The sequence below is a fragment of the Lysinibacillus irui genome, from assembly GCF_028877475.1.
Taxonomy (GTDB): domain Bacteria; phylum Bacillota; class Bacilli; order Bacillales_A; family Planococcaceae; genus Lysinibacillus; species Lysinibacillus irui.
On record NZ_CP113527.1, the window covers coordinates 578870 to 1040242 of the forward strand.

Annotated in this window: 427 protein-coding genes, 3 pseudogenes, 1 riboswitch and 2 other annotated features (2 of these 433 only partly in view); of the genes and pseudogenes, 347 read left to right on the forward strand and 83 right to left on the reverse strand. The window is 37.2% G+C overall.

The genetic code is table 11. The features are described from left to right. Both OU989_RS02775 and OU989_RS02780 read right to left on the reverse strand, forming a co-directional pair. Window positions 1-696 carry the 5' portion of an HlyD family secretion protein gene (locus OU989_RS02775; RefSeq protein WP_274795592.1) on the reverse strand. The gene continues 567 nt to the left of window position 1, outside the view, so the window shows 696 of its 1263 coding nt (coding positions 1-696); the start codon lies at window positions 694-696; its stop codon lies off the left edge, out of view. Then, on the reverse strand, window positions 693-1370 hold the full coding sequence (locus OU989_RS02780) for a hypothetical protein (protein WP_274795593.1): 678 nt from the start codon (window positions 1368-1370) through the stop codon (window positions 693-695). Before OU989_RS02780 ends, OU989_RS02775 begins: the two co-directional genes overlap by 4 nt. 469 nt (window positions 1371-1839) lie before the next feature. Here OU989_RS02780 and OU989_RS02785 point away from each other — a divergent pair, with 469 nt between their 5' ends. The 4 genes from OU989_RS02785 (at window position 1840) to OU989_RS02800 (ending at window position 10373) form a co-directional block, all read left to right on the forward strand. Further along, window positions 1840-5838 carry a cell wall-binding protein gene (locus tag OU989_RS02785; protein ID WP_274795594.1) on the forward strand — a complete coding sequence of 1333 codons (3999 nt, stop codon included), beginning with the start codon at window positions 1840-1842 and terminating at the stop codon, window positions 5836-5838. Window positions 5839-6026: 188 nt separating this feature from the next. Then, complete coding sequence (locus OU989_RS02790) at window positions 6027-7094, forward strand: CAP and S-layer homology domain-containing protein (RefSeq protein WP_274795595.1); 1068 nt, start codon at window positions 6027-6029, stop codon at window positions 7092-7094. Between the two features lie 221 nt (window positions 7095-7315). After that, complete coding sequence (locus tag OU989_RS02795) at window positions 7316-8221, forward strand: C40 family peptidase (RefSeq protein ID WP_274795596.1); 906 nt, start codon at window positions 7316-7318, stop codon at window positions 8219-8221. A 232-nt stretch (window positions 8222-8453) separates the two neighbouring features. Beyond that, entirely contained in the window at window positions 8454-10373 is a 1920-nt protein-coding gene (locus OU989_RS02800; RefSeq protein ID WP_274795597.1) for an N-acetylmuramoyl-L-alanine amidase, read from the forward strand. A 355-nt stretch (window positions 10374-10728) separates the two neighbouring features. On the opposite strand, the gene OU989_RS02805 is transcribed toward OU989_RS02800, so the two are convergent. Together OU989_RS02805 and pruA are read right to left on the reverse strand one after the other, a co-directional pair. Continuing rightward, window positions 10729-12693, reverse strand: a complete 1965-nt coding sequence (locus tag OU989_RS02805) for an S-layer homology domain-containing protein (RefSeq protein ID WP_274795598.1) — start codon at window positions 12691-12693, stop codon at window positions 10729-10731. Between the two features lie 274 nt (window positions 12694-12967). Beyond that, a complete protein-coding gene (gene pruA / locus OU989_RS02810) occupies window positions 12968-14512 on the reverse strand; it encodes an L-glutamate gamma-semialdehyde dehydrogenase (protein ID WP_274795599.1) in 1545 nt (514 codons plus the stop codon). 180 nt (window positions 14513-14692) lie between these two features. On the opposite strand from pruA, the gene OU989_RS02815 reads away from it, so the two are divergent. Next, entirely contained in the window at window positions 14693-16030 is a 1338-nt protein-coding gene (locus tag OU989_RS02815) for an AAA-type ATPase lid domain-containing protein (RefSeq protein ID WP_274795600.1), read from the forward strand. Between the two features lie 56 nt (window positions 16031-16086). Here OU989_RS02815 and OU989_RS02820 read toward each other — a convergent pair whose 3' ends face one another. Continuing rightward, window positions 16087-17061: a proline dehydrogenase family protein gene (locus tag OU989_RS02820; protein WP_274797265.1), complete on the reverse strand. Its 975-nt coding sequence runs from the start codon at window positions 17059-17061 to the stop codon at window positions 16087-16089. Window positions 17062-17610: 549 nt separating this feature from the next. Between OU989_RS02820 and OU989_RS02825 the strand changes: the two genes are divergently transcribed. Next, a complete protein-coding gene (locus OU989_RS02825) occupies window positions 17611-18210 on the forward strand; it encodes a TetR/AcrR family transcriptional regulator (protein WP_274795601.1) in 600 nt (199 codons plus the stop codon). 50 nt (window positions 18211-18260) lie between these two features. On the opposite strand, the gene OU989_RS02830 is transcribed toward OU989_RS02825, so the two are convergent. Next, the gene (locus OU989_RS02830) at window positions 18261-19634 is read right to left on the reverse strand and encodes a S41 family peptidase (RefSeq protein WP_274795602.1); all 1374 of its coding nucleotides are present in this window, start codon (window positions 19632-19634) and stop codon (window positions 18261-18263) included. A 179-nt stretch (window positions 19635-19813) separates the two neighbouring features. After that, window positions 19814-21133, reverse strand: a complete 1320-nt coding sequence (brnQ, locus tag OU989_RS02835) for a branched-chain amino acid transport system II carrier protein (protein WP_274795603.1) — start codon at window positions 21131-21133, stop codon at window positions 19814-19816. Window positions 21134-21383: 250 nt separating this feature from the next. Here brnQ and OU989_RS02840 point away from each other — a divergent pair, with 250 nt between their 5' ends. Then, window positions 21384-22277 (forward strand): C40 family peptidase, encoded by an 894-nt coding sequence (locus OU989_RS02840; protein ID WP_274795604.1) that lies wholly within the window; start codon window positions 21384-21386, stop codon window positions 22275-22277. 96 nt (window positions 22278-22373) lie between these two features. Here OU989_RS02840 and OU989_RS02845 read toward each other — a convergent pair whose 3' ends face one another. Beyond that, on the reverse strand, window positions 22374-23270 hold the full coding sequence (locus tag OU989_RS02845; protein ID WP_274795605.1) for an accessory Sec system S-layer assembly protein: 897 nt from the start codon (window positions 23268-23270) through the stop codon (window positions 22374-22376). Then, window positions 23270-25633 (reverse strand): accessory Sec system translocase SecA2, encoded by a 2364-nt coding sequence (secA2, locus tag OU989_RS02850; RefSeq protein ID WP_274795606.1) that lies wholly within the window; start codon window positions 25631-25633, stop codon window positions 23270-23272. Before secA2 ends, OU989_RS02845 begins: the two co-directional genes overlap by 1 nt. Before the next feature lie 227 nt (window positions 25634-25860). Here secA2 and OU989_RS02855 point away from each other — a divergent pair, with 227 nt between their 5' ends. Continuing rightward, the gene (locus OU989_RS02855; protein WP_274795607.1) at window positions 25861-26928 is read left to right on the forward strand and encodes a glycosyltransferase family 4 protein; all 1068 of its coding nucleotides are present in this window, start codon (window positions 25861-25863) and stop codon (window positions 26926-26928) included. A 419-nt stretch (window positions 26929-27347) separates the two neighbouring features. Here the strand turns inward: OU989_RS02855 and OU989_RS02860 are convergent, their stop codons facing one another. Further along, window positions 27348-28400, reverse strand: a complete 1053-nt coding sequence (locus OU989_RS02860) for an LCP family protein (RefSeq protein ID WP_274795608.1) — start codon at window positions 28398-28400, stop codon at window positions 27348-27350. 148 nt (window positions 28401-28548) lie between these two features. Next, the gene (locus OU989_RS02865; RefSeq protein ID WP_274795609.1) at window positions 28549-29184 is read right to left on the reverse strand and encodes a YigZ family protein; all 636 of its coding nucleotides are present in this window, start codon (window positions 29182-29184) and stop codon (window positions 28549-28551) included. 165 nt (window positions 29185-29349) lie between these two features. On the opposite strand from OU989_RS02865, the gene OU989_RS02870 reads away from it, so the two are divergent. The 48 genes and pseudogenes from OU989_RS02870 to prfB all read left to right on the forward strand — a co-directional run bounded on the left by OU989_RS02870 (window position 29350) and on the right by prfB (window position 75318). Beyond that, window positions 29350-30498: a sensor histidine kinase gene (locus tag OU989_RS02870; RefSeq protein WP_274795610.1), complete on the forward strand. Its 1149-nt coding sequence runs from the start codon at window positions 29350-29352 to the stop codon at window positions 30496-30498. A 35-nt stretch (window positions 30499-30533) separates the two neighbouring features. After that, on the forward strand, window positions 30534-31208 hold the full coding sequence (locus OU989_RS02875; protein WP_274795611.1) for a response regulator transcription factor: 675 nt from the start codon (window positions 30534-30536) through the stop codon (window positions 31206-31208). A 284-nt stretch (window positions 31209-31492) separates the two neighbouring features. Next, a complete protein-coding gene (locus tag OU989_RS02880) occupies window positions 31493-32038 on the forward strand; it encodes a nuclear transport factor 2 family protein (RefSeq protein WP_274795612.1) in 546 nt (181 codons plus the stop codon). 227 nt (window positions 32039-32265) lie between these two features. Beyond that, complete coding sequence (locus OU989_RS02885; RefSeq protein WP_274795614.1) at window positions 32266-33108, forward strand: DegV family protein; 843 nt, start codon at window positions 32266-32268, stop codon at window positions 33106-33108. Between the two features lie 45 nt (window positions 33109-33153). Beyond that, window positions 33154-34542 carry an ATP-dependent helicase ComFA gene (locus OU989_RS02890; RefSeq protein ID WP_274795616.1) on the forward strand — a complete coding sequence of 463 codons (1389 nt, stop codon included), beginning with the start codon at window positions 33154-33156 and terminating at the stop codon, window positions 34540-34542. A gap of 160 nt (window positions 34543-34702) precedes the next feature. Further along, window positions 34703-35125, forward strand: a complete 423-nt coding sequence (locus tag OU989_RS02895; RefSeq protein ID WP_274795617.1) for a ComF family protein — start codon at window positions 34703-34705, stop codon at window positions 35123-35125. A gap of 69 nt (window positions 35126-35194) precedes the next feature. Further along, window positions 35195-35608 (forward strand): TIGR03826 family flagellar region protein, encoded by a 414-nt coding sequence (locus tag OU989_RS02900; protein ID WP_274795618.1) that lies wholly within the window; start codon window positions 35195-35197, stop codon window positions 35606-35608. Window positions 35609-35731: 123 nt separating this feature from the next. Further along, window positions 35732-35992, forward strand: coding sequence for a flagellar biosynthesis anti-sigma factor FlgM (gene flgM, locus OU989_RS02905; protein WP_274795619.1), 261 nt, complete (start codon window positions 35732-35734; stop codon window positions 35990-35992). A 27-nt stretch (window positions 35993-36019) separates the two neighbouring features. After that, window positions 36020-36520, forward strand: a complete 501-nt coding sequence (locus OU989_RS02910; protein WP_274795620.1) for a flagellar protein FlgN — start codon at window positions 36020-36022, stop codon at window positions 36518-36520. A 16-nt stretch (window positions 36521-36536) separates the two neighbouring features. Then, window positions 36537-38129, forward strand: a complete 1593-nt coding sequence (gene flgK, locus OU989_RS02915) for a flagellar hook-associated protein FlgK (protein WP_274795621.1) — start codon at window positions 36537-36539, stop codon at window positions 38127-38129. Between the two features lie 55 nt (window positions 38130-38184). Continuing rightward, window positions 38185-39099, forward strand: a complete 915-nt coding sequence (gene flgL, locus OU989_RS02920; RefSeq protein ID WP_274795622.1) for a flagellar hook-associated protein FlgL — start codon at window positions 38185-38187, stop codon at window positions 39097-39099. A gap of 74 nt (window positions 39100-39173) precedes the next feature. After that, window positions 39174-39737, forward strand: a complete 564-nt coding sequence (locus tag OU989_RS02925) for a DUF6470 family protein (protein ID WP_274795623.1) — start codon at window positions 39174-39176, stop codon at window positions 39735-39737. A 14-nt stretch (window positions 39738-39751) separates the two neighbouring features. After that, window positions 39752-40195 (forward strand): flagellar assembly protein FliW, encoded by a 444-nt coding sequence (gene fliW / locus OU989_RS02930; protein WP_274795624.1) that lies wholly within the window; start codon window positions 39752-39754, stop codon window positions 40193-40195. Continuing rightward, window positions 40195-40413, forward strand: a complete 219-nt coding sequence (gene csrA / locus OU989_RS02935) for a carbon storage regulator CsrA (RefSeq protein ID WP_274795626.1) — start codon at window positions 40195-40197, stop codon at window positions 40411-40413. The genes fliW and csrA overlap by 1 nt, the downstream gene beginning before the upstream one ends. Before the next feature lie 180 nt (window positions 40414-40593). Continuing rightward, entirely contained in the window at window positions 40594-41502 is a 909-nt protein-coding gene (gene hag, locus OU989_RS02940) for a flagellin Hag (protein WP_274795627.1), read from the forward strand. Window positions 41503-41585: 83 nt separating this feature from the next. Further along, the gene (locus tag OU989_RS02945; protein ID WP_274795628.1) at window positions 41586-43286 is read left to right on the forward strand and encodes a motility associated factor glycosyltransferase family protein; all 1701 of its coding nucleotides are present in this window, start codon (window positions 41586-41588) and stop codon (window positions 43284-43286) included. Beyond that, entirely contained in the window at window positions 43279-43623 is a 345-nt protein-coding gene (locus OU989_RS02950) for a DUF8042 domain-containing protein (RefSeq protein ID WP_274795629.1), read from the forward strand. Before OU989_RS02945 ends, OU989_RS02950 begins: the two co-directional genes overlap by 8 nt. Further along, window positions 43623-44822: a motility associated factor glycosyltransferase family protein gene (locus OU989_RS02955; protein ID WP_274795630.1), complete on the forward strand. Its 1200-nt coding sequence runs from the start codon at window positions 43623-43625 to the stop codon at window positions 44820-44822. Before OU989_RS02950 ends, OU989_RS02955 begins: the two co-directional genes overlap by 1 nt. Window positions 44823-44943: 121 nt before the next feature. Next, on the forward strand, window positions 44944-45915 hold the full coding sequence (gene pseB, locus OU989_RS02960; protein WP_274795631.1) for a UDP-N-acetylglucosamine 4,6-dehydratase (inverting): 972 nt from the start codon (window positions 44944-44946) through the stop codon (window positions 45913-45915). Between the two features lie 11 nt (window positions 45916-45926). Next, a complete protein-coding gene (gene rfbA / locus OU989_RS02965) occupies window positions 45927-46784 on the forward strand; it encodes a glucose-1-phosphate thymidylyltransferase RfbA (RefSeq protein WP_274795632.1) in 858 nt (285 codons plus the stop codon). A gap of 31 nt (window positions 46785-46815) precedes the next feature. Beyond that, a complete protein-coding gene (locus OU989_RS02970; RefSeq protein ID WP_274795633.1) occupies window positions 46816-47898 on the forward strand; it encodes a DegT/DnrJ/EryC1/StrS family aminotransferase in 1083 nt (360 codons plus the stop codon). Then, a complete protein-coding gene (rfbB, locus tag OU989_RS02975; RefSeq protein ID WP_274795634.1) occupies window positions 47899-48951 on the forward strand; it encodes a dTDP-glucose 4,6-dehydratase in 1053 nt (350 codons plus the stop codon). Continuing rightward, entirely contained in the window at window positions 48929-49648 is a 720-nt protein-coding gene (locus tag OU989_RS02980; protein WP_274795635.1) for a dTDP-4-amino-4,6-dideoxyglucose formyltransferase, read from the forward strand. Before rfbB ends, OU989_RS02980 begins: the two co-directional genes overlap by 23 nt. Before the next feature lie 29 nt (window positions 49649-49677). Continuing rightward, entirely contained in the window at window positions 49678-49827 is a 150-nt protein-coding gene (locus OU989_RS02985) for a hypothetical protein (protein WP_274795636.1), read from the forward strand. Window positions 49828-49928: 101 nt separating this feature from the next. Beyond that, window positions 49929-50598 (forward strand): annotated as a pseudogene (locus tag OU989_RS02990) (IS256 family transposase); the annotation flags it as partial. Between the two features lie 29 nt (window positions 50599-50627). Next, a complete protein-coding gene (locus OU989_RS02995; RefSeq protein WP_274795637.1) occupies window positions 50628-51773 on the forward strand; it encodes a glycosyltransferase family 2 protein in 1146 nt (381 codons plus the stop codon). Window positions 51774-51795: 22 nt separating this feature from the next. Next, window positions 51796-52515 carry a class I SAM-dependent methyltransferase gene (locus OU989_RS03000; protein ID WP_274795638.1) on the forward strand — a complete coding sequence of 240 codons (720 nt, stop codon included), beginning with the start codon at window positions 51796-51798 and terminating at the stop codon, window positions 52513-52515. Next, entirely contained in the window at window positions 52512-53471 is a 960-nt protein-coding gene (locus OU989_RS03005; protein WP_274795639.1) for a glycosyltransferase family 2 protein, read from the forward strand. Before OU989_RS03000 ends, OU989_RS03005 begins: the two co-directional genes overlap by 4 nt. A gap of 25 nt (window positions 53472-53496) precedes the next feature. Beyond that, on the forward strand, window positions 53497-54618 hold the full coding sequence (locus OU989_RS03010; RefSeq protein ID WP_274795640.1) for a glycosyltransferase: 1122 nt from the start codon (window positions 53497-53499) through the stop codon (window positions 54616-54618). Between the two features lie 57 nt (window positions 54619-54675). Next, window positions 54676-55602, forward strand: coding sequence for an ATP-grasp domain-containing protein (locus tag OU989_RS03015; RefSeq protein WP_274795641.1), 927 nt, complete (start codon window positions 54676-54678; stop codon window positions 55600-55602). Then, window positions 55599-56276 (forward strand): HAD family hydrolase, encoded by a 678-nt coding sequence (locus OU989_RS03020; RefSeq protein ID WP_274795642.1) that lies wholly within the window; start codon window positions 55599-55601, stop codon window positions 56274-56276. Before OU989_RS03015 ends, OU989_RS03020 begins: the two co-directional genes overlap by 4 nt. Before the next feature lie 13 nt (window positions 56277-56289). Then, window positions 56290-57012 (forward strand): glycosyltransferase family protein, encoded by a 723-nt coding sequence (locus OU989_RS03025; protein WP_274795643.1) that lies wholly within the window; start codon window positions 56290-56292, stop codon window positions 57010-57012. Then, a complete protein-coding gene (gene pseG / locus OU989_RS03030) occupies window positions 57013-57969 on the forward strand; it encodes a UDP-2,4-diacetamido-2,4,6-trideoxy-beta-L-altropyranose hydrolase (RefSeq protein ID WP_274795644.1) in 957 nt (318 codons plus the stop codon). Continuing rightward, the gene (gene pseI, locus OU989_RS03035; protein ID WP_274795645.1) at window positions 57966-59012 is read left to right on the forward strand and encodes a pseudaminic acid synthase; all 1047 of its coding nucleotides are present in this window, start codon (window positions 57966-57968) and stop codon (window positions 59010-59012) included. The genes pseG and pseI overlap by 4 nt, the downstream gene beginning before the upstream one ends. Further along, the gene (locus OU989_RS03040) at window positions 59009-60349 is read left to right on the forward strand and encodes a DUF4910 domain-containing protein (RefSeq protein WP_274795646.1); all 1341 of its coding nucleotides are present in this window, start codon (window positions 59009-59011) and stop codon (window positions 60347-60349) included. The genes pseI and OU989_RS03040 overlap by 4 nt, the downstream gene beginning before the upstream one ends. After that, window positions 60349-61155 (forward strand): formyltransferase family protein, encoded by an 807-nt coding sequence (locus OU989_RS03045; RefSeq protein WP_274795647.1) that lies wholly within the window; start codon window positions 60349-60351, stop codon window positions 61153-61155. Before OU989_RS03040 ends, OU989_RS03045 begins: the two co-directional genes overlap by 1 nt. Before the next feature lie 2 nt (window positions 61156-61157). Then, window positions 61158-62300, forward strand: a complete 1143-nt coding sequence (pseC, locus tag OU989_RS03050) for a UDP-4-amino-4,6-dideoxy-N-acetyl-beta-L-altrosamine transaminase (protein WP_274795648.1) — start codon at window positions 61158-61160, stop codon at window positions 62298-62300. A gap of 60 nt (window positions 62301-62360) precedes the next feature. Continuing rightward, the gene (locus OU989_RS03055) at window positions 62361-63575 is read left to right on the forward strand and encodes a glucose-6-phosphate isomerase (protein WP_274795649.1); all 1215 of its coding nucleotides are present in this window, start codon (window positions 62361-62363) and stop codon (window positions 63573-63575) included. After that, window positions 63568-65265 (forward strand): phospho-sugar mutase, encoded by a 1698-nt coding sequence (locus OU989_RS03060; protein WP_274795650.1) that lies wholly within the window; start codon window positions 63568-63570, stop codon window positions 65263-65265. Before OU989_RS03055 ends, OU989_RS03060 begins: the two co-directional genes overlap by 8 nt. A gap of 187 nt (window positions 65266-65452) precedes the next feature. Beyond that, a complete protein-coding gene (locus OU989_RS03065; RefSeq protein WP_274795651.1) occupies window positions 65453-65839 on the forward strand; it encodes a flagellar protein FlaG in 387 nt (128 codons plus the stop codon). Window positions 65840-65860: 21 nt separating this feature from the next. Beyond that, the gene (fliD, locus tag OU989_RS03070) at window positions 65861-68179 is read left to right on the forward strand and encodes a flagellar filament capping protein FliD (protein WP_274795652.1); all 2319 of its coding nucleotides are present in this window, start codon (window positions 65861-65863) and stop codon (window positions 68177-68179) included. 27 nt (window positions 68180-68206) lie between these two features. Further along, window positions 68207-68566, forward strand: coding sequence for a flagellar protein FliT (locus tag OU989_RS03075; RefSeq protein WP_274795653.1), 360 nt, complete (start codon window positions 68207-68209; stop codon window positions 68564-68566). A 208-nt stretch (window positions 68567-68774) separates the two neighbouring features. Beyond that, a complete protein-coding gene (gene fliS / locus OU989_RS03080; protein WP_274795655.1) occupies window positions 68775-69185 on the forward strand; it encodes a flagellar export chaperone FliS in 411 nt (136 codons plus the stop codon). A gap of 194 nt (window positions 69186-69379) precedes the next feature. Then, the gene (locus OU989_RS03085) at window positions 69380-69760 is read left to right on the forward strand and encodes a PilZ domain-containing protein (RefSeq protein ID WP_274795656.1); all 381 of its coding nucleotides are present in this window, start codon (window positions 69380-69382) and stop codon (window positions 69758-69760) included. Between the two features lie 198 nt (window positions 69761-69958). Continuing rightward, entirely contained in the window at window positions 69959-70510 is a 552-nt protein-coding gene (gene hpf / locus OU989_RS03090) for a ribosome hibernation-promoting factor, HPF/YfiA family (protein ID WP_274795657.1), read from the forward strand. 141 nt (window positions 70511-70651) lie between these two features. Continuing rightward, a complete protein-coding gene (gene secA / locus OU989_RS03095) occupies window positions 70652-73165 on the forward strand; it encodes a preprotein translocase subunit SecA (protein ID WP_274795658.1) in 2514 nt (837 codons plus the stop codon). Between the two features lie 384 nt (window positions 73166-73549). After that, window positions 73550-74083: a competence protein ComK gene (locus OU989_RS03100; protein WP_274795659.1), complete on the forward strand. Its 534-nt coding sequence runs from the start codon at window positions 73550-73552 to the stop codon at window positions 74081-74083. A gap of 130 nt (window positions 74084-74213) precedes the next feature. After that, window positions 74214-75318, forward strand: a protein-coding gene (prfB, locus tag OU989_RS03105; RefSeq protein ID WP_396631728.1) for a peptide chain release factor 2 whose coding sequence is annotated in 2 segments (ribosomal slippage) — window positions 74214-74288 and window positions 74290-75318 — 1104 coding nt in all. Because the reading frame shifts where the segments join, the coding sequence is not laid out codon by codon here. 45 nt (window positions 75319-75363) lie between these two features. On the opposite strand, the gene OU989_RS03110 is transcribed toward prfB, so the two are convergent. Beyond that, window positions 75364-75873 carry a competence protein ComK gene (locus OU989_RS03110; RefSeq protein ID WP_274795660.1) on the reverse strand — a complete coding sequence of 170 codons (510 nt, stop codon included), beginning with the start codon at window positions 75871-75873 and terminating at the stop codon, window positions 75364-75366. Window positions 75874-76099: 226 nt separating this feature from the next. Here OU989_RS03110 and OU989_RS03115 point away from each other — a divergent pair, with 226 nt between their 5' ends. The 12 genes from OU989_RS03115 to OU989_RS03170 all read left to right on the forward strand — a co-directional run bounded on the left by OU989_RS03115 (window position 76100) and on the right by OU989_RS03170 (window position 91622). Beyond that, the gene (locus OU989_RS03115; protein WP_274795661.1) at window positions 76100-76339 is read left to right on the forward strand and encodes an IDEAL domain-containing protein; all 240 of its coding nucleotides are present in this window, start codon (window positions 76100-76102) and stop codon (window positions 76337-76339) included. Between the two features lie 842 nt (window positions 76340-77181). Beyond that, complete coding sequence (uvrB, locus tag OU989_RS03120) at window positions 77182-79161, forward strand: excinuclease ABC subunit UvrB (RefSeq protein ID WP_274795662.1); 1980 nt, start codon at window positions 77182-77184, stop codon at window positions 79159-79161. Window positions 79162-79168: 7 nt separating this feature from the next. Beyond that, complete coding sequence (gene uvrA / locus OU989_RS03125) at window positions 79169-82036, forward strand: excinuclease ABC subunit UvrA (RefSeq protein ID WP_274795663.1); 2868 nt, start codon at window positions 79169-79171, stop codon at window positions 82034-82036. A gap of 360 nt (window positions 82037-82396) precedes the next feature. Further along, the gene (locus OU989_RS03130; protein WP_274795664.1) at window positions 82397-83584 is read left to right on the forward strand and encodes a DUF4097 family beta strand repeat-containing protein; all 1188 of its coding nucleotides are present in this window, start codon (window positions 82397-82399) and stop codon (window positions 83582-83584) included. 247 nt (window positions 83585-83831) lie between these two features. Further along, window positions 83832-84518 (forward strand): cell division ATP-binding protein FtsE, encoded by a 687-nt coding sequence (gene ftsE / locus OU989_RS03135; RefSeq protein ID WP_016991524.1) that lies wholly within the window; start codon window positions 83832-83834, stop codon window positions 84516-84518. Continuing rightward, window positions 84508-85392, forward strand: a complete 885-nt coding sequence (gene ftsX / locus OU989_RS03140; protein ID WP_274795665.1) for a permease-like cell division protein FtsX — start codon at window positions 84508-84510, stop codon at window positions 85390-85392. The genes ftsE and ftsX overlap by 11 nt, the downstream gene beginning before the upstream one ends. A 54-nt stretch (window positions 85393-85446) precedes the next feature. Beyond that, window positions 85447-86754: a murein hydrolase activator EnvC family protein gene (locus tag OU989_RS03145; RefSeq protein WP_274795666.1), complete on the forward strand. Its 1308-nt coding sequence runs from the start codon at window positions 85447-85449 to the stop codon at window positions 86752-86754. Between the two features lie 235 nt (window positions 86755-86989). After that, on the forward strand, window positions 86990-87622 hold the full coding sequence (locus OU989_RS03150; protein WP_274795667.1) for a hypothetical protein: 633 nt from the start codon (window positions 86990-86992) through the stop codon (window positions 87620-87622). Beyond that, window positions 87619-88206 (forward strand): redoxin domain-containing protein, encoded by a 588-nt coding sequence (locus OU989_RS03155; protein WP_274795668.1) that lies wholly within the window; start codon window positions 87619-87621, stop codon window positions 88204-88206. The genes OU989_RS03150 and OU989_RS03155 overlap by 4 nt, the downstream gene beginning before the upstream one ends. A gap of 448 nt (window positions 88207-88654) precedes the next feature. Continuing rightward, window positions 88655-90097: a S41 family peptidase gene (locus tag OU989_RS03160; protein WP_274795669.1), complete on the forward strand. Its 1443-nt coding sequence runs from the start codon at window positions 88655-88657 to the stop codon at window positions 90095-90097. 122 nt (window positions 90098-90219) lie between these two features. Continuing rightward, the gene (locus OU989_RS03165; protein WP_274795670.1) at window positions 90220-91401 is read left to right on the forward strand and encodes a PDZ domain-containing protein; all 1182 of its coding nucleotides are present in this window, start codon (window positions 90220-90222) and stop codon (window positions 91399-91401) included. After that, window positions 91401-91622 carry a CsbA family protein gene (locus OU989_RS03170; RefSeq protein ID WP_274795671.1) on the forward strand — a complete coding sequence of 74 codons (222 nt, stop codon included), beginning with the start codon at window positions 91401-91403 and terminating at the stop codon, window positions 91620-91622. The genes OU989_RS03165 and OU989_RS03170 overlap by 1 nt, the downstream gene beginning before the upstream one ends. A gap of 34 nt (window positions 91623-91656) precedes the next feature. Here OU989_RS03170 and OU989_RS03175 read toward each other — a convergent pair whose 3' ends face one another. Together OU989_RS03175 and OU989_RS03180 are read right to left on the reverse strand one after the other, a co-directional pair. Further along, a complete protein-coding gene (locus OU989_RS03175; protein WP_274795672.1) occupies window positions 91657-91983 on the reverse strand; it encodes an AzlD domain-containing protein in 327 nt (108 codons plus the stop codon). Beyond that, entirely contained in the window at window positions 91980-92711 is a 732-nt protein-coding gene (locus OU989_RS03180) for an AzlC family ABC transporter permease (RefSeq protein ID WP_274795674.1), read from the reverse strand. The genes OU989_RS03175 and OU989_RS03180 overlap by 4 nt, the downstream gene beginning before the upstream one ends. 124 nt (window positions 92712-92835) lie before the next feature. Here OU989_RS03180 and OU989_RS03185 point away from each other — a divergent pair, with 124 nt between their 5' ends. The 8 genes from OU989_RS03185 to OU989_RS03220 all read left to right on the forward strand — a co-directional run bounded on the left by OU989_RS03185 (window position 92836) and on the right by OU989_RS03220 (window position 106015). Beyond that, window positions 92836-93387 carry a helix-turn-helix domain-containing protein gene (locus tag OU989_RS03185; protein ID WP_312504855.1) on the forward strand — a complete coding sequence of 184 codons (552 nt, stop codon included), beginning with the start codon at window positions 92836-92838 and terminating at the stop codon, window positions 93385-93387. 11 nt (window positions 93388-93398) lie between these two features. Next, window positions 93399-94037 (forward strand): TVP38/TMEM64 family protein, encoded by a 639-nt coding sequence (locus OU989_RS03190; RefSeq protein WP_274797269.1) that lies wholly within the window; start codon window positions 93399-93401, stop codon window positions 94035-94037. 277 nt (window positions 94038-94314) lie between these two features. Further along, on the forward strand, window positions 94315-97824 hold the full coding sequence (addB, locus tag OU989_RS03195; protein ID WP_274795676.1) for a helicase-exonuclease AddAB subunit AddB: 3510 nt from the start codon (window positions 94315-94317) through the stop codon (window positions 97822-97824). A 1-nt stretch (window position 97825) separates the two neighbouring features. Beyond that, entirely contained in the window at window positions 97826-101542 is a 3717-nt protein-coding gene (addA, locus tag OU989_RS03200; RefSeq protein WP_274795677.1) for a helicase-exonuclease AddAB subunit AddA, read from the forward strand. Between the two features lie 86 nt (window positions 101543-101628). Continuing rightward, a complete protein-coding gene (locus OU989_RS03205) occupies window positions 101629-102795 on the forward strand; it encodes a DUF418 domain-containing protein (RefSeq protein ID WP_274795678.1) in 1167 nt (388 codons plus the stop codon). A 124-nt stretch (window positions 102796-102919) separates the two neighbouring features. Further along, window positions 102920-103822: a fumarylacetoacetate hydrolase family protein gene (locus OU989_RS03210; RefSeq protein WP_274795680.1), complete on the forward strand. Its 903-nt coding sequence runs from the start codon at window positions 102920-102922 to the stop codon at window positions 103820-103822. 168 nt (window positions 103823-103990) lie between these two features. Continuing rightward, window positions 103991-104359, forward strand: coding sequence for a YisL family protein (locus OU989_RS03215; protein ID WP_274795681.1), 369 nt, complete (start codon window positions 103991-103993; stop codon window positions 104357-104359). A gap of 129 nt (window positions 104360-104488) precedes the next feature. Beyond that, window positions 104489-106015 carry an alpha-amylase family glycosyl hydrolase gene (locus OU989_RS03220; protein ID WP_274795682.1) on the forward strand — a complete coding sequence of 509 codons (1527 nt, stop codon included), beginning with the start codon at window positions 104489-104491 and terminating at the stop codon, window positions 106013-106015. Window positions 106016-106093: 78 nt separating this feature from the next. On the opposite strand, the gene OU989_RS03225 is transcribed toward OU989_RS03220, so the two are convergent. Next, window positions 106094-106951, reverse strand: a complete 858-nt coding sequence (locus tag OU989_RS03225) for a DegV family protein (RefSeq protein WP_274795683.1) — start codon at window positions 106949-106951, stop codon at window positions 106094-106096. A gap of 128 nt (window positions 106952-107079) precedes the next feature. Beyond that, window positions 107080-107889 carry a Cof-type HAD-IIB family hydrolase gene (locus tag OU989_RS03230; protein WP_274795684.1) on the reverse strand — a complete coding sequence of 270 codons (810 nt, stop codon included), beginning with the start codon at window positions 107887-107889 and terminating at the stop codon, window positions 107080-107082. A gap of 121 nt (window positions 107890-108010) precedes the next feature. Here OU989_RS03230 and OU989_RS03235 point away from each other — a divergent pair, with 121 nt between their 5' ends. Continuing rightward, window positions 108011-108775, forward strand: a complete 765-nt coding sequence (locus tag OU989_RS03235; protein WP_274795685.1) for a prolyl oligopeptidase family serine peptidase — start codon at window positions 108011-108013, stop codon at window positions 108773-108775. A gap of 53 nt (window positions 108776-108828) precedes the next feature. Beyond that, on the forward strand, window positions 108829-109137 hold the full coding sequence (locus OU989_RS03240) for a metal-sulfur cluster assembly factor (RefSeq protein WP_274795686.1): 309 nt from the start codon (window positions 108829-108831) through the stop codon (window positions 109135-109137). Window positions 109138-109197: 60 nt separating this feature from the next. On the opposite strand, the gene OU989_RS03245 is transcribed toward OU989_RS03240, so the two are convergent. Continuing rightward, window positions 109198-109893 carry a Crp/Fnr family transcriptional regulator gene (locus tag OU989_RS03245; RefSeq protein ID WP_274795687.1) on the reverse strand — a complete coding sequence of 232 codons (696 nt, stop codon included), beginning with the start codon at window positions 109891-109893 and terminating at the stop codon, window positions 109198-109200. Between the two features lie 261 nt (window positions 109894-110154). Between OU989_RS03245 and OU989_RS03250 the strand changes: the two genes are divergently transcribed. After that, complete coding sequence (locus tag OU989_RS03250) at window positions 110155-112281, forward strand: ATP-dependent Clp protease ATP-binding subunit (protein ID WP_274795688.1); 2127 nt, start codon at window positions 110155-110157, stop codon at window positions 112279-112281. A 49-nt stretch (window positions 112282-112330) separates the two neighbouring features. Here OU989_RS03250 and OU989_RS03255 read toward each other — a convergent pair whose 3' ends face one another. Together OU989_RS03255 and OU989_RS03260 are read right to left on the reverse strand one after the other, a co-directional pair. After that, entirely contained in the window at window positions 112331-112525 is a 195-nt protein-coding gene (locus tag OU989_RS03255; RefSeq protein ID WP_004227469.1) for a YjzD family protein, read from the reverse strand. Window positions 112526-112708: 183 nt separating this feature from the next. Continuing rightward, window positions 112709-113269 (reverse strand): hypothetical protein, encoded by a 561-nt coding sequence (locus tag OU989_RS03260; protein ID WP_274795689.1) that lies wholly within the window; start codon window positions 113267-113269, stop codon window positions 112709-112711. Between the two features lie 310 nt (window positions 113270-113579). On the opposite strand from OU989_RS03260, the gene OU989_RS03265 reads away from it, so the two are divergent. The 3 genes from OU989_RS03265 (at window position 113580) to OU989_RS03275 (ending at window position 116122) form a co-directional block, all read left to right on the forward strand. Continuing rightward, window positions 113580-114518, forward strand: a complete 939-nt coding sequence (locus OU989_RS03265; RefSeq protein ID WP_274795690.1) for a beta-ketoacyl-ACP synthase III — start codon at window positions 113580-113582, stop codon at window positions 114516-114518. 30 nt (window positions 114519-114548) lie between these two features. Continuing rightward, the gene (fabF, locus tag OU989_RS03270) at window positions 114549-115790 is read left to right on the forward strand and encodes a beta-ketoacyl-ACP synthase II (RefSeq protein ID WP_274795691.1); all 1242 of its coding nucleotides are present in this window, start codon (window positions 114549-114551) and stop codon (window positions 115788-115790) included. Between the two features lie 110 nt (window positions 115791-115900). Next, window positions 115901-116122 (forward strand): YuzI family membrane protein, encoded by a 222-nt coding sequence (locus OU989_RS03275; protein ID WP_274795692.1) that lies wholly within the window; start codon window positions 115901-115903, stop codon window positions 116120-116122. A 4-nt stretch (window positions 116123-116126) separates the two neighbouring features. Here the strand turns inward: OU989_RS03275 and trpS are convergent, their stop codons facing one another. After that, window positions 116127-117116, reverse strand: coding sequence for a tryptophan--tRNA ligase (gene trpS, locus OU989_RS03280; protein ID WP_274795693.1), 990 nt, complete (start codon window positions 117114-117116; stop codon window positions 116127-116129). Between the two features lie 117 nt (window positions 117117-117233). Continuing rightward, window positions 117234-117455: a binding site (T-box leader), on the reverse strand. A 489-nt stretch (window positions 117456-117944) separates the two neighbouring features. Between trpS and spxA the strand changes: the two genes are divergently transcribed. From spxA to pepF, 4 genes are all read left to right on the forward strand, one after another. Further along, window positions 117945-118340 carry a transcriptional regulator SpxA gene (gene spxA, locus OU989_RS03285; protein ID WP_025116803.1) on the forward strand — a complete coding sequence of 132 codons (396 nt, stop codon included), beginning with the start codon at window positions 117945-117947 and terminating at the stop codon, window positions 118338-118340. A 435-nt stretch (window positions 118341-118775) separates the two neighbouring features. After that, on the forward strand, window positions 118776-119444 hold the full coding sequence (gene mecA, locus OU989_RS03290; protein ID WP_274795694.1) for an adaptor protein MecA: 669 nt from the start codon (window positions 118776-118778) through the stop codon (window positions 119442-119444). Window positions 119445-119625: 181 nt separating this feature from the next. Further along, a complete protein-coding gene (locus OU989_RS03295; RefSeq protein WP_274795695.1) occupies window positions 119626-120747 on the forward strand; it encodes a competence protein CoiA in 1122 nt (373 codons plus the stop codon). A 51-nt stretch (window positions 120748-120798) separates the two neighbouring features. After that, window positions 120799-122616, forward strand: coding sequence for an oligoendopeptidase F (gene pepF, locus OU989_RS03300; protein WP_274795696.1), 1818 nt, complete (start codon window positions 120799-120801; stop codon window positions 122614-122616). A 395-nt stretch (window positions 122617-123011) separates the two neighbouring features. On the opposite strand, the gene OU989_RS03305 is transcribed toward pepF, so the two are convergent. The 4 genes from OU989_RS03305 to OU989_RS03320 all read right to left on the reverse strand — a co-directional run bounded on the left by OU989_RS03305 (window position 123012) and on the right by OU989_RS03320 (window position 125932). After that, on the reverse strand, window positions 123012-123821 hold the full coding sequence (locus tag OU989_RS03305) for a DsbA family protein (protein WP_274795697.1): 810 nt from the start codon (window positions 123819-123821) through the stop codon (window positions 123012-123014). Next, a complete protein-coding gene (locus tag OU989_RS03310) occupies window positions 123814-124221 on the reverse strand; it encodes a globin domain-containing protein (protein ID WP_012292959.1) in 408 nt (135 codons plus the stop codon). Before OU989_RS03310 ends, OU989_RS03305 begins: the two co-directional genes overlap by 8 nt. Before the next feature lie 308 nt (window positions 124222-124529). Next, window positions 124530-125312, reverse strand: coding sequence for a lytic transglycosylase domain-containing protein (locus OU989_RS03315; protein WP_274795698.1), 783 nt, complete (start codon window positions 125310-125312; stop codon window positions 124530-124532). 32 nt (window positions 125313-125344) lie between these two features. Beyond that, window positions 125345-125932: a CYTH domain-containing protein gene (locus OU989_RS03320; RefSeq protein WP_274795699.1), complete on the reverse strand. Its 588-nt coding sequence runs from the start codon at window positions 125930-125932 to the stop codon at window positions 125345-125347. Window positions 125933-126058: 126 nt separating this feature from the next. Here OU989_RS03320 and OU989_RS03325 point away from each other — a divergent pair, with 126 nt between their 5' ends. The 6 genes from OU989_RS03325 to OU989_RS03350 all read left to right on the forward strand — a co-directional run bounded on the left by OU989_RS03325 (window position 126059) and on the right by OU989_RS03350 (window position 131001). After that, window positions 126059-126442: a UPF0738 family protein gene (locus OU989_RS03325; protein ID WP_274795700.1), complete on the forward strand. Its 384-nt coding sequence runs from the start codon at window positions 126059-126061 to the stop codon at window positions 126440-126442. Between the two features lie 54 nt (window positions 126443-126496). Continuing rightward, the gene (locus OU989_RS03330) at window positions 126497-127168 is read left to right on the forward strand and encodes a GTP diphosphokinase (RefSeq protein WP_274795701.1); all 672 of its coding nucleotides are present in this window, start codon (window positions 126497-126499) and stop codon (window positions 127166-127168) included. Continuing rightward, a complete protein-coding gene (locus OU989_RS03335; RefSeq protein WP_274795702.1) occupies window positions 127165-127959 on the forward strand; it encodes an NAD kinase in 795 nt (264 codons plus the stop codon). Before OU989_RS03330 ends, OU989_RS03335 begins: the two co-directional genes overlap by 4 nt. 1 nt (window position 127960) lies before the next feature. Then, window positions 127961-128869 carry an RluA family pseudouridine synthase gene (locus OU989_RS03340; RefSeq protein ID WP_274797270.1) on the forward strand — a complete coding sequence of 303 codons (909 nt, stop codon included), beginning with the start codon at window positions 127961-127963 and terminating at the stop codon, window positions 128867-128869. A gap of 300 nt (window positions 128870-129169) precedes the next feature. Then, on the forward strand, window positions 129170-130546 hold the full coding sequence (mgtE, locus tag OU989_RS03345) for a magnesium transporter (protein ID WP_274795703.1): 1377 nt from the start codon (window positions 129170-129172) through the stop codon (window positions 130544-130546). Between the two features lie 53 nt (window positions 130547-130599). Next, window positions 130600-131001 (forward strand): hypothetical protein, encoded by a 402-nt coding sequence (locus OU989_RS03350; RefSeq protein WP_274795704.1) that lies wholly within the window; start codon window positions 130600-130602, stop codon window positions 130999-131001. Window positions 131002-131064: 63 nt separating this feature from the next. Here the strand turns inward: OU989_RS03350 and OU989_RS03355 are convergent, their stop codons facing one another. Continuing rightward, complete coding sequence (locus OU989_RS03355; RefSeq protein WP_008174263.1) at window positions 131065-131589, reverse strand: CotY/CotZ family spore coat protein; 525 nt, start codon at window positions 131587-131589, stop codon at window positions 131065-131067. Window positions 131590-131722: 133 nt separating this feature from the next. Here OU989_RS03355 and OU989_RS03360 point away from each other — a divergent pair, with 133 nt between their 5' ends. The 6 genes from OU989_RS03360 to OU989_RS03385 all read left to right on the forward strand — a co-directional run bounded on the left by OU989_RS03360 (window position 131723) and on the right by OU989_RS03385 (window position 134577). Further along, window positions 131723-132127, forward strand: a complete 405-nt coding sequence (locus OU989_RS03360; RefSeq protein ID WP_274795706.1) for a YhcN/YlaJ family sporulation lipoprotein — start codon at window positions 131723-131725, stop codon at window positions 132125-132127. After that, a complete protein-coding gene (gene spoVAC, locus OU989_RS03365; RefSeq protein ID WP_274795707.1) occupies window positions 132128-132583 on the forward strand; it encodes a stage V sporulation protein AC in 456 nt (151 codons plus the stop codon). After that, window positions 132577-133572: a stage V sporulation protein AD gene (locus tag OU989_RS03370; RefSeq protein WP_274795708.1), complete on the forward strand. Its 996-nt coding sequence runs from the start codon at window positions 132577-132579 to the stop codon at window positions 133570-133572. Before spoVAC ends, OU989_RS03370 begins: the two co-directional genes overlap by 7 nt. A 16-nt stretch (window positions 133573-133588) precedes the next feature. Further along, complete coding sequence (spoVAE, locus tag OU989_RS03375) at window positions 133589-133948, forward strand: stage V sporulation protein AE (RefSeq protein ID WP_274797271.1); 360 nt, start codon at window positions 133589-133591, stop codon at window positions 133946-133948. A 65-nt stretch (window positions 133949-134013) separates the two neighbouring features. Further along, on the forward strand, window positions 134014-134190 hold the full coding sequence (locus OU989_RS03380; RefSeq protein WP_274795709.1) for a YjcZ family sporulation protein: 177 nt from the start codon (window positions 134014-134016) through the stop codon (window positions 134188-134190). A gap of 138 nt (window positions 134191-134328) precedes the next feature. Further along, entirely contained in the window at window positions 134329-134577 is a 249-nt protein-coding gene (locus tag OU989_RS03385) for a stage VI sporulation protein F (RefSeq protein WP_274795710.1), read from the forward strand. 190 nt (window positions 134578-134767) lie between these two features. Here the strand turns inward: OU989_RS03385 and OU989_RS03390 are convergent, their stop codons facing one another. From OU989_RS03390 to OU989_RS03400, 3 genes are all read right to left on the reverse strand, one after another. Next, complete coding sequence (locus tag OU989_RS03390; RefSeq protein ID WP_274795711.1) at window positions 134768-135196, reverse strand: GNAT family N-acetyltransferase; 429 nt, start codon at window positions 135194-135196, stop codon at window positions 134768-134770. A gap of 3 nt (window positions 135197-135199) precedes the next feature. After that, on the reverse strand, window positions 135200-135715 hold the full coding sequence (locus tag OU989_RS03395) for a YjcG family protein (RefSeq protein WP_274795712.1): 516 nt from the start codon (window positions 135713-135715) through the stop codon (window positions 135200-135202). Window positions 135716-135798: 83 nt separating this feature from the next. Beyond that, window positions 135799-136518 carry an alpha/beta hydrolase gene (locus OU989_RS03400; protein ID WP_274795713.1) on the reverse strand — a complete coding sequence of 240 codons (720 nt, stop codon included), beginning with the start codon at window positions 136516-136518 and terminating at the stop codon, window positions 135799-135801. Between the two features lie 112 nt (window positions 136519-136630). Between OU989_RS03400 and OU989_RS03405 the strand changes: the two genes are divergently transcribed. After that, the gene (locus tag OU989_RS03405) at window positions 136631-137212 is read left to right on the forward strand and encodes a phosphatidylglycerophosphatase A family protein (RefSeq protein ID WP_274795714.1); all 582 of its coding nucleotides are present in this window, start codon (window positions 136631-136633) and stop codon (window positions 137210-137212) included. 70 nt (window positions 137213-137282) lie between these two features. Here OU989_RS03405 and OU989_RS03410 read toward each other — a convergent pair whose 3' ends face one another. From OU989_RS03410 to OU989_RS03420, 3 genes are read right to left on the reverse strand one after another with little or no spacing between them, the layout of a single operon-like run. Beyond that, the gene (locus OU989_RS03410; protein ID WP_274795715.1) at window positions 137283-139094 is read right to left on the reverse strand and encodes an ABC transporter substrate-binding protein; all 1812 of its coding nucleotides are present in this window, start codon (window positions 139092-139094) and stop codon (window positions 137283-137285) included. A 12-nt stretch (window positions 139095-139106) separates the two neighbouring features. Next, window positions 139107-140603 (reverse strand): ABC transporter permease, encoded by a 1497-nt coding sequence (locus OU989_RS03415; protein ID WP_274795716.1) that lies wholly within the window; start codon window positions 140601-140603, stop codon window positions 139107-139109. 13 nt (window positions 140604-140616) lie between these two features. Beyond that, window positions 140617-142047 carry an ABC transporter permease gene (locus tag OU989_RS03420; RefSeq protein ID WP_274795717.1) on the reverse strand — a complete coding sequence of 477 codons (1431 nt, stop codon included), beginning with the start codon at window positions 142045-142047 and terminating at the stop codon, window positions 140617-140619. A gap of 121 nt (window positions 142048-142168) precedes the next feature. Between OU989_RS03420 and OU989_RS03425 the strand changes: the two genes are divergently transcribed. Both OU989_RS03425 and OU989_RS03430 read left to right on the forward strand, forming a co-directional pair. Further along, on the forward strand, window positions 142169-143905 hold the full coding sequence (locus OU989_RS03425) for an ABC transporter ATP-binding protein (protein WP_274795718.1): 1737 nt from the start codon (window positions 142169-142171) through the stop codon (window positions 143903-143905). A gap of 125 nt (window positions 143906-144030) precedes the next feature. Continuing rightward, a complete protein-coding gene (locus OU989_RS03430) occupies window positions 144031-144648 on the forward strand; it encodes a thermonuclease family protein (RefSeq protein ID WP_274795719.1) in 618 nt (205 codons plus the stop codon). Between the two features lie 113 nt (window positions 144649-144761). Here the strand turns inward: OU989_RS03430 and OU989_RS03435 are convergent, their stop codons facing one another. Next, window positions 144762-145637, reverse strand: coding sequence for a glycine betaine ABC transporter substrate-binding protein (locus tag OU989_RS03435; RefSeq protein ID WP_274795720.1), 876 nt, complete (start codon window positions 145635-145637; stop codon window positions 144762-144764). Between the two features lie 227 nt (window positions 145638-145864). On the opposite strand from OU989_RS03435, the gene OU989_RS03440 reads away from it, so the two are divergent. The 6 genes from OU989_RS03440 to OU989_RS03465 all read left to right on the forward strand — a co-directional run bounded on the left by OU989_RS03440 (window position 145865) and on the right by OU989_RS03465 (window position 152565). Then, a complete protein-coding gene (locus OU989_RS03440; protein WP_274795721.1) occupies window positions 145865-146437 on the forward strand; it encodes a manganese efflux pump in 573 nt (190 codons plus the stop codon). A 313-nt stretch (window positions 146438-146750) separates the two neighbouring features. After that, on the forward strand, window positions 146751-147278 hold the full coding sequence (locus tag OU989_RS03445; protein WP_274795722.1) for a YceI family protein: 528 nt from the start codon (window positions 146751-146753) through the stop codon (window positions 147276-147278). Window positions 147279-147462: 184 nt separating this feature from the next. Further along, window positions 147463-148404 carry an NAD-dependent epimerase/dehydratase family protein gene (locus OU989_RS03450; RefSeq protein ID WP_274795723.1) on the forward strand — a complete coding sequence of 314 codons (942 nt, stop codon included), beginning with the start codon at window positions 147463-147465 and terminating at the stop codon, window positions 148402-148404. A 103-nt stretch (window positions 148405-148507) separates the two neighbouring features. Further along, on the forward strand, window positions 148508-149785 hold the full coding sequence (locus OU989_RS03455) for an AAA family ATPase (RefSeq protein ID WP_274795724.1): 1278 nt from the start codon (window positions 148508-148510) through the stop codon (window positions 149783-149785). Beyond that, on the forward strand, window positions 149782-150357 hold the full coding sequence (locus OU989_RS03460; protein WP_274795725.1) for an RloB family protein: 576 nt from the start codon (window positions 149782-149784) through the stop codon (window positions 150355-150357). Before OU989_RS03455 ends, OU989_RS03460 begins: the two co-directional genes overlap by 4 nt. A 141-nt stretch (window positions 150358-150498) precedes the next feature. Beyond that, on the forward strand, window positions 150499-152565 hold the full coding sequence (locus OU989_RS03465; protein ID WP_274795726.1) for a catalase: 2067 nt from the start codon (window positions 150499-150501) through the stop codon (window positions 152563-152565). A 350-nt stretch (window positions 152566-152915) separates the two neighbouring features. Here the strand turns inward: OU989_RS03465 and OU989_RS03470 are convergent, their stop codons facing one another. After that, entirely contained in the window at window positions 152916-153071 is a 156-nt protein-coding gene (locus OU989_RS03470; protein ID WP_274795727.1) for a hypothetical protein, read from the reverse strand. A 210-nt stretch (window positions 153072-153281) separates the two neighbouring features. Between OU989_RS03470 and OU989_RS03475 the strand changes: the two genes are divergently transcribed. The 7 genes from OU989_RS03475 to OU989_RS03505 all read left to right on the forward strand — a co-directional run bounded on the left by OU989_RS03475 (window position 153282) and on the right by OU989_RS03505 (window position 165242). After that, the gene (locus OU989_RS03475; protein ID WP_274795728.1) at window positions 153282-154670 is read left to right on the forward strand and encodes an aldehyde dehydrogenase; all 1389 of its coding nucleotides are present in this window, start codon (window positions 153282-153284) and stop codon (window positions 154668-154670) included. A 313-nt stretch (window positions 154671-154983) separates the two neighbouring features. Then, window positions 154984-156450 (forward strand): UDP-N-acetylmuramoyl-L-alanyl-D-glutamate--2,6-diaminopimelate ligase, encoded by a 1467-nt coding sequence (locus tag OU989_RS03480; protein ID WP_274795729.1) that lies wholly within the window; start codon window positions 154984-154986, stop codon window positions 156448-156450. Window positions 156451-156585: 135 nt separating this feature from the next. Next, a complete protein-coding gene (locus OU989_RS03485; RefSeq protein WP_274795730.1) occupies window positions 156586-158163 on the forward strand; it encodes a peptide chain release factor 3 in 1578 nt (525 codons plus the stop codon). A gap of 188 nt (window positions 158164-158351) precedes the next feature. Further along, entirely contained in the window at window positions 158352-161405 is a 3054-nt protein-coding gene (locus tag OU989_RS03490; protein ID WP_274795731.1) for an efflux RND transporter permease subunit, read from the forward strand. An 18-nt stretch (window positions 161406-161423) separates the two neighbouring features. Then, the gene (locus OU989_RS03495; protein ID WP_274795732.1) at window positions 161424-162509 is read left to right on the forward strand and encodes an SDR family oxidoreductase; all 1086 of its coding nucleotides are present in this window, start codon (window positions 161424-161426) and stop codon (window positions 162507-162509) included. Window positions 162510-162831: 322 nt separating this feature from the next. Beyond that, window positions 162832-163596, forward strand: a complete 765-nt coding sequence (locus tag OU989_RS03500) for a TerC family protein (protein WP_274795733.1) — start codon at window positions 162832-162834, stop codon at window positions 163594-163596. Window positions 163597-163886: 290 nt separating this feature from the next. Beyond that, complete coding sequence (locus OU989_RS03505) at window positions 163887-165242, forward strand: TrkH family potassium uptake protein (RefSeq protein WP_274795735.1); 1356 nt, start codon at window positions 163887-163889, stop codon at window positions 165240-165242. A gap of 316 nt (window positions 165243-165558) precedes the next feature. On the opposite strand, the gene OU989_RS03510 is transcribed toward OU989_RS03505, so the two are convergent. Next, window positions 165559-167298 carry a B12-binding domain-containing radical SAM protein gene (locus tag OU989_RS03510; RefSeq protein ID WP_274795736.1) on the reverse strand — a complete coding sequence of 580 codons (1740 nt, stop codon included), beginning with the start codon at window positions 167296-167298 and terminating at the stop codon, window positions 165559-165561. Window positions 167299-167608: 310 nt separating this feature from the next. On the opposite strand from OU989_RS03510, the gene OU989_RS03515 reads away from it, so the two are divergent. Together OU989_RS03515 and OU989_RS03520 are read left to right on the forward strand one after the other, a co-directional pair. Beyond that, the gene (locus tag OU989_RS03515) at window positions 167609-168976 is read left to right on the forward strand and encodes an ATP-binding protein (protein WP_274795737.1); all 1368 of its coding nucleotides are present in this window, start codon (window positions 167609-167611) and stop codon (window positions 168974-168976) included. Between the two features lie 121 nt (window positions 168977-169097). Further along, window positions 169098-169544 (forward strand): MarR family winged helix-turn-helix transcriptional regulator, encoded by a 447-nt coding sequence (locus OU989_RS03520; RefSeq protein WP_274795738.1) that lies wholly within the window; start codon window positions 169098-169100, stop codon window positions 169542-169544. 94 nt (window positions 169545-169638) lie between these two features. Here OU989_RS03520 and OU989_RS03525 read toward each other — a convergent pair whose 3' ends face one another. From OU989_RS03525 to OU989_RS03535, 3 genes are all read right to left on the reverse strand, one after another. Then, the gene (locus OU989_RS03525) at window positions 169639-170328 is read right to left on the reverse strand and encodes a DUF8580 domain-containing lipoprotein (protein ID WP_274795739.1); all 690 of its coding nucleotides are present in this window, start codon (window positions 170326-170328) and stop codon (window positions 169639-169641) included. 61 nt (window positions 170329-170389) lie between these two features. Continuing rightward, the gene (locus OU989_RS03530) at window positions 170390-171007 is read right to left on the reverse strand and encodes a CPBP family intramembrane glutamic endopeptidase (RefSeq protein ID WP_274795740.1); all 618 of its coding nucleotides are present in this window, start codon (window positions 171005-171007) and stop codon (window positions 170390-170392) included. Window positions 171008-171086: 79 nt separating this feature from the next. Continuing rightward, on the reverse strand, window positions 171087-171275 hold the full coding sequence (locus OU989_RS03535) for a YkvS family protein (RefSeq protein WP_004224583.1): 189 nt from the start codon (window positions 171273-171275) through the stop codon (window positions 171087-171089). 124 nt (window positions 171276-171399) lie between these two features. On the opposite strand from OU989_RS03535, the gene OU989_RS03540 reads away from it, so the two are divergent. From OU989_RS03540 to OU989_RS03550, 3 genes are all read left to right on the forward strand, one after another. Continuing rightward, window positions 171400-171588: a hypothetical protein gene (locus OU989_RS03540; protein ID WP_274795741.1), complete on the forward strand. Its 189-nt coding sequence runs from the start codon at window positions 171400-171402 to the stop codon at window positions 171586-171588. 92 nt (window positions 171589-171680) lie between these two features. Beyond that, a complete protein-coding gene (locus tag OU989_RS03545; protein ID WP_274795742.1) occupies window positions 171681-171857 on the forward strand; it encodes an aspartyl-phosphate phosphatase Spo0E family protein in 177 nt (58 codons plus the stop codon). 293 nt (window positions 171858-172150) lie between these two features. After that, entirely contained in the window at window positions 172151-173017 is an 867-nt protein-coding gene (locus OU989_RS03550; protein WP_274795743.1) for an NAD(P)-dependent oxidoreductase, read from the forward strand. Window positions 173018-173082: 65 nt separating this feature from the next. On the opposite strand, the gene OU989_RS03555 is transcribed toward OU989_RS03550, so the two are convergent. Next, complete coding sequence (locus OU989_RS03555) at window positions 173083-173475, reverse strand: DoxX family protein (protein WP_274795744.1); 393 nt, start codon at window positions 173473-173475, stop codon at window positions 173083-173085. A gap of 154 nt (window positions 173476-173629) precedes the next feature. Here OU989_RS03555 and OU989_RS03560 point away from each other — a divergent pair, with 154 nt between their 5' ends. From OU989_RS03560 to OU989_RS03585, 6 genes are all read left to right on the forward strand, one after another. Further along, on the forward strand, window positions 173630-173950 hold the full coding sequence (locus tag OU989_RS03560) for a winged helix-turn-helix transcriptional regulator (protein ID WP_274795745.1): 321 nt from the start codon (window positions 173630-173632) through the stop codon (window positions 173948-173950). Window positions 173951-174706: 756 nt separating this feature from the next. Further along, on the forward strand, window positions 174707-176029 hold the full coding sequence (locus OU989_RS03565) for an MFS transporter (RefSeq protein WP_274795746.1): 1323 nt from the start codon (window positions 174707-174709) through the stop codon (window positions 176027-176029). Window positions 176030-176094: 65 nt separating this feature from the next. After that, window positions 176095-176997: a chemotaxis protein gene (locus OU989_RS03570; RefSeq protein WP_274795747.1), complete on the forward strand. Its 903-nt coding sequence runs from the start codon at window positions 176095-176097 to the stop codon at window positions 176995-176997. 163 nt (window positions 176998-177160) lie between these two features. Then, on the forward strand, window positions 177161-178708 hold the full coding sequence (locus OU989_RS03575; RefSeq protein WP_274795748.1) for a Ppx/GppA family phosphatase: 1548 nt from the start codon (window positions 177161-177163) through the stop codon (window positions 178706-178708). Continuing rightward, on the forward strand, window positions 178705-180861 hold the full coding sequence (locus tag OU989_RS03580) for an RNA degradosome polyphosphate kinase (protein WP_274795749.1): 2157 nt from the start codon (window positions 178705-178707) through the stop codon (window positions 180859-180861). The genes OU989_RS03575 and OU989_RS03580 overlap by 4 nt, the downstream gene beginning before the upstream one ends. A 29-nt stretch (window positions 180862-180890) precedes the next feature. Next, the gene (locus OU989_RS03585; protein ID WP_274795750.1) at window positions 180891-182897 is read left to right on the forward strand and encodes a putative bifunctional diguanylate cyclase/phosphodiesterase; all 2007 of its coding nucleotides are present in this window, start codon (window positions 180891-180893) and stop codon (window positions 182895-182897) included. Window positions 182898-182942: 45 nt separating this feature from the next. Here the strand turns inward: OU989_RS03585 and OU989_RS03590 are convergent, their stop codons facing one another. Further along, window positions 182943-183554 carry a TetR/AcrR family transcriptional regulator gene (locus OU989_RS03590; protein ID WP_274795751.1) on the reverse strand — a complete coding sequence of 204 codons (612 nt, stop codon included), beginning with the start codon at window positions 183552-183554 and terminating at the stop codon, window positions 182943-182945. A gap of 237 nt (window positions 183555-183791) precedes the next feature. Here OU989_RS03590 and OU989_RS03595 point away from each other — a divergent pair, with 237 nt between their 5' ends. The 17 genes from OU989_RS03595 to OU989_RS03675 all read left to right on the forward strand — a co-directional run bounded on the left by OU989_RS03595 (window position 183792) and on the right by OU989_RS03675 (window position 204386). After that, window positions 183792-184685, forward strand: a complete 894-nt coding sequence (locus tag OU989_RS03595; protein ID WP_274795752.1) for an NAD(P)-dependent oxidoreductase — start codon at window positions 183792-183794, stop codon at window positions 184683-184685. A gap of 14 nt (window positions 184686-184699) precedes the next feature. Beyond that, window positions 184700-186220 carry a CoA-acylating methylmalonate-semialdehyde dehydrogenase gene (locus OU989_RS03600; RefSeq protein ID WP_274795753.1) on the forward strand — a complete coding sequence of 507 codons (1521 nt, stop codon included), beginning with the start codon at window positions 184700-184702 and terminating at the stop codon, window positions 186218-186220. Window positions 186221-186284: 64 nt separating this feature from the next. Further along, entirely contained in the window at window positions 186285-187601 is a 1317-nt protein-coding gene (locus OU989_RS03605) for a GntP family permease (protein WP_274795754.1), read from the forward strand. Window positions 187602-187619: 18 nt separating this feature from the next. Continuing rightward, window positions 187620-188381, forward strand: coding sequence for a 3-hydroxybutyrate dehydrogenase (locus OU989_RS03610; protein ID WP_274795755.1), 762 nt, complete (start codon window positions 187620-187622; stop codon window positions 188379-188381). Between the two features lie 17 nt (window positions 188382-188398). Next, window positions 188399-189583: an iron-containing alcohol dehydrogenase gene (locus OU989_RS03615; RefSeq protein ID WP_274795756.1), complete on the forward strand. Its 1185-nt coding sequence runs from the start codon at window positions 188399-188401 to the stop codon at window positions 189581-189583. A 152-nt stretch (window positions 189584-189735) separates the two neighbouring features. Further along, window positions 189736-190503, forward strand: a complete 768-nt coding sequence (gene fadH, locus OU989_RS03620; protein ID WP_274795757.1) for a 2,4-dienoyl-CoA reductase — start codon at window positions 189736-189738, stop codon at window positions 190501-190503. Between the two features lie 65 nt (window positions 190504-190568). After that, complete coding sequence (locus OU989_RS03625; protein ID WP_274795758.1) at window positions 190569-190808, forward strand: short-chain dehydrogenase; 240 nt, start codon at window positions 190569-190571, stop codon at window positions 190806-190808. Window positions 190809-191004: 196 nt separating this feature from the next. Next, window positions 191005-191445, forward strand: coding sequence for a cyclic-di-AMP-binding protein CbpB (gene cbpB, locus OU989_RS03630; RefSeq protein ID WP_274795759.1), 441 nt, complete (start codon window positions 191005-191007; stop codon window positions 191443-191445). Between the two features lie 66 nt (window positions 191446-191511). Next, window positions 191512-192399, forward strand: a complete 888-nt coding sequence (locus OU989_RS03635; RefSeq protein ID WP_274797272.1) for a transcriptional regulator CcpC — start codon at window positions 191512-191514, stop codon at window positions 192397-192399. 171 nt (window positions 192400-192570) lie between these two features. Beyond that, on the forward strand, window positions 192571-194964 hold the full coding sequence (locus OU989_RS03640; RefSeq protein WP_274795761.1) for a DUF8725 domain-containing protein: 2394 nt from the start codon (window positions 192571-192573) through the stop codon (window positions 194962-194964). Then, window positions 194964-195899, forward strand: coding sequence for an ABC transporter ATP-binding protein (locus OU989_RS03645; RefSeq protein ID WP_274795762.1), 936 nt, complete (start codon window positions 194964-194966; stop codon window positions 195897-195899). Before OU989_RS03640 ends, OU989_RS03645 begins: the two co-directional genes overlap by 1 nt. Continuing rightward, window positions 195896-196741, forward strand: a complete 846-nt coding sequence (locus tag OU989_RS03650; RefSeq protein ID WP_274795763.1) for an ABC transporter permease — start codon at window positions 195896-195898, stop codon at window positions 196739-196741. Before OU989_RS03645 ends, OU989_RS03650 begins: the two co-directional genes overlap by 4 nt. Before the next feature lie 12 nt (window positions 196742-196753). Next, window positions 196754-198169 (forward strand): DUF8809 domain-containing protein, encoded by a 1416-nt coding sequence (locus tag OU989_RS03655; protein ID WP_274795764.1) that lies wholly within the window; start codon window positions 196754-196756, stop codon window positions 198167-198169. Window positions 198170-198180: 11 nt separating this feature from the next. Next, window positions 198181-199176, forward strand: coding sequence for an AAA family ATPase (locus OU989_RS03660; RefSeq protein WP_274795765.1), 996 nt, complete (start codon window positions 198181-198183; stop codon window positions 199174-199176). Further along, entirely contained in the window at window positions 199173-200048 is an 876-nt protein-coding gene (locus tag OU989_RS03665; protein ID WP_274795766.1) for a DUF58 domain-containing protein, read from the forward strand. Before OU989_RS03660 ends, OU989_RS03665 begins: the two co-directional genes overlap by 4 nt. A gap of 11 nt (window positions 200049-200059) precedes the next feature. Further along, complete coding sequence (locus OU989_RS03670) at window positions 200060-201805, forward strand: vWA domain-containing protein (protein ID WP_274795767.1); 1746 nt, start codon at window positions 200060-200062, stop codon at window positions 201803-201805. Then, complete coding sequence (locus tag OU989_RS03675) at window positions 201789-204386, forward strand: VWA domain-containing protein (RefSeq protein ID WP_274795768.1); 2598 nt, start codon at window positions 201789-201791, stop codon at window positions 204384-204386. Before OU989_RS03670 ends, OU989_RS03675 begins: the two co-directional genes overlap by 17 nt. Window positions 204387-204988: 602 nt before the next feature. On the opposite strand, the gene thiW is transcribed toward OU989_RS03675, so the two are convergent. The 7 genes from thiW to OU989_RS03710 form a co-directional block, all read right to left on the reverse strand. Continuing rightward, on the reverse strand, window positions 204989-205489 hold the full coding sequence (gene thiW / locus OU989_RS03680; protein WP_274795769.1) for an energy coupling factor transporter S component ThiW: 501 nt from the start codon (window positions 205487-205489) through the stop codon (window positions 204989-204991). Window positions 205490-205581: 92 nt separating this feature from the next. After that, window positions 205582-205689, reverse strand: a riboswitch (TPP riboswitch). A 65-nt stretch (window positions 205690-205754) separates the two neighbouring features. After that, window positions 205755-206951 (reverse strand): MFS transporter, encoded by a 1197-nt coding sequence (locus OU989_RS03685; protein ID WP_274795771.1) that lies wholly within the window; start codon window positions 206949-206951, stop codon window positions 205755-205757. A 341-nt stretch (window positions 206952-207292) separates the two neighbouring features. Further along, complete coding sequence (locus tag OU989_RS03690; RefSeq protein WP_274795772.1) at window positions 207293-208366, reverse strand: ABC transporter substrate-binding protein; 1074 nt, start codon at window positions 208364-208366, stop codon at window positions 207293-207295. Continuing rightward, the gene (locus OU989_RS03695; protein WP_274795773.1) at window positions 208363-209160 is read right to left on the reverse strand and encodes an ABC transporter permease; all 798 of its coding nucleotides are present in this window, start codon (window positions 209158-209160) and stop codon (window positions 208363-208365) included. The genes OU989_RS03690 and OU989_RS03695 overlap by 4 nt, the downstream gene beginning before the upstream one ends. Beyond that, a complete protein-coding gene (locus tag OU989_RS03700; RefSeq protein WP_274795775.1) occupies window positions 209157-209966 on the reverse strand; it encodes an ABC transporter permease in 810 nt (269 codons plus the stop codon). The genes OU989_RS03695 and OU989_RS03700 overlap by 4 nt, the downstream gene beginning before the upstream one ends. Beyond that, window positions 209956-211062: an ABC transporter ATP-binding protein gene (locus OU989_RS03705; protein ID WP_274795776.1), complete on the reverse strand. Its 1107-nt coding sequence runs from the start codon at window positions 211060-211062 to the stop codon at window positions 209956-209958. Before OU989_RS03705 ends, OU989_RS03700 begins: the two co-directional genes overlap by 11 nt. Before the next feature lie 16 nt (window positions 211063-211078). Then, window positions 211079-211621 (reverse strand): helix-turn-helix domain-containing protein, encoded by a 543-nt coding sequence (locus tag OU989_RS03710; protein WP_274795777.1) that lies wholly within the window; start codon window positions 211619-211621, stop codon window positions 211079-211081. 406 nt (window positions 211622-212027) lie between these two features. Here OU989_RS03710 and OU989_RS03715 point away from each other — a divergent pair, with 406 nt between their 5' ends. The 7 genes and pseudogenes from OU989_RS03715 to OU989_RS03745 all read left to right on the forward strand — a co-directional run bounded on the left by OU989_RS03715 (window position 212028) and on the right by OU989_RS03745 (window position 217146). Next, entirely contained in the window at window positions 212028-212570 is a 543-nt protein-coding gene (locus OU989_RS03715; RefSeq protein ID WP_274797273.1) for a peroxiredoxin, read from the forward strand. A 149-nt stretch (window positions 212571-212719) separates the two neighbouring features. Next, window positions 212720-213175: a TlpA family protein disulfide reductase gene (locus tag OU989_RS03720; protein WP_274795778.1), complete on the forward strand. Its 456-nt coding sequence runs from the start codon at window positions 212720-212722 to the stop codon at window positions 213173-213175. Window positions 213176-213320: 145 nt separating this feature from the next. Continuing rightward, the gene (locus tag OU989_RS03725; protein WP_031418843.1) at window positions 213321-213983 is read left to right on the forward strand and encodes a potassium channel family protein; all 663 of its coding nucleotides are present in this window, start codon (window positions 213321-213323) and stop codon (window positions 213981-213983) included. A gap of 4 nt (window positions 213984-213987) precedes the next feature. Further along, entirely contained in the window at window positions 213988-214467 is a 480-nt protein-coding gene (locus tag OU989_RS03730; protein ID WP_274795779.1) for a hypothetical protein, read from the forward strand. Between the two features lie 133 nt (window positions 214468-214600). Then, complete coding sequence (locus OU989_RS03735) at window positions 214601-215704, forward strand: GNAT family N-acetyltransferase (RefSeq protein ID WP_274795780.1); 1104 nt, start codon at window positions 214601-214603, stop codon at window positions 215702-215704. Window positions 215705-215722: 18 nt separating this feature from the next. Next, window positions 215723-216669, forward strand: a pseudogene (locus OU989_RS03740) (S66 family peptidase). Window positions 216670-216687: 18 nt separating this feature from the next. Then, entirely contained in the window at window positions 216688-217146 is a 459-nt protein-coding gene (locus OU989_RS03745; RefSeq protein WP_274795781.1) for a GNAT family N-acetyltransferase, read from the forward strand. Between the two features lie 217 nt (window positions 217147-217363). Here OU989_RS03745 and OU989_RS03750 read toward each other — a convergent pair whose 3' ends face one another. Both OU989_RS03750 and OU989_RS03755 read right to left on the reverse strand, forming a co-directional pair. Further along, window positions 217364-217564: a hypothetical protein gene (locus tag OU989_RS03750; RefSeq protein WP_274795782.1), complete on the reverse strand. Its 201-nt coding sequence runs from the start codon at window positions 217562-217564 to the stop codon at window positions 217364-217366. Window positions 217565-217759: 195 nt separating this feature from the next. Then, window positions 217760-219022, reverse strand: coding sequence for a dicarboxylate/amino acid:cation symporter (locus OU989_RS03755; protein ID WP_274795783.1), 1263 nt, complete (start codon window positions 219020-219022; stop codon window positions 217760-217762). A 402-nt stretch (window positions 219023-219424) separates the two neighbouring features. On the opposite strand from OU989_RS03755, the gene OU989_RS03760 reads away from it, so the two are divergent. Beyond that, window positions 219425-221026, forward strand: a complete 1602-nt coding sequence (locus tag OU989_RS03760) for an ATP-binding protein (protein ID WP_274795784.1) — start codon at window positions 219425-219427, stop codon at window positions 221024-221026. Beyond that, entirely contained in the window at window positions 221027-221734 is a 708-nt protein-coding gene (locus OU989_RS03765; protein ID WP_274795785.1) for a response regulator, read from the forward strand. A 449-nt stretch (window positions 221735-222183) separates the two neighbouring features. Here the strand turns inward: OU989_RS03765 and OU989_RS03770 are convergent. After that, window positions 222184-223437 (reverse strand): annotated as a pseudogene (locus OU989_RS03770) (MFS transporter). A 481-nt stretch (window positions 223438-223918) separates the two neighbouring features. Between OU989_RS03770 and OU989_RS03775 the strand changes: the two are divergent. Then, complete coding sequence (locus OU989_RS03775; protein ID WP_274795786.1) at window positions 223919-225487, forward strand: glycoside hydrolase family 10-like protein; 1569 nt, start codon at window positions 223919-223921, stop codon at window positions 225485-225487. A 48-nt stretch (window positions 225488-225535) separates the two neighbouring features. Here the strand turns inward: OU989_RS03775 and OU989_RS03780 are convergent, their stop codons facing one another. After that, a complete protein-coding gene (locus tag OU989_RS03780; protein WP_274795787.1) occupies window positions 225536-228625 on the reverse strand; it encodes an efflux RND transporter permease subunit in 3090 nt (1029 codons plus the stop codon). 99 nt (window positions 228626-228724) lie between these two features. Between OU989_RS03780 and OU989_RS03785 the strand changes: the two genes are divergently transcribed. Then, window positions 228725-229558 (forward strand): TetR/AcrR family transcriptional regulator, encoded by an 834-nt coding sequence (locus OU989_RS03785; protein ID WP_274795788.1) that lies wholly within the window; start codon window positions 228725-228727, stop codon window positions 229556-229558. Between the two features lie 52 nt (window positions 229559-229610). On the opposite strand, the gene OU989_RS03790 is transcribed toward OU989_RS03785, so the two are convergent. The 3 genes from OU989_RS03790 to OU989_RS03800 form a co-directional block, all read right to left on the reverse strand. Next, window positions 229611-230393 carry a serine/threonine protein kinase gene (locus OU989_RS03790; protein WP_274795789.1) on the reverse strand — a complete coding sequence of 261 codons (783 nt, stop codon included), beginning with the start codon at window positions 230391-230393 and terminating at the stop codon, window positions 229611-229613. 298 nt (window positions 230394-230691) lie between these two features. Then, on the reverse strand, window positions 230692-232359 hold the full coding sequence (gene rnjA, locus OU989_RS03795) for a ribonuclease J1 (RefSeq protein ID WP_274795790.1): 1668 nt from the start codon (window positions 232357-232359) through the stop codon (window positions 230692-230694). 5 nt (window positions 232360-232364) lie between these two features. Then, complete coding sequence (locus OU989_RS03800) at window positions 232365-232574, reverse strand: DNA-dependent RNA polymerase subunit epsilon (RefSeq protein ID WP_274795791.1); 210 nt, start codon at window positions 232572-232574, stop codon at window positions 232365-232367. A gap of 436 nt (window positions 232575-233010) precedes the next feature. Between OU989_RS03800 and OU989_RS03805 the strand changes: the two genes are divergently transcribed. Then, on the forward strand, window positions 233011-233781 hold the full coding sequence (locus OU989_RS03805) for a Cof-type HAD-IIB family hydrolase (RefSeq protein ID WP_274795792.1): 771 nt from the start codon (window positions 233011-233013) through the stop codon (window positions 233779-233781). 401 nt (window positions 233782-234182) lie between these two features. Here OU989_RS03805 and OU989_RS03810 read toward each other — a convergent pair whose 3' ends face one another. Beyond that, window positions 234183-234944, reverse strand: coding sequence for a DeoR/GlpR family DNA-binding transcription regulator (locus tag OU989_RS03810; protein WP_396631758.1), 762 nt, complete (start codon window positions 234942-234944; stop codon window positions 234183-234185). 150 nt (window positions 234945-235094) lie between these two features. On the opposite strand from OU989_RS03810, the gene OU989_RS03815 reads away from it, so the two are divergent. The 5 genes from OU989_RS03815 to phnX are packed head-to-tail and all read left to right on the forward strand — an operon-like array spanning window position 235095 to window position 240349. Further along, window positions 235095-235847, forward strand: coding sequence for an ABC transporter ATP-binding protein (locus OU989_RS03815; protein WP_274795794.1), 753 nt, complete (start codon window positions 235095-235097; stop codon window positions 235845-235847). After that, the gene (locus OU989_RS03820) at window positions 235840-237471 is read left to right on the forward strand and encodes an ABC transporter permease family protein (protein WP_274795795.1); all 1632 of its coding nucleotides are present in this window, start codon (window positions 235840-235842) and stop codon (window positions 237469-237471) included. The genes OU989_RS03815 and OU989_RS03820 overlap by 8 nt, the downstream gene beginning before the upstream one ends. Next, window positions 237468-238454: an extracellular solute-binding protein gene (locus OU989_RS03825; protein WP_274795796.1), complete on the forward strand. Its 987-nt coding sequence runs from the start codon at window positions 237468-237470 to the stop codon at window positions 238452-238454. The genes OU989_RS03820 and OU989_RS03825 overlap by 4 nt, the downstream gene beginning before the upstream one ends. A 13-nt stretch (window positions 238455-238467) precedes the next feature. Continuing rightward, window positions 238468-239568, forward strand: coding sequence for a 2-aminoethylphosphonate--pyruvate transaminase (phnW, locus tag OU989_RS03830; protein WP_274795797.1), 1101 nt, complete (start codon window positions 238468-238470; stop codon window positions 239566-239568). Then, window positions 239558-240349 carry a phosphonoacetaldehyde hydrolase gene (phnX, locus tag OU989_RS03835; protein WP_274795798.1) on the forward strand — a complete coding sequence of 264 codons (792 nt, stop codon included), beginning with the start codon at window positions 239558-239560 and terminating at the stop codon, window positions 240347-240349. Before phnW ends, phnX begins: the two co-directional genes overlap by 11 nt. 39 nt (window positions 240350-240388) lie before the next feature. Here phnX and def (OU989_RS03840) read toward each other — a convergent pair whose 3' ends face one another. After that, window positions 240389-240946 (reverse strand): peptide deformylase, encoded by a 558-nt coding sequence (def, locus tag OU989_RS03840; protein WP_274795799.1) that lies wholly within the window; start codon window positions 240944-240946, stop codon window positions 240389-240391. Window positions 240947-241340: 394 nt separating this feature from the next. Between def (OU989_RS03840) and pdhA the strand changes: the two genes are divergently transcribed. From pdhA to OU989_RS03865, 5 genes are all read left to right on the forward strand, one after another. Further along, window positions 241341-242456, forward strand: coding sequence for a pyruvate dehydrogenase (acetyl-transferring) E1 component subunit alpha (gene pdhA, locus OU989_RS03845; protein WP_274795800.1), 1116 nt, complete (start codon window positions 241341-241343; stop codon window positions 242454-242456). 3 nt (window positions 242457-242459) lie between these two features. Then, the gene (locus OU989_RS03850) at window positions 242460-243437 is read left to right on the forward strand and encodes an alpha-ketoacid dehydrogenase subunit beta (RefSeq protein WP_274795801.1); all 978 of its coding nucleotides are present in this window, start codon (window positions 242460-242462) and stop codon (window positions 243435-243437) included. 44 nt (window positions 243438-243481) lie between these two features. After that, entirely contained in the window at window positions 243482-244831 is a 1350-nt protein-coding gene (locus OU989_RS03855) for a dihydrolipoamide acetyltransferase family protein (RefSeq protein ID WP_274795802.1), read from the forward strand. Window positions 244832-244836: 5 nt separating this feature from the next. Next, window positions 244837-246252, forward strand: a complete 1416-nt coding sequence (gene lpdA, locus OU989_RS03860) for a dihydrolipoyl dehydrogenase (RefSeq protein ID WP_274795803.1) — start codon at window positions 244837-244839, stop codon at window positions 246250-246252. 120 nt (window positions 246253-246372) lie between these two features. Further along, the gene (locus OU989_RS03865) at window positions 246373-247155 is read left to right on the forward strand and encodes an SDR family NAD(P)-dependent oxidoreductase (RefSeq protein ID WP_274797274.1); all 783 of its coding nucleotides are present in this window, start codon (window positions 246373-246375) and stop codon (window positions 247153-247155) included. Between the two features lie 49 nt (window positions 247156-247204). Here OU989_RS03865 and OU989_RS03870 read toward each other — a convergent pair whose 3' ends face one another. From OU989_RS03870 to OU989_RS03890, 5 genes are all read right to left on the reverse strand, one after another. Further along, window positions 247205-248731: a tripartite tricarboxylate transporter permease gene (locus tag OU989_RS03870; RefSeq protein WP_274795804.1), complete on the reverse strand. Its 1527-nt coding sequence runs from the start codon at window positions 248729-248731 to the stop codon at window positions 247205-247207. 15 nt (window positions 248732-248746) lie between these two features. Beyond that, window positions 248747-249220: a tripartite tricarboxylate transporter TctB family protein gene (locus OU989_RS03875; protein WP_274795805.1), complete on the reverse strand. Its 474-nt coding sequence runs from the start codon at window positions 249218-249220 to the stop codon at window positions 248747-248749. 91 nt (window positions 249221-249311) lie between these two features. After that, window positions 249312-250331 (reverse strand): tripartite tricarboxylate transporter substrate binding protein, encoded by a 1020-nt coding sequence (locus OU989_RS03880; RefSeq protein WP_274795806.1) that lies wholly within the window; start codon window positions 250329-250331, stop codon window positions 249312-249314. A gap of 125 nt (window positions 250332-250456) precedes the next feature. Next, on the reverse strand, window positions 250457-251146 hold the full coding sequence (locus OU989_RS03885) for a response regulator (RefSeq protein ID WP_274795807.1): 690 nt from the start codon (window positions 251144-251146) through the stop codon (window positions 250457-250459). Continuing rightward, entirely contained in the window at window positions 251133-252761 is a 1629-nt protein-coding gene (locus OU989_RS03890) for an ATP-binding protein (RefSeq protein WP_274795808.1), read from the reverse strand. Before OU989_RS03890 ends, OU989_RS03885 begins: the two co-directional genes overlap by 14 nt. 350 nt (window positions 252762-253111) lie before the next feature. On the opposite strand from OU989_RS03890, the gene OU989_RS03895 reads away from it, so the two are divergent. Both OU989_RS03895 and OU989_RS03900 read left to right on the forward strand, forming a co-directional pair. Continuing rightward, entirely contained in the window at window positions 253112-253558 is a 447-nt protein-coding gene (locus OU989_RS03895) for a CidA/LrgA family protein (protein ID WP_274795809.1), read from the forward strand. After that, window positions 253551-254228 carry an LrgB family protein gene (locus OU989_RS03900; protein WP_274795810.1) on the forward strand — a complete coding sequence of 226 codons (678 nt, stop codon included), beginning with the start codon at window positions 253551-253553 and terminating at the stop codon, window positions 254226-254228. The genes OU989_RS03895 and OU989_RS03900 overlap by 8 nt, the downstream gene beginning before the upstream one ends. A gap of 103 nt (window positions 254229-254331) precedes the next feature. On the opposite strand, the gene OU989_RS03905 is transcribed toward OU989_RS03900, so the two are convergent. Further along, window positions 254332-255801, reverse strand: a complete 1470-nt coding sequence (locus OU989_RS03905; protein ID WP_274795811.1) for an aminotransferase class I/II-fold pyridoxal phosphate-dependent enzyme — start codon at window positions 255799-255801, stop codon at window positions 254332-254334. A gap of 145 nt (window positions 255802-255946) precedes the next feature. Between OU989_RS03905 and OU989_RS03910 the strand changes: the two genes are divergently transcribed. Continuing rightward, the gene (locus OU989_RS03910; protein WP_274795813.1) at window positions 255947-256906 is read left to right on the forward strand and encodes an NAD(P)H-dependent flavin oxidoreductase; all 960 of its coding nucleotides are present in this window, start codon (window positions 255947-255949) and stop codon (window positions 256904-256906) included. A gap of 20 nt (window positions 256907-256926) precedes the next feature. Beyond that, a complete protein-coding gene (locus OU989_RS03915) occupies window positions 256927-257214 on the forward strand; it encodes a UPF0223 family protein (protein WP_274795814.1) in 288 nt (95 codons plus the stop codon). Between the two features lie 112 nt (window positions 257215-257326). Here the strand turns inward: OU989_RS03915 and OU989_RS03920 are convergent, their stop codons facing one another. Further along, window positions 257327-257956: a YktB family protein gene (locus OU989_RS03920; protein ID WP_274795815.1), complete on the reverse strand. Its 630-nt coding sequence runs from the start codon at window positions 257954-257956 to the stop codon at window positions 257327-257329. Between the two features lie 126 nt (window positions 257957-258082). Between OU989_RS03920 and OU989_RS03925 the strand changes: the two genes are divergently transcribed. Next, window positions 258083-258280 carry a hypothetical protein gene (locus tag OU989_RS03925; protein ID WP_274795816.1) on the forward strand — a complete coding sequence of 66 codons (198 nt, stop codon included), beginning with the start codon at window positions 258083-258085 and terminating at the stop codon, window positions 258278-258280. Window positions 258281-258494: 214 nt separating this feature from the next. Next, on the forward strand, window positions 258495-259289 hold the full coding sequence (locus OU989_RS03930; RefSeq protein WP_274795817.1) for an inositol monophosphatase family protein: 795 nt from the start codon (window positions 258495-258497) through the stop codon (window positions 259287-259289). A gap of 117 nt (window positions 259290-259406) precedes the next feature. On the opposite strand, the gene OU989_RS03935 is transcribed toward OU989_RS03930, so the two are convergent. Continuing rightward, window positions 259407-259592, reverse strand: a complete 186-nt coding sequence (locus OU989_RS03935; protein WP_004224770.1) for a DUF5325 family protein — start codon at window positions 259590-259592, stop codon at window positions 259407-259409. A 138-nt stretch (window positions 259593-259730) separates the two neighbouring features. On the opposite strand from OU989_RS03935, the gene typA reads away from it, so the two are divergent. From typA to OU989_RS03960, 5 genes are all read left to right on the forward strand, one after another. Next, window positions 259731-261575 carry a translational GTPase TypA gene (gene typA, locus OU989_RS03940; protein WP_274795818.1) on the forward strand — a complete coding sequence of 615 codons (1845 nt, stop codon included), beginning with the start codon at window positions 259731-259733 and terminating at the stop codon, window positions 261573-261575. A 29-nt stretch (window positions 261576-261604) separates the two neighbouring features. After that, the gene (locus OU989_RS03945; protein ID WP_274795819.1) at window positions 261605-262003 is read left to right on the forward strand and encodes a YlaH-like family protein; all 399 of its coding nucleotides are present in this window, start codon (window positions 261605-261607) and stop codon (window positions 262001-262003) included. A gap of 283 nt (window positions 262004-262286) precedes the next feature. Then, window positions 262287-263279, forward strand: a complete 993-nt coding sequence (locus OU989_RS03950) for an ABC transporter substrate-binding protein (RefSeq protein WP_274795820.1) — start codon at window positions 262287-262289, stop codon at window positions 263277-263279. A 1-nt stretch (window position 263280) separates the two neighbouring features. Next, window positions 263281-264048, forward strand: a complete 768-nt coding sequence (locus OU989_RS03955) for an ABC transporter ATP-binding protein (RefSeq protein ID WP_274795821.1) — start codon at window positions 263281-263283, stop codon at window positions 264046-264048. Continuing rightward, complete coding sequence (locus OU989_RS03960; protein ID WP_274795822.1) at window positions 264041-264835, forward strand: ABC transporter permease; 795 nt, start codon at window positions 264041-264043, stop codon at window positions 264833-264835. The genes OU989_RS03955 and OU989_RS03960 overlap by 8 nt, the downstream gene beginning before the upstream one ends. Before the next feature lie 47 nt (window positions 264836-264882). On the opposite strand, the gene OU989_RS03965 is transcribed toward OU989_RS03960, so the two are convergent. Further along, window positions 264883-265086, reverse strand: coding sequence for a YlaI family protein (locus OU989_RS03965; protein ID WP_274795823.1), 204 nt, complete (start codon window positions 265084-265086; stop codon window positions 264883-264885). A gap of 11 nt (window positions 265087-265097) precedes the next feature. Next, window positions 265098-265598 (reverse strand): molybdopterin-binding protein, encoded by a 501-nt coding sequence (locus OU989_RS03970; RefSeq protein ID WP_274795824.1) that lies wholly within the window; start codon window positions 265596-265598, stop codon window positions 265098-265100. A gap of 182 nt (window positions 265599-265780) precedes the next feature. Here OU989_RS03970 and OU989_RS03975 point away from each other — a divergent pair, with 182 nt between their 5' ends. From OU989_RS03975 to OU989_RS03990, 4 genes are all read left to right on the forward strand, one after another. Continuing rightward, on the forward strand, window positions 265781-266062 hold the full coding sequence (locus OU989_RS03975) for an Fpa/YlaN family protein (protein ID WP_004224778.1): 282 nt from the start codon (window positions 265781-265783) through the stop codon (window positions 266060-266062). Window positions 266063-266122: 60 nt separating this feature from the next. Continuing rightward, window positions 266123-267304: an FtsW/RodA/SpoVE family cell cycle protein gene (locus OU989_RS03980; RefSeq protein ID WP_274795825.1), complete on the forward strand. Its 1182-nt coding sequence runs from the start codon at window positions 266123-266125 to the stop codon at window positions 267302-267304. Between the two features lie 12 nt (window positions 267305-267316). Then, a complete protein-coding gene (gene pyc, locus OU989_RS03985; RefSeq protein WP_274795826.1) occupies window positions 267317-270751 on the forward strand; it encodes a pyruvate carboxylase in 3435 nt (1144 codons plus the stop codon). Between the two features lie 321 nt (window positions 270752-271072). Further along, the gene (locus tag OU989_RS03990; protein WP_274795827.1) at window positions 271073-271261 is read left to right on the forward strand and encodes a hypothetical protein; all 189 of its coding nucleotides are present in this window, start codon (window positions 271073-271075) and stop codon (window positions 271259-271261) included. A 53-nt stretch (window positions 271262-271314) separates the two neighbouring features. On the opposite strand, the gene OU989_RS03995 is transcribed toward OU989_RS03990, so the two are convergent. Further along, window positions 271315-272238, reverse strand: a complete 924-nt coding sequence (locus OU989_RS03995) for a COX15/CtaA family protein (protein WP_274795828.1) — start codon at window positions 272236-272238, stop codon at window positions 271315-271317. A 336-nt stretch (window positions 272239-272574) separates the two neighbouring features. Here OU989_RS03995 and cyoE point away from each other — a divergent pair, with 336 nt between their 5' ends. From cyoE to OU989_RS04030, 7 genes are all read left to right on the forward strand, one after another. Next, window positions 272575-273492 carry a heme o synthase gene (gene cyoE, locus OU989_RS04000; protein WP_274795829.1) on the forward strand — a complete coding sequence of 306 codons (918 nt, stop codon included), beginning with the start codon at window positions 272575-272577 and terminating at the stop codon, window positions 273490-273492. 99 nt (window positions 273493-273591) lie between these two features. Continuing rightward, window positions 273592-274680, forward strand: a complete 1089-nt coding sequence (gene coxB, locus OU989_RS04005) for a cytochrome c oxidase subunit II (protein ID WP_274795830.1) — start codon at window positions 273592-273594, stop codon at window positions 274678-274680. A 41-nt stretch (window positions 274681-274721) separates the two neighbouring features. Next, window positions 274722-276605, forward strand: a complete 1884-nt coding sequence (gene ctaD / locus OU989_RS04010) for a cytochrome c oxidase subunit I (RefSeq protein ID WP_274795831.1) — start codon at window positions 274722-274724, stop codon at window positions 276603-276605. Further along, window positions 276605-277231 (forward strand): cytochrome c oxidase subunit 3, encoded by a 627-nt coding sequence (locus tag OU989_RS04015; protein ID WP_036125326.1) that lies wholly within the window; start codon window positions 276605-276607, stop codon window positions 277229-277231. The genes ctaD and OU989_RS04015 overlap by 1 nt, the downstream gene beginning before the upstream one ends. Next, window positions 277231-277575, forward strand: coding sequence for a cytochrome C oxidase subunit IV family protein (locus OU989_RS04020; protein WP_274795832.1), 345 nt, complete (start codon window positions 277231-277233; stop codon window positions 277573-277575). Before OU989_RS04015 ends, OU989_RS04020 begins: the two co-directional genes overlap by 1 nt. A gap of 182 nt (window positions 277576-277757) precedes the next feature. Then, complete coding sequence (gene ctaG, locus OU989_RS04025; RefSeq protein ID WP_274795833.1) at window positions 277758-278681, forward strand: cytochrome c oxidase assembly factor CtaG; 924 nt, start codon at window positions 277758-277760, stop codon at window positions 278679-278681. A gap of 40 nt (window positions 278682-278721) precedes the next feature. Then, entirely contained in the window at window positions 278722-279183 is a 462-nt protein-coding gene (locus OU989_RS04030) for a DUF420 domain-containing protein (RefSeq protein ID WP_274795834.1), read from the forward strand. A 15-nt stretch (window positions 279184-279198) separates the two neighbouring features. Here OU989_RS04030 and ytvI read toward each other — a convergent pair whose 3' ends face one another. Beyond that, window positions 279199-280260 carry a sporulation integral membrane protein YtvI gene (ytvI, locus tag OU989_RS04035; protein WP_274795835.1) on the reverse strand — a complete coding sequence of 354 codons (1062 nt, stop codon included), beginning with the start codon at window positions 280258-280260 and terminating at the stop codon, window positions 279199-279201. A gap of 145 nt (window positions 280261-280405) precedes the next feature. Continuing rightward, entirely contained in the window at window positions 280406-280807 is a 402-nt protein-coding gene (locus OU989_RS04040; protein WP_141903391.1) for a YugN family protein, read from the reverse strand. 147 nt (window positions 280808-280954) lie between these two features. On the opposite strand from OU989_RS04040, the gene OU989_RS04045 reads away from it, so the two are divergent. Together OU989_RS04045 and OU989_RS04050 are read left to right on the forward strand one after the other, a co-directional pair. Continuing rightward, window positions 280955-282112, forward strand: coding sequence for a CAP domain-containing protein (locus OU989_RS04045; protein ID WP_274795836.1), 1158 nt, complete (start codon window positions 280955-280957; stop codon window positions 282110-282112). Window positions 282113-282253: 141 nt separating this feature from the next. Beyond that, a complete protein-coding gene (locus OU989_RS04050; RefSeq protein ID WP_274795837.1) occupies window positions 282254-283726 on the forward strand; it encodes a UDP-N-acetylmuramoyl-L-alanyl-D-glutamate--2,6-diaminopimelate ligase in 1473 nt (490 codons plus the stop codon). Here the strand turns inward: OU989_RS04050 and OU989_RS04055 are convergent. Beyond that, window positions 283707-284204: a PaaI family thioesterase gene (locus tag OU989_RS04055; RefSeq protein WP_274795838.1), complete on the reverse strand. Its 498-nt coding sequence runs from the start codon at window positions 284202-284204 to the stop codon at window positions 283707-283709. The genes OU989_RS04050 and OU989_RS04055 overlap by 20 nt on opposite strands. 90 nt (window positions 284205-284294) lie before the next feature. On the opposite strand from OU989_RS04055, the gene OU989_RS04060 reads away from it, so the two are divergent. Then, entirely contained in the window at window positions 284295-284741 is a 447-nt protein-coding gene (locus OU989_RS04060) for a YlbF/YmcA family competence regulator (RefSeq protein ID WP_274795840.1), read from the forward strand. A gap of 163 nt (window positions 284742-284904) precedes the next feature. Here OU989_RS04060 and OU989_RS04065 read toward each other — a convergent pair whose 3' ends face one another. Next, window positions 284905-285810, reverse strand: a complete 906-nt coding sequence (locus OU989_RS04065) for a glycerophosphodiester phosphodiesterase family protein (RefSeq protein WP_274795841.1) — start codon at window positions 285808-285810, stop codon at window positions 284905-284907. A gap of 397 nt (window positions 285811-286207) precedes the next feature. On the opposite strand from OU989_RS04065, the gene OU989_RS04070 reads away from it, so the two are divergent. Further along, window positions 286208-286480: a YlbG family protein gene (locus tag OU989_RS04070; protein WP_054611705.1), complete on the forward strand. Its 273-nt coding sequence runs from the start codon at window positions 286208-286210 to the stop codon at window positions 286478-286480. A gap of 2 nt (window positions 286481-286482) precedes the next feature. On the opposite strand, the gene OU989_RS04075 is transcribed toward OU989_RS04070, so the two are convergent. After that, complete coding sequence (locus OU989_RS04075) at window positions 286483-286872, reverse strand: DUF7147 family protein (protein WP_274795843.1); 390 nt, start codon at window positions 286870-286872, stop codon at window positions 286483-286485. Window positions 286873-286927: 55 nt separating this feature from the next. On the opposite strand from OU989_RS04075, the gene OU989_RS04080 reads away from it, so the two are divergent. The 3 genes from OU989_RS04080 to coaD all read left to right on the forward strand — a co-directional run bounded on the left by OU989_RS04080 (window position 286928) and on the right by coaD (window position 289481). Beyond that, the gene (locus OU989_RS04080) at window positions 286928-288346 is read left to right on the forward strand and encodes an RNA polymerase II (protein WP_274795844.1); all 1419 of its coding nucleotides are present in this window, start codon (window positions 286928-286930) and stop codon (window positions 288344-288346) included. Between the two features lie 75 nt (window positions 288347-288421). Then, window positions 288422-288988 (forward strand): 16S rRNA (guanine(966)-N(2))-methyltransferase RsmD, encoded by a 567-nt coding sequence (gene rsmD / locus OU989_RS04085; RefSeq protein WP_274795845.1) that lies wholly within the window; start codon window positions 288422-288424, stop codon window positions 288986-288988. A gap of 1 nt (window position 288989) precedes the next feature. Beyond that, entirely contained in the window at window positions 288990-289481 is a 492-nt protein-coding gene (gene coaD, locus OU989_RS04090; protein WP_274795847.1) for a pantetheine-phosphate adenylyltransferase, read from the forward strand. A gap of 57 nt (window positions 289482-289538) precedes the next feature. On the opposite strand, the gene OU989_RS04095 is transcribed toward coaD, so the two are convergent. Continuing rightward, window positions 289539-290438 (reverse strand): hypothetical protein, encoded by a 900-nt coding sequence (locus tag OU989_RS04095; protein WP_274795848.1) that lies wholly within the window; start codon window positions 290436-290438, stop codon window positions 289539-289541. Between the two features lie 118 nt (window positions 290439-290556). On the opposite strand from OU989_RS04095, the gene OU989_RS04100 reads away from it, so the two are divergent. Then, window positions 290557-291603 (forward strand): SepM family pheromone-processing serine protease, encoded by a 1047-nt coding sequence (locus tag OU989_RS04100; RefSeq protein ID WP_274795849.1) that lies wholly within the window; start codon window positions 290557-290559, stop codon window positions 291601-291603. A gap of 82 nt (window positions 291604-291685) precedes the next feature. Here OU989_RS04100 and OU989_RS04105 read toward each other — a convergent pair whose 3' ends face one another. Continuing rightward, window positions 291686-292897, reverse strand: a complete 1212-nt coding sequence (locus tag OU989_RS04105; RefSeq protein ID WP_274795850.1) for a nucleotidyltransferase — start codon at window positions 292895-292897, stop codon at window positions 291686-291688. A gap of 166 nt (window positions 292898-293063) precedes the next feature. Between OU989_RS04105 and OU989_RS04110 the strand changes: the two genes are divergently transcribed. The 31 genes from OU989_RS04110 to ileS all read left to right on the forward strand — a co-directional run bounded on the left by OU989_RS04110 (window position 293064) and on the right by ileS (window position 323493). Further along, the gene (locus tag OU989_RS04110; protein WP_274795851.1) at window positions 293064-293597 is read left to right on the forward strand and encodes a YceD family protein; all 534 of its coding nucleotides are present in this window, start codon (window positions 293064-293066) and stop codon (window positions 293595-293597) included. A 24-nt stretch (window positions 293598-293621) separates the two neighbouring features. Further along, a complete protein-coding gene (gene rpmF, locus OU989_RS04115) occupies window positions 293622-293795 on the forward strand; it encodes a 50S ribosomal protein L32 (RefSeq protein ID WP_004224819.1) in 174 nt (57 codons plus the stop codon). 163 nt (window positions 293796-293958) lie between these two features. Further along, complete coding sequence (locus OU989_RS04120; RefSeq protein ID WP_274795852.1) at window positions 293959-294726, forward strand: enoyl-CoA hydratase/isomerase family protein; 768 nt, start codon at window positions 293959-293961, stop codon at window positions 294724-294726. Window positions 294727-294836: 110 nt separating this feature from the next. After that, a complete protein-coding gene (locus tag OU989_RS04125; protein ID WP_274795853.1) occupies window positions 294837-295214 on the forward strand; it encodes a transcriptional regulator in 378 nt (125 codons plus the stop codon). Window positions 295215-295569: 355 nt separating this feature from the next. After that, window positions 295570-296472 carry a ketopantoate reductase family protein gene (locus tag OU989_RS04130; protein WP_274795854.1) on the forward strand — a complete coding sequence of 301 codons (903 nt, stop codon included), beginning with the start codon at window positions 295570-295572 and terminating at the stop codon, window positions 296470-296472. After that, window positions 296469-296864 carry a DUF3397 domain-containing protein gene (locus OU989_RS04135; RefSeq protein WP_274795856.1) on the forward strand — a complete coding sequence of 132 codons (396 nt, stop codon included), beginning with the start codon at window positions 296469-296471 and terminating at the stop codon, window positions 296862-296864. The genes OU989_RS04130 and OU989_RS04135 overlap by 4 nt, the downstream gene beginning before the upstream one ends. 374 nt (window positions 296865-297238) lie before the next feature. Then, the gene (gene bshC / locus OU989_RS04140; RefSeq protein ID WP_274795857.1) at window positions 297239-298855 is read left to right on the forward strand and encodes a bacillithiol biosynthesis cysteine-adding enzyme BshC; all 1617 of its coding nucleotides are present in this window, start codon (window positions 297239-297241) and stop codon (window positions 298853-298855) included. 253 nt (window positions 298856-299108) lie between these two features. Then, window positions 299109-299540 carry a division/cell wall cluster transcriptional repressor MraZ gene (gene mraZ / locus OU989_RS04145; RefSeq protein WP_274795858.1) on the forward strand — a complete coding sequence of 144 codons (432 nt, stop codon included), beginning with the start codon at window positions 299109-299111 and terminating at the stop codon, window positions 299538-299540. 61 nt (window positions 299541-299601) lie between these two features. Continuing rightward, the gene (gene rsmH / locus OU989_RS04150; RefSeq protein ID WP_274795859.1) at window positions 299602-300552 is read left to right on the forward strand and encodes a 16S rRNA (cytosine(1402)-N(4))-methyltransferase RsmH; all 951 of its coding nucleotides are present in this window, start codon (window positions 299602-299604) and stop codon (window positions 300550-300552) included. Further along, complete coding sequence (ftsL, locus tag OU989_RS04155; protein WP_274795860.1) at window positions 300553-300924, forward strand: cell division protein FtsL; 372 nt, start codon at window positions 300553-300555, stop codon at window positions 300922-300924. Further along, window positions 300921-303143: a penicillin-binding protein gene (locus OU989_RS04160; protein WP_274795861.1), complete on the forward strand. Its 2223-nt coding sequence runs from the start codon at window positions 300921-300923 to the stop codon at window positions 303141-303143. Before ftsL ends, OU989_RS04160 begins: the two co-directional genes overlap by 4 nt. Before the next feature lie 57 nt (window positions 303144-303200). Further along, window positions 303201-305117: a stage V sporulation protein D gene (locus tag OU989_RS04165; RefSeq protein ID WP_274795862.1), complete on the forward strand. Its 1917-nt coding sequence runs from the start codon at window positions 303201-303203 to the stop codon at window positions 305115-305117. Window positions 305118-305242: 125 nt separating this feature from the next. Further along, on the forward strand, window positions 305243-306214 hold the full coding sequence (mraY, locus tag OU989_RS04170; RefSeq protein WP_274795863.1) for a phospho-N-acetylmuramoyl-pentapeptide-transferase: 972 nt from the start codon (window positions 305243-305245) through the stop codon (window positions 306212-306214). Further along, window positions 306214-307563 (forward strand): UDP-N-acetylmuramoyl-L-alanine--D-glutamate ligase, encoded by a 1350-nt coding sequence (gene murD / locus OU989_RS04175; RefSeq protein ID WP_274795864.1) that lies wholly within the window; start codon window positions 306214-306216, stop codon window positions 307561-307563. Before mraY ends, murD begins: the two co-directional genes overlap by 1 nt. Window positions 307564-307603: 40 nt before the next feature. Further along, window positions 307604-308683: a putative lipid II flippase FtsW gene (gene ftsW, locus OU989_RS04180; RefSeq protein WP_274795865.1), complete on the forward strand. Its 1080-nt coding sequence runs from the start codon at window positions 307604-307606 to the stop codon at window positions 308681-308683. A 20-nt stretch (window positions 308684-308703) separates the two neighbouring features. Continuing rightward, window positions 308704-309534 carry a cell division protein FtsQ/DivIB gene (locus tag OU989_RS04185; protein WP_274795866.1) on the forward strand — a complete coding sequence of 277 codons (831 nt, stop codon included), beginning with the start codon at window positions 308704-308706 and terminating at the stop codon, window positions 309532-309534. Further along, entirely contained in the window at window positions 309515-310240 is a 726-nt protein-coding gene (locus tag OU989_RS04190; RefSeq protein ID WP_274795867.1) for a DUF881 domain-containing protein, read from the forward strand. Before OU989_RS04185 ends, OU989_RS04190 begins: the two co-directional genes overlap by 20 nt. Before the next feature lie 127 nt (window positions 310241-310367). Next, complete coding sequence (locus OU989_RS04195) at window positions 310368-311087, forward strand: DUF881 domain-containing protein (RefSeq protein WP_274795868.1); 720 nt, start codon at window positions 310368-310370, stop codon at window positions 311085-311087. A 3-nt stretch (window positions 311088-311090) separates the two neighbouring features. Beyond that, window positions 311091-311462: a small basic family protein gene (locus OU989_RS04200; RefSeq protein WP_274795869.1), complete on the forward strand. Its 372-nt coding sequence runs from the start codon at window positions 311091-311093 to the stop codon at window positions 311460-311462. A gap of 95 nt (window positions 311463-311557) precedes the next feature. Continuing rightward, a complete protein-coding gene (gene ftsA / locus OU989_RS04205) occupies window positions 311558-312841 on the forward strand; it encodes a cell division protein FtsA (RefSeq protein ID WP_274795870.1) in 1284 nt (427 codons plus the stop codon). A 54-nt stretch (window positions 312842-312895) separates the two neighbouring features. Further along, window positions 312896-314053 (forward strand): cell division protein FtsZ, encoded by a 1158-nt coding sequence (gene ftsZ / locus OU989_RS04210; RefSeq protein ID WP_274795871.1) that lies wholly within the window; start codon window positions 312896-312898, stop codon window positions 314051-314053. A gap of 309 nt (window positions 314054-314362) precedes the next feature. After that, on the forward strand, window positions 314363-315196 hold the full coding sequence (locus tag OU989_RS04215) for a sigma-E processing peptidase SpoIIGA (RefSeq protein WP_274795872.1): 834 nt from the start codon (window positions 314363-314365) through the stop codon (window positions 315194-315196). A gap of 13 nt (window positions 315197-315209) precedes the next feature. Next, on the forward strand, window positions 315210-315917 hold the full coding sequence (sigE, locus tag OU989_RS04220; protein ID WP_009373518.1) for an RNA polymerase sporulation sigma factor SigE: 708 nt from the start codon (window positions 315210-315212) through the stop codon (window positions 315915-315917). Between the two features lie 114 nt (window positions 315918-316031). Further along, complete coding sequence (sigG, locus tag OU989_RS04225) at window positions 316032-316805, forward strand: RNA polymerase sporulation sigma factor SigG (RefSeq protein ID WP_004227313.1); 774 nt, start codon at window positions 316032-316034, stop codon at window positions 316803-316805. Window positions 316806-316903: 98 nt separating this feature from the next. Further along, window positions 316904-317179, forward strand: a complete 276-nt coding sequence (locus OU989_RS04230) for a PRC-barrel domain-containing protein (protein ID WP_274795873.1) — start codon at window positions 316904-316906, stop codon at window positions 317177-317179. A gap of 117 nt (window positions 317180-317296) precedes the next feature. Continuing rightward, window positions 317297-318001 (forward strand): YggS family pyridoxal phosphate-dependent enzyme, encoded by a 705-nt coding sequence (locus OU989_RS04235; protein WP_284702025.1) that lies wholly within the window; start codon window positions 317297-317299, stop codon window positions 317999-318001. Next, on the forward strand, window positions 317985-318485 hold the full coding sequence (locus OU989_RS04240) for a cell division protein SepF (protein ID WP_274795875.1): 501 nt from the start codon (window positions 317985-317987) through the stop codon (window positions 318483-318485). Before OU989_RS04235 ends, OU989_RS04240 begins: the two co-directional genes overlap by 17 nt. A gap of 20 nt (window positions 318486-318505) precedes the next feature. Then, window positions 318506-318787 (forward strand): YggT family protein, encoded by a 282-nt coding sequence (locus OU989_RS04245; RefSeq protein WP_274795876.1) that lies wholly within the window; start codon window positions 318506-318508, stop codon window positions 318785-318787. Between the two features lie 108 nt (window positions 318788-318895). Further along, entirely contained in the window at window positions 318896-319684 is a 789-nt protein-coding gene (locus OU989_RS04250; RefSeq protein WP_274795877.1) for a YlmH family RNA-binding protein, read from the forward strand. Between the two features lie 95 nt (window positions 319685-319779). Next, entirely contained in the window at window positions 319780-320304 is a 525-nt protein-coding gene (locus OU989_RS04255; RefSeq protein WP_274795878.1) for a DivIVA domain-containing protein, read from the forward strand. Window positions 320305-320385: 81 nt separating this feature from the next. Beyond that, window positions 320386-320610 (forward strand) — a binding site (T-box leader). Window positions 320611-320724: 114 nt separating this feature from the next. Next, on the forward strand, window positions 320725-323493 hold the full coding sequence (ileS, locus tag OU989_RS04260) for an isoleucine--tRNA ligase (protein ID WP_274795879.1): 2769 nt from the start codon (window positions 320725-320727) through the stop codon (window positions 323491-323493). A 108-nt stretch (window positions 323494-323601) separates the two neighbouring features. On the opposite strand, the gene OU989_RS04265 is transcribed toward ileS, so the two are convergent. After that, complete coding sequence (locus OU989_RS04265; RefSeq protein WP_274795880.1) at window positions 323602-324798, reverse strand: AraC family transcriptional regulator; 1197 nt, start codon at window positions 324796-324798, stop codon at window positions 323602-323604. Window positions 324799-325002: 204 nt separating this feature from the next. Here OU989_RS04265 and OU989_RS04270 point away from each other — a divergent pair, with 204 nt between their 5' ends. The 19 genes from OU989_RS04270 (at window position 325003) to opp4C (ending at window position 347025) form a co-directional block, all read left to right on the forward strand. Then, window positions 325003-325338 (forward strand): DUF485 domain-containing protein, encoded by a 336-nt coding sequence (locus tag OU989_RS04270; RefSeq protein ID WP_274795881.1) that lies wholly within the window; start codon window positions 325003-325005, stop codon window positions 325336-325338. 24 nt (window positions 325339-325362) lie between these two features. After that, the gene (locus tag OU989_RS04275) at window positions 325363-326931 is read left to right on the forward strand and encodes a sodium/solute symporter (protein WP_274795882.1); all 1569 of its coding nucleotides are present in this window, start codon (window positions 325363-325365) and stop codon (window positions 326929-326931) included. A gap of 166 nt (window positions 326932-327097) precedes the next feature. Next, the gene (gene lspA / locus OU989_RS04280; protein WP_274795883.1) at window positions 327098-327577 is read left to right on the forward strand and encodes a signal peptidase II; all 480 of its coding nucleotides are present in this window, start codon (window positions 327098-327100) and stop codon (window positions 327575-327577) included. Beyond that, window positions 327574-328485 carry an RluA family pseudouridine synthase gene (locus tag OU989_RS04285; RefSeq protein ID WP_274795884.1) on the forward strand — a complete coding sequence of 304 codons (912 nt, stop codon included), beginning with the start codon at window positions 327574-327576 and terminating at the stop codon, window positions 328483-328485. Before lspA ends, OU989_RS04285 begins: the two co-directional genes overlap by 4 nt. A gap of 207 nt (window positions 328486-328692) precedes the next feature. Next, complete coding sequence (pyrR, locus tag OU989_RS04290; protein WP_274795885.1) at window positions 328693-329277, forward strand: bifunctional pyr operon transcriptional regulator/uracil phosphoribosyltransferase PyrR; 585 nt, start codon at window positions 328693-328695, stop codon at window positions 329275-329277. 14 nt (window positions 329278-329291) lie between these two features. Beyond that, complete coding sequence (locus OU989_RS04295) at window positions 329292-330602, forward strand: uracil-xanthine permease family protein (RefSeq protein ID WP_274795886.1); 1311 nt, start codon at window positions 329292-329294, stop codon at window positions 330600-330602. A gap of 320 nt (window positions 330603-330922) precedes the next feature. After that, on the forward strand, window positions 330923-331801 hold the full coding sequence (locus OU989_RS04300) for an aspartate carbamoyltransferase catalytic subunit (protein ID WP_274797275.1): 879 nt from the start codon (window positions 330923-330925) through the stop codon (window positions 331799-331801). 1 nt (window position 331802) lies between these two features. Then, entirely contained in the window at window positions 331803-333080 is a 1278-nt protein-coding gene (locus OU989_RS04305) for a dihydroorotase (RefSeq protein WP_274795887.1), read from the forward strand. After that, window positions 333080-334180, forward strand: coding sequence for a glutamine-hydrolyzing carbamoyl-phosphate synthase small subunit (gene carA, locus OU989_RS04310; protein ID WP_274795888.1), 1101 nt, complete (start codon window positions 333080-333082; stop codon window positions 334178-334180). Before OU989_RS04305 ends, carA begins: the two co-directional genes overlap by 1 nt. Continuing rightward, window positions 334173-337370, forward strand: a complete 3198-nt coding sequence (gene carB / locus OU989_RS04315; RefSeq protein ID WP_274795890.1) for a carbamoyl-phosphate synthase large subunit — start codon at window positions 334173-334175, stop codon at window positions 337368-337370. The genes carA and carB overlap by 8 nt, the downstream gene beginning before the upstream one ends. Before the next feature lies 1 nt (window position 337371). Further along, window positions 337372-338145 (forward strand): dihydroorotate dehydrogenase electron transfer subunit, encoded by a 774-nt coding sequence (locus OU989_RS04320; protein WP_274795891.1) that lies wholly within the window; start codon window positions 337372-337374, stop codon window positions 338143-338145. Beyond that, window positions 338142-339053 (forward strand): dihydroorotate dehydrogenase, encoded by a 912-nt coding sequence (locus OU989_RS04325; RefSeq protein ID WP_274795892.1) that lies wholly within the window; start codon window positions 338142-338144, stop codon window positions 339051-339053. The genes OU989_RS04320 and OU989_RS04325 overlap by 4 nt, the downstream gene beginning before the upstream one ends. Beyond that, window positions 339053-339757, forward strand: coding sequence for an orotidine-5'-phosphate decarboxylase (gene pyrF / locus OU989_RS04330; protein WP_274795893.1), 705 nt, complete (start codon window positions 339053-339055; stop codon window positions 339755-339757). Before OU989_RS04325 ends, pyrF begins: the two co-directional genes overlap by 1 nt. Window positions 339758-339760: 3 nt before the next feature. Next, the gene (gene pyrE / locus OU989_RS04335) at window positions 339761-340390 is read left to right on the forward strand and encodes an orotate phosphoribosyltransferase (RefSeq protein WP_274795894.1); all 630 of its coding nucleotides are present in this window, start codon (window positions 339761-339763) and stop codon (window positions 340388-340390) included. 877 nt (window positions 340391-341267) lie between these two features. Then, window positions 341268-342263: an ABC transporter ATP-binding protein gene (locus OU989_RS04340; protein ID WP_274795895.1), complete on the forward strand. Its 996-nt coding sequence runs from the start codon at window positions 341268-341270 to the stop codon at window positions 342261-342263. A gap of 4 nt (window positions 342264-342267) precedes the next feature. Then, window positions 342268-343257 (forward strand): ABC transporter ATP-binding protein, encoded by a 990-nt coding sequence (locus OU989_RS04345; RefSeq protein WP_274795896.1) that lies wholly within the window; start codon window positions 342268-342270, stop codon window positions 343255-343257. 57 nt (window positions 343258-343314) lie between these two features. Then, window positions 343315-345048 carry an oligopeptide ABC transporter substrate-binding protein gene (gene opp4A / locus OU989_RS04350; RefSeq protein WP_274795897.1) on the forward strand — a complete coding sequence of 578 codons (1734 nt, stop codon included), beginning with the start codon at window positions 343315-343317 and terminating at the stop codon, window positions 345046-345048. A gap of 90 nt (window positions 345049-345138) precedes the next feature. Continuing rightward, complete coding sequence (opp4B, locus tag OU989_RS04355; protein ID WP_274795898.1) at window positions 345139-346104, forward strand: oligopeptide ABC transporter permease; 966 nt, start codon at window positions 345139-345141, stop codon at window positions 346102-346104. 12 nt (window positions 346105-346116) lie between these two features. Then, window positions 346117-347025: an oligopeptide ABC transporter permease gene (gene opp4C, locus OU989_RS04360; protein WP_274795899.1), complete on the forward strand. Its 909-nt coding sequence runs from the start codon at window positions 346117-346119 to the stop codon at window positions 347023-347025. Between the two features lie 381 nt (window positions 347026-347406). On the opposite strand, the gene OU989_RS04365 is transcribed toward opp4C, so the two are convergent. From OU989_RS04365 to OU989_RS04395, 7 genes are all read right to left on the reverse strand, one after another. Then, complete coding sequence (locus OU989_RS04365) at window positions 347407-348333, reverse strand: ABC transporter ATP-binding protein (protein ID WP_274795901.1); 927 nt, start codon at window positions 348331-348333, stop codon at window positions 347407-347409. Next, window positions 348326-349381: an ABC transporter ATP-binding protein gene (locus tag OU989_RS04370; protein WP_274795902.1), complete on the reverse strand. Its 1056-nt coding sequence runs from the start codon at window positions 349379-349381 to the stop codon at window positions 348326-348328. Before OU989_RS04370 ends, OU989_RS04365 begins: the two co-directional genes overlap by 8 nt. Window positions 349382-349394: 13 nt before the next feature. Beyond that, window positions 349395-350315: an ABC transporter permease gene (locus OU989_RS04375; protein WP_274795903.1), complete on the reverse strand. Its 921-nt coding sequence runs from the start codon at window positions 350313-350315 to the stop codon at window positions 349395-349397. After that, window positions 350315-351244 carry an ABC transporter permease gene (locus OU989_RS04380; protein ID WP_016994279.1) on the reverse strand — a complete coding sequence of 310 codons (930 nt, stop codon included), beginning with the start codon at window positions 351242-351244 and terminating at the stop codon, window positions 350315-350317. Before OU989_RS04380 ends, OU989_RS04375 begins: the two co-directional genes overlap by 1 nt. A 139-nt stretch (window positions 351245-351383) precedes the next feature. Beyond that, window positions 351384-353045 carry a peptide ABC transporter substrate-binding protein gene (locus OU989_RS04385; RefSeq protein WP_274795904.1) on the reverse strand — a complete coding sequence of 554 codons (1662 nt, stop codon included), beginning with the start codon at window positions 353043-353045 and terminating at the stop codon, window positions 351384-351386. Between the two features lie 906 nt (window positions 353046-353951). Continuing rightward, window positions 353952-355637 carry a methyl-accepting chemotaxis protein gene (locus tag OU989_RS04390; protein ID WP_274795905.1) on the reverse strand — a complete coding sequence of 562 codons (1686 nt, stop codon included), beginning with the start codon at window positions 355635-355637 and terminating at the stop codon, window positions 353952-353954. 250 nt (window positions 355638-355887) lie between these two features. Continuing rightward, the gene (locus OU989_RS04395) at window positions 355888-357582 is read right to left on the reverse strand and encodes an Rqc2 family fibronectin-binding protein (protein ID WP_274795906.1); all 1695 of its coding nucleotides are present in this window, start codon (window positions 357580-357582) and stop codon (window positions 355888-355890) included. A gap of 260 nt (window positions 357583-357842) precedes the next feature. On the opposite strand from OU989_RS04395, the gene OU989_RS04400 reads away from it, so the two are divergent. The 15 genes from OU989_RS04400 to spoVM all read left to right on the forward strand — a co-directional run bounded on the left by OU989_RS04400 (window position 357843) and on the right by spoVM (window position 372258). After that, window positions 357843-358718: a YicC/YloC family endoribonuclease gene (locus OU989_RS04400; RefSeq protein WP_274795907.1), complete on the forward strand. Its 876-nt coding sequence runs from the start codon at window positions 357843-357845 to the stop codon at window positions 358716-358718. A gap of 43 nt (window positions 358719-358761) precedes the next feature. Further along, window positions 358762-359379 (forward strand): guanylate kinase, encoded by a 618-nt coding sequence (gmk, locus tag OU989_RS04405; protein WP_274795908.1) that lies wholly within the window; start codon window positions 358762-358764, stop codon window positions 359377-359379. A 4-nt stretch (window positions 359380-359383) separates the two neighbouring features. Further along, window positions 359384-359611: a DNA-directed RNA polymerase subunit omega gene (gene rpoZ, locus OU989_RS04410; protein WP_274795909.1), complete on the forward strand. Its 228-nt coding sequence runs from the start codon at window positions 359384-359386 to the stop codon at window positions 359609-359611. Between the two features lie 125 nt (window positions 359612-359736). Further along, window positions 359737-360741, forward strand: coding sequence for a bifunctional phosphopantothenoylcysteine decarboxylase/phosphopantothenate--cysteine ligase CoaBC (gene coaBC / locus OU989_RS04415; protein WP_274795911.1), 1005 nt, complete (start codon window positions 359737-359739; stop codon window positions 360739-360741). Then, window positions 360738-363149 (forward strand): primosomal protein N', encoded by a 2412-nt coding sequence (gene priA, locus OU989_RS04420; RefSeq protein ID WP_274795912.1) that lies wholly within the window; start codon window positions 360738-360740, stop codon window positions 363147-363149. Before coaBC ends, priA begins: the two co-directional genes overlap by 4 nt. A gap of 87 nt (window positions 363150-363236) precedes the next feature. Beyond that, entirely contained in the window at window positions 363237-363731 is a 495-nt protein-coding gene (def, locus tag OU989_RS04425) for a peptide deformylase (protein ID WP_274795913.1), read from the forward strand. 1 nt (window position 363732) lies between these two features. Next, window positions 363733-364674 (forward strand): methionyl-tRNA formyltransferase, encoded by a 942-nt coding sequence (gene fmt / locus OU989_RS04430; RefSeq protein WP_274795914.1) that lies wholly within the window; start codon window positions 363733-363735, stop codon window positions 364672-364674. Beyond that, window positions 364671-366032 carry a 16S rRNA (cytosine(967)-C(5))-methyltransferase RsmB gene (gene rsmB / locus OU989_RS04435; protein ID WP_274795915.1) on the forward strand — a complete coding sequence of 454 codons (1362 nt, stop codon included), beginning with the start codon at window positions 364671-364673 and terminating at the stop codon, window positions 366030-366032. The genes fmt and rsmB overlap by 4 nt, the downstream gene beginning before the upstream one ends. Next, complete coding sequence (rlmN, locus tag OU989_RS04440) at window positions 366032-367174, forward strand: dual-specificity RNA methyltransferase RlmN (RefSeq protein WP_274795916.1); 1143 nt, start codon at window positions 366032-366034, stop codon at window positions 367172-367174. Before rsmB ends, rlmN begins: the two co-directional genes overlap by 1 nt. A gap of 6 nt (window positions 367175-367180) precedes the next feature. After that, the gene (locus OU989_RS04445) at window positions 367181-367930 is read left to right on the forward strand and encodes a Stp1/IreP family PP2C-type Ser/Thr phosphatase (RefSeq protein ID WP_274797276.1); all 750 of its coding nucleotides are present in this window, start codon (window positions 367181-367183) and stop codon (window positions 367928-367930) included. 2 nt (window positions 367931-367932) lie between these two features. Further along, complete coding sequence (gene pknB, locus OU989_RS04450) at window positions 367933-369921, forward strand: Stk1 family PASTA domain-containing Ser/Thr kinase (RefSeq protein ID WP_274795917.1); 1989 nt, start codon at window positions 367933-367935, stop codon at window positions 369919-369921. Between the two features lie 11 nt (window positions 369922-369932). Continuing rightward, a complete protein-coding gene (gene rsgA, locus OU989_RS04455) occupies window positions 369933-370817 on the forward strand; it encodes a ribosome small subunit-dependent GTPase A (protein ID WP_274795919.1) in 885 nt (294 codons plus the stop codon). Window positions 370818-370819: 2 nt separating this feature from the next. Beyond that, window positions 370820-371488: a ribulose-phosphate 3-epimerase gene (gene rpe, locus OU989_RS04460; protein ID WP_274795920.1), complete on the forward strand. Its 669-nt coding sequence runs from the start codon at window positions 370820-370822 to the stop codon at window positions 371486-371488. Beyond that, window positions 371485-372138: a thiamine diphosphokinase gene (locus tag OU989_RS04465; RefSeq protein ID WP_274795921.1), complete on the forward strand. Its 654-nt coding sequence runs from the start codon at window positions 371485-371487 to the stop codon at window positions 372136-372138. Before rpe ends, OU989_RS04465 begins: the two co-directional genes overlap by 4 nt. An 18-nt stretch (window positions 372139-372156) precedes the next feature. Beyond that, entirely contained in the window at window positions 372157-372258 is a 102-nt protein-coding gene (spoVM, locus tag OU989_RS04470; RefSeq protein ID WP_099805045.1) for a stage V sporulation protein SpoVM, read from the forward strand. Window positions 372259-372355: 97 nt separating this feature from the next. Here the strand turns inward: spoVM and rpmB are convergent, their stop codons facing one another. Further along, window positions 372356-372544, reverse strand: a complete 189-nt coding sequence (gene rpmB, locus OU989_RS04475) for a 50S ribosomal protein L28 (protein WP_274795922.1) — start codon at window positions 372542-372544, stop codon at window positions 372356-372358. A gap of 167 nt (window positions 372545-372711) precedes the next feature. Then, the gene (locus OU989_RS04480; protein ID WP_274795923.1) at window positions 372712-373452 is read right to left on the reverse strand and encodes an IclR family transcriptional regulator; all 741 of its coding nucleotides are present in this window, start codon (window positions 373450-373452) and stop codon (window positions 372712-372714) included. A 272-nt stretch (window positions 373453-373724) separates the two neighbouring features. Between OU989_RS04480 and OU989_RS04485 the strand changes: the two genes are divergently transcribed. The 88 genes from OU989_RS04485 to OU989_RS04920 all read left to right on the forward strand — a co-directional run. After that, complete coding sequence (locus OU989_RS04485; RefSeq protein WP_274795924.1) at window positions 373725-374597, forward strand: dimethylarginine dimethylaminohydrolase family protein; 873 nt, start codon at window positions 373725-373727, stop codon at window positions 374595-374597. Between the two features lie 14 nt (window positions 374598-374611). Then, window positions 374612-375373: a dimethylarginine dimethylaminohydrolase family protein gene (locus OU989_RS04490; protein WP_274795925.1), complete on the forward strand. Its 762-nt coding sequence runs from the start codon at window positions 374612-374614 to the stop codon at window positions 375371-375373. 111 nt (window positions 375374-375484) lie between these two features. After that, the gene (locus tag OU989_RS04495; RefSeq protein ID WP_274795926.1) at window positions 375485-376912 is read left to right on the forward strand and encodes an amino acid permease; all 1428 of its coding nucleotides are present in this window, start codon (window positions 375485-375487) and stop codon (window positions 376910-376912) included. A 38-nt stretch (window positions 376913-376950) separates the two neighbouring features. Then, window positions 376951-378558: a M20/M25/M40 family metallo-hydrolase gene (locus OU989_RS04500; protein WP_274795927.1), complete on the forward strand. Its 1608-nt coding sequence runs from the start codon at window positions 376951-376953 to the stop codon at window positions 378556-378558. A 292-nt stretch (window positions 378559-378850) separates the two neighbouring features. Continuing rightward, window positions 378851-380056: a diguanylate cyclase gene (locus OU989_RS04505; RefSeq protein WP_274795928.1), complete on the forward strand. Its 1206-nt coding sequence runs from the start codon at window positions 378851-378853 to the stop codon at window positions 380054-380056. A 108-nt stretch (window positions 380057-380164) separates the two neighbouring features. After that, window positions 380165-380524: an Asp23/Gls24 family envelope stress response protein gene (locus tag OU989_RS04510; RefSeq protein ID WP_004269431.1), complete on the forward strand. Its 360-nt coding sequence runs from the start codon at window positions 380165-380167 to the stop codon at window positions 380522-380524. Between the two features lie 18 nt (window positions 380525-380542). Beyond that, window positions 380543-382192 carry a DAK2 domain-containing protein gene (locus OU989_RS04515; RefSeq protein WP_274795929.1) on the forward strand — a complete coding sequence of 550 codons (1650 nt, stop codon included), beginning with the start codon at window positions 380543-380545 and terminating at the stop codon, window positions 382190-382192. A 351-nt stretch (window positions 382193-382543) separates the two neighbouring features. Then, entirely contained in the window at window positions 382544-383206 is a 663-nt protein-coding gene (gene sdaAB, locus OU989_RS04520; protein WP_274795930.1) for an L-serine ammonia-lyase, iron-sulfur-dependent subunit beta, read from the forward strand. 14 nt (window positions 383207-383220) lie between these two features. Continuing rightward, window positions 383221-384129: an L-serine ammonia-lyase, iron-sulfur-dependent, subunit alpha gene (sdaAA, locus tag OU989_RS04525; RefSeq protein WP_274795931.1), complete on the forward strand. Its 909-nt coding sequence runs from the start codon at window positions 383221-383223 to the stop codon at window positions 384127-384129. 183 nt (window positions 384130-384312) lie between these two features. Further along, window positions 384313-385470 (forward strand): M20 metallopeptidase family protein, encoded by a 1158-nt coding sequence (locus tag OU989_RS04530; RefSeq protein WP_274795932.1) that lies wholly within the window; start codon window positions 384313-384315, stop codon window positions 385468-385470. A gap of 124 nt (window positions 385471-385594) precedes the next feature. Beyond that, window positions 385595-387673, forward strand: coding sequence for an ATP-dependent DNA helicase RecG (gene recG, locus OU989_RS04535; RefSeq protein WP_274795933.1), 2079 nt, complete (start codon window positions 385595-385597; stop codon window positions 387671-387673). A gap of 130 nt (window positions 387674-387803) precedes the next feature. Then, on the forward strand, window positions 387804-388376 hold the full coding sequence (gene fapR, locus OU989_RS04540) for a transcription factor FapR (protein WP_274797277.1): 573 nt from the start codon (window positions 387804-387806) through the stop codon (window positions 388374-388376). A gap of 2 nt (window positions 388377-388378) precedes the next feature. Further along, the gene (gene plsX, locus OU989_RS04545; RefSeq protein WP_274795934.1) at window positions 388379-389371 is read left to right on the forward strand and encodes a phosphate acyltransferase PlsX; all 993 of its coding nucleotides are present in this window, start codon (window positions 388379-388381) and stop codon (window positions 389369-389371) included. Between the two features lie 18 nt (window positions 389372-389389). After that, window positions 389390-390343 (forward strand): ACP S-malonyltransferase, encoded by a 954-nt coding sequence (gene fabD / locus OU989_RS04550; RefSeq protein WP_274795935.1) that lies wholly within the window; start codon window positions 389390-389392, stop codon window positions 390341-390343. Further along, complete coding sequence (gene fabG, locus OU989_RS04555; RefSeq protein WP_274795936.1) at window positions 390336-391082, forward strand: 3-oxoacyl-[acyl-carrier-protein] reductase; 747 nt, start codon at window positions 390336-390338, stop codon at window positions 391080-391082. The genes fabD and fabG overlap by 8 nt, the downstream gene beginning before the upstream one ends. Before the next feature lie 58 nt (window positions 391083-391140). Beyond that, window positions 391141-391377 (forward strand): acyl carrier protein, encoded by a 237-nt coding sequence (acpP, locus tag OU989_RS04560; RefSeq protein ID WP_274795937.1) that lies wholly within the window; start codon window positions 391141-391143, stop codon window positions 391375-391377. Between the two features lie 327 nt (window positions 391378-391704). Next, the gene (rnc, locus tag OU989_RS04565) at window positions 391705-392469 is read left to right on the forward strand and encodes a ribonuclease III (RefSeq protein WP_274795938.1); all 765 of its coding nucleotides are present in this window, start codon (window positions 391705-391707) and stop codon (window positions 392467-392469) included. Window positions 392470-392472: 3 nt separating this feature from the next. Next, window positions 392473-396054, forward strand: coding sequence for a chromosome segregation protein SMC (gene smc / locus OU989_RS04570; protein WP_274795939.1), 3582 nt, complete (start codon window positions 392473-392475; stop codon window positions 396052-396054). After that, window positions 396051-397313 (forward strand): signal recognition particle-docking protein FtsY, encoded by a 1263-nt coding sequence (gene ftsY, locus OU989_RS04575; RefSeq protein ID WP_274795940.1) that lies wholly within the window; start codon window positions 396051-396053, stop codon window positions 397311-397313. The genes smc and ftsY overlap by 4 nt, the downstream gene beginning before the upstream one ends. Before the next feature lie 195 nt (window positions 397314-397508). Next, on the forward strand, window positions 397509-397844 hold the full coding sequence (locus tag OU989_RS04580) for a putative DNA-binding protein (protein ID WP_274795941.1): 336 nt from the start codon (window positions 397509-397511) through the stop codon (window positions 397842-397844). 12 nt (window positions 397845-397856) lie between these two features. After that, a complete protein-coding gene (gene ffh, locus OU989_RS04585; RefSeq protein ID WP_274795942.1) occupies window positions 397857-399215 on the forward strand; it encodes a signal recognition particle protein in 1359 nt (452 codons plus the stop codon). Window positions 399216-399309: 94 nt separating this feature from the next. Then, a complete protein-coding gene (rpsP, locus tag OU989_RS04590; RefSeq protein ID WP_024362057.1) occupies window positions 399310-399582 on the forward strand; it encodes a 30S ribosomal protein S16 in 273 nt (90 codons plus the stop codon). A gap of 15 nt (window positions 399583-399597) precedes the next feature. Continuing rightward, window positions 399598-399831 carry a KH domain-containing protein gene (locus OU989_RS04595; RefSeq protein WP_004269410.1) on the forward strand — a complete coding sequence of 78 codons (234 nt, stop codon included), beginning with the start codon at window positions 399598-399600 and terminating at the stop codon, window positions 399829-399831. A gap of 476 nt (window positions 399832-400307) precedes the next feature. Further along, complete coding sequence (rimM, locus tag OU989_RS04600) at window positions 400308-400823, forward strand: ribosome maturation factor RimM (RefSeq protein ID WP_274795943.1); 516 nt, start codon at window positions 400308-400310, stop codon at window positions 400821-400823. Continuing rightward, window positions 400823-401560, forward strand: a complete 738-nt coding sequence (gene trmD, locus OU989_RS04605; protein ID WP_274797278.1) for a tRNA (guanosine(37)-N1)-methyltransferase TrmD — start codon at window positions 400823-400825, stop codon at window positions 401558-401560. The genes rimM and trmD overlap by 1 nt, the downstream gene beginning before the upstream one ends. A 117-nt stretch (window positions 401561-401677) precedes the next feature. After that, on the forward strand, window positions 401678-402022 hold the full coding sequence (gene rplS, locus OU989_RS04610) for a 50S ribosomal protein L19 (protein WP_274795944.1): 345 nt from the start codon (window positions 401678-401680) through the stop codon (window positions 402020-402022). Between the two features lie 105 nt (window positions 402023-402127). After that, window positions 402128-402691 (forward strand): signal peptidase I, encoded by a 564-nt coding sequence (gene lepB / locus OU989_RS04615; protein ID WP_274795945.1) that lies wholly within the window; start codon window positions 402128-402130, stop codon window positions 402689-402691. A gap of 57 nt (window positions 402692-402748) precedes the next feature. Next, window positions 402749-403624 (forward strand): ribosome biogenesis GTPase YlqF, encoded by an 876-nt coding sequence (gene ylqF / locus OU989_RS04620; RefSeq protein WP_274795946.1) that lies wholly within the window; start codon window positions 402749-402751, stop codon window positions 403622-403624. A gap of 154 nt (window positions 403625-403778) precedes the next feature. Continuing rightward, the gene (locus OU989_RS04625; protein ID WP_274795947.1) at window positions 403779-404540 is read left to right on the forward strand and encodes a ribonuclease HII; all 762 of its coding nucleotides are present in this window, start codon (window positions 403779-403781) and stop codon (window positions 404538-404540) included. 56 nt (window positions 404541-404596) lie between these two features. After that, a complete protein-coding gene (locus OU989_RS04630; protein ID WP_274795948.1) occupies window positions 404597-406486 on the forward strand; it encodes a hypothetical protein in 1890 nt (629 codons plus the stop codon). After that, entirely contained in the window at window positions 406483-406785 is a 303-nt protein-coding gene (locus tag OU989_RS04635; RefSeq protein ID WP_274795949.1) for an EscU/YscU/HrcU family type III secretion system export apparatus switch protein, read from the forward strand. The genes OU989_RS04630 and OU989_RS04635 overlap by 4 nt, the downstream gene beginning before the upstream one ends. Window positions 406786-406947: 162 nt before the next feature. Next, window positions 406948-408108 carry an ADP-forming succinate--CoA ligase subunit beta gene (gene sucC, locus OU989_RS04640; protein WP_274795950.1) on the forward strand — a complete coding sequence of 387 codons (1161 nt, stop codon included), beginning with the start codon at window positions 406948-406950 and terminating at the stop codon, window positions 408106-408108. Between the two features lie 17 nt (window positions 408109-408125). Further along, window positions 408126-409028 carry a succinate--CoA ligase subunit alpha gene (gene sucD, locus OU989_RS04645; protein WP_274795951.1) on the forward strand — a complete coding sequence of 301 codons (903 nt, stop codon included), beginning with the start codon at window positions 408126-408128 and terminating at the stop codon, window positions 409026-409028. Window positions 409029-409220: 192 nt separating this feature from the next. After that, on the forward strand, window positions 409221-410117 hold the full coding sequence (dprA, locus tag OU989_RS04650; RefSeq protein WP_274795952.1) for a DNA-processing protein DprA: 897 nt from the start codon (window positions 409221-409223) through the stop codon (window positions 410115-410117). A gap of 92 nt (window positions 410118-410209) precedes the next feature. Further along, a complete protein-coding gene (gene topA / locus OU989_RS04655) occupies window positions 410210-412288 on the forward strand; it encodes a type I DNA topoisomerase (protein WP_274795953.1) in 2079 nt (692 codons plus the stop codon). A gap of 23 nt (window positions 412289-412311) precedes the next feature. Next, complete coding sequence (gene trmFO / locus OU989_RS04660) at window positions 412312-413625, forward strand: FADH(2)-oxidizing methylenetetrahydrofolate--tRNA-(uracil(54)-C(5))-methyltransferase TrmFO (RefSeq protein ID WP_274795954.1); 1314 nt, start codon at window positions 412312-412314, stop codon at window positions 413623-413625. Between the two features lie 287 nt (window positions 413626-413912). Further along, a complete protein-coding gene (gene xerC / locus OU989_RS04665; RefSeq protein ID WP_274795955.1) occupies window positions 413913-414812 on the forward strand; it encodes a tyrosine recombinase XerC in 900 nt (299 codons plus the stop codon). 21 nt (window positions 414813-414833) lie between these two features. Continuing rightward, window positions 414834-415379 carry an ATP-dependent protease subunit HslV gene (gene hslV / locus OU989_RS04670; RefSeq protein WP_004229270.1) on the forward strand — a complete coding sequence of 182 codons (546 nt, stop codon included), beginning with the start codon at window positions 414834-414836 and terminating at the stop codon, window positions 415377-415379. Beyond that, the gene (gene hslU / locus OU989_RS04675; protein WP_274795956.1) at window positions 415379-416779 is read left to right on the forward strand and encodes an ATP-dependent protease ATPase subunit HslU; all 1401 of its coding nucleotides are present in this window, start codon (window positions 415379-415381) and stop codon (window positions 416777-416779) included. The genes hslV and hslU overlap by 1 nt, the downstream gene beginning before the upstream one ends. An 87-nt stretch (window positions 416780-416866) precedes the next feature. After that, window positions 416867-417646 (forward strand): GTP-sensing pleiotropic transcriptional regulator CodY, encoded by a 780-nt coding sequence (codY, locus tag OU989_RS04680; protein WP_004229266.1) that lies wholly within the window; start codon window positions 416867-416869, stop codon window positions 417644-417646. A gap of 949 nt (window positions 417647-418595) precedes the next feature. After that, entirely contained in the window at window positions 418596-418988 is a 393-nt protein-coding gene (gene flgB / locus OU989_RS04685; RefSeq protein ID WP_274795957.1) for a flagellar basal body rod protein FlgB, read from the forward strand. A 3-nt stretch (window positions 418989-418991) separates the two neighbouring features. Continuing rightward, window positions 418992-419453 (forward strand): flagellar basal body rod protein FlgC, encoded by a 462-nt coding sequence (flgC, locus tag OU989_RS04690; protein WP_274795958.1) that lies wholly within the window; start codon window positions 418992-418994, stop codon window positions 419451-419453. Window positions 419454-419477: 24 nt separating this feature from the next. Continuing rightward, window positions 419478-419783 (forward strand): flagellar hook-basal body complex protein FliE, encoded by a 306-nt coding sequence (gene fliE / locus OU989_RS04695; protein WP_274795959.1) that lies wholly within the window; start codon window positions 419478-419480, stop codon window positions 419781-419783. 119 nt (window positions 419784-419902) lie between these two features. Continuing rightward, entirely contained in the window at window positions 419903-421495 is a 1593-nt protein-coding gene (gene fliF / locus OU989_RS04700) for a flagellar basal-body MS-ring/collar protein FliF (RefSeq protein WP_274795960.1), read from the forward strand. Between the two features lie 15 nt (window positions 421496-421510). Then, window positions 421511-422524 carry a flagellar motor switch protein FliG gene (fliG, locus tag OU989_RS04705; RefSeq protein WP_248718157.1) on the forward strand — a complete coding sequence of 338 codons (1014 nt, stop codon included), beginning with the start codon at window positions 421511-421513 and terminating at the stop codon, window positions 422522-422524. After that, complete coding sequence (gene fliH, locus OU989_RS04710; protein WP_274795961.1) at window positions 422517-423305, forward strand: flagellar assembly protein FliH; 789 nt, start codon at window positions 422517-422519, stop codon at window positions 423303-423305. The genes fliG and fliH overlap by 8 nt, the downstream gene beginning before the upstream one ends. Before the next feature lie 5 nt (window positions 423306-423310). Continuing rightward, window positions 423311-424636 carry a flagellar protein export ATPase FliI gene (fliI, locus tag OU989_RS04715; RefSeq protein ID WP_274795962.1) on the forward strand — a complete coding sequence of 442 codons (1326 nt, stop codon included), beginning with the start codon at window positions 423311-423313 and terminating at the stop codon, window positions 424634-424636. Continuing rightward, the gene (gene fliJ, locus OU989_RS04720) at window positions 424637-425086 is read left to right on the forward strand and encodes a flagellar export protein FliJ (protein ID WP_274795963.1); all 450 of its coding nucleotides are present in this window, start codon (window positions 424637-424639) and stop codon (window positions 425084-425086) included. Between the two features lie 4 nt (window positions 425087-425090). Then, entirely contained in the window at window positions 425091-425699 is a 609-nt protein-coding gene (locus OU989_RS04725) for a MotE family protein (protein WP_274795964.1), read from the forward strand. Between the two features lie 26 nt (window positions 425700-425725). Then, window positions 425726-426973: a flagellar hook-length control protein FliK gene (locus OU989_RS04730; protein ID WP_274795965.1), complete on the forward strand. Its 1248-nt coding sequence runs from the start codon at window positions 425726-425728 to the stop codon at window positions 426971-426973. Between the two features lie 2 nt (window positions 426974-426975). Further along, window positions 426976-427668, forward strand: coding sequence for a flagellar hook assembly protein FlgD (gene flgD / locus OU989_RS04735; RefSeq protein WP_274795966.1), 693 nt, complete (start codon window positions 426976-426978; stop codon window positions 427666-427668). 15 nt (window positions 427669-427683) lie between these two features. Next, on the forward strand, window positions 427684-428055 hold the full coding sequence (locus OU989_RS04740; protein WP_274795967.1) for a TIGR02530 family flagellar biosynthesis protein: 372 nt from the start codon (window positions 427684-427686) through the stop codon (window positions 428053-428055). An 86-nt stretch (window positions 428056-428141) separates the two neighbouring features. Next, window positions 428142-429110 carry a flagellar hook-basal body complex protein gene (locus OU989_RS04745; RefSeq protein WP_274795968.1) on the forward strand — a complete coding sequence of 323 codons (969 nt, stop codon included), beginning with the start codon at window positions 428142-428144 and terminating at the stop codon, window positions 429108-429110. 99 nt (window positions 429111-429209) lie between these two features. After that, window positions 429210-429431: a flagellar FlbD family protein gene (locus OU989_RS04750; RefSeq protein WP_274795969.1), complete on the forward strand. Its 222-nt coding sequence runs from the start codon at window positions 429210-429212 to the stop codon at window positions 429429-429431. Then, window positions 429421-429849, forward strand: coding sequence for a flagellar basal body-associated protein FliL (fliL, locus tag OU989_RS04755; protein ID WP_274795971.1), 429 nt, complete (start codon window positions 429421-429423; stop codon window positions 429847-429849). Before OU989_RS04750 ends, fliL begins: the two co-directional genes overlap by 11 nt. A 31-nt stretch (window positions 429850-429880) precedes the next feature. Next, a complete protein-coding gene (gene fliM, locus OU989_RS04760) occupies window positions 429881-430876 on the forward strand; it encodes a flagellar motor switch protein FliM (protein WP_274795973.1) in 996 nt (331 codons plus the stop codon). Beyond that, the gene (fliY, locus tag OU989_RS04765) at window positions 430869-432092 is read left to right on the forward strand and encodes a flagellar motor switch phosphatase FliY (protein ID WP_274795974.1); all 1224 of its coding nucleotides are present in this window, start codon (window positions 430869-430871) and stop codon (window positions 432090-432092) included. Before fliM ends, fliY begins: the two co-directional genes overlap by 8 nt. Before the next feature lie 21 nt (window positions 432093-432113). Then, a complete protein-coding gene (locus tag OU989_RS04770) occupies window positions 432114-432476 on the forward strand; it encodes a response regulator (protein ID WP_008180756.1) in 363 nt (120 codons plus the stop codon). 4 nt (window positions 432477-432480) lie between these two features. Beyond that, window positions 432481-433161 (forward strand): flagellar biosynthetic protein FliO, encoded by a 681-nt coding sequence (locus tag OU989_RS04775; RefSeq protein WP_274795975.1) that lies wholly within the window; start codon window positions 432481-432483, stop codon window positions 433159-433161. After that, window positions 433158-433823 (forward strand): flagellar type III secretion system pore protein FliP, encoded by a 666-nt coding sequence (gene fliP / locus OU989_RS04780; protein ID WP_155590241.1) that lies wholly within the window; start codon window positions 433158-433160, stop codon window positions 433821-433823. The genes OU989_RS04775 and fliP overlap by 4 nt, the downstream gene beginning before the upstream one ends. A gap of 13 nt (window positions 433824-433836) precedes the next feature. Next, entirely contained in the window at window positions 433837-434106 is a 270-nt protein-coding gene (fliQ, locus tag OU989_RS04785; protein WP_274795976.1) for a flagellar biosynthesis protein FliQ, read from the forward strand. A gap of 4 nt (window positions 434107-434110) precedes the next feature. Next, window positions 434111-434884, forward strand: coding sequence for a flagellar biosynthetic protein FliR (fliR, locus tag OU989_RS04790; RefSeq protein WP_274795977.1), 774 nt, complete (start codon window positions 434111-434113; stop codon window positions 434882-434884). 1 nt (window position 434885) lies between these two features. Beyond that, the gene (gene flhB, locus OU989_RS04795) at window positions 434886-435974 is read left to right on the forward strand and encodes a flagellar biosynthesis protein FlhB (protein WP_274795978.1); all 1089 of its coding nucleotides are present in this window, start codon (window positions 434886-434888) and stop codon (window positions 435972-435974) included. A gap of 24 nt (window positions 435975-435998) precedes the next feature. Then, window positions 435999-438032, forward strand: a complete 2034-nt coding sequence (gene flhA / locus OU989_RS04800) for a flagellar biosynthesis protein FlhA (protein WP_274795979.1) — start codon at window positions 435999-436001, stop codon at window positions 438030-438032. Then, window positions 438029-439225, forward strand: coding sequence for a flagellar biosynthesis GTPase FlhF (flhF, locus tag OU989_RS04805; protein WP_274795980.1), 1197 nt, complete (start codon window positions 438029-438031; stop codon window positions 439223-439225). Before flhA ends, flhF begins: the two co-directional genes overlap by 4 nt. After that, on the forward strand, window positions 439222-440097 hold the full coding sequence (locus OU989_RS04810) for a MinD/ParA family protein (protein ID WP_274795981.1): 876 nt from the start codon (window positions 439222-439224) through the stop codon (window positions 440095-440097). The genes flhF and OU989_RS04810 overlap by 4 nt, the downstream gene beginning before the upstream one ends. Then, on the forward strand, window positions 440098-441252 hold the full coding sequence (locus OU989_RS04815; RefSeq protein WP_274795982.1) for a protein-glutamate methylesterase/protein-glutamine glutaminase: 1155 nt from the start codon (window positions 440098-440100) through the stop codon (window positions 441250-441252). Between the two features lie 15 nt (window positions 441253-441267). Continuing rightward, the gene (locus OU989_RS04820) at window positions 441268-443325 is read left to right on the forward strand and encodes a chemotaxis protein CheA (RefSeq protein ID WP_274795983.1); all 2058 of its coding nucleotides are present in this window, start codon (window positions 441268-441270) and stop codon (window positions 443323-443325) included. A 27-nt stretch (window positions 443326-443352) separates the two neighbouring features. Further along, window positions 443353-443799 carry a chemotaxis protein CheW gene (locus tag OU989_RS04825; protein ID WP_274795984.1) on the forward strand — a complete coding sequence of 149 codons (447 nt, stop codon included), beginning with the start codon at window positions 443353-443355 and terminating at the stop codon, window positions 443797-443799. A gap of 9 nt (window positions 443800-443808) precedes the next feature. Further along, window positions 443809-444441, forward strand: a complete 633-nt coding sequence (locus OU989_RS04830; protein ID WP_274795985.1) for a chemotaxis protein CheC — start codon at window positions 443809-443811, stop codon at window positions 444439-444441. Continuing rightward, window positions 444441-444947 carry a chemotaxis protein CheD gene (locus OU989_RS04835; protein ID WP_396631730.1) on the forward strand — a complete coding sequence of 169 codons (507 nt, stop codon included), beginning with the start codon at window positions 444441-444443 and terminating at the stop codon, window positions 444945-444947. The genes OU989_RS04830 and OU989_RS04835 overlap by 1 nt, the downstream gene beginning before the upstream one ends. Continuing rightward, window positions 444947-445309 carry a hypothetical protein gene (locus OU989_RS04840; protein ID WP_274795986.1) on the forward strand — a complete coding sequence of 121 codons (363 nt, stop codon included), beginning with the start codon at window positions 444947-444949 and terminating at the stop codon, window positions 445307-445309. The genes OU989_RS04835 and OU989_RS04840 overlap by 1 nt, the downstream gene beginning before the upstream one ends. 364 nt (window positions 445310-445673) lie before the next feature. Then, a complete protein-coding gene (locus tag OU989_RS04845) occupies window positions 445674-446075 on the forward strand; it encodes a nucleoside deaminase (RefSeq protein WP_274795987.1) in 402 nt (133 codons plus the stop codon). Window positions 446076-446094: 19 nt separating this feature from the next. Continuing rightward, window positions 446095-447318 carry an amidohydrolase gene (locus OU989_RS04850; protein WP_274795988.1) on the forward strand — a complete coding sequence of 408 codons (1224 nt, stop codon included), beginning with the start codon at window positions 446095-446097 and terminating at the stop codon, window positions 447316-447318. Between the two features lie 28 nt (window positions 447319-447346). After that, window positions 447347-448567 (forward strand): amidohydrolase, encoded by a 1221-nt coding sequence (locus tag OU989_RS04855; protein WP_274795989.1) that lies wholly within the window; start codon window positions 447347-447349, stop codon window positions 448565-448567. A 698-nt stretch (window positions 448568-449265) separates the two neighbouring features. Continuing rightward, entirely contained in the window at window positions 449266-450036 is a 771-nt protein-coding gene (locus OU989_RS04860) for a FliA/WhiG family RNA polymerase sigma factor (RefSeq protein WP_274795990.1), read from the forward strand. A 23-nt stretch (window positions 450037-450059) separates the two neighbouring features. After that, complete coding sequence (locus tag OU989_RS04865) at window positions 450060-450368, forward strand: RNA polymerase subunit sigma (protein WP_274795991.1); 309 nt, start codon at window positions 450060-450062, stop codon at window positions 450366-450368. 9 nt (window positions 450369-450377) lie between these two features. After that, entirely contained in the window at window positions 450378-450956 is a 579-nt protein-coding gene (locus tag OU989_RS04870; RefSeq protein ID WP_274795992.1) for a hypothetical protein, read from the forward strand. A 156-nt stretch (window positions 450957-451112) separates the two neighbouring features. Next, on the forward strand, window positions 451113-451832 hold the full coding sequence (gene rpsB, locus OU989_RS04875) for a 30S ribosomal protein S2 (protein WP_274795993.1): 720 nt from the start codon (window positions 451113-451115) through the stop codon (window positions 451830-451832). Window positions 451833-451930: 98 nt separating this feature from the next. Beyond that, window positions 451931-452818 carry a translation elongation factor Ts gene (gene tsf, locus OU989_RS04880; RefSeq protein WP_274795994.1) on the forward strand — a complete coding sequence of 296 codons (888 nt, stop codon included), beginning with the start codon at window positions 451931-451933 and terminating at the stop codon, window positions 452816-452818. A gap of 216 nt (window positions 452819-453034) precedes the next feature. Beyond that, window positions 453035-453760, forward strand: coding sequence for a UMP kinase (gene pyrH, locus OU989_RS04885; RefSeq protein ID WP_274795995.1), 726 nt, complete (start codon window positions 453035-453037; stop codon window positions 453758-453760). Next, window positions 453760-454317 carry a ribosome recycling factor gene (gene frr / locus OU989_RS04890; RefSeq protein WP_274795996.1) on the forward strand — a complete coding sequence of 186 codons (558 nt, stop codon included), beginning with the start codon at window positions 453760-453762 and terminating at the stop codon, window positions 454315-454317. Before pyrH ends, frr begins: the two co-directional genes overlap by 1 nt. A gap of 296 nt (window positions 454318-454613) precedes the next feature. Then, on the forward strand, window positions 454614-455408 hold the full coding sequence (locus tag OU989_RS04895; protein ID WP_274795997.1) for an undecaprenyl pyrophosphate synthase: 795 nt from the start codon (window positions 454614-454616) through the stop codon (window positions 455406-455408). Next, window positions 455405-456205 carry a phosphatidate cytidylyltransferase gene (locus OU989_RS04900; RefSeq protein WP_274795998.1) on the forward strand — a complete coding sequence of 267 codons (801 nt, stop codon included), beginning with the start codon at window positions 455405-455407 and terminating at the stop codon, window positions 456203-456205. Before OU989_RS04895 ends, OU989_RS04900 begins: the two co-directional genes overlap by 4 nt. A 61-nt stretch (window positions 456206-456266) precedes the next feature. Then, on the forward strand, window positions 456267-457412 hold the full coding sequence (dxr, locus tag OU989_RS04905; protein WP_274795999.1) for a 1-deoxy-D-xylulose-5-phosphate reductoisomerase: 1146 nt from the start codon (window positions 456267-456269) through the stop codon (window positions 457410-457412). A gap of 46 nt (window positions 457413-457458) precedes the next feature. Beyond that, window positions 457459-458724 carry an RIP metalloprotease RseP gene (rseP, locus tag OU989_RS04910; RefSeq protein WP_274796001.1) on the forward strand — a complete coding sequence of 422 codons (1266 nt, stop codon included), beginning with the start codon at window positions 457459-457461 and terminating at the stop codon, window positions 458722-458724. A 149-nt stretch (window positions 458725-458873) separates the two neighbouring features. Then, entirely contained in the window at window positions 458874-460580 is a 1707-nt protein-coding gene (locus tag OU989_RS04915) for a proline--tRNA ligase (RefSeq protein ID WP_274796003.1), read from the forward strand. Between the two features lie 270 nt (window positions 460581-460850). Continuing rightward, window positions 460851-461373, forward strand: partial view of a PolC-type DNA polymerase III gene (locus OU989_RS04920; RefSeq protein WP_274796004.1) — the beginning only. It continues 3809 nt past the right edge of the window; the window shows 523 of its 4332 coding nt (coding positions 1-523); its start codon is at window positions 460851-460853; the stop codon falls past the right edge of the window.

Sequence of the window (461373 nt, forward strand, 5' to 3'; positions counted from 1 at the left end):
ATACATGGCTTTTTCATTTGAATAGATTTCAAACGTCAATGCACCAGCATCTTCTTTAATCGCTGACACAACACCATCGATTGGACTGACAATACCTTGACGGGACTGTATTTGTGTAATCTGTGCCTCAATTAGCGCAATTTGACGATTGGTTTCAGCAATATGTCGATTTAACAGGGCAACGGCTGTTGATGGTGAATTTTGCTGAGCAAGCTCTAATTTTAGCGTAACAGAAAGCTTATCATTCATTTGATCTGTATTAATCGAGCTTTTTGGATCGGAGCCATCGCCGTATTCATCCTCAATTTGATCAAGTGCATCCTGTAAATCGCTTAATTCAGTTTCATAGGCTGTACGTTCCGATTCAAGCTTTGTTAGCTCCTCGTCCACTTCATCCGTTTGATAGGTAGCAAGTAAATCATTCATCATGACTTTCTGGCCGCGCTTTACATTTACTGCTGATAAGCTTGTTGCATCAGCGGTAATAGTATATATTTCAGCAGGTGCTACAATCGTTTCCTTGTTAACACGTTCTTTATTTGTTCCGATGTGAGCCTTTTGAAACTCGTCGATAAAGTAGGATCGTGTCACGCTGCTATCATCCTTGAAGACGAAATAGGCATTGATGCCGATTACTAGCATCGCTAACACAATGGTCAAACTTGTCCATGGTCTTGCTTTAATCCATGCCATCATCCTAACCCCCTAGCAATCCATTCTTTAATTGGTAGAACACTTATCATGCCAACAAATAGAGCCATAAATAGCTGTATACCAATCAATTTGACTACTAACATCTTTCTGCTAGCTTCTTCCTCCCATTTGGACAGGAATAAATACTGCACAATAATGATTAAAACGGTTGTTACCGTCAATTGGTTAACAGTGAATAACACGAAATCTGTTTCAATCAGTTGTAAGGCAGCGGGAGCTAAAGAAAAGAACGAAAACATCGTTGTATAGCCTACAGCGTAGAAAACAGCAAAGAGGATTGCTTTTTCAATAAATAGAAAGACTACAACATAGAGCTGGACTCTTTTTATCCAAGTATAAGGAATGTCCGTTAATAAATGTAATAGATAAGTAACCCCATAATAATGGAAGCAAAAATAGATGGTCGCCCACAAAATGGCACCGAGCATTGACAGTATACGTGCTACAAAGTATTCATTTTGTAAATCCGAAGCGAATAAGGTCGTTAAATTTTCTGTCCCCATTCCCCAATATTCACGAGCAGCGAATAGCGCGATGAATAGGATAAACACCGTTAATGCGCGTTTTTTATATCCAGTGACTTCGCCTTCCTCTACGACGTTTGTAAAGTATGTAGGATTTTTTAAGCTATGCCAGAACTTATAGTGGTAAAACATAAACAGCGTCCTTTCTTCCAAATTAGGCTATCAAAGTTGTAGTATACACCTTGTAAAGACATTATGACATATGAAAATAGCTGTTTTTTTTCATGAATTTCATTGAAAAAAGCATATTTCGTCAGTGTATGTCGCTTGATGCAAAACACCACATCCATTATGTCTCGGCATAATATGTCCAGATTTTTTTCGAGCTTGTCGAAAAGTAACTTTCCAAAATCAGTGACATCTCCCGAAGACTTTTTCTTAATTCAGTAAATGGCTGAATCTACATAAATCTATTGTATAGTATAATTGAAATAACTTCCTGTTTTTCTAGCTAGTAATTTAGAAAAATTTCATTTAATGCTCAAAATTTTGTAAATGTAGTAGAATGGCTTGAAAACATTTGATTTACACCGATACTAAAGTCATGATTTCTAAATGGAAATGAGCACAATCATTTTTACTATACATAAACGATGAAAGGGTGGTTCGGTTGAATCGAAAATTGACAGCAGGTGTCTTAACAAGTCTATTATTAGCACCTACAGCTATAGCAAACGCACAAGAAAATAATCCCCAATCTCGCGTTACAACGCAATCAGAGCAGGTTGCCTATACGAATGAGGTAGCGGCTGCAACGACAAGAGAACAGCTTATTGCACAATTTGGTAAACTGTCGGAGAATTCGACAGAGGATGAAATGGTAATAGCAGCAGGAGATATAAAAGTAGTACAGAATTCGAATGAATCAGTTTTTAACGCCGAGGAGAAGGCATTTATTCAAGCAAAATATGATTATATAGTGGAGCAACGTCAATTATTAGCTAAACTTAAGACCATTGGAAGTCGAATAAGTACTATTTTATATTCCAGTAAGACATTTTTGGTGGATGTCGCAAATGCAAAGAATGAATACGACAAATTTTTAGGTAATGATTCAACAGACAAATCGTATTTATATGTGCAGGATCAATATAAAAAAGCAGTAGATGCAGCACTTCTAAATAGTGCTAGTGGTATTGCCACAACAATTCGTGGCACCTCCTTGCAATATGGTTACAAAGACGACGCACGTAATGCCTATTTTAAAAGCAAGGGAATGGATGTTGACAAGCTAAACAAGTTAATAGCAGACGCAACGACGGCAGAAGTAGTAGCTAAAGAATTAGTTCAATTGGTTGATTTATTGGAGAAGTCTCCGGATTATTCAACTATATTACCTGGAATGAATAGTTTTACGACAAATTATAATGGGCTAACAGCAGATCAAAAGAAAGTGGTTGAAGCGTATAATCCAAATGATAATACGGTCACACCTTTTAAAAAGTATAAGGATGCGTTGACAGGTTTGTCGGCTGTTGAAAAAGTGACTTCCAGCATTTCGCAGTTAAAAGCTAAGCAACCAATTGATTTCTCTTCAGCCTCAAGTTTTATTAATGCGGTGGCGGCTATAGAGAAATCCTACAACAGTCTTGATGCAGCCTCAAAACAAATAGTGAAAACAGAATACGATAGTATTACACAGTATCTTAAAGCGGCGGATATCTCCAAACGCATTTCAGCACTGCGTGTATCTAAAGAAGAGGCATATCGTACTGCAGTTACTGACCTAAAAAATGAATACGATCAATTAAAGGATGTTCAGGGGTATGTAAAAAACATAGCGGACTTGCAGGTGGCGCTTGCAAATGTTGCTTATGCAGTAGATATTGAAAAGAAAATTAAAGACATTGCTACTGTAACAGACAAGGAAAAGGTAACTGCCATTAAAGCGGCACGTGAAGCCTACAATAACCCTACAGGACCGAATATCAAAGCATCCGATGTCAAAAAAATCGTCAATAATTTAGCAGAGCTAACAATGTGGGAGAAAAACTTAAGTGCGGCATTAAAGGTAGATAAGTTAATCGATAATTTAGATCCAGCTGCAAAAACATTTGAAAGTAAAACGCTCGCTGCTTGGACTGCCTATAACAAGTTGAATGACAATGATAAAACATTAGTGCTGGGAGCTCCAAAGCTCACGTTGTTTAATCAATACGCTGATGTATCCAAAAAAATCAATACATTAAAGCCTACAGCTGACTATGGCATACAGCTTGCCGAATTAAAAAAACTAGTAGATCAATTAGATGCAACAGGTAGTGGTTATGAAGTACCTCTTACCAATTTAAAAACTCAGCTGGATGAAAAATTAAAGGCTTTGACTGATGAGGAAACCGCGGTACAGGCCGTTATAAAGGAAATTGGTCTGCTAGATAAAAATATAGCGATTGAAAAAATATTGACTGCACGAGCAAATTATGATGCGTTATCAGCAACAGCGAAAAAACGCGTGACAAATATTAAAGTGTTAACAGATTTAGAAAAATCCTATAAATCGGTTGTGAATGTCATTTCGCAATTTGAAAAACTGGATCCTTCCTCTAAAAGCTATATTTCTAAAGCGAAATCAGCTTTTACTGCTTATGCGAAGCTAGATGAGTCCAATAAAACGTTTGTCCAAAATTATAAAGATTTAAAAGATGTGATACCTGTGATTGATGTAATGGTTCAAATCAGTACATTAAGTCCATCTAAAAAAACATATAAAGATGATGTGGCAAAAGCTGATAAAGCGTTTAATAAATTGGGTGAAGCTCTTAAAGCAAAGGTAGTAAATAGCGAGGACCTTACAAAAGCACAGGGCTATATTGCGCTAGCAAAGGCATTTGATGACCGTGTCACAGCATTGTCGAATGAGGGTCCTGATACATTTGTGAAAAAGGTAGCCGAACTAGCAGCTGAATATAAAGCGATGGATAAAAATGCGCAGAAGCTTGTGGAGCAGGCCAAAACGTTAAGTGCGTATGAAAAAACCAATAAGGATGTCGTCAAGGTTATTCAAATGATTGATGCCTTAAATCCAACAAATAAGGATTATACAAAAAAGGTGCTGGATGCACGTAAAGCCTATAATGCGCTAGATCAAGTTTCCCAAAAACGTGTCACAAACTATGCCAGCCTCACTGCTGTTGAGGATGTTGCTTCATTAATTGGTTTGATTTCTTCATTAAAACCAACGAGTAAAACATTCTATCAGGATATGAAAACGGCTCGAGAAATTTATGATGCATTGCCTAAAGAAAAGCAGGAGGCAATTGTGAATTATGATGCACTAGTAGCAGCTGAAAATGAGCAAGGCTTAGCACAAAGCGTCATTGAGCTTATTAATTTAACTGAGGAACAGAATGCGGAGTATTTAACGAAGCTAATGAATGCGCGTGTAGCCTATGATAAGTTGTCCTCTAACCAAAAGAAATTAGTGACGAATATTAAAGATTTAACAACACGTGAGAAGGCGGTTAAACCGATCTTAAGTGTGATGGTGCAAATTAATGAATTAGATCCTGAATCGAAAAGCTTTGTAAGTAAGGTAAACTCTGCACGCAAAGCGTATGATAAATTATCAAAGGATCAAAAGAAATACATTGATAATATTGATGTCCTTTTAAAATATGAGCCTGTTTCCAATGTCATGGAATTGATTAGTAAGCTAAAAGCTTCAAGTAATACATTCCTTCAGGATACATCACGAGCGCGTTCACTTTATGATGCATTGCCTGCCGATATGAAGCAATATGTAACAAACTACTACTTATTACAAGCGGCAGAAACGAGCATTTTAGGTGCTGGTAATGTGATGCAAATGATTGAAGACTTACCATCTGTTGAGCCAAAGCAATATGTGAAACGTGTACAGGAAATTCGTGCTGCCTATAATGCTTTACCAAAGGATCAGCAACGAGCTGTACAAAATTACAGAGTGTTACAGGATCAAGAGAAGCTAATTAAGCCTGTCATTAGTGTGGTGGAGGATATTGACAGACTCCTAACAGCTAAGGATATGAATAGTCAATATCAAAAGATTTTAAAAGCCTACGACAAGCTCAATGCTGATCAACGACGCTATGTTTATAACGACCAGCTATTGCTTTCATTAGACAACGTTATCAAGGTTTATAATAATATTGCTAAATTGAATCCAAAGGACAAGTATTATTTCGGTATGGTTGAAGCGGTGCGTAAAGAGTATGACAGCTTGAATACTACGGATAAACAGCGCATCTCCAATTATGCTATCCTTTTAGAGGCAGAGAAAAGTATGGCTGATGTCAAGAAGGTTGTAGAGTTAATAGCGGGACTTACACCAAGCTCACCTACGTATATAGAAGATGTGGCAAATGCTGTAGCTGCTTATAAAGCGCTGGATTCTAAAATGAGAGGACAAGTCATTAATGAGGATGTCTTAAAGCAGGCAGAAAAAGATGTGGCTTCTGTTCTTAAAGTGGTTCAAGCTATTGGCAGTATTGATCCAGATAGCTCATCATTTGAGAAAAAAGTATTAGCTGCACAAAAGGATTACAGTGCATTGTCGATTGAGCAACAGGGGTTAGTGTATAACTACCGCATTCTTGAAGAATATCTTAAAATGATTGAATAGTTTTTAATAAAAAGGAGTTTTCCCAATGCATATTACGGGAAAACTCCTTTTATAATGAGAAAATGATGACTCCATTGATTATTTTCCAAAAAAGTGAAACTATATCATTTGAAATTCGTATCTTATAGTATATGGTGAACTTTTTTTACTGTCCCCATTTTATTTTCCATCGTGAGGAGGTAGCTCTGTTGAAAAAAATACTTTGTATAGTAGTACTTTCAATTGCTGCAACCGTAGGAAGTTTAACTAGTTTTAGTCAAGTAGAAGCGGCATCCGCAAAAGCTGTAGATGTGACAAATTCATACTGGGCAAATGCGTCGATTCAACATATGCTCACTAAACAATATATGACTACATACAGTGATAACACATTCAAGCCTGAGCAAGCTATTACGAGGGCAGAGGCTGCTGCTGCCATTGCACGCTCTCTTCAGACAAACGTAGATATTGCGAATTCAGCAAAGTTTAAGGACGTTCCTGCAACGCATCCGTATTACAAAGAAATTTGCCAGCTTGTACAGCTAGGTATCATTCAAAAAAGCGATGCCTTTCATCCAGAGGAGCCATTACAGCGTATGCAGGTAGCCAAAATGTTGGCATTGGCCTATCAGTTTAAAGTAGACAGCAATAATAACAGCCAATTTGCAGATATTTCTCGCACACATTGGGCAAAAGATTATATCGAATCTTTAGCAGATATAGGTATTATTGGAGGGGTGGATGCTAAACATTTTGCACCAGACCGAATGGTAACACGTGCACAGTTTGCTGTTTTTGTTGAGAGAAGCATTGCATTTCAACAAAAAGTAAAAAAGCTTGAAGTAGCCTATGACTATTTGGCAAAGGATTATATCCCAACTATCAACCTTTCTACTGAATGGTCGAAAAAGGTCATTGAACTAATTAATGTTGAAAGACAGAAAAACAAGCTGGAACCTGTTATCTATGATCCAGAGCTGACACAAATTGCGATTATTAAAGCGCAAGACATGGTGAATCGTCATTATTTTGAACATGTATCGCCATTTTATGGGGCACCTTGGGATTTAGCGACATTATTTGATTATGACTATACGAGCTTTGGAGAGAATATTGCGAGAAATATTAAAGCTCCTGAAATTGCTGTAAAGGCATGGATGGCTTCACCTAGCCATCGAGATAATATTTTAAAAGAACACTATACGAATACAGGTGTTGCAATAGCACAGGATAGCAAAGGAAATTACTATTGGGTGCAAATGTTCTCTAGTCAATAAGTTGTTATGTAACAATCAGTCTCTAATATTACAGGAATGTTACGAAAGCTCCAAATTATGATAAAAAAATCCCCTTTTTAACGCTGGAAATACCTCCAAACGTTGGTATTACAGCGTTTTTTTGCTGTCTAAAACCGTTACACAATTGAAAAATAACTATTGCTTCTTTTGTGATAGTCTATGTATAGGCAAAAAAGTTTTGAGAGGGGTATAACAAAAGTATGAATAAGAAATGGTTATTACCGATTTTTGCATCTTTCATGTTATTTTCAACTACTAATATAAATACTGCTGAAGCAGCGACTAAAGCAGATGTTACAGATACAGCTTCTAAATATTTAGGTGTTCCATATAAATACGGAGGTACAACGACTAGCGGTTTTGATTGCTCTGGCTTTACTTCTAAAGTATTTTCAGACTTAGGTATTCAACTAAACCGTACGTCAGGCTCACAGTATCAACAAGGTACTGCAGTAGCAAAGAGCGATCTTCAGGTGGGCGATTTAGTATTTTTCAATACAAGTGGCAGTGGTATTTCACATGTGGGTATATACATAGGTGATGGTAAAATGATCCACTCTCAAACCGGCCAAGGTGTAAGCTATTCAAATGTTGATGACCCGTACTATTGGGGTTCTCGTTATGTAGGGGCTAAACGTGTTGCTACATTTGATGCAGCTGAAGTAAAACAAGCAGCCATTGACTTTTCAGTCTATGCTTCTCGTGCTGAGGTAGCTGTACAAATTGCAAAAGCTTTGAGCTTAGATACATCCAATACAACTACTAGTTTCGTAGATGTTAAACCAACAAGTGCCAATGCAGGTGCTATCGCAGCAGTAGAGAAATTAGGAATCTTTGAGGGCGATGCTAACGGTAAGTTCAACCCGGCTTCACCAATTACTCGTGCGCAAATTGCAAAAGTATTAGTTTTAGCATTTGGCCTTGAAAATCAAGGTGACACAGTAGCATTTAGTGATGTACCACAAGATAGCTGGGCTAGTAGCTATGTTTCTATTCTTGCATCAAATGGTATTACAAATGGTGATGGAGATGGAAGCTTCGGATCTGACGAGCTATTAAAAATCAATCAACTAAAAGTATTTATTGATAGAATTCAACAACGATAATTTTCTGTAATTTACAGTAAATTATGTTATAGATTGCAAGAAATGATCTTTTGAATAACGTATAATGGAAGAAGGGTTTGCAATCGCAGACTCTTCTATTTTTATGATAATTTTGTAGGAAAGGGGTTGCTTGGAAAAAATTAATTTTAACAGTTCTATTGTATGATGCGTAATTTAGCTAATTTTGTTAAAATGGACACGTTAAGAGAACAAGAAGGGAGGAAATAAGACATTGAACATCAAAAAACTTAGTCTTATCTTGTGCGTCTTATTCATTTCGGCTTCTATGTTAACGATACATAGTGCAAGTGTCAGTGCAGCTACTAATTCAAATATTACATTTGAAGATGTCACTAAAAATCACCCAGCCTATGAAGAAATCAATTATTTAGTAAATTTGGGTGTGATTCAAGGCTACTTTGTAAATGGTAAAAGAGTCTTTGGCCCAAATAATAGTGTAACAAGAGGACAAGCAGCTAAAATGGTAGTTGTTGCTTCAGGTAACAAACCATTAGTCGTGAATAAATCAAGCTTTTCAGATGTTACAGTCGGCACAGAAATGTCAGGTTACATAGAACGTGCTGTACAATTAGGATTATTCGACAAAAATATCAAAGGTCAATTCCTACCGAACAAGCCTCTAACTCGTGGTGAAATGAGTTATGTATTAACAAAGGCATTTAATTTAGATACTAGTGAATATGAGGGAATTGACTCACCATTTACGGATGTAGGAATCACACATGAATATGTGAAATATATTAATACTATTTATTATAATGGTATTACAAATGGGACAGGTAAAACGTATTTACCAAGCAGCACAGTAACACGTTCACAATTTTCACTATTCGTTGCACGTGCAAACAATGAAAAATATCGTTTAGAATTGCCCGTGAAAGGCTCGTCTGTGCCTGATACATCTCAAGTGATTGGCTTAGTAAAGGTGACAACAGATGGCTTAAATATCCGTAAAACAATGGATTCTAGTTCTAACGCTAACATTGTAGGTAAAGTGAATACAGGCGGTAAATTATCAGTCTATGCAGTAGAAGGCAATTGGTTAAAAGTAACTTATAAAGGTGCCTACGCTTATGTCTTTAAACAATATGCACAATTTTTAGATGCAGATGGCAATGAATTAGGTTCAGTAGAGAAAGAAGTAACACCTAAATTTAATATCAATTTATATGTGAAACCAACTTCTTCATCTAAAGCCATTTTAACGATCAAAAATAAAGAAAAATTACCAGTTTATAAGCAAGTCGGTGGTTATTACTTAACACAAGTTAATGGTTTACCAGGTTATGTCGTTGCAGCAAGCACAGAAGATGCTGTTGTTGAAGAAAAGCCTGACCCAACACCACCACCAACTACACCTCCAGCTTCAGGAGAAGTACTAGGAAGAGTAACAGTTGATAACCTCAATGTACGTAGTCAAAGTAATTCAACTTCAGCAGTGTTATTTAAATTGAACAAAGGAAAGTATGTCCAAGTTCACAGCATTAATGGTTATTGGGCAGAAATCACATATGATGGTCAAACAGGATATGTTCATAAATCCTATATCAAACTATTAAATCAAAATAATAAGCCTTTACAAAACCGTATTATCATTCTAGACCCAGGTCACGGCGGTAAAGATCCAGGGACTGTAAAAGGTTCTGCAGCTGAAAAGAACATTACATTAAAAGTTAGTACACAAGTGAAGCAATTACTAGAGAATGCTGGTGCCAAAGTTTATATGACACGTACTGGTGATACGTATCCATCATTACAAGATCGTGTAGACTTCACCCAAGCAAACTATGGTGAGATTTTCGTTAGTGTCCATGTCAACTCTGCTGCCAATGCGTCAGCACAGGGTACTGAAACATATTATGCAATATCTACTGGAGATATGTATCAGGAGGACATTGATTTAGCTACATTTGTTAATAACCAAATTGTTAACAATTTAAACATGAAAAACCGTGGTGTCAAGCAAGAACAATACTACGTAATTCGTAACATGGTCATTCCATCTATTTTAGTAGAACTTGGTTTCTTAACGAATACTGAGGATAATAGTAAAATGACGAATGACCAATACGTTAAACTATTTGCAGAATCTATTTACAACGGTATTTTGCAATATTATAAGAAACAATAAGTTTTAAGAAACGATTCCAAAGGTGTACAAGCTTTTGGGATCGTTTTTTTTCTTACTTTATACATACCCCACTTCGTGAAAATCAAACAAACTATTGAAAGCAGCTAATGGAGATCTTTAAATTTGAGAGTTTGCCTATAGTTTTCATGGGCCATAAAAGTGTTATTAAATGACCATAGAGAACGTTTCTCACACAATAAATAAATCTGCGCAAAGCGATAAGAAATCATTGAATGGGTCTTTACAGATGCGATAAAGAAGATTAAAAGCAAAAGGAATCGAGTTGAAAGTCTCAATTCCTTGTGTCGACAATATAAAAATGGCTGCCTTACTTGTAGAAGGCAGCCATTTGCTATTATTTCACGGTATTGATGAATTTAATATAATCTTTACTAATATAGGCTGGTTCCGTGTGCAGTTTATCTGAAATCACTTGATACCAACCATTTGCACTTGTATCTGTAACAATTACCGGCATATTACTTTTACTAAATGTAAATAATGGGCTTTGACTTGTTGATGCATCTGCACGAACATTCAGACCAGATGTTGTAGTTAGTGCAATTTTATAAGGGTTATTTGCATCTTTAAAGCCTAAGGATTTTTCAGCACGATAGTAGTGTCCAGCGATTTTAGCGCCCCAGAAAGGATCAGAGGCATATTTTACGTTAAAGCCGATAGCCTTTGAGCCAACAACTGCACCATTCGTATAACGTCCGCCTGGTGTAATATAATTTGGCTGTAAAAACTTCTCAACAAGCTCATTAATATTGGCGCTAACACTATCAAACTTCTTGTTCAGTGGATTCGTGTCATAAACATATAATCCAAATAGATTGTTCAAGTTTTGAGCGTGATCACTCATACCATAGGCACTCTCATGCTGTGCAAGAGCTAGGATCAGCATAGCGTTGATGTGAGCGTTAGCTTCTATGTCTTTTAATACAGAGCCTAAGCCAATTAGCTTACTTTTTGTTGTAGCATTCTTATAAATAGAAGCACCAGAGCTTTCTACTTCCGCTAGTTTATTCATAATATATTGATCGATCTCTTCGGCTGTATAGTGGGTTGTAGCACGAGCAGGTAAGAATTGATAGTAATTGTAGCCTTCTCCTTTGGAAGAGCCGTTCGCATTGGTGAAATTAATGCCATCCCAGCTAAAGTATTTTTCACCTTGCTTCATAAAGCTAGGAGCCTTACCGTAGACGTAACTAGATGTATATTTATTTGTTTTATAATCGTATAAAGTATGTTTTACTTCGCCATTCTCATTTGTGTAATAAGAACGTCCCTTTACTAAAGCAGAGGGAATTAAGCTAACGTCAGCCTGTTTTAAATAGCCTACATGACCAGCTAAGCGCACCTTTACTTGTGTAGCATCGCTCCCTAGGTATTCCATTTCTGTATTACCAGCAACTGCGATTTGATCCTTAATTGTTTCAGAATTCAGAGCAACATAATTATTCGTCACAACATAACCTGAAGTCATTTTGATAATTTTATTATTTTGCGTAATCACAAGCGAGCTATTTGACATCGCTTTTTCAGCAGCCTCAAAGCTAGTGAAAGTTTGCTTGTCTACTAGAGTACCATTTGAAATTTCTTTCAAAATATAGGCAGTTGTATTCCCTTCATTCCCCGTATTACCATTGTTATTGGAATTGTCATTCCCATTTTCGGTATTTCCACTGTTATCATTACTGCCAGTATCAACTTGATCTGCAAGAAGAATTAAACGAAGGATGAATGTAGAAGCTTCACCGATTGTGGCATTATCTCTAGGTAAGAACATGCCATTAGAGCTTCCTTTAATAAGCCCTAATTGTGCACCAATTGCAACATCCTGACGGAAATCTTTGAAAATAGTGGCATTATCCTTGAATGTAATAGAGGAAGTGCCTTTTGGTATTTTTAAATAATCAACAGCTCTAATGAGCATAACTGCCATATGCTCTCTTGAAATATTTGCGTCTGGCTTAAATGTGCCATCTGTATAGCCTGTGATAATTCCAGCAGTAGCAGCAAGTTTAATTTCTTTTGCATACAAATATGTGTCAGGGACATCTGTAAACGTTATTGCGCTTTTTGTGTCCAAATCTAAAGCTATTGCTATGTATGTGGCAAATTCACCGCGTGTAACCGTTGCATTTGGACGATAGCTGCCATTTGTATCTTTAAGTAAAGCCTCTTTGGAAATTAAATAACGCAGCCCGCTTTCATGCATATGTCCTGACAGCTCATCAGCATAGGCTGATTGTGGTTGCCAAATAACTAGACCAACAAGCATCATGAGCAACATAAAAATTGATAGTTTTTTCATAGTTTTACCCTCCTAAACTGATATCATTTTAACAAAGTTATACAATCAATATAAGGGTCAAATGTTAGAAATCACTTAAAATATACCAGCTCATTATAGGTAAATAGTATTCTTTCGGCATGTGTAGAGAGAATTAGACAAGAAGCTAAACAGGGGAGTGAACGAAAAATTACATGAGTTTCTTCTATTATATATGTTATTTATGTTAGTACATAAAAATAAAGCCATACTTGTTTACTAAGAAACAATGTATGGCTTTTATGGGAAATGCTAATTAAAGCATTTCTGAAGTTGTTTTAGCTTGCATATGCAGTTGTAGGTAGTCTGGGCCACCAGCTTTTGAGTCTGTACCTGACATGTTAAAGCCACCAAATGGTTGGTAACCTACGATTGCACCTGTACAGCCACGGTTGAAGTAAAGATTTCCTACATGGAAGTCTTGACGAGCTTTTTCTAAGTTCATACGGTTTTTCGTGATAACTGCACCTGTTAAGCCGTATTCTGTGTCGTTTGCGATGTCAATTGCTTGATCGAAGTCTTTTGCTTTTGCAATCGCAACAACTGGTCCGAAGATTTCTTCTTTCATAATACGAGCTGAAGGATCAACGTCAGCGAATACTGTTGGTTGTACGAAGTAACCTACTGAATCGTCAGCTGTACCACCAGCTACTAGACGACCTTCGCCTTTACCGATTTCGATGTACTCAGTAATTTTGTTGAAAGCAGCTTGGTCGATAACTGTTGCCATGAAGTTGTTGTAATCTGTTGGGTCTCCAACTGTTAAAGCATTTGTTAATTCAACCACGCGCTCTACTACTTGGTCATACACATCTTCTACGATGACTGCACGAGAACATGCTGAACATTTTTGACCTGAGAAACCAAATGCTGATTTCACGATCGATTGTGCAGCTAGCTCTAAATCTGCTTCTTTATCAACAACGATTGTATCTTTACCGCCCATTTCCGCGATAACACGTTTAATCCAAATTTGACCTTCATTTAACACAGAAGCACGTTGGTTAATACGTAAACCGACATCACGTGAACCTGTGAAGCTGATGAAGCGCGTTTTTGGATGATCGACTAAGTAGTCACCCACTTCAGCACCAGAACCTGGTACGAAGTTAACAGCTCCTGCTGGAAGACCAGCTTCTTCTAATACTTCGATAAATTTATATGCTACAACTGGAGTTGTTGACGCTGGTTTTAATAACACTGTGTTCCCTGTTACTAAAGCAGCTACTGTTGTACCAGCCATGATTGCAAATGGGAAGTTCCACGGAGAAATAACAATACCGATTCCTAATGGAATGTAGTCATAACGGTTGTATTCACCTGGACGGCTTTCTACAGGTTGTCCATCTTTAATGCGTAGCATTTGGCGACCATAGTATTCTAGGAAGTCGATAGCTTCTGCTGTATCTGCATCAGCCTCTGCCCATGGTTTACCAGCTTCTTTTGTTAATAATGCAGAGAATTCATGTTTGCGACGACGGATAATCGCTGCTGCTTTGAAAAGAACATCTGCACGAATAGCTGGATCAACTTTTTTCCAAGTTTTAAATGTTTCATCTGCTGCTTGCATTGCTTTTTCAGCTAAATCTTTGCTCGCTTTAGAAACGCGACCAATCACTTCTGTTTTCTTTGCAGGGTTATATGAAACGATTTTATCTTCTGTTGTAATGCGTTCGCCACCGATAATTAGTGGGTAGTCTTGACCTAAGTAACCTTCAACTTTATTTAAAGCCTCTACATAAGCATTATAGTTTGCTTCTTGTGAAAAATCTGTAAATGGTTCGTGTTTGTATGGAATCATGTGAGTTTCCTCCCCTGGATAAAGAGTGCCAAATGATTATGCACCTTTAAAGATTTTATTAATTATATAATGCAATATTATTTGGCATTAATCAACTCAAATATTAAAACTTTTTTTAATTTTTGTATCTGTCTTTCTTATTGGTGTTAGAATAAGCTTAATGGAATGCAGGAGGACAAGATGGATAATAATGTATTACAAAGTATTTATAAATACGTCATTGAAAAAGGTGATATGGGAATTTGCGTAGTAGATACAGAAGGCAAGTTACTCATCTACAATAAAAAAATGCGAGAATTAGAAGGCGTTAATGAAGACGAGTATGAGGAGAGACGAGCCTTAGAAATTATTGATTTCGAAATTGAAAAAAGTGATATTTATAAGGTCCTAAGTTCTGAAACGCCAATTCTCAATGTTAAAAAAACGTATTGGAATAAAAAAGAACAAGAAGTGACCTACATAAGCAATATTTATCCGTTGCACTATGAAGGTGCTTTAGTGGGGGCTGTGGAATTTGCACGAGATATTACACAGCTTGAATATATGATGTATCAGCCATTAAGAAGATATGGTGCCCCTTTGACATTTGATATCATTACGGCTGTATCGCCAGTTATGAAGGATGTTATTGAAAAGGCAAAGATTGTAGCGTTAAGTAGAATGCCTGTTGTGCTAATAGGAGAGTCAGGCACAGGGATTGATATGGTGGCCGAGGGTATTCATCATGATCTAAAGGTGCAAAATGATATGTTTATTGCTTTAATTTGCCGTCGAGACGAGAAAACGGTGTTAAAGCAATTCGAAAAATACATTGTTGAAAAAGAAAAAATCACCTTCTTTGCCGAGCGAATCGAATATTTATCGCTTGAAGCCCAGGAAAAGATTGTTGAGCTTTTCAACAACCATCCAAATCATCAGCATGTTTTAATCGCAAGTGTTGGCAAAGACCCGATAGATTTAATTCAAAAGCAAGAGTTATCCAAAAAGCTTTACCGACTATTTTCAGGGATCACCATTTACGTGCCACCGTTACGGGAAAGAAAAGAAGATATTATGCCCTTTATTGACGATTATTTCAAAAGGCATCGTGACAGCTTTGGCTCTTCCATCCAAGGGCTTTCCGAAGAAGTGCGAGAAACGTTTTTAAAGTATGATTGGCCAGGGAATTTAAAGGAATTAGAAGTTCTTTTGGATGAAATCACGTCATTGATCACAAATGAAACGATAGTGGAATCGCATATGCTGCCCGTTCATTTCAAGTGGAAAATCCAAAGCTCCTGTGAGGAAGCCGAACAAGAAGTTCCAACGAGTGACTTGTTTGTTATTAAAAATCAACAGGACATTCGACCGTTAGATGTCTACATGAAGGAAGTAGAGGAGTATTATATTTCAAAAGCATTAGACTTTCATCAAGGGAATATTTCTAAAACTGCAGCAGCCCTGGGCATTCGTCGACAAAGCTTACAATATCGTGTGAAAAACTTTAAGCTCAATAAAAAAAGCGAAAACATTGATTAACGATGTTTTCGCTTTTTTGATGTAATGATAGAGCTAAGTATTTAACCCTTCAGTTTTTATTTTCCTTTTTTAGAAAGACGGCCAAGTGCAAATGCTGCTGCACCGATGCCGATTGCTACGTTCGTTTTTTTATTAAACACTTGTTTTGTTACAAGCGTTAAATTTTGAGGACGTTCAGCTAAACGGCGCATAAAGTAACCATACCAATCGTTTCCAAATGGTAAGTATGTGCAGAAGTTATAGCCTTCACGAGCAAGATCTAATTGCATTTCTTTACGGAAACCGTATAACATTTGGAATTCAAATTTATCATTTGGAATATTGTGCTGTTTCACAAATTGCTTCACATGGTTGATCACATTATGATCGTGTGTAGCGATAGAAGTGAATTTACCATGTAACAAATGATGTTCAATTAGTTTTAGGTAGTTACGGTCGATATCGACTTTTGATTGGTACGCTACATTTTCTGGCTCTTTGTAAGCACCTTTTACAATACGTAAACGGAAGTTTTTGTATTTTTCAATATTTTCTTCTGACTCAAAGAAGTAAGCTTGAATAACTGTACCTACGTTATCAAATTCTTTGTGTAACTCCTCCAATAATTCAAAAGAGCTGTGTAAACGTTCGTAGTTTTCCATATCGAAATTCACGAAAATATTATATTGATGTGCAAGAGCTACAATCTCTTTTAAGTTTTCGTAGCAGAATGCATAATCAATATCTAAACCTAATTGTGAAGGCTTAAGTGAGATGTGCGCATCAAGCTGCTCATCATGAATCGCTTGCACGACAGCTAAGATATTATTTTTTGCAGCAGTTGCTTCTGATTTTTCGTAAACGAATTCACCTAGGTTATCGACTGTACAAGAAATATTAGCTTTGTTTAATTCTTTAATCGATTGCACAACTTCAGGTAAGCTTGTACCGGCAACAACACTTTGAGCACCCATTTTTAGCCCATATTTTTGTGCAGCACTATTTAATAATTTGTTCTCTGATAAGTAAATGAAAAAATCACGTAATACCATCATATGCCTCCAAAATTGAAAATTTTAAATTCTTGGCGATTATAACACTTTTTCTGAAAAGTAAAATGGTTTGATTTTTAGAAAAAAATTTTTTTGAGGGAGGGAAATGGGCTAAAAGTATTGTGGGGATTGACTTTTTATGAGCTAAATATACAAACAAAAAAATTTTTTTCAAAAAAAAGGACTTTTCAAAATAATAGATTTGCATTATGTTGGTAAGTATATGTGTAAAATGATATTATTGTAATTTTCGGAAATTTAAACGAGTAGGTTTTTGGCACTAAACTATTATTTTGACATAATTTTATGTGAAGAAGAATAGTGGATATCTTAGAAGAAATTCTTGGATATCCACTTTGTATTTATCGATGTAAACAGCATATAAATATTAGTTTATAGTAAAAAAAGGAGAGTGTATTCTTAGTAAATAGTGTATAATTATGGTTAAATTATGAACAAATTGTTAAAAATAGTTACTTTTGATTTAGAATAGTGTGTCTATCATACAGAAGATATATGATTACTCTAAACTAAGATAAGGTGGAAAGTATGCCGAGAGGGAGAAAATTTAATTCAAATGGTGAACGAAGCAAACAACTATTACTTGAAAAAGCGATAGAGCTTTTTTCCGATAAAGGTTATCATCATACAAAAATTAGTGACATTGTAAAGGCAGCTAATGTAACACAGCCAACCTTTTATTTGTATTTTAAAAGTAAGGATGCACTTTATAACGATTTGAATACACAATTTCAAAGTGGATTTTTTGACGTGATGAATAATAAGTCAGCAGAAATTGTTGAAAATGGATTGCAGGGCTTTGTCGCTTTGCTAGAGCAAAAGTTAGTAAACCTATTTGTTTACATCGTTGAAAATCCGAAATTAACGAAAATAGGTTTTATTGAATCGGAGCAATCAAGCTTAGTGAAAATCCAATTGACACAGCAATTGATCCATCTTATTTATCTTCATGATTGCGACAAAGATTTGCAGCTGTGTAATGTGGATATCAAAATAATGATAGATAGTTTAGTAGGTTCAATAGAAAGATTAATAGTAACCAATTTATTAGAACATAAAAGATTACCTGCTGAACTAGCGAATGACATTGTCCAATTATATTTTTGGAAAACAATAGAAGTGGTATAAAAAATCCTCTCATCGATATTTGCTATCGCTGAGAGGATTTATTTATTTATTTATTTATTTATTTTTATATGCTGATAGTAGCCTTTTTGTACTTTGCTATGTGTATTTGGATGAATAAGTAGCATATATTCTTGGTCTGGTGATAACGGCTTTGTTGGTGTAACAATAAGTGTTTGCCCCTCAACTTTAGCAGTTGCCGAAACTTCATTAGCCCCTAAAGCAACAAGCTGAACACGACCCTTAGCAATTTGCGATGAGACTGGTAACGAAACTTTTACCGTTATTTTTTCTTTATTTGCGACGTTCTTCACAGTAGAGAGTTTTTTATATTTTGGATATTGCTCCTTTATTGCATCAAAATGTGCTTGAAAAATGGGAGCGGTTGTCGTTTGAATATTTGGTTTGACACCTACTTCATGAATAGTCTGCCGAGCAGGTCCTGTGAATCTACCGACAGTTAGCTTTAGGTAGCTTCCATCATGAAGCGTATAAAAGCCCTGCATAGCACCTTTACCATATGTTGTTTCACCGTATAAAATAGCGGCTTTTTGGTCTTTTAATGATGCAGAAAGCATTTCCGAAGCACTAGCACTATAACGGTTGACTAAAATACGTGTATTTGCTGGGAACTTCGTATCTTGCTGAACTGCTGGGATTGTATAGGAGTCATGTGCTTCCTCCAACAAATAAGCTACTTTTGCAGATGGGAATAGTCCTGTCATTTCTTCCGCTGTTGTCACGTAGCCGCCACCATTATTTTGTAAATCCAAGATGAACGATTTAGCACCAAGCTGTTTTAGGTCAGTAAGAGCTTTTTTGACGAGCTGTGCACCATCTTCAGAGAATGAAGACATTGCTATATAGCCAACATTACCAAACAGTAATTCAGAGTGTACATTTGGTAATGTAAACTGTTTACGGGTAATCGTTTTAATCGATGTCGTTTCATTACTATGTTTCAAAGTAACATTCACCTTAGTACCTTCATCACCGATTAAGAGGGAAGAGGCTTCCTGCGTAGAGCGCCCCGCTATGGTCTCGCCATTTATACCGATAATGATATCTCCTGCCTGAACACCTGCCTCAAAGGCACCGCTGCCTTCAATGACTTGTAAAATATGAATGCCATCTTCATGTTCTTCAATCACTACACCAATCCCAATCGTTGATAGATTGATACTGTTCATGTAATCTTCAAATTCTTTTTTTGTAAAATAAGTTGAATAGGGATCGAGCATATCGATGATTTCTTTGATGGATGTGGCATTCTCTAAATCTCCATTGATTGTCCCCACATACGTATTACGAATAATTTCCTTCATTTCTTTGACTAGCTGTGGTTCATTACTAGCAGCGTGAGTAGTCGCGAATGGTAAGAGGAAAAAGCTTAAAACAAAGACAAAAGACCATATTAATTTTTTCATAGGACACCTCTTTTCTAGAGCTCAATCTTTAAATGCACCATTCTACTAAGGTGTAAGCAGATGGATACATTTAACAATTGACTATCTGATTTTTATTATACATCAAGCGAAGTTGATGTGGGGGCTTTAATAAACAGAAAAAATCTGCTTCCTACTAAACAGGAAGCAGATTGAGAGGACTACTTTTTGAAAAGCTTATGAATAATAAAACCAATGAATGCACCGATAATCGCTGGCAATAACCATCCTAGATTTTGCTCATAGAGCGGCAATGCTTTAAGCACATTTTCATATGGTTCGATTGTAATTTTCATTTGCTTGAAGCCATCGTATAGACTGACAAAGAAAGTTGGAATAAGCGCTAAAATATAAACAACTTGTCCACCTTTAAAGAAATGATCAGCTAACGATAACACCATCAATACCATAGCTAATGGATAAATAATTAACAGGACAGGTAGAGATGCACTAATAATTGTTGAAAGTCCAACATTTGTAATGGCTGCACTTAAAATAGTGAATACAATTAAAAATGTTTTATATGAAATTTTAGGGAACAGCTTATGAAAATATTGTGCATTGGCCGTCAGTAAACCGACTGCTGTTGAAATACATGCTAGTAAAATAGTCGCAGACAAAATAATACTTCCAAAACTACCGAAGAGCACTTCAGCAGATTTTGCAATAATATCTCCACCATTTGTGGAGGAACCAATTGCCTGAATACTTGTGTTACCGATATGGCTAAGTGAGATATAAACAAATGATAAGCCGATAGCAGCAACGACACCTGCAAAAATCGTCGTATTGACTTGCTTTTTCGTATCTTTCATTCCCATATCACGCAATGCTTGTAAAATAACGATACCGAAAACAAGTGCACTAAGTACGTCCATTGTTAAGTAACCTTGTACAAAGCCTTCTGCAAAAGGAGACCCAATATATTTTCCTACAGCTTCTCCTGGCTCGCCCATTGGAGAGATAAAACTTTTAACAGCTAGTAATAAAATAACAAGAAGCAATGCGGGTGTTAGGATTTTTCCTACTCGGTCGACAAGCTTCGAAGGATTAATAGATAAGTAAAGAATTAAAGCAAAAAACAAAATAGATGTGATGAATAGGGGTGCCCAATGATCCTTCATAGCCTCAGGAAGAAATGGCACAATACCTATTTCATAGGACACGGAGCCAGTTCGTGGTACAGCGAAGAACGGCCCAATGGCTAAATAGACAATTGATGTAAAGATCACTCCAAATGCAGGGCTGACGCGATTGGCTAACAGTTGTAAATCGCCCCCTGCTTTTGCGACAGCAACAATTGCTAGTAAGGGTAAACCAACACCTGTAATTAGAAAGCCGATCATGGCTATCGTAATGTTCTCGCCGGCTTGTTGACCTAATAACGGTGGAAAAATAATATTACCAGCACCCAAGAACAAGGCAAATAGTAGTAATCCTACTGCTAAATTTCCTTTGATGAAATGCAAGATGTTTTTCATAAGTATAAAAACTCCTTTAAGATTGAAAAGATAAAACTTTCTAAAAATTTTAAATACAGAAGTGTATGTTATCATAGGAACGCTAATCTTGCAATGTATACATTATCGCAATATAGTCGGATTTCGTCGTATTTTATAGGTTTGCTAGAATGTTTGAAAAATAGTCAGTATTTCCGATTTTTCTTCAGGTAGTTATCTAGTATGATAGACACACAAGGAAATATTCTAGCACGAACGGAGGCACTTTGGAATGCAAAATACGAAAAAATGGAGAATTCTTGTTTTAAGCACTATTGCAACTTCATTTTTAGCACTACAACCAGCAGAAGCAGCAACATATACCGTACAAAAAGGAGATACTTTATCCAAAATCGCCCATAATCACCAAGTCACGATTGAGGATATCATGAAGTGGAATAATCTATCAAAAGATACGATTTATGTAGCACAAAAGCTAGAGATTCAAAAGCAAGCAACGAATGAGGGGAAAAAACCTTCAGCACCATCACCATCTGTGAAACCAACAGCTAGCTCTCATACTGTAGCGAAAGGTGACACATTATCAAAAATAGCAAAACAATATAATGTGACAATTAAGGATATCAGGGATTGGAACAAGCTTGAGTCAGACATCATCTATATTGGACAGGTGTTAAAAATTACTTCAGCAACAGTGAAACCCGACAGCAATCCTATACATAATAATGTAACTTCAGATGCGGGCACATCATCCAACGTAACAGCTAAAGACCCTACAGCAAATGGACAGGCGATTTATAAAAAAACAGTTGAAGTTGCCAATACATTGGTTGGCACTCCATATCTATACGGTGGTAATACACCAGTAGGATTAGACTGTAGTGGCTTTATTTTTTATGCCTTTAATCAGGGGGGCTTAAAAATAGCAAGAGCAAGCAGTGAAGGATACTATAATGGCAATACAACGCATGTAGAAAATCCGGTACCTGGGGATTTAGTATTCTTCGAGAATACCTATAAAGAAGGAATTTCTCATATGGGCATTTATCTTGGCGATAATAAATTCATCCATGCGGGCACAGATGGGGTAGAAATTTCGGATGTGACATATTCGTACTGGTCTTCTAAGTTAGTAGGCTATAAACGTTTTGATGGCGTGAAATAAGAAAAGAAGCGATTTTTGCTTAGGCAAAGATCGCTTTTTTGTGAGTTCAATAAAACATAAAACCCCCTTCCAGTTAAGTTAGAAGGGGGTTACATGTTATTGTGTTACACGTGCTGTCCAACGAGAAAGGTCAGCATCTTTTGCATCAACAAGCTCGGCTGGGAAAATAAATGTCCAAGGCTTTGTTGAATTAGGTTGTACAGTTAAGATTGGATCCATTTTAAATGAACCCTTGGCAATTTGTTTGCCTGTAGCATCGATAATTTCTAATGGTAATTGTTCTAGATTAATCGCTTTATTGTGACCATTACGGATAAAAATAGAGACGTTTAAATTACCATTGTCAGCTAATTTAGCCTGTAAGCCTGTGAAGTTTACCTCTGTTTCACCTAGCTTTGGTAGTGTTTTTACAATTTTTTCAAGCTCTTCTTTTTGAGCTGCTGGTAGTTGTTTTTCCCATGATGGATCTAATTCTAATTGGTGACCACGAAGGGAAATAAGATTAAAGGCAATTTTCCAGCCATCTTCAGGTACTTCATCTACTTTAATTGAAGATTTTTCGAATTCAAAAACCCAAGGACGAGCACTTTCAGCAGGGATTGTGCCAAGTTCTTTAAAATCGAATTTTTTAGAAGCTACAAGCTCATCATTTTTATCCATGATGAAAAGTTCAATTTCACCTAGTTCAATCGCTTGTGGTAAAGAAGAACGGAAAAATGCACGCACTAGCCATTTTCCACCACGTGCTTCTTCAATACTAATAGAAGAAAGCGATAATTGATTTGGTTTCAATGGTTCTAGCTCATTAGCTAGGAAGTTAAAAATATATTTTTGCTCCTGAGGTACGTCCCATTCTGGGTGGAAGGACAGCTTTGTTTCAACATCACGGTTATCACCTTTATTTGTTGAAACATTTCCTAGTAAGTCCTTAGAGTCAATTGTGTTTTCTTGAACGACTTTGTCCGATTTTTTAAAGAATGAAAATAAGCCCATTATTGTTCCTCCTGTTGTGCCTCAACTGTTTTCATGAAGCCTGTAATTTCTATAATGATAGAACGGCGTAATTCTTGGAAGTTCTTCCCGAATAATTCAAGCCCTTCTCGTTGGTAAATTCGCATTGGATCCTCTTGTTGATAATGACGTAAGCCAATACCTTCTTTTAAATGTGTCATGGCCTCTAAATGCTTGACCCAGCCACTATCGATGTAGCTAAGCATGATTTGAGGTAATACTTCCATGACTCTTTCGTTTTCAGCAAACCTCTCCATATGGTCGAGTAGTTCCTGTTCAGAAGGCTGAATATCAGCTAGGATTTGCTTTACTTTTCCTACTTCACGATCGATTGAAACAGGTGTAATGAACAGAGAGTTAAGAGCTTGCTCCATTTGATCATAATCCCACTCCATAGATGATACATCTTCTGGTGCAGCGTCATGCACAGCAAAATCAACAGTTTCACGCAGCATTTTTTTTAGCTCGCCCATCAAATCTTCACCAGCTAAAATTTTATCGCGTAGTCCATAAAGCACGGTACGTTGATCATTTATAACATCATCTAATTTTAAGTTATACTCTCGCATGCCATATTGTGAACCTTCAACAATACGCTGTGTACGGTCAATAAGCTCTTGAACCTCTTTATTTTGAATGATTCCATTTTCGTCTACGACCATTTTTGCAGAGAATTTTTCAACTTCTTCTTTTGCGTAACGACGGAACATATCATCTTCAATAGAGAGAATGAAGCGGCTTTCGCCTACGTCACCTTGACGACCAGAACGGCCTCGTAGCTGATTGTCCACACGACGGCTTTCATGCTTTTCTGTACCAATTACATATAAACCACCGAGTTCATGAACTTCTTCACCTAGCATAATATCTGTACCACGGCCAGCCATATTTGTCGCTACAGTAATACGACCTTTTTGTCCTGCCTGCGAAATAAGCTCAACTTCTTGCTCTACCGTTTTTGCATTCAGTAATTGGAATGTTAATTTTTCTTTTTTCAGATAGTCAGCCACTGTTTCAGACTGTAAAATCGATGTTGTACCAATTAGAATTGGCTGGCCTTTTTCATGACGTTTTTTAACTTCAGCAGCAACATATTTATATTTTGCTTCCTGTGTGCTAAAGATAATATCAGGTTGATCGATACGTTGTCGTGGACGGTTTGTTGGGATTTGCACAACTTCCATGCCGTACACTTCTCGGATTTCTTTTTCCTGTGTTTTCGCTGTACCCGTCATCCCGGAAAGCTTCGGATACATACGGAAATAGTTTTGAATCGTAATTTGCGCTTGTGATTTATTTTCATCTGTAATTGTTACGCCTTCCTTGGCTTCAATCGCTTGATGTAAGCCATCAGAAAGTGAACGGCCTTCTAAAATACGGCCTGTAAACATATCGACAAGTTCAATTTTATCTTCTTTTACAATGTAATCTACGTCGCGTTTGAACATAACGTGTGCACGAACAGCTTGGATTACATAATGGAAAAGTGTTTGATGTTCTAAGTCATAAAGATTGTCAATATTGAAGGCAGCCTCAACCTTTTCAATACCTTTATCTGTTAGGGAAGTAGCTTTCGTTTCTTCATCGAAATCGTAGTCTTCATCTTTCTTGAAACGTTTAGCTAACATAGCAGCAATGCGGTGTAATTCTTCGTTGGACGGCATTTTACCTGCGATAATTAACGGTGTTTTTGCTTCATCGATTAATACACTATCCACTTCATCAATAATGGCGAAGTGATAAGGACGTTGCACTTTATCTGCTAGGCTATAGGCCATATTGTCACGTAAATAATCGAAACCAAATTCAGTACCAACACCGTATGTAATATCTGCATTATAAGCTTCTTTTTTCGCATCAGCTTCCATCATCGGTACATTTAAACCAACAGTTAAGCCAAGAAAACGATGGATTTGACCGACTAGCTCATAGTCACGCTTTGCTAGGTAATCATTTACTGTGATGACATGAACACCTTTACCTTCTAATGCACGCACATAGGAGGGAAGGGAGGCAACTAGTGTTTTACCTTCGCCTGTTGGCATTTCAGCAATATTACCTTCTGTTAATACAAGACCACCGATCAGCTGTACATCAAAATGACGCATTCCTAATACACGCTTTGAGGCTTCGCGTACAACAGCAAATGCGTCCGGGATGATAGATGTAATAGGCTCACCTTGCTCTAATTGATCTTTGAAAATAAAAGTCATTTCTCGTAATTCGGCATCTGACTTGTTGACATATTTTTCTTCAAGATTGTTAATTTGATCTACTATTTTATAGTAGCGTTTTAATTGGCGAGCACTTGTTTGCTCTTTGTTACTTTTGAAAATTGAGAACATGAAATATACGCTCCTTTAAAGTTGTCTAAATGCTAGACACTCCATTATTCTATCAAATTTTGCGAATGGTGACTACAATTGACTATATAGGAATCTATTAATGCTAAAATGTACAAAATATTTGTGAAATCGTGGAAAATGTTTAGAAAAAGTATATTTCAATGCTTGTTCATGCTATAATCAATGTGGATTTCAATGTAGATTATATTTTTTTGAGGAGGAGAGACATGCTTTACGTGTCTTTAATAGCAGCATTTGTTGCATCCATTTTGTTAACTCCATTAGTGAAACGTTTAGCGTTTAGAATAGGTGCAGTTGACGCACCAAACTATCGAAAAGTACATGCTCGAATTATGCCAAGACTTGGCGGTTTGGCGATTTTTCTTGCCTTTATCATCGGTGTGACGATTTTATATTCGTTTTTAGTCGATACGAAACATGGTAGTAATGAAGCTTTATTAGCTATCATTATTGGTGCTTGTATCATCGTTGTTACAGGTGTTATTGATGATATGCGTGAGATTTCCGCTAAAGCAAAAATGCTTGGTCAGCTAATTGCTGCACTAATTGTTGTTTTTGTAGGCGGTATTGAAATTGATATGGTTAATCTACCGTTTTTAGGTACATTAGACTTTGGTTTACTGAGTATCCCATTAACGATTATTTGGATCATCGGTATTACCAATGCAGTTAATTTAATTGATGGCTTAGACGGTTTAGCTGCAGGTGTTTCTACGATTGCACTTATTACTTTAGCTGTCATGGCATTTATTATGAGCAATGTATTTGTATTAGCGTTAGCAGCCATTTTAGCTGTAGCTTCACTTGGTTTCTTATTTTATAATTTCCACCCAGCAAAAATCTTTATGGGTGATACAGGGGCACTGTTCCTTGGATTTATGATTTCCGTTCTAGCATTGCTTGGATTTAAAAATGTTACATTCGTTTCGTTAATCATTCCAATTATTATTCTTGGTGTACCGATTTCTGATACATTCTTTGCGATTGTTCGTCGCGTACGTATGAAGAAAAAATGGTCTGATCCAGACAAATCACATTTACACCACCGTTTATTGGATATGGGCTTCACACATCGTCAAACGGTACTAATTATTTACGGTATCGCGATGATGTTTGGATTAGCAGCGATCATTTTCTCTATGGCAAAAGTTTGGGGCGCAATTTTACTAGTAGCTGTCATCCTAACAGCCATTGAAATCTTCGTTGAGATCATAGGGCTTGCTGGTAAAAACTATAAACCATTATTAAACTTTGTACGGATCTTTAGTAAATAAAATATATCAATCATACATATTGTGTGATTGCTCCGACCGTAGTCAAACTCAAAAATTTGAGAGTTTGACTACGGTTTTTTTATAGCCATGGCTCGAACTGTTTTTATCCAGGGTTTATGGATCCTGCTTTTCTATTATAGGATTGTTGCTCTAATTTTTTTACATAAACACCTTCTATTAAGTACGAAATTAAATCAATGGAGAAATGTTAACGATTGATTAACTGGTACTCCAATCATGAGAAGGAAGATCCTGCGCAGTTTTTATGTATAGGAAATGAAAGGGGAGAGAAACTAAGTGAGCTAGTTTATTTGTGTTATGACAGGGTAAGAGAAAAGGGTAGCTAATTATCAAAGGATTGTAATACAAAAAGACCATAGACAAGAAAGTTTGTCTACGGTCTAAAAGTTTTTAATTATTTATTCAATGATTGAATCATCATCACTAGCAGCACTATTTGTTCCTGTATTGCCACTTGTTAGGCTTGAGGATTGTTCATTTATGCCAAGATGGTTCTTGAAAATTTCTTTTACTTCTTCAACAGAATCCTGATTTAACTGGTAATAATAAATACCAGTAGACATGTCATCTGTACCGTCCAATGTTAAAGAGTCAATACGTGGTGTGCCTTTTGATAAATAAGATAAGAAGGATTTCATTTCAGTGAATGTCATGTCCGTTTTCATATTATCACCAAGAGCTTTGATCACATCATCATATTTTGTAATGGAGCCAACAGAAGCGACTTTTTTAATAATCGCTGAAAGAATTTCTTGTTGACGTTTACCACGCTCGATATCGCTATCTTGCTTACGTGTTCTTGCGAGTGCAAGTGCTTGGCTACCATCTAAATGCTGTAAGCCTGGCTGTAAGTTAATTGTATACTTATCGAATTCATCTAATTCATGTAAAGCATAAGGTACTTCTGCTTCAATACCGCCTAAAGCATCAACTACATCAATAAAAGCATTGAAATTCATACGTACATAGTAATTGATAGGAATATCAAATAGGTCTTCTACTGTTTCAATAGTAGTAAGTGTTCCACCCATTGCATGCGCATGAGTAATTTTATCTTTATAGCCTACTTTAGGAATATAAACGTAAGAATCACGAGGAATGCTTAACATTTTAATTGTATGGGTTTTATTATTTAGTGTAGCTAAAACAAGAGCATCGGAACGTGAATGATCCGAACCTTGTCCACGATTATCACTATCATCAACCCCGACAAATAAAATAGATACATTATCATGTACCGGTTCTACTTTTTCTACACTTTGCTTAGAAACCTGTCGACCTTCTAATTCCTCATATGCTGAGTCTGCGGCATGCTCTACCTGTTTAGTAAGGTAAACAGCATAAGCCGTTACACAAATTACCAAGCTGGCAACTAATAGTAGTGTAACTTTTATAATTAATGAAGCTTTAGAAGACCTCTTTTTGTTCGGACTTACAGATCTTTTTTTCATAATAGATATATTCTCCTCTAATTATTGGGAATAATAATGCGATAAAGCTAAATTTTATTCAATTACTAAGAAGTAAACATGTGGTCAATAAAAATAGCCTAACAAAAAAATTATACTATGCGTATTTAGTTTCGACAATTAAAACTAATCATTTGACAATAAATTCTACAAATTGAGCATCTTCGAATGTGATGGCTGCTTGTCCATTTGTCATTTCTGTTATCCAACTTCGGAACTGTTCTTCTTCCTCTTTTAGGACAGAAACTATGATTTCTACACCCTCTAAATAGCGAATTTCCTCTAACGTATAGGACGAACCTCTTATTTCATTTTCTACTTTTCCGAGCCAAGTGTAATCAATGCCAACATTCAGGAAATGATGAAGTTTGCGTTCAACCACCTGGGCAGCTATAAGACCTTCAGTTGTTGCTTTTCCATAAGCGCGAATAAGGCCACCGCCACCTAATTTAATTCCTCCAAAATAGCGAGTCACGACGACGACAGTATCTTTTAAGCCTTGTTTTTTTAAGACCTCTAACATAGGGACGCCAGCCGTACCACTAGGTTCCCCGTCATCATTCGCTTTTTGAATATGATCATGCTCTCCAATAATATAGGCTGAGCAATTATGAGTTGCATTATGATGCAATTTTTTTATACGATCTATAAAAGAAATTGCATCCTCTTCCGTTTCTGCACGTTCTATATAAGTGAGAAAGCGGGATTTTGAAATGACAATTTCGCTTTCACCATAACCTTTTACTGTTAAATAGTTTTCTCTCATAAGTATCAATCTCCTTTTAACTAGAGTTCTATTCTATAATTTTCGTGAAGAAAAAGCATTAAATTTTAGCATGGTAATGCTATAATAGGTGTAGACTATGGAATATATGAATTTGGTCTATTAAAATAGTAAGTAATCATAAGACATTAGACTGGGGAGTATACTATGTTTTCAAATGATACCTTCGATTTAAAGTCGCTTGATGACATTTTTAATCGAATGTTAGATACAATAATGAGCTCGAAGGACGATATCTTTATTATAAGTGAACAGAGCCGAAGAAGCTTTGAAGATATGCAAAAAGAGCTAGAAATTGTTCGAAAACAAATATCAATCGTCATTGATGAAGGCGATGCTTTGGAAAAAAGTACGCAGCTTGCTAAGCAACGACTTGTATTAGTGAGTAAAGCTTTTGATAATTATACCGAAGAACAAGTTAGAGAAGCATATGAAACTGCACATGATTTTCAAGTAAAGCTCTCCGTTATGAGAACACAAGAAAAGCAGCTACGCGATAAAAGAGATGATCTAGAGAGAAGATTAAGAGGGTTACTCGATACGATTGAACGAGCTGATCATATTGTCAATCAGGTAAATGTCGTTTTGAATTACTTAACTTCTGATTTAAAAAATGTTGGTTTAGCGCTTGAACAAGCAAAAATGAAGCAAGATTTTGGCATACGAATTATTGCAGCTCAAGAAGAGGAGCGTAAGCGTTTATCGCGAGAAATTCACGATGGACCTGCTCAAATGCTTGCAAATGTACTAATGCGCACTGATTTAATAGATAGAACGTATCGTGAAAAAGGTATTGAAAATGCATTGGCTGAAATGGCCGATTTAAAGAAAACGGTGCGGAATGCTTTATCAGAGGTGCGACGTATTATTTATGATCTACGACCAATGGCACTTGATGATTTGGGAATTGTTCCGACATTAAAGAAGTATTTATCGACAGTGACTGAATACAATCCTGGTGTTGAAATTCATTTCCAATCGAGAAGTACAGAAAAACGTATACCTTCAAATTATGAAGTATCCATTTTCCGATTAGTACAAGAATGTGTAACAAATGCCATGAAGCATGGAAAGTGTAAAGACATTTGGGTAAAGCTTGAATGGTTAAAGGATGCAGTCAATGTTGTTGTAAAAGATGACGGCATAGGCTTTGACCCACAAGTAGTGAAAGATCATTCCTTTGGGATTTTAGGAATGAAAGAACGTATTGAAATTTTAAATGGTACAATTACCATTACGAGTGAAATCAATCGAGGGACAACGGTGTTATTTAAAATACCGTTAGAAGTAGAATGATGTAACTGTTGCAGAAATTTAGGGGGTAAAGACAAATGACAAAGATTATTATTGTAGACGATCACCAGCTATTCCGCGAAGGAGTAAAACGTATTTTAGACTTTGAAGATACGTTTGATGTAGTAGCTGAAGGTGACGATGGTACAGACGTGGTTACGTTATATGCTGAAAACGAACCAGATGTTGTACTTATGGATATTAACATGCCAGGCAAAAATGGTGTAGAAGCAACATCGGAGTTAATTAGTGAATTCCCAGATGCAAAAGTGATTATGCTGTCCATTCACGATGATGAAACATATGTGACACATGCTTTAAAATCAGGTGCACTTGGTTATATGTTAAAAGAGATGGATGCAGATGAAATCGTTGAGGCGATTAAAGTCGTTGCCAATGGTGGCTCTTACTTACATCCAAAAGTAACGAAAAACCTAGTAGCAGAATTTAAACGACTATCAGAGCACGAAAATAAAGGAAACTTCCACCAAACAGAAATTCGTCGTCCATTCCATTTACTAACGAAACGTGAATGTGAAGTTTTACAGCTGTTAACAGATGGACAATCTAACCGTACAATTGGTGAGACATTATTTATCTCTGAAAAAACAGTTAAAAACCACGTATCAAGTATTCTACAAAAAATGAATGTGAATGACCGTACACAAGCTGTTGTAACAGCCATTAAAAATGGTTGGGTTGAAGTACGATAATTGCAAAAACTGTTTTTAAAAGCTACTTTATTATGAAGTAGTTTTTAAAACAGTTTTTTATTGTTTTATGGTAATTATTTGTATAGCAGTTACTCTTGGAATAGCGAGTCATTCACAATTTTGTAACATCGCAAAAGGTGCATTTAACAAGAAAACTAACAGACCATGCAACATTTTACAGCCTAATGCGTCATAAGGAAGATGTAGCACCTAAATGTTGAAAATGCACAACAAAATTCCTACGACAGCATTTATATGCTACAATATGCGCGGGAGGTTTTTTGATGTTAAAGAAAAGTTTTCTAGCAGTTTTAATCTTATTAGTGTTAACTGCCTGTGGTAATAAAGATGAGAAAATGAGTGACGAAGAACGAGAAAAAGTAATAGATGATGGTACAGTAGGCTTTGAGATGATGGGTGGTAACGTAGAAAAAGCTGAAAACGTACCAGCAGCAGAGGAAAAAGCTATATTAGCATCTTTTGATGAGTATATTGCAGCGTTGAACGCTGAAGAAATTGATCGTTATATGAAGACCATTTCGAAAAATCCAAAAGGTTTTAAATACGATGAAGAAAAAACATATGCATCAGAAGTATTTGAGCAATTTGATATTAAGCGTGATGTAGAAAACGTAACGATTGCTAAATATGAACCAGAAGAGGCTCAAGTGTTTGCCAATATGAAAATGCACTCTCTTCAACTTGAGACAAATGTCGAGCATGAAAGTGCAGGACGTCAAGTAACCGTCTTTGTGAAAGAAGACAACGATTGGAAAGTAACAAGTGTCTTTTATATTGGTGATGACTCACAATCAAGTACAGGCAATTAACAGGAGCTATCTTCATTCAACCTAATTGAGTGAAGATAAGCCTATATACATAAAAAATGAATGTGAAATGGAAGCTGCTTACTAGCACCATTCTGAATGGCAAAAAACGTGAACGTCATTCATTTCACATTCATTTCTTTTTGTTTTCATTTAGTGTAACGACACAACAACAATTGCAGCGAGAAGGAATAGATTGTAAACTAAGAATCATAGGAGAGTGGACTTAGATGAGGACGGCAATCGTAACAGATAGTACTGCATATATTACGGCTGAGGAACGTGCACGCTTAAACATTCATATGATTCCTTTAAGCGTTAATATCTCAGGTCAATTATTTGCAGAAGAAGTAGATATCACAGCATCTGAATTTTATGATAAGGTGCGTGGTGCAAAGGAATTTCCGAAAACAACACAGCCTCCAATCGGAGAATTTGTCGCTCTCTTTGATGAGCTGGCGAAAGAATATGACGAGGTTATTTCCATTCATTTATCGAGCGGTATTAGTGGAACATATCAAGGTGCAATACAAGCAGGTGAAATGGTAGAAGGTATTAAGGTTCATGCCTTTGACAGTGAAATATCCTGTGCGGTTCAAGGCTTCTATGTTTTAAAAGCAGCTGAAATGGCGAATGAGGGCTATTCAGCAAAAGATATCCTTGCAGCATTAGCGGACATGCAGCAATATATTCGTGCTTACTTCATTGTAGACGACTTAGCACATTTACAACGTGGTGGACGTTTATCTGCAGCAGCAGCTTTAATCGGAGGTCTTTTACAAGTGAAGCCAGTCTTGCATTTTGTGGACAAGGTCATTGTACCTTTCGAAAAAATTCGAACGCGTAAAAAGGCATTAAAGCGAGTTGAAGAGCTGCTAGCAGAGGATGCGAAAAAGTATGATGCACTGGATGCGGTGGTCATTCACGGTAATTGCCAAGCAGAGGCACAAGAATGGCTTGAACAATTAGCGAAAACGTACCCACATGTAAACTTTAAACTAAGCTATTTCGGTCCGGTCATCGGAACACATTTAGGTGAAGGATCTCTAGGCTTAGGCTGGACAAAAAAATAATTTGAATTGAATGAGTCTCTACTGCAAAAGTAGAGGCTTTTTTCTATGAAGGGAGAAAGATTAATGAGATATAAAGGCTGGATAGTACCGCCCGCAATGCGTGATTTCCATGAAGGTCGCATTTGGCTGAAAAATCATGCTCCATTTTCAGCAGACGATATTGAGAAAGCAATCAATCATAATTACTTCTGTTTAATAGAAGGAATTCAAATAAATCCAGTTATAAAATGCAATCGCTGCCATAATACAAATCGACATTTATTCACGATATTTGATTGTTCAAAGTGTCAGCAACCATGTATTTATTGTCGGCATTGTATCAAGATGGGGAGGGTAAGTAGCTGTACACAATTAATGGTTTGGACAGGTCCTAAGGCGATAAAGACGAGCAATCATATCTTACAATGGACAGGACAATTTACTAAACTACAAGAACAGGCTGCAAATGAAGCATTAGCAAGTGTGCAAGCACAACGCTCGCATCTAATTCATGCGGTTTGTGGCGCTGGTAAAACGGAGCTGCTATTTCCTATGGTTCATGATGCCTTAAAGCGTGGTTTGCGTGTTTGTATTGCAACACCACGCACGGATGTTGTGCTAGAGCTCTACCCACGCTTTCAGCAAGTTTTTCCTAAAACGATCATTCATGCATTATATGGAGGTGCATCCAAGCAAGCTGGTTATGCTCAGCTTGTCATTGCGACGACCCATCAGCTCTACCGATTTGAACAAGCATTTGATGTCATGATTGTAGATGAGGCAGATGCTTTTCCTTATACATTTGATGAAACATTGCAAAGAGCGGTTGAAAAAGCGAAAAGAAATGATGCTCCCATTGTATATGTCACTGCAACCCCTGCACAAAAGTTACTTCAGTCTTTTCACAAAGAAAGCTACTCTTTTATCCCAAAGCGCTATCACAATTACCCATTACCATTCCCTCAATTTCATGCTTTGTGGGGCTATGAAAAAAGCTTTAATAGAGGTAAGATTCCTAAGAAGCTTAAACAATGGACAGAGGAGCGTTTGAGTCGAAATGAACCATTTTTAATATTTTTCCCGACAATTAGTTTAATGAAGATAGCAGCACCACTTTTTCAATTAATAAATGAAGATATACTTGCTGTGCATGCAGAGGATTCGGAGCGTAAAGAGAAAGTGGTGAAACTGCGAAATAAAGAAGTGCCAGGATTATTAACGACAACTATTTTAGAAAGAGGCATTACGATCAGCAATGTCCAGGTGGCTGTTATTGGGGCTGAATCCCCCGTTTTTACAGCTAGTGCACTTATTCAAATCGCAGGCCGTGTCGGACGAAATATTCAATTTCCTGATGGGGACGTCCTATACTTTCATCACGGTATTACGACAGAGATGGACGAGGCGCGTGCAAAAATTCTTTTTTATAATAAGAAAGGATTTTTCAATGAATAAAATAGAAACGCGCTGTTTAATATGCTCTCAATCATTAAACACCATGATTTCCTGGAACACACTTTTAATAAAGCAATTCTCTCCGACTATATGTGAAAGATGTAACTCTCACTTTCAACGCTCAAACTCCTCTACCGCACTCTACCAATACAATGATCACATGAAAGATTTCTTACACCAGTTTAAATTTCTACAAGATGTAGCCCTCGCAAAAGTATTTCGTCAGGAGCTATATACTCGCTTTAAGAAAGAAAAGGCGACTTTTATTCCAATTCCCGTGCATCCCCTCAAACAACAGGAACGCACCTTTTCGCATACAGAGGAACTATTGAAGGCTGCTCATGTCCCATATATTCAGCTACTAGAAAAGACTACTACCGAGACACAAAGCTCTAAAAATAGAGAACAACGGTTACATGCGGCACCACTTTTTCGCTTGATGACGGATGTACACGTGGAGCATAAAGATTATCTTCTATTTGACGATATAAAAACTACAGGAACTACTTTACAGCATGCTGAAGATGTGTTAAAACAAGCAGGTGCTAAAAATGTCCAATACTTCACATTAATTGAAGGTTAAAAATACCAAAGTGTAATGTATAATAAATAACATTCATAGATAAGAAATGTTGTAAGAGGAGGAAAATAGATGGCAGAGGTTCGTAATTGTCCAAAATGTAATGAATTTTTCAATTATACAGGGGTCCGAGAGGTTTGTCATAAATGTGCACAATCAGAGGAAGAGCTGTATCAAATCGTCTATCGCTTCTTACGTAAACGCGAAAACCGTGCAGCAACAGTTGAACGCATTGTGGAAGCAACAGGCGCAGAAGAAGAGCTATTATACAGATGGGTTCGCAAAGGTCGTTTGCAACCAGCCATGTTCCCTAACCTTGGCTATCCATGTGATAACTGTGGTCACCTGACAACGAAAGGCAAGCTTTGTACGAAATGTCAGGATGAATTAAAGGCCGATTTGCGTACATTTGAAGCGGCAAAGGAATTCCGTGAAAGTGTAGAGCAACGTGATCGTGTCACGTATCACTCAGAGCGAAAACGTTAATAACTGGAATTGTGTGTTAATTTTAAACAAAATTAGCACACTTTTTTATATGTGAAAACTTAACATTATGTGAGACAATCCGAAATAATAGTAAGATAAGATTTTTAGATAGGAGGTTTCGATATGAAAATTACATCTTATGGAATTAATGCGGTGAACGCCTATAAAAACCAAGTGCGCAATGTGAAATCAGATACAAACAAAGCTTCTTTTGCAGATAAAATTGAAATTTCAAAGGCAGCACAGGAATTGCAAGGAGTTTCAACCTACAGTACAGAACGAGCTGACCGCGTACAGCAATTGAAAAAAGACATTGAATCTGGTGAATACAAAGTAGATGCTCGTAAAGTAGCGGAGGATATGCTGAAATATTATCGTTTCTAGGGAATAGCAGAAAGGGTGTATAGCGATATGTCTGTAGAAGCGATTAGTTCTACACTAACGATGCTAGAGAAAATGCATAAAAGCTTACTTGAACTAGCCTATAAAAAAACAGAAATCATCAAAGCTGGCGATATCGAAGCTCTAGACCAATTGCTCAAGGATGAGCAGGCACACGTAGCAGCCATCGATAAGCTCGAGCAACAGCGTCAGAAACAGGTAACGGACTACCTTGAAGCAAAGGGACTTGCTTCAACTGACAAAACAACTGTAGCAGATGTCATCGAGGCTGCTGAACAACAAGCTGACAAAGCAACACTATCAGCAGTTCGCGAACGCTTAATACAAATCATCAAAGACCTACGAAAACAAAATGATCTAAATCAAAAACTCGTTTTCCAATCTCTACAAATCGTCAACCTAACACTAGACGCCGTAAGACCTCGCACAGAGCAAATGAATTACTCTAGCAATGAGGTCCGCGGCACAAACAATATAGCTAAAAAATCATATTTCGATTCACAAGCATAACAAGGGAGGAAGAAACATGCGCTCAACATTTATGGGCCTAGAAGCAAGCAAACGCGGCCTCTTCGTACAACAAACAGCTTTATACACAACAGGACACAATATCTCGAACGCTAACACGCTAGGTTACTCTCGCCAACGAGTAAATATGCAGGCGACACCAGGTTTTCCAACAGCCGGCTTAAACCAACCTACTTATCCAGGACATCTTGGTACTGGGGTTGAAGCAAGTTCAATCCAACGTATTCGCAGTGAATTTATCGATCGCCAATACCGTCAAGAAACAAATAAATTTGGATATTGGGAATCTAGAACAAATGCTATAGCACAAATGGAAGATGTCATGAATGAACCTTCGGAATTCGGTTTAGATAAAGCATTCGAGCAGTTCTGGAAAGGACTTGAAGATGTGGGGACTAAGCCTGCAGATGGTGCTTCACGTCAAGTAGCTATTAGCCGTGCAGAGCACTTAGCTGAATCTTTTAATTACCTTGATAAACAATTAAAAATGATTCAGGGCAATCTTGGAAATGAACTTAATGTTTCGACAACTCAAATTAATACCATCCTTAAACAAATTGCAGCGGTTAATAAACAGATACAAGAGGTCGAACCAAGTGGACATGTACCGAATGATTTATATGATGTTCGTGATACTTTAGTCGATAAATTAAATGAGTATATCCCAGTATCAATTGAACGTATTCCTTCAGGTGGTTTAGCATCAGAGGTTGCAGAAGGAAGTTTGAAAATTACCTTTAAAGGGACAGATGGTATTGTCAGAGATCTAGTAAACGGTAAAGATTTCGCTCAATTTACAGCAATGGGTACAAATGGCACTAAGGTGACAGGCGACGATATTACAAACTCTTTTTCTGAATTACAATTAACAGGATTGGAATCTTTAGATGTACATGAGGCTGGCACTGTCACTAGTACACAAACGGCCATTAAACAGCAAGATTTTGAAGCATCGAAAGGGAAATTACTTTCATTAATTAATTCATTTGGTTATCAAAGTGCGGGTGGCGATGTTAAAGGATACTACCCAGAAACTTTACAAAAATTAGATCAATTAGCCAATGCATTTATTAAAGAATTCAATGCACAACATGCAAAAGGTTATACACTAGAAGAGAAAGATGCAAATGGAAACATCATCAATGCTTCTGTACAAGGAGGCGTTTTCTTTGAAGGTACTGGTGCTGGTGGAATCAAGGTTAATGAAGATATCCTAAAAAACCCCAACCTATTAGCTGCATCTTCTAACCCAACAGAAGAAGGAAATGGTAAGAATGCTTACGAACTTGCAAATATGCAACATAAATTATATGCAGATATAGATAACGCAAGCTTACAATCATTCTACCAAGCGATTGTCGGAAAAGTTGGTGTAGATGGTGAAGAGGCGTTACGTTTAGCTGCGACATCTGAATCCCAGCGTCTTATGGTATCTAATAGCCGTGATGCTGTAAGTGCAGTTTCCTTAGATGAAGAAATGACAAATATGATTACATTCCAACAAGCGTATAATGCAAATGCACGTATGATTACGGTTGTCGATGAAACATTGGATAAAATCATTAATGGTATGGGTCGAGTTGGTCTATAACCATAATATATAGAGATAACTCTCTTAAACTTACAAGAAGGAGGTTTTTTTCAGAATGCGTGTAACACAATCTATGCTTTCAAATAACATGCTACGCAATTTAAATAACAGCTATGGTAAAATGTCAAAGCTCCAAGACCAAATCAACTCCGGTTCAAAAATTACTCGGCCATCTGACGACCCAGTAATTGCAGTTAAAGGAATGGGTTATCGCCGAGATTTAGCTAAAGTTGAACAATATACTCGTAATATGATTACAGCAAGTAGCTGGTTAGATTCGACGGATGAATCTCTTAATCAGGTAGGCGAGCAAATGAAGCGAGTTCGAGAACTTGTCATTCAAGCTTCCAACGATACTAACACACCTGAAGAACGTGAAAAAATGAAGATGGAAATTGATCAAATTCGCCAACAGATACAGGATGTAGGAAATACGAATATTGGTGGCAGTTACATATTTAGTGGAACCAATACAAATCAGCCATTGTTTATACCAGGAGGAAGCGGTAAAGTAATTGATCCTAATATAAACAGTAATACAGTGAATATTGAAATTTATGATGGTATTCAAATCCCAGTCAATACACCGGGCAAGGATTTATTTAAAAATATAGATGATATGATGGGGAAAATCTCTGATATACTAGGCGACCCAACAAAAACAGGTGAAGAAATAGGAGATATGCTTGGCGGCTTATCATCATCGAGTACTAATGATGATATTACGGCAATGCATAATAAAGTCTTAGAGGCACAAGCGGATATCGGTGCCCGTCAAAATCGTGTAGAGATGATGGAAAATCGTCTAGGGATCCGTGAGGTTAACGTTACAAAACAATTAAGAGATAATGAATCTGTCGATTATGCAAAAGCTATCACTGAAATGGTGACACATGAGTCTATTCATCAGGCTGCACTTTCCGTAGGTTCTAAAATCATTCAACAAACACTAGTGGATTTTATTAGATAGTAACAAAAGAATATAAATTTTCATCAGCGTTTGGATACTTAGTTCCAGACGCTTTTCTTGAAAGGAGAGATTATATGAGACTCCCGCAAATTCAAATTCGGACAACGGATGCGAAATTAGATCTTAATATATCAAAGCCACAACAGTATATTAAACAACCTAGTGCTAAACAGCATATTGAACAACCCGCTGCAATTTTAGAAATTCATACAACAAGAGGTGTTTTAAAAATAGATTCTTCACAGGCTAGACGGGATGTTGGTATGATAGGGCCTTTGGAAGCTACAAAAAATGCTGCAGCTGAAGGACAACAAGCTGCTTTAAAAGGTGCTGCAAGACGGGCAAGGGAGGGGCGACAAATGATGATGTCAGCGGGCAAAGGACAAGGGCATACAACCATCCAAAACATTGCAAAGCAAAATCATGGTCCACAACGTACACCCTTCAACATTAAATTTGTCCCATCAATAGGAGCTGTAAAAATAGACTATACACCAGGCACAACTGACGTTAATATTCAACGTAGAGAGCCAATAATTGACGCTAAAGTGAACAAACCAATACACGAATACACACCAGGAAAAGTAACTGGTACAATGGTACAAAGACCAGATGTTGACATCGATGTCATCATTTAAAGGAGAGTATATAATTGGAAATTACTACTAAATTTTTAGGAGAAGTCAAAATTGATGAACAAGATATCCTTACATTTGAACATGGCTTACTTGGATTAGAGGAGGAGAAAAAATTTGTTTTGCTACCGATCGATGCAGACCTTCCCTTAGCAATATTACAATCAGTTGAGCGGCGTGAAATTGGTTTTGTCGTTGCATACCCTTTCGCTTTCAAAAAGGATTATAGCTTTGAGATAAGTGAAGATGATCTTGAGCAGCTACACTTAGAGAAGGAAGAGGATGTGTTAACATATTCTATAGTAACAATGAAGGAAACATTCCAAGATTCAACTATTAATCTACTTGCACCTTTAATCATTAATTTGGATAAAAAATGCGGTAAACAAATTGTCCTTCAAGATAGTAAATCCTATCCATTACGTTACCCAATGCAGTCATTGGAAGGAAGTGCGAAATAATGCTTGTCCTATCACGTAAAAAGGATGAATCTATCATGATTGGAGATCAAATTGAAATAAAGATACTAGCCGTAGAAGGCGAGCAAATTAAACTTGGAATTGTTGCACCGAAAACGGTGAAAGTACATCGCTCAGAAGTTTTTGAAGCAATTCAAGCTCAAAATAAAGAAGCTCTTTCTTCAACAACAAACTTCTTAGAGAAGCTGAAGAAAAAATAAGAGATTAATGTTCATTTTGAATCTATTACATAAAAAATAAAAAACTTTTAAAAAAACTATTAAATATCTCCAACTAATTACGATATATAGGATGTAAGGGGCAGGAAGTATACATACTACCTAATCCGAAATTCCACAAGGATGTGGAATACAAAACAAACATTCAAGGAGGAATTCCAAATGAGAATTCAACACAACATTTCAGCTTTAAACACACACCGTAACCTTACTTTCAACAACACTCAAGCTTCTAAAAACCTTGAGAAATTATCTTCAGGTTACAAAGTAAACCGTGCTGGCGATGACGCTGCTGGTTTAGCAATCTCTGAAAAAATGCGTGGACAAATCCGTGGTCTTGACATGGCTACTAAAAACGCACAAGATTCAGTATCTTTAATTCAAACTGCTGAGGGTGCTCTTAACGAAACACACGCAATCCTACAACGTATGCGTGAGTTAGCAGTTCAATCTGCGAACGATACAAACGTATCTTCTGACCGTGCTGCATTACAATTAGAAATTAACTCTCTAGCAAAAGAAATCACTCGTATTTCTACTGATACTGAGTTCAACACACAAAAATTATTAGATGGTACTTTCGGTGGTAAAGTACAATCAGGCGCAGACTTTGACATTAATAATGCAACTGCTGCTGAAGGTAAAGTATTCCACATTGGTGCGAACTCTGGTCAATCTATCAACTTAAGCATTGGTAACATGTCAGCGTCTGCACTTGGTGTAAATGCTGCTGCTGATCCTGCCGATGTTACTGAGGCTGGTACAGATGGTATTAATATTTCAACTCAATCAGCTGCAGATAACTCTATTTCAATTATTGATAAAGCATTAAACCGTGTATCTGAAACTCGTGCATCTTTAGGTGCAGTTCAAAACCGTTTAGAGCACACAATTAATAACTTAGGTGCAACATCTGAAAACTTAACAGCTGCTGAATCACGTATCCGTGATACAGATATGGCTAAAGAGATGATGGGCTTCACTAAAAACAACATCTTAATGCAAGCTGCACAATCAATGTTAGCTCAAGCTAACCAACAACCACAAGGCGTTCTTCAATTATTAGGTTAATTTTTAAACGCTAAACCTCTAGCTTTGGCTAGAGGTTTTTTATATTATTAAATAATGAAGATGAAGTATCGAGGTGATATGTTTTGAAAATTAATATTGAGTTCATACCCAGTAAAAATGGTGAGGAAACATTAAAAATAAATGAGTACTTTGTACATAGTAAATATAATCCTAATAAAGAAGCGGAACAGTTAATTCATAATCAATACACACCTCATCACACTCATATCATTTTTGGTTATGGGTGTGGTTATATTGTAGATGCTTTATTAAAGCGTAGATCATTTGAAGAGACTATTATTGTGATAGATCCCTTATTTGATAATCAAACATTAAAACCTAAACACCAAGCTCTTAATTTATTTATGTTTGATAGTACAGCCATTTCAGTACTTGAACTATATATAAATAAAATTGCTACAAATACACGTGTAACCTTTAAAATAATATGTACTTCAAATTATGAAAAGTTGTTTCCGAATCAGTATAAAGAACTACTAAAAAAAATAGTTGATATACAATATAAAAATAGAACAAATGATTATACGATATTACGGTATGCTAAAGACTGGCAACGTAATTTTATAGAAAATTTACAAAATCTCAATGTGGACTGCACTATTGAGGGGTTATATAAAACATATAACTGTCCTGTTGTGGTAGCTTCGGGTGGTCCCTCTTTAACAAAGCAGATTCCCTTAATAAAAAAATATAGAAAATATATGATACTAATTTCAGCAGGCTCAACAACTAATTCATTAGTAAGTAATGGTATAGAACCGGATTATGTTGTCACAATAGATGGCGGTGAACCTAATTATCACCATTTCAAAAATTTACTTCTAAAAAATGCTGAAATAATTTATAGTATGCAAAGTCATTATATGGTTAGAAAATCTTTCGAGAAAAAAGGATTTGTCATCGGAACAAACGGTTTTAAGAAATTGGCAAAATATCTTGATAATGAAGTAGGATTAAAGTTTCCTGTTTTAGAGTATGGAGGAAGTGTAGCTCATTCAGCCTTTAATGTTGCCCATTTTATTACTACTGGACCGATTGCTTTAATAGGTCAAGATTTGGCATATACAGATAATTTAACTCATGCTACAAGTAACAAAAATGCTAGAGGTATCGATGAAGCATTTATTAAAGAACATGAGGCATTTCAAATTGAGGGTTATTATGGAGAGCTCGTTTGGACAAATCCTGTATTCCAATCAATGAAATTAGATTTTGAAGCTCTTATCGCAGTGAAGAAACCAGATGTACCATTTTATAATTGTACTGAAGGTGGTGTTAAGATAAAAGGTTTCGAACAAATGTCATTTGAAGATTTTTTAAAGCAATTTGTAAGTAAAATAGAAGAAACTAAAGTAATAAAAGTAAATGATATTAACCTGAATTTAGACATCAATAATAATTTAAAACATATGCTTAACAATTTAAATGAGTTAAAAGTATTTTTAAATAAAGGGTTAATTGTAATAGAGAAAATTGAACTATCTAATCAAATTGATAAAAAAGCTCTTAAAAAATTAGATAATTTGGAAAGAAATATTAATAAGCTTCTTGATAAAATTCCCATGGAACCAATGACTAATTCTATTACAATAGATATTTTAAGTAATTATTTACCAGAAGAAAATGAAACTACAGTTGAAACTTATAAACGAGTTAATAGGCAAACTAAGGCCTTATATACACAGCTACAGGATGCTATAAATTATACTGAGCAGTGTATTAAAAATGTATTTGAAAATAGTGAGGTTGAAAACAATGAATGAAGTAATTGATGTAATTAGTAGCTACAATGAGTATATTTTAAAGGTGACTAAAGGAAGTGTTCAAATTGCCGAACATTTACGTAAAGATGAAGTACCTGAAGCAATGCAAATGATTTTACAATTTTCTGAAGGAATGGGCTGGCTAGTAGAAGCTAGTGAACTACTTGCTAAAAATAAAGTAACAGTTCACTTACCAGTCGAACAAATTCATGAGTTTTTAAATGAAATTAATAGTGGACTAGAACTGCAAGATTACGTATTAGTTGCTGATATGTTTGAATATGAAATCGCACCATTTTTTGAACAACTAGCGCCAATTGAAGGGTTTGAAAACTAATGAACTGGGAAGTTGCTACCGCAAAAAATGGAGAAGCAACATTAACGTTAAATAATTATGCGATTTATAGTAAATATAGACCTAGGGAAGATGCATGGAAATGGATAGATAGTGAATTTGAAGAATCCATGGAACAGTATTTCTTAATTGGTCTAGGTCTTGGCTATCATGCTGAAAGGTTAGCGAAATTAGCAAAAGGTAAAAGAGTCATTGTATATTTCTTTGAAAAAATAGAATATGAGTTATTTTTGAACAACGACAAATCTGATGATTTACTATTAAAAATAGAAATTATTCATGATTTGAAGGATATTATCTTAAATGAAAAGACCCAGGTGCTGATTTCCGGTAGTTGGATAAAAGCAATTGGACACGACCATCCACTATTTACTTATTTAGAAGATATAAAAATTAATCAAGTGACCTATAAAAGATCTGCCGATTTAATGGAAAATAATTTTAAAAGTAACATGCGAATTGCTTCAGAAATTCAAAATTACCCAAAATATATAAAGAAAATTGCATGTATTGTTGCATCAGGTCCATCGCTTAATAAAACAGTAAGCTGGTTAAAAGAAATACAGGATAAAGTCGAAATATTTGCAGTGGGCTCTGCTTTGAAAATATTATTGCTAAATGGAATAACACCCACAGCGGCTATTATTTCAGATGCAAAGGATGACATTATTAAACAAATTGAAGGATCAGGATATCTGGGTACATTGTATTTTTTAAGCACTGCTAATGCCAAAACTGTTATCAAACATGAGGGAGACTCTTTCATAATATTTCAACAAGGGTATCCTTTAGCCGAGGTAGCTGCAGAAAAGCATCAAATGCCTCTGTTTGAGACAGGGGGCTCCGTATCTACAGTTGCTATTAGCTTACTAGAATATTTGAATTTTGAAGAGATTATTTTATTTGGACAAGATCTGAGTTTTGTAGGCAATCAAACACATGCCAAAGGTTCTACATCTGGAAGGGCAGTCAGTGATGATTTAAATATAAGAGAAGTTCTTGCTAATGATGGCTCTTTAGTTTATACGACACCAAATTTGCAAGTCTATACAAGGTGGATAGAAAATAAGGCTAAACGAATGTCAAAAAAACTTTATACAACATCAGAGAAAGGTGTTTTTATACCTAAAGTACCATATATAAACCAAAAAGAACTAAATAGCATTGTTGATTCAAATTAAAAGCCTACTGAGATGTAGGTTTTTATTTATTATTGAGGAATTTTGTCGATATATATAGATAGAAGATGGTTATATAATAAAATACATAAAATGAATAAATAAGAATGGAGATATACGCACTATGAACGTATTAAAAAATAAAACAGTTCTTGTCACAGGTGGAACAGGTTCCTTTGGGAAAAAATTCATACATAAAGCATTAACACTAGGTGTAAAAAAAATAATTGTTTTTAGTCGTGATGAACTAAAGCAGTATGAAATGAAACAAGAGTTTGATGATAATCGTCTACGTTTCTTTATCGGTGATGTTAGAGATAAAGATCGTCTTTATAGAGCTTTTAACGGTGTGGATATTGTTATTCATGCAGCAGCAATGAAACATGTTGATGCTTGTGAATATAATCCATTTGAAGCGGTTAAAACAAATATTCATGGTGCACAAAATATTATTGAAGCAGCTATAGATTGTGGAGTGGAAAAGGTAATTGCTCTTTCTACAGATAAAGCATGTAGTCCTGTAAATTTATATGGAGCGACAAAACTAGCTTCTGATAAATTATTCGTAGCAGCTAATGCCTATGTTGGAGATAAAAAAACAAGCTTTTCAGTAGTTCGCTATGGTAATGTGGTGGGCAGTCGCGGAAGTGTAGTACCTTTCTTTAAAAAAATGAAAGAAACAGGTACTTTACCAGTAACAGATGAGCGCATGACTCGTTTCTGGATTACGCTTGAGCAAGGTGTCCATTTTGTACTAGATAATTTAGAACGTATGCATGGCGGAGAAATTTTTGTTCCGAAAATTCCAAGCATGAAAGTAGTGGATTTAGCAAAAGCCATTGCGCCAGAATGTGAAATTCAAATTATCGGCATACGCCCAGGTGAAAAATTACATGAGGCAATGATTATGGAGGACGACGCTCGCCATACAGTAGAATTTAAAGATTATTATATTATTCAACCAGAATTTTCATGGTGGTCAAAAAAATACGCTGAGGGTGGTAAGGAATTATCGGACGGGTTTGCTTATACAAGTGATTCTAATGAAGAATGGTTACAAATAGATCAATTAAAAGAAATGGTGAAAAAATTTTAAAGGAGTTCAAAATGAAAGGTATTATATTAGCAGGTGGTAGTGGAACACGTTTATATCCGTTAACAAGATCTATTTCTAAACAAATTCTACCGATATATGACAAACCGATGATTTATTACCCTTTATCAGTTCTAATGTTGACAGGGATAAAAGAAATACTAGTTATCAGCACTTCAAAAGATTTATCTTTATTTAAGGAATTACTGGGCAACGGGGCTCAATGGGGAATAACAATAGAATATGCTCAACAGAGTGAACCTAAAGGAATTGCCGATGCTTTTATTGTAGGTGAAGATTTTATCGGTAGTGATTCAGTTTGTTTAATATTAGGAGATAATATTTTTTATGGACAAGGGTTTACGCCTGTTTTAAAAAAAGCTGCCACATTAAAAGAGGGAGCGATTGTTTTTGGTTATCAAGTAAAAGATCCCGAACGTTTTGGTGTTGTTGAATTCGATGAGAATTTAAATGCTATTTCTATAGAAGAAAAGCCAAATGTCCCCAAATCAAATTTTGCAGTGACTGGTTTATATTTTTATGATAACGATGTAATTTCAATTGCTAAAAATGTGAAGCCATCTAAGCGTGGAGAAATAGAAATTACGGATGTAAATAATGAATATTTGAATCGAAAAAAATTAAAAGTCCAACTTCTTGGAAGAGGATTCTCATGGTTAGATACTGGAACATTTGAAAGTTTATTAGAAGCAGGGCAATTTGTTGAGACTGTTCAAAAAAGGCAAGGTTATATGATTGCTTGTTTAGAAGAAATTGCTTTAAATAATGGTTGGATTGTAAAAGAAGAAATTAACATTGGTAAGGGGGAAAATAGCTATAACGTATATGTGAAATATTTAAAGGATAAATAATATAAAATTATTAGTAAAGGAGGTTTATGAAATGATACCAGTTACACAACCTTTTCTTCCCCCTAAAGAAGATTATGAAAAAAAGTTAGAGTTAATATGGGAAAAGAAATGGTTAACCAATAATGGATACTATGTTTCTAATCTAGAAAAAATGCTGGAAAGTGAATTGAATGTGCCTAATCTAAAATATGTAACTAATGGAACATTAGCCCTTCAGCTAGCTATAAAGGCATTAGATATACAGGGTGATATTATTACCACTCCATTTTCTTTCGTCGCAACAACTACCTCTATTTTATGGGAAAAATGTAAGCCTGTATATGTTGATATCGATCCGACAACATTATGTATTAATCCTGATAAAATAGAAAGTGCTATTACATCGAATACGGTTGCAATTTTGGCTACACACGTATTTGGTATTCCTTGTGACGTTGAAAAAATAGAAATAATAGCTAAAAGGCACAATTTGAAAGTGGTTTATGATGGTGCACATGCCTTTGGTGTTACTTATAAAGGACAGTCTATATTTAACTATGGTGATATCTCAACTTATAGTTTCCATGCAACTAAAGTTTTTCATACAGTAGAGGGGGGAGGTATTACGTGCATTAGTGATGAACTAGTAACAAAAGTTGAACTCTTGCATAGCTTTGGTTATTTTGGTGAAGATTTTTATTTACCTGGGATAAATGCAAAAGCGACGGAATTTCATGCCGCAATGGGCTTATGTAACATGAAATACATTAAGCAGAATTTAGAAAAGCGAAAAAGAATAAGTGAACAATATAATATGATGCTACCTAAGGAAATTCAAGTTATTCATATTAAGGAGAATGTTGGATACAATTATGCATACTATCCTGTTATGTTTGACAGTGAGGATGTCTTATTAAGAGTAATTTCAAATTTACAAACAAAAGAAATACAAACTCGTCGATATTTTTATCCATCTTTAAATAAACTATCTTATATTACTGAAAATTTTGACTGTCCAATTTCAGAAAGTGTTTCGAAAAGAATTTTGTGTCTGCCATTATATGTAGATTTGGACGAGTATATTGTGAAAGAAATAGCAGATATTATTTATTCAGTAATTGAGGGGAGAAACTAAGTGAATCTATTAGTTACAGGTGGAGCAGGATTTATTGGTTCTAACTTTATTAGTTATATACTTAGTAAATATCCACAATATAAAATTATTAATTTAGATCTTTTAACATATGCCGGTAATTTAGAGAATTTAAAAGAAGTTGAAAATCACCCCAATTATGAGTTTGTTGAAGGGGATATTTGTAATCGAGATCTAATAGGTTTTTTATTTAAAAAATATGATTTTCAAGGGGTTTTCCATTTTGCAGCTGAATCTCATGTTGATAATTCTATCAAAAATCCCGAAACGTTTGTAAAAACAAATGTTAATGGAACTTTTACTTTATTAGATGTAGCCAGAGGTCATTGGATGGAAGCATCTAATAAGGTGAAAAGAGAATTTGTTAATGCTCGGTTTCATCATGTTTCAACCGATGAGGTTTTTGGTTCATTAGGAAGTGAAGGATATTTTACTGAAGAAAGTCCTTATGCACCTAATAGTCCTTATTCAGCAAGTAAAGCAGCTTCTGACATGTTAGTTCGAAGTTTTTATCATACATATGGAATGAATGTTGTGACGACAAATTGTTCAAATAACTTTGGACCAAGGCAGCATGCTGAAAAGTTGATTCCAACGATTATAAGAAAAGCACTAGCTTTTGAACATATCCCTATTTATGGAGATGGTTTGAATATTAGAGATTGGTTATATGTAGAAGATCATTGTCGAGCAATTGATTTAGTCTTTCATGAAAGTGATGCGGGAGAAACTTATTTGATTGGTGGACATAATGAAAAGACTAATTTAGAAATTGTAAATGATATTTGTGGAATTCTAGATGAGAAACTCTCAGATAAATTAGAAGAAAACAATATGTATTCTTTTAAAGAATTGATTACTTTTGTTGAGGACCGATCAGGGCATGATTTTAGATATGCGTTAGATTCAAGTAAAATTCATGAAAAACTCAAATTTAATTTTGCAGAAAATGACTTTAAAAAAATAGAAAAAACTATAGATTTTTATATAAATTTCAAAAGTAGGGATAACATTGAAAGTATTAGTTTTAACTGATAATCAAAATATTTATGAAAAATTCCTAAATGATATTTTAAATTCTTTTAAGAGTATAGAATTTGATTTTTACTGTAGTCCAAATAGTAAATTATTATATATGTTAAAGCCTTTGAACATAAAAAAAAACACTAATGAAATTATTGGAAAATACAGTCTAGTGATTTCTTTGCATTGCAGACAAATATTCCCGGAACATTTATTACAAAAGGTACTTTGTGTTAATATTCATCCAGGCTATAACCCCTATAATAGAGGATGGTATCCACATATATTTGGAATTATTAATAAAAAGCCAATAGGTGCAACATTGCATATAATGGATGCGAAAATTGATAATGGTCCAGTAATTGATCGAATTCTTATAAAAGTAGAGGCGCATGAAACATCTTTAGAAGTTTATAATAAAATATTAGATGCTGAAATAAAATTGTTGAAGAAAAACTTGGCTGCCATTTTTGATCGTACATTTAAAGTTATGCTAATTAATAATGAGGCTTTTGATGGTATCAATTATGAAAAAGATTTTATTAATTTATGTGAAATTGATTTAGAAAGTAAGTTGAAATTTCAAGAGGCTATCGATTACTTGAGAGCTATGTCACATGGAGAATATAAAAATGCATACTTTTATAATGAAAAAGGTGAAAAAATCTATGTACAATTGAAACTGTTTAAAGAAGAATATACAGAATGATAATAGTATAAAACAGCAGGGTATCGAGAATGCTAAAAAAAGATTTGTTGTTAGACCTTATTAAAGAAAATAATATGGATAAACAAATTTATGTTTTTGGAGCTGTGGAATTTGGAGTACAAGTAACAAAATATTTATTAGAAAACAATATTCCAATATCAGGTTTTATGAGGGTATAAAATATTTTTTGTAAATGAAATAAGAAGACAAAAAAAGGAAGACCTTTTCTGGTAGAATTAAGTCACCATAACCAATCCTAGAAAAGAGGTCTTCCCTATGAATCAGGTTTACAACAGAATTAATCGAGGCACTAGTAAAAAAACAAGATATTACCGGAGTTTTGTACGCATTTAGAAACAACGGTCAATACGTTGCTGGCAACAGAACTGACGGTATTTTTAGATTACGAAAAATATTAATCGATCAGCTTTAACTCAGGCAACCCGCAATGATTCGTATTCAATGTACATTGCACACGGAATATGGTGATTTAAACATCCAGATTCCTCGCGATCGAAACGGTGAATTCAAGCAATAGACCATCGCACCGTATAAACGCTCAAATGACACGTTAGAATCAACGGTCATCCATCTCTTCCAAAAAGGGATTACGATTTCAGAAATCGCCGGTTTAATTGAAAAAATGTATGGTCATCATTACACACCACAGACGATTTCTAACATGACAAAGGTGGTCACAGAACAAGAAGAAGCCTTTCATAAACGTCCCTTAAACACACGATATGTCTACGTTTATTTAGACACGACTTATATTCCTGTTAGTCGTCAAACGGTATCCAAAGAAGCTGTTTATATCGCTGTGGGTATTCGTGAGGACGGCTCAAAGGAAGTACTGGCCTACACAATTGTACCAACAGAATCTGCGTACAACTGTCAAGAACTTCTCCTAGACATGAAGGAGACGTGGTGTCGAAGAAGCTGTATTGTATGCTATTAAAGACTAGAAGGCGTGGTAAATGTGAAGAATTATTTAGTTAGTATAATATGTATTACTTATAATCATGAGCTATATATTGCAAAAGCAATTGATGGCTTTTTAACTCAAGAAACGAACTTTGAATTTGAGATAATTATAGGAGAAGATGCTAGTACAGACTATACTAGAATGATTATTAATAAGTATAAAAAATTATACCCTGATAAAATAAAAATAATTACTTCTAAATCAAATGTAGGTATACAAAAAAATTATATGCGATCTATTAAAGCAGCTACCGGAAAATATTTAGCATTTTGTGAAGGCGATGATTATTGGATTGATCCTTTAAAATTACAAAAGCAAGTAGATTTTTTGGAAAAAAATCGGGATTATGTATTTTGTGGACATAATGTGTATATAAAAGATGTTTTAACAGATAAGTTTTTGGAAGCTGGATATGAAAAAATAGTAAGCAGTAAAGAGGGGAGCGTAGTGAAAGACGAGTTATTAACAGGTGTTCCATTTCAAACGGCATCTTATATGATAAGAAATGATGTATTAATGAATGTTGAATTTGAGTCGTTTTTTATGGAGTTTAATATAGCAGACTATCCATTGGGTTTATATTTGTTAAACAAAGGAAATATATATCGATTTTCTGAACAAATGAGTGTGTATAATGTAAATGTTAAAGGGTCTTGGACAGATGTGAATACTCATAAAATTTCAAAAATAGAGAAGTTATATGTTGACGAAATAAACTTAATAAAGAAATATCATTATTATTTCCCATTAGAAAAAAAATTTGTAGACTCTAGATTACATTATATTAAAGAAATTTATGTACCACTAATAAAATTTTACGAATATATAATGAATAAAAAATCGGATAATTTAATTAATATAGTAGATTTAAATAAAAATTTAGAGAATGAAAGTAATATATATATATTTGGAGCGGGTAATTTTGGACAAAAAGTTTGTGAAATATTGGAATCGAAAGTTGCCGGTTATATAGATAATAATAAATCTTTATATAATAAAAAAATTGATGAATTGTTAGTTTATTCACTAGATAAAATTGAAACTGATTCTATAATTATTATTTGTTCGTTATGGGCTAATGAAATTGAAAAGCAGTTAATCTTAAATGGATATACAAATTATTATATAGTATTAATATAAATTTTAAAGAAATGGTGATAGCATGAAAAGTTTAAATAGTGAAGAGTGGGGAGCAATTTATAACTTATCTCAAGTTAAGAATATTATTTATGCAATTGAAAATGAAAAATATAGAACTTGGACAAGAGAATTATTAAAGTTAACAGAAACAAATGCGAAAATTATGGAAATAGGTTGTGGTTCTGGAGAAACCTCATTAGCGCTATCTATAAATCAAAGAAAGGTTACTGCTGTTGATTATTCAGAAGAAAGTATTAAACTTGTTGAGTATTTAAATAATTATTTTGAACAAGATATAATTATTAAGAAACTAGATGCTACTAAATCAATGCCTTTTGAAAAAAATGAATTTGATTTGATATTCCAAGCAGGGTTATTAGAACACTTTGAGCAAGAAGAAAGGATTGAACTCTTGAAAAACTGGTCCGAATATGGGAAAAAGATGGTTTCATTAATCCCTAATGCTGCTTCCATACCTTACAGAGTTGGAATGGAACTTATGAAAAAAAACGGAACTTGGAAATACGGTAAAGAATTACCCCAATATACAATGATTCCAGAGTTTAGAGATGCTGGTTTATCTGTGATAGCTGAATATTCAATTGGCCTGTACGATGCTATAGAGTTTTTACCTGAAAATCATTATTTAAGAATTGCTTTTGAAAAATTAAACTTGGAAAATCCATGCGATGATATATGTGGAAATGGATATCTGCTAGTTACTATAGGGGAAAAGAAATGAAAAAGGTATCGATAATTATCCCTACTTATAATAGAGCTAAGCTTCTAAAAAAATCAATTGAAAGTTGCTTACAACAAACATATAAAAATATTGAACTTATTATTGTTGATGATGGATCAACTGATAATACTTGTGAAATTTTACATGATATAAAGGATGGAAGAGTGAAATATATTTTCCAGGAAAACAAGGGTTTGCCTGAGGCGTTAAATACAGGATTTAAAAACGCTGAAGGTGATTATTTAACTTGGACTTCAGATGATAATTTATATAGATTAGAAACAATTAAAGTAATGGTTGATAGATTAGAAGAATTAGGGGAACCAGGTTTTGTTTATACTGATATGGAAATTTATTATGAGGATACGGGTGAAACTGAATATCGCAATTATTCAGTAAATAATCGTATATATATGGGAAATTATATAGGAGCATGTTTTTTATATAGTAAAGAAATTTATAATGAAATTGGTGATTATGACCCAGATATGTATTTAGCTGAGGATTATGATTATTGGATTAGAGTTTGCGAAAAATATCCAATGATTCATATTCCTAAGAATCTTTATATTTATAGAGATCATAAAGAATCATTGAGCCGTTCTAGACGATTAAAAGTTATTGAAGCCTTTGAAAAAGTATTTGAAAAAAATGATTGTTATACTAAAATGTTTTCTGAAATTGCGAACTATTCCTTAGAAAGAGATATTTATATATATGGTAAAGGAGCTTTTGCAGAAAGAATTTACAAAAACAGCTCTTTTCCTAATTTCAAAGGATTTATCGATTCTTTCATTAAAGAAGAAGAGGTATTTTGCTCAGAAAAAGTATACCCATTACACAAGTTAACTGAATGTAGTTCTAAACCTTATATAATAATTGCTTCTACTTTCAGAGCAGAAATTGAAAAAAATTTAAAAAAAATTGACTATAAACCTATTTTAGATTTTTATTAACTTTTACAGAGCAGAGGCGTTTCTATTGAAAGTTTCTATTATTACACCAGTATATAACGCAGAAAAATATATAGATAATAGTATAGAAAGTGTTTTAAATCAAACATATCAAGATTTTGAATTAATAATTGTAAATGACGGGTCTACAGATAATTCCGCTCAAAATATAAAAAAGTATTTATTTGATTCTAGAATTAAATACTATCTCCAAGAAAATAAAGGTGAATCAGCTGCCAGAAATAAAGGAATCGAAGAAGCTCAAGGTGAATTTATTGCGTTTCTTGATGCAGATGATTTATATCAGCCTACTAAAATTGAAGAACAAATTAACTATTTTAACCAATATAAGGATATAGATGTTGTATATACAGATGTGCAAATTATAGATGAAAAGGGTAGAAATCAAGGTGTATTAAAAAGTGAGGAAATTATTTCGACTCAAGATAACTTTCTTGCAAATATGTTGTATAGACAATTAATTCCGGGACCAGCAGCTATTATGTTAAGAAGAAAATGTATTGAGAGTGGGATTCGCTACCCTGAGAATTATTCGAATGCAGAAGATTATTTATTTACTATTCAATTATCCCAACACTTTAATTTTGGATATCTACCAAAAAAGTTATATTCTTATCGAAGACATGATAGTAATTTAACGAACAACCATTCTAAGCAATTAGAAAGTGAATGTGAAATAATTCAATCATTGGGTGTTCATAAAATTATTAGTATTGTAAAAAGTACGTCTTACAATAGTGAAGAACAAAATCTACTGTTAGCTAAAATATTCTTGAAAATCAATGAACTGCAGAAAGCGTTAGAATTTTTAGATAATAATAGTGAAAACTGGGAGTATTTTTTTGTAAAAGGAATCATTTTTTATAAGCTAAATAGATTCACTGATGCAAAAGCAGCATTTGAATTGGGAAGAATAAAAAAAGAGAATGCTGAAATTTTAAATAACCTTGGATGTACATATTGCCAGTTAGGAAATTGGAAGGAAGCAGTTTTTTTATTTAAAAAAGCAATTAATATTCGAGAAAATTATAGTGACCCCCTAATTAACTTAGCAAGTGCAAAAACGAGAAAATCTCCTAAAATAACGGAGAAAAAACTAAGGGTTCAATTGACGAATTATAATAAATAATACAAATACGATAGCCTGTTTTACATGGCTATCGTTTTAAATTTGAGGTGATTTAGGGTGACTAATAACATATTATTAACAAGTGTAGGAGGAAAAGTCCCGTTAATTCAATGTTTGAAAGAAAAAACATCCGCTAAAATAATAGGTTGTGATATTCAAGATTCTATACTAAGTAAAAATTTTTTAGATGATTTTTTCATTGAAGAAAAATTAGAAAATGTTAATATGAATCAATTCATATTAACTTGTAAAAATAAAAAAATAAATTATATTATTCCAACACGAGAAGCAGATCTCCTTTTTTTTAGTGAATGGAAAAATATTTTAGAGAAAGAAAATATTTTTGTAATGGTTTCGGATAGACAAAGTATTGAATTTGTAAATGATAAATATAAATTTTATCAAGCATTAATTAAAGAAGATTTAAATGTTATACCTGTAATACAAAAATCAGATTTAAAAGAAAATAAACAATATGTATTGAAGGAATGTAAAGGAGCAGGGTCTAAAAATTTATTAGTAAAATTAAATAAAAATCAAGTTCTTGAAAATTACGATTTTTTTGAAGAGCCTATTATTCAACCTTATATTAAAGGAAAAGAATTCAGTATAGATATTTATATTACAAAAAATAAAAAAGTAAAAGCTACTATTGTGAGAGAGAGAGTATTAGTAATTGATGGAGAATCTCAGATTACTCAAGTTGTAGAGCATCCTAAATTATCAAAGTTAATAGAAAAAGCAGCTTTAGTTTTAAACTTAGAAGGTCATGTTATGTTTCAAGCATTTGAAGATAACAATGGAGAACTTTGGATTATAGAGTGTAACGCTCGCATAGGTGGTGCTTCAACGCTTAGTATTTACGCAGGACTAGACACATTTAATTGGTGGATAGCTGAATGTAATGGGCAAAACATTGATAATTGGCCTGTAGAAACTAAAATGTTGAAACAAATTCGATATAAAAAGGATTTGATTTTATGAAAAAAGTAGTTGTATTTGATATGGATGATACTGTATATGATGAATTTGATTTTGTTAAAAGTGGATTTCAAGCTGTAGCTCAATATCTAGCTTCAACATACGATTTAAATGAAAAAAATCTTTATAAATGGATGTGGAAAGAAGTACTCGAAAAAGGAAGAGGTACTGTTTTCGATAATTTATTAAGAGAGTTGCATCTATATAATAAGACACTAGTTCAAAAATGTATCTCGATTTATCGTTTGCACAAACCAAATATAAAACTACCAATTGAAAGTGAAAAAGTGTTACAAAATTTATCTAAGGACTATGTTTTATATCTAGTAACGGATGGTAATAAAATAGTACAACAAAATAAAGTTACAGCATTAAAAATAGAGCAGTATATGAAGAAGTGTTATATTACATATCGTTATGGAAGAAAGCATAGCAAACCCTCACCACATTGTTTCAAATTGATTGCTCAAAGAGAGAATATTGAACCTAATCAAATTGTTTATATAGGGGATAATCCAACAAAAGATTTCATAGGTATTAAACCACTGGGATTTAAAACGATAAGAATTATGACTGGACAACATAAGGATTTAGAATTAGATAACGAATATGAAGCAGATATTCGAATAAATTCTCTGTTGGAACTTCCACCTATATTAAAACAACTGTGGAGATAGGAGAGATATATAAATGAAAATTATTATTATTATTCAAGCCCGTTTGGGTTCTACTCGCTTACCAGGGAAAGTTTTGAAGCCACTAGGTGATGTCGATGTTTTAACATATGATATTGAACGCTGTAGAGCAATAAAGGGAGTTGAGAATGTCATTGTAGCAACCTCTTCTTTACCTCAAGATGATGCTATTGCAGCTTGGTGTGAGAATCACCAAGTAGCCTATTTCCGTGGTTCAGAAGATGATGTATTAGATCGATACGTACAATGCGCTAAATTGTATAAACCAGATTATGTGATGCGCATTACATCGGATTGTCCATTTGTTGATTATGAAATGGCATCAGAAATGGTTGAATTACTTGAAAAAGAGCCTAAAGAAATTGTATTAATTGATGGTCAATTGCCACGTGGTCTTGCGGTAGAAATTATTTCTTATGAGACTTTGTTAAGAATTAATGAGATAGGTCAGGAGCCACGTCACCGTGAACATGTGACCTATTATGCATATGAATTTTCTGAAAAGTTTACTTCGATTACATACAAGGTACCTGAAAATCGAAATGCACCAGCGCTTCGTATTACTTTAGATACGGAGGAGGATTATGCATTAATGGTTGAGGTTGCTAAGCACTTTAACAATCCACTTGTATCAAGTGCTGATGTAATTCACTTTTTGAAAGAGCATCCAGAAGTAGCTAAAATAAATGCTTGTATTGAGCAAAAGCCAGTGATTTAAATGAACGTTATTATTCGTACAGATGCTTCTATTACAATCGGCAGTGGACATGTAATGCGTTGTTTGACGATCGCTAAAAGTCTTCGAAGACATGGGTTTAATGTTTTATTTTGGATGGATTCTTTGGAGGGTAATTTAATCCAATATGTACAGCAACAGGGTTTTGAGTGTTGTAAAACAGCTCTCGAAGCAGATTTATATATAATTGACCATTATGCATTAGAAGTAAAGTGGGAAAAATCAATTCGTCCCTTCACGAAAAAGATTGTAGTCATTGATGATTTAGCACGTAAACATGATTGTGATTTGATATTAGACCAAAATGTTATTCCACAGTTTGAAACACGCTATGACAAGAAAGTCCCAGCACATTGTGTAACGTTACTTGGTCCGAAATATCTGATTATGCGTGATGAATTTTTACGACAGCGGCAGAAATTAAGACATCGAGGAAACCAAATCAATAGGCTTCTTATTTTCATGGGGGGCAGTGATTCAACGAATGAAACGATGAAAATTTTAAGTGCGATAGAAAGTCTTAATTTTGTACATGTCGATGTAGTCGTAGGCAATAGTAATCCGAGGAAAGAACAAATTAAACAAATTTGTTCGAAACGAAATTATCATTTTCATTGCCAAATAAACTATATGGCAAAGTTAATGCAGCTAGCAGACTTTGCGATAGGCGCAGGTGGAAGTACGCTTTGGGAACGTTGTTATGTTGGTCTTCCTTCAAGTTCGACAATTGTTGCCGATAATCAAAGAGAGACAACTACTTATGCTGGACAATTAGGTGTAACAATAAATTTAGGATGGCATGAGGAAGTAACTTCTAACACGTATAGTCAATTATTAACGGACCTACAAATGAAAGGCATGAGTGAAAAAGGTCTAGAACTTACAGCAAATGAGCAACCAAATGCTTGGTTGTATGAAATTTTGGAGTTGATAAAATGATAAAAATAGGACATAAAGAAATTGGACGTCATACTAAACCATTTATTATTGCAGAAATGTCAGGTAATCATAACCAATCATTAGAACGTGCTTTACACTTAGTAGAGTTAGCTGCAGAAGCAGGTGTTGATGCGTTAAAGCTACAAACCTATACACCTGATACAATTACCTTGGATGTACATACTAACGAATTTTTCATTCAGGATGAAAGTAATCTTTGGAAGGGTAATTCTCTCTACAATTTATATAAAGAAGCTTATACTCCTTGGGAATGGCACGAAGCTATCTTTAATCGTGCAAAAGAACTTGGCCTATTAGCGTTTAGTTCACCTTTCGATGAAACAGCCGTTGATTTTTTAGAAACTCTGAATGTACCTGCTTATAAAATTGCCTCTTTTGAAAACGTGGATATACCATTAATTAGAAAAGTGGCGCGTACTGGTAAACCAATTATTATTTCGACCGGTATGGCAACAGCAGCAGAGTTGGATGAAGCAGTTCGTGTTGCGAAAGCTGAAGGAAATCATCAAATAGTATTATTAAAATGTACTAGTACATACCCTGCAACACCGGAGAATTCTAATATAGCGACAATACCTCATATGCATGAACTATTTAGAACTGAAATTGGTTTATCAGATCACACAATGGGAGTCGGGGTATCAGTTGCCGCAGTAGCTTTAGGTGCAACTGTTATTGAGAAACATTTCACCACTTCAAGAGCTCATGGTGGAGTAGATTCTGCATTTTCAATGGAGCCACACGAGTTAAAAATGTTAGTTGAGGAAACTGAACGTGCATGGCAAAGCGTGGGACAAATTCAATATGGCTCGACTGAGGCTGAGAAAGGTTCAGAAATATTCCGACGTTCATTATATATAGGGGAAGACTTAAAAACTGGTGACATTTTAACTGAGGAGAATCTACGAAATGTTCGACCAGGATTAGGCTTACCGACAAAATACTATGATTTAGTGCTTGGGAAAACTGTTAAACAAGATGTAAAAAAAGGAACACCTTTAAGTTGGGAGTTATTACTGTGAATGAATTAAATGAAATGGACGAATTGTTTGATCGACTTTTTCCAATTATGCGTAGTATTACAGGAGAAGGTGTTCGAGAAACAATTCGCATCCTACAAGAATATATTCCACTTAAAATGGAAGGAATTCCAACAGGAACAAAAGTATTTGATTGGGAAATTCCAAAAGAGTGGGTTATCCGAGAAGCTTGGATTAAGGATGAGCATGGTGAGACAATCATTGATATCAAGGATTTAAATTTACATGTTGTTAATTATAGTGAGCCTATAGATATGTGGCTTTCTCTTAAGGAATTAAAGAAACATGTACATACGATTCCACATCTACCAGAAGCTGTGCCCTATGTTATTTCCTATTATAAGGAACGTTGGGGTTTTTGCATGAGCCAAAACCAGTTAGAGGATCTTCCAGATGGCAAGTACCATGTGTATATTGATAGTGAAAAAATTGATGGTGAGTTAAACTTTGCTCAAGCTGTTTTACCTGGAAAATCAAGAAAAGAAGTTTTAATTAGTACATATATTTGTCATCCTTCCATGGCGAATAACGAACTAAGTGGACCAATTGTTGCAGCCTTTTTATATAATCGCCTTAAACAGTGGGAAAATAGAGAGCTAACTTATCGATTTGTTTTTTTACCTGAAACAATAGGATCTATTGCCTATTTATCGAAATACGGACAACATTTAAAGGAGAATATGTATTCCGGAGCAGTATTAACTTGTTTGGGTGGTAAAGAACATCAACTTAGTTACAAGAAATCTCGTAATACTAATGCGCCACTTAATAATTTGTTAACCTACTTAAAAGAAAGTGGACAATATAGTTATCCAATACGTCCATTTACACCATTGTTTGGTTCAGATGAACGTCAATATTGTTCGCCTGGTTTTAATTTGCCAGTAGGGCAGTTCTCTAAAATGATATATGGAGCGTACCAAGGCTATCATAATTCTTTCGATACAAAAGAGCATATGACAATAGAAGCTTTATTAAATAGTGTCAATGAAATTGAATATATTTTACAGCTACAAGAATTAGATGGCTATTATATTAATAAAAAACCATTTGGTGAACCAAAACTAGGAAAATATGATCTTTATCCTGATATAAATGCCCCTGGGTCATGGGGAAGCTCTAGTAGTAAAAAAATAGATAATCGACAACAATTAAATCAAGTACTAACACTTTTAAGTTATTCTGATGGGAAACATAAATTATCCGATGTAGCTAAAACATTAAACTATTCACTAGAAGATTATAAAATTTCAATTGATGTATTAAAAGAGCATCAATTACTTGAAGGTCCATTTTACGACGAGAAGGAGTTATTTTAGTGAGAGTATTATTACTAACAGGATCACATCCGAGACATATATATATAGTAAATAGACTAGCTGAATTAGGCTTAGTAGCTGCACATGTTATGGAAATCCGAGAGGCGTTTATTCCTCAGCCACCAGCCAATCTAGAAGAAATGGATCGCTTGAACTTTATTCGACATTTTGCAGATAGAGATGAAGCAGAACAGCGCCATTTTGCAGGACATGAAAAAGTACAACTTGAAATTCCAACTTTAAATGTGTCTTTAGCACAGTTAAATAGTGAGGAAACAATTAAGTGGATTGCTTCACAATCATTTGATATAGCTATTAGTTATGGGGTACATAAGTTATCTGACGAGTTATTAAATGTTCTACCAAAGCATTCATGGAATATTCATGGTGGACTTTCACCTTGGTATAAAGGAAACACCACACTATTTTGGCCATTCTTTATGTTACGTCCAAATTGGGCAGGTATGACAGTCCACCGATTATCGGCGCGTTTAGACGCGGGAGATATTGTCCATCAATCAGTTCCAAATTTAGATTATGGAGATGGTCTTCATGATGTTGCTTGTAAAGCGGTCGTTCAAGTTGCTAAGGATTTATCTACAATTCTAACTACAACATCTCTTGACCAAGTAGATTATTATCCGCAAAAAGGAAATGGGAAACTTTGGATAGGTAATGATTGGATGCCACAGCATCTACGCTTTGTTTACAATCAATATAAGAATGATATTGTAGACCAGTTTTTAGACGGCAAAATACCTAGAATTGATCCTCCTATTATTTCTGCTTTGAGAAATGAGGAATAGATATGAAAAAATTGCCTGAATTTCTTTCCTATGGTCGTCAATCTATTGATGAGGACGACATACAGATTGTTATAGAAACATTACGCTCACCTTTTTTAACACAAGGACCAAAAATTCAACAGTTTGAGCAGGCAATTGCTGATTATGTGGGCGCTCAATATGCAGTTGCGTTTTGTAACGGAACAGCAGCACTTCACGCAGCATGTTATGCATCAGGTATAAGTGAAGGTGATGAGGTAATTACTTCACCCATTACATTTGCGGCTAGTGCTAACTGTGTTAGATATACGGGAGGAACGGTTGTTTTTGCAGATATTGATGCAAATACATACAACATTGATCCTGAAGAGATAAGAAAAAAGATAACACCAAATACGAAGGCAATCATCCCAGTTGATTTTACAGGCCAACCAGCAGACATGGATGCAATCATGGACATCGCACGTGAACATAACCTAGTTGTGATTGAAGACGGTGCTCACTCTCTTGGTGCTGAATATAAAGGGGAAAAAGTTGGTACCCAGGCACATATGACAATGTTTAGCTTCCATCCTGTTAAGCCAATTACTACAGCTGAAGGCGGTATTATTGTAACGAATAATGAGGACTATTATCGTAAATTACAACTCTTCCGTAGTCATGGTATTGAGCGAACGGACTATTCAGCTGATCAAGGTAGTTGGTATTATGAAATGACTGACCTCGGCTATAATTGTCGAATGACTGATTTACAAGCTGCACTTGGTTTATCTCAAATTAAAAAAATTGATACGTTTATCCAACAACGTCGTGAAATTGCAGCATTTTATACGGAGGCATTTCAAGATATAGAAAGAATTATCGTTCCACAGCAACTAGAGGGAACTAATTCCGGTTGGCATTTGTATATGCTTCAGCTTGAGGAAATATCTCGTAAGTTTGTGTTTGAACAAATGAGATCTTTAAATATAGGAGTTCATGTACATTATATTCCTGTATATTGGCACCCATATTATCGGGAACTGGGTTATGAACGTGGAATATGTCCAATTGCAGAAAAGTGGTATGAAAAAGCTTTAACATTACCAATTCATCCAAATATGACTGTAGAAGATTTATCAATAATCGTGTCGAATATTAAAGAATTAATAAAACAACCGAAATAAGTAGTATAACAAACAGCTTGCTCTTAAAAGAGTAAGCTGTTTTTAACAGGAGTTGACGATATGATTAATTTTCATCCACTAGCTGATCTCCCTAAAATGAAAATTTCAGAAAATCCAAGCATGCAGCATTATAATCCTGTTACAATGCAAGAGCTTTTTGCCATTCAAAATGTTGCAAATCAAGTAATTTCACAAGCGAAAATTTTCCTAGTTATTGGTGTAGGCGGTTCATTTCTTGGTGCTCGTGCGGTAATTGATGCCCTAACTCCTTATTTCCATACTAATAATGGTGTCGAAATTTTATATGCTGGAAATAATATGAGTGGTGCATACTTAAAGCAGCTATTAAATTATTTAGATACAAAGGATGTTTATGTCAATGTTATTTCAAAGTCTGGTTCAACGATGGAGCCAGCTCTTGCTTTTCGAGTTGTGAAAAAATATATGGAGCGACGATATGGTAAGGAGTCGCGTAAAAGAATAATTGTTACAACTGATGCTGAAAAAGGAATCTTAAAGCAAATTGCCATTAAAGAAGGATATCGCCAATTTACTGTTCCGTCTGAAGTTGGAGGACGTTATTCTGTATTTACCCCAGTAGGTTTATTACCAATTGCAGTTGCAGGTATTGATATAGAAGCTTTTGTTCGTGGTGGAAGACAAGCAGAATTAGATTTTTCTAGTGAATCGAATAGTGCAGTCGATTATGCTTGTAATCGTTATGCATTGTATAAACAAGGTTATTCAGTTGAGCTGCTTGCCTCGTTTGAGCCAAGACTTAATAAATTGCATGAATGGTGGAAACAGCTATTTGGAGAAAGTGAAGGGAAAGAGAATAAAGGGTTATATCCTTCAACCGTGAACTATTCGACAGATTTACACGCTATTGGACAGTTTATTCAAGATGGTAGTCGTATTATGTTTGAAACACTTATTCACTTTGACAATATTGAAGAAGATATTGAAATACCTTTTTCAGTTGAAAATATAGATGGTCTGAATTATTTAGCTGGTCGATCAATGAATGAGGTAAATGCAACATCAAAAGATGGGGTAGCCCTCGCACATGAAGAAGGTGGCGTCCCTGTTATTCGTATAGAATTGCAAAAATTAGATGCATATCATGTTGGATATTTGATGATGTTCTTTATGAAAGCATGTGTTATCAGTGCTAACTTACTTGAGGTGAATCCATTTGATCAGCCTGGTGTAGAAGCATATAAAAAGAAAATGTTAGAGTTGTTAAAGGAAGATGTGGTGAAGGTTCGTGCATAAAGAATTGTATGAGTTATGGCGACAAAAAGCGAATAGTATGTATCAAGATGAACTGCTAGAAATTGCTAATAATAAACAAGCTATTGAAGATCATTTCTATCAATTAGTTCCTTTCGGTACAGGCGGAATGAGGGGGAAGCTAGGAGCTGGCACAAATCGTATCAATATTCATACCATTCGTTTAGTAGCTGAAGGATTAGCTCGTCAAATTGAGTGTCAGGGAGAAGCGGCGAAAATAAGTGGTGTTGTTATTGCGTATGATACACGACATTTTTCACAGGAGTTTGCTTATGAAACAGCAGGAGTTTTGGCTGCGCATGGTATACAAACCTATGTATTTAGTGAAAGTAGACCAACTCCTGAATTAAGTTTTGCTATTCGATATTTAGCGGCCTATGCCGGAGTAGTTATTACAGCTAGTCATAATCCTAAAGAATATAATGGTTTTAAAGTATATGGACAAGATGGAGCACAGTTAACACCTCGATTTGCCGATGAAGTCTCTGAACATATGAAAAGTGTAGAAGATATTTTTAAAATTCATTCCCTCACAAAAGATGAATTATTTACATCGGATTATTGCATTGAGATGCTAGACAAATTGGATGATGCGTATAATGCTGCTCTAAAAACACTTATTCAAGTTAATGGTAAAAAGGATGTAAACATAATCTATACTCCTTTGCATGGTGCAGGTCTTGTGCCGACAAAGCGTGCTTTAAAAGAGGCAGGCTTTACAAATGTACATATTGTTAACGAACAAGCTGTTCAAGATGGCGATTTTCCAACAGTGCAGTATCCAAATCCAGAAGAAACGCTTGCCTTTGAAATGGCGATTGCTTTAGGGAAGAAAGTTGGAGCTGAATTAATACTGGCTACAGATCCAGATGCAGATCGTCTTGGTGTAGCGATACTTAATGGTGATTATTATCAGCTATTAACAGGGAACCAGCTTGGTGCCCTATTGTTAAACTATTTACTTTCTACAAAGCAACAAGCAGGAACTTTACCTTTGAATGGGGCAATCTTAAAAACTATTGTAACCTCTGAATTAGGGACAGCAATTGCAGGTAGTTTTAATATACAAACAATAAATACGCTTACAGGTTTTAAATACATTGCTGAGAAAATCGCAGAATTTGAGACAACTGGTGAGCATTCATTTATATTTGGCTATGAAGAAAGCTACGGGTATCTAGCAGGAAGTTTTGTAAGAGATAAAGATGCAGTACAAATTGCACTCTTAACTGCAGAAATGGCTTCTTATTATAAAGAACAAAATCTATCACTTTTAGATGTGCTGAACTCCCTTTACCAACAACATGGATACTATCAAGAAAAGTTGTTGTCATTTACTTATGAGGGGATAGAGGGACAGAAGCGTATAACCAATATTATGGAGCAATTTAGAAAAAACGAATCTACCGAAATGGCTGGAATCAAAGTTATAGTAACAGAAGATTACAAGGCAGGATTTACATATCTTGCAAACGGTGAGAAACAAGCGTTATCTTTACCAAAAACAGATGTTCTCAAATATAGATTACAAGATGGTTCATGGATTTGTATTCGACCTTCTGGAACAGAACCGAAATGTAAGATTTACATTGGAGTACGAAAGGATAGCGAAGCAGAAGCATTTGAAACCTTAATTGATGTAGAAGATTATATGAAAAAAATGATTAATTAAAAATAAAAAAACCTCGAAATCACTCGGCAAATTGTCTGATTTCGAGGTTTTTTAACTATAGCTTGTTTAAAAACGAAATGAAGACTTAACAAGATACTAAGCATTTGTTTACCAAAAAACGTGAAACTATACAAAATGCTTCCGATAATAATGGTAAGCAATTGAAAAGTTTAGGAGGTTGAGTTACATGCGTATTGCATCGCAGGGGCAGTCAATTGAGACGATTACTGCACCAACTAATACAAAAGCAATGACTGTGCAGGAAAAAATGACGCCTAATGTTTCAACAGTAACCGACTCTCAACTGGTAGTAGAAAAAGCAACTACTGTTGGAGAAGAACAGGAAATTTCAAAAGAAAAACTACAACAGGCTGTAGATGTTGTAAATGAATTTTTGGAAATAAATCATAGTTCCTCAAAATTTATTTATCATGAGGGCTTGGAACGCTATTATGTGACGATAGTAAATCGTGATACTGAGGAAGTTGTTAAGGAAATCCCACCTAAAAAATTATTAGATGCTTTCTATGAAATGCAAAAAATGGTGGGAATGATTGTAGACGAGAAAATTTAAAGAAAAATAGGAGGATGAAAAATGGTTTCAAGAATTGGTGGATTAGCCTCAGGAATGGATATTGATAGTATTGTAGAGAAGTTAATGCAGGCGGAAAGAATGCCTTTAAATAAAGCTTTTCAAAGAAAGCAAACATTAGAATGGCAGCGTGACGCGTATCGAAATGTGAATGTAGCTACACAGAAACTCAATAAATTTTTAGAAGAAAAAATGTGGTTGCAGAGCCAGATGATGAAAAAAACAGCTACATCTTCTAATGAAAACTTAGTAACAGTTAAGGCTACAAATAATGCTACTGGTTCTCTCAATATTGAAAGTGTTACGCAATTAGCCACTTCAACTCAGATGATTGGTGAGCAAACAGGTTATACAGGTACAACGAAATTATCAGCTTTGGTGGGGGAATCTGTTAAGTCTATAGAGATAAAATCAATCGATAAGAACGGTAATTTAGCAGAAAAGGCAACTACAATTACCTTTGATCCTTCGAAAGATACAATTAATGATTTAATAAAAAAAATCAATCAGAGTAATGCTGGAGTTACTGCATTATTTGAAAATGGACAACTTTCATTAACTGCAAATAATACAGGTAGTGTAAAAAGTGGTAGTGGGGAGATTGTCTTTGGACAAGGGAAAGAACTATTTGATGCATTAGGGATGGATAAAGCAACGCCTATATCTGGTAAAAATGCGATTCTAAAAGTTAATGGTATTTCGATGGAGCGTTCATCAAATACAATTACGATTTCTGGCTATGAGGTATCACTTAAGTCAACATTCAATGCCAAAGCAGGAGCAGCTGATCGTGTAGCAGCAGCAGAAATAGAATTAAAAAATGCGAAAGATGCACAGCCAATTTTAGAAGCTGATAGAGATAAAAAGCTTGGAGAATACAATACTTATTATAATGATACGTACAAAAAAGAGCACGAGCGTATTTTTGGGAAAAACAATTTAACCGTAGATCAACAAGAAAAATTTGATAAGTTATCGGACATAGGGAAAGTTGCTCTTCTAAATGCTACTGATTTAACTGACTTACAATCTATAAGTATTGATTATACAGATGCAGAGAGTATTAAGTCATCTATTAACAATTCAAGCTTAACAGATGAACAAAAAGCAAAACTATTAAGACTATCTCCAGATGACTTAAAATCTTTACAAAGTGCTGATGGGGGAGCATTGCTTGACCGAGCACAGCAAATCGATTTTGAAAACTCCTATAAATCCTTAGATAAGACTTTTTTAAATAATTTGACTGCCGATGATATAGCATTTTTATCTGAAATTAAAGGAAAAGATAATACTGAAATAGATCAAATTCTAGCAGGAAAAGACGATGCTATTAAGGAAAAATTCGGAAAAATGGATAGAGTTGATTTAAGCCGTTTATCTGATTTAAGTGGTTCCTTAGAAGATTTTAAACAGTTTAGTACAGTGGAGAAAAAGAATAATGACAATCTAGCTGCATATAAAGCAGCAGAAAGTAATGTACAGTCTGGACTAAAACGTATTGAAGAAGCACAGAAATCTTATGATAATGCAAAGGCGGCAGAGAACAGCACGGCCGGTGATAGTTCACCTACTGTAGCTCCAGTTAATTTAACCTCTACTACTGATACTAAAAGCATAAAAGATAGTATTCAAGAATTTGTAAAAACTTATAATGAAATGCTCGATACGATGAATGGTCTATTAAAAGAAAAGAAATATCGTGATTATCCACCATTGACAAAAGAACAACGTGAAGATATGTCTGAAAGCGAGCAAAAGTTGTGGGATGAAAAAGCGAAAAGTGGTTTATTACGTAACGACTCTTTAATTCGAGATGGTTTAGCTAAGATGCGCTCTCAGTTTGTATCGTCTGTCAATGGACTGGGCGATGATACAATTGATTCTTTAGCTGAAATAGGGATTACGACATCGAAAACACTTTCAGATGGTGGGAAGTTAGTAATAGATGACAAGAAGCTTGATGCTGCCTTAGAAAAAGACCCTGATCAAGTTATTCAAATGTTTACTAATCAAGGCAGTGTAACTACCATTACTGATGAAAAAGGTAGAAAAATTACTCAAGATTCACGAGGCATAACAAAACGTTTAAGAGATGAAATAGATGCTTTAACTAAAAATATTGAGAAGAAAGCGGGTAAAGAAGGAAAAACAGATCAAACTTATAGTTTAGGTAAACTAATTATTGAATCTGATAATCGCATTACTAAATTACAAGCTAAACTAGTAGATATTGAGGCGCGTTATTGGAAACAATTCACAGCTATGGAGCAAGCAATAAACAAAGCAAATCAACAATCGAGCATGTTCATGCAAGGCTAAGGTTTCTAATTAAGATAGGAGAGTAAAATGCAGCAAACAGAACAACTATTGCAGACATCAGCTAATTTATTTAAGTTTTTAGGGGACGTTCCTAAAGGCGAAGACCGTGATGAATACATCAATACTATCAATACTATGTTGGACAAGCGTGGGACGATTATTGAAGACTTGATCAAAGAAGGATTTCGTTTTGATGAACAAAATCGAGTTCATCGTACACTATTGGAACTAGATAAAGGCATTAAAGAACGATTGGCTGCCGTAATGAGTGCCGTTAAACAAGACATGGCAAACCTACAAAAAACGAAAAAAAGTGAACAGCAATATTTCAATCCTTATTCGAATGTTCGTGTGATGGATGGCATGTATTATGACAAAAAGAATTAATATTTTATCTTCATTCAGCGTGGTGGAAGTCGCCCGCTGAATGGAAGATTAAGCCCCGGCGGATGTCATGGATTTTAAAAGGAGTAAATTGTGATCGCAATTCAAAATCCAGACACAATTACGCTGAGGCGTAATTGATCAAATAGCTTTTCTTCGGAAAATGGTTTAAACTAGTAAATAAGTAACCTTTCAAAGGAGTTGTCCTTTATTGGCAGCAAATTTAACAGCACAAAACGCATACAAACAAAATAGTGTAACCACTGCTTCTCCTGGTGAGTTGACGTTAATGCTTTATAATGGATGTCTGAAATTCTTGCATAAGGCGAAACAAGCTATTCAAGAGAAGAATATCCAAGAAAAGAACACAAATCTTCAAAAGGCGCAGGCGATTATTGCTGAGCTAATGTCTACACTCAATATGGATATTGAGATTTCGAAACAAATGCTTCCTCTTTATGAATATATGAATCATCGTTTAGTCGAAGCGAACATTCAAAATGATGTAGCCATTATTGAAGAAGTAGAGGGATTGGTGACGGAATTCCGCGATACGTGGAAGGAAGTTATTCGCATTAATCGACAACAGCAGTTTGGTCAAGGAAACAGCGGACAAATTTAGACACAACGAGAGGCCATCTTCAACGGGTGGTCTCTTTTTTATGGCAAGAATCATCAACTAAAAATTATCACTAAATAGTCATAAATTAGGCTATTCAACGGTAAAATATGTTACTTATTCCCTCTGGTTGTAAGTAGGGCATCGTGTCATAATCAAAGCAATATCAATGTTTAATATAGTACTGGGGTGGGAATATGATCTTTAAGCGTCAAGAAGGCTTCCGCTTTAAATTCGAGGAGCCTATTCAAATAACTTTTGCTATGTATGAGAATGGAAAGGTCAATCATGGACAGACAGCCATGGCAGACTTGCTGGATATTAGTCCGCGTGGATTAAAAATGTTTACTGAAGTGGATTTAGGCGTCAACCCTCCACCATTGGACCTCCGATTTGTACTTGATACACTTGAGGTGCGAGCATATGGGGATGTCATTTGGAGTCGCCCGTTTGGTAACGGTAAGCAATATGGCATCCATTTCAATGATCAAGGACCAGTAGAAGATTTGATTGTTGAAGAATTAAAGCTGCGACGTAAAAAGGAAGCGGCAGAAGCGAAGAAACAAAATGATTTTTAATCATAATACTTTCACTGCCATATGACAGTGTGTCTCCATACAGGAGTAGTTTGAACGCACGGTAAATTCACTGATAGAAAATAGAGTTTTCTACTAAATTAAAATAAAAATATTTTGTAAAAAAAAGAATGATTTTAGAGGAATTTCACACACTTGTGTAGAAATATATAGTATAGCAGTTATAAAGGAGGAGTTTACATGTTAAACTTTAACATTCGTGGTGAAAATATTGAGGTAACTCCAGCTATTCGAGAGTATGTTGAGAACAAAGTCGACAAAGTGGAACGTTATTTTAACGAAGATGTTAACGCCAACGCTAATGTCAATTTAAAGGTTTACAATGACAAGCAAACTAAAGTGGAAGTCACAATTCCAATGAAAAACTTAACTCTGCGTGCTGAAGAGCGTCATAACGATATGTATGCTGCTATTGATCTAATTGTTGATAAATTAGAGCGTCAAATTCGTAAGCATAAAACAAAAGTAAACCGTAAATTCCGTGAGCGTGAAGGTGCAGGCCTTTATTTTGCTACTACACAAGCAGCCGCTGATGCCGCTACAGAGGAAGAAGAATACTCCATTGTGCGTACCAAGCAATTTGATTTAAAACCAATGGACCAAGAAGAGGCTGTTTTACAAATGAATATGCTTGGACATGATTTCTATGTCTTTACAGATGCTGAGTCAAATGGCACAAATATTGTGTATAAACGTAAAGACGGAAAATATGGCTTAATTGAAACAACTTAAACTTCATGATGACAAAGGCTCTCGCGATGGCGAGAGTCTTTTTTTGTATGGCTACTACTGTAAACGGGGTGACCGTTTGCATGAAACTGTTACACAATGGTAAAATGAAAGTTGAATCTATATAGGAAGTGAAAAACATTCATGGCAAACCTATTAAATAAATTATTTGATTTCAATAAACGTGAGTTAAAAAAATTAGAAAAAATCGCTGACCAAGTTGAGGGTTTCGCTTCTCAAATGGAACAGCTTTCAGATGATCAATTACAAGCGAAAACAGACGAGTTTAAAAAGCGCTATGCCGATGGAGAGAAGTTAGATTCGATTCGTGCGGAGGCTTTTGCTGTTTGTCGAGAAGCGGCGAAACGTGTTTTAGAAATGTACCCATTCCGTGTTCAAATTATGGGGGCTGCTGCGCTTGATGAAGGTAATATCGCAGAAATGAAAACCGGGGAAGGTAAAACATTAACGGCGACGATGGCTGTTTATTTAAATGCGATCACTGGTAAAGGTGTACATGTTGTTACAGTCAACGAATATTTAGCAAGTCGTGATGCTGCTGAAATGGGACAGCTGTATAATTTCTTAGGTTTATCGGTTGGTCTTAACCTAAACAGTCTTTCAAAAGAGGAAAAACGAGCTGCGTATGAGGCGGATATTACGTATAGTACAAACAATGAGCTAGGGTTTGACTATTTACGCGATAACATGGTGCTTTATAAAGAGGAACGTGTACAACGTCCGTTGCACTATGCTGTTATTGATGAGGTCGACTCGATTTTAATTGATGAAGCGCGTACGCCATTAATTATTTCGGGTCAGGCTGGGAAATCAGCACAGCTTTATAAGCAATCGAATGCCTTTGTACGTATGTTAAATGCGGAAACGGATTATACGTATGAGGAATCAACGAAAGGTGTTACGTTGACGGATGCAGGTGTTGAAAAGGCAGAAAAAGCTTTCGGCATTGATAATCTGTTTGATTTGACACATGTTCGTTTAAATCATGCAATCAATCAATCATTAAAGGCACATGTTAGTATGCATAATGATGTCGATTATGTTGTGCAGGATGGCGAAATTGTGATTGTTGATGGCTTTACAGGTCGTTTGATGAAGGGCCGTCGTTATTCTGATGGCTTACACCAAGCAATTGAAGCTAAAGAAGGCGTTGAGATTCAAAATGAATCGATGACGATGGCGACCATTACTTTCCAAAACTACTTCCGTATGTATCAAAAGCTTGCAGGGATGACAGGTACGGCGAAAACAGAGGAAGAGGAATTCCGAAATATTTACAATATGAATGTTGTAGCTATTCCGACGAATAAACCGATTGCTCGTGATGATCGTGCTGACTTGATTTTTGCAACGATGGAAGGGAAATATAAAGCAGTTGCTGCTGATATTGCAGAGCGCCATAGAGCTGGCCAACCTGTTCTTGTTGGTACAGTTGCGATCGAAACATCTGAGATTATTTCTAAACTATTGGATAAGCATAAAATTCCACATAATGTCTTGAATGCGAAAAACCATGAACGTGAAGCAGAAATTATTGCGAATGCTGGTACAAAAGGTGCCGTAACGATCGCGACAAACATGGCGGGGCGTGGTACAGATATTAAACCAGGTGAAGGTGTACTCGAAATTGGTGGTTTAGCGGTAATCGGTACAGAACGCCATGAGTCACGTCGTATTGATAACCAGCTTCGTGGACGTTCTGGTCGTCAAGGGAATCCAGGGGTTACACAATTCTATCTATCTCTAGAAGATGATCTAATGCGTCGTTTCGGCTCCGATAACATGAAGTCTATGATGATGCGCCTAGGTATGGATGATTCTCAACCTTTACAATCTAAAGTTGTGTCGAGAGCTGTAGAATCAGCGCAGAAACGTGTCGAAGGTAATAACTTTGATGCACGTAAGCGTTTATTACAATATGACGATGTTCTACGTCAGCAACGTGAGATCATTTATAAAGAGCGTTATGATGTATTGGAAACAGAAAATATGCGTGTGCTCGTTGAGTCCATGATTCAAGAAACAATCGATAATGTTGTTGGCCTATATACGCAAGGTGAGCAAAAAGATTGGAACTTGAAAGCTATTGAAGATTTTGTAGCGGCTAACCTACTTGATGAAGGTCAACTTAAAGTGTCTGATTTCCAAGGCAAATCTGCTGAAGACATTAATCAAATGATTTCTGATGCTGTTCATGTTCGCTATGATGAAAAAGAGGCAGAATTGACACCAGAGCGTATGCGTGAGTTTGAAAAGGTTATTCTATTACGCTCTATTGATACGAAATGGATTGATCATATTGATGCAATGGATCAATTACGTCAAGGTATCCATCTACGTGCCTATGGACAAAATGATCCTCTTCGTGAATACCAACAAGAAGGTTTTGCGATGTTCGAGGATATGGTTGCTTCTATTCGTGAGGATGTTGCGAAGTATGCGATGAAGGCAGAAATTCGCAATAATCTAGAGCGTGAAGAGGTGGCAAAGGGCCAAGCAGTTAATCCAAAGGAAGAAGGCGGCGGCTCAGCTCCGAAAAAGCAACCAGTTCGTAAGGCTGAAAACATTGGTCGTAATGATTTATGCCCTTGTGGAAGTGGCAAGAAATTTAAAAACTGTCATGGTGCAGCTCAATAAAATAGGTGAAAAAGATCATTTTAACTTTATGTTGAGATGATCTTTTTCTTTGTGAAATCCCTCCATTTTGAAGGAAATTTAGTATAAAAAGTCAGAATTTATAGACAATTGGAAATTATCGGTATACAATAGCTGTAATAATAGGAGGTTAGTTGAGGGAATGAATCCTATTATTATCCTAAATTAAGTTGTTAACATTAAGTCTTAAGGAGGATGAGAAAAATTGAGAGAAGCTTTCTTTGAAAAAGTTGAAAGATTGTTTGCGAAGATCAAGATTCTTAAACAATCTTTCTCGTCGGTAGTATTTGGAATGTACGGATTTTGGTATATTCCTTTTTATTTTGGTTGTAAAGGAAACATAAACTGTTTAAAGGGGGACTATGGATGCATAAAAAAGATATTATGAGTAGTGAAACAATGTTGTATATGCCTGTATATGATTCCTTTGGAAATTTATGTACGCGGGTGTACGAGAAAAATAATGAATATATATCTAAACTAGCTCCGACAAAGTTATTGGACTATAATCTTCGTTATTTTGGTTCTAGTTTAAGAGGAGCTTTCGATGGATCAAAAATGATTCTAGGTAAGCTTAATAAAAACCCAATCATAGTAGATGAACGCGGGAATATTTTATGGTGTCCAAGCAGGTCACCACTACATCCGCTATGTATATGGTTTGCTGTTCATCATATTGATGAATATTCAGCTGTGGATAAAAAGAGGACGAAGATCACTTTTGTGAATGGCAAGGAAATTATTGTGGATATCAGTGAGAAAGTTCTTGAGTACCGGATACAGAGAGCATTTTTATTAAAGTATAGATTAGAGAAACGCACAAAGCATTTACTTGTACAGTATGATCGTGTGAAAGTATTTCAGCGAATGGCTCTTAATATGCTTGAGGAAGAGAAATAAGATCGTTGAATTAATACAATTAACAGCTGCTAGATAGTATGTTTTCCTTTGTAAAAACGTTATAATAAAAAAATACGGAGCTTTGTAAATGAATTTGTAGCTCCATTACTAACGTTCGGAGGATTTAACAATGATTGAATTAGCAGATGTACGCAATGTGTTAGACACTACAGCCAAAAAATTGGCAGACTTTAGGGGGTCTCTTTGACTTAGAAAACAAAGAGGCACGTATTCAGGAGCTAGATGAAATGATGCTAGAGCCAGGTTTTTGGGATGATCAACAAGGTGCACAGGTAATCATCAATGAAGGAAATGGCTTGAAAGCAATCGTCAATGAATATAAAGATTTAGTGGAAACACATGAAAATTTAGATATGACACTGGAACTTTTACGTGAAGAGCCAGATGAAGAATTACAGGAAGAACTAGGCAAAGAGCTAGCAGAATTCCAACAAAAAATAGGAGACTTTGAGCTCCAATTGCTATTAAGTGGTCCATATGATCAAAACAATGCCATTTTAGAGCTACATCCTGGTGCAGGTGGAACGGAATCACAGGACTGGGGTTCTATGCTGTTACGTATGTATACTCGATGGGCAGAAAAACGTGGCTTTAAAGTGGAGACAGTCGATTATCTTCCAGGTGATGAAGCTGGGATTAAATCGGTTACCTTGTCTATTAAAGGTCACAATGCTTTTGGTTATTTACAGGCTGAAAAAGGTGTACATCGTTTAGTACGTATTTCACCATTTGATTCGTCTGGGCGCCGCCATACATCATTCGTTTCTTGTGATGTTATGCCAGAGTTTGATGACAATATTGAAATCGATATTCGTACAGAGGATTTAAAAATTGATACGTACCGTGCAACAGGTGCAGGTGGTCAGCATATTAATACGACGGATTCAGCAGTTCGTATTACACATATCCCGACTGGTACCGTTGTACAATGTCAAGCAGAACGTTCACAGATTAAAAACCGTGAAAAAGCGATGACTATGTTAAAGGGTAAATTATATCAATTAGAGCTTGATAAGCAGCAGGCTCAGCTAGATGAAATACGTGGTGAGCAAAAGGAAATCGGCTGGGGCTCACAAATTCGTTCTTATGTGTTCCATCCATACTCTATGGTGAAGGACCATCGTACGAATGAAGAGACAGGTAATGTCGGTGCAGTAATGGATGGCGATTTAGATCCATTTATTAATGCCTTTTTACGATCTAAAATTAATTAGTAAACATATCCCCCAAGAGTGAGGTGCTCTTGGGGGATTTTCTATTTAAAAGGGTGGATGATAGGGTGCATCTTGGTTAAGTTGTTTTCGTTCATTCATGTAGTATTTATAGAGCATGGATGCGTTCACAAACTGTTTACTAATAGAAGCATACTGAATAGGTAACTCAATTTGTTTCTCATTTTTTAATGTAACGATACACCCCGATTGACTAGGTGTGATATTAATAATTGCATGTAATCCAATCCATATATTGTGAATGGAATTCGGTGAATAGGTTGGTAGAAATATACAGGGGTACCCATAATCAAAGGCCACGACGATTGGTAGCTTATGTTGATTGCCAAAGAAACGTTTAGCCGATTGTTTTGCCGCTTCATAGGTTGTGCCTAAAGAGATGCAAGATTTGCGAAGCACATGCATTGGTTTGCGTGTAACAATTAGTTCATTATGTTTGTCAATCACATGGGTGAAAATTTTTGTATCGTGCTGAATAGGTTGTAGCATGTAAGTATTAAATGAAATTAAGTAACCATTTACAAAATTGCTAGTCATATGGGAAATGCCTCCTTTTTCTATTGTTAACGGTAGTGTAGAACAGAAAATGGATTTGTTGAAATAGAGGAAATAGCTAAAGGGCATTCAGAAAAGAATGAAATGCTTAGAGAATTTGCTTTAAATCTCAAGAGATTAATAGCGAATCCAAGTTATTTTCGATTCGTAAGCATTGCATTTTAGTTTCAATTTTCATATAATTTAGAAAAGGATCGAGGTGAGATCGTTGGATAAATATTATTCGTATACCGATTTTCTAAAAGCCGTTGGTCAGTCAAAAAAAGTTGATGAGGCAGAGAAATTATTAAACGAGATTTATTTAGATCTATTTTTAAATCGTATCCAGCGTATGCATCGTCAAGAGCAGCTCATGGTTCTGATTGATAGAGCACTCGATGAAAAGGATGAACACGCATTTTATCAATACGCAGCCGAACTAAATTCCTTGCAGCAAACAGAAGAATAATCATATGGACGAACCCGCTCTCAGATCTATTGGAGAGCGGGATTTTTTATTGGAGGGATAGTTGGTGAGTTTATTGATGATAGGTTTTTGTTTGAAAGAGGGGGAAGTGATTTGAGGGAGAATATAGAAAACCTACTCGGGGATTAGTGACTTTGCTCGTAAAATAAGAAGAGCGCTCCAAAAGTGTAGTCCTCCGCTCATAAAAGGAGGAGAACCGCTCCAAAAGTGAATGTCCCCGCTCATAAAAGGAGGAGAACCGCTCCAAAAGTGAATGTCCCCGCTCATAAAGAGAAGATAACCGCTCCAAAAGTGAGTGACTCCGCTCATAAAGAGAAGATAACCGCTCCAAAAGTGAATGTCTCCGCTCATAAATGGGAAAGCCGCTCCAAAAGTGTAGTCCTCCGCTCATAAGAAGAGGAGACCCGCTCCAAATGTGAGTGACTAAGCTCATAAAGGGAGAAGAGGCACTCCAAAAGTGAATGCCTCCGCTCATAAAAAGAGGAGACTCACTCCAAAAGTGCAAGCCCCTTGCTCATAATAGAAGCGTCCCCGCTCCAAAAATGCGTGTCCCCCATAAAAGAAGACAATCAAAAAAGACTAACGTCATCCCAAAAGATAGTGACTACCACTCTAAAATTAAAATCTAATGAATAGAAAAAGCTTGAAAACCTGATGAAGCGGCTATTATGAGGGTAACAAGTATTAATGGCTTCACGGTTATTTATTACAAATTTACGAGATGAAAAAATTTTTTACAAACATTCGTTCGTTAAATGTTCGAAATTTTAATACTGCTATGCTAAAATATATGTACAAATTGGAAGGAAAGGGCGGGGACATGTGTGCAAACATTTGATTTACAAGCGCCATATCAGCCTAGTGGGGATCAGCCACAGGCAATTGCGGAATTAGTGGAGGGTGTGAAAGCAGGTAAGCGTCATCAGACATTGTTAGGAGCTACGGGAACAGGTAAAACGTTTACCATTTCGAATGTCATCCAGCAGGTTAAGAAACCAACACTTATTATGGCGCATAATAAAACACTAGCTGGTCAGCTATATAGTGAGTTTAAAGAATTCTTCCCAAATAACGCGGTTGAATATTTTGTCAGCTATTATGATTACTATCAACCAGAAGCCTATGTACCGCAGACAGATACCTATATAGAGAAAGATTCTAGCATTAACGATGAAATTGATAAGCTACGTCACTCTGCTACTTCTGCATTATTTGAGCGTGATGATGTCATCATTATTGCATCTGTGTCCTGTATTTATGGTTTGGGGTCTCCTGAAGAATATCGAGAAATGGTTGTATCGATTCGCACAGGCATGGAAATCGAACGGAACCAGCTACTGCGTAAACTTGTTGATGTTCAATACGAGCGCAATGATGTTAGTTTTACACGCGGAACATTTCGGGTACGTGGAGATGTAGTGGAGATTTTCCCTGCATCACGTGACGAGCATTGTATTCGTGTGGAGTTTTTTGGTGATGAAATTGATCGCATTCGTGAGGTAGATGCCTTAACGGGAGAAATTTTATCGGATCGAGATCATGTGGCTATCTTCCCTGCCTCCCACTTCGTAACACGTGAAGAAAAAATGCGAAAAGCCATTGAAAATATTGAAAAAGAATTAGAGGAACGTCTTGCGTTGTTGCGTGCAGAGGATAAGTTACTTGAGGCACAACGTCTAGAGCAACGTACTCGTTATGATTTAGAAATGATGCGTGAAATGGGCTTTTGCTCTGGGATAGAGAACTATTCACGTCATTTAACTTTGCGTGAAGCAGGTGCTACTCCGTATACACTGCTTGATTATTTCCCCGATGACTTTTTACTTGTAGTCGATGAAAGTCACGTTACACTTCCACAGGTTCGCGGAATGTACAATGGTGACCAAGCTCGTAAAGGGGTGCTCGTAGAACATGGCTTCCGCTTGCCATCTGCTCTTGATAACCGTCCATTGCGTTTTGAAGAATATGAAAATCGAGTGCATCAAGCCATTTATGTATCCGCAACACCTGGACCTTATGAGTTGGAGCACACTCCAGAAATGGTCGAGCAAATTATCCGTCCTACTGGATTATTAGATCCAGTAATTGATGTTCGTCCTATCGAAGGACAAATCGATAATTTGATCGATGAGATTCAAGATCGAATTGCGCGAGATGAGCGAGTTTTAGTGACAACGTTAACGAAGAAAATGTCTGAGGATTTAACCGCCTATTTGAAGGAAATGGGCTTAAAGGTTGAATACTTGCATTCTGAAATTAAGACACTAGAACGTATTGAGATTATCCGTGAGCTACGTAAAGGGACGTATGATGTCTTAATTGGTATTAATTTATTGCGTGAAGGACTTGATATTCCAGAGGTATCACTTGTAGCAATTTTAGATGCTGATAAAGAAGGATTTTTACGTTCAGAACGTTCATTGATTCAAACAATTGGTCGTGCTGCACGTAATGCGAATGGTCATGTCATCATGTACGCGGACAATATGACAGACTCAATGAAAAAGGCGATTGATGAAACGAAACGTCGTCGAGCATTGCAAATGGCTTATAACGAGGAGCATGGTATAACGCCTCAAACGATTATTAAGAAAATTCCTGATGTGATTCGTGCAACACAAGTAGCGGAAGAAGAAGAATCTTATGTTACGAAGGCTACAAAAGGCAAAAAGCTGACAAAGGCAGAAAAAGAGCAGCTGTTGGCTTCTTTAGAGGTAGAAATGAAAGAAGCAGCAAAAGCGCTTGATTTTGAACGTGCTGCTGAACTGCGAGATACAATATTTGAATTGAAGGTAGAAGGGTGAATGACTTGTGAAAAATACTGAAATTGTCGTGCAAGGTGCACGTGCTCATAATTTAAAAAATATCAATGTCACAATTCCACGTGATCAATTAGTCGTATTAACAGGTTTATCAGGCTCAGGGAAATCTTCATTAGCGTTTGACACAATTTATGCGGAGGGGCAACGACGTTATGTCGAATCCCTATCCGCCTATGCTCGTCAATTTCTTGGGCAAATGGATAAGCCGGATGTCGATGCAATAGAAGGTTTATCGCCGGCTATTTCGATTGACCAAAAAACAACGAGCCGGAACCCTCGATCGACTGTTGGTACAGTAACAGAAATCTATGATTACTTACGATTACTTTATGCTCGGATCGGTAAACCGATTTGTCCCAATCATGGCATAGAAATCACTTCTCAAACGATTGAGCAAATGGTGGACCGTTTATTAACTTATCCTGAAAGAACGAAAATGCAGCTCCTTGCGCCGATGGTTTCTGGACGTAAAGGAACACATGTTAAACTGCTGGAGGATTTAAAAAAGCAGGGCTTTGTACGTGTGCGTATAGATGGTGAATTACGTGATTTAGATGATGCGATTGATCTTGATAAAAATAAAAAGCATTCGATCGAAGTAGTAGTGGATCGCGTGGTCATGAAGGAAGGTATCGCTGCTCGTCTAAGTGATTCTCTAGAGACGGCTTTACGATTAGCTGATGGCCGAGTACTTGTGGATGTGATGGAGCACGAGGAACTACTATTTAGTGAACATCATGCCTGCCCGTTATGTGGTTTTTCTATTGGTGAGCTTGAGCCTCGTATGTTTTCATTTAATAGTCCGTTTGGTGCTTGCCCAAGCTGTGATGGCTTAGGTTCAACACAAGAAGTGGATTTAGATTTGGTCGTGCCTGATTGGGACCGTTCCTTGTTAGAGCATGCCATTGCACCGTGGGAACCAACTAGTTCGCAGTATTATCCACAATTATTAAAAGCGGTTTGTGATCACTATGATATTCCAATGGATGTGCCTGTGAAGGATTTACCAAAAGACAAGATGGATAAAGTTCTATATGGATCTGGAAAAGACAAAATTCACTTCCATTATGAAAATGAGTTTGGCAATGTGCGAGATCAAATGATTGAATTTGAAGGGGTAGTCCGTAATGTTGAGCGTCGTTTTAAAGAGACAACGTCAGATTATGTTCGTGAGCAAATGGAAAAATATATGGCTCAACAAGCTTGCCCTTCATGTAAAGGTTATCGCTTAAAGCCTGAAACATTGGCGGTAAAAGTAGCGGACAAGCATATTGGTGAAGTAACACAATACTCGATTCAGGAAGCGGACACATTTTTCAAAGAGCTTAATCTCACTGAAAAGGATTTGCAAATAGCTCGCCTAGTTTTACGAGAAATTGAGGAACGATTGGGCTTCCTTGTCAATGTAGGCTTAGACTATTTAACATTGAGCCGCGCTGCAGGTACTTTATCAGGTGGAGAGGCGCAACGTATTCGATTAGCTACACAAATCGGTTCACGTTTAACTGGAGTTCTCTATATTTTAGATGAACCTTCGATTGGTTTGCATCAACGGGATAATGATCGTTTGATTAGCACATTACAAAATATGCGTGATATCGGAAATACGCTAATTGTGGTAGAGCATGATGAAGATACGATGCTAGCAGCAGATTATCTCATTGATGTAGGACCGGGCGCAGGCGTTCATGGCGGTCAAATTGTAGCAGCCGGAACACCACAAGAAGTTATGAATAATGAAAAATCGTTAACTGGGCAATATTTAAGTGGTAAAAAATTTATTCCATTGCCAATTGAAAGACGTCAACCGAATGGTCGTAAGCTCTCTATTAAAGGTGCCAAGGAAAATAATTTGCGCAATGTCAAAGTGGATGTTCCACTAGGTTTATTTGTAGCGGTGACAGGAGTTTCTGGCTCTGGGAAGTCTACACTTATAAACGAAATTTTATATAAATCATTGGCACAAAAGCTGAATCGTTCTAAGGTCAAACCTGGCGAGCATAAAGAAGTGACGGGTATGGATGAGCTTGAAAAGGTTATTGATATTGACCAATCACCAATTGGGCGTACACCTCGTTCAAACCCAGCAACATATACTGGTGTCTTTGATGATATTCGCGATGTTTTTGCTGCAACAAATGAAGCAAAGGTACGAGGTTATAAAAAGGGCCGGTTTAGCTTTAATGTCAAGGGCGGTCGCTGTGAAGCATGTCGTGGGGATGGCATTATTAAAATCGAAATGCATTTCCTTCCAGATGTTTATGTACCTTGCGAAGTATGTCATGGTAAACGTTATAATCGTGAAACACTAGAAGTGAAATATAAAGATAAAAGTATCGCAGATATTCTCGATATGACCATTGAAAATGCAGTCGTGTTCTTCGAAAATATTCCAAAAATCCAACGTAAGCTACAAACAATTGTTGATGTTGGCTTGGGTTATATGAAATTAGGACAACCTGCCACAACCTTATCGGGTGGTGAGGCACAGCGTGTAAAATTGGCCTCAGAATTACATCGACGCTCTACAGGAAAGTCCTTCTATATTTTGGATGAACCAACAACAGGCTTACATGCCGATGATATTGCACGATTACTAGTCGTGTTACAACGACTTGTTGAAAATGGCGACTCTGTATTAGTAATTGAACATAATTTAGATGTTATCAAAACTGCTGATTATCTTATCGATTTAGGACCAGAAGGCGGAGACAAAGGCGGAACAATTGTTGCGACGGGTACACCTGAAGAAGTTGCAGAAGTGGCAGGCTCGTACACAGGGAAATACCTAAAGCCGATTTTAGAACGCGATCGTTTGCGAATGGATGCATTGCTAGCAGAGGCCTCTCAATCTTAAAAGGTGTTTCACTCGGTAGCTAATCAATTGGGTGAAAAGTGATCCAAAAGTAGAGAAACCCGCTCAATCAAGGTTGAAAAGTGATCCAAAAATGGAGAAACCCGCTCAATCAAAGGTGAAAAGTGATCCAAAAATGGAGAAATCCGCTCAATCAAAGGTGAAAAATGATCCAAATAGGAGAGCCCCGCTCAAACTAGTTTGGAAATTTAACCAAAAAGACAGATGTCCTATAAATTTTTCTGAAAGTAGTAATGCTAGGTTGCTGTAATGAAAAGAACCAATTTATTCAATTTTGCAGTGAAACTTTTCACATGATGAATCGTATAAATAGTATAACGAACTGAGGGAGGCTATTTATTTATGCAAAATGAACGTCAACGAATTTTAGAACTTGTAGAAAAAGGTACGATTTCGGCACAAGAGGCGATTACATTATTGGAAGCATTAGAGCAACCTGGCAAGTCTACTCAAAATGTTATGGATGATGTGACAAAAGAGACACCGTCCTTTTCAACTGAAAAAGAGTCACTCTTTGAAGAAAAACCAAAAGATAATGATAAGAAAAAAGATGATTTTATGAAGCATTTCCAAGATGAAATGCAGGATTTTCGTAAAGATTTAACACAGATCGGTTCTCTTTTTATGGATATGATGAATACGGCTGTTAAAAAGGTTAAGGAATTTGATGTAGCCTCTCCATTTGGAGATAAAATTGAGTTTACACATACTGAAGAAGTGGCTGCTGCCCATGTAGACAATGTTATTGTTGAATTACCAAACGGTAACTTTTCATTGGAAGCTAGTGAAGGAGACACAATCCAAGTTATTTGCAAGGTGAAGGCACCACTGATGAACGATAGTGAGGAAGAGACACGTAATCACTTTTTAGAGCAATTTGTTGTGAAAGAGGATGAGCGTTCATTGCGCATTTTAAGCCAATTGAAGCTTGTTCAAGTTAATGTTAAGGTGGTAGTCCCTAAGGAAAAGCTTGAAAAATTATCTGTTCGTCTAATGAATGGTAGTGTTTCTTTACAAGACACAGAGTTTGAAGAATTAAAAGTGAAAACGTTAAATGGTGCTATTAAAGGTACGAAGTTTAACTTTGGAAAAGCGGAAGTTGATTCATCTAATGGCTCCATTGAATTGACAAATGTCCGTGGTAAAGATTTAGAAGCTGAAACATTAAATGGACGTGTTTATTTAGATGGTGCTTTGGATGAAGTGGAAGCTAAATCTGTCAATGGACATGTAGTGGTGACGACTTGTTCAACAAACTCATCGAAAATAAAGGCACAGACAGTTGCTGGGGCAGTCGAATTATATGTCCCACGATCAATTTCATTAAGCGGAAAAGTTGTCACGAATTTTGGGAAAGTGGATGTAGGAATTCAGGATGTTTCTAAAATGGAATCACAAGATCAATTCCTTTCTAAAGTAGTTCGTTTTGATAAAGAAGTAGAAGGTGCAAATCGTTTATTTATCGAAGGTGAATCGAAAACGGGTGCTGTATTAGTACGCTATACAACAACAGACGAACAACAAATTTAACAACAGAAGCATTTGGGCTATCTTAAAGGCCTGAATGCTTTTTTAAATCAAACAGGATTCGACGCTAAAGGAAGTCGATTTCTGTTTTTATTTTGTGTCATTTTCTTAAAAATAATGGCAAGGAAAGAACGAAATTGAAGGAACTACCACGGATTGAAATGAAACTGTAATAAAAAAACAGAAATAGAGTGCTATAATAGTAAAAGAAATACCTCTTACATAGATGAGAGTTTTAGGTGGTTTAATCATGATAGAAATGAAAAATGTGACAAAGAAGTACCCAAATGGTGTTGTTGCGACAAATGGTATTTCCGTTAATATAAAGCAAGGCGAATTTGTGTATGTAGTTGGTCCAAGTGGGGCAGGTAAATCTACATTTATTAAATTGATGTACCGTGAAGAAAAGGCAACATCAGGGCAAATCATTGTCAATGGTATTGATTTAGCAACATTAAAGAATAAAAAGGTCCCTTTTTTGCGCCGTCAACTTGGCGTTGTTTTCCAAGATTTCAAATTGCTACCTCGTTTGAATGTTTATGAGAACGTAGCATTTGCGCTTGAAGTAATTGAGGAAAAGCCAGATGAAATAAGACGTCGTGTTATGGAAGTATTAGAACTTGTAGGATTAAAGCATAAAGCAAGAATGTTCCCAAATGAGCTGTCAGGGGGGGAACAGCAACGAGTATCGATTGCACGTTCGATTGTCAATGTTCCGAAAGTGGTGATTGCAGATGAACCTACTGGGAACCTTGATCCTGAAACATCATGGGAAATTATGAATTTATTTGAGGAAATTAATGCACGAGGAACAACGATTGTGATGGCAACCCACAACCGTGAAATTGTAAACACGATTCGTCGTCGTGTAATAGCAATTGAGGGCGGATTAATTGTCCGTGATGAACACGGAGGTGAATACGGCTATGAAATTTAATACAGTCCAACGTCACTTCCGTGAAAGTGTCAAATCACTTGGCCGAAATAGCTGGATGACCATTGCATCTGTTAGTGCCGTAACAGTTACGCTCATACTAGTAGGCGTTTTTGCGCTTATTATGATGAATTTAAATAAAGTAGCAACCGATTTAGAAAACGATGTCGAAATTAAAGTTTTAATTGATGAGACGGCGGATGAAGCTGCTGAAAAAGCACTCATTGAAAAAGTCAAAAAATTGCCTGGTGTCTCTGAGATGAACTATTCCACAAAAGAAGATGAGTTAACCAAGCTAGTCAAAGATTTTGGTGATGATTTTAAGCTATTTGAACAAAGTAACCCATTACGTAATGTAATTTATGTAAAGGCTGCTGACCCGCAGCAAACAGCAAAAGTTGCTAAAGCAATTGATAAATATGAGTATACATATGACGTTATGTATGGCGAAGGAAAAGTTGAAAAACTATTTAACTTCTTAAATATTAGTCGTAATGTAGGAATCGTGCTTATTTTAGGGTTATTATTTACGGCAATTTTCTTAATTTCGAATACTATTCGTATTACGATTATTGCACGTCGAGATGAAATTGAAATTATGAAACTTGTAGGGGCTACAAATTCATTTGTACGTATCCCATTCCTATTGGAAGGTATGTGGCTCGGGATTTTAGGTTCCATCATTCCGATTGCGGTTGTCACAACCCTTTACCACAATGTATATAAAATTATTGCACCACGTTTACAAGGTGAGCTTATTCAAGTACTTGATTTTTCTCCACTTGTGTATCAGGTGAGCGGTCTTCTGTTACTCATAGGGGTACTTATCGGTATTTGGGGAAGCTTCATGTCAGTACGCAAGTTCTTAAAAATTTAGTCACAACGGATATTTGTGAGGTAGAACAAGAATAGTCGAAGGGGAGTTCAATCGGTGAAAAGTAAGGCGAAAAACACATTGAAAACACTTGCAGCAGCATCTGCTCTAATTCTTTTTATCCAAACTCCATCAGCATATGCAACAAGTTTGTCGGATTTAAAAGAAGAAAAGAAACAAGTTGAAACAAAGAAAAATGAATTAAACTCTTCGATTAGTAATAAGTCAAATGCCATTACTGCTAATCAAGAAAAGCAACAAAAAATCTTAGATCAAATTCAAGCATTGAACGCTGAAATCGACAAAACCAATAGTAATATTAAAAATGTACAAGCTGATATTCATGCAACAAATGAAGAAATTAAAAAATTAGAAGCGTCTATTAAGGAACTTCTGCATAAAATCGAAGAGCGTGATTTATTGTTACAAGAGCGTGCTCGTGCCATTCAAGCGGGTGGATCAGTAAGCTATTTAGACGTATTGCTTGGTTCTAATAGTTTTGTAGACTTCATCGATCGTTTCTCTGCAGTCAATGCATTATTAGAAGCAGATCGTCAAATTATTCAAGATCAAAAAGAAGATAAACAAAAATTAGAAGAGCAAAAGCAAGCAGTTGAAGAAAAGCGAAAAAAATTGGAAGGTAAAAAAGCTGAGCTTGAAAGATTAAAAGCATCATTAGATGGTCAAAAAGCTGAGAAAAACAAATTAGTCGACCAATTAGAAAAAGAGCAAGAAAAGCTAAAATCAGAGAAAGTATTACTTGAAAAAGAATACTCTGAAGCATTAGAAGTAAGCCAAGAATTACAAGATCAAATTATTGCTGAACAAAAGCGTTTAGCTGAAATTGCTCGTCAACAAGAAGCAAAACGTAAAGCAGCCGCGGCAGCTGCGGCGGCAGCTGCTAACAAAGGTGGTGGCGGTTCATCTGGTGGAACAGTCAATGCGCCTCAATCAAATGGTACATGGATTAAACCAACGAATGGTCGCTTAACGTCACCATATGGCTGGAGAAATCTTGGGGCAGGCCCTGAATTCCATTACGGTGTCGACCTTGCGAATGCAACGGGTACACCAATTTGGGCAGCATCGGATGGCGTAGTTTCTTATGCAGCACCACTTAGTTCATATGGTAATGTTGTCATCCTAACACACTCCATTGATGGACAAATTTATACAACTGTCTATGCGCATTTAAGTGCATTCAATGTTAGTGTAGGACAGGAAGTAACACAAGGTCAGCAAATTGCAGCGATGGGCAGTACTGGTCGCTCCACTGGTCCACATTTACACTTTGAAGTGCATAATGGCCCTTGGAGAGGACAAGCAGTCGGCAGTGTAAACCCACTAAAATATATTCCATTGTAAAAAATAAGCTATACATTAGAGTTTTCTAGTGTATAGCTTTTTGTATGTCTACTATTGTTTCCCTCAAAGCCTTCGTTCCATACTTTTTGTAAAATATGTTATGATGAACATATACATAGTGGGGTATTTTTACGACCCTGATTTCTTAAGAATTTCTGAAAACGTAGGAAATATTCTTATTTTAAAAAGGTTCTATGCTATGCTGTATGTATCTTTTGGAGGAGGGTTTGTTGGAGTGATTAATACGGAGTGGTACTCCATTCGAGCATTAACTTTACCAGCAACTGCTATCGCTTTACTTGCTACATTTTTTATTGTGTGGCTTATATTGCGTATACAATTTTCAAAAAAGTGGTCGGATGTATATAGTGATGCCGTTTTCACATTTATCATTGTGTGGAAATTAAGCCTGTTAGTAACTGATTTCAAGTCCGTTGTATCTTATCCAATTTCTTTGCTTTATTTTAATGGCGGAACCATTGGTGTTTATGTTGGCGTCATTGTAGCATCTTTGCAAATATGGAGAAAGCGTCACAAACTGGGGTTTGATGAACGGGTGATGATACCTTGTAGCTGGGCAATTATTTTAACGCAATCAATTTATCAAATGCTTGTCGTGCTACTCAACGACAACACCACACCGAGTGAAGTTATTACATTAGTTGTGCTAAGTCTATTAACACTCCTCATATTATGGAAACTAGCAGCAATGAAACAAACTTTATTACTCTATACAGTTAGCTATATACTTGTTGCCTTCTTTCAGCCACTAGGTGTATCGCAAACAGCTGTGGGAGTCAGTCTAGTATTACTTTGTATGGGAATAGTCATTCAACGTGAGCGAAACATTGTGGGAGGTAAGGAATGAAAAAAAATATTGGACTACTGATTGTCGTGCTTTTAGTAGTTGCGATGATTGGTACATATGTAAAGCAGCAAATTGACGAAGAACGTGCAATTGAAAAATCGGCCCTCGGTAAGGATATGGAGGAGCGTGAAGTAGGCTTAGGAAATGGGGATACACCACCTGATTTCACATTAACAAGCTTAGATGGGGAAGACATTACGCTAAGTGATCTCCGAGGAAAAAAGGTTGTTTTGAATTTCTGGGCGACATGGTGTCCACCATGTAAGGCGGAAATGCCACATATGCAAAGCTTCTATGATGAGTATGCAAAAGAGAAAAATGTTGAAATCTTAGCTGTTAATTTAACAACGGCAGAGCGTGATGTGACAGATGACGCGAAAGTGGACACAGTCATGACCTTTAGAGATAGCTTCGAGCTAACATTCCCAATTCTATTGGATCAAGATAATTCGGTAGGATTGGATTATCAAATTATTCCCATTCCAACAACTTATTTTATTGATTCCAACGGCTATATTCAACGTGCCATTAAAGGACCTATGGACGTGGACATGTTAAAGGAATATGTAGATGCATTAGATTAATTCATAAAAAATCTGTTCGTTTTCTATAGTAGAAACGAGCAGATTTTTTTATTTATAAACAAGAGTGAAATGAAATACTCGCGGGGCAAGGGTGAATACCCGCGGGCAAGGTGAATACCCGCGGAGCAAGGCGAAATACCCGCGGAACGAGAGTGAATACCCGCGGAACGAGAGTGAATACCCGCGGAGCAAGGCGAAATACCCGCGGAACGAGAGCGAACACCCGCGGAGCAAGGCGAAATACCCGCGGAACGAGAGTGAATACCCTCGGAACGAGAGTGAATACCCGCGGAGCAAGGTGAATACCCGCGAAGCAGGGCGAAATACCCGCGAAGCAAGATGAAACCCTTAGGGAAAGTGAAATATTCTCCCTTCATAAATTTGAAAGGTAATCTTGTATGTTTGAAAAAATAGAGTCATACAGTAAAAGAGACGGAGGAGGGAAGATTTGCGCAAATTAACGGCTGGTGTCGGAGTCCTACTTAGTAGTTTAGTGGTAGGTAGTGGTATTTACTTTGATTGGTTCAATATTGGCGATAAAAAGGAGCCTGTTACGGAGGTTGATACAATTGGTGAAGCCATGACACTCATCGAAGAGAAATCTGTATACAGTACGAAAAAGGATGCCTTGGTGGAGGGGGCTCTTCGTGGTATGGCTGATGCCATTAAGGACCCTTACAGTACGTATTATTCCAAGGAAGAGGCAGAGCAACATCGGCAAATGCTGGCCGAGGAAAGAGTGGGCATAGGGATTGAACTAACAGAAAATAAAGGGAAATTTATTGTTGTGTCTCCAGTCCGTTCATCACCAGCAGAGAAGGCAGGTATGCGCTCGCTCGATGAAATTGTACAAGTTGATGGGGTTCGGGTTGATGGGAAAACGATGAGTGAGTTAATGCATTTAATTCAAGGTGAGAAAGGAACGAAGGTAACCATTGTTGTTTATCGTCCTAGTGAGGATAAACATATTAAAATGACAATGGAACGCGCTGCCATCTCTAATAAAACCGTATCAAGTGAAGTTGTAATGGTTGAAGATACAGCCATTGGTTATGTGGTTATTTCATTATTTGGTGAAAAGACAGCGAATGAATGGGTTGCTGAAACAAGTAAATTGCTTCGTAAAGATGTTGAAGGAATCGTAATTGATGTACGTGATAATCCAGGTGGTTATTTACATAGCGTCGCAGCGCTACTGAGCACGGTATTAGACAATGGCAAAGTATTTGCATATATGCAAAATGCGGAAGGGGCTATGGAACCATTAAAAACACAAACAAAGGGCTTTGATGAAAAATATTTAGAAACGATGAACAAAATTCCAATCGTTGTTTTACAAAATCAAGGTAGTGCTTCTGCTAGTGAGGTGTTGAGCGGTGCTTTAAAAGGATGGGGGCGTGCTTCACTTGTGGGGGTTAAAAGCTTTGGGAAAGGAACTGTGCAGGAATCTTGGGAGCTTTCAAATGGTGGGGAATTAAAATTATCAACCAATAAATGGCTGACACCAAAACGCGAATGGATTCATGGGCAGGGTATTGAAGCAAGTTTAGTAATTGAGCAAAATGAATTATTTGCTTTTCAACTCCATCCTCTAACAGGTAAGTTTAAAGTGGGTGATATGAGTGAGGAAATTTCGTATTCACAAAATGCCTTACAGAAACTAGGCTATCAAATTGATCGTTTAGATGGCTATATGGACGAGACAACGGCAGAGGCGGTTAATCTTTATCGTAAACAGAAAAAATTAAAACTTGCAGAAGATGAATTTTACATGGATACAACGTTCTTTAATAGTTTAAATGAGACGTTAAAGGATTTTAAAGCCGATCGTCAAAATGATCAGCAATTCCAAATGGCCACTAGCTTTTTACTACATGCAATTGAACAATAACATCTTCTAAAAGAATAAAATGACCATAATACAAAGCTTTCTATGAGTTTGTACTACGCAAGAGTGTAGTCGTTTGATACAATAAATTCATAGTATTCATGATAGAAATGGCGGGTGTTCGTATGGTTAGTGAGATATTAATAGAAATTGTAACAGCGATTGGCCGCTTTTTACTCAACCCATTACTGTATATAGTCATAATATTTGCTATTTTATTAGGTTATCGTCGTGTAAAACAGGAGCGAAAATATTTTAATAGACGCATTATTTGGGGCTGGACGGAGCTAATCGGACAATGGAAAGATGGGTGGCTTTATGCATTACTCATTTCTCTTATCAGTATGATAGCAGGGCTTACTGTACCGAAAGAATTTTTAATTATTTTAATAGCAGTTTCTATAGTAGCACTTATCTTGTATTTCATTAATGCATTGTCACCCATTTTCACAATGGGTATTGCAACATTAGCGATATGGGCTATGTCCTATTACCATTGGTCTTTCTCTTGGTGGAAAATTTCCTTTGAGGATGTCAATTTAGATGATGGAGCAGTCGTTACGATTACCATTCTTGCGGGTCTTTGTGTCATTGCGGAAGGACTATTGATTCGACGTGCAGCAATGAAGGTTACTACGCCTAGTATTGAAAAAACGAAGCGGGGTATGCAGGCTATTGTGTATCGTTCAAGGAATGTTTGGGTGCTTCCGATTTTCTTTGTTATGCCTGGTGATGCTATTTCTGCCGTGTTGCCGTATTGGCCATTGTTTACGATAGGAGATAGTCAATTTGCATTTGTATTGTTTCCGATTGTTATAGGCTTTGCCAAGCTGCTAAGAAAGGAATTACCAGCATTAAAGCTGCCTAAAATAGGGCGATCTGTTTTATTACTAGGACAGCTTATTTTAATAGGCGGTTTAGCTGCTTATTTTGAGCCAATGATCGGTTTCCTGACGCTCGGTATTGGAGCGCTAATCCGTATCATTATGTCTATTTACTTTGCTCAACAAGATAAAACAGATCATTATGCGGTAGCACCAAGTACAAAGGGTGCGATTATAGCAGCCGTACTTCCTGATTCACCAGCTGAAAAAATGGGCTTACTGGCAGGGGAATGTATTCGCAAGGTAAATGGTGTGACTATTTTTACTGAAAATGAACTGTACGAAGCGCTACAATTAAATGCAGCCCATTGTCGTCTAGAAGTGTTAGATCGAAATAATGAAATTCGTCTCACACAGCATGTTATATATAGTAATGATCATTACCGCATCGGATTACTTCTTGCTGAGCCGAGGGATGTATAATGGACGTTTTTGGAAAAATGATGTTAGCATTATTTATACCTGCTTTATTGGTGTTATTGTTTACAAGAATTACGTATAATCGCTATGTTGCATTAGTATTAGCGATTGCACTAATTGCTGCCTCTGTCTATGCAGGTTACACATCTCCATCAATTATTTTTGTCATTGATGCTTTTTCACTAACAGTCGGTTTTTGGCTAGCAAGTAAACTGAAGAAATAAAAGAAGGTCAGTCCTAGCGAAGGGACTGACCTTTTTACATGAAAAATCGTACAGCTGCCATAATGATAACGCCAGCAATAACTGTAATAGACAAACTTTTTGTAATAAGTGCAATAATTAGTGTTGGCACAAATGTAACAAAAACGGGCCAATCCAATGTCACCAATTTGCCACTGTCAGTATCTAATAAGTTTTCGATGACAAGAGCACTTAAAATACAAACAGGAATAAAACTGAGCCATTTAAGCACCACATCGGGGAGTGTTACACTACGTACGAACATAAAGGGAATAACACGCGGTAGCCATGTAACAAGGGCACAGCCGATAATGAGCCAGACCATATATGTAGTTGTCGTCACTTATCCGTCACCACCCCAATTGTTGCGACAATGATTGTTGCTAGCAGCACAGCCACATGCGAAGGTACTATATAAGAAAGACCATACATAATGACCGCCATATAGCCGATTAATTTAATATAATGCATGATTTTACTTTTGCCAACGCTGCTCAATTGTAGAACTAATAGCGCAACAAACATGGCAATTAACGCAAAATCTAAGCCCCATTTTTCAGGGTGGGCTACCCACTGACCTAAAAAGGCACCAGTAACACAGGAAAGAATCCAGAAAGAGTAGGCAGTAATGTTTAGTCCATCCATCCATTTGCCGTATAATTTGCTTGTTTGCATTTGCTTTGTTACGGCTACGCCAAATGTTTCATCTGTTAATAATGTACCAAAGCCAACATTTCTTAGCATGGAATAGCGCGTAAAATGAGGTGCTAATGTTAAACTCATTAATAAATGGCGTAGATTGACGACAAAAATGGTTACAATAATAGCAGAAGCAGGACTACTTGTTAAGAGAAGCGCACAAAAAATAAATTGTGCAGATCCAGCATAAACAAGGATCGTTAAAAGTGCGATTTCAAGGACAGATAAACCAGAAGCGGAACCTACAACACCGAATGCAAGTCCTATACTAATATAACCGAGTAATGTTGGTACACAATCTTTCACACCTTGTAAAAAGCTATCGTTGGAAGAGCTTGTTGTATTCTGATGAAGCTCTGTTGTACTTGTCATAAATAGGTCATCCTTTCTTGATAATTTCCATGTATACTATTGATGGAATTGTTTGATAGTTCTTGATGTTTATTAAAGTATACATATGTCTGATAAAATAAACAATAGAAAATGGTGAGTAAAAGTGGAACAAATGAGCCGGAATTTAGCATTTCAATTAAAAAAAATTAGACAGCAGCGTCATTTAAGCCTAGATGATGTAGCAAAAGAAACAGGCGTTAGTAAAGCGCAGCTTGCCCAAATTGAAAAAGGAGAGGCCAACCCAACTGTGTCGACGATTTGGAAAATTGCTGCAGGGATGCGTATTTCATTTTCTTCTTTATTGCAGCCACCAACAGCCCATTTCACACGTTATAGCAGTAAAGATGTGCCACATGTCGATGAGGACGAGGGGCGCTATCGAGTGTATTCTATCATTCCGTATAACCCGGAGCGGGGTTGGGAATTCTATAAGGTTGAAATGGAGCCAGGAGCCGTTAGCAGGAGTGAAGCTCATACAGAAGGGGTAGAAGAAACTATAATGGTCATCAAGGGACAAGCAGTTATTTCTGCTGGAGATATGCATGAATTACTGGAAGAAGGGGATACACTAGTATTCTCAGGGCATCAGCCCCATGAATATCGAAATACGTCAGATGAGCTAACTATTTTTCATTTAATTTTACAGTATAAATAGAGGTGTCGATGTTGAGTGAATGGTTTACTGTAGAAAATATTGAACAGATTGCGGCACAGTATCGAACACTTGGTCCAATCATTGGTTTACTGTTACCATTTTTAGAAGCGTTTTTACCATTTCTTCCTTTAGTCGTGTTCGTTGTTGCTAATGCAAGTGCATTTGGTTTATGGTTAGGATTTTTATTATCTTGGTTAGGCTCCGTAGCTGGCTCCTATGCAGTATTTTTGCTTGTCCGCCATTTTGGTAAGCATCCAAAGCTACGATTTTTAACAGGCAGTAAAAAAGTACAGAAGCTGATAAAATGGGTGGATATGAATGGTATTAGTCCTCTTTTTGTCCTCCTATGCTTTCCCTTTACACCATCTGTCATAGTGAATATTGTAGCGGGGTTGTCCCATATTCATAAAAAGTTTTACTTAGTCGTTTTACTAGCTGGAAAGTTTGTCATGATTTTAGGGATGAGTGTACTAGGCTATGATCTTCAATCCTTATTGACAAGCCCTGTAAGATTAGTGATTGCTGCAGTTGCGATTGTTATTTTATGGTGGGTAGGCAAGCTGATTGAGAAGCGATTGAACGCTCGTGTAGAAAGAGATTTAAAGCAATCGCGAAATTTGACGAAAAACCATGATCACCCTGCCAGTTAGCTATTTACTATAGCCTCTTTCTTTATTTGAAGAGGCTGTTTTTTTATGTAAACATATCCTTCTTTTTTATTATCAGGTGAAGGTTGATAAATAGTATTTACTAGTTTTTTTCGATAGAATTTAAGGTAGACTATTAAAGTTGATTTTAAATATAGAAGGGTTCACTCAAAGAGAAAAGGAACCCGTTTAATAATAGATGATTCCACAGAAAAGCACGCTCGATTTTGGTGAGGTGTTTACTAGAAGAAAGAAAACCATCTAAAGAGGGGGAAAGGATATGACATTACGTATTGTTTCAGGACGATCGGGAACAGGGAAATCGGCATTTATTCATCAGGAAATTGTTGAACAACTTAAGACGGATCCATTAGGGCATCCAATTTTCATCATTGTTCCTGACCAGATGTCCTATTCTACGGAATATGAGCTGACGAATAAGCATGGTTTACAAGGTTTGATTCGGGCACAGGTGATGACATTTAAGCGTTTAGCGTGGTTAGTCTTACAGGAGACAGGTGGTATCGCACGTAAAGAAGTAAATGGCTATGGTTACCGAATGCTCATTCGTAAACTTCTAGAGGAACAGAAAAGTGAGTTTTCTTTATTCCGACAAGCAGCAGGAAAACGAGGTTTTACAGAGGAAATAGAAGCCCTTCTAAAAGAATTTAGTCGCTATAGCGTCAATAGTTCCGTCTTGGCAGAAGTAACGGAATCTTTGAAGGCACTTGATGCTCCCAACACCTTACAAGCAAAAACGAATGATTTACATGTCGTTTTGCAGGCATTAGAGGAACGACTTGGTACAACATATGTCGACAGTGAGGGCTATTACCCTATTTTAACAGAACAATTGAAGTATGCTGAAACGATGAAGCAAGCGACAATTTATATTGATGGTTTTACGGCCTTCACTGTACGAGAATTAGAATTAGTTCGAGAGTTATTAAAGGTAACGAAGCAAGTAACTGTTGTTCTTCCTTTTGACCATATAGATGAGGCTTTTGATGAGCAGGCACTATTTCATGAAGCAGCTTTAACAAATCAACGACTCCATGATATCGCTAATGAAGAGGGCATTGATGTTGATTTTCCATTACATTTTTATCATGCTAGAAGATTTCATTCTGATGATTTACAGCATGTAGAGGCTAATTTTGCTAATTTAATGTCTAAAACGAAAGAAACCTCAGGAGATGTCATGGTACTTGAAGCATCAAATCGTCGAGCGGAGGTACATGCGATTGCCCGGGAAATAACTAAATTGACAAAAGAAGACGGATATCGCTATCAGGATATTGTACTTTTATATAGACAAGCAGATCTCTATGATCCACTTATCACAAGTATTTTCCAACAATATGATATTCCTATTTTCACAAATACTAAAAAGTCGATGCTACACCATCCATTAATAGAGTTAAGTCGGTCTGCATTAGAGATCATGACATCTAATTGGAAGTATGAACCGGTCTTTCGCAGTGTAAAAACCGATTTGTTTTTCCCGCTCCAAGCTGAACTAACAATTTGGCGCGAACGAGCGGATCGATTGGAAAACTATTGTTTGGCACAGGGGATCTATGGCGAACGTTGGTTTGAGGAGGCTCGTTGGTTTTATAAAAAGTATCGGGGACTAGAATTCCATTCACGTGTACAAACAGATGAAGAGCGTGCAATGCAGGCAGAAATCGAGGCTATTCGAGATGAAATTCGCCAACCATTAAAGAATTTACAGGACAAGCTTGAAGCTGCGCAAACTGGTAGGGAAATTGCCACTGCCTTATTTGAACTAGTGGAGGCATTACAGGTTTATGACAAGCTTCAGGCGATGAAAGACCGTGAGCTTGATCGAGGCGACGCTTTAGCAGCGAGTGAGCACGACCAAGCTTGGAATGAATGGATTGCAGTCCTCGATCAATTCGTCTATATGTTTGGTGAGCAGGAGATGACTGTGGAGGAAGCAGCCAAAATTCTTGATGAAGGCTTTGATACATTAGAATTTTCTCGAATTCCACCAACCCTAGATGAGGTCATGGTAGCGACTGTTGATTTGGCTCGTCTTTCTAATATAAAGGTTGCCTTTGTTGTAGGGATGAATGATGGTATTTATCCAACACGAATGGAATATGAGGGCTTATTGTCAGATTCAGAGCGTGAATGGTTTAGTCAAATTGGCTATGAGCTTGCACCAACCTCTACCAATCGTTTATTACAGGAAAATTTCTTAATCTATCGTGCAGTTACGACACCTTCTAATAAGCTTTATTTGTCGTATCCAACAGCAGATGAAGAGGGAAAGGCACTGCTACCTTCTTTATATATCAAGAAAATAATTGGTAATGACAAGGCGCCAGGTCTATTTAGTGATGTTGCTATAGAGCGAGTGGTTATTGATCCGATTGAATTACTGGATGGAGATGTTTTACCTTATTTACGCCATCCACGTACCGCATTAGCCCACCTTATGATACAGCTACGTCAAGCAGAGCATAGTCGTGAATTAGCACCTGAATGGCTAGCATTACAAAAATTTTATAAACAAGATCCTTATTGGACACTTATTTTTGAGCGTGTACGCTATCCGATTACACATAAAAATGAGGCTGAGCCACTTGAAACCTATATCACACAGGAGTTATACGGACAAAAGCTTACATCAAGTGTGTCACGAATAGAGAAATATTTTAGATGTCCATTTTCTCATTTCACTACGTATGGTCTACGTTTAGAAGAGCGTGCAGAGTATCGCTTGGAAACTTTTGCAATGGGTGATTTATTCCATGAGGCGTTAAAGTGGATTACAGAGGAAACACATAGACAACAGCTTTCATGGATACGTTTGACGAAGCAGCAAATTAAACAATTAGCACGGCAAGCAGTCGAGCAAATTGTACCTGTTTTTTCACATCAAATCTTATTATCTAGTGCCCGCTATCGCTATATTCAGCGGAAGCTTATTCGTATTGTTGAACGCACGATGACGGCATTGACACAGCATGCTAATGTATCTCATTTTAAACCTATTGCCATTGAGGCATCGTTTGGCCCAGGGCAACATGAACAGCTACCACCACTTGAAATTGATTTGACTGGTGGGAAGAAAATGTTTATGCGAGGACGTATCGATAGAGTGGATAGTGCAACGATAGATGATCGCTCTTATTTGCGGATTGTTGATTATAAATCTTCAGCCCGTGATTTAGATTTAAACGAGGTTTATTATGGATTATCTTTACAGGTCCTTACTTATTTAGATGTGGCGATGGAAAATAGCTCTTATTGGTTACCAGGTCAAACAGAGCCAGCAGGGGTACTGTATGTGCATGTGCATAATCCAATGCTAAAACTAGATAAGGATTTAACGGATAGTGAAATAGAAGAAGATCGTTTAAAGCAATACAAAATGAAGGGCCTACTTTCAGAAAATGCTGAGGCCATTTTATCGATGGACGAGCAACTAGAAGAAAGTAGCGGCCACTCTAAAATCATTCCTGTTTATATGAAAAAAGATGGGACACCATCTGAATCACAATCACGTATTGTCCCAGTAAATGATATGAAAAAGCTACAGCATTTCGTTCGTCGTAAACATCAGGAGGCAGGCAATGGTATTTTGTCTGGTGATACAGCTATCAGCCCCTATAAATTAAAGGCAAAAACAGCATGTGATTATTGTCAATTTGCTGCAGTTTGTCAATTTGATCCGTCTGATGGTAAACAAAGCTATCGTCAATTGATGCAAGCGAAACCGAATGACATTGTTGATAAAATTCGGAAGGAGGTAGAATAGCATGGTACAAACAATTCCAGCAAAGCCGGCAGATGTCACATGGACAGATGATCAGTGGAAGGCGATTTATGCAAGTGGTCAAGATACGCTTGTATCTGCTGCAGCAGGTTCTGGGAAAACGGCCGTACTAATTAATCGTATGATTGAAAAGGTCATTGCTACTGAAAATCCCATCAATGTAGATGAACTATTGGTAGTGACCTTTACGAATGCTTCAGCTGCTGAAATGCGCCATCGTATGTCAGAGGCATTAGAAAAGGCTATAGCAGAAAACCCGACATCCAATCATTTAAGACGGCAGCTCAGTCTGGTCAATAAAGCGCAAATCTCCACACTGCATTCCTTCTGTTTAGCCATTGTGAAGCAATACGCCTACTTGCTTGATATTGATCCAGGCTTCCGTATCGCCAATGAAGCGGAAATTGCTTTATTAAGAGATGATATTTTAGCGGATGTTTTAGAGGATGCTTACGATTCAGAGGACGAAGCTCAAGTGCAGGCAATCTATCGTCTTGTCGATAGCTTTACGTCGGATCGTGATGATCAAGCCATCGAAACGTTGATTAGTAAACTTTATGATACTTCTCGTGTACATGCGGAGCCTTTAAAGTGGTTGCTAAGTCTACCGAAAGCCTATGATTTAGCAGATGATGTGACCATTGATGATTTAGAGTTATCTCATTATGTCAAATTAACCGTTCGACATAGCTTGGAAGAAGCTTTTGTTTTAATTTCAGAAATGCGAGCGATAACCTTACAGCCGGATGGACCTGCCCCCTATGCTGAAACGGCAGAAATTGATTTTGCTATGATTCAAGAGGGGATACGTATTAGTCAAGAAGGGACATGGCAGGAGCTGTTTGATTATTTTGCAACGGTCAAATGGTCCACATTGAAACGAGTATCTAAGGATGCTTTAGTAGATGTAGATTTACAAGAGCTTGCCAAGAAAAAACGTGAAGCAGCCAAAAAAATAATGAATAGAATGAAAGAAACATATTTTGTTCGTACACCTGCACGCTTGCTTGAGGAAATAAGATTAATGGCACCAACAATTACCACATTAGTGGAGCTGACTGCTGCGTTTAGTGAACAATTCCGACAAGCTAAGTTAGAACGGGGTATCATTGATTTTTCAGATTTAGAGCATTATGCCCTGCAAATTTTAACGGTCGAAGTAGAAGGCGAGCTTCAGCCATCTCCAGTTGCGCTAGATATGAAAAAACGTTTTAAAGAAGTTCTTGTGGATGAATATCAAGATACAAATATGCTACAGGAAACGATTTTACAGCTTGTCAAAACAGGTGAGGAGCAGAATGGCAACTTATTTATGGTTGGTGACGTGAAACAAAGTATTTATCGCTTCCGTTTAGCTGAACCAAAACTCTTCATGCGAAAATATAGTGATTTTTTAGAGACGCCTGAAATGACAGGAATGCGAATTGATTTAAATGCTAACTTTCGAAGTCGTAAAGAAGTGTTGACTGCTACGAACTATATATTTGCACAAATAATGGGCGAGCGTGTGGGTGAGATTCTTTATGATGACAATGCATCATTAAAGCCAGCTGCTCCTTATGATGAGAAAGAAATGCCCGTAGAACTTGTCGTGATGCATCCGCCACAGGAAGAGGAAACAACAGAAGAGCTAGAGGAAATGAGCAATGAAGCCACAGAGCTAGAGGAATTGAAAAAATCACAATATGAGGCGCGCTTTATTATTGATCGTATTCGACAGATGATGGAGGATGGCACAACTGTTTATGATACGAAAACAAAGACAGAACGGCCCCTACAATATCGTGATATTGTAATTCTAATGCGCTCTATGACATGGTCAACAGATTTAGTGGAGGAATTTAAGTTAGCAGGGATTCCATTATATGCAGAATCCTCTAAAGGGTATTTTGATGCTCTTGAAGTGATGATAATGTTAAATGTCTTGAAGGTTGTTGATAATCCCTATCAGGATATTCCATTAGCTTCTGTACTACGTGCACCATTTGTTGGTTTAACGGAAAATGAGCTGGCGAAAATACGGTTAGCCGATCAAAAGGTACCTTTCTATGACGCTTTACGCCAATTTATTCGTAGTGAAGGACATGGAGTGCAAACCACTACGTTTGAGAAGCTGCAACGCTTTATGCTAGCCTTTGAAAATTGGCGAGATTTAGCACGTCGTGGATCATTGTCAGATTTAATTTGGAAGATTTATTTAGATACACACTATTATGAAATGGTTGGGGCAATGCCAAATGGTAAGCAGCGTCAGGCCAATCTACGTATCTTACATGATCGTGCACTAATGTATGAGCAGACTGCGTTTCGTGGATTATTCCGCTTTTTACGCTTTATTGATCGGATGCGAACGCGTGGGGATGATTTAGGCACTGCCAAATCCATTGGTGAAAAGGATGATGTGGTACGCCTTGTGACGATTCACTCTTCAAAAGGATTGGAATATCCTGTAGTCTTTGTCGCAGGTATGGGACGTCCGTTTAACAAAATGGATTTCCATCAACCTTATTTATTCGACCAAGACTTTGGCCTTGCGGTAAAGGCCATTGACCCGGAAAATCGTATCACGTATACATCGTTACCGTTTTTAGCATTGAAGGAAAAAAAGGAGCTGGAAATGCGTGCAGAGGAAATGCGAGTTTTATATGTAGCTATGACGCGTGCAAAGGAGCGACTGATTTTAGTGGGCTCTGTAAAGAGTTGGGAGAAAACGCTTGATTACTGGCAGGATGCGCAAAATTTACCGACAGATGCACCGCTTCAGGAATATTTACGTGCCAGAGCTAATAGTTATTTGGACTGGATAGGCCCAGCGGTAGCAAGGCATGCAGATTTTGCGGCTGTTGCAACTACTTCGTATAAAGAAATGGATGACCCTTCTCGTTGGTCGGTACAAGCTATCAATACGAGCCATTATTCGTATGAAATACAAGCATTGGCTGATGAGGTACAACAGGCACTTGAGATGCCTGAGGATGAGGCATTGTTGGCAGAAATAACGGAACGTTTCCAAGCACAGTATGCCTATCAAAAATCCACAAGAAAACGCTCCAAAACATCGGTAAGTGAAATTAAGCGTTTAGAAAATCTACAGCGCCAGGAGGAACCGGAATATTACTTTGCGACTCCAGCCAAGCAAACAGGCTCTACTATTGCGCCTCGACCAGCTTTTTTACAGGAGCAACAGCTAACGGGTGCTGAAGTTGGAACAGCTGTACACACAGTGATGCAGCATGTCCCACAGTTTGGCTTTCATGATATGAACGAAGTAAACGTGTTTGTAAAAGATTTAGTAGCAAGACAGCTTTTAACAGAGGCGGAAGGAAAAGTGGTTCCACTAGCGAAAATTTATCATTTCTTTACTACAGAAATCGGACAACGCTTCAAAAAAGCAAAGCAGATACGTAGGGAAATGCCCTTTACCATTAGTCGAGTAGATGACGATGGCGATGCACAAATTGTGCAGGGGATTATCGACTGTTTATTTGAGGATGAGTATGGTAATTGGGTATTGCTAGATTATAAAACAGATCGTATTCTGCCGCATTTTGCACAGGAGCCGGCTTTGTCAAAGGAAATACTAGGTCGTTATGCGGTTCAGCTTCGTGTTTATAGTGAGGCAATTGAATCCATTCTACACATTAAAGTAAGCGATAAAGTGTTATATTTATTCGATAATGAACAGACCATTCATGCTTAAAGAATTAGTTATGGTCAAAGCAGAGCAAAGAAAATTTTAGCTTGCTCTGCTCCAACCATAACTGCTATTCAAGAGGAGGCTATTTTGTGGAGCTAAAACCAACAATGTTGCAAGAACGAATCGCAACATTAGATATTTTACGAGGGATTAGTTTAGTGGGCATTTTACTCGTAAATATGTATACATTTTATTTGCCAATGCCACATATTGATTTGGCATCATGGTTTACAACGCCATCCGATATTGTTTGGCAGCAAAACATTGAAATTTATGTACAAGGAAGCTTTTACCCACTATTTGCAATGCTATTTGGTTATGGCCTTGCCATACAGTGGCAAAAGGCTCAAAGCCGTGAACAAAATTTTTATACGCTAGGACTTCGTAGACTTTCTGTATTGTTTGTCTTCGGTTTTATTCATGCCGTGCTGATTTGGTGGGGCGATATACTCATGATGTATGCATTTTGTGGCATATTTTTACTGCTTTTACTACGTTTAAGTCCCTTGTGGTTATTAGTCAGTGCTGTAATCATTAACGGTTTAATGCAGGTTTTCATGTTATTTTTAGTAGGCATTATTAATTTTAATACGAAGGTTGATGACTATTTAGATATTGTTTCGGTAGAGAAGGCAATTACTGCTTATGGTACAGGAAACTGGGTCGATGCCTTTATGCAACGCTTAACAGATCTCTCTACACAGGCAGGGATAGGGATGTGGTTTGCAGCTTTATTCACTATTTTACCTTATATGCTAATTGGTGCAGCGGCTTCTAAATGGCGTTTAGTGGAACGAGCTAAAGAATTAAAGTGGCTCTGGCTGACATTGGCGATAGCTGGATTAGTCATTGGTGTTGTTATTAAAAGTTTACCTATTATGTTTACGAGAACATATTTATTAGATTATTTAAAGACATACATAGGCGGTCCAGTCTTATCAGTAGGCTATATTGGCATCATTGTATTGCTTTGTTTATTGCCAATTGCACAAAAACTGCTCAGTCCATTTGCAAAATTAGGCCGAATGACATTAACGATGTATATTATGCAATCCATTATTGGAACTTGTCTATTCTATCAATTTGGCTTTGGCTGGTACGGTAAAGTAAGTGTTGAGACAGGGGTATTAATTGCCATTGGAATCATTGTAGTGCAAATGATCATTGCAGAAATTTGGCTATCTAAATGGAGACAAGGACCGTTAGAGGCATTATGGCGTAAAATAACTTATAAGAAAAAAGTGGAAGCACGATAATATTTTCCTCTTGAAATGCATATTCTATGAAGATCTAGTAACTTATAAAATTATTGTCGCAAAAGTAAGGCAATTTCTATCATATTGTTGTATTATGTAGAAAAAAGAAGGAGCTCTTAAAATCATGAAAATTTTATCATTCAAATTAGGTGGACATGTTAGCTTTGGACCAAAAGTAAAAAAAGAAGAAGCGGTATGGGATGTACTCGCTATTCAAAATGAACTTCAAGTTCTCCCTTCTTTTTCAAGTTCAATCGTGGATGGCATAGCTTTAGGCTTTGATTTTGTTGAACAGATTCGTAAATTAGTAGAAGCAGCAGAAAAATCAGATCGTGCTGATAGCTTTAAACGTGAATTTACAGAGATCGAGTGGCTTTCACCAATTCCACGTACACCCAAAAATATTATGTGTATTGGTAAAAACTATGATGAACATGCCAAAGAAATGGGTGCCGATGCAGCACCAACAGATTTAATGGTCTTTACAAAATCTCCAACTGCTATTGCTGCGGATGGACAAACGATTTCCATTCATGCGGATCTTTCTTCAAAAATGGACTATGAAGGCGAGCTAGCTGTCGTTATTGGAAAACGTGGTAAAAATATTCCTAAAAACCTAGCATATGATTATGTATTTGGCTATACAATTGCTAATGATCTAACAGCTCGTGATTTACAAGATAAACATAAACAATTCTTCTTAGGTAAAAGCTTAGATGGTACTTGCCCTCTTGGACCATACCTAGTGACAAAGGATGAAATTCCTAACCCACAAGATTTAACAGTTGTAACAAAGGTCAATGATGAAGTACGCCAAAACGGTTCTACGAAGGATATGATGTTCTCTGTAGAAACTTTAGTATCTATCCTATCTCAGCATGTTACTTTAGAGCCGGGAGATGTTATTTTAACAGGTACGCCAGCAGGAGTTGGTAAAGGCATGAACCCGCCGCAATACTTAAAGGCTGGAGATACAGTCAAAGTTTCTATTCAAGGCATCGGTACTTTAGTCAACCATTTTGAATAATATTGATTGTCATCCGCGAGAGTTACTACTCGCGGATTTTTTAGCTTCTTCAGCATTGGATTTACGTTCAATTGATGTAAATTATGTGAACACTATTGTAATATTTGAAACCCTTTCCATCGCATGGTAGGATAGAGTTTGATAGAAAAAGAATGAGGTGGGACAAACATGAGTTTTTTAACTAGCCAAACGCATTTGCATATTACTACGTGGGTAGTAGGTATTGTCATTTTTTTAATTGCGGCGCTAATGGGCAAGCAATCTAAAGGATTACATATGACATTACGTCTGTTTTATGTATTAATTATCATCACAGGTGGAGCATTATTTATTGAAGCAATGGACTATGGACAAGGCATGCTTTACGGCTTTAAATTCTTAGGTGGTATTCTTGTTATCGGTATGATGGAAATGGTATTGGTACGCCAAAAGAAAAATAAACCAACAGGTATGTTTTGGATTTTATTTGCAGTATTTTTATTAATTACACTGTTCTTAGGATTTAAACTACCGATGGGTCAAAATTTCTTAGCATAATGATGTAAAAGTCGTGAAGTGTTTGCTTCACGGCTTTTATTTTGTCAAAAAAGCAAATAGGAGGGAACTGACACCTTTTTGCCGTAATTCATTTCGCATTTTCGTAAAATCTTTTGAAAAGATAGCGACGTGACAGTGTTATTTGGTAAAATGACGATGGATTGGTTTGAAAGAGAGGGAATTACAGTGAAATTTAAGAAGTGGATAAGTGCGACGGCTGCATCACTTTTATTAGCAACTTCCTTCGTCAGTACTACACCAGTAGCACATGCGGACGAAGCTGCGTCAACATCAATTGCAGAAGAGAGCATCTATGATTTACTCGTTGACCGTTTCTTTAATGGCTCAGGTACAAACGATTTTGATACAAACACGCAAGATCCTTCTAAATTTGCAGGAGGCGATTTTACAGGTCTGCAAGATAAATTAAAATTTATCGGTGAGATGGGCTATACAATTGTTTCCATTGGACCTATTTTTTCAACAGAGAAATATGATGGCTCAATGCTAACAAGCTACACGACAATCGAACGTCACTTTGGAACTACAGAAGAATTTCAAAGTGTTGTAGAGGCCTATAAAGCTAAAAATATGTCCATTATGGTGGATTTCCCACTCAACAATGTAAGTCCAAATCATGAATGGGTAAAGGATACATCAAAAGCAGACTGGATTGCTTCAACAAATAATGGACAAGTACAGTGGGATTTATCGAACAAAGCTGTGCAAGAGGCACTTATTCAGTCAGCAACTGATTTTGTTTCTACATATGATGTCGGAGGTATTCGTTTAACTAATATTGCAGAGGCCGATACAGAGTTTGTTAATTCGATGATCGCGGCATTAAAAGAAACAAAAGAATCTCTATACGTGATTGCTAATGAAGAAAGTGATGCTAATTTTGATGCGACGTTTTCACCAGCAACAGCTGATATCTATCGTAATATATTTAAAAACGTTGATATGGATTCATCTAAATTAATGGAGCCTTTTACAGGCGAGAAGCCAACACAAATAATGGTGGATTCGCTGGAAACTCATCGTTTTACATTCGACTCTGCTAATGAAAATATGTTTCCACCTACACGCTTAAAAATGGCAATGGGTGCTTTATTTATGCTACCTGGAATTCCTGTTGTACAGTATGGTACAGAAATTGCTATGAATGGGGAAGCAAAACCAGATACACACCAGCTTTACAACTTTAAAACAGACGAAGAATTGATTGATTATATTAAAAATGTTCAATCTTTACGTAATAAATCAGCTACTTTACGTAATGGTGATTTTGAAGTCATTACAAATGAAAACGGCCTACTCGTCTTTACACGTTCTTCAGACGAAGAAAAGTGGGTAATCATGGTCAATAATACAGGAAAAACACAACGTGTGGACTTAACACCTGAACAACTTGGTGAAGGGAAAATGCTGAACGGTATTTTACATGAGGAAAAAGTTCGCATAAACGAAAAAGAAGTTTATCCTGTTATTTTAGACCGAGAAATGGTAGAAATTTATCAAGTTCGAAATGATGAAGGCTTAAACATGCCGTATATGATTGCACTAGGCTTAGTGTGGGTCATCTTTATTGGCTTTGTTGTCATCATCATTAAACGAGGAAAAGTTCGACGTCAAGAACAAGACGTACAACAATAATAGAACAATAAAAATAGCATGCTAGGAGTTATCCTAACATGCTATTTTTTGTTGAAGCGATTATATCGAGGGTATTGCTTAGCCTTGATAGCTTTTATTCGTAAAGAAAATAGCAATCGTACCAGGTCCAACGTGTGAACCGATTGCTGAGCCAATCATGGTGATTTGAACAGCTTGCGGTGAAAAACGCTCCTGTATAGATGCCTTTACTTCATTTGCAAATGCCGCATCATCACTATGACTAATACCAATGATTTTATTTGTAAAAGTTCCACCACGTTCTTGCATTAAATCTAACATACGATTAAGTGCTTTTTTTCGACCACGTGATTTTTCAATTGGCACAAGCTTGCCATCTTCTACATTTAAAATAGGTTTAATGCTTAGCAGCCCACCTAAAAATGCACTTGCTTTGGATACACGTCCACCTTTGGCAAGATAATCTAAATCTTCTACTGTAAACAAATGCTCCATTTGAGGTGCGATGGAGCCAATTTTATTGGCCATATCTTCTAAGGATACACCCATATTTCGGAGTCGAACTGCTTCCTCTACGACAAGACCATGTCCTAATGAGGCACATTTAGAGTCGATAATGACTAATTTTAAAGATGGATATTGTTCTAATACTTGATTGCGAATCATCTGAGCAGTACTATATGTACCCGATAATTCTGATGAGAAGGCGATGTAAATACCTTCTTCGTCATTTTTAGCTAGTTCCTCAAAGTGCTTTAAAAACAGCTCAGGTGACACTTGAGATGTTTTTGGCTGGGCCCCTTGGCGTATAGCATCGTATATTTCTTTGGAATCAATTGAAATCACATCTTCATATTCTTTGTTGTTCAATTGCACTCGTAAAGGGAGTAGCACGACATCATGTTCTTCGTAATAAGACTTCGGTAGATCACATCCACTATCCGTAAAAATCTTCATTCTCTTGTCCCCCTAATTTCAACTTACTGTTTAACTTTATTCAGTTAATACTCACTAACTTTAAAGGGGTACCACTGAATAAAGTTAAACTGGTAAAAATGGAATGTTAACTTGAACTTACTACTTAACTATGATAATTTCAAGCGTTCGATGAGTATTTTTGCGATTCCATCCTCATTATTTGTTGATGTAATTTCATTGGCAATGTTTTTAAGACTTGGAATACCATTCCCCATTGCTACACCAAGTCCGGCATATTCAATCATTTCTAAATCATTGTCTTCATCACCAAATGCGATGATGCGCTCACGTGGGATACCTAAATCTTTAGCCACATGCGCAATACCTACCGCTTTATTTAAGCCGCGGCGCACAATTTCAATAATATGAAGAGGTGCACCCCATCGACGATGCTCAATAACTTCTGCGTGCACCGCTTGTAAATGGTCACGTATAATAACCGAATTCGCTTCGTTGGCTTGTATCAATAAACTTGTAGGATTTTCTAAGAGGTGTGTATATAAATCCCCAAGTGTAATTTTGGGATTGCCCATATTAAAGATATTTAAGATACGATCGTCCTCTGTATGAACATAAACCTCATCTTTTACCTCAGCAATAATATTTTCGTATTCGTAACCTTTGATGGAATCAACGACATCATGTACGACACTTAAATCAATCGGAGTATGCATATGTTGCCAAGAGGCATTTTTAGGGTGATGCACATAAGCTCCATTAAAATTGACAATGGGTGTAGTCAATCCTAGTTCCTGATAATAAATTGTACTTGCTCGGTAAGGACGTCCTGTCGCAATCATGACTTGATGACCTTGTTCCTTAGCCTGCAATAATGTTTTTTTCGTTTTTGCTGAAATTTGTTGTTGGTCTGTTAATAAAGTACCGTCTAAGTCTAATACGATTAAATGCGGTTTCATAGCTCGTTGCCCCTTTCCTATAGTTTGAATAGTATCTCTTTGTCTTTCATTCGTCAAAATTTTGTCACAGTGAAAAAAGTTTGCTAACATAAAGATGAGACAAGAGTTGGGAGTGACAAAAATGTTTGTAGAAAAAGAAGTGTGGGGAAATATTCCTTTATTACATATACATTCAGACAATATGAATGAAGAAACCCCGGTAGTGATTTTTTTACACGGCTTTATGAGTGCAAAAGAACATAACTTACACTATGCATATCAATTGGTGCATAAAGGGGTGCGTGTCCTATTACCAGATGCAAAATTCCATGGTGATCGCAGTGAAGGCCTATCAGAGATGCAAATGAACTTAAAATTTTGGGACATTGTCTTAAATTCTATTCATGAAGTGCAACAAATATATGATGAGTTAAACAATAAAAATTTATTAGCTAATCATAATATTGGCATAGCCGGCACTTCTATGGGGGGCATTGTCACATCAGGCTGTCTTAAACTGTATGATTGGATACAAACAGCTGCAATATGTATGGGTGCGCCTAATTTTGTTAAATTGGGTGAGTATCAGTTACAGCAATTCGCAAAAAATGGTGTGAATTTACCGATTTCAGAGGAAGAAGTAGAAAAAATAAATGAGCACCTAGCAAAATACGATGTCAGTCTAACACCAGAAAAGTTCGCAGGTCGCCCTGTCTTCTTTTGGCATGGAGAATTAGATAAAACGGTACCTTTCCGCGAAACGTATAAATTTTATGAGACATTACGGGAATACTATCAAGCAAACCCTGAACATTTAAAGTTCATGGTAAATAAAAAGGCTGGACATGCTGTACCACGTGACGGTATGCTAGCAGCAACTGACTGGCTTGCACAGCATTTGGCATAATATGATGCATCTGCTATGATAAGGTTAACACTATGATGGAAGGAGAAATACGAATGGATCAGGATATGAAAGACAGCATGTTAGGTGCATTAGAAAACGTAATTGACCCTGAGCTTGGAATTGATATTGTCAACTTAGGTTTAGTATATGATGTAGATTTAGATGATGAAGGGGTAGCGACTGTAACAATGACGTTAACATCTATGGGTTGCCCACTTGGACCGGTCATTGTGGACCAAGTAAACACAGCATTAGGGGAGCTTCCAGAAGTGAAAAATACAAATGTTAACATTGTATGGAACCCACCTTGGTCAAAAGATAAAATGTCTCGCTATGCAAAAATGGCACTAGGCGTACGTTAATCTGAAACAGAAGAAAATCCCTGCTTATTTTAATAGGCAGGGATTTTGCATGTAACGAAATTAATCGATACGGCATATTTGTAATGGACAATTTTCACAAGCAATTTCATTTTTTAAAAACTGTAAATCATGAATTGTAATAAAACCTTTATCGAAAGTGACAATGTCGTGTTTTTTTAGATCATTTAACATCCGATTAATCATCTCACGACTGGTCGCACACAAATTCGCTATTTCAGTATTTGTTAGCTGGAAATCAATATAAATAGAGCCATTTTCTAATGATTTACCATACGTATTAGAAAGTCGAATGAGCGTTGAAAATAAAGCACCTTTTTTACCATTTAACACTAAATCACGCAAACGGCTTTGATGCTTCAAGTTTTCTGTTTGTAACCACTTCATATATTCCACCATGACAGTAGGCTGTTCTTCTAATAAATGCTCCAAAGATTTGCGACTTAAAACATACAGCGTAGAAGGTTCTAAAACTTTTGCAGTCATGGAATTATAGACGAGATTACAAAACAACGATCCCTCTCCAATTATACTGTCAGGACCACAAATACGGATGGTTAACTCCTTGCCAGTCTCCGTTTCTTGGCTAATCGAAATTACACCTGATTTGATGTAATAAATTTCTTTTGCCCGTTCACCCTCTAGAAAAATTTTATTCCCTTTATTCACCTTGATAAAGACACCGTGCTTTTGAAAAAGATCCTTAATTTTTTCAAACATATTATCCAATAAAACCATATCTCCAACACATCGCTTTCTTTTTGTAATAAATGTCGATTATTACAAAAGGATAGTGGATTTTTCGATACTAAAACATAGAAACATACCTACTATTATAACGTAAATTTCCATTTTTAAGTGATAAATTTTAGAGCTATTTCTTTGCTTAGAATTGTCGAGTGATGTAAAATAAAGTTAGTCAAAAAAGGTCAAACTTTTCGAAAGAACAAGAATGGGTATAGAAATTATGCGAAACATTAAGGTAAAGGAGTGCTAGCTATGCAATTTCAACAAACTGATAATAAAAAACCATTAGAGCAATTTGGACGAAATTTAATTGAAGAAGTAAAAAATGGCAAAATGGATCCCGTTATTGGACGTGATGAGGAAATTAGAAATGTCATTCGTATTTTAACACGCAAAACGAAAAATAATCCTGTATTAATTGGTGAGCCCGGTGTTGGTAAAACAGCTATAGTCGAGGGTTTAGCACAGCGTATAGTGAAAGGCGATGTGCCAGAGGGCTTGAAAGAATGTGTCCTATATGAGCTAGATATGAGTGCTTTAATCGCGGGTGCAAGTTACCGTGGTCAATTTGAAGAACGCTTAAAAGGTGTCTTAAAAGAGGTAAAAGATTCGGAAGGGCAAATTATTTTATTTATTGATGAAATCCATACCATTGTTGGTGCCGGTAAAACAGACGGCGCTATGGATGCAGGAAATATGTTAAAGCCTATGCTGGCGCGTGGTGAATTACACTGTATAGGGGCTACGACATTAGACGAATATCGTATGTATATTGAAAAAGATCCTGCATTAGAACGTCGATTCCAGCAAGTACTTGTGCGTGAGCCTTCTATTGAAGATACAGTGTCTATTTTACGTGGCTTAAAAGAACGTTTTGAGTTACATCATGCTGTACGTATTCATGACAGAGCCATTGTTGCGGCAGCAGAACTATCTAATCGGTATATTACAGAGCGATTTTTACCAGATAAGGCGATAGATTTGATTGATGAGGCGTGTGCAATGATTCGTACGGAAATCGATTCCATGCCACAGGAATTAGATGCTGTGACCCGTCGTATCATGCAGCTAGAAATTGAGGAACAGGCATTACGTAAGGAAAAGGACGAAGCAAGTAAAAAACGCCTTGAGCAATTGACTGAGGAATTAACAAAGTTAAAAGAATCCTCTGAAGGAATGCGAAAACAATGGGAAGCTGAGAAGGAAATGTTGCATGACATTCAGAAAAAACGAGAAACATTAGATAAATACCGTCGAGATTTAGATGAAGCGGAAAGTAAATATGATTTAAATAAAGCTGCTGAATTACGTCATGGCAAAATTCCAACTCTTGAAAAAGAAATTCAGGCATTAGAAAAACAATTAGAAAATGGCGCAGAGTCTCGTATTTTACGAGAAGAAGTGACGGCTGATGAAATTGCTTCAATTGTTTCACGTTGGACTGGCATCCCTGTGACAAAATTAGTGGAGGGTGAGCGTGAAAAACTTTTACGTTTAAAGGATACATTGCATGAACGTGTAGTAGGGCAAGATACAGCGGTTCAACTAGTGACAGAAGCTGTGTGGCGTGCACGTGCAGGCATTAAAGATCCACATCGCCCGATTGGAAGCTTTTTATTTTTAGGTCCAACAGGTGTTGGTAAAACAGAGCTTGCCAAAGCCCTTGCTGCTCAATTATTTGATTCTGAGGAACATTTTATCCGAATTGATATGAGTGAATATATGGAGAAGCATAGTGTATCTCGTCTAGTTGGTGCCCCTCCAGGCTATGTCGGCTATGAGGAAGGGGGACAATTAACCGAAGCCGTTCGCCGCAACCCTTATTCTGTCGTCCTACTTGACGAAATTGAAAAAGCTCACCCAGATGTGGCTAATATTTTATTGCAAATTTTAGATGATGGGCGTATCACTGATAGTCAAGGTCGTATGGTTAATTTTACAAATACAGTAGTTATTTTAACATCGAATATTGGGTCTAGTTATTTAATGGAGGCAAAAGAAGACGATGCCTCTGTTGAGGACTTAGTTATGACTGCGCTTAGACAACATTTTAAACCAGAGCTGTTAAATCGAATGGATGATATTATTTTCTTCCATGCACTATCGACTAAGCATTTTACAGCAATCGCTTGGAAGTACGTTGAGCAACTGATTAAACGTGTGGCAGAGCAAGAAATTACATTATCTGTTGAGCAAGAAGTGATTAATTGGGTAGTACAGCAAGGTGCCGATGCTCAATTTGGCGCAAGACCACTAAAACGCTTTGTCCAACGACATATTGAAACAGCAGTGGCAAGAGAACTCCTACGTGGTGAGGTTTTACCGGGGGAAACATTGCATGTAAAAATGTGTGATGGTCAATGTGTGGTGGAAAAATAACAGAAAAAACCTGTTCGGCATGATGCTGAACAGGTTTTTTCTAGCTGAATTAATGATGGTCTGCAGCTTCTGGTGTAGGGTCGTTTGGAATGATTGCTCCAATAATAAAGATAAGAATAGAGAATACAACTGAAACGATTGCCCCTGTTTTAAAATCAAATGGTACACCAAGTACAGAGCTGACTACATAGTTTAACATAGAAACTAGTAGGAATGACCATATGAACGTTACGATATATTGCATTAATTTCACCTCAACCGAACTTTTTTCATCATAAGATTTTACTCATATTCATTATCATATCATAACATAAATCGAAAAAAAATGAATCATTTATGTGAAACATGGCGAATTTGTCACAACAACTACGAGGTTTTGTATTTTAGTATTTGATGTTTTTATGAGGCCTAAGAATTGGTAATAGATTTAGGGGACTCGCTCCAAAGCTAGCTGAACCCGCTCCAAAAAGGTGTGGAAGCGCTCCAAAATAGTGTGTCCCCGCTCGAAAAAGGTGTGGAAGTGCTCCAAAGTAGGGTGTTCCCGCTCGAAAATGGTGGAAAGGCGCTCCAAAGCAGGTTGCCCCGCTCGAAAATGGTGGAGAAGCGCTCCAAAGTAGGGTGTCCCCGCTCGAAAATGGGTGAGAAGTGCTCCGAAGTAGGGTGTCCCCGCTCGAAAAGGTGTGGAAGCGCTCCAAAATAGGTTGAGCCCGCTCGAAAATGGAGGAGAAGCGCTCCAAATAGGTTGAGCCCGCTCGAAAAAGGTGTGGAAGCGCTCCAAAGTAGGGTGTTCCCGCTCGAAAATGGAGGAGAAGTGCTCCAAAGTAGGGTATTCCCGCTCGAAAATGGAGGAGAAGCGCTCCAAAATAGACAGGACCCGCTCCAAAATGGTGGAGAAGTGCTCCAAAGCAGACAGAACCCGCTCCAAAAAGGTGTGGAAGCGCTCCAAAGTAGGATATCCCCGCTCGAAAATGGTGGAAAGGCGCTCCAAAGCAGGTTGCCCCGCTCGAAAATGGAGGAGAAGCGCTCCAAAGTAGGCAGAACCCGCTCCAAAATGGTGGAGAAGTGCTCCAAAGCAGGCTGCCCCGCTCGAAAAAGGTGTGGAAGTGCTCCAAAGCATGACCAACCCGCTCGAAAACAGGTGAAAACCGCTCCAAACCCGACAACCCCGTCGAATTGAACAAACAAAAGCCTCTCTAAAACACATTTATTTTAATTCATCTTGCGTCCTTCCTTTTGTATGCGTTATAATTATGACCAGTTACTAATAATTGATAGTAAGAAAGCTGAGGGGTTGCTATATGAACGCAGGTATTATAGGAATAGGCAAATATGTTCCTGAGAAGGTCGTTACAAATTTTGATTTGGAAAAAATAATGGATACTTCGGATGAATGGATTCGTACTCGAACAGGCATTGAAGAACGTCATTTTGCGGCAGATGATCAGGAAACTTCAGATTTAGCAGTAGCTGCTGCAAAAGAAGCTATTGCAAAAGCGGGTATTACGCCTGATGAAATTGGTTTAATACTTGTAGCAACTGTAACACAGGATCAAACTTTTCCAAGTGTAGCATGTATGGTTCAGGAACAACTCGGAGCAGTGAACGCTGCGGCGATGGATCAAGCTGCAGCATGTGCAGGATTTATATATAGCTTAGTGACAGCGAAGCACTTTGTAGAGGCAAATGCTTATAAATATGTCTTAGTAGTAGGTGTTGAAAAGCTGTCGAAAGTCATTGACTGGAACGATCGCAATACGGCTGTATTATTCGGTGATGGTGCGAGTGCAGCTATTGTTGGACCAGTATCTGAAGGCAGAGGTATTTTATCATTTGAACTTGGTGCTGATGGTACAGGCGGCAAGAATCTTTATTTAACAAAGCAAGACACGATTGCGATGAACGGTCGTGAAGTGTTTAAATTTGCTGTTCGTCAAATGGGTGAATCAGCGGTTAATGTGTTAGATAAAGCAGGATTAACAAAAGAAGACGTTGATTTTTTAGTGCCGCATCAGGCAAATATACGTATTATGGAATCTGCTCGTGAGCGATTAGAGCTACCACCAGAAAAAATGTCAAAAACGATTCATAAATACGGAAATACTTCCGCAGCTTCTATTGGTATTTCCTTGGTAGATGAGCTCGAAGCAGGTAAGATAAAAGAGGATGATTTATTAGTCCTTGTTGGTTTTGGTGGCGGCTTAACATGGGGTGCCGTAGCCATGAGATGGGGAAAATAAGAAGGAAAAATGCTTGAGGGGAGTAAGACAATGAGTAAACGACGAGTAGTAATTACAGGAATTGGCGCAGTTACACCACTAGGAAATAGCATCGAAGAAACATGGGCAAACATTAAAGCTGGTAAATCTGGTATTGGTGAGCTAACACGTTTAAATAAAGATCTTTTTGCAGCAAAAATTGCAGCAGAAGTGAAAGATTTTGATATTGAAAAATATATTGATCGTAAAGAAGCTCGTAAAATGGATCGTTTTACGCACTACGCGTTAGCGGCTTCAATTATGGCAATGGAAGATGCACAGCTAACAATTGATGAAGAGCTAGCTCCTCGTGCAGGTGTATGGATTGGCTCTGGAATCGGTGGTATGGAAACTTATGAACAGCAGTTTTTAACGTTCCAAGAGCGTGGCGCTAGACGTGTTAGTCCATTCTTCATTCCAATGATGATTCCTGATATGGCTTCAGGTCAAGTATCCATCCACTTTGGTGCGAAAGGTATTAACTCTTGTTCTGTAACGGCATGTGCTTCAGGAACAAACTCAATTGGTGATGCTTTCAAAGTAATCGAACGTGGAGATGCAGATGTTATGATTTCAGGTGGTGCTGAATCACCAATCGTAACAATGGCAGTAGCAGGCTTCTGTGCCAATACTGCTTTATCATTAAATCAAGATCCACAGGCTGCATGCCGTCCATTTGATAAAAATCGTGATGGTTTTATTATTGGAGAAGGTGCCGGTATTGTCATTTTAGAAGAATATGAACATGCAAAAGCTCGTGGTGCTAAAATCTATGCTGAAGTTTTAGGTTATGGTGCAACAGGAGATGCTCACCATATTACAGCTCCTGCTCCAGAGGGCGAGGGCGCAGCACGTGCGATGATGCAAGCATTGGAAGATGGTGGAGTAGAGCCATCACAAGTTGATTATATTAATGCGCATGGCACAAGTACGCCATATAATGACTTATTTGAAACGCAAGCGGTTAAAACTGCTTTTGGTGAGCATGCTTATAAGCTAGCGATGAGCTCAACAAAATCTATGACAGGTCACTTATTAGGTGCAGCTGGTGGTGTGGAAGCTATTTTCACAGCATTAGCCCTTAAAGAAGGTATCTTACCACCAACAATCAATTTAACGGATCCAGATCCTGAATGTGATTTAGATTATGTTCCAAATGAAGCGAGAGAAGCAACGATTCAATATGCAATGAGTAATTCTCTTGGTTTTGGTGGTCACAATGCAAGTCTTCTATTCAAAAAATATGAAGCATAATAGTATCTAAACTAGAAAAAACGTCAGCCAAATTTAAACGGCTGACGTCTTTTTTTATAGTTTTGTGAATACATGATAAGTAAGAAGAAATAGAAAGGATGCCTCTACTTATGTTTCGTCTCTTTTTATTTTTAGTAAGCTATGGCTTAATGATCCTCTCTGTAGGGAATCTCATATTGTATTTAAATTACCGTACGCTAGGTTATTCCTGGAAGGTTGTTTTTAAATTTATTTTTCAAACAACGGAATTTTATATGGCGATAGGGGCCTGCATCATCATATGCGCTGTCGTTCTTGATTTAGGCTTTGATCGTTCCACTGATAAGCTTTAAATTGTTAGCGACGCGCACGGCCTAAGCCCATTGCTTCTTCCATACGTTTTAAAGTGGCACTTGCAATGGCATTTGCTTTTGCTGCACCTTCATCTAGAATGGCATCTAATTCAGATGACTCTACTAAATGATAGAACTTTTCTTGAATAGGAGTTAGGTGTTCAATAACCGCTGTTGCAACACCTTGCTTGAATCCACCATAACCAATGCCTTCATATTTTTTCACTAAGTCATCAATAGATACACCTGAAATAGCTGATTCGATTGTCAATAAATTTGAAACGCCTGGTTTATTTTCCACATCAAATGCTACAACACCGTCTGAATCCGTAACAGCTGATTTGATTTTTTTCTCAATTTCTTTCGCTGTATCAAGTAAGCGGATTGTTGCCTTTGTATTTGGATCCGATTTACTCATCTTTTTTGTTGGCTCTTGTAGTGATTTAATACGAGCGCCTGCTTTTGGTAATTGAATTTCTGGAATCGTTAGGACATCCCCGTAACGTTTGTTAAAGCGTTCTGCTAGGTCACGTGTTAATTCAATATGTTGTTTCTGGTCATCGCCGACAGGAACAATGTTTGTATTATAAAGTAGAATGTCTGCAGCCATTAACGGTGGGTATGTTAAAAGAGCGGCAGAGACGCTTTCCTTACCGTGTGACTTATCTTTAAATTGTGTCATACGTTCAAGCTCCCCAATTGAAGCCACACATTGTAACATCCATCCTGCCTGAGCGTGTGCAGGTACCTCTGATTGAATGAATAATGTAGATTTTTTAGGATCAATGCCAGTAGCGATATAGGTAGCTGCTAGCTTGCGAATGCTTTCGCGTAATTCCTTTGGATCTTGTGCCACAGTAATTGCATGCTGGTCAACGATGCAATAAATAGCGTTTCCTTCATCTTGTAATGCAGGGAATTGCTTAAATGCCCCTAAATAGTTCCCTAATGTTACGATTCCTGTAGGCTGTACGCCAGAAAAAATAGTTGTCATGAAAATTTCCTCCTCGAATTCAAGTTCCGCGGCTTTTAGCCAGCGGCGTAACTTTCATCATTCCACCGATTGATGAAAATAAAAAAACATCATGCGTCCTCATTAGATTTTTTCTAAAGAAGGGACGAATGATGTTTGAATCCGCGGTACCACCCAGCTTGCCTAAAAAGGCCACTCTGCTTCGTAACGTGAAGTGACGAGCTTTGCTAGTTGCTCAAGTAGCGTTCACAAAGCTAACTCGGAAGTCCATTCCACATGCCTCCACGATCTGTTTGCAGCGACCACAGACTCTCTAAACGTGAAATATGCATATGTACTACTCTTCGTCAGCGTTTTTCTCAATTCAAATTGTTTAAATTGATTTTATTGCAATGAATTATATTATAAAGATTCCATTGTGTAAAGTCAGACTTTTGACTGTGTTTTTTTTCATAAAAAAATTATATGCTTTTTCTGTTGTGTAATAATGTTATAAATTTATACTTTTTTATTAAAAATATGTTTCGCTGTACACACCAAATTGACAATTTTCTCGTTTAATTTTTATAAATGAGAACAACTAAGATACAAGCCTAGATGTTTAAAATGCATTGAAAGTGGGAATGTTAATAGTAGCACATAAGATAGTAGAAAATACGCTACATTAAAAGATGTATAAAAAGAAAGAATATTTAGTTGTGGGTTCAGTCTTTTTTTATTGGAACTATATTCAAATACAGCGGAGTACTGTATAATGGTACTGTGTATTTTACTTTACATTAATTCTAATTTAACACTCTGGTTCTGGTTTTAGATAATAATTTCGAAATGAAAGGATGTGTCAGAATGATCGTAACCCTATTTACATCACCAAGTTGTACCTCTTGTCGTAAAGCGAAAGCTTGGTTAGAGGAGCACGAAATTCCATATACAGAACGTAATATATTTTCTGAGCCACTAAGTATTAGTGAAATTAAAAAAATTTTACGTATGACTGAAGACGGGACAGATGAAATTATTTCTACTCGTTCAAAAATATTCCAAAAATTAAATGTAGATGTTGAAAGTTTACCACTACAACGTTTATATGAATTAATTCAGGAGTATCCTGGTTTATTACGCCGACCAATCATTTTGGATGAAAAACGTCTACAAGTTGGCTATAATGAAGATGAAATTCGTCGCTTCCTACCTCGTAAAGTTCGAGCATATCAGCTTCAAGAAGCGCAGCGAATGGTGAATTAAAACTACCCTTTTTGAATAATATATGTAGTAGATGTTACAAATGTGGAATGCATGTTGTGACATCTATTTTTTTATGTTTTACTTATGTAAAACCTTCTATATGAAGTATAATAATTAATAGGAAAAGTCATATATTTCCGTTAAAGTATGTTAAACTTGATTTAAGTTAAATAGTTTACTACAATTTCAATAATTCAAATATCTTCTGTGAAACGGTGTATATCCTTTTCATTTTATGACAGAACAGCATACAATAGAGTTAGAGACAACTGTGAACAAAATAATCGATGTTTACGGTGTACTCGATGGTTTAACTGTAGTGTGGTCAAAGGTTGAAAAACAAATGCGGTATGAAGGTTAAAAACAAAGAATAAAAGCATACTAATGAAACAAAACTGTTTTTCGACATATGACAGTGAAGGGAGATGAGGTCTAGTGGACATCGAACGTGTAAATGAAAATACACTCAAGCTCTTTATTACGTACAATGATATAGAGGATCGCGGCTATAGTCGTGAAGAGATTTGGTACAATCGAGCAAAGGGTGAACAACTTTTTTGGGATATGATTGATGAAGTAAACACGGAGGATTATTTTGATGTAGAGGGTCCGATTTGGATTCATATCAATGCATCTGAAGTTGGCTTAGAAATCATTGTCACACGTGCACATATTTTAAAAGACGGTGAAACATTAGATGGTCATTCGAATTTTGATGAACACAAAGATATGTTTGCACCATTCGATGAAGTTGGGGAAGATCTTCTTAGCCAGCTAACTCAATTTGGTGACATGGATGAGTCAGAATTATTTATGGATACAGACATTTATGTTTATAAATTTAAAGATATTGATGAGTTAATCCCTGTCGCAAAACGAATGACAGACGAATTAGTGGATTCCTCATTATTCAAATATGAAGATTGGTACTATTTAGTTGTTGATTTTGGTAACGCAGATGAGGAGTTAAATCGTCATGATAGAAATGCGGTCATCAAAGAATTTTTAACACCATCCAATTTCACAATTCATCGTCTAGAGGAGTACGGTGAAAAGATAATGGAATTTAATTGCTTTGAAACAATCCGAAAATATTTTGCTTAAGCAGTGGATTACCTGATTTGTTAGACTGCAGTGAAACTCGTTCATGATCGAGTTTCACTGCAGTCCTTTTTTTATCCTTATAAATTTTTAGACCGCATTTCTTTAATTTCAAGAAAAACAGCTTATTTCTTTGTGATAGCCATTCCTCTCTACTATAGTTGGCTAAAAAGGAGCTGATTCGATGCTTATTGCTTATAACAATCAACTGCAGCTATTTCTCCCATATCAATATACGAGGAAAGCTTTACAGCGATATAGGCGACAGATGAAATTTTTTTGTCCACAGTGTCTTGAACCTGTTCAATTGAAAATAGGTCACTCTAAAATTCCACATTTTGCCCACCTCACAAATAATAAATGTTCACAATTATTTTCAGAAGGGGAATCTAAGTTACATCTACAAGGTAAAATTCAATTATATGAATGGTTAAAAAAGCTTAAATATAAAGTGAAACTGGAGCCATTTTTAAATAAGCTTTCTCAGCGTCCAGATATACTTGTTACAATGGATGACAAGCATTTTGCTTTTGAATATCAATGTAGTACAATCCCCCACGAAATATGGGACCGACGAACAGAGGGTTATGAAAAAAATGGCATACAAGCAATTTGGCTTTTTCAAACGCCTCAAAGCAAAGATACTTTAAGTGGTATATGCAAAATTAAAATTCCTCCTTTGCTGCAAAAAGCGTTTATCTTGGACGCAGAAGAATTACCTTATTTAATAACCTATAACGCTAAGACAGCACATTTTATTTATTGGACGAATCTTCTTCCTATTCATGGGCATACTTTCATAGGCAAAGTACAAGTAATTCCAATCGATCAACAGCTCTTCCCTTTTTATCTACCCAAGCGTATTACCCAAGCAGAATTTCAACAATATTGGCAGTTGTATAAACATGCTTGTAGACAGTTTGCATACGGACGCCTTTTACATAGCAAAAAGGGTACGCAAGATTCGTTTTTACGGACCTGCTATGAGTTAAAGCTTTCTTTAACTGCTATGCCTTCTTACATTGGAATACCAGTAAAAGAAGGAGCAGCAATCTCTTTGTTTACAAGTGAATGGCAGACGATGCTGTTGCACTTTAGTAAACGACTAGGCATGCAGTCATATGAATTAGATAGGGACCTTATTCAGCAATTTTTAAGGGAGCACCAAATAGAAAGGACGGAACAGGCAATTAACGCTGTTCAGCATTACGGCCACTTCCTAAAAAACATAAAGCAAGGAAATCATTCGCAAGATATTTATAAGCAAGTGTATGCACATTTATTTGCAATTGTCGCAATATATTGAGAAAATATGAGAGTAAAAGGAAAAAAGCACATATTAAGGGGGCTGGCATACTTGGCTAGTAATAGTAATAAAGTTTTGGTAAGAAATGAAGTACCAGAAGAATTAACTTGGCGTTTAGAGGACATCTTTGCAACTGATGCAGCTTGGGAAGAGGAGTTTAAGGAGGTTGCAGAGCTTGCTAAACAAGCATCTAGCTATGCAGGTACTTTAAACAATGGAGCAGAGGCATTATTAGCGGCTTTACAGTATCACGATCATCTTTATGGACGTGCCATGAAGCTCTACACATATGCTCACATGCGTTACGATCAGGATACGGCAAATGGCTTTTATCAAGATATGAATAGCCGTATTCAAACATTGGCAACTAGTATCTCAGCTGGCCTAGCGTTTTTAACACCAGAGATTCTGTCTTTAAGTGAAGAAACAATTGAAAGCTACCTAGCAGAAAATCAAGATTTACAATTATATAAGCAATCTTTAAAAGAAATTACCATGGCACGTCCACATGTACTACCAGCTGAACAAGAGGCATTGCTAGCTCAAATGTCTGAGGTTACTGGTACAGCTTCCAATGCATTCGGCATGTTAAATAATGCCGATATGGTTTTCCCTCATGTGAAAAATGAAGAGGGCGAAGAGGTACAGCTTACACATGGTAACTATATCAAGTTTTTGGAGAGCAAGGATCGCTCTGTACGTGAGGGTGCGTTTAAAGCCATGTACGAAACTTATGGTAAATTTAAAAATACGTTTTCAGCCACATTAACTGGTAATGTAAAGAAGCATAATGTAAACGCTCGTATTCGTCATTATGATTCTGCTCGCCATGCAGCGATGTCTAATAATTTCATTCCAGAAAATGTTTATGATCAGTTAATTGAAACGATTCATAAGCATTTACCAGCAATGCAACGTTATATTTCATTGCGTAAGAAGTTATTAGGTGTGGATCAATTGCATATGTGGGATTTATTTGCTCCTCTTGTTAAAGAAGTGGAAATGAAGGTTACTTATGATGAGGCGAAAGATATTTTAGTGAAAGCATTAGCACCATTAGGTGAGGAATATCAAAGCATCGTCCAAAACGGCTTGGATAATCGTTGGGTAGATGTTTTAGAGAATAAAGGTAAACGAAGTGGAGCCTATTCATCAGGTGCATATGGTACGAATCCGTATATTTTAATGAATTGGCAAGACAATGTAAATAATCTATTTACATTAGCACATGAATTTGGCCATAGTGTTCATAGTTATTATTCACGAAACAATCAGCCATTTGTATATGGAGACTATTCAATCTTTGTGGCAGAGGTTGCTTCTACATGTAATGAGGAGCTATTGAATGACTATTTACTAAAAACAATTGATGATCCTCAACAAAAGATATACTTACTAAATCATTGGTTAGATGGTTTTAGAAGTACGGTATTCAGACAAACAATGTTTGCGGAGTTCGAACATCTTATTCACCAAATGGATAAAAATGGTGAGTCATTAACGGCAGATCGTTTAACTGAAGTTTATTATGAATTAAACAAAAAGTACTTTGGTGATGATATTGTTGTGGATGAGGAAATTGGTTTAGAGTGGGCACGTATTCCACACTTCTACTATAATTACTATGTATATCAATATGCGACGGGTAAATCAGCCGCTACAGCGTTAAGTAAACAAATTTTAGAGGAGGGTCAACCAGCTGTAGAACGTTATATTAATAATTTCTTAAAAGCAGGATGCTCTGATTTCCCAATTGAAGTACTAAAGGCTGCAGGTGTAGATATGAACGTTGCTAAGCCAATTGACGATGCATGTAAGGTTTTTGAAGAGCGTTTAACTGAATTGGAAAAATTATTGTTAAATAATTAATTAAAAGGACTGTAGGAATATTCCTATAGTCCTTTTTTAGTTATTGTCAGTGTAATTTGAAATAAAAGAATAATGATTTTTTTTGATTTATAAACAGTTTAAAAGTGTGCATGTTGGATAAATACTGTTTGTAATCGCTTTCTATTTGACAAATTTGTGAATCTACTATTAGTTTCATTGCTAAATATATTATTCCATGATAGAGTAATTCTTGTGAAATAAATCACAAAACAAACATACACCCCTTTGTTTGAACGTGAACATTTCTCCCATCCCCTTTGTGAAAAAGAAGCGTCTCTATCGGTCGAGGATAGAGGCGCTTCTTTGTTTTTTGAGTAATTAAAAGCAACAGGGACCCCATAATAAATTAGTGGAGTCCCTTGTTGCTTATTATATTATTTAAGACGCCATAACGTAGCGTGAGTTGTCTGAATTCGTTCAAGTTTTTGTTGTAGCATGCGTTTCTTTAGTTCACGTTCTGCTGCTTGCTCTGTTAATGAATAGATAAAAGCTATTTCATTTGTAGAAAGAGTATGGAATTTAGAAAATAAGTCCTCTATTGATGGTAATGGCTGGCGTACAAGTTGTTCGCTCAGCATTTCTTGTAAAATATGTTCATAAACTTCATAGGAATAGCTGCCACTAACTTTAAGCCCCTCATCTTCAATACATTCATTGAAAAATACGATGCTGGGCACTTCGTCAACTTCCATTTCACGTTTAATATATAAATCGCATTGGAAGGCTCGTGCTGCTTCCTTTGAGCCAAAGTCTACAGTGAACTCATTCATATCAAGCTGAACATCCTCTGCAATTTTTAAAAGAGTAGCATAGGAGTTTACATCTTGATGGCTTAATAAAACATATTCTTGTAGTTTCGATAAATAGCGTGCACCTGCACGTTTTCCCTGTAATTCAGCTGCTTTAATCGCAATAGAAGGTAACACAGGGTGATTAATATCAAGTTCGATCCCTGAAATACAACCTTTGACACGCTTACTTAAGCAGTTTAACGAAGTAAGCTCTGTGCTTAAAACATAGCGCCATGTAAAATAATGGTTGTATTCAAGCTGTAATTTACGAAGAGTCGCTTGCATACTGAAAGCTTCAGGGCAAAGTGGATCTACGAAAATATACAATTCAATTGGCTTATTAGCAGTAGAAATCGTTGGCGTCGGCTCTTGTAGCATTTGAATATTATTCACGTAACAATTCCCCCTCATCGTCATTAGGCGTATTAACCATGTGATGAGCTGTTAATACTAAACGTTGATAATAAGTTTCACGGAACTTCCCTTCCAAACCTACCTCATCCATTGCTTCTGACATACACTCTAGCCAAGCTTGAGCGCGGTCAGGTGTAATCGGAAAATTCATGTGACGTGCACGCATCATTGGATGTCCATGTTCTTCAGTAAAAAGATTGGGTCCACCTAAATACTGTGTTTGAAATTGAATTTGCTTACGGGCTGTCTCTGTCAAATCCTTTGGAAAGATTGGAATAAGATCAGGATGCTGAGCAACTCTTTTATAGAACGCATGAATTAGTTCTTCCAGTTTTTCAGCTCCCAGCTCCTCATAAGGAACAGTGTATTTTCGACTCATAAGTTATATGCTCCTTTAATTCTTTATATCGTAAAGTATCATTTTTTCTGATCCAACAAATGTTTTTGTACCTAATGCGAAGCGTCAGGCACAGAAGACTATGAATGCTTGTTTTATCAGCGAGGCAAATTGATATACTTCGTCATCAGTAAAATGTGAATTTCTTGTGACTACCTTCATTCTATCAACGTCTTTTCGTTAACACAAACAAAGAGCTCTTTCGAATTGTTGTTCGCTAAAAAAGCACAAATTTCACCACAGAGGGTGAAATTTGTTGGAAAAGGCATAGAGAACAGGGAATATGCGGTTTACACCGTAAAGTAATTCATCACTTTTTTGACATAATTCTGTGTTTCCTTGAAAGGAGGGATACCTCCATATTTTGTAACACGTGATGCGCCAGCATTGTAGGCAGCTAATGCAAGTGTAGGATCATTATTAAATTTATCTAGCATTTGACGCAAATATTTCGCTCCAGCCATAATATTTTGTTCTGGGTCAAAAGCGTTTGTCACGCCTAAATATTGAGCAGTTGTAGGCATTAATTGCATTAAGCCTTGTGCTCCCGCATGGCTTACTACGGTTGGATTAAAATTAGATTCTTGTTTTATAACAGCTGCAATAAGCTTTGCAGGTACTTGATAAGTAGCAGCTGCTTTTTCAATAATAGCGGCATACTGATTAGCTCCTGCTAGTGAATTGGCATAAGCGGTAGAGCCTATTACATCATCGGAAACATAGGAATCAAGCTTTTTACTAGTAGATGTGTTAGCTAATGCATGTTTGACAGATTCAGGGATAAAAACAGCATTAGAGCCTTGGTAAAGCAATGATTCCAATGGACTTGATTCGGACGTATTTGCTAGCATTGCCAGCTGATTGACGAAATCTGAATTATTAGCTGTCCCTGTTGCAAGCAAGCTAGATAATTTGGCATTGCTTGCAGTCGAGGCATTTCCTAATAACTCATTGATCATGTCAGAAAAAATAGAATTATTGTCAGTCAGGTTGTTTGGTGATGAATTTTCAGCAGCGCCAAGTGTTTGCAATGCTTGAATTTCTAGTAAAGATTTTAGTGATTGAATATCCAAGGAGTTAGTCACCTTCCGTTATATTTATACTATTATGAATTTTGTGCTTGTAGGGCCTTCATAAAGCGCGCTATTTTTTTATCTGTAGCTTGTTTTTTAATTCCGTATTGTTGTAAAAATTCGTCGAAAATTGTATTTCCTTTTATTGCATCTTTTGCTTCATATTCTACCTCATAATCGTCACACTGCAAATAGTAAGAATGGTCAAAAACGAGAAGTCCCTCTTTATAAGGAATTTCGACACGATCCGTAGTGAGAGAACCAAAAACCTGCAATTGTTCCAAAGGAATTTGATAGAAGTCCAATCTTTTAGCTACCTCTATGGCATAAAACCCTTTACCATCTAGCATTTGCTGTGCTTGTGCTGCTGTAAGTTCATCCGTCGTTTCAAGATGAGCGTGCTCGGCATTTTTCTCTTTGAGGGTACATTCATAATAATCACCAATTTGTCTAATACGCAGTCCACTCTGTAGTTTGCGAATAGCCTGAGTAGGTGTGTCAAAATAATGATTTGTTTGTCGATGAATAGCATTTTGACTAATGTGGAAGTCTTCTAATAACTGCTCATATTGTTGTTTTGTTAATAGATTTTTAAATTCAATTTCAATCTCTTGTGTCATTTATATTCACCTATTTATTTTTTTATTTTTCATTCGTTGTTTCGCTTGAATTAATATTTACACACTGCAACTATTTACCCTGTGTGATAAAATAAGAGGAAGAGTACAACGAAAAGGGGAACCGCAGTGCGTAAAATTTATACAATAGAAACATCGAATTTTGAACAAGATCAACTTCATTTTAGTTTAAACGACAATGAAGTAAATTTACAGTTAAAACCTGCTGGACAACTCATTGCAGATTCAGATGACTTTGCATTTATTTATTTACTTGATGCAGGTGAAGACTATCATTACTTGCGTTTTCCGCCGAGTAGTTGGGAGAATCTTGTACATATTTTACAAAAAAAGAAAAATCCAATACTACGAATAGGGAAAGAAACGATTGAACTGACAAATTTTTACGAAGAATTGGAAATGCTCGTGTATAATATTGAAGGAAATTTCAATTACGGGGCAGAATTTGTCCAAGCGGTGGAACAACACTTCAAGACAATTCTCGCTGAATAGAAAGACAAAACGAACAGACGGTGATGTTCGACCGAATGTCGGGAGGTTTTTACAATGGGACAATGGGAAATATTTTTAAGTCCTTATAAACAAGCAGTAGACGAATTAAAAGTAAAATTAAAGGGCATGCGTTCTCAATTTGGAATTGTGAATGCCAATTCTCCAATTGAATTTGTAACTGGACGTGTAAAGCCCTTAGCAAGTATATATGATAAAACGTTAGAAAAAGGATTAGCTTTTGAACCTTCTAAACAACTTGGTGATGAACTTGGCGATATTGCTGGCCTTCGTATTATGTGTCAATTCGTTGATGATATTGCAACGGTAACAGAGCTTATTCGTCAGCGGAAAGATATGCGTGTAGTAGAAGAACGTGATTATATTACACATAATAAACCAAGTGGGTATCGCTCTTATCATATGATTGTTGAATACCCAGTTGAAACGATTCAAGGGAAAAAAGTAGTATTAGCTGAAATTCAAATACGAACATTGGCCATGAATTTCTGGGCATCTATTGAGCATTCTTTAAATTATAAATATAAGGGCATGTTCCCAGAGGAAATTAAAAACCGCCTGCAAAGTGCAGCCGAGGCAGCATTTCGATTGGATGAGGAAATGTCATCAATTCGTAGTGAAATTCAAGAGGCACAGGCTTACTTTAGTGAATACAAAGAGGCATCGAATCCTAATTTACTATCGGAGAAGGAGCGTGACGCACAATGAAGTTTTCGATACAATCACGTAGAGATGCACAATCCAATGAGCTAATGGAGCTAGCTAAAACCTATTTACAGGACTTTGGCTTAACATATGATGAGGAAACACCAGAAATCGTAGTTTCTATTGGAGGAGACGGTACGCTGTTGCATGCCTTTCATCGATATTCTCATTTATTAGATCAAGTAGCCTTTGTAGGTATTCATACGGGTCATTTAGGGTTTTATGCGGATTGGAAGCCATCAGAGTTAGAAAAGTTAGTTTTGTCCATTGCTAAAAAAGACTTTAATGTTGTAGAGTATCCACTGCTAGAAGTAAAGGTAGAGCATCATAATGCTGAATCCAACACGTATCTTGCTTTAAATGAAGCAACAGTCAAATCGCCAGATGTAACACTTGTTATGGATGTCGAACTCAACGGTAATCAGTTTGAGCGTTTCCGTGGAGATGGTCTTTGTGTGTCAACTCCTTCTGGTAGTACAGCTTATAATAAAGCGCTCGGTGGGGCGATTATCCATCCTACGTTAGCGGCACTGCAGATCACAGAAATTGCGTCGATTAATAATCGTGTGTTTCGGACTGTTGGTTCACCATTAATTTTACCAGCGCATCATCATTGTGTCTTACGTCCAGTAAATGATCAGAATTTTAATATGACCGTTGATCATTTACAAATTACACAAGGTGATGTGAAGGCCATTGTATTTAATGTAGCAAATGAAAGAGTACGCTTTGCTCGTTTCCGCCCCTTCCCATTTTGGGAACGTGTGCATGAGTCCTTCGTCGCGAATGAGTAAGATGGATACAAGATTTAAACTACGCTTTATTGCTAACAAAAAGGGCCAATTATTACGAGAAGCTCTTCAAGAATGGCGTATTTCTAAGCGAGCTTTAACCGCCATTAAATTTGATGGCGGCTTGTTGACTGTGAATGGTGTTGAACGTAATGTAAGACATGTTCTTGATATTGGTGATTGTGTGGAAGTGACCTTTCCCCCTGAGGAAAGAAGTGACGGGCTTGCTATTGAAAATGGTGATTTGACCATCGTATATGAGGATGACGCAATCCTCGTCCTTGATAAACCAGCTCATCAAAGTACGATACCCTCACGAGAGCATCCAACCAATAGCATTGCAAATGTAGTTTGTGGTTATTTTCAGCAACAAGGATTAGCTTCCACTGCTCATATTGTCACAAGGTTAGACCGAGATACATCAGGCTTACTCTGTATTGCCAAGCATGCACATATTCATCATTTAACGGGGCTTGCTCAACGTCATGGTCAAATTTCAAGACAATATGAAGCCATTGTGCATGGACATGTTGTACAAGATGTCCAATCAATTGTGGCCCCTATTGGACGCAAAGAAACCAGTATTATTGAGCGAGAGGTACGTCAAGATGGGCAATATGCACATACTGATGTAACGGTGTTAAAAAGGTTTTATTTTAATAATGAACCAATGACACATATAAAGCTTCGACTCCATACAGGACGTACGCATCAAATTCGTGTTCATATGTCTTATTTAGGATATCCACTTATTGGAGATGAACTTTATGGAGGAAATCGCCAATATATTGGCCGCCAAGCATTGCATTGTGTGTCTTTAGATATGCAGCATCCTTTAACAAATCAAACATTACAGTTCTCAAGTTTGCTCACTGAAGATATGCAAAGATTGCTAAATGAATCTTCCGCTTAAATTAATGACATAAGGAGATGTTCGCACAACGGGCATCTCCTTCATTTTTGCTATAGAATTAGGATGGAGAGATTTTCTTTACATCTTTTTCATAAATAAATGACAAATATAAGGTATAGTAATATAGAAATCTTCACTTTTTTAGGGGCAATATCCAATTTCAAGGAAGTTCATGAAAATACGCATTGAAAAGATATAAAAAAGGGTTTGCAGAAAGGGTATAATACCCTCTATTATATAGAAGGTAGATTTACGGCATTGCCCGTAAAATGATTGAAAGCTCGGAAGGAGGGGACAAGCATGATAGAGGAAAGAAATGAAAAGGATGATGTGCAATTTGATGAGGCACATCTACGAGAAATGCTCGAAGCACATAATATTGACGCATTCCGTGATGAGTTTTTAGAACTTCATCCATATGATCAGGCAACGTTTTACGAAAAGGTGGAACCTGATATAAGGAAGATTATCTATTCGTTCTTGTCTCCGACGGAAATGGCTGATATTTTTGAGGCAATCGATATCGAAGATGATGAGTATAAAGCATATCTTGCTGAAATGGATCCTTCATATGGTGCAGAAATGCTTTCTCATATGTATGCTGATGATGCGGCTGATGTCTTGAATGAACTGGATATGGCCCAACGAGAAAGTTATTTAGAAATGATGGATGAGGAAACGGCTGAAGAAATTAATGAGCTACTAAGCTATGATGAATATACAGCTGGTTCTATCATGACCACTGAATATGTCGCTATACCAGAAAATTCAACCGTACGTTCAGCGATGGCCATTTTACGTAAAGAGGCACCAGATGCAGAAACTGTTTATTATATTTTTGTAGTAGATGAAGAACACCGTTTGACAGGTGTTATCTCATTACGTGATTTAATCATTGCTGATGAGGATACACTTATTCGTTCCATTATGAATGAACGTGTTGTCATGGTACATGTAGGTGATGACCAAGAAGAGGTTGCACAAATTATGAAGGATTATAATTTCTTAGCAACACCGGTTATTGACGATAAAGGTGAACTTCTTGGTATTATCACAGTTGATGATATTATTGATGTTATTGATGAAGAAGCGTCGGAGGATTACTCAAAATTAGCCGGTATTTCGGATATGGATAAGTTTGATGTAACTCCATTCCAAGCAGCTAGAAAACGTCTGCCTTGGTTAGTGGTACTACTGTTTTTAGGTATGCTTACGGCCAATTTAATGGGCCAATTTGAGGATACTTTAGATAAAGTAGCTTTATTAGCTGTCTTTATTCCGCTAATTTCAGGAACTTCCGGAAATAGTGGAACACAAGCATTAGCTGTAGCGATCCGAGGTATTGCCACAGGAGACGTGGAGGAACATAGTAAATTTAAGTTACTACTTCGTGAAGCGGGTACAGGCTTAATGTCTGGTATTGTTTGTGGATTAATTGTTATTGGTATCGTTTATTTTTGGAAACATGAACTCGTTCTAGGAATGCTAGTAGGAGCAGCCCTTTGTGGATCCATTTTAGTAGCGACATTAGCAGGCTCATTTATACCGTTGTTAATGCATCGTTTGAAAATAGATCCAGCGGTAGCATCAGGGCCGTTTATTACAACTTTAAATGATAGTACAAGTATTTTGATTTACTTAGGGCTAGCGACAGTTTTCTTAAGTCAAATAGGCTAAGAACCAATTTGCTTACTTCCGCATATTGTATGGAAAAAAGGGAAGTGAGTAAAGTGGATCGAGAACCACGCTTGTTTATAAAATCACCATCATATTTTTTAAATATTTCTAAGGTGTTACATGAACTTGATTTGGATGAAAGTACATCTGTATATGTAAAGGATCACATTTTCGAAGAGGAAACAGTTGAAGAAAAAGAAGATGTAGAAGAAGATGTACAAATTGATCCGTATTTACTGAAACAACTCCAATTTTTAGAAAAGCCATTTCGTCAGAGAGCCTACCAGCCATTATTAGTTTGTTTAAAGGATGGTAGAAAATTAACTGGTACTGCTTCAGATGTGCAGAGTGATTCTTTAATGCTGACGTCATTAGAATTAAAATCACAGGAAATCATTTATTTTGAAGATATACAACAAATACTTTGGCGTGGAAGAAAGTTGCCAACATTATAAAAAAAGTGTACAGCAGAGGATGCTGTACACTTTTTTTATGTGTGTGTGTCAAAGGTGAAAGAATTAGTCACAAATCCCTAAGTCAACATCAGCGATACATTGTACAGCGCAGAAGCAAGATAAATCTACAGTAATACAGCTATCTGTTGAGTTCCAGTCATCTACTTTACAGATTTTCTTCATGTTTACGCAACAGCCGTCACGACTTAATAAGTCTACTGTACTTTCACTAGAGTCAAATGTACATAATGGCTCTAAAACACGTAAAGTCGCACAGCACTCATCAAACATATCTTCTACGCGGAAGAATACGGATGTACAGATACAAGGATCTGCTGTTGGTGAATTAAAGAATGCTTTGAAAGGAGTACCATCTTTTGTAATTAACATGAATACACGTGTATCTGCTTGTGAGCGTGCAGGACTAACAATCCCGCCTAGTGGTTCTAAGAAACAGTTAGCTGTACATGGAGAACACTCATCTCGCACCGCTTGATTTTGAATATCTAAAATAGCGCGAACTACGTCACAAACGCAGCCTGCTGAATGGATTGGTCCAATAGGATTTGTTGGCTTACCACAACCCATATTGTCACCTCCTTTCCTCGTTACTACTTCTACAATATGTACTTTTGAAAATTGGACTCGGGCTTTCGTATATATCTTCGTATGAATAGTTTTTTTATGTGTGGAGAAACTGTAAAGAAAAGGAGGGTAAAACTTGAGGCTACTAAGAATGTCGTTACCTCTTTTAGTCGTTTTATCACTATTAAATGGTTGTGCTGAAAAAGAAAAATTTATTGTCTATGGATCACTACAAAATGAAAGTGAAGTCGAAGCCCTTATTAAAGAGGAAGACTATGTCGATCGTTCAACAGTTATCCAATATGACGATAGTATGCTTGTTGCAGTACAAATTAAACCATGGGAAAAGTGGAAAAAGACTAAGTTAGAGAAAAAGCTACAAAAGAAGTTTGATGAGAAATATCCAAACAAAGAGGTGTTTGTCTCAGCTGATTATAAAATTTTTTATGAAGCCAATAAAATAAAAAAGGATCAGATTGAAGATAATAAATTGAGCGATAAAATTACAGAACTTAAGGAGCTTGCAAAGGAGGAGACCTAAATGGAAAAAGAGCAATATCAGCAGTTAGAGCAAAATGTTACGCCAAAGCCTCCCTATTTAAAGAATGTAGCAAAGGCATTCTTTGTTGGTGGTTTTATATGTGTAATTGGTCAAGCTGTGTCCCTTTTTTATATTATTTTCTTCAATTTTACAGAAGCGACAGCAGGAAATCCAACTGTTGCAACAATGGTGTTTTTTGCCATGATTTTAACAGGTCTTGGCCTTTATAAAAAAATTGGTCAATTTGCTGGGGCTGGAACGGCTGTACCTGTCACGGGCTTTGGTAATGCCGTTATCTCGGCAGCTATCGAACATCGATCAGAGGGGCTCGTCCTAGGAGTAGGCGGAAATTTATTTAAATTAGCAGGGTCAGTCGTATTATTTGGGGTAGTATCTGCTTTTTTCGTAGCCCTCATTAAATATATCCTTGTGACGATAGGAGTGGTTTCATGGTAATCGTTTTTCAATCGAAGCCATCTCTATTAGCTGGTGGTGTTGTAGCTGGTCCTTTAGAGAACCGGAGTATTTTTAGTCAGTATTTCGACTCCGTCTATGATGATGAACGCTGGGATATGAAAACCAATGAACAAGGTCATCGCAAAATGATCGAAGAGGCCTGTGAATTTGCTATGAAGAAGATTGGTGTACAAAAAGGAGAAATCGATTATTTCATGGGTGGAGATTTGGTCAATCAAATGACGCCAACCAATTTTGCAGCAAGAGATTTAGAAATCCCTTTTATTGGATTGTTTTCTGCCTGTGCCACATCCGTATCTTCAGTGATTATTGCGTGTCTGTTAACAGAGATGGGAGCTGCTAATTTTTCACTAGCGGGTGCCTCTAGTCAGCATAATTCAATTGAACGTCAATTCCGCTATCCTATCAATTATGGTGCACAAAAGCCAAAAACTGCTCAATGGACTGTAACAGCTGCTGGCTATGCGCTCATCGGTAAGCATCGTGAGGAGTATCCTACAATAGAAGCAGCAACTATTGGAAAATCAGTAGACTATGGTATGGATGATCCTTTTCATATGGGCGCAGCAATGGCACCAGCTGCCTTCCAAACTATTCAATCTCACCTACAGCAAAGAAACCAAAAAATTTATCATTATGATTTAATTTTAACCGGTGATTTGGGTCAGCTTGGTTTAAAACTATTGAAGGGAATGCTTGTTGAAAACGGTGTGAAGAATGAAGAGCTAACGTTATTACGTGATGCAGGTGCCGAATTTTATGGACAAGATGAGGCATTCCAATCTGGTGCAAGTGGGGCAGGCTGTTCAGCAGCTGTTTTTTTTAGTTATGTTATTCAACAACTGCGTGCAGGTAGCTATAAGCGAGTATTACTTGTCGCAACAGGAGCGTTATTATCTCCATTATCGTATCAGCAAGGTGAAACCATCCCCTGTACAGCACATGCGATAGAAATTACGATGAAATGAGGCAAAAACTATGGTAATGACATTTGTATTTGCATTTATTGTTGGAGGCATTATTTGCGTCATTGGCCAATTATTAATGGATGTTGGCAAATTAACCCCAGGGCATACACTCAGCACATTAGTTGTTGTTGGGGCCATATTAGATGGTATGGGCCTATATGAGCCATTGATCAATTTTGCTGGTGCAGGTGCGACAGTGCCTATTACTTCCTTTGGTAATTCTTTAACACATGGGGCATTAGCTGAGGCAGAAAAACATGGACTGGTGGGTGTATTAACAGGAATGTTTGAAGTAACAAGCTCGGGAATCAGCGCAGCTATTGTTTTTGGCTTTATTGGTGCATTAATTTTTAAACCAAAAGGAAATATTGACTAGACGAATACCCCTCCCATTTCTACAACCGAAACATATTATAGGTTGTAGAAGGGAGGGGTGCTTTTATGGGATATCAAGGCTGGTGCTCACAACCGTATGGAAATAATGTTGGTGGCTGGAATAATAGCTATTGTGGGGGTTACTCTGGAGGCGGAGGCAACAACTATGGCTATGGTTCTACATTCGTTCTAATTGTTGTCCTATTTATTCTATTAATTATTGTTGGCGCTACTTATATCTAATTTGATAAACATATAGTTAAGGCTTTAACTTTTATTTAGTGGGAGCTTAAAACTAAATAAAGTTAAGGCCTCCACCATTTGTGAAATGTTTCGTGCAAGATGCAAGGTCAATTTGAGTTTAATGATAGGAGGGAAAACATGCATCGCTCGTTTTTTAATTCGATTGAGCAAAAAACAGGTGTATCGATGGATGAAATCTTCGCATTAGCCAATGCCATTCAACATGCGGATTTTACCAATGAAAAGCAAGTAAGAAAAATTGTACGACGTGTTGCTAAAATATCTAATAGATCCATTACTCAAGAGTTAGAAGATAAATTAGTGCAATCTATTATTCAAGATGGTGGATCACTAGATTTCGATAAAATCACTAGAATGATGAAGTAGCGCATGGCATATCTACTTGGCAAAGCAGCTTGTTACGATAGAGTAGATAAATGGTGGCAAGCGAATTCGTCTCTTTATAAAAAATGGTGTTACGATAAATGCAAAAGTGCATATCGTAACACCATTTCAACTTGCTAGGTACTAAAAAAAGCAGGATGGCACCTCTGGCCGATTGTAACCGAGAGATTGATTAAATTAATTTCTCCATTGCACGATGTGGAATGCCTGCATCCATAAATTCAGGAGAGGTTACCGTATAGCCAAGCTTTTCGTAGAAGGGAATCGCATAGCTTTGGGCATGAAGCTTTAAAGTTTTTTTATTAATGGAAATGGCATGTTTCTCCATTTCATTCATAATTAATGCTCCTAATTTTTTGCCGCGCTGAGATTGTAAAATACAAACACGTTCAATTTTAGCTGTAGTATTGTCAATACTACGTAAACGTGCTGCTCCGACTGGTTCATCATGATTATACATAATGAAATGTGTTGCTGTTGCATCCTCTGCATCACATTCTAGATGAAGCGGAACACCCTGCTCCTCAACAAAAACTTTTTTACGAATAGCGAAGGCATCATCGTATTCGTGCTTTGTTTCAACAATTTTAACGTTATACAATCATCACTCAGCTCCAGACAAACGGAATGTTTCGTATGTTGTCCATGAACCATCTTCTAATTGGTATAAAAGATGAATGCGATCAATTGTATCCTTTTCATCAACGCCAGTCATGCGTAATTGTCCGAAGATGTCGTCATGCTCGGAGTCTGACATTTTTTGAGCGATTGTAATATGAGGAACAAATACATGTTTCGTTTCCCCATAAGGGATTTTCTCTTGCAGAGCATGTTGGAATGCTGCTAATTGTTCAGTTGGTTCAATGCGGAAGTAAATTGCATTGGTTGTAGGGAAAAACGAACTTATGCGAGATGCATGAATGTTTAATGGTGCATATTTAGCAGCAAGTTCATCTAATTGCTTGACGATGGTTTGAATCTCTTCTTCAGACGCATCGAAGCTATCCTTTAACGTTATATGCGGTGTAATCTTCGCATAGTGTGGATCATATCGTTTGCGATAAGTGTTCGCTAAATCTTGCAATTTTTTTGATGGAAATGCCACAATACCGTACTTCATAGTCCATTACCTCCCGAAAATAAACAATTTTTCTATTTAAGTATAACAGAAATTTCAGTTTTCGTAATTTTAATCACCCAATATTAATTGAAATTTTCAATTAATGCACGGCGAAGGTCTGGTTTCCAGTATTTCCATGTATGATTGCCATCGAACTCATCATAAAATGTAGTAAACCCTTTCCGAATCATTAGCTCATGCAATTGACGATTAGGTGTTAAAAAGTCTTTGATCGTTTTATCCATTGTTACAACCTGATCTTCACCTTTACCTACGATATGGTAGATAGAAATAGAGCCTGGATCTTTAAAATTTTCTACAGCCTTTAATACATCTTCGTCCACATATGGTGATTGTAGTATGACTTTGCCGAAGATACTTGGGTATTTTAGGGCAGCCATTAAGGAAGCCGTAGCGGCCATAGAATCACCAATTACACCACGACTCATACCCATCTGGTAAGTAGCATATTCACTGTCTAAATAGGGTACTAGCTCATGCGCTAAAAAGCGTAGATAGGCTTCGTGTTGCACACCGCTTGGAATATATTTATGACGTCGATCTTTAATATCTTTGTAAGGAACAAAAGCTATAATTAAATTTTCGATTTCATAGTCATCAATCAGTTCATCAGCTAGCTTTGTAATGCCGCCAAGTTGGAAATAATCTTTACCATCTGATGCGATTAAAATATTGTATTTATAAAGTGGAGAATAATTTGCAGGAACATAAATATAGAGCTGTAATTCTTCCTGTAATGCTTCACTATAAAATGTTAAATCCTGTACTGTTCCCTTATCCAATGATGACACTCCTTCTTATGTTTGTAACAAAATTGTACCATATTACGAAAGTAAAGGTATAATAGGTTGGGCTAGCGTTATACTAGCAATAAAATCGAAATGAGGGTTAATTATGCATAATAAAAGTATACGTGTGCACTCTGACGAAGTAGCGAAGGCAGCTCAAGCCGCGTTAATTCGTAGAGGTGTAGCGATAGAGGATATCGCACAAATTGTTTACGAAATGCAAAAAACCTATAATGAAGGTTTAACATTGGAGCATTGTGTTCATTCTGTTGAGCGTGTATTACGTAAACGAGAAGTGCAACATGCTTTACTAGTAGGAATTGAATTAGATGAACTAGCAGAAAAGAAATTATTATCTTCACCACTACAACAAATTATAGAATCAGATGAAGGGTTATTTGGTGTAGACGAAACAATTGCCCTAGGATCCGTTTTTACATATGGCAGCATTGCAGTTACCACTTTCGGCCATTTAGACAAGCAAAAAGTAGGGATTATCAAAAAACTCGATACAGAACCTGGACATCACGTTAATACATTTTTAGATGATTTAGTTGGCAGTATAGCAGCATCAGCGGCTTCTCGAATTGCGCACCGTATGCGTGACTTAGAAGAAGAGGGCGAAACATTTGCTGATATCGAGCCGGAAGAGCTAGGTCCAAAACCAAAATCACATAACGAAATATAAAAGAGTTTCTTCTATAATAAAAGGAGCCTTCTCACATTTTGAGAAGGCTCCTTTAGTATGCGATATTGACTTACTTTTTATCGTTATACGCTTTTACAAATTCTTTTACTTTTTCACTATCCGCTTCAAGTTTCAAGCCAGTATCAATTAATGGAGAAACTGTAGATACAGCTGGTTTTTTATTGCCTTGGTAATAGCTAATGAATTCATCTTGGTTAATGGAGTATAGAATCGCTTTACGTAAATCTGCTGAATCAGAAACTGCACGTCCAGAAGTATTCATTTGTAAGTAAGCTACTGCATTACTATCTGCTGTATTTAATGTTAATTTAGCGTCTGATTTAACAATATCCAGTTTTGTTTCTGGTACTGTTTGAAGAACATGAATTTCACCATTGCGTAATGCAGATAGAGCACTATCAACATCAGAAATAAAACGGACATTGATTTTAGCAATTTTTGGCTCATATTCACTGCCAGCACGGTAAGCAGGGTTTTTCACAAATTGTGCTTCATAATCGTTTTTCTTTACTAAAATATATGGTCCACTTGCATATAGCTGGTTGTTGAATGTTGCTGAACCTTCCGTGACAGTAGCTTGATCACCATAGGCAATGTCTTTGTCAGGGTCGTAGCTAGCCACATCGTACGTATTAATACTTGTTACTTGTTTTTCAGATACAATACCACCAGATTGGTGTGCTAAATAATTTAACACTTGAGGGAATGGTGTTGGTGTTGTAATTTTGACAACTTGATATGCACCTGCCGCATTATTTACAGCCCCTTTATCCTTTGCTAACTGGGCAACAGAAGCAGGTAAGTTTTGAGATAATGCTTCTAAAACGGATTGCTCAGAGCCTGCTACCTTTTTATTTTGTAATTCAGTTAAATCAGAAACGATTTCAACTGTTTCAATGTTTTCGTGAATGCTATAAGTACGATGATCTGGTACTGAGTTTGCATCTTTTGCACGGTTTAATGAGAAGACCACATCTTCAGCCGACACTAATTCGCCCGTATCAACTGCTGCACCTTCCTTGACAGCTGCAAAATTAATATCATCGCGTAAAATAAAGTAATATTCTTGATTACCTTCAGCCATTACATGGTTATACGATAATGAGCCATCTGAAACAACTTCATCAGTGTCTGTTAAGTTAACTAAACGAACATACATATTTGTATTTAATGTGTTGATGGAACCATCATTCCCTTTAATTGGATCAAGTGAAGTTAGAGAATTAATTGTTTGGTGTAAAATTAAAGGTTCTGTCGCATTTTTAGATGCATCATTAAATTCGATTTGTTCCCATACTTGTGCACGAGATTTTGGTAAATGAACCGTTTTAGGATTTACTAGTTCAGAGTAAATACCTTGATACTTATTGGAAATATATAAAGGTGCAATATAAGCTTGATCGAAAACTAATAATTGCTCTAAATCTTTATATTTAGCTGCTGCTTCCTCGCCTGTTAAAGTGCTCGCTTCATCGATTAAAGCATCTAATTTGGAGTCGGCTACAACACTGTAATCCCCACCAGTTTTAAATAAACCACGAACAGCATAGTCAGGGTTCCCTGTAACTGTCGTCCAGCTTGAGAGTGCCAGATCATAGTTCCCAGCTTCTTTTTGAGCTGAGAATGAGCCGTAGTCTGGTTGAATATTTAGTTTCACATCAAAGCCATTTTTAACTAATTGGTCGCGGACAATATTCATATCTTCTTCAGAGGCTGCCATTCCTAATACTTCAATAGCAACCTTGCCATTGCTCTTGTCACTATCTTTTGAATCTTTACTGCCTTCTACGTCAGTTTTTGTTTGTACGCAGCCAGCTAAAGCTAGTACTGCAACGAATAAAAATACAAGTAATTTCTTCATAGTTACCTCCAATTAATTTGTTTTTGGATCTAAAGCATCTCGTAAACCGTCTCCTAAGAAGTTAAAGGAGAGAACAAGAAGCATAATACAAAGACCTGGGAAAATTGCGACATATGAATGTGTCTCCAGGTACGTACTACCAACTTTTAAAATGTTGCCCCATTCAGGAATATGTGGCTCAATACCAAGTCCTAAGAAACTTAAGCTACTTGTTGAAATAACAGCTCCACCGATTGTTAATGTTGCTTTTACAATCATCGGGGCTAATGAATTGGGAACGATGTGCTTGAAAATAATCGCAGCATCAGATGCCCCTAAAGCTCTAGCGGATTCCACAAATTCAAAATTAGCGAGCTGCATCACATTAGCCCGCATTGTACGAGCATAGGTTGGAATGGCTCCAACACTAAGTGCGATAATAAGATTTACCGTATTAGCACCAAATGCAGCGATAATAGCAATAGCTAATAAAATACCAGGAATGGCATATAAAATATCAAGACTTCGCATGATGATATTGTCAGTTGATTTACCGTAATAGCCAGAAAATGCTCCTAATGCGCCTCCAACAATTGCCGGTATAATTGTTGAGAAAAATCCGACGATTAATGATATTTGGGCCCCAAATACAATACGTGAAAATAAATCTCGTCCGTAATTATCTGTGCCTAGCGGATAATCTAAAGATGGAGTTTGCAGTAATGCACCATAGTTATTTTCTGTTGCGAAGTCATAATCAAAAGTCCAAGAGCTTGTAATGGACAATGAAAACATAAAAATAATGAAGAATAAACCGAATACCGCCATCGTATTACGTAAGATTTTTTCCCAGATTTTTTGCCACTTTTCTATAGAAGATGGGTTTGCCTTTCTAGCCTTTTGAATAAGACTATAGCCTAGTAATGTTGCAAATAGATTGCCAGTAAAAGTAGCTAATAGCAGAATAATACCCGGGATGAGCATCCATTTTGGTGCCTCAGTCGGCGTGACATATTTTGTACATACAAGAGCCATCACGATATAAAAAAGTGCAAGTACTAAGAAAAGACCCATAGCAAGTAAAAAGGTATCTGTTACATACGGTTTAAATAAATTCAACGCTGCAATACCAATGATGAATAATTGTGTAATAAAGGCATAGGCAGCAAAAGTATATTCTGCAGTCTTTCTTTTCGACACAAGCATAAATGCAAAAGATGTCGAAAAAATATTGCCTGACAGAATAGTTACTAACAGTGGATAGCCAAGTAGACGGGTGCTTTTTTGAATGTCTCCATGCTTTGCCAAATCCTTTTTAATTCGTAAATTGACGATGGCAACATATGCCGTTGTAATAGCGTAAATAATAAAAAAGAGCAGAACTACCTGTCGCCAGCTATTGGTTGAAAAATTATAGCTATAAGCTAGAAACAATAAAGAAAACAGTAAGGAAAAGACAAAAGTAAAATGAGAATTGACATATTCCTGTGTGATCTTCAAGAGTAGTTTGACATGTAAGATGTTTTTCACAGGTGATCCTCCTTTAAGACTTCTTCATTTTTGAGCGAATGCGTGGATCAAAAAAGGCATACATGATATCAATTACTAAATTGACAATTGAGATCGTGATGGCAATATAAACAACGCCTCCAAGAATGGCCGGAATATCGGGGATAAATTGTTTATCGACGATATAGCTCCCAATCCCACTAATGTTGAATACCTTTTCCGTTACAGATGCGCCTCCCAACATACCCCCAAAAAGAAGTCCAATCACCGTAATAATCGGAATCATGGCATTACGAATGGCATGTTTTGAAATCACTTTAAATTCATTTAAGCCTTTTGCTTTTGCAGTAATAATATAATCCTCGTGTATTACCTCAAGCATGCTCGATCTTGTCATTCTGGCAATGGATGCCGTAATGGATGTTCCCAAGACGATAATTGGCATGATGAGCGATAACCAATTATGAGGATTATAGGTTGCTGGAAACCACTGTAGCTTTAATGCAAAAGTCAAAATAAAAATTAAACCTTGCCAAAAGCTTGGGATAGATAATCCGATTAAAGCAATGAACATAAATGTATAATCCAAATAGGAATTTGGACGAACTGCTGAAATAATACCGACTGGAATGGCAATTGCAATAGCCATTAATAATGACAAAACGGCTATTTCCAATGTGACAGGAAATTTAGTAGCAATGCTGTGCGTAATATCTTCTTTACCTGCAAAGGATGTGCCTAAATCAAATGTAAATAGGCCTGATAATGCGTTCCATAGCTGAGATAAATAAGGTTGATCCAAACCGTGAATCCGATTAAAGTTTGCAATTTGCTCTGGTGTTGCTTCGACTCCAAGAAGATTTCTTGCTGGATCGAATGGTGATAAATACAAAATAGTAAATACTAAAGTAGCCACACCAACAATAACAATGAAGCTTTGCAAAATACGTTCAATGATAAATTGCAGGAATGGATTCGCAAATAAGATAAGTACTACATAAAATAAAACAGCTGGTAGAAAGGTAAGAGCAACAAATCGTTTGTTTGTTAGTAGATGAATAAAAAATTGGTCATAAGTTAATTGTTTTATGCCATCTTTAAGTAAATCTTGCTCTACTTGCTGTTGGAGCTTTCCTTGAGCTAATTGCTTAGCTGTTGCCTGAATTTGTGACGCTGCTACTGCCTCTTTAAAAAAATTGGCCTTTGCTATTTCTTGTTGTTCGAAATCTTTTTGCCAATGGGCAACCAATCCATTCTCCAGGTAGTGCTGACTACGCAATGCAAAAGCCTGATCAAAGGTATTAGAATGATTCCTTTTCCGATAAATAAAGTATGTAAAAGGGTGGACTAAAACACTAAAAAGAAAAAGAATGAATTGATAAGGCTTTTGATGCATTAGTTTTTGATAAACCATAGAAAAGAAAATAAATTCTTTTGGTTTTAGATGAATTTTTGAAGTAACCATGCATTTCCTCCAAACGTAAATAAAATATTCAACGGTATATTGTATAATTCCTATCAGTATTGTAAAGTATGGATTATACTTGAAAGTAAGTCAATCACAAATTTTAAAAAGGATGGGTCGAATGAGTGAAAAGCTTTTAGAAATCAATGATCTGCGCGTGTCCTTTATCACAGGAGAAACAGAATTTGAAGCGGTGAAGGACGTGAGCTTCCATCTAAATAAGGGTGAAACACTCGGAATTGTGGGAGAGTCAGGTAGTGGGAAAAGTGTAACGGCACGTTCCATTATGCGTTTATTGCCATCACCACCTTCATTTCTGAAATCTGGCACGATTGTGTTTAAAGGGCAAGAACTCACTGAATTAAGTGAAAAACAAATGGAGGGGATTCGTGGACAAGATATTAGTATGATTTTTCAGGATCCGATGACCTCTACAAACCCTACTATTCGAATAGGGGATCAAGTTGCTGAAAGTTTAATCAAACATCAGTCCATGTCAAAAACAGAAGCCTATCAGCAAACAATAGAATTATTAAAACTTGTTGGCATTCGAGATGCAGAAGAACGGTATCGACAATACCCTCATGAATTTTCAGGTGGTATGCGTCAGCGCGTGATGATTGCCATGGCCCTCGCATGTAACCCCTCACTACTTATTGCAGATGAGCCAACAACAGCACTCGATGTAACCATTCAAGCTCAAATTTTAAAATTGATGCGAGATATGCAAAAGAAAATGGGTACATCTATTATTTTAATTACGCATGATTTGGGCGTTGTTGCCGGTATGTGTGATCGAATCATTGTGATGAAAGAGGGGGAAATTGTTGAACAGGGTACAACAGAAGAGATTTTTGCAAATGCTCAACATCCGTATACCCAAAAATTATTGAATGCGTTGCCAAAGCTACATGAGAAAAAGCAGCCAAAAGAAATGGCCAATATTCAGGCGGGTATTGATAAACATAAGCCACTAATCGAGGTAACACATTTATCAAAGGAATTCTCATTAGGCCGAGGTCAAACGCTGAAAGCAGTTAATGATTTATCATTTTATATATACCCTGGTGAAACACTAGGCCTGGTGGGTGAATCGGGTTCTGGTAAATCTACCACTGGTCGAACAATACTACAGCTTCATCAGCCTACAAACGGTGAAGTTTTGTATCAGGGGATACCCGTAACAAGGCTAACGAAAAAGCAATTAAAGGCCATGCGCCGACATATGCAAATTATTTTCCAAGATCCATATTCATCGTTAAATCCTCGCAAAAAAATTCTAGATATTATTGGGGAGGCTCTTGATATTCATGGCTTAGTAAAGAACCATGAAGAGAGACGACAACGAGTAGAGGAATTGCTAGAGCTTGTTGGTTTAAAGAAAGAACATTCTATGCGTTATCCTCATGAATTTTCAGGTGGTCAACGACAACGTATAGGTATTGCTAGAGCATTAGCAGTTGAACCAAATTTTATCGTTTGTGATGAGCCCTTATCAGCACTAGATGTTTCGATTCAAAAACAAATTGTTGATTTATTGAAGGAATTACAACATAAACTAGGTTTGACGTATTTATTTATTGCACATGATTTATCAATGGTGAAACATATCAGTGATCGTGTAGCAGTCATGTATGGTGGTAAAATTGTAGAATTGGCGGAAAGCGAGGAGTTGTATGCTAACCCTCAGCATCCCTATACACAAGCATTATTACGTTCTATTCCAATTCCAGATCCGAAAATTGAGAAACAGAAATATAATGACGCTGAACATAATAATATGAAAGTTCGATACGAAGTAGAAAATAGTCAACTTGTAGAGGTCTCTCCGAATCATTGGGTAGCTGTATCAATGTGATAGCTTGAATGTAGTAGCTTGATATTTTACAATGGTAACATCGTGAAACTTTTGTCTTTTTGAAGAGTTGAACGCTTATACGAATGAAAGTATAAGAAAAACACTAGTTGTGAGGGAACTACTACATGAAAATGCAAGATGTAAAAACATTAATAACAAGTGGTACGATTATTCTTGCTGTAGCATTGTACATGATATTTGGCAGAGCTCCTGCGGAAGAGAAAGATACAAAAACAGCTACAGATCAAGGTATTATATCCATTGAACAAGTGGAAGAAGAAACAGGAAATAAACGCTTTGAGATAGACTATATTAAAGCATATGATGGCGATACGATTCAGGCGACAATTAATGGGAAGAAACGCAAAATTCGCCTATTAATGGTGGACACTCCTGAAATGAATTACAACAAAGGTGGAGCTCAGCCATATGCGGAGCAGGCAAAAGAATACACAATCAATTTATTGGAAAAGGCTAAAAAGATTGAAGCAGTCTATGATATTGGACCAGAAACTGACAATTATGACCGCATGTTAGCCTATGTCTTTGTGGATGATGTCCTCTTGCAGGAGTCCTTATTAGATGAAGGTCTTGCTGTTGTACGTTATATCCATAAACCAAATAATACATTTGAAGATGATTTCAGAGCTATTCAACAAAAGGCACAAGAGGCAAAGTTAAATATTTGGTCACATGATGATTACTTCCAAAAAGATGGCTTCCATCCAGAAGTCATTGACTAAAAAGGAACAAAAATCAACTAGTCCTTGCCAAACGTTCTTTATTTGCTAGTGACACCATCCTTTTTAACAACATAAAATCCATTTACTAGTGATTAGTAAATGGATTTTTTCATTTATGCTTTTGCGTCTTGTGTCCAATCGGCTACTTTGTCCTGATTGTTGTCAATCCATTTTTTTGCAGCTTCCGTGGCACTCATTCCCTCCATAATATCAAACATCACACTTTCTATATCCTCGGGGGTCCAGTGGAAACGATCAAGGACATTGTAGGCTTCAGGGGAATCTTCTTTTAAGCCATTGCGAGCAAAGGTACCAATATACTCTTCCGTACCATATAAACCTTTTGGATCGTCTAAATATTTTAAATCGTATGCATTAAAGATCCAGTGTGGTGACCAGCCAGTAATGATAATTTCTTCATTATTAGTGATGGCTTGACTCAAGGCAGCCGTCATTGCCCCAGCTGAAGAGGTCAATACATTCCAGCCTTCCAGATTTTTATATTCTTTATAAGCATTTTCCGTTGTGGCCATCATATTAGCTCCTGGCTCAATACCAGTAATAGTTTGATTAGCTTGGTTTGTTAAATCCTCAATTGAATCTACATCCATATAACTCGGAACAACTAAGCCAATCTTTGCACCCGTTAGATTTTCTCCTAGATTATCAATCTTAGTTTTGTATTTCTCTACTTGTGGGGCGTGTGTCTGGGGCAACCAGGCAGATACCATACCATCGACTTCTCCGTTTGCAAGTGCTTCCCACATAATGCCATTATCGAGTGGTGTCAATGTCACCTCATATCCTAAATCCTCTAAAACTTGTCCTATTACATGGGTAGAAGCTACCTCAGTATCCCATTCAACATAGGCTAAGTTTATTGCATTTTTATTACTACTTTTTGAATCTGCACCTGCTGAACTACATGCAGTTAAAACTAGTAGACATACTATAGCTAATCCTATTTTCCACAATTTCAAATATCTCATAAATATACCCTTACCATCCTTTCTTACTTTCTAGTGAAAATTAAATAATATCAACAAGTAACAACTTAAGTTTATATACAAGTTGTTACTTTTGTCAAATTGCAATTTTCAAACAACTCAGCCTTTAAGATGAGATTCGACGAAAGCTATATTGGGCTGCCCATAAATATTTCAAGCGTTAACATATGATAGGTGAAAATGGAGATTGGGCTTTGAGGAGGCTTAGTATGCATTGGGTTACCATTATTCTAATAGGAATTGCAGCAAATTTAGATAATTTGGGGATTGGCTTGGCTTATGGAGTTAAACAAGTTAAAATTCCGATTTTATCAAATGCTGTGATTGCTATCATGTCAATGATTATCACATATGTTGCAGTAACAGCTGGCAGCACGGTTGTTGAATATATTTCACCGCATACTGCCAATTTATTAGGAAGTTTACTATTGTGTGTAATTGGTATATGGACCTTGATGTCCAAAAATTTTTCTAATCAACGGATAGCTGGAAATCCTGAATTATTTGATGAAGATAAAAACTTAGTGATTTCAACTCGAGAGGCGATGGCACTAGGCTTCATTTTATCAGCGAATTGTTTAGCAGGAGGCATTGCTATTGGAGCTAATGGTATATCTGCCCTTTGGACTGTTATTTCGATTGGTGTGTTCTCGTTTATAACGGTGGGAGTGGGTAGTCGATGCGGCTCTTTACTTTCAAAAACGTTTATTGGTAAGCATTCAACAGCGATATCAGGATGGTTGCTTATTATGATAGGTATTTTTGAGATTTTTGCTAAGTAAATAATGTATCATTTTAAATTTAAAGATGGAAAGTGAGAATCGTCTCATAGTACAAGGCAATAAAATCTAAGATAAAGGATGTACCGAAAATTCGGACATCCTTTTTAAATAATTTTATTTAATTACTTGACGTAACTTAATTATTAATATATAGTAGGTTACAGAAAGTAATTAATTACATTCGTTTCTTACAATAAAGTAACTACAAATGTTTATCCTATTAAATTTTGGGTAACATAAATTATGTAGTTGCTTCATATTTTAAAATATATCTCGAAATCGAGATAAAATCAACTTATTGGAGGAATTTAAAATGGCAAAATGGAATATTGATTTAGGACACTCAGCAATTAACTTTCAAGTGAAGCACATGATGGTATCAAAAGTTAAAGGTGTATTTGACAGCTACTCAGCAGATATTGAAGCAACAGATCTTGCAGATTTAACAACGGCTAACATTAGCTTTACAATCGATCCAGCAAGCATTAATACGCGTAGTGAGGATCGCGATAATCATTTAAAAGCAGCAGATTTCTTTGATGCTGAACAATATCCAACAATTACGTTTAAATCTACAAACATTACTAAAAAATCAGGCGATAAATATGCAGTAACTGGTGATTTAACAATTAAAGACGTTACAAAATCAGTAACATTTGATACAGAGTTCAATGGAAAAGGTACAAATCCATGGGGTCAAGAAGTATATGGTTTCGAAGCTGAAACAACAATTAACCGTGAAGACTTTGGCTTAACTTGGAACGCAGCTTTAGAAACTGGTGGAGTTCTAGTTGGTAAAGATATTAAAGTATCTGTTGAATTAGAAATTAACCCAGCTTAATAATAGGGATTCGGCATGCTTGAAATAATATTCAAGCATGCTTTTTTTATATAAAAACATAGAAGGTTATTAAATAAAATGTCTAGTAATACTATTGTGGGAAAAATTACTATCAAATAAGTTTCTTGCATATTTTTAGTAAATACTGCATATAAATCATCATATTGTTTTTGGGGGCGATAGGATGAATGTATTAGTGACAGGTGGCTATGGTTTTATTGGGAGTGCGGTAGGAAGGCGTTTTTTTGAAGAAGGTGCCACGGTTTATATTATTGATAATTTAAGTACGGGTCATTTGCGAAATGTTGACTTTGAGCATAAATCCTATCTCTTAAATGTAGAGGATGAGGTTTGTGAACACCTTTTTAAAGAAATTCACTTTGATGTGGTCGTCCATTGTGCAGCACAAACGAGCGTACAACAATCCATCCAAGAGCCAGTAAAAGATATTTTGACAAATATAGTTGGACTTAGCCAAATGCTTTTTTTATCATCCAAATATAAAATTCAGCACTTTGTCTTTGCCTCATCGGCAGCTGTTTATGGGGATAGTCATTATCCGCCATTAGAAGAATCAGATGTCTGTGAGCCAATATCTATGTATGGATTAAATAAAAGCATTGGCGAAACCTATTGTGAAAAATGGCAAAAAGATTATCGTTTACCTATTCTTATTTACAGATTCGCTAATGTTTTCGGGCCAAGACAACCAATGCAAGGCGACGCAGCAGTGATCCCAAGTATGTTAAAAAGCAGTAGGGAGGGGAAACCCTTTACCATTTATGGTGATGGTGAACAAACGCGTGATTTCATTTATGTCGATGATATAGCAGATGCTATTTATGCTGGTGTATCCGCCCGTTTACAAGGTACGTATAATGTTTCCACAAATGAAGCTTGGTCTATTCACCAAGTTATTTTACTGCTCCAACATTTAAATCATCCACTTGAGATTCAATATGCCCCAGCACGAGAAGGAGATATTGAACATTCTTTCTTAAATAATGATAAATTGGCCAAGGCCATTGGTTGGAGACCTAAAACTTCTTTTGCAGAGGGAATTGAACGTACATTGCAAGCAATCGAAAATGAAAGACTAGCAGAAATTCAACAAAAAAGTGGCTAAAGGCGCTTCAAAATGGAGGCATATTACATTGCGTAATATGTCTTTTTCAATGTCTATAGTATAATAATTCATTAAAGAAATGGTTGTGGACGGAGGTTTACGGATGCTTGTAGATTTTAGAGTAAAAAATTGCTTAAGTTATAAAGATGATACATTATTTTCAATGGTAGCGGGCAGTCGTCTGCGAAAATGGAAGGATACCCACACAATGCAGTTTGAATCACTGCGCCTTGTGAAAAGTGCATTTATTTTTGGTCCAAATGGCAGTGGAAAATCTAATCTATTTACGGCTATAAAAGTGTTACGTACCTTACTATTTAATTTTGAAAATTTAAATAATGTAAAACAGTTACGTCTACCCTATCAACCATTTAAGCTAGGGCGGCAGCAAGGTAAACCAACAGAATTTATGATATCACTTTTTTTAGACGGGGCTTTATATGATTATGAAATCCAGTACAATGCATCACAAGTTCTCTATGAGCGTCTTGTGAAAACAAGCAAGTCATTAAAAGAGGAGTTGTTTAGTAGACAATGGGATGGTACACAGTATGCGTATACAACAGCCCAAACAACAGCACAGGAATTGACAAAATATACTCGCAGCAATACCGCCTTTTTGTCAGTATTACATGTATTTAATGATCCAGATGCTTTAAAAATATTCGATTGGTTTTTACATAAAATTCTGTTTCTTGATGAAGCAAATCGGTTATCAAGTCATCCTCTGATTCGTAAACTTGAAGAAGAACCCTTTAAAAAGGAAGTAATCAAACTACTAAAAATTGCAGATCTGTCAATCCAAGACGTCACAGCTAGACGTGTGGAACGCAGAGAGAAAAATACGATCGGCTATGAATTTGATTCATCAGAAGTCATTCAAGAAGTAGATATTGATTTACATTATTTATCATTTGACGAAGTCGGTGCACCGTTAGGGACAGAAACGATTAATTGGACAATGGATTCAAAAGGTACAGTGCGAATGCTACATTTAGCTTGTGTAATGGTGGATGCTTACGATAAAGGAAAGACGATTCTGATAGACGAATTTGATACGGCATTCCATGTATCAATTTGTGAGTTTTTAATGGCTATTATGAACAGCCATCGTAATAGGAATAATCAATTTATTGTGACCAGTCATGAAATAGAACTGCTAGATCAGCCGCTGCGCTCAGACCAAATTTGGTTTGTGAATAAAAGTTTTAAAAATGAATCGGAGCTGTACTCTTTATTTGATTTTGCAGACTTACAAAAGAAACGTGGAGATCTTTCATATGCAAAACGTTATCTAAAAGGGGAATTTGGTGCAACGCCTATCATCAATGAGTATTTATCTGACCAATACTTAAAAGAAGCGGAGGTATCGGAGCCGTGAGAATACGTCAACAAGGGAGCCGAACATTACGTAAAACCGTTTTAATTTATTGTGAAGGTGAAACAGAAAGAATTTATTTTGAACAAATGCGTATATTAAAACGCTCTAAAATGGTAAGTGTCAAAATAAAAAACGTCAAACGTTCCGCAATTAAGCTTGCTCAACATGCTTATCGAGATTCTAGCTATCAATATTTTGATGAGGTTTGGATTGTATTTGATAAGGATGATTTAACCGAAAGGCAATTAGAGGAAGTCAATCAATTTTGCGCGGAAAAAAATATTCATATTGCCTATACAAATGAAGCATTTGAATTGTGGTTACTCTTGCACTTTGAGGAAGTTGACAGTACAGAAAAGTATCCTCGTGCGGTCTTAAATGACAAAATGGAACAGCATCTAGGCGTCAGTCGTTATTTTCGTCATAAGGCTGATGAGTCCGTCATTGCGCCCATAGCATTACGACATGAGGTAGCCATTAAAAATTGCACAGACATGATGGCTCTTCGAAAGACGGAGAGCCGTGATAACCCCTACTGTAACATACATGAAATGATACGATACATATTTTAAGGATGAGTAGGTTTTCTATTTTTGAATAGAAACCTACTCTTTTATTTTTGAAGGAGAGCTTTGTCGAATGAAGGCATGTTTTTTTTTTAAAAACATATAGTGGATATGGAGCGATAGTAGTAATGACTGAAAGGGGATTGCGTGGATAACTCAAAGCCAAATCAACGTAAAAATATAGAGGGAAATGCCAAGGATCATCAATTAGAGCCGTTTCGTGTTGAGAACGATGGAACAAAAATGACAACGAATCAAGGGCTAAGGGTGTCCAATGATGAGGATTCCCTTAAAGCTGGAGTTCGTGGACCAACCATTATGGAGGATTTTCATCTTCGAGAGAAAATTACCCATTTTGACCATGAACGTATTCCAGAGCGTGTCGTGCATGCAAGAGGATTTGCGGCGCACGGTGAATTTGAATTGTATGAATCGATGAAAGAGTATACGAAGGCAAAGTTTTTACAGGATACCAAAAAGAAAACGCCTGTCTTTGTCAGATTCTCGACAGTAGTAGGGAGTTTGGGGTCAATGGATACAGCTCGTGATGTACGCGGGTTTGCAACGAAATTTTATACGGATGAAGGAAATTATGATTTAGTAGGGAATAATATTCCAGTCTTTTTTATTCAGGATGCCATGAAGTTTCCTGATTTAATTCATGCTGTCAAGCCAGAGCCACATAATGAAATGCCACAAGCAGCCTCAGCCCATGATACGTTTTGGGATTTTGTGGCGAACAATCAGGAAATTGCCCATATGATTATGTGGCATATGTCTGATCGAACAATTCCTAGAAGCTTCCGCATGATGGAAGGATTTGGTGTGCATACATTCCGCTTTGTTAATGATAAAGGAAGATCAAGATTTGTTAAATTCCATTGGAAGCCTGTGTTAGGTGTGCATTCTCTCGTGTGGGATGAAGCACAAATTATTGCTGGGAAGGACCCCGATTTTCAACGACGTGATTTATGGGAAGCCATTGAAATTGGAGATTACCCGGAGTTTGAGTTAGGTGTACAAATACTTGAACCAGAGGATGAATTTAAATTTGATTTTGATATTTTAGATGCGACAAAGCTTTGGCCCGAGGAACTTGTACCGGTGAAAAAAATTGGCAAGATGACATTAAATCGCAATGTGGATAATGTCTTTGCGGAAACAGAACAAGTTGCGTTTCATCCAGGGAATGTTGTTCCAGGCATTGACTTTACCAATGATCCACTGTTACAAGGTCGACTCTTCTCTTATTTAGACACTCAGTTGATTCGTTTAGGGGGACCTAACTTTACAGAAATTCCTATTAATCGCCCGATTTGTCCCGTTCACAATAATCAGCGAAATGGCTTTAGTCGACAGACAATTAACTTAGGAAGAGTTAGTTATCATAAAAATTCCCTAGCAAATAATACGCCTGCTACCTCTACTGCACGAGAAGGAGGGTACGTTCATTATGAGGAAAAAGTTGAGGGACGAATTACAAGAGCACGAAGTAAATCCTTTGATGATCATTTTTCACAAGCAAGACTATTTTGGAACAGTATGTCCCCACCCGAAAAACAACATATTATCGATGCCTTTAGCTTTGAAGTTGGAAAAGTAAAAAGCAAAGCAGTTCGACAGCAGGTAGTCGATATGTTTGTCCGTGTGGATAAAGAAATGGCTACAATTGTTGCGGACAATGTCGGTGTAAATCGCCCTACTGGAGAACAGTCTAAGGTTACAGCCTCCTCACCTGCACTTAGTCAAGCCAATACGATTAAATTACCATACACACTTAAAGTAGGGGTCTTAATTGGGGATGGCTTTGATGCCAATGAGGTCGGTGAAGTATTAAAATACTTAACAAGACAAGGTGTACGCTACAGTATTATCTCTGATCGTTTAGGTGTTGTCACAGGTAATAACGGTGTTCAATTAACGGCTAGTGACACCTTTATCACAACCGATGCAGTATTATTTGACTCGTTATATGTTGTTGGTGTTAAGGGAAGTAATCAAGCAAAATTCAATACGTATATCGTCAATTATATAAATGAAGCCTATCGTCATTATAAGCCAATAGGTTTCGCTACAACTGCCACAACATTTTTCAATATGTCGAATGCTAATGTAGGGCCAGGTATTGTGTTAGCTACTGGTAATAAAGATTTTGCAAAAAAGTTTGTAGATGCCATTGCTCAACAACGATTTTGGCAACGAAATATTTATTAAATATCTTTAGATGTTAGGATTGGATACTTGGGGAAGCGGAGCGAATACCGCGGAAGCGAAGCGAATACCCGCGAAAGCGAAGCGAATACCCGCGAAAGCGAGGCAAATACCCGCGGAAGTGAGGCGAATACCCGCGGAAGCGAGGCAATTACCGCGGAAGCGAGGCGAATACCCGCGGAAGCGAGGCGAATACCGCGAAACCGAAACGAATACCCGCGGAAGTGAGGCGAATACCCGCGGAAGTGAGGCGAATACCCGCGGAAGCGAAACGAACCGCACAATCGAATTAGCAGTATTTAAACATGATAAAAGCGCATTATAAGGATAGTCCTCCCTATAATGCGCTTTTTTTAATTAACTTCTGAATTTTCATCATTCTCTACAGGTGTTGTAGAGAGATATAAGAAAGCTTCATCTTGCAATAGCGCTATCTTTTCTTCACAAATTCCATGTGATAATGGTCCAGAAAAAATGGACTCCCACCATGTTCCAGTTGTTGTTGTCATTCATCTACGCCCCCGTTTCGGTTTTAATATGTAGTTGTATATTTCCCGAGATGAAAAAACTAAAACATTTATTTTGACATAAAGCCAGTTCACCCCCCTGATGCAGAAAGAGGATTTTTGCCTCTCGATGTTGTATCGTATAGACAAAGATAGTTTGTTTCAAAACGAAAAAACTATGTATGCCATTTTTAAAAAAGGGGTGCTTTATTGATGAATTTTACGTCTCAAGATGTGGAAAATATGATAACAGAGCAACGTCAATTTTATTTTTCTCGCGCAACGAAAAGTGCGAAATTTCGAAAAGAGCAGTTAAAGAAATTAAAAGCTTCCATTTTAAAATATGAGAAGGACATATTGAACGCGTTGTATTTAGATTTGCGTAAAAGTGAATTCGAAGCCTATGCAACAGAAATTGGTATTGTATTAGATAGTATCTCATATATGGTGAAGCATGTGGAAGAATGGATGGAGCCAACAGCAGTTAAAACACCGATTCAATATCAGATGGGTAAAAGTTTTATCGTTCGTGAACCATATGGTGTTACTTTAATTATTGGACCTTTTAATTATCCTTTTCAACTCGTAATGGAGCCACTGATTGGTGCCATTGTTGGAGGAAATACAGCAATTGTGAAACCGTCAGAAACATCTGTACACACAGCTTCTATCGTCAAAAAAATAATTGAAGAAACATTCCATCCTTCCTTTGTACGTGTAGTTGAAGGTGAGAAAGAAGAAGTTACAGCTCTGATTCATGCTTCATTTGATTATATCTTTTTTACAGGCAGCGTAGCTGTAGGAAAAGTAGTAGCCAAGGCAGCGGCAGAACGTTTGACACCAGTTGCCTTAGAACTTGGTGGTAAAAGTCCAGCGATTGTCGATCAAACAGCTAACCTTGAAGTAGCAGCGAAGCGAATAGTATGGGGCAAATTCACAAATACTGGACAAACGTGTGTGGCACCCGATTATTTGCTTGTTCATAAAGATGTTTATGACCGCTTTATGAAAATATTAAAAGAAACTATCCGTTCGTTTTATGGCAAAAATCCTTTGAAAAGTCCTGATTACGGTCGGATTGTGAATTTAAGACAATTCGATCGACTACAGCAAATTATTAGGGAAGAACGCGATGCCATTACATTTGGTGGAAGAATTGATCGTGATGATTTATATGTTGAGCCAACAATCATCGAATATGTAAAATGGACAAGTCCATCTATGCAAGAAGAACTCTTTGGTCCTATCTTACCTGTGATGATGTATAATGATTTACCACTTGCAATTCATCAAATTCGTCAGTTACCAAAGCCTTTAGCGGCGTATTTCTTCTCGGAACATGAAAAAGCAATACAATATTTTTTAGAGGAATTACCATTTGGTGGGGGATGTATAAATGATACCATCACCCATGTTGGAAATTTACACTTACCATTCGGTGGCGTTGGACCATCTGGCGTGAAAGCTTACCATGGGAAAGCGAGCTTTGAAAACTTTACACACCCTAAATCTATCTTAAAGAAATCCTCCAAGCTCGAGACGAATGTATTGTTCCCACCGTATAAACAAAAAGTGAAAATTGTACGATCCATTATGAAATAGATTAATTTGGGAGATATCTTTGGATGTCTCCCTTTATAAGCCTCATGTGCATGTAAAATTGTTCTCTAATAAACCATCCTTCAAATGTCGAAAAATGCCGATTTGTGATTATAAATGAAAATTTCGAGGAAAATAGGATTTTTTCTTCAAATGAAAGCGTTTTCGTTAAAAAAACAGACCGGAGGCATTTTATTTATCGTGAAATAAGTAGTAAAATAAGTTCAATAGAACGTGGGGGGATTCATATTGTCGTTTTTTGTCGAATGTTCAAAAATGATGACATGAGTGTAGAGATTGATTGGAGGACTATGAAATGTATGCAGAGGAATTGTTAAGCGCATTACCTTTGAAAAAAATAATTGGCGTACTGCCAGATCAAGTTAGTGATATCGTAGTGGATTCTAGAAGTGTGCAACCAAATAGCATGTTTGTTTGTATCAAAGGCTACACAGTGGATGGGCATGATTATGCACAAAAAGCTGTTGATGGTGGCGCAACAATTGTGGTAACGGAACGAAAATTACCATTAGGAGAGTCGATTGCACAAGTAATTGTAAAAGATACAGATCGCGCAGTAGGCTTACTTGCAGCAAAGTTCTTTGATTATCCTTCTAAGGACATTACGATGATTGGGGTAACTGGAACGAATGGTAAAACATCCGTCACAGGGATTATACAAAATATCATGCATGGGATGGGTGAAAAATCCGCCCTATCTGGTACAATTGGCTTTAATTTAAATGGTATTTTATATGAATCAGCCAATACTACGAGTGATGCGCTATCGACACAGCAAATGATTTTTCGAGCAAAAATGGAAGGCTGTCGGTTAATGACAATGGAGGTTTCATCACATGGGTTAGCACTTGGACGTTTAGCAGGTGTTGATTATGATGTTGCTATTTTTACAAATCTAACGCATGATCATCTTGATTTCCATGGTACGATGGAGGAATACGGCCATGCAAAAGGCTTATTATTCTCCCAACTTGGACAAGATTTAGAAAAGAATAAATTTGTTGTGTTAAATGCAGATGATGCCTGGTCAGAGCGGTATGCAGCGATGACACCATTTCCAGTGTGGACATATGGTTTAAAAAACGAAACGGCAGATTTCCGTGCCATTAATTGTGAATATCACGATTATATGACATCATTTGATGTGGAAATGCCAGAGGGAATTTATCGTGTGAAAATGAATTTACTTGGTGAATTCAATATTTACAATGTGTTGGCGGCAATGGTTGCATTTTATGCACGAGGTTATTCTATGGAAACTATTATTGAGCAAATTGAACAACTACCACCTGTCAAAGGACGTATGGAAAAAGTATGTTCAGATCTTCCAGTGCAAATGTTTATTGACTATGCTCATACACCAGACGCGATTGAAAAAGCGATTGAAGCAGCGCAGCCTTATAAAAAGGGCAAATTAATATTCTTAGTTGGAACAGGTGGTAATCGGGATAAATCAAAACGTCCTGCGATGGCTGAGAAAGCGTCAGCTGCGGAGTATGTTATTTTGACGACAGATGATCCACGCTATGAAGACTATGATAGTATTACAAGTGATCTTGCTAAAGGGATGCTTCATGATAATTATGCATGTATTGGCGATCGTGCAGAGGCTGTTCGTCATGCCATAGAGGTTGCAGAACCTGGAGACATGATTATTTTTGCTGGAAAAGGCCATGAGGATTATCAAATCATTGAGAATACAAAATTCCCACATAGTGATGCAGAAATTGCAATAGAAGCTGGCCGATTAAAATTCGTTTAATGAAAGAGAAAATCCTTGGAAACCCTTTTAGTTGTAACTAAAGGGTTTTCTTTTTGGAGATTTCATGTAAAAAGGTTGTACGAAAGGCAAGTCTTCTTTTATTATTATTAAGTATGAAAAAAGGAGAATGACGAGATGAATTCAAATTTAGAAAAAGATATACTATCGCGTCGTACTTTTGCCATCATCAGTCACCCTGATGCTGGGAAAACGACGATTACAGAAAAGCTTTTACTATTTGGTGGCGCCATTCGTGACGCAGGGACAGTAAAAGGGAAAAAAACAGGTAGGTTTGCAACATCTGACTGGATGGAAATTGAAAAGCAACGTGGGATTTCAGTTACCTCTTCAGTTATGCAATTTGATTATAACGGTTCACGAGTAAACATCTTAGACACACCTGGTCACCAAGATTTCTCTGAGGACACATATCGTACATTAATGGCTGTTGATAGTGCTGTCATGGTAGTAGATGCTGCCAAAGGGATCGAGGCACAAACATTAAAGCTATTTAAAGTTTGTAAAATGCGTGGTATTCCTATTTTTACATTTATTAACAAGTTAGACCGTCAAGGGAAAGAGCCACTTGAGCTAATTGAAGAGCTTGAGGAAGTTCTTGGAATCCACGCCTATCCAATGAACTGGCCAATTGGTATGGGTAAAGAGTTCCTTGGTATTTATGATCGATACAATAAGCGCATAGAGCAATTCCGTACGGAAGAAGCTGAACGTTTCCTACCAATTGACGACAATGGAGAGCTTGCTGTGGAGCACCCGATGAAAGTAACTTCTTACTATTCGCAAGCAATGGACGATATTATGTTGCTTGATGAGGCTGGGAATCAATATTCAGAGGAAAAAATTCGTCGTGGGGAATTGACACCTGTTTTCTTTGGTTCAGCATTAACAAACTTTGGTGTGCAAACATTTTTAGAAACGTATTTACAATTTGCACCGACACCACAACCTAGAATTACGGAAGATGAGCAATTTATTGACCCTGTTGAACATGAAGAGTTTTCAGGTTTCATTTTCAAAATTCAAGCGAATATGAATCCTGCACACCGTGACCGTATTGCTTTTGTACGTATCGTTTCAGGGAAATTTGAACGTGGTATGAATATGACACTATCTCGTACAGGTAAATCATTTAAAGTAACACAATCTACACAATTCCTTGCAGATGACCGTGAGACTGTGGATGAAGCCGTTGCTGGAGATATTATCGGTTTATATGATACAGGAACATATCAAATTGGTGACACAGTTGTAGGTGGTAAGAAAACATTCCAATTTGAGAAATTACCACAATTTACACCAGAGTTATTTGTACGTGTCACAGCGAAAAACGTTATGAAGTCGAAGCAATTCCATAAAGGGATTTTACAACTGGTACAAGAGGGCGCCATTCAATATTATAAAACATTGCATACAGAGGAAGTTATTCTTGGAGCAGTTGGTCAATTACAATTCGAAGTATTTGAGCATCGCATGAAGAATGAATATAATGTTGAAGTGAAGATGGAGCCAATTGGTTCAAAAATTGCACGTTGGATTGAAAATGAAGAGGACGTGAAAGAGTCTATGTCTTCAGGTCGATCTATGCTAGTGAAAGACCGATTTGACAATCTTGTTTTCCTATTTGAAAATGAATTTGCCATGCGTTGGTTTGCAGATAAAAACGAAAACATTAAACTATATAGTCTTTTATAATAGTGAAACACGAATCGACAATTTTGCGATTCGTGTTTTTTTGCAAGGGAAATTGACACTGTTTGTAGAATAAAACAGTATGAGGAAATATATTACACAAATTACTCGAAGGGAGCTTAGTCTATTTATAAAATAATCTCCTTTTCGGCTATCCTGAAAGGAAGAGGTAGAAAAAGGAGTTTGTTTATATGAATATTAGTCATTTTTCAATTAAAAGACCCGTCTTTACCATTGTTACAATGCTTCTTGTCATCTTACTAGGAGGCGTATCTTTATTAAAAATACCAATTACACTAATTCCAGAGTTAAATCCCCCTATTGGTGTTGTTGTCACTTCTTATCCTGGTGCAAGTCCAGCAGAGGTAAATGAGAAGATAACAAAGCCTTTAGAAGCTACACTTGCCACCTTACCAGGTATCAAAAAAATACAATCAACCTCTCAAGAAGGTTCTAATTTAATTGTACTTGAGTTCAATTGGTCTACGAACCTGGAAGATGTCCAACTTGATATTCTTCAAAGAATAGATATGACACCACTGCCAAATGATGCAGGGAAGCCTAGCTTCTTAAAATTTGATCCATCACAATTCCCTATTATTCAACTATCATTGCGTGCTGAAAATAAAAATGTAGATGTGCGTTTGTTAGCGGAGGACTTAGAGCAAGAGCTTCGACGGACAGAGGGTGTTGCTAGTGTAAATGTTTCTGGCAAATTGATAGAGGAAATCCAAATCATATTAGATGAAGCAAAGCTAGTAGAAAAAGGTCTAACACAAACAGACATTGTGCAAATAGTTCAAGCCAATAATGTTTCTCTTCCTGGTGATCCTGTCTCAACAGATGATGGCAAGATGTTAACAACACGTATTGTAAGTACATTATCTTCACCAGAAAGCATTGCTGATTTAATCGTTTCGGTAAACCCTTTAACAGGTGAAGCCATAACTGTTGGTGATCTTTCAACAGTGGAAAGAACAGAGCAACAATCTAGTACGACAACACGAGCAAATGAGTATCCAGCAGTCCTGATGTCTGTTTTGCAGGAATCTGGTGCAAATACCGCAGAAGTTTCGAAAGCGTTTCAGCAGACATTAGATGATTTATTAAAAAAAGAACAGTATGAGGGTATTACAGCAGATATATTAGTCGATCAAGGTAACTATGTAGATTTAGCTATTAGTAACATTGGTACTTCCTTAATTCTAGGTGGACTATTTGCGATGTTTATCCTATTTGTTTTTTTACGTAGTGTAAAAAGCCCGATTATTATTGGTATTGCCATCCCTTATTCGGTTATTGTGACATTTGTGTTGATGTTTTTTGCAGATTTTTCGCTCAATATTATGACGCTAGGTGCCCTGGCATTGGGAATTGGTATGCTTGTAGATAATGCCATAGTCGTGATTGAAAATATAGAAAGACATTTAGGCTTAGAAAAGGATCCGATTACTGCAGCTAAAGAAGGGACGAAGGAGGTAGCTCTTGCTATTACAGCTTCGACGTTAACAACAATAGCTGTATTTATTCCTGTTATGTTTATCGAAGGCTTGATAGGTCAAATTTTTACAGAATTTGCCTTAACCATTTCGTTCAGTTTAATAGCTTCGTTAGTCGTGGCCCTTACAGTTGTGCCAATGTTAGCAAGTCGACTTTTGAAAACGAAAAGTAGCAATTTTGATGTACAGCGCAGTAACTCGTTATTTTATAAGCGTTTCAAATCTTCGATTGTATGGGTATTACAGCACCGAATGTTAATCCTTGTTTTCACAGTAGTCTGTTTTGGTCTATCCTTTTTTGGGCTTACAAAAATAGGAACTGAATTTTTACCACCTACCGATGAAGGATTCACATCTATAAATATTAACCTTGAGAAGGGTGTCGCTGTCTCTGAAACAGAAAAAGTTGTTAAGCAAATTGAGGAACGTTTAAAGCAGGAAAAAGATGTGGAAGTTTATGTTAGTTTAATTGGCGGTACACAACAATCACAGGCACGTGGACAAGCCAGTCCTAATCAGGCCGAAATGTATGTGAAACTAGTGCCGTTAGAAGAAAGGCAACGTTCCATTTTTGAATTTGTTGAAGAGCTGGAGCAAGATTTACAGGGAGAGCTTGGGGAGCAAGCAGAGGTTACCTTTAATGTATCGACGGCAACAGGCTCTTCACCACATACGTTAACGTTCCGATTAACCGACTCGGACGAGCAAAGACTTCAGCAATCTGTTGATAAAGTGCTGCCAGCGCTACAAGCAATTCAAGAAGTAACAAATGTCACAACAGACTTAGATAATACTGTGGAAGAAATTCAAATTGAGGTTGATCGCGAAAGGGCAAAAGACTATGGTTTTGTACCCGCACAAATTGCTCAAAACGTCAATCAAATGACAAAAGGACAATTAACATCCCAACTAATTACAGAGGACGGTGCTGTGTTACCGGTTTATACAAGTTTTGGACAGACATTTAATAATAGTATAGATGCGCTCAAAACGATGCAACTTCGTTCCCCAGCAGGACTGTTTGTGAAATTAGAGGATGTAGCTACTATATCTATTCAGGAAGGTCCAGTATCCATTCGCCGTTCTGACCAGGCAGCAGCAGTAGCCTTTTTTGTTGACTATGAAACAAAGGAATCATTAGGGGGAATATCGGCAAAAGTAGATAAAGCATTAGAAGAAGTTAATTTACCACCTACTACGGAGATTGTTTTTAGTGGGGATCGTGAGCTTTATGATAGTGCAATTGATGACATGCTACTAGCAGTTATGTTAGCAATTGTCCTTGTATATATTGTTATGGCTGCTCAATTTGAGTCTTTTAAATATCCATTTGTTATTATGTTTTCAGTCCCATTAATGATTATAGGTGTCGCTATAGCTATGTTTTTAACACGAACTTTAATTGGTGTGACGTCTGTCATAGGCATCCTAGTGCTTGTAGGAATTGTCGTGAATAATGGTATTGTGCTGGTTGATTATATTAATCAACAAAAAGCGAAGGGTATATCAACCTTTGAGGCTATTTTACAGGCTACTCAAGATCGTCTTCGTCCAATTTTAATGACAGCGTTAACGACTATTTTAGGGTTGTTACCACTTGCATTAGGTATAGGTGAAGGGACAGAAATGAACCAACCGATGGGGATAGCTGTAATTGGAGGACTTGTAACCTCTACTTTACTTACTTTGTATATTGTACCCATTATTTATAGTTTAGTGGATAAAGAAACAAGAAAGATGCGCTAGATATAGGGGGAATGAGATATGAAAGTTCACTTTTTTACTGGTTTTCCAGGTTTCATTTCGAGTCAGCTCATTCGAACATTATTCCAAGAGAAACAAACGCAGCAGGTGATTGCCATTGTGCTGGCTGGTGAAACCATTAAAGCACAGAAGGAAAAAAACAAAATAGTAGAAGCGTTTCCTGACTGTTCGATTCGTATTATAGAGGGCGATATTACGTTGCCGAATTTAGGTTTAGACGATCAAATAATCAAAGAGATTGTCCCACAAATCGAGGTATTTTGGCATTTAGCCGCTATTTATGATTTAGCGGTGCCGCGAGATATTGCATGGAAAGTGAATGTCCATGGAACAACAATGGTCAATGACTTTGTGCGCACCTTACCTAATTTAAAACGCTATATGTATTTTAGCACGGCCTATGTAGCAGGTACTCGAGAAGGAGTCTTACGTGAAAATGAACTTATTCGACCACAAGCATTTAAAAACTATTATGAGGAAACAAAATATGAGGCTGAGCTTCGAGTGGAAGATTTAAAATCAGAAATACCTCTGACGATTATTAGACCTGGGATTGTAAGAGGGCATTCTAAAACTGGTGAAACCATTAAATTTGATGGACCTTACTTCTTTTTGAATTTGGTGGAACGCTTGAAGGGTCTACCGTTGATTCCGTATATTGGTCAATCTACATCGACGATTAACGTTGTGCCAATCGATTATATTTTAAATGCCTCTATTTTTTTGGCAAACGAACAAGGTGCAGAAGGTAAGACTCTTCATTTAACAGATCCCAAACCTCATCCTGTGCAGGAAGTATACCGTACAATGGTGAAACTGATGACAAATTCTTATCCAAAAGGGCGTATACCATTTACTCTGGCAAAGCTATCATTACAGATTCCTTTTATTCGAAAAAAACTAGGTGTCGAACAAGAAACATTAGATTATCTAACATGGAATGCCACATTTGACACCTCTGAAGCACAGTATATTTTACAAAAAGGTGATATTACATGCCCGGATTTTATACAGACAATGCCAAGAATGATTGATTTTTATTTAGCCCATAATAAGGATGAGAGCTATCACATTCAAATTAAGTAAAAAATAATATAGATATTTTTGTCAGTAGTAAATGATAGTGCTATAATGATTGAAAGAAGATACCTTCGACATTTGTCAAAGGGGAGTAGCTAACAGGAAATTAATTTACCTGGTTTCACATTCGTCAAGACATGGTTTTTGCCATCGGATGTGATAGTGAATGGCTCTATACGTAATGACGTGTAGATTGATGTACCAAAAAGAAATAAGGTACGAATTTACTTAGCGAGACCTTTGCCTGAATAAAGGCAGGGGTTTTTTTCTTTTGTACTTTAGATGAAATGGTCGTTTTTGGTATATAGAGCTTAGAGGAGGCACTAGAATGGAAACAATTTTATTACAATATGGCTGGGTATTGATTGTCCTTGTTGTATTAGAAGGATTACTCGCGGCTGATAACGCGGTAGTGATGGCTGTTATGGTCAAGCATTTACCACAAGAACAGCAAAAAAAGGCACTATTTTATGGATTATTTGGAGCACTGATTTTCCGATTTTCAGCGCTTTTTGTAATAACAGTGTTGGTAAACTATTGGCAAATCCAAGCGGTAGGAGCTGCCTATTTACTATTTATGTCTGCGAAAAACATCTATGATTTGCGTAAACATAAAGACGATGATGATGAAGAATCTACTGAAAAATCTGGGAAAAAGGGTTCTGGATTCTGGTTAACGGTTCTGAAGGTTGAAGCGGCAGATATTGCATTTGCTATCGATTCAATGCTGGCAGCAGTTGCTATTGCCGTAACTTTACCGCATTTAGGAGAATTTGATATAGGTGGTATCAATGGAGGACAGTTTATTGTTATGCTCCTTGGTGGATTTATCGGCGTCATTATGATGCGTTTTGCAGCACAATGGTTTGTTAAAGTATTAAATGACTATCCTTCACTTGAAACAGCCGCATTTTTAATCGTGGGATGGGTAGGTGTGAAGCTGGTTGTTTTAACATTAGCCCATGAAAAAGTTGGAATACTACCTGAAGAGTTTCCACATTCCACTGCGTGGGAGTTAACATTCTGGGTTGTCTTGCTAGCCATTGCATTTGTTGGCTATCTAGTAGGAGTTCGTAATAAAAAGAATAATTAGGGTTTTAAATACAATAAAGACAAGCATGAGAAAAAGAATTCTCATGCTTGTTTTTATTATTAAAATTTATTAACCTCGATACTATTCCTCCCCCATTTGACCACTTACTCCTTATTTTTTCTCCTCTGATTTGGTTATTCAACAAATGAATAAAGGTTTTAGTATACAAATTAAACCTTTGTCGACAAACTAGGATGTTTAGGTGTAACTATTCCTCTTTCTTTTTTTATGTATTTTTTCTATACTATTATCTATCTAGTTGGGCATCATATGTGGAAGGGGTTGTTAAAGTGCCTTGGAAAAAATCATCAAATAAACTTGTCACACCATTTCAGGTACTTGTTTCTTATTACTTTATAGCCATAGCGATTTCCTTCCTGTTATTACGGCTTCCAGGCGTTCAGCAAGAAGGTGTAAAAGTTTCGTTTTTAGATAGTTTGTTTACCGCAGTGAGTGCAGTAAGTGTCACAGGTTTAACAACTATTAATATTTCAGAAACCTATACAACCTTTGGACTTGTGATGATTCTTGTTATTTTACAGTTAGGTGCCATCGGTATTATGTCACTCGGTACCTTTGTATGGCTGCTAGTAGGGAAAAAAATTGGAATGCGTGAACGTCAATTAATTATGATTGATCATAATCAGTACAGTGTGTCAGGTGTTGTTAAATTAATTCGTGAAATTTTGAAAATTTTATTTGGTATTGAAGTGGTAGGTACGGTTATTTTAACACTACACTTCACCAATTACTTTGATACATTGGAAGAAGCGTTCTTGCATGGTGTGTTTGCTTCAATTTCGGCAACAACTAATGGTGGGTTTGATATTACAGGAATGAGCTTATTGCCTTTCCATGATGATTATTTTGTTCAAATGGTTACAATGGTGCTTATTGTGTTAGGTGCTATCGGTTTCCCGGTATTAATCGAATTGAAGACGTTTTTGCTTAATCGACGTGCGAATTTTCGCTTCAGTCTGTTTACCAAAATTACGACATCAACATACGCGGTATTATTTGTTGTTGGTGCTCTTGTCATTTTACTCCTTGAATCATTCCATTCCTTTAAAGAAATGTCTTGGCACGAGGCTCTTTTTTCAGCGATGTTTCATTCAGTATCAACGCGCTCCGCTGGATTAACAACTTACGATGTCACGACATTCAGTGAGGCAACAGATATTTTTATGAGTTTTCTCATGTTCATTGGTTCTTCGCCAAGTTCTGTTGGTGGGGGTATTCGAACAACGACATTTGCCTTGGCCATTTTATTTTTAATAACCTTTGCAAGGGGAAGAGAAGATATTCAAGTATTTGGGCGGGAAATTCATTTAATAGACGTCTTTCGTTCATTCGTGGTAATCCTATTAGCATTTTTTATGGTGTTAATTGCAACGATCATTTTGCTCATTACAGAACCACAAGCGTCACTTATTCAAATTATTTTTGAAATTACTTCTGCGTTCGGAACATGTGGTATGTCGTTAGGAATCACTTCCGATTTATCTGTGATTGGAAAAATCATTATCATTATTTTAATGTTTATAGGCCGAGTAGGTTTAATTTCATTCCTTTATACACTTGGTGGTGGGGGACGAGGTAAAAAATCAAGCTTCCATTATCCAAAAGAACGAGTTATTATTGGCTAATTTTTTAGAAGTATACGATGCTAATGTGTCATCATTTCATCGTATACTTCATATAAAAAAGTAAATTCCTTAAATTGTCATATAATTTTCAAAAAATTTAAAATTATATTTCCCGAAAGTAAAATTTCCTTGTGGGTATTATTTACAAAGCTTTTAGAGTATGTCTTTAAGGCATTTGCCCTAAAGTTTTGAAGCTTAGCTATGAATACTTGACTAATTATCTATTGATTCAGGAAGTCCATAAATAAAGGTTTTAGAAAAGTTTAAGACAGAAAAAAAGCTAGTCCTGATCGTTAGTAAGGACTAGCATTTCGTATTACATAGAATGAATTGTTGCAAAATAAGGTGCTTGGCCGTGACGGAAATAGGTTAACAAATAGCCATTTTTTTGTACAATTTTGCCATTCTTAAAATCTTGGTAATCAAGAGCATGAGGGATAATTAGTGTATGCTTAAATAATTCCTTCTCAGACAGCTTAAAGCTTGCAAATTCCTCACCTGCGATAGTTGGATCTTCACGTAAGGCATGATAAAGGGCCTTTTGTTGTTCTTCAGTTGGGCGTTCATTCCACCATAGTTTACGTGGCTGGAACTGCTGAGCCATTAAATAATCAAGCTGCATTAAGCTTTTGACAATGTTTAAATTTACACCATCCACCGTTTCTAAAAACATTAATAAGCGTTGGAATAAATCCTCCAACTGATGACCAATACGGGACCAACCTTTTGTTTCCCAATAAGTTCCGAAGTTTTGGAAAAAGTCAAAAGGTGTGTCAAAGACCTCTGTAACTAAATATTCGATGGTATGATCCATACGGTGATCATTCCAGTATTTCTCAAGAACATCCTCTGCATGTTTAATGCGAACGATATCATCAAATGTTAGAACATTATTAGAGAAAATTTCATATGGAGATATATCTACATAGGTATAGCCAAACTTTTCAGCCTCTAATCGAAGTCCAGTACCGCGTAGAAGCTTTAAAAATCCAAGCTGTAATTCCTCTGGACGCATAGCAAAAACGTCATTAAACGTCTGACGGAAGCTTGCATAATCTTCCTCTGGTAAACCAGCAATTAAATCTAAATGCTGATCTATTTTTCCGCCCTCTTTTACCATTGTCACCGTTCTTTTTAGTTTTTCAAAATTTTGGCGGCGTTTAACGAGTGTATTTGTTAAATCATTTGTAGATTGAACACCTATCTCAAAACGGAACAACCCTCTTGGTGCATTGTCATTTAAAAATTGGATAACTTCAGGTCGCATGATATCGGCAGTAATCTCAAACTGGAATACAACACCAGGTTGATGTTCATCAATTAAAAATTGGAACATTTCCATTGCATAGCTACGGCTTATATTGAAGGTACGATCTACGAATTTAATTGTTCGAGCACCATTATCCATTAAGAAACGAATATCTTCTTTAATTTTTTCACGGTTAAAATAGCGAACGCCTACTTCAATAGAAGATAAACAAAATTGGCAACTAAACGGACAGCCTCGACTTGTTTCGATGTACTGAATTCGTTTGCTAAGATGGGGAAGGTCCTCCTCGAAACGAAATGGGCTTGGCAATTCCCGTAGATCAATTTTTGGCGGCTGTGCGTGAATCTTTACTTTTCCATCCTCTAAATAACAAATCCCAGGAACATCCTCCAACAGTATCTCTCCGTGGAAATAGCGCAATAATTGTTTAAATGAAGTTTCGCCTTCACCCATAACAATAAAGTCTACTTCAGGTATACGGCGTAGCCAATGGTGAGAATCATAAGAAACTTCAGGTCCACCGAGCAAAATTTTAACATTTGGACAGACCGTTTTTAACATTTTAATCACGTGAATGGTTTCTTCGATATTCCAGATATAACAGCTAAATCCAACAATATCAGGTTTTTTTTGGAACAAATCTGATACAATATTAAAAGCAGGGTCTTTAATTGTATACTCTGCTATAATTGGATTAAACTCTGGTAAAGCTGCGCCTTTTAAATAGCGCAATGCTAAATTTGTGTGAATATACTTTGCGTTTAAAGTAGTTAAAATAGTATTCATTTAATAATCTTCCTTTCAACATCTTATTGTATCAGTCAAGTATCTGACATACAATATAATTCTTTTTACCTATTTATTTTGTGAACGGTTCGTGAAATAATTTAAAATACTTAAATTTACTAAATTTTGTAATAATAGAATCGTGCTGTCATAAAGTATAGTAAAGGCTCAAAATTCGATTTAGAGGTTTTTTACTCTTGTGAAAGGTTCGGTGAGAAAGTTGAAGCAAAATGATATTAATCAATGTTTTGGAAATCTTATGAAAAGTACTTCGTCACCAACACTTATACTGAATAAAGCAGGGAAAATTTTGAACGTCAATGAAGCTGCTATTAAGCTTTTTAATCTTAATTTAACGTATATTGGCTATTTAGCTATGGACGAGCAATCTAATTTTAAATGGACTAAATTCGTCAAACAATTACAAAATGATTTGCGCTCGGAAGAAATTTTCAATATCCGCACAGCTGGTAACGACTACGAAATGCTATCTTTTAAATGTTTTTATGATCCGAATACAGAGGAGATTGTTGCGCAAATTTCAACACTAAATGATGATGTTGCCCATAAATTATACGTTAGCCATGCGCATGAAAGATCACATTCCTTCAATGCGTACGATTACTTACCTTATGCTGTTATTGTAAGTGATGCTAGCGGTATTATTCTTGGGCTTAATAAGTATGCGGAAATGTTTTTAAAAGTAGAGAGCACGCAGCTACTTCATAAAGCGCATCAACATATATTTGATTCATTTACCTTAAAAAAGGGACAAATCACTACGTACCTTTCAAAGCTGATGGGTGAAAAGCATGCAAGTATACATGTAGTAGATGAAACTCAAGTAAGTAGAACATGCTATTATGAAATTTCCAGTATTTTTGACGAATACAATAATATTATTGTCACAGTAATTAATGATGAAACAGAGAAAAAGCAACTTCAGCATAAAGTCGAGCATCAGCAAGCTTTAAATGTTGTCGGACAGATGGCAGCAAGTATTGCGCATGAAATCCGTAACCCATTAACTTCTTTAAAGGGGTTTACAGAATTATTAAAGTTAAATGCGGATGATGAATCACGTATGTATCTCTCTGTCATTGACAGTGAGCTTCAACGGATGGAACAAATTCTTTCTGAGCTTTTAGTATTGTCCAAGCCAACGACTATGAAAGTTGAATTATTAGAGCTGGATCATATTGTAAAGCAAGTCATTGAGTTTATGCTACCAGATGCACTCATGAAAAATATTATGATCCGATATATTTCAACTTCTAATCAAGTATATATTGGTGGCAATGAGAATCGCTTAAAGCAAGTACTTATGAATCTCATTAAAAATGCTATGGAATCCATGAATAATGGTGGCACGATTACTGTTGAAATGGCTACAAATGACGGAGCGATAGTCGATCTAATGATTAAAGATGAAGGTGTTGGCATGGACAGCACGACACTTCAAAACCTATTCCAGCCTTTTTACACGACTAAATCAACAGGGACAGGACTAGGCCTTGCTTTCGTGAAAAAGGTAATTGAAGAGCATGATGGCGTTATAGGCGTAAATAGCGAATTACAGAAGGGGACATGCTTCCATCTGCAGTTTCCGATTTATACGTTTAATCAAATGGATACAATGGAAGTATCCACAAAAGATTCTGCTTATTTAGTAACATAAAGAGAGTAAAAAAGGTTGCATGGTTCCTAACAAAACCTTCAAATCGGTTAATGCTTTTGACAAGGCTTTTCTAATATCGCTATAATGTCATGTATAAAGAGCGAAGTGAGAGGAAAAGAATATGACGTCAGAAGATGTAAAACAATCTTTAAAATTATATATTGTGTTATCACGTGCATTGAAAGCGGTCAACGAGACGACCCATCAATTATTTCAGGAAAATGGTTTAAACCCAACAGAATTTGCTGTTCTAGAGCTTCTATACCATAAAGGGAGACAGCCATTACAGCAAATTGGCAATAAAATTTTACTTGCCAGTGGGTCTATTACGTATGTCATTGATAAGCTTGAAAAGAGAGGCTATTTATTACGTGTTTCTTGTCCTTCAGATCGTCGTGTTACCTATGCTGAAATCACTGAGGAAGGTGAAGCATTTATGGGGGAGTTATTCCCGAAACACGAGCAGCATTTGCATGAAATAATGAGTGTTCTATCACCACAAGAAAAAGAACAAGCTATAACATTATTAAAGAAAATTGGCCTTTCTATTAAGGATTTATCTTATTAAAAAAGTTGTCTCATTCATTTGAGACAACTTTTTTGGAATTAAAACAAGGACTTTCGACATTGGCATGTCGAAAGTCCTTGTGTTTTTATTATTATTATTTTTTAGAGATAGTTGCTGCCATGTTAAGCATAGCATCTGTTAAATCTTGTTCATCATTATCATGAATTGTTAATTTTGTAATAAGGCCATCTTTTTCAAAAACAACCCCAATAACTTTTTCTGTGTCAAAGTCCACAACATAACCTTCGATATTTTGAACATCTTTAAATGCTGTTAATTCATCAGCAGGTAAAGCTACTGTTTCGCCGACAGCATTCATATAATCTTGCATAGTCGTTTTAACTTCATCAAAGCTTGATTGTGAAGCTTCGATTGTTTCAATACGCATAAACACTTCGTCATCAGCGTTGGACACTAACATGTCTTTACCTGGCTCTTCTTGTGTTAGTGTGAATCCTGGAAGCTGTTGTAGTTTATAGCTTTGATCTACACTTTCAGACGCAGTTGCCTTTTCAGTTTTCTCTTCACCTTTTTGTACGTATTTTACATCTTGTTGAGGCTGTTTAGTTGCATCCTCTGTATTTGTATCATTTGATGCAGGTGTATCTTCTTCCTCTTGTGATTCGCCTGCTGTTTCATCTCCAGATGGTTTTTGATCGGCAGCAGTATTTGATGGCTCATTTTGTTGAGCATCTGAATCCTCTGTTTTATCAGAGGTGTTGCACCCTACAACTAATACGGCTGTTAGTAATAATGCAAGAATTGAAAATAATTTTTTTTGCATAAAAAACCCTCCTTTTCTAAATTAAACGTTAGTAAAGATAAAATGTTTCCAAATTTTAATGTTATGATGTTAAAGGCAACACTAAAAATAATAATAGTACAAAAACGACATGAGCTACAATAACAAGTGGCATGCTTTTACGCCATTCATATAAAAAGCCCCAAATAATACTTGTTACAAGTGCAGCAATAACGCCGAGAATAAAACCACTTAGCGCAATTGAAATCGCACATAATAGAGAGGTCACTATAATAGCCAATGTTGGACGCATAAAGCGTTTTAACTGCTGTTGGATATAACCACGCCAAAATAGCTCTTCACCGATGGCAATGATAAATACTAGTAAAACATAGTGCCAAATATTCTGTGGTCCATAGTTTGTTAAAAATTTTTGAACGGATTGTACTAAACTATTATTAATATATGGAGCAAGCCAGTAACCGAAGCGAATAACACCATATGTGATGGTACCATATCCAATACCAAAGAGTAAAAATTGCCATGTTGGTAATTGATCTTCAATTGAGCCAGCTAAAATGGCAATGGCAATACATACTAATAAAGTAAATGCGTACATGTACCAAAATACTGCTTGGTTAGCAAAGGTAAAAGCAAGCATACCATAAACGAATAATAAAGAAAGGAGAAATAGTATTGTTTGTTTCGAATTAGTTAGCATATTCGACCTCCATACTTTAATTTTATCAAAAAAAAAGCCCCATATCATCTATAAAGACAAATAGGGACTATTCAGACTATTAAGCTTCATTAGTATATAAAATTTTATAGCGTTTATGATTGACGACCGTTTTCTCTTCGATTTCAAGGGAATCAAAATTCTCCATATATGTTAAGTTAACGATTACCGAATTTTCATTTACTTTTTCGACAATTCCTTGGAGACCATTTTTAAACTCGATAATATTTCCAACTTCAGCTATTTTCACAGACAGTCAGCTCCTTCATCGACTAATAATATACAGTTTGCACGAAAAATTGGTAAACGTAAAGCTTTTTTTAAATAATTCATAATTTATTACACAAAATATGATAATGAAAGGAATAAAACAAATGGAAAAATACGAAAATATGCTTAAACAATTACAAAACGGGGAAATAAAAAGTATTGAAATTCAAAAGGAAGAATTTTACGAATTTCGGGAAATACTAGTAAAGCATCCTTTATTTAAACACTATAGGGGTGAGGCCAAACAAAATGGACGAATTATATATACTTATACTGAAATCCCAAGAAGTTAATTTGTCGAACATTGTCGTAAGTTAATGCTGTAAGAAATGAAATATAAATGTATAATAATGGTATGATTATTTGTGTGTGGAGGGTTGTATGAATGGTCAATCTACTCTTGAAACAAATGGAACAAACTCGTGAGATGATGATTCGCTCAGGTGTAGAAAACGGGTTACAAAATGCAAAAACCATTCAACTGAGTCGCAGATTAGATCAGTTAATGAATACTTATTATAGACAGATGGCATTTGATGAAGAAAAAGACCAAGAAGACTAAAAGATTGTTCCAGTATTCAGAGTAAAAACATTTTAAAATATATGTTTAAAATGCATTTCAATGGGGAATAACTTACTATGAACACAGCAACATTCTCATTTCCCCCTTTAGAGCAGTGATCCCCCAATCACTTGCTCTTTTTTTTGCTTATTCGGTATATATGCCATACATATAAAATTTAGTACAAATAGTAGGAAGAGTTTGAATTATTTTATTCATTCACCTAAACTTAAAATATAGGTTAGGACTCTTAAAGAGTGCTTAGACAATTTATAACAAAGGAGCACGTACATATGACAAAAAAACGTATTGCATTTATTGGAACAGGTGTAATGGGCGCTAGTATAGTTAAACATTTATTAAAAAATGGTCATGATGTAACAGTGTATACCCGTACAAGAGAAAAAGCAGAGCCATTGGTGTCATTGGGGGCGTCATGGGCAAGTTCGCCAGCAGAGGCATTTAGAAATCAGGAGATTGCTTTTACGATGGTTGGATATCCTTCAGATGTGGAGGAAGTATACTTTGGGCGAAATGGCCTTTTCCAAACAGCACATCAAGGCAATATAATCATAGATATGACGACTTCAGAGCCATCCTTGGCTAAGAAAATTTATGAGCATTCCAAATCAATCGGTGTCGAAGCTTTAGATGCCCCTGTTTCAGGCGGAGATATTGGTGCACAAAATGGCACGTTATCCATCATGGTTGGTGGTGATCGAGATGCATTTGATAAGGTATTGCCAATAATGAAGCATTTCGGGGAAAACATTGTTTATCAAGGTGAAGCGGGCGCTGGACAGCATACAAAAATGTGCAATCAAATTGTCATTGCTTCTGGGATGATTGGAGTTTGTGAATCGCTAGCGTATGGTTTAAAGGCAGGATTAGATTTACCGACTGTATTACAATCAATATCGTCAGGTGCAGCTGGCTCATGGTCTTTAAGTAACCTAGCACCTCGTATGATGAAAGAAGATTTTGCTCCAGGCTTTTATATTAAACATTTTGTAAAAGATATGAAGATTGCCTTGGATGAATCGAAGAAAATGGGTATCACTTTACCAGGGTTAGCACTAGCCTATGAGATGTATGAGAAATTGGTTGAAGAAGGCTATGGTGATAATGGTACACAGGCCCTTTTAAAGTTTTATAAATAGATAGCAACAGAATAATTGTAAGCCTGAAGTCTCTTCATGTAGAAAAAGACTTCAGGTTTTTTGCTTTACTCTTTTCCAAAAAGTAAAGCATCTAAGGAGAGGCTAGACGCCCCTGCAAAAGCAAAGAATAATGCCATAGCACCTAATGCAAGGTCTAACTCATAACCAGCCAATCCATTAGCTCCGATAAAGCCGATGCTAAGTTTGGCAGTAAAGATAGCTACAATCATAGTAATTGTTAGTAAAGCCCCAAAAATTCTTGTTGCTAATCCTAAGATAATGGAAATTCCCCCAACTAATTCAATAATTGCAACGATGTATGCCATAAATCCTGGTATACCTAAACTGTCAAAGAAGTCAGCAGTATAGCTGATTCCACCCTGGAACTTTTGAAAACCGTGTACTGCAAAAATAATGCCGAGAACGACACGTAAAATAGTTGAACCAATATTTTGCATAATTAGTAACTCCTTTTCTATAACTTACATTTCGTAACTTAGTTTATTTTTAAAAACAAGTTTTGTCAAGTAACTTAATGTATTTTTAGAACTGAAAATTTTTAAAAAGTGATATACTGTTAAATAGGAACTAATGACAATGGAGGCTAGTAAATTGGATCAAAAAAATATTTGTCCACGATTTGAAAAAGCACTCATGATCTTAAATCATCGTTGGAATACCTTGCTGATTTATCAGCTATTAGATGGTCCACAACGATACTCAACCATTAAAAATCAGTTAAATATTAGTAGTCGTGTATTGACAGAGCGATTAAAGGAATTAGAAATGGAGCAAATCGTATTACGTACGGTCATACCCTCTACACCAGTAGTCATTGAGTATGAGCTTACGGAAAAAGGATATGCCATTGCACCAGTGCTAAAAGCAATTGAACAATGGTCCTCTGAATGGGTAACAGTTAACGAAGAGTGATAAAAAAGATATTCAAGCGAGGGGGCTTGAATATCTTTTCATGTTGTTAAAGAAAGAGAATGTCAATAGTAGAATAAAACGTTTGGCAAGGTGTGGGATTGATTTCTGTTCCGCCAGCATCATTTCCAGGGGGCGTCCGATGAGCCGCTTCACTCACTACGTTCGCTCCAGGGTCTTATCTGTGACGCTAATCCCCTAGGAGTGACACGGGCTCCTCTCCAATCAACCATGCTGCAAATAATGTCTTTTCTTTGTATTACACACAAGCAATAGTAAACAAAGAGCCCATTCTTTCCATCTTTTGTGAAAGAATGGGCTCTTATTTTATATGTAGAGAATGGATTAGTCACAACATTCATTAACAAAATGAAAAGTGAACATTTATTAGTGAAACCTTTGCTAAAAGATAAAAGTTTTGAGGATTAAAGTAGAAGAATACTTAATCTCATAGGATAGCAGATAGGCGTGACCCTGTTTGAAATGTTAGCGTAACTGTTTTAGCTACTAAAGCGTAGCGACAATAGGAAACAAGTAGTAAGGAACGGAAAGCTTTTTTCACCTTTCTCAAAAATTCGATTACTTGTTTCGTTTTTCTTGACATGAATGGTGTTGGGTATTCATTTATCGTTTATTTAATAGTTATGTTTCAGTAAAATTACTGATATATTGTAAATAATATTAATTTTCTTTAAAGAAAGATATTTTTTATTACAGAGGAAAATTAATGGATTATTATAAGAGTGAGAGGAGGGTTTTATGAAGAAGGGTTCAGCAATAGACATACAACATCGAAGTCAGTTAGCCATTTATTTATCATTGCCGATACTTTCATGGGCATTTTATGATTTTGCGAATACTATCTTTTCTTCAAATATAAATACTATATTTTTCCCATTTTACATGGATGAGGTTTTAGGGACGAACGAAGTCATGCAACAGGTGGCAAGTACCTTTATATCCTATGCAAATGCTATTGCAAGTTTGTTACTTGTGATTTTTTCACCGCTTTTTGGTGTATGGATTGATAACACAGGTTATAAAAAGAAGTTTATTGTATGGTTTGCATCCATTTCTATTCTTTTTACATTTATGATGGGGATATTTGCGAATGTGCAGGCAACAACGAATTACTCTGGTGTACCTCTTAGTTTATTTTTAGTTGTGGCAAGCTTTGTTATTGCTAAATTTTTCTTTAATTCAAGTCTGGTATTCTATGATTCCATGATGGGAGATCTAGGAACAAAAGAGGAAATGCCACTAATTTCAGGTTTTGGTGTTGCCATTGGCTATTTGGGTACACTTTTTGGATTACTCGTTTATTTATATGTTGGTAATAGCGATTTCCATCGAGCATTTATTCCAACGGCTATTTTGTATTTATTATTTTCATTGCCATTATTTTTTATTAATAAAGATACACCGATTCCGAAATCACAGCGAAAATCTTTAAAATTTTTAGATGGTTATAAAGAAATCCTTCAAACATTTAAGGATATGAAACAATATAAAGCGATCTTTACTTTTATGATTGCTTATTTCTTTTTAAATGATGCCATTGCTACGACGATTGCTATGATGGCGGTTTATGCTACAGCGATTGTCGGCTTTAGCTCTGGTCAATTTATCGTTCTTTATTTGGTCTCTACTGTATCAACAATCATTGGCTCACTTGCATTTGGCTATATCACAAAGTCCATAGGGGCAAAGCGTGCCATAACGATCGTTGCGCTTATTATGATTATCGCTTTGGTGTTCGCAGTTTTTGCCACAGCACAATGGATGTTCTGGCTTGCAGGTAGTCTATTTGGTATATCCCTTGGATCAATGTGGGTGACATCTAGGACCTATATTATTGAATTATCACCAAACGAAAAACGTGGGCAGTTTTTTGGCTTGTTTGCATTTTCGGGTAAAGTATCCTCCATTATTGGACCGGCAGTATACGGAACGGTTACATTATGGATGAAGGATTATGGTACGCTTGCTAGTCGTGTCGCATTATCGACATTGATTGTTATGACAGTCATTGGCTTATTGGTACATCTAAAAGTTAATGATAAAAATGGAAATAGCAAGTAGGAGAAATGTATTGCCTATGATACAATTGAATTATAAATAGATGTAGAGAAAGGAGCGGGGTTGCATTGGAACATAAAGGAATATTATTAGAAAGTGGCACAAATGAGCTAGAGATCGTTGAATTTGAAGTAGCGAACAATAAATTTGGTATTAATGTTATTAAAGTAAAAGAAATTATTCAACCGATACCAGTAACATTTATTCCACACGCGCACCCGCATGTAGAAGGAATTATTCAATTACGAGGTGAAGTATTACCAGTTGTAGATATGCTGCGAGTATTAGGAATTCAAGGTGCAGAGCGTAATCCACAACAAAAATATATAGTGGCAGAATTTAATAAACAACGTGTCGTTTTCCATGTGGATAATGTGACACAAATCCATCGTATATCGTGGGACCAAATTGAAAAGCCTTCAGATATGTATCAAGGTGGAACATCACAAGTAATTGGTGTGATTAAACAAAATGAACAAATGATTCTATTACTGGATTTCGAACGAATTATGGTGGATATCAATCCTGAATCGGGAATCAGTGTGGAATCTGTTAAAAAGCTTGGTAAACGTGAACGTTCTGAAAAACGTATTTTAATTGCAGAAGATTCACCATTATTACGCAAATTATTATTTGACACGATGAGTGAAGCTGGTTATGACAATGTTGAATTCTTTGAAAATGGCCGAGATGCATATGATTACTTAGAGGGAATTGCTAAGAGTGGTAGTGATATTGCAGAGCATATTCAATTAGTGGTAACTGATATTGAGATGCCGCAAATGGATGGACATCATTTGACACGAAAAATCAAAGAGCATCCGGATCTTCAAAAGCTTCCTGTCATTATTTTCTCCAGTCTCATTACAGACGATCTTCGTCATAAAGGTGATCAGGTAGGAGCAGAGGATCAAATTAGTAAGCCAGAAATTGCAGAGCTCATTTTACGTGTTGACCAGCTTATTCTGTAGTAATTGTGGCTTACATGATACTTCACAATTTTAATAATGGGTATCCTGAAAGTATAAATAAATGAAAGAAAAAGTCGGATGCCTTAAGAGGTACCGACTTTTTTGTATATGTCCACATAGGTATGAACAAAATAAATAAAAGATACTTGAAGGATGTGATGATTTGAATGAGCTAAAAACAGCCATTATTGATATCGGCTCCAATACCATTCGATTAGTATTATATCAGTATGATAATGAAGAAGGGCTACGTGAGCTTGGGAATATTAAAACGGTAGCTCGTTTGCGTACATATATTCAGCCCTCAGGAGAGATGTCTGTAGAAGGTATTCAAGTGTTATCAGAAACTTTATTAACATTTAAAGCAATGCTTGAGGATTTTGAGGTGACAGATGTTAAAGCAGCTGCGACTGCCGCTATCCGACAGGCTACTAACCGAGACCAGATTATTAAGGAAATGAAGGAACGAACTGGTATTCAAATAGAGCTTTTATCAGAAGAGGAAGAAGCTTATTTTGGATATGTTGCTGTTGCCTATTCTATGGGAACGCAATCCGCAGTGACGATAGATATTGGTGGTGGTAGTACTGAAATTACGCTGTTTGAAAATAAAGAGATTCAGCAATCACATAGTTTCCCTTTTGGGACGGTATCTTTAAAGCAACGATTTGTAAAGGGCGATATTATGAATAGTAGCGAAAAGGGGGAGCTCATTGCTTATATAAAAGAGCAATTTCAATCGCTTCCTTGGATAAAAAATGTGGCTTTACCTATTATCGCTATAGGTGGTAGTGCGAGAAATATTGCTCAAATGCATCAACAAAAGCATGATTATCCTATTGCCAGTGTCCATGGTTACGAAATGACAAAGGAAAATTTAGATGATTTAAGCTTGTTTTTAGGGCGACTAAGTTTCCAAGAGTTGAAGCAGCTGGATGGGCTATCATCTGATCGGGCAGATATCATTGTTCCTGCATTAGAGGTTTTTAGAGTGTTAATGGAGGTAGTCGATAGTAAGGCATTCCAACTGACCAAAAGAGGCTTGCGTGAAGGACTTATTTATGACCGAATTTTGCAAACAGATGCACTTGCCTTTGATAAATACAATGTATTTGAAGGAAATGCTAGAAGATTAGCACGTCAGTATGGACGGACTGAAATGGAAGTTGATTATTTGATGCATTTAGCAGATCAATTATACCGAGAATGTTGCCATTTAGGGTATTTGCAGTATAATCCCGAAGATTTACATTTGTTAACAAAGGCTGCGAAGGTTTTCAATATAGGAGAATACATTGAATTAAGCTCATCAAGCCAACACACCTTTTATTTAATTGCGAATCAATCAATTGATGGTTTAAATCATTTAGAACGAGTAAAACTAGCACTTCTTGCATCCTACAAAAATAAGGATTATTTCGAACGATTTGCTGCTCCATTTGCAACATGGATGGACCGTGAAGAATATCGCAAAATCAGAGACTTTGGAGCGTTATTAAAATTTGTCTATGCGTTAAATGTTTCAAAGCGCAATGTTGTCCATGCTATTGAGATGCATACAGAAGAGGATCATGTCCAACTCGATATTTATGTAAAAAAGAATGCTGCTGCTGAAAAGTATCAAGCTAATCGACATAGGAAACATTTAGAGCGGGCATTAAAAATCCCCATGAAGATCAATTTTATTGAAGAAGGGTGGAACAATGGATGACGACTGAAGTAACAAAAAATGAGCTTAATGAAGAAGAGTTTTCAGAAAATCATAATCGATTGTTAGAAGAAATTGCTAAGCCACAGTATTATAATAATCGTGAATTGAGCTGGCTTGCCTTTAATGAGCGAGTTTTAGAGGAAGCAGAGGATGTAAATAATCCTCTGCTAGAGCGTTTGAAATTTTTGGCTATATTTAGCTCGAATTTAGATGAATTTTTTATGGTTCGTGTCGCAGGACTACAAGATCAAGTCCGTGCGGGTTTCCATAAGCCTGAAAATAAATCCGGATTAACACCAAAGGAGCAGTTGGCGAAAATTGCAGAACGAACACAAGCATTAGTTCGTCGTCAAACGGAAGTTTATCGACATTTAATCTATGATTTACTCCCACAACATAATGTACATATTGCAGATATGAAAGATTTAAATAGCGCTCAAAAAGCGTTTATTAATGAAATGTTTGCAGAAACAATCTTCCCTGTTTTAACACCCGTTGCGGTTGATGCATATCGTCCTTTTCCAACATTGCTTGGGAAAACTTTAAATTTACTAGTCCTATTAGAGCAGGACGAAACAGATGTCGAGAGTCGTGAAAAAGTGGCAATCGTACAAGTTCCATCTGTTTTAGATCGCTATATAAAAGTTCCATCTGAAGAAGGGAAAACGGTTGTTGTTTTATTGGAGGATGTGATTGTTGCGCATATTGAAAAATTATTTTATGGCTACAGTGTAAAATCAGCACAAGCTTTCCGTTTAACGAGAAACGCAGATTTAACTATCCATGAAGAGGGCGCTCGTGATCTTCTAGTTGAAATTGAAAAAGAACTGAAAAAACGAAAATGGGGAGTAGGAAGCCGTTTAGAAGTTCGAGTTGGAGAAATGAATGATGAGGTGCTTCAATACTTACTAGATGAATTTGAAATTGAAGAAACAGATGTGTTCCATATTGATGGTCCTTTGGATTTAACCTTTATGTTCTCTTTTGTCAAAGGCATATCTGTAGGTCGAGAGCATCTAGAATATGAAAGCTTTATTCCACAGCCACCTTTAGACTTACAATCAGATGAAAATATTTTTGAAAAAGCTTTACAACAAGATATTTTTTTCCACCATCCTTATGAGTCGTTTGCCCCTATTGTTGATTTTATTTCAGAGGCTGCCGTTAATCCGAATGTATTAGCTATAAAACAAACATTATATAGGGTGAGTGGGAATTCACCGATTATTCAAGCGTTAAAACTTGCAGCTGAGAATGGCAAACAAGTAACCGTATTAGTGGAGCTAAAGGCCCGATTCGATGAAGAAAATAATGTGCACTGGGCAAAACAACTAGAACAAGCAGGTTGTCTTGTGATTTATGGCATGAATAATTTAAAAACACACTCCAAAATTACACTAGTAGTTAGTCGTCGTAATGGCAAAATCGAACGTTTTGTTCACCTTGGTACTGGAAATTATAATGATGCAACTGCAAAAATCTATACGGATATGGGCATAATAACTACAGATAAAGAGTTTGGCATTGATGCGACAAATTTCTTTAACTACTTAAGTGGTTATACAGAAAAACCTACCTTTAATCATTTAGTAGTTGCACCATTTGATATTCGAGATGAGTTTATTCGTTTAATGGATGAAGAAATTGCCTGTCATAAAAAATATGGCAATGGTTTTATTCGTGCAAAAATGAATTCATTGACGGACAAAGACTTAATGATGAAGCTTTATGAGGCATCTATTGCAGGTGTAAAGGTAGAGCTCATTATACGGGGGATCTGTTGTATTAGACCAGGTATTCCTGGTATTAGTGAAAACATCACCGTGACAAGTATTGTTGGTCGTTTCCTTGAACATTCTCGTATCTATTGGTTCCATCATAATGGAGAGAATAAAGTCTATCTATCTTCTGCTGATATGATGACACGCAATATGATTAAACGTGTAGAAATTTTATTCCCTGTATATGCAAGTGAGGCAAAAACCCGTATTATTGACATAATGAATGCACAATTAATGGATACTGCCAAAGCACGTATTCAAGACTCTAATGGTAAATATCATTACAAAGAGTTTGACCGTAGTGAAGATCCATTGAATAGCCAAGAAATTTTCTTAAAGGATGCATTAAAGCCTACGCTAGACGAAGAATAGAGCAAAAACGCTACTTAGTGAGGGATAGGATGAAAAAATATAGAGAGAGTGTAGCGCCATTTGCAGATTATCAACAACTCATCCAGCTGAATCCATTTGATGCAGTCGTATGTTTGAGAAAAGTTGATACGACAGCGTTTGAGGTAGTTGAATTTAACGATAAGCTATTATCATTGATTGAGCTGCAGGATCGTACAGCCAAAAAAGCAGAGAACTTTTTTTCAAAACAATGTTGGCTGCAATTGTCGAAATTTCTAAATCAAGAATTCAATAAACAGCATGTCCTAAAATTAGGTATAGGTCCACAAGAAAAAACATTTGCAATTCATGTACAGCACTTTGCTAAATCAATGGTTGCCATTATTCTTCGGGCAACACAATTTGACATCAATCCATATTTACAATTCATAGAACAACATGTGAGCCCAGTGTTAACAACAGATTTACAAGGTCGAATTATTCACCAAAACGTTGCTGCTACCCAAGCACTGTCAATGGAACACAACAGTCTATTAGGTCTAGATATTTTTTCATTATTAGAAAATAAATATGTCAATGAGTTTAAATTGCTATTTGACAAAACAATTGAAGGCTCAGCATTTGGCATGCCAAAATGTTTATTGAAGGGTCAATTGTTAAGTAAAGAACCCTTTTACTTAAGAACGCATCCAACGTATTATAACGGTGAAGTGATAGGTGTACATTTATTTGTTAAAGATGCCAATTCATTTATGAATGATCATGAGGCATTTTATTACCTAGCATTAATGGATGAATTAACAGGTATTTGGAATCGAAAAGCCTTTAAAGAACACTGGCTCCATCATTTAAATGACAAGAAGCAAGAGCACAAGCAAGCTGCCCTGATTTTAGTTGATATTGATCGCTTTAAAAAATTCAATGAATCTCTTGGTGAGAGCAGAGGAGACGAACTCATGCGCATGTTTAGTCACAGACTTCGTGAGCTCTGTTACTCAAAATGCTCGCTCTACCGCTATAACAGTGATGAGTTTATCTTTGTGTTAAAAGATGCAACGATACAAAAAATTGAGCGGACAGCTAATGCTATTCTGGATATTTTAAAACAGCCTTTTATGATAGATGGGCAGGAATATTTTATTAGTGTATCGATTGGTATTTCTCTTAGTCCTGCAGATGGGAAAGATTTAGAAACCCTTGTACGAAAAGCGGATAAGGCTTTATTTTCTGTTAAAGAACATGGTCGATCACATTATCGTTATTATCGTGAAGATATGACCGCTATTTTTCCAAATGAAGCCTTGATGGAGGCTCATTTACGTCGTGCAATTGAATTTAATGAGTTAAGCCTTCATCTGCAACCACAAATGGATTTAGCAAATAATAGCATCAATAGTTTTGAAGCCTTATTAAGATGGAACAATCGTAAATTTGGTTTTGTATCACCAGCACAGTTTATTCCAATTGCAGAGGCATCAGGCTTAATTATTGAAATAGGGGATTGGATTATTGATGAGGTTTGTCGTTACCAAAGCGAATGGCAGACAAAGGGCTACCGTCCTGTACGAATAGCGGTTAATATATCACCAAAACAATTTAGAAAAGAAAACTTTGCGCGAAAAATTAAAGAAGCGTTGAAGAAATATGATGTTCCTCCAGAATTACTAGAGGTAGAAATTACGGAAAGTTCAATGACCAACGTCCATGAAACATTTTCAATTCTTACAGAGTTAAAGCAATTAGGTGTTTATGTATCAGTGGATGACTTTGGAACAGGCTATTCCTCATTAAGCTACCTTAAACGTTACCCGATTGATATTATTAAAATCGATCAATCATTTATTGCCGATATTGCAAAAGATGATAAAAACGAGGCCATTATTAAAGCAATTATTTCGATGTCTCATAATTTAGGATTAGAGGTCATTGCTGAAGGAATTGAAGAGCCGACACAAGTCGACTTTCTAAAACGTCATCGTTGTCAAAAGGGACAAGGCTATTTATACAATAAACCATTACCAGTTGAAACAATTGTGCAACAATATTTTGTAAGCTGATAAGAAGTAGCACTTCATCATAAAATGGATGAAGTGCTACTTTTTTTACTTATTGCTCTTGAGACCGTTCAAGACAATTGTTGTAAATTGGGACATTTCTGAAGCAAGATCGAAATCTTCGCTGTGTATTAACCAATCATAAACATTGGCGCGCATACAACGTTGAATGATTGCTTGGATGTTAGGAATTGATATATCTTGTCTGAATTCTCCTTGTTGAATACCCTCTTCGATATATGTATTCATAATTTGAAAAATTTTACGTTGAGGGTTAATTAAATAATGATCTTGCTGCACTTGGTTTGTCATTGCAGCTGTATACACAGTACGCAACAAATCCTTACCAACAACATTAGTTAAATACTTCATTTGTTCTTGATACACTAGCAGTATTTTTTCACTTGCTGGTAATGCTCCATCAATATTTTTTTCAACAGTACTATAAAAATGATCAAGCTCCTTAAATTTTTCTAAAATAACATCATATTTAGAAGGGAAGTGTGTATAAAATGTACCTTTTGAAACATTGCATGCTTTTGTAATTTGTTCAACAGATACATGCTCATAACCATATTTATTAAATAAATCTAAAGATGTTTTTAATAATCTTTCACGTGTTTCTAATGCCTTTTTTTGTCTGTTTGTGAGTACTTCCATTGCTGCTTATTACCTCCACTATTAAATATTGTGAAATATTTTATATAAAAAATATTCAGAAAATATTAAATTTTTAATTGACGAGATGGATTTCTATTGATTATGATTTAATTGACCGAAGTCAATGACCGTGGTCATTATAGGTATCTCGTTACTAATGTTACTTTAAAAAATGAAAGTTGGCTAGTGCATCAACAAGCTTTTCTATTGTATTTTCAAGGATTGGGGGAGGTCTAAATGAAGGAGAAATTAGGTTTTATCGGCTTAGGCAATATGGGTTTACCGATGTCTATTAATCTATTAAGAGCAGATTATGAGGTATATGGTTACGATACAAATGCACAGGCAATGGAACAATTCGTAGCAGCGGGGGGCATTGGGCTTGAGTCAGCTAAGGAAATTGCCAAACAATGCGATGTAATTATGACCAGTTTGCCTACCCCACAAATTGTTGAATTGGTTTATCAGTCAGAGCAAGGCATTTTACATCATGCAAAGAAAGGTAGCTTACTAATTGATTTTAGCACTGTAAATCCCGAATTGAATGATTCGTTACATATAGAAGCAAAAGCTTTGGGATTACGATATTTGGGAGCACCTGTAAGTGGTGGGGTCATCGGGGCTGTAAATGCAACATTAACAATTATGGTTGGTGGTGACACAGATGATTATAAAAATGCCGAAAGAATATTCGGAATAGTCGGAAAGAATATCTATCACTTGGGCACATCTTCAAGTGTAGGCACACGCATTAAATTACTGAATAACTTAATGATTGGGTTTTACACAGAGGCAGTCGCTGAAACCATTGTACTTGGCGAAAAAATGGGTATTCAGGCAGACACACTATATGAAGTTTTAAGCAATAGCTATGGCCAAAGCCGTATATATGAACGCAATTATTTGGAGTATATGAAAAATGATAATTATGAGCCTGGCTTTTCAACAAATCTACTATTAAAGGATTTGAAGTTAGCTAAGGAGATGGCAGATGAAGCAGGTGTATCACTGCGAATTGGTGAAAAATTAGTGGATCTTTACAGTGGAATTTCTCAGCAAGGCTATGGAGAAAATGATATGTCTGCAGCTTATTTAAGCTTAAAAGAAACATGTAAAATAGAACAATTATAAGAGGAGGAAAAAATATGACGACAGCACAAGAGGTTAAAACATTAACACATTTTATTGGAGGCAAATTGGTTGAAGGGAAAAGTGGACGATTTGGTTCGGTATTTAATCCAACAACAGGTGATGTTATTGCTAAGGTGCCCCTTGCGACAGTAGAGGAAACGCGAGATGCAATCGAGCAAGCTCAAGCAGCATTTCCAACTTGGCGAGATACATCAGTGGCAAAGCGTGCAGAAGTTGTGCTAAGGTTCCGTAATCTTATTACTGAAAATATGGAGGAGCTATTACACATTATTTGCACTGAAAGCGGAAAAACGATTGAAGATGCCAAAGGTGAAATTACACGGGGACTTGAATCTGTTGATTTAGCCATTGGTGCACCTCACTTAATGAAAGGGGAATACTCTGTTAATGTTGGAGGTCAAATCAATGCCTATTCTGCAAAATACCCATTAGGAGTTGTAGCGGCAATTTCTCCATTTAACTTCCCAATCATGGTACCCCTAGCACAAACGAGTATGGCGATTGCTGTAGGAAACGCTGTTGTATTAAAGGCTTCCGAGCGCGTGCCAATGACTGCGTTGTATGTTAGTGAGCTGTGGAAGAAAGCCGGTTTGCCTGATGGTATTTGGACAGTCATTAATGGTGATAAAGATGCGGTCAATGAACTTTTAGAAAACCCGACTGTGCAAGCGATTTCATTCGTCGGCTCAACACCAGTAGCTAAATATATTTATGAAACAGGATCAAAGTACGGAAAACGTGTAACTGCTCTTGGTGGTGGTAAAAACAATATGGTCGTAATGCCAGATGCGGATCTTGAACAGGTTGCTAGTGCCTTTATTGGTGCAGCTTATGGAGCAGCATCCCAGCGTTGTATGGCGATATCTACTATCATGCCTGTAGGAAAGGATACTGCTGATCGCCTAGTGGAGATTCTTAAGGGGAAAATTTCTAATCTGAAAGTAGGCCCATATACAAACCCTGATTCAGATTTTGGCCCTGTTATTTCTCAGCAATCAAAAGAAGCAATACTTGCTGCCATTGATCGAGGGGAAGCTGAGGGAGCCTCCGTAATTTGCGATGGTCGAGAGCTTGACATTGTCAAAGAGTCTAAAGGATTTTATGTAGGTCCAACATTATTAGATCATGTAAAGCCAGGCATGGAAGTTTATGAGCAAGAAATATTTGGTCCAGCACGTAATGTTGTTCGTGTTGATTCATTGGAGGAAGCTATTGCCCTTATTAATAAGCATGAGCTAGGTAATGGTGTCACTATCTTTACTAATGATGGGTTAGCAGCTCGTAAATTTACGACGGAAATTGATGTCGGTATGGTAGGTGTCAATGTACCAATTCCTATTCCAGTAGGCTACCATAACTTCGCAGGCTTTAAAGGCTCTCGTTTTGGTGAGGGGCATATGTTCGGTCCGGATCAAGCGCGATTCTTTACAAAAACAAAAACAATTTCAGAGCGTTGGATGGCGGGCAATGCCTCCACTGCATCAACATTTGCATTCCCTAGCAATAACGACTAATACAAACAAAGAGCTGTAGAAACATACAGCTCTTTTTCTAAAAAAGGGGAAGGGTGGGGTGTAAATGTTAGAGTATCTTGGTCTTTTTGGTAGTTTAGCATTGTTAGTTTACTTAACGATGAGAGGTGTAAATTTACTTATTTCAGCACCGTTGACAGCACTGTTAGCAGCCATCACAAATGGTCTTGCGTTTTTTCCTCAAACAGCAGAAGAAAATCAGGCCAACTTCTTAACAAGCTATATGGATGGATTCACAGGGTTTGTTGGTTCTTGGTATTTAATGTTCATGGCAGGTGCCATTTTCGGTAAAGTCATGGAGGACACTGGCGCAGCAGATAGTGTCTCTAAATGGATTGTTGAAACAATTGGGGTGAAATATGCCACCTATGCTGTCGTATTAGCTGCCGCAGTACTCACATATGGAGGAGTTTCCGTTTTTATCGTAGCGTTTTCCGTTTATCCAATGGCTATCAGTTTATTTAAACAAGCCAACTTTCCACGACGTTTTATTCCTGCTGCACTAGGTCTGGGTTCTGTCACTTTTACGATGACATCAGCAGGCTCACCTGAAATTCAAAACTGGATACCCATTTCCTACCTTGGTACCACACCATATGCAGGGTGGCAAGTTAGTATTGTTGTCGCTATTTTCATGGCTGTGGGTGGCTCACTTTGGTTGAATTGGATGATTAAGCGGGCTGTTAAAAATGGAGAAATTTTTATTGCACGTTCAACAGATCCAGTAGCAGATGAAAAGCGTAAGCTTCCGAGCCCGCTTCTGAGTCTTGTGCCGTTATTAGTTGTTTTAGTAATTTCTTATATTTTTCACGATTCCCTAGGAACCTCGGCTTTAATTGTGGCATTAACAAGTGGTTGTATTGTGGCGTATATAGTGAGCTTTAAATATGCAAAATCAGTTGGAGCAACGTTAGCAGCAGGCGCAATGGGTGCTATTATTGCCATTGCGAATACAGCGGCTGTAGTTGGCTTTGGAGGGGTAGTAAAAGCAACACCGTCTTTTATTGCAACAGTAGATGTTATGACGAATATCCCTGGTAGTCCGTTAATCGGAGGTGCACTAGCCATTGCTGTTATTGCTGGTTTAACAGGTTCCGCATCTGGAGGACAAACCATTGCGATGCCTTTACTGGCACCACATTATATCGATATGGGTGTAGACACAGAAGCGTTGCATCGGACAATCGCTATCGCATCAGGTTCCCTTGATTCATTGCCACATGGTGGATATGTTGTGACAACCATCAATTCGGTATGTAATGAAAAGCATAAGGATGCCTATATGCCATTTGGAGCATTGACCGTAATTATCCCGATTATAGGTACAATCATTGCGATCATATTATTCTCATTGGGTATGTAGATGTAGGAGGGATGTAGTATGCAAGGAAAAACGGTTTTCATTACCGGGGCAGCTCGTGGCATCGGTCTTTCTATGGCTCAAGCATTTGCTGAACAAGGAGCAAATGTAGTGATAACGGATAAAGATGAACATTTATTAAAAGAGGCAGTTGTACAAAATCCCACTTTAACTGCCTATACATGTGATGTAACAGAGGAACAGGCTATAAAAAAGGCTATCGATTTTACGATAAGTCATTTTTCAACAATAGATATTTTAATCAATAATGCAGGTTTTCAACACGTCTCTCTAATTGAAGAATTTCATACGGAGATTTTTGAGGCTATGCAAAAGGTAATGGTCGTAGCACCCTTTGTCGCGATGAAATATGCATTACCACATATGAAGAAAAATCAATTTGGACGAATTATTAATATGGCATCCATCAATGGCGTCATAGGGTTTGCTGGTAAAGCAGGTTATAATGCTGCAAAGCATGGTGTCATTGGGCTTACCAAGGTAGCTGCACTTGAGGTGGCGACTAATGGAATCACGGTAAATGCCATTTGTCCGGGATATGTTGATACAGAATTAGTACGTAATCAGTTTAGTGATTTAGCAAAGACACGGGGTATTCAGGTAGAGGAAGTGCTTGAACAGGTGTTATATCCACTAGTACCGCAAAAAAGGCTACTGGATGTCTCAGAAATTACGGCACTAGCTTTATATTTAGCAGGTGATACAGCAAAGGGGTTAACTGGTCAGGCCATTTTATTAGATGGCGGCTATACAGCTCAATAGCTTAGGAGGGTTGAAATATGATTCAAACAAAAACAATCTTTACGGTTCATTCGCCAGGCACAATCGTATATGGGCGAGACTCATTTGAAGAAGTGGGCGAATATGCAAAAAAATTAGGCTCCAAGGCATTAATCGTTAGTGACCCAATCATGGATAGCTTAGGTTTTGTTAACCAATGTCGTACGCTATTAAAGACCCAAGGGGTGGAAGCGGTTTCATATATAGGGGTAGTAACGGAGCCCAATGATACGTACGTAGCAGAGGGATTACAATTATTGCAAAACGAGAACTGCGATGTCATTCTGTCGGTTGGTGGGGGAAGCTGTATAGATACGGCCAAGGCAATTGCAGTAGTGGCTACAAATGGTGGCTACATAGGGGATTATATGAAGATGGCAAAGGTTGCAGAGCAAGCACCAATTCCACACATAGCCATACCTACGACGGCAGGTACAGGATCGGAAGCAACAGATGCAACCGTTATTACCAATACGAAGAGTGATGTAAAAATGATGATTAAGCAGCCAGCCTTTATGCCAACGGTTGCGATAGTCGATCCTATTTTAACGCTAACATCACCGCCCGCAATTACTGCGGCGACGGGTATTGATGCATTAAGCCATGCAATAGAGAGCTATTTATCACGTTTAGCACATCCCTATTCTAATGTGCTTGCATTATCTGCTATGGAATTAATCGTTAATAATCTAGTAAAAGTCTATGAGCATGGGGATGATGTTGATGCGAGAGAAGCTATGTCATTAGGCTCTATGCAGGCTGGGCTGTCCTTTTCTAATGCGTCCGTTGCTTTAGTGCATGGCATGTCACGTCCAATTGGTGCACTCTTCCATGTTCCACATGGTATTTCAAATGCGATGCTTTTACCAGCAGTTCTGGACTTTTCAAAAGAATCATGCATAGATCGTCTAGCAGATTTAGGTCAGTTTTTTAATGAAACAAAAGAACCCTTCTCGCAAGAAGAGCTTGCTCAGCTAGCTATTACGTCCATTAAAGAAATGTGTAAGCATATGAAGATTGGGAATCTAAAGCAATGGGGAATAGAGGAACAAGCTTACTATGATGCCATCCCTAAAATGGCAGAGGACGCAATTGCAAGTGGCAGCCCAAGTAATAACCCAAAGGTACCGACAAAGGAAGAATTAATGGAACTATATAAAATTGCTTATACGTATGAATTTTAATATATGGGGGCTATTCAGTTTACTAGAATAGCTCTCTTTTTTAATAGACAGAAAAATAAACTAGCTATCTGTAGAATTAATATGACATATTCGAGAAAATATAGTAAAATTTTAATGAATCATCATTCATTTTTGATAAAGGGGGAAATGGGATGTTACAAGGGAAAACCATTATTATTACAGGCGGATCAAGTGGTATGGGGCTTTATATGGCGAAGCAATTCGTTGCTGAGGGAGCGAATGTTGTCATCACAGGGCGCAACGAAGAACGACTAGCAGAGGCTAAAAAATTTATTGCTGAGGCTGGTCCTGCTATTGAGACATTCCAAATGGATGTACGTGTGCCAGAGCATGCTGAGGCAATGCTTGCATTTGCTGTTGAAAAATTTGGTCAAGTTGATGGGCTTGTGAATAATGCTGCAGGTAATTTTATTGTCCGTGCAGAGGATTTATCACCAAATGGCTGGAAGGCTGTAGTAGATATTGTGTTAAATGGGACATTCTTCTGTTCTTCAGTTGTCGGTAAGTATTGGATTGAACATAAGATTAAAGGATCTATTTTAAATATGGTGGCAACTTATGCTTGGAATGCTGGAGCGGGTGTTATCCATTCAGCTGCGGCAAAAGCAGGGGTATTGTCATTGACAAGAACATTAGCTGTCGAATGGGGAAAACAGTATGGCATTCGAGTTAATGCGATTGCACCTGGCCCAATTGAACGAACAGGTGGGGCTGATAAGCTTTGGGAATCAGAAGCAGCAGCGGCTCGAACATTAGATTCTGTTCCATTAGGTCGCACAGGCACACCTGAAGAAATTGCTGATTTAGCTACGTTTATGATGTCTAACAAAGCAAGTTATATGAATGGAGAATGTGTCACACTTGATGGTGGGCAATGGCTCAATCAATATCCTTTCTAATAAATGTTGTGCATAATAGAGAGCTTGGTTGACGCATACTAAGGGGAAAGAAAGGAGTTTTGCCTATGGGTATGTGGTTAATACCAGCTATCATTGCCATTGTGATCATTTCTGCTATTTCTTTTGTCTCCACATTAAAAATTGCAAAAATGACTTCTGAACGGAAATCTGAAAATGATACCCCGGTTTCCGAAACAGTGGAAGAATATGCAACAATGTTGAACCCCATTGTTTGGGTATATGCAATTTTTTTGCTTTTTTTAGGTATCATGATTTTTTATTACTGGAGTAAGGCGGGCTATTAAACACCATCATCTTCATTCAGTAAAGAAACAGCTTAGCTGAATGAAGATGTACTTAGTTTTTGTTGTTAGGCTAAAATAATTCATTATTCGTGAAAAACTCTTCTAGTTCTGATCATGGTCATACATAGAAAAATTGTGATATGATGAAAGAGAAGGACTGTTCTACACAGTGAGGACAGAAAAGGAGAAGAAGTTCATGATTTCAACTAACAGCAAAGACTTATTAGCAATGCCAATTAGTGATTTTATCATTTCCTCTGAAAAAGTTGCGCATGTACAAAGTGGAAATAGTGCGGAACATGCACTCCTTGTACTAACACGTACAGGGTACTCGTCCATACCTGTATTAGATTTGAAATATCGACTTCAAGGTTTACTAAGCATGAAAATGATTACTGAATCGATTCTTGGACTTGAGCATATTGAATATGAAAAGCTACCTGATATTAAAGTGGACTCAATAATGGAAAAAGAAATCGCTGTTTTAAAGTTAACGGATACGTTCCAGCGTGCTTTGGATTTAGTTATTAACCACGCCTTTTTATGTGTAGTGGACGAAGAAGGAACATTTGCAGGGATATTAACAAGACGTGTTATATTAAAGCAATTGAAAAAATATATTTATCAAAAAGATTAGTAGCTTAGGGGGACTCAGATGAAAATCATGAGGCCCTCTTTGCTTGTATTGGAGGTTTACAGATTGATGGCAACAGAGGCAGAAATTTTAAAAATTTTAGCTGAAGAACGCAATATGCGAAAAGCAGCAGAACGTCTATTTTTATCCCAACCAGCTCTATCTCAACGTTTGCAAACAATTGAAAAAGACTGGGGTGCACAGTTATTTATTCGTTCACAAAAGGGGTTAACAGCAACACCAGCTGGCGAGCAGGTAATTGCGTATGCAAAGGAGATGCTAACTAAAAAGGAAGAGATTTTTGAAACGATTCAATCCTTAACAACAAAGGTAAATGGGACATTGAAAATTGCCTGTGCCTCTATTGTAGGCCAAAACTGGCTTCCGAAAATTTTGAAGGACTTTGTATCAAAATATCCTGAGGCAAAAATATCTCTTATGACTGGTTGGAGTTCTGAAATTGTGAAAGCACTTTATGAGGGTGAAGCACATGTTGGCATTGTACGAGGGCAGGTTGACTGGAAGGGAGAAAAGATTCATCTTTTTAGAGATACGCTTTATTTAGTGGATAAAGAGGTTAAGACTATTGAAGATGTTCTAAAGACAGACCGTCCATTTATTCAATATAAAAGTGATTCCAACTACTATCAAGAAATTCAACAATGGTGGCAACAGCATTTTGCTTCAAATCCAAGGAAACAAATTTTAGTGGATCAAATTGAGATTTGTAAGCAAATGGCTTTAAATGGTATTGGATATGCTATACTACCCTCCATTACGTTAAATGACCATGATGCAATTCATAAAATCCCTCTAACAAATGATGAAAAAGAGTTTGGTCTTACGCGAGATACTTGGCTAATTGGCTATGAATCCTCCTTTGAATTAAGACAGGTAGAGGCGTTTGTTGAAGTAGTGCAGGATCATGCTCGTTGTTTGTTTGATTATACAAATTAGGAAATAAGGCAGTTCCAAGCTCTTTCGGGATTGCCTTTTTTTCATTATAGAGGACCTAAATTTCTTAAGAGTTTATGAATATTCATGAAGATGTCATAAGAAATGGAACAAACTACAATTTAAATCGTATAATTATGTAACCATCTATTTACATAAAAAGGGGTTGAGCTTTTGAAAAAGACAAAAATCACGGCACTGACCTTATTAATTATGCTTGTAATTAGCTTTATGTTGCCTTCAGCACAAGCAAGTGCTGCTACTACACTAGAGGTAAAAGCAACAGCAGGTATTTCAGGTAAAGCTAAATATCAATCAGTAGTGCCGCTACAAGTTACGGTAAAAAATAATGGCGCAGATTTTTCAGGAGATATGGCGATTAATTCTGCCAATTCCTATGAGGCTGCATCAGCAATGGTCGTTCCAATTGATATAGCAGCAGGAGAAGAAAAGACATTTACTTTCTATCTGGATGGTTTAGCTGACTATAGTTATTCGGAGGCAGATCTATTTGCTTTTTATGAAGGGAGTATTGAAAAAGGAAAAAAGATTGCCTATAAAGGGACAAAACGTCTACAATCTAACTTTTTAGATCCCTCTTCAACATTTATTTATACACTGACGGATAAAAGTGATCGACTTTCAGCATTTTTACGTTTATCCACTTTTGTCGCTCAAAGTAATGTGGAAGTATTTAATATTAATCAATTAAAAGATTATACATTCCCAGAAGATTCACAGGGACTTGCTATGGCGAATGTAATTGTTGTAGATGAAGTGGCAATCGCCGATTTATCACAAAAACAACAAGAATCCTTACTAAAATGGGTACAAGATGGCGGTACATTACTCTTAGGGGCTGCTGATCAAATCGATGCAACAGCAGGGATTTTAAAAGACTATTTACCATTATCATTATCACAAGAGATGACTTCGATTTCTGCAGAGGCATTAACAAAATTGTCTGGTGGCGGTATTTTTACACAGCCTATTTCAGTTTACGCTGCTAAAACTAATGAAGGAAGTCTACCCGTACTAACTGAAAACAATGCAGTGTTAGCAGCAAAGAAAGCAGTTGGTAGTGGAGAAGTTATTCAAACAGCCTTCTCGTTAGGAGATCAACCACTTTCGTCAATGGATGGCTACGCGGCACTTATAGCTAAAATGATTGATGTTCAGAGCATTTCACAGCAAGGGATGATGAGGCAGGGTCAATCACCATTTGACCAAATTTCTTATGAGCTTCGTAACATTAATGAGTTATTCCCATCCTTTGAAGTATCAGTAGGCTATATGCTAATCGTCATTATTCTTTATATTTTAATCATTGGTCCAATTTTGTACTTTGTCCTAAAAAAAATGGATAAGCGTGAGCATGCATGGTGGGTTATTCCATCCATCTCTATTGTTCTTTCAATTGTTCTCTTTATTGTTGGGGCGAAAGATCGAATTGTTCAGCCACAAGTTCAACAATCTGCATTTTATAAGGTAAATGAGGATAGTAGTGTAAATGGATATTATGTGGAATCTATTTTAACGAATCGTAGTGGTGATTTTGTAGTCAATGCAGATAAAAACACGACTGCCGTTGCGTTAAGAAGTTACAATAATTTTACTGGCACGATGGGAGCTCTACATGAGTCTTCCTATATTAAAGAAAATGCCAATGGTTCAACGCTAACATTACGTGACTTAAGCTATTGGTCCGTGCAATCCTTTGCAGGAAAATCGTCAGCTCAAAATATCGGCAAAATGGATATTGATATCACATTAAAAAATGAAAAGCTGTCAGGAACGGTTAAAAATAATTTCCCATTTGCATTAAAGGATGTCACATTAATCTCTGGTGTGAAAGAAGTAAAATTAGGTGATATTGAAGCGAATGGAACTTTACAGGTTGATAAGGAACTGAAAACAACTGTTCTTCAAAAGCCATCTTCATTTAATAGTTACAACTATAGTTACCCATCGACGAAGGATGAGGTAGATCCAATGCGTATTGAACGAATGAAAACGATGGCGTTGCCACTCGTAGAAAATGATAGACAGCCGATTCTTACTGCTTGGACAGATCAAGCTATTGTAGGGGTTGAACTTGAAACAAGTGCCAATATGTCACCAATTACAATGCTTGTTCAACCATTTAAAGGGAAGGTGGAGCTATCAGGTCCATTTACGATGAAGCGCAATAACTTTAACTATACATTAGCTCCACTATCTGCAAGTGGCTATTATGAAAAAATTGATGAGGAATTGAACCAATGGTATCTATCAGATGGTTTATACGAAGTAACGATGGCAATGCCAGATCAATTTATGGATGCTGTTCAATCACTAAATGAACTGACCATTTCTAATAAGGATGTTAAGCGTATGCAGCTGTCGATATGGAATAATGAAACGAATTTGTACGAGCCTTTAGTGGATACAAAACAAGTATTTTCGGATAACATTTCAAAGTACTTTAACCAAGATGGGGAGCTTCGAATCGAAATCAAATATGGTCCTGATCCATCAGGAGAGCAAACGAAGCTACCAGATATAGAGCTGAAAGGAGTGGCAAAATAATGATTGAAATTCGTGACTTAACGAAACGATACGGCTCCTTTACAGCATTAGATCATTTAAACCTTTCCTTAGAAGAGGGTGTAGTATTTGGTTTTGTTGGTGCCAATGGAGCAGGGAAATCAACAACATTCTCTATTTTAGCTACATTATTATCACCTACTTCTGGTGATGCACTGATTAATGGCAAAAGTGTTGTGAAGGAACCGAAAGAAGTAAGAAAGCAAATTGGTTATATGCCTGATTTCTTTGGTGTATATGATCAGTTAAAAGTAGATGAATATCTAGATTTTTATGGTGCGAGCTACGGTATTCAACTGGCAGAACGTCAAGTGCTAATTCCTCAACTATTAGAGCTTGTGAATTTAACAAGTAAACGCTATGAATATGTAGATTTATTATCTCGTGGGATGAAGCAACGGTTATGTCTTGCCCGTGCCCTTATCCATGATCCAAAGGTATTGATCTTAGATGAGCCTGCATCAGGATTAGATCCTCGTGCACGTGTAGAGATGCGTGATATTTTACGAAATTTAAAGTCAATGGGGAAAACCATTTTGATCTCTTCGCATATCTTACCAGAGCTTGCTGAGATGTGTGATGAAATCGGGGTTATTGATAATGGCAAATTAATTGCGCATGGCAATGTAGCTGCAATTCAAGCCCAGTTACAGGGAGAAAAGCGGATTGTGCTGAAAATAACAGATCGACTAGAAGAAGTCCGTGCATTTTTAGAGGAAGATCCACATGTTTCATCTATTGATGTGATCGACAATCGTTTAGAAATTGCCTTTAACTATCGCGGTACAAATGCCGAACAGATAGCATTACTGAAGAAGGCAATGCTTGCTGATTTACCGATCTATGCATTGAATGAAGAAGAAAAAGATTTAGAGGATGTCTTTATGGCTATTACGAAGGGAGCGGACAATCAATGATGGAGAGATTTTATAATCCAGTACTCGTAAAAGAATTGAAGTTACGCTTCCGTTCTTTTAAAAGTTTCTCAGGTTTAATGTTTTATTTAGCAGTACTTTGTATTTTCATTGCAGGATTTTTATTGCTTACAACGGAGTTTACTGGCAAGGGCTTCTTTAGACCAGATACAAGCTTTATGATGTTTGCTGTACTAACAATTTTACAAATGGCATTAGTTCTTTTTATTACACCGAGTTTGACTGCAGGTGCTATTAGTAGTGAGCGTGAAAAACAAACATTAAATATTTTACTAACAACAACACAAAGTTCGACACAAATTGTAGTTGGAAAATTATTATCTTCCGTAGCATTTCTAGTATTGATGCTGGTGGCAGGATTGCCACTATATAGTTTAGTATTTTTATTCGGTGGTGTTTCACCTTCACAGCTGATTTCCATATTCTTATTTTATTTAGTCACTGTCGTAGCAATAGGTAGTATAGGTGTTATGTTTTCAACGATTACCAAAAGAACGATTGTTGCCATGATTGCCACATATGGCTCTATCATCTTTTTAGGAGGTATTACAGCATTCTTCTTCTTTTTAACGATGGCCTTTCATCAGATGGGGAACGCTGTTGGTACTAGTACCTCCTTTATGACTTATTTTTGGGCATCCATCAATCCAGGTGCCTTAATGTTAACGCTAATTTCACCAGAGATGGGAGATGCGTTAGCTGAACTTTCTGGTGTGAAATTACCTGTCTGGATTACTTATTTAATCGCTTATGTATTCATCATTGTGCTTTGTTTAACGATAGCGATCAAAAAATTACGTGCCAATATGAAAAGTAACCGATGAGGAGGAATAGTTATGGAGCGGCGTAAGCAATTACGAAAATATATTCAGCGTGCAAAGTCGAGTTTAACTTTTGAAAGAAGCCTTCCTATTGCACAATATGGCTTGTTTTTTGCATTGCTTTCGGGTGCTTCTCTCGTCCTTATTTCACGATTATTTGTCTGGCCATATTATCGTCAAATAGCGATTGGTGTTTTTGTTACCGTTATGATTGTAACTATTGTTTACATATGGTGGAGACGTGTTAACGAGAAAGAGGCTTTGCATACACTCGATCAATATTTTTCACACAATGAGTTAGTTACAGCGCTATCATTTAAAAATGATCAGGACCCCCTTGTTGAATCTTTATTATCTAAAGCCATAGAGAATGTTGAAAAAGCTTTTGCGGATTTTAAGGCTCGAAAGAAAAATATGTTTCGTCCTAAAGCGTTTATCGGTCTATTTATTACAATAGTTGTCCTAGCTATTCTTTATATGTTCCCGGCAGCTACACAAATAGAAGCGATAGAGGTTGAAAAAGAACGAGCTGTAATTGAAGATATGAAAAAAGAAGTTGCAGAACTAGAGAAAAAGGCACAGACAAAAGAAGTAAAAGAGCAATTGCAAGAACTTCAAAATACTTTAAAAGAGACTGAAACAGCAGAAGAAGCTTTACGAGAAGTTGTCAAAAAACAAAAGGAGCTAGCATTAAAGGAGCAGCAATTAAAGGATAAACAAACAGCTAGTCAAGATGGCGCTACAGAAGATCAAGAATTATCGAAGGATGAGATTGAGCAGCTAAAAGAACTTGCTCAAATGCAGCAAGATCTAACAGAAAATGCAAATGCCACACAAACAGCTATGAGTAAGCTTGGTAAACCAGCAAGTAATTCCTTACAAAATGCGATTGCCAATGCTAGTACCGGAAACAGTAACAATCAACAATCATCAAGTAATTCTCAACCAAGTAATCAGCCAAGTCAGTCTGGTCAAAATAATGCCCAAAGTAGTTCCCAACAACCAAATGGTAAGGGTCAAGGCCAAGGACAGGGTCAAGGCCAAGGACAGGGTCAAGGCCAAGGACAGGGTCAAGGCCAAGGCCAAGGCCAAGGTCAAGGACAGGGTCAAGGACAAGGCCAAGGCCAAGGTCAAGGACAGGGCCAAGGTCAAGGAGCAGGTAGTGGTCAGGGTAGTCGAAATCTATTAACGACACCGAATCGGGTTGGAGGATCCAGTGAAACATCTGTGGATGGTGGAACACTAGGAGATGGTACGCATGTTTCTGAACAACAAGGAAATGGCCCCATAACAAAGGGCTCCATTCGACCTTATGAAGAGGTAATTGGTTCCTATAAAGACAGCTATTTAGAAAGCTCAGAGCGTTTACAGTTACCGAAGGATTTACAAAATGTCGTGCAATCTTATTTCACGTCAATTGAGTCGCAGTAGGAGGAAAAGAAATGGCATTTACAGAGCAACAGTATGTTGAAATGAGTACGAAATTACAACAAGTTAAAGAAGAAATTCATCGTTTCATTGTTGGGCAGGAAGAAGCAATTGATTATACATTGTTTGCAGTACTAGCGGATGGTCATGCATTGTTAGAGGGTTTACCAGGTTTAGGGAAAACGATGTTAATTCGTACAATTTCTGAAGTACTTGATCTGTCGTTTTCACGTATTCAATTTACACCAGATCTTATGCCAGCAGATATAACAGGAACGAGTATGATTGAACGTACACCTGATGGTAAGCAGCAATTTACATTTCAACCGGGGCCAATCTTTAGTCAGATGGTGTTAGCCGATGAAATAAATCGTGCAACACCAAAAACACAAAGTGCTTTGTTAGAAGCAATGGGAGAGAAAACGGTGACGATTTTGGGGGATACGAAAAAAATGGCGAAACCTTTTTTCGTATTAGCAACGCAAAACCCAATTGAGATGGAAGGAACTTATCCATTACCTGAAGCGCAAATGGACCGTTTCCTTTGTAAAATTCTTGTACCATACCCTGAAAAAAATGAACTTATGGAAATTATGAAACGAACGACAGGCGCTCAAGAAATTGATTTACAGAAGCTCATGAATACAGAGGCTCTTATCGAAGCACAACAAATGGTGAAGGAAGTAATGGTTGCCGATGAAATGTTAGAATATGCAACTGACCTAGTGGTGGCTACACATCCTGAAAGACCAGATGCTCTTGATGAGGTTAAACAATATGCTATGTATGGCAGTGGTCCACGTGGATTGCAAAGCTTAATAAAATTGGCAAAAGCTAGAGCATTGATGAATGGACGTTTCCATGTTTCTGTAGCAGATATTAAATCCGTGGCAAAACCAGTTTTACGTCATCGGATGTTGTTGAATTATGAAGGGGAGGCTTCAGGAAAAACAACAGATGATGTAATTGATGTTATTTTAGAAAAAGTTCAGCAAGGTATAAGCAAGTGACAGAGAAATACTTATTGCCCGAAGACTGGTTAGCGAAAATCAGTCGTTTCCAAGTAGCGACGGCCTCCAAACTACGTGGGCAACATAAGGGCTCACACCGTTCACAGCGCTTCGGGGCCTCCCTCGATTTTTCAGATTTTCGAGAATATCATTTAGGTGATGATGTTCGTCAAGTAGATTGGAACGTTTTTGCGAGAACAAATAAATACTTTATTAAAAGGTTTCTAGATGAACAAGAGATGCGTGTCCATATATTGCTAGATACTACCAAATCGATGGGAGAGGAAGCCAAATGGCTATTTGCTCGTCAAATAGTGGCGTCCCTCGGTTTAATGGTACTAGGGCGAGATGATCGCCTATCCTTTTCATTTGTCCAACATGAAGGAAAACCGCCATTTCGACGTAAGGGTGCAATGTATCGCCGTGCTTTTTTGCAGGTAGTGACTGAAATAGAGGAAGCTAGTTTCTCTAGCAGTTTCGCCCAGGGGGCATTAAAAGCTTTACCTAAAGATAGTACTGTGCTATTCATTATCACAGATGGGTTAGAGCCGATTGAGGAATGGGAACAGCTGTTAAAAAGGTTACCACGATATGCAGGCGATGTTCGCATGTTGCAAATTGTAACCCAGGAGGAGCTTTCACCCAATTATTCCGGTGATGTCCGCCTCCTAGATCGTGAAACAGGGAAAGATGTCAATGTAACGATGTCCTCTAAAGTTCTAGAAACCTATCATGCAAGGCGATTATTACATGAAGAAGAGTTAGAGGCCATTTGTCGTCGCTTTGGTGTTCGAAAAATACAATTGAAAGTGGAAGATGGTTTTCAACATGCGATTTTCCAACAATTATTAAAAGCACATTGGATTAGGTGAGGTGAGCCGTATTGGGCTTTAGTCAAATTATATTTAGCTGGACGGCCATCATCCCGGTCATTGTCCTACTTTATTATTTCTTTCGTAAAAAGTATACAGATCAAACTGTCTCTTCAACTTTATTTTGGTCTGAAATTATGCAGGAAACCCGTGTATCGCCTTATTTAAAGCATTTACAAAAAAATGCTTTACTTTATTTACAGCTGCTTGCCTTATTGCTGCTTGTATTGGCACTCATGAATCCGTATGTTAAAAAATCTACGATTGTTGGTGCACAAACGATATTTATCGTTGATACTTCAGCTACGATGCTAGCAGGTAAAGATCAATCAACCTTTGATACACATAAACAGGAAATGTTGTCATTAATGAGCGAGCTAAATGGGAGACCTGTCACATTAATAACAACTGGTGCTACTCCACAAGCCGTTTTACAGCGAGAAACAAACACAAATGAAATTGAAAAAGCGATTAAAAATTTACAAGTAACCTATGAAACCGCAGAAATAAACAAGGCACTTGATGTTGCACAGGCATTTGTTGGTGATACGCCAACTTCTATTTATGTTTTTACAGATACACTTAATAAAAAACAATTACCGATGGACAAAGACTCAGTGAAATGGCTAGTAAGAGGGGCTCCAAAGGACTTAACAAATATCGCTATTACACGATTTGCTGCTACGACAGATGGACAGGCTACGATGGCACTTGTACAGCTACATAACGATACACCTGACGAGCAAAAGGTAACACTAGCTTTGCAAAATGCTGAAGGGAAAGAGGTTGTAGCAGAAAGTGTAGTTGTGCCTCCCAATGAAGCTATTACAAAAACATTCAAAAATTTACCTTTAACAAAGTCAATGACTGCTCTTATCGATGCAAAAGATGATTATAAGGTAGATAATCAACAAACCGTTCTACTACAAACCGAAACTTCAAAAATGGTTGTTGATCAAAGCATGCATCAGTTGATACAAAAAGGCTTTCAAACCGTTAGTAGTGGGGTGAAAATCGTTCCATCACTGCAAGTAGCAGACAATCTGGATGCGAATGTGATTACGAACCAAACGGCTTTATTGGAGAAAATGGAAAAGCCTCTTGTGTTATTTGGTCGTGATGATGCTGAAAAGATGGAAGTAAAGGGCACAATAAGTATTCAAAGTGACGCCTTATTTGCATTTAGTGAACTAAAGGATGTTTATGTAAATGCTATTTATCCTGGATTTGCAGATTATCAAACTATTGCTTCTGTGGGGGATGAACCTTTCATTCAACGTTCTCCGAAAGGGGATATCATTGTTTTAGCCGATATTGCTGATACAGATTGGCCATTACATCCATCATTCCCGCTATTTTTATGGAGTATTGAACAGCAATTATCAGAATCTGTTGGTTCCCTTGGTATTTTCACACCAAATGAGCAGCGTGCGGTTGCTTTAGCACAAGGAGACTGGAGTGTTTATTCACAAGAAGATGAGTTTCAATCATCTATCACGAATGGCATGCTAATTGCACCAAAACAACCAGGTATTTATATGGTTCGTTCAAATAATGAGGAAAAACATTTTATCGTGCAATTACAAGCACAAGAACGTGTCATTGAACAAGGGACAAGCTTTACCTTAGGTGACATCCCAGACAATGGGAAGGAAGAAATATCAAAGGCATCTTTCGTACCTTGGCTTATTATTATTATTTTAATATTGCTTGTTTCAGAGTGGGAGGTGCAACGACGTCGTGGATTTACGAATTGATTGGCCATTAGTATTGTTGCTATTACTTCCATTGTTCTTCTATTTTGGATGGACTTATTTTCGTGAAAGGCAGCGACTAAAAAAGAGTCATATTGTTGTGCTTGCTATTCGCATAATCGCAGTAGGGTGCTTAGTTTTTGCGTTAGCTGGTCCCTATCTATTATTGCCCATAAAAGAAGAACAAATTGTGTATTTAATAGACCGTTCTGCTTCTATGAATGGTACAGAAGATGAGATGGTTCAGTTTATACAGGAAAGCCTACAATCGAAAAAGGATCAACAGCTTGCAGGGGTGTATTCTTTTTCTTCCACTTTACAAACAGAAGCCATATTATCAAAAACGCTAAAGGAAGTACCGAAGCTTACTGAAATAAAAGCAACCGATCAAACGAATATTGAACAAAGTCTCCAACTGGCAACCGGTATTGTTAATCCAAAAAAAGCAACTCGTTTTGTGCTATTAACTGATGCTAATGAGACAAAAGGAGATGTCTTAGAATTCGCTACAAGGTTAAAAGACTCTAACATTAGTGTAGATGTTGTACCTTTTAGTCAGCCTGTTGTGCATGATGTTTCGCTAAAAAGCTTTGTATCCCCTCAAGTTGCTTATGTAGGGGAGCAGCAACAATTAGTGACAGAGATTTATGCAACAGCAGCAGGTAAAGGTGAGCTGCTATTATATGAAAATGATGAGCTTATTCATCGTGAGTCTATTGAGCTTAATGAAGGTACGAATATGTTTACCTATAAGCACGCAGCGACTGCTGAAGGACTAGTAAAATATGAGGCTGTTGTACAAGTAGGACAGGATGCTATTTTTGAAAACAATAAGTTAACAAGTGTCACAATGGTGCAAAGTGAACCACATTTACTCATTGTCAATGGTTACGAAACAGCCTCACCTATCGCAGCAGCACTTGGTAGTCAATCCATAGCCTTTGATGTTATCGAGCCTAAAAGTTTACCAAATGAACTGTCCAGCTATTTGCAATATAATGCAATCATTTTTGACAATGTTCCTGGCCATTTAGTAGGTGAGGCAAAAATGAGTGTTATTGAGCAAGCTGTCAAAAACTTTGGTGTAGGTTTCACCATGGTTGGAGGGGAAAACAGTTTTGGTTTAGGGGGCTATTTCAAAACGCCAATTGAAACTTTATTACCTGTAGAAATGGAAATAAAGGGAAAAGAGCAACTACCTTCATTAGGATTAGTCATTGTACTCGATCGTTCTGGCAGTATGTCTGGGTCCAAGCTCGAGCTTGCTAAGGAAGCTGCTGCACGTTCAGTAGAAATGTTGCGCGATGAAGATACATTAGGATTTATCGCCTTTGATGATCGGCCATGGGAGATTATAGAGACAGCGCCTCTGAGTAGTAAAGAAGAAGCAGTAGATACGATTTTATCTGTTACACCAGGTGGCGGAACAGAGATTTATAGTTCACTTGCAAAAGCCTATGAAAATCTTGCAGATCTAAAGCTGCAACGTAAGCATATTATTCTCTTAACAGATGGGCAATCACAGTCAGGGAATTATGAAGATTTAATTGCTGATGGGAAAGAGAACGGTATCACATTATCGACTGTTGCGATTGGTCAAGATGCCGACGCAAACTTACTAGAAGCGCTAAGTGACATGGGCAGTGGTCGTTTCTACGATGTTATTGATGAGCAAACCATTCCTTCTATTTTATCTCGTGAAACAGCTATGATTTCCCGTACCTATATTGAGGATAACCCATTTTATCCAGCAATCTATAATGCGGCAGGTTGGAATACACTGTTTGCTAATGGTGTCCCTCAAATGAATGCATATATTGGGACAACAGCTAAACAAGGAGCTACCGTCATTGCAGAAAGTAAGAAGGAAGATCCTGTGTTAGCACAGTGGCAATACGGTCTAGGTAAAACATTCGCCTTTACATCCGATTCTACCGGAAAATGGACAGGAGATTGGGCAAGATGGCAGGATTGGGGGACATTTTGGCAAACACTTATTTCACAAATGCTTCCTAGTTATAATGATGTTGCCTACGATGTGAGATTGGAAACAGATGGTTCCTTTATGATTACAGATCCTACAAATGAAGCAGCATTTTTAGATATTGTAGCAGTTAATGAAGCAGGTGAAGAGCTAGAAACACAACTTGAAACCATTTCGACCTCTCAAGTTCGAGCTACTGTACAGGCTGAACCAGGATTAATTTTCTTCCGTATAGCTGATGAAAAGCAGGCCATATATCAAGCAGGACTAAGCGTTCCTTATAGTGCTGAATATGAACTACTTCCTGTAAATGAACATTTAGTAGAAGAATTAACCAAACAAACTGGTGGATCTGTCTTAAAGGAACCACAAGAAGTTTTCCGTGACTTTGCAAAAAAAGGAGCGGACCGTCAAAACATTGCCTCATGGCTTCTCCTAGCAGGCATGCTACTATTCTTTATTGATATTACAATAAGGCGTTTTGGCTGGAGCTTCCTCACAAAACCGAAGAAAAAAGAACAGCTCGTTGAGGAAAAACCTGTACAGGCAGAAGACACCAATGTTGCCCAATTATTAAAGGGTATGAAAAAAAGATCGTAATATAGTAGAAGCAGTACAAAACGAAACAGTTTTGTACTGCTTTTTTATATTCTTTGAGGTGAATGAAAAAGTAGTCCTCGATTGAGCGGTGAGGGTGAGTGCACTGCAAAGAAGTGTAACTGCTTATAGAGTTGAGGAAAACGCTCCAAGAAGGGGGATCCTCGCTCGAAAAGTGGGGGAAAGCGCTCCAAGGGGTGTAGTATCCGCTCCAAAAGTAAGGGAAAGCGCTCCAAGGGGTGTAGTATCCGCTCCAAAAGTAAGGGAAAGCGCTCCAAGGAGTGGTGTATCCGCTCGAAAAGTAAGGGAAAGCGCTCCAAGGAGACAGGTCTCCGCTCGAAAGTAAGGAGAAGCGCTCCAAGGAGTGGTGTATCCGCTCGAAAAGTAAGGGAAAGCGCTCTAAGGGGTGGTGTATCCGCTCCAAAAGTAAAGGAAAGCGCTCCAAAAAGTGGTGTATCCGCTCATAAAGTAGGGAAAGCGCTCCAAAGAGACAGGTATCCGCTCCAAAAGCAAATGTCCCCGCTCTAAAAGAACAAACAAAGTTATCATCAGATATAATGGAATTTCTCCATCTAATACTATATAAAAACACAGAACCCGTTCACTCAATAAAGTGAAGAATTAAAGCTCTTTACTAGGACGGTCTTCCGCAAACTGTTAGCAATCACTACGCCTAAAAGAGCACCTATAGTACTGGATGTTAAAAAGGCTGGCATGAAGAATAAGGCAGCTACGGAGGTCCCCATTAGTAACTTTGCATAAGGTACAGCGATCAGTGAAGCAAGAATTCCTGTTCCAATGATTTCGCCAATGCCAGCTAACCACATTTTACTGCTGTATTTATAAGCGAGGGCAGCACATAATGCGCCAATAACACTGCCAGGGATCGCTAATAATGATCCTGTCCCTGTAAGGATTCGAATGATGGCAGTAACAAAGGCAATTAGGACTGTAGGAACTGGTCCTAATAGAATTGCACCTACCACGTTAATTGCATGCTGGATGGGAAAGGCACGTGCAATTCCTGTCGGGATGGAGACAAAGGTAGAGCCTGCTACGGCAATAGCTACTAATAAAGCCATGACCGTTAATTTACGAATTGACATCAAGTTCACTCCTTTTGATAAAGTTTCACTAGGGAAATAAAAAGGCCGCTACCTAAAAACAATAGGAAGCGGCCTCGCGTATACAATGATAATAGCAAGTAGCGCCACTTCCCTCCGCTAGTATGAACTAGATCAGGTTCAAAGGGTCCGTATCTAAACATATACGTCTCAGCCTTTTAAAGACTCCCCTAGTGGTTAATTTTATTTAATTAGTTTACCAACATTAATGTAACATACTGCTAAAAATAGTCAATGATTTTTCAGACTACTTTGTATCTGGATGCATTAAATGAGGTGCTTTTTTCAATGTCCAGATAAGAGCAAGGAAGAAACATGCTAATAATATGATGGAGCCAAAAATATACGGGCTGTTCATATTCCAGTCGAATAATAGACCTGCTAATGCTGGTCCAATCATATTACCAAGACTCATATAAGCATTATTCAAGCCTGCAGCAAATCCCTGTTCTTTCTCTGCAAGCTTTGAGATTAGCGTATTAACAGCTGGTCGAATTAGTGTTGTTGCTGTAGAGAAAATAGTTGCTACAACTAATATAAGGGCAAAGCCAGAAACGAATAATATTAAGAAAATAGCAACGGATGCAATAAATAAATTGACTAATACGACTTTCATTTCACCAAAACGATTAAATAGTGGTGTAATAATAAACATTTGTACAACGACCCCAAAAGCACCACCGACAACTAAAATAATCGCGATATCTACGGGTGTGTAATTAAACTTTTCTGTCACGAATAAGGACAAAGTCGTTTGGAAATTAGCAATGCCGAACGAGAACACGAGCATAATTATGAGCATAACAAAATAAGGCATATGTATGGAACGAGCCATTTGCTTCGCCAGATTGTCTTGCTTTTGTTTCTGCTGAGCAGTGTTTGGTTTGGTAGAAGGTAATAAAAAGTAAGATAAAATAGATGCTACAATGGCAGCAGCTCCAGCTGTGAAAAATGGGAAGTGTAAGCTTACCTTTGCCAAAAAGCCACCAATACCAGGTCCTATCATAAAACCAAGAGACATAGCAGCACCTAACATACCCATTCCTTTCCCACGTTCTTCATAGGTTGTGACGTCGGCTACAAAAGCCATAATAGGAGGTGCAACAAATGCAGAACCAAGACCACCTAAAAAGCGTGCTAGAAAGAGCATCCATACGTCTGTAGCAAGGCCAAAGCCGATTTGTGCAAGACCTGTCACGATAAGACCGAAAATAATTAAATTTTTTCGACCATACTGATCCGAAAGATTCCCAGCAATTGGAGAAAATACGAATTGAGCTAAGGCGAACGTTGCAATAAGCATACCTAGAATTTGTCCTGCTGCACCGAATATTTTTAAGTACTCAGGCATGACAGGAATAATAATCCCAATACTCCCCATTGCGATAAACATGTTAAACATTAAAATATACAAAGCCGCCTTATTGGACTTCTGCTGGGTCATCGAATAAACCCCCTTTTTTTGTAATCAAATATAGTACAGTCTATCATAAAGAATTATCGCTTGGCTATTAGTTAAGATTATTGAAGTGGTTCGATATTTAGAATGGTTTTCCACAAAAGTTTTCTTCTTAGGTTATTTAAGATGACATGTGATGCTATATTTCTAAGTTTTAAATAATAAATTATTCATTTGACAATTGCATGATAGAAGGGGTATGTGAAAATGTGGTCATATACTAAAGTTTCTGTGACAGAAAGAACTGAATTGTTTTTTAACTATAATGAATATGCATGCAGATAAAAACTAGCGAATTGGTGTGTGAACCAATTCGCTAGTTTAAATTATCGTATACTCATTTTAAATTCTAAAAACAATTCATTATATTTTCCTAAATAGTCTGGCCCTAAGTTTTTATAGACCTCTAATGTTTCTCGTTGTTCCTCTGAAGGGTAATAGCGTTCATCAGAAACAACTTCTTCGTCCATTAAGTCCATCGCTGCAATATTAGGCGTAGAATAGCCCACATAATCGGCATTTTGAGCACCAGATTCAGCACTTAGCATAAAATTGATAAAGGCATGGGCACCATCGATATTTTTCGATGTTTTGGGAATAACCATATTATCGAACCATAAATTCGAACCTTCGTCAGGTACAGCAAAATCTAGTTCCTCATTTTCATACATCATATCGGCTGCTTGCCCAGACCAAGTGAGGGCTACAGATGCCTCATTATTGATCATTAATGGTGTAATTTCATCACCAATAATGGCTTTTACATTGGGTGCTAGTGTGATTAACTTATCAGTCGCTTCACGTAGTTCGTGATTATCTAATGAGTTCAGTGAATAGCCTAGACTGTTTAAGCCCATTCCAATGACTTCACGAGCACCGTCTACTAAAAAGACTTTACGCTTTAATGAAGGATCCCATAAATCTTCCCAAGAAGAGAAATCTAAATTACCAACAAGACTCGGATTATAAACAATGCCTACTGTTCCCCAAAAATAAGGAACGGAATATTTATTGTCATCATCGAATGGTAAATCTAAGAAGTAAGGATCGATATTTTTTAAGTTAGGGATTTTCGTTTTATCTAAAGGAATCAATAAATTTTCTTCCTTCATTTTTTCAATCATATATTCAGAAGGGACAGCAATATCGTAAGCTGTTCCGCCCTGTTGAATTTTTGTCATCATGGCCTCATTGGAGTCGAACGTTTCATAGATGACATGAATACCTGTTTCTTTTTCAAATTGCTTTAATAGGTCAGGGTCGATATATTCTCCCCAGTTAAAGATCGTTAAAGTGTTTTTTCCACTTTTACCGCCACCTGCACTTAAGGCGTCCGCCGCATAGAATAAAAGGGCTGAAACAACAAGAATGGCGATGGTTGCTTGAATTAAAGACTTCATCGTTGCCCCTCCATTCTTTTACTTGTACGACTTGTAATGAAATAATACCCTACGACGATTAAAACAGTAACAAAGAATACTAAACCAGAAATAGCATTAACCGTTAGAGAAATTCCTGCACGCGCCATTGAGTAGATTTCAACCGATAATGTACTGAAGCCATTACCAGTAACGAAAAATGTCACGGCAAAATCATCTAATGAATAAGTAAGAGCTAGGAAGAAGCCTGCAAAAATACCTGGTTGAATATAAGGTAAAATAACACGCATCATGACATCCTTTTTTGTTGCCCCTAAATCTAATGCTGCATCAATTAATGATTTATTCATTTCAAGTAGTTTAGGTAGAACCATTAATACAACAATCGGTACACTAAATGCGACATGTGCTAATAAAACAGAAGCAAAACCTAATTTAATGCCAACCATTGTAAATAAAATTAAGAAGCTTGCCCCGATAATAACGTCTGGGCTGACAATTAAGACATTGTTTAACGATAGTAAAGTATTGCGCATTTTTGAGTCTTTGACTGTGACAATACCAATGGCCCCGAGCGTCCCAATAATAGTAGAAATTAAAGCAGAAAGTAATGCAACAATTACAGTATTAATTAAAATAACGAGTAGACGTGAATCCTCAAAAACGGCCTGATAATGCTCTAATGTAAAGGATTCGAAATTATTCATGGAACCGCCACTATTGAATGAGTAAAAGATTAAATAGAAGATTGGTGCATACAGAACGATAAAAACAATCGTTAAATAGACTTTGGCTGATGTAGATAGTTTGTTCATCGTACGCGACCTCCTTTATCTTTTTGTCCCGTAATTAGCATAATGATTACCATGAATAAAATTAAAAACACAGCAATAGTTGAACCCATGCCCCAATTTTGTGTCACAAGGAATTGCTGTTCAATCGCTGTACCAAGTGTAATAACACGGTTCCCAGCAATTAATCGCGTAATCATGAACAGTGATAGAGCAGGAATAAAGACGACTTGAATCCCAGATTTAACGCCATCCATTGTCAGTGGTAAAACAACACGACGGAAGGTAGTAAAGGCAGATGCTCCTAAATCACGGGATGCATAAATAAGTGTTGGGTTTAAACGATCTAGCGAGTTGAAGATCGGTAAAATCATAAATGGAATAAAAATATAGACTGACACAAAGACAAAGCTAATATCCGTAAAGAGCATTTGCTTTGGATCGAAGCCAAAAACTTCGATAAATGCATTAATTGGTCCGTATAAACCAAAGATACCGATAAAGGCATATGTTTTTAACAATAGATTAATCCATGAAGGAATAATAATTAGCAGTAGCCAAAGTTGCTTATGCTTTGTTTTCGTTAGAAAATATGCAGTTGGGTATGAAATTACTAAAGTAAAGAATGTAATTAAAAATGCATACCAAAACGAACTCAATGTCATCTTTAAATAAACAGAAGTAAAGAACGCTTTATAGTTATCGAGCGTGAAATTGCCATGTAAATCGAGTAGGGAGTAATAAACAACGAGTGCAATTGGCGCGATAACGAAAAAGGCAATCCATAAGACATATGGAAATAACGCTGATTTCGATGTCTTAGTTTGCATTTTCGTCGTCTCCATATGACTCTAATCGTTTATCGAACTCTTCCTCTGTTTCGTTTAAACGCATTACATGAATCGCCTCAGGATCAAAGTCTAAGCCGATTTCTGTCCCTACTTCTGCTTTTTTCAATGAATGAACTAACCATTCATTGCCATCCTTGTCGTACGTAGATAATTCATAATGAACGCCACGGAATAGTTGAGTATCCACTTTTACGACAAGTTTGCCTCTTTCAATTGTTGTCATTTCTAAATCTTCAGGACGAATGACAATATCAATTTTTTCATTTGGCTTCATCCCTTGGTCAACACATTCGAAAATTTTGCCAGTAAACTCCACTTTGAAATCTTCAATCATTACACCAGGCACAATATTAGATTCACCAATAAAATCAGCTACGAAGCGATTAATTGGTTCATCATAAATATCTACTGGTGTACCAGATTGCTGAATTTCCCCTTCACTTAAGACAAAAATTTCATCACTCATCGCTAGTGCTTCTTCTTGATCGTGAGTGACAAATACAAAGGTTTTACCAAGACGTTGCTGCAATTCACGTAATTCATATTGCATTTCAGTACGTAGCTTTAAGTCTAATGCTGACAATGGTTCATCCAGTAAAATGACTTCAGGATCATTGACAATGGCACGTGCAATCGCCACACGTTGACGTTGACCACCAGACATCTCGGAGATTTCTCGGTTGCCGTAGCCTGCTAAATTGACAAATTTCAGGGCTTCAGCGACACGTTCTTTTATTTCAGTTTCAGGCAGCTTCTTAATGCGTAGTCCAAATGCAACATTTTCAAAAACGTTTAAATGCGGAAACAGAGCATAATCTTGAAAAACCGTATTGACCTGACGTTCATTGGCAGGCACTGCATTAATTTTTTTATCGTGGAAAAACACATCACCTGTTGTTGGTTCTGTAAAACCTGCAATAATACGTAAAATCGTTGTTTTCCCGCAACCAGATGGACCAAGCAGTGTATAAAATTTACCTTTTTCAAGCTCTAAGTTAATATTTTTTAAGACGACAGTACCGTCACTATAGGCCTTTGAAACATTTTCAAAGCGGATAATTGAATTCGTTGTCATTGATGTGCCTCCTTAGCTATAAATATGAATCCGTTGCAACGAGTAAAATTTTCGTTTCTGCAGCGTGAGCATTAAAAATTTGATGATGGTCTGTCGCGTCAAAATAAAGGGCATTACCTTCACTTGCGATATACTGTTCATTCCCTAAAACGAGACGAATACGCCCTTTGACCACATAAATAAAAGTTTCTGAGAGCGATGGCTCAAACTGTTTAAACTCACCATTAGCAGCAAACGTTAAGAAAATGGGCTCCATTTCTTTCTCATTGGATGTGGGGATCAGCCATTGAATTTCATATTTTTTTTCTTCATCTGTATAGGTAGATTGATCTTCCTCTGTATAAACAACCTTCTGTTCAGGTGATTCATCATCAAAAAAGTCCTTAGGTGTTGACCCTAAAACTTCTAAAATCGAAAATAATGTTTCAATAGAAGGTGAGTTCAAATCACGTTCTAATTGGGATATATATCCTTTGCTTAAATCTGTACGTTCTCCAAGTTCCTCTTGGGTAAGACCCTTTTTTAAACGAAGCGCTTTAATTTTTGCTCCTATTTGCATCTTTTCCCTCCTAGAAGAAGTTTAGCAATCATAAACTTTAGAAATATGAAGTTTACTTTAACGAAACTTTTAGTTTACTAAAACCATTACAATTATACATAATAATTAAAAATTTGCAATCGTTTTTGGTGAAAAAAATGGCTACTATTTGTAAAAAAATTAGGCATAAAAATTAAGGAGAAAATTTTTGTATAGAGTAGAATAATATTGTTAAAAATAGTTAATAGATAAGCGGTAGTAGAAATTCCAACTGTGTATTTGACGAATTTTTGTCAATTCACTTTAATCGTACAAACAGGCGGAGTTTACTTGTTTGAAAAACAACGATTACTCTGCTATCGTAGTAGACGAGTTCGCTTGTGCGAATGGAACATATAATCTACATATTTATTCGGAGGGATTTATTATGGCAGAACGCATGGTAGGTAAACAAGCACCTGACTTTACAATGGAAGCAGTACTTCCAGACAAATCATTTGGAAAAGTATCTTTAGAAGATATTAAATCACAAGATAAATGGACAGTTCTTTTCTTCTATCCAATGGACTTCACATTCGTTTGTCCAACAGAAATCACTGCAATGAGCGATCGTTATGACGAGTTCGAAGACTTAGATGCAGAAGTAATCGGTGTTTCTACTGATACAATCCACACTCACTTAGCATGGATTAACACAGACCGTACGCAAAATGGTCTTGGAGAATTAAAATATCCATTAGCTGCTGATACTAACCACCAAGTATCTAAAGAATACGGTGTTTTAATTGAAGAAGAAGGTATTGCACTACGTGGTTTATTCATCATTAACCCAGAAGGCGAATTAAAATACCAAACAGTATTCGATAACAACATCGGTCGTGATGTTGATGAAACATTACGTGTACTGCAAGCATTACAAACAGGCGGCCTTTGCCCAGCAAACTGGCGTCCAGGTCAAGCAACTCTATAATCAAAACAGAGTCCAGCTATTAGTTAACAAATTAAGAGTCCCCACGACAAGCTTGTGGGGACTTTTAACTGAATTTTTGTGTTTAGGAAGGTTTATAGACCGTTATTTATCTATCCGAAAACAATGTATATATTAGAGGAGGATTTCTTATGAAACTTCGTGAACAAATGCCCGAACTAGTAGGCGCAACAACATGGTTAAATGGTGAAGTATCAAAAGCTGATTTAGTTGGCGCAAAACCAACATTAATCCACTTCTGGTCAGTAAGCTGCCATTTATGTAAAGAGGCAATGCCAGATGTTAACAATTTCCGCGATCAATATAAAGATGAATTAAATGTTGTAGCAGTACATATGCCACGTTCTGAGGCAGATACTGACTTAGACACAATTAAAGCGGTAGCTGCAGAGCATGATATTGTACAGCCTATCTTTGTAGATAGTGAAATGAAACTAACAGATGCTTTTGAAAACCAATATGTACCAGCATATTTTGTGTTCGATAAAGATGGTCAGCTTCGTCATATGCAAGCTGGTGGTAGCGGTATGAAAATGCTAGAAAAACGTGTAAACCGCGTACTAGATGAGATGCGTAACGCTGAATAATAAAATATGGGGAGACGGGGATCTAGATCAGGTCCTCGTCTTTTTTCATTGTCCTCTATTGTCGAATCGTTCTCGTTTTGACAATACATATCGCAGAGAATACGCTACAATGGTGTTATAGTAGTTTTCGGAGGGATTTTTTATGATGAAAAAAGAGTTTGCGGTCATAGGGCTTGGACGATTTGGTGGAAGTATTGTTCGTGAATTAATGAGTCAGGGCGCACAAGTAATGGCGATTGACCATTCTTCAGAGCGTGTAGACGAATTTGCTTCTATTGCTACTCAAGCTGTCATTGCAGATTCAACAGATGAATCGGTACTGAATTCACTAGGTATCCGAAATTTTGAGCATGTGATTGTAGCAATAGGTGAAGATATTCAAGCGAGTATATTAACAACAATCATATTAAAGGAGATTGGTGTTGAGCAAATTACGGTGAAGGCTCAAAACGATTATCATGAAAAGGTTTTGCGTAAAATTGGTGCTGATTTTGTTGTCCATCCAGAGCGAGATATGGGTATTCGTATTGCCAACAATATGTTATCGAATACAGTGCTAGATTATTTAGAGCTATCAGATGAACACTCTATTATGGAATTGAAGGCAAATGACGCAATCGCGGGATACTCTATTATGGATTTAGATATTCGTGCGAAGTATGGCATTAACATTGTGGGTCTTAAACGTGGTGCTGATATTATTGTATCGCCTCAGGCAAGTGATAAGATTTTATTAGGGGATATCATGCTTGTGATTGGTGCCGATGTGGATATAAATCGATTTGTTAAAAAGGCATTGAATGGGTAAGAGAATGACGAAACGAAGATGGAGACTTGTCATATTTGCAGCAATTATATTAATTGGTGCCTTTACGATGCAATATAGAGAAAAAAATGAAGATGAGGCTATCTCCCAGATTTTAGATCATGCAAACGAAATTGACGCCATTGAATTAATACAGGGGAAAAAGACTTTATTTCAGGCTACCAACGATGAAGCAAGAGACTTTATTGAGGATTATCCATTAAGCCATGTCAGAGACCTTTCTAAAAAAGAAAGTACCATTTTTGAAGAACAACCAGCTTATCATATTGTTTATAAAATAAAGGATAAGCCACTCTATGAGGTCGATCTATTAAAAGTTGCCATTAGTTCAGAATTAGATGAAGAATTGCAAGAAATGGTCTTCACCATTGGTGATGGACAATATTTGATCTATTGGGCCAAAGAGAAAAAAGCACTCGAACAATCAACCAAAACACAACGTTTACTTGAACGGTACGGACAATAATTACTAGGTAGTGATACAGCATTTAGTGCTAATCACTACCTTTTTACATACCTTAAAGTAATATTTGGAAAAAATGTTTGATTTCTGGCTGATCATTGCATTACACTTTGACATAAAGAAGGGGAGAAGAAAAATGAAGTTTAAAACAAATAATTGTGTCATTGAACGATTGCAACCGCATCACTACAAAGATATTCACACGCTATACTCCAATACACAAGTTAGAACCTATCTTGGAGGTGTTCCTGATGATAGCTATATTGAGGCTTCCTTTAAGGGCATGGTGGAAGCACCATTTCCTAATACATATTTTTATATTACCTTAAGGACGACAGGTGAATTTATAGGTCTTGTCTCAATCGATGAATATCATGATAAGGATTTATATGAGCTATCCTACCAATTTTTACCTCAGTATTGGGGGAGGGGGTTGGCGTTTGAGGTTCTTACTGAAGTGATTGAGGAGGGTATGAATTGTCTGAATATACCATCTATTGTGGCGGAAACACAAACAGCTAACAAGGCATCTTGTCTCTTACTCGAAAAGTTAGGAATGCAAAAAGTCCAGGTATTAGAACGATTTGGTCATGAACAAGCAGTATATGAATTACGAAAAAACAAGGAGATATCTAGACAAATAATAGCGCTATCTGGTGGAGGTTTTTCACAAAATTTTCCTTCATTTATCGATGATTATATTTTACGGCAATGTAAATCAAATGAACGACTCAATATTTGTTTTATTCCGACGGCAAGTAATGATGCTCAGGGATATATCGACAGGTTTTATTCAGCGTTTCAGCATTGTGAAGCAACTCATATTTTGCAAAATGATATGCGTGATAAAAACATTCGGGAAAGAATCCTTGCCCAACATATTATTTATGTAGGTGGGGGCAATACAAGTTTTCTACTCGAAAAGTGGCGTCAATATTGTTTTGATGATGTATTAAAGGAAGCTTATCAAAATGGAGTTATCTTAGCTGGCATCAGTGCAGGGGCGATGTGTTGGTTTGAAAAGTGTTTCAGTGAAAATAAAGATAATATCTATGAAGAATGTGACGGACTAGGAATATTACCTGGCGCATTTTGTCCACATTACGAAGATGATGAGCGGAAACAAGCATTTAATAACTGGAAGGAAAGTCAGCCTACACTACCAACCTATACACTTATTGATACAGAAACATTACACTTTAAGGATGAAAAATTAGTGGCTAAAATTCAAACCTATTAAAAGGGGGATGGTAAAACTGTGAGAATCCCACCAAAACTAGTCTTTGGAGATGAAATACGTATTATTGCTCCAATTCTAAGTGCTAAAGTATTAACTTCGGAGATGATGGAGCTAACTAAGAATATATTGGAGGAATTAGGGTTTATCGTTACATTTGGTCACCATATTTTTGAAAGTGATTTTCAACAATCTTCATCTATAGTGCAGCGTGTGGCAGATATACATGATGCCTTTCTGGATCCTCAAGTAAAGGCCATCTTAACGGTGCTTGGAGGATACAACTGTAATGAGGTTTTACCGTATTTAGATTATCGAATGATTGCTGAAAATCCAAAAATACTTTGTGGGTTTAGTGATATCACAGCTTTAGCAACTGCTATTACTAAAAAATGTGACTTTATTACGTATTCAGGTCCCCATTTTTCTAGCTTTCGTATGGAACAAGCCTAGGAGTATCAGCTTTCCTATTTTCAAAAGTGTTTAATGGGCGATAAACCATTTCTTTTAAGATACTCTAGTGTATGGAGTGACGATGCCTGGTATATGGACCAGAAGCATCGGCGCTTTGAAGCAGCAAATTGGAAAGTTTATTCTGAAGGGGAGACAAGTGGTCAGCTTTATGGTGGAAATTTGTGTACGTTAAATTTACTGCAAGGAACAGCTTACATGCCTTATTTTTGGAAGATGATGAGTTGGTGAATCCTGCTATCTTTGCACGGGACTTAACGTCGATACTGCAAACAACAACTCGAATAAAGGGATTAGCAATAGGGCGCTTTCAGCGAGCCTCTGATATGACAGAAGAACAATTACATTTCATTTTAAACAAGCATCCAATGTTGAAAACAATACCTGTCCTATATGATGTGGAGTTTGGGCATACACAGCCTATTTTTACCTTCCCTATTGGAGGGAACATCTACATGAATACAAAAGATATGTGGATGCGGGTGAATATATTCTAGAAAGAGAGTGTGTAGATAATGCAAATACGACAAGCAACGGGAAATGATAGTGAACAAATTATAGCGGTCATGACAAATGCAGAGGCATCCAATTTTATGTTATTCGGACCAGGAGAGCGAAAATTACAACCTGAGCAATTTGCACAGTATATAGACAAGGTCCATGATAGCCACCATTCAGCTTTATTCGTAGCTGAAATCGATGAGAAGGTAGTTGCTTATTTAATCGTACAAGGCAATGAACCTACAAGAATTGCCCACCGTGCTTATCTTGTCATAGGCATACACAGTGACTATAGAGGAAGAAAAATTGGCACAGCATTATTTAAGCATGTAGAAAATTGGGCGAAAGAAAATGGTATACATCGTCTGGAGTTAACGGTTTTGGAGAATAATGAAGCTGGGATTGCCTTATATAAGAAAATGGGTTTTGACATTGAAGGAACAAAACGAGATTCCTTGTATGTTGATGAGTAATATATCAATGAATATTACATGTCAAAGTTATTATGAGAAAGGACTATATTGATGATTTATAACGTATTTGATTCTTGTACTGTGATAGCTCTTACAAAGAAGCTATCTGTTTTCAAAATAGATAATTTCATTTTTCACCTTCTCTACATTAACTAAAAAGTCGACCTTATAGTGAATTAGGTCGACTTTTTATGAATTATTATGCTTAATTTTTTTATCAATAGCGCTTATCTGTTGCCGAGGAATCCTTTGTTTTAGATTTATGTTGTTCATCTTTTACTTTTTCATTGAGTTCTTCGACAGGTATTGGATCAACTGTTTTCATGTCCTCGTGTTTATCAAAAATACTTTCTTTATCTGTATCCAATACATCAGGGTTATTAGTATAACGTGTTTTCGCTTGTTTTTTATTTGTCATGTCCTTCACCTCTTACTATATGCTTTCACCTTTTTACTAGAGTTTAAACATGATTGTTTTTATTATCCTTGGATAAAAAATAAATCCTACGCCATTGATTACTTATGTGAATTCAGCTAAATGTGAGTAACTGTTTCAGATTTGAAAATAAGAAGGGTAGTGAAACAGCCATGGCTGTCATCACAACCCTTTTTCTTATGATACAATAGTAGCCTTTCCTTGAAGTGCACGTTCTTCCATCGTTACATCAAATTCTTTTTCAGATTTGGACACTACAACACATGCTACGCCATTACCAATTAAATTTGTGACAGCACGAGCCTCCGACATAAAACGATCTACACCGATTAAAAGCGCTATCCCTTCCACTGGAATCATTGGGAAGGCAGCTAAAGTTGCCGCTAATGTGATAAATCCTGACCCAGTTACGCCCGCTGCTCCTTTAGAAGTAATCATTAAAATCCCAAGTAGTGTAAGTATTTGAACCCAAGTTAGTTCCATTCCATATGCTTGTGCAATAAACAAAGCAGCCATTGATAGGTAGATGGAAGTCCCATCTAGATTGAAGGAGTAACCAGTAGGAACGACTAAACCTACAACCTGCTTTGAGCAACCATAATTTTCAAGTTTTCGCATCATAGATGGTAGAGCTGATTCAGAAGAGGATGTGCCGATTACTAAGAAAATCTCATCTTTGATGTAAGCGATAAATTTAAAAATGTTGAATCTAAAGAACTTTGCAATCACACCTAAAATAAAGACGACAAATAAAAACATTGTAATATATACTGCAGCCATTAATAGACCTAAATTACCTAAAGATTTTAAACCAAAATTCCCAATTGTATAGGCCATGGCACCAAAAGCTCCGATTGGTGATATTTTCATAACCATACTGACAATCTTGAAAAAGATTTCTGCTACTTGCTCAAAGAATGTGATGACTGGTTTTGCAGGTGCTCCGATTGAAGCAGCTGCTAAGCCAAATAAAATAGCAGAGAATAGAACTGGTAATAGTTGACCAGTCGCCAATGCGCCAACAACATTTTCAGGAATAATACTAGAAATAAATGCACCCAAGCCCTGCTCAGATTCAGCAGCAGCAGTTGTATATTTTGAAATATCAGCATCAGATGCACCTGATGTATCTAAACCTGTACCAGGACTTACAATTAAAGCCACAGCAATTCCGATTGCTAAGGCAATTGTAGAAACTATTTCGAAGTAAAGTAATGCTTTACCTCCGATTTTCCCGACCTTTTTCATATCTCCCATACTGCCAATTCCAATAACCACTGTTAGGAAGATAATTGGGGCAATTAACATTTTAATTAATTTAATGAATAGGTCTGCTAAGATTTTCAAGCTGGCACCGAACTCGGGGAAAATGGACCCTACAATAATCCCAAGGATAATAGCTGCTATAACCTGAACAGTTAAATTTTTCAATAACCTCATTTTTTGCTACCTCTTTTCTAAATTTTCTCTTTGATATCGCTTTCACTAGAATCATCATAGCGAATATTTCTTAAAATAAGAGATTTAGAAAATAAGAAACATAACGTTCATTAAGTACATTTTATTCCATTATATATAAATATAGTAATATTAATAACATTGTCTGTTATGGTACGCTATATTTAATGCATTATTGTTATAATACAAAAACATAAAGTAATAAAAAAGTTCAGTTGTAAACAATCAATCTGTAATATTGTTCATTAAATTCAATATTTTCTGCTAATTATATAGATTAAAGGTGTTGTCAAAAGAATTTTTTGCAGATAATCTTAAAGTCATATCATTAATAAGTGTACCACTAACAATGAGAGTGCGGATTTGAAAGGAAGGAATTACTGAATGATGAAAATGCCTGTGAACGGCAAAATACTGTTAGTGACATTTTTAGTCATTGCATTCTCCTTTTTACTAGGTGGTATTTTTGTACTCGGTAACTTATTGTCTGAACAGGAAAAAAATTTTGGTCAGCGGGCAATGCTAGTAGCACAAACTGTATCAAATGTACCAGAGCTTAGTGTGCATTTGGAAAATGAAAATATCAAAGAATCTGCAAAAAATATTAATAAAATTGTAGATGGCATTAGGATTATTAATAAGGCAGATTATATTGTTGTGATGAATATGGAACGTATTAAACTATCACATCCAGTAAATAAGGAATTAGGGCAGCGCAGCGAGTCGCAGGATTTAAATGCAGCATTTAGTGAGCATTATTATGTTTCGAAGGCACGTGGAGAATCGGGTGTCATGATACGCGCTTTTGTACCCATTATAAATGATAAAAGGGAACAAGTAGGCATTGTAGTAGTTGGCTATGCATTACCAACCCTGCTAGAAATGCTACAAAGCTATGAGCGAGAAATTATGATAACTATAGTTATCTCGTTAATTTTCAGTATTTTCGGTGCATTTACACTTGGACGACATATAAAAAAACAAATGTTTGGGCTTGAACCCCATGAAATTGCAAAAATGTATGTGGAAAGAACAGAAACCTTTAATGCCATGCATGAGGGAATAATAGCTGTTGATAAGGAAATGAATATAACGATTTTTAATGAGAAAGCTGCTGATATTTTAGGTGTTACTAGGAAAATAGAGGATTGTATTGGACAAAAGATTTATGATGTTTTGCCGGATACCCGTCTGCCTGAAATTGTTGAAACAGCAACACCTGTTTATAATCAAGAGCTTTACATTAATCATCATAGTATCTTAAGTAATCGTGTACCTATTATTGTAAATGGCGAGCTAGTTGGTGCAGTTGCTATGTTTAAGGATTTAACAGCTGTGAAAAAGCTTGCAGAGGAAGTTACAGGTGTAAAGGCCTTTGTTCAAGCATTACGTGTACAAACCCATGAGCATAAAAATAAAATTCATACAATTGCAGGACTATTGCAATTGGGACATACAAAGCAAGCACTTGAATATGTTACAGTCACTACTGAAAATGAAGCATCATTGACGAAGTTCTTAAACGAACGCTTTCATAATGAAAATATTTCAGGTTTGTTGTTAAGTAAAGTAAGTTATGGAAAAGAACTAGGTATTGAGGTTGAAATTGATCGGAAAAGTCATTTTAAACGCTTTCCTCCTTTATTAGATCACCATGATTTTGTTGTTTTACTGGGCAATTTAATTGAAAATGCTTTTGAGGCATTAAATGTTCTTTCTAAGGAAGATAAATATGTAGCCATCTCTGTAGACGAGCATGATGGAGTCTTAGCGATAGCAGTTTCTGATAATGGGATTGGCATGTCCAAAGAGGTACAGGATCGTATGTTTGAAAATGGATTTTCGTCAAAAGCTAGTGAAAATCGGGGCATTGGCTTGCATCTAGTCTATGAAATTGTAAGAAAGGGCAATGGAGATATAGAAGTAGTGAGTGAATTTATGAAAGGAACAAGTTTCTTAATTTTATTTGAGTTAGGAGAAGTATAGATGGATGTAATAACTGTTTTATTAATTGAAGATGATCCAATGGTACGAGAAGTGAACAGGCAATTTATTGAGCAAATAAAAGGTTTTTCATTAATCGGTTATGCAAGTAATGGCATTGAGGGAATTAATAAAATTAAACAATTAACTCCAGAACTTGTCTTTATGGACATTTTTATGCCAGAGCAAGATGGCATTATTACGTTAGGAAAAATTCGAGAGGAGCATCTTCCTGTCGATGTTATCGCTGTAACTGCTGCAAATGATATGCCTACTGTACAGCGTATTTTACATTTAGGTGTGTATGATTATATTATGAAGCCTTTTACATTTGAGCGGATTGAGCAAACATTAAAAAATTATCAAAGCTACAGGAAAAAAATAAGTGGTATGCAGGATTTAACCCAACATGATGTGGATCATTTAATGCAGCAACGTCTTCCTGAGCAAGTTGTTGTTACAAAGACAGGAACAAAAGCAATAACGGTAGAGGAGCTACCAAAAGGATTTAATCGAGCTACTTTAGATAAGGTGCTTGCATATATTCAAACAAGTGAAGGGGCAGTATCGGCGGAGGAGGTCTCTACTTATATAGGTACAGCACGTGTTACAGCTAGACGCTATCTTGACTTTTTAGAAAAGCAAAATCTATTAAAAGTAGAAATACAATATGGAAGTGTAGGACGTCCTATTCATCGTTATTATATTTAATAATTTTAGTTACCTTTATATGTATGTAACTTTGTAAAAAGTCAGAGTCAATTTGGCGTTTTCGGTAACACTGTTTATTTAACAGGAGTGTCCTTATTAACATGGATTATGTATATATTATGTTGGGATTTCACGTTGCTCAATGAATACGATGACAAACTATTAGCATTATTAGTGTTTATTTCTAGTGTTATTTTATTGTGATATGCAGTTCATTATTATTCACGATCGAACAAATTACGTTGTTAATAGGACAGGGGAAAAAGTATGTAAATTCAGATATTGTGTAAAGAAAGATGCTAAAGCACAATTGATTATTCTCAGGAAGTGGATAAAGACGAAAAAGCCCTGGATAAGGGCTTTTTTAGCGTCTGTATGCATTTAGGGTTGTTTATAAGCTAGGTTTTAATTATTTTTTATCGTCAGCAATAATCTCTTATACAAAATCTTCACTTTTTTGCTAGATTGTCAACATCTATTTGCTCGGCAGTAGATCTGCCAGCTTTTAATAAGACTTTACTGCCCAGAAGGAAAAATCCTTGGATAAATAATAGGATTCCTGTCCCGATGAGTAGCCATTCGATGGCAATCATATCAGCTATCGGACCGAAAATAAGCATACCTAACGGCATCATAGAGGTGGATATCATACTAAGAATGCCAAATACCCTACCCATATAATCACTTTCAACTTTTTCTTGTAATAACACCGTTGCGGGTGTATTAAAGATTGGCATAGCTATTCCGGTAACTGTCATGATTACGAGATACAGCCAAAAAACAGGAATAATGCCGAGAGCCATTGTACAAAGTCCAAATAATAATGCAGATAATGTCATCGTATGCACTTTATTTTTAAAGCCACCCCATGTTGCAATTGCGATACCACCGATTAACATTCCAATGGCAAAGGCCATCTCGATAACAGTCAAACGCCAGACATCATCGCCAAAGCTACGGGTTACTTGCAAAGGTGTTAAAAAGGCTGCAGGTGCAGCAAGCAGCATGAAAAAGGCGAAGAACAAAAACAATTGTTTTAAGAAAGCATGCTCTTTGATGTAAATGAAGCCTTGTTACATATCACTAAAATAGCCTGTTGTTTGTGGCTGATTTGCTTTCGCATGTGTAGGAATATGCAGAAATAATAAGAAGATCGCAATGGCGATAGCAGCCGTCGTTACATCAATAAAGAAAATAGATTCGATGGAAGCCATCGTTAATAATGCACCACTTGCCATCGGTGCAAGAATCATGATAAAAGCTTGAATACTACTATTTGCACCATTGACCTTCATCAAATGCTCTTCAGGCACAAATTGCGGTAAAATAGCGCCTACAGCGGGTGTTTGAATACCTGCACCCATGGCACGTACCGCCGAAATAACAAATAGTAGCCAGAGCTCATCATAGCCGATTAAAAATAAAATGGCTAAGATTAGCGTGGATAAGGCAATCATGCCATCTGCTAAAATAATGAGCCATTTACGATTATACCGATCTGCCCAAACACCAGCTATTGGTGCTAAGAAGAAGGTTGGTAAAAAGCCGCAAATTATCGCAATGGTCATCATGCTGCCTGATTGCGTTGTAAGCGTGATATACCATGTTATGGCATACTGCACAAGAGCAGAGCCAAAAAGTGAAATCGTTTGACTGCTTAAAAAAAGTATCGTATTACGTTTCCAATGTTCCAATTTCGTCATCCCTTTCTAACAGTAGTGCCTGTGTGGAAAGTTAAAAGACAACAAAAAAGAGGGGAGTTGAAGTCCCCTCTTTTCCAGTATTCCTAAAACAGACTAGACCTAATTCCATTTTCCTTGCACAGCAGGCAAAGTGTACACATATTTAATTAGTAAAGTGAAATCGTAGTCTAATTGAAGCTGTCATTTGGAATACCCTCCGTTCTACATAAGTTGTGTTGATTGTAGCATACAGTTCATTACTGCGTAAAGAATGAATTAAACATAAATTAGTTGAAATTTTAAAATATGGAATCTGGAAGAGTGTTTTTTGGGGTGATTAAAGATACTTATTTTAGAAGGAGTTGGTACATTTATTAAGTGTGCATCATGGAAAAGAATTATTTTATTTTAGTCATGTTTTCTCTAATTAAAAGGAATGGGGACGTGCATATAACAAGAAGTTATCATATACTAAAATAGAAAAATAGTAAATGGAGGAAATATGAGAAATAATAATAGTAAATTGAAAATTTTAACTTTAGTCTTGATGATTTTGGTGTTATGCCTATCGACAATCCCTGCTAATACAGCGAAGGCAAACACGACACAGCCGAAAAGGGAAATGCGGGCTGTCTGGATTTCAACGGTTCTCAATCTTGATATGAAAGCTGGTATGAATAAGGAGCAGTACACGGCTTGGGCACGCCAAACTTTGGATCAATTAAAAGCCAATAAATTTAATACTGTTATTTATCAAGTAAGACCAACAAATGATGCAATTTATGCGTCTGAGCTAGCACCATGGTCGTCGTACATAACAGGGAAAAAGCAAGGTACAAATCCTGGTTTCGATCCTCTTGAGATAATAGTAGAGGAGGCGCATAAACGGGGAATGGAGCTGCATGCTTGGATGAACCCTTATCGTGTAACAATGTCTGGACAAAAGCTAACCGACCTTTCTGCCGATAATGTGGCTAGAACACATCCAAACTGGGTTGTTAAATATGGCAAACAATATTATTTAAATCCTGGCTTACCCGAAGTGCAAGACTATTTAGTTCAAATAGTAAGAGAGCTAGTAGCCAATTATGATGTTGATGCCGTGCATATGGATGATTATTTTTATCCATACAAAATTGCTAATGAAGTTTTCCCGGATCAAGCAGCATTCAAAACATATGGTACTTCCTTTAAAAAGGTAGAGGATTGGCGAAGAGATAATGTTAACAACCTTGTAGAAAATCTTTACACAGCTATTAAAGAGACAAAGCCATATGTACAATTTGGTATTTCACCATTTGGTGTATGGCGTAATAAATCATTGGATAAAACCGGAAGTGACACACGAGCTGGTGTCAATAATTACGATGATTTATATGCAGACGTCAGAACATGGATTCAAAATGGCACAATTGATTACATTACCCCACAAATTTATTGGTCAAGGACATTATCTGTTGCCAAATATGGGACATTGCTAGATTGGTGGAGCCATGAAGTACAAACATATGCAAAAACGCACCCTGTCCATCTATACATTGGACTTGCTGATTACAAGGTTGGCAATGACAGTGATGCAGCATGGAAAAATAAAATGGAATTGCCAAATCAAATACTAGCAAATCGTTCTGAAAAGGTAGCAGCCGAAGGACAAATGCATTTCTCTTTACGAAGTTTTCAAAACGATAAATTAGGCTACGCAACGATTGTTCGTCAACAACTATATAATTATACAGCACTGACACCAGTAACCACTTGGGATGATAATACAGTGCCAAACACGCCTACTTTTGTACAAGTGACAAAGGAAGCTGCTGGTCGTAAGATTGAAATAATTGACGACAATGAAACACAGCCACGTAAATATGTTATTTATCGTTTTAATGGGAACAAAGAAGGTTCTTATGATGACCCTCAAAATATAGTAGATGTTGTTTATAATAAGGATGGCATCACTCAATACTTGGACAAGTCAGCTCTTGCTAAGCACAGTTATACATACGGCATTACGGCTGTATCTGCTACAGGTGTAGAAAGCAAGGAAGTTTTTGTAGTGAAAGAAAATCAATAAATAGAAAAACAGCTACTCAAGCGAATCGCATGAGTAGCTGTTTTCTTATTAATTTTCTTCAATATCTTTACGGTTTTTCTTTAACATCTTAGATAGCATTTCATAAACAATTGGTACTACAACTAATGTTAATAGTGTTGAAGATAATAAACCACCAATTACTGTAATAGCTAAATCTTTAGAAATTAAACCACTACCGCCAGAACCTAGAGCCATCGGAATCATCGCACCGATTGTTGCAATGGCTGTCATAAGGATTGGACGTAAACGAGTTGCCCCTGCTTCCAGGATAGCTTCACGCATGGCAAGACCATCATGTTCCATATGGATGATACGGTCGACTAATACAATGGCATTTGTTACGACGATACCAATTAACATCAGAAGTCCCATCATAACAGAAACAGAAATAGTTTGACCTGTGACAAAAAGACCGACAAATGCACCAATTACGGCAAAAGGTAGTGAGAATAGAATAGCGAATGGCGCTAAACCTTCGCCGAATGTTACCACTAAAATGAAGTAGACAATGGCAATTGCCGCTAGCATAGCAACACCAAGCTTAGTAAATGTTTCTTGCATATCTGCAGCAACGCCAGCAACACCAGTTGTTACGCCTTTTGGTAAATCTAATTTATCAATCTTCTTATCGGCAGCTGAAGTTGCTTTGGAAATATCGTCATCGGTAATCGTACCAGATACTGTTGCGAAATATTCACCTTTTGAACGAGATAATGAGTTAAGTGTCGTACCTTCCTCAACATCTACTAATTCACCGATTGTCATTGTTGTGCCTAATGCCGTTTTAATTTCAGTTGCTAAGACATCATCAAGTGAAGTAGCAGCTACTTTGGCATCACGTTGTACAATAACATCAATATCATTCCCATCATTTTTAACTGTTGTTAAAACTTCTTGGGATGTATTCGAATTTAATGCCATCACAATTTGAGCAGTAGTTAAGCCATATTGAAGGACATTTTTTTGTTCAACTTTAAGGACATGCTCTACATAAGGATCTTCGTTATCAGATTTGATATCCTCTAAGCCATCTACTTTTTTTAGAGCACCCTCAACTTGACTTACTGCTTCTCGAAGTTTATCTAAGTCATCACTGTATAGTGTATAGCTTACTTCATTTGAAGACATAGACATTGATGAGAAGTTTTGAGACTTCCATTCTCCTGATTGGCCAATATTAAACACATAGTTTTCTACTTCTTCACGAGCTTTAGGGAAGTCCTCCATATCCGGATCAAAGATAAGGTACATTAAGGCACCGCCAGCGCCTCCACCCATCATCATTGCTGAAGGGTCAACATTATTGGAATCCGTTATGGAAACTTGTAAAATATCAACATCTTTACGTTTCATTAATTCTTTTTCTACTTTTTCAACGTTTGCTGCCGTTTCATCTGCTAGCTCACCTGTAGCAGGTGTATACGTTAAGTACATTACTTTTTCTTCTTGTGATCCCATAAAACTAAAACCTATTAAAGGTGTTAATGCAAGGGAACCTGCAAGTAATACAATCGCAATGATTGAAGTAATAATTTTATGGTTTAATGCTTTTTCTAAGACACCTTTATACCAATTAGCTAACTTACCAACTTCTTTATGCTGGCTTTCCTTTTTCTCACCGTATAATTTTTTACGGAATAGGAAGTGAGATAAAGCTGGTACGATTGTGATGGCAACGATTAAGGAAGCACCTAGTGCAAATGTCATTGTTAGGGCAAATGGCATGAATAATTCGCCAACCATACCGCCTACGAAAATAAGTGGGGCGAATACGGCAACCGTTACTAATGTTGACGAAAGAATAGGTTTAAACATTTCAATCGTTGCTTCACGAATTAAGGCACGACCTGTTAATTTTTCTTGTTTTAAATGAATTCGTCGATAAATATTTTCAACAACTACAATCGAGTCATCGATAACACGACCTATTGCGACGGTAATCGCACCTAGCGTCATAATGTTTAATGTGATATCCATCCAGTTTAATAGTAGTAATGCCATGAAGACAGAAACTGGGATAGAGATAATCGAGATAATTGTTGATTTGAAATCACGTAAGAATAGTAAAATGATTAATACGGCAATTGCACCACCAAATACTGCCTTTTCGATCATGGTGAAAACAGAATCTTCAATTGGGGCACCTTGGTCTAGAGAGATGTCAACGTTTAAGCCGTCTAAACGTTTTTCTTCATCTTTCATAAGGTCTTTTACTGCATTAACTACTGTTACCGTATTCGCATCTTGACCTTTTACGATTTGAATGGCAATAGCATCCTTACCGTTTGTACGGGATACAGATTGTACTTTACCTTCTACTTCAATCGTTGCAATATCACCTAGACGAACGAATGGTGAAGGATTTGTAGCTGAAGGTGTGACAGGAATTAATAAATCTTTTAGTTCATCTACAGATTTTACTTTACCATCAACTGAAACTGCTTGTTCACCAACGGTAAATTGATATAAACCAAGTGATAAAGACATGTCACTTGCTTGGATCATTTGCTTGACTGTTTCTTCAGTTAACCCTAGTGCAGCCATTTTTTCTTCATCATATTTAAAAGAAACTTGTTCAATATGCTGACCAGTAATAGTTGCAGAAGCAACACCATCAATTTTTTCAATTTTTGGAAGTAAAACGTCCTCAACTGTTGAAGTAAGATCTACAATATCTTCCTTCGAGCTACTTACAGATAAAGCTACTACTGGCATCATGTTCATGCTGATGGCCATAATACTTGGTTCTTGTGCACCTTCAGGTAGTTTAATATTATCTAAAGCTGCTTCTAACTGACGTTTTTTCTCATCCATATCAATGCCATAGTCATATTCAACTTGAACTTGTGCTACGTTGGAAGAGGATGTTGAATAAACTGCTTTAACATCTTCCAAGCTTTCTATGGATTTCTCAAATGGAATGGACAGTTCATTCATTACTTGTTCAGGCGTTGCGCCAGGGTATACACCCATAACAATTAAATATGGGATGGAGATATCGGGTATTGATTCCATTTTCATTCTTGTACCGGAATAAATACCAGAGACAGTGATGATAATTGTTAATAACCACACTGCCAATTTGTTTTTCAATACGAAATTAACTAAACCTTTCACCTTCACACCTACCCTTTATTTACTATCTAAATTCAATTATTTATACTAATGACTAATCGGTCATTTGTCAACGAAATGCATTAGGAGAGAGTTAAAAATATGTTAAAAAAGCAATTAATTATGGAGAAAGCATTAGAACTGTTTTCTGAACAGGGTTTTGAAGCTACATCTGTACAGCAAATAACGGAACGTTGTGGAATTTCAAAAGGTGCATTTTATTTATCCTTCAAAACAAAAGATGAGCTTGTTATTTCAATGGTGGACTACTATTTACAGCAGTTTATTACGGATGTTGACCAAGTAGTCAGAGGCACCTATAATAAAGAAACGGTTTTAGTTGAATTTTATAAAAGCATCTTTCAAGCATTCAAAGACCATTCTGCATCCGCTCGTGTGTTCTTTAACGAAAAGGTCTTTTTAACAAAAAAAGAACTTTTTCATAAAATAACCGCGTATGAAGCAGAAATGTCTAAATCCATTCTCTATATGCTGGAACAACTTTATCAGGATAAACTCCAGGAAATGAAATACGATGTTATGTACTGTATTAAAGGATTTATGAAGAGTTATGCCGAGCTGTTTATTTTTTCAGATATTCCTCTTGATTTAGAGCAACTAGCTAAATCATTAGCAGAGAAGACAGATATCATTGCACACCATACAACCATTCCTTTTATCACAGAAGATCTTGTGCCATTTATTGCAAGGCCATGTGAACAAGATGTGTCAAAGGATGCTCTGTTACAATTATTTGAGCAAAATATCATTCATACAGAAGATTCAATTGCAAAAGAATCATTACTGCTATTAAAACAAGAAATAGAAAAACCAACATATAGTAGAGCCATTATTAAGGGTTTAATTGAAAATTTGCGTCAAGATCCAGCGTATCATTGGATTGCCTATGTAAGTGCTAAATACTTTAATAGTTGAATTGCAGGATAGAATTGTTCACGTGGACAGATGAACAATTCTATTTTTTTAGCTAAATATCTGCTAACTGTGGTATAGATTGCAGTGCTACTAATGCACTTGGAAATGGTTCTTGAATCCATAATAATCGTTCAAGAAAATCTTGCACGGCAATCGGTAACTGCAATTCCTGCTGCCAAGCTTTTTCTTTTTTATTGCTTGGCTTGTAGTTTGAGTAAAGTAAAAATAATAAAAAATGACCGACAAAATAAAGATCACTAATATGATTTTCTGCACGTTTAGGGTTTTCAATGGTAGAAATATCGATTTCATTTTGATAAGTGGTAGCGAGACCAAAGTCAATAATATGCAATTGCTGTTCTACTAGCAGTATATTAGGAATACGTAAATCGCGATGTACAATACCGTGATTGTGTAATTGTGTAATTTGTTCTAAAAGCTGTTTAGTAATGGCAAGTGATCGAACGATGGTAAACTTGGCGCCATCTTGAAAAATAAGCTGCTCAAACGTTTGGCCATTAACATAGTCCATGATGAAAAATGGACAATCATCAATTGTTCCTGTTAAATGGATGGCAGGAACATAAGGCAGTGATAATTGTTGAAGTATGTGTATCTCTTGCTTAAATTTATAAATGGTTTTCTTGTGGTGACGATGTTTAGGGCGTAAGCATTTTAAAACAAATAGCTTTTTAGATGAACAATCTTCAATTAAATACGCACGACCATATGAGCCATAGCCGAGAAATTTTTTAAAAGAGAAATCGGGATGTTCAGCTATAAAATGCTCTACAATTCGATCAAAGTTTTTTTCGGAAATTCTTTTCCACCACATTAGCTACTAAAGAAACTCATTGAGCTGAAAAAACTACGTGAACTTTTGCGAGAGCTACGTTTATAATGCTTGTGACCATAATAATTATGTCGTTTTGAATATCTGCGACGGCTACTAGAGGAAGAATAATGACCTTTTGATTTTCCGTTGAGTAAGGAATGAAGAATTTTATCTAGCATAAAAACGCTCCTTTTGATGTTGTTATTACTATATACGCAAAAATAAAAAGAGAGGTTTCAAAAAATAGAAAATAAAAAAAGAAGCTATGTAAATATTTACATAGCTTCTTTACAGGAGGTTAAACCTCCATAATAATTGGTAAAATCATCGGTCGACGTTTTGTCTTTTCAAATAGGTAAGGACCTAAAACGTCTGTAATTTCATTTTTTAATTCTGTCCATTGTGGTGTTTTGCTTTGAATTGTTTCGTTAAGGTGACGATTGAGCATCTTCTGTGCTTCGTTAATCATCGTACCTGATTCACGCATGTAGACAAAGCCACGCGAAATGATGTCTGGGCCGGAAACAATTTTTTGGTTTTCCATATCAACACTTACGACAACGATAACCAAACCTTCTTCCGAAAGAATGCGTCGATCGCGTAAGACGATATTGCCAATGTCACCAATACCATTACCATCAATATAAACATCACCAGAAGGGATACGGCCAGCAACATGTGCTTCATTGGCGCTTAAGGCCAATACATCACCATTTTCCATAACAAATGTATTTTCTAATGGAACATCGCAATCTTCTGCTAGATGTGTATGCATTTTTAACATACGGAATTCACCGTGGATAGGCATAAAGAATTTAGGCTTCATTAAACGAAGCATCAATTTTTGCTCTTCTTGTGATCCGTGACCAGATGTATGGATATTATTTAATGCACCATGAATGACTTCTGCGCCAGCGCGGAACAATAAATTGATAATTTTGTTTACGCTCACAGTATTACCTGGTACAGGTGATGAAGAAAAGACAACCGTATCGCCAGGTTGGATTTGTATCTGACGGTGTGTACCATTGGCAATGCGAGATAAGGCAGCCATTGGTTCACCTTGAGAGCCTGTACATAAAATCATTACTTCATTTGCAGGAAGTCGATTAATGCTTTGGGCATCAATAAATGTATCCTTAGGCGCGTTGATATAGCCAAGCTCACGACCAATTGTAATGGCATTGTCCATTGAGCGACCGAAGACAGCAATTTTTCTTCCGTATTTTACGGCAGCGTCTGTTGCTTGTTGTAGACGATGAATATTTGACGCAAATGTAGCAAAAATAATACGACTATCAACTTTGCGGAAAATTTCATCAATACTCTTTCCGACTGTGCGCTCAGACATGGTGAAATTAGGCTTTTCAGCGTTAGTACTATCTGATAGTAAGCAAAGCACGCCATCTCGTCCGATTTCTGCCATCTTCGTTAAGTTGGCAGGTTCGCCCACAGGTGTAAAGTCAAATTTAAAGTCACCTGTATGAACGATATTACCAGGTGGTGTTTTAACAACAATACCATACGCATCAGGAATACTGTGAGTTGTTCTAAAGAAGCTCACAGATGTTTTTCTGAATTTAATAACATCCTCTTCTTTTATTTCAATAAGCTTTGTTGTACGTAGTAAGCCATGTTCTTCTAATTTATTACGTAATAAGCCAAGTGCAAGCTTACCACCGTAGACAGGGATATTAACCTGACGTAACAAATAAGGGATACCTCCGATATGATCCTCGTGTCCATGAGTAATAAATAGTCCTTTGATTTTGTCAACGTTACGTACTAAATACGTATAATCAGGAATAACATAGTCAATGCCCAGTAAGTCGTCTTCTGGAAATTTAATGCCAGCGTCAATTAAGATGATTTCATCTTGAAATTGAACGCCGTAAGTGTTTTTGCCGATTTCGCCCAGTCCGCCGAGCGCGAAAACAGCTGCTTGGTCATTTTTAACAAACTTCATGTTTGTTAAATTTCCTCCAAGACGAAGTTCGGGCTAGCTTGTTCGTACTCTAAATAGTTACCTTCAAGCAGTTGAATGAACTCGATGTTGTAGTTTCGGTCTTTTAGCTTTTGACGTACTTCGCGTTCTGAAGCAGCTTCAAGGTATAGACTTTTAGTATTTTCGCGAACTGGAATCTCATTTGCATTTTCTTGATAATAAACTTTGTAAATCATAGTTTGCTCTCCTTTAATTGCGTACATTTTTCTTGCACCTTTGACTACTACCACACACGTGCTACAAGAAAACAACGAATTTCTTTTAAAGAAGAAATATACATTTGTAATCCTTGTATCTCAATGCTTCAGTTGTGCACTATGTTTTAAAATTATATAGGAAGTAGTGAGACAGTGGTTGCGTATAGCCAAATAAATGCATTTCCTTTATATTATCACGCAGTTCCTCTAAAATAAAGAAAAGCCCTTCAAATAATGAAGGGCAAATGTTAGGCAATTGATTTTTTTCCGAGTACGCCGCGAAGCTGCTTCAACAATTTCCGTTTTAGTTTCTTCAGCATGGCACATCACTCCTTAGGATCATTATAATAAAAATTATTGTCTATGTAAAGCTATTAGCCTTGAAAGGGTAATATTGATGGAAAGGGATATTAAAATGAACAAAATTTTATTTTTTGATGTAGATGGTACTCTTTATAACAGTGAAAAAAAATTACCTGCATCAGCAAAAGAAGCACTTCTTGCAGCTAGACGTAATGGCTATGAATTGGCAATTGCTACTGGTCGAGCCCCTTTTATGATTGATGCTTTATTAGAGGAGCTGGATATTGATACGTATGTTACCTTTAATGGACAATATGTTGTTTACAAAGGTGAGGTTGTCTATACAAACGGTATTGAAAAAGAAGAATTGGCGAAAATCATTGCCTTTGGTGAAGCACGTAATGAGCCAGTAGTATTTTTAGATGACAAACGTATGATTGCATCTGTTGGTGATCATAATATGGTTGCTGAAAGTCTAGATACGCTTAAATATCCATACCCAGAATTAGATTCTTCTTATTATATGCAGAACGCTGTATATCAAACACTTATATTTATGGAAGAAAAAGATGAACCTTTATATTGCGAAACATTCCCAAATGTACAATTTGTACGTTGGCATCGTTATTCTTGTGATATTTTGCCAAAGGGCGGCTCAAAGGCAGTAGGTATTGAAAAGATTCTTGAAAAAATGGGCATTACGTTACAAGATGCCTTTGCTTTTGGAGATGGCATAAACGATATCGAAATGCTACAAGCTGTAGGTACGAGTGTTGCGATGGGAAATGGACATGAGCGAGTAAAGGCTGTTGCACATCATATTGCTGATCATGTAGACGAAGATGGTCTCGCAAAAATCATGCGTAAGCTAGCGATTATCTAAAAATAAAGAAGCAACTAGTTGCGCACTTCGCGACTAGTTGCTTTTGTTTTGTAAAAGATATTCCTTAGTCAAAGGTGAAAGAGGTTTTGATTCCCAAAAGTCTTATCTTAAAGTTGTTCATTACTCATTTTATTAATGGTTGTTGTGAATTTATTAAAAGTAAGTGCATATCCTTTTCTCTAATAATAGAAATAAGGAGCTATTTGTTCACTATTACTTGATATTTTTTATGCATAGTTGATTGGAGTGGAGCCAGCGTCACTCCTAGGGGATTAGCGTCACAGATGAGACCCTGGAGCGAACGTAGTGAGTGAAGCGGCTCATCGGACGCCCCCTGGAAAGGACGCTGGCGGAACAGAAATCAACCCTCGCCTTGCGAAATGATTGTTAAAATCACTTTTTTAATCCTCGTCTGCGTTAACCACTTTTATTGGAATGCCATTATCCGCAAAATGCTGAATCGTAGTTTTAGGTAGGGCGTCATCTGTGATAATGCCATCTATATCTTTGACTGGACAAACTTGAATGGCTACATCTTTATTAAATTTTGAAGAATCCGTAGCCACATAGACAGTTTGAGAGATGGAAATAATTTGTTTCCTTGTGATGGCTTCCTCTAAGCTAAAATCTGAAATGCCTTTTTCGATTGAAACACCGCTAGCACAAATAAAAGCCTTATTGATATTAAGGTGTTCAAAGCGGAACAAAAACTCATTGGACGTTACTGATTTTTCCGAGTGGCGTACTTTACCACCGATTAGTATAACCTCGATAGTGGAACCAATTAAATCAAATGCTACAGGCAATGAGTTTGTTACCACTGTTAATTTTTCCTTCTCCTTTAAAAATGGTGTCATTTGATATGTAGTTGTCCCGCTATCTATAAAAATACACTCCCCATCTTGAACAAGCGAAGCGCAAGCTTTAGCAATGGCGATTTTCTCAGTTATCTGCGTATGAAGTCGTTGGTCAATTAATCCCTCAACTGGTTCAATATATTTAACGCCCCCATAAAATTTCTCTATCTTCTTATCTTGCATCAATTGTTGGACATCACGACGAATTGTTTCCATTGAAACGTTAAATTCTTTTGTGAGTGTCACTAGTTTTACAACCTTATGTTGTCGTACAAATTGCAAAATTTGCTGTTGCCTTTCTATCATATACATTTCATCACCTCTACTACTATTTACTCAAAGTAAGCATAAGTTTGTCAACAGTTGGTCAGAATTTACTCAACATTTACACAAAAACGCATTTTCCTTTACAAATTGCCACTATACTAAAGCTAGGAACTGAGAGAGGTGAACAATTTGTTAGAACTAAAAAATATCTCGAAAAGCTATAAAAATAAGAAAGTTTTAGAAGATATCAATATAACCATCGAATCAGGTGAGATCATTTCATTATTAGGGCCAAGTGGTTGTGGGAAAACAACTTTGCTTAATATTATCTTAGGCCTTACAGATCAAACAGCTGGTCAGCTTGTTTACAACGGCCAAGATATATCAAAGCAATCGATGCAAGAAAGAGGATTTAATATTGTGTTTCAGGATTTTGCGTTATTTCCTCATTTGAATGCATATGACAATATCGTTTATGGACTGAAAAATAAACAAGAGCAAATGTCTAAGGGGGATATACAAGAATATATTGACTTTTTAGAGCTGACACCACATTTACATAAAAAGATTCACGAATTATCAGGTGGGCAAAAGCAACGTGTTTCCATTGCCAGAACACTTGTGATGCAGCCAAAAATTTTATTGCTGGATGAGCCGTTAAGTGCCTTAGATGGCGTCATTAAAGAATCGATAAAGGAGCGCATTAAATCCATTGCTCGTGAATTTAATTTAACGACTATTATTGTCACACATGATCCAGAAGAAGCCTTAACACTTTCAGATAAAGTCATGATTATTAATGAAGGAACAGTTGCTCAATTTGGCACACCTCATGAAATAGTAACAGCACCAAAAAATCAATTTATAGAGGATTTTATCTTAAGACAGCTACATATTAAGCGACACAATATCTATCAATTATTTGGAGAAACGTATGCTTAAAACGAATAAAATGATGAAATTAATTTTTCTGCCCATTCTATTATTTTTCCTATTGTTTTTAATTGTGCCATTACTTTATATGTTTTGGCAGTCTTTCAAAATAGGAAATGTGCTGACCTTTCAAAATTATATAGATGCTTTAAGTAATATAGAGCTTCGTGAAGCTTTTATTAATAGCTTTAAAGTTTCTTTTGTAGCATCAGTAGTTACCACTATTTTAGCTTTTTTATTGGCATATGCTGTTCATTTTACAACGATCCATCGCCATACGAAAAAGCTAGTACAGGTTGGAATTACTTTACCAATGTTACTACCAACCATCACCTATGGTTTCGTGTTGATTTATACATTTGGTAATCAAGGAATTCTAACAAAATTAATCGGACAACCTCTTTTTACAATCTATGGGTACAACGGTTTAGTGATAGGTTACGTTTTATATACATTACCGGTTGCTTTTATTTTAATGCAAAATTCCATGCAATATATCGACAAACGATTCTTACTTGTTTCGATGTTGATGCGTGATCATTCGCTCCGTCGATTTTATCATACTGTATTCCGCCCAATGCTAGGAACAATTGGTGGGGCCTTTATTTTAACGTTTATATTAAGCTTCACTGACTTTGGGATCCCTGCTTCAGTCGGGGGGAATTACAGGGTGATTGCTACGGAGCTTTATCAAGCGATGTTAGGTTCAATTGTGCATTTTGAACGTGGAGCAGTAATTTCTGTTTTTATGCTTGTACCAGCAATACTCGGTGTAGTTATGTTAACGATTTTAGAGCGCTTTAATTTTCAGTATAAACAAGTCGGACAAAGTGAACTTGTCAAACATCGTCTACGTGATGTGTTGTTTACTGTTTATTCAATTGTCTGTGTAGCTGTTGTCTTGTTCGTTTTTTCAACAATGTTTATTGTGCCTTTTACGAAAGGCTATCCCTATGACCTAAGCTTCACATTAGAGCATGTCCAAAATGTACTTGCTGAGAAAGATTTAACAAAGGTTTATATCAATTCTCTGATCGTAGCGGTTTTAACTGCCGTATTAGGGGTGGTTATTACATTTATGTCAGCCCTCCTTAATGCAAGGACACCACTAAAGGGAAAGAAAAGTTTGGATGTAGCATCTATGATCACCAATACAGTACCGGGGATGGTGCTTGGCTTATCCTATTTGTTTTTCTTTAATGGAACGTCCTTGAAAGGTACCTTTTTCATCATTATCGCTTGTAATATTGTGCATTTTTTTACAACTCCGTATTTAATGGCGAAAAATTCGCTGCAAAAGATGGACCCTACTTGGGAAGTGACAGCGGAGCTATTAAGGGACTCGTGGTTGAAAACCATTGTACGTATTATTTTGCCAAATATTAGAGCGACGATTTATCAAATGTTTAGCTATTATTTTTTAAATGCGATGGTTACTGTCAGTGGCGTTATTTTCCTTGTTAGCACGAAGACAATGCTTGTATCGACAAGGATAAAAGAGCTTCAGCATTTTGCGAAATACACCGATATTTTCGTACTATCAATATTTATTTTATGTACAAACCTCATTGTGAAATTAGGTTGTGATTATATAACAACTCATAAAGAAAAAGTGGAGGAGATCTCAAAATGAAGAAATCAACAGGCATGATGTTAGGGACAGTTAGTGCAGCGGCAATCGTTTTAGCTGCATGTGGAGGGGCTGAAGCAAATTCCGAAGAGCAGATCATTATTTATTCAAATGCTGATGATGAAGCAATTGAAGTTATGGAGTCTACATTAGATGACAAGGGCTATAAAGGAAAGTACTTAATCCAATCCTTTGGTACTTCGGAATTGGGTGGGAAAATGATGGCTGAAGGAACAGATATTGAAGCAGATGTGGTGACGATGGCTTCTTATTTTATAGAAAGTGCACAAACCACTAAATCCATGTTTGTGGATATTTCTTCAGACTTAAAGCCTCTTGATGGCGGTGTGACGTATGCACTGCCGATTTTAGGAAATGTAGGTTCTATTTTTATTAATACAGAGGTGTTACAACAAAAAGGTCTACCTGTACCGCAAACGATTAAGGATTTGACAGACCCTGCCTACAAGGATTTAGTGTCATTCCCAAATATTATGGATTCCTCAACGGGATGGCTATTAGTACAAGCTATCATTAAGGACTATGGTGAGCAAGAAGGTCAAAAGGTTTTAGCAGATTTAATTAGTAATGCGGGCCCACATATTGAAAGCTCGGGCTCAGGACCAATAAAAAAAGTGAAAACGGGTGAAGTTGCAGCTGGATTTGGTTTACGTATTCAGGCCATAGATGCCAAAAATGAAGGGTTGCCAATCGATTATATTGACCCGACAGAAGGAAACTTCACATTAACGGAATCTGTGGCTGTAGTAGATAAAGAGGGAGATGAAGCGTTAGCTAAAGAAATCGCTAAGGTCATTGCAACAGAGGCGCGTGGTGGTCTATTAGAGCAATATCCTGTCGCTCTTTATGAAGGGGAACAAGTGAAAGATGAACATGTTCCTGCTTATCTCAAAAAGTGGGACTCTACATTAACGGTAGATTTATTAGAAAAACATCAAGCTTTCTTTAAAGAAGCACAACGATAAGGAGTTTTAACAAATGAGTAACTATAAATTATTGACACCAGGACCATTAACAACAACTGAAGCAGTAAAACAGGAAATGTTAAAAGATCGTTGTACATGGGATGATGACTATAAAAATGTTACACAAGTAATTCGCAAGCAGCTTTTGGCGTTAGCTCAAGTCGATGAGCCGGATTACACAGCGGTCCTTATGCAAGGTAGTGGTAGCTTTGTAGTAGAATCTGTTCTCACAACAGCTATAAGTGAAGACGATAAAGTGTTAATCATCACAAATGGAGCTTATGGTGAAAGAATGGTTGAAATGGCCAAAGTACTAAAGCTACAGCATGTTGTTTACAGTGTTCCTTATGATGAGCAGCCATCATCAATAGCTATTCAAGATTTACTTGAAAAAGATGCGAGTATTACGCACGTGGCTGTCGTGCATTGTGAAACAACAACAGGTATTTTAAATCCAATTAAAGAAATTGGGGAAGTTGTTCATTCGTTCAACAAAACATTTTTCGTAGATGCAATGAGTAGCTTCGGTGGAGTGCCAATGAATTTATCAAGCTTGCATATAGACTTTTGTATTAGTAGTGCCAATAAATGTATTCAAGGCGTGCCGGGGTTTGGGTTTGTTATTGCTAAAACAAATGTATTAGAGAAATGCAAAGGTCAGGCTCGTAGTGTTGCATTAGATTTGTATCATCAATGGGAAGTGATGAAGCATGATGGCAAATGGCGCTTTACTTCTCCTACGCATGTAGTGGCAGCTTTTGCGAAGGCGCTAGAAGAGCTAGACGAAGAGGGCGGAATCAACGCTCGCTATAAGCGCTATGCGGATAATAATCAAATACTACGCTCTCGTTTATCAGTGCTTGGCTTTGAAGCGTATATTGCGGAAGAGCTACAATCACCTATTATTACAACATTTTTGTTCCCGTATAAAGAGTTTTCTTTTGAGCACTTTTATGAGGAAATGAAAAAAGCAGGTTTTGTTATCTATCCTGGTAAGCTGACAGATGTGGATACATTCCGTATTGGCAATATCGGTGATATTCATGAGGAAGATATGCAAGCGTTATGTGAGATAATAGAAAATTATATGGTGGTGAAAAACAATGAAAATTGAAACGGTTATTTTGGATTGGGCAGGAACAGCAGTTGATTTTGGTTGCTTTGCCCCTGTCAATGTTTTTTTATCGATTTTTGAAGATGCTGGTGTCAATGTAACATTAGAAGAAGCTCGAAAACCAATGGGCATGTTAAAAATTGACCATATTCGTACCATGCTAGAAATGCCAAGAATTAATGAGGAGTGGCAACGAATTCATGGACAAGCTTTTACAGAAAATGACGTGCATACATTATATAATCAGTTCGAAACGAAATTAATGGAATCGTTAGCAAACTATACAGATCCGATCCAATATGTGAAGACAGCGGTACAGCAATTAAGAGAAGCGGGTATTCGAATTGGCTCTACAACAGGCTATACTGATTCGATGATGGAAGTAGTGACGAAAAATGCAGCTAACAAAGGCTACCAACCTGATTTTCTTGTAACACCCACACAGGTTGGTGATAAAGGACGACCATACCCATATATGATTTTTAAAAACATGCAGGCATTTGGCTCGAAGGCAACCAAGCAAGTCGTGAAGGTTGGCGATACGACTTCAGATATAATGGAAGCATTAAATGCTGGTGTTTGGGCTGTTGGTGTTATTATTGGAAGTTCAGAAATGGGATTATCTGAAGAAGAATTTCAAGCACTCACTTCTGAAGAACAGCAACAAGTCATAGCCGAAACGAGACGTATTTTTGAAGAAACAGGGGCACACTATACAATTGAAACTATGGCAGAGCTACCTAAATTAATTGAAACAATTAATGCTCGTTTAAATCGATAAAAATAAACCTCGGCAGATGTATAACTGCCGAGGTTTATTTTAATCTCGCTCATATGGAATGGAATCAGGTATTTCTGCAAATGGGTTTTTTTCATTGATACGATCATAAAACATTACGCCGTTTAGATGATCTAGTTCATGCTGAAATGCAATAGCTGGCAAACCTTTAAGACGCATTTTCTTTTCTTCGCCATCAATTGTTTTAAATTTGACTGTGATGCGCGCATGACGGGGTACATATCCAGGTATATTACGGTCAACAGAGAGACAACCTTCTCCTGCTGTTAGGTATGTGTTTTCGACAGAGTGGCTTACAATTTTCGGATTAATGGCAACAAAGCTTAATTGTTCACCAGCCTCATCCTTTAAATGTAGAGCAAACATACGCTGTAAGCTATTTACCTGATTGGCAGCTAGGCCAATACCACTACGCAAATTATATTTTTCTGCCATTTCAGGGTCTTGGCTGTTGATTAAATACTGAAGCATATCTTCAGCGAGCTTTCTTGTTTCATCAGTTAAAGGGAATTTAACTTCCTCAGCTTTTGTGCGTAAAGTCGGATGACCTTCGCGGATAATATCATCCATTAAAATCATATAGTAATCTTCCTTTCAACTTTGTAGTGCCTTACTAATAAGTATACATCACGTCTTAAAACAATCACATGTAAAAAGACCTTATTTGAATATACTCAAAAAATTTTTCTAATGCTATTAGATTTTCTAGATTGGGGTATTCTACTATTGGAAAACCTGTTGGAAAACTTAAGGAATATATGGTGTTAATAAGGTGTTGTAATACAGATTTTAGATATTGGTAATACAGTATAGGACAGTGGTATTGGAATGTTATTTTAGAAAAAATCTTTGTTTATAGCCGTAATATATGATTGACCGACAGTATTTTATTCAGTATACTGAGTGTCAAGAATAAGTTGTACTAGTAAAAATGGTGATTTATTTTAATACAGCTGAAAGGGAGATGTGACAAATGAGCAAGAAAAACAATAATATTTTTGATGCGAAACAAACGCTAACTGAAATCGAAGATAAATTTGAAATGTTTCAAATTTTAAATGAAGAAGGCGAAATTATAAATAAAGAGGCAGACCCAAAACTATCTGATGAGGAACTAGTTGAACTAATGACACGTATGGTTTACACACGTATTTTAGATCAACGCTCAATCTCACTAAATCGTCAAGGACGTTTAGGTTTCTATGCTCCTACAGCAGGTCAGGAAGCTTCACAACTTGCTTCTCACTTTGCATTAGAGCAAGAGGATTGGATTTTACCAGGTTACCGTGATGTACCACAAATTGTATGGCATGGCTTACCTCTTGAAAAAGCATTTTTATTCTCACGTGGTCACTTCATTGGGAATCAGGTTCCTGAAGGTGTAAACGTTTTAGCTCCACAAATTATTATCGGAGCACAATATATTCAAGCTGCAGGAGTGGCACTTGGTATTAAAAAACGCGGGAAAAAAGCTGTTGCCGTAACTTATACAGGTGACGGTGGTTCATCACAAGGTGACTTCTATGAAGGAATTAACTTTGCAGGTGCATTTAAATCTCCAGCAATCTTTATCGTACAAAATAACCAATATGCAATTTCAACTCCTCGTGAATTGCAAACAGCTGCTAAAACAATTGCACAAAAAGGTGTAGCAGCAGGTTTACCAAGTATTCTAGTAGATGGAATGGATGCGCTTGCAGTTTATGTAGCTACTCGTGATGCTCGTGAACGTGCAATTAATGGCGAAGGTCCAACATTAATTGAAACTATGTGTTACCGTTATGGTCCACATACAATGGCAGGGGATGACCCAACTCGTTACCGTACTTCTGATACTGATAATGAATGGGCTCAAAAAGACCCTCTTGTTCGCTTCCGTAAATACCTAGAAGCAAAAGGTTTATGGGATGAAAAGAAGGAAGAAGCAGTAATTGAGCGTGCAAAAGAAGAAATTAAAGAAGCAATCAAAAAAGCAGATGCTGCTCCAAAACAAAAAGTGACAGAGTTAATGGAAAATATGTATAAAGGCGAAATGCCATCTAATTTAAAAGAACAGTATGAAATCTATAAAGAGAAGGAGTCGAAATAACCAATGGCACAAATGACGATGATTCAAGCAATTACAGATGCACTTCGCACAGAATTAAAGAATGATGAAAACGTTCTTGTATTCGGGGAAGATGTAGGTGTCAACGGTGGGGTATTCCGCGCTACAGAAGGCCTACAAAAAGAGTTCGGTGTTGATCGTGTGTTCGATACACCATTAGCAGAATCAGGTATTGGTGGGTTAGCAGTCGGTCTTTCTCTTCAAGGATTCCGTCCAGTTCCTGAAATTCAATTCTTTGGTTTCGTATATGAAGTAATGGATTCTATTAGTGGTCAATTAGCACGTATGAGCTACCGTAGTGGTGGTGTATACAATGCGCCAGTAACAATCCGTTCACCATTTGGTGGTGGTGTGCATACACCTGAAATGCACTCAGATAGCTTAGAAAGCCTAATGACAGCACAACCAGGTTTAACAGTTGTTGTACCATCAACACCATATGATGCAAAAGGATTACTTATTTCATCAATCCGTAATGATAACCCAGTTATTTTCCTAGAGCACTTAAAACTTTACCGTTCATTCCGTGAAGAAGTGCCAGAGGAAGCATATGAAATTCCGCTAGGCAAAGCAGATGTAAAACGCGAAGGTAAAGATTTAACAATTATCGCTTACGGATTAATGGTTCATGAAAGCTTAAAGGCTGCAGAGGAACTTGAAAAAGAAGGACATTCTGTAGAAGTAATTGACTTACGTACAATTCAACCAATCGATGTGGATACTATTATCGCATCAGTTGAAAAAACAGGACGTGCGATTGTTGTCCAAGAGGCTCAAAAACAAGCGGGTATCGCTGCAAACGTAGTAGCAGAAATTACAGAGCGCGCAATTTTAAGCTTAGAAGCTCCTGTTCTTCGTGTGGCTGCACCAGATACTGTGTACCCATTCCCACAAGCTGAAGGTGTTTGGTTACCAAACTACAAAGATGTAATGGAAACAGCGAAAAAAGTTTTAACATTCTAATAAAGCTTCTAAACTTGAAGAGTAAATAGAAAGGATGGGTACACATGGCATTTGAATTCAGACTACCGGATATTGGCGAGGGTATTCACGAAGGCGAGATCGTGAAATGGTTCGTTAAAGCTGGAGATACAGTTAAAGAAGACGATATTCTTTGTGAAGTACAAAATGATAAAGCAGTAGTAGAAATCCCTTCACCAGTAGAAGGTAAAGTAGAGGAAGTTTTAGTAGGAGAAGGGACTGTTGCCGTTGTTGGTGATGTCTTAATCCGATTTGATGCACCTGGTTATGAGGACTTAAAGCTTAAAGGTGACGATCATGCTGAAGCGAAAACAGAAGCACAAGTTCAAGCAACTGCTGAATCTGGTCAGAATGTAGAAAAAGCTCCTACAAACGAGGAGAAGGCACCAGAAAAAGCTCAAGATAAAGCTCAAGACAAAGTGGAGACTGTTGTTGATGAATCAAAACGTGTGATTGCAATGCCTTCTGTACGTAAATTTGCACGTGATAACGATGTTAACATTCGTGAAGTGAAGGGTACAGGTAAAAATGGTCGAATCCTAAAAGAAGATATTGAAAACTTCTTAAAAGGTGGAGGTACTGTAGAAGCTCAAGCTGCGAATGTTGAAGCAACTGAAGCAACGGCGCAGGAAGAGACAGCAGCACCGGCAGCACCAGTAGTTCTTGAAGGGGAATTCCCTGAGACGCGTGAGAAAATGTCTGGTATTCGAAAAGCGATTGCAAAAGCAATGGTACACTCGAAACAAACGGCTCCTCATGTTACACTAATGGATGAAGTCGATGTAACAGCTCTTGTAGCACATCGTAAAAAATTCAAAGATATCGCTGCTGAAAAAGGTGTTAAATTAACATACTTACCATATGTAGTTAAAGCTCTTATTTCAACTTTACGCGAGTTCCCAGAATTTAACCGCTCATTAGATGATGCTACACAAGAAATTATTCAGAAGCATTACTATAATATCGGTATTGCTGCTGATACTGAAAGAGGCCTACTAGTACCAGTTATTAAGCATGCAGATCGTAAATCTGTATTTGCAGTGTCTAATGAAATCAATGAGTTAGCGACGAAAGCCCGTGAAGGCAAGCTTGCGCCACATGAAATGAAAGGTGCTTCCATGTCCATTACGAATATTGGCTCTGCAGGAGGACAATGGTTCACACCAGTAATTAATCATCCTGAAGTAGCAATTCTAGGTATTGGTCGAATTTCAGAAAAACCTGTAATAAAAAATGGTGAAATTGTAGCCGCACCTGTGTTAGCATTATCATTGAGCTTTGATCATCGTATGATCGATGGAGCCACTGCGCAAAATGCTTTAAATCACTTAAAGCGTTTGTTAAGTGAGCCAGAATTATTATTAATGGAGGCGTAACAAAAATGGTAGTAGGAGATTTCCCAATCGAAACAGATACTCTTGTCATTGGTTCAGGTCCTGGAGGATATGTAGCAGCAATTCGTGCAGCTCAAACTGGCCAGAAAGTAACAATCGTTGAAAAAAATGTACTTGGTGGTGTGTGCTTAAACGTAGGTTGTATCCCATCAAAAGCATTAATTTCAGTAGGTCACCGTTTTGAGCAAGCTAAACATTCAGATGACATGGGAATCATCGCTTCTGATGTGAAATTAGACTTCTCAAAAGCACAAGCATTTAAAGACAGCGTTGTTAAAAAATTAACTGGCGGTGTTGAAGGCTTACTTAAAGGAAACAAAGTTGAAATTGTACAAGGTGAAGCTTATTTCGTTGACGCTCATTCAGTGCGTATCATCAATGGTGAATCTGCTCAAACTTACACATTTAACAATGTCATTATTGCAACAGGTTCTCGTCCAGTTGAGATTCCAACATTCAAATTCTCTGATCGCGTACTAAATTCTACTGGTGCACTTTCTTTACAAGAAGTTCCTGGTAAATTAGTTGTTATCGGTGGAGGTTATATTGGTACAGAGCTAGGATCAGCTTACGCAAACCTTGGCTCTCAAGTAACAATTATTGAAGGCGGAAAAGATATTTTAGCTGGCTTCGAAAAACAAATGACTCAAATCGTTAAAAAAGGCCTTAAAAAGAAAGGCGTTGAGATTGAAGTTAACGCGTCTGCAAAAGGCGTTGAAGAAACTGAAAACGGCGTAGTAGTAACTTATGAAGTTGGCGGAGAAGAGAAAAAGGTTGAAGCTGATTACGTATTAGTTACTGTAGGTCGTCGTCCAAATACAGATGAAATGGGCCTTGCTGAAATCGGAGTTGAATTCGGTGAACGTGGTCTAATCAATGTTGACAAACAATGTCGTACAAATATTCCAAACATCTATGCAATCGGTGATATCGTAGCTGGTCCACAACTTGCACATAAAGCATCTTACGAAGGTAAAGTCGCTGCTGAGGCGATTGCTGGTGAAAAATCAGTTGTTGATTATCTTGCTGTCCCTGCTGTATGCTTCACAGATCCTGAAATGGCAACAGTTGGTTATAATGAAGATCAAGCAAAAGCAGAAGGCATCGAATACACAGCAGCGAAATTCCCATTCGCAGCAAATGGTCGTGCTCTTGCATTAAACCAATCAGAAGGCTTCGTGAAGCTTGTTGCTCGTAAAGAAGACGGCTTATTAATTGGTGCTCAAATCGTAGGTGCTGGTGCATCTGATATGATCGCTGAAATGGGCTTAGCGATTGAAGGCGGAATGACTGCTGAAGATATCGCATTAACAATTCACGCTCACCCAACATTAGGTGAAATTACAATGGAAACTGCTGAAGTACTACTTGGCAACCCAATTCACATTGTAGCAAAAAAATAATGGTAACAGTTCTAACGGCTATAAAGCAATTGCTTTGTAGCCGTTTTTTGTATATTGACCGTAATTTTGTTAAAGTAAAGATATTGTTAGGAATATTCGAAATAATTTGGGGTGATAATGATGGATTTAGGCTTAAAGGGGAAAGTGGCAATTATTACTGGGTCAAGTAAAGGAATTGGTTATTATACGGCTATGCAGCTTGTCAAAGAGGGAGCACAGGTTGTATTGTGTGCTCGTGGAGAAAAACAGCTACAAGTGGCAGCTGGATGTATTAAAAATGAAACAGGTATAGATGTTTTAATTGTTCCAACAGATATTACAAAAGAAAAAGATTGTAAGTATTTAATCGAACGTACTGTAGAACAATTTGGCCATATTGATATTCTCATTAATAATGCAGGTACCGCTTCAGCAAATCCCTTTGAAACGGTGAGTAGTGAATTATGGCAAGCTGATTTAGATTTAAAGGTATTTGGGGCCATTCATTGTTCAAAATATGCGGCACCTTATATGCGAAAAGCTGGCGGAGGTGCAATCGTCAATGTGACAGCTGTAATGGCGAAGACACCTCCAGCAAGCTCACTTCCTACTACTGTAAGCCGTGCTGCTGGACTTGCCTTAACAAAGGCAATGAGCAAGGATTTAGGAAAAGATAATATTCGAGTAAATTCTGTCTGTATAGGTCTTATTCGTAGTGACCAAATTGAAAAGAAATGGAAAAAAGAAGAACCGGATTTATCGTGGGAAGAATATTCCCGTAAGGTGGGGCAAGCTATTCCGCTCGGTCGTGTAGGTGATACACAAGAGGCTGCAAACGTTATAACTTTTTTAGTATCTGATGCAGCGAGCTACGTTACAGGCACTTCAGTTAATATCGATGGTGGCTCTGGCCACGCATTATAGAAAAGTAAAAATCCACTATACTTATAGAAGCATAGTGGGTTTTTAAATTTTAACCTTCTTCATTAATAAGTACATTTTTACCACGTATTTTCATAACCAGTGGTATAAGTAACCAAGAAATTGCAACCACTAAAAATAGTAATGATAAAGGCTTTGTTATAAAAATAGAAAAGTCTCCATTCGAAATGGTTAATGCACGGCGCATATTATTTTCAATCATTGGCCCTAGTACAAGTGCAAGGACTAAGGGAGCAACTGGGTAATCATTTTTAGCAAATAGATAACCAAGAACACCACAAGCTACTAATAAAAATAAATCAAACGTAGCGAATTGAACGGCATAAACGCCAAAAATTGAAATCGCAATAATAATGGGCAATAAATACTTTTTAGGTGTTTCGATTATTTTGGCAAAAATTCGGACCAATGGCATATTTAATGCTAGTAACATTAAGTTACCAATAAACATACTGGCAATTAATCCCCAAGCAACTTGAGGATGCTCATCAAATAATAATGGACCCGGCTGAATATTATACATAATAAGTGCACCCATTAAAATTGCAGTAGTACCTGAGCCGGGAATTCCTAATGTTAGCAAGGGAATCATTGCACCGCCTGATGCAGCATTGTTCGCTGATTCAGGTCCAGCTACACCCGCAATATGACCTTTTCCGAATTGCTCGGGTGTTTTACTGAATTTTTTTTCGGTAATATAAGAAAAGAATGAGGCAAGTGTTGCGCCTGCACCGGGTAATACACCGATGAAAAAGCCTAGTAATGAGCCTCGAGCAATAGGAACAGCACTATCCTTTAAATCTTGCTTTGTTGGTAATACACGATTAATTTTTGCTAATTGACCATCCTCTTCTTCTTTTTCAAGAATGGTTTTAAATACTTCACCTAATGCAAATAAACCAACAGCGATAGTTAAAAATTCAATTCCAGAGAACAGCATAGGCTGACCAAATGTAAAACGTTCGATACCTGATACGGCATCTATACCAACTGTCCCGAGCATAAGCCCTAAAACAGTCATGATTAAAGCTTTGGTAATAGAACGTCCTGCTAGTCCACTTACTGCTGCAAGTCCTAATAGCATCAGAGAAAAGTATTCTGCGGGTCCAAATTTAAGTGCTAATTTTGACAATGGATTAGCTAATAGTATTAGACCTAGTAACGCTACAACTCCAGCACAAAATGAGCCAATGGCCGCGATAGAAAGAGCACTTCCAGCACGGCCTTGTTTAGCCATTTGATAGCCATCCAATGTTGTCACAACTGATGAGGACTCACCAGGCGTGTTTAATAGAATGGATGTTGTTGATCCACCATACATGGCTCCGTAGTATACCCCTGCAAGTAAAATAATTGAGCTTGTAGCGGCAGCCTCCGTTGGAAGTCCAGCTGTAATAGTTGCTGTAACGGGGATTAATAAAGCAACCCCGCTCATTGGACCTATACCTGGAAGTACACCAACTGCTGTACCAATTATGACACCAACAAGAGCGAATAAAAGATTTTGCCATTGAAGGGCAACAGCAAATCCATCAGCTAAAAATTGCAATGTTGACATATGTTCACTCCTGTACTAAAAAATTGGGAAACTAGGCAACGATCCTCCTAGTAAACTTGTAAATAAATAATAGACGCCTAGTGAAAATCCAGCTGCAATAAAAATTGAATAAATAAGTTTAGTACGTTCCATTGTTTGGAAGCTAATACACAAAAATAAAAATGTTGTTATCATATAACCAATTTTTTCAAGGAAAAATACATACGCAAGAGCGCTACCCAAAATGATTAAGAATTTTTTGAGCTCTGTTGAAGATATTTTAGAAGAAGTTGTTGGTCCTGTGTTTCGCTCTCTCACAGCTTTTTTCCATGATTCATAAAATAATTGAAGACTTAATAAACCTAAAATAATACCTAAACCTAATGGGAAAATTTTTGGCCCAACTGTAGACCCATAAGCACTATCAGAAATCTGTGTTGCTTGAAAAATAAACAAAATGCTAAGTGCTAAGAGGATTATGCTAAATGTTTTATCAAATGTATAGCTCAAACGTTTTACACCTCCATTAAAAATAGATAAAGTTACACAAGTAGTTCTATATTTAATGGAAATACTTGTGTCTTTTTTAAAAAACGATTTTTTATTTTTGCATACCAAGAGCTGTAAGTAGTTCAATGATTATTTTATTTTGATTGTCTAGATAAGCTGTAAATTCTTCCGCATTACGGTATTCTGCTTGCCAGCCATTACGTGTCACCTCAGCTTGCCATTCTTTTGATTCAGACATTGCCTGTAATTTTTCAGACCAATAGGTAATCGCATCTTCACTCATATTTTTTGGACCGAAAATACCACGCCAAATTGTAAATTCCTCATCAATACCAGACTCTTTAAATGTAGGAACCTCTGCTAGCTCACCTTCTAAGCGTTCAGAGGAACTTACAGCTAATACACGAACATCTCCAGATTTAACATAAGTAGCAATTGTGGAGGCATCTGTTGCAATAACATCAGCATTGCCACCTAATAATGCTGTAACCGCCTCACCGCCACCGTCATAAGAAACATATTTAATTGTTTTTAAGTCAATGCCCGCTTTATAAGCCGGAATAATTCCTACTAGATGATCCATCGAACCCGGTGCAGAACCACCTGCTAATGTGACATCTTTTGGTGAAGTTTTCATGGCATTTAAAACATCTTCAAGCGTTTGAAAAGGAGAATCCTTTTTAACAACGATTGCGCCATAGTCACGTGTTAATTGTGCTAAAGGTGTAGTATCCTTATAGCCAAATTTACTATTTCCTTCAGCCTTTTCATGATTTATAAGGATCGGTGGTGATTTAACCATTAACATATAATCATTATTGGCCTCCTTTGTAGCAAATGTTGCCATGAAGGCAGCACCACCACCACCTGGCTTGTTCTCAACTTGAATTGCCTTATCAATTAACCCTGTGTCATTCATGGTTTTTGCTACTGCACGAGCGGTTAAATCCCAGCCACCACCAGCACCAGATGGAGCAACAATGGTAATATTATTTTTCGGATAATCACTGGCGTTCTTTCCCTCTGTTTTTTCTCCATTTGATGATGAGCAGCCAACCAAACTAGTAAATAGTAAGCCAGCTACCATTATTTTAGAAATGTTCCTCCACATAAAAATCCCCCTTAAAAATAAAATGGTAGCGCTATCAATTTAGCGCTACCCATACTATAACTTACTTCATAATTTTAGGAATATTGTGATAATAATGTGAATTAACATCATTTTGTTCATAAAGTTTATTGAGAAATAAAGTATCGTCGTTCAGGACGACCAACTGTGCCATAAGTCAGTTCAGTATAAACCTGCTTTTGTGTAACTAAAAATTCTAAATAACGACGAGCGGTGGAACGGCTGACACCGATATTCTTTCCTAACAGCTCAGCTGTACTACCATTCTCCATTAAACTTAAATGGTTAATAACATGATTCATTGTTGTTGGATCAATCCCTTTTGGTAGTAATAACGGTGTTTCTTGAGGGCCAGATGAACCTGCTTTTGGCCAAAGATATTGAATTTTTTCTTGTGTAAAATTCTCATTATTTTTCAGCAATAAATGCTTGTAACGGAATTTTTCTATACTCTCTTTTAGTTGTTCGAATGTAAATGGCTTTAAAATGTAATCTGTAACATTTTTCCGATAAGCTTTCTGTACTATATGTGCCTCTGTGGCTGCGGTAATCAAAATAATGCTACTTGTTGGGCTTACTTCTTTAATTTTATCAATTAAATCAACCCCGAGTATATCTGGTAAAAAGACATCAAGTAATATAAGTTGCGGTGAAAATGATTGAAGCCAATCTAAAGCTTCTTCACCAGTGTTTGCCCGCGCAATTACTTTATAGCCTTCAATTTTTTCTAAAAAACGACAATGTACGTCTGCTACACGTACATCATCTTCAATTACTAGCACTTCAATATCGTTCATGGATCATAGTCCCCCTTTTGCTAATAGATACGATAAATAGGGCACCTCCTAAATCGCCTTTTTCAAGAGCAAGAGTGCCGTTTAGATCATGGATGCTGGAAATTACTTTTCTTAAACCATAGCCTCGATGTTTCCTATCTTTCGTGGAAATATTTTCAGAAAATAGTACATCTAATTTTTCTTGTGCTAAACCTTGACCAGAGTCCTCAACCTCAAAGATGATTTCCTCTCCATTATCTAATATAAAAAGCCTGATAATTGGTTGTCGCTCTTTGTTTTTATCAACCTCTTCAAAAGCATTGGTTAATAAATTCCCTATAATAGAAATAATTAGGCTTTTTTCAATGTTTTCAGGAAAGGTTTCTAAATAACTATCCTCATCAAAGATCAATTTGATCTTTAATTCACGGGCACGATTAAAAAATCCGATAATTAAACCATTTAAAAATGGGTCCTTTACACGCTTTGTTATAAATTGGGTTAGAGAAGAATGTCCTTGTACCTCTTTATGAATAATAGATAGTGCTTCATCAGAAGCATTTAATTGAATAAGGCCAGATATTGTGTAAAGGACATTATTAAACTCATGTGTTTGGGCACGTAAAGCCTCCGTATATTGTTTTACTTGTGATAATTCGATAGCCATTTGCTCTATTTCTGATTGTAATCGGAAACTTGCAACAGCGCCGACAACTTTACCATTCACCTTCATAGGTACACGGTTAACGATAATTTCATGACCATTAACAATCATCAATTTATCAAGTTGTTTTTCACCGTTCGTTAATACGTTAAGAAGATGTGTATTAGGTATATGCTGTTCGATATTATCACCAATGATAGAAGCTGAATCCGTTAAATTTAAGATTTTGGCGGCAGCATTATTTAGGGTTGTGATTTCACCTTTCTCATTAACCGTTATAATCGCTTCACGAACTGATTCAATTAAAGTATTTTTTTCTGTTAAGAGACTGGCAATTTCGCTTGGCTCTAAATTAAAAATTTGCTTTTTAATATTACGGGATAAAAAAATAGAACCGATTATACCGATGCTTAATGCAATCACCATCGTATAAAAAATATTATCAAGATATAAAAAATATAAGCTATCTAATTCACTTGTTAAGTATCCAATTGACACAACTCCAATAATCGATCCATTTGTGTCAAAGATAGGTGCCTTTCCACGAATGGATTGTCCCATTGAACCATTCGCAATGGAAATATAAGACTCACCATCGATTAATGCTCGGTTATTATCATCGCCAACCATGGTTTTACCAATACGGTCAGCGATAGGATGGGTGTAGCGTATGCCATGTTTATCTCCTATTACAACATAAGTAGCTTTTGCTGCAAGCATAATATCATTGCTAATTTTTTGTAGACTTTCGGAAGGATTATTTGTATGAAACGCTTCGATTACATCGCCCCTGCTAGCTGTTGTTTCAGCTAAATATAGTGCTCGGTTACCAATTTGTGTTTGCAACGCATCAGATATGGTCATATAAAAGAGAATGCCTGATAAAATGACAATAATAAAAATTAAAAAACTGCTGTAATAGGCAAAGCGAGCTTGGAGTTTTAATGTTTTAAAGATAATAGAAGATCCCACCTTATTGTGTATTATGGAAATTTTAGTAATATATATAACTAGTATCTTTTGTAATTTTCGATTATATAAAAAAATTTTGAAAATTACTAGTTGGAATATTCTAAAAGTTACGAGAACCGAATCGGCACAATTAGCAAATGAAGCAGTTAAGTGATCTATTGATAAAATCTGTATGAGAGTATCATCATCAACAGCAACATCATGAAAGTTTTGGAGAATAGGAATTTGAATACCATTTCATAAAATTACTTAGATTTTTCAATCTTTACTAATTATTTTTCTAAAATTACAATAGACAGAAAATTCCTGCAGATGTAGAATGAACGATATAGGGGGTGAAAAGTGGCGAAATGTTGAAAGAAAATTTTGCTGCACTATTGTTGCGAGTTGTTCGGATTATTGTTCAAATTGGCATACTAACCATTTTTTATTATATGGGAGTAGGGATAGTATCGTATTTACATATACCTCTTCCAGGAAGTGTTATTGGATTATTGTTATTAGCACTTTCACTCATTTTTAAAATCATTAAGGTTGAATATATTCAAGATGGAGCAAGTTTTCTCATTGGCATCTTAACGTTATTTTTCATACCTGCAACAGTAGGTGTTATTGATTATCCAGAACTCATGTCAATGACTGGACTGCTCATTATCTTAGCCGTTATAGCTAGTACATTAATCTCTATTTATATCACAGGTCTACTGACACAAATCATTGAGAAAAAAGAATTGGCGAAAAAGGAAAACGCAGAAACAACTGTTGAAGAAGGAAAGGGGGAGTTATCCGTTGATTGAAGCGATTGTTATCCTTAGCACCATTTTCATGTTCATTTTATTTACAAAGCTTTATCAGCGAATTCCACATCCTATCATGATTCCTTTGGTCACAACAACGATTGTCAGTGCAGTGATTTTGCTAGTTTTTGATATCCCATATGCAACTTATATGAAAGGTGGAGAATGGCTTCAGCAGATGCTTGGACCGGCTGTTGTCGCACTTGCCTATCCCCTCTATAATCAACGAGCCATTATTATAAAATATAAATATTCTATTTTATCAGGACTTTTCATAGGTATGATCACAGGCTTATTTACTATTTTTGTATTGTTAAAATGGATTGGTGTTAAAGCTAGCTGGATGCTGACGGCCTTACCTAAATCATTAACTACGCCTGTTGGAATGCAGGTAAGTGAGACAATTGGAGGTATTCCACCTTTAACAGCTGTTTTTGTCATGATTGCAGGGTTTGTAGGCGCTATTATCGGACCATTAGTCATTAAATATGGCAAAATCGACTCGGCGGTTAGTAGAGGTGTTGCAGTAGGTAGTGCCTCACATGGGGTAGGTCTTGTTAAATTAAGAGAATATGGGGAACAGGAATTATCAGTTGGTTCATTATCTATGGGCTTAACAGCTGTGATTGGGGCATTTTTTTGTCCTCTCTTTGTCTATTTGTTTTTGTAAAGAGTTATTACTATTTTGTTGTCTAAAAAATTGAATTATTGACGTTTTATCGTGAATAAGCAAACAAGCTAGCTCTTCATGAAAGAGAGCTAGCTTGTTATGTTTAGAAAATCGGTTTCCGTTCTTTTATAACACGAATTGTTTTTAATGTGGTATCTTCTGGACCTTGTACTGGTAAACCAGCCTCGATATTCATTTGAATATAGTGAATATTTTCTTGGGTAATTATTTCCCCGGGAATAAAAATTGGAATTCCAGGAGGATATACCATAATAAATTCTGCACATATACAGTTATCTGCTTCTGCAAGTGGAACGACTTCTGTATCTGCATAAAAAGCATCACGTGGTGACATAGCAAGAGCTGGAATTTCTGGAACATTCACTAAAGCTTCTGTTATAGCCGCTTCAGAATCAAATGCTTTTGACATACGAGTTAATGCATTCACTAAAAGATTAATTTCTTTTTTCGTATCTCCTAATGTCACCAAACATAAAATATTATAAAGGTCAGATAGTTCCACTTCAATATTAGCGTTATGACGTAACCATTCTTCAGCTCTGTGGCCAGAAATACCTAAATCTTTTACACTAATAAGAAGTTTTAATGGATCCATATCATAGGTTGCAGAGGAGTGTAGTTTTTCCTTACCTGCACATTTTAAATGCGGGATCTGATTGATCCGTTTACGTGCATCCTTAGCTAAACGCAGTGCATCGTCGATTAAATCATATCCATGAATAGCTAGCTGGCGTCGAGCTGTGTCGAGCGAAGCAAGTAATGGGTATGATGTTGACGTAGTTGTTAGCATGGAAAATACAGCTTGTACACGTTTTGCTGAAACAAGACCTTCACGTACATTTAAAATAGATGTTTGTGTCATGGAACCACCGAGCTTGTGAACGCTTGTCGCAGCCATATCAGCGCCGGCTTCCATTGCGGAATACGGTAGGTCATCATGGAATTTTATGTGGACACCATGAGCTTCATCTACTACAACCGGAATATTACGATCATGAGCAATTTCGACAATACGCTTTAAATCAGCTGTAAAGCCAAAATAGGTAGGATTAATAACAAGTACTGCCTTTGTATCTGGGTAAGCATTTAATGCTTTCTCAACAGCTTCAGGGGAGATGCCATGAGAAATCCCATATTCACTGTCAACTTCAGGGTGAATAAAAATTGGAATTGCACCAGCGAATACAATCGCAGACATAATGGATTTATGAACATTCCGTGGCACTAGAATTTTATCACCTGGACCGACGACGGTCAGAATCATCGTCATGATGGCGCCACTAGTACCTTGAACGGAAAAGAATGTATGATCAGCACCAAAGGCTTCTGCTGCAAGGTTTTGTGCTTCTTTAATAGCACCCTTTGGTGAATGTAAATCGTCTAGTGGAGCAATATTAATTAAATCAATTGATAAAACGTTGTCGCCGACGAATTCACGGAAAGCAGGGTCCATCCCTTGCCCTTTCTTATGGCCTGGAATATGGAACTGTATGGGATGTCTGTTCCGATGTTTAAGTAATACGTCGAACAATGGAGTCTCTAGTTGTGACAACGCAGGTACCACCTCACTTTATAATATCTAAGAAAACAAATGAATTATAGCACCTAACGACACGAAAACATAGACTTTTCATAAAAAATAAAAGGATTTTTTTCAGGGTATCGAGAAATTAGTATCGAACGAAAGGGGAGGTACTATGAATTGGAATACACGTGTGACGGAGCTTTTACAGGTTAAATACCCAATTATACAAGGAGGATTAGCCTATTTAGCATACGCTGATTTAGCTGCTGCTGTGTCGAATGCTGGAGGTTTAGGGCAAATCACGGCTATGAGTTTACGGGATCCTGACTTGTTACGAGAGGAGATCCATAAAGTACGAACATTAACAGATAAACCATTTGGTGTTAATTTTGCAATAGGTATGCATGGGAAAGGCTATGAGGAGATGGTGCGCGTTGCTGTCGAAGAAGAAGTTCCGGTTGTGACAATGACGGGAGGAAATCCAGCACCTATATTTGATTTATTGGCAGGAACTAACATCAAAAAATTAGTCCTTGTAGCTGCACGTAGACAAGCTCAAAAGGCTGAGCAGCTTGGAGCAGATGCTGTCATGGTCGTGGGTCAAGAGGGCGGAGGTCATCTTGGACGTGATGATGTCGGCACAATGGTGCTGGTTCCACAAGTGGTTGATAGTGTGAAAATTCCTGTCATTGCTTCTGGCGGAATTGGTGATGGTCGCGGCTGGATGGCAGCTCATGCACTAGGTGCCGAAGGCATTGAAATGGGCACTCGCTTTATTGCGACAAAGGAGTGTGTCGATGCGTCAGAGGCTTACAAGGAGGCGTTACTTGCAAGCACAGAGGCTGATACAACAATTATTAAGCGCTCTATTGGTGCACCAGCACGAGCGTTACGTAATGAATTTACGGAAAAAATTTTAGAAATTGAAGAAAGAACACCAACATATGAGGCGTTAAAAGAATATATAAGTGGGACAGCCAATAAGCGTTTTATTTATGATGGAGATAGAAATCAAGGCTTTGGATGGGCAGGTCAAGTGACAGGGATGATTCACGATATCCCAACCGTTGAAGATCTAATCAATCGAATGGTTGCAGAAGCTGAAAGTATACGGTTAAAATGGGGGCATTAACATAAAGGTGGTTTTGTCGAATGGAATATTCATATCCGTTTTCAACTGATTGGTCCACAGAGGAGATTGTGGATGTTGTTCAATTCTTCGAGGGAATCGAGAAAGCTTATGAAAAGGGCATCAAGCGTGAAATCATGCTAGCTAAATATCGTCGCTTTAAAGAGATAGTCCCTTCACAAGCTGAGGAAAAATCAATTTTTCGTGAATTTGAAGAGGCAAGTGGCTATATTAGCTATCCTGTCGTGAAACAAACAAAGGAAGCCGAAGATGGTACGATAATAAAAATCTTGCCTAAAGGTGGTCGATAAAAAAGTGGATGTGAGTCATACTCACATCCACTTTTTTATTTTTTGTGTTAAAAAACGACATATTGCATAAAATACATCAATCAAAATCCATACAAAATGAATCGAAATAGGGCTATTTTCCAACGATGATATTGTAAATAGGAAGTAGGCTTTCAAACGTTTCTTCTGTTAATTGGTGTAATTCGCTAGCAGTAAGCTTTGTTGCCTGCTCTTTTGGAATGTGTCGACCAATTAAGAACTCACCCTTTTTGACATCTCGCAGACGTATAAGCAATGCTTCAAGGTTGTCTTCTTCTTTTGCCTCTTCGAGAGAAATGGCTTCAGGGGACATATGGTCTCCAGACACAATAAAGTCATTAGGAAGCTGCTCTAGTAATGATTTATGAGCTAGTAAACGTTCAGCCATTACATTTTTTTGAGGTGCTTCATAAATAATAGCTAACACGATGAATAAATGTGTGTGCCATAGACCAATCTGAAAGTGAGGCAATGATTTATAACCTCTTTTATAGGGAGCAAAGGCAACCCAACTATCTTTTGGCGGGTTGACAGTTCTTCGAGCATGTTTGGCAACATGTGGAAAGAATTCTTCGCCTAACTGGCTAGAAAAATAAGTAGCAAACTGTTCTCCTAGCTGATTGAATTTTGGACGTACCTGTATATTTAACGCATCCATTCTTTGTTCTAAACCGTCTATTGTAAAAACTTTAAAGTCTTTGTTTGTCCACTTTATTTTTGACAATTTTATTTTACTCCTTTCGTTTTATAAGGTTTATTTTACGCTGATTTTGGGAAAAAATCTTATAACAAGAACTTTATCGAATTAGAAAAGTTTTTGTAAAAAAATTAAAAAAAGGAAGTGTTTTTTATGAAACCAATCGTAAAAATTATACGTAAAGTTGACATCGAAAAGCAATATGAACACATTTTACAATTAGAATTAGATTATGAATTAGCTTCGCTCTTTGCCGCGATGAATGAAAAAAATGACCTTGAAATTGAAAAAAGTAAAAAACGTCTGGCAGAAATTCAATCGGAACTTGAAAGTTTGCACGCCTATGCGTAATGGAAACCTAATACCTATTTAAAAAATCACTTGCTGAATATTCCGACAGCAGGTGATTTTTATTGTGACAAAGGGTAAAATAGACATTATATCTCTATGCAGTTAAAGTTTATATTACCAAAATAAGTTATTAAGTTGTGGAAAAGGTACGAGGAGCATAAAAAGAACGATAGAAAAAAGAGCCTTTTCTTATATTCGAAGGGTGGGTTTTTTAATGGACTTACAACAAATTGATGAATTTGCGAAAAGTATTATTTTTGAAGCTGGAAAACGTATTCGTGAGGCTTTTTCGTATAATCTAGTCATTGAGACAAAATCAGGTGCAAATGATCTTGTTACTAATATTGACCGAGAGACCGAATTATTCTTTATCAAGCAAATTAAAGCTTTTGATCCAACCCATAAAATCTTAGGAGAAGAAGGAATGGGCGAAAAAGTGGAAACGTTAGATGGAGTTGTTTGGATTATTGATCCGATTGATGGCACGATGAATTTCGTCAAGCAACATCGTCATTTCATGATTTCCATCGGTATTTTTGTGAATGGTGTAGGTAAGTTAGGGTACATATTTGATGTCATGCGTGAGGATCTATTTAATGCCATCTCGGGTCAGGGGGCATGGTATAACAATACACCCTTGCGTAAACTTCAGTCGGTTACAATGGATGAATCAGTTATTGGCATTAATGCACATTGGGTAGCGCCCAATCGACATATTCACCATGAAAAAGTAATAGAAATGGTGCGCAAAGTGCGTGGTACACGGTCCTACGGATCAGCGGCAATGGAAATTGCATTTGTAGTGAGTGGCAAATTAGATGCCTATGTCTCCATGCGTCTAGCACCATGGGATATTGCAGGCGGGACTATTATCGCTCAAGAGGTTGGAGCCGTTGCCACAAATTTACACGGAGAAGGCTTTGATTTTCTTCATCAGGATACTTTTATCATCGCTAATCCTTCAATCCATAAAGAATTATTGGAAAAATATATTGTGCCATATGAATAAAGAGGAGCCGTCTTTTTACTAGACAGCTCCTCTTTTTATCCTTTCCCTCTATAGGGAGAGAATTTATTCTACGGGAATTTAACTATGCTCAATCTATCTCCGTTGCAGCATACTTGTTTAAAGTAATCCTTGTGCACGTAGTTTACGCTTCATTTTAAAGGCTGTCATGAAAATGACACAAGTAGCCACAATGCCTGCTATTACACCAAATACATTACTAGCCGCAACAGAATAGCCGATAGAGCACATTGCTAATACAGCTGCTAATGCATAGATGGCCATTACGATTTTTGCACGATTCATAGCCTAGCCTCCTATATAAAAAATTGTTAATCAGATAATATTTTTTAGAATGATGGAAATTCTAATAAGGACATTTCTATCCTTCTTGTGCTATAATATCACAGTTAAACATTCGAAAAAAGAATATGGAGTGGAATAATGACAAACTTACGTCAAGATCTTCGCAATATCGCAATTATCGCCCACGTTGACCATGGTAAAACTACCTTAGTCGACCAATTATTAAAACAATCAGGTACATTCCGTTCAAACGAACATGTTGAAGAACGTGCAATGGACTCTAATGATATTGAACGTGAACGTGGTATTACAATTTTAGCAAAAAATACTGCAGTAAACTACAACGGAACTCGTATCAACATCCTTGATACGCCTGGACACGCCGACTTTGGTGGTGAGGTAGAACGTATTTTAAAAATGGTAGATGGCGTTTTACTAGTTGTCGATGCGTATGAGGGTTGTATGCCGCAAACACGCTTTGTATTAAAAAAAGCGTTAGAACAAAAGTTAACACCAATTGTAGTTGTAAACAAAGTTGATAAAGATTCAGCACGTCCATTAGAAGTAGTAGATGAAGTATTAGAATTATTCATCGAGCTAGGTGCTGACGATGATCAATTAGATTTCCCTGTTGTTTATGCATCAGGTGTTAACGGTACAGCTTCTCTTGATGCTGATCCAGCAAATCAAGAAGAAAATATGCAATGTCTATTTGAAAAAGTAATTGAAGCAATCCCAGCACCAGTTGATAACTCAGCAGATCCATTACAGTTCCAAGTTGCATTACTTGATTATAATGATTATGTTGGTCGAATTGGGATTGGACGCGTATTCCGCGGTACTATTGAAGTAGGTCAACAAGTGGCTTTAATGAAGTTAGACGGTACTGTAAAACAATTCCGTGTAACGAAGCTATTTGGTTTCTTTGGTCTAAAACGTGAAGAAATCCAATCAGCTAAAGCAGGGGACTTAATCGCCGTTTCAGGTATGGAAGACATCAACGTTGGTGAAACAGTATGTCCTGTTGACCATCAAGATGCTTTAACACCATTACGTATTGATGAACCAACACTGCAAATGACATTCTTAGTAAATAATTCACCTTTTGCAGGTCGTGAAGGGAAATGGGTAACTGCACGTAAAGTGGAGGAGCGTTTACGTTCACAACTACAAACGGACGTTTCTTTACGCGTAGAAGATACAGATTCACCAGATGCATGGACTGTTTCTGGTCGTGGAGAACTGCATTTATCAATTCTTATTGAAAATATGCGCCGTGAAGGCTTCGAGCTACAAGTATCAAAACCTCAAGTAATCATTCGTGAAATTGATGGTGTAAAATGTGAACCGTTTGAGCGTGTACAAATTGATGTTCCAGAGGAAAATGTTGGTTCGGTTATTGAATCAATTGGTACTCGTAAAGGTGAAATGTTAGATATGGTGAACAATGGCAATGGCCAAGTTCGTTTAACATTCTTAGTTCCTGCTCGTGGTTTAATTGGTTATACGACAGAGTTCATGTCGATGACTAAAGGTTTTGGTATTATTAACCATACATTTGATTGCTACCAACCATATATTCCAGGTCGCATTGGTGGACGTCACCAAGGTGTTCTTGTTTCAATGGAAACTGGTAAATCAACAACTTATGGTATGATGCAAGTAGAGGACCGTGGTACACTATTTGTAGAGCCAGGTACTGAAATTTATGAAGGTATGATCGTTGGCGAAAATACACGTGAAAATGATATCACTGTAAACATAACAAAAATGAAGCAAAAAACGAATGTTCGTTCTGCGACAAAAGATGCAACAAACGTTATTAAAAAGCCTCGTTTATTAACACTAGAAGAAGCGTTAGAATTCTTAAATGATGATGAGTATTTAGAAATCACACCAGAATCAATTCGCCTTCGTAAACAAATTCTAGATAAAAATGAACGTGAAAGAATAGCGAAAAAACTAAAAAACGCTGAACAATAATTTTTGCTTCCACGAAAGGAAGAGGAGTCTTGGATCTAAAGTCCGCTTTATTGGGTGAACTAAATGTTATTCAAGTTGCTGCACAGTCAAGTACAGATGAAACAGCAAAAGTTTATGGAAGAATGGCTGGTATCACTAGATTTTTATACGAAAATTTACCAAGCTATGAAATAGCAGGCTATGTTGTATTTCTTCTAGTATTTGTACTTTCTGCCATTGTCTATAAGCTAGGCTTTGCCAAGAAATTAAAGTTATCTCAAAATATTATTATTTATGCGTTCCTGTTTTTAGGTTGTATCATGCTAACGTTTTTCGCCTTATTCTTGCCGATGATTGAAGGGCTTATCGTAGCAGCCTTAATTTTAATTGTCTATAAAACAAGATTATGGCGTGAGAAAAGAGAAGAACAACAAGCTACCAATCAGTAACATTTAGGTTTTTATAATAAGAAATTTTACATGAAGCAGTCTTAGCGATAATAATCACGCTAAGACTGTTTTTTGATTTACACTAATATAAATGACAGGCCAAATTTAAGAAACTGCCCGGAAAGCTACCTATACACCTGCTGAAAAAATAAATCAAACATCATTGTCCTTATCGAACCGTAGAAAATACTACTTCAAGATAAATTGGTAGGCACCGAAATCTTCTGATGTGAATAAGTTAATGTCGATAGGCTTATTTTGATCACATCAAGGAGGAAAGGGAATGCGTTGGCTTACAAAAGGTTTATTATTGAGTGTCATTGCTTTGTTACTCCTTTCTTTGACGGCATGTAATAAAGCAGAGCTAGAACAAGTCAAAGTAGGGGAAGTTACTCGTTCAATTTTCTATGCGCCTCAATATGTAGCGCTTGAGAAAGGATTCTTCGAAGAGGAGGGGCTTTCTGTTGAGCTACAAACGATTGCAGGTGGCGATAAAACGATGACGGCGTTACTGTCAGATGGTATTGATATTGCTTTAGTTGGGTCGGAAACGTCCATTTATGTTACTTTACAAGGTGCTAATGATCCCATTCAAAATTTTGCCCAGTTAACACAAACGGATGGGACCTTTTTAGTGGCAAGAGATAAGATAGATAATTTTTCATGGGATCAATTGAAGGGCTCGACTTTTTTGGGGCAACGTAAAGGTGGTATGCCTCAAATGGCAGGGGAATTCGTGTTGAAAAAACATGGCATCGACCCTGTGAATGATTTAACGCTCATTCAAAATATCGATTTTGCCAATATTGCTACTGCTTTTGCATCTGGGACTGGTGATTATGTCCAATTATTTGAACCAACAGCAAGCGTCTTTGAGAAAGAAGGGAAAGGGTATATTATCGCTTCGTTTGGAACGGAGTCGGGCACTCTTCCTTACACATCCTTTATGGCAAAAAGCAGTTATTTAAAGGAAGATGCTGAAACTGTTCAAGCCTTTACAAATGCATTGCAACGAGCACAGGATTTTGTACAAAATGAAAGCTCAGCAGAAGTGGCAAAAATTATTCAACCGTATTTTGAGAATGTTGATTTAGCGATTATTGAAACAGTGGTTGAGCGCTATAAAGCTCAAGGCTCCTATGCTACTGACCCTATCCTCGACGAAGGAGAGTGGGATAACTTGCAAACGATTATGGAGGAAGCAGGTGAACTTCCTCAACGAGTGGAGTATGAAAAACTTGTCAATACATCCTTTGCTGAAAAGGCTGCTGAGTAATATGGAATTTTTGCAGCTAGAGAATATTCACCATAGTTATTTTTCAAGCACACAGGCAAAGGAAGTATTACGTGATATCAGTTTAGCCATTCAGGAAGGAGAATTTGTCTCATTTATTGGACCGAGTGGCTGTGGGAAAACAACCCTATTATCGATAATTGCGGGTTTATTCCCTGCAACTGAAGGCAAGGTCTATATAGATGGGGAAGAACTATCGGCACATAATCAAACTAGCATTGGCTATATGCTTCAGCAAGACTATTTATTTCCGTGGAAGACTATTGAAGAAAATGTAATAATCGGTCTGAAAATCATGGAACGGAGCAATAAAACACATAAAGTAACGGCCAATGCCCTTTTGCATGAAATCGGCTTACCACATGTCGGGAACAATTATCCACGAGAATTATCAGGAGGGATGAGGCAACGTGTGGCACTTGCTCGTACATTAGCCGTTAATCCAAAAATATTACTTTTAGATGAACCGTTTTCAGCTTTAGATTACCAGTCGAAATTAAAGTTAGAAGATTTAGTCGTTGAAACCTTAAAAACGTATAAGAAGACGGCTATTCTTGTGACACATGATATTGGTGAAGCTATCGCGATGAGTGAGCGTGTCTTTCTATTTTCTGCAAATCCTGGGACATTACACAAAGTGTTTGAAATTCCTAAAGCACTTCGTGAGCTTTCACCGTTTGATGTAAGACAGCATCCAGCCTATGCAGATGTTTTCCAAACCATTTGGAAGGAGCTGGAGAGCCTTGGATAACACATTATTTAAACAATATCAGCAGTTGTTAAAAAAGGAGAAACGCTTTGTTCGACTATATCAACTTATTATTCTGCTCCTATTTTTCGGAGGATGGGAGCTACTGTCAAGGTTAGAATGGATTGATCGTTTAATATTCAGCTCACCAACGCATGTTTGGCATACCTTTATTGAAAAAGTAAACGATGGCTCTTTAACATTGCATGTTGGTGTTACTCTAATGGAGACGGTAATAGGCTTTATAGCGGGTACTTTACTAGGAACGTTAATTGCTATTGTTTTATGGTGGTCTCCGTTATTATCAAAGGTACTTGATCCGTATTTAGTTATTTTAAACGCGATGCCAAAAGTTGCGCTTGGACCGATTTTAATTGTAGCACTTGGTCCAGGATATTTTTCAATCATAGCGATGGGTGCATTGATTTCCATCATTATTACAACCATTGTTGTCTATACCGCTTTTAAAGGAGTTGACCCGAACTATAGTAAGGTTTTACAAACATTTGGGGCAACAAGATGGCAAATATTTCGGGAAGTGATATTACCAGCTTCTTTTCCTACGATTATTTCAACACTGAAGGTGAACGTTGGTTTATCGTGGGTAGGGGTTATAGTGGGCGAATTTTTAGTAGCATCAAAAGGTCTTGGATATTTAATTATTTATGGCTTCCAAGTATTTAATTTCAACCTTGTCCTAATGTCATTGCTCATTATTGCATTTTTTGCAACTATTATGTATCAAGTGGTCGAATTGATTGAAAAGGCGATCATTAAAACTAATGAATAATAGAGAAAAAGAGGTGTCTCGAAATAGAGGCACCTCTTTTATAAATGTTAAAATTCTTTATCCATTTGTGGTGAAGTAATATAGAACCGGAAATTGCCAGTTTCAAGTCGTGCAACCGTATTATCTTTAATTCGATCATGGCAAATAGTACACATGTAAGTATGGATTGGACGATTACGCAACTTTTTTGCTAATGGCAAATTATCATCTATATTATGAATCGTATCGCAAATTACGCATTTTACGCGCATTGCATTCCCTCCTATTCAGCACGAATGGCTGATACGTTTTTAATAGGATTGTCTAGATTTGAACCATCTCTTAATAATACATGGATTGGACCATCTTCTAAAAGGGGCTTGCCATCTTGGCTATATTTTAAAATAAGGGTATTTGCTTCTTCAATTGTGAATGGATACTCTTGACCATCTTTGCATTCTAGGACGATTTTTGTCGCTTCAGGCTTAATTTCAGCATTTTTCAAGAAGTGACTCAATTCGATTCCAAATGTACCTGTTTCCATTCCTTTACGGTCAAATTTACGCTCTGATTTTAACGTAGGTGGGAATGTTGCCCCTTCCATAATTTCACGTGACCAGTGAGCGCCAACCTCACGCATATACTTGATGTCTGAATCTTCCTCGACATCTTGTGTAGTGAAGTAAGTATTTAAATCTAATTTACGATCATCGAAAATCCACACAGTGGGATCTAATGTTAGTTGGTATGAAACTGCACCCTTGATAGGAATTATTGTTTCCATAATAGAAATCCTCCTCAAAACTTGTATATCCAAGACATAGTATAACGCTAATGACTAGAGATAATAAAGAAATATAATTCGAATTCTCTATTTTCCAATGTAGACACTTGCATTTTTATCGACTAAAAGATAAACTTTATTAAGATAGAATCGAAGAAATATCAGATAATGGGGGCGTCCTCATGGATACGAAATCACAAACTTCTTTTCAAGAGAAGGCTTTGGAGCTACTAGTTGCTGATGCAGACAAGATTGCTCGTCTTATTCGAGTACAAATGGATCATTTAACAATGCCACAATGCCCTTTATATGAGGAAGTATTAGATACACAAATGTTCGGCCTGTCACGTGAAATTGATTTTGCTGTGAAGCTTGGACTAATTGAACGTGAAAAAGGCAAAGAAATTCTCGATTCACTCGAGAAGGAACTTTCTGTACTACACGACGCGTATACAGACAAATAAAAAGAAAAACTCAAACGCTTCTTTGCGCTTTGAGTTTTTTTACTAGAACGAGGTTTTCTAATGAGACAATACTTAAAACGTTATGCACAAAATTTTGATTACCCCTTATTTTTTACGGTCCTATTATTAAGTTTATTTGGGTTAATAATGATTTATAGTTCAAGTATGATGGTTGCTATTGTACAAAAAGAACAAGCACCTGATTTTTTCTATCGAAAACAAGTAATCAATTTAATGGTGGCATTCCTTGGCTTTATAGTGGCTGCTTTTTTCCCATATAAACATTATGCGAATAAAAATATTATGTTATTTCTAACCATCGTATTAATTGTGTTATTTACGTGGGTAAAAGTGGCTGGTAATGGGGCAGATCAAGTAGGCTCACAGAGTTGGATTGCTATTCCAGGTTTAGGGAATTTTCAGCCTTCGGAATATGCAAAACTATTTATAATCTTATATTTTGCAGCTGCTTTTTATCGAAAAGCGCAAAAATATACGTTTGAAAAGCTACAACCAACCGAAATATTCTATCCCATTTTCCTATGGATTTTAGTCGTTGCTGGGGTGGCCTTCGAAACAGATTTAGGTGCTGTTATTATTTTATGTGGAATAGCCGTATCTGTAGTTGCTTCAAGTGGTATTCCCTTTAAAACCTTTTGGAAGTTTTTTGGTGTATTAGCAGCATTCGGTGCAGCAATTTTAGGAATACTTCTGCTGTTCAAGGGAGAACTACTAACAGAAAACAGAAAAGGACGGATTTTATCTTATTTAAATCCGTTTGAGTACGAAGATGGTAGTGGACATCAAGTGGTGAATAGTTATTATGCTATTGGTGGAGGCGGCTTAGAAGGGCGCGGTCTTGGTCAATCCATTCAAAAATTAGGGTACTTGCCTGAACCACAAACGGATTTCATTATGGCAATCATAATGGAGGAATTAGGAATATGGGGAGTTTTAATTGTTTTATGTGGTTTAGGGTTTATTGTATATAAAGGTTTTTCTATTGCATTGCGAACGAAAGATCCATTGGCACGCATGATTGCGGCTGGTATTGCGAGCTGGATAGGCTGGCAAACGTTTATTAATCTTGGGGGTGTAACTGGGTTAATCCCGTTAACCGGTGTAACGTTACCTTTTATAAGCTATGGCGGTACATCTATAATCATTCTATCTTTAGCGATGGGGATATTAATCAATGTTTCTATGTTTGAAAAGGTAGAGCGGAAAAAAACACAATCATAAAGGGGGATACCTATGGAATCAATCAACAAAATTCTCGTAGCCAATCGAGGAGAAATTGCAATTCGTATTTTCCGTGCATGTACGGAGCTGAATATCCAAACTGTTGCCATCTATTCAAGGGAGGATAGTGGTGCCTTTCATCGCTTTAAAGCAGATGAAGCTTATTTAGTGGGAGCTGGCAAGAAACCAATCGATGCTTATTTAGATATCGAGGATATTATTGCCATCGCAAAAGATGCAGATGTTGATGCGATTCATCCAGGGTATGGTTTTTTATCAGAAAATGTGGAATTTGCCCGTCGCTGTGAGGAAGAAGGCATTGTCTTTATCGGACCAACTTCTCAGCATTTAGATATGTTTGGGGATAAAGTCAAAGCACGTTCGCAAGCCATTGCGGCAGAAATTCCTGTTATTCCTGGTACAGATGGTCCAGTAGCTGATCTAGCAGAAGTAGAGACATTTGCTAGCACTTACGGCTATCCAGTTATGATTAAGGCAGCACTTGGCGGTGGTGGTCGTGGGATGCGTTTAGTCCATACACCGGAGGAGCTTGCTTCTTCTTATGAAAGGGCAAAATCAGAGGCAAAGGCTGCTTTTGGTTCTGATGAGGTGTATGTTGAAAAAGCTATTATCAAACCAAAACATATTGAAGTACAGATTATTGGTGATCAGCAGGGCAATATTGTGCACTTATATGAGCGTGATTGCTCGATTCAGCGTCGTCACCAAAAAGTAGTTGAAATTGCCCCATCACATTCGATTTCACAAGAGTTAAGAAATCGTATTTGTGACGCTGCCGTGAAATTAATGAAGAATGTCTCGTACATAAATGCAGGGACAGTGGAATTTTTAGTCGCAGGCGAAGATTTTTATTTCATCGAGGTAAACCCTCGTATTCAAGTAGAACATACGATTACAGAAATGATTACAGGTGTCGATATCGTCCATGCCCAAATCAAGGTAGCAGCAGGTTATGCTCTGCATAGTGAAGAAATTCATATGCCGAAGCAAGAGGATATGCCAATGATTGGCTATGCAATTCAGGCTCGTGTAACAACAGAAGACCCTGCAAATGACTTTATGCCGGATACAGGGAAATTAATGGTATACCGTTCTAGTGGCGGTTTCGGTGTACGTTTAGATGCGGGGAATGGTTTCCAAGGTGCTGTCGTAACACCGTATTATGACTCTTTACTAGTGAAAATTTCAACATCAGGCATGAACTTTAAAGAAGCTGCTGCGAAAATGGATCGCAATTTAAAAGAATTCCGAATTCGTGGCGTCAAAACGAATATACCGTTTTTAAATAATGTGGTAACACATGAGAAGTTTTTATCAGGTGCTTTTGACACAAGCTTTATTGATACAACACCTGAACTATTCCATTTCCCTGTACGTAAGGACCGTGGGACAAAGCTGTTAAGTTATATTGGTAATGTGACATTAAACGGCTTCCCTGGTGTTGAAAAAAAATCAAAGCCTATTTTTGTACAACCGAATATTCCAAAAGTCGATACACTAATAGCACCTCCAGCAGGTACGAAACAGATTTTAGATACACAGGGAGCAGATGGCTTAGTGCAATGGATTTTAGCACAGGAAGACGTTCTACTAACAGATACTACATTCCGCGATGCTCACCAATCCCTGCTTGCAACACGTGTTCGTTCACAGGATATGTATCAAATTGCAGATGCAACAGCTCGTATGATGCATCAGTTATTCTCGTTGGAAATGTGGGGCGGTGCAACATTCGATGTAGCGTATCGCTTCTTAAAAGAGGATCCATGGGAGCGATTAGCGAAACTGCGTGAACAAGTACCGAATGTGTTATTCCAAATGTTACTACGTGGAGCTAATGCCGTTGGTTATACTAACTATCCTGACAATTTAATCCGTGAATTTATCGCTGAATCCGCAGCATCAGGTATTGATGTGTTCCGTATTTTCGATAGCTTGAATTGGATTAAAGGAATGGAAGTAGCGATAGATGCTGCGCGTCAATCAGGAAAAATTGCTGAAGCGGCAATTTGTTATACAGGAGACATCCTCGACGACAGCCGTGCGAAATATTCAGTGCAATACTATAAAGATATGGCGAAAGAGCTTGAATCAGCTGGTGCCCATATTTTAGCTATTAAAGATATGGCTGGTTTATTGAAACCGGAAGCTGCGTACCGTTTAATTTCCGAGTTAAAAGAGACGACAAGTCTGCCAATCCACTTGCATACACATGACACAAGTGGAAATGGAATTTACTTGTATGCTAAGGCGATTGAAGCAGGTGTAGATATCATTGATACAGCGCTTGGATCTATGGCAGGTCTTACATCTCAACCGAGTGCCAATTCCTTGTACTATGCAATGAAGGGCGGTAAACGTGAGGTACGTGCGGATATTGATGCATTAGAAAAATTATCGTACTACTGGGAAGATGTTCGTAAATACTATAAAGATTTCGAAAGTGGCATGATCAGCCCACATTCTGAAATTTATGTACACGAGATGCCTGGCGGTCAATATAGTAACCTTCAGCAACAAGCAAAAGCAGTGGGTCTCGGCGATCGTTGGGAAGAAGTGAAACGTATGTATTCCCGTGTAAATCTACTATTCGGAGATATTGTCAAAGTGACACCATCTTCCAAAGTGGTCGGGGACATGGCACTCTTCATGGTCCAAAATGATCTTGACGAAAACACGGTTCTAACAAGGGGACAAACGATTGATTTCCCAGACTCTGTTATTGAATTCTTCCAAGGTTATCTTGGACAGCCACATGGTGGATTCCCAGAGGCACTGCAACAAGTCGTGCTTAAAGACCGTGAAGCAATTACAGTGCGCCCAGGGGAATTATTAGAGCCTATTCAGTTTGAACAATTAGAAGCTGTTCTAGAAGAGAAATTAAATCGTCCTGTTTCAAAGAAGGATGTATTAGCCTATGCTCTTTATCCAAAAGTTTTTGAGGAGTATGCGAAAACAGAAGAATCCTTTGGCAATATTTCGGTTCTCGATACACCAACATTCTTATATGGCTTAAAGCTTGGGGAAATCATTGAGGTTGAAATCGAAAAAGGTAAAACATTAATTATTAAACTAGTCTCGATTGGTGAGCCACAGCACAATGGGACGCGCGTTCTGTACTTTGAACTGAACGGCCAATCACGTGAATTAGTGATTCAAGATATGACAGTTGAGGTAGATGGCAACCTAGCGCTAAAAGCAGATCCAAGTAATCCAAACCAAATTGGTGCTACAATGCCAGGTACTGTGTTAAAGGTTGTTGTTTCTAAGGGCAGTCCAGTCAAACGTGGTGATCACCTACTAATAACGGAAGCGATGAAAATGGAGACAACGGTCCAAGCGCCAAAAGACGGTGTTGTAAAAGAGGTTTATGCAAGTGCAGGGGATGCTATTTCAACAGGTGATTTATTGATTGAAATTGAATAAATCGTTTTGAAAAAAGGTTAGTAGATACTTTTTTGGTATCTACATAACCTTTTTTATTTGTTGAAGGAGTCATTGTATCAAACTTGATTAGTCAAATGGTTGTATAATAACCATAACGCCTTTATTCAGGCATTAAGCAGCATATAATGGTGGACGAAAATGACTTTTAGATATCCTTGCATAAGTGATGGGAAGTTTAGCGTAAATTGCTAACTGTGCCTCTACCAGAGCAGCTTTAATTTTCAAACAGGCAAGCAATGTGCAAAAGATCAAGAAGTAACAATATTATTTGAACCGCAATGAAAGTAGAGGGACGTGAAAATGCTTAAAGCATTATTTAATTGGATGTTTGTCATAGGTTTAATCCTATTAGGAGGCCGCCTTATAACGATGATTTGTCGATATTTTGACATTCCTTTTACAACATTTTTTAAAGATTACGCCCTAGTATCTATGATTATTTTAATTGTAGGTATTATAGGAACGGAAACAATGAAGAAACAAAACTAAAGACATAGAAAAAGATTCGTCACATAATAGGTGGCGAATCTTTTTTTAATGGATTATTTCTTTTTCTCATTATAATTACTACGAGCTACTAGCATGATCATGTAACATAATAGGCCGAATAAAAGGGAAATAAATAATGAATGCAGTAAAGCTACCGTTAAATTCAGTCTAGTTAGGACTACTAACATACCAGCAATCACTTGTAAAATAACTATAGTAAATGCAATAACCCATCCATAGTAAATTACACGTTGGTTTTTATATTCTTTCACAGCGTGCCAAGTTATGTATGCAATCCAAATGAAAATAATAAGAACAGCTAGTCGATGTCCCATTTGCACCCATTCGTACATATTATTGGGAGGTGCAAAAGGTGTCTCATTATAGCAAAATGGCCAGTCAGGACAAATTAAGCTCGAATCTGTATGACGAACTAACGCCCCAGTATAAACGACTAAATAAGAATAAATTGTGACAGCAATTGTATGCCAACGTAACTTTTTACCAATAAATACGTTATCGGCATCAAATTTTCGATCGACTTCAAATACAATCATAGAAAGGAGAAGAACCGCAGCAAAGGAAATAAGAGAAATCCCAAAATGAAGGGCTAGGATGAAATCACCTTGTCCCCATAAAACTTGAGCAGCTCCTATAAGAGCCTGCGCGATTAAGAAAAACATTGCTAAAAAACCAAGTAACTTTACTTCACGAATATGTCCGAGTTTACGCCATGTCCATACTGTTAACACAAGAATTGAAATAGATACGACTCCAGTTACAAGACGATGTGAGAATTCAATAAGGACTTCTGGTGTAATCTCCTTTGGAATAAGAGATCCATTACAATCAGGCCAGTTTCGACCACAGCCTAAGCCACTATCTGTTTTAGTAACGAGAGCCCCACCTAGTAAAATAAGGAGCATCCCAACTGTAGCGGCAACAGCAAACCACTTCAAATACCTGTTGTGTTGCATAAAATGAGTCACCTACTTTATCTATCAACATTACAAGAACGTAATGTTTCTGCTACTAGATAATATCGAAAATACGTATAAAAAACAACTTGTAAAGAGAAGGGAGTAATAGATGTCGATTCCATTTCACAAATTGTTCATAATTTCGTGCTTTAACCTTCACAATTCATTTTAGAAAATGTTTTACTATAGATATGTTGTTTTTAATTATATTTCTAGACAAAGCTAATTTTTACAACTTCATCTAAATTTCACTTAATGTCTAGAAATCAATCGCAAATTTCGCTATAGTTATTGTTAGCGGAATATGCTTACAAAAATGAAAGGAGAGGTATTATGTCAAACGGTCGTACACTGGCGGCTACTAGAAATACTGGTCCAGAAACAACATCTGTTGTAAAAGATTTCTTAGCACTAATAAAAATTGGAATCGTTAACTCGAATCTTGTCACAACGTTTACAGGGATGTGGCTGGCTTTTCAGTTTACTAGTAGACATTTCTTGCAAGAGCTTGATGTTATCTTTTACACCATGCTGGGTGCAGCATTCATCATCGGTGGCTCAGGCGCAATGAATAACTACATTGATCAGGATATTGATCCTATCATGAAAAGAACAAAAGCAAGGCCGACAGTGACTGGCAGATTTAAGCCGAATTTCGTATTGACCATTGCCCTCTCATTTTTAATTGTAGGTGAAATTTTGTTATTTGCGGCATCGTTTGCAGCCGGCATGTGGGGACTAGTAGGAATATTTGCTTATGTCGTTCTGTATTCAATGTGGTCGAAGAGGAAGCATGTTAGCAACACTGTTGTAGGAAGTATTTCCGGGGCTATTCCTCCAGTTATTGGATTCGCGGCGGTTGAGCCTGCTTTAGGTCCGGGAGCACTTGCCTTATTCCTAATTATGTTTGCATGGCAACCACCACATTTTTATGCGCTTGCTATGAAACGAACAGAGGAATATCGTGCAGCTAAAATACCAATGCTACCTGTAGTAAAAGGATTTAAACGTACAAAGTACTCAATGTTATTCTGGATTCTTTTATTATTACCGTTACCTTTCCTTTTACCAGAGCTTGGAATTGGCTTTTTAACTCTTGCTACTACATTGAACTTGGGTTGGTTAATACTAGCTCTGAAAGGCTTTACAACAAAAGATGATATGAAATGGGCAAATAAAATGTTTATTTATTCATTGAATCATATGACCATACTATTTGTAGCCATGATCATATTTGCGGTGTTTAGCTAATTTAGGAATTCTTTCTTTTCTTAAAGAATTCATATAGACAGAACTAATGTCCTAGGTACACATGAAAATACAACAAAGAAAGAGGGGTTTAATTAAGCTATGATGAAAGGGCTTAAAAAATGGCGTCTTTTTTCACTTCTAGCAGTGATGATGGTCTTCCTTTCAGGTTGTGGTGAGGATTATCTATCAACACTGAAACCATCTGGAGAAGTAGGTAAACAACAATTGAACTTATTACTGTTAACTACTGTAATTATGACGCTAGTAGTAGTAGTAGTATCCGTTATTTATTTACTTGCATTCGTAAAATACCGTCGTTCACGCGTTGGTGAAAATGTGATCCCTAAGCAAGTAGAGGGTAGTCATACGTTAGAAGTGATTTGGACAGTTATACCGATTATTTTATTATTAATTATCGCTGTACCAGTTGTTACAACTACTTATAAATTCGCAGATGTTGCTGCAATGGATGAAGTAGATGAAGAAGGGAACAAAACAGCCCTTACAATCAATGTAACAGCAAAATTATACTGGTGGGAATTCGAATACCCTAACCAAGGGATCGTAACGGCTCAAGAGCTAGTAGTACCAACAGGTGAAAAAGTTTACTTTAATTTAAAAGCTGCCGATGTTAAGCACTCATTCTGGATTCCTGCTGTAGGCGGTAAAATGGATACAAACGTAGAAAACTTAAACAAATTCTACCTAGTATTTGATAAAGAATCAAAAGATCTTAAAGATGGCGTATTTTATGGAAAATGTGCTGAATTATGTGGACCTTCACATGCTTTAATGGACTTTAAAGTAAAAACATTAAGCCCAGATGCATTTGATGCATGGGTTGACGCAATGAAAGCGACAGAAGGACAAACTGCTGACAAAGCTTCAACAGATCTTGGTGAAGCAACTTTTGCTAACAGCTGCTTAGGCTGTCACGCTATCTCAGGTTCAGGAGCAGGCGGTACACCTGGTCCAAACTTAACTACGTTTGGTGATCGTAACCGTGTTGCTGGTTTCTTAGAACACAATGAAGAAAGCTTAAAAGCTTGGATTAAAAACCCAGAGGAATTTAAACCAGGTAACTTGATGATGAATGCTGAAGGCACTGCGCCTATCTACGGTAATTTATCTGACGAGGAAATTGAAGCTCTTGCAACTTATATCATGGGCTTATCAGTAGAAAAATAATTTTCGTTCTATAGTAACAAATTTTGAGGGAGGTAAAAGTTGTGAGCTCATACACACAGAAAAAGGGCTTTGGAGCAACTGTCTGGGATTACATTACTACTGTCGACCATAAAAAGTTAGCAGTTATGTATTTATTAGCCGGAACATTGTTCTTCGCTATCGCTGGTTTTGAAGCGTTATTAATGCGTATTCAGTTAATGAAACCAAATAACGATTTTGTATCAGCTGGTTTTTTCAATGAATTATTAACAATGCACGGAACAACAATGTTATTCCTAGCTGCTACTCCATTACTATTTGCATTTATGAACATGCTTGTACCATTACAAATTGGTGCGCGTGACGTTGCATTCCCGTTCCTTAACTCTTTAGGGTTCTGGTTATTCTTCCTAGGTGCAGTATTCCTTCACCTGTCATTCTTTATGGGTGGCGCTCCTGATGCGGGCTGGACTTCTTATGCATCATTATCTTTATATTCTCCAGGACATGGTATTGATTTCTATGTTCTTGGTTTACAAATTTCAGGGGCAGGTACTTTAATTTCTGGTCTTAACTTCATCGTTACGATCATTACAATGCGTGCTCCAGGTATGACATTCATGCGTATGCCATTATTCACTTGGACTTCACTTGTATCAAGTGCGTTAATTTTATTCGCATTCCCTCCATTAACAATTGGTTTATTAATGATGTTATTTGACCGTATGTTCGGTGGTAACTTCTTTGACCATACAATGGGTGGTAACACAGTTATTTGGGAACACTTATTCTGGATCTTCGGACACCCAGAGGTTTATATCCTAGTATTACCTGCGTTCGGGTTATTCTCTGAGATTATCCCAGCGTTCTCTCGTAAACGTTTATTCGGATACTCTTCAATGGTATTCGCTACAATTTTAATCGGTTTCTTAGGGTTCATGGTTTGGGCCCACCATATGTTTACAACTGGTCTTGGGCCAACAGCAAACGCAATCTTCGCTGTTGCAACAATGGCTATTGCTGTTCCAACAGGTATGAAAGTATTCAACTGGATCCTAACAATTTGGGGCGGATCTATTAAAGTTACAACACCAATGCTTTATGCACTTGGTTTCATCCCGTCATTCGTTGCGGGTGGTGTTACAGGGGTAATGCAAGCATCTGCTCCTCTTGACTATCAACTACATGATTCTTACTTTATCGTAGCTCACTTCCACTATGTAATCGTTGGTGGTATCGTTACAGCATTATTTGGTTCAGCTCATTTCTATTGGCCAATTTTCTTCAACCGTATGTTAAACGAAACGCTTGGTAAAATTACTTTCTGGATATTCTTTATCGGATTCCATTTAACGTTCTTCGTTCAACACTTCCTAGGTTTAATGGGTATGCCACGTCGTGTATTCACTTACATGGAAGGTCAAGGTTGGGACCAATTCAACTATATCTCTACAATCGGTGCATTAATGATGGGTGTAGGGGTTATCTTAATGGTAATCAACTGCTTAATGTCGATCAAAGGCAAACCAGCAGGTCGCGACCCATGGGGCGATGGACGTACTTTAGAATGGTCAATTCCACAACCAATTCCATTCTATAACTTCCGTCAAACACCACTTGTTCGTGGTTTAGATCCATGGTGGATTGAAAAACAAGAAGGTAACAAAGAAGTGACATTTGCTGAGCCACTAGGTGATATCCATATGCCAAATAACTCAGCGATTCCATTCGTTATTTCATTAGGTATGTTTATTGCAGCATTTGGTGCTCTTTACAATCCAGATGCAGATAAACCTTGGTCAATCTACATTTTAATCATTGGTTTAGCAATTACTTTCGGTGCGATGATTTTCCGTTCTGTTAAAGACGATCATGGCTTCCATTTACACAAAGAAGATATTATTGAAATTGAAGAACAACTTTACGGCAAAGGAGGAAATAAATAATGGATTTCAATACTAAGTTTACTCCTCATACTTGGCCAGACCATCCTGAACAAGCTACGATGGAAGGTAAAAATAAAGTCGTTGGTTTCTGGATTTTCCTTGCCTGTGAAGTTGTACTTTTCGCAAGTTTATTCGCTACTTACCTAGCGCTTAAGAACAAAGGGCCAGCTGGCATGGAGTTCACAACACAAGGTTTATTTGAATTACCATTAGCATTTGCAATGACGATGTTATTATTAACATCTTCATTAACATCTGTATACGCAATTTACCATATGCGTAACTTTAACTTTAAAGGTATGCAAACTTGGTTAGCAATTACTTTAGCTTTAGGTCTTGGATTCTTAGCACTTGAAATTTATGAATTCCAACACTATGTGCACCTTGGTTTTACATTTAACCAATCTGCATTCGCAACTGCATTTTATTCTTTAGTTGGTACACACGGTTTCCACGTAACTTTAGGACTTGTATGGATTGCAACTTTAATGATCCGAAATGCTAAACGTGGGTTAAACTTGTACAATGCACCTAAATTCTTCGTAGCTGCTTTATATTGGCACTTTATCGATGTTGTTTGGGTATTCATCTTTACAGTAGTATACTTGATGGGAGTGATCGGATAATGTCTTCACACGATACACCTATAGTTGCTAAGTCACAGGCACAATATGAATATGATCGTCATCATAATGCCGTTCATATGCGTAAACAAGTAATCAACTTTGCGATCATGATTTTCTTTACTTTTATCGCTTTCGCAGTAGTTGCAGCCGATTTTTCTAAATACTTAATCATGCCATTAGTATTATTATTGGCTGGTGTTCAAGTTGTACTTCAGCTTTATTCTTTCATGCACTTAGAAGACAAAAAAACACACTTCGGTGGCGTTATTGGTTTCTTCATGTGGATGGGAATTTTAATCGCATTTACATTCTTCTTAGCATTTTTAACAATCATTTGGTGGTAATCACCAATAAAGCACGTTCGTCATATTGTACGAACGTGCTTTTCTTATTGTAGTGAAGTTATGTAGATTTCAAAAAGAGGCAAACACTGTTAAACTTAACATTTGTTCACCTTTCGTTCATTGCAGTATAGCTGTAAGCGTTTTATAATAGGAGTACTGAAGTTTAAAGGAGTGCGTTCTATATGCCACTTAGTATATTTGGTTTCCAAGCATTGTGGAGCCCATATTTAATAGGGGTTCTTGTTTTTATAACAATCATCTATTTTTTAGTCACAATAAAGTGGCGTAAGGATTTTAAAGTAAGTGAGCCTTTAAAAAAGGGTGAAGCCATTTACTTTGTGTTAGCCATGATTACTATTTATATTATCAAAGGTTCTCCAATTGATTTAATGGCTCATATTATGTTTACGATGCATATGGTGCAAATGGCTATATTATTATTACTTGTTCCCATCTTCCTAATTAAAGGGATCCCTTGGTGGGTTTGGAAAGTTGCTATTGAGGCACCAGTTGTTAGAACGTTGTTTAAAGTACTGACATTACCTGTTGTTGCAGTATTTGTGTTTATTGGTTTATTTTCCTTCTATCATTTACCTTCAATATTAGATTACATTAAATTAAATGAAACATTACATGGTACCTATACATTTGTATTATTTCTTTCTGCTGTTTTTATGTACTGGCCTTTAATTCAAAATATGCCTAATAGAGCTCATATGAAGCCATTACATAAATTAGCCTATATTATTGCCAATGCCGTGTTAATTACACCTGCTTGTGGATTAATTATTTTCGCTCCTAATGCAATGTATGAAACATATACAAATGGTGAAGCATGGTTAAAAGCAATGGAGCTTTGTGTACCAGCCTCTACGTTATCAGGCTTATCTTTATCAGGACCAGAGCTATTTACAGACATGAAGCCTGTTGCAGACCAGCAATTAGGTGGCGTGTTAATGAAAATCTTACAAGAACTTATTTTTGGTGTATTAATTGGTACAATCTTTACAAGATGGTATCGTTCTGAACAAAAGGATCCAGATAAAATTACTGCTGACGCATTAGCTGCACACCAAAAAAAATGGGAAAGCCAACAGCAGCATTAATTTTAAAATAGAAATTTACTATGTATAAGGAGTTTTGACAATGGAATTGCAAATTTTGCCTACTATAAGTACATCATTTATCGTGATTAGTGCTGTACTCGTAGCGATAGGTTGGGGCTTAATTATAAAAAGAAATGTAGAAGGACATAAAAAAGTAATGCTTGCTGCAGGTGTAGCTGCACTTATTTTCTTTATTATTTATGCTTCACGAACAGTGTTTATAGGTAATACTGCTTTTGGTGGTGGTGAACATTTAAAACCATATTATACGTTTTTCTTGATTTTCCACATTATCCTGGCAACATCCGGAGCCGTATTTGGTATTGTTAGTATTATTTCAGGTTTAAAAACAAATCTCAAATTGCATAGAAGAATTGGACCAATCACAAGTATTATTTGGTTCTTTGTTGCGATTACAGGTGTCCTTGTTTATTTACTATTATATGTTTTATTTGAACCTGGTGAAACGACTTCAGTTATTAAAGCCATTTTAGGATTTTAAAGAAAATCTCCCTCCTTATTTTTGTACAGGAGGGAGATTTTTTGTAGTAGGCTGAAATAAAGAAAGTACCACGACAAAAAGTAATGGTCCAATTAAAATGCCAAGAAAACCAAAAATTTTAAACCCAATAAACATGGCAATAAAAGTATTTAAAGATGAAAGTCCAATCTTATCGCCAATAATCTTTGGTTCAATCATTCTTCGTACTAAAAATTGTCCCACGGTTAATAACGTTAAGATCCCAGCATAAAGATAATCACCAGCAAACGCCTGGTAAATAGCCCAAGGGACTAATAAGAGAAATGAATCGAGAAAAGGGATAAAGTCTAACACAACAAGCAAACAAGCTAACAGTATCGGAAATGGTGTTTTTAAAAAGTAAAATGCTGCGAATGATATAGCAAAAATACTAAGGCCGACTAGGAATTGAGCTTTTAGAAATCCAAATAGGGCTAATTTTACACGTTGTCCAATGAAAATTATTTTTTGATGATAATGAAAAGGAACGGGCATTAATAATTTCCGATTAATGCTAGGCAAATCTAAAAGTAGCATGTACAAGACAATCCAGTAAACAAAAATATCAAATAAACGAGTGGGAATATATGTTAGTAATGTTGACCAGACATTAATGTTTGTTAAGGATAGGGCGAATTTTTCAATAGAAGCCAAAGCTTTTGCAATCATAAATTGGATTTGTAAAACTAATTCTACAGGTAAATGATAAGTGTAGTTACTGAGTTTAGATTGCATTTGTATCCATAAAGCAGATAATTGATTAAGGTACTCAGGAATATCCATGATAAATGAAGAAAATTGTTTCCAACTTATAAAGAGAAGGAGACTACATAATAATAAAGTTATAGTTAAAAAAAATAAAAAGAAAATGAAAACAACGATTTTACGTTTTTTTCGAAACCGTTTACTCATTCGAACAATAATAGGCTCTAAAAGTAAAGCGGTTAAGTAGGCAAGTAAGATTGGTAATGATATTGAAATGAACCAGAGAATAAAAATGCCCATTGCAATAACAATAATGGGATGACGAAAAAAAGGACGGTTAAAAAACGATAACATATTCTCACCTACATCATGTAAAAGATATAGGTAGTATGAGAAGAAAAAATAATTTTACTCAAATAAAAAAAGACTGGACCACCAGTCTTTTCACATCGATGAAGCTATCTACGCTATACTTGCTATCACTTTAAAACTCTAAAGATTAGCGTGCGTTTACAGGTTCAAAGTTATTTTTATTTGTAGGCTCGATTGAGAATTGATCTAATTCTAATTTAACCTTTTTTAAGATTTCTTCACATTTTTTAACAAGATGTGCTGGATAAACTTCGTCATCCCCATATTCTACACCATGTGGATAATAATATTTACCAAGAGCTGGTTTCATTAACGTAAGGATGGCATCATGTGCGCCTACATCACCAGAAATGGCATATGCGAATACGCGTAGGTAATAGCGACCTTCACGAGTATCGAAACGTTTATCGAATGTCATACGCTCGTAATCCCAACCGCCATCACATTCTAAACCATGTTTTTTCATAATGCTGACAATTAGCTCTTGATCAGCTGTTAAATTTTCAAGGTTAGTATTTTCAAAATACATGTATAGTCCTCCTTTAGGTTCTCGTACAAAGTATACGCTCATTTTTATAATAGAGCATATTTGACATTGTTGCAATGACAACATTGTGTCAACCCAATTACAATTGATATAATAACTTACAATAATGGTGATGAAAAGGAGTCCTTTATGAAAGCTTTATTACGCATTTTAATGCTTTGTGGTGCAATTGCAATAATCGGCTTTATGTTCTTTAATACCCCCAAGGAAAATGAGCCACTAGAAGGGCCAAATACCAATTCAAATATCATACCCCAAACAAAGCTAAAGCAGGAGGCCGCTGTAGGTGCAATGACACGTCCACAAACGGGCATATCAACATTGATAGGAAAAGACACACAAACTGTGTTGGAGCAGTACGGGGAACCAGCAAGAAAAGAACCATCCTCTTTTGGCTATCAATGGTGGGTCTACAATGATGATGTCTCTACGTTTTTTATGGTTGGTGTTGAAAAAAATGTGGTGAAGCAAGTTTACATAGCAGGACAAAATATCGATGCATTTCCTTTTAAAGTTGGTCAGAAACGCGATGAAATATACCGCATGACAATTATTGACTATGAGGTAGCAGCTACTGTTGGTGACAATATTTTCATCTTCTCCATGAGTGAAGAGGATATGCAAACTAGGCTACTTGTTAAATTTGATGGTCTTTATGCACAGCTTTATATAGATCGGGAGACAAGTGAATTGCAGGGAATACGTTATACAGACAGTGAAACACTTGTCCTTCATCAGCCCTATGAAATGAGCTATCAAGGGGAACTAGTTAGACGGACACCGCCTTCCTCTTTTTTGCAACAAGAAATCGATGTGGCTAGTGCCAAACAGCTTGATGATTTATTAAATGTGACGAGAGTCCATCATGATTTACCACCTTTAGAAATGGATAACTCGTTAGAAGAAGTGGCAAGAAAGCATAGTGAAGATATGAAGGTACAAAACTTCTTAGCACATGAGTCCCCAACATATGGTGACTTAAAAAAGAGATTACAAGCTAATAATATCGAGTATAGTGATGCCAATGAAAATCTTGCCACCGCTTATTTTGATGCAATAGAAGCGATGCACGGTTGGACAAACTCTCCTGAGCATAGGAAGGTACTTTTAAATGATAGATTCACACGCGTTGGTTCAGGCGCTTTTGTGGATTATTATACACAAATTTATCTAGAGCCGGCTTCTTCGCAAAAGATGGATAGTAAAGAAAAAGATAGTGAAGGGCAAACAAATGAAGAGCCTGTTAGTGAAGATTCTATAGAAAAAACTGATCAATTATCACCATAATAGAAGAAACCCCCTTATGAAGACAAGCTTTGATTAACCGAGTTTGTCTTCATTTTTTATTCCCTCTTTAGGCTTCTGCATTTTTCGTCACACCGTTACAAAAGCCGTCATATGATAGAGAACCGAAGGGGGGAATGAGGTTTGCAATTAGCTGAGTTATTAAAAGACTGGCCATGTAGTGTGACAGGAGGATCTATTCGAACAGAAATAACAGGTGTAGAGGATTACGCTCAGGCAGTACAACCTGGTGACATTTTTATTGTACGAAAGGGTAAAAAAACGTCGGGTAGTCGTTTTGTTAAAGAAGCATTGGCACGAGGTGCTGCTGCCATTGTGTCTGAAGAAAGTATTTCTTTACCCATTATAGATAAAGAAATTCCTTTTGTATGGGTTCCTAATACCGCATTATTTTTATCGTATGCAAGTGCCAAACTTGCTGCTTTTCCAGCAGAGGCTTTAACAGTTATTGCGATAACAGGAACAAACGGAAAAACAACAGTGAGTCATTTTGTAAGTCAGCTTTTAAACGCTCTACATAAAAAAACAGCAGTTATTGGTACAGTTGGTTTTTTCATCAATGGTGAGAAGCAACAAACAGCTTACGAACAATTAACAACATTGCAAGCAAAAGAGTTACATCCGATTCTAAAGCAATGTGTACGAAAAGGTGTGACACATGTTGTACTAGAAGCCTCTTCAATGGGTTTACAACAACATCGACTTGATCATTGTGATATTGATTGTGGTGTATTTTTAAATTTATCAGATGATCATTTAGAAGATCATGGAGGGTTAGAAGCCTATAAACGTGCGAAAAAGAGATTAGCGGATTTATCCAAAAAGCTAGTGTTAAATGGAGATGATAATTTTTGCCGTTCCGTTGGTATCTATGATAAGAAAAAATCTTGCTCATTTGGCTTTGATAATCACAATGATTTACATATACAAATTGTCAGTGAATCAGCTGGAAAAACTGTACTTTGTCTACAAACTACCGCGAGTGAGCATATTGTTGAAATCCCTTTTGTCGGAAAATATCATGTACAAAATACGATAGCAGCCTTAATGGCAGTATGGCGTATAGGGGTCCCTATGGAAGATATTGTAGAGCATATGTGGTCTTTAAAGCTACCAGAAGGAAGGCTTGAGAAAATTGATAATCCGTTAGGTATTGAGGTATATGTAGATTATGCCCATACTGCTGAAGCCTTACAAGCTGTATTACAAACCTTTGATCGTTCCAAAACCATTTACCTAGTCTTTAGTTGTGGAGGAAATCGCGATAAGGCGAAACGATTTGCTATGGGTGCAGTGGCGAGTAAATATGCTGATGTAATCTATTTAACAACAGATAACCCACGTGATGAAGATCCAATTGTTATTAATGAAAGTATAATTGCTGGTTTTACAGAGCAACAATACTACGAAATTTATCTAGATCGAAAACTTGCTATTCATCAAGCTTTAGCAAAGGCGAAAAAGGGCGATATTGTCCTTGTTGCCGGAAAAGGGCATGAACAAACACAGCAAATTAAAAATCAAAAATTCCCTTTTTCCGACCAACAATGTATCAAAGACTATTTTTCAAATCTAATTACAGACGACGCTGAATAACAAAGAAAGAGCCCGTAGCTATGGCAAGCTTGCGCCCCGTCTCATCCTCTATATCACATTCCATGACAAGCGTTTGACGTCCTTTATGGACAAAACGACCACGTGCAATCAATTCTTTGTTCTTCGTTGTGGCGATATAGGAGACATTCATATTTGTAGTAACTACATTATATCCCTCTGGTACAGAGCGTGAAGCAAGTCCACCCATAGCTGCATCTGCAATCGTTGCAATAATGCCGCCGTGTGGTACCTTAATCGTATTATGGATGACAGGAGTAATAGGGATACGGACCTCGCTCACTTCAGGCTCAAATTTTCCTACCATATGTAGAGCAGCATTAATATAACGACGATGAATGCCTTGTTGTTTATCACGTAATCCATTTAAAAGATGGAATAAAACTTCCTCATCTTCCTCAGTACTTTCTTGTAAAATTGCGCCAAGTAATTGTTCAATTTGTCCTTTAGCTGTTGACATCAATTGGAAAACCTCTTTCATTAAAAATATCATTAATGTAAAATTACCATAAAATCTGTTATGATGGGAAAGAGATTGGGGGAATTAAAAATGATGATGACCTCTGACTGGGTAATCATTTTAGATGAGGCCGAAGAGCTTTGTAAGATGATTCTTTCCTCAGAACCAGCGATCGCGCTACAACAAGCGTATGATGCAGTATATAGTGATACGCAAATTGTAGAGGCTATTTATGCATTTAATCGCATGAAAGAGCAGTACGAAGATGTACAACGTTTCGGAAAATATCATCCGGACTACCATACAATCATGAAGTCAATTCGCCAACAAAAGAGGGCACTTGACTTAAATGAGAAAGTTTCAGCCTTAAAAATTGCTGAAAACGATTTTCAGGATTTACTGGATGAGATTAGCCTTTTAATAGGAAAAACAGTCTCTGAAGCGGTAAAAGTTCCTGTAAGTAATCCATTCTTTGCCTCTGGTTCATCTTGCGGAGGAGGATGTGGCTCGGGTGGTTCTTGCTCTTGCTCAGCGTAATGTAAGATGTGTATAAAACACATCTCTTCTAGACTGTAAACAACTCGAAGGTACTTGCAGAGTTGTTTACAGTTTTTTTTCATTATGTAGTGAAAGTAATTTCGGGAGCTTTCAAAAATAAAGGGAAGGACTTGCTAATGTCCTTCCCTTTCTATTGTTTATATCAAGCTTGCTTTTGTAATAACTCTACAGCAATATCAGGGCGATCAGTAATAATGCCTTGTGCTCCATTATTGATCAATTTGTTCATTGTGTCTATGTCATTGATCGTCCAATAGTGAACAGGTATATTCAGGTTATTTAAAAACTGAATAAATTTAGGCGAATCTAAGGCAATAACCCCTGATTTAGGTGGGATTTGAAATACATCTACTTTTGGATGATATAAATGTCCAAATTGACTTGAGAAGGAAGCGAATGCTTTTCTTACATCCGATTCACCTGCACCAAGTGCTACCTGATTTTGAGCATATAAATTGAAGCGATCTATTTGTTCACCGTAAAAACTTGTTACCACGACACGATGTTCAGCGCCAAGTTCTTCAATTAAACGCCAAAGTTTTGAAGGCATTAGACTTCCTTCATACGTATCAGGAGCATCTTTTATATCGATATTGATTAGCATGTTTGGATAACTTTCTAATAGCTCTCGTAACGTTACTACATTTAATTTATCCTCTCTATATGGAAAAGCTCCATCTAGATCTTCAAACTGGTAGCCATGGTTTAAGGCGTTAAGTTCTGCCAATGTCATATCAGCAACGAGACCATAACCATCTGTAGTACGTTCAACTGTTTCATCGTGGAAAACAATAATTTCCTCATCTTTCGTTAGGCGGATATCGATTTCAAAGCCATCAACACCTAGCTGCGCAGCTTTTTCAAAAGCCATCATTGTATGTTCGGGTGCTAAATGAGCTCCGCCACGATGTGCAAGTATTACAGGGCGATCAAATTGTAATGCTTGTTTGCTTTCTCGTTGCTGCGGTTTAGAAATCGCTTTACTACCTGCCCACGCCGCTGCACTTGCTGCTGCAATGGCAAGCGCAATTTTTGTTTTCTTACCCATATTCGTCCTCCTTAACAATTATCGTCATATAAAAAGTATAGTGATTTCATTTTTCATTGATTGTAAGTGCTCAACGTTGGAGAGCTACCAAAACTAGAAACTAGTATAAGTGAATAAGGTGATTTTTTCATGCTGATTTTTGCCGTCATCATATAAAATAATTGTTATGGAGATTAAGTGTTAAAACGTTCCATTATCGAGGCGTTAGCAGCATTTATTATTCCTTTTAATGTAGCAACCATTCATTCATCAAAAACACCTGATTCATAATTCTGCCAAGTTCAATGTTTATGCTTTTCCATTATAACGGAAAATTGAGCGTTCTGTCAGCTAAACTCTGTTGCTATCATTTTCTGGTCTATGGTATTCTTTTAGGTAAGAAATGAGGGAATCCAATATGAACGAACGACAAGGGCTAATCGTTTACGTCCATCAATTAAAACATGCGAAGTCTCTTCGGAAATATGGTCATGTTCTTTATATTTCTAGAAGGCAAAAGTACGTAGTGCTTTACTGTGATCGTGAGGATATTGACATGATGACAACAAAACTACAACGCCTCCCATTTGTGAAAGACGTTGTAGAGTCTTATCGTCCATTTGTGAAAACTGAATATGAAAATGCAAAACCAGATAAAGCAAAGGAATACGACTATAAAGTAGGTCTATAATATTAAGTTAATGCAGGTATATAGTTATTTAGTCTTAATATGCCGATTAAGTATTGATAAAATAGTTTTGATTCCGAAAATATAGATGAGTGCTTTATTTCTACAACAACTGCTTTTCGATCGAGTTGTTCTATTTGTGCTTCAAACATTTTTTGTCGCTTTGTTGGTTGTTCCTCATTATATGGGATGCCTTCTCGACAAATATATATAGGCATGAATTTACTTTCACCGACTGGTTTCAGGGCGACAGCTAAAGAAATTACCTTCTTATCTTCTTTTGTAGAAGTTAGTATAAAGGCTTGATGAAAACGTTCCTGATTGGTTTTAATAATTTCGAGTAGCTCGTAAACATCACCATAGCCTTCACCTAATTCTATAAATTGTTGTGGCATAATAATTGCACATCCTTTCCATTATCATAGTATCATGCTGCGGGAGGTCAAGCACATGAAATTTGCATTAAGCTTTTTTTCTATTTTAGCACTAATTATTACAGGAACGTTATTTTTCCAATATCATGCTTATTCTTCTGATCTAGAAACTGGCATAGGTGATTTTCATTACTCACAGGAAATAGAAATTGTTTATCGTGAAAATAGCTTGGATATTCGTCACCATTTTAAAAATCTGCCGAATCAAAAGGTGAAGATTAAATGGCCAGAAAAAGCAACGAATGCTAGTTGCTTTATCGAAAATGAAAAAAGCTGTGAACGTTTATCAGATGAAGTTTCTTATTTTGCAAAAGGAGAAACAAAATCACAATCTGTGTCATACATAATTCCCATTGAGGGTGGCTTAAAAAATAAGATGCTCCTTCAAAATGTTTTTGCTACACTAATGAATGGTGAAGCATCTTATTCAATTGTATCTATTTCGACGGACAGTAAAGTGAATGGACAATGGATTACAGGTCTATCATTAGTTGGTCAACAACAATTAGTTCATGTCAATTATACAATGTTTAGAGGAGATGGAACGGTTCAAGATCTTTATTGGCAAGCAGGTAAGCTTAAAGTACAAGAGCAATCCCCTGTATTATCGATCTATGCCCAGCAGGCCATTCCGAATGATTTCCTAAAATCATTCGAAAATTTACAGTTTTTAAATGATGAACATATTGCCATTATTCAAGAAAAAAGTCCAGTAGTAGCTCATGATGAGAGATTGTTATTTTTACCAACGCTTACTGCACAAGCTGTTGAACAGGAAGTGATTTTGTCACAAATTAAATCTCAATTTAAATTTGTGGATTCTCCAGAATGGTTACCTGAAGTTGTGGCATCCTACTTATTAAACGACCAAATTGGCGGAGAAAGAACGAAGAAAATTATCACGAACTTAAATGAATATATGACGGATAATCAACAACAAGCTTGGCAGGAAACGCTGAAAAAACTAGGGGATGAATCGATTTCACCGGATACATTGGACAAGTATTTATCGCAAGTATTAGATGCTAAGACATCCTATTTTACATTAAACGCGCAGCAAAAAAATGGAATATATCCACTTTTATTTGAGGATGCACGAGATGTGTATGTCAATGATGTGTTGAAGGAAGACGTACGTGTTATTCGCTATGAAGGGCAAACGTTGTATACTGCAGATACATTATTACCTGAGCTTGGTTACTCAGCTGAGGAAGGGCAGAATGGTTATTATGTAAATAGTGAGCATCGTACATTCCGCTTCCCTAAAGAGCCAGGATTCTATGTCTTCAATCAACGAAGATATTCGACTATTTCTGAACCAATTATTAAGATTGCTGATCATTATTATGTAGAAGAGGCTTGGTTACAACGTTTATTCTTGGTAGAATTACAAAAGAAAGATGAGCGAATTCAAGTATTAGCACAAGAACAATAATAACTTTTGCAGCGGAGGGCCACTCTTTCGCTGCAAAAATACTTTATATGGATGAAAGTACGGTGATATGCTGTTATGAGAGTTGTAGCAGGAGAACGCAAAGGAATGCCGTTAAAAGCAATAGCTGGAAATACGACAAGACCTACAACAGACAAAGTAAAGGAATCGATTTTTAATATTATCGGTCCGTTTTTTGACGGAGGGATTGCACTTGATTTGTTTGCCGGAAGTGGAGGCTTGGGTATTGAATCATTAAGCCGAGGGGCGGAGCGTGCTATTTTTATTGAAAAAGACGCCAAAGCATTCCAGGTGCTACAAGAAAATATAAAAAAATGTCGCTATGAAGAGGATACAGAGCTCTTTCGAATTGATGCAAAGCGTGCTGTGAAAGCGCTATTAAAACGTGATATTACCTTTAAATTAGTCTTTTTAGATCCTCCTTATCATCAACAGGAATATTATGATTTAGTACAGATTCTTGTTGACAACGATAAAGTTCAACGAAATGGTATTATTTTATGTGAACATGCAAAAGAGGTACAATTACCTCAGCATTTTGGGGAGTTTGTTTTAACAAGACAAGAAACATATGGCGGAACTATCATTTCGGTTTATCGCTGTAAAGAGGAAGAGGGAGAATAAGTTGTCTGAGAAAATTGCTGTAGTTCCTGGGAGTTTTGACCCTGTCACATTCGGCCATCTAGATATTATCAAGCGTGCGGCAGATGTGTTTGACATTGTATATGTAGCAGTATTAAACAATTCAGCGAAGAATCCGTTGTTTTCCGTAGAGGAACGTATGGCTTTAATGGCTGAAGTTACAAAAACATTACCAAATGTTCGTATAGAAAGTTCTTCGGGCCTTCTTATTGACTATGCCAAGGAAAAAAAGGCGAAAGCAATTGTTCGTGGTTTACGAGCAGTTTCAGATTTTGAATATGAAATGCAAATTACTTCTATGAACCGTTTCCTAGATGAAACCATTGAAACATTTTTTATTATGACGAAGAATCAATATTCCTTCCTAAGTTCTAGTATAGTAAAAGAAGTTGCGAAATACGGTAGTGATGTTAGTGAACTAGTTCCAACATGTGTCGTACAAGCTTTAAAAGAAAAGTATAATTTTGATAAATAATATTGAGAGGATGTCAAAAAAAATGACATCCTCTTTTTTCTTTAGTGAAAGCTATCGTTATTTCAGAAAAAATAGAGCATAAATAGTTGGCACAATGATTATGCTAAGGAGGCGGAATTTTATATAAGGTCTTACAGATAGTTTTGCTGATTTTGCGATAACAAAGATTTGTAAGTGAATACTGATACTTTGCATGGTTAATAAAATCACCACTAATAAAGTGATATACGGAAAGTCTGGAAAGGCAGTAACCGTCATTTTAAGGCCATTTGTCACCTCGAGGATAGCTGCAATAGAAAGTTCGACCGTATAAGGTAGTTTTGGTATTAGCTGATCTAAGCCCTCCTGTACGATGGTCTGAATCGTTGTAAAAAAGATGATGGTTGTACCAACTAACAGAATTGTTGGAGCGGTTTCTTTAATACTTTCTGAAAAAGGAGCACTATAGAGTGGTGTGTTTTGTACGGATATACTAGGTGGATCCGTTTTGCGAAATAAGTAATAGCCTGTTACTAAGCAACAAATATTAAAAGTATGTAGTAAACATAAAAACAACCATCCAAACGTATTACTGTTTAGTAAATCAAGGCTTACAAAACCTAGAACGAACAATGGACTTGGTGCATGACAAACAGCAAGTAAAAAATTTGCTTCTTTTGTGTGTAATTGACCACTATTTTTTAAATATACAATGGTTGTCGCGCCTGTTGGATAGCCACCAAGTGCACTAATAATGTAGGCTTGTACGTATAAAGAGGCTCTTTTTGTTTTTGTTCGCATAGGAGCCGTTAAACGCAGAAGCCATTGTGTTAACACGAGATATGGCAGTAAATATGGAAAAAGTGCTTCCATGAAAAGATTTAAGCCTAAATCAGTACCACTATGAGCGGTTTGTGGGAATAACAAGAGTAAGAGAATGAGAATTACGCAGAGCGCTATTTGAATTGTAGCAAACATGTTATCAACTCGTTTCAACTTTTTGTCATTCACATAGGCAAATGCTAAAATCAATATATGTGAGAATGGCAAAAACATGAACGTATGGTTTTGCAAGCGTCCTAGGAGGTGTTTAGTAGTGAAGAAAAAAATTGGAATTTATGCAGTGTTGTTAGTCGTGATTTGTTTTTTGATGTTATACCGACTAGACGCGTATATTATGAAACCTGGAAGTGCCTATGATGTCAGTAAATTTGTAACTGTCGATAGCAAAGAGGCAGATAGTTTGGGATCATTAAGTTTAATGACTGTCGCGATGCAGCAAGCCACACCGTTTTCGTATTTATGGGCAAAAGTTCAAAAATATCAAAAACTAATGGATATGGAGCAAGTACGAAACCCTTTAGAAGATGATGAGGAATATAATATTCGACAGTTAAAATTAATGTCTGATTCTCAGTTTAATGCGAAATATGTAGCTTTCCAAAGGGCTGGGTTAGAGACAAAGGTGCATTTTAATGGCGTATTTATATTAAATGTGTTAGATGGCGGAGCATCGGACGGTATTTTAAAAGCTGGGGATGAAATTATCGAGGTTGACGGTCAAAAAATAACGAGCCAGCAAATGCTTGTTGACCTTTTAAAGCCTAAGCAGCTTGGAGATAAGGTAACAATTCAATTTAAACGTAATGAAGAACGCAAACAGGAGACCATTACGTTGCAGGAAATCCCTAATACGCAAGAACATAGAGCAGGTTTAGGGATATCTTATACAGAAAGCAAATCTATCGAAACAATTCCGAAAGTAACGATGAAAACGGAGGATATCGGAGGGCCTTCAGCTGGTTTGATGTTTACGCTTGAAATATTGGATCAGCTTCTTGATGAAGATTTAACGAAAGGCTACGCAATTGCTGGTACTGGTGAAATGCTAATAGACGGTTCTGTAGGTAGAATTGGCGGAATTGATTATAAGGTTATTGCAGCTGATCGAGATGGCATGGAAATCTTCTTTGCGCCAGATGATGAAATTTCTAAAGAAATGAAGGCGAAATATCCAGAGCTAGAATCTAATTATGCAACTGCTGTAAAAACGGCAAAAGAAATCAAAACCAAAATGAAAATTGTTCCAGTGAAAACGGTAGATGATGCCATCGACTATTTAAAGCAGCTACAGCCAAAATAAAATCTAAACCCGAACTATTTCGAAACGAAAGCTTCACAGAATAGTTCGGGTGTTTTTTTGATGTAAAAATCTTTTGGAATAGTTAACAACGGATAGGCGGTGTTTGATAGTCCTTAGGTAGGGGGCGATCCTTTGTTCCTTGTTCGATACTCAAATTGTATAGCTCAGCAGCATGAATATCGATAGCTAACATCGCATCATTGGTAGCTGCTACTCGGCTAATTAAAGGTAACTCAATATCCTTTTTGTGCTTACCTATATAAGCTTGTCCTTTAGAACTCATGCCTAGTAATCGAATAAAGGTTGGCTGTTCAAAACTTTGAAGCTGTTCTTTTGTAAAGCCAGTATAAATATGTGTGATCATACGTTGAAGACGAGTCCATGTATAACGTTTGGATTTTACTTTTTCCATAAAGCTATTGAAAGAATTGCTGGTCTTGGCTGCCTTCACTATGGCATTTTCAATACCTTCTGTTACTTCTGCATAACGAGTGAGTTCTGAAGGTGTATGTCTTATTATAGTGAACTGCAATAATGGCCAAAATCTTTCCCAGCTTGCAAAATGGTTATATTTATTATACCAATCAGCTAAAAAGTCAAAAGTGGACTCTGGGACAACATTTTGCACACTCTGTAAAGAACTTGTGGACGCAAGAGCTTTACGTATACCCGTTGCACTGGCGATCGATGAATCTTCCTTTAAAACATCATGATAGCCTGCTGCGATGCGAGGAATTGTTAGTGGTTTAATATGGCTCCCAAGTGACTTGGCTGCTTCAAGATAATGAAAGCCCAGAATATTATTTGGTTGAGCAAGATCGATGTATGGAGCAGGGAACTTCTGAGAAAGCTGTTCATAGGCATAATGTAGACTTTTAGGATAGCTTGCACCTGTTTTAAGGCTTTCTTTAATAAGTATGTCATATTCTGAACGGTTGTGGTCAATCAGCTCAAAAGTGTTCAAAAACGGTTGAATAGAACCATTCTCACTACCAAAGGCAAACGACTCACAGCCAACAGCGCTTAATAAAGAAATAGCGCCTTTTGCAAAATCGGAGGCAGGTGCTGTACTATAGACATAAGGAAGCTCGATCACTATATCCACACCGCCAGCAAGGGCCATTTTAGTACGTGTCCATTTATCAACCATGGCAGGTTCTCCACGTTGTAAAAATGTTCCGCTCATCACTGCAATGACGATATCCGCCTGTGCTACTTTTTTAGCCTGTTTTAAATGATAAGCATGTCCATTGTGAAAAGGATTATATTCAACAACAATTCCAACCGCTTGCATGCTTTTCCCCCTTATAATTTGTGTCTTTATTTAAAACTGTAGGAGCAAATACACTTCTCATAGTATATAATTATAGGTGGGTTTTAAAGTGGTGACAAGAAATTATCTTGACATCTATTTTTACACATTATATAATCAACAGTGTTGTCTCGAGGTGATTAAACGAATGAAATGGTCAATTCATCAATTATCTAAATACCGCCAAAACGGGATGCCAATCGATGCCTTTGTCCAGCTGGATGAAGTGATGGAGCGAAACCAGGATATTCGAGCAATTTCGCCCGTTCATGTAAAAGGGCTATGTACTTTTGGTGCATCGCAAATGACATGTCAGTTAACTGTGACAGCGACGTTAACACTTCCATGTGCTCGCACGTGGGAGGATGTTGAGTTTCCTATCGAAGTTGAGACAGTTGAAATTTTTAGCTGGATTGACGAAGATAAGCGAGGAGACGATGACGGAGACATTCACTATATTGACGGTGAAGTCATCGACATGAAACCAGTTCTTGAGGAATTAATTTTACTTGAGGTACCAATGCAAGTGTTCAAAGAAAATTCTGAAGGACAAATGCATGGTGGTAAAAATTGGTCTTATGCAACAGATGAAGACGTAGAGCTACACAAAAAAGCTGATGAACAAAAAGTGGATCCAAGACTAGCTGCTTTAGCTAAGTATTTTGATCAAACAGACGAATAGACGATCTGTAAGGAGGTGCCATCAATGGCTGTACCATTTAGAAGAACTTCTAAAACTGCAAAAAGAAAGCGTCGTACGCATTTCAAATTATCTGTACCTGGTATGGTAACTTGCCCTAACTGTGGTGAGGCTAAATTATCACACCGTGTTTGCAAAGCTTGCGGACAATACAAAGGTAAAGAAGTAGTTAGCAAATAATACAGTGTTTGCTCACTTAAAAGGCTAGTAGAGAGACCATGGCTCTTTACTAGCCTTTTTGTTGGCTTAAAAAGACGGAATATTTTGTTGATTATGAAGTTCTTTACAATAGTAAAATAATTGTATGATACAATTTATTCATTGAAACAAAGGGGGGAACAATATGTCTTATAAAATTGATAATGCTGATGGCATTATGACGTTTACAATTAATCGTGAAGAGAAGCGGAATGCGGTTAATGATGAGGTTATGGATGGTCTTCAAGAAGTCATTACATATATTCGTCAGCATGAAGATGTCCGATTTTTAGTAGTGACAGGTGCTGGTGATAAATCATTTTGTTCTGGTGGGGATTTATCAGAGTTTCATTCGTTAGAAACAGAAGATGAGGCATTTGGTATGTTAAGTAAGATGGGGAAAATATTATATGAACTTGCAACACTGCCGGTGCCGACTATTGCTCTTATAAATGGTACTGCTGTTGGAGGTGGTTGTGAGATTGCTACAGCCTGTGATTTTCGTCTAGTGGCAAGTCATGCGAAGTGTGGCTTTATTCAAGGGACCTTAGCGATTACAAGTGGTTGGGGTGGTGGTACATACTTATTTGAGCGGGGATTACGCCATGATCGTGCGATGAAGATGCTTGTAGATGCAAAGCCATATCCCGCACAGCTATTATATGAGATAGGGTGGGCTATGCGTGTTTTTGAAGGCTCGAAAGAAGAAGCGTTGGATGATTTTATTGAACATATGCGTAAAATCCATCCTTCTGTTCATAAGGCGTATAAAGAAATTGAACTTCGGAAGTGGCGTGAATGCAATATGTATGAGCGTGTAATGGAGGAAGTTCGGACATGTGCAAAGTTGTGGGAAAGTGACGCGCACCACCAAGCAGTTAATAATTTCTTGACAAAGAATAATAATAAGTAATGTATAGAGGCAGTGATAAGAGGAAATCAAGATCACTGTCTTTTTTCATGCAATGATTCTATTTTGCTCGTTACTGCATATAGTAGTAAAAAATGCGAGGGTGATAGATTATGGAATTGAAAAAAAGAAAAGATCAATGGACAAAGGAAGACGATGAAAGACTAGCAGAGATTGTCTTGCATAATGTGCAAAATGGTAAAACGCAGCTAGAAGCCTTTGAAATGGCGGCTGCAGAACTAGGTCGTACAAAACAAGCATGTGGTTTCCGCTGGAATAAAACATTACGTGGTCAATATAGTCAGTCGCTATTAGCTGTGCGAAATCAGCCGCAACAATCTATGCGAAGTCACTTGAAATTGGCATTGACAAGTTTTGACGAATTAACTGAGGCTTATCAAACGCTTGAAATGAAGCATCGTGAATTGCAAAATGAGCATGAGAAATTGGTGAAATGGCTACAGCAAGGCTATTCATTGATGAAAGATTAAAGTGACAGGTGTGAGGCATTTTTAAACAATGAAATTCATTGCTTTTCTGGAGGTAAAACCCTTTCTGTATATCGTCAACAATCAAACAATCCTGTATAATAAAAGAACCAATATTTAAGGTGCCTTAGATCTAATCTAGGGCACCTTATTCTTATCGTTTTATTTTGGCTTTGGAAATTTCTTTTGTCCGAAAGAGGAGCACTTGTAGCGTTCAATCACCATGTCCTGAGTGGATGACGATGCCTGATTTAATGGTTCTGAAATCTCAGGGTAGTGAAAGACATAGTTTAGTTAACCGTTATCATAAGAAGTGACTCAGAGGACAGTACACATTGAGATAGAAAGGGTGTAAAAAATGAAAGTGGCCATAATAGGTGCCGGAGCAGTTGGTCAATTAACAGCAAGTTTTTTAGCTGAGTCGGGTACATCGGTATCATTGGTTGTGAGAAGACAGGAGCAGGTTAATGAGCTAAATACTAAAAAGTTGACACGTATCAACGTGGACGGAACTAAAACTGTGCAAAATATTGTTTCTACAACAAATTTGACTTCTCTTCCAATGCAAGATTTACTAGTGATTGCTGTAAAATATAGTCATTTGCAACAGCTCTATAAACAATTAGCTTTATTACCAAGTGATATGCCGTTATTATTTATGCAAAATGGATTAGCGCATTTTGAGGAAGTGTTAAACTTACCACAAAAAAACATTGCCTTTTGCTCTGTGTCCTTTGGTGCTCAAAGGGTAGATCAAACAACGGTTTGTCATAGAGGAGTAGGACTGTGTAAAATTGCTGTAGAACGAGGGAAACAACACACCTTTGAGAAGTTACTTCAATTACATTGTTCTTTGTTTCCTGTTGAAATGGTTAGTAATGCGGAGCAAATGCTTTTTGACAAAGCCATACTTAATAGTTTGATTAATCCTTTAACTGCTGTACTACAATTAAACAACGGGGAGTTAGTAACAAATAAACAAGCGTTTTTACTGATGGAAAATATTTATCAAGAGCTTACTGAAGCGTTTGAAAACATGGAACACTCCATATCTTTTGGTGATGTGGTAGACTTATGTAGGAAAACAGCCGAAAATACATCATCTATGCTGGCGGATCGCCTGCAGGGTAGAAAAAGTGAAATTGAAACAATAGTTGGCGTCATTTTAAACAAAGCATTGGCAAAGGGTCATCATTTGCCAACTTTGCGTACTTTATATCACCAAGTACTTGCACTAGAGGAGAGCGGTGAAAGAAGTTGAAAGACCTTTTACATATCGTGATTAGTATCATTATTTTTTGTCCAATAGTTCTTTTTGTTATTGTTTATCTCGTAGGTAGAAAAATTAAAATTCGTGGCACACATGCTTTTGGAGCAGCCTCTGATGTTACGACATTGTGTTTGTTTTTTTCGGTCCCCTTAGCTATTGGGGTGTTGTGGCGTGTGAATGTAGGAGCACTTTTAGTGATTCTTGCACTAATGATGGCTATGATTTTTACATATATTGATTGGCGAACGAAAAAGGAACTAGAAGTGATGCCGTTATTAAAGAAGATTTGGCGTTTTTTGTTTTTAATACTTAGTACAGCATACGTAGTCATTTGTATCGTAGGCGTTATTCAATCCATTATAGAATATTTACATGTAGTCTAAGCATTTTCTTTTCATGTTGAAGCTATAAGCGTTAAAATAGTAGCATTGAAAATAGTTATTAAAAAATCATTTTGTATGAATGGGAATATTCATTGCATTTATACACCTTAGTGCTAGAAGCATAGTATTGGGTGAAAACATTAAATTTAATTTTTTTGTATGTTTTTGTACCGAATGAACAGGAATGGGTACCCTTCTTAGAGGGAGCTTTTAAGATACTCGTCCTCTGGCATAAGGTGTATCCACATTATGTTGCCTAAAGTATTTTTCGAGCAAGTTCGGAAAAACCGAATTGGGATTATGTGCATAGTATGAATGGAATAATTTCTCGTTCCAAGTAAGAATGATTTAGTGAGTAGAGGAGTTTATGATAAATGAAACTGGAGTCTATCCAAGTACCTATAAAAAATCATGTGCTAGCAGATTACTGGTCGCCAAATACTGCTATTCATCAGTTTTTTGAATATGATTATAATGATCAAGCTTTTGAGGATCGAGCGAAGCATTTAGCCCAACATGCCCGTGATCAAAAAGAATTAACAGCTATCATCCGACAATTTATGGAGCCGTTTGGGCTATCCCAAAAAGCGAACGAACACTTAGAACAACTAGAGCAAGGAGCTATGGTAGTAGTTGGTGGACAACAAGCAGGTATCTTAACTGGCCCTCTTTACTCCGTTCATAAAGCTATTTCAGTGATAGCATTAGCCAAAGAGCAAAGTGTAAAGCTGCAACAGCCTGTTATCCCTGTTTTTTGGATAGCCGGAGAAGATCATGATTTAGAAGAAATTAATCACACGTATACAGTTCATGGAGAACTACTGAAAAAGCGTGCATACAGTGAGCGATCTAGACGTAAGACGATGGCGTCTGCAACAACGTTAAACAAAGAAGCGATGACACAATTGATTAACACAATTGTTCGAGATATTGGTGAAACGGAGTTTACGGAAGCGCTAATTAAACAATTGGTGGACGCATTAAATGATAGTGAAACATTTACGGATTTCTTTGTTTGTTTAATGAATCAACTGTTCAAAGAAGAAGGCTTGTTGTTAATTGATGCTGCTGACTTCCAATTCCGCCAATTTGAAAGTAAATATTTTGCACAAATTATTCAAAACAATGAAGAAATTGCTAGAGTAGTAACCGAAAAGGAAGAAGAGCTTGAGCAAGCAGGCTACGGGAAGCCTATTTTGGCAACAGCTGAAGCAGCCAATTTATTCTATGTGGAGGATGGAGAACGTCATCTTTTAGAACGGAAAAATGAGCTGTTTGTTAATTTAGCAGCGAACATCAAGTTTTCACAAGAAGAGCTACTAGATATTGCAGAAAAGCACCCTGAACGTTTAAGTAATAACGTAGTGACTCGTCCTTTGATGCAGGAGATGGCACTGCCTGTCCTAGCGTTTGTTGGAGGACCTGGTGAATTGGCCTATTGGGCTACACTGAAAAATGCATTCAAGGTATTAGATCTACAAATGCCAATTTTTGCACCACGTCTTCATATCACAATTGTTACAAGACATGTAGAACAGTTGTTACGTGAGCATCAACTAACGGTTTCAGACGTTTGGGAAGGAAAGGCATTGCAATTGAAAGAACGCTTTATTGCAGATGTTCAGGATAGTGAAGCGAAGCGTCAAATTCATGACATGCAGCAATTATTAACTGAAAAGTATGAGGAGCTAGCATCCTACTTAGAGAAACAACAATTGCATTTAGATAAAATCCTTGAGAAAAATCAAGAAAATCATGCGAAGCAATTTGATTACCTACAGCAAAAAATTGAACAAACTGTACTAAGTAAGCATGAAACGACTATTCGTAAATTCACGACATTGCAAAATGAGTTGTACCCAAATGATGGTTTCCAAGAGAGAACCTATAATCCATACCAATATTTCAATGAGTTTGGACCTATGTTAATAACTGAAATGCTAAAGCAAAATTATAGCATCGGTAAACACCACTATTTACTTTATTTATAAACGTAATATCAGGTGCTTTTTACCTAAGTGATTATTTGATATCATGTGGATATGATGAATGATGTCTGAAAAAGTAGTATTTAAAGAGCTATCCTACTATGGGTAGCTCTTTTTTTATGTCCTTTAGCATATGTCGGATAATTCCCTAAAGGTCTAATTGCATATTAAGCGATAAAATGTCAAGTTTTTTTTAAAAAAAGTGGAGGAAAGTGGGGGGATGTGGTACATTATTTAATAAAGTGGGGTGAGTAGTATGTTCATGGGAGAATATCAACACTCCGTTGATGCGAAAGGGCGATTAATCGTACCGGCAAAATTTCGTGACGCTTTAGGCGAAACGTTTGTTGTTACAAGAGGTCTCGATAACTGTCTATTTGGCTATCCTATGAATGAATGGCGAAAACTCGAAGAAAAATTAAAAGGTTTACCAATGACCAAAAAAGATACACGTGCATTTGCAAGGTTTTTCTTTTCTGGAGCAACAGAGGTAGAAATAGACAAGCAGGGGCGCATCAATATCCCAACAACACTTATGCAACATGCACATCTTGTCAAGGAGTGTGTGGTGTTAGGCGTTTCAAATCGAATTGAGATTTGGGCTAAAGATGCTTGGGAAGATTACTTTAGTGAGTCTGAACAATCTTTTAATGAAATTGCAGAAAATATGATTGGCTTTGATTTTTAACTTTGATAGGTATTACAACGCAAATGTTGTATGAGGTTAAGGCCTGAAAGGAGCGTGTGGTATGTTCGATCATACAACCGTGTTATTAAAAGAAACTGTTGATGGGTTGAACATCGATCCTGATGGTGTATATGTGGACTGTACGCTAGGCGGTGCAGGACACAGTGAATATTTAGTACAACAATTATCAGATAAAGGCCGTTTAATTTGCTTTGACCAGGATATGACGGCTATTGAAAATGCGAAGGTTCGATTAGCGCCCTATATTGAGCGTGTGACATTTATTCATTCGAATTTCCGTTATTTAAAAGAGGAGCTATTGGCTCATGGTATCGATCAAGTTGACGGTATTTTATATGACTTAGGCGTATCTTCTCCACAATTAGATACACCTGAGCGAGGCTTTAGCTATCACCATGATGCACCACTCGATATGCGTATGGACCAAACGGCAACACTTACAGCATTTGATGTTGTCAATCAATGGGCATACGAAGATCTCGTACGGATATTTTTCCGATATGGGGAAGAAAAATTTTCGAAGCAAGTGGCTCGTAAAATTGAGGAGGCCCGTAAACTAGCACCGATTGAAACTACTGGTCAACTAGTCGAGCTGATTAAAGAGGGTATTCCAGCAGCGGCACGCCGAAAAGGTGGACATCCAGCAAAGCGCATTTTCCAAGCAATACGAATTGCTGTAAATGATGAGCTAGGCGCAGCAGAGGATTCATTAGTCGATGCGATTGATATGATTAACGTAGGGGGGCGCATTAGTGTCATTACGTTCCATTCATTGGAGGACCGCCTATGTAAGACAATCTTTAAGGAAGCGTCATCATTACCGGAATTACCACCAAATTTACCTGTAATTCCTGATGACATGAAACCTACTTTAAAGCTTATTACACGAAAGCCAATCATTCCTTCAGAAGAGGAATTGGCAGTAAATAATCGTGCGCGTTCAGCGAAGCTTAGAGTGGTGGAAAAAATTAACGACAAAGGGCGTGAGTAAATGGCAGCAGTTCGTGTAAGGCAACAGCACCAACATCAACAAGTGCAACAACCGATAACACCACCTAGTCCACAACCCACTATCATACGTCGTAAAAAAACGAACCAGAAGTTTGAAAAAACAATGCTACTAGTTTTAGTTGGCATTATCGCTGTATTAGGAGTGCTAGTATTAAATAACCAAGCAGCTATTCAAACAACAAGTATGGACATTCAAAAGATCGAATCAGAAGCAGAAGAGATTGCGAAACAGAATGTTGACTTAACGGTTCGTGTAAGTGAACTTTCTACATACGAAAATATCTGGAAAAAAGCAAAAGAACTCGGTTTAACTCAAAATGAGAAAAATGTAAAGGTAGTGCCGGGAGAATGAAAAAAAAGAGATTTCGATTCCAATGGGGAGCCTTTCTATTATTAATTTTTTATGGAGGGCTCTTTTTTGTATTATTCACAAGAATGGTAACAATTCAAGCGACAGGAGAAGTAGAAGGACAAGAGCTTGCAGCGAGAGCAGCAGCAAAGTATGGTAAGGAAAGTGTTATTACAGCAAATCGTGGGAAAATTTATGATCAAAGTGGTCAAGTAATTGCGGAAGATACGTTAAGCTATCGCTTGGTTGCTATCGTAAATGAAGCGGCAACCACAGACCCAAAGAAACCAAGACATGTTGTTGATGCTGAAAAAACAGCAAAGGTTTTAGCTAAATATATTCCAGCAATGAAAGAGGAAGAGGTTGTTAAGAAACTAAACAATCGCTATCGAAGTGATGGAAAACCTTTATATCAAGTGGAGTTTGGAAGCGCAGGCCGCGGCATTAGTCACGAGGTTATGAGTAAAATACAGAAAGAAAAACTACCGGGAATTCTATTTGTTAGTGACCTAAAACGTTATTATCCAAATGGAGTGTTTGCCTCACATTTAATAGGCTATGCACTGAAAAAGGATAATAAAGATGGCACGGTGACAACAAAGGGAGAAATGGGACTAGAATATACTTACGATAAAGAACTAACTGGCGTTAATGGCAAGGTTGAATATGAGACGGATGCTTTCCGTTACTTACTACCAAATAGCGAGAAAATGATTACGCCAGCTAAAAATGGGGATGACATCTATTTAACACTCGATAAAACGATCCAAAGCTTTTTAGAAGAGGCGATGACGAAGGTAGAACAGGAGTATAATCCTGAGTCCATGACCGCGGTAGTAGCAGATCCTAAAACTGGGAAAATTTTAGCGATGTCACAGCGTCCCACATTTAACCCAGAAACACGTGAAAGTCAAAATATGAAGTGGCTAAATGAGGTAATTGAAGAAACGATTGAGCCAGGTTCCACGATGAAAACATTCACGCTCGCCTCAGCTATTGATACAAATACATGGGCACCGAATGCTCCCTACCAATCAGGTTCATATACTATACTCGACCGTACTATTCGTGACCATAATCAAGTTGGGTGGGGGACAATTTCTTATTTAGAGGGATTCCAGCGTTCATCGAATACGGCCATGGCCAATTTATTAAAATTAATTGGCGATGAGGTTTTCATTGAATATTTAGATCGCTTTGGCTTCGGTCATAAAACAGGCATTGATTTGCCAAACGAAGCAACGGGGACAATTTTATCTAAATATCCAATTCAACGCGTAACAACAACGTACGGACAAGGTTCAACAGTCACGCCAATTCAGCTTATTCAAGCAATGACGGCTATTGCGAATGATGGTAAGATGATGCAGCCGTATGTTATCGACCGTATCGTAGATTCTTCAACAGGAAAGGTTATTCAAAATCATGAACCTGTTGAAAAAGGACAACCAATTAAAGCTGATACGGCAAAACAAGTACGAGAAATTCTTGCCTCCACATTAACATCAAAATATGGGACAGCAAAGGATTTTATTCTAGAGGATTACGAAGTTGCTGGGAAGACAGGGACAGCGCAAATTCCTCGAGCAGATGGCTCTTATTCATGGGGTGCTAACCAATTCCTATATTCATTTTTAGGAATGGCTCCTGTTGATGATCCACAGTTAATCATGTACGTTTCAGTGAAAAAACCTAAGTTAAACAATGAGCTTGGCTCAGTACCAGTGTCTAAAGTCTTTAATCCAGTTATGTTAAATAGCTTAAAGCACCTTAACATCAATCCAGATGATATTCAGCATGTGGATAAAGTTGGTATCCAAGATTATACTGGCCAAAGTGCTGAAGCACTTGAAGTAGAGTTAGCGAATGATGGATTACAACCAATCGTTGTGGGTGATGGTGGTAAAGTTATAGATCAATATCCAAAAGATACAAAGAAACTTGTAAAAGGTAGTTTTGTATTTTTAAAGACGGATGGTGATATAACATTGCCAGACTTCACAAATTGGTCCTTACGAAATTTACTTGTTTTTAAATCCATGACAGGGCTAGAGATGGAGATTTTCGGTGAAGGTTTTGTAGCAAGTCAAAGCGTATCAGCTGGAACTGTCATCACAGATAGTTCGCCGATCGTTGTGAAGCTTAAAACACCTGCAGAAAGCTTCGTTCAAGACGTTGAAGCTGCCTCCGAGGGTGAAGTTGAAGAAGTAGATGATGAATAACATTGAATAGAAGTCCACTTTATTTCATACGTTGTAAAAAACAAGGTGTGATGTCGAATGAAGTGGATTTCTATCCATTCTAAAAAGCGTTTACGTGTTTTATATGTGTTGTTTATGTGTGTAGCAGTGGCGATTGTGATTAGGTTGTTCTTTTTGCAAGTTTTAGATCAAAAAGAACTGACAACCAAGGCAGAGGAGAATTGGGATCGAGAAATTCCATTTGCAAATGAACGAGGACACATTACAGACCGAGATGGCGAAAGTATTGTAACGAATAAGTTAGCGCCAACATTATATTTCATGCCTTCACAAAGTAAAGATATTGAAGGAGCTGCCGAAAAAATTGCGCAAGTTTTAGAAGTAGATAAAGAGAAGTTATTAGAAAAAATGCAGAAAAAAGCGTACTTAGTGAAGTTAGCGCCTGAAGGTAAAAATATACCATATGAAAAAGCGGTAGAATTACAGGGGATGCAGATAGAAGGATTGTATAGTGGTGTTGACTATTCTAGGGATTATCCTTATGGTACACTATTATCTCGATTTTTAGGCTTTACTGGCTATGATGCACAAGGCTTAGCAGGAATTGAATATGAATATGATAAGTTTTTGCAGGCAAATTCTTCTGCTATCCGTCTATTTACAGATGCAAAAGGGAATAATTTACCGAATGTTTCAAGTGCCTGGAAAGCAGGCGAGGATGGCGCAACGATTGAGTTAACAATTGATGTCGATGTCCAACAGGTCGTTGAGCGTGAATTGTCACAAGCTATGAAGCGCTATGAAGCTGACCAAGCATTAGCTATTGCTATGAATCCAAATAATGGTGAAATTTTGGCATTAGCCTCCTATCCAACTTTTCATCCAGCCGAATATCAATTAGTAGAGCCAGCCATTTATAATCGGAATTTACCTGTATGGATGACATACGAACCAGGTTCAACGTTTAAAATTATTACCCTTAGTGCTGCATTGGAAGAAAATCTAGTTGATTTAGAGAATGAAACTTTTTATGATCCAGGTTATACGATGGTGGCTGGAGCAAGGCTTCGATGCTGGAAACGTGAAGGGCATGGGCATGAAACGTTTTTAGAGGTCGTTGAAAACTCCTGTAACCCCGGCTTTATAGAATTAGGACAGCGCCTAGGTAATGAGCGGTTGTTGCAGTATATTAAAGATTTTGGCTTTGGTCAAAAGACAGGTTCTAATATTGCAGGTGAAGCATCAGGTATTTTATTTTCGAAGGAAGCCTTTGGACCTGTTGAGCAAGCCACAACCTCATTTGGCCAAGGGGTAGCCGTAACACCTATCCAACAGGTTCAAGCGGTAGCCGCGGCGATAAATGGAGGCAAGCTCTTTACGCCATATGTTGTAAAGAAGGTATTTAATCCGAATTCAGGGGAAGTTATTCAAGAGACGGAACCAGTTGTAAAAAAACAAGTAATCCGTGAGGAAACCTCTGCCAAAGTTCGAGGTGCTTTAGAATCGGTAGTCGCGAACGGCTCAGGTCGACAAGCCTTTCGAGATGGATTACGAATTGGCGGTAAAACAGGAACGGCACAAAAGGTTGAAAACGGCCGTTATAAAAGTGGAGAATATATCGTATCTTTTATTGGTTTTGCACCAGCGGACAATCCGCAAATTGTTGTCTATGTGGCTGTTGATAATCCGAAAAAGACGACACAGTTTGGTGGGGTTGTAGCAGCACCTATTGTTGGGCAAATTATTGAGGATGTTGCACCATTTGTAGGTATTGAAAAATCGAAGGAACAGCTTGAAAAAGATTATCGTTATGGTGATCCAATTACTGTGAAGGTACCGAATTTTATCGGTCAAACAAAGGATGATATTGCCAAGCAATTTTATCCATTCCGTATAGAATGGCATGGCGAAGGGACTAAAATTGGTAACCAATTACCTGAGGTGGATAGTGTTATCAAACAAGACGGTACCATCCATTTATATTTGGAGAACTAATATAACTTTACCTTTAAAAAATGGGAAAGAACCACTATTATTATGAAGGGTAGTAATAAATAAATGAAAGTTTATGCTTTTTTCTTAAAGAAGAAAGTGAAACAAGATTTAAAGGAGATTTTTCAATGAAACTCGCAACAACACTTACCATTTTAGCTCTTGCTTTTATAGTAACAGTTATCCTGGCACCAATTAGTATTCCACTTCTTCGTCGTCTCAAGTTTGGGCAAAGTATTCGTGAAGAGGGACCAAAATCACATATGAAAAAAGCTGGTACACCAACAATGGGTGGAATTATTTTCTTGCTTTCTATCCTCCTGACAACTGTTGGTGTAGGTAGCTTTTTAGATTTATTAACAACACAAACCGTAGTACTATTATTAGTCTTAGCAGGGTTTGGCTTAATAGGTTTATTGGATGATGGTTTAAAGGTTGTCTTTAAAAGAAATTTAGGGTTAACCTCTCTACAAAAGTTAATTGGTCAAATTGTCATTGCTATTCTAGCTTATTTCCTACTCCATGTAGGATCGTTTGATACTACGCTTGCCATTCCATTTACAGAGTGGACAATTGATCTTGGTGTATTCTATGTGGCCTTTTTAATATTCTGGTTAGTAGGCTTCTCCAATGCGGTGAATTTAACAGATGGATTAGACGGATTAGTGGCAGGTACTGCTTCAATTGCCTTTGCGGCGTTTGGTGTAATTGCACTATTCCAAAGCCAAGCAGATATCGCTCTCTTTACATTTGCTGTAACAGGTGCTTTATTAGGGTTTTTACTATTTAACGCGAATCCAGCAAAGGTATTTATGGGAGATACAGGGTCATTAGCATTAGGTGGGGCCTTAGCTATGGTATCTGTATTAGTAAAAGAAGAGTTCTTACTTTTGCTTGTCGGCTTAGTGTTTGTAATCGAAACATTATCCGTTATTTTACAGGTAGGTAGCTTCAAACTTCGTAAAAAGCGTATTTTTAAAATGAGTCCTATCCATCATCATTTTGAATTATCAGGTTGGTCAGAATGGAAAGTAGTGCTTGTTTTCTGGTCAACTGCCCTAGCAGTAGCATTGATTGCAGTCTTATCGGAGGCGTTCTAATGAAAAACTATACAGATTTACAACATAAAAAAGTACTTGTGTTAGGTCTAGCAAAAAGTGGTGTGGCCGCTGCTGAAATTTTACATGAGCTTGGCGCCTTTGTAACAGTCAATGATTCCAAACCCTTTGATGAAAGTCCAGATGCACAAGGATTACTACAAAAGGGAATAACAGTGATTTGTGGTCGCCATCCTGAAGATTTACTTGATGAAGGCTTTGAAATAGTAGTCAAAAATCCAGGTATTCCTTATAGCAATCGCATTGTGGCAGATGCTATAAGTCGTGACATTCCTGTTTGGACTGAGATTGAGCTTGCCTATTTAATTAGTGAGGCACCATTCATTGGTATTACAGGCTCAAATGGCAAAACAACGACGACAACTTTAATATTCGACATGTTAAATAACGGCAACAAAAACCCATTGATTGCTGGAAATATCGGGACAGTTGCTTGTGGTGTTGCTAAAGAGGCTAATGAAGATGACATTATTGTAACGGAATTGTCTTCTTTCCAATTGATGGGGACAAAAACATTTAAGCCTAAAGTTGCTATTTTAACGAATCTTTATGATGCACATTTAGATTATCATGGAACATTTGACAAATATGCAGAAGCGAAGTTTGGTGTTACACGAAATCAAGATGATAGTGATTATTTTATTTATAATGCGGATCAGCCGGTTGTCGTTGGATATGCTGCTCAATCAAATGCACAAAAAGTTCCATTCAGCTCAAAAGGACGTACGGCAGACGGCATCAGTGCAGATGAGACAACAATTTATTGGCAAGGTGAACCCTATATGGAGCGAGCAAACATCGCCTTGCCTGGTAAGCATAATTTAGAAAATATACTTGCCGCCGTTGCAGCTTGTATTCTGGTAGGCTGTGATAAAGAGAAGATGGAAGAAGTCTTAGCTACTTTTGGTGGGGTTAGACACCGGACACAATTCGTGCGTGAATGGAATGGTCGAAAGATTTACAATGACTCGAAGGCAACCAATTGTCTAGCAACAAAGAGTGCATTAGATGCTTTCCAAGCACCTATCATTTTACTTGCAGGTGGTTTAGATCGTGGACATTCCTTTGAAGAACTTCGACCTAGTATGAATCATGTAAAAGGTGTTGTTGCATTTGGAGAAACAGGCTTACGATTTGTAGAATTTGCAAAATCGTGTGGTGTTGAACATACAGTCATTGCTCAAAATGTAGAAGACGCTGTACATTATGCAGCTCCGATGTCAGCAGAAGGGGATATTATTTTATTATCTCCAGCTTGTGCAAGTTGGGATCAATATGACAGCTTTGAAATACGCGGAGATGTTTTTATTGATGCTGTAATGAAGCTGTAATGAGCCTGTAACTATTTTAGAATATACTTGACTTGGAAGGATGGCATTACTGAGAGGGAAAGAAAGCTACTTATTGCTCGTCACAACTTTGATGCTATCAATAATCGGCATTATTTTCGTCTATTCTGCAGGTACCTATTGGAGTGCTGTTCATTATAGTGGAAAAATGCCGTTTTATATGAAGCAAAGCGTATACTTTGTGGTAGCCATTGCCGTATTTTTAATCACGATTCGATTAAATATTTTGAGAGAGCAGTCCTTTTGGAAAATGGCCTATATATTTTCGTTAATTTTACTTGTTCTTGTGCTAATCCCAGGAATTGGACTAGTACGAAATGGATCACAGAGCTGGATTGGGATAGGTCCTTTAACTATCCAACCAGCGGAACTAGCGAAAATAACTGTCATTGTGTACTTAAGCCATATACTAGCGCAACATAAAACAGGAACAATGATTGTGAATTGGCGCCACGGGTTCATCTTGCTATTACCTGTCATTCTTATCATGTTACAACCAGATTTTGGGTCTGTTTTTATTCTTGTTGTATCGGTGTTTTTATTATTTTTTGTCGCTGGGTATCCGTTAAAGCTGTACGCTATGATTATGTTAGCTGGAGTTGCTGGATTAGTAGGGCTAATCGCAACAGCACCATATCGTCTAAAGCGAATAGAAGCATTTCTTGATCCATGGGCTGATCCTTTAGTGAGTGGATTCCAAGCAGTGCAATCCTTAATGGCAATAGGGCCAGCGGGGATTTTTGGCCATGGTTTTGGACAAAGCCGTCAAAAGTTTCTGTACTTACCAGAACCTCAAAATGATTTTATTTACGCTATTATTTTAGAAGAAGTCGGATTGATTGGTGGCCTTGTTATTTTAATGCTTTTTGTACTGACAATCTATGCAGGTTATAAATTTGCTGTCCAGGCTAAAAATCGAACATCCTATTACGCCATTATTGGACTTGTTACGATGCTAATGGTGCAAGCGTTTTTGAATATAGCTGTTGTGATTGGTTTAGTACCAGTAACGGGTGTTACTTTGCCTTTTATTAGCTACGGAGGAACATCTTTAGTAACAATGTGGTTAATAATAGGTATTATTTATCAATTAGCGAAATAAATATAAAGGAGGAGTACTTTTTGGAGAAAGTAATCGATATAGAAGATCGCATACCTACGCTAAAAAAGCGACGAAAAAAGCGTACAAATCGGAAATTTATAGTGCTAATATTACTTTTCTTTATTGTGTTAGCAGTACTCCTTTATTTTCAATCTCCATACAGTAACATCAAAAAGATAACCGTCAATGGTGCTAAGCTTGCGAATGAGGAATATTATGTGAAGGCGAGTACACTTACGCCTGGTAAATCAATGTGGGGTTTCAAAGTGGAAGATATTGAGAGGATTTTATTAAAGGATAAGTGGGTAAAAGAAGTACATGTTAAACGTAACTGGCTTCAAGGCGTAACGATTGACCTGAAGGAATGGAAAAAAGTTGCGTATTTAGCTGGGGACGGTACTTATTATCCTTTGCTAGAAAACGGCAAACGCTTTGAACAAACGGGAAATGATACGCCCATTGATGCACCAGTTTTTATCGGTATAACCGGTGAAAAAACAATTAATAAACTTGTTGAGCAACTAGCGCAATTAAAGCCAGAAGTTTTAGCTTTAATTTCCCAAGTTAACACGAATAGTAATGATGCAAATCCGAATGCAGTCAAACTTTATATGAATGATGGCTATGAAGTACGTGCTGTTATTCAAACGCTAGCGGAGAAGCTAAATTATTACCCTTCTATAGTAGCGCAAATTGCCAACTTAGAAAAAGGCGTGATTGATTTAGAGGTCGGTTCCTACTATCGTCCTTTTAACGAAGAGTACAACAAGATAGACATTGATATGGAAGCGAATGCAGATGGGGAATTGGTTAACCAGGAAGTGACGGAAGATGAACAACAAGAAGAATAGCAAAGGGAATTTTTTTACTAGAAAACAATTTGAATTACTAATTGTTTGTGTGACAACAGGATTTATTATCGGCTATTCCTACAACCAGGCAAAAGATAACCGGGAAGCAGGAGCGATTGATTCAGAGCTTTTTGAGCAAGAAGATTCCTATCGCGAGGAGTTAATAACACAACAAGAACGCAATAAAGAACTCACTGAAGAATTAAATACTTTACAAGAACAAATTAGAAAGTATGAAAAATCATTTGCTTCAAACGAAAAGGACTATAAAAAGCTTGTTGAGCAAGCAGAAGATTTACGGTTATTACTTGGCGAGTTAAAAAGTGAAGGGAAGGGAATCCGAATAACCCTTCAAGATGGTGACTATGATCCGAAATCTTTAAATCCAAATGACTATATTGTCCATGAAAGCCATGTTTTTAAGTTGATGAATGAACTGAAAATTTCAGGAGCCCAAGCTATTGCTATCAATGGACAACGTGTTATGGCCAATTCCTATATTCGCTGTAATGGTCCAGTTATAACAATTGATGGTACACAACATCCAGCTCCCTTTGTGATAGAAGCAGTAGGTGATTCAGAAACATTAATGGCCTCTTTAAATTTAAGTGGAGGGGTAGTGGATCAGTTATTAAATGACAATATTGTGGTGTCATTAGAGGAAAATCAAAAGCTTACAATGCCTAAAGTAAAAGTTGAAAGTTAGGGACAAGTCCTATATTCATGTTTAAAGTCTAATTTAGCCTCCAGGTATTTGTCGATTGTAGGTTGTATTGACAATTTAACATTAGTATTCTGAGAGGCATAATACGATACGTCTAGGAGGGGCTATTTTGCAAAGAAATATGTACACCCGAATAACGTTCGTGCTATTTATTATCGGTTTGATGATAGCGGTACAATACAATACCATACAAAAACCAGCAGAGCGAGATACACGAGATATTTGGGCAATAAGAGAGGAATTAGCACTAGAAAAGCAAAGACATTCCGCATTACTGGCAGAAATTCGCTCACTTCATGAAGTAGTGGATCGCTATGAGCAATCTGAAAAAGTAAATCAGCAGGCAGCCTTAAATGAAACATTAAATCGTTTAAAGCTACAAGCTGGATTAACAGAAATTATGGGGCCCGGAGTCAGATTACGTGTAGAGCCGGCACCTGAATTAATTGAAATGGGTTATGAAATTAAAGAAATATCACCTGATTTGTTAACTCAATTATTAAATGCACTTTTTAAAAACGATGCTACTAGTGTCTCAATTGATGGCAATCGTGTTGTACAGACAACAGCCATTCGGGATATAAATGGTAAAACAACAGTGAACAGTATACCCCTGTCTTCACCGTCCTTTAAAATAGAAGTTGGGACAAGCGATTTTAAAGCAGCGCAAAAATTGTATAATTCACTACAAGCCTCAACGTTTATAGACTCGTTTTATTTAGATAATTTTAACTTAGTAATTGAAGATCCAACTGAACAGTTACAAATTCCAGCATTTGATCAGCCGTTGACAAATGATTATTTAACAGAGGTAAAAAAAGGAGATTAATATATGTGGCTACCGTTTTTAGGTTTGATATTTGGACTTGCCCTTGGCTTGTTAACAAATATACAAATCCCCTCTATGTATGAAAATTATCTGTCAATAGCTGTTTTAGCAGCTTTAGATACATTATTTGGTGGTATCCGTGCTCAATTACAGCAAGTTTACGACGATAAAGTCTTTGTATCAGGATTCTTTTTTAATATAGTTCTAGCAGCAGGTTTAGCCTTCATTGGTGTGAATTTGGGGATAGATTTGTATTTAGCAGCCATTTTCGCTTTTGGAGTACGATTATTCCAAAATATTGCAATAATTAGGCGTATTCTACTAACTCGTATAGATGAGAAACGTCACAAACGAAAAAAAACTTCCATAGAATGAGAGAAAAATTGATCAAAATACTCGATTTGCTTAGACATTATGGGAAATTTACAATAGAATGAAAATAAGAGCATTTTTCAAGGAGGTGCAGCGAATTGAATCAGCAAGATTTATACATTTCACTTGATATTGGGTCCTCCTCTATCAAGGTATTAATAGGTGAAATGAGTGACGGACAATTACATGTAATTGGCGTCGGAAATGTAAAATCGAATGGAGTTCGAAAAGGTGCAATTGTTGACATTGACGCAACAGTACAATCTATTCGAAAAGCAGTAGAACAAGCCGAACGAATGACAGGTTATCAAATTCATGAAGTCGTTTTAGGCGTTCCAGCTAACCAGACGATGTTACAGCTAGTTAAAGGTGTTGTCGCTGTAAATAGTGAAAACAGAGAAATTACAGATGATGATTTAGACAGAGTGGTAGAATCTGCACAAGTCATGTCAATACCTCCTGAACGTGAATTAGTTAACATCATTCCAAGACAGTTTATTGTGGACAACCTTGATGAAATTAAAGATCCTCGTGGTATGATTGGCATCCGTCTAGAAATGGATGCAACAATGATAACGACATCCAAAACGCTTCTACACAATGTTCTTCGCTGTGTTGAGCGCGCTGGGTTAAGTATACGAGAAATATATTTACAACCATTAGCATCAGGCTATTTTGCATTAACTGAAGATGAAAAAAACCAAGGAACTGCCTTTATAGACTTAGGAGGCGGATCTACAACAATTGCAGTATTTGAAGAAGGTTTGTTAACCCATACAGGTGTCCTACCTGTCGGTGGTGATCATATAACGAAAGATATTTCAATCGTTTTAAAAACACCAACAGAACAAGCCGAACAAATCAAACACCAGTATGGACATGCCTTTTATGATGATGCATCTGATGACGAACTCTTTGAAGTGCCTATTGTTGGCACAGATTCTACAGATCAGTACAGTCAGCGCTATATATCGGAAATTATTGGCGCTCGTTTAGAAGAATTATTGGAGTTAGTTATTGATGAATTAGCGCGTTTAGGTGTACGAGATTTACCGGGTGGCGTTGTTATAACAGGTGGTGTTGCAAAGCTTGAGGGGATAGCCCAATTGGCACGTCAAATTCTACAAACGCGTGTAAGAATCTATACACCCGATTATATTGGCGTTAGAGAGCCTTCATTTGCGACGGCAGTTGGACTTATACGTTACGCCTATTTAGAAGATGATTTTTACGGTAAAAGTTCGAATACGCAACCTATTGAATATGCAGTTGTAGGGGCTCAGCCAACTATAAGTAAAAAGCAAGAGTATTCTGCACCTTCAGAACCAAAAGAAAGCGTAATCGGGAGAGCAAAAAAATTATTTGATAAGTTTTTTGATTAACTAGAATGCGTAATGAATGATACAGAGTCGAGTTACCGTGGGAGGAAAAAAGAGATGTTAGAATTTGATACAAGTGTTGATGAACTTGCAGTAATAAAGGTCATAGGTGTTGGTGGTGGCGGTAACAACGCTGTCAATCGAATGATAGAACATGGTGTGCAAGGTGTTGACTTTATCGCTGTTAACACGGATGCTCAAGCATTAAATTTATCTAAAGCGGAAGTAAAGCTACAAATTGGTGCTAAGTTAACACGTGGATTAGGCGCAGGTGCAAATCCAGAAGTAGGAAAAAAAGCTGCTGAAGAGAGTAGAGAACAACTAGAAGAGGTTCTACGTGGTGCAGATATGGTATTCGTTACTGCTGGTATGGGTGGTGGAACGGGTACTGGTGCAGCACCAGTCATTGCACAGATCGCACGTGAATTGGGAGCCCTTACAGTCGGGGTTGTAACACGTCCATTTACATTTGAGGGTCGTAAACGCCAAACACAGGCAATCGGTGGTATTGGTGGTATGAAAGAATCTGTGGATACACTGATTGTCATCCCGAACGATAAGCTATTACAAATTGTCGATAAATCAACGCCGATGTTAGAAGCCTTCAGAGAAGCTGATAATGTTCTACGTCAAGGTGTACAAGGTATTTCAGATTTGATTGCCACACCTGGTCTTATTAACTTAGACTTTGCAGACGTGAAAACAATTATGTCTAACAAAGGTTCAGCATTGATGGGGATTGGTATTGCTACAGGCGAAAACAGAGCTTCTGAAGCAGCAAAGAAAGCTATTTCAAGTCCATTGCTTGAATCATCAATCGATGGTGCTAAAGGCGTCCTAATGAACATCACTGGTGGTTCAAATCTTAGCTTATTTGAAGTGCAAGAGGCAGCAGATATCGTAGCCTCTGCGTCAGATGAAGAAGTAAACATGATTTTCGGTTCAGTTATTAATGAAAACCTTAAAGATGAAATTATTGTTACAGTCATTGCTACTGGCTTCTCAGAGGAAGCTTTACAGCAACAACGTAATACAACGAAGCCGTCACTTAACATAAACAGACAATCTGCTCCACAGCAACAAGCACCAATTCGTGAACAACGACAAGAAATGCATGTTCAACAAGAGCAGCCACGTCAAAATCAGCAACATTATGCACAGGATGACATGCTTGAAGTCCCAGCATTTTTACGTAACCGCAAAAATCGAGGCTAAATCTATGACGTCTCGGCATCATTGGTTCCAGACTTTCGAGTTGGGGAATAGAACTTTTCTTTGTCCTTTGAAAAAGTCTACCTGATGCTTCTCTTTCGGTACAATTGCTGAAAATAAGATAAAACAAATAACTTCTAAAAAGCTCGTATTTTACATATGTAGAATACGAGCTTTTTATTTTGGCTGGCATGATGTTCAAATGTGTAAGGAAACCATGTTTTTTGTCAAAACATTTTTAGGAAATGATGCGATTGTTTGACAATATTTGTGGGAGTAACATGCTAACTTTGTATATAGGAGGCGGCTGTTATGTATGGAGAATGGCTGGTGCTCATTAATACGCTTTTTAATCTAGCGATACTCACGTTTACAGCAAGAGTCACAGGAGTCTTAGTGAAAAATTCAAGATTATTAATGAGTTCAATTTGTAGTAGTTTTGTAGCTGTCATTGGCGGTCAAATGCTGTGGACGACGATTCTTAGTTTTATATTGTTAATTGGTATAGCATTTCGCTTCAAGATTCGTAGCTTTCAAAAGCAAGGACCTATTGTGTTAACAGCAACGATCGTGATTGGTGGATTGTTAACAGCACTACAACCTTTTTTGAAAAATCTTTCTGTTACTCATTTTATTATGATTTGCTTTTTATTGGCAGTTTTAAATCTTATTGCATTTTATAAGCAATGGGGATTTGTCAAGTTAGAGCGCTTAAGTGGTCAGTTTGTATTTGATACAACTTTAAAAATTTTTGGAGCAACAATCCCGCTTTCCGCTTTTGTTGATACAGGCAATCAAGCGATTGAGCCATTATCAGGAAAGCCAGTTCATTTTGTCTCTTATACAGCATTGCGACCACACTTACCTTCAGCGTTTCGAAAATCATTAATAGAATGGCAAGAAACAGACCCATACGATGTATCTATGTTTTCTGAAGATTATCAGCGTTATATACGATTTATTCATGTCAATACGGTACAACAGCAATCAGTTGTCCTTGGTTTTCGCTTTGATGAATGGCATATAAAGGGGGAGCCTTCCCAAGTGAAAACGAATGAATACATCGTTTTAACCAAAAAAGCAAAAAATTTTCCACATAGCACAGCAGCAATTTTACATTTTTCAGCGCTTTCAAATAACTCATAGAGGGGGAGAACTATTGCTTCTTAGGCTACTTGCTAGCTTGAAAAAATTATGGAGTAAGTTTCGGAGTCGTGAAACGTACTATATAGGGGGAAATGATTCATTGCCAGTGCCATTAAGTCGAGAAGAAGAAGTTACAGTCATTGCATCCTTTATGAACGGTGATTTACGAGCTAGAGACACACTAATTGAACGTAATTTACGTCTTGTTGTTTATATAGCTAGACGTTTTGATAATACGGGAACGCCAATTGAAGATTTAATTAGCATTGGTTCCATTGGTTTAATAAAGGCGATCGAGACGTTCAATACAGATAAGAATATCAAACTTGCAACATACGCATCACGCTGCATTGAAAATGAAATTTTAATGCACTTACGAAAAACGAGTCGTATGAAGGGTGAAGTTTCACTAGATGAACCACTAAACTCTGATGCTGATGGAAATGAATTATTACTGTCCGATATTTTAGGAACAGAAGAGCATATTATTCTTGATAATGTAGAGAAGAAAATAGAGCGACAGCATATGTTCCATGCCATTAATTTATTGGGTGCGCGAGAGCGTTATATTATGGAGTGTCGTTTTGGTCTCAATGGAAAAGTTGAAATGACACAAAAAGAAGTTGCCGATCATTTAGGCATATCGCAATCATATATTTCCCGTTTAGAAAAGAAAATTATTCAAGATTTACGTGAAAATTTAAATCAACCAATTTCGTAGAGAGGGAAATTTAACCTACCTAAAATTGGTCGCAGCTTTTGTGCATATTCTTGTTTCTCTCGGACAAACTGATGTCACGGTTTAGTCAGAGAATAACATCCGGAGGAATCGAATATGCGAACAAAAGTAGATCTTTGCGGCTTAGATACATCGACTTTGCCAATTTTAAAGCACGAGGAAATGAAGGAACTCTTCATCCGCTTACAAGCTGGAGAAACTGAGATTAGGGAAGAGCTTGTAATGTGCAATTTAAGGTTAGTGCTAAGTATTGTCGGTAGATTTGCCTATCGGGGTGAACAGGCAGATGATTTATTTCAAGTAGGCTGTATTGGCCTCATGAAAGCCATTGATCATTTTGATTTAAAGCATAATGTACGATTTTCGACATATGCTGTACCGATGATCATTGGAGAAATTCGTCGCCATCTGCGTGATCATCATGCATTACGTGTATCTCGCTCTCTAAGAGATATAGCTTATAAGGCAATGCAGGCAAAAGAGCAGTGGATAACCGATAATTTGCGAGAACCAACGATTGAAGAAATTGCTGAGATGATTGACATGAAAAAAGAAGATGTGTTATTTGCTTTAGATGCTATTCAAGATCCTGTTTCCTTGCAAGAGCCTATTTACTCAGACGGTGGAGACGCTGTTTATATGATGGATCAATTACGTGATGATGATGTATCAGAGGATCAATGGGTTGCCTACGTGTCGGTAAAGGAAAGCTTGCAAAAGCTAGATGAACGTCAGCAAATGATCGTTGCAAAACGTTTTTATTATGGGGAGACTCAAACAGAAATTGCTAAGGAACTAGGGATTTCTCAAGCACAAATTTCGCGTCTTGAAAAAAATGCGATTGAAACAATGCAAAAGGATTACAAATAAAAAAATGCGCATCGAATTATTCGGTGCGCATTTTATCTTCATTCAATGAACAAATGATACATAAAATAAGTGACAGCAAAGTTTGATGAAGGACATGAATGGAACGTACAAAAGTAATTGTTAGAGGAGGTATGTCATTGCGTTTTTCGATGTTACAGCAAAAAGAAGTCATTGAAGCAGGAAATGGACGATTTATAGGCTTTGTAATAGATGCCGAAGTATCAAAAGAAACGGGCTATGTGACAGCATTTTTAATTGCAGAGCCTCGTAAATATCTTGGTTTTTTTAAAGGGGAAGAGTCTGTTAGAAAAGTGTATATGAAAGATGTGCTTGTTGTTGGCAAGGACGTTATTTTAGTAAAAGCACTTTCCTAAGACATCTGTTTATAAAATTGAGATCATGTACGCTGACATAGGTCAGGCTATTCATTGATAAATCAAGCATTGCTTGTTACAATAAAAGAAACTATTGTTGTAAAGTTGGGAAAAACAGTGACAAAAATCTTAACAAATTTAAACAAACTACAGGATTTAATAGCAGCAGCAGAAAAAAAAGGCAATCGTCAGAGCAATCATGTTCAAATAATTGCGGTGACAAAAGAAGTTTCTGTTGAAAGAACGCAAGAAGCAATTGATGCCGGTCTCACTCATTTAGGAGAAAATAGACCCGAAGGCTTACATCGTAAAATTACAGAAATTCAAGCTGATGTGTACTGGCATTATATCGGGTCACTTCAAACACGTAAAGTAAAACAAGTGATTAACAGCATTGATTTTTTACATTCATTAGATCGATTGAGCTTGGCGGAAGAAATTGAAAAAAGAGCAGAAAAACCTGTTAAATGCTTTGTACAAGTAAATGTTTCAGGAGAAGAATCTAAACATGGTTTAACCATCGAAGAAGTTTTACCTTTTGTAGAATCATTGAAAGAATTTACAAAGATTCAAGTTGTAGGTTTAATGACAATGGCACCAAATACGGAAGACGAAGAGCTAATTCGCTCCGTTTTCAAGCAATTAAAACAATGTCAACAGCAAATAGCCGAGCAAGGATTCGCACACGCACCTTGTACCGAGTTATCAATGGGCATGTCTAATGACTTTGAAATTGCGGTAGAGGAAGGGGCTACTTTTGTTCGAGTCGGAACGGCTCTTGTTGGAAATGAAAGAGGGGAACAGGATGAGCATGAAAAATAAAATTAAAAACTTCTTTTACCTTGAAGAAGAATTAGAAGAAGAAATCACGCAAGCTCCTATTCAGCAGCAACAACCCATACAACAACAGCAACCGATTCATTCAATAAAGCCTAAAAAAACAATTAAAGAACGGAAGGCATCTATTCATGAAATTGTGCCACAAAGTTCAGCAGCAACTCCTAACAACATTGTCAGTTTACAAGCAGCTATGAGCTCTAAGGGCGCAAAAGTAGTGTTAATAGAGCCTAGAGTTTATGCAGAAGCACAAGATATTGCAGAACATTTAAAAAATAAACGTGCAACAATCGTCAATTTACAACGTATTGAGCGGGAGCAAGGAAAACGCATTATTGATTTTTTAAGTGGAACAGTCTACGCCCTTGCTGGAGATATCCAGCGTATTGGTAAAGATATTTTCCTATGCACGCCAGATAATGTAGAAGTGACTGGTGAAATTACAAACTTTATTTTAGACGATAATTAATAGCGAGGATTGTAGTTTATATGACTTTTTTTATAATACTTGGTTATGTATCGTTAGCATTTAGGATTTATTCATTTATGCTAATTGCCTATATTTTAATGTCTTGGGTGCCTGCCGCTCAAAATTCAGCCATTGGTCGCATGCTTGAAAGAGTGTGTGAACCATATTTAGGGATATTCAGAAAGTTTATTCCGCCACTTGGAATGATAGATATTTCACCAATTGTGGCTATCTTTATGCTGAATTTTATTGAAAGAGGGCTTGTTATAGTCATTCAGAAAATATTTCTTATGTTCGTTTAGAAGTAAATCCTCACGTTTAGGTGGGGATTTTTTATTTATGGGGAATACTAGTTTTACTACGTTCATCCAACAAAGCAAATAGGAACTAGTGAAAGAGGAGACAACAAGATGGAACACTTAATCCAGCATTTTCGAAAAGATGAGCAGCCTTTTATTGAACAAGTGCTAAGCTGGCAGCGTGAGGTAGAGGATCGCTATGCACCCAAGTTGACCGATTTTCTTGACCCAAGGCAACGTTTTATTGTGTCATCGGTTATTGGACAGGACGACACTCTAAAGACAGCTTGTTCAGGGCTATTTGATGGAGCAGAGAGGCAGCGTATGCTCATTTTTCCTGCGTACTATGAAGCTACAGATGAAGACTTTCAACTGACAGCCTTTACCATCCAGTATCCGACTAAATTTATTCAACTGCGTCATCCAGATGTTTTAGGGGCATTGTTATCATTAGGCTTAAACCGTAGTAAATTCGGTGATATTCGTGTCAATGAGCAGCAGGTGCAATTCGTTGTCGCACAGGAGGTAGCGGATTATGTCCGTTTACATTTAACGGGTATTGGTAAAGTAAAGGTACATGTAGAATCACTAAAGGAAGACGCCCCACTGCTTATCAATGAGGAAGAGTGGTTTGAGGAAGCACATACAGTTTCTTCGATGCGTTTAGATGTGATCATTGCGACGATTTTAAATGTGTCACGCCAAAAGGCACAAGCATTAATTACTGGAAAAAAAGTGCGTGTCAATTGGACGGAGCGGGATACTGTCGCTTTTGAATTACAAGAGGGTGATATTTTATCGATACGTGGAAGCGGTCGTGTCAAAATTATTATGACAGAAGGCCGTACAAAAAAGGATAAAATCCGTCTACAAATCGGTCGATTGGCCCAAAAAAGCTGAAAGTGAAGTAAATTTCATTAATTTTTACTGCTAAGTTGTCGGAACAATTGTATAATAGAAACTACGAATGTACTTGTAAAGGAGAGAAGGATTGTATGCCATTATCACCTATTGATATACATAATAAGGAGTTTACAAAAGCTTTCAGAGGTTATGCTGAAGATGAAGTAAATGAATTTTTAGATCAGATTATTAAAGACTACGAAATTTTGCTTAGGGAAAAAAAGGAAGTCGTTAAGCAATTAGAAATGGCATTAGAACAAGCGAGGCATTTTAACTCCTTAGAAGAAACTTTGCAGAAATCTATTGTAGTAGCGCAAGAAGCTGCAGATGAAGTGCGAAGAAATTCACAAAAAGAGGCTAAACTCATTTTGAAAGAAGCAGAGAAAAATGCTGATCGAATTGTCAATGAAGCTTTAACGAAGGCTCGTAAGGTAACGATTGAAATTGATGAGCTAAAAAAACAATCTAAGGTTTTCCGTAATCGTTTTAAGATGCTTGTAGAGGCACAGCTTGACTTATTGAATGCAGATGACTGGGATCATTTGCTACAATACGATATTGATTTAACTGAAATTCAGGCGTCTGTTGAGGAAGCACAGGAGTCCGAAGATATGTAACTTTTCTTTTACAATTGAAACTTGACGCGATTGTATGAATTTCATATACTTTGTAATAGTAATTATTTTGAACAGATACGCATAGAGGCAGAGACGAAGACAGTATTTGTTAGGCGTAGTGAAGCGATTTGGGGACAGTGCGAGCCCAAACATGCAACTAACATTGAACATCACTTCTGAGCTAAATAGCTGAAAAAAGTAAGTTATTTCGTGTTGCACGACGTTAACGTGCTTGAAAGAGGTAGTACAATAATTTTTGTGCTACAAGTAGGGTGGTACCGCGAGTAGAAGCTTCTCGTCCCTTAGTGGGATTGAGGGCTTTTTTTATTTGTTTGCGAATCGTTTTAGCTGAATTTGCCAATAACTGTCCTATGTGAAAAATGTCTATTATGCTTGTGGAAAATAAAGGAGGAATTTTAAATGGTTGAATACAAAGATACATTATTAATGCCAAAAACAGATTTTCCAATGCGCGGAAATCTTCCAGCAAATGAGCCAAAAATGCAAGATAAATGGAATGACATGGATATTAACAAATTACAAATGGAACGTACTGAAGGTCGTCCAGAGTTTGTCCTACATGATGGTCCTCCATATGCAAATGGTGATATCCACATCGGCCATGCATTAAATAAAGTATTGAAAGATATGATTACACGTCACCGCTCCATGACTGGCTACCATGTTAATTATATTCCTGGTTGGGATACGCATGGTTTACCAATTGAGCAAGCATTGACAAACAAAGGTGTAAAGCGTAAAGAAATGTCAGTAGCAGCATTCCGCCAACTTTGTGAAGAATATGCGTATGAACAAATTGACAATCAACGTACGCAATTCCGACGTCTAGGCATTCGCGGTGATTGGGAAAATCCATATATTACATTGAAACCTGAATTTGAAGCACGTCAAATTGAAGTGTTTGGTAAAATGGCGGAAAAAGGTTACATCTATAAAGGGTTAAAACCAGTTTATTGGTCTCCATCTTCTGAATCTGCTTTGGCAGAAGCTGAAATTGAATACAAGGATATCAAATCACCATCGATTTATGTAAGCTTTGCTATTAAGGATGCGAAAGGTGTTGTTCCAGCAGATGCTAAATTTATCATTTGGACAACAACTCCTTGGACATTACCAGCAAACTTAGGGATTTCTTTGAACCCTGAATTTATCTATGTAGTAGTTGCTGTGGCAACTAAAAAATTCATTATCGCTAAAGAATTATTAGAGTCAGTGGCAACTGCTCTTGAATGGGAAAACTATGAGGTTGTTCAAGAAGTAAAAGGGGATGCACTAGATCGTATTGTAGCCCAACATCCATTCTATGATCGAGAATCTCTTGTGATGGTTGGAGATCATGTTACTGCAGATGCGGGTACAGGTTGTGTTCATACAGCGCCAGGACACGGGGAAGATGATTATCATATTAGTAAACAATATGGCTTAGGCATTCTTAGTCCTCTTGATAATAGTGGCTGCTATACAGAAGAAGCACCTGGTTTTGAAGGCGTATTTTATAATGATGCCAATAAACTAGTAACAGAAAAACTTAAAGAAGTGGATGCATTAGAAAGTCTTAGTTTCATTACACACTCTTATCCACATGACTGGCGTACAAAAAAACCAGTTATTTATCGTGCCACACCACAATGGTTTGCATCTGTTGAAGCATTCCGTGGTGAGTTACTTGAGGCTGTTAAAGCAACAACGTTCACACCAGCTTGGGGAGAAACACGCCTTTATAATATGATTCGTGACCGTGGAGACTGGGTAATTTCACGTCAACGTGCTTGGGGCGTGCCAATTCCAATTTTCTACGCTGAAAATGGTGAACCAATTATTACACCTGAAACAATTAGCCATATTTCTGCTTTATTCCGTGAGCATGGATCAAATATTTGGTTCCAAAAAACAGCGAAAGAATTATTGCCAGAAGGCTTTACACATCCAGGTAGTCCGAACGGCGAATTTACAAAAGAAAATGATATTATGGACGTTTGGTTCGATTCAGGTTCATCTCACCAAGGTGTACTTGTTGAACGAGGCATGAAATATCCAGCTGATTTATATTTAGAAGGCTCTGACCAACACCGTGGTTGGTTTAACTCATCACTAATTACATCTGTAGCTATCAATGGTTACGCACCATACAAAGGACTTTTAACGCATGGTTTCGTTCTTGATGGTGAAGGACGTAAAATGAGTAAATCATTAGGAAATGTCATTATTCCACAAAAAGTAATGGATCAATATGGTGCAGATATTCTTCGACTTTGGGTTGCTTCTGTGGACTATACAGCTGATGTGCGTATTTCTATGGATATGTTAAAGCAAGTGTCAGAAGTGTACCGTAAAATTCGTAACACGTTCCGTTTCTTACACGGCAATATTGCTGATTTCGATCCAAAGAAAGATCGTGTAGCTTATGCAGAGCTTCGTGAAATGGATCAATACGTGTATATGCGCTTGCAAGATGTTTTAAAAGCTGTGCGTGCAGCCTACGATCGTTATGATTTCGCTGCTGTTTATCATGTAGTCAATAATTTTGTAGCTGTGGAGTTATCTTCATTCTATTTAGATATTGCGAAAGACGTAGTTTATATTGAAGGTCATGACAACAAAGACCGTCGAGCAATGCAAACAGTCATTTACGATACATTAATGACATTAGTTAAAATTATGACACCAATTATTCCTCATACAACAGACGAGATGTGGTCTTACCTCCACGCTCAAGGGGTTGTAGAGGAAGTGTCGGTTCAATTAACAGACTTCCCAGAGGTAGATGTTCAAGCGAACTTTGACAGTCTTCGTGAGAAATGGGAAAAAATTATTGATGTGCGTGACGATATTTTAAAAGCATTAGAGGAAGCGCGTAACGCTAAAACAATTGGTAAATCACTTGAAGCAAAAGTGACTGTCTATGCAAAAGAAGATGTTGTCGCATTATTGAATGATGCGAACATTGATTTTGCACAACTTTCTATCGTTTCAGCATTTGAGGTAGCTGCAATTGAAGAAGCGCCTGCAGAAGCTTTAGCACTTGAGCATGTTTCCATTGTTGTTGAGAAGGCTACAGGTGAGAAATGTGAGCGCTGCTGGTCAATTTCAGAAACAGTTGGAACAAATGAGGCACAACCAACAGTTTGCGCTCGCTGTGCAGAAGTTGTAGAAAAATATTACGCTTAAGTTTTCTTTTAATAACAAGAATCTGCATACAATGTAGATATAGGCAAGTCTCCTTTTAAGGGGGCTTGCTTTTTTTCATGAAGATTTAGCAGATTCTTTTAGCTGGAACTATTTAAATAAAATTTCTTTCGTATTGCGGTAGTCTGTTGGTGAGATCCCTACATATTTTTTAAAGGTTAGACTGTAATAATTAGGTGTGTTAAAGCCACAAGTGGAGGCGATTTTTTCTATGGTGTAGTCGTATTTACGTAAAAAGGGTAATGTTTTGATGATGCGAGTAAAGGCAACGTAGTCAACGAAATTTCGACCAGTCTCCTTTTTAAATAGTCTGCTAAAATGTGTGGAGCTAAAGTTTATATAGTTTGCCACATCACGAATGGTTAGTTGCTCGTCATAATGCTCTTCAATATAATGGATGGCTTTTTGAAGCTGCTCATGCTTTGTTAAATCCTCGTAATATCTTATATGAATGTTATCGATAGGTGGTTTTCTTCGTGCTTTTCGTGCTTGGCTATAGGACTCTTTCACTTGCATAGCGTCCTGAAATACACTACCAACCCCCATAAACAAATGAATGCAATAGTCCCTTTTCAGTGTTTCAATAACTTCTAAAAGACAGGCTTCTCCCTCTGACCAATGTTTGAATGAGTTGTACTCACTCGGAATTCGCATGAGAAGTAGTAAATAGCGTTCAAAATGTAAAAAGGACAAAGGTGCTTGATTTACGAAATTTTGACGGAAAATATTGGTGATGATACTGCTTGCATCTGCTTTCTTATCATCTCCATCGATATAGCCTTGAATTAAAAACACAATATTAGGTATACAGTTTGATGATAGAAAGGATGAAGATTGGATAATTTCTTGTTCATTGTCGACTTCACCCCGTATCAAACGCTTTAAAAATGCTTCTCGGAACGGTGAGGTATGATGTTGGGACACTTGTTGTGATAGCTCAAGCAGTGTGAGTGAACTAGCCTTTTTTTCCTGATAGGCTGTATACAGCTTCTTTACAATTCGTAAAAATTTTGATTTTTGTAATGGTTTTATGAGAAGTGCAGGTAAAACTAATTCAATGGCTATACCAGTTGAGTAGGTAAGGTGTTCTGTAACAACCGGGACAATTATACTGTTAGGATAATTTCTTTTTAATCGATTAATCTTTACCCAATCAAATAACCGATTGACTTCATAGACAATAATGGCCTCATCTTCTGGCTTTGATACTTTACTTTCCTCAAAAGCGTTTGGTAAAACCTCTTGTAACCATTCACTCATTTGTTGCTTGTCAAATGAGCTTTCCATATACCATACCACCTTTAAAATGCTACCATCCCCCTGTGAATTGAAAAGATAGAAATATTTTAACTTAAAATAGCAATTTTTTGTACTAATACAGCAATATTTTATATCTATATTGTAGTTGAAATAGAATAAAATAATTGTAGTAAATAATAATTTGAAATTTCAGATAATTATTTGCTGACAAGAAAAAGGGGGAGTTGGCTTATGGCGGAAGTTGGAAGTCATGATTATGACTACGTGGAGGCAGGAACTATTGATGTGAAAGATTTGCCTCCTCTTGATGCGACAACAAACAAAATTATGAAAGATGAATTTACAACAGGTTTAGGTTTATCGGTATTTTACTTTATTTTGATTTTTAGTATCCCTGTTATGAATTGGTTTGCTCCAGAGTTTGCATTTAAGAAAATTTGGGGTGGAATGACAGTTACATGGTTTGTAACAACGATTGTGATGATGGCGATGGCATTTATTATTGCCTATGTGCATACAGCCTTGTACGAAAAGCGCCTAAAAAAATATGATTTAGCAAATAAGTAGTTGGAACAAAGGGGGAAATGTTGAATGATAGAAGCGCTATTAGAACCAAAGATGTTAATGACCATTGCTTTAATGGGAACGATTGTATACATTACGTATTTAACTAAGAGAAATGCAACAGCATCGGATTTCTTTGTAGGAGGACGAAGCTTTGGATGGTTTACAAATGGTTCTGCGATTGGTGGGGATTATTTAAGTGCAGCAACATTCCTTGGGATCGCTGGTTTAACATTTCAACTAGGCTATGATGGGGCTTATTATGCTTTTTGTTTCTCTATTGGGTTAACATTATTAGCTATTTTTGTAGCCGGTCCGTTAAGACGTTTTGGTGCATTTACAGTTGCTGATTTTTTAGGTTATCGTTTTCATAGTAGACGAGCTCGCCTAGTAGCAGTTGCGGTCGTTTTAGCTATCTCGGGCTTTTATGCAGCTCCCCAATTATTAGGTGCGGCTCAAATTTTAAGTATGTTTTTTGGTACTTCCTATGAATTCGGCATTATCTTTACTTGTATTGTGATGGTTTTTTATGTAGGGATTGGAGGAATGAAAGGAACAACCATCAATCAAGCTTTAGAGCTTTGGATTCGTCTTGGAGCCTTTATTGTCATGTTAATAGCTGCGGTTTATAGTGGCTTACATTATGATAAAATTCTCGCAGCTATTAATTCCTTTAGTGGACCTATCACTGGTACTTCACCGTATGCTTTGGATGGTAGTGATGTCAATTTTGATGGGGGTGCTTGGACAGGCACAGGCTTCTATTTCCCAACGTTTTGGCAAACTATTAGTATGACGATTGGTTTAGCGTTAGGAACGATTGGACTGCCTCATATATTATTGCGTTTTTATACAAATCCTAGTGCGAAAGCAGCACGTAAATCTGCACTGATGGCTATCGGTATTGCCAGCGTATTCTTCTTATTAGCTGTTTATCTAGGTGTTGTAGGTCGCTCCATTTTCATTTCTGGAACAGCTAGTGAGGAGGTAATGCGTGATTTAGTATTAGGTGGAAATAATATGGTGATTCCTACTACGGCACTTGCATTAGGAGGAAAATGGTTACTTGGTTTAGTTATTGCAGGAGCGTTTGCAGCCATATTCTCCAACCTTTCAGGGCTGTTTATCACGAGCTCAGGTGCGCTAGCTCATGATTTATATGCCAACATTATGAAAAAGGACATTACACAAAAGCAACGTGTTGTTGCTGGAAAAGTAGCTATATTATTATTAGGCATTTTATATGGAGCACTGGGATTACTTGTGAAAGATGCATCTATTGGACATTTAGTTGCACTTGCCTTTACTGTCGCAGCAAGTACATTCACACCCATATTTATTTTAGGTATTTGGTGGAGAGGCATGACAGAGAAGGGAGCTATTGCGGGTTTACTAATTGGTCTTGCCGTATCCATGTGGATGATCTTTTTACCAGGAACATTACCAAGCTTCTTACAGTTTAAAATTCCAGGTATCGTGACAGTGCCTGTTGGTTTCTTATCAGTTATCATTGTGTCATTATTAGATCGTAAAGTTCCTGCTGATGTGAATGATTTCATGAAGCGGGTACATGCAAAAGAATCGGAAACGGTATAACATACAAAATCATAGCTATTTCTATTGCTTGAAAAAGTGATAGGAATAGCTTTTTATATTCTTGAAGCACATTGGGAATCCGCCATATTTTGATGTGATATTAGTTATTGTCATTGGTGCTGTTATGGTAGAATAGGTAAGATGTTGAGTGAACGGAGGAATGTCTGTGTATAAATATTATGGATTGGCCGCCTTTGTCGTTTTATTGGATCAATGGACAAAATGGCTAATTGTAAAAAATATGGAGTATGGTGAACGTATTGCTGTGTTGGACCCATGGTTTGGCATTTTATCTCATCGTAATAAAGGGGCAGCATGGGGGATGTTAGAAGGGCAAATGTGGTTGTTTAGCATTGTCACAGTTGCTGTTATCTGTGCCATTCTCTATTTTTATCATAAAGAAGCAAAAGGTAAGCCTGTTTTTCAAGTAGGCTTAATGCTCTTACTCGGTGGAGCGGTAGGGAATTTTATTGATCGACTATTTAGGGGTGAAGTGGTCGATTTTGTAGATGTTTTAATACCAATTATAAATTATGATTTCCCTATATTTAATGTAGCGGATGCTGCCTTAACCATAGCAGTTGTCGTACTGATGATTGGTTTGATTATGGAAGATAAAAAAGAGAAGAGACAGGTGAAACAATGACGCAAGTAACTTATACAATCGAAGAACAACAGCAGGGAGAGCGTATTGATAAGGCACTTTCAAGCTTACAAACCGAGTGGTCACGTACACAAATCGGTAACTGGATTAGTGAAGGGATCATTCAAGTGAATGGCGAAGCTGTAAAAGCAAAATATAAGGTTAAAGCTGGTGACATCATTGCTATTGATGTTCCGGAAGTTGAAGAATTGGATGTTGTCGCAGAAAACTTAGATTTGGATATTTTTTATGAGGATGCAGATGTCCTTGTAGTAAATAAACCAAAGGGTATGGTGGTACATCCAGCGCCAGGTCATATGACAGGTACTTTAGTGAATGGGTTAATGTATCATTGTAAGGATTTATCGGGTATTAATGGTGTGCTTCGACCTGGTATTGTCCATCGTATTGATAAAGATACATCAGGCTTATTAATGGTTGCTAAAAATGATACGGCACATGAATCATTAGTCAATCAGTTGGTCAATAAAACGGTTACCCGTAAATATATTGCACTTGTACATGGACATATTGCACATGATAAGGGAACAATTGACGCGCCAATTGGTCGTGATCAAAAGGACCGTCAAAAACAGGCAGTAGTCGATAATGGTAAACACGCTGTTACACACTTCCAAGTTGTGGAGCGTTTTGGTGACTATACACTGGTGGAATGTCGTTTAGAAACAGGACGTACACACCAAATCCGTGTGCATATGAATTATATCGGCTTCCCACTTGTTGGAGATCCGAAATATGGACCAAAAAAGACAATCGACTTTGGTGGACAAGTTTTACATGCAGCCACATTAGGATTCGATCATCCTTCATCAGGTGAATATTTGGAGTTTGAAGTACCACTTCCAGCTGATTATGAGCAATTATTAAAGGATTTACGAAATAGGCATTGACGGATAAGAAAAGAAAGTCTATACTAACGACAGTGAATGAACAACTTAACTAAATATTCACCTTTAATAGCAGTCCAGAGAGGCTGAGAAGGTACATGTGATCAAATAGTGTTGTAGAAATTTGTGCTGCAAATTTTTCAACGCGCTTTTTCAACACGTATACAACCCTCTCAGGCTATTCGCCTCGAGAGGTTTTTTTATGGACACATGGCAACACTAAATTGGAGAGAGGAGGAAACGAATATGGCACAAAATGAATTATTAGATAGCCCATCAATGGCTCGAGCATTAACACGTATTGCCCATGAAATTATTGAACGTAACAAAGGAATCGACGAATGTATTTTAGTTGGCATTAAAACACGAGGTGCCTTTCTAGCCAGACGTTTGGCACAACGAATTGAAAAAATTGAAGGGAAACCAATTCGTACAGGGGAACTGGATATTACCCTTTACCGAGATGATTTAACAACAAAACATGAAAATGAACAAGCACATGTAGAACAAGTTGATATCGAGTATGTAGTGAAAAATCAAAAAATCATTTTAGTAGATGATGTACTTTATACAGGACGAACTGTACGTGCTGCACTGGATGCCGTTATGGATTTAGGGAGACCTGCTCAAATTCAACTAGCCGTTCTAGTGGATAGAGGACATCGTGAGTTACCAATAAGAGCAGATTATGTAGGAAAAAATGTTCCAACTTCTGGCTCTGAGCGCATCATCGTCAATTTACAAGAAGTAGATGGAGATGATTGCGTCATTATTTACAAAGAAGACGAACAATAAAGTGAGGAAACATTATGTCAAACGCAGTTTTAGATATAAAGGATAAACCGACCCCACTCCAACTAGTGACATTAAGTTTCCAACATATGTTTGCCATGTTTGGATCAACCATCTTAGTGCCACAGCTAGTAGGTCTTAGCCCAGCAATTGCGCTATTAACGAGCGGGATTGCGACATTATTCTTCTTATTAATTACGAAATTTCAGGTACCAGCCTATTTAGGATCGTCCTTCGCCTTTATTGCGCCTATTTTACTTGCAGCAGGTGGTTTAAATGAGGATGGCTCCAGTGTCAATCCAGGACATGCCATGATTGGTGCAATGGCAGTCGGGATTACTTACGGGATTGTGTCCTTGATCATATGGAAAAGTGGCTATAAGTGGATTATGAAAATTTTGCCGCCAATCGTGGTTGGACCTGTGATTATGGTTATTGGTTTAGGTCTATCGGGTACGGCCGTGAATATGGCTATGAACGTTGATGGTGAGTATAGCTTTTTACACTTCTCAGCAGCTTTAGTCACAGTATTTACAGCCATTATTTTTACGATTTTCTTTAAAGGGATTTTAAGTACAATGCCCATTTTAATGGGTTTAATCGTAGGATACATTTATTCTATGATTGTTGACATAGTAGATTATACACCGATTGCCAATGCAAAATTTTTCGCCATGCCTGATTTTTTAATCCCAGGTGTGCATTATGAATTTGAAATTACATCAAAGATTTTACTTATCATGGTACCAATTGTCATTGTAACAATCTCTGAACATATTGGTCACCAACTAGTGTTAGGAAAAGTAGTAGAGCGAGATTATATTAAAGAGCCAGGGTTACACCGTTCTTTATTAGGCGACGGACTTGGAACATTTGTCAGTGCTTTAATCGGCGGTCCTCCAAAAACAACATACGGCGAAAATATTGGTGTACTAGCCATTACTCGTGTGTACAGTATCTATGTTATTGCAGGTGCAGCTGTGGTTGCCATTTTACTATCATTCTTCGGGAAAGCAATGGCAGTAATTGCAACTATACCAACTGCAGTTCTTGGTGGAGTTTCAATTTTACTCTTCGGTATTATCGCAGCAAGTGGCTTACGCATGCTAGTAGATAATCATATTGATTTTGGTAATAGCCGTAACTTAGTAATTGCTTCAGTAATTTTAGTTATAGGTATTGGCGGTGCAAAATTCGTCATTACAGAATCTTTAAGTATAGAGGGTATGGCACTTGCAGCGATTATCGGTGTGCTGCTGAATGCTATTCTACCAGGAAAGAAAGAAGCAGAAATACCCGTACCTTACAATCAAAATAAAAATTCATAGTAGTACCTTTTAATGAATTGTCCAGAGAGGCAAAGAAAGGGAAGTTGTGGACAGGCTGAAGTAGGATAAATCTCCTGCTGTAGTTTGTCACGCCTCCTTATGCCTCGTTGATGACATCAACGGGGCTTTTTTATCTTCATTCATCCCACATTGAAAGCAGCATGAATGAAAATAAAGCCTTAGGCAGTTGTCACGGAGTTTGTAAGGAATGAATTGTGCAACCCTCATTCAAAATCCGGACGCAATGACGCCAAGGCGAAATTGACTTTAGGAACGTCATACATAGACGTTCATGACACACACCTTATGGAGGTCACATGATGAAGAACTTATTATCGATGGAACATTTAACAACAGAAGAGATTAATCAAATCCTAGATCTTGCACAAGCGTTTGAAAATGGTGAAACATCATCGTTATCTCGCCGGTACAACGTTGCCAACTTATTTTTTGAACCTAGTACACGAACAAAAACAAGCTTCGAAATGGCAGAGTACAAAATTGGCTGCAATATCATCCCTTTCGATGCAGGTTTCTCTAGTGTTACCAAAGGGGAAACAATGTACGATACAGTCAAAACATTAGAAATGATAGGTATAGATGCAGTTGTCATTCGAGCGTCAGAGGATGAATATTACAATGACCTACTAGAAGGCCTGCATGTAGCAGTGATTAATGCAGGGGACGGTGCTGGGCAGCATCCCTCACAATCATTATTAGACCTTTATACAATCAAAAAAGAGTTTGGATATTTTGAGGGATTGACTGTCACGATTGTTGGAGATATCTCACATAGCCGGGTAGCGAAATCAAATGCAACAGCATTACAAAACTTAGGGGCAAATGTTCACTTCCTATGTCCAGAAGAATGGTCTGGTGGTTTTGAAGCACACCATTCATGGGATAATTTAATCGAAATAAGTGATGTCATTATGTTATTACGGGTACAACATGAACGTCATAAGGAGAATTGTAGCTTCTCCAAAGAAAGTTACCATCAAGAGTTTGGTTTAACGATCGAGCGTGAAAGACAAATGAAAGATTCAGCAATTATTATGCATCCAGCACCAGTTAATCGGGATGTTGAAATCGCTTCTGAATTAGTAGAGTGTGAACGATCACGGATATTTGAACAAGTTCGAAACGGCGTTTACACACGAATGGCCATTATGGAAACTATTTTAAAGGGGAGAGAATAATATGACAAAGGTACTTCGAAATGTACAAATGTTAAATGAGCAAGGTGAACTGCATACAGTCAATATTGCGATGGCAGATGGGAAAATTACAGCTGTTGGACAAGATGTAACTGTAGCAGGTGCCGAAATCATTGAAGGGCATGGTTTGATTGTGGCACCGGGCTTTATCGATGTCCATACGCATTTGCGTGAACCTGGATTTGAGCATAAAGAAACGATTGCAACAGGTTCAGCTTCTGCAGCAAAGGGTGGCTTTACAACAATTTGTGCGATGCCTAATACAAAACCAGTACCAGATTCGGTTGAAAATATGCAGCTCATTAATGGACTAATTGAAGACAGTGCTGTTATTCGAGTACTCCCTTATGGATCCCTAACAAAGGATATTTCAGGTGAGGTTCGAACAAATATCGAAGAATTAAAAGCTCAGGGAGCTGTAGCGTTCTCTGATGATGGAGTAGGTATTCAACTTGCCTCTACTATGTATGAGCAAATGAAAGATGCAGCTAAGCACGATATGGTTGTTGTGGCACATTGTGAGGATAACTCCTTAATTTATGATGGAGTCATGCATGATGGAAAACGTAACAAAGAACTTGGTTTACCTGGTATTCCATCCATTTGTGAATCAGTACAAATTGCACGTGATGTTCTACTAGCAGAAGCGGCAGGTGCCCGTTACCATGTTTGTCACGTATCAACGAAGGAATCTGTTCGTGCGGTAAGAGATGCAAAGGCAGCTGGAATTCGTGTAACAGCAGAGGTTTGTCCACATCACTTGTTATTAGAGGAAATGGATATTCCATCCGATGATGCGAACTGGAAAATGAATCCTCCATTACGTGGAGCAGATGATAAGGATTCACTGCATGCAGCACTATTAGATGGCACAATCGATTGCATCGCAACAGATCATGCACCACATACAGTAGAAGAAAAATGCTGCGGTATGGTAGGAGCACCATTCGGCATTGTAGGCTTTGAAACAGCTTTCCCACTTCTTTATACACAATTTGTGGAAACAGGAAAGTGGACGCTAAAACAATTAATTGATTGGATGACAGTGAAAGCAGCTGAAATTTTTGATTTACCATACGGCACATTAGATGTAGGTTCTTCAGCTGATATGATTCTAATTGATATTCATAAAGAACAAACAATTGATGCAGAAGGCTTTGTATCAAAAGGACGCAACACACCATTTAATGGTTGGGTGGCAAAGGGTTGGCCAGTGCTAACTATTTTTGAAGGCAATATCGTATATCAGGAGGCAGAGTAATGAAAAAACGTTTACTAGTTTTAGAAGATGGCACAGTATTTACAGGTACAGCATTTGGTAGTGAGCGCGCTTCACAAGGTGAAGTTGTATTTACAACAGGAATGACAGGTTATCAGGAAACCATTTCAGATCCTTCGTTCTATGGACAAATTGTAACATTGACTTATCCGTTAGTTGGAAATTACGGCATTAACCGTGATGACTTTGAATCGATTACACCAGCAATTCGCGGATTTGTTGTTCGTGAACTTGCTAAAACACCTTCAAACTTCCGCTGTGATTTAACATTAGATGACTATTTAACATCAAAAGATATCCCTGGAATTGAAGGGATTGATACACGAAAATTAACACGTATTATTCGCAGTAAAGGATCAGTAAAAGCGATTTTGACAGCTGCTGATGAAGAAGTGAATGTGGAAGAAATTGTAGCACAATTACAAGCGACGCCAGCCATTACTCACCATGTTCGTGAAGTATCACCAAAAGCTGCTTATCCATCTCCTGGACGTGGTAAACGAGTTGTCTTAATTGATTATGGAATGAAGCATGGTATTTTAAGAGAATTAAACAAACGTGATTGTGATGTGCTAGTAGTTCCTTACAATACGTCAGCCGAGGACATTTTAGCTTGGCATCCTGATGGCATCATGCTATCAAATGGACCGGGGAATCCGGAAGACGTCCAAGAAGGTATTGAAACGGTACGCAACTTAGTCGGAAAAGTGCCAATGTTCGGTATTTGTTTAGGCCATCAAATCTTTTCTTTAGCTAGTGGCGCAAAAGCTTTCAAATTGCCGTTTGGACACCGTGGGGGGAACCATCCAGTAAAAGATTTACGAACAGGCCGTACAGACTTAACATCGCAGAACCATGGATATGCAATCGATATCGAATCATTAAAAGATACTGATTTGGAATTAACACATATCGCATTAAATGATGGTACATGTGAAGGGGTACGACATAAGAAATATCCAATTTTCACAGTGCAATATCACCCAGAAGCATCACCGGGACCAGAGGATTCAAACCACTTATTTGATGAATTCATTGACATGATGGAAGTAGAAGCAGGGAAGGGGAAACAACATGCCTAAACGTACAGATATCGAAACTATTTTAGTAATCGGCTCAGGCCCAATTGTCATCGGCCAAGCAGCAGAATTTGACTATGCAGGAACACAAGCTTGTCTTTCATTAAAAGAAGAAGGCTACCGAGTTATTTTAATCAACTCTAACCCCGCGACAATCATGACTGATACAGAAATTGCGGACAAGGTTTATATCGAGCCAATTTCTCTTGAATTTGTATCTCGTATTTTACGCAAAGAACGCCCAGATGCTATTTTACCAACGCTTGGTGGTCAAACAGGACTGAACATGGCGATTGAACTAGACCAATCAGGCATTTTAGACGAGCTTGGTATTGAAATTCTAGGAACAAAACTAGACGCTATTCATAAGGCAGAAGACCGTGATTTATTCCGTAACTTAATGTATGAATTAGGTGCTCCAGTACCAGAATCTGATATTATCCATTCAATAGATGAAGCGAAAAACTTTGTAGCGAAAATCGGTTACCCTGTAATCGTTCGTCCAGCCTTTACGCTTGGTGGTACAGGGGGCGGTATTTGCTATAATGATCAAGATTTAGAGGAAATCGTGACATCCGGCCTAAAATATTCTCCAGTTACACAATGCTTATTAGAAAAATCAATTGCTGGCTATAAAGAGATTGAATACGAAGTAATGCGTGATGCGGCCGATAATGCCATTGTCGTATGTAATATGGAAAACGTTGACCCAGTTGGTATTCACACAGGCGACTCGATCGTAGTAGCACCAACGCAAACACTATCAGATCGTGAAAATCAAATGCTACGTAATATTTCTCTAAATATTATTCGTGCACTAAAAATCGAAGGTGGCTGTAACGTACAGCTAGCACTTGACCCATATAGCTTTAATTACTATGTAATTGAAGTAAATCCACGTGTATCTCGTTCATCTGCATTAGCATCAAAAGCAACGGGCTATCCAATTGCCAAGCTAGCAGCAAAAATCGCAGTTGGCTTAACATTAGATGAAATTAAAAATCCTGTAACAGGATCAACATATGCTTGCTTTGAGCCTGCACTTGACTATATCGTAGCTAAAATTCCACGCTGGCCGTTTGATAAATTCGAATCGGCGAAACGTAATCTTGGTACGCAAATGAAAGCCACTGGTGAGGTAATGGCACTAGGTCGCACATTTGAGGAAGCGATGCTTAAAGCGGTTCGTTCACTTGAGACTGGTCAAGTACACTTAGAGTTAAAGCATGCCGAGGACAATTCTGATTCATGGATCGAAAAACGAATCCGCAAGGCGGGAGATGAGCGCCTATTCTTCATCGGAGAAGCCTTACGCCGTGGTGTGACAATTCAACAAATTCATGAATGGTCAGCTATTGATTTATTCTTCTTGAATAAATTTAAAAATATCGTGGATATGGAACAAACACTTGCTGACAATAAAAATGACAAAGAGGTATTGCGAACAGCAAAACGTTTAGGCTTTGCAGATAAGAAAATTGCTGAGCTTTGGGAAACGTCACCAGAAGCCATTTATGCTTATCGTAAAGAGCATGGCATTATTCCAGTTTATAAAATGGTTGATACATGTGCGGCAGAATTTGAATCAGAAACACCATATTTCTATGGCACATATGAAGAAGAAAATGAATCGATTAAGTCAGAAAAACCTTCAGTTGTAGTACTAGGTTCAGGCCCAATCCGTATCGGTCAAGGGGTTGAATTCGACTATGCTACTGTGCATTCAGTATGGGCGATCCAAGAAGCTGGCTATGAAGCTATAATTATCAATTCAAACCCAGAAACAGTGTCAACAGACTTCTCAGTGTCAGATAAATTATACTTCGAGCCATTAACAATTGAGGATGTAATGCATATTATCGACTTAGAGCAACCAATTGGTGTCGTTGTTCAATTCGGTGGTCAAACTGCCATTAACCTTGCTGATAAGCTAGCTGCAAATGGCGTGAAAATCCTAGGTACTTCTTTAGAGGATATCGACCGTGCAGAAAACCGTGATAAATTCGAGCAAGCATTACGTGAATTAAACATTCCACAGCCGCAGGGTGAAACAGCTGTTTCTACAGAGGAAGCTCTTGCAATAAGTGAACGTTTAGGCTTCCCTGTCCTTGTTCGTCCTTCTTATGTACTTGGTGGACGCGCTATGGAAATTGTCTACAACAAGGAAGAATTACAACACTATATGGAGAACGCGGTGGAAGCCTCTCCTGATCATCCTGTTTTAGTAGACCGCTATCTAACAGGTCAGGAAATTGAAGTAGATGCTATCTGTGACGGCGAGAACGTTTTAATTCCAGGTATCATGGAGCATATTGAGCGTGCGGGGGTGCACTCTGGTGACTCAATCTCTGTTTATCCACCACAAAAATTAACAGAAGCTCAAAAAGAGACGTTAGTAGACTATACAACTCGCCTTGCAAAAGGTCTAGGCATCATCGGATTAATGAACATCCAATATGTTATTTCACAAGGAGAAGTATTTGTGATCGAGGTAAATCCACGTTCATCACGTACTGTCCCATTCCTAAGTAAAATTACAAATATTCCAATGGCAAATATTGCAACAAAAGCAATTCTAGGCAAATCCATTGTAGAACAAGGCTATCCAACAGGCTTAGCGGCTGAGCAAAAAGGGGTATTTGTAAAAGTGCCAGTATTCTCATTCGCAAAATTACGTCGAGTTGATATTACATTAGGACCTGAAATGAAATCCACTGGGGAAGTAATGGGTAAAGATGCAACATTAGAAAAAGCACTTTATAAAGGTCTAGTTGCAGCTGGTATGGAAATTCGCACAGAAGGTACAGTATTGTTTACTGTGTCAGATAAAGATAAAGAAGAAGCCATCGCATTAGCAAAACGCTTCTCAACTGTAGGCTATCGCATTGTAGCTACTGAAGGTACAGCAAAAGCCTTTGAAGAAGCTGGGGTACGCACTGATGTTGTTGGTAAGATTGGCGCGAAAGGTCAAACATTAATAGATTTAATTCAAAATGGTGAAGCACAGCTAGTTGTCAACACATTAACAAAAGGGAAACAACCGGCGCGTGATGGCTTCCGAATCCGTCGTGAGTCTGTAGAAAATGGTGTACCTTGCCTAACATCTTTAGATACAGCAGAAGCAATGGTCCGTGTTATTGAATCTATGACATTTACAGCAGAACAAATGCCTAAAGCGGAGGTAGTACACTAATATGATACGTCAAGAGAAAATGACGGTCGTCTCTCAAAAGCAAATTGCGACAAACATTTTCGAACTGACACTTCATGGTGAACTGGTTCAGGAGATGACTCCTGGCCAGTTTGTCCATGTAAAGGTGTCAGATTCATTGGAGCCGCTTTTACGTCGACCAATTAGTATTGCAAATATTGATCAAGACAACAATCAATTTACGATGATATATCGTGCCGAGGGTCGTGGTACGAAAGTGTTAGCGACGAATCGTGAGGGTCAACAGGTCAATGTACTTGGACCAATAGGAAATGGTTTTCCAGTAGATGTGGTTCAAGAGGGAGGCACTGCGCTATTAGTTGGCGGTGGAATTGGTGTACCTCCACTACATGAACTTTCCAAACAATTAAATGCTCGTGGTGTGAAAACAATCCATGTTTTAGGCTTCCAAACAGAGGATGTCTGCTTTTATGAGGATGAATTCAGTGCTCTTGGTGAAACACATTATGTAACAGTGGATGGCACAAAAGGAACAAAGGGCTTTGTGACAACTGTATTAGAGTCACGTGTCCCAGAATTCGATGTCTTTTATTCTTGTGGTCCATTACCAATGTTAAAAGCATTAGAAGCTTTTTATCCTGAAAAAGAGGGTTATTTATCATTTGAAGAGCGTATGGGCTGTGGTATTGGGGCTTGCTTTGCGTGTGTATGTAAAACAACGGACCAAGTAGATAAAGACTATGTCAAAGTATGCTCTGATGGTCCAGTTTTCCCGAAAGGAACGGTGGCACTATGAGTCGGTTAACAATACAAATTCCAGGCTTAGATTTGAAAAATCCAATTATGCCAGCCTCGGGTTGCTTTGGTTTTGGTCGTGAATATGCACAGCTTTATGATTTATCGAAACTGGGTGCAATAATGATAAAGGCAACGACTGTCGAAACTCGTGCAGGCAACCCAACGCCACGAGTAGCTGAAACAGCGGCGGGAATGTTAAATGCTATTGGTTTACAAAATCCAGGCATTGAAAAAGTGATGAATGAGGAATTAAAATTTTTAGAGGGCTATGATGTACCGATTATTGCCAACGTCGCAGGTACAGAGACAGCGGACTATGTAGAGGTGGCACAACGCATTTCAACTGCACCAAATGTTAAAGCGTTGGAATTGAATATTTCTTGCCCTAACGTGAAATGTGGGGGTATTCAATTTGGCACAGATCCAGATACAGCACGAGAGCTAGTAGAGGCTGTTAAAGCCGTGTCTGAGGTGCCAGTCTATGTGAAACTATCACCAAATGTAACGAACATCGTTGATATTGCATTAGCGGTTGAAGCGGGTGGAGCTGATGGCATTACGATGATTAATACATTGGTGGGTATGCGTTTAGATGAGCGTACAGGTAAACCAGTCATAGCGAATGGTACAGGTGGACTTTCTGGTCCTGCTGTAAAACCTGTAGCAATACGAATGGTGTATGAGGTGTATAAGGCTGTCAAAATTCCCATCATTGGTATGGGCGGTGTAACAGAAGCGCAGGATGTTATTGATTTTATGTCTGCAGGTGCTTCAGCTGTAGCAGTAGGGACTGCTAATTTTGTTGACCACTTTGTCTGTCCAACTATAATAGATGAATTACCAGCAAAGCTAGACGCATTAGGTATTGAACATATAACAGAAATTATCGGAAGGAGCCATCGTTGATGAATACGAAACCTATACTAGCACTAGATTTTCCAGGAGAAGATGAAGTATTTAATTTTCTAACAAAGTTCAATGAGCCCCTTTTCGTGAAAATTGGGATGGAATTATATATGCAAGAAGGGCCAGACATCGTCCGTAAAGTAAAAGATTTAGGCCATGATATTTTCCTAGATTTAAAATTACATGATATTCCGAATACAGTTGGATCTGCTATGAAGGGTCTGGCAAAATTAGGAGTGGATTTAGTCAATGTTCATGCTGCAGGCGGACGTCCAATGATGGAGGCGGCACTGGAAGGACTAGAAGCAGGGACACCTGCTGGTAAAGAAACACCAGCATTAATCGCTGTTACCCAATTAACATCAACGACTGAACAACAAATGCAAGCAGAGCAAAGAATTGCTTTATCTTTACAAGAGTCTGTCTTGCATTATGCAAATCTTACAAAACAAGCTGGTTTACAAGGGGTCGTTTGCTCTGTTCACGAGGCTAAAGCAATAGCAGAGGTATGTGGAGATGATTTTCTACGTGTGACACCAGGTATTCGTTTAGCAGGTGGCGATGCACACGATCAAAAACGTATTGCAACGCCTGATGGTGCTAAGCGTGACGGTTCATCACTCATCGTTGTTGGTCGTGCTGTAACAGGCGCACAGGATCCAGTAGCGGCATATAAAATCGTAAGTGAATTATGGGAGGCATAAATTATGACATTACAAAATGAAATTGCACACGCTATGTTAAAAGTAGGCGCTGTAGAATTAAATCCGACAGAATTATTTACATGGGCATCTGGTATTAAATCCCCTATTTACTGTGATACACGTCTAACAATTTCTGACCCAGTTATTCGTAAACAATTAGCTAACGGCTTAGCAGCTGTTATTAAAGAAAACTTTGGTGCGACAGAAATCGTAGCAGGAACAGCAACAGCAGGCATCCCACATGCAGCATGGGTAAGCGATATATTAGAACTACCGATGGTGTATGTACGCTCTAAAGCGAAAGAACATGGCCGTGGTAATCAAATTGAAGGAAAATACGCAGCAGGTCAAAAAGTAGTGGTTGTCGAAGATATCGTCTCTACAGGTGGTTCTTCAATTACTGCAGTAGAAGCATTACGTGCAGCTGGCTGTGAAGTACTTGGGGTTGTTTGTGTCTACACATATAATCTGCCACGCGCTGAACAAGCATTTGACGAAGCTGGCATCCAATATGTATCGTTAACAAACTTCGATTATTTAATTGAAGCAGCAAACGAATCAGGTACTATTAAAGAGGAAGATATTCCGTTCTTAAAAGAGTGGCATAGTAAATTAAAGGCTGGAGAGCTGTAATAAATCAGTTAATTTGTAGCGATAAAAGATAGAGTTACTGGAATATAAAAGAGTGAAAATGCATAAAAAACAACTATTGATATTTTTATTGATAGTTGTTTTTTTTTGTTTTTTCGACTTAGGAAAAAGAAAATTTAGTAGATGAATTGTTAAGAAGTATGGGGCTAAAAATAAAGAAATTGTAAAAATAAATTGTTTTTGTAATGTAATTTAATGCGCATCACTTATCTAACACTTCGACGGGCAAAATTATTTGTTAATAATAATTTAAAATATTTTAAATTATTTTATTAATGAAATAATTTAACGAAACCCTTTTATAATCATGTTTTCCAAATAAAAGTAAATTATATGGTTGTTGGAATAGATATAATTGATATGTTTTTATTATAGTAATAAAATAAAAAAATGATACTTTAGGCAAATGAAGCTAAAAATGAACAAATGTTCAGTGTGAAAAAATGAAAAAGGAATAATTTTATTTGGAATAGTTGTATGGATTATTTTGTATATAAGAGTGTAAGAATTGTAAAATTTCACTTGATTAAATGTATTATTTCCAGATAAAATAGCATTACGCCTAATTGTCAGAATATTATATACCAATCCAGTTATTTTTTTATTTGGAAAATAGGGACTGTGTTATAGTTTAGGAAATCACTAGATTAAATTTTAATGTTTTTTTAGCCGGATATGTTTTTGATATAGGTTTAACATGTTTTGTCTATATTTTTCAGAAAATTGGGTTTTGCGGGAATCTTGTGAGCAAATTTCTTTTTACATCTTTTACTTAAAGAATACATTTTGGACATATGATTCTATTACTTACATAAAGGATGTAGCGATTTTAGTAAAAAAAATAAAGGTGTGATATTAAATGAGCTTAATGTTAGAAGTGAAAAACCTTAAAACTGGTTTTGATATAGATGGAGAGATCTATCATGCAGTTGATGATGTTTCTTTCTCAGTCAAACCAGGTCAAATTCTAGGAGTAGTTGGTGAATCTGGATGTGGAAAAAGTGTTATGTCACTTTCAGTCATGCAACTTCTTCCTAAAGGCATTGGTAAAATTACTGGCGGAGAAATAAAGTTTCAAGGTAAAAACATAGAAAATTATTCTAGTGATGAAATGAATAAAATAAGAGGAAAAGATATCAGTATGATTTTCCAAGAGCCGATGACCTCTTTAAACCCTGTATTTACAATAGGTTCACAAATAGAAGAGATTATTCTAAATCATTCTACTATGTCAAAGGCTGAGGCTAAAAGGAAGTCTATAGAATTATTAAAACAAGTTGGTATACCAAGAGCTGATCAAATTATCGATGAATATCCACACCAATTATCTGGTGGTATGAGACAAAGGGTAATGATTGCGATTGCCATCGCTTGTCAACCTAAGCTATTAATTGCTGATGAGCCAACGACGGCACTTGATGTAACAGTACAGGCGCAAATATTAGAATTATTGAAAAGTATTCAAGCAAAAACTGATATGTCCATTGTTCTAATCACACATGATTTAGGTGTCGTTGCAGAAATGTGTGATGACGTAATTATTATGTATGCCGGGAAAATAGTTGAACGAACAAATGTTGATAATTTGTTCCACAATCCACAGCACCCCTATACAAAGCTATTAATGGCTTCTATTCCAAGAATCGATGAAGAAGTTGAAAAACTCACAACAATTCAAGGAATCGTTCCGTCTTTAAAAAATATGCCTCAGCTAGGTTGCCGTTTTGTAGACCGATGTCCTTCGGCTATGTCTGAATGTAGCAAGGTAACACCGAAGCTTACCTTTATTGATGAGGGTCATGAAGTTTCATGTTTACTTTACAAGGATTGCAATACTAGAGAGGGTGTGAGCTGACGTCATGAGCGAAACAATAGTGAAACAGGAAAAAGAGAACTTATTGGAAATCATTGATTTGAAAACATATTACCCAATTAAAGGTGGATTTTTTAGACATACCGTTGGATATGTAAAAGCAGTAGATAATATTTCATTTGCTATTAAAAATGGAGAAACATTAGGTTTAGTAGGAGAATCAGGTTGTGGTAAATCTACAACTGGACGTACCATTTTAAGATTACTAGACGCAACTGATGGGAAAATTATCTTTGATGGGGAAGATATAACAAAACTGCGAGGCAAATCTTTAAGAGAGATACGAAAAGATATTCAAATGGTTTTTCAGGATCCATACGCATCCTTAAACCCAATGCAAATGGTTGGTAGTATCGTAGCAGAACCAATTATGAATTTCAGTAACAAGTCATTGAAATCATTACAAGGCGAAGTTATGGAGCTATTAAAAAAAGTTGGTTTACCGGAAGATGCTTTTTATAAATATGCACATGAGTTTTCAGGAGGTCAGCGACAGCGTATTGGTATTGCTAGAGCACTCGCACTAAGACCGAAACTGATTATAGCGGATGAACCAGTTTCAGCTTTAGATGTATCTGTACAATCACAAGTACTTAATCTCTTAAAAGAACTTCAAGATGAATTTGATTTAACATTCTTGTTTATTGCGCATGATTTAAGTGTTGTTAAACATATGAGTGATCGTATCGGCGTCATGTACTTAGGAAATATTGTTGAGATTGCAGATAAGGAACATATTTATGATGAGCCATTACATCCTTATACACAGGCCTTAATCTCAGCTATTCCGGTACCAGATCCGAGGAAAAAGAATCAACGAATTGTTTTAGAAGGGGATATACCTAGTCCAGCTAATCCGCCAAAAGGCTGTCCATTCCATCCTAGATGTCCAAAGGCAATGGTAGAGTGTTCATTAACTAAACCAGCTTTAAAGGAGGTGAAGCAAGGGCATAGAGTAGCATGCCACCTCTATTAAAAACTCATAAAAACGGAAAAAAGTTATTGACAAAATAAAATTTACGGGGGGAAAAAAATGAAAAAATCAAGATTTTGGTCATTTATGCTTTTGCTAGTTATGGCGCTATTTTTAGCAGCATGTAATAGTGACTCATCAACGACAGAGAAGGAAAGTGAAAAGGATACGAGCGGGGATACATCGACAACAACAGATGGACCTTCTACAGAGGGTGGCATTGTAACATTTGGTACAGATACTGCACCTGAGGGCGTATATGACCCAGCTTATTCAGGGAGTATTGTAGATAGTTATATTCAAGGGTTCACAATGGAAGGTATTTATGATGTAAATGATAACTTAGAATATGTTCCTAACTTAGCAACATGGGAAATTAGTGAAGATAAGTTAACTTATACGTTTACATTCCAAAAGGGTGTAAAGTGGCATAATGGCGAAGAATTAACAGTTGATGACTGGGTATTTGCATTAGAGACGCTTGCTGATCCAGATTATGATGGACCTCGTTTCAATTATGCAGAAGGCATCAAAGGTGCAAAAGCTAAAAAAGAAGGTAAAGCAGATAAAATTGAAGGGATCGAAGTAGTTGATCCTTATACTGTAAAAATTACTTTCGAACAAGTAAAAATCAATAACTTAGAAAATCTTTGGTCAAACCCTATGCCGAAGAAACACTATGAAGGTATTGCGGTTAAAGATTTAGGTGAATCGAAACAGGTTCGTGAAAATCCTGTTGGTTTAGGGCCATTTAAAGTGAAAAAGGTTGTAGATGGTGAGTATTCTGAATTAGAGCGTTTTGATGATTACTGGAAGGGCAAGCCACAGCTTGATGGTGTTATTGTAAAAGTAATCGACCCATCATTAGCAGCAGGTGCGTTCCAAAACGGAGAAATTGACATTATGTCTATTAAACCACAGTCAGTAAAAGAATTAGAAGCATTAGATAATGTGCGTATTGAAGAAACTAATGGTGTTAGTTATTCATACATTGGTCTTCGTTTTGGTCACCGCGATAAAGCTACACTAAAAAATGTGGCAGACTTTGATAAATTTAAATCAAAAGAATTACGTCAAGCATTATTATATGCGATTAACCGTCCAGCAATGATCGATGCTTTCTTAGAAGGAAAAGCAACAGTTGCCAACACAGTAATTCCAAGTACATTCTGGACTGCTGCAAAAGAATCGGACTTAAATAAATATGAATACGATCCTGAAAAAGCTAAAGAACTATTAGCGTCAGCAGGCTATGTAGACAAAGATGGTGATGGTTTTGTAGAGGATCCGAATGGTCAACCATTTAAAATCTCATTTGGTCACTATGCAGGAAATGCAGCATTTGAAGGTCGTTCACAAGCCATTATCCAATCTTGGAATGATATTGGTGTAAAAACAGAATTAGCTACAGGTAGTTTAATTGAATTTAACTTATATAATGATATGAAAGATAACGATGATGCAGCTTTAGAGGCATTCTTCGGTTCATGGAGCATGGGTGCAGATCCAGATCCATCAGGATTATGGGGCAATGACGCAGAGTGGAACTTCGGTCGTTGGGTAGACGCGAAGAACCAAGAATTATTAAATAAAGGCTTAAGTGAAGAAGCGTTTGATAAAGACAAACGTATGGCAACATATGTTGAATGGCAAAAACACTTCAATGAAGAATTACCAGGTCTTCCATTATGGGAAAACTTAGATTTATATGGTATTAATAATCGATTACAAGGCGTTCATATCAACGCTGTTGGTTTCCAAACAGACGTTTATAAATGGAATATTAAAGAATAAAATTTAGCTTTAAAATGAAAAGGCTATAACCTACTACTAAGTCCTCTTTAGAGGACTTAGTTAGTAAATTTTTAGATAAGGAGACGTTACATGCTTCAATATACACTTCGACGATTACTTAGCATGATCCCATTGTTACTCCTTATTTCGTTGGTGGTATTCTTTTTAGCAAAAATGATGCCAGGAGATGCATTTGCTGGTGAAATTGATCCTTCTAATACGAATCCACAATACATCGAAGAAATGAGAGAAAAATTAGGCTATAACGATCCAATTATCCAACAATATGGAAGATGGGTGGTTAATTTTGTACAAGGGGATTTTGGCAAATCAACTGTTTATAAAAAACCTGCTGCAGAGATTATTGCACAGCGTATTCCTAATACCATATTTTTAGCATTTACATCATTAGTCATTACCTACATATTTGCATTTTTTATGGGCATGTATGCTGGTAGAAAACCTTATACACTTGGGGACAATTTGATTGGAACGTACAATTATTTAGCATTAGCTATTCCATCATTTGTTGCGGGGATTGTGGCTATTTACTTCTTCTCATTTAAATTGGGGTGGTTCCCTTTCAATGGCTCTGTAGGCGTAGGTTTGGAGCCAGGAACTTTAGATTATTATGTGAGTAAATTCCATCATGTTTTATTACCTGCACTTATATTAGGGTTAATGGGAACAGCTTCCTATACGCAATTTTTACGAAATGACATTATCGAAAATAGTAGAAAAGATTTTGTAAGAACTGCAAGAGCAAAGGGAACAAAAGAATCTAAAATTTACAATAAGCATATTTTACGTAATTCCATTATTCCATTAATTACGTTCCTTGGTTTTGATATTGCAACATTAATCAGTGGGGCAGTAATAACAGAAACAATCTTTACGTATCCTGGAATAGGTGCTCTCTTCCTAGAATCTGTAGGAAGAAGAGATTATGCAGTTATGATGTCGATTACTATGATACTTTCGTTTTTAACGCTTTTTGGAAATTTAATAGCGGATTTATTATACGGTATAGTAGATCCACGTATTAGATTGGATTAAGGAGGGGGAATTATGACATTGGTAACTAATCAAGAAGTTTTAACGCCAAAATCACCAAAGAAAAGCCCCTCGCCATGGGTAATAGCGAGACGAAAGTTCTTTAAAAATAAATTAGCGATGATTAGTCTTACTTTTCTACTACTAGTTATCATTTTATCGTTCCTTGCACCATATATTACGACAAAAGATATTGTACGGGTAGATTTTACAAAAATAAGTCAACCACCATCTAGTGAAAATTGGTTGGGAACCGATACGAATGGGCGAGATGTCTTTACAAGAATGCTCTATGCTGGTAGATCATCCTTAACAGTAGGGTTAAGCTGTATGTTCTTTATCGTGTTGATTGGAACGACAGTAGGTGCTATTTCAGGGTACTTTGGCGGTAAAATCGATCAAATTTTAATGAGATTTACTGATTTTGTCTTAATGTTTCCATTTATGATTTTTGTTATTGTTTTAAACACAATTCTTATTGGAAAAATATCCGGTCTTTGGACTCTAATTATTGTTATTTCGCTTCTATTGTGGGGCTCTGTTGCAAGGATTGTACGCAGTAGGGTGCTTGCTGAAAAAGAAAATGAATATATTCTAGCAGCACAATCAATTGGCTGTAAATCCTCGAAGATTATTATTAAGCATTTACTACCAAATGTTGCCTCTACAATTATTGTACAAGCAACACTGTTAATGGCTGTAACAATCGTTGCTGAATCTGGGTTAAGTTTTATTGGGTTAGGTGTACCAGCAGATACGCCAAGCTGGGGGAATATGCTGTTTGAAGCTAGAAACTCAGATGTATTAAAGGATAAGCTTTGGATGTGGGTACCACCTGCCACAGCTATTACATTAGTAATTTTATCTATTAACTTTATTGGAGAAGGCTTGAAAGATGCTTTAAATCCAAAGTCAAGAAGATAATAGGGTAAAAAATAGGCACCTTTAAATGTAATCATACTACATTTAAAGGTGCCGAATTTTATAAGGACATTCTATTTACTACATATAAATCAGCAAGCTCTAATAAGTATCGTCATTTTAATTGTGATTAAAGAGAGCATTTAGATCTACTGGTTTTGGACGTTGACAGGGTTAGAGGGAGGAGCTAGTACGACAAACGAGTACTAGCTAACACTACTGAAAAGACCCCGTAGCAAATGAATAGAGCCTATTTTTATGTGATCTAACTTTCTAGTAGGGGAATAGATAGAATTAAGTATTCATAGGTTTAGAAGACTTTAACGAGGGTATAAAATAAAAAAACTCCTATCACAGCTGTAAACTGCGACAGGAGTGTCAATTTTATCGATTTGCAACCCATGTTTTCACAAGATCGTTCGTACCGTACACGTAATGCTGGTCGCCTACTTCATGGTAGGTTGCACTTTCGTCAACCTCTGTATGCTTGTATGGAATACGTTGGCGACGCTTCTCTGACATTGGATCAGGAAGAGGGATAGCTGATAATAAAGACTTTGTATACGGATGCACAGGATGATTGTAAATATCATCTGCTTTACCGATTTCCATGATTTTACCACGGTACATTACTGCAATACGATCACTGATGTATTTTACCATAGAAAGGTCATGGGCAATGAAAAGATATGTTAAGCCACGTTCTTTTTGAAGTTGCTTTAGTAAGTTAACAACTTGTGCTTGGATCGATACGTCAAGCGCAGAAATTGGCTCATCGGCAATGATGAACTTAGGATCTAAGCTTAGTGCACGTGCAATCCCAATACGCTGACGTTGACCGCCTGAGAATTCGTGTGCGTAACGATTTGCGTGTTCTTTGTTTAGACCAACAGCTTCAAGTAACTCTTGAATTTTCGCACGACGTTCCTTTTTATCCTTGTAAAGACCATGAATATCAAAGGCTTCACCAATGATTTCACCAGCTGTCATTCGAGGATTTAATGAAGCATAAGGATCTTGGAAAATCATTTGCATTTGGCGGTTAAATTTCTTTAACTCACTTTTTGATTTTTTCCCATGGACATTTTCACCATCGAAAACAATCTCGCCACCTGTAATATCATATAATCGAATGATTGAACGACCAGTTGTTGACTTACCACAACCTGATTCACCCACAAGCCCAAGTGTTTCACCTTCGTAAACATCGAAGCTGATACCATCTACGGCTTTGATAGGATTACTTGGTGAACCAAAATGCTGCTTTAAATTTTTGATTTCAAGAATTTTTTTCGCACCAGTTTTAGTCATTTTCTTGTGCCTCCTTTGCTAAATACCCTTCAATACGTTTAGCAACCGCATCTGGAAGAGGAATCTTCGGTGCATCAGGATGCAATAACCAAGTTTTTGCAAAATGCGTTTCGCTAACTTGGAACATTGGTGGTTCTTGTTCATAATCAATAGCCATCGCAAATTCATTACGAGCTGCAAATGCATCACCTTTAGGTGGATTCGTTAAATCTGGTGGTGAGCCTGGAATTGTACGTAAAAGCTCATCAGTATCATTATCTAAATCAGGCATCGAACCAAGTAGACCCCATGTATATGGGTGCTTTGGATTATAGAAAATATCATTCACAGTACCATATTCGACGATTTGTCCAGCATACATTACTGCTACACGGTCAGCAATATTAGCTACAACACCTAAATCGTGTGTAATGAAAATGATAGATGTTTTCGAACTCTTTTGAATTTCCTTCATTAGCTCTAAAATCTGTGCTTGAATGGTTACGTCTAGTGCTGTTGTTGGCTCATCGGCAATCAGAAGCTTAGGATCTGCTGCAAGAGCGATGGCGATGACAACACGTTGACGCATACCACCTGAAAACTCATGTGGATATTGATTATAGCGTTTTTCAGGGAAGGGGATACCTACCTGTGATAAAAGCTCAATCGCACGTTTTTTTGCATCTGCTTTTGATATCTTTTTATGCTGCAAAATTACTTCAGTTATTTGACGTCCGACCTTCATAGTTGGATTCAAACTTGTCATTGGATCTTGGAAAATCATTGCAATTTCATTTCCGCGTACTTTAGACATTTCTTTATCAGATAACGGAACTAAATCACGGCCATTGAATAAAATTTGTCCTGACTCATAAATACCAGGTGGCTGTGGAATTAATTTCATTAACGCATTACTTGTAACACTTTTACCAGAACCAGATTCACCCACTATAGCGAGTGTTTCACCTTCCTTTAAATCGAAGTTAACACCACGTACAGCATGGACAAGTCCTGCATAAGTTTTAAAGTTAATTTTTAAATCTTTTACTTCTAAAATTGTTTTACTCATCTCGGCCACCTCCTTATTTACGTAGTTTTGGATCTAGAGCATCACGTAAGCCGTCACCAACTGCATTGAATGCAAAGATTGTTAGTGAGATAAATACTGCTGGGAAAATCAAACGCCAAGGAGCATTGGCAATGGCTTTATTTCCTTCAGAGGCCATTGTACCCCATGAAGCTGTTGGAGCAGGAACCCCAAGACCAAGGTAACTTAGGAATGATTCAGTGAAAATAGCAGATGGAATTGTTAACGTCATCGTTACTAAAATTGCACCAAGAGCATTCGGAACTAAGTGTTTAATGATTAAATGGCCTGTACTAGCACCTAATGTACGAGCAGCAAGAACATATTCTTGGTTTTTAATAGATAATACTTCACCACGAACGATACGTGCCATATTAATCCATCCAGTGATAGATAGGGCAATAATCATAGGGATTAAACCAGGTTGCATAACAACTAATAGTACGATTACAACTAATAGATATGGTACTGCTGTTAAAACGTCGGCAATACGCATCATAATGTTATCGACACGACCACCTGCTAAGCCTGAAATACTTCCCCAAATAACACCGATAATTAAGTCAATAATCGCTGCGGCAATACCGATAAATAGGGAAATACGAGCCCCTTCCCAAATACGAACGAAAATGTCACGACCAAGATCATCCGTTCCAAACCAAAATTGTGCAGATGGTGGTGCATTGTAAAAACCTAGCTGATCACTTGCTTTGTATTGAGAAAAAATTGGTACAAATGTAGCCATTAAAATAACAATGATTAAAATAATTATCCCAATGATGGCCATTTTGTTATGAGAGAAACGGAGAAATACTTCTTTCCAAAAGGAGACTGATTTATCAGCTAATTTTTCCGTTGCTTCATGATTTCCACCAACAATTTTAAACTTATCTTTTTCAATTTGTTGCTGTGTCATTATTTTTTCGCTCCTTTCAGTTTAATACGCGGATCAATCACACTATAAAGAATATCAACGATTAATACCGCAAATAAAAGGATGATAGAGTAGAACACTGTCGTACCCATAATGACTGTATAGTCACGGTTTGTAATACTTTGAACGAAGTGTTTACCAAGTCCAGGAATAGCGAAAATTTGTTCAACAATGAAACTACCTGTTACAACACCAGCTGTTAATGGGCCGAGATATGTTACGACTGGTAGAAGGGCATTTCGTAAAGTATGTCGGAATACGATTGTCCATTTCCCAATACCTTTAGCGCGAGCCATTTTTACATAATCACTATTGTTTTGCTCAAGCATACTTGAACGTGTTAATTTTGCGATAAAGCCCATGTGTGAGAAAGCGATTGCAAAGGCAGGTAATATACTATAAACAAAGCCTTTCCATCCACTAATTGGGAACCAACCTAACTTATAGGCTAAGAAATACTGCATTAAACCAGCTAAGATAAATGAAGGTACTGATATAAATAGCACCGCAAAGGACGTTGCCAAATAATCCGGGAACTTATTATGATATAGCGCGGAAACTACGCCAATTAAAATACCCAATCCAACTGCAAGTAGCATAGCTTCAATCCCTAATGTTAAAGAAACAGGGAAACTTTCAGAAATCATATCATTTGTAGAACGCGCTTTATATTTCATTGACTCACCGAAATTGAAAGTGGCCGTATCGATTAAATAATCTTTATATTGTATATACCAAGGGTTATTTAATCCATACGTTTCGTTTAACTTCTCCTCGATTTGAGGTGGGAAATTACGTTCACTCGCGAAAGGACTACCAGGAGCGAGACGCATTAAGAAAAACGTAACAGTTACGATGACGAAAAGCGCGAGAAGTATATACATCAGCCTTTTCAAAATATATTTAATCACATAAAACTCCTCCTTCTATTTGTCAATTTTCAGACAAATAAATGCCTTCGTATTTTAAAAAGAGCTGACCCGCGCCGTAGTGGCTACGAGGCAGCTCTTGCTGTAGAGCTAAAAAAGCAAGATAAAATAATATAAATAATTATTTTTCTTCTACTACAACCTCTTTAAGTGGAATGTTACCAAGAACATCTGCTTGCATGTTTTTCACGTTATCGTGTACTACAGAAAGATTAGTGTAGTAGTAGATAGGTGCAACAGGTAAATCAGTCATGATAACTGACTCTGCTTGTTTTAGAAGCTCAAGACGTTTAGCAGGATCTGTTTCTAGGTTAGATTGATCTAATAACTTTTTATATTCTGGGTTTTCCCAACCAGTATCATTGTTACCATTTTCAGCAGTATCATAGATTTCTAAGAATGTATATGCATCATTATAGTCACCAGTCCAGCCTAGACGTCCAGCTTGGTAGTCTAATTGATTAAGTTTCTCTAGGTAAACTTGCCATTCAGAGTTATCAAGACCTACCTTAATACCAAGGTTTTTCGTCCAGCCCTCTTGAATAAATTGAGCGATCGCAGCATGTGCTTCACTAGTGTTGAACGAAATGTTTACAGTGATTTCAGAAGGATCTTTAATACCAAGTTCTTTCATACCAGCTTCAAGTGCAGCTTTTGCACCTTCAATATCGTTATCTTTGAAGTAACCACGGTCCTCTTCAAAACCACTAACAGCGATTGGCACCATACCTAATGCTGGTTTTTGCTCACCTTTAGTAATATTGTCAATTAAACCTTGACGATCGATTGCTAAAGTTAACGCTTTACGAATGTTAGCGTTTCCAGTAAATTTATCTTTTGTATTTAGTTTATAAACATATACTGAAGCCTGGTCAGCAATATTTAATGAACCATCAGCTTTAAATCCTTCGATTGAATCAAGTGCAACAGATTGGTATGGAGCACCAAGATAATCAATTTCGCCAGCTTTAAACATTGTAGCAGCAGTTGTTTCAGATTCAACCATACCGATATTAATTGTCTCTAAAGAAACTTTATCTGCATCCCAATATTCTGGGTTTTTCTTTAATACGATTGCGTCGTTGTGTCTCCATTCACCTAAAGTGAATGGTCCGTTTGTTACATAGTCATCACCAGCATCTGTATACCACTCATCATTACCTTCAACTACTTTTTGGTTTAATGGTGCGTATGTTTTGAATGCTGTTAATTCTAAGAAGTAAGGTGTTGGGTTTTCTAATGTTACGACTAATGTTTTGTCATCTTCTGCTTTAACACCTACGTCATCAGCAGAACCTTCACCGTTGTTATACGCGGCAGCACCTTTAATTGGGTAAAAAATTGAAGCATACTCAGAAAGATTATCTGGGTTTAATGCCCATTTCCATGCATATTCAAAGTCCTTTGCCGTTACTGGATCTCCATTTGACCATTTATTATCACGTATTGTGAATGTGTAAGTTTTTTGGTCCTCGCTAATCGTCCAGTCAGAAGCTGCAGCAGCAACTGGTTTAGCATTTTCATCTAATGTTGTTAAATTTTCAAATACATTTGTAAGAATAGCACTAGAAGTTGTATCAGTTGCTAATCCTGGGTGTAATGATGGTGGCTCAGAAGTTACTACTAAGTTTAATTCGCCGCCTGAAGTTGTTTCAGATGTACCTGAATCTTTTCCATCGTCTTTTGATTTTTCAGACGAATCTCCACCGAAGCCACATGCAGCAAGTACTAAAGAAAATACTGCAAGAACTGTTAGTAATAAAAACTTTTTGTTTTTATTCATGTGAATCCCCCTTATACAATTTTTAAGCCTTTTGTGAAGCTCCTATTTAATATACCAAAAAAATCATTGTGCACAAAATAAAAAAGATTCAAATTTATATAGTATTATCTGACATTTAAGAGTTTAATAAATTTTTCCGATTTATCACACTAAAGAAACAGAGTGTTTATATAATAAAAATTTGATAATTACCTATTCTGAATATCAAAAATAAAATAAAAATAAAAAAATGATTTACTATACGGAAAATTCCTATTTTTTTGATAATATTATCAATATTTAAAAAATGAATCGAAAGTCATAGATGTATAACCTTGAGGGAATTGTATAGATTTGTAGAAAATCTAAGTAAAACTAAGTGAATTAGTTTCTTTTGCAGGTAATTTCTTGCAAAATATGATCTCGAAACATGAATATTTTTATCTATTAATGATATATAAGAAACTTGTTTTGTAATTTTCTAGTATCATCCAATTGTGGATGAAGGCAAGAAAAAATAGAGCAATTGTATGAAAAATGGTACCCAAACTAAGAAAAAAATGGATTTAGTGAGAAGAGAAAATAAGGAATTATGTTTTTTTGAAATAATTTCCGTGCTAGTTATATATACATCCATATATGCAAATGAATATTGTTTTATTCAGCAATTTATCATAAAGGGAAGTCACGGTTTTTGCCAGATGTTTACCAAAGTAATCCACTTTACTAGTTTTGTTTTTTTGAGGATGTCAATTGTCTTACTGAAGAGGATTCAGCATGCAAATAATTACTAAAAATCTGACTTTTAATCTGCTGAAAACGTTATCAATAACCTTGAGAAATGATTTTCTTTCAAAAGCTAAGAGCTGTCATGTAAAAAAAGTACAAAAAAAGTGCATTCATATATATGAAATGCACTTTTTTTAGTTATAGTTTAAAATTATTGATTTGATTCTGTAAATCTAAGGACTTTTCGCTTAAATCAGAGGCCACCTGATTGACTTGCTGCATCGTTATGGATTGCTCCTTGCTTGCTGTAGCGATAATTTGTGTACTTTCTGAGCTAGTTGAAGCACCTTGGGCAATTTCTGCGACAGAGGCAGCTACCTGTTCTGCGCTGGCTGAAATTTCTTCTGAAGTAGCCGATATATCTTCTATTTGATTTGTCATATTATTTATTGCTTTTACGATAGCTTCAAATGCTTGTCCTGCATGTCCAATGATTTTCACACCCTCTGTGACAGAGTGCAAACCATCTAAAACAGCTTTTTCTACATTGCTTGTATCTTCTTGAATATCCTGGGTTAATGCAACAATTTGATTAGCTGATTGCTTAGATTCCTCAGCTAATTTGCGTACCTCGTCTGCAACAACGGCAAATCCTTTGCCATGCTCTCCAGCACGTGCAGCTTCTATTGCTGCATTGAGCGCTAATAAGTTTGTTTGATCTGTAATGGCTGTAATGACAGCAGTTATTTGACCTATTTCTTCCGATTGTTTGCTCAATTTTTGGACAAGAGTATTAATTACTTGCGTAGACTCATCAATTACATTCATTTGTTGTTGGGCCTCATCTACTGTAGTGTTACCGTTTGTTGCCAATTCAGATGCTGAAACAGCATTATGAAGCAGCTGTTGAGTTGCCTCTGCTATACGTTGGACACCTATAGCTGTTTCATCCATTGCATGTGCACTTTCGTTAGCGGCAACTGTAGCAGCTACAGCAGCATTCGCTGTTTCATTTATACGTATTGTGATCTCATCTGCTGAGGCAGTAACTTCTTCAGTTGATGCAGAAAGCTCTTCTACTGAAGCCGTTAAATGCTCTGCATTGTCTTGAATATGAGTTAAAAGATTTTTCAAGTTCCCCTTCATGGCATTAAATGCTGATGAAAGCTGGCCAATCTCATCCTTAGATTGGTAGGTAATGTCTTGATGATACAATTCACCACTAGCAACATGATTAGCTGCTTGAACAACAGCTTTTAAAGGACGAGAAATCGTTCGTTGTATATAGATCATGAGGAAAATGCCTAGAATAACACCGATAATAATAGCGATAACTGAAATAATTTGAGAATTGAATACTGCTTGCTTAGATTCTTTTGTGACGGCTTCCAGTTGATCTTTTTGGTAACTAACGATTTTATCGGAAACATCTTGTATTCCTTTGTTAGCTTGTTGCACATCACCATTCACTTTTTGCAAAGCGCCTTCAAGATTGCCTGCTTCAAAAAGTGCTAGTGCTTCTGTTGCTGACTCATTAAAACGATCATTATATGTATTTAAGTCTTTTGCATAAGCTTCCATTTCAGCTGAAGTAGATTTTCCGGTCATTTCCTCCACATGCTTGTCTAGCATATTTGCGTATTGTGTAAAGCTTTCTTTATTTGCAGGTTTGTCTTCGATGATAATGGCACGAATGAAGAGCCCTTGCATAGCCATTTCAAATTGAATATTATCTGCTAGTTCTACTAGGGCAACGTGACCTTCCAATGCATTTTCAATCTTCTTTTCTATGTTTGAAAATAACAGAAACATTATCACCAATGAAATAATTAGTGTCAAAATAATTGTAAAGAAACCAAAGCTTAATTTTTTTCCTACAGACATATAGATACGCCCTTTCCGAAATGCTATCCAAGTTTTTATACTTTAATTTAGCTTTTAAGAAAGATAGAAGTCAATAAGCATTGAAGGAAACAGTTCAGATTATTCATATGTTTATTTTTAGTCATTATAATAAGGAAGATTGTCTGTGGAAATTTATCAAAATCTGTTCCTGTTTCTCGTTTTATAGTACGGATTACGTGTGTGTATTATAAAAAAGAAACCGATACAAATTGTATCGGTTTCTATCTCTTTATGACTGTTTTTTTAATTGTAAAATGACAGCTTCGTCTGGGTCAATATACAGTGTTTTTTGTTCAAAGTAAATCACAAAACCAGGTTTGGCACCATTTGGTTTTTTAACTTGTCGGATTTCTGTGTAATCTACTGGCACTGAGGAGGATTCTCTAGCCTTAGAAAAATAGGCTGCTAGCGTAGCTGCTTCACGCAATGTTGTTTCATCAGGTTCACTGGAATGGATAACAACATGGGATCCAGGAATATCCTTTGTGTGTAGCCAAATATCTGTACGTTTTGCTATTTTAAATGTTAGCATGTCATTTTGTTTATTGTTTTTTCCAACAGAAATCGTTATACCTGTCGATGATACATAACGCTCTGGCTCAGGTTTCACTTGTTTTTTCTTTTTTTTCGCATGACGTAATTTTAAGTAACCTTGTTCTGCCAATTCTTCACGAATTTCCTCAATATCTCCAGGAGAAGCTTGCTGTACTTGCTGAGCAAGCATTTCAAAATAGGCAATTTCTTCTGTCGTTTTTTCAAGCTGCTCTTGAACCATAATCAAAGCATTTTTTGCCTTTGTATATTTCGTATAATAACTTTGAGCATTTTCAATAGGTGTTTTACGTTCACTTACTGGAATCGTAATCTCTTCGCCCGTTTCACTATAGTAATTTGTAACCGTAACTTCTTTAACACCTTTTTCAAAGGCATAAATATTGGCCATTAAAAGTTCACCATATAGTTGGAATTGATCAAGCTTTGATGCACGCTCATAGTCCTTTGTAAGCTTTTTCGTTTTTAAGGATAGTTTATCAATTTCATTTTGTAGCCAGCGCTCTAAGTCTCCTGCTTGTTGTTTGACACGATCTCGCTCAGCACGTGCAAAGAAAACGCGGTCAAGTAGTTCATGAACATTAGGATAAACGGTTACTTCACCTTGCAAATGAGTCAGATCAATAGGTGAGAAGTATGTTTTATTATTGTAGATGGCATACATTGGCTTCGTGCCACCATTCGCAAAGGAACCCATAAAATCTTTGAAGCATGTTAGTGTATCCGATGCTGTAGTCAAACGGAACAATAATTCTTCAGCGTGAAGAGGTGAAAAACCAGCGAACTGTGTTACAACCTCTTGCGTTGTCCTTGCTTCAGCAAAAAACGATGTTAGCTCATCATCTGTAACCGTTAGAGGATTCCATTTATTTTGTGTAGGCGGTGCAATATAAGGTTGACCAGGTAACACAGTACGGAAACTATTTACGGATGGAGGTAAATGTTTTAAACTATCAATAATTTTTCCTTGCTCTTGATCGATTAACAATAGATTACTATGTCTACCCATAATTTCAGCATGTATTTCCCTTACAATCGGGTCGCCAATTTCATTTTTGCTTTCAATTTCTACTATTATAATACGATCAAAATCACGCTGTTTAATGGAAGAAATAAAACCGCCCTCTAAATGTTTACGCAAAAGCATACAAAACATAGGGGGCTCTGCTGGGTTATCAATCGTATGCTCAGTTAAATGAACACGTGCATAAGAAGAATGGATTGAAAACAATAATTTATGATTCTTTCCATTTGCACGCACATGTAATACAACCTCTTGCGCATTAGGTTGATGTATTTTCGTAATTCGACCAGTGACAAGCTGTTGTAGGTCGGCGGTCATTGAATAAGTAAATAAACCATCAAATGCCATATGAATTCCTCTTTCCAATGATATCAAGCATCTTGGTACTTTCGTATTTTTTCATCATGCATTTGCTTTTGCAGTCTTTAAGCTCCTACAAATACACTGTTTGTATGTTTATCATAGCATTTTTTAGGTGAATATTAAAATATAGCTTCAATTGTGGTAGAATTAGCTTTTACTCTATCCAATTTTTTTTGGAGAGTCGTCATAATCGACAGAGCTTATGTTATAATAATCCCAGTATGCAAAGAAAGGTGTGACGAACCTTGGTGCGTAGTATGACTGGTTTTGGCAGAGGTGTCACAACAACTAGAGACTTTCAATTAACCGTGGAAATGCGCTCGGTCAACCATCGCTTTTTAGAAATCAATGCAAAATTTCCGAAAGAATGGCTTGAAGCAGAAATTTTTGCTAAAAAACTTATTTCTCAAGCTTTGTCACGCGGCAAAATTGATGTGATGGTATATGTGAAGGACTTAGATAACGTAGAGCAATCTATTGAGATTAATTGGTCATTAATTGAAGCGTATCGTAAGGCAAAGGAGCAATTAGCTAGTAAAGTACCACTTGAAGAAAAATGGACGATGCAAGAGCTTTTATCATTGGAACAGGCACTTGTACAACAAAAGCCACAACTTACACCTGAGGATTTACTTAGTGCTGTTGAACAAGCGATTTTACAAGCGATTGAACAGCTCGTACAAATGCGTGAGCGTGAAGGGCAAGAACTGCAAGAAGTTGTTGTACAATATAAAGAACAGTTAATGGAACAGGTGAATCAGATTCGTTTATGTTCTTCACTTGCTGTTGAAAAATATCGTACACGATTAGTAGAACGAATTTCTGAAATTGCAGATGGCACATTGTTAGAAGATCGTTTACTAGCAGAAGTAGCAATTTTTGCAGAACGTGTAGATATCTCCGAAGAATTAGACAGATTAGATAGTCACTTCAACCAGCTTGAAGAAACATTACTCGAAACGATTTCAGTGGGACGAAAATTAGACTTTTTAATGCAAGAAATACATCGTGAGATCAATACGATCGGTTCAAAGAATCAATCGACAGAAGCAGCTGTTGCTGTTGTTCAGGCGAAAACAATTTTAGAAAAGATGCGTGAGCAGGTTCAAAATATCGAATAACTTGCACGTGTCTGTTATAAATTAAGGGAGATATAGAGAATAAATGATAAAAGAACGTGGATTATTAATTGTTCTGTCTGGCCCATCTGGTGTAGGTAAAGGGACAGTGCGAAAAGAATTATTTTCTCAGCCGAATACGAATTATGAGTATTCCATCTCGATGACAACACGAAATCCTCGCGAAGGTGAAGTAGATGGTGTAGACTATTTTTTCAAGACGCGTGTAGAATTTGAAGCGCTAATTGAACAAGGTGGCTTATTAGAGCACGCTGAATTTGTCGGTAACTATTATGGTACACCACTAGCGTATGTGAATGAAACACTGGATGCAGGTCGTGATGTATTTTTAGAAATCGAAGTGCAGGGTGCAGCACAAATTCGTAAAAAAGCACCAGATGCCTTGTTTATTTTCTTAGCCCCTCCAAGTTTAACGGAATTAAAAGATCGTTTAGTTGGACGTGGGACAGAAACAGAGGATATCATTGCAAAACGCATTGCTACTGCAAGTGAAGAACTTGAAATGATGAGCTTGTATGACTATGTTGTGGAGAATGATGAAGTGACGAATGCCTGTGATCGTATTAATGCGATTATCAAAGCTGAGCATTGTCGTAGAGAACGTGTTGAAAAAAGATATTTGTCAATGTTGAGAGGAGAATAAACCAATGCTATACCCATCAGTAGATGCTTTAAAAAAAGAAATCGATTCAAAATATTCATTAGTGAGCCTTGCTTCTAAACGCGCTCGCCAAATGCAAGAAGAACAAGACACAGAACGCTTACACAAGTATGTTTCTCATAAATACGTGGGTAAAGCACTTGAAGAAGTAGCGGCAGGTGTACTTACGAAAGTATCACAGGATGAGTCTGCTGTGTACGAAGACGAAATCTAACATCCATGTAAAACACTATGTTTACGTGTATGCTAGTTTGCAGTAGATTTTGATTATACAGAATGCCGTGAGCTCCCAGGGAATCCTTCTTTGGGAGCTTATCATTTGAAAGGAAGACACCTAGCATGAATAAAAATATTTTACTATGTGTTTCAGGCGGGATCGCGGTTTATAAGGCTGTGGCGCTCGTTAGTAAGCTGTCACAGGCGGGGGCAAATGTAAAGGTCGTCATGACTGCTTCTGCTAGACAGTTTGTGAATCCGTTAAGTTTTCAAGTGATGTCCAAAAATGATGTTTATTTTGACACCTTTGATGAAAAAGATTCAAGGGTGATTGCGCATATTGATTTAGCGGATTGGGCTGATTTGATTTTAGTAGCACCAGCGACAGCAAATATAATTGGAAAATTAGCCAATGGTATCGCAGATGATATGATCACAACAACTCTTCTTGCTACTACTGCACCTGTCTGGATTGCGCCAGCAATGAATGTGCACATGTACGACCATCCAGCTGTAAAACGTAATTTGGATAGACTATCTGCTGATGGTTATCAATTTATTGAGCCTTCGGAGGGGTTTTTAGCATGTGGTTATGTCGGAAAAGGACGTCTAGAGGAACCAGAAAAAATTACTGCACTTGTGCAAGATTTCTTTTCAGGGAAAACTAAACCATTAGCAGGTCAAACAGTCCTAGTAATAGCAGGTGCCTTACAAGTGCCAGTGGATGAACAGCATATGATTAGCCCACAGGCAAACGGTCAAATCGGACATGCTTTAGCAGATGAGGCAAAAAGGCTAGGCGCCCATGTAATTGAAATAGAAAATAGCAATTTATATGATGTGATTCAACAACTGGAAGCCTATAAAATTCAATATCCACAAGCATTTTTTATTTATGCAGCGAATGTACCAACCATCGAGAAAACGCCTATAGTTTCTGTAGAAGGAATGAAAGCAGTCACTTTTGGACAGCAAGTTCAAGGCAAACCGATGTTTAACATACTTTCTGATAGCTGGATTGATTTTAGTGACCAAGCGCAGCTTAATGGCCAGTTCTTAGCTACTTCGAATCCTCAGTTTTTTGCACAGACACTTTGGTCTCATATTATAAAGGACGAGGCACAATGAGTATTTTAATCGCGGAGGTCATTGTAGATGTCTCTACCTATCATGTAGACCGTCCATTTGATTATCAAGTACCTCCAGAATGGGAAAGTGTCATTGAATTAGGATGCCGTGTTAAAGTGCCATTTGGTCCAAGGAATGTATTAGGATTTATCGTAGGTTTGAAACATGAAACCGATGTTCCATTGAATAAATTAAAGGGAATCACTCAAATTTTAGATATGGAGCCAGCGCTGACAGAAGAAATGCTTCAAATGGCGAAGTGGTTAAAAAATAACACCATTTGTTATGAAATTGATGCATTACAAGTGATGTTACCATCTGCACTGCGAGCTAAATATGAAAAAATAATTAAGTTACAAAAAAATCAAACTTTGCCAGAAGAAGTGCAGCCTATATTCGGTAAGCGCCAACAAGTTAATTTTAAAGAATTTGAGCGAGAAGGTTTACTTCCTCTATTGAAGCAACTGGTTGCAGAGAACATTGTTACAATCGAAAATGTTGTGAAGCAACAGGGGAATGTGAAAGAGATACGTATGGTTCAAATTACAGCAGACCAACAACTTGTTGAACGTGCTTTGGGACAATCCTCTAGAGCAGTTAAACAACGGTTATTACTGCAATGGATGTGTCAACACCTAGGCGAAATATTGTCGCCCCAGCAGATTTGTGACGAAGCAGGGGTTTCTTTATCAGTATTAGAGGCAGTAATTGATAAAGGAGCTGCTCAATTTATTCAAGAGGAAGTATTTCGTGATCCATTTACGAAAGAAGTTTCACGTACTCAAGCCTTACAATTAACAGATGAGCAGCAGGTTGCTCTACAAGCTATTAATACAGCTATGGAGCAGCAAACAGCTGAAACATTTTTATTACATGGTATAACAGGGAGCGGCAAAACAGAGGTTTATTTACAGGCTATACAGAAGGTATTAAATGATGGAAAAGAAGCTATTATGCTTGTACCTGAAATTTCTTTAACTCCACAAATGACTGAACGATTCCGTAGTCGCTTTGGTGAGATGGTTGCTGTTATGCATAGTGGGTTATCTGTTGGTGAGAAGTATGATGAATGGCGTAAAATTCAACAAGGCAAAGTGAAAGTTGTGGTTGGTGCTCGTTCAGCTATTTTTGCACCCTTTACCAATATAGGTCTTATTATTTTGGATGAGGAACATGAATCAACTTATAAGCAAGAAGATTCGCCTCGTTATCATGCAAGAGATGTAGCCATCTGGCGAAGCGAATTTTATAAATGTCCTATTATTTTAGGTAGTGCGACACCAGCGTTAGAGTCATTCGCCAGAGCTAAAAAGGGTGTTTATACGCTGCTTTCATTAAAACAACGAGCCTTACATCAAGCCCTGCCCACTGTTTATATTGCAGATATGCGTGAAGAGCTTCGACAAGGGAATCGTTCTATGTTTTCACAATCACTTATTGAAGCAATCCGCGTAAGACTTGAGAAAAAAGAGCAGATGGTGCTCTTTTTAAATCGTCGTGGCTATTCGTCATTTGTACTTTGTCGGGATTGTGGCACGGTTGTACAATGTCCAAATTGCGATATCTCTTTAACCTATCATCGGACAACTGAAAAATTAAAATGTCATTATTGTGGTTATGAGGAGCATGTTCCTCAAATATGTCCGCAATGTCAAAGTGATCATATTCGTTATTTTGGTACAGGTACACAAAAAGTAGAGGAAGAAATTTATAAGTTGTTCCCTGAAGCAAGAGTATTACGAATGGATGTTGATACAACAAAGCATAAAGGGGCACATGAAGAAATATTGGAGACATTTGGAGCAGGACAAGCAGATATTTTATTAGGTACTCAAATGATTGCAAAGGGCTTGGACTTTCCGAATATTACACTAGTAGGTGTACTTAGTGCCGATACATCTCTACATTTACCTGATTACCGGGCAGCAGAACGCACATTTCAGCTACTAACACAGGTAAGCGGTAGGGCTGGACGACATGATAAGCCAGGGGAGGTTATTATTCAGACGTATACACCTGAGCATTATGCCATTGAATTAGCTAAAACGCAGGATTATGAACCTTTTTATGAACGGGAGATGTTTTTAAGAAGACGTTCAAGCTATCCACCCTATTATTTTGTAGCTCTTATACAATTATCTCATGAAGATGTCATGATGGCCGCCGAATATGCAGGCCGAGTGGCAGATTGGCTACGTGAAAATTTATCGAATCAAGTAGCAATTATTGGACCAACAACGGCGAGTATTGCTCGCCTCCAAAATAGATATCGTTATCAATGTTTGATAAAATATAAAATTGAACCAAATCTAATTCCAGTGTTACAGCGCCTGCTTGCCATGTATCGAGCAGAATGGATTAAACAGGGAATATTAATGACGGTAGATTTAGATCCGTCTACTATATAGTGAAAACAGCGGCAATATCCGTTTACAAAAAATACCTTTCAAGGTTTTTGTAAAGGAAGGCTTTAAAGCAGAAATGAGGAAATAAAGATGGCTATTAAAAAAGTAATTGAAAACCCAGCAAAAGTACTATCAACACCATGTGCTGAAGTGACAGAAATTAATGATGAAATTATTACATTACTGGATGATTTATATGACACAATGGTGGAATATGATGGTGTAGGTATCGCAGCACCACAAATAAATGTTGGCTTGCGAGTTGCCATTGTGGAGCTAGGTGAGGAACGTGATATTTTAGAAATGATTAATCCAACTGTCATTGAAACAGATGGAGCAGAAGTAGATATCGAAGGTTGTTTGAGTTTTCCGGGATTATATGGTGAGGTTGAACGACCTACTTATGTAAAAATTGAAGCATGTGACCGTGAAGGGCGTGTTTATGAATTAGAGGCGGGAGACTTTGATGCCCGCGCGATCTTACATGAAATCGATCATTTAGACGGGGTACTTTTCGATTCAAAAATTAAACGTATTGTAACAGCAGAAGAACTTGAAGAAATGTACGCAGAAGAGGAGGAATAAAATGACGTCTATTATTTTTATGGGGACACCTGACTTCTCTGCGCCTATTTTGCGTATGCTACATGATGAAGGGTACGATATTAAAGCAGTTGTGACACAACCAGATCGTCCAGTTGGACGTAAGCGTATATTAACACCACCACCTGTGAAAGCTGCAGCTTTGGAGCTTGGCTTACCAGTTATTCAACCAGAAAAATTACGCGGCTCTGAGGAGTTACAGCAAATTCTTGCCTTACAGCCTGATTTAGTCATAACAGCAGCATTTGGACAAATACTACCAAAGGAATTATTAGATGCTCCAGCTCTTGGCTGTATTAATGTCCATGCTTCTCTACTACCAAAGTATCGTGGAGGTGCTCCTATTCACCAAGCCATTATAGATGGTGAAAAGGAGACAGGAGTCACAATCATGTATATGGCAGAAAAACTGGATGCTGGAGATATTATTTCCCAAAAAGCTATTCCGATTGAAGAAGATGATCATACCGGTAGACTTTTTGAAAAGTTAAGTATGGTTGGCCGTGAATTATTAAAGGATACACTTCCTTCTATTATTAATGGTACAAATAGTCGTACAGTTCAGGATGAAGCACAGGTTACTTTTGCAAGCAATATTTCCAGAGAGCAGGAGCGCATTGATTGGACAAAGGATGCTGCTACTTTATACAATCAAGTACGTGGTCTTCATCCATGGCCAGTAGCGTATACAACTTTTGAGGATGGTAACTTTAAAATTTGGTGGGCGACTATTGGTAATAGTAAGCATGAGGTGAACCCAGGTTCGGTAGTTGCGATTGCAAAAGATCATTTTGAAGTTGCAGCTGGCAATGGAACAACGTTAGCCTTATATGATATCCAACCTGCTGGTAAAAAGCGCATGACGGCAGAGGAATATTTACGTGGCACAGGTTCTAAATTACAGATTGGGGACCAATTTAAATGAGTAAAAAAAGTGTAGTTATTTGGGATGGAAATGTGCGAGATGCTGCATTATCTATTCTGTTAGCAGTTGATAAAAATCAAGCCTATAGCAATTTATTGCTAAATGAAACCATTAAAAGACATAAAATAGAAGCAAAAGATCGCGCATTATTAACTGAAATTACGTATGGAACATTACAGCATAAAATGACGCTCGATTTTTATTTAGAGCCTTTTATTCGCGGTTCAGTCGATCATTGGGTTCGTTGGTTATTAAGAATATCCTTATATCAAATTCATTATTTAACGCGCATACCACCGCATGCCGCTGTAAACGAGGCAGTAGAAATTGCCAAGCGTCGAGGACATCGTGGAATTGCTTCGATGGTCAATGGTATTTTAAGATCAATATTACGAAGTGGTGTTCCTTCTACAGATAGTATTGAGGATCCGATCGAGCGTCTTGCTATTGAAACTAGTCATCCAGAATGGTTAGTGCAACGATTTGTAGCAAACTACGGTCTAGAAGTAGCAACAGCCATGTTACAGGAAAATAATGTTCCACCTGTGCAAACAGTGCGTGTAAATACTACAAAAGCATCAGTTGAACAAGCTATTGAGGAACTAGAGAATGAAGGATTAACAGCACAGCAAAGTGATATAATGCCTGAATGTTTACATGTAACCAATGGACAACCAGCACGCACAAAAGCATTCAAAGAAGGTCTTATTACTATACAGGATGAAAGTTCAATGATCCCTGCTAAAGTGTTAAATCCATCTCCAGGTATGCGTGTCTTGGATATGTGTGCAGCTCCGGGTGGAAAGACAACACATTTAGCTGAAATAATGAACAATGAAGGCTCCATTTTAGCAACAGATCTTCATCCACATAAATTAGATTTAATTGACCATAATACAGAACGTCTTGGGCTGGATATTGTAGAAACAGCTCCAATAGATGGACGTAAAGCATCAGAATTTTTACAAGCAGCGTCTTTTGATGCCATTTTAGTTGATGCACCGTGTAGCGGACTAGGAGTTATGCGACGTAAGCCAGATATTAAATATACAAAACGAGAAGAAGATTTAGAAAATCTTCAAAAGATCCAATTGGCCTTACTTGATGCAGCAACAAAAGTATTGAAAATAGATGGGAAGCTTGTGTACAGTACTTGTACAGTAGATACTCAAGAAAATGAAGGCACAGTTAAAGCCTTTTTAACAGCACATCCAGAAATGGAAGCTATACAACTAGAATCTTTACCAACAAAATTAGCGGAAAAGCAAGCTAATGGCATGCTTCAAGTCTTTCCACAAGACTTTGGTAGTGACGGTTTCTTCGTTGCTGCCTTTCGTAAAAAAGGAGAATCCAACTAATGGTGGATCAAGAAAAATTTAATGAACGTATTAACGATTTAGTTGATGAAGCGGAAGACAAGCCCGTACGTCGAGTGAAAAAGGAAAAACCAAATTTAAAAGAGTCTATTTACTCTTTACAGCCACACCAGTTAGAAGAGTGGTTAAAGGAAAATGGCGAAAAGCCTTTCCGTGCTGCTCAAATTTTTGACTGGCTATATAATAAACGAGTGAAAACTTTTGAAGAGATGTCTAATCTTTCAAAGGGATTGCGTGAAAAGTTAACTGCCAATTTTGCTTTATCCACATTATCAACCATTATTAAGCAAGAGTCTAAAGATGGTACAATTAAATTTTTATTTCAATTGCAGGATGGCTATTCAATAGAAACGGTGTTAATGCGCCATGATTATGGAAACTCTGTTTGTGTAACAACACAGGTGGGTTGTCGAATTGGCTGTACGTTTTGTGCTTCTACTTTAGGCGGCTTGAAGCGCCATTTATTAGCAGGGGAAATCGTGGAGCAAGTTGTCAAAGTCCAGCAGACTTTAGACGAAGTAGGTGAGCGAGTATCACACATTGTTATTATGGGTATCGGCGAACCTTTCGATAACTATGATGCAATGATGAACTTCTTAAAAGTAATTAACCATGAAAAAGGATTAAATATTGGCGCACGTCATATAACCGTTTCAACTTCAGGTATAGTTCCTAAAATTTATCAATTTGCGGATGAACAATTACAAATTAATTTTGCCGTATCTCTACACGCACCAAACCAAGAAGCACGTCAAAAGTTAATGCCTATTGCACGTGCATATAAATTAGATGAATTAATGGAAGCAGTTCGTTATTATACTAAAAAAACAGGTCGACGTGTGAGCTTTGAATACGGATTGATGTCTGGTGAAAATGATTCAGTAGAAATTGCAGAAGAGTTATCTGCATTAATTAAAGGAATTAAATGTCACGTTAACTTAATTCCTGTTAACTACGTGCCAGAACGTGATTATGTACGTACGTCTCGTAGTCAAATTTTTGCTTTTGAAAAAACTTTAAAGAAAAATGGTATTAACGTAACAATCCGCCGAGAGCAAGGTTCAGATATAGCAGCTGCGTGTGGGCAATTACGTGCACAAGAGAGATCTGAAGAAACGAGGTGACCAGTGTTGGAATACACAGTCGAAAGTGATATTGGTTTAAAACGATCAATTAATGAAGACCGTGCTGCATTCTTTAAACGTCCTGACGGGCTTGCATTAGCACTTGTAGCGGACGGCATGGGTGGTCATAATGCTGGTGATGTGGCAAGTGATATGGCAATTAAACAGATGGAATCCTTTTTTTTACAGGCAGACGCGCATCATTTTGTATCAACAACATCAAAAAAAGAATGGTTATTACAAACAGTTAAGCAAATAAATAAAACAATATATGACTATTCTTTATCACATGAAGACTGTAAAGGAATGGGCACGACGTTTATTGCGGTGTTAATAGAAGAGCATCATTGCTTCATTGCACATGTTGGAGATAGTCGTGTGTATTATTTCTTTGAAGATGGTGCACAACAAATAACAAGAGATCATTCATATGTAAATGTACTGGTTGAAAATGGCGAAATAAGTGAAGAAGAGGCTTTGACACATCCGAAGAAAAATTTCATTTTAAAGGCTGTTGGAACAGAAGAAACAATAGAACCAGACTTTTATGAAGTTGATTTAGCATCAGAATCGTATTTACTCATTTGTTCAGATGGATTAAGTAATAAACTTACTGTATATGAAATGGCATCTATTATTACGTATCCAGATTCCATTGGGGAGAAAGGGCGTAAGCTTGTAGAATTAGCAAATGCCAGCGGGGGAGAAGATAATATCTCCCTCGTGCTACTAACAAAAAAGGATGAGGAGGTGTAAGAATGCTTGTAGGTAAAAGAATTAGTGACCGTTATAAAATTTTAGAACTCATTGGCGGCGGTGGTATGTCGAATGTTTATTTAGCACATGACATGATATTAAACCGTGATGTAGCCATTAAAATATTACGTTACGATTTTTCCAATGAGGATGAATTACATCGACGTTTTCAACGTGAGGCACTGTCTGCTACAAGTCTTACACATCCGAATATTGTTAATATTTATGATGTAGGTGATGATGGAGATCTACATTATATTGTGATGGAATATGTTCAAGGAAAAACGTTAAAGCAGTACATACAAGAATTTGCACCTATTTCACCTGCCAGAAGCGTGCACATTATGAAGCAATTAACATCTGCAATTGCCAATGCACATGAAAATCATATCATTCACCGTGATATTAAACCGCAAAATATTTTAATGGATGCAGAGGGCAATGTTAAAATAACTGATTTTGGTATCGCCATGACGTTAAGTGCTACATCGTTTACACAAACAAATTCAGTGTTGGGTACGGTGCATTATTTATCACCAGAGCAAGCCCGTGGTGGTACGGCAACAAACAAATCCGACATTTATGCACTCGGTATTGTTTTATATGAATTATTAACAGGTGAATTACCATTTTCTGGTGAATCAGCGGTTTCAATTGCACTCAAACATTTGCAGAAAGAAACGCCTTCTGTCCGTGCTTTCGATGCAACTATTCCACAAAGTTTGGAAAATGTGGTGCTTAAGGCTACTGCGAAAGAGGCTTCTCATCGTTATAATACAGTCGAAGAAATGTATGATGATTTGGAAACAGTATTATCACCAAATCGAATAAATGAGCCGAAATTTGTCGTGCCAGTTGATAATGATGTGACAAAAGCCATTCCAATTATTAAAGAGCAGGTTCTGAAAAAGGACGAAGATTTAACCAAAACAAGAGTTATTGAACCGATTGTGGAAGTTAAAGCTCCATCTCAACCAAAACCTAAAAAAAATAGTGAAAAACCAACTCCAGTGAAGGCAAAAAAGAAAAATTGGCCAAAGTATATTGCTGGATTACTTTTAGTAGCTATTGTCATCTTCTTATTCTTTTTATTTGCAACAGATGCATTTAGCCCGAAAAAAGTGGCAGTACCTGATGTAACAAATTTAACCGTAGAGGACGCTACAAAGAAATTAGAAGCTGAGGGATTTGTCGTTGGTGATGAGCCTCAGGAGCGGAATCACGAGGAAATTGAAAAGGGTAAGGTTATCGAAACAGATCCAGCTAAAAATTCAATGCGAGCAAAAGGCTCAGAGATTGACTTAATTGTTAGCTTAGGTGTAGAGATGACGACCGTTGATAATTATGTAGGACAAAATTATAGTCAAGTCGAAGCTTTAATAAAAGGAAAATATAAAGAGGTTATAAAAGAGGATGTTCCTTCTCGTGAACCTGAAGGCAGGATTATTGAGCAAAGTATTCCCGCGGATACAGAAGTGGTAGCAAAAGAGGAGACAATCACGTTTAAAGTAAGCCAAGGTGTTAGGATGGTAAGGGTTGAAAACGTTGTAAATTATACGAAAGCTGATATGGATGATTATGTGAATAGAGTGGGTCTTAACTGGCGTATATCTCGTGAAGAATATCATGAGTCGATCCCAGCTGGTAGTGTGATTTCACAATTAACAAATGCAGGTACTATGGTGGAGGAAGGTTCTGTTATATCGGTTGTAATGAGTAAAGGTCCAGCTAAAAAGCCAGAGAAAACATTAATTATCCCTGTAAATATTGAGTATAAACCTACAGAAGAGGGAATAGAGCAAAAAATTCGTATTGAAATTCAGGATAAAAATCATACATTTTCAGAACCAGTTAAAGAATTTTCGATTGTAGAGGATACGACTTACAATATACAGCTTGTTATTGAAGAGGGCAAAGATGCAAGTTATAGAATTATTCGTGACTCAGAAATAATTTTAGAAGACAAAGTTAATTATAAAGATGTCAATTAAGGAGGAATTGGATGGCGCAAGGCCAAATAAGAAAAGCATTAAGCGGTTATTACTATGTTTATGATGGTCAGCAACTTATACAATGTCGAGGGCGTGGGGTTTTTCGAAATCGTGGAGAATCTCCGCTTGTCGGCGATATGGTAGAATATACAATGGAAACAGAAGGTTCGGATGGCACGATTCAAAAGATATTAGCGCGTCAAAATGAATTGGTTCGTCCGCCAATTGCCAATATTGATCAAGGTATTTTAGTATTTTCCGTAAAAGAGCCAAATTTCAATACCATTTTACTAGATCGCTTTTTAGTGGTGTTAGAATCATTCCATGTACATCCTATTATTTGTTTAACAAAAATGGATTTACTAAATCCTGAAGAGCGTAAGGAATTACAGCAGTATATTGAAGATTATCAAAGCATGGGCTATACGGTTTTACAAACTTATAAAGATGAAGAAGAGTTAATTGGACGTTTACAGCCTATTTTAAAGGGTAAAACGACTGTATTAGCAGGCCAATCTGGCGTTGGTAAATCAACATTGCTTAATACATTAATTCCTGATCTCAATTTAAAAACAGGCATAATCTCGCAAAGTTTAGGACGAGGAAAACATACCACTCGTCATGTTGAGCTTATTGAGGTATGTGATGGTTTACTGGCAGATACTCCTGGATTTAGTTCTTTTGATTTTGATGAAATTGAAAAAGAAGAACTAGGTGCATGTTTTCCGGAAATGGCTAAAATTGCGGATGATTGTAAATTCAGAGGTTGTTTACACTTGAAAGAGCCAAAATGTGCAGTAAAGGCAGCAGTAGAAGCAGGGGATATTCGTGACTACCGCTACAAGCATTACGAACAGTTTATGCAAGAAATTATCGACCGAAAGCCGAGGTATTAATCATGATACAAATAGCACCATCAATTTTAGCAGCGAATTTTGCAAAATTAGGAGAAGAAGTGAAGGAAGTAGAGCAAGCGGGTGCAACACTCATTCATATTGACGTAATGGATGGTCACTTTGTGCCAAATATTTCATTTGGTTCTATCGTATTAGATGCAATCCGTCCTTTAACTGAACTACCTTTAGATGTGCATTTAATGATCGAAAATCCAGATCAATATATTGAACAGTTTGCTAAAGCTGGAGCAGACTATATTACAGTACATGTGGAGGCATGCCGTCATTTACATCGTACTATACAATTAATTCGTTCTTACGGCGTAAAGGCTGGTGTTGTATTAAATCCACATACACCAATAGAATCCATTCAACACATTTTGGAAGATATTGATATGGTATTATTGATGACTGTCAATCCAGGCTTTGGTGGACAAAAATTTATTCATTCTGTTGTGCCTAAAATTGAAGCATTATCGACAATGATTAAAGAGCGAGGTCTTGATATCGCCATTGAAATTGATGGAGGTATTACTGCTGAAACGATTGTTCCATGTGCACAGGCTGGAGCGACTATTTTTGTGGCAGGATCAGCAATTTATAGTAAAGAAGATCGAACAGCTGCACTTCAAGAGATTTTAGCGGCTGGTGAGGCTGCGATTAAAGGATGACGACAGTCGTTGTTTGTGCAGGTGGACCAAAACAAGAACTTTGTTCATTCTCTTCATTTCAACAACAACAGGATGTCGTGTTTATTGGAGCGGATCGTGGAGCTTTATATTTAATTGAGCATGGGATTACCCCTCATGCCATTGTTGGTGACTTTGATTCCTTAACCGACGAGGAGTATCAATTGGTAATGGCACAAACAGATGATCAGCAGCGTTTTCAGGAAGAAAAAAATGAAACAGATACGGATCTAGCTTTGCTGAAAGCCTATACGTATGCGCCTCAAGAAATTATTTTGACGGGTGTTACGGGTGGACGTTTAGATCATTATGAGGCAGCTGTTCGTTCCATTTATAGATTACAAAAAGAGCACCCTCATGTTGAGCTGAAGATTATCAATCATTCAAATATGTTGCAATTTTTACTACCAGGTAACCATACGATTTTTGCAGATAGTCGATACCGATACTTGTCCTTTTTTGCTCATGAAGAGCCTATTCAGGATGTGACATTGCGACAAGTAAAATATGAAACAACGAATGAGGAAATTTCTTTAGGAACAACTCGATTCACAAGTAATGAAATAATAGGAACTTCAGGGTCTATATCTTTCTCACGAGGCATATGTTTAATGATAAGAAGCATAGATTAGCGTAAGGGGGAGAGAGTCCTGAAAGTATATACGTTCCAGCTGCCGAAATTTGTGAGTAGTATCACGCGTACTTGTATTAACCTATTTAAAAAAGATAAGAAAGTAAAAAAATCCGACTGATGTTAGTCGGATTTTTTACTTTACTTCTATTTATATACTAATGAAAGAAAAAAATCGATTTACGCTCAATGCGAAATCGATTTTTTAGAAGCTGCGATTAAACGCGCTCAATTTTACCTGATTTTAATGCACGAGCAGAAACCCATACACGTTTTGGTTTACCGTCAACTAAGATACGAACTTTTTGAAGGTTAGCACCCCAAGTACGTTTGTTAGCGTTCATAGCGTGGGAACGGTTGTTACCAGTACGAGTTTTACGTCCAGTGATTACACATTGTTTTGGCATGTTGTATTCCCTCCTTACTGTTGATGCTGAAAGATTATTATTTCAGTTCGGTATTTCACATACCATAATAATTTAACATACGATGGCGTTCAGTGCAACAGTTTTCACATAACCTTTCAAGAAAAAAACCTTTACAGGCAAAAAAACGTAAAAAAAGTGGTCCTCTATCATTTCCCTCGATAACCAAGTTTCATTGACACACGTTTGCCAGTATCAACCAAACGCTCAATTAATGTATTAATATGGTCTTGAGAGACATTAAAATTCACAAAGCCGATGCTTACTGCCCCAATCACTTCCCCAAAACCATCTATAACAGAAACTGCAATGGAGGACGTACCTGCAGATCGTTCCCCATGACTAATCGCATATCCTTGTTGCCGAATTTGGCGAAGCTGTTCCTCTATTTCAGCTATTTCATCTTGCATTACAAGCTGCTCTAAAATTTCTTTGGATTGTGTGTCGGGCAGAGAGGCAAGAATGGCTTTATTTGCCGCACCGATATGCATAGGTATCCGTATACCTAGCTGGTCATAAATTCGAATAGGATTTGCTGCACTGTCTATTCTTTCAATAATAATCGTATCTAAACCGGCAGGCTTACTTAAATAGACGCTTTCTTCAACCTCTCTTGCCAAGCGCTCTAACTCAGGTCTAATTTTACTAATATAGTCCATTGTGTCATACACTTGTAGTCCAAGCTCCATCCATATTGTCCCAAGACGATAGTGCTTCGATTGTTCATCTTGCTCAATCATACCTTGTTTAATCATGGCCTTTAAAATTCTATGTAAAGTACTTAAGGGTAAATCGCATTTTGTAGAAAGCTCTGAAATGGACAAGCTACTGTCATTTGCTTCAGAAGCTAAAACCTTCGCAATCGTCATAGCTCGCTCTAATAATTGCATTTGTCCCACCTCCCTTCATCCTATTTTATTTTTATTCTTCATCTACGTCTAGTTCCAAAATTTCTAAGTGGTTAAAGTTCAGGTCAGGTTCAAATTGATATCTTTCATGATCAGTATAGGTTTTTCTACGAGAATGTAACTACATAACAATAAAAGAAAAATAAAAAGTTTTCTAAATATATTGACAGTATAGCATAAAACGAATATATTCTTCATATAAACTTTCCTCTTAACGGAAACGTTTTCCACTACACGGAAATGAGGTGAAAGGAATGCATTATTGTTCATCAATGTATGCACCTTTGAAACGCGTTATAGTAAAACATCCTAAAGACGCTTTCCGAAGCCAAGCACATCTTGCGGATGAATGGAAAACATTTAACTACTTATCAGAGCCTAACTATGAGGAAGCTCTAAGTGAATATGCTGAATTTGTTGGAATTCTTGAAAAGTATGTTGATACGATTGATTATTTGCCGGAAGCAGATGAAGTAGGATTGGATTCCCTTTATGCGCATGACCCGGTCAAATTCACGCCTAGCGGGGCCATTATACTAAAATCAGGTAAAACATTAAGACAGCCAGAAGCAGCGGTGTATAAAAATTTTTTACAAGATAGAGGTATCCCGATCATTGGAAAACTCTCTGGGGAGGCTGTTTCTGACGGAGGAGATATTGTTTGGCTTGATGATCGAACGCTTGTGGTAGGTAGAGGGTATAGAACAAATGATGAAGCCATTCGTCAGCTAAAAGAAATGACAGCTGACATTGTAGATGAGTTTATTGTGGTACAGCTACCACATGATTTAGGTGAAGCTGAATGTCTACACTTAATGTCTTTCATTAGTATGGTAGATCATGATCTAGCAGTAGTGCATTCACGTTTAATGCCAGTCTTTTTCCGTCAGCTGCTAATTGAACGTGGTATTCAATTAATAGAAGTACCGAAAGAAGAGTATGACGCACTGGGCTGTAATGTCTTAGCACTTGCACCTAGAGTTTGTGTTATTCCAGAAGGAAATCCGGCAACAAAGCAACAGCTAATTGATGCCGGTGCGACAGTTTATGAATATAAAGGCAATGAAATTACAGTTAAAGGAACAGGTGGACCAACATGTCTAACTTGTCCAGTTATAAGAGGATAAAGGAGAAGAAGAATATGTTTAAAAATGTTATTGTTAAAAATCCAGGAAATAGCTTTATCAACGGTTTAACGACTAGTGATTTAGGAAAACCCATTTTAGAAAAATTGTTTGAGCAGCATGAAAAATATGTAGAAGCTTTAAAAAAATGTGGTGTTGAGGTAACACAATTACCAGCAAATGAAGCTTTTCCAGATTCTACATTTGTAGAAGATACTGCTGTTTTAACACCTGAATTTGCTATTATTTCAAACCCAGGAGCAGAGGCTCGAAACCGGGAAATTGAAGAAATTGAGCCTGCTGTTAAGCAATTCTATGAAAAAATTTACTATATTAAAGGCTCTGGAACACTCGATGGTGGAGATGTATTGCAAGCAGAGAAGAAGTTTTATGTAGGAATCTCCGACCGCACAAATGAAGAAGGTGCACAGCAATTTAAAGAAATAGTTGAGCAAGAGGGTTACGAAGCAACTATCATCCCATTAAAGGAATTCTTCCATTTAAAAACAGGTATTGCCTATGTAGGGGAAAATCGTATGGTGGTAGCTGGAGAATTTGTGGATCATCCTGCATTTGAATCTTACGAAAAAGTTGTCATTCCTAAAGAAGATGAATATTCAGCAAACTGTATTCAAGTAAATGATTATATCATTATCCCAGCTGGTTACCCGGAAACAAATCGAAAATTACTAGACCTAGGTTATCAAACAATTGAACTTGAGATGTCTGAATTCAGAAAACATGATGGTGGCTTGAGCTGTTTATCATTACGTTTTTAAGTAATTATCATATGGCCCAATCAATTTAAAAGGGATAAATTGATTGGGTACTTTCATTCTTTAAATATCAGAATATTTAATATTTTTACATTATATGGGAAGTAGGGATGGATGTTGAATAAAGGGGATCAGCTTCATACTAATCAATTAAATCGTTCGATGAAAAGTCGTCACTTGTTGATGCTTTCACTTGGGGGAGTTATTGGAACGGGTTTATTTTTAAATGTTGGCTATACCATTAATCAAGCTGGGCCGGGTGGCGCTTTAATCGGCTATTTGTTTGGTGGTTTAATTTTGTTTATGGTTATGAATTGTCTTGGGGAATTAGCTGTTTATATGCCTGTTACGGGCTCTTTCCAAACTTATGCAACACGCTTTATTAGTCCCTCAGCAGGTTTTTCATTAGGTTGGATGTATTTTGTCGGTTCTGCTGCCACAGCGGGCGTTGAATTTACAGCAGCAGGCATTTTAATGCAGCATTGGTTTCCGACAGTGCCAATTTGGATATGGTGTGCTGTATTTATGGTTCTTTTATTTGTCTTAAATGCCTTAACAACAAAGGGCTTTGCTGAAGCGGAATTTTGGTTTGCCAGTATAAAAGTAATTGCAGTCATTGCCTTTATTATTATAGGAGGAGCGGCAATATTTGGTGTAATTCCTCTGGCAGATCGTCCAACTCCACATTTGACAAATTTAGCACCGTCTGGTTTATTCCCAGCAGGTATTTCCATTATTTTTGTCACAATGATGAATGTTATTTTCTCTTATCAGGGATCAGAGCTTGTTGGAATTGCGGCAGGTGAAACGGAAAGTCCTGAAAAAAATATCCCAAGAGCAATTCGTACAATCCTGTTTAGAATTATTGTCTTTTATATTGCCTCTATTATTGTATTATCAGCGATATTCCCAGCATCTGAGCTTGGTCTAATGGAAAGTCCATTTGTAACGTTGATGAATTTAGCTGGTGTTCCTTATGCAGCAGGTATTATGAATTTCGTTATATTAACGGCGATTTTATCTGTCGGGAATTCATGTCTGTATGCCTCTACACGTTTATTATTCTCGATGTCACAAGAGGGGATGGCGCCTAAATTATTTGGCAGACTTACTAAAAATAAAGTGCCTTTAAATGCCCTTATTTTTACTATGGTTTTCTCTCTATTATCGTTATTAACAAGTGTAATGGAAGCCGACGCAGTATTTGTTTTACTCATGTCCGTGGCAGGGATATCGGTTACAATTTCTTGGATGGGAATATGTGCTTCACAATTAATGTTCCGTCATCGTTATATAAAGTCTGGTGGAAAGTTGGATGATTTAAAATTTAAAACGCCACTATATCCGTTAATTCCCGTATTTTGCATTGTCTTTTGTTTTTTAATTTTAGTATTTTTAGCGTTTGATCCTACCCAAAGAATTGGTTTGTTGTATGGGATTGGCTTCTTTATTGCCTGTATGATTTTTTATCAATTGAAACTAAAAAAAGCAAAGACTGCAACGACAGAGAGCAAAACGGAAGAGTCAGTAGAAATTCGTTAAAGTATAAATGAACGAATTTGATTTAAAGGAGAAATTTTATGAATACTTTTATGTGGAATACACCTGAAAAACTACGTGCCCTACTTTGTGAAATTGTTGGCTGGGAAAGTCGAACACTAACAAAGGGCGAAAATGAATTTGCCTATAAATTAAAAGATAAATTGTTAACGCTTCCATATTATAAAAATCATCCTGAGTATATTGAATTACATGATGCCGGTTTAGGAAGAAATGCTGTAACAGCCTTATATAAACATCCAACGGCAACAGAAACTGTGGTGTTAATCAGTCACTTTGATACCGTGCATACGGAGGAATATGGAGAGCTAGAGCCATTAGCTTTTTATCCAGAGGAATTAACTAAAAAGTTAATGGAACCGAAATATAAAAAAGATTTGCCAGAGGCGGCTCGAATTGATTTGGAGTCAGGTAATTATTTATTTGGTCGCGGCACAATGGATATGAAAATGGGTCTCGCGTTACACATGCAGTTGATTGAAAAAGCTAGCTTTGAACAATGGCCGATCAATCTACTATTGACAGCTGTGCCGGATGAGGAAGTGAACTCTGCTGGAATGCGAGCAGCGGTAGTTGAGCTTGTGAGACTACGAGAACAACATGGTTTAACGTATAAATTATTTTTAAATAGTGAACCGTCCTTCTCACAAGGACCATCTGATACGAATGAATATATTTATTCAGGGACCATAGGTAAGATCATGCCCGCTGCTCTGTTTTATGGGAAGGAAACCCATGTTGGTGAGCCATTAAAAGGCATGACTGCTAACTTTATTGCTTCCTATATGACACAGCATATGGAGTGGAATCCACTTTTCCGTGAAAGTGATTTAGGTGAAAGTACACCACTACCCGTCTCGTTACAATTAAAAGATTTAAAAATGGAATATTCTACACAAACGCCCTACCGTGCGGCAGCCCTTTACAATGTCTTTTTGCTAAAACGTACAGCTGCAGAAGTGATGGCTATTTTTGAACAGGTTGCACTAGAAGCTATGGCTGCTTGTAATGACCACTATGAGCAAATTTGTACACGAGAAAATGTACAGGGCGTAGGCAAGGTAAAGGTTTTACGTTACGAAGCTCTATTGGAACATGCCATCGAAAAATTAGGTGCTGAAGAAGTACAAGCAATTAAACAGCAAGTTCTACAGCATAGTGAATGGGATGATCGTGAAAAATCCATTCGCATCGTAGACCAGCTCATGATTCGTTGTCAGGAATTAGCACCAGCGACGGTTCTGTTATATGCACCACCATACTACCCTGCCATTAATTCATCCAATCATCCACTAGTAAAACAGTCGATTGAATTGATGAAAAAGACAGCCCAAACATTTGGTGTTGAAGTAGAACAAATTCATTATTTTAACGGGATTTGTGATTTAAGCTATGTAAACTATTCAGATGCATCCAATGAGTGGCTAACCTTTGAAAGAAATACACCTGTCTGGGGCGAAACGTATAGCATTCCATTTAAAGAAATGACAGCCCTCCAAGGCCCTGTCTTAAATGTCGGTCCATTTGGCAAAGATGCACACCAAAAAACAGAACGATTACATGTAGATAGTGCTTTTAAAGAAATGCCCGTTATGATCGACACACTTATAAAAAGCCTTTTTAGATAGATAAATTTTTTCACATGAATATGAATACAATGGTAAAAGTTGATGCTGTAACAGTATCAACTTTTTTATTGTATAAAAGCTTCTGTAATTGAATGATGCGTATTAATCTCGCATTTACTAAGGTTCATTCCTTTTGATTAGCTCGTAGCCTCACAACAATATTAGTGTTTAGGGGTGCAAGTAAAGTACTATTCTTTAAATAAACAAAATAATTTCATTTTACTTGTATTTTTCATTATTTAGACGATACATATAGGAAAATATAAATATCTGGACACTAGGAGCGAGCATTATGGGAAATCAAGAAAAGATAGCTTTTTCTATTCGCAAAGAAATGGTTCAGTCAAATTTAAAAGGGATGAGGGCAGTAGCGTGGATTCTTATGTATGTATCATTCATTATCACCCTTATTCATTACGGAGAAATCTTTTTTGATAAAACTGAAAGAGCTATGGTCCCTATTTATATTGCCATTCATACCCTCATGTTTTATATAGATGTAGCAGTATTGCTGTTTGTCAGGGAGAAACGAATGACTATAAATTCTTTCAACATTCAAAAGTATGAACATCTAGTTGTTGTTTATATTTACACGATTATCCTATTGATTACTGTTATTTCAGTGATGGATGTTTACTTTTTCCATCACGCAGCTTTATATGAGGTGATTTTAATCATCGTTTGTACTGTTTTTGCATTACCTTTACGAAAAATTATCTGGATTATCTTGCTGACAGCACCAGCAATTATAGCCAGTACGTATATGAGCGTTGGGGTATCCAGTGAAAATATTAAAATCATATTACCTATGTCACTTTTAATACCTGTTGGTATCATGATTCAATATCAGACTTATAAGGTTCGAAAGCAATTTAATACACAGCATATTTTATTGGATGAAGAAATGACTAAAACAAAACAATTATCAGAGTTGCTAGCTGCCAAAAATAATGAGTTAAAGGAGCAAGCCTTAAGAGATACCTTAACGAATCTACCAAATCGACGTGCATTTAATATTAAATTGACTAAAATAGGCCATCAGCTGCATAAAACTCAATCCTTAACAGTTATGATGATAGATATTGATTGCTTTAAAAAATTTAACGATTATTATGGGCATTTGAAGGGTGACGAAGCCATCGCCAAAGTAGCATCTATTTTAGAAGAAGTTGCAGAGAAGTATAATGCCTTTGTTGCGCGCTGGGGAGGCGAAGAGTTTGTCATGATTAGTCAGCATACGGAAAAGTTTGCTGAGCCTTTATGTGAAGAAATTTTAGAGGAAGTACGTTACTTAAAAATTCCCCACGAACAATCGGATGTTGATGAATATGTAACGGTTAGTATCGGGATGTGTCATGCTAAAATTACAACAAATGAGCATCTACAGACATGTTGTGAATTAGCTGACCAAGCTTTATATAGAGCGAAGAAAAACGGAAGAAATAACTTTTATCGGAAAAAGGCAATTTTTGATGAAAAAGCAAATGCGTCTATTTGAAGTAAGAAAACGTTGCTACCAAGCCATTCAATACCCCCTTAGGTTGCTTAAATTATAACGAAAGTGTTACAATATAGTTTAGTCAAAAAGAGCCAAGGGGGCATTTCTATGTCAATTGAATTAAACAATGAATTCGGCCAAATTGATATTTCAACAGATGTACTTGCACAAATTGCTGGTGGTGCTGCTGTAGAATGCTACGGTATTGTTGGCATGGCATCTAAACATCAAATTCGTGATGGTCTAACTGATATTTTACGTAAAGAAAACTTCGCAAAAGGTGTTGTTATTCGACAACAGGACGACGATTTACATATAGATATGTACATTATTGTTAGTTACGGGACAAAAATTTCGGAAGTGGCTTACCAAGTACAATCGAAAGTGAAATATACAGTAGATAAAACATTAGGTATGAGCGTAAAATCTGTCAATATCTTTGTACAGGGCGTTCGTGTAGCGAATTAAGAGGAGGAACTAAATCGAATGCAGTCTTTAGACGGTATAAAGTTTGCTGAAATGGTACAAATGGGTGCGCATCACCTTTACCAAAATGCAAATTATGTAGATTCATTAAATGTTTTCCCAGTACCAGATGGTGACACAGGGACAAATATGAACTTATCGATGACATCTGGCGCAAAAGAAACAGAACATGCAGCTTCAGAGCATATTGGTAAAACAGCACAGGCGCTATCAAAAGGGTTATTAATGGGTGCCCGTGGAAATTCAGGTGTTATTCTATCTCAATTATTCCGTGGATTTGGGAAATTTATTGAAAAAGAAGCAACTATAGACGCAAAGGGTTTTGCTGGAGCTTTTCAAGCAGGAGTAGACACAGCATATAAAGCTGTTATGAAACCTGTAGAAGGAACTATTTTAACTGTTGCACGTGAAGCGGCAAAAAAAGGTGTTGAAGTGGCAGAAACTGAAACCGATATCATTGCCGTAATGGAAGCTTTTACAGCAGAAGCAAAGGCATCATTAGATCGCACACCTGAATTACTACCTGTTTTAAAAGAGGTCGGTGTAGTGGATAGCGGTGGCCAAGGCTTGCTATTTGTCTATGAAGGGTTTTTAGCTTCCTTGAAGGGTGAGCCTCTTCCGGAGAAGAACGATGCAACGCTAGATGATTTAATCAACGCCGAGCATCATAGAGCTCAAGATTTCATGAACACCGAAGATATTGAATTTGGCTATTGTACAGAAATCATGGTGCGTTTAGAAGATGGGAAAGAACCTTTTAATGAAGAGCAATTCCGTAATGAATTAAATCCTTTAGGTGACTCATTACTCGTTATTTCTGATGAAGAAATTGCGAAGGTCCATATCCATTCTGAGCAACCGGGTTCAGTTCTATCAATTGGACAAAAATACGGTAGTCTTATAAAAATAAAAGTTGATAATATGCGCGAGCAGCATTCAGCTATTGTTGGTGAGGAGCATAAAGCACCAACGACTGCAAAAAAAGTAGATAAACATCCATATGCCATTGTAACGATTGCTATGGGTGAGGGTGTTGCGGATTTATTGCGCTCTATCGGTGCTTCCTATGTCATCGAAGGTGGTCAAACAATGAATCCTTCAACTGAAGATATCGTCAAAGCTGTACAAGAAATCGGTGCAGAAAAAGTATTAATCTTACCTAATAATAAAAATATAGTGATGGCAGCAGAGCAAGCAGTTGAGCTATTAGATATAGATGCTGCAGTTGTTCCTACGAAGACAATTCCTCAAGGGATGGCGGCTATTTTAGCATTTAACCCAGAAGCGGCTGTTGATGCAAATAAAAAGACAATGACGGAAGCTTTTGCGAACGTTAAGACTGGCCAAGTAACTTATGCAGTTCGTGATACGTCTATCGATGGTGTTGAAATCCACAAAGATGATTTCATGGCATTAGCAGAAGGGAAAATTGTCCTTTCTACACCAGCATTAAAGGATGCGGCTGAAAAAGTAATCACTGATTTAGTCGATGAGGATGCTGAAATTGTCACGGTAATCTATGGTGAGGATACAACCGAAGAAGCTGCTTCTGAGCTAGTATCTTTCATCGAAGAGAACTATCCAGATGTAGAAGTTGAATTATTTGATGGAAAACAAGGATTATATCCATATATTATTTCAGTAGAATAATTACACGCTACTTTGCTAAATCGTAAAGAAAGCAGTGCACAAAACGTGTACTGCTTTTGTTTATGCTACAAAGAGAATGGTGTATAAAATTAATTAAAAACGTACTAACTATGGATAGTTCACTGTACGTATCCACAGGATATAAAATATGGAAATGTTGGGATACCAACTGTTTGATTGATGTGTATCTATGGTACGGACAAAAAAGTGGCCTAATAATTGGCTATAAATTATAGTAGTGGTAATTTTCTGATAGTTGATAAATTAAATGCTTTACTTTTATAGTAATTATCAAGCATGATATAAGTAAAAATAAATATTATTATATAAATAGAATAGAGGGGTGTTTGTATGAAGTTTACTTCAGTATTTGATATTATTGGACCAGTAATGATTGGGCCTTCCTCCTCTCATACGGCAGGTGCAGCTCGCATCGGGCGTGTTGCAAGAGATTTATTTGGTAGACAACCGAAATGGGCGAAAATTCATTTATATGGATCATTTGCAGAAACGTATAGAGGGCACGGTACAGATGTTGCAATAGTGGGAGGCTTGTTAAATTACGATACATTTGATGATCGTATTAAAACGGCGTTTGCAGATGCGAAAAAAGCAGGTTTAGAATATGAATTTATTCCAGAAACGGCTAATACAGAACATCCGAATACGGCACGACTTGTCATTGGAGACGATGATGGAGAAATGTCTGTTGTCGGAATTTCTATTGGTGGCGGTAAAATAGAAGTTAGTGAAGTTAATGGCTTTAAGCTTCGTTTGACAGGTGGTATGCCTGCTATTCTTGTTGTACATGATGACCGTGCTGGCTGTATCGCCAATGTAGCAAATTGTTTAGCTATGCATGAAGTCAATATTGGGCATATGGAGGTTTCACGAATAGAGCGTGGTTTAACGGCTCTAATGGTGATAGAAGTTGACCAAAACATTGAGGATAAAGTGCTACAGCAAATATCCCTAATTCCATATATTACAAAAGTATCTAAGATTAATAACTAAGGAGGTGTCCCATAATGGACGTTTTATTTCATAATGTTCGTGAGCTTGTGGAACGAGCAGAGCAAGAAGGAAAATTAATATCAGAAATTATGATTGAACAGGAAATTTTAATAACTGGTAGAACTCGAGAAGAAATCATCCAACAGATGGATCGAAATCTAACAGTTATGGAAGAAGCAATTGAACGCGGATTACAAGGTGTGCAATCAGTAACAGGTTTAACTGGTGGGGACGCCGTATTGCTGCAAAATTATATTGCGGAAGGGAAATCACTATCAGGTGATTTATTATTAGACGCAGTAAGTAAAGCGGTTGCAACAAATGAAGTTAATGCCGCAATGGGAACAATATGTGCTACACCGACTGCAGGATCTGCTGGTGTGGTACCAGGGACACTTTTTGCAGTGAAAAATAAACTCAATCCTACACGTGAGCAAATGATTCGTTATTTATTTACGTCTGGAGCTTTTGGTTTTGTTGTGGCGAACAATGCTTCCATTTCAGGTGCTGCTGGAGGCTGCCAAGCTGAGGTGGGTTCAGCTGCTGGTATGGCTGCTGCTGCCATTGTTGAAATGGCTGGAGGTACACCGCAACAATGTGCGGAAGCGTTTGCTATTACGTTAAAAAATATGTTGGGACTTGTTTGTGATCCAGTAGCAGGTCTAGTTGAAGTACCGTGTGTAAAACGAAATGCTATGGGTGCCTCTAATTCACTTGTAGCAGCAGATATGGCACTTGCAGGAGTAACAAGCCGCATCCCATGTGATGAAGTAATTGGTGCTATGTATCGTATTGGACAATCGATGAGTCCAAACCTTAAAGAGACGGCACGAGGCGGTCTTGCAGCAACACCAACAGGTAAGGCGATAAGTAAAGCTATTCTTGAAAATGGTGGTTTACAAAGTATTAAAGCTCTTCAATAAACTAGAGAAACATGCTATCTAAAAAGATAGCATGTTTTTATGTTGCCTTTATTATGAATGATTTTAGTATAATTAAATATACGTAATTTGGATGTGTCATAGGGTACACATGATGTTAAATATTTTCCTACCAGCTGAATTCCTTAGTAGGGACTCTTAAGGTAATTTAAAGGAGTTTTTTTAGTGGAAATAACTAATTTACAATCTTTAACAGAGCAAGCAATTGAAGATCGACGTTATCTTCATCAAAATCCAGAGCTGTCTGGTCAGGAATTTGAAACAAGTCAATTTATACGCAAAAGATTAGAGCATCTTCAAATAGAAATAGTAGAATTTGCTCCTCCTAGTGTAGTGGCTATGATTAAAGGGACAAAAGGTACGAAGACAATTGCTTTACGAGCAGATATCGATGCATTGCCAATAGTTGAAGAGGGTGAAAAGCCATATATCTCTCAAAAGCCGGGTGTGGCACATATGTGTGGACATGATGGCCATACCGCTATTTTATTAGCAGTTGCAGAATGGATCGCCATGAATAAGGAAAAATGTGAGCCGAACATTATGCTTATTTTTCAATCGGCAGAGGAAATTACACCAAGTGGAGCAGATCAGTTAATTCAAAATGGTGTTCTTGATGGTGTCGATGCTATTTATGGTCTACATTTATGGCAAGGCCTAGAGAAGGGGAAAATAGGACTAACACATGGACCTATGATGGCCTCCGTCGATGATTTTGAAATTGAAATTCAAGGTCGTGGTGGACATGGATCAATGCCACATGAAACGATTGATCCGATATACATTGCAAGCCATTTAATGCAATCCTTTCAAAGTATTATTAGTCGAAATTTAAATCCTGTTGAGGCAGGCGTTATTACTGTAGGTAGTATTCAAGCGGGAACAACGTATAATATTATTCCAGATACTGCGAAATTAATAGGGACGATTAGGGCATTAACACCGGAAACAGTAAATACTATTCAATTGAAGATGGCAAGTGTAACAAAAGGTATTTGCCAGGCATTTGGAGCGGAAGGACACATTAATTTTATTATAGGTACCCCACCACTTATTAATGATCAACACCATTCTCAAATTGTAGAATCTGTCGTTCGTGAACAATTTGGTGAGGATGTATTTGAGCTAGTAGAACCTGTAATGGGTGGAGAAGATTTTTCTTATTATTTAAAACATAAGCCTGGTGCATTCGTTTTTGTAGGGATGGGTGGTGAAAAAAGCCAATATCCACATCATCATCCAAGATTCGACTTAGATGAAGATGTATTCCCTGACGCCATTAAACTTTTTATTGGTATCATTATGCAATACAAATGTTTATGAACATATCCATGCATAACCCTATCATCCTTTGGTAGGGTTTTTGCTTCTCATGTTTACGATAAGGAGTAAACAATGAAATTATGGTAAATTAGATATAGACATGTTTGGTTACATACACAAAAGGATGAAGAATCAAAGAAGGGAGTTGTGGGATAGGATGACTGAATTATCTAGTTCCGTCACAGAATTAAAAGGCATCGGGAAAGAAACGGCAGCACATCTTGAATCATTAGGCATTGATACAATTGCTGATTTATTATGGACGTTCCCACATCGACATGAGGATTTTCGTCTAAAAGATTTAGCGCAAACACCACATAACGAACGTGTTACAGTGGAATGTAAGGTAGAACGAGAGCCTACGATTCTATTTTTAGGTCGCAATAAATCAAGACTTCAGGTCACGGTTTTAGCAGGCCGTCACTTAGTGAAAGTCGTATTTTTTAATCAGGGCTATTTAAAGCAAAAACTAGTACCGGGCTCCATTATTACAGTGACTGGCAAATGGGATCGTGGTAGACAAGTAATCAATGGGACATCTGTCACATTTGGCCCTAAAACAGATCAAGTTGACTTTGAACCTGTCTATAGTCTTAAAGGTTTAATACCACAAAAAAGATTTAGAAAATATATGCGACAAGTGTTAGATGACTTTGGTGCAGAGTTACCAGATGCAATTCCGCATTATTTACAAGAATCCTATAAGCTTGTTCCAATACGCGAGGGCTTAGAAGGTATTCATTTTCCACTTGATGCTGATCATGCCAAGCAAGCAAGAAGACGCTTTGCCTATGAAGAACTATTAAACTTCCAATTGCGTATTCAAGCATTACGTAAAATACGGAAAGAAAGCGAACATGGTACAATCATTCAATTCGATGTACACAGGCTACGCGAATTTATTGCCTCTTTACCATATGAATTAACAAATGCTCAAAAACGTGTTGTTAATGAAATTTGTAAAGATTTGAAAGAACCGCATCGAATGAATCGCTTGCTGCAAGGGGACGTAGGTTCAGGAAAAACAGTTGTTGCAGCAATAGGATTGTATGCAGCCGTAACAGCAGGCTTTCAAGGAGCATTAATGGCACCAACAGAAATTTTAGCAGAACAACACTTGGAGAACCTGAAGGTATGGTTTGAACCTTTTGGGGTTCGTGTTGCCTTATTATCTGGATCGACTAAAGCAAAGGATCGACGTAGCATTTTAGAGGATTTGGCAAATGGCAATCTTGACATTGTCATTGGTACACATGCATTGATCCAACCGGATGTTGTTTTTCGAAAGTTAGGCTTTGTTATCACGGATGAACAGCATCGCTTTGGTGTAGAGCAACGTCGTATTTTACGTGATAAGGGGGAAAATCCAGATGTCCTTTTTATGACAGCGACACCGATACCAAGAACGCTTGCCATTACCGCATTTGGGGAAATGGATGTATCTATGATCGATGAAATGCCAGCAGGACGAAAGCAAATTGAAACCCATTGGATGAAGAAAGAGCAATTTGGCTCTGTTATGTCAAAGCTAGAACTGGAGCTAGCGGCTGGAAGACAAGCCTATGCTATTTGTCCACTTATTGAAGAATCCGATAAACTTGATGTGCAAAATGCTGTGGAAATTTACGAGCAACTGGCGACATATTTTAAAGATCGTTTCCAGGTTGGTTTAATGCACGGACGTTTATCAGCAGATGAGAAAGATGCTGTTATGCGTGCTTTTAGTGAAGGGTCTATTCAGGTTTTAGTTTCGACGACAGTTGTTGAAGTAGGGGTTAATGTACCAAATGCTACCTTTATGATTGTCTATGATGCTGAACGCTTTGGATTGGCACAGCTGCATCAGCTCCGTGGACGTGTTGGGCGAGGAGAGCATCAATCATACTGTATTTTACTGGCTGATCCAAAGTCTGATGAGGGGAAAGAGAGAATGCAATCAATGACGGAAACGAATGATGGTTTCCGATTAGCTGAAAAAGACTTAGAATTGAGAGGACCAGGAGATTTCTTTGGACGTAAGCAAAGTGGTTTACCAGATTTTAAAGTAGCGGATTTAGTACATGATTATCGTATTCTTGAGACCGCTAGAAAGGATGCAACAGAGATGCTTGACACAGAAGCGTTTTGGCATGATGACATTTATCAAAATTTACGTAAGATGTTAGAAGAATCTGGTGTTCTACAAGGTGAGCGCTTCGATTAAGTTAAAAGCTTGTTTGAACGGGGAGAATGCAAGACTTGAATGCAAAACAAGTCTTGCATTCTTTTTTTATACTCTATATACTGATATTAGTACCAAGTGCTAATAACAACTCAAAAGGTGGCGAATGATGTTGAGACGAACGAAAAAAGAGCGACAGCGACTACTATCTGAAACGATAGCTGAAAATCCATTCGTCACAGATGAACAGCTAGCAACACAGTTTCAGGTAAGTGTCCAAACAATTCGTTTAGATCGTATGGAATTATCCATACCAGAATTACGAGAACGAATTAAAGACGTTGCTGCAAAAAACTATGAAAACGAAGTAAAATCTCTACCGATTGATGAGGTCATCGGAGAAATTGTAGATATTGAATTGGATAATCGAGCACTATCGATTTTTGATGTGCAAGAAGAGCATGTTTTTCAGCGTAATGGCATCGCGCGTGGCCATCATTTGTTTGCACAAGCAAACTCATTAGCGGTTGCAGTAATTGATGACGAACTAGCATTAACCGTACATTCCAATATTACGTTTGTGAAACCTGTACGAGCTGGAAATCGTGTTATTACAAAGGCGATTGTTATCGGTCGAGATAATCAAAATAATCGGACAAAAGTCGAGGTAACATCTACCGTTAATGGTGAAACCGTTTTTGTTGGTGAATTTGATATGTACCGCACGAAAGGTAAAGGTGAGTAACAATGAAATTAGCGCTTGATGGAATGGGTGGAGACAACGCACCAAAATCAGTTGTGGAAGGTGCACTCTTAGCTTTAGAACAAATTCCGAACTTAGAAATTCAATTGTATGGTCAACAAGATAAGCTGGAACCATTTTTAAAGCAACATGATCGCTTGACGATTGTGCATTGTGAGGAAGTAGTGGAAGGAACTGACGATCCTGCACGCGCTGTTCGTAGAAAAAAGGATTCTTCAATGGCTCGTATGATGGACGCAGTAGAAGAAGGTAGGGCAGATGCTTGCCTTTCTGCAGGGAATACAGGTGCCCTTATGGCAGGAGGCCTATTTAAAGTAGGTCGTATTGAAGGGATTGCCCGACCAGCCTTAGCTACAACACTACCAACATTGGATGGCAAAGGCTTTTTAATGCTTGACTTAGGGGCAAATGCCGATGCGCGCCCAGAGCATTTAGTGCAATATGCTATTATGGGTGATATTTATGCTAAAAAGGTTGGAGGCTTACAAAAACCACGAATTGGCTTATTAAATATCGGTACCGAGGATAAAAAAGGAAATGAGCTAACAAAAGCAGCCTTCGAATTATTGAAGGAAGCTGATTTGAATTTTATTGGTAATGTTGAAGCACGTGATTTACTTGAAGGAGTAGCAGATGTTGTTGTAACAGATGGCTTTACAGGCAATATGGTGCTGAAGTCGATTGAAGGGACAGCAGGCGCTTTATTTTCTATGTTAAAAGAAGCTTTTATGTCTTCAACAAAAACGAAAATTTCAGCAGCACTCATGAAAAATAATTTACGTGACTTGAAAAATAAAATGGACTATACAGAATATGGTGGTGCAGGATTGTTTGGTTTACAAGCGCCTGTTATCAAAGCACATGGTTCATCTAACGCAAAAGCGATTTTCAGTGCAATCCGTCAAGCAAATACGATGGTAGAGCATACTGTTATTTCGACGATTACTGAGACAGTACGTCACTTAGAAATTGATTAAATAAAGGGGATCATTCAAATGACGAAAATAGCATTTATTTTTCCAGGACAAGGTTCACAAGTAGTAGGAATGGGTCAAGAGTTTGTTGAAAACGCAGCAGAGAGTAAAGCGTTTTACGATCGTGCCGATCAAGCTCTTCAATTTGAATTATCTAAGTTAATGTTAGAAGGTCCAGCAGAAGAATTAACACTAACATATCATGCGCAGCCAGCTCTTCTTACTACAGGTGTAATGGTAGCTGAAAAATTGCGTACAGCAGGCATTCATCCTCACTACGCTGCGGGTCATTCATTAGGTGAATATGGTGCATTGGTTTTAGCAGGCGTTATGTCATTTGATGATGCCGTGTCAATCGTGCACAAACGAGGTCTGTATATGAATGAAGCGGTCCCTGCAGGGCAGGGTGCAATGGCGGCGATTCTAGGGATGGAACTAGAGGCATTAAACGCAGTAACAGAACAGGTTTCAGCTTCAGGTGATGCTGTTCAGGTTGCCAATGTGAATTGTCCAGGACAAATTGTTATTTCGGGTACAAAAGAGGGTGTCGATAAAGCGATTATTGCTGCGAAAGAAGCAGGGGCAAAGAGAGCGATACCATTAGTTGTAAGTGGTCCTTTCCATTCAGAATTAATGCGACCATCCTCAGAGAAACTAAAAGCTGCATTGGCTGAGATTACTTTATCAGCGCCTGAAATTCCTGTCATTGGCAACGTTATGGCGAAGGAATTAAAGGATGTATCAGCTATCCAACAAGAGTTGGTTGAGCAGGTCTATAGTGCTGTTCAATGGGAAGCATCTATGCGTGAGATGATTGCACAAGGAGTGGATGTCTTTATCGAATGCGGACCTGGTAAGGTGTTAAGCGGTCTCTTGAAAAAAATCGACCGCTCTGTTGCAGCATATTGTGTTTATGATGAGGCATCATTAGAAGCAGTTATTGAAGCGTCGAAGGAGTGGTCAATCAATGCGTAAATTAGAAGGAAAAGTAGCTGTTGTAACAGGAGCTTCAAGAGGAATTGGGCGTGCTATTGCTTTAAAGCTTGCTGACGAAGGAGCTAAGGTTGTTGTAAACTTTAGTGGCTCACAGGCAAAAGCGGAAGAAGTCGTTGGGATAATCCAAGAAAACGGTGGAGAAGCAATTGCTGTACAAGCAAGCGTTTCAAAGACAGAAGAAGTAACAGCTTTAATGGATGCAGCAGTGAAAACTTTCGGTTCTCTCGATATCTTAGTGAATAATGCTGGTATTACAAGAGATAATTTATTAATGCGTATGAAAGAAGACGAATGGGACGATGTATTAGATACGAACCTTAAAGGTGTTTTCCTTTGTACGAAAGCTGTAACACGTCAAATGATGAAGCAACGTGCAGGTCGCATTATTAATATTTCTTCGATCGTTGGTGTAGCGGGTAATGCTGGTCAAGCGAACTATGTTGCGGCTAAAGCGGGTGTTATTGGATTAACAAAAACGACTGCTAAGGAATTAGCTTCTCGTAATATTTTAGTGAATGCCATTGCACCAGGCTTTATCGAAACAGAAATGACGGAACAACTACCAGAGGATATTAAACAAGGTATGCTGACACAGATTCCACTTGCAAAACTTGGTCAGCCAGAGGATATTGCTAAGGCAGTAGCTTTCCTTGCTTCAGAGGATGCAAACTATATGACAGGGCAAACACTTCACATCGATGGTGGAATGGTCATGTAATTTCAATTAGGCATAAACGCTGATTTTTTGTATAATCATTTGAGGGGAGGTGAATCATTTGTCTACAGTATTAGAACGTGTAACAAAAGTAATCGTGGACCGTTTAGGTGTTGAAGAAAGCGAAGTAACACTTGAAGCTTCTTTCCGTGATGATTTAGGTGCTGACTCATTAGACGTAGTTGAGCTTGTAATGGAGCTTGAAGACGAATTCGATATGGAAATTTCTGATGAAGATGCTGAAAAAATCTCAACAGTAGGTTCTGCAATTTCATACATCGAAAGTAAAATTGGCTAATTTCGTTAGTACTTTATTTAGCGGTGATGTATCCCCTCCAATGGTGTGATGATTATCGAATGATATAAAGTAGAAATTGTTTTTCTGCTATTACTTGATAAGAAGCAGATTCAATTAACGAAGATGTATTTAAAGGGGACAAGATAGATCATTTTTCGATCTATTGATGTCCCTTTTTGCATTTAGAAAATGAATTACGCCAAAGGTTTGCATCAATTTTCGGAAAAATTTCCAAAACATTGTGTTTAAGCCGAAATACTTTTGCATAAATGCCTTGAAAAAGGTACACTAAAACGGTAGAAACTATTAGGAAGGCAGATTTGTTCAATGGCTATGAAAAGAAAAGGAACTATGCAGAAATCTGGCGTACTTCCTGAAAAAGTACGCAACCAATTCGAGCTGTTACAGCATGAATTAAATATCACATTTATTAATAAAAATTTATTGTATCAAGCATTCACGCATTCATCTTATGTGAATGAGCATCGCCGTAAACTATTTACGGATAATGAGCGTCTTGAATTTTTAGGAGACGCAGTACTTGAACTGTCTGTTTCTAAATATCTTTTTGAGAAATACCCAAATATGAGCGAGGGTGAGTTAACAAAGTTAAGAGCATCCATTGTTTGTGAGCCATCACTAGTTATTTTTGCTAATGAGTTAGGCTTTGGACGCTTTGTTTTACTAGGAAAAGGTGAGGAATTAACAGGTGGTCGGGAACGCCCAGCGCTACTTGCAGATGTGTTTGAGTCATTTGTAGGTGCCTTATATTTAGATCAAGATTTACAAACGGTCGTATCATTTTTAGAACGTATCGTGTTCCCAAAAGTAGAAGTCGGTGCTTTTTCGCATGTGATGGATTTTAAAAGTCAATTGCAAGAAATGGTACAGCAAACCAATAATGGACTTCTTCATTATGAGATTATAGATGAAAAAGGGCCGGCACATAATCGTACCTTTGTATCAAGCGTATTATTGAACGGACAAGAGCTTGGTATTGGTCGTGGAAAATCAAAAAAAGAAGCCGAGCAGCAAGCTGCACAATGTGCAATGCGAGTGATGCGTGAAGAAGCTGCAAATGAGGAGGCTTAATAGATGTTCCTTAAACGACTAGAAGTGATTGGCTTTAAATCTTTTGCGGAACGCATTGGAATTGATTTTGTTCCCGGTGTTACAGCGGTTGTTGGACCAAATGGCAGCGGAAAAAGTAATGTCACGGATGCGATTCGTTGGGTTCTTGGGGAGCAATCTGCAAAGTCGTTACGTGGGGCAAAGATGGAAGATGTTATTTTTGCGGGAAGTGACTCTCGTAAGCCACTCAATTTTGCAGAGGTAACTCTTATATTAGATAATACTGACGAGCAACTTGCTTTTTCCTATACAGAAGTCAGTGTAACAAGACGCGTATACCGTTCAGGTGATAGTGAATATTTATTAAATAACCAACAGTGTCGCCTGAAGGATATTACGGACTTGTTTATGGATTCAGGTCTTGGAAAAGAAGCATTTTCAATCATTTCTCAAGGCCGTGTTGATGAAATTTTAAATAGCCGACCCGATGACCGACGTTCCATTTTTGAAGAGGCAGCTGGCGTATTAAAGTATAAAATAAGAAAGAAAAAAGCGGAGCATAAGCTTGTTGAGACAGATGAAAATTTGTATCGGGTATTAGATATTCTCCATGAATTAGACAACCGATTAGAGCCGTTAGAAATGCAGGCATCTAGTGCAAGAGACTATGTACAAATGTCTACTGAGCTAAAAGATTTTGATATTGCCATTCTTGTGCATGATTTTAAAAATTGTGCACAATCTTTGCATGCGCTAAAAGCTGAATTTACCGATTTGACTGCAACAGAGCAAAAACAAGATCAAGATATTGCTACTATTGATAAACAGACAACCAATATTCGTAAGTTATTAAAAGAACTCGATGATTATTTGGATGCTTCACAGGCTGATCTTGTCAATGCCACAATGGAAGTAGAACGTTGGGATGGTCGTAAAGCACTGATGGCTGAAAAGCGACAAAATGCTTCTAATCAACTGCAGCAGCTGAATACGACATTACAAGAGGCTAAAGAAGAAGTAGAGATATTGCTTGTTCAAGAACAGGAGAAAAAAGAAGTTTTCTCCGACAAACAGCGAGCAGTCACAGTGCTGAAACAAAGCATCAAGCAGTTAGAACAATCTTTAAATCGATCAGTTACGGAAATAGAGCAAGAAATTGAAGAGCAAAAAAATAGATATATTGATTCATTGAATGAAGAAGCAACGATTAAGAACGAATTAAAAAATATCGATCAACAATTAGCTCAGCAAAAGGCAATGGCAGCAAGAATGTCCGATCAAACGGATGAATTTGGACAGGAACTTATGCAAATTGTTGCTGAAAAAAATAAGCTAGTAGCGGAACATACTGCTACAACGAATGACTTGCAAGATAAGCTTGAACAATACGAAACATTACAAATACAGTTAAAAAACGTAAACACAACCTTTACTGAAAAGCAGGACATGCTATATAAAGCTTACCAGCACCAACAGCAATTAAAGGCTAGAAAAGATACTTTAGCAGAGCTTGAAGCGGATTTTTCTGGATTCTTCCAAGGTGTTAAAGAAGTTTTACTTGCTCGAGATAAAGGTGAATTACAAGGTATTGAGGGAGCTGTAGCTGAGTTAATTCAAGTTGATGGTAAATATTCACAAGCTATAGAAACAGCTTTAGGTGCTGCTTCCCAACATATTGTTACGGTCAATGAACGCCATGCACAACAAGCTATCCACTGGCTAAAGCAAAAGAGAGCTGGACGTGCTACCTTCTTACCGAAAACTGTCATGAAATCACGCAAAATTAATCTAGCAACGATCCAACTTGCTATAGAGCACCCAGCATTTATTCAAATGGCGGATGCGCTCGTTACTTTTAGTGATGATAATCGAACAATTGTTGAAAACCTTTTAGGGAATGTTATTGTAGCGGCCAATCTTGAAGGTGCGAGTCAAATAGCTCGATTATGTGGTTTCCGCTATCGCGTTGTTACACTTGATGGAGATATTGTCAATGCAGGGGGATCATTAACGGGTGGTGCTCTAAAACAACAATCTTCATTGTTTTCAAGAAAAGCCGAGTTAGAGGACTTAATCCTCAAGTTAGAGTCTTTACAAGCTTCTATTTACAGTGCCGAACAGGCAGTTTCAGAAGAAAAAGAGAAGCTTGCCACTCTTCGCGAGCAAGTGGAACAGTTAAAGCTTGACGGAGAGCAGCTACGAAACGATGAAATGCAATTGGCTAGCCGTATTCGTGAGCTAGAGGTTGTTGAAAAAAGCTTATCGGCTAGAGTATCTTTTGCATCAACCGAGACACAGGATGTAAAAACACGAGAAGAAGCTTTATTAACTCAAAAACAAGTAGCTGTGGAGAGGTTAAATGCATTAGCTCTAGAGCTTGTTGAAATCAATGAAACTGTAGAACAATTGAGTAAAGTTAAATTACAAAGTGAGACAGAGAAAGATGTATTACGAGAGCAACTAGCAGAAAAACGCTCCGAATTAGCGGTAATGCAGGAACAAATGTCTCAAGTGCAAATTACAACTGCTGAACTCGCCCTACAATTAAACAAAGCTCAACAAAAAGTCATAAATATTTCTCAGGAAATAATGTGGCTTCAATCTGATGAATCGACAAATCATTTAAGTGATGAAGAGGTTGAAGAACAGGTTGCTACATGGAAAGCAAGAAGAGATGCCTTACAAGAGACTATTTCTCAAAAGAAAGAAGAGAAAGTAGGGCAACAACAAGAACTCTCTGCTTTAGAAGAACAACTGAAGGAAATGCAACGTATACATAAAGGATACCTTGAGGCGATACGTGCAAACGAGTTGAAACGAAATCGTTTAGAATATGAAATGGACAATTTTACAGAACAACTTGAAGAAAACTATCAGTTGACATTCGAAGAGGCAGAAGATGAAGCTCTTGCAATTGAAGATGAAGAGTTTGTGCGACGACGTGTGAAACTGTTAAAAAAATCAATAGAAGAGCTTGGACCTGTTAATATAGGTGCGATTGAGGAATATGAGCGAGTGCTTGAGCGTCATACTTTCTTAACTGAACAAAGAGAAGATTTGCTTGCTGCACAGGAAACATTGCATGAAGCTATCAAAGAAATGGATGAAGAAATGACATTGCGTTTTAGCGAAACGTTCTATGCAATCCGAGAGCAATTCAAACGTGTTTTCCGTGAATTATTTGGTGGCGGGCAAGCAGATTTAGTATTAATTGACCCACAAAATTTATTGGAAACAGGTATTGATATTGTGGCACAGCCTCCAGGTAAAAAACTTCAAAATCTAAGCTTGCTATCTGGTGGTGAACGAGCACTAACAGCAATCGCTCTATTATTCTCTATCTTGAATATACGACCTGTACCGTTTTGTATTCTCGATGAAGTAGAGGCTGCTTTAGACGAGGCAAATGTTGTGCGCTATAGCCAATATTTGAAGAAATTTAGTAACGATACGCAATTCATTGTCATTACCCATCGTAAAGGTACGATGGAGGGAGCCGATGTCCTGTATGGTATTACGATGCAAGAATCGGGTGTGTCGAAACTTGTTTCAGTAAAATTAGAAGATGAACCCGTACTTGCGGAGCAAAGGAGCGAACAAGCATGAGTTTTTTTAAACGATTAAAAGATAAATTAATGGGCAATCCAGCAGAGGAAGAAAAATTAGAAGCAGTTGACAAAGAGCAAGAATCTGTTGAATCAGAGCTAGAGGAGTCAAATGAACCTGCTGTCATTGAGACTGTTGATGTAGAAGTGCCTGAACAAGTAGAAGAGTCTCCAGCAATGGAAATGGTGAAAGAAGCAGAAGTAGAGCCCTCATTCGATATAGAGGAAGAACAGGCAGAAATACGGGAGCTAGCGGTAATTGAGGACACACCGGTAGAGGAAAAAAAGCCATCTGCTTGGTCTATTACACAAAAATTCAAGGCTGGTCTTGAAAAAACGCGTAATTCCTTTACTTCCAAAGTGAATGACCTTGTTGCTCGTTACCGTAAAGTAGATGAGGATTTCTTTGAAGAATTAGAGGATTTACTTTTACAAGCTGATGTCGGTTTTGAAACGGTTATGGAACTCATGGATAAACTACGTTTCGAAGTTCAACGTAAAAATATTAAAGATACGAATGGCATCCAGGCAGTTATTTCAGAGAAGCTTGTAGAAATTTATGAGCAAGGCGAACAAGATTTAATTGAGCTTAATTTGCAGCCAGAGGGTGAATTGACAGTTATCCTATTTGTTGGGGTAAATGGTGTGGGGAAAACGACTACGATTGGTAAACTAGCGCACCGTTTAAAATCTCAAGGAAAAACGGTTGTTTTAGCTGCAGGTGATACGTTCCGTGCTGGTGCTATTGATCAATTACAAGTGTGGGGCGATCGTGTTGGTTGTGAAGTTATTAAACAATCTGAGGGCTCTGACCCAGCGGCAGTGATGTATGACGCCATTCGTGCAGCAAAAAATAGAAAAGCCGATGTGTTAATTTGTGATACGGCAGGACGTTTGCAAAATAAAGTGAACTTAATGAATGAGCTAGAAAAGGTACATCGTGTTATTTCACGTGAAATTCCAAACGCTCCACATGAAGTATTATTAGCTTTAGATGCTACAACAGGTCAAAACGCGCTTGTTCAAGCACAGACTTTTAAAGAAGCAACAAATGTAACCGGTATTGTCTTAACAAAGCTTGATGGAACTGCAAAGGGTGGTATTGTCCTTGCTATTCGTAACAAGTTACACATTCCTGTGAAATTTGTTGGCCTTGGTGAGAAAATGGATGATCTACAGCCATTCGATGCAGAACGCTATGTTTATGGTTTATTTGCAGATGGTTTAGATAAAGAATTACAAAATAGTGATGATGAATAGCGATATGGCTGAGTAATTTTTATAAAACGCTCGACTGTGTATAGGTAAGTTAACTTGTTTAAAAGAGAAATACTAGCTAAAGGCGAAGAAGCCTGAACGCGGCAATTTAGGCTTTTAGACAAGGAGATTACCTTGACACAGACGGGCGCTTTTCGTTATGATACAAATGACTAATAGCGGGAGGAGAAACATTCGATGCTACTTGAAAAAACAACACGCATGAACTTTCTCTTCGACTTTTATCAAGCATTATTAACAGATAAGCAAAGAAGTTATATGGAACTATACTATTTGGATGATAACTCTTTAGGAGAAATCGCTGAATCGTATGGTGTTTCACGCCAAGCTGTTTACGATAATATTCGTCGAACAGAAGCGATGCTTGAGGAATATGAAGAAAAATTATGTTTACTTGAAAAATTTCAACAACGTACCCAAATGCTGTCGCAATTAACAGCAGGAATAACAGAAAAAACCATGACAGTTGAAGAACAGTTAGCGCTTATAGAACAGCTGAAAGAATGGGATTAGGAGGCGAAAGCAATGGCTTTTGAAGGATTAGCGGAACGACTCCAAGGAACGATCCAAAAGATTAAAGGCAAAGGGAAAGTATCAGAGCAAGATGTCAAAGAAATGATGCGAGAAGTCCGATTTGCTTTAATTGAGGCGGATGTTAACTTAAAAGTAGTCAAAGAATTCGTAAAAAAGGTAAGTGAACGTGCTGTTGGTGTTGATGTTATGCAAAGCTTAACACCAGGTCAGCAAGTTATTAAAATTGTACAAGATGAATTAACAGAATTAATGGGTGGCGAACAAAGCCCCATTAAGTTTAATACAAAGCCACCAACTGTCATTATGATGGTCGGTCTACAAGGTGCAGGGAAAACGACAACTACAGGTAAATTGGCAAATGTATTACGTAAAAAATATAATCGTAAGCCATTGCTAGTTGCCGCTGACGTTTATCGTCCGGCAGCCGTTCAACAATTAGAGACATTAGGTAAACAGTTATCGATACCTGTATTTGCATTAGGTACTGACATTTCTCCAGTAGAAATTGCACGTCAGGCTATTGAAAAGGCGAAAGAAGAGCATCATGATGTCGTGATCATCGATACGGCAGGTCGTTTGCATATAGATGAGGACTTAATGCAGGAATTAAAGGATATTCGTGCGTTAAAAGAGCCAGATGAAGTATTTCTTGTTGTTGATGCCATGACAGGTCAGGATGCAGTCAATGTAGCAGAAAGCTTTAATGAAGCAATCGGCATTACTGGGGTAGTTTTAACAAAGCTTGATGGTGATACACGTGGTGGTGCGGCACTATCTATCCGTTCTGTGACTCAAAAGCCAATTAAATTTGTTGGGATGGGCGAAAAGATGGATGCGCTGGAGCCATTCCACCCAGAACGTATGGCATCACGTATTTTAGGTATGGGTGATGTGCTGTCATTAATCGAGAAAGCCCAAGCAACGGTTGATGAGGCAAAGGCAAAAGAACTTGAAGAAAAGTTCAAGTCTCAAACCTTTACATTTGATGATTTTGTTGAACAATTACAGCAAGTCAAGAAAATGGGACCTCTTGATGAAATATTAAAAATGCTTCCTGGTGCAAATAAAATTAAAGGCTTAGACAATGTAAAAGTCGATGATAAGCAAATGGGACGGGTGGAGGCTATTATTTATTCCATGACGCCTGCTGAAAAGACCAACCCCGAGATTATTAATGGTAGCCGTAAAAAACGTATTGCTAAAGGCTCAGGGACGTCTATTCAAGAGGTTAATCGTCTGATCAAGCAATTTGATGAAATGAAAAAAATGATGAAGCAAATGACTGGAATGGCAAGTGGTAAAGGGAAGAAAAAAATGAAATTACCAGGCTTTGATTCATTGTTTAAATAATAATTTTTAGGTGTTAAGAAAAAACACTTTACAAACAACCTAAACATTGATAATATACTATCTTGTGTGAAACTTATTCGGAGGTGCTATTAAAATGGCAGTTAAAATTCGCTTAAAACGTATGGGAGCTAAAAAATCTCCTTTCTATCGTATCGTAGTTGCAGACGCTCGTTCACCACGTGACGGTCGTTCAATTGAAACAGTTGGTACTTACAACCCACTAACTCAACCAGCTACTGTAAACATTGATGAAGAGAAAGCTCTTAAATGGTTAGCTGACGGTGCAAAACCATCAGATACAGTACGTAACCTGTTCTCAGAACAAGGAATCATGGAAAAATTCCATAACCAAAAATTCAGTAAATAATCGGGGGCGACGTCTTTGAAGCAGCTGATTGAAGCAATCGTTTTACCGTTAGTCGATTATCCAGAAGAAGTTCGTATTGAGACGGATGAAAATGCAAATCGAATTGTTTATAAACTTTTTGTTCATCCAGAGGATCGAGGGAAAGTCATAGGCAAGCAAGGGCGAGTAGCGAAAGCGATTCGTACAATTGTTTATTCAGCGGCAGGTAGTCACCATCAAAAGAAGACCTACGTCGATATATTGGATTAATAGAAAAGATGTTTACGCTCTTGCACTAAGTACTTTTGGATCCTGATAGATGTGGTTACATGTCGCTTAGGAGTTCGAAGTGGCCTTTTAGCATGAAGCGTAAAATCTGGACGAAGAAGGAGGGAGCTTGTAGGTTCCTTCCTTTTTTTATCTTTTTTCGCAATAGAAGCGCTTTATTCCGCATGAACAAGCTGTAATGCCAACTGTATACTGAAACCAAAGTTAGGTGGTAGATGAGCTGCTGTAAATGTTTGATTAGTGAAAGCTAACAACCTGTAGCTCTAAGGACAAGCACAAAATAAAGCATAATTAAAGATTATAGCTAATGGTAATTGCTTATATTGATAATACAAGACAAATTAGTCTTAGCTAAAACTACGTTCTTCCAAAGCAATTCTGCTAACAGTGATAGAAGTGAAAATGCTACGCAAGATGCTTTGTGAAGACAAGTATGTTTTTTACGAGGTGAAAGTTGAATGGAATGGTTTAATGTAGGTCGTATAGTCAATACACATGGTATTCGTGGTGAAATACGTGTGCTATCGACAACAGACTTTGAAGAAGAACGTTTTGCAGTAGGGAATAAGCTTGCTGCCTTTAAAAAAGACGATAAAAAGCCAACATGGGTGACTATTGAATCTGTACGTCGTCATAAAAACTTTATTTTGTTAACCTTTGAAGGTATGAACAATATTAATTTAGTCGAGCCATTTAAAGAAGGCATGCTAAAAGTGACAAAAGATCAAATGACTGATGATCTACTTGAAGAAAATGAATTCTTTTTCCATGAAATAATAGGTTGTACTGTTATTTCTGAAGACGGCCAAACAATTGGTATTGTGGCAGATATCCTGCAAACAGGGGCAAATGATGTGTGGGTAGTCAAAGGTTCGAAAAAAGAGCATTATATCCCTTATATAGAAGATATCGTAAAAGATATAGATGTTGAAGAAAAGAAAATAGTAATTCATGTAATGGAAGGTCTATTATGATGAATATTCATGTACTAAGCCTATTCCCAGATATGTTTTCTGGCGTTTTTGGAGCGTCGATATTAAAGAAAGCACAAGAAAAAGGCGCTGTAAAACTAGAGGTAACGGATATTCGTACATTTTCGGTGAACAAGCACAATCAAGTTGATGACTATCCATATGGTGGTGGAGCAGGCATGGTATTAAAGCCTGAACCTATGTTTAGTGCAGTAGAGGCAATAACTGCAGGAAAACAGCCACGTATCATTTTAATGTGTCCACAGGGTGAAAGATTTACTCAGAAAAAGGCAGAGGAGCTAGCACAGGAAACGGAATTAGTTTTCTTATGCGGGCATTATGAGGGCTATGATGAACGTATACGTCAGCATCTTGTGACAGATGAAATCTCCATTGGTGATTTTGTGTTAACAGGTGGCGAGTTAGGAGCTATGACCGTTATTGATAGTGTAGTTAGACTGTTACCTGGTGTATTAGGGCAAGAAGATTCACATATTCAAGATTCTTTTTCAACAGGTTTATTGGAGCATCCCCATTATACACGACCTGCGGAGTTTCGTGGAATGAAGGTACCTGATGTTTTACTTTCGGGAAATCATGCTAAAATCGAGCAATGGCGAGAGGAACAATCGCTGAAAAGAACTTTTGAGCGTCGACCAGACTTACTCGAGCATTATCCATTAACAGACAAGCAAAAATTGTATCTAGAAAAACTAAAAAACAATCATCAAGATGCTTGATTACGTGCTTTATTTATGATAACATCTATTCTGTACTTCTATGTGAAGTACTGAATTACGGTGTTCCGCTGTGGCATAGATTGCGTGCAAGAGCATCTGTCTAAGGAGAGAAAAACAATGTCAAACATTATTGCAGAAATTACAAAAGCTCAGCTTCGCACTGATCTACCAGCTTTCCGTCCTGGTGATACTGTTAAGGTACACGTGAAAGTAGTAGAGGGTACTCGTGAACGTATCCAAATCTTCGAAGGTGTAGTAATTAAACGTCGTGGTGGCGGTATTAGCGAAACTTTCACAGTTCGTAAAATTTCTTACGGTGTAGGTGTTGAACGTACATTCCCTGTACACACACCAAAAATCGCTAACCTAGAAGTTGTACGTCGTGGTAAAGTACGTCGTGCTAAACTTTACTACCTACGTAACCTACGTGGTAAAGCTGCTCGTATTAAAGAAATTCGATAATTATGACTTAAAAGTGAGGGGCTTGAGTTCAAGCCCCTTTTCTTTTTGCTTGTCATCTTAATTCACTATCATCTAAAATGGTGATAGACAAGGGGGCAATTCTCGATGGAAAAACAGGTGAAAGAAAAGAATGAATTATGGGAATGGACAAAAGCACTATTAATTGCATTTGCGATTGCTGCAATTATTCGATATTTTTTATTTACACCCATAGCAGTTGATGGAGAGTCCATGATGCCAACCCTTGAAGATGGCGATCGAATGATTGTGAATAAAATTGGTTATAAAATAGGTGAACCGAAACGTTTTGATATCGTTGTATTTCATGCACCTGAACAAAAAAATTATATTAAGCGTGTAATTGGATTGCCGGGGGATACACTGGAGTATAAGGACGATCAATTGTATATCAATGGTGAGCCAATAGATGAGCCCTATTTAGATGCTTATAAAGCGCAAATCACCGGAGGAACCTTAACAGAAGACTTTACCCTAAAAGACATCGATGTTTCTTTGGACACCATTCCTGAAGGATATGTTTTTGTCATGGGGGACAATCGTCGAAATAGTAAAGATAGCCGACATATCGGGCTAGTTGAACAAAAGGAAATTATCGGTAACACCAGTTTAATTTTCTGGCCGTTTAGTGACATAAAAATTGTAAAGTAATGCAAGAAAGGGAGCGCTGAATCACTCCCTTTTTCTTTTAGTTTAGGAGGTATAGGTGTGACAATACAATGGTTTCCTGGGCATATGGCAAAAGCCCGACGTGAAGTAACTGAAAAATTAAAGCTTGTTGATATTATATTTGAATTAATAGATGCTCGTTTACCCCTATCCTCGCGTAATCCGATGATTGACGAAGTAATTAATCAAAAACCACGTCTGTTAATTTTAAATAAAGCGGATATGGCAGATGAGCAAGAAACACGTAAATGGGTAGAATATTTTGCTCAACGTGGTCATAGAGCAGTAGCCATTAATTCACTTGAGGGCAAAGGCTTACAGCAAGTAACAAAAGCCGCACAAGAAATTTTAAAAGAAAAATTTGACCGTATGAAAGCAAAAGGAATGAAACCTAGAGCTATTCGTGCCATGATTGTTGGAATTCCGAACGTTGGAAAATCAACGCTCATCAATCGCTTAGCGAAAAAAAATATCGCTAAAACGGGCAATACACCAGGTGTGACTAAAGCACAGCAGTGGATTAAAGTCGGTAAAGAACTGGAGCTTTTGGATACGCCAGGTATTTTATGGCCGAAGTTTGAGGATCAAGAAGTAGGCTTTAAATTAGCTTTAACAGGTGCCATTAAGGATACCATTACAAATATGGAAGACTTAGCTGTCTATGGTTTGCGATTCTTATCTGTTCATTATCCAAAGCGTATGGAAGAGCGATATGGTATCGAATTTATTCATGAAGAGTTAGTGGATACATTCGACCATATTGGGAAACTACGTCGTGTATTCGGTCCTGGTGGAGAAATTGACTATGATCAAGTAGCTCAACTAATTGTTCGAGATATACGCGGATTACAATTAGGTAAACTTACCTTTGATTTTGTTGAAGAACAGCTAGAAAAAGAAGCTGAGCAATTATAAGTTTTGAAACTGTCACATGTTCTTGTGGCAGTTTTTCTTTTAGGAATGACTTTTCTTACCGATAATGACTATAGAGAGGTAAATAGTTTTCAAGTTAAAGAGACTACATAAACATGTTATAGTTTTAATGAGTAGTAGCAAGAAGGAGTACAAAATGAAAACCATTAAAGAAATTACAACTGCATTGAAAGATGCGGAGGAATGGCAAGATTGGATGATAGAAATAGAGGCGGATGAAAGAGCTGGCGTACAGAAGGCTTGGCTTACATGGCAAAAAAGACAAGATAAAAAACGTCAATTACAAAAAGCACATCAAGCAAAAGTCGCATTCGATTTAAGCTACGGGGGCATAGATACATTGATTGCTGGTGTAGATGAGGCGGGACGTGGACCGTTAGCGGGGCCAGTCGTGACTGCAGCTGTGATATTACCGACTAATTGCGAGGCGCTTGTTGGATTGAATGATTCGAAACAATTATCAAAGGAAAAAAGAAACGCCTTTGCCACTTTAATTAAAGAGCATGCCATTAGTTATTTTATCCATTTTCAATCGGCCCAGCAAATCGATGCGTTAAATATTTTTGAGGCAACCAAACAATCTATGAAAGCAAGTGTAGAATCACTAACGAAAAAGCCGGATGTTGTTCTTGTAGATGCTATGACATTGCCTATTTCAATCCCACAGGATTCGATTATTAAAGGTGATGCTAAAAGCTTAGCAATAGCGGCAGCCTCTATTTTAGCTAAAACAGCCCGAGATGATTATATGGAACAATTAGATAAGGACTTTCCGATGTATGGCTTTGGACAACATGCCGGCTATGGTACAAAGCAGCATTTAAAAGCATTAGAGGAATACGGACCAACTATTCATCATCGTAAATCATTCGAACCGATTAAATCCATGTTTCAATAACGTTCAAAAAGGAAACACAATTACACGAAGGAGTAATTGATGAAAGGAGTTTGTATATGACAGCCACATCATTTAATCCGATTCAACCGCAACAAAATGCTATCACATCAACAAATCAACCCCTTGCCTTAAAGCAAGGACAAGTATTCCATGGCACAATTAAGCAATTATATCCAGACCAGATGGCAGAAATACAAGTAGGCAATCAAAAGTTCATAGCTAAACTTGAAGTACCTTTAAAAGCCGGAGATGCCCATTTCTTTCAGGTAACAGGAACAAATCCACAAACGGAATTAAAAGTGGTGACTGGACCGATGATACAAGCATCTACGCCCAATCAACAAATTAATCAGCTTTTAGAATCTATGAATTTACCTAAATCTACAGAGATGCAGCAATTGTTGGGACATTTTATGAAGGCGCAACTACCTATTTCGAAAGATCAACTGCTCCAAGCAGAAATATGGTTAAAGGCATTGCCAGAAGGGATGTCGAAAGTGGATGCACTGCAAACCATCCAAAAAATGATAGAGCTTAAAATGCCGATGACAAATGATGTGTTTCATGCACTCATGAATGGTCAAAAAACGTCTGGTATGACCACGCTCATGGATAACTTTGCTCAGCTTTTAGCAAAGGATGTAACTTTATCTGCCCAATTGAGGCAAAATCTAATGCAACAAGTACAAGCGATTGCCAAGCCTTTTGAAGTAGAAACGGGTGGTGTCATCCTTGCTAGAGTTCTTCAGAGTTTAACAAATAGTGCTGCAATGATGAGTGAAAAAATGCAAGCATTATCGATTCTCAAGGAATCAGGCATTCTTCCACAGCAGGCTACATTACAAAACTGGTCAAACATTAAAGAAGCAAAAGCTTTTCAACCAATGCAGCAAGCTGGACAAGTTATTCAAACCATCGTTGCTACAAAGCCTGAAAATGCCAGTCAACTTGTGGAACAGCTTAAAACATGGCTAGGAAATCAACAATTATTAACGAATGAGCAAAAACAGCAAATCAATCAGCTAATGGACCGTTTTAATCAGATACCGGTAACCAAACAAACGCTAGATGTTTTTGCTAAACAAATGCAGGATCAACTATTAAAAGCGTTTGCCCAAAATACAGCTGATCGTCTATTTACACAGGATGCCCATGCACTTTCTGTGAAGGATCATCTGCTCTCTCTTTTTAGGCAAGAATCAAATTCTCCTTTCCAGAATGAAGTTCTAATGCGCAACCTTGTGAAAAATAGCATTGATTCTACACAACCATTTATTCAGCAAACTTTAACCCAAGCAGATGCACTAGTACAAAATTCGATGGATAGCAAAGCGATGGAGCATGCCCTAAAAACAGTGTTAAAAAATTTAGGGATTAGCTATGAGGCCACTTTAGGTAATAAATCAGCGGATCTGCAAATGATTGCTCATCAGCTAAAGCCACAGCTTCATACATTATTGCAGGAAACTAATACGACACCTCAAATGAAGGAAGCGGCAGAAATGCTCATGACACGTATGAATGGCATGCAGCTATCTTCGGGAGAGAATGGTCATCAACATCAGCTTATTATGCAAGTCCCGCTTGAGTTTTTCGGCAAAAAGATGGATGCAACATTACAATGGAATGGTCGTATGAAGGATGATGGCAAAATCGATGCCAACTATGCACGTGTATTATTTTATTTACAGATGGCATCAATGCAAGAAACGGTGATTGATATGCAGGTTCAAAATAGAGTGGTCACAGTAACAGTCTTTAATGAGCATTCAGATATTCAGCCACTTGCGGAGCCACTAAAGGCAGCCTTGAAAATAGGCTTGGCAGAAAAAAATTATCAACTTTCAGGAGTCTTTATTAAACAATTTGACAAGGGGCAAACGGCAAAAGTAAGTCCTGTAGTAGAACAGCAAGAGGAGCATAGTGGGGTGGATATCCGCGTATGAGCGAAGAAAAATTTACACGAAAAGAGGCAATTGCGCTTACTTATAAACTTGGACAATTTGATAGTCCAACTGTTGTAGCAAAGGGAAAAGGGAAAATTGCTGAAAATATTTTAGCTCGTGCCACTGAGCACAATGTGCCAATTTATGAGGATCCTAACCTCGTGCAATTGCTTGGTCAACTAGATTTAAATGAGTCCATTCCAGAAGAATTATATCAGGCCGTAGCTGAGGTTTTTGCATTTATATATCGTTTAGATCAGCAACATGCGCGAAAATATAGAAAAAATGAAGTATTCTGACTATTCTTGCAAGCTGTTTTAGTACACAAAATAGAAAAAAGCGGCATAATAAGAGAGAAAATTCGAACTAAAGACAAAGTGTAGACTTTATCAGAATCTTTCGTTAGAATAGTCTATGTTAGTAAAACAATTCTACGCAAATGTTTGATGGGAGGATGTATTATGAATATCCATGAATATCAAGGGAAAGAGATTCTGAGAAAATATGGTGTAGCTGTACCGAACGGAAAAGTTGCTTTTTCCCCTGATGAAGCAGTGAAAGTAGCGAAGGAACTTGGCTCAAATGTAACAGTAGTCAAGGCGCAAATTCATGCAGGTGGACGCGGTAAAGCAGGTGGTGTAAAAATCGCTAAAAACCTAGACGAGGTACGTACGTACGCAAAAGAATTATTAGGGAAAATTTTAGTGACTCATCAAACAGGTCCAGAAGGTAAAGAAGTAAAACGCTTGTATATTGAAGAGGGTTCTGATATCCAAAAAGAATATTATTTAAGTCTAGTATTAGATCGTGCAACATCTCGTGTTACGATGATGGGATCTGAAGAAGGCGGTATGGATATTGAAGAGGTTGCAGAAACAAATCCAGAAAAAATCTTCAAAGAAGTAGTAGATCCTGTTGTAGGCTTAACAAGCTTCCAAGCACGTCGTATGGCGTTTAATATGAATATTCCAGCAAACCTAGTAGGGAAAGCTGTTAAATTAATGTTAGGTTTATATCAAGCATTTATCGACAAAGATGCTTCGATTGTAGAAATTAATCCACTTGTTGTAACTGGACAAGGTGAAGTTGTGGCATTAGATGCTAAGTTCAATTTTGATGCGAATGCACTATATCGACATAAAGATATTGTCGAATTACGCGATTTTGACGAAGAAGATGCAAAAGAAATCGAAGCATCCAAATATGATTTAAGCTATATTTCATTAGATGGTAACATTGGTTGTATGGTTAATGGTGCCGGTCTTGCAATGGCCACTATGGATACAATTAGTTATTATGGCGGAAGCCCTGCTAACTTCCTAGATGTAGGGGGCGGTGCAACAGCTGAAAAAGTAACAGAGGCTTTCAAAATTATCCTTTCTGATCCAAACGTAAAAGGCATTTTCGTAAACATTTTTGGCGGAATTATGAAGTGTAACATTATTGCTGAAGGTGTTGTGACAGCTGCTAAAGAAATTGGTTTAGCTGTGCCGTTAGTTGTACGTTTAGAAGGTACAAATGTAGAACTTGGAAAAGAAATTTTAAATGCATCTGGTTTAAACATCGTTGCAGCGGATTCAATGGCTGACGGTGCACAAAAAATTGTGGGACTAGTAGGCTAAGGAAGGCAGGGAGAACAATGGCTGTATTTATTAACAAAGATACGAAGGTAATTGTACAAGGGATTACGGGCGAAACAGCTCTTTTCCATACGAAGCAAATGCTAGAGTATGGTACTAAAATCGTAGCAGGTGTAACACCAGGTAAAGGTGGACTTGAAATCGAGGGAGTTCCTGTTTTCAATACAGTAGCAGAAGCTGTAGCTGCAACAGGTGCTACAACTTCAGTTATCTATGTACCTGCACCATTTGCGGCAGATGCAATTTTAGAAGCTGTTGATGCTGAATTAGAATTAACAATCTGTATCACAGAGCATATTCCTGTCCTTGATATGGTTAAAGTTAAACGTTATATGGAAGGTAAAAAGACTCGCTTAGTAGGTCCGAACTGTCCGGGTGTAATTACTGCTGACGAATGTAAGATTGGGATCATGCCTGGTTACATTCATACAAAAGGCCATGTAGGAGTTGTTTCTCGTTCTGGTACTTTAACATATGAAGCGGTGCACCAACTAACACAAGCTGGCATTGGTCAAACAACTGCTGTAGGTATCGGTGGAGACCCTGTTAACGGTACAAACTTCATTGATGTTCTAGAAGCATTTAATAATGATCCAGAAACTTACGCAGTAGTTATGATTGGAGAAATCGGTGGTACAGCTGAGGAAGAGGCAGCTGCATGGATTAAGGCAAATATGACGAAACCTGTCGTAGGCTTTATCGGTGGGCAAACTGCACCTCCAGGCAAACGTATGGGTCACGCTGGTGCTATCATTTCTGGTGGTAAAGGAACAGCAGCAGAAAAAATTAAAGCGATGAACGCTGCTGGTATTGAAGTAGCGGAAACACCGTCTGTTATTGGTGAAACGTTGATTAAAGTAATTAAAGAAAAAGGGCTATACGAAAAGTGTAAAACCCATTAAAATGGAAGATGTAGCACATTGATGCTACATCTTTTTCATTATTTATACACTGTATACCATCTTCTCTTTTTCCTACTTGCGGTGAAGAAAACGACAATTCTGTGGCAGGTGTCATAAATAATGATGAAAAAGTTGTGTTGAAATTATCTTGCGGTCATTTAATTTCTTCTATTATAAAAGGAGGTTTGTTAAATGATCCTTGCAATGGATACCCAGAGATTACTAGCTTTACATTATGTTTACCCATTACCACTTCAGAAACTTCAGCGTTTATTGACCCCAGTGAATATTTTAAACGAGTTTGAAAATATTCAATATGATGAAATAGCAAAGGTTTTACAAATATCGGCACATAAAGCATATCAACTCTCGCACAGTTTTCGACAAATTATGACAACTTCATTTGAAGAGGTTTATGCACAAGAAAATATAGTCCCCATACCGTTTTATCATCCTTACTTCCCAGCGCAATTATTTGAAATATCCAACCCACCTACTGTATTGTATGTGAAAGGTCAGTATTCCCTGTTATCAAATAATAAACAGATAGCTATTATAGGTTCTAGGAAGGCTACAGCGTATTCAAAGAGGGCGATAGATGTCATAGTCCCACCTCTTGTTCAACGTGGGTATACGGTCGTCAGTGGGCTTGCTAGAGGTGCTGATACGATAGCACATAGGGCGACAATTGATGTGGGAGGCCACACAATTGCGGTGCTTGGACATGGTTTTAATTATCTCTATCCAGCAGAAAATCGCGTTCTTGCTAAACAATTGGCAGAACACCAACTATTAGTGACAGAATACCCCCCTTACATGAAGCCTGAAAAATGGCATTTTCCAATGCGTAATCGAATTATTAGTGGATTATCTCAGGCCTTAGTTGTCACAGAAGCTGCGTTGAAAAGTGGCACGCTTATTACAACTGAGCTTGCATTGGAGCAAGGGAAAGATGTATTTGTTGTGCCAGGACCTATCGATGCAATGCAGTCTAGGGGAACAAATCAATTACTTTTAGAAGGGGCCATTCCAGTAATAAATGGTCATCAAATTATTGAAACATTGGACCTCTTTTCTAACAAAAATTGAAAAAAAGTTGCATTATCTTAAAATCTGTTATACATTTTGCAACAGGTAACTTAAAAAATTTAGTAATAGACCTCGCTAAGGGGGAGACATAGATGGCGGATTATTTAGTGATTGTAGAATCACCGGCAAAAGCAAAAACAATTGAACGATATTTAGGTAAGAAATATAAAGTAAAAGCATCGGTTGGACATGTTAGGGATCTTCCACGTAGCCAAATGGGTGTTAGTGCTGAGAATAACTTTGAACCTAAATATATTACGATACGTGGTAAAGGACCTGTATTACAGGAATTAAAATCTGCGGCAAAAAAAGTGAAGAAAGTTTATCTAGCGGCCGATCCAGACCGCGAGGGAGAAGCAATTGCTTGGCACCTTGCGACTGCGTTAAACATTGATATTCACTCAGATTGTCGTGTTGTATTTAATGAAATCACCAAGGATGCAATTATAGAGTCCTTTAAAAATCCACGTCCAATTAACATGGATTTAGTAGATGCACAACAAACAAGACGTATATTGGATAGACTCGTAGGCTATAACATTAGCCCAATTCTGTGGAAAAAGGTGAAAAAGGGTCTATCAGCAGGTCGTGTACAATCGGTAGCTCTACGCATGATTATTGATCGTGAAAATGAAATTAAAAACTTCCAACCAGAAGAATATTGGACAATTGAAGGAACATTTGAAAAAGGTAAAAAAACCTTTGATGCTCTTTACTATGGAAATGGTAAAGACAAAATTAAATTAACAAATGAAGAACAAGTAAAGGCAATATTAAAAGATGTAAAAGGAACAAACTTTAATGTTGTCAATGTAACGAAAAAGGAACGCAAACGTAATGCTGCGCCAGCCTTTACAACATCTTCTTTACAACAAGAGGCAGCACGAAAGTTGAATTTCCGAGCTAAGAAAACCATGATGCTAGCTCAACAGTTATATGAAGGTATTGATATTGGAAAAAAAGAAGGAACAGTCGGGTTAATCACATATATGCGTACCGATTCAACACGTATTTCAGATACGGCTAAAGCGGAAGCGGTTACTTATATTGAAGGAAAGTATGGTAAAGAATATATTGCTACTGAGATAAAGCAAACGAAGAAGGCTTCGAATGCGCAGGATGCTCATGAAGCAATACGCCCAACAAGCACAATGCGTACACCAGATGAATTGAAGACTGTTCTTAGCCGTGATCAGTTACGTTTATATCGCTTAATTTGGGAGCGCTTTATCGCCAGCCAAATGGCTCCAGCAATATTAGATACGGTAGCAGTTGATCTTCAAAACGGTGATGTTTTATTCCGAGCGAATGGCTCACAAGTCAAATTTGCTGGCTTTATGAAACTGTATATCGAAGGTACTGATGATCAGACAGAAGAGACGACAAAACTTTTGCCTGAAATGGAAATTGGTGATCAAGTAAAATCGCTTGAAATCGAGCCTAAGCAACATTTTACACAGCCACCACCACGTTATTCAGAGGCGCGACTTGTTAAAACAATGGAAGAACTAGGTATTGGGCGCCCATCCACATATGCACCGACCCTCGATACAATTCAGCGCCGTGGCTATGTTGTATTAGATGCTAAACGCTTTATGCCAACAGAGCTAGGTGAAATTGTACACCAACTCGTACTAGAATTTTTCCCGGATATCATAAACATCGAATTCACAGCACAAATGGAACAAGATCTAGATGATATTGAAGAAGGCAATCGTCAATGGAAAAATGTTGTGGAAGAGTTTTATAAAGACTTTGAAGTTCATGTAAAACATGCAGATGAGGCTATGGAAAAAGTAGTGATTAAAGATGAACCTGCTGGAGAGGATTGCGAGCTTTGTGGATCCCCGATGGTTTATAAGCTTGGACGATATGGCAAATTTATGGCTTGCTCGAACTTCCCGGACTGTAGAAATACAAAAGCTATTATGAAACCTATTGGTGTGAAATGTCCTTCCTGTGAAACGGGCGAAATTGTAGAGCGAAAAAGTAAAACAAAACGACTGTTCTATGGTTGTAACCAATACCCTGAATGTGAATTTGTATCATGGGACAAGCCGATTAGTAGACCATGCCCGAAATGTAGTGCATTATTAGTAGAGAAAAAGATAAAAAAAGGTGTCCAAATTCAATGTACAAAGTGTGACTATGAAGAGACACCAACTCAATGATAGATAGGAAGATGGTAAGAAACATGGCTGAACAAGTAGTAAATGTAATTGGAGCGGGACTTGCAGGTAGTGAAGCAGCTTGGCAAATTGCTAAGCGTGGTGTAAAAGTTAAACTTTATGAGATGCGTCCAGTAAAGCAAACGCCAGCGCACCATACGGATAAGTTTGCAGAACTTGTTTGTTCTAACTCATTGCGTGCAAATGGTTTAACAAATGCCGTAGGCGTTATTAAAGAAGAAATGCGTTTGTTAGATTCTGTTATCTTAAAAGCTGCAGATCAGTGCTCAGTACCTGCTGGCGGCGCATTAGCAGTAGATCGTCATGAATTTGCGGGATATGTAACTGAGGCTGTAAAAAACCACCCACTAGTGGAGGTTATTCATGAAGAAGTTACTGAAATTCCTGAAGGTATTACAGTTATTGCAACAGGTCCATTGACTTCAAAAGCTTTAGCTGAGAAAATTCAAGGCTTAACTGGCTTAGATTATTTATACTTTTACGATGCAGCAGCACCCATTATTGAAAAAGATAGTATAGACATGGATAAAGTTTATTTGAAGTCTCGTTATGATAAAGGTGAAGCAGCATATTTAAACTGTCCTATGACAAAAGAAGAATTTGATCGTTTCCGTCAAGCATTAATAGATGCGGAAGTTGTTCCATTGAAAGAATTTGAAAAAGAAATATATTTTGAGGGATGTATGCCGATCGAAGTTATGGCTGCGCGCGGCGAGAAAACGATGTTATTTGGTCCTATGAAACCAGTAGGTCTTGAAGATCCAAAAACAGGGAAACGTCCTTATGCTGTTGTGCAACTTCGTCAAGATGATGCAGCTGGCACCCTTTATAACATTGTTGGTTTCCAAACGCATCTTAAATGGGGGCCGCAAAAGGAAGTACTACAGCTAATCCCTGGATTAGAGAATGTGGAAATTGTACGCTATGGTGTTATGCACCGGAATACATTCATCAACTCTCCAAAAGTTTTAGAAAAGACATATCAACTTCGTGAACGCAAAAACATTTTCTTTGCAGGTCAGATGACAGGCGTAGAAGGATATGTTGAATCAGCAGGAAGTGGGTTAATTGCAGGAATTAATGCTGCTCGTTTAGCATTAGGGCAAGACCCGATTATTTTCCCATTTGAAACGGCATTAGGAAGTATGGCCCGTTATATAACAGAAGCTCAATCGAAAAACTTCCAGCCGATGAATGTTAACTTCGGTATATTCCCTGAGTTACCACCAGGACGCCGTTCTAAACCGGAACGTGCTGAAATGCATGCAACACGTGCTTTAAGCACAATTCGAAATTTTGTGAATTCACAAACAATTTGATTGCCAAAAGCCTCTAAAAGTTGATATACTCTTAGAGGCTTTTTCTTTTTGTAGACAAAATGCTTAATTAGACGTATTTTATTATTTTGTATGGACATTTTCTCAAAATATAACTATTTACACTTGCTATATTACGAAGATAGGTTTAGTGTCAATATGTATGTTTATTAATGATGAGCAAAACGATGCAAACTTGTAAGAGATGACAAAGATATATATATCCGTTATATTACAAGTGTCAGTCATTTGAGAAAATTATTAATAAATCATTGGTGGTGAATCTTTCCATGTTAGTTTCGTCCCAAGATGCACTCGAACAGTTCATGCTTTACATCCAAGTTGAAAAGAACTTCTCTGTTCATACAGTGCGAGAATATGAATCAGACCTGCTAGATTTTTTAACCTTTTTACAAACGGAGGGAATCAATGATTTAGCGAGTGTTGAATATATACATGCACGTCTTTATGTAACAAAGTTGTATGAAGAAAAAAGGGCAAGGGCTTCTATTTCTAGAAAGATTTCCTCGATCCGTTCCTTTTTTCGCTTTCTAAATAGACAATACGGATTAGATGACGGAGCATTCCGTTCGCTCTATCACCCTAAAAAAGAATCTCGTTTACCAAATTTTTTCTACGAAGAAGAATTGAAGCAGCTATTTGATGCGAATACTGGTGATGATTTGAAATCATTGAGAAATATAGCTATATTAGAGCTGTTATATGCTACAGGTATACGTGTAAGTGAACTGACTTCTATTCAAGTAGAGGATGTAGATTTTCATTATTCAATCATACGAGTAATGGGTAAAGGTCGAAAAGAACGAATTATTCCATTTGGTCAATTTGCGAGTTTAGCAATGCAGGACTACATAGAGCAAGCTCGTCCTCGATTGATGAAAAAGACCAGTCATCAGCAGTTGTTTGTCAATATGCGCGGTGGGGAACTTACGCCTCGAGGGGTACGTCATATTTTAAACGAAATGATTGACAAGGCCTCACTCCATACGAAAATTTACCCACACATGCTTCGCCATACTTTTGCCACTCATTTATTGAATAATGGCGCTGATTTGCGAACGGTGCAGGAGTTATTAGGTCACTCTCATTTATCTTCTACACAAGTTTACACACATGTAACAAAAGAGCATCTTCGTCAAACATATATGAATGCTCATCCAAGGGCATAATAGAGCTAAGGAGGAAGGCATATGGGACAAATTCATGCGACAACGATATTTGCGGTTCATCATAACGGAGGATGTGCCATGGCTGGTGATGGCCAAGTAACATTGGGAAATGCAGTTGTGATGAAGGGTACAGCAAGGAAGGTCAGACGTCTGTTTAATGGGCAGGTCCTTGCGGGTTTTGCAGGTTCCGTTGCTGATGCTTTTACACTGTTTGAAATGTTTGAAGGCAAACTAAATGAATATAACGGTAATTTACAACGTGCTGCAGTAGAAGTGGCAAAGCAGTGGCGTGGTGATAAAATGCTTCGTCAGCTGGAAGCAATGTTATTAGTAATGGATAAAACGACATTACTACTTGTTTCAGGTACAGGAGAAGTAATTGAACCAGATGATGGTATTTTGGCAATTGGCTCTGGTGGAAACTATGCATTATCTGCGGGCAGAGCTTTGAAAAAATATGCAGGTGAAACGATGACTGCTCGTGAAATTGCAGAAGCGGCATTAGAAACAGCTGCTGAAATATGTGTATTTACGAATCATAATATTATCGTGGAGGCGCTGAACTAATGACGCAAAAAAATTTAACGCCAAGACAAATTACTGAGCATTTAGATCGCTATATTGTTGGGCAGAATGAAGCTAAGCGAGCAGTAGCCATTGCGTTGCGCAATCGCTATCGTCGTTCGTTGTTAAATGATGATATGAAGGCTGAAGTTATTCCGAAAAATATTTTAATGATTGGTCCAACTGGTGTCGGAAAAACGGAAATTGCCAGAAGAATTGCGAAGCTTACAAATGCTCCTTTTGTAAAAGTTGAAGCGACAAAGTTTACAGAGGTAGGCTATGTAGGTCGAGATGTTGAATCAATGGTTCGTGACTTAGTAGAAGCCTCACATCGTTTAGTTAAGGAAGAAATGATGGAGTCTGTTAAGGAACAAGCTGAGGAATTAGCAAATGAAGCAATCGTCAAACTTTTAGTGCCTTCTTTAAGGAAAAAACAGGCGATGCAAAATCCATTTGAAATGTTATTCGGTGGGAAAGAACAATCATCAACTGACGATTCATCAACTGATGAAGCTGAGGTACGCTCTAAGCGCGCGCAAATTGCCATTGATTTACGCAATGGTAAATTAGAAAATGAATGGGTTACTGTAGAAGTTACAGAACAAAATCCATCAATTTTTGATGCGCTTCAAGGAACTGGAATGGATATGTCTGCGAATAGCGGCATGCAGGATATGTTATCTAGTTTAATGCCGAAAAAACAGAAAAAACGCCGTGTGCAAGTGAAAGATGCACGCCGTATTTTAACTATAGAAGAAGCAAATAAACTGATAGATGCTGACGAAGTGGCACAAGAAGCTATTACTAGAGCAGAACAATCGGGTATCATTTTTATTGATGAAATCGATAAAATTGCTAGTAAAGAAGGAAACACTTCAGCAAATGTCTCACGTGAAGGTGTTCAACGAGATATTCTACCAATTGTAGAAGGATCTACTGTCACTACGAAATATGGAGCAGTGAAAACCGATTATATGCTGTTTGTAGCAGCAGGTGCATTCCATATGTCGAAGCCATCGGATTTAATTCCTGAATTACAAGGCCGTTTCCCAATTCGTGTAGAGCTAGAAAAATTAACAAAACAAGACTTTGTAAGAATTTTGCAAGAGCCAGATCAATCGCTTATTTTGCAATACAAAGCATTATTAGAAACAGAAGGCGTGGAAATTCATTTCACAACAGATGCTATTGAGCGAATTGCTGAAATAGCAACAGAGGTTAATCAGGAAACAGATAATATCGGAGCCCGTCGTTTACACACGATTTTAGAACGTTTACTTGAAGAGCTATCGTTTGAAGCATCTGAAATTGCACCAGCAAGTATCCCAATCAATGCTGCGTATGTTGATCAAAAACTTGCGGGTATAGTAAAAAACAAAGATTTATCACAATTTATACTGTAGGGTAAAGTGAATTAGTATCATTCAGTATTAAAAACCTTTAGAATATTTAGTAAATACTCTTCGGATTATTTATAGGAGGAACATATAATGAATTTATTAGAAAAAACACGTAAAATTAACTCGATGCTTCAAGCTTCTGCTGGTAAGCCGGTAAACTTTAAAGAAATGGCTGATACTTTAGGAGATATTATTGATAGTAATGTCTATATTTTAAGCCGTAAAGGTAAATTATTAGGTATTTCAATTCACCAACAAATTGAAAACGAACGTATGAAGAAAATGTTCGAAGAGCGACAATTCCCAGAAGAATACACTCATAGCTTATTTACGATTTCTGAAACATCATCGAATTTAGATATCAATAACGAACATACTGCTTTTCCTGTAGAAAATAAAGATTTATTCCAAAATGCTTTAACAACTATCGTACCAATCGTTGGTGGTGGAGAGCGTTTAGGAACACTGATTCTTGCTCGTTTATCTTCTCAATTTGAAGATGATGATTTAATTTTAGCGGAGTACGGTGCAACCGTAGTTGGTATGGAAATTTTACGTGAGAAATCTGAAGAAATTGAAGAAGAGGCTCGTAGCAAAGCTGTCGTACAAATGGCTATCAATTCCCTTTCATACAGTGAGTTAGAAGCGATTGAACATATTTTTGAAGAACTTGATGGCAATGAAGGTTTATTAGTTGCTTCAAAAATTGCTGACCGAGTGGGTATTACAAGATCAGTAATTGTAAATGCATTACGTAAACTTGAATCTGCTGGTGTAATTGAATCTCGTTCTTTAGGTATGAAAGGTACTTATATTAAAGTACTAAATGATAAATTCTTAAATGCTTTAGCAGAAATTAAAATGAAATAATAATACAGATGAAAGCGTCTAGAGTAATTCTAGGCGCTTTCGAACTGTTGGTAAAAGGAATCGGGACTTCATTTTCGATTCCTTTTATCATATAATACCTTGTAGCATTAGTGGTTTATTAAAGGACCAGCCACGACCGGATGATTAGCTTCTTTAAATTTTAGAAAAATAAGCTCACTATCTTAACCATCTTATAGATATTTATCTTGTCCATGCTTTTCATCTAGCACAAAAATTCGTTCAAGGTTTCTTTTCACTTTGTGTAGTGTTATTTAATATAAGTAGATAAAAGAAAAGAGAGGAGCCAACACGACTCGCCGATTGAAAGCGTCTAGCCATTGAGTTTATCAAAATAAAAACTTTCAAACTTCTTGAGATTGTCTACTGTTCGAAGCTCTAGAGTAAATCTAGGCGCTTTTTTTATGCAAAAGTATCTTCAGTTTTTGTATTTGCACTATATGCTCTTTTAGAAATTATACAAAAATATTGAAACATGATACTTTTTGTTTCTTTCTTCCTAATATTGTTCAACAATTTGTCACTACCATTAGCACATATAATTTTCTAGTATGTTACTTTAGAATATAGTGAACAAATTGTGAAATGTTCATTTGTAAAATACTTTCGTAATGAATGAACTAGTAAAAAGGGACCTTTATTTATAAGTTAATAAAAAGGCGATAAAGCTCAAAAAAAGGCGTATTTAATACTAAAAGCGTAAACACTGTCGAAATAGTGTAAAATAACTAGATGTATACTATCCTTCCGTGAAGCCTAGAGACGAAAGGGTTCCGGAAGTTTTGTCACGGTTTAGTGGGATAAAAAATAGGGCATATAGACTATCAAAAAGTGACAAAAGACAATAGACACTAGGTATCATCTTAATTACAATTGTATTATTGGATAAATTAACAAGTACATAAATTGGAATAAAATGAGGTGAACAGTTTTGAATTTATTTGGAGGAACTATTAGTAGCCTGGAAAAAGGACTTTCCTATGCAACTTTGAATCATAAAACAATCGCAAATAATATTGCGAATGTCGATACGCCTAATTATAAGGCGAAAAATGTTAGTTTTAAGGGTATGTTGGAAGAACAAAAAAGTATAGCTATCTCTGCTTATCGTACTGATAGTAGACATTATGATTTCACGATTCGACAATCTACACCTGGTGTCAATAATGTTGAGAATCTGCGATATAGGAATAACGGAAATGCTGTAGACATGGATGCTGAGCAGGCGAAATTAGCTGAGAATCAAATTTATTACAATGCTTTAATTGATCGTGTAAATGGAAAATTAAATACATTAAATACTGTAATTAAAGGAGGTAAGTAATAGATGTCTATATTTCACGGGATGAATACCACTGCCTCTGCTTTAACAGCGCAACGATTACGCATGGATGTCATTTCTTCTAATATGGCTAATATGGATACAACTCGCGCTCGTCAAGTGAATGGGGAATGGGAACCATATCGACGTAAGTCTGTTACGTTCAGTGCACAAGAAGGACAATTTTCAAAATTTTTGAATGTTGCACTTGGTAAAAACGCCAAAAGTGGTGTTGGTAATGGTGTCAAAGTTACTCGTATTTCTGAAGATCAAGAAACACCTTTTAAACTTGTTTATGACCCAACTCATCCAGATGCAAATGCAGATGGTTATGTCAATATGCCGAACGTTGATCCATTAAAAGAAATGGTTGACTTAATGTCAGCTACGCGCTCCTATGAAGCGAATATAACTGTGTTTAATGCAAATAAATCAATGCTTACTAAGGCTTTAGAGATTGGTAAATAAACTAAGTAGAAAGGAAGATACATAATGGCTATTTCGTCCGTTTCGCTAATGACACCTACTCAGGTTGTAAATGAAACAAATAAACTTAATACAACACCTTATGAAGCCCAACAAAGCTTCGCGAACTCGTTAAAAGAAGCGATTTCTAAAGTGAATGATCAGCAAATAACTTCTGATACATATACTCAAAAACTGATTAAAGGTGAAGACGTAGAGTTGCACGAAGTGATGATTGCATCACAAAAGGCAAGCATTACATTAAACGCAACAATTGAAGTTCGCAATAAGGTGATTGAAGCTTACCAAGAAATAATGCGCATGAGTGTTTAATTTTATTATTAGATAAGGAGACTCCTTTTCAAAATAGATTAATAACCACTATATAGTGGGCTCATTATGTTCGCAAATTATTGATGGCTAGGTTATTCACTATAACCGGAGGATTCATAATGAATGAACGATTGACGAAAATAAAGAACGACACTAGTCAATTTTGGACGAGTCGAAGTAAAAAGCAAAAAATAGTTATGATTGGATCCCTAGTAGGAGTAATCGCACTAGCTGCCATTGTGACATTTTTTGCTTCAAAAACTACATATGTTCCACTTTATAAAGATTTATCGACAAGGGAGATTGGACAAGTAAAAGAAGCGTTAGATTCTCAAGGTGTAACCTATCAAATTGCTCCAGGTGGAACATCTATTTTGGTGCCAGAAGAGCAAGTTGACGCCTTATTAGTTCAATTAGCTTCAGAGGGGTATCCACAGACAGGTACAATTGATTACTCATTTGCTAATAGTTCAGGATTTGGTATGACAGATAATGAATTTAACCTACTTAAAAAAGCAGCTACTGAAACAGAAATTGCAAAGCTTTTTAAAAATTTAGAAGGTGTTAAAGATGCAAAAGTAATGATTACTGTCCCAGAAGAAGGGGTATTCGTTACGGATGTTCAAGAAGAGGCAACAGCATCTATTGTATTAAATACAGACCCCGGCTATAAATTCACAGAACAGCAAATTACTACTATGTACAATTTGGTGTCCAAAAGTATTCCAAATTTAAAAACTGATAATATTGTGATCTCTAACCAATTCTCAGAGTACTTTGATTTGAATGCCGCCACAGCAGATGGAACTTCTACAACAACTGCTGAAGGTCAATTACAAATGAAGAAATTAGTTGAACGTGATCTACAGCGTCAAGTACAAAATATGCTTGGCACATTAATGGGACAAGATAAAGTGATGGTTTCTGTCACAACAGATATTGATTTCAAAAAAGAAAATCGAGAAGAAAATCTTGTGACACCTGTTGATGAGGAAAATATGGAAGGTATTGCGATTAGTGCTCAACGAATTACAGAGCAATATTCTGGTACTGGAGCAGCAGCAGCTGGAACACCTGAAGCTGAAACAACTACTGATAACTTTACTACTTATAACGAAGGTGCTACGGGGAACGGGGATTATGAACGTACAGAAGAGACGATTAATAATGATGTAAACCGTATCCGTAAAGACATCCAAGAAGCTCCTTATAAAATTCAAGATATTGGGATTCAAGTCATTGTTGAACCACCGACAGCGGCTGACGCAGCATCGTTACCAGATGGTGTCCGTGAAGATATTGAGAAAATTTTAAGTACGATTGTTCGTACAACGATCTCCAAAGACGTTGCAGCAGAACTTACACAAGAGCAAATTGATGAAAAAGTAGCCGTATCTGTACAACCACTATACGGTAAGGCAACAGAGATTGCTGACGAAAAGCCTGTTATTCCATGGTGGGTTTGGGTTATTGGCGGTATCTTATTAGCCGTTATTTTACTACTTGCGTTCTTTATTATCCGTTCACGTAAACGTGCGAAGGAAGAAGAAGAGCTAAGTATCCTAGAAGAACAAGAAGAATTAATGATTGATGATATTAATGAAGAAATTGAAACGGAAGCTACAATGCGTCGTAAGCAGCTTGAAAAAATGGCTAAAGAAAAGCCAGATGATTTTGCGAAATTACTGCGTAGTTGGATTGCTGAAGACTAACTAGGAGGTTCGGCTGTGTCCAAGAAAGAAAAGGAATTAACCGGAAAACAAAAGGCCGCACTCTTGTTAATATCATTAGGGCCTGAGGTTTCAGCTTCTGTTTATAAACATTTAACAGAGGAAGAGATTGAACGTTTAACTTTAGAAATTTCGAGTGTTAAAAAAGTAGAAGCAAATGTTAAAGAAGAGATTATCGAAGAATTTCATAATATCGCACTAGCACAAGACTATATCACACAAGGTGGTATTGGCTATGCGAAAACTGTTTTAGAAAAAGCGCTCGGAGTTGAACAAGCACAAACGATTATTAATCGTTTAACTTCTTCTTTGCAAGTGCGTCCGTTTGATTTTGCACGAAGAGCTGATCCAGCACAAATTTTCAACTTTATCCAAAATGAACATCCACAAACAATTGCCCTGATTCTCTCCTATTTAGAGGCGGGGCAAGCGGGTGTTATTTTATCTTCATTACCACAGGAAGTACAAGCTGATATTGCTAAACGTATTGCGGTTATGGAGTCGACTTCCCCAGAAGTGATTAGTGAAATTGAATCTGTGTTAGAACGTAAATTATCGTCAACCGTGACACAGGATTACACGGAAACGGGTGGTATTGATGCAGTCGTTGAAGTTTTAAATGGTGTAGATCGACAAACAGAAAAAACAATCCTAGATGCACTCGAAATACAAGATCCAGAGCTTGCAGAGGAAATCAAGAAACGTATGTTTGTGTTCGAAGATATCGTTACACTCGACAATCGTTCTATACAGCGTGTTATTCGCGATTGTGAAAACGAAGACTTACTGCTTTCAATGAAGGTATCAAGTGAAGAAGTGAAAGATATTATTTTCCGCAATATGTCACAACGTATGGCGGAAACCTTTAAAGAAGAAATGGAGATTATGGGACCTGTACGATTACGTGATGTAGAGGAAGCACAATCTCGAATTGTTGCTGTTATTCGTCGTCTAGAGGATGCTGGAGAGATTATCATTGCTCGTGGTGGAGGAGATGACGTCATTGTCTAGAATCATCCGTTCTATTTACACACAATCCGATAGCGATAATGTTAAGGAAATACAAATCCGTGATATGTTTGAGCCGATTGAGCCTGAACAAGTTGATATGCCGCGACAGTATGAATTATCAATGGATGACATATTGGCAGAGCGAGATCAGTTACTTGCAGAAGCTAGATCTATGCTGCAAACAGAGCGTGAGAAGTTTGAACAAGAAAAGCAAATGCACTTTCAAGAGATTGAACACTTGAAACTCAGTTGGGAAGAAGAGAGACCAAATCGAGTTCAAGAAGCTTATGATGAAGGATTTGGGCAAGGTTATGAAGATGGTATGAACAAAGCTACTGAAGCGATGGCCCAGTCTCTTCAAACAGCAAATGAAATTATTATTCAAGCTAAAGAAAATGCTCAAAAATATATTGATGATCAAGAAGCAGTTATTTTAGAGCTTGGTCTAACTGCTGCTGAACGAATTATTGGCACGTCATTAGAACAGAATAGCGAACTGTTTGTGTCGATTGTACGCAGAGGATTAAAAGAAGCAAGAGAAATGAAAGAAATTAAAATTTATGTTTCTCCAGCTTATTATGCTTTAATTACAGCCAACCGTGATGAATTAGCAGAAATGTTCCCAATTGACGTACCGTTTATGATTTTTGTAAATGAAGATTTGGAGAATGAAACAGATTGCTATATTGAAACAAATCATGGTCGTATTATGGTTAGTATTGATGAGCAATTGAATGAGCTTAGGTTAAAGCTACATGAAATATTAGAAAGTAAGGAATGATCTTGATGAAAACGGCTCAATTAATCGAACATATTCCTCATATACCTACGTTTAAAAAGTTTGGTAGAGTAACTAGAGTTGTCGGCTTGATGATTGAGTCGCAAGGTCCAGATAGTTCCATTGGTGATGTTTGTAAAATTCATGTGGATACAATAAATAACGGTCACCAGATTATTTTAGCAGAGGTTGTGGGTTTTAAAGATGAAATTGTGATCTTAATGCCTTTCACCTCTTTACGTGAAATATCGATAGGCTGCCTTGTTGAAGGGACGGGAGCTCCATTAGAGGTAAAGGTGGGACCTGAATTAATTGGTAAAGTATTGGATTCTATGGGGAATCCAATCGATGGTACCTTATTACCGAAGGGGCTAATGACAGTTCCGACTGAGCAAGATCCACCAAATCCACTGACACGTCCACCAATCAATGAAAGACTCGAAGTAGGGGTTAAAGCTATTGACGGCATGTTAACAGTTGGGAATGGTCAACGTGTTGGGATATTCGCTGGTTCTGGTGTTGGGAAAAGTACGTTACTTGGTATGATTGCGAGAAATACCCAAGCTGATTTAAATGTCATTGCACTAATTGGAGAGCGTGGTCGAGAGGTCCGTGAATTTATAGAACGTGATTTAGGGTCTGAAGGTTTAAGTCGCTCTATTGTTGTAGCAGCCACTTCAGATCAACCAGCACTCATGCGAATTAAAGGGGCATTTACTGCTACAGCGATTGCCGAATATTTTAGAAATCGTGGCTTAAATGTCATGCTTATGATGGACTCCGTTACTCGTGTTGCTATGGCACAACGAGAAATAGGACTAGCCACGGGGGAACCCCCTGCACAAAAAGGTTACACGCCTTCTGTATTTGCGATATTACCAAAATTATTAGAACGTACAGGTACGAATGAAAAAGGTTCAATTACAGCATTCTATACAGTTTTAGTAGATGGTGATGATATGAATGAACCAATTGCGGATACGGTCCGAGGGATATTAGATGGACATATTGTATTGGATCGAAACCTTGCCAATAAAGGTCAATATCCAGCGATAAATGTCTTAAAAAGCGTGAGCCGTCTAATGAATCATGTTGCAGAGCCAGAACATAAAAAAGCTGCTGAGCGATTAAGAGAGCTCTATTATACATATGACAAATCAGAGGATTTGATCAATATTGGTGCTTACAAAAGAGGAACATCTAAAGAAATTGATGAAGCAATTTATTATGAACCTCTCATTACAACTTATCTTAAACAAGGTTACTTAGACAAAGTAACATTAGAAGAGAGTGTAAACGAATTAATAACATTATCGAACGGTGGTGGAAAATAGATGGTCAGTTATGTGTATCGTTTTGAAAAAGTATTAACTATTCGTGAGCAAGAAAAAAACGAAACCGAAATGGCTTATAAGGAAGCTGTCCGTTCTTTTGAAGAAATAGCAACAAAATTATATGAATTACTGAAAAAGAAAGAGGATTTAATTGCGTTTCAGCAGGAGCGGTTAACGATCGGCTCATCTATTGATGAAATTCATCACTATAGTCGTTTTATTGATAGTCTTGAGAAAACAATTGCAGATGTGCAACAGAAAGTGATACAAGCTCGAGCAAAGATGAATTGGCACGAAGAAAAATTATTAGAAAAAAACTTGGAAGTACGTAAATTTGAAAAAATGAGAGAAAAGGATTTTAAGCTATTCCGACAAGAGCAAGATCGTATAGAGAGCCTTTTTTTAGACGAAATTTCATTACAAACGTATAACAAGAGAGAAATCAGGTGATTTCATGGCGAAAAAAGACAATCGATTAACAGCAGATTTAATAGAAGAGCAACCAAAGAAAAAAAAGGGGGGCTTTTTAAAGTTTTTTACTTGGATTGTACTGCCAATTATGTTTGTAGTAGCAGTTTTACTTGTTGTGGCAACGTTAATGAATACGAATGTATTTGATTTAGGAAAAAAAGCGATAGGTAGTTTACCTTTTATGCCAACAGAAGAGCAACAAGCAAAAGATGCTGTCGTTAATAACGACTCTAAAATAGTCAATTTACAGGCAGAGATACAAGAAAAAGAAGCAGAAATTACACAGCTACAAAAGAAGCTAGATACAACAACAACCGAAAAAGAGAAGCTAATGACAGAAAAAGAACAGCTTCAGTTTGAAATAGAAAAATTGAATCGAGAGCAAGATGAAGTAAAGCGTGATTTCAACGATATTTTATCGACGTTTGATAAGATGTCTCCTAAAGCAGCGGCACCTGTGTTGATCAATATGAGTGATACAGAAGCACTACGAATTTTAACGAATTTAAAGCCTGATAAATTAGCAGCTATATTAGAGAAAATGGATGCTAAAGATGCAGCAAAATATACTGAACTGATGGCTAAACAATAGGATTCGTGAAAGGGGGTGAAACAACAATGGATGTAGCAATGATGCAAATGATGACTAAAGCAGCGCCTACTAAAACAACAAAACCAACAACAGTTAGTAGTACGGAAGGCAAGATCAATGGAACATCGTCTAAAGATAATATATCAAAATTCGGGACGGTTTTTGGCCAAATGATGTCGTCTTCAACGCAAACAAACCAATCCTCGCAGACAACTGTAACAAATGAGCTAGATGATTTACAATCTATTTTATATGCTGGGTCAATGGAGGAAGTACTAGATTTACTAGGGATCCCCCATGATGATGGTTTATTAATGCTTCAGCTTGGTGAAGACGGAAAAGCAGTGGCGATGGATGAAATGCTTAATTTAGACAATATATTAAACGCCTTAGGTATTGATGAAGAGCAACTGCAAAAAGTAGTTCAACAGCTGCTAGGAGAGGAAAAGGAAGCTAGTGATGTTTGGGAGCTATTATCATTAGTGGATGCACAAGCCCCGATCCTACAAGCACAAATAGGTACTGCATTACAGGGGGAAGGTCAAGTAACACCGAAAGAGGCAACACAGCTTCTTCAAGTGTTGAAGCTAGCCCAATTGGTAGGACAGAAAACGGACTTAACATCAAACCAAGAAAACTTGTTATCTTCGGTTAAAGATATTTTAACGTCATTGCAAACGCAAGTAGGAACACAAGTATCACCAAAAACAACAATAACTTTCCCACTACAAGGTTTTCAGCAAGTCCAAGTAACGAAGCAGAGTGAGACAAGTACGAATGATATGGTGACACCACAAACCGTTCAAACAAAACCAGATACATTCCAGGTAACATTACCAACTGCCAAACCTGCTCAGTCAGAAGCTTTATTAAAAGAAATGCAAGCCATAATTAATAGAGCACAAATTTCTAATGCACAAGGGATCACTCGTTTAACGATTAAACTGTATCCGGAAAACCTAGGGACCGTTCGTATTGAACTTGTCCAAAATGATGGTGTACTGACAGCTCGTCTACTAGCTTCTACAGCTCATGGACGTGAGTTACTTGACAGTCAAGCACACCAGTTAAAGCAAGCGTTTGTTCAGCAAAACATTCAAGTGGATCGTCTGGATATCGCACAATCACTGCAGGATGCGGATCGTCAACAACGGGATCAAAGCTTCTTCAATAATTTCTTTAAGCAGCAGCAAGATGATGAGCAAGAACAAAACAATAATGATGACGATGAAGGATTATCCTTTAGTGACTATTTAATCAATGAGGAGGTGTAACAATGGCAGATGCAACTACGACGAAAGCGACCAATCAGGCTATAACAGACGACCTTTATTACTCTAATTATAGAAAACCTACGAAGCAAACAGGTAATAGTGAACTTGGTAAGGATGCCTTTCTACAATTGTTAATAACACAATTACAGCATCAGGATCCTACGAATCCGATGGATGACCGAGAATTTATTTCTCAGATGGCACAGTTTTCTTCTTTAGAGCAAATGCAAAACATGACAAAGGCCATGGAATCTTTACTAGCATCACAGCAACAAACACAAATGATGAGTTATTCGACATTTGTTGGCAAAGAAGTTAAATGGCATGAAATTACAGAAGAGAAAGATGAAAAAGGGAATCCTGTTGTTAATGAAGGAACAGGCGTTATCGAGTCCCTTAAATTTGTTGATGGAAGTGTTGTATTCGTTTTAGCTGATGGGAAAGAAATAACTCCGGGCAATATTTCAGGAATCTTAGGTGGCTCTGGAACAAATACCACTGGTGATAACACAGCTACAGAATCTCCACTCGTGCAGGCAAGTAAATTGATTGGTAAAAATGTGACGTATAAAGATGGAGAACAAGAATTACAAGGGCGAATCGTTTCTGTTTCAAATAAAGATGGCGTCATTTATTACGTTTTAGATAATGATAAAAAACTAACAGATAAAGATTTTACTGTAATTAGCGAATAAAGGTGGAGAAAAGTGATGGATAAGTTTTCAATTCATCGTGTACCCTTGCATCCATCTATTCGCACAACACAGCCTACATCACTCAATTCACAGCAATCTTCGTTTAAAGCGCATTTACAAGAAGCGGCAAAGCAAGAGCTAAAGGTGAGCAAGCATGCGCATGAACGAATGATGGAGCGCAAAATCGATATCTCTGAACAAGAATGGCAGGTTGTATCGGATAAGGTATTTGAAGCACGCTCAAAAGGTGTCAAACAACCATTAGTTTTGATGGATCAAGCAGCTTTAATTATCAGTGCTAAAAACGCGACTGTCATTACAGCAATGGATCGCACGGAAGCAAAGCAACAGCTATTTACAAATATTGATGGCACGATTGTACTATAAAGGCCGGACCTTCTTACGTAAGGAAGCCTTAGTGATGCTGATTGATAGAGGCTCACACATAAAAAATGAAGGGAGAACGACAACTTATGTTACGTTCTATGTATTCAGGTATTTCAGGTCTTAAAAACTTCCAAACAAAGCTAGATGTTATTGGTAATAACATCGCGAATGTTAATACTGTGGGCTTTAAAAAAGGTCGAGTTCTTTTTAAAGATTTAATGTCTCAGACACAAGCTGGTGCATCTGCAGCAACTGCTACTCGAGGTGGGGTTAACCCGCAACAAGTTGGTTTGGGCGCTCAATTAGCAGCTATTGATACAATACATGGCGGCGGCTCATTACAAAGTACCGGACGTGGACTTGACTTAGGGATTGAAGGAGATGGCTTCTTTATGGTAGCCGATGCAAATGGAGCTCCAGACCCAGATAGTGGTTTTATTGATGATGAAGGATTTAATAATACTTTATTTACCCGCAATGGTGTCTTCTACATGGATAGTAATGGCTATATAGTAAATGCAGATGGGAAATATTTAGTGGGTGTAACTGCAGGAGAAGATATCGTTATGGAAACTGATGATGATGGTATTAATCCAGATGATGCACCAGTTGCTTCTGGAGATGAAGGTGCAAACTTATTTGATGATGAAGGTGTACTAACACCTGATGATGGAACTGTGGGACCAATACGTATCCCAACGACTGCTAAAGAGATTAGCATCGGGGCTAATGGTACGATTGAATATGTAGACCTAAACGGTGATCGTAAATGGGCAGGTCAGCTAGTTATGGCTAAATTCCCAAATGCTGGAGGTCTTTCTAAGGTTGGTGGGAACTATTATCAACAAACTGCTAACTCTGGTGCTGCTTATGCACAAGTAGCCACTGTTGCAGGGATGGGTAAAGTAGTGCCAGGGACAGTAGAAATGTCCAATGTTGACCTTTCAGAAGAATTTACAGAGATGATTGTAGCGCAACGTGGTTTCCAAGCAAATACACGTATTATTACTACTTCGGATGAAGTGTTACAAGAGCTAGTAAACTTAAAACGATAATCTTATAGTGTAGTCCTTTCAAAGTGGACTTTTAATAAAACATATTTTCATATGAGGGAGGGTCGGGCCGGCTCTCATGCTAGACCCGGCCCTATTTCAATGATAGAGCTAACACGTCTTAGTGGCAAAGCATTTACATTAAACGCTTTATACATAGAAACAGTCGAATCTTTCCCAGATACGACTATTACTTTAACAACTGGAACAAAAGTAATTGTTTTAGAGAGTGAAGATGAGGTGCGACAAAAGGTAACTGCCTTTTATAACAATATACAAATTTTATCCAACCCGCATCTACGAGGTGAAAAAGATGAAGAATAATAAAATGTTAACAATGATTATTATTTTGCTAGTGGCAGTCATACTGATTGGGGTTATTTTGTTTGTATTGCTTACACAATTTAATAAACCAACAGGAGCTGTTGAGCCATCCATTGACGAGATTGTAGAGTCCACAGTGGAGGTACCAGAAATCACAACAAATCTTGCTGATAAAAGAGTTGTGCGCTTGTCATTAAAAATTCAAACAACAAGTAAAGATGCTGCTGCAGAATTAACAAAGCGTGTTTTCCAAGTGCAAAACATTGCCATTCAAGAGCTTTCTGAAATGGAGCAAAAGGATTTAGAAGGTAAGCAAGGCAAACAAATTTTCCAAAAATCATTAAAAACAAGGTTAAATGAATTGATGCAAGAGGGAGAAGTTCAGGAAGTATATTTTACCTCCTTCATCACTCAATAAAACAGAAACTGCTTGAAATGGAGGTGGGCAAATGGCAGGAGATGTGTTATCTCAATCCGAGATAGATGCGCTGCTTTCCGCTATATCAACTGGCGAAATGTCAGCAGATGACATAAAAAAAGAGGATGAGGTTCGCAAAGTTAAAGTATATGACTTTAAACGTGCACTTAGATTCTCAAAAGATCAAATCCGAAGTTTGACCCGAATACATGAAAATTTTGCACGATTATTGACAACCTTCTTCTCTGCACAACTTAGAAGCTATGTGCAGATTACGGTTGCATCAGTAGACCAAATACCATTTGAAGAGTTTGTTCGTTCGATTCCGAATATGACACTCATTAATGTGTTTGAAGTGCCACCATTAGATGGTAATATATTGATGGAAATAAATCCGAACATTGCCTATTCCATGTTAGATCGTTTAATGGGCGGTAGTGGGGCGAGTCATAGTAATGTAGATAATCTAACTGAAATTGAAACTAAAATTATGACAAACCTTTTTGAACGTTCATTCGATAATTTACGCGAGGCATGGGAAAATGTAGCGGAAATCGATCCGATTTTAGTGGAGCTTGAAGTAAATCCACAATTTTTACAAATGATTTCACCAAATGAAACAGTTGTTGTCATTTCGTTAAATACAATCATTGGTGAGACAAGCGGCATGATTAATATTTGTATTCCTCATGTTGTATTAGAGCCAATTGTTCCAAATCTTTCTGTTCGCTATTGGATGCAAACCAATACAAAAGAAATGTCTCCAGAACAAACAAAAATGCTGGAAACGCGTGTGAAACAAGCTCAATTACCACTTTCAGTTGAATTAGGTTTAACAGACATCACAATCGAAGATTTTCTTACAATGCAAGTTGGCGATGTTATTCAGTTAGATCAAAAAATTGAAGACCCATTACTATTGAAAGTAGGAACATTGCCGAAGTTTACTGTTCAACCAGGTAAGCAAGGTAAAAAATTAGCAATCCAGATTATCGACCCTTTGAAAGGAGGAGACGAAGATGAGTGATGAAATGCTCTCCCAAGAAGAAATTGAAGCGTTATTAAGGGGCGAGACGTTGGAAGATAAAAACAGCGACACTGCAGCTTCTTCAAATGATGAAACAAATGAAATTAGAGTAGAGGATTACCTAGATTCGTTTGCACAAGATGCATTAGGTGAGGTAGGTAATATTTCTTTTGGAAGCTCTGCTACAGCTCTTTCTGCGTTATTAGGTCAAAAAGTTGATATTACTACACCAAGTATTTCAATGATCAATCGCAATAAATTAGAAGAGGAATTTCCTCATCCTTATGTGGCTGTTCAAGTGGAATACACGATTGGTTTAACGGGTATGAATTTACTTGTTATTAAACAATCGGATGCAGCCATTATTGCTGATTTAATGTTAGGTGGCGATGGATTAAATCCAAAGCCAGACTTAGGTGAAATTCAGTTAAGTGCTGTTCAAGAGGCAATGAACCAAATGATGGGTTCAGCGGCAACATCAATGTCAACAGTATTCAACAAAAAAGTGGATATCTCTCCACCGACAATAGATTTAATGAATATTTCACAAGACGAAGGTCGAGAGAATATACCAGAAGATGATTTACTCGTTAAAGTTTCATTTAGACTGCGAATTGGTAATTTAATTGATTCAAATTTAATGCAGCTCTTACCGCTTAAATTTAGTCAAAACATCGTAAAATCTCTATTAGGTGAAACAGAGTCAATTGAAGAACCAGTGGCTGCTACTATTGCTCCTGAAGCACCTCCAGTTGCACCAACGCCTGTTCAACAATCGGTGCCTGCAACACCGCCACCTGCCCAACCAATTTATGAGCAGCCGGCAGCACCAATGCAGCAACCTATATATCAGGAGCAACCACAGTTTACGCAACCATCAAGGCCTGCCCAACCTGTGAATGTGCAACAAGCACAGTTTGCTAGCTTCGATACAAATGTAATCTCTCAATCTGAAGCTAGAAATTTAAATATGCTACTTGATATTCCATTGCAAGTTACTGTAGAGTTAGGACGTACGAAGCGTTCTGTAAAAGAGATTTTAGAACTATCAAGTGGTTCGATTATTGAACTAGATAAATTAGCCGGGGAACCGGTTGATATTTTAGTGAATAGTCGTTTAATCGCTAAGGGTGAAGTTGTTGTTATTGATGAGAACTTTGGTGTCCGTATTACAGATGTTTTAAGTCAAGCAGAACGTTTAAATAATTTAAGATAGTTTCAATTGGAGGAGTTAACCATGTCTAAAAGAATTTTGATTGTAGACGATGCTGCATTTATGCGCATGATGATCAAGGATATTTTATCAAAAAATGGATTTGAAGTTGTTGGAGAGGCAGCAGATGGTTTACAGGCTGTTGAAAAGTACAATGAATTAAAACCAGATTTAGTAACAATGGATATTACAATGCCAGAGATGGATGGTATTGCTGCTCTTAAAGCAATTAAGGGTTCTGATCCAAGTGCAACTGTAATTATGTGCTCAGCAATGGGACAACAAGCAATGGTAATCGATGCAATTCAAGCTGGTGCAAAGGACTTTATCGTTAAGCCTTTCCAAGCAGATCGAGTAATTGAAGCGATTCAAAAAGCACTAGGATGATTGCATGAAAATGTTAAAATCATTTCGTTTAACGATGATTTTCGCATTTCTTGTAACCTTCCTGTTTTTATACCCAACACCAGCTTCTGTCTATGCAGACGCTGATACGAATAGTGTCACGGATTGCATTCAAAACCCAGAAGCTTGTAATGGAGATACTACTGATCCAGCTGCTAAACAAGAGACAAATGTATCAGCAGCTGGAGATATATCTGCATGGGAATACATAAAAATGGTTTTGGCGCTTATTTTTGTTGTAGCTTTATTTTATGGATTGATGAAGTTTTTAAACAAGCGAAATTTAAACTTCCAACGTAATCAAATGGTACAAAATTTAGGCGGTTTATCGTTAGGTGCTCAAAAATCGGTTCAGCTTTTACAAGTAGGTAAGACATTGTATCTAGTTGGTGTTGGAGAAGACGTTCAACTGTTACGTGAAATTACTGATCCAGAAGAAGTTGAAGCATTGTTAGCACTATATAACGAAAGGCAAGAACTTGCAGCAACATCACCGTATATTGCAGAAGTATTATCTAAATTTAAGAAAAAAGATCAAGTAAGCGTGCGCAATGAACAAAAGCAAGACTCATTTGGCACATTATTTGAAAAAAAGATATCCGAAATAAAACAGGAGCGTAGTGACGAGATAGAGAGATGGAAGCAAAAGGAGAAGGATGATAAATGAATGATTTAATCAATGTTTTTTCCAATAGCGATCCTACCAACGTCTCTACATCTGTTAAGCTCTTACTTTTACTAACTGTTTTATCACTTGCACCGAGTATATTAATTTTGATGACATCCTTTGCTCGTATTGTGATTGTCCTATCCTTTGTGCGTACGGCATTAGCTACACAGCAAATGCCACCCAATCAAGTGATTATCGGTCTGGCACTATTTTTAACGTTCTTTATTATGGCGCCAACTTTTCAAGAGGTTAATAAAGAGGCATTACAGCCGTTATTTGCTGAAGAAATTGGACTGGAAGAAGCTTATGATCGTGCAAGTGTGCCATTTAAAGAGTTTATGAGTAAGCATACAAGGCAAAAAGATCTTGATTTGTTTTTATCGTATAATCAAGCAGAAAAACCAGCATCAGTCGAAGAAATACCTCTGACAATGCTCGTTCCTGCATTTGCTTTGAGTGAAATAAAAACAGCATTTCAAATTGGATTTATGATTTTTATACCATTCCTCGTAATCGATATGATTGTTGCAAGTACATTAATGTCGATGGGGATGATGATGTTACCACCAGTAATGATTTCTTTGCCATTTAAGATTTTATTATTTGTTCTCGTCGATGGCTGGTATCTCGTTATGAAATCGTTACTACAAAGTTTTTAGGGGATGATACAGTATGACAGGTGAATTGGTTATTTCCATTGCAGAGCGTGCCATTATGATTATCCTTCTAACAAGCGGTCCGCTACTTTTAGTTGCCTTAGTTACTGGATTAGCGGTCAGTGTTTTTCAAGCAACAACTTCCATTCAAGAGCAAACATTAGCATTCGTACCAAAAATCATTGCTGTCTTTGTGGCCATTGTGTTTTTTGGCCCATGGATGTTATCTCAAGTAATTAGCTATGCGAGAGACATTTTTGAGAATTTAACGCGTTATATAGGGTGAGTCCATGAATGAATTAATTCCGCATTTAACGGTTTTCTTATTAGTACTTGTGCGAGTTTCAGCATTTTTTGTTACAGTACCATTTTTTTCGTATAGGACCATCCCGCCACAAGTCAAAATTACTCTCGCATTGGTATTAGCTTGGATGATGTATTATACACTGGATGTTGAGCCATTTGCTTTTAATGATGAATACATATTATTAGTGATGAAAGAGGCACTTGTTGGACTGTTATTTGGTCTTATTGGCTATATCATCATGTCCGCAATACAAATTGCCGGAAGCTTTATAGATTTTCAAATGGGATTTGCCATCGCCAATATCATTGACCCACAAACGGGTGCACAAAGCCCATTAATTGGTCAGTTTTTTAATATGCTAGCACTTCTTTTATTGCTAGCTATTGATGGGCATCATATGATTTTAAACGGCATTTACTATAGCTATCAATTTTTACCGATGGATCAATTTCCTAGTTTTGCGAATGAAAACTTTCCGCAGTTCATCATCACAACTTTCACAGCCGTTTTCGCGATAGCATTCCAAATGGCTGCTCCTGTGGTGGCAACCTTATTTTTAGTCGATTTAGCTTTGGGTATTACTGCGAAAACAGTGCCCCAATTAAATATATTTGTTGTAGGTTTCCCTATTAAAATTGGTGTTAGTTTTTTAGTGTTGTTTACAATGATGGCTGTAATGATTCAAGTTATTCAAAAGCTCATTACAATTATGATCTATGGTATACGTGATTTAATGGCCATTTTAGGTGGTGGATAATATGAAACTACTACTGAATTTAGATATACAGTTTTTTTCAGGGGAAAAAACAGAAAAGGCGACACCTAAAAAACGTCAGGATGCTCGAAAAAAAGGACAGGTCGTAAAGAGTCAGGATATTACTAGTGCCATTGTCATGCTTATGGTATTTATCTTTTTATTTTTTTTCGCCGGAACTTTACGGGACGAGCTACTAGCTTTTTTTAGGCAAACTTTTATTCATAACATACGCATCGAAACATTGACTATTGATAGTGTGATGCACTTATTTACAGAAACATTGATACAAATGGCTTTTATAGTTGTACCGATTATGGCAATTGCAGTGGTTGGAGCACTGGCAGGTAACTTTCTGCAGTTTGGCTTTCTCTTTACATTAGAGCCAATGAAATTTGATTTGAAAAAGATGGACCCTATTAAAGGGTTAAAAAAGATATTTTCTGTTAAAGCCATTGTTGAGTTACTGAAGTCTGTCTTAAAGATAGGCTTTATCGGAAGTGTGACAACGATCATTATTTGGACAAACTTACCGGAAGTTTTAGCACTATCTTTTAAAAGCCCGTGGATGACGCTCATAACAGTAGGGAAGCTTGTTGGCATTATGGGTATAGCGGCTTCTTTAGTTTTACTTTGTGTATCCCTCTTAGACTGGATTTATCAAAAATATGAATATGAAAAAAATCTTAAAATGTCTAAGCAAGATATTAAAGATGAATATAAAAATAGTGAGGGTGACCCTCTGATTAAATCAAAAATCAAACAACGACAACGTGAAATGGCCATGCGACGTATGATGTCAGAGGTGCCAAGTGCAGATGTTGTCATCACTAACCCTACTCACTATGCGATTGCCCTCAAATATGATGAGGATAGCATGGATGCCCCACGTATAATTGCTAAGGGGACAGACTTTATCGCTCAAAAAATTAAACTGATTGCCAAAGAACATGACGTCATTATGGTTGAAAATAGACCATTAGCACGTGCTATGTATGATCAAGTTGAAATTGGTGATCAAGTACCAGAGGAATTTTTTAAAGCAGTAGCAGAAATACTTGCTTATGTTTACCGCATTAAGCGAAAAATTTAAAGCTTTTTAGTAGGAGGGACACAAATGAAAGTTCGCGATATTGGGGTTTTAGGTGCGGTTATTTTAATCGTTGCGATGCTCATCATCCCTCTTCCTCCGTGGATGTTAAGTTTCTTAATTGTCATTAATATTACATTAGGATTAATTGTACTGCTAACAGCAATGAGCATGAAGGAAGCATTAGATTTTTCAATTTTTCCTTCAGTAATATTACTGTTAACTTTGTTCCGGTTAGGATTAAGTGTATCCACAACTCGTGCCATTCTAGCGAATGGTGATGCAGGATCTGTCGTTGAAACATTCGGTGATTTCGTAGTTGGAGGAAATATTCTTGTTGGTTTAGTTGTCTTTTTAATTCTAGTGTTAATTCAGTTTATTGTTATTACAAAAGGTGCAGAGCGGGTAGCTGAAGTTGCAGCACGTTTCACACTTGATGCAATGCCTGGTAAACAAATGAGTATTGATGCTGACTTAAATGCAGGGATTATTTCCGAAAAGGAAGCACGTGAACGTCGTGAAAAAGTATCAGGAGAAGCCGACTTCTATGGAGCGATGGACGGTGCTACAAAATTCGTAAAAGGGGATGCCATTGCCTCGATGGTAATGGTTATTATCAACCTATTATTCGGTATCATCATTGGGGTTGTCCAAATGGGGCTTCCATTTGCGGAAGCAGCAACTCATTTTTCTAAGCTAACTGTTGGTGATGGTATTGTATCCCAAATTCCGGCCTTGCTTATTTCAACAGCCACAGGGATAGTTGTAACACGTGCATCTTCTAAAGGGAGTCTTGGCCAGGACATTACAGGACAATTATTTGCCCAAGCTAAGCTTCTTTATGTAGCTGGTGGTACAATTGTATTACTTGGTTTATTTACGCCAATTCCGGATTGGATCACACTTCCAATCGGAATTGCTCTAATAGCAGGAGCTTATATGATGGGGCGTAAGAAGCCAGAGGACGAAGAGGAATTACTTGAAATTGAGGAAGAAGTGGCAACAGATGGCATGAAGAGCCCTGAAAATGTTGTGAATTTATTAAATGTGGACCCTATCGAATTTGAATTTGGTTATGGATTAATTCCTTTAGTAGATGCTGCACAAGGTGGAGATTTATTAGATCGTGTCATCATGATTCGTCGACAGCTAGCATTAGAATTAGGAATTGTCATTCCAGTTGTTCGTATTCGTGATAATATTCAACTTCAACCAAATGAATATCGAATCAAAATAAAAGGGAACGAAATGGCACGTGGTGAGCTTTTATTAGATCATTACTTAGCGATGAGTCCAGGCGATGATGATTCTATTGAAGGTATTGATACGGTTGAGCCATCATTTGGACTACCAGCTAAATGGATTACAGAGCAAGTAAAAGAAGATGCAGAAATGTATGGTTATACTGTTGTGGATCCACCAAGTGTGGTGTCAACACACTTAACAGAAATTATACGAGCAAATGCTCATGAGTTACTAGGACGTCAAGAGACAAAGCAGCTAATCGATCATTTGCGCGAAACGCATCCAATTTTAGTAGAGGAATTGACGCCAACTCCTTTATCTACTGGAGAAATTCAAAAGGTACTTGGCAAGCTACTTCGGGAAAATGTATCTGTCCGTAACTTACCAATTATTTTTGAAACACTTGCTGACTATGCAAAGTTAACGAGTGATACAGATATTTTAACAGAGTATGTTCGTCAAGCATTGGCTCGCCAAATTACGGCGCAGTATGTTGGAGATAGCTCAGCATTAAAGGTTATTACGGTGTCAGGTAAGGTAGAAAAAATGATTGCTGATAGTATTCAGCAAACGGATCATGGGAATTATTTAGCAATGGATCCTCAAGATTCTCAAACAGTTTTAGAGACTATTGCAGCAGAGGTAGAGCGTGTTTCCTTTATGGAGCAATCCGCTATTATTTTATGCTCTCCAGCTGTTCGTATGTACTTACGTCAACTCACGGAGCGTTATTTCCCACAAATTCCGGTTTTATCCTATAATGAGCTGGATGCTTCGGTCGAAATTCAAAGTGTTGGAGTGGTGAATGTTCAATGAAAATGAAAAAGTATTATGCATCATCCATACCAGAAGCGATGAAGCAGGTGCGGGCAGAATTAGGTGAGGACGCAGTCATTTTGAATTCAAAAGTAGTCATTAAAAAGAAATTTTTCGGTATGATTAAACAGAAAAGTTTTGAAGTGGTTGCAGGAGTGGATGCAATGGAGCCAAATCAAGTAGCTCCAGCACCCTCACCTGCTGTATTACCTGTAGCTCCGAAAAACAATGCAAGGCTACAAGAGATTACTGATGCTATTCAAGCAAAAATTCATCAAGATCAAATACCGCAGGATGCAGCTGTACTAGAGGACACTAGCATGTCTGAAGAATTGAGGAAGGAAATTGCTGATTTAAAATCTTTAATGCAATCCATGCATAAAAAGACTACCCAAGCTCAATATCCCGATGAACTCTTACCCTTCATTGAATACTTAAGACAGCAAGAGCTAAGTGAAGAGCTCATCACAACGATAGGTGATGAGCTTTTTATGCATTTTAAAGAAGCGTCAGAAATAAATTTCTCACAATGTAAAATGATTACGAAAAATTTACTACGTAAAAAGTTAGAAGTTCTTCAAGTAGGGGGATTATCCTACGAAAGAAAATATATCAATGTTTTAGGACCAACAGGTGTTGGAAAGACAACAACCATTGCCAAAATGGCAGCTAGAGCTGTGTTAGAAAAAAAGAAAAAGGTTGGCTTTATCACGACTGACACATATCGAATTGCTGCAATAGAGCAGCTAAAAACATATGCTGGGCTTTTACAGGCACCTGTCGAAATAGCCTATAATGCCACAGATTTTGAGCAAGCCGTGCAAAAGTTATCTCATTTAGATTTAGTTTTTATTGATACAGCTGGCCGAAATTATAAAGAAGTTAAATATGTGGAAGATCTCCAGCGTCTCATAAAATTTGATGATCAAGCAGAATCTTACTTAGTCCTTGCCATGACAACGAAAGAAAAGGATATGGAAAACATTGTTGACCAATTTAAACAAGTACCGATTGAAAAATTTATTTTCACTAAGATTGATGAAACAAATTCTATTGGCACTATGATCAATTTAATGATTAAATATAATAAAGGACTTGCTTACTATACGAATGGTCAAGAAGTACCAGAAGATATTGAGGAAGCTGATTTAGAAGCAGTGCTTAATTTGTTTTTTCAAGGTGAAGAAAAATGAGAGACCAAGCTGAAGCATTACGCTTGAAAATGATGAAACAGCAAGGCGAACTAGGTAGAGCAATTGCAATTGTTAGTGGGAAAGGTGGGGTAGGTAAAAGTAACTTCACAATGAATTTTGCTATGACTTTAGTCCAAAAAGGTAAAAAAGTTGCCGTTGTTGATATGGATATTGGGATGGGGAATATCCATATTCTAATTGGAAGAAATGTTTCTAATAGTTTAAAAGATTACCTAGAAGGAAATAAGCAACTTGATGAGGTCATATTTGAAGGACCCTATGGTTTAAAATATATTTCAGGTGGATCAGGTATGACAAGCGTACTTGAGTGGTCACATAGTATGTTTGAGCGACTTATTCTTGCATTTGAACAGCTTCAAAAAAACTATGATTATATTTTATTTGATATGGGGGCTGGTGCGACAAATTGGTCGCTAGACTTACTAACATCCATTGATGAAATTATTGTTATTTCAACTGCGGAACCTACCTCTATAACAGATGCATATTCCATGATGAAATATATACATGTTCGAGATCCAGAAAAGCAGTTTTATACTCTCTGTAACCGTGCTTTTAGCAAAGAAGAAGGAATAGAAACGAATGAACGATTAAAGGTAACGATGAAACGTTTTTTAGACAAAGAGATAGAAACTCTTGGTTCTTTACCTGAGGATCCAATTGTGCGTAAGGCCGTGCGTGAGCAAGTACCATTCTCTCTTGCTTACCCAGACGCACTCATTTCAAAGACATTACAGCTCATTGTTGTACGATTTATAGAGCATCGTGTGGAGGAAATACATGCACATGATCAAGCAGCAAAAAAATTTATAACAAAACTCAGAAGTATTTTCTCGAAAGGGCGTGATTAATTGGACTTTTTACATAAAAGCAAGCTATTAGTTGTGGATGATTCTGCTTTTATGAGAAAGCTAATTAGTGACTTTTTTGTTGGCAACTCGAAGGTAGAAGTTGTTGGAACAGCACGGAATGGAAAAGATGCGATCAAAAAGATACAATCGTTGAAGCCTACAGTTGTGACAATGGATATTGAAATGCCCGAATTGAATGGGCTCGATGCTTTAAAAGAAATTATGAAACAATGTCCAGTTCCCGTAGTAATGCTCTCGAGTACCACACAGCGTGGGACAGAAAATGCGATAGCAGCAATTGAGAGTGGTGCAGTAGATTTTGTCGCAAAGCCAAGCGGAACTATTTCTCTTGATTTACATAAAATCCAAAATGAGCTCGTTCGTAAAGTGGAGCAAGCTGCTATGGTGCCAATTTCCAAATTGAAAAAACCTTCTGGTAGTAAAAGACAACAAGAACCAGTGACAAAGGCGAGTACCGTAATAAATGAATTACAACAGGTTGGACGAGCACATACTCCTGCAAATTCTACTGCTACTAAGGTAGCGGTAACAAGGCCACAGGTAGAATGGAGTAAAGTTGGGAAAAAAATTGTGCTAATTGGTACGTCCACCGGAGGACCTCGTGCACTTCAGGAGGTTGTAACTAAAATCCCTAAATCCATCCAAGCACCTATATTAATTGTTCAGCATATGCCTGCTGGATTTACTAAATCACTTGCTACTCGTCTCGATCAGCTGAGTGAAATTACTGTAAAGGAAGCTGAACAGGGAGATATATTGCAAAATGGAGTGGCCTATATTGCACCAGGTGGTTATCATATAAAACTCAGAAAAGTAGGGACGACTTTTGGTATTGTTCTAGATAACCAAGAACCACCAAGATCAGGCCATCGACCTTCTGTTGATGTGATGTTTGAAGATGTTAGTCAGTTTAACGATTTTGATAAAGTAGCAGTGATTATGACAGGTATGGGTCATGACGGTTCTAACGGATTAAAGATATTAAAAAGTACTGGTAACGTTATTGCAATTGCAGAGTCATCAGAAACATGCATTGTATATGGTATGCCAAAAGCAGCGGTTGAAACGCAACTTGTAGATGAAGTTGCAGATGTAGATGATATTGCACAAACAATAATGAAATATTTGCCTTAAAAGGGGTGTCCTCTTATGGAAGTCAATCAATATTTAGAGATGTTTATTGAAGAAAGTAAAGAGCATTTACAAGCGTGTAGTGAACATTTATTAGAATTAGAAAAAAATCCAGAAGACTTAGCAATTGTTGGGGAAATCTTCCGTTCAGCCCATACGTTAAAAGGTATGTCTGCCACAATGGGATTTGAAGATTTAGCTGATTTAACCCATAAAATGGAAAATGTATTAGATGCTATTCGAAATGAAAAGATTTCTGTAACACCTGAAATTTTAGACGTTGTCTTTGAATCTGTTGATCATTTAGAAGAAATGGTGATGGATATTGCGAACGGCGGTGATGGAAAACGTGATGTTTCATCAACGGTTGCGCAGCTTAAACGGATTGAATTAGGTGAGGAAGCAGTAGCTGAGGTGGTAGCAACAGCCGTAGCACCAGCTGTAGAAAGTGTTTTAGAATATGATAGTTTTGAACAAACAGTTATTACTCAATCATCTGAACAAGGCTTTAATGCTTATGAAATTTCAGTTACGTTACGTGAGGATTGCCTTCTAAAGGCTGCACGTGTATTTATGGTATTTGAGATTTTAGAAAAAGATGGGGATGTCATTAAATCAAGTCCATCGGTTGAAAAACTTGAAGATGAACAGTTTGATCAACAATTTTATGTTGCATTTGTCACAAAAGAATCAGCAGAAGATATGCAGAAAAAGCTGATGAAAGTTTCAGAGGTTGAGGAAGTTGTTGTGACAACTATTGACCAAAAGAAATTTAGTGAAAAAGAATATGAAGCTCAACAAGAAATAGCTGCAACGGCCACTGCGGTAGTTGAGATGGAGGCTACACCTACTAAAGCCGAACCAGTTGCAAAGCCAGCTAAATCAGCAGCTCCTAACAAGGCTGATAAAACACATGCACCAGTTGGGAATAAAACAATTCGTGTAAATATTGAACGACTTGATATTTTAATGAACTTATTTGAGGAGCTAGTCATTGATCGTGGTCGCCTTCAATCTATCGCTACAGAAGTGAATCATGGAGAACTCAATGAAACAGTTGAGCGAATGAGTCGTGTAATGGGTGATTTACAAACAATCATTTTAACGATGCGCATGGTTCCAGTCGAAACTGTTTTCAACCGTTTCCCAAAAATGATTCGTCAACTATCGCGTGACTTAAATAAGAAAATTAACCTTGAAATTATTGGTGCTGAAACTGAATTAGATCGTACGGTTATCGATGAAATTGGTGATCCGCTAGTCCATTTAATCCGTAATTCTGTAGACCATGGAATTGAGAATCCAACGGCTCGTCGTGCAAAAGGCAAGCCAGAGGAAGGAACGGTGGTATTACGTGCATACCATAGTGGTAACTACGTCTTTATCGAGATTGAAGATGATGGTGCAGGCATCAATCGTGAAAAAGTACTAGCGAAAGCTATTTCAAAAGGCATTGTGACACAAGAACAATCTTATTCAATGTCTGATCAACAAATCAATGAGCTTATTTTAGCTTCAGGCTTCTCGACTGCAGATGTTATTTCAGATGTGTCTGGTCGTGGGGTAGGATTAGATGTTGTGAAAACAACGATTGAATCATTAGGTGGCAATATTTCAATTGAATCTACACAAGACGTTGGATCTATCTTTTCAATTCAATTACCACTGACATTATCTATTATTTCAGTAATGCTTGTGGAAATTGAAAAGGAAATTTATGCAATTCCGCTGTCGTCTATTATTGAAACATCTATTATCCGTTCATCAGAGATTATGAATGCACATAATCAAAAAGTAATCGACTTCCGTGGCAAGGTTGTTCCTTTGGTATTTTTAGAGGAAATCTTTGAAGTTCCACGTAAAGCACCGCAAGAGGAAGAATTCCATTCAGTAGTAATTGTCCGCAAAGGTGAAAAACTTGCTGGTTTAGTAGTGGATTCTTTCATTGGCCAACAAGAAATTGTCTTGAAGTCATTAGGAAATTACTTAACAAATATCTTTGCGATTTCCGGTGCAACTATTTTAGGTAATGGTAAGGTAGCCTTGATTGTAGATTGCAACGCACTAATTAAGTAAGGTGAATGAATAAGAGAGGTGTAAAGTATGACAAACGCAGTGGAACAAGAAAGTATAAAAGTTATTGTTTTTCAACTAGCTGATAAAGAATATGCAATTCCTGTATCCCATGTCCAAGGAATAGAAAAATTAATGCATATCACACGTGTGCCGAAAACAGCGAAATATGTCAAAGGTGTAATCAATCTACGTGGGGTTGTAACGCCGATAGTGGATTTACGAGAACGTTTTGAATTACCGATTTCTGATCATGAGGAAACAACACGCATTATTATTATTTCATTAGAGGATATGGAAGTAGGCTTTGTCGTAGACTCAGCTAACGATGTGATTGATATTCCTGCAAGTGCTATTGAACCACAACCAGAGGTTGTTGGATCACTTGAAGAGGAATTTATTTCAGGAGTAGCTAAAGTAGAAAAACGATTATTAATTTTATTGCATTTAGAAAAAGTATTAAATCCACTAAAGTAGGGATCGATAATGACATTTAATCAAAAGATTACATCACTACATTTAGATGTATTAAAGGAAATTGGAAACATTGGTGCTGCGCATGCCGCGACAGCACTTTCCAATTTACTTGGGAAAAAAATTGATATGCGGGTACCAAAGGTAGAAATGGTGTCCTTTAACGATATGATGGAGTTGGCTGGCGGATCAGAAAATGTCGTTGTTGGTATTTATCTTCGCATTGAAGGTGATGCAGAGGGCAGTATGTTCTTTATTTTACCTATCGAACAAGCTAACCGCTTTATTCGTCGTCTTATTTTCGATGACTCATTTGACTTTAAAAAACGACCTGTTTCAGATTTAGGTTTATCTGCTATGCAAGAGATGGGGAATATTTTATCTGGCTCCTATTTATCTGCTCTTTCGGACTTTACTAATTTAAAAATTTACCCGACTGTGCCCGGTCTAAGCGTTGATATGTTTGGAGCTATTATAAGCATTGGTTTAATTGAATTATCACATGTGAGTGATAATGTTATTGTTATAAATACATCCATTTTTGAAGAAGGTGTGGAAGACCACGAAACAGTGAGAGGTCATTTCTTCCTACTACCAGATCCTGACTCTTTCGATGCAATTTTTAAATCATTAGGGGTTTCATGATGATGTTAAGCAGTAGTAGTGGACAAGTGATTAAAGTGGGAATTGCACAAATGGATGTAGTAAAACTTCCTAACACAATTCGAACTTCTGGTCTTGGTTCTTGTGTTGGCGTTATTTTATATGATGAGTCAAAAAAAATTGCTGGTTTAATCCATGTGATGTTACCAGATTCAAATTTAGGCAGAGCAGAGTCAATCAATGTAGCAAAATTTGCTGATACGGGTATTGCTGCAATGATTGATTTATTGAAGTTAGAAGGCGTTCAAAAATTTAAACTAAAGGCAAAAATTGCAGGGGGCGCGCAAATGTTTCAATTTACGTCTGATAAAGATACAATGCGCATTGGTCCCCGTAATGTAGAAGCTGTCAAACAGGAATTAAAGAAGCACAGCATTCCTTTAGTGGCCGAGGATACTGGTGGAAATAGTGGTAGAACGATTGAATTTAATCCTGCAACGTCAATATTACATATTCGAACAGTTAACCAAGGAGTGAGCGAAATCTAATGTTTGGTTCTATATTTTATAATCTCTGGGGAGCTTTAATTGCCTTTTCTCTTTATTTTTTTAGCACTTTTCTAAAACCGTATACTCCTCTGCGAATTATTATCGGCTCATTTATTGTAGCAATAATTGTATTTTTATTGATGTATATAGTGCGTTTTTTAATTGCTTACATCATGTTTACCCCAGAGGTAAATGAGGAAGTAGATGAAAGTGATTTAGGGGAAAATGGACTTGATTCAGCGAAAGAAGCAGAAACTCCAGCAGCTAATTCAACGGTAGAATTTCAAGATGAGAATTCTGAAGAAATTGCACAAGTAGTACGAACAATGATGAATCGAGAAGAACAACAAGTGAATGCATAAAAGAGAGTCGCGAATAGCGGCTTTTTTTTATTGGTCTGTATAGGCTTTATTATATGAAAAACATAAGTAAAACTAATTTTTTTTATATTATTCATATATGCAGTCTTCGTGTTAGCATATTGTACAAAGGATATAGCTTTTAATCAGAAAACTTCAAATTATAAAAAGATTTGACGTTTATCATAGAATGAGTCCTTGTAATCACTTCTTGAAAAGGGCTATGAAAAGGACAAGGATGCCATTGTTTGTACCGTAAAAAGACGAAATGTTTTGACTAGAAATTTTTCAGGGCATCTTTTTTTATCATCATTTGGAATGAAGAGGCAGTGGAATAGCGAATTTCGCATTTCTAGGAGGGAAAGATATGAAACGGCAAGACTTTATGAAACAAGTGCTTGACTTAGCGCGGGAAAATGAAAGTACGAAACATGGTGCTCCTTTTGGCGCCATTGTAGTAAAAGATGGCCAAGTGATAGGGTCTGGCGTGAATGAAGTGACAGTTACCAATGATCTAACGAATCATGCAGAGATTCAAGCAATAAGACAAGCTTGTCATACATTGAAAACGACTAGTTTAGAAGGTTGCGAAATGTATGCGAGTACTGAACCGTGTCCTATGTGTTTAAGTGCCGTCTATTTTTCTAAAATCTCAACTGTTTATTTTTATAATGCTAGTAACCCTAGTCAAGATTATGTCTACAATCAACTATCTTTACCCCCAAAAGAGAGAGCCATTCAAATGGTTCAACTAGTTAATCTTCAATAAATTTTAGGAGGTTCAATGAATGACGCCAACAGCATATTGGTTAATAAATGTACGATTAGAAACGGCTTATCATTACGATAAGGGGACTGTTACAGGAACCAAAACAGCTCTTTTTAATGTTCTCATTGAAAATGGGGAAATAAAGCAGATAATTAGTGGAGATCAGCCGCTAGAAACGGATTTACCTAAACGAGATGCACGAAGTTATTTAATGCTTCCTGCTTTTAGAGATATGCATATTCATATTGATAAAACATATTTTGGCGGGCCGTGGAAGGCTCCTTCGATACCAACAGAAGGTCTTATCACAAGGTTAAAAGAAGAAGAGGTACTACTTCCAAGCTTATTGCCTGTTGCAGAGGAACGAGCGAAAAAGTTATTAGATTTACTTTTACACGCTGGTTCAACACATATTCGGACGCATTGTAATATCGATCCGTTTATTGGTTTGAAAAATCTAGAAGCTGTGTTACGAGCAAAAGAGGCCTTTCGAAATAAGGTAGCTTTAGAGATCGTGGCTTTCCCACAGCATGGGTTATTGCGTAGTGACTCCGTTTCTTTAGTAAGAGAAGCATTACGTAGTGGAGCGTCACTAGTAGGTGGCGTAGATCCAGCGACAATCGATGAAAACATTGAGAAATCATTACAAACGGTAATGGAGCTAGCAGTGGAAGCAAATGCAAATGTTGATTTACATATCCATGATCCAGGTCATTTAGGCATCTTTACCTTTAAACGATTAGCAGCCTTAACCGAGGAAGCAGGGTGGCAGGGAAGGGTGACAATTAGTCATGCGATGGCTCTTGCGGATGTTTCTAGGGAAGAGGCAACTGAAGTAGCAGCGTTGCTAGCGTACCATAGTATTGATATTACCTCATCAGTTCCAATAGGTCAGACAATTCCTATTCCATTATTAGATCAAAAAGGAGTACAAATCTCTTTAGGAGATGATAGTATTACGGATCACTGGTCGCCATTCGGTATGGGTGACAGCTTAGAAAAAGCAGGAACACTAGCTGAACGCTTTGGTTTAAGTGATGAACATTCACTTGCTCAAAGTCTAAAGTATATTACTGGAGGCGTGACACCTTTAAACAGTGAGGGACAACTTGTTTGGCCGAATATTGGAGATGAAGCGGATGTTGTTTTTGTTGAAGCAACTTGTTCAGCAGAAGCAATAGCAAGAAGAGCAAGACGAGTGGCAGTACTCTTTAAAGGAAATGTCGTTTCAGGAGAACTTTAATTTTTGAAAAAGAAGGGATCGTTATAGAATGAATTCTACTTTCTGGTTAACTAATGTACGTCTTGAAACGGGTTATCAAATTGAAAATGGAATGGTTTGCAAGACAAATACGGCTTGTTCTCATCTCTTAATCAAAGATGGAAAAATCGCAGAAATAGTTTCTGCTGATAGTCGATTACATGATGATTTCCCGAAAAACGATATGAAACAATTATTAGCACTACCTTCATTTATAGAAAAACATTGTCATCTGGACAAAACACTCTTAAGCGATCAATGGCGCGCAGTCACACCTGCTAACAATATTTTTGAACGCTTTGAGATTGAAAAAGAGGTGCTGCCAACATTGCACACAACCACACAACAACGTGCAGAGGAGCTACTGGCTCGTTATGTGCAAGCCGGCGTGACACATGTCCGTACGCATGTGGATTTATATCCTGAGGTAGGCTTGAAAAATTTAGAGGAAGTTCAAAAAGCTTTAAATACATTTGAAGGAAAGCTGTCCTATGAAATCGTTGCCTTTCCACAACATGGGCTCTTACGAACGAAGGCAGCAAATTTAGTAAGAGAGGCCCTCCATATGGGTGTCGACCTTGTAGGAGGGGTTGATCCTGCTACAGTTGATGGTGATATTGAAGCCTCTCTACAACAAATGGTGGAACTAGCTGTTGAAGGAAATGTAGGGATTGATTTGCATTTACATGATCCAGATCAACTGGGGACATTTACAATGAAACGATTAGCCCAATTGACTAAAGAAGCTGGTTTACAAGGCAAGGTAGCGATTAGTCATGCATTTGGATTAGGAGATGTTTCTAAAGCCGAGGCAGAAGAAATGGCAGATATTTTATGTGATGCGGGCATCACGATTGTGACAAGTGTTCCTTTACGTAGAAAATTCCCACCTGTTGGTTTATTACACAGTAAAGGAGTACCTGTTGCGATTGGTTGTGACAATATCTTTGATGTTTGGTCACCATTTGGTAATGGGGATTTATTAGAACGAGCAGGCCGTTTGGCAAAAAGTTCAGGATGGGGAAATGAGCGCTCATTAGCACAAACGCTCCATTTTATTACAGGAGGAAAAACACCGCTTAATCAAGCTGGCGAACAAGTATGGCCAAAAGTAGGAGATAGCGCAAACATAGTATTAGTTGAGGCTTCTTGCTCTGCTGAAGCAATAGCCCGCAGATCTCGCCGCATGGCCACTATTTTCAATGGTAATATTGTTTCCAATACAATTTAACATTTGATGATGGGATGGCACACCTAAATTCCAGTAAAATAGCCATCCCTTACTCATTTGTTCTTAATATTTTAATAGTTTGTAGGACAAGGTGGAAAAACATGTAGGGCTCTACATTTTGGATAAATGCTCTATTAGAAAGGGCTCTCACTATGAGAATAGCTTAGCAATCGAGACTATTACAGAAAAGGTACATATATTAATTGACAATGGCTTAATTACTTCTATTGTTCCTGTTACTACGCTATATTGTAATATTTAGAGAATATACGTTGAAACTTATCAAACTTTTAGCAATCATACCGTTTATTGGACTTCTTGTTGTCGTACCATTTGTTAATAGAGGAGAGCCATTTATTTTAGGACTGCCTTTCTAAATTAAAGTTTAATCATTTCATCAGAATAAGAACTGTATCCAACACGTTCATCATAACGAGGATACAGTTTTTCTATGTAAATAAAAACTAAAGGAATATATTAGAGACTAAGAGAAACAAATGAAATTATAGTCGATTCTTGTTATAATATAGGAAAGATGGCAACAGCTTATTGATTTTTTTGCTTTTCGGGGTTCACGTCTAGATTAACTTTAATGTGGATTTAAAAACCGAGAAATCCTGTTGAATGAAAAATTTTAGGAGCGCATGTAGTCAGTGGCAAACGGGCGTGTAAAAGCGTTTTTTAGAGAGGTGGATTTCATGACACAACCAATTCTGAACGATGAGCAAAAACTATGGAATCGATGGATACATGAGCGTGATCCAGATGCTGGTGATTTACTTATAAAAAAATATATTTCTTTAGTGTCTTATCATGTCCAACGTATTGGTGCTGGTTTACCAAAGAGCGTTTCACGAGATGATTTAACGAGTTTAGGTATGGTAGGACTTTTTGATGCTTTAAATAAGTTTGATATCAACAGAGATTTAAAATTTGATACATATGCTTCGTTTCGAGTGAGAGGAGCAATCATAGATGGTCTACGTAAGGAAGACTGGTTACCGCGTTCTGCGCGTGAAAAGGCCAAAAAATTAGATGCTCAAATTGAGCGATTAGAACAAAAATATATGCGTCATGTAACACCTGAGGAACTTGCGGAGCATATGAATGTACCAATTGAAGATGTTTATCAGACGGTGCAGGAGCACTTTTTTTCCAATGTTCTTTCCATTAATGAACAACAAGATCAGGAAGAAGTAGAAGGTAAGTCATTTGTTATTCGGGATGATACGACAAAAACACCCGAACAAACTGTTATTAAAGCAGAGTTGCTAGAAGATTTGGCTGAAAATATTCAAAAGCTCAATGAAAAAGAACAACTTGTACTTAGTCTATTTTACACAGAGGAATTAACATTGACTGAAATTGGCGAAATGCTTGAGCTATCAACATCACGTATTTCTCAAATTCATTCAAAAGCGCTATTAAAGCTAAGAAAGCTATTATCTAGTGAAATGATTAATGCGTAAATATCCTTAGGGGAGAGATTCCAATGAGTTTAAAAGGTGTCGAATTGCAAATTGCTATTCCAAAAACATTTGAAGCTGGAAAAATCGCAGATCAGGCTCAGCAACAAGTATCAGCCCAACAAGCACATGCAAATGAAGCATTAAAAAAGGAAGTAGAACGCAAGCAGAAAATTGTCAATACATCAGAAGGTATGGACGAAATTAGTGAGGATGAAGATGCAGGTGGGGAATATTTAAAGGGTATTTATAAAAAGAAGAAAAAGAAACGGGATCAACAAGAAAAACAGGCAAAGCATCCGTTTAAAGGCAATTTCGTGGATTTCAGTGGATAGGAGTTTACAATGACAACCATACTAATAGCGGTACTATTCTTTTTACAGTTACTTTCATTTTACTTCCTTATTATTTTAAATACAAAGCTAGCAAAGTTTAAAGATTTGGAAAAGAAACAAGAACGCTTAATGCGGGAAATGGACGATACGATTAGTGTCTATTTAACTGAAATGAAAGATGAAAATGATCGTCTTATTAAAGAATTACAAAATGTTTCTCAACCAGAAGTAGCGGCGGGTAGCATGCTGCAAGCAGAACACATTAGAGCACCAAAGGAAAGGGCATCTTCACCAGCAGTACAAGAGTCTCATAGTGATAGTTCTCTAAATTTAGATAAAGAATCTCGTAGCTATGTGCCTAAAAATGTTGTAGCGAATGCTTATTCCCGTCAGCAGCATACAAGTTCAAAAAGGATGCAATCAGCCTCGCTACCAAAAGTAGAGGAGCAAAAGAAACTTGAAAAAGTACTGACAGTGGAACAACAAGCTTTAGAATTAGCAAAGCAGGGTAAATCAACAGAGGAAATAGCGAAACAACTACAAAAGGGCAAAACAGAAATCGAGCTTTTACTGAAATTTCACTACTAAATTGTTGCGAATCAGTTAAAGCTATGATATAGTTGCAAATGGTGTTATTACTACACACGCATTTTGATGTAGTAAGTGGTGCTCTAAGCTTAGGGTAGCTTGTTGCAGATGATAAATGCGGAGGATAAAAACCAAACATACTAGGAGGAAATTCACATGTCAGTAATTTCTATGAAACAATTACTTGAAGCTGGTGTACATTTCGGTCACCAAACTCGTCGTTGGAACCCAAAAATGAAGAAATATATCTTCGTTGAACGTAACGGGATCTACATCATCGACTTACAAAAAACTGTTAAAAAATTAGAGGAAGCTTATGACTTCATGCGTCAAGTTGGTCAAGACGGTGGTAAAGTTCTTTTCGTTGGTACGAAAAAACAAGCACAAGAAGCGATCAAAGACGAAGCTGAACGTTCAGGCAACTACTACATCAACCAACGTTGGTTAGGTGGTACTCTTACAAACTTCGGTACAATTCAAAAACGTGTTGCACGTATGAAAGAAATCGAAAAAATGGAAGAAGAAGGAACTTTCGAAGTTCTTCCTAAAAAAGAAGTAATCCAACTTAAAAAAGAACACGAACGTCTAATCAAATTCTTAGGCGGTATCCGTGATATGCACGATCTTCCAGACGTAATGTTCGTGGTTGACCCACGTAAAGAACGTATTGCGGTTGCTGAAGCTCGTAAATTAAACATCCCTCTAGTAGGTATTGTTGATACTAACTGTGATCCAGATGAAATCGACTACGTAATCCCTGCTAACGATGATGCTATTCGCGCTGTTAAACTTTTAACTGCAAAAATGGCTGACGCTTTAATCGAGTCAAAACAAGGTGAAGAAGAAGCTCCAGCTGTAGAAGCTGCTGCTGAGTAATTCACGTTTACAAAAAGGTGATAAGTGGCTCAAAACCCTTATCACCTTTTTTAGAACCTATCATTAATAGTTCAACCAATTTGAGGAGGAAACACTAAATGGCAAACATTACTGCACAATTAGTAAAAGAATTACGCGAAAAAACTGGCGCTGGTATGATGGATTGTAAAAAAGCGTTAGTACAAACTGATGGCGACTTAGAAGCTGCAATCGACTTCCTACGTGAAAAAGGTCTTTCTTCAGCTGCTAAGAAAGCTGACCGTATCGCTGCTGAGGGTACAACTTACATTTTAGAACAAGGTAACGAAGCAATTATCCTAGAAGTAAATGCTGAAACTGACTTTGTTGCTAAAAACGAAAAATTCCAAGTATTAGTTGCTTCTTTAGCAGAGCAATTACTTGCTGCTAAACCAGCATCAGTAGAAGCTGCATTAGAACTTGTAAATGCTGAAGGTGTAAAAATTGAAGATCAAATTTCTACAGCTGTTGCAACAATTGGTGAAAAAATTACACTTCGTCGTTTCGAAATCAAAACTAAATCTGATGCAGATGCATTCGGTTCTTACTTACACATGGGCGGCCGTATTGGTGTATTAGTAACTTTAGAAGGTTCTACTGATGCTGCAGCTGCTAAAGATGTTGCTATGCACATCGCAGCAATCAACCCAACTTATGTTTCTCGTGATGAAGTTTCAGCTGAAGAAGTTGAACGTGAGCGTAAAGTATTAACTGAACAAGCTCTTAACGAAGGTAAACCAGAAAACATCGTTGCTAAAATGGTTGAAGGTCGTCTTGGTAAATATTTCGAAGATGTTTGCTTACTTGATCAAACATTCGTTAAAAACTCAGATCAAAAAGTACGTGACTTCGTAGCTTCTACTGGTGGTTCTGTAAACGGCTTCGTACGTTACGCTGTAGGTGAAGGTATCGAAAAACGTGAAGATAACTTCGCAGAAGAAGTAATGAGCCAAGTTAAAGGTAACTAATTTAGCTTGCATTTGATACTAATCAAATAATATCTAGATTTTCTAGACAAAAAATGGGGAACACAACATAGCGTGTTCCCTATTTTTCCGAAATGCACGAAAAAAATGCATATAATTTTCTATTCTGCCTTATTCACAACTAGCAATTATTGTTAGATATACTATAATGGAAAAGAGAATAGAGAGGTTTTAAATAAAGTCTTACGGAGGTTTACAATGAGTGTGCCGCAATATAAACGAGTAGTTATTAAATTAAGTGGTGAAGCGTTAGCTGGAGAAGCGGGCTTCGGTTTATCACCAAAAATAATCAAGGCTGTTGCAGAAGAAGTAAAAGAAGTAGTAGATCTTGATGTAGAAGTTGCTGTTGTTGTTGGTGGCGGTAATATATGGCGTGGGAAAATTGGTAGTGAAATGGGAATGGATCGTGCAGCAGCCGACTATATGGGGATGTTAGCAACAGTCATGAACTCTCTTGCTCTACAAGATGCTCTTGAAAAATTAGGCATTGAAACACGTGTTCAATCTTCTATTGTGATGACACAAGTAGCAGAGCCATACATTCGTCGTAAAGCAGTTAGACATTTAGAGAAAAAACGTGTTGTAATCTTTGCAGCAGGGACAGGTAATCCGTTCTTCTCTACTGATACGACGGCCGCATTACGCGCAGCAGAAATTGATGCAGATGCGATTTTAATGGCTAAAAACAATGTCGATGGCGTTTATTCGGCAGATCCAAAAGTGGATGAGACAGCCATTAAATATGATACACTCACATACTTAGACGTTATCCAACAAGGCTTACAAGTAATGGATTCAACGGCTTCAACTTTATGTATGGATAACGATATCCCGCTAATTGTTTTCTCAATTACGGAGCCAGGTAACATTAAACGTGCTGTACAAGGTGAAAAAATCGGAACAGTTGTTAGGAGGAATGCATAATGACTAAACAAGTATTAGAACAAGCAAAAGAAAAAATGAATAAAACAATCGCAGCTTTCACACGTGAACTAGCATCTATTCGTGCAGGCCGTGCAAACGCATCTTTATTAGATCGTATTATGGTTGACTATTATGGTGCACCAACACCAATTAATCAACTTGGTGGTGTATCAATACCGGAAGCTCGTTTATTAGTAATTACACCTTACGATAAAACAATTCTAGGTGATATTGAAAAAGCAATTATGAAATCAGATATCGGTATCACACCAACAAATGATGGTTCTGTTATTCGTTTAATGATTCCAGCTCTAACGGAAGAACGTCGTAAGGAGCTAGTAAAGCAAGTGAAAAAAGAAGCGGAAGATGCAAAAATCGCTGTACGTAATGTTCGACGTGATGCAAATGATGATTTGAAAAAACTTGAAAAAGCTGGCGAAATCACAGAAGATGATCTACGAGGCTACGGTGATGATATCCAAAAGTTAACAGATGAATTCATTGTGAAAGTAGATCAAGTAGCGAAAGATAAAGAAAAAGAAATTTTAGAGGTGTAAACGACACGATTTACATGTCTTGATGGAACTTTTTGAGGAGATGAAGGCGTCCTATACATAACAGGACGTCTTTTCTCTTTATTGTTCATAGCGATGTGCTGATAAAGAAATTTAGAAAAGATCATTTATGACACAATCATCAAATTTTTAACAAACTCATTCTTTAATATGTGTATAGTTCTAAAATAAGCTAGTACATACATAGTCAATTTAGAGGGGAAAAAAAAGACAAAAAGCGCTTTTGTTTGTTATGATAGGTTAGTATACGTCCGATTAGTTGTAGTGGGGGAGTTAGCATGTTTAAAAAGCTATTAGGTAAACAAATAAATATGGATACACTATCATTGGAGGAGCGTGTGGACCTTGCTAAAAGCGAGCCGATTCCTGCCCATGTAGCGATTATTATGGACGGAAATGGACGTTGGGCGAAAAAACGAGCGATGCCACGTGTTGCTGGTCATCATGAAGGAATGAAGACAGTACGTAAGGTAACAAGATTTGCGTCAGACCTAGGTATTAAAGTCTTAACCGTATATGCATTTTCTACGGAGAATTGGAAGCGACCAAAGCCAGAGGTGGATTTTCTTATGCGACTACCAGTTGAGTTTTTAGGTTCCTTTCTACCAGAAATGATGGAGCGTAATGTACGTGTCGAAATGATTGGAGACCCATCTTTATTGCCTGCCCATACGCAAAAAGCATTGTATGAGGCAATGGAAGAAACGAAACATAATACAGGGCTTATCTTAAATTTTGCGCTAAATTATGGCAGTCGTTCTGAAATGGTCAATGCCATGAAAATGATGCTTCAAAAAGTGCAGGACGGTCATTTAACGATGCAAGACATAACAGAAGATTGCTTAACCTCTCATTTGATGACGGCTCATCTGCCTGAACCAGATCTATTAATTCGTACAAGTGGTGAAGTACGATTAAGTAACTTTATGTTATGGCAGCTCGCCTATACAGAATTTTGGTTTACAGATACATTGTGGCCAGATTTTAGCGAGGAAAACTTACTGGAAGCGGTCGAAAACTATCAGAAACGTAATCGCCGTTACGGTGGGTTGAAGGGAGAAGAAACAACTTGAAACAACGAATTATCACGGCAATAATTGCAGCAGCACTTTTCATACCATTCGTTATTTATGGTAAAGTACCGTTCACAATTCTTGTGCTTGCAATGGCTATTGTTGGTTTTTATGAAATATTAAAAATGAAAGGTATCTCCATTTTTTCTGTACCAGGTTTCTTAGGTTTAGTAACCTTAATTTTGCTTGTCATTCCGGGGAACTGGAGTGACAAGCTTGTAGAGACAATTGGCTATTCGTCTAATTTAATGGTAGTCTATGGCTTAATGATGCTACTACTTATTTACGTGGTCCTTGTAAAAAATAAAATCACTTTCGACGAAGTTGGCTTTATTTTATTAGGTGCATTTTATGTAGGGTTAGGATTCCATTACTTAATTGAAACAAGAAATGTTGGATTAGAGTATGTTGTCTATTGTTTATTAGTTGTATGGACAACAGATTCAGGTGCCTATTTTGTAGGACGAAAACTAGGTAAAAATAAGTTATGGCCAGAAATCTCACCAAAGAAAACAATTGAAGGTTTTATAGGTGGCATTGTTATTGCAGTCATATTTGCAATTGGTATGCAACTTATCTATCCATTTGCAAATGGTTATATCTCACTTGTCTTTGTCACGATTTTTGCCTCCATTATTGGTCAAATGGGCGATCTGGTAGAATCGGCTATCAAGCGTCATTTTGATGTAAAGGATTCAGGTAATATTTTACCAGGGCATGGTGGAATTTTAGATCGCTTTGATAGTCTACTATTTGTCGTGCCTCTGCTCCATTTTTTACATTTGTTCAATAATTAATCATTACGTCGAGACATCTTGTGAAATCATTTGCTTAGATAGAAAAAGGGGACAACTTGTTGTGAAAAAAATTAGTTTATTGGGTGCAACTGGTTCAATCGGTTGGCAAACCTACGATATTTTAAAAGATCAACGTGATGCCTTTCAATTAGTGGCATTTTCATCAGGAAGAAACATTGAAAAAACTAGAGAAATGATTGAAACATTAAAGCCTGAGCTAGTGTCTGTGCAGCTTGAAGAAGACGCATGTTCACTTGCAAAGGAGTATCCTCAAATCCAGTTTACATTTGGGGCAAAAGGACTTGTTGAAGTTGCGACACATCCGGAGTCCACAGTTCTAGTCAATGCAGTGCTTGGAAGTGTGGGACTAGAATCAACATTAGCAGCTATTCGTATGGGAAAAACAATTGCTATTGCTAATAAAGAAACACTTGTAACGGCTGGTCATTTAGTGATGGCAGAAGCTAAAAAACACAAAGCAACTATTTTACCTGTTGATAGTGAGCACTCTGCAATTTTCCAATCAATGAATGGAGAAAACCCTAAAAATATTGAACGTCTAATTATTACGGCTTCAGGTGGTAGCTTCCGTGATAAGACTCGAGATCAATTAAAGCATGTTACGGTTGCTGATGCACTAAATCATCCGAATTGGTCTATGGGTGCAAAGATTACCATTGATTCCGCAACAATGATGAATAAAGGGTTAGAAGTCATCGAAGCACATGTATTATTTGATATGCCGTATGATAAAATCGATGTACTTTTGCATAGAGAAAGTATTATTCACTCTCTAGTTGAGTATCATGATACTAGTGTCATTGCTCAGTTAGGCACACCAGATATGCGAGTACCAATCCAATATGCTTTAAGCTACCCAGATCGTATACCGTTACATAATGGTCAGCGGCTAAATTTAGCACAAATTGGTCAGCTCCATTTTCAAGAGATGGACTTTGAGCGTTACCCAGCTTTGCGTTTAGCGTATGAGGCTGGACGTATGGGTGGTACTATTTTAACAGCAATGAATGCAGCAAACGAAGCAGCAGTTGCAGCCTTTTTACAAGGAAAAATCACATTCCTTGAAATTGATGAGACGATTGAACGTGTGATGCAAGCGCATCAAAACATTGCAGTACCAGATCTACAAACAATTTTACATGTGGACAGTGAGACAAGAAAAATAGTGTTAGACATGGTAAAATAACGAGAGCAATGTATCGTTAACTAATCGCTATTAAAGGTGGGGTATTATGCAAACAGCCATTGCATTTATATTAATATTTGGTATGCTCGTCTTCTTCCATGAACTTGGACATTTCTTATTCGCTAAACGTGCAGGTATCTTAGTACGTGAATTTGCCATCGGAATGGGTCCCAAAATTTATGGGAAAACGCATGGAGAAACAATGTATACTATTCGTTTATTGCCTATCGGAGGATACGTACGTATGGCCGGCGAGGATATGGATGGTACTGAATTACAGCCAGGCTACCGAATAGGACTCATTGTAAATGAGGATAATATTGTTAAAAAAATTATTTTCAATCAAAATAATAAGCAGCTACCAGATTTATTATTTTTAGAAGTTGAGCGTGCTGATTTAGAGAAGGACTTGTTTGTAGAGGGCTATGATGAAGAAGAGCGCCTAGTTCGCTATCAAGTAGCAAGAGATTGTGTTCTCGTGGAAAATGGTCGTGAACTGGTCATTGCACCGCATGATCGTCAGTTTAATGCAAAAACAGTTGGTCAACGAGCGATGACAATCTTTGCTGGTCCATTGTTTAACTTTATTTTGGCATTTGTTATTTACTTAGTGATTGGATTAATCCATGGTGTCCCAACATACGAGCCTATCATCACTGAAGTAGTTGAAAATGATCCTGCTGCACAGGCAGGAATGCTTGCAGGGGATAAAGTAACGGCCATTAATGGACAAGTTGTTGAAAAATGGCAGGATTTAGCTGCCATCGTTCAAGACCATCCGAACGAAGATATTAAGGTGACTGTTGATCGAAATGGACAATCCGTTAACTTGAATATGACAGTAAAAGAAGTCCAACAACAAGATGGCGAAAAATATGGACAAATTGGTGTTCGTTATGAAAGCCCAAGAGAATTTAATCCATTAAAAGCTGTTGTATATGGAGCTCAAGAAACTTATAATATGACCGTTAAAATTTTTGAACTGCTAGGTATGCTGATTACAGGTAAGTTTACCATTGATGCACTTTCAGGTCCGGTAGGTATTTATAAAGCAACTGAGCAAGTAGCCCAGTATGGTATTATGAACTTAATGAATTGGGCAGCCATGTTAAGTATTAACTTAGGGATTATGAACCTACTTCCATTACCTGCACTTGACGGTGGTCGTTTATTATTCTTTGGCTTTGAAGCTTTACGAGGAAAACCAATTGATCGTCAAAAAGAAGGAATTGTTCATTTTGTAGGAATTGTGCTACTAATGATCTTAATGGTGGTCGTTACATGGAACGATATACAAAGATTCTTCTTTTAATATTGATTAGCTATTCCGATAAATTACAGTTAAATGAAGTTTGATTTTCTAGCTTTGAGCGCATTTTCTATGAAACATTGCGCTCAAAGCTAAATTTGTTTATGCTATTGAGAGTATAAACTTATCTATTGAAAAAGGTGGAACACTGAATGAAGCAAAGTAAAACATTTATCCCAACGTTACGTGAAGTACCTGCTGATGCTGAGGTAAAGTCACATAAGCAATTACTACGTGCAGGGTTTATTCGTCAAAATACAAGTGGGGTATACTCGTATTTACCGCTTGCAAAACGTGTCTTAACAAAAATTGAAACAATTATTCGTGAAGAAATGGAAGCGATCAATTCAATTGAGCTTTTAATGCCATCACTACAATCTGCAGAGCTTTGGCAGGAGTCAGGTCGCTGGGAAAAGTACGGTCCAGAATTAATGCGCTTAAAAGATCGTCATGATCGTGATTTCGCCTTAGGACCAACACATGAAGAAGTGATTACCACTTTAGTGCGTGATGAAATTAAATCCTATAAAAAATTACCGTTAACATTGTATCAAATTCAAACAAAGTTCCGTGATGAAAAACGTCCTCGCTTTGGCTTACTACGAGGAAGAGAGTTTATTATGAAAGATGCTTATTCTTTCCATGCATCACGAGAAAGCTTAGATGAAACGTATGAAGATATGTATCGTGCATATTCTAATATTTTCTCTCGTTTAGGCTTAAACTACCGTGCTGTTATTGCAGATGCGGGATCTATCGGTGGGAAAGGCACACATGAATTTATGGTGCTTTCTGAAATTGGAGAAGATACGATTGCCTATTCAGATTCATCTGATTATGCGGCTAATATTGAAATGGCTGAAGTAATTGTCAACTATCAACCTTCTGATGAGGCTTTAAAAGAAGTTGAAAAAGTAGCTACCCCAGATCAAAAAACAATTGAAGAAGTATCAGCATTCTTAAAAGTAGAGCCTGCCAATGTCATTAAATCTTTAGTTTTTGACGTGGATGGAGAGCTTGTTGTGGTCCTAGCGCGTGGGGATCATGAAATCAATGATATTAAATTGAAAAATGCACTTGAAGCAGGCTCTGTGGAACTAGCAAGTGAAGCAGCAATTCGTGACTTATTAGGCTGTGGCGTGGGTTCAATTGGACCTGTGAAATTACCTGTCGATGTAAAAGTAGTTGCAGATCATGCGATTAAATCAATTCGTAATGGTATTGCAGGTGCAAATGAGGATGGATTCCATTTAGTAAATGTCAACCCAGAGCGCGATTTTGCTGTGAATGATTATTTAGATATTCGTTTTATTCAAGAGGGAGACCCTTCTCCAGATGGACAAGGTATTATCAAATTTGCGGAAGGTATTGAAGTTGGTCATATTTTCAAATTAGGTACTACATACTCTGCTAAAATGAATGGTACTTTCTTAGACGAGCAAGGGAAGGCCCAACCATTTATTATGGGTTGCTATGGTATTGGTGTTTCTCGTATTTTAGCTGCTGTAGCTGAGCACTTCCAAGATGAAAATGGCTTTACATGGCCAGCACAATTAGCACCATACGATATTCATGTTGTTCCTGTTAATACGAAAGATGAGGCACAGGTTGCTTTAGCAGATGAGCTATACGGCTTATTAAAATCATATCGTTATGATGTTCTTTTAGATGATCGTGCTGAACGTGCGGGTGTAAAATTTGCTGATGCTGATTTAATTGGTTTACCTGTTCGTGTAACAGTTGGTAAAAAAGCAACTGAAGGTATTGTAGAAGTGAAATTCCGTCAAACAGGTGAAACGTTTGAATGGAAAAAAGAAGAAGTAATTGATCACTTAAACGAATTTTTCCGTAAAAATTAATGGTTTATTACTGGGCGGTTATAACTGGAAGTCAATGCTTTTGATAGAGGCTTTCGTATAATTTTGATAAGATAGATATAAATAAATTCGCGACACTTCTGCGGGACAGTGAGCCAAGCAAGATAGAACAGATGGTACAAACTCTGTTAAACTTGAAGAGCGCCCGCAGTGAGGGAGCGAATTTTTTTCTTGAATTCTCGTCATGTGTTATGGCGAAATAGAAGATGAGGCTTTATGGACTGCCTCTTTCTGAAAGTAGGTGTCGATAGATTGGAACAGCAACAAGAGGCAAGAATGAGATTTCGAATGCTCTTGCAGCAACTTGAGTTAACAGATGATGTATACATGTCATTTTTTGAAGAAGGTGAATTATCACGTCTTACTGTCCATAAAAAGGACAGACTGTGGCATTTTACTATTAGATTAAGAGATATTCTTCCGTTTCCACTTTACCAGCTTTTCCGCACTCATTTAACAGAAAAATTTGCAGCAATAGCGCAAATATATACAACGTTTGAGACGCTAGAAAAAAGTGTAACAGAGGAACTTGTGCAGGCTTACTGGTTAAGTGTTGTTGAGCAAATTGATGAGATGGCGCCAACACTAAAAAGCTGTCTTATTTCCCAAATGCCAATGTGGAATGGTCAAAAAATAACGTTATCCTGTATGCAGGAAATGGAATATATGATGTTAAAAACAAAGTATGCAGACAAACTGGCAGAAAGCTATAGTCAGTTTGGTTTCCCGCATATGGCAATAGATTTTGTACTACAGGAAGAAACCGAGGAAATGA

Excerpts from the sequence above, each read along its gene's own strand:
- OU989_RS04630 (WP_274795948.1), top strand. The coding sequence starts at position 404,597 with ATGACAGCCACATCATTTAATCCGATTCAACCGCAACAAAATGCTATC.
- OU989_RS04830 (WP_274795985.1), top strand. The coding sequence starts at position 443,809 with ATGACATTTAATCAAAAGATTACATCACTACATTTAGATGTATTAAAG.
- OU989_RS03485 (WP_274795730.1), top strand. The coding sequence starts at position 156,586 with ATGAATTCAAATTTAGAAAAAGATATACTATCGCGTCGTACTTTTGCC.
- OU989_RS03955 (WP_274795821.1), top strand. The coding sequence starts at position 263,281 with ATGGAATTTTTGCAGCTAGAGAATATTCACCATAGTTATTTTTCAAGC.
- OU989_RS03405 (WP_274795714.1), top strand. The coding sequence starts at position 136,631 with ATGCATAATAAAAGTATACGTGTGCACTCTGACGAAGTAGCGAAGGCA.
- ytvI (WP_274795835.1), bottom strand. The coding sequence starts at position 280,260 with ATGTTATCGTTTTTTAACCGTCCTTTTTTTCGTCATCCCATTATTGTT.
- OU989_RS03520 (WP_274795738.1), top strand. The coding sequence starts at position 169,098 with ATGACGTCAGAAGATGTAAAACAATCTTTAAAATTATATATTGTGTTA.
- cyoE (WP_274795829.1), top strand. The coding sequence starts at position 272,575 with ATGTCAAACGGTCGTACACTGGCGGCTACTAGAAATACTGGTCCAGAA.
- OU989_RS03855 (WP_274795802.1), top strand. The coding sequence starts at position 243,482 with ATGGCATTTGAATTCAGACTACCGGATATTGGCGAGGGTATTCACGAA.
- OU989_RS03850 (WP_274795801.1), top strand. The coding sequence starts at position 242,460 with ATGGCACAAATGACGATGATTCAAGCAATTACAGATGCACTTCGCACA.
- OU989_RS03490 (WP_274795731.1), top strand. The coding sequence starts at position 158,352 with ATGAATATTAGTCATTTTTCAATTAAAAGACCCGTCTTTACCATTGTT.
- spoVAC (WP_274795707.1), top strand. The coding sequence starts at position 132,128 with ATGGAAAAAGAGCAATATCAGCAGTTAGAGCAAAATGTTACGCCAAAG.
- OU989_RS03215 (WP_274795681.1), top strand. The coding sequence starts at position 103,991 with ATGAGTTTTTTAACTAGCCAAACGCATTTGCATATTACTACGTGGGTA.
- cbpB (WP_274795759.1), top strand. The coding sequence starts at position 191,005 with ATGATTTCAACTAACAGCAAAGACTTATTAGCAATGCCAATTAGTGAT.
- OU989_RS03595 (WP_274795752.1), top strand. The coding sequence starts at position 183,792 with ATGAAGGAGAAATTAGGTTTTATCGGCTTAGGCAATATGGGTTTACCG.
- OU989_RS03320 (WP_274795699.1), bottom strand. The coding sequence starts at position 125,932 with ATGACACAAGAGATTGAAATTGAATTTAAAAATCTATTAACAAAACAA.
- flgK (WP_274795621.1), top strand. The coding sequence starts at position 36,537 with ATGCGCTCAACATTTATGGGCCTAGAAGCAAGCAAACGCGGCCTCTTC.
- OU989_RS04245 (WP_274795876.1), top strand. The coding sequence starts at position 318,506 with ATGACTTTTTTTATAATACTTGGTTATGTATCGTTAGCATTTAGGATT.
- OU989_RS03445 (WP_274795722.1), top strand. The coding sequence starts at position 146,751 with ATGGCAAAATGGAATATTGATTTAGGACACTCAGCAATTAACTTTCAA.
- OU989_RS02805 (WP_274795598.1), bottom strand. The coding sequence starts at position 12,693 with ATGAAAAAACTATCAATTTTTATGTTGCTCATGATGCTTGTTGGTCTA.
- OU989_RS04295 (WP_274795886.1), top strand. The coding sequence starts at position 329,292 with ATGTCAAACGCAGTTTTAGATATAAAGGATAAACCGACCCCACTCCAA.
- rlmN (WP_274795916.1), top strand. The coding sequence starts at position 366,032 with ATGGTGGATCAAGAAAAATTTAATGAACGTATTAACGATTTAGTTGAT.
- OU989_RS02825 (WP_274795601.1), top strand. The coding sequence starts at position 17,611 with ATGCCGAGAGGGAGAAAATTTAATTCAAATGGTGAACGAAGCAAACAA.
- OU989_RS02950 (WP_274795629.1), top strand. The coding sequence starts at position 43,279 with ATGAATGAAGTAATTGATGTAATTAGTAGCTACAATGAGTATATTTTA.
- hag (WP_274795627.1), top strand. The coding sequence starts at position 40,594 with ATGAGAATTCAACACAACATTTCAGCTTTAAACACACACCGTAACCTT.
- fabF (WP_274795691.1), top strand. The coding sequence starts at position 114,549 with ATGAGTAAACGACGAGTAGTAATTACAGGAATTGGCGCAGTTACACCA.
- OU989_RS04505 (WP_274795928.1), top strand. The coding sequence starts at position 378,851 with ATGGGAAATCAAGAAAAGATAGCTTTTTCTATTCGCAAAGAAATGGTT.
- xerC (WP_274795955.1), top strand. The coding sequence starts at position 413,913 with ATGTTAGTTTCGTCCCAAGATGCACTCGAACAGTTCATGCTTTACATC.
- rseP (WP_274796001.1), top strand. The coding sequence starts at position 457,459 with ATGCAAACAGCCATTGCATTTATATTAATATTTGGTATGCTCGTCTTC.
- OU989_RS03810 (WP_396631758.1), bottom strand. The coding sequence starts at position 234,944 with ATGATAGAAAGGCAACAGCAAATTTTGCAATTTGTACGACAACATAAG.
- OU989_RS03625 (WP_274795758.1), top strand. The coding sequence starts at position 190,569 with ATGGGTATGTGGTTAATACCAGCTATCATTGCCATTGTGATCATTTCT.
- OU989_RS03720 (WP_274795778.1), top strand. The coding sequence starts at position 212,720 with ATGAAACTTCGTGAACAAATGCCCGAACTAGTAGGCGCAACAACATGG.
- OU989_RS02970 (WP_274795633.1), top strand. The coding sequence starts at position 46,816 with ATGATACCAGTTACACAACCTTTTCTTCCCCCTAAAGAAGATTATGAA.
- OU989_RS03735 (WP_274795780.1), top strand. The coding sequence starts at position 214,601 with ATGAAGTTTAAAACAAATAATTGTGTCATTGAACGATTGCAACCGCAT.
- OU989_RS04200 (WP_274795869.1), top strand. The coding sequence starts at position 311,091 with ATGTGGCTACCGTTTTTAGGTTTGATATTTGGACTTGCCCTTGGCTTG.
- addB (WP_274795676.1), top strand. The coding sequence starts at position 94,315 with ATGACATTACGTATTGTTTCAGGACGATCGGGAACAGGGAAATCGGCA.
- phnX (WP_274795798.1), top strand. The coding sequence starts at position 239,558 with ATGAAAATTGAAACGGTTATTTTGGATTGGGCAGGAACAGCAGTTGAT.
- pyrE (WP_274795894.1), top strand. The coding sequence starts at position 339,761 with ATGACATTACAAAATGAAATTGCACACGCTATGTTAAAAGTAGGCGCT.
- OU989_RS03975 (WP_004224778.1), top strand. The coding sequence starts at position 265,781 with ATGGATACGAAATCACAAACTTCTTTTCAAGAGAAGGCTTTGGAGCTA.
- OU989_RS03730 (WP_274795779.1), top strand. The coding sequence starts at position 213,988 with ATGACGAAACGAAGATGGAGACTTGTCATATTTGCAGCAATTATATTA.
- OU989_RS04775 (WP_274795975.1), top strand. The coding sequence starts at position 432,481 with ATGAAAATGTTAAAATCATTTCGTTTAACGATGATTTTCGCATTTCTT.
- rsgA (WP_274795919.1), top strand. The coding sequence starts at position 369,933 with ATGGCGCAAGGCCAAATAAGAAAAGCATTAAGCGGTTATTACTATGTT.
- sucC (WP_274795950.1), top strand. The coding sequence starts at position 406,948 with ATGAATATCCATGAATATCAAGGGAAAGAGATTCTGAGAAAATATGGT.
- ftsW (WP_274795865.1), top strand. The coding sequence starts at position 307,604 with ATGGCATTACTGAGAGGGAAAGAAAGCTACTTATTGCTCGTCACAACT.
- fliD (WP_274795652.1), top strand. The coding sequence starts at position 65,861 with ATGGTTTCAAGAATTGGTGGATTAGCCTCAGGAATGGATATTGATAGT.
- OU989_RS03605 (WP_274795754.1), top strand. The coding sequence starts at position 186,285 with ATGTTAGAGTATCTTGGTCTTTTTGGTAGTTTAGCATTGTTAGTTTAC.
- OU989_RS02780 (WP_274795593.1), bottom strand. The coding sequence starts at position 1,370 with ATGTTTTACCACTATAAGTTCTGGCATAGCTTAAAAAATCCTACATAC.
- OU989_RS03705 (WP_274795776.1), bottom strand. The coding sequence starts at position 211,062 with ATGACAACGAATTCAATTATCCGCTTTGAAAATGTTTCAAAGGCCTAT.
- OU989_RS04160 (WP_274795861.1), top strand. The coding sequence starts at position 300,921 with ATGAAAAAAAAGAGATTTCGATTCCAATGGGGAGCCTTTCTATTATTA.
- OU989_RS03275 (WP_274795692.1), top strand. The coding sequence starts at position 115,901 with ATGTTTCGTCTCTTTTTATTTTTAGTAAGCTATGGCTTAATGATCCTC.
- OU989_RS03340 (WP_274797270.1), top strand. The coding sequence starts at position 127,961 with ATGGATACAAGATTTAAACTACGCTTTATTGCTAACAAAAAGGGCCAA.
- carA (WP_274795888.1), top strand. The coding sequence starts at position 333,080 with ATGAAAAAACGTTTACTAGTTTTAGAAGATGGCACAGTATTTACAGGT.
- OU989_RS04105 (WP_274795850.1), bottom strand. The coding sequence starts at position 292,897 with ATGCAAGCGGTTGGAATTGTTGTTGAATATAATCCTTTTCACAATGGA.
- OU989_RS03435 (WP_274795720.1), bottom strand. The coding sequence starts at position 145,637 with ATGAGATATTTGAAATTGTGGAAAATAGGATTAGCTATAGTATGTCTA.
- OU989_RS04580 (WP_274795941.1), top strand. The coding sequence starts at position 397,509 with ATGCTACTTGAAAAAACAACACGCATGAACTTTCTCTTCGACTTTTAT.
- rsmB (WP_274795915.1), top strand. The coding sequence starts at position 364,671 with ATGAGTAAAAAAAGTGTAGTTATTTGGGATGGAAATGTGCGAGATGCT.
- dprA (WP_274795952.1), top strand. The coding sequence starts at position 409,221 with ATGATCCTTGCAATGGATACCCAGAGATTACTAGCTTTACATTATGTT.
- OU989_RS03990 (WP_274795827.1), top strand. The coding sequence starts at position 271,073 with ATGCTTAAAGCATTATTTAATTGGATGTTTGTCATAGGTTTAATCCTA.
- OU989_RS04865 (WP_274795991.1), top strand. The coding sequence starts at position 450,060 with ATGAGTTTAAAAGGTGTCGAATTGCAAATTGCTATTCCAAAAACATTT.
- OU989_RS04745 (WP_274795968.1), top strand. The coding sequence starts at position 428,142 with ATGTTACGTTCTATGTATTCAGGTATTTCAGGTCTTAAAAACTTCCAA.
- rsmH (WP_274795859.1), top strand. The coding sequence starts at position 299,602 with ATGTTCGATCATACAACCGTGTTATTAAAAGAAACTGTTGATGGGTTG.
- OU989_RS03725 (WP_031418843.1), top strand. The coding sequence starts at position 213,321 with ATGAAAAAAGAGTTTGCGGTCATAGGGCTTGGACGATTTGGTGGAAGT.
- pdhA (WP_274795800.1), top strand. The coding sequence starts at position 241,341 with ATGAGCAAGAAAAACAATAATATTTTTGATGCGAAACAAACGCTAACT.
- rimM (WP_274795943.1), top strand. The coding sequence starts at position 400,308 with ATGGAATGGTTTAATGTAGGTCGTATAGTCAATACACATGGTATTCGT.
- OU989_RS03225 (WP_274795683.1), bottom strand. The coding sequence starts at position 106,951 with ATGAAGATTTTTACGGATAGTGGATGTGATCTACCGAAGTCTTATTAC.
- OU989_RS04110 (WP_274795851.1), top strand. The coding sequence starts at position 293,064 with ATGAAATGGTCAATTCATCAATTATCTAAATACCGCCAAAACGGGATG.
- rpsB (WP_274795993.1), top strand. The coding sequence starts at position 451,113 with ATGTCAGTAATTTCTATGAAACAATTACTTGAAGCTGGTGTACATTTC.
- OU989_RS04740 (WP_274795967.1), top strand. The coding sequence starts at position 427,684 with ATGGATAAGTTTTCAATTCATCGTGTACCCTTGCATCCATCTATTCGC.
- OU989_RS04345 (WP_274795896.1), top strand. The coding sequence starts at position 342,268 with ATGAGCGAAACAATAGTGAAACAGGAAAAAGAGAACTTATTGGAAATC.
- OU989_RS03425 (WP_274795718.1), top strand. The coding sequence starts at position 142,169 with ATGAGTGAAAAGCTTTTAGAAATCAATGATCTGCGCGTGTCCTTTATC.
- OU989_RS03380 (WP_274795709.1), top strand. The coding sequence starts at position 134,014 with ATGGGATATCAAGGCTGGTGCTCACAACCGTATGGAAATAATGTTGGT.
- smc (WP_274795939.1), top strand. The coding sequence starts at position 392,473 with ATGTTCCTTAAACGACTAGAAGTGATTGGCTTTAAATCTTTTGCGGAA.
- OU989_RS03395 (WP_274795712.1), bottom strand. The coding sequence starts at position 135,715 with ATGAAGTACGGTATTGTGGCATTTCCATCAAAAAAATTGCAAGATTTA.
- OU989_RS04480 (WP_274795923.1), bottom strand. The coding sequence starts at position 373,452 with ATGCAATTATTAGAGCGAGCTATGACGATTGCGAAGGTTTTAGCTTCT.
- typA (WP_274795818.1), top strand. The coding sequence starts at position 259,731 with ATGACAAACTTACGTCAAGATCTTCGCAATATCGCAATTATCGCCCAC.
- rpsP (WP_024362057.1), top strand. The coding sequence starts at position 399,310 with ATGGCAGTTAAAATTCGCTTAAAACGTATGGGAGCTAAAAAATCTCCT.
- OU989_RS04300 (WP_274797275.1), top strand. The coding sequence starts at position 330,923 with ATGAAGAACTTATTATCGATGGAACATTTAACAACAGAAGAGATTAAT.
- OU989_RS04770 (WP_008180756.1), top strand. The coding sequence starts at position 432,114 with ATGTCTAAAAGAATTTTGATTGTAGACGATGCTGCATTTATGCGCATG.
- fliF (WP_274795960.1), top strand. The coding sequence starts at position 419,903 with ATGAATGAACGATTGACGAAAATAAAGAACGACACTAGTCAATTTTGG.
- OU989_RS02820 (WP_274797265.1), bottom strand. The coding sequence starts at position 17,061 with ATGGTATTACGTGATTTTTTCATTTACTTATCAGAGAACAAATTATTA.
- fliI (WP_274795962.1), top strand. The coding sequence starts at position 423,311 with ATGAAAACGGCTCAATTAATCGAACATATTCCTCATATACCTACGTTT.
- coaBC (WP_274795911.1), top strand. The coding sequence starts at position 359,737 with ATGAATAAAAATATTTTACTATGTGTTTCAGGCGGGATCGCGGTTTAT.
- trmFO (WP_274795954.1), top strand. The coding sequence starts at position 412,312 with ATGGCTGAACAAGTAGTAAATGTAATTGGAGCGGGACTTGCAGGTAGT.
- flgM (WP_274795619.1), top strand. The coding sequence starts at position 35,732 with ATGAAAATTACATCTTATGGAATTAATGCGGTGAACGCCTATAAAAAC.
- OU989_RS03610 (WP_274795755.1), top strand. The coding sequence starts at position 187,620 with ATGCAAGGAAAAACGGTTTTCATTACCGGGGCAGCTCGTGGCATCGGT.
- OU989_RS03240 (WP_274795686.1), top strand. The coding sequence starts at position 108,829 with ATGGATCAGGATATGAAAGACAGCATGTTAGGTGCATTAGAAAACGTA.
- OU989_RS03370 (WP_274795708.1), top strand. The coding sequence starts at position 132,577 with ATGGTAATCGTTTTTCAATCGAAGCCATCTCTATTAGCTGGTGGTGTT.
- OU989_RS04860 (WP_274795990.1), top strand. The coding sequence starts at position 449,266 with ATGACACAACCAATTCTGAACGATGAGCAAAAACTATGGAATCGATGG.
- sdaAA (WP_274795931.1), top strand. The coding sequence starts at position 383,221 with ATGGACGTTTTATTTCATAATGTTCGTGAGCTTGTGGAACGAGCAGAG.
- OU989_RS04365 (WP_274795901.1), bottom strand. The coding sequence starts at position 348,333 with ATGACTAAAACTGGTGCGAAAAAAATTCTTGAAATCAAAAATTTAAAG.
- OU989_RS03655 (WP_274795764.1), top strand. The coding sequence starts at position 196,754 with ATGGAGCGGCGTAAGCAATTACGAAAATATATTCAGCGTGCAAAGTCG.
- OU989_RS03775 (WP_274795786.1), top strand. The coding sequence starts at position 223,919 with ATGAGAAATAATAATAGTAAATTGAAAATTTTAACTTTAGTCTTGATG.
- hslU (WP_274795956.1), top strand. The coding sequence starts at position 415,379 with ATGACGCAAAAAAATTTAACGCCAAGACAAATTACTGAGCATTTAGAT.
- OU989_RS04065 (WP_274795841.1), bottom strand. The coding sequence starts at position 285,810 with ATGGGTAAGAAAACAAAAATTGCGCTTGCCATTGCAGCAGCAAGTGCA.
- OU989_RS04845 (WP_274795987.1), top strand. The coding sequence starts at position 445,674 with ATGAAACGGCAAGACTTTATGAAACAAGTGCTTGACTTAGCGCGGGAA.
- fliQ (WP_274795976.1), top strand. The coding sequence starts at position 433,837 with ATGACAGGTGAATTGGTTATTTCCATTGCAGAGCGTGCCATTATGATT.
- OU989_RS04230 (WP_274795873.1), top strand. The coding sequence starts at position 316,904 with ATGGAACGTACAAAAGTAATTGTTAGAGGAGGTATGTCATTGCGTTTT.
- OU989_RS03915 (WP_274795814.1), top strand. The coding sequence starts at position 256,927 with ATGGAATATTCATATCCGTTTTCAACTGATTGGTCCACAGAGGAGATT.
- OU989_RS03965 (WP_274795823.1), bottom strand. The coding sequence starts at position 265,086 with ATGCGCGTAAAATGCGTAATTTGCGATACGATTCATAATATAGATGAT.
- OU989_RS03710 (WP_274795777.1), bottom strand. The coding sequence starts at position 211,621 with ATGCAAATAGGAGCAAAAATTAAAGCGCTTCGTTTAAAAAAGGGTCTT.
- OU989_RS03865 (WP_274797274.1), top strand. The coding sequence starts at position 246,373 with ATGGATTTAGGCTTAAAGGGGAAAGTGGCAATTATTACTGGGTCAAGT.
- ffh (WP_274795942.1), top strand. The coding sequence starts at position 397,857 with ATGGCTTTTGAAGGATTAGCGGAACGACTCCAAGGAACGATCCAAAAG.
- sucD (WP_274795951.1), top strand. The coding sequence starts at position 408,126 with ATGGCTGTATTTATTAACAAAGATACGAAGGTAATTGTACAAGGGATT.
- OU989_RS03335 (WP_274795702.1), top strand. The coding sequence starts at position 127,165 with ATGAAGTTTTCGATACAATCACGTAGAGATGCACAATCCAATGAGCTA.
- flgC (WP_274795958.1), top strand. The coding sequence starts at position 418,992 with ATGTCTATATTTCACGGGATGAATACCACTGCCTCTGCTTTAACAGCG.
- OU989_RS03330 (WP_274795701.1), top strand. The coding sequence starts at position 126,497 with ATGGGACAATGGGAAATATTTTTAAGTCCTTATAAACAAGCAGTAGAC.
- OU989_RS03385 (WP_274795710.1), top strand. The coding sequence starts at position 134,329 with ATGCATCGCTCGTTTTTTAATTCGATTGAGCAAAAAACAGGTGTATCG.
- OU989_RS03450 (WP_274795723.1), top strand. The coding sequence starts at position 147,463 with ATGAATGTATTAGTGACAGGTGGCTATGGTTTTATTGGGAGTGCGGTA.
- OU989_RS04045 (WP_274795836.1), top strand. The coding sequence starts at position 280,955 with ATGAAAGCTTTATTACGCATTTTAATGCTTTGTGGTGCAATTGCAATA.
- OU989_RS03065 (WP_274795651.1), top strand. The coding sequence starts at position 65,453 with ATGCGTATTGCATCGCAGGGGCAGTCAATTGAGACGATTACTGCACCA.
- OU989_RS04240 (WP_274795875.1), top strand. The coding sequence starts at position 317,985 with ATGAGCATGAAAAATAAAATTAAAAACTTCTTTTACCTTGAAGAAGAA.
- OU989_RS03635 (WP_274797272.1), top strand. The coding sequence starts at position 191,512 with ATGGCAACAGAGGCAGAAATTTTAAAAATTTTAGCTGAAGAACGCAAT.
- hslV (WP_004229270.1), top strand. The coding sequence starts at position 414,834 with ATGGGACAAATTCATGCGACAACGATATTTGCGGTTCATCATAACGGA.
- OU989_RS04060 (WP_274795840.1), top strand. The coding sequence starts at position 284,295 with ATGATGATGACCTCTGACTGGGTAATCATTTTAGATGAGGCCGAAGAG.
- OU989_RS03790 (WP_274795789.1), bottom strand. The coding sequence starts at position 230,393 with ATGTGGTGGAAAAGAATTTCCGAAAAAAACTTTGATCGAATTGTAGAG.
- OU989_RS03075 (WP_274795653.1), top strand. The coding sequence starts at position 68,207 with ATGCAGCAAACAGAACAACTATTGCAGACATCAGCTAATTTATTTAAG.
- brnQ (WP_274795603.1), bottom strand. The coding sequence starts at position 21,133 with ATGAAAAACATCTTGCATTTCATCAAAGGAAATTTAGCAGTAGGATTA.
- tsf (WP_274795994.1), top strand. The coding sequence starts at position 451,931 with ATGGCAAACATTACTGCACAATTAGTAAAAGAATTACGCGAAAAAACT.
- OU989_RS03600 (WP_274795753.1), top strand. The coding sequence starts at position 184,700 with ATGACGACAGCACAAGAGGTTAAAACATTAACACATTTTATTGGAGGC.
- addA (WP_274795677.1), top strand. The coding sequence starts at position 97,826 with ATGGTACAAACAATTCCAGCAAAGCCGGCAGATGTCACATGGACAGAT.
- OU989_RS02895 (WP_274795617.1), top strand. The coding sequence starts at position 34,703 with ATGAAAGATTTCTTACACCAGTTTAAATTTCTACAAGATGTAGCCCTC.
- OU989_RS03910 (WP_274795813.1), top strand. The coding sequence starts at position 255,947 with ATGAATTGGAATACACGTGTGACGGAGCTTTTACAGGTTAAATACCCA.
- OU989_RS03765 (WP_274795785.1), top strand. The coding sequence starts at position 221,027 with ATGGATGTAATAACTGTTTTATTAATTGAAGATGATCCAATGGTACGA.
- OU989_RS03895 (WP_274795809.1), top strand. The coding sequence starts at position 253,112 with ATGTTGAAAGAAAATTTTGCTGCACTATTGTTGCGAGTTGTTCGGATT.
- opp4C (WP_274795899.1), top strand. The coding sequence starts at position 346,117 with ATGACATTGGTAACTAATCAAGAAGTTTTAACGCCAAAATCACCAAAG.
- OU989_RS03005 (WP_274795639.1), top strand. The coding sequence starts at position 52,512 with ATGAAAAAGGTATCGATAATTATCCCTACTTATAATAGAGCTAAGCTT.
- lpdA (WP_274795803.1), top strand. The coding sequence starts at position 244,837 with ATGGTAGTAGGAGATTTCCCAATCGAAACAGATACTCTTGTCATTGGT.
- OU989_RS04320 (WP_274795891.1), top strand. The coding sequence starts at position 337,372 with ATGATACGTCAAGAGAAAATGACGGTCGTCTCTCAAAAGCAAATTGCG.
- OU989_RS04625 (WP_274795947.1), top strand. The coding sequence starts at position 403,779 with ATGAAAACCATTAAAGAAATTACAACTGCATTGAAAGATGCGGAGGAA.
- bshC (WP_274795857.1), top strand. The coding sequence starts at position 297,239 with ATGAAACTGGAGTCTATCCAAGTACCTATAAAAAATCATGTGCTAGCA.
- OU989_RS04305 (WP_274795887.1), top strand. The coding sequence starts at position 331,803 with ATGACAAAGGTACTTCGAAATGTACAAATGTTAAATGAGCAAGGTGAA.
- OU989_RS03355 (WP_008174263.1), bottom strand. The coding sequence starts at position 131,589 with ATGGGTTGTGGTAAGCCAACAAATCCTATTGGACCAATCCATTCAGCA.
- lepB (WP_274795945.1), top strand. The coding sequence starts at position 402,128 with ATGGAAAAACAGGTGAAAGAAAAGAATGAATTATGGGAATGGACAAAA.
- OU989_RS03165 (WP_274795670.1), top strand. The coding sequence starts at position 90,220 with ATGGTTAGTGAGATATTAATAGAAATTGTAACAGCGATTGGCCGCTTT.
- OU989_RS02955 (WP_274795630.1), top strand. The coding sequence starts at position 43,623 with ATGAACTGGGAAGTTGCTACCGCAAAAAATGGAGAAGCAACATTAACG.
- opp4A (WP_274795897.1), top strand. The coding sequence starts at position 343,315 with ATGAAAAAATCAAGATTTTGGTCATTTATGCTTTTGCTAGTTATGGCG.
- OU989_RS03645 (WP_274795762.1), top strand. The coding sequence starts at position 194,964 with ATGATTGAAATTCGTGACTTAACGAAACGATACGGCTCCTTTACAGCA.
- rpmB (WP_274795922.1), bottom strand. The coding sequence starts at position 372,544 with ATGCCAAAACAATGTGTAATCACTGGACGTAAAACTCGTACTGGTAAC.
- OU989_RS03590 (WP_274795751.1), bottom strand. The coding sequence starts at position 183,554 with ATGGAAGTACTCACAAACAGACAAAAAAAGGCATTAGAAACACGTGAA.
- secA2 (WP_274795606.1), bottom strand. The coding sequence starts at position 25,633 with ATGTTCTCAATTTTCAAAAGTAACAAAGAGCAAACAAGTGCTCGCCAA.
- OU989_RS03555 (WP_274795744.1), bottom strand. The coding sequence starts at position 173,475 with ATGCAAAATATTGGTTCAACTATTTTACGTGTCGTTCTCGGCATTATT.
- OU989_RS03800 (WP_274795791.1), bottom strand. The coding sequence starts at position 232,574 with ATGATTTACAAAGTTTATTATCAAGAAAATGCAAATGAGATTCCAGTT.
- plsX (WP_274795934.1), top strand. The coding sequence starts at position 388,379 with ATGAAATTAGCGCTTGATGGAATGGGTGGAGACAACGCACCAAAATCA.
- OU989_RS03950 (WP_274795820.1), top strand. The coding sequence starts at position 262,287 with ATGCGTTGGCTTACAAAAGGTTTATTATTGAGTGTCATTGCTTTGTTA.
- OU989_RS02870 (WP_274795610.1), top strand. The coding sequence starts at position 29,350 with ATGTTTTCAAATGATACCTTCGATTTAAAGTCGCTTGATGACATTTTT.
- mraY (WP_274795863.1), top strand. The coding sequence starts at position 305,243 with ATGAAACTCGCAACAACACTTACCATTTTAGCTCTTGCTTTTATAGTA.
- OU989_RS03250 (WP_274795688.1), top strand. The coding sequence starts at position 110,155 with ATGCAATTTCAACAAACTGATAATAAAAAACCATTAGAGCAATTTGGA.
- OU989_RS04020 (WP_274795832.1), top strand. The coding sequence starts at position 277,231 with ATGTCTTCACACGATACACCTATAGTTGCTAAGTCACAGGCACAATAT.
- fliE (WP_274795959.1), top strand. The coding sequence starts at position 419,478 with ATGGCTATTTCGTCCGTTTCGCTAATGACACCTACTCAGGTTGTAAAT.
- secA (WP_274795658.1), top strand. The coding sequence starts at position 70,652 with ATGGCAAACCTATTAAATAAATTATTTGATTTCAATAAACGTGAGTTA.
- recG (WP_274795933.1), top strand. The coding sequence starts at position 385,595 with ATGAAGAATCAAAGAAGGGAGTTGTGGGATAGGATGACTGAATTATCT.
- fliJ (WP_274795963.1), top strand. The coding sequence starts at position 424,637 with ATGGTCAGTTATGTGTATCGTTTTGAAAAAGTATTAACTATTCGTGAG.
- OU989_RS03495 (WP_274795732.1), top strand. The coding sequence starts at position 161,424 with ATGAAAGTTCACTTTTTTACTGGTTTTCCAGGTTTCATTTCGAGTCAG.
- OU989_RS03805 (WP_274795792.1), top strand. The coding sequence starts at position 233,011 with ATGAACAAAATTTTATTTTTTGATGTAGATGGTACTCTTTATAACAGT.
- opp4B (WP_274795898.1), top strand. The coding sequence starts at position 345,139 with ATGCTTCAATATACACTTCGACGATTACTTAGCATGATCCCATTGTTA.
- def (WP_274795913.1), top strand. The coding sequence starts at position 363,237 with ATGGCTATTAAAAAAGTAATTGAAAACCCAGCAAAAGTACTATCAACA.
- OU989_RS03265 (WP_274795690.1), top strand. The coding sequence starts at position 113,580 with ATGAACGCAGGTATTATAGGAATAGGCAAATATGTTCCTGAGAAGGTC.
- OU989_RS04080 (WP_274795844.1), top strand. The coding sequence starts at position 286,928 with ATGAAATTTGCATTAAGCTTTTTTTCTATTTTAGCACTAATTATTACA.
- fliM (WP_274795973.1), top strand. The coding sequence starts at position 429,881 with ATGGCAGGAGATGTGTTATCTCAATCCGAGATAGATGCGCTGCTTTCC.
- OU989_RS03100 (WP_274795659.1), top strand. The coding sequence starts at position 73,550 with ATGCATAAAAAAGATATTATGAGTAGTGAAACAATGTTGTATATGCCT.
- pseG (WP_274795644.1), top strand. The coding sequence starts at position 57,013 with ATGAACGTTATTATTCGTACAGATGCTTCTATTACAATCGGCAGTGGA.
- frr (WP_274795996.1), top strand. The coding sequence starts at position 453,760 with ATGACTAAACAAGTATTAGAACAAGCAAAAGAAAAAATGAATAAAACA.
- fmt (WP_274795914.1), top strand. The coding sequence starts at position 363,733 with ATGACGTCTATTATTTTTATGGGGACACCTGACTTCTCTGCGCCTATT.
- OU989_RS03170 (WP_274795671.1), top strand. The coding sequence starts at position 91,401 with ATGGACGTTTTTGGAAAAATGATGTTAGCATTATTTATACCTGCTTTA.
- OU989_RS04915 (WP_274796003.1), top strand. The coding sequence starts at position 458,874 with ATGAAGCAAAGTAAAACATTTATCCCAACGTTACGTGAAGTACCTGCT.
- OU989_RS04030 (WP_274795834.1), top strand. The coding sequence starts at position 278,722 with ATGGAATTGCAAATTTTGCCTACTATAAGTACATCATTTATCGTGATT.
- OU989_RS03750 (WP_274795782.1), bottom strand. The coding sequence starts at position 217,564 with ATGACAAATAAAAAACAAGCGAAAACACGTTATACTAATAACCCTGAT.
- OU989_RS04840 (WP_274795986.1), top strand. The coding sequence starts at position 444,947 with ATGTTTGGTTCTATATTTTATAATCTCTGGGGAGCTTTAATTGCCTTT.
- OU989_RS02900 (WP_274795618.1), top strand. The coding sequence starts at position 35,195 with ATGGCAGAGGTTCGTAATTGTCCAAAATGTAATGAATTTTTCAATTAT.
- OU989_RS02865 (WP_274795609.1), bottom strand. The coding sequence starts at position 29,184 with ATGAGAGAAAACTATTTAACAGTAAAAGGTTATGGTGAAAGCGAAATT.
- OU989_RS03420 (WP_274795717.1), bottom strand. The coding sequence starts at position 142,047 with ATGGTTACTTCAAAAATTCATCTAAAACCAAAAGAATTTATTTTCTTT.
- def (WP_274795799.1), bottom strand. The coding sequence starts at position 240,946 with ATGATTTTAATGGATGATATTATCCGCGAAGGTCATCCGACTTTACGC.
- OU989_RS04820 (WP_274795983.1), top strand. The coding sequence starts at position 441,268 with ATGGAAGTCAATCAATATTTAGAGATGTTTATTGAAGAAAGTAAAGAG.
- OU989_RS04055 (WP_274795838.1), bottom strand. The coding sequence starts at position 284,204 with ATGTCAACAGCTAAAGGACAAATTGAACAATTACTTGGCGCAATTTTA.
- OU989_RS04810 (WP_274795981.1), top strand. The coding sequence starts at position 439,222 with ATGAGAGACCAAGCTGAAGCATTACGCTTGAAAATGATGAAACAGCAA.
- OU989_RS04075 (WP_274795843.1), bottom strand. The coding sequence starts at position 286,872 with ATGCCACAACAATTTATAGAATTAGGTGAAGGCTATGGTGATGTTTAC.
- mgtE (WP_274795703.1), top strand. The coding sequence starts at position 129,170 with ATGATAGAGGAAAGAAATGAAAAGGATGATGTGCAATTTGATGAGGCA.
- OU989_RS03430 (WP_274795719.1), top strand. The coding sequence starts at position 144,031 with ATGAAAATGCAAGATGTAAAAACATTAATAACAAGTGGTACGATTATT.
- codY (WP_004229266.1), top strand. The coding sequence starts at position 416,867 with ATGAATTTATTAGAAAAAACACGTAAAATTAACTCGATGCTTCAAGCT.
- OU989_RS03565 (WP_274795746.1), top strand. The coding sequence starts at position 174,707 with ATGAAGAAGGGTTCAGCAATAGACATACAACATCGAAGTCAGTTAGCC.
- rpoZ (WP_274795909.1), top strand. The coding sequence starts at position 359,384 with ATGCTATACCCATCAGTAGATGCTTTAAAAAAAGAAATCGATTCAAAA.
- ftsZ (WP_274795871.1), top strand. The coding sequence starts at position 312,896 with ATGTTAGAATTTGATACAAGTGTTGATGAACTTGCAGTAATAAAGGTC.
- pseC (WP_274795648.1), top strand. The coding sequence starts at position 61,158 with ATGAAAAAATTGCCTGAATTTCTTTCCTATGGTCGTCAATCTATTGAT.
- OU989_RS04070 (WP_054611705.1), top strand. The coding sequence starts at position 286,208 with ATGAACGAACGACAAGGGCTAATCGTTTACGTCCATCAATTAAAACAT.
- OU989_RS03295 (WP_274795695.1), top strand. The coding sequence starts at position 119,626 with ATGCTTATTGCTTATAACAATCAACTGCAGCTATTTCTCCCATATCAA.
- OU989_RS03690 (WP_274795772.1), bottom strand. The coding sequence starts at position 208,366 with ATGAAGTCTTTAATTCAAGCAACCATCGCCATTCTTGTTGTTTCAGCC.
- OU989_RS02795 (WP_274795596.1), top strand. The coding sequence starts at position 7,316 with ATGAATAAGAAATGGTTATTACCGATTTTTGCATCTTTCATGTTATTT.
- rpe (WP_274795920.1), top strand. The coding sequence starts at position 370,820 with ATGATACAAATAGCACCATCAATTTTAGCAGCGAATTTTGCAAAATTA.
- pseI (WP_274795645.1), top strand. The coding sequence starts at position 57,966 with ATGATAAAAATAGGACATAAAGAAATTGGACGTCATACTAAACCATTT.
- OU989_RS04850 (WP_274795988.1), top strand. The coding sequence starts at position 446,095 with ATGACGCCAACAGCATATTGGTTAATAAATGTACGATTAGAAACGGCT.
- OU989_RS03480 (WP_274795729.1), top strand. The coding sequence starts at position 154,984 with ATGTATGCAGAGGAATTGTTAAGCGCATTACCTTTGAAAAAAATAATT.
- phnW (WP_274795797.1), top strand. The coding sequence starts at position 238,468 with ATGAGTAACTATAAATTATTGACACCAGGACCATTAACAACAACTGAA.
- OU989_RS03245 (WP_274795687.1), bottom strand. The coding sequence starts at position 109,893 with ATGGTTTTATTGGATAATATGTTTGAAAAAATTAAGGATCTTTTTCAA.
- OU989_RS04895 (WP_274795997.1), top strand. The coding sequence starts at position 454,614 with ATGTTTAAAAAGCTATTAGGTAAACAAATAAATATGGATACACTATCA.
- OU989_RS03055 (WP_274795649.1), top strand. The coding sequence starts at position 62,361 with ATGATTAATTTTCATCCACTAGCTGATCTCCCTAAAATGAAAATTTCA.
- OU989_RS03440 (WP_274795721.1), top strand. The coding sequence starts at position 145,865 with ATGCATTGGGTTACCATTATTCTAATAGGAATTGCAGCAAATTTAGAT.
- OU989_RS02985 (WP_274795636.1), top strand. The coding sequence starts at position 49,678 with ATGCTAAAAAAAGATTTGTTGTTAGACCTTATTAAAGAAAATAATATG.
- OU989_RS03585 (WP_274795750.1), top strand. The coding sequence starts at position 180,891 with ATGAAAAAATATAGAGAGAGTGTAGCGCCATTTGCAGATTATCAACAA.
- OU989_RS03820 (WP_274795795.1), top strand. The coding sequence starts at position 235,840 with ATGCTTAAAACGAATAAAATGATGAAATTAATTTTTCTGCCCATTCTA.
- OU989_RS04325 (WP_274795892.1), top strand. The coding sequence starts at position 338,142 with ATGAGTCGGTTAACAATACAAATTCCAGGCTTAGATTTGAAAAATCCA.
- OU989_RS03455 (WP_274795724.1), top strand. The coding sequence starts at position 148,508 with ATGCTTGTAGATTTTAGAGTAAAAAATTGCTTAAGTTATAAAGATGAT.
- OU989_RS04870 (WP_274795992.1), top strand. The coding sequence starts at position 450,378 with ATGACAACCATACTAATAGCGGTACTATTCTTTTTACAGTTACTTTCA.
- OU989_RS03825 (WP_274795796.1), top strand. The coding sequence starts at position 237,468 with ATGAAGAAATCAACAGGCATGATGTTAGGGACAGTTAGTGCAGCGGCA.
- OU989_RS04635 (WP_274795949.1), top strand. The coding sequence starts at position 406,483 with ATGAGCGAAGAAAAATTTACACGAAAAGAGGCAATTGCGCTTACTTAT.
- OU989_RS03970 (WP_274795824.1), bottom strand. The coding sequence starts at position 265,598 with ATGGAAACAATAATTCCTATCAAGGGTGCAGTTTCATACCAACTAACA.
- OU989_RS03695 (WP_274795773.1), bottom strand. The coding sequence starts at position 209,160 with ATGAACAAACTATCTACATCAGCCAAAGTCTATTTAACGATTGTTTTT.
- OU989_RS02880 (WP_274795612.1), top strand. The coding sequence starts at position 31,493 with ATGTTAAAGAAAAGTTTTCTAGCAGTTTTAATCTTATTAGTGTTAACT.
- OU989_RS02890 (WP_274795616.1), top strand. The coding sequence starts at position 33,154 with ATGAAGGGAGAAAGATTAATGAGATATAAAGGCTGGATAGTACCGCCC.
- OU989_RS04125 (WP_274795853.1), top strand. The coding sequence starts at position 294,837 with ATGGAATTGAAAAAAAGAAAAGATCAATGGACAAAGGAAGACGATGAA.
- OU989_RS03110 (WP_274795660.1), bottom strand. The coding sequence starts at position 75,873 with ATGACTAGCAATTTTGTAAATGGTTACTTAATTTCATTTAATACTTAC.
- hpf (WP_274795657.1), top strand. The coding sequence starts at position 69,959 with ATGTTAAACTTTAACATTCGTGGTGAAAATATTGAGGTAACTCCAGCT.
- mraZ (WP_274795858.1), top strand. The coding sequence starts at position 299,109 with ATGTTCATGGGAGAATATCAACACTCCGTTGATGCGAAAGGGCGATTA.
- OU989_RS02830 (WP_274795602.1), bottom strand. The coding sequence starts at position 19,634 with ATGAAAAAATTAATATGGTCTTTTGTCTTTGTTTTAAGCTTTTTCCTC.
- OU989_RS03020 (WP_274795642.1), top strand. The coding sequence starts at position 55,599 with ATGAAAAAAGTAGTTGTATTTGATATGGATGATACTGTATATGATGAA.
- OU989_RS04165 (WP_274795862.1), top strand. The coding sequence starts at position 303,201 with ATGAAGTGGATTTCTATCCATTCTAAAAAGCGTTTACGTGTTTTATAT.
- OU989_RS03925 (WP_274795816.1), top strand. The coding sequence starts at position 258,083 with ATGAAACCAATCGTAAAAATTATACGTAAAGTTGACATCGAAAAGCAA.
- OU989_RS03715 (WP_274797273.1), top strand. The coding sequence starts at position 212,028 with ATGGCAGAACGCATGGTAGGTAAACAAGCACCTGACTTTACAATGGAA.
- pseB (WP_274795631.1), top strand. The coding sequence starts at position 44,944 with ATGAACGTATTAAAAAATAAAACAGTTCTTGTCACAGGTGGAACAGGT.
- OU989_RS04265 (WP_274795880.1), bottom strand. The coding sequence starts at position 324,798 with ATGGAAAGCTCATTTGACAAGCAACAAATGAGTGAATGGTTACAAGAG.
- OU989_RS03785 (WP_274795788.1), top strand. The coding sequence starts at position 228,725 with ATGTTAAAAAAGCAATTAATTATGGAGAAAGCATTAGAACTGTTTTCT.
- rsmD (WP_274795845.1), top strand. The coding sequence starts at position 288,422 with ATGAGAGTTGTAGCAGGAGAACGCAAAGGAATGCCGTTAAAAGCAATA.
- OU989_RS04340 (WP_274795895.1), top strand. The coding sequence starts at position 341,268 with ATGAGCTTAATGTTAGAAGTGAAAAACCTTAAAACTGGTTTTGATATA.
- pyrF (WP_274795893.1), top strand. The coding sequence starts at position 339,053 with ATGAATACGAAACCTATACTAGCACTAGATTTTCCAGGAGAAGATGAA.
- OU989_RS03685 (WP_274795771.1), bottom strand. The coding sequence starts at position 206,951 with ATGACCCAGCAGAAGTCCAATAAGGCGGCTTTGTATATTTTAATGTTT.
- OU989_RS04855 (WP_274795989.1), top strand. The coding sequence starts at position 447,347 with ATGAATTCTACTTTCTGGTTAACTAATGTACGTCTTGAAACGGGTTAT.
- OU989_RS04250 (WP_274795877.1), top strand. The coding sequence starts at position 318,896 with ATGGAACACTTAATCCAGCATTTTCGAAAAGATGAGCAGCCTTTTATT.
- OU989_RS04015 (WP_036125326.1), top strand. The coding sequence starts at position 276,605 with ATGGATTTCAATACTAAGTTTACTCCTCATACTTGGCCAGACCATCCT.
- OU989_RS04825 (WP_274795984.1), top strand. The coding sequence starts at position 443,353 with ATGACAAACGCAGTGGAACAAGAAAGTATAAAAGTTATTGTTTTTCAA.
- rfbA (WP_274795632.1), top strand. The coding sequence starts at position 45,927 with ATGAAAGGTATTATATTAGCAGGTGGTAGTGGAACACGTTTATATCCG.
- rnjA (WP_274795790.1), bottom strand. The coding sequence starts at position 232,359 with ATGAAGTTTGTTAAAAATGACCAAGCAGCTGTTTTCGCGCTCGGCGGA.
- trmD (WP_274797278.1), top strand. The coding sequence starts at position 400,823 with ATGAATATTCATGTACTAAGCCTATTCCCAGATATGTTTTCTGGCGTT.
- ctaG (WP_274795833.1), top strand. The coding sequence starts at position 277,758 with ATGCCACTTAGTATATTTGGTTTCCAAGCATTGTGGAGCCCATATTTA.
- OU989_RS04390 (WP_274795905.1), bottom strand. The coding sequence starts at position 355,637 with ATGTCTGTAGGAAAAAAATTAAGCTTTGGTTTCTTTACAATTATTTTG.
- OU989_RS03660 (WP_274795765.1), top strand. The coding sequence starts at position 198,181 with ATGGCATTTACAGAGCAACAGTATGTTGAAATGAGTACGAAATTACAA.
- OU989_RS03755 (WP_274795783.1), bottom strand. The coding sequence starts at position 219,022 with ATGAGGTTATTGAAAAATTTAACTGTTCAGGTTATAGCAGCTATTATC.
- OU989_RS03580 (WP_274795749.1), top strand. The coding sequence starts at position 178,705 with ATGACGACTGAAGTAACAAAAAATGAGCTTAATGAAGAAGAGTTTTCA.
- pyrR (WP_274795885.1), top strand. The coding sequence starts at position 328,693 with ATGGCAACACTAAATTGGAGAGAGGAGGAAACGAATATGGCACAAAAT.
- OU989_RS03310 (WP_012292959.1), bottom strand. The coding sequence starts at position 124,221 with ATGAGTCGAAAATACACTGTTCCTTATGAGGAGCTGGGAGCTGAAAAA.
- rnc (WP_274795938.1), top strand. The coding sequence starts at position 391,705 with ATGGCTATGAAAAGAAAAGGAACTATGCAGAAATCTGGCGTACTTCCT.
- OU989_RS03530 (WP_274795740.1), bottom strand. The coding sequence starts at position 171,007 with ATGCTAACTAATTCGAAACAAACAATACTATTTCTCCTTTCTTTATTA.
- ileS (WP_274795879.1), top strand. The coding sequence starts at position 320,725 with ATGGTTGAATACAAAGATACATTATTAATGCCAAAAACAGATTTTCCA.
- sdaAB (WP_274795930.1), top strand. The coding sequence starts at position 382,544 with ATGAAGTTTACTTCAGTATTTGATATTATTGGACCAGTAATGATTGGG.
- OU989_RS04275 (WP_274795882.1), top strand. The coding sequence starts at position 325,363 with ATGATAGAAGCGCTATTAGAACCAAAGATGTTAATGACCATTGCTTTA.
- OU989_RS03470 (WP_274795727.1), bottom strand. The coding sequence starts at position 153,071 with ATGACAACAACAACTGGAACATGGTGGGAGTCCATTTTTTCTGGACCA.
- flgD (WP_274795966.1), top strand. The coding sequence starts at position 426,976 with ATGGCAGATGCAACTACGACGAAAGCGACCAATCAGGCTATAACAGAC.
- OU989_RS03130 (WP_274795664.1), top strand. The coding sequence starts at position 82,397 with ATGCAAAATGAACGTCAACGAATTTTAGAACTTGTAGAAAAAGGTACG.
- OU989_RS03760 (WP_274795784.1), top strand. The coding sequence starts at position 219,425 with ATGATGAAAATGCCTGTGAACGGCAAAATACTGTTAGTGACATTTTTA.
- OU989_RS04370 (WP_274795902.1), bottom strand. The coding sequence starts at position 349,381 with ATGAGTAAAACAATTTTAGAAGTAAAAGATTTAAAAATTAACTTTAAA.
- OU989_RS03880 (WP_274795806.1), bottom strand. The coding sequence starts at position 250,331 with ATGTGGAGGAACATTTCTAAAATAATGGTAGCTGGCTTACTATTTACT.
- ftsE (WP_016991524.1), top strand. The coding sequence starts at position 83,832 with ATGATAGAAATGAAAAATGTGACAAAGAAGTACCCAAATGGTGTTGTT.
- OU989_RS03700 (WP_274795775.1), bottom strand. The coding sequence starts at position 209,966 with ATGCAAACTAAGACATCGAAATCAGCGTTATTTCCATATGTCTTATGG.
- OU989_RS03545 (WP_274795742.1), top strand. The coding sequence starts at position 171,681 with ATGGTCAATCTACTCTTGAAACAAATGGAACAAACTCGTGAGATGATG.
- sigG (WP_004227313.1), top strand. The coding sequence starts at position 316,032 with ATGCGAACAAAAGTAGATCTTTGCGGCTTAGATACATCGACTTTGCCA.
- OU989_RS03180 (WP_274795674.1), bottom strand. The coding sequence starts at position 92,711 with ATGACAAGTACAACAGAGCTTCATCAGAATACAACAAGCTCTTCCAAC.
- pruA (WP_274795599.1), bottom strand. The coding sequence starts at position 14,512 with ATGATTCCATACAAACACGAACCATTTACAGATTTTTCACAAGAAGCA.
- OU989_RS03525 (WP_274795739.1), bottom strand. The coding sequence starts at position 170,328 with ATGCAAAAAAAATTATTTTCAATTCTTGCATTATTACTAACAGCCGTA.
- OU989_RS02875 (WP_274795611.1), top strand. The coding sequence starts at position 30,534 with ATGACAAAGATTATTATTGTAGACGATCACCAGCTATTCCGCGAAGGA.
- OU989_RS04095 (WP_274795848.1), bottom strand. The coding sequence starts at position 290,438 with ATGTTTGCTACAATTCAAATAGCGCTCTGCGTAATTCTCATTCTCTTA.
- fadH (WP_274795757.1), top strand. The coding sequence starts at position 189,736 with ATGTTACAAGGGAAAACCATTATTATTACAGGCGGATCAAGTGGTATG.
- OU989_RS03210 (WP_274795680.1), top strand. The coding sequence starts at position 102,920 with ATGAAAATTTTATCATTCAAATTAGGTGGACATGTTAGCTTTGGACCA.
- spoVAE (WP_274797271.1), top strand. The coding sequence starts at position 133,589 with ATGACATTTGTATTTGCATTTATTGTTGGAGGCATTATTTGCGTCATT.
- OU989_RS04385 (WP_274795904.1), bottom strand. The coding sequence starts at position 353,045 with ATGAATAAAAACAAAAAGTTTTTATTACTAACAGTTCTTGCAGTATTT.
- fliL (WP_274795971.1), top strand. The coding sequence starts at position 429,421 with ATGAAGAATAATAAAATGTTAACAATGATTATTATTTTGCTAGTGGCA.
- OU989_RS04835 (WP_396631730.1), top strand. The coding sequence starts at position 444,441 with ATGATGTTAAGCAGTAGTAGTGGACAAGTGATTAAAGTGGGAATTGCA.
- OU989_RS04730 (WP_274795965.1), top strand. The coding sequence starts at position 425,726 with ATGGATGTAGCAATGATGCAAATGATGACTAAAGCAGCGCCTACTAAA.
- rplS (WP_274795944.1), top strand. The coding sequence starts at position 401,678 with ATGTCAAACATTATTGCAGAAATTACAAAAGCTCAGCTTCGCACTGAT.
- OU989_RS04510 (WP_004269431.1), top strand. The coding sequence starts at position 380,165 with ATGTCAATTGAATTAAACAATGAATTCGGCCAAATTGATATTTCAACA.
- ftsX (WP_274795665.1), top strand. The coding sequence starts at position 84,508 with ATGAAATTTAATACAGTCCAACGTCACTTCCGTGAAAGTGTCAAATCA.
- gmk (WP_274795908.1), top strand. The coding sequence starts at position 358,762 with ATGATAAAAGAACGTGGATTATTAATTGTTCTGTCTGGCCCATCTGGT.
- fabD (WP_274795935.1), top strand. The coding sequence starts at position 389,390 with ATGACGAAAATAGCATTTATTTTTCCAGGACAAGGTTCACAAGTAGTA.
- OU989_RS04495 (WP_274795926.1), top strand. The coding sequence starts at position 375,485 with ATGTTGAATAAAGGGGATCAGCTTCATACTAATCAATTAAATCGTTCG.
- OU989_RS03980 (WP_274795825.1), top strand. The coding sequence starts at position 266,123 with ATGAGACAATACTTAAAACGTTATGCACAAAATTTTGATTACCCCTTA.
- OU989_RS03885 (WP_274795807.1), bottom strand. The coding sequence starts at position 251,146 with ATGAACGATATTGAAGTGCTAGTAATTGAAGATGATGTACGTGTAGCA.
- OU989_RS04750 (WP_274795969.1), top strand. The coding sequence starts at position 429,210 with ATGATAGAGCTAACACGTCTTAGTGGCAAAGCATTTACATTAAACGCT.
- OU989_RS04040 (WP_141903391.1), bottom strand. The coding sequence starts at position 280,807 with ATGTATTTTGAAAATACTAACCTTGAAAATTTAACAGCTGATCAAGAG.
- OU989_RS02860 (WP_274795608.1), bottom strand. The coding sequence starts at position 28,400 with ATGAAAAAAAGATCTGTAAGTCCGAACAAAAAGAGGTCTTCTAAAGCT.
- OU989_RS03995 (WP_274795828.1), bottom strand. The coding sequence starts at position 272,238 with ATGCAACACAACAGGTATTTGAAGTGGTTTGCTGTTGCCGCTACAGTT.
- pknB (WP_274795917.1), top strand. The coding sequence starts at position 367,933 with ATGCTTGTAGGTAAAAGAATTAGTGACCGTTATAAAATTTTAGAACTC.
- OU989_RS04490 (WP_274795925.1), top strand. The coding sequence starts at position 374,612 with ATGTTTAAAAATGTTATTGTTAAAAATCCAGGAAATAGCTTTATCAAC.
- OU989_RS04375 (WP_274795903.1), bottom strand. The coding sequence starts at position 350,315 with ATGACACAGCAACAAATTGAAAAAGATAAGTTTAAAATTGTTGGTGGA.
- pyrH (WP_274795995.1), top strand. The coding sequence starts at position 453,035 with ATGAGTGTGCCGCAATATAAACGAGTAGTTATTAAATTAAGTGGTGAA.
- OU989_RS02855 (WP_274795607.1), top strand. The coding sequence starts at position 25,861 with ATGCTTTACGTGTCTTTAATAGCAGCATTTGTTGCATCCATTTTGTTA.
- flhB (WP_274795978.1), top strand. The coding sequence starts at position 434,886 with ATGAAACTACTACTGAATTTAGATATACAGTTTTTTTCAGGGGAAAAA.
- OU989_RS03540 (WP_274795741.1), top strand. The coding sequence starts at position 171,400 with ATGGAAAAATACGAAAATATGCTTAAACAATTACAAAACGGGGAAATA.
- OU989_RS04120 (WP_274795852.1), top strand. The coding sequence starts at position 293,959 with ATGTCTTATAAAATTGATAATGCTGATGGCATTATGACGTTTACAATT.
- trpS (WP_274795693.1), bottom strand. The coding sequence starts at position 117,116 with ATGACAACTATTTTTTCTGGCGTACAGCCTACAGGAATCGTAACATTA.
- murD (WP_274795864.1), top strand. The coding sequence starts at position 306,214 with ATGAAAAACTATACAGATTTACAACATAAAAAAGTACTTGTGTTAGGT.
- fliR (WP_274795977.1), top strand. The coding sequence starts at position 434,111 with ATGAATGAATTAATTCCGCATTTAACGGTTTTCTTATTAGTACTTGTG.
- flhF (WP_274795980.1), top strand. The coding sequence starts at position 438,029 with ATGAAAATGAAAAAGTATTATGCATCATCCATACCAGAAGCGATGAAG.
- thiW (WP_274795769.1), bottom strand. The coding sequence starts at position 205,489 with ATGTCAATTCGTAAATTAACGGTCATGGCTTTATTAGTAGCTATTGCC.
- OU989_RS04515 (WP_274795929.1), top strand. The coding sequence starts at position 380,543 with ATGCAGTCTTTAGACGGTATAAAGTTTGCTGAAATGGTACAAATGGGT.
- OU989_RS03155 (WP_274795668.1), top strand. The coding sequence starts at position 87,619 with ATGAAAAAAAATATTGGACTACTGATTGTCGTGCTTTTAGTAGTTGCG.
- OU989_RS04465 (WP_274795921.1), top strand. The coding sequence starts at position 371,485 with ATGACGACAGTCGTTGTTTGTGCAGGTGGACCAAAACAAGAACTTTGT.
- OU989_RS03930 (WP_274795817.1), top strand. The coding sequence starts at position 258,495 with ATGGACTTACAACAAATTGATGAATTTGCGAAAAGTATTATTTTTGAA.
- OU989_RS03500 (WP_274795733.1), top strand. The coding sequence starts at position 162,832 with ATGGAAACAATTTTATTACAATATGGCTGGGTATTGATTGTCCTTGTT.
- OU989_RS04270 (WP_274795881.1), top strand. The coding sequence starts at position 325,003 with ATGGCGGAAGTTGGAAGTCATGATTATGACTACGTGGAGGCAGGAACT.
- OU989_RS03475 (WP_274795728.1), top strand. The coding sequence starts at position 153,282 with ATGAATTTTACGTCTCAAGATGTGGAAAATATGATAACAGAGCAACGT.
- OU989_RS03230 (WP_274795684.1), bottom strand. The coding sequence starts at position 107,889 with ATGAAACCGCATTTAATCGTATTAGACTTAGACGGTACTTTATTAACA.
- topA (WP_274795953.1), top strand. The coding sequence starts at position 410,210 with ATGGCGGATTATTTAGTGATTGTAGAATCACCGGCAAAAGCAAAAACA.
- rpmF (WP_004224819.1), top strand. The coding sequence starts at position 293,622 with ATGGCTGTACCATTTAGAAGAACTTCTAAAACTGCAAAAAGAAAGCGT.
- OU989_RS03255 (WP_004227469.1), bottom strand. The coding sequence starts at position 112,525 with ATGCAATATATCGTAACGTTCATATGGTCATTCCTACTAGTTTCTATG.
- OU989_RS03510 (WP_274795736.1), bottom strand. The coding sequence starts at position 167,298 with ATGAATACTATTTTAACTACTTTAAACGCAAAGTATATTCACACAAAT.
- OU989_RS02910 (WP_274795620.1), top strand. The coding sequence starts at position 36,020 with ATGTCTGTAGAAGCGATTAGTTCTACACTAACGATGCTAGAGAAAATG.
- OU989_RS03410 (WP_274795715.1), bottom strand. The coding sequence starts at position 139,094 with ATGAAGAAATTACTTGTATTTTTATTCGTTGCAGTACTAGCTTTAGCT.
- OU989_RS03235 (WP_274795685.1), top strand. The coding sequence starts at position 108,011 with ATGTTTGTAGAAAAAGAAGTGTGGGGAAATATTCCTTTATTACATATA.
- fliY (WP_274795974.1), top strand. The coding sequence starts at position 430,869 with ATGAGTGATGAAATGCTCTCCCAAGAAGAAATTGAAGCGTTATTAAGG.
- fliP (WP_155590241.1), top strand. The coding sequence starts at position 433,158 with ATGAATGATTTAATCAATGTTTTTTCCAATAGCGATCCTACCAACGTC.
- OU989_RS03000 (WP_274795638.1), top strand. The coding sequence starts at position 51,796 with ATGAAAAGTTTAAATAGTGAAGAGTGGGGAGCAATTTATAACTTATCT.
- coxB (WP_274795830.1), top strand. The coding sequence starts at position 273,592 with ATGATGAAAGGGCTTAAAAAATGGCGTCTTTTTTCACTTCTAGCAGTG.
- flgL (WP_274795622.1), top strand. The coding sequence starts at position 38,185 with ATGCGTGTAACACAATCTATGCTTTCAAATAACATGCTACGCAATTTA.
- OU989_RS03550 (WP_274795743.1), top strand. The coding sequence starts at position 172,151 with ATGACAAAAAAACGTATTGCATTTATTGGAACAGGTGTAATGGGCGCT.
- OU989_RS03935 (WP_004224770.1), bottom strand. The coding sequence starts at position 259,592 with ATGAATCGTGCAAAAATCGTAATGGCCATCTATGCATTAGCAGCTGTA.
- fabG (WP_274795936.1), top strand. The coding sequence starts at position 390,336 with ATGCGTAAATTAGAAGGAAAAGTAGCTGTTGTAACAGGAGCTTCAAGA.
- OU989_RS03745 (WP_274795781.1), top strand. The coding sequence starts at position 216,688 with ATGCAAATACGACAAGCAACGGGAAATGATAGTGAACAAATTATAGCG.
- flhA (WP_274795979.1), top strand. The coding sequence starts at position 435,999 with ATGAAAGTTCGCGATATTGGGGTTTTAGGTGCGGTTATTTTAATCGTT.
- OU989_RS03085 (WP_274795656.1), top strand. The coding sequence starts at position 69,380 with ATGATCTTTAAGCGTCAAGAAGGCTTCCGCTTTAAATTCGAGGAGCCT.
- OU989_RS03870 (WP_274795804.1), bottom strand. The coding sequence starts at position 248,731 with ATGTCAACATTGCAATTTTTAGCTGATGGATTTGCTGTTGCCCTTCAA.
- OU989_RS02815 (WP_274795600.1), top strand. The coding sequence starts at position 14,693 with ATGGATAATAATGTATTACAAAGTATTTATAAATACGTCATTGAAAAA.
- ftsL (WP_274795860.1), top strand. The coding sequence starts at position 300,553 with ATGGCAGCAGTTCGTGTAAGGCAACAGCACCAACATCAACAAGTGCAA.
- OU989_RS03615 (WP_274795756.1), top strand. The coding sequence starts at position 188,399 with ATGATTCAAACAAAAACAATCTTTACGGTTCATTCGCCAGGCACAATC.
- OU989_RS03650 (WP_274795763.1), top strand. The coding sequence starts at position 195,896 with ATGATGGAGAGATTTTATAATCCAGTACTCGTAAAAGAATTGAAGTTA.
- ftsY (WP_274795940.1), top strand. The coding sequence starts at position 396,051 with ATGAGTTTTTTTAAACGATTAAAAGATAAATTAATGGGCAATCCAGCA.
- OU989_RS04485 (WP_274795924.1), top strand. The coding sequence starts at position 373,725 with ATGCATTATTGTTCATCAATGTATGCACCTTTGAAACGCGTTATAGTA.
- OU989_RS04725 (WP_274795964.1), top strand. The coding sequence starts at position 425,091 with ATGGCGAAAAAAGACAATCGATTAACAGCAGATTTAATAGAAGAGCAA.
- OU989_RS04190 (WP_274795867.1), top strand. The coding sequence starts at position 309,515 with ATGAACAACAAGAAGAATAGCAAAGGGAATTTTTTTACTAGAAAACAA.
- OU989_RS04395 (WP_274795906.1), bottom strand. The coding sequence starts at position 357,582 with ATGGCATTTGATGGTTTATTTACTTATTCAATGACCGCCGACCTACAA.
- priA (WP_274795912.1), top strand. The coding sequence starts at position 360,738 with ATGAGTATTTTAATCGCGGAGGTCATTGTAGATGTCTCTACCTATCAT.
- OU989_RS04130 (WP_274795854.1), top strand. The coding sequence starts at position 295,570 with ATGAAAGTGGCCATAATAGGTGCCGGAGCAGTTGGTCAATTAACAGCA.
- OU989_RS04285 (WP_274795884.1), top strand. The coding sequence starts at position 327,574 with ATGACGCAAGTAACTTATACAATCGAAGAACAACAGCAGGGAGAGCGT.
- OU989_RS02925 (WP_274795623.1), top strand. The coding sequence starts at position 39,174 with ATGAGACTCCCGCAAATTCAAATTCGGACAACGGATGCGAAATTAGAT.
- carB (WP_274795890.1), top strand. The coding sequence starts at position 334,173 with ATGCCTAAACGTACAGATATCGAAACTATTTTAGTAATCGGCTCAGGC.
- OU989_RS02845 (WP_274795605.1), bottom strand. The coding sequence starts at position 23,270 with ATGGGCTTATTTTCATTCTTTAAAAAATCGGACAAAGTCGTTCAAGAA.
- OU989_RS04500 (WP_274795927.1), top strand. The coding sequence starts at position 376,951 with ATGAATACTTTTATGTGGAATACACCTGAAAAACTACGTGCCCTACTT.
- OU989_RS02885 (WP_274795614.1), top strand. The coding sequence starts at position 32,266 with ATGAGGACGGCAATCGTAACAGATAGTACTGCATATATTACGGCTGAG.
- csrA (WP_274795626.1), top strand. The coding sequence starts at position 40,195 with ATGCTTGTCCTATCACGTAAAAAGGATGAATCTATCATGATTGGAGAT.
- OU989_RS04215 (WP_274795872.1), top strand. The coding sequence starts at position 314,363 with ATGTATGGAGAATGGCTGGTGCTCATTAATACGCTTTTTAATCTAGCG.
- OU989_RS02840 (WP_274795604.1), top strand. The coding sequence starts at position 21,384 with ATGCAAAATACGAAAAAATGGAGAATTCTTGTTTTAAGCACTATTGCA.
- OU989_RS04255 (WP_274795878.1), top strand. The coding sequence starts at position 319,780 with ATGCCATTATCACCTATTGATATACATAATAAGGAGTTTACAAAAGCT.
- OU989_RS03025 (WP_274795643.1), top strand. The coding sequence starts at position 56,290 with ATGAAAATTATTATTATTATTCAAGCCCGTTTGGGTTCTACTCGCTTA.
- pyc (WP_274795826.1), top strand. The coding sequence starts at position 267,317 with ATGGAATCAATCAACAAAATTCTCGTAGCCAATCGAGGAGAAATTGCA.